Consider the following 461,373-nt stretch of genomic DNA (forward strand, 5'->3'; position numbering starts at 1 on the left):
TAGCTTAACTTCCTAATAAAGCCAAGAGATGGTCCAAGTTGTAGCTTAACTTCCTAATAAAGCCAAGAGATAGCCTAAGTCGTAGCTTAACTTCCTAATAAAGCCAAGAGATGGTCCAAGTTGTAGCTTAACTTCCTAATAAAGGCAAGAGATAGCTCAAGTCGTAGCTTAACTTCCGAATAAAGCCAAGAGATCGCGCAAGTCATGGCTTAACGCCTAACTAAAGCCAAGAGATGGTCCAAGTCGTAGCTTAACTTCCTAATAAAGCCAAGAGATCGCGCAAGTCGTAGCTTAACTTCCTAATAAAGTCAAGAGATGGTCCAAGTCGTAGCTTAACTCCTAACTTAAGCCAAGAGATAGCCTAAGTCATGGCTTAATGCCTGAATAAAGCCAAGAGATAGCCTAAGTCGTAGCTTAACTTCCTAATAAAGCCAAGAGATCGCGCAAGTCATGGCTTAATGTCCGAGTAGAGCCAAGACATTTCATCATGACCATCCCCAACATCAACATTCCCAACATCGACATCTCCAAAATCATCAACAGCTCCAATTCATCCAATATCCACAACCCCCACATATCCCACAACCCTCACACACCAACACATTAAACAATGAAAAAATCCCAATCGTCTGCACGATTGGGATTTCTATTCTATCTAACCTAAAGCGACGTCTAGTATCATCATTATTGTGAATCCACCCATTAATCCTAATGTTGCTAAGTCAGTGTTGTTACCTGACTGTGATTCGGGGATGAGTTCTTCTACAACGACAAATATCATTGCGCCGGCTGCAAATGCTAAAGCATATGGTAATACTGGTGTTGCAATGACAACTAGTAATGCACCTAACATTGCGAATACAGGTTCTACTAAAGCGGAAGCTTGACCATAGTTAAATGACTTCCATCTTGATAAACCTGATGCACGGATTGGCATCGAGAGTGCTGCGCCTTCTGGAATGTTTTGTATACCGATACCGATTGCTAAGCCGAGTGCGCCTAATAATGTTGCGCCTTCATTTCCGGTTGCAACACCACCGAAAGCAACACCGATGGCCATACCTTCAGGAATGTTATGCAATGTGATTGCTAAAAACAGCAAAGTGTTTTTTCCTAATTTAGTATCTGGTCCTTCTACTCGCTGGCTTTTATCAACTGCATTTTGGTGTGCGTGAGGTATGACAAAGTCTAATAGTCTAATAAACAATCCGCCTAAAAGAAAGCCGATTGCTGCTGGTAACCAAGGCATTGCTGAATGTGAACTTTGTTCTATAGAAGGTTGTAATAAAGACCAAAAACTAGCTGCAATCATGACGCCTGCAGCAAATCCTTGCATTGTATTGATAACTTTTGTGTCTATATTTTTGAACAAGTAAACGAACGATGCACCGAATGCTGTTAACAGCCATGTGATGATACCTGCGAATAATGCTTGCAAGTATGGTGGTAGCTCTGTAAAAATCTGTTGCATAGTTTTTGCTCCTTCATATCTTTTGTGTGAAAAAAAGTGTATAATATATTAATTGAAAACTGAGAATACTAAAGGATGTTAATTCATGGAAGCATATAAAATTGAAAAACTTAATAAGCAATATGGTGACAAAATTATTTTTGATGATTTAGATTTATCCATTTCTTACAAAGAACGCATTGGTTTAGTTGGAATCAATGGAACAGGGAAAAGTACTTTGCTTAAAGTTATTGCAAATATTGATGATGATTATGATGCGAAGACATCTTATCCTAACCAATATCAAATTGCATATGCAAGCCAAAAGCCTGAACTTGATGAATCTTTAACTGTAATCGATGAAGTATTAAATAACGAAACTGAAATGACGAAAGTGATTTCTAAATATGAAAATGCTTTAAATCAATATCAACAGACTGGTGAATCTAAAGATTTAGATCTTATGATGAAATATCAATCTGATATGGATCGATTAAATGCATGGGATTACAGTGCAGACGTTAAAACTATTCTATCAAAACTAGGTATAAATGACTATCTTAAAAAAATAGCTACATTAAGTGGTGGACAGAAAAAAAGAGTTGCACTAGCAAAAGAATTAATACGTAAACCAGATTTATTATTATTAGATGAACCGACAAACCATTTAGACATTGAAGGAATTGAATGGCTTGTTAACTATATTAAACAATATCCCCATACAATCATGTTTGTTACACATGATCGTCATTTCTTAAATCAAGTTTCTACAAGAATTGTTGAACTTTCAATTGGTAAACTCACAAGTTATCCAGGTAATTATGAAGCGTATATTGAAGCAAGAGCTGAAAAAGAAGAAATTGAAGCACAACAACATGTTAAAAAGAAAGCGCTGTATAAACAAGAATTGCATTGGATGAGACAAGGTGCTAAAGCTAGATCAACGAAACAACAAGCGAGAATTCAAAGGTTTAATACGTTAGAAGAAGATATATCAAATAGAAAAACACAAGGTGAAGCAAGTTTAAATTTAGCCCATTCACGCCTCGGTAAACAAGTATTTGAGTTAGACGATATTTCTAAATCTGTTGGAGATAGAAAGTTATTTGAACACTTTACAACGATTATTCAAAAAGGCGATAGAATTGGTATTGTTGGAGAAAACGGTGCAGGTAAAACAACATTACTCAATATTATTAGTGGGTTAGATCAAACTTTTGAAGGTAATCTCATTACAGGTCAAACTGTAAAAATTGCTTATTTTAAACAGCAAGATGAAAGTTTAACTTCAGATAAGAGAATGATTGATTATCTAAGAGAAGAAAGTGAAGTTGCTAAAGAAAAAGATGGCACAGTTGTATCTGTTACGCAGTTGTTAGAAAGATTTCTATTCCCAAGTCAAACGCATGGCACTCAAATTAATAAATTATCAGGTGGAGAACAAAAACGTTTATATTTATTAAAACTATTAGTTCACGAACCAAATGTATTAATTCTTGATGAGCCAACAAACGATTTAGATACTGAAACTTTAACAATATTAGAAGCTTATATTAATGAGTTCGGTGGAACAGTTATAACGGTAAGTCATGATAGATATTTCTTAAATAAAGTGGCCAATAAATATTGGTATATCCATGATCAACAAATCGAACCTATGTTAGGTACATTTGAAGATTATTTAGAATATAAAAGAGAGCTTGAGAAAAAAGCAACACAGCAACATAAAGTAGTTCAAAAAACAGAAACGAAACCTAAGACTTCTGCTAGATTATCGTTCAAAGAAAAGCGTGAACTAGAACAACTCGAGAAAAATATCGAATATATAGAAACAAGATTAGAAGAAATTGACCAAGAAATGGTTGAACATGCTACAAATTATGAAAAATTAAATGAACTCGCAAATGAAAAGACATCAATTGAAACGCAATATGAAGAAGATTATATGCGTTGGTCATCCTTATCAGACAGATTATAAGCGTATAGAGGTGTATATATAGATGCAAAATATTTTAAAAGAGTATTTCGGATATCAACAATTTAGAGATGGACAGAAAGAAATTATTGATAAAGTTATTGATCATCGTCCCACTTTAGGTGTTATGCCAACAGGTGGCGGTAAATCGATTTGTTATCAAGTACCAGGTCTATATTTAGATGGATTAACGATTGTGATTAGTCCATTGATTTCATTAATGAAAGACCAAGTTGATAGCTTGAGATCGATGGGTATCAAAGCTGAATTTTTAAACAGTACTTTAACAGCTAAAGAGAAAAAAAGAGTAGAGAATGAACTTGTCTCAGGACAGTTGAAATTTCTATATATTGCACCTGAAAGATTTAATCAACCACAGTTTATACAAATGTTGAACAAATGTAATGTACAGCTTATCGCATTTGATGAAGCACATTGTATTTCGAAGTGGGGACATGATTTTAGACCAAGTTATCAAGAAGTGATTACACATGTTATGAGCTTACCTCATCATTTTAGATTGGTGGCATTAACAGCAACAGCTACTAAAGAAGTACAAGAAGATATTTCTCAAAAATTAGGAATTGCTGAAAGTGATATTGTTGAAACGTCTATTAAACGTGAGAACTTAACGTTTAAAGTGAACAATACATATCAGAGACTTAATTTTGTTAAAGATTATGTGAAGAAAAATATTCATCAATCAGGGATTATTTATTGTTCTACTAGAAAACAAGTTGAACAATTAAGTGAAACATTTGATGATTTAGAAATTAAAAATGTGATGTATCATGCAGGATTACCAAAAGATGAAAGAGAACGTGCGCAACGTAAATTCATTGAAGATGATATCAAATTAGCAATTGCAACAAATGCTTTTGGTATGGGGATTGATAAATCAAACGTTAGATTCGTGATTCATTATAATATGCCTCAAGATATCGAATCATATTATCAAGAGGCTGGTCGAGCTGGTCGTGATCAGTTAGACAGTGAATGTATCTTATTATTCTCAGACCGTGATATAGACCTTCAAAAATTCTTCATTTCTTCAAGTTCTGCAGATGATGAATACAAAGAAAAACAAGGCGAAAAGCTTCGACAAATGATTCAATATACGAAGACGACTAAATGCTTAGAAGCGATGATGATTCATTACTTTAATCCTGATGAAAAATTAGAAGAGTGTGGCAGATGTTCTAGTTGTTTACAATCAGAAAAATCATATAACATGACAACTGAAGCTCAAAAAATATTAAGTTGTATCGCAAGATTAAAACAAAAAGAAAAACGTAATATGATAATACAAGTATTAAGAGGCGAACAAACACCTCAAATAACATCTTTAGGATATGATGAACTCAGTACTTATGGCATTTTAAAAGATTATACGACGAATGAATGTCATCATTTACTAGATGAATTGCGTTATAAAGGCTATTTAAATGAACATAAAGAAATATTAAGTGTTGACCAAGATGCAATGGATGTATTGCGTGGAAAAGTTGAAATTATGACAACGCCATTTAAATCTAAGCCGAAAGAAATCGTTGATATCCAAACGATTACAGATGTTGATAGATCTTTATTTGATCGATTAATAGAAGTTAGAAAAGATTTAAGTAAAGAATTAGAAGTTTCACCACTTTCTATATTCTCTGATCAAATTTTAGAGCAATTTGCTAAACGATTACCTGAATCTAAAAAAGAAATGATTTTAATAGACGGTATTGGAAGTTATAAATTGAAACACTATTGTCCGATATTTATTGAAACCATTAAAAATTATAAACAACCCATTTAAGAAGAATAGGCATTTTATTGTGAAATTAGGGTAAATAATATAGAAGAAATTCTAGCACTGATAAAAAAGAGGAATGTGGTGTCTATTAATGATTAAGTTTGAAGCTGTTTCAAAGATATACGGGGATAAGAAAGCAGTAGATAATGTAAGTTTTAATATTAATGAAGGTGAATTTTTTGTACTTATAGGACCTTCTGGGTGCGGAAAGACTACAACACTTAAAATGATCAACAGGTTAATACCTTTATCAGAAGGATTTATATATTTTAACGATAAACCAATAAGTGATTATGATGTTGCGGAGATGCGATGGGATATTGGGTATGTTCTTCAACAAATCGCACTTTTCCCGCATATGACGATTAAAGAAAATATTGCGCAAGTACCAGAGATGAAGAAATGGAAAAAGAAAGATATTGCAAATAGAGTAGATGAATTGCTTACTATGGTTGGTTTAGATCCTGAAACATATCGGGATAGATATCCAAGTGAGCTATCTGGAGGACAACAACAACGTATTGGCGTTATTCGAGCACTTGCTTCCGATCCGCCTGTTGTCTTAATGGATGAACCATTTAGTGCACTAGATCCAATTAGTAGAAAGAATCTACAAGATGATTTACTTGAACTTCAATCGCAAATTAAAAAAACAATCGTCTTTGTAACGCATGATATTGAAGAAGCGATGAAAATGGGAGACCGTATTTGTTTATTGAATCAAGGACATGTGGAGCAAATTGGAACGACAGAAGACTTTATTCATCGACCTAAGAATGATTTCGTAAAATCATTTATTGGTAATGTGGATGCGCATGTATTGAAGCAAGTGAAGCTCGGTGATATTGCGCAACCAATTTCAGAAGTAAATACGCAATCTATTGATCAATATCCTAAAGTATCACCAGATCAAACGATTGACGATATATATGGATTATTAGCAGAACACGAAGCGATTGTGATGGATTCAGAAAATGCAGCACCAAGCCATATTGTGACAAGACAATATGTGTTTAGTTATTTAGCTGAAAAGAATAGAGGTGTTTCTTCATGAATGCCTTAATCGAAACACTTTCAAGCCGTAAAGGGCAACTTTTAGAAACGTTAATTGAACATATTCAATTATCATTTATTGCACTTTTAATCGCAGTCGTAATCGCAGTTCCGTTAGGTATATTGCTGACAAAGACTAAAAAGCTAGCCGAAGTTATTATTAACATCGCAGCTGTATTACAAACAATACCATCTCTTGCTTTACTAGGTTTAATGATTCCGTTATTTGGTATAGGGCGTATACCGGCAATTATTGCACTTGTTATATACGCGTTATTACCGATATTAAGGAATACATATACCGGTATTAAAGAAGTAGACCCTTCATTGATTGAAGCGGCACGTGGTATAGGTATGAAGACTGGTAGAAGATTGTCTAAAGTTGAGTTACCACTTGCAATGCCAGTTATGATGGCTGGTATTCGAACAGCTATGGTATTAATTATTGGTACAGCAACATTAGCGGCTTTAATAGGTGCTGGTGGTCTAGGGGATTTAATATTATTAGGTATTGATCGAAATAATACATCTCTTATATTACTAGGCGCAATTCCTGCAGCTATTTTAGCAATTTTCTTTGATGTATTTTTAAGAATTTTAGAAAGAATTTCATACAAAAAATCTTTAATTATACTTGGAACAATATTAGTCATATTCTTATTATCTGTGACGATACCTTTATTTGCTCAAAAAGGTGATAAAATTACTTTAGCAGGTAAGTTAGGATCTGAACCAGAAGTTATCACTAATATGTATAAGATTTTAATTGAAGAAGAAACTGACAACACTGTTGAAGTTAAAGCAGGTATGGGTAAGACTTCCTTCCTATTTAATGCATTAAAGTCTGACGAAATAGATGGATATTTAGAATTCACAGGTACAGTTCTAGGTGAGTTAACGAAAGAAACACCTAAATCAACAACTGAGAAAGAAGTATATAATCAAGCTAATAATAGCCTTGATAAAAAGTTTGATATGCAATTACTTGAACCGATGAAATATAATAATACGTATGCTTTAGCAGTTAAAAAAGAATATGCTGAAAAGCATAATATTAAAACTATTTCAGATTTAAGTAAGGTTGAAGATGAAATACGACCTGGTTTCACTTTAGAGTTTAATGACCGTGAAGATGGTTACAAAGGTATTCAAAAGAAATATGATTTAAACTTTAAAGATGTTAAAACAATGGAACCTAAATTAAGATATCAAGCGCTTGAAAGTAATGATATTGATTTAATCGATGCATATTCAACAGATGCAGAGCTTAAAGAATATGGCATGGTTGTCTTAGAAGATGACAAAAAATTATTCCCACCATACCAAGGTGCACCACTTATGAAAAAAGAAACAATTAAAGAGCATCCAGATGTGGTGAAAGCTATGAATAAATTAAAAGGCAAAATATCTGATGAAGAAATGCAAGAAATGAATTATAGAGTTACAATCAAGGATGAAGATGCTTATCAAGTCGCGAAAGAATATTTACAGAAGAATGACTTGATTGATTAAATACCATTGATTTATGAAAATGATTAGGTCTATAATACTAATAAATTAACAAACGGTAAATTTCGATTTACCGTTTTTATATTTCAACTTGGAGGTCTAAAAATGAAGCAACAATTAAGTGAATTACAAGCATACCAACCGGGGTTATCTCCGAGACAATTAAAAGAAAAGTACGGCATAGATGGAGACATGGTCAAACTTGCTTCAAATGAGAATTTGTATGGTCCTTCACCAAATGTTAAAGAAGCAATCAAAGCTAATTTAGACGAATTATTCTACTATCCAGAAGTGAAACAATTTGAAGTGAAAGAAACATTAAGTACATTTCTCAATGTGAAGAAAGAACAAATATTCTTTGGCTCAGGTTTAGATGAAGTGATTATGATTATTTCAAGAGCAGTTCTTGAAAAAGATGATGAAATCTTAACGAGTGACATGACATTTGGACAGTATAGACATCATGCTATTATTGAAAGTGCCCAAGTTAAAACAACACCAATTAAAGATGGATATTTTGATTTAGATGCAATGTATGAACAAATTACAGATAAAACGAAACTGATTTGGATTTGTAATCCGAATAACCCAACAGGTACATATTTGCCTCATGATGCTATAGAAGCATTTATTCAAAAAGTACCAGATGATATTATCGTTTTAATAGATGAAGCATATATAGAATTTGCTGTTGCTGAAGACATGCCAAATAGTTTAGAATTACTTTCAAAATATAATCAAGTCGTTGTCTTACGTACTCTTTCTAAAGCGTATGGATTAGCAGCACAACGTATTGGTTATGCAATCGCTAATGAATCATTATTAGACCAATTAGATATTGTCAGATTACCATTCAATGTAACGTCACTTTCAGCTGTTGCAGCAGATGCCGCAATTAAAGATCAAGCTTACTTAAAAGACATTACAACAAAGAATCGTCATGAAATTGAAAAATTCTTAAATGCATCTTTTAAAGAACATATTTATGATAGCCAAACGAACTTTATATACGTTAATACAGATGAACCTCAAGTATTATATGATTATTTAATAAAAGAAGGTTTTATTACGAGACCATTCCCAAATGGTGTACGTATTACGATGGGCTTTAGTGAACATAACGACAAGATGATACAAGTATTAGAAGAATTCTTTAAAACACACAGTTCGTAATAAAGGAAAGGCAATACGTTCTTTGGTATACTAGTAGACATTGATATATAAAGGAGAAGGTATAATGACGAAGCAAACAATTGGTATCGATATGGATGAAGTGCTAGCTGACACAATAAAAAAACTTTTAAGACGTTACAATGAAGAAACTTCTTCTAATGTTACTATGGAAGAACTTAAAGGTACTAAAATCCGTAATATGATGCCTGAACATCAAGGTATTTTGACAAGTATTTTAAGAGAAGATGGATTTTTTAGAGACTTAGAAGTATTTCCAGACGCTGTAGAAGTTGTACAGAAGTTAAATGAATACTATGACGTTTATATTGTTACAGCAGCGATGGACGTACCAACATCATTTGCTGATAAATACGCTTGGCTAAGAGAACATATGCCATTCTTAGACCCTCAACATTTTGTATTTTGTGGAGATAAAGGTATCGTCAATACAGATTATTTAATTGATGATAATCCTAAACAACTTGAAAGCTTCAATAATCATTCAATTATGTATGCCGCAGATCATAATATTGATATTGATAAATGGCCAAAAGTTCAAAACTGGAAAGAAGTAGAAGCATATTTCTTAGGTGAAAACGGGGAATATAATAAACAACAAGAATCTTTATCAGAATCATATAAATAAAGTAAAAGACATCAGCTTGGGAAGCTGATGTCTTTTACTTTAATGTATGCCTTGCATAAGTTTTTTAATTTTTGGCGTCATTGATAATACAATAAGTGAAACAACAATAGCGATTGCGCCGATTAAGCCAAAGTAGTTCTGTTGTCCTAACGGCTCAATCAATTTAACTAATTGTCCGTTAATACCTTGTGCTGTTGCATTTGTTAAGAACCAAAGACTAAGCATTTGTGCTGAAAAGGCTTTTGGTGCAAGTTTAACTGAAACACTTGATCCAGTAGGTGATAAACATAATTCCCCAATAACACATAGGAAGAAGCTGAGTACTAACCAAATTGGATTCATCAGTTCTGCTTGTTGCATCATCATTGCAATCATCATAGCAATAAATGAAATACCAGCAAACGCTAAACCAATTACAAATTTAAGTGGTGTAGAAGGATTGTATTTACCTAATTTTTGCCACAAGAATGAAATAACTGGTGCAAATAAAACAATGAAGATTGGGTTAATAGATTGGAACCAACCTGCTGGTATCACGAAATTAATACCATATGCATTTAAATCTAATTGTGTATGTTCTTGCGCGAATACACCAAGTACGTTTGATCCTTGTTCTTGAATGCTCCAGAATAAAACAGAAGCTAAGAACAATGGTACATACGCAAGTAATCTTGATTTTTCTGTTTGATCTATATCAGGGCTTCTATACATAATTGTCCAGTAAATAAATGGTATAACGATACCGATAATTAAAACAATTAAACTGATTGAATTAAATGTAAGATGACCTGTTAAATATAAAATAGCTAAAAGAATAACAATACCGATTGCACTATATGTAAACATTTTAGCGTATTTAACTTTTTCTTTATGATTGAGTGGGTTAGAAGGATGATTTTCAACTTCCCCAAGACTTCTTTTTTGGAATAGAATGTATGCTACTAAAGCTAAAAGCATACCGAAAGCTGCGATTGAGAATCCTTGGTGGAAACCAACGCTTACACGTACTTTGTCGATAATAAGTGGTGATAATAAAGCACCCATATTAACTGACATATAAAAGATAACAAAACCTGCATCTAATCTATTATCATTCTTATGATATAAACCACCCACAACATTTGAAATGTTTGGTTTCATAAGTCCCGAACCTACAATGATTAATATCATAGAAATAAGAAATGCACCTAAACCAAATGGTAAAGATAACACTAAGTGACCTAGCATAATAAGTACTGCACCGTACATTAATGATCTACGAGATCCGAGTAATCTATCCGCTACCCAACCACCTAATATACCTGTCATAAATATTAATGAACCATACATGGCCATAATTTGTTGAGCTGTAACTTTATCTAAACCTAGTCCGCCTTGACTGACAGTAAAGTATAAATAATACAGTAAAATTGCACGCATTCCATAATAACTAAAACGTTCCCAAAATTCTACAAAGAACAATATACCTAAGCCGCGAGGATGTCCAAAAAATCCATATTGAGGGACAGTTTCAACCATTTCCTCTCGCGTCATTTTGCCCATAAAAAATCGCTTCCTTTCTAAACTTCCCCCGATTGTCAGGTAAGTTTAAAGAACATTTTAACCCTATATGTTAGTAAATTCAATAAAATTTTAATAAGTTCTAATATTGTGAATATTCTAAAATAATTAATATATCAATAATAAGTATTTTTACACATATTAGTTAATTGTGTAACAGATATAGGGAGGGGGAGGATTTATGTGTGGGATCTTAGTTGTGTCGTTAGGGACAGAATTCCGAGAAATGTCCGTAAGAGATATTGTTAGGGACAGAATTCCGAGAAATGTCCGTAAGAGAGGTTGTTAGGGACAGAATTCCGAGAAATGTCCGTAAGAGATAGCGTTCTAACTACCACAATTCAGAAAAATGGAAGTCAGAGCATTCTAATTACCAGAATTCAGAATAGTGGAAGTTAGCGGATTCTAATTACCAGAATTCAGAATAATGGAAGTTAGCGGATTCTAATTACCACAATTCGGAATAATGGAAGTTACAGCATTCTAACTACCAGAATTCAGAAAAATGGAAGTTAGAGTATTCTAATTACCAGAATTCGAAATAATGGAAGTTACAGTATTCTAATTACCAGAATTCGAAATAATGGAAGTTAGCGCATTCTAACTCCCACCAATCAAAACTTTCTTAATACTAAAAAAGGCAAGGACAACTTTCGTTGCCCTTACCTGGTAAATGGCTAGATCTTATTTTACGCCTGCCATTAATGTTTTAATTTTTGGACTTGCTACAAGTAAGATGATTGAAATGATGATAGCGAATATACCTGAGTATAAGAAATAATCATTTGAACTAATACTTGTATAAATTTTTACCATTTGAGCATTCAAACCTTGAGCCATAGCGTTTGATAAGAACCAAACACTCATCATTTGAGCTGTGAATGCTTTTGGTGCTAATTTAGTCGTTGTTGATAATGCGATTGGTGATATACAAAGTTCACCTAATGTTACTAATAAGAAACTTGCAAATAACCAAACTGGGTTAATTAATGTTGATGTGTCTGATAATGGAACGACCATAATAATATATGAAAGTCCTGCTAAGAATACACCTATTGCAAATTTATAAACAGTAGGTGGGTTGAATTTACCTAATTTAACCCATAATACTGAGAACACTGGTGCTAAAATAATAATGAAGAATGGGTTAAGTGATTGGAACCAAGCTGCTGGTATATTAAAATCAATTGCGCCACCTGTTAATTTAGCCATGCTTAATTGTGTCTTAGTATCTGCAAATTGTGCTAATACTGTAGAACCTTGCTCTTGAATCATCCAGAATGCTACTGCTGCAATGAATAATGGTATATATGCATATACACGTGTACGTTCATAATCTTCCGTCTTTTTACTTAATGAAATTTTTACGAAATAGTAAATTGGTAGAGCAACACCAAGTATTGAAATAAAGTTTGCGAAATTAGGCAATGTTAATTGTCCGAATAAACTTAGGATGAAACAAACAATTGCGATAATTACGACAGTGATACCAACAATTTTGACCATTTTTTTCTTTTCAGAAGATGATAATGGATCGGGTACTTCGATACCAGCTAAACCTAGATATTTCTTGTTTGTGATGAAATAAATGATTAAACCGATGAACATACCAACTGCTGCTACTGCAAAACCAGCATGGAAGCCTACGTTTACTTGTAACCAACCGATTAATAATGGTGAAATTAAAGCACCTAAGTTGATTGACATGTAGAAAATAGTAAATGCTGAATCCATTCTTGGGTCATTCTTTTCATATAATAAACCTACTGTAGAAGAAATGTTTGGTTTCAATAATCCTGTACCAATAATTAAGAATAATAGCGCTATTAATAGCAATGTAAAATTATTTGGTAGTGATAATAAGATGTGACCAATCATGATGAGTATTCCACCGTAGAATAATGCATGACGTGTACCAGTAATTCTATCAGCAATCCATCCACCGATAACACCACTCATATAAACAAGTGCACCGTAGATTGAGACGATTTGAAGTGCTAAACCTTGATCAATACCAAAGCCGCCTTTTGCTACTGAATAGTAAATGTAGTAGGCAAGAATAGCTTTCATTCCATAATAACTAAATCTTTCCCAGAATTCGGTAAGAAATAATGTAGCCAAGCCTTTAGGATGACCAAAGAAACCTGTACGTGGTGTACTTTGGATAATTTCCTCTTTAGTATAATGTTTGTTACCCATTTTTTACTTCCCCTCATAATAAACTGTATTCAATTTTATAGATGTACTTAAAATTAGCACATGTTAAATTGTAATGCTTTCGCAAAATAAACACAAGGTAAAGATTAACAATATTCTTACAATAATGACTATTAAAAATAATAGCGTCAATAGTGGCAAGGCTTAAAATAAATGTGAACAAATTTTTAAAGTTGTAAGCGTTTTCTTAATTGGTGAGTAATATGTTTTGAAATGTGAAATTTATGTATATTAAAAGCCGAGTCATGTTGAATATGACTCGGCTATATATTGAATTATTATCTGTTGTCTATATTTTCAGGATATAAATCGTGGTTCATCATACGATACTCTGCCATTTTTTCGTATTTAGAACCTGGTCTTCCATAGTTTGTATAAGGGTCTATAGAAATGCCTCCGCGTGGCGTGAATTTACCTAAAACTTCTATATAATGGGGATCCATTAATTCTATTAAATCATTCATAATAACGTTCATACAATCTTCGTGAAAATCACCATGGTTTCTAAAGCTGAATAAATATAATTTTAATGATTTAGATTCTACCATTTTAACGTTTGGTATATAAGAAATATAAATTGTCGCAAAATCAGGTTGTCCAGTGATAGGACATAAAGAAGTGAATTCTGGACAATTGAATTTTACAAAGTAATCTCTACCTTGATGTTTATTGTCGAACACTTCTAATACTTCAGGTTTGTATTGATCATGATATTGATTGTTTTGATTCCCTAATAACGTAATATCTTTTAATTCGTCTTTGTTTCTTCCCTCTGACATTATGATTCTCCTTTATTAATTGCTTCTTTAGGTTTAGGATTTCTTTGGGCTTTCTTGAACATGTAATAGCCTGCTAAGAATATAATAATGTATCCTAGATAACTGAGTAAATCTGGTATTTCTTTAAATAAGATGAAACCAAGTATGGCACTGAATATGACAGATGCGTATACAAATATTGAAATATCTTTTGCTGCTGCGAAACTATAGGCAATTGTTATACCGAATTGACCAACTGTTGCAAAGACACCTGATAACAATAATATGATGACTTGTGAAAGTGTCATTGGTTCAAATGTAAAGATGACAAATGGAATTAATGCGACCGTAGAAAAGAATGAAAAGTAAAATACTGTTGTATATGATTTTTCACGTTGTCCTAAAGGTCGTAGGGCAGTATATGCACCTGCAGCAAAAATTCCAGATAATAAACCGATAATTGCTGGCATCATATCTGAATCAAATGTAGGCTTAATTATAAACAATGCACCAAGAATCGCTACAATCATTGCAATCACTTGATATTTGCGTGCTTTTTCATTTAAAAATATCGCGCAAAGTAGTATAGTCCAGAATGGGTTTAATTTCATTAACATATCCGCATCACTTAAAACCATGTGATCAATCGCATAAATATTGAGTAATACACCAATAAGTCCAAGTGTAGAGCGTAAAATGAGTAACGGTTGATTTTCTAATTTACCGAAAAATGGTGCTCTATACTTCATGACAAAGTAAATCGGTACAATCATTGCGATGAGATTTCTGAAAAGTGATTTTTGAAAAACTGGTAAGTCACCAGATAATCTGAAGAATACTGCCATTAAACTAAAACCAATCGAAGAAATGAGTATTGCAATTATTCCTTTTACTGTGGAATTCATGTAAACACCTTCTATTTTTTATCAATGAACATATATTATCATAATTCACTTTAAAAAGTATATGACTTGTTCGGTGATTGTTTTCGACAAATAAATTTTTATGAAAGCAATTTTCAAATGTTGATATAGCAACGCTTAGTCGAAACAAGAAGAAAGTCAACCCTATTTTTTTAAAAAAAATAAGGTATTATAAGTGTTATGAATCATTTAAAGTGCTATAATGAATCACATAATATAGTATGTGCTTATAAAACGTAACACTATATCTTGTGTTTTGTGCATTTGAAATAAAAATGAATAAAGTGTTCATTTTTTTGTATTTTTTATTTCATTTATACAGTTGAATAAGCATTTACATGTGGTAGGTGAAAGTTTATGAAGATAATTTATTACTCTTTAACTGGTAATGTACGACGGTTCATACAGAGAGCAGGATTGTCTGACACAATGGCTCTCACTGAGGCAAACAAGACAAATGAAATAAATGAACCATTTATAATGGTTACAGGTACAATTGGATTTGGCCAAGTACCTGATACTGTACAAGATTTTTTGAAAGTGAATCATCATAATCTTAAAGCAGTAGCAGGTAGTGGAAATAGAAATTGGGGACAGAATTTCGCGAAAGCTAGTGAAGAAATCGCGAATCAATATCATGTCCCTTTATTGATGAAATTTGAGTTACACGGTAACCAAGCTATAGCAGATGAATTTAAGGAAAAGGTGGTTAATCTCTATGAAAATGATAAACAAGCAAAAGAAAAATCATATTGAATTAAACAATAAAGTAACAAAGAGAAGAGAAGACGGCTTTTTCGATATTGAAAAAGATCAAGAAGCATTAGAAGTATATTTAGAAGAAATTGCAGAAAAAACAATTCAATTCAATGATCCTATTGAACGCTTACACTTTTTAGTTGAACAAGACTTTTATTATGACTTATTTAAAGAATATAGTGAGGCATCATTAAAAGAGATTAACCAGTTTGCAGATTCAATTCCTTTTCAATTTGCAAGTTACATGTCAGCTAGTAAGTTCTTCAAAGATTACGCTTTGAAGACTAATGATAAATCAGAATACCTTGAAACATATAAAGAACACGTTATTATTGTTTCTTTATATTTAGCTAAAGGTAATGTTGAACAAGCTAAACAATTTGTTGAAGGTATGATTGAACAACGTATTCAACCTGCAACACCAACTTTCTTAAATGCTGGTAGAGCTAGACGTGGGGAGTTAGTAAGTTGTTTCCTTTTAGAAGTAGATGATAGCTTAAATTCAATTAACTTTATTGATTCAACAGCTAAACAATTGAGTAAAATTGGTGGCGGTGTAGCAATCAACTTATCTAAATTACGTGCACGTGGTGAAGCTATTAAAGGCATTAAAGGTGTCGCTAAAGGGGTATTACCAGTTGCTAAATCACTTGAAGGTGGCTTTAGTTATGCTGATCAACTTGGCCAAAGACCTGGTGCGGGTGCAGTATACTTAAACATCTTCCATTATGATGTATTAGAATTCTTAGATACTAAAAAAGTGAACGCAGATGAAGATATTAGATTATCTACTATTTCTACTGGTTTAATCGTTCCATCTAAATTCTTTGATTTAGCTAAAGAAGGTAAAGATTTCTATATGTTTGCACCACATACTGTTGAACGTGAATATGGTGTGACACTAGATGATATTAATCTTGATGAATATTATGATGAGCTAGTTGCAAATCCTAATATCATTAAAAAAGCTAAAGATGCACGTGATATGTTAAATACAATTGCTCAAACGCAATTACAATCAGGTTATCCTTATTTGATGTTTAAAGATAATGCGAATAAAGTACATCCTAACTCTAATATCGGACAAATCAAAATGAGTAACTTATGTACAGAAATATTCCAATTACAAGAAACGTCAATTATTAACGATTATGGAACTGAAGATGAAATCAAACGTGATATTTCTTGTAACTTAGGTTCATTAAATATTGTAAACGTGATGGAATCTAAGAAATTCCGTGATTCTGTACATATTGGTATGGATGCTTTAACAGTTGTATCTGATGATACAGATATTAAAAATGCACCAGGTGTAAGAAAAGCAAACAATGAGTTACATTCTGTAGGTTTAGGTGTTATGAACTTACACGGTTTCTTAGCTAAAAACAAAATTGGTTATGAATCAGAGCAAGCTAAAGACTTCGCAAATGTCTTCTTCATGATGATGAACTACTATTCTATTGAACGTTCAATGGAAATTGCGAAAGAAAGACAAGAAACATATGTAGATTTCGACAAATCTGATTACGCTTCAGGTAAATACTTTGAAAAATATATCCAACAAGATATTAAACCTGAATACGATAATGTTGCGACATTATTTGAAGGTTTTGATATTCCAACTACAGAAGATTGGAAAGCATTAGCAGAAGCTGTTAAAGAACATGGTTTATACCATGCATATAGACTTGCTATTGCACCAACACAAAGTATTTCATATGTACAAAATGCGACAAGTTCTGTTATGCCAATTGTTGACCAAATTGAAAGAAGAACATATGGTAATGCAGAAACATTTTACCCAATGCCATTCTTATCACCTGAAACAATGTGGTATTACAAATCAGCATTTAATACAGATCAAATGAAATTAATTGATTTAATTGCAACGATTCAAGAGCATGTAGACCAAGGTATTTCTACAATTTTATATGTAAATTCAGAGATTTCAACACGTGAACTTTCAAGATTATACGTATATGCTCACCATAAAGGCTTAAAATCACTTTACTATACACGAAATAAATTATTAAGCGTTGAAGAATGTACAAGTTGCGCAATCTAATCAATTTAATTAAGATAGGAGATCTAATATGAAGGCAGTAAATTGGAATACACAAGAAGATATGACGAATATGTTTTGGCGTCAAAACATCTCTCAAATGTGGGTTGAGTCAGAATTTAAAGTATCTAAAGATATAGCAAGTTGGGAAACATTAACAGAACCTGAAAAAAATGCTTTTAAAAAGGCATTAGCTGGTCTTACTGGATTAGATACACATCAAGCTGATGATGGCATGCCTCTAATCATGATGCATACGAAAGACTTACGTAAAAAAGCAGTGTATTCATTTATGGGTATGATGGAACAAATACATGCGAAAAGTTATTCACATATATTCACGACATTATTACCATCTAGTGAAACAAATGAATTATTAGATAAGTGGGTTGTTGAAGAACCACACTTGAAATATAAATCAGAAATGATCGTAGGTAATTATCATAAATTATGGGGTAAAGAAGCTTCAATTTATGATCAATACATGGCTAGAGTATCAAGTGTGTTCTTAGAAACATTCTTATTCTACTCAGGTTTCTACTATCCATTATATTTAGCTGGACAAGGCCGTATGACAACTTCAGGAGAAATCATTCGTAAAATTTTACTAGATGAATCTATCCACGGTGTATTTACTGGACTAGATGCACAAAGTTTAAAAAATGAATTGTCACAAGACGAACAAATTAAAGCGGATAGAGAAATGTATCGTATGCTTGATTTACTCTATAAGAATGAATACGAATATACAAAAACATTATATGATGAAATAGGATTAACAAATGATGTTATGAACTACGTAACATATAATGCGAATAAAGCATTAGCTAATTTAGGATTTGAACCATATTACGAAGAAAAAGCGTTCAACCCAATTATTGAGAATGCATTAAATACAAGTACTAAAAACCATGACTTCTTCAGTGTTAAAGGTGACGGTTATGTACTAGCATTAAATGTAGAAGCACTTAAAGATGAAGACTTCATCTTTGATGAAAAGTAAAATATTAAGTAATAGCCTAGGACATGTATCTTGTCCTAGGCTATTTTTTATGAGAAATCAAAAGTTAACATATTTTTCAATATTTATTGGAATTTATGTGATATTTATTGTTTATAATGAAGATAATATATTGAAAGGTGGGTTATATTCATGAAAAGAATATTACTAGGGGTATTAACTGTATTGGTCATTTCTGTGCTAGCAGCATGTGGAAATGACAAGAAAGAGGATGAGCATCATCATTCAGAACATAAGTCTTCTGATAAACCTCAAGCTTTGGAAGTTGCTTTAGATGTGCCTAAAGAAGCTAAAAGTGGTGAAGAAGTAGAGCTTTCTGCAAAAGTGACACTTGGTGATGAAAAAGTAAAAGATGCAGATGAAGTGATGTTTGAAATCGTTAAAGATGGGGATAAAAAATCTTCAGAAATGAAGAAAGTTAAAGAAAATAAAGATGGTGTGTATACTTTAAAATATAAATTTAAAGAAGCGGGCCAATACAATGTAACAAGTCATGTTACTGCTAGAGATCAACACACAATGCCAAACAAAGACATTAATATAAAATAATTATAAAAGAGTGATGGAATTTAATTCCATCACTCTTTTTTATAAATAGCATTGCATTTAGTCATATTCTTCATTACAATAGAGATAATGATAATCGTTATCAACTAAAGAGAAGTAGGGTGTGACATGGGAAAGTTTTTAATGCGTTTAGATGTTTTGATTATATTATTAGTAATTGCAACGTTCTTCTCTATTTTTATAGGTGTTTCAGAAGTAAAACCTTTACATATATTAAATTTAACTGACGAACAGAAGAACATTTTAGTGTCGAGTAGAATTCCGAGAACAGTCAGTATTATTATCTCAGGGAGTTCATTAGCTATTTGTGGACTGATTATGCAACAGTTAACAAGAAATAAATTCGTTTCTCCAACAACTGCAGGGACAATGGATTGGGCGAGATTAGGTATATTAATTTCTCTTATCGCGTTTCCAGAAGCCAATATACTACTTAAATTATTATTTGCTACATTATTAAGCTTATTTGGAACAATGCTATTTATGCAAATTCTCCGTAGAATTCAATTTAAAGATGTTATTTTTATACCGTTAGTTGGTATCATGCTCGGAAACATTGTGTCGAGTTTTTCTTCTTTTGTTGCATTACGTACAAATGCTGTACAAAGTATTGGTAATTTTATGCAAGGTAATTTCTCAATTATTACAAGTGGTAGATATGAAATTCTTTACATTAGTATTCCGTTATTGATTTTAGCGTTTATATTTGCGAATCAATTCACGATTGCTGGTATGGGTAAAGATTTCAGTGTGAATTTAGGACTTAATTATCAAAAAGTCGTCAATATTGGACTTATCATTGCATCAATTATTACAGCACTTGTTGTTGTAACAGTTGGTATGATGCCATTCTTAGGATTAATTATTCCTAACTTAGTTTCAATATTCAGAGGAGATCATTTGAAAAATGCATTGCCGCATACAGCAGTATTTGGTGCATTGTTTGTGATGATTTGTGATGTTATTGGAAGATTAATTATATTCCCTTATGAAATTACAATTGGTTTAACAATAGGTGTTATTGGTAGTTTCATATTTATAGTATTGCTGATGAAAGGACGTTCTAGAAATGCTCAATAAATTAACCCCCGTACATAAATTAATCCTTTTATCTGTGTTAACGCTATTAATTGCAGCACTTTATTTACTTTATAACATTAATCCTAATATATTGGAGTACCAATTAACCGGACGTGTTAGAAAAGTTATCGCAATGTTATTAGTAGGTGGCAGTATTGCAGTTTCGACGGTTATTTTCCAAACAATCACAAATAATAGAATTTTAACACCATCCATAATTGGTTTAGATGCAGTCTATATGTTTATTAAAACGTCTTTAATATTTTTATTTGGTTCAACATCGACTGTCGTACTCAATAATCATCTTAACTTTTTAATTACATTGGTAGGTATGATTCTATTTAGTTTATTCTTATTCCAAATATTGTTTAGGTCTAAAGATCAAAATGTATTCTTCATATTACTACTAGGTATTGTTTTTGGAACCTTCTTCTCAAGTTTATCTAGTTTTATTGAAATGATGATAGATCCTGAAGAATTCTTATCAATACAAAGTGCAATGTTCGCAAGCTTTGGTGCAATAAATGAAGGTTTACTTACGATATCAGGCATTGTTTTATTAATTATGATATTCATTGCTTTTAAGATAAAGAACTACTTAGATGTATTGTCATTAGGGCGAGATCAAGCTATTAACCTCGGTGTTAATTATACAAATGTAACGAGATGGTTGATGGTTATGGTTGCACTACTTGTTACAATTTCAACAGCACTCGTTGGCCCCATTACATTTTTAGGTCTACTTGTCGTGAATTTAGCACATGAATTCATCAAAGAATTCGAACATAAATACATATTACCGGCTTCAATACTCATCAGTTGGATCAGCTTATTTTTAGGTCAATGGGTCGTGGAGCACTTGTTTGAAGGTAATACAGAAATAAGCATCATGATTAACTTTATAGGTGGCATTTACTTTATATTCTTAATTTTAAAGGAGCGTAATGTAGCATGATTAAAGTCGAAGGATTAACAAAAGCTTATCATCATCATAAAGTTGTTGATGAAGTAGATATAGAAATTGAAAAAGGTAAAATCACATCATTCATTGGTCCAAACGGGGCAGGTAAAAGTACGGTCTTAGCTATGGTTAGCCGCTTAATCGATAAAGATAACGGTAAAATTACGATAGACGATCAAGATATCGCTTCAATGAAAAGTAATGAGCTTGCTAAGAAACTAGCAATTTTAAAACAAGCTAATCATACAGAACTTAAGATTTCAGTAAGACAACTTGTGAGTTTCGGAAGATTTCCATATTCAAAAGGTAAATTAAAAAAAGAAGATCAAGATATGATTGATAAAGCGCTAGATTATTTAGGACTCACTGAAATTCAAGATAAATACTTAAGTGAGCTATCAGGTGGTCAAAGACAAAGAGCTTATATCGCGATGACGATAGCTCAAGATACAGAATACATTCTATTAGATGAACCATTAAACAATCTAGATATGAAACATTCTGTACAGATTATGAAAATCTTAAGAAGACTTGTGAAAGAAATGAACAAGACAATCGTAATCGTTATACATGATATTAATTTTGCTTCATGCTATTCAGATAGAATTATCGCGATCAAAGAAGGTAAAGTTGAAATCGCTGGTATTAAAAACGATGTTATTAATGAAGATGTATTACGTGACATTTATGACTTAGAAATTAAAATTCAAGAAATTAATGGTCAACGTATTTGTGTCTATTTTGATGATGAATACATCGAAGAAGAAGAAATTAAAACATTAGCTATGTAGCAAAATTGATATCACATTGAAAGGAGTGATGTTTGTAGTTTGTTGGGCAATAGGGTTTTGGACGCATAATTTATCATAATATTTGAAGGAGAGACATCGATAATGAAAAAAGTTTTCAGTTTTATTTTAATTGCAGTATTATCAGTTGTACTTGTAGCATGTGGAAGTAATTCAAGTAGTAAAGAAAAATCATCAAAAGATGATACTAAGAGTGAGTCTAAAACAGTAGAAATCCAATCGAAATATCAAGTTCGTGGAGAAAAGAAAGATGGCAGTGATTCAAAAACTGTAGAAGAAAAAGTAAAAGTACCAGTTAACCCTAAAAAAGTTGTAGTATTAGACTACGGTGCTTTAGACACAGTTGAAGCTTTAGGTGCTAAAGATGCAGTTAAAGGTGTACCTAAAGGTGAAGGTGGCGCATCATTACCAAAATTCTTAGATGCATTTAAAGGTGACGACATTGTAAACACAGGTTCAGTTAAAGAAGTAAACTACGATAAAGTTGCAGAAATTCAACCAGACTTAATCTTATTCTCTGGTCGTACAGCTGGAACTGAAGTACAAGATGAATTGAAAAAAGCAGCACCAGATGCAGCGCGCTTATACATTGGTGCAGATGATAACAATTACTTAGAATCAGTAGAAGAAAACACAACTAACTTAGGTAAAATCTTCGACAAAGAAAGCAAAGCAAAAGAATTAAATGCTGATTTAGATAAAAAAGTAAAATCTGCTAAAGATAAAGCTAAAAAATCAGACGACAAAGCAATGTACTTATTAGTTAACGAAGGTGAATTATCTACATACGGTCCAGGAGCTAGATTTGGTAGCTTAATCTTTGATGTATTAGGTGTTACACCAGTAGATAAAGATATTAAAGCAAGCAGTCACGGACAACCAATCAGTTATGAATATATCAATGAGAAAAACCCTGGAATCATCTATGCTATGGACAGAGGTCAAGCAATCGGTGGTAAATCAACTGCTAAGCAAGCATTATCAAATGATGTGATTAAAGATGTAGATGCAGTTAAAAACAATAAAGTTGTTAACGTAGATGCACAATTGTGGTACTTAGCTTCAGGTGGCGTAAGAACAACTGAAAAACAAGTAGACGAAGTTATTAAAGGTTTAGAATAATAACATAAGAGAAGCATGGGACGCGATGTCCCATGCTTTTTTTCGCTATTAAAGTGTAAATAAGGGAGTTTGTTAGTAACACTTTATGAGAGAAGTGTAAATAAGAGGTGCGTTAGTAACACTTTGTGGGAGAAGTGTAAATAAGAGGTGCGTTAGTAACACTTTGTGGGAGAAGTGTAAATAAGAGGTGCGTTAGTAACACTTCGTGGGAGAAGTGTAAATAAGGATGCTGTTAGTAACAATTTATAGGAGAAGTGTTACTAAGATTTTAACTTAATTAGAAATATAGAATTGTTTTTTAGCGCTGACTCCTGCGGGAACAGCATGATTCGAAGACTACAGGCTGAGAACATGCCCGCGGAAAGCATGCGCAAAAAATACCATAAAAGTCTAAGACTCCTTCAACATAAGAAAAGCATGGGACGCGATGTCCCATGCTTTTTTACTTATTCTAAAGGTTCTCCGATGATTCGAACTTCTCTTTTAAGTTCTACACCAAATTTTTCTTTAACGACTTTTTGAACATGTTTAATGATGTTCTCATAGTCTGTAGCAGTTCCATTATCAACATTAACGATAAATCCAGCATGCTTGGTAGAAACTTCTACGCCACCTATTCTATGGCCTTGTAATTCAGCATCTTGAATAAGTTTACCTGCGAAGTGGTTTGGTGGTCTTTGGAACACACTTCCGCATGAAGGGTATTCTAAAGGCTGTTTATCTTCACGACGTTGTGTAAGATCATCCATAGTAGCTTGAATGGAATGAATGTCACCATCTTGCAATTTAAAAGTTGCTTCTAGTACGACTAGGTGTTTACGTTGAACAATACTTGTACGATAGTCCAATTCTAAGTCTTCACCTTTAATGATATGCAACTGACCAGTATCATCGACTGCTTTAATATGGTCGATACAATCTTTGACTTCACCGCCATATGCACCAGCGTTCATATATACTGCGCCACCGACAGATCCAGGTATACCACAGGCAAATTCTAAACCAGTTAAATGGTGATCTCTAGCACGTCTTGAAACATCAATAATTGCTGCACCACTTCCACATGTAATAGATTGATTTTTCACCGTTATTTGATCGAATTGTAATAAGCTTATAACAATTCCTCTTATACCACCATCACGGATGATAATATTAGAACCATTCCCCAAAAATGTAAGTGGAATTTGATTGTTATAAGCAAATTCTATTATCTTTTGTACTTCTGTATAAGAAGTAGGTGATAAGTAGAAATCTGCATTGCCACCAGTTTTTGTGAAAGTATATTTTTTAAGTGGCTCATTTACTTTTATAAGGGATTTTGGGAGAAATTTAGAAAGCTCCTCCAAAATTGTATGATTCTCCAACGCACGACGTCCTTTCTGTATTATGCTCTCACATTATTATATCAAGATTTATCATCTTAAGCGAATGGGTTATTTTTTATGTTTTTGAACAAGTTGTTGAAACCATTTTTGTTTTTGAGCTTCGTAATCTTTTATACTATTTGCTTCAAGTAAAGCAGCTTTCTTAAATGATTCAAATGTTTTTATGACATCTGTATCATTTGTTAAAAGTGACTCTACAGTTAAATAATCATATAACATTTGATTGTTTTGTTCAACAATATGTAAACGTGCTGTTTGCTTCAAGCTTATCATGTCTTGGAATTGAGCCATCATGACTTTTTTATTGTAACCATTATGTAATCGATATATGCGGTGATAATTGAGTCTTTTTTCATCAAGGCTTGTTATATCGTGAAGAGACTTAACTGTAACAAGTACATCTACGATAGGTTCTGTAACATATTGTGTTTGTTTCGTACCACCGATATGGAATACATCTATCACTGGCGTATCAAGTAAATGTATTAATAATTGTTGAATACTTTCAAAATTTAGTTTAAAATCATCTGATGATTGTAGTTGAATAAAGGGTTGTGGAAGTTTAAGCATAATATCTCCTTTCTAAAATCCATGCATGAATATACTATATAACATTTTCATTATCCATGAAATTATGTATAATACAAGTGAAACAGGGGTGCAATGATGAAAATTAAATTATTTTATTTAATGATATTTGTTCTTGTTTTAATTATTGCAGCTTGTGGTAACGAATTACATTCAGATCTTCAAAAGTATAAAAGGGAAATGAAACCTATTTATAAAAAAGAGAATTCAATTCTGAAAGATATAGATAAATTAAGATTAAATCAGTTAGATCAACTTATTGGTACGGAAGTAACAGTTGAAAAACGCAAAGAATTGAATGAACTTCAAGATAAACTCGAAAAACAAATTATACCTGAAGTTAAAGATCTTAGTAAACAAGCTCATAATATAAATGTAAGCACAAATGAGGTTCAAGATGCTCATAATATTTACATGAGTAATATAGCAAAGAAAGAAAAAACGTTAGAAGAATTAAATGAGTACATTTCATTATTTAAACAATCCATCCAATCTAATGAGAAAATATTAGACTATACAGATGTATTCGAACAGAATAAATCAGATGCAGAGAAAAATGCTAAATTAGCTAAAAATAATCCTGAAGATAAAGAAGATTATGATGCACTTGTTTCTGTTATTGATAAGAATAGTGAAGAATTAAGTACGAAAGCTAAATATTTAAATGATACTCAAAATGTGCAAGATAGAGCGGACTATATTGAGAAAGATATTATCCCGCTATTTTCTAAAAACATTAAATCACTGAATCAAACGAATATTTCATCTAAACGTGTCAATGAGATGAGACAAGCTCAAATTGAAGTGTATTATACTTTAATTAATTACTATAAAGAACGTAAAAAAGGTATTCTTATTGAAGATAAACTTCAAAAAGTCCAAGTACAAAATGGCGTAAGTTCGCAATTTAGTTACTTAGGTAAAGATGAAAAGTACAACAAAGCGATAGATAGACTAGATAAATAAAACACACCAAATACATTGTTTTATGTAATCGGTGTGTTTTATTTTATTGCTTATCAATTGGATCTTTAGGTTTGTCTTTGTTGCGTTTTGATAAATATATATTTTTACCTATAAGTGAAATGAACCATATAGAAAATGCTATTACAAGAATATACGATAATGCAGGTTGGTTTTTAAAATCAAATAAAAATAAGACAGAAATAATAAGTAAACATGCATTGATCGTATCAATCATACCCCATCTTTTAATAAGTACTGGTGAAGTATTTTTGGACAAATTTCGCACCTCCTTAATATATATTAACAAGTATACCAAAATTGTCTTGTGGTTAATATTATAGATTACGGGTAAAGATAATAAAGATAATTATTAAAAATAGAATTTGCCATATAAATGGATAAATGATATAGTGTTCAATTGTATTGGTTAAATTATGATAGAGGTGAATTAAAATGGTCGTGAAATTAACTTCCATCGATCAATTTGAAAAAGTACTCAATGATAATCCAAACGTATTTGTTATGAAACATAGCAGTACTTGTCCTATTTCAGCAAGTGCATATGATCAATTTAACAAATTCTTATATGAAAGAGATATGGATGGTTATTACTTAATTGTTCAAGAAGAAAGAGAATTGTCTGATTATATAGCTGATAAAACTGGAATCAAACATGAATCCCCACAAGCATTTTACTTTGTTAATGGTAACGCTGAATGGGATGCAGATCATGAAAATATCACAGTCGCAAGTTTATCGAAAGCAGAAGAGTAAGTGAAACATATGCAAACAGTCTGATTGGACTGTTTGTTTTTTTGTTAATTGAAGTAAAAAACAGTATAATGAATAAAGATAAAAAGCATGAGGTGAAAATTATGAGAGTATTAGTTGCGATGGATGAGTTTGATAGTATTTTATCTAGTTACCATGCAAATCGATTTGTCGAAGAAGCAATAAAGTCTCAATTTAATGAAGCAGATATAGTACAAGTCCCATTATTTAATGGTCAAAGAGAAGTTATAGATTCAGTATTATTATGGCAATCTGGCACTAAATATTCAGTGGATCATCATGACGCTTATATGAGACCAAAGTCGTCTTCATATGTTGTAACAGAGAAAGATATCATCGTTATAGAAGCGGGTAAAGTCTTAACGTCAAGTGAGGATATTATTAAACCACTTGAAACTTCATCATTTGGACTAGGAGAAGTGATTTTAGAAGCGCTGGATGAAGACAGCAAAGAGATGCTAATTTCAGTCGGTGATGTTGCGAGTTACGACGGTGGACTTGGTATGTTACAAGCATTAGGTGCTAAATTCTTTGATGCTGAAGGTAGTTTTATAGATGTTAGCAAAGGTGCTAAATGGATTAAATATATAAGAACAATTGATTTATATGATTTAGATAAAAGGTTAAAAGATAAAAATATCAAAGTCATAACAGACTTTGAATCGAAGTATTATGGTAAGAATAGTCGCATCATGAAAGAACAAGCAATCAATCAAATTGCTGTTGAAGATGCTGTCTCAATTGATAATGCTTTATGGTATATAAGTGAACTATTTAAGAGCCAACATAAAATCTTATTAGGTAAAGAAGAACGCGGTGGTGCAGGAAGTGGCTTAGCTGCCTTGTTTAATAGTCTATGGGACGCGCAACTTGTTACAGGTGGAGACGTCGTAAATGAGCTTACTTATTTAGATAAGTTGATTGAACAAGCTGACTTAATCGTTTTCGGTGAAGGTTTGAAACCTAATCAACAATTGTTAGAAACGACGTCTGTTAGAATTGCTGAACTTTGTAACAAATATCAAAAAGTCAATATTGCGATATGCGCAACAGATGAAAAGTTTGATCAATACTTAGAACAAGATGTAACAGCTATGTATAAAGTATTTAATAAAGATCAATATTCAATGAGTGATTTAGAATTAGGTATAGCTTTAAGACATTTAACTACACAATCGCTAAGATTATTAAAAGCTAATATATAAAAATAAGAGCCTGAGACACTGTAATTGTCTCAGGCTCTTATATATTGTTTTAAGACTGTTGTTCAAATTCTGATACGATACCGACTATTGTATGGACTGCTTTTTCCATAACATCAATGGAAGCATACTCGTACGGTCCGTGGAAGTTTGCGCCACCTGTAAATAAATTAGGTGTTGGTAATCCCATGAATGAGAGTTGTGAACCGTCTGTACCGCCTCTAATAGGTTCAATAATAGGTGTCATACCTAATGATTTAATGACTTTCTCAGGTATATTCACAAGTTCAGGTTGTGGCTTGATTTTTTCACCCATATTGTAATACTGATCTTTGATTGTTACAGTAATCAGTTCTTGATCATATTTATGATTTAATACTTTTGCGATATCTAATAAATGATTTTTTCTACGTTCGAACTGTGCTTTATCATGATCGCGAATAATATATTGTAGCGTTGCTTTCTCAACTGTACCTGACATGTCAGATAAGTGATAGAAGCCCTCATAGCCTTCAGTATGTTCAGGTACTTCATCACTTGGCAATTGATCATTAAATGCCATTGCTAAAGTGTTAGCGTTAACCATTACGTCTTTAGCAGAACCTGGATGAACGTTTACACCGTTAACTTCAACGACTGCAGAAGCGGCATTAAAGCTTTCGTATTGTAATTCGCCTTCTAGGCTACCATCTAAAGTATAAGCAAAATCAGCGTTAAATCGTTCAACATCAAAATGATGTGGACCTCTACCAATTTCTTCATCTGGTGTAAAGCTGAATCTAATCTTGCCGTGTTTAATTTCAGGATGTTCTAATAAGTAAATGATCGCTTCCATAATCTCAACGACACCGGCTTTATCATCAGCACCTAGTAAAGTTGTACCGTCTGTTGTCATTAATGTATGACCAATCACTTTTTCAAGTTGTGGGAAAGTTTTCGTGCTTAATACTTTGTCAGTATTACCGAGTGTAATATCTTCTCCATTATATTGCTCTACAATAACAGGATTAACATTTGATGCATGGTAATCTGGAGACGTATCAATATGTGCCAATAACCCTATAGTAGGTACATCCTTTTCTGTATTTGACGGTAAAGTGGCCATTAAATACCCTTTATCGTCTACGTCAACTTCAAGATTTAATGCTTTAATTTCTTCTTCAAGCATACGGATTAAGTCCCATTGCTTTTCAGTAGATGGTGTACTTTCACTTGCTGCATCAGCTTGTGTATCTACTTTTACATATCTTGTTAATCGATCAATTAGACGTTGTTTCAAATTGCTCGCTCCCTTTACATCTATTTACGTTATTTATTATACGCTTTTTTGTTTCTTAGAAGCAAAAGAATGCTTTGCTCTGACATAGATTTGAAAAATGATTTCAGAACATAAAATACCAAACGCGATCGCACCAGAAATAAGTGTCGCTTGTAGTGTTGTATTAATCGCAACATCATAATTGTTGATAACTAAGTTTTTAGTTGCATCATAAGCTAAGCCTCCTGGAACAAGAGGGATAATACCGGCAACTATAAAGATAATCATTGGACGCTTATAATAACGACTCATAATATGACTCATTAACGCTAAGGCAAAGCTACCATAGAATGATGCTTGTACTTTATCGATGCCAAAGTCTAACGAAATGGTATAAATCATCCAGCCCATCGCACCAACAATACCACATGCTATTAATAGTCTCTTAGGTGCATTAAAAATGACAGAGAAAAATAACGTTGCGGTAAAACTTAACAAAATTTGATATATATAATCTAACATTTAAAGCACCTCCTTAACTAAGTAGTAATACGATTGCGACACCAGCACCAATAGCAAATGCCGTAAGTGCCGCTTCTACACCTTTAGATATACCTGCAAGCAACTGTCCTGCCATTAAGTCTCTGATTGCATTTGTAATCAAGACACCTGGTACAAGTGGCATAACAGAGGCGATTGTAATTAAGCTTAAATTCACGCCAATAAAGAAATTCACACTAATGGTTGCGATTGTAGCAATAATTAATGAACTAATAAATTCTGTGAAGAATTTAATTCTAATCGTATTATGGACGAGGGACATCGTTAAATATCCAACACCACCTGCAATGAATGAAGGGATGACTTCAGCTTGTTTACCACCAAACATTGGTAAGAAACAGGCTGATGCTATCGCTGCAGCTAATACTTTTAACCAAAATGGAAATTGTAATGAAGCATGATGTAAATGGATCAGTTCTGATTTAGCTTCATCAATCGTGAGTTCATTGTTAGCTATTTTACGTGATATTTGATTCGTTAAAGAAATTTTCTCTAAATCTGTCGTACGTTCATCTATTCTAATCAGACGTGTGTTTGTTCTGTCATTAAGCGAGAATATAATCGCAGTAGATGTTACAAAGCTATGTGTATTTTCTAAACCATAACTTGTAGCGATTCTTGCCATTGTATCTTCAACTCGATATGTTTCTGCGCCACTTTCTAAAAGTATGCGACCGGCAGTCATGACAACATCAATGATTTTATTTTCATCTATAATCGTGAAGTCTTGTATCTCTTCCATAGTAACCTCCAGTTTCGTATTGAATTTTATGTAAATAATCAAATTAAAAACGATTCAACAAAAAACATAGAATTGCTAGAGGCAATTCTATGTTCAGTTTATAACTTAATAATTGGATTGAACATTACTTTGTTTTGACCTTGTAATTTGGCTTCATGTAACATATCATCCGCATCTTTAAATACGCGACGTTTAGATTTGTTATCTTGCTCACTTAGATAGCCTACACCAATTGAAACAGATAGTTTAATTGTTTCTTTGTTAGGTAAGTGGAAAGTAGATTGTTGAACACTATCTCTAATGCTTTCCGCTAATTTAATAGCACTATCTAATGTTTCGCCAACAAGAATAATTGAAAATTCTTCTCCGCCGTTACGAAAAGCTTTAACATCTTTAGGTAAATAGTTGATTAACAATTGCGACATTTGTTTTAAGACCGCGTCTCCAGCCTTATGAGAATACGCATCGTTCACGTCTTTAAATCCATCAATATCAATCAATAACAATGCCATAGATTGGTCTTGTTCAGTTATTTGTTCAGTCGTCTTATTTAAATAACGATCGAACTCTTTAACATTTCCTAAACCAGTTAAGTAATCAACGGATTCTTCATTTTCATATCTTGAAATTAAATTTTTCAAGATCCAAATGTCTCTATAAACACTTGCACTAATAATACTTAGGATAAAGGAAACTGGCACAAGAAACAACCATTCATTGAGCCATGCATCAGGATTTAAAAAGATAAGTGTTATCGCAATAATCATAATGCTGATTAAATACAATAATTGAATACTCACGAAATCACTTTGTTTAAGAAAAGGACCTATCATCCCAACAACAATTGCAATAATCAGTAAATGGATATCTTCTAAAAATGGTGTACCCATTACAAATATGTCAAATAGTACAATAACTACGGCACTTAAAACAGAATAAAATAAATTAGTAAATCTTCCTAAGAAGAGAATAGGTATAAAACTTAAAGAGAATGCATAGTCATGATACTGTATAGGATTAGATATTAATAATATTGAAACACCTGTCATTAAGATGGTGATATAATTTTGTGAAAAAGTCACAGTTCTCGTTTCGCTATATTGTATTCGATGGTATAGATAAAATGCTGCAATAGTTACAGATATATTGAATATAATTGCTTGTATCATTTAACACCATCCTTCATTTAGTAAGCCATATGATATTGTAATCTATTAGATTGCTTTTGTCACGATATAACAGGTTATTTTGTTAAAAAAGTTTCTTTTTTCACATGTTTGCTTATAAAGCTAGTTTATACGTAAAAATATTTGATTTCAAAAATGTGGTATACTATTGTTTTTATAGCATGTAGAATGAAATTTTGATATTCTAGAAGTAATGTTTTAATCAAATTCGGTGCAACTACAAAATGAAGGTGACTCAATGTTTACTTTACAACTAATATTACTAACTATGATTGTAAGTTTAATACTAACACCTTTAGTTATCGTTCTTTCTATTAAAATTGGTGCTGTTGATATGCCAAACGTTAGAAAAGTTCATACTAAACCCGTATCAGTATTAGGTGGCTCAGTCATTTTAATATCTTTTCTCATCGGTTTATGGTGGGGGAAACCAGTAGAACATGAAACAATTCCTATTATACTAGGTGCGATTGTTATCTATATTATAGGCTTAGTAGATGATTTGTATGATATGAAACCACTTGTTAAATTAGCAGGTCAAATTGCTGTATCTTTAATCGTCGTTTTTAACCACGTCACATTAGATTTTATTACATTACCATTTGGTGTAGTAATTGAATTTGGAATATTTAGTATTCCAATGACAATCTTCTGGGTTGTTGCAGTAATGAATGCAATCAACTTAATAGACGGTTTAGATGGTTTAGCTTCAGGCATATCATGTATCGCTTTAGTAACAATAGGATTTATCGCAATATTACAGCAGAACATCTTTATCATGATGATATGTAGTGTGTTAATAGGATCATTATTAGGATTCTTAGTATTTAACTCACATCCTGCTAAAATATTCTTAGGTGACAGTGGGGCATTACTATTAGGTTATATAATCGGTGTGTTATCACTATTAGGCTTTAAGAACATTACATTAATATCGCTATTCTTCCCAATGGTTATACTAGCAGTACCATTTATCGATATGTTATTTGCAGTAATACGTAGACTACATAATCGTCAATCTATCGTTCAAGCAGATAAATCGCATTTACACCATAGATTATTAGATTTAGGTTATACACATAGGCAAACCGTCATATTAATCTATATGATTGCCATATTATTCAGCATATCAAGTGTCATCCTTTATTTATCACCACCATACGGCGTATTAATGATGTTTGTCATGATATTAATAACAATAGAATTAATCGTAGAATTTACAGGACTCGTAAATGTAAATTACAGACCAATATTAAATTTATTAACAAGGACAAAGTATAAAAAAGAACGCTAATGTCGATTAGCGTTCTTCTTCTTTATTATATGGAAATGGTAGTGCGATGATATCTTGTCTGTTTAATTCGTACTTACCTTGGTTGACTTCGTTTAAGAAATCTATAAATGGTTCTTCTTCTGATGCTATTACATGTATGGTGTATGTTACTTTGTCTGTATATGCAGTATCTACAAGTTGATAATCAGTTTGTTGTAACTCATGCTCGAAGCGTCCTGTTTGATCATAGTCTAATGTTACTTCAAATGGTATTGCATCTAATAAAATAATTCTGCCTACTTCTTTAATAACTTGGCTGACTGCACTTCCATATGCACGTATTAATCCACCTGCGCCTAATTTAATACCACCAAAATATCTTGTAACGACAACAACAACATTATGAAGTTGTTGTTTTTTTAATACTTCTAACATAGGCACGCCTGCTGTTCCTGATGGTTCACCATCATCATTTGCTTTTTGGATAAGCATTGTAGGACCGATAACATAGCTAGAGCAATTATGTGTTGCATCATGATGTTCTTTTTTCTTTTGTTGTATGAATGCTTTCGCTTCTTCTTCAGTTTCTGCAGGATGAATGCTCGCGATAAATCTCGATTTATTAATGACAATTTCAGTTTTATGTGCTGATTTGATTGTAATTAGTCCTTCTGCCATGTTAATACTTCTCCCTTTACATCGTAATCTGTTACGATTATTATATACTATTGAAATTAGTCGGGAAAGGATTGTATGAATTGAAGAATAAATTATTGATGTTGTGCTTAGTGTTGTCTATCGTGTTAGCAGCTTGTGGATCCAAAGAGGAAGAGAAACAAACGACTGACGAAGCGGACGATAGTCAAGGTGTCCTATTAGATGAAAAAGGAAATCCGAAAGATACGATTCAAGTAAATAAAGATACTGAAAAAGCTGTCAAAGAAGCTATTGAAAAAAATAGAAAGTCTTTAAATGATGGTGATGTAGAAGCTTACATTAAAACAATTGACACAGATTCAAAACAACTAGACGTTAAAGAGGAAGAAAAAGTGTTGAAAGATACACTTAAAAGTTATAAATTTGATAAAAAAATATCCAATATTAAGTTTTTAGAACAGAAAAAAGATCAAGTGGTTGTATTCTATAATGTGGAAACAACAGCTCATCCTAAGAATGGAAGTAAAGATGAGAAAAAAACATTTAACCAAGTTGTGACGCTTGTTAAAAAGGACGGCACATATAAATTTTCTAAAATGGCACAGGCAGCAATTTAGTTTATAAACTTCTTTTCAAATAACCAAGAATTAGATATGATGAGTATGGAAGAGAATCAAGGAGGATAACTTTATGAAGATTGCTGTTATAACAGATTCAACAGCATATTTAGATCAAGCATATATAGATAAATATAATATTAGAACAATTGCGCTTAATGTTATATTTAATGATGAAGTTTATAAAGAATTGTCAGAGATAAGTACAGAAGATTTCTATAAAAGAATGAGAAATGAAAAACAATTACCGACAACATCTCAACCAGCTATGGGTCAATATGTGGAATTACTTGAGAGTTTGAGAGACGAAGGATATACAGATGTGATTGCAGTTCACTTATCAAGTGGTATAAGTGGTACATACCAAACAGCTGTGACGTTAAACGATATGGTAGAAGGTATAAACGTACATGCATTTGATTCTGAAATCTCTTGTTCAGTACAAGGTTTCTATGCTTTAAAAGCAGCTCAGCTTATCGAGCAAGGTATGACAGTTATTGATAATATTCTAGAACAATTAGAGAATATGAAACAAACAACAAATGCATATTTCATAGTAGATGATTTAAATAACTTGAAAAAAGGTGGCCGCTTAAATAGTGCACAAGCATTAGTCGGTACGATGTTACAAGTGAAACCATTGTTACACTTCGTTGATACTAAAATTGTCCCTTACGATAAAGTGAGAACAAAGAAAAGAGCAATGAAACGTATTGAAGAACAATTAGCTAAAGAAGTTGAAGGTTATAAAAACTTATCTATTGTTATTATTGAAGGAAATGATAAAGAGACAGCACTTTCTTGGAAAGCGCAAGTTGAAGAACAATTCCCTGATGCACAAATTATTATGAGTTATTTTGGACCAGTAATTGGGACGCATTTAGGAGAAGGTTCATTAGGTTTAGGATTCACAACGACCGAATTAGATTTAAGTATATAATATAACTACAGCACAAAAAGCCGAGGCTTTTTGTGCTTTTTTATGGAGGTTAGTATGAAATTATACGGACGTATATGCCGAGATTTAAATGATATAACGACTGAAAAAGTTAAATATACTAAACCTGGCGTGTCTTTTGTTCAAGGTAAATATATTTGTAATCAGTGTGGTAACAAAGAACAATCATTGTTTTATCAGTATTTTTGCCACCATTGCGAGCAAATTACAACCTATTGCAGATATTGTATTGCACTTGGTAAAGTTCAAAGTTGTAAAGATATTTATGTCATTGAGAGTTTGCATGAAGTATCAGAATGTCGTTATCAGTTGGATTTTGAATTAAGTGAACAGCAACAACTCGCATCCTCTAAAATTAAAGACGCTATTTTAAAGCAAGAACATTTATTACTCCATGCTGTGACAGGTGCAGGTAAGACAGAAATGATCTTTGAAGGTATATCGCAAGCTCGAAAAAATGGTATGAATGTTGCAGTTGTATCACCAAGAGTAGATGTCGTGAAAGAAGTTTATTTAAGGCTAATAAACGCATTTAAAGATGAACACATTGATTTAATGTATGAAGGACAATTTGCTCAGTTTAACAGTTCGTTTGTCGTATCGACTGTCCATCAACTTATACGCTATGACGGACATTTTAATGTGATCATCGTTGATGAGGTAGATGCATTTCCGTTAGAAATGGATAATCAACTGATGCATACCATTCGAAAAGCTTCTTCAGAACAATCTAGTCATATTTATTTAACTGCAACGCCTAACAAGCAACTCCTTTCTAAGTTTAATCACAATCAAATAATTAAACTCCCCGCAAGATATCATAAACATCCATTACCAGTTCCAGAATTTCAATTTAATAACATTAAAGAAAATAAACTCAATCAGAAGTTACTTGCGTTTCTTAAATCCCAAATAGAACAGAATAGAAAGACATTTGTCTTTTTTCATAATATTGATTATATGGAACAAATATTTAAAGTATTTCAAAGTTACTTTTTAAAAATTGAATATGTATCCAGTCATGATGAGATGAGGCATGAAAAGGTAACGCGTTTAAGAAATGATGAAATAGACATTATGTTTACAACGACAATATTAGAAAGAGGCGTTACGCTAGAAAAATTAGATGTCGTCATCGTGCATACAGAAAAGTTTACAAGCAGTGCCATCATTCAAATTGCAGGTCGTGTAGGTCGAAAATTATCTTGTCCAACTGGCAAGGTATTGTGTTATCACGAAGGTATCACACGAAATATGATACAGGCGAAACGAGAAATTATTGCAATGAATGATTTAGCCCGTGAGAAAGGATGGTTAATTTGAATAGGTGCATAATTTGTCAAAATCATATCAATGAAGTGATCGATTTGTTAAATCTTTTTTCAAGGCAATCTTTAATATGTGAGCAATGTGCCAATCAATTAGCATTTAATCATGAAGCAAGACGATGCAAAAGATGCTTGAAAGTAATGTCTGAAGAAGAGGAGGATTGCTTAGATTGTCAGTGGCTTTCAAATAAGTATACATTGATCAATCAACTTTATACGCTGTATGACTATGATGGTCTTGTCAAAACGCTCATACAACAATATAAGTTGAATGGAGATGTTGCACTCAATCAAGTGTTTCAATTACCACCGAAATTATTTAAGCAATATGATTATGTTATTCCGGCACCTATTCATCCTAATAAGTTAGAACAGCGAACATTCGATCATGTAACAACGGTATTGGATAATCAAAAAATTAAATATATACAGATTTATGAAACTGAAGAAAGGCAAAAGCAATCAGAATTAACTAAAATAAAAAGGTCATTTCAGCATAATCCATTTAAAATAAATAAAGACATAGACTTTGAAAATAAGAGAATATTACTCATAGATGATATTTATACAACAGGGTTAACAATTCACCGCTTAGCAGAACTTTTATTTATTAGAAAAATCAGAAAAATAGATGCCTTAACATTTGCAAGAGCGGTAAATAATGATAAAATATAGGTAGGAAGAAACACAAGAGAAATTGAGCGTTAAAGGAGTCGGTGTTTTATGATCAGATTTGAAATTCATGGTGAAAACATCACAGTGACTGATCCGATAAGAAATTATATTGAGGACAAAGTAAGTAAACTAGAAAGATATTTTACTAATGTCCCAGAGGCGATAGCCCACGTTAAAATCAAAACTTATCAGGATTCTAGAAGTAAAATTGAAGTAACTATTCCGTTGAAAGATGTTACTTTAAGAGCTGAAGAAAGACATGAAGATTTATATGCTGGAATCGACTTAATAACTAACAAACTCGAAAGACAAGTACGTAAGTACAAAACTAAGGTTAATAGAAAGTATCGCGACAAAGGGCGAGATAAAGATGTCTTTGCAGTAAGTCCAGATTCAGCTGCACCTGAAGAAGTTGAAGAGAATGATAGCGATAATGAAATTGAAATCATTCGTTCTAAGCAATTTGCTTTGAAACCAATGGATTCTGAAGAAGCAGTATTACAAATGAACTTACTAGGACATGATTTTTACATCTTTACTGATGCAGAAACAGATGAAACAAGCATCGTTTATAAACGTAAAGATGGTAAATATGGACTAATTGAAACTTCAATACAATAAAAATCATTTACACGAACTGGTGCAGAATTTCTGCACCAGTTTCTTTGGCTATTGATAGCTTTTCATCTACAGAGGTGGTAATCTTAAATAGTGTAAAAAGAGATATAAACGTGTTATGATATATTGTTGTAAGATTACTAGTTTTCTAGTTGAAGGAGAGAACAAAATGGGTTTTTTATCAAAAATAGCTGATGGTAACAAACGAGTTGTTAAATCACTCGGAAAATTAGCAGATCAAGTCATCAATTTAGAAGATGAAATTGCTAAATTAACAGATGATCAATTAAGAGAGAAGACAGAACAATTCAAAAAAGAATTGTCAGAAATAGAAGATTATAAAAAGCAAGAAAAATATTTAGACAAAATACTACCTGAAGCATATGCAATCGTAAGAGAAGCATCTACAAGGGTATTTAATATGACACCATTTAAAGTACAAATTATGGGTGGTATTGCCATTCATCGTGGTGATATTTCAGAAATGAAAACTGGTGAAGGTAAAACATTAACAGCAACAATGCCAGTTTATTTAAATGCGCTAACAGGTAGAGGCGTTCATGTTGTTACAGTCAATGAATATCTATCAAGTTCACAAAGTGAAGAAATGGCGCAATTGTATAATTTCTTAGGTTTATCAGTTGGACTTAATTTGAATTCAATGGATACGAATCAAAAGCGTGAAGCATATGCAGCAGATATCACGTATAGTACAAATAATGAACTTGGATTTGATTATTTAAGAGACAACATGGTTACGTATAAAAAAGACCGTGTTATGAGACCTCTTAACTTTGCCATCATTGATGAGGTTGACTCAATTTTAATTGATGAAGCGAGAACGCCACTTATCATTTCAGGCGAAGCAGAAAAATCAACAACGTTATATACACAAGCTAATGTATTTGTAAAAATGCTTAAAGGTGAAGATGATTTTAGTTATGATGAAAAAACTAAAGCTATCACTTTAACAGAACAAGGTATTGATAAAGCTGAACGCATGTTCAAAATTGAGAACTTGTTTGACGTGAAACATGTTAACTTAATGCATCATATAAATATCGCGTTAAAAGCAAATAGAACAATGTTTAAAGATAAAGATTATGTTGTTGATGATGGTGAAATTATGATTGTCGACCAATTTACAGGTCGTACAATGCCAGGTCGAAGATTCTCTGACGGCTTGCATCAAGCAATTGAAGCAAAAGAAGGTCTAGAGATTCAAAATGAATCTAAAACGATGGCATCTATCACGTTCCAAAATTTCTTTAGAATGTACAATAAATTATCAGGTATGACTGGTACAGCTAAGACAGAAGAAGAAGAGTTCAGAAATATTTACAATATGACTGTTACGCAAATTCCAACAAATAGACCGATACAACGTATAGACGAAGCGGATTTAATTTTTGCATCTCAAAAAGGTAAGTTTGATGCGGTTGTTAAAGATGTGATTGAGCTTCATAAGACAGGTCAACCAGTATTATTAGGTACAGTTGCCGTTGAAACAAGTGAATATATTTCACAACTATTAAAGAAAAAAGGCGTTAGACATAACGTGTTGAATGCGAAAAACCATGAACGTGAAGCGGAAATCATTTTAAATGCAGGTCAAAAAGGTGCAGTAACCATTGCAACTAACATGGCCGGTCGTGGTACGGATATTAAACTTGGAGAAGGCGTTGTTGAACTTGGTGGTTTAGCTGTAATTGGTACAGAACGTCACGAGTCAAGACGTATTGATGACCAATTAAGAGGACGTTCAGGTCGTCAAGGTGACGTTGGTCGAAGTAGATTCTACTTATCATTACAAGATGAATTGATGGTTCGTTTCGGATCAGAACGTATGCAATCTTTAATGGGTAAATTAGGTATGAATGATGATACACCAATTGAATCTAAAATGGTTTCTAGAGCAGTAGAATCTGCTCAAAAACGAGTTGAAGGTAATAACTTCGATGCACGTAAACGTTTATTAGAATACGATGATGTACTAAGAAAACAACGTGAAATCATTTACGGTGAGCGTAATGATATTATTGAAAAAGACGATGTACAAGACATTGTTAAAGATATGATTAAATCATCATTAGAGCGTGGCGTGAACTATCACTTCGCAACAAACGAAGAAGAAATTGATTTTGAAGCACTCGTTCAATATATTGAAGACTCATATGTACCACAAGATGCAATTAAAGTTGATGATATTCGTGGTAGAGATTATGAAGATATCGTAGAAATTGTATTAGAAAAAATTAAAACACAATACAAAGCTCAACAAGAAGACTTTGGTGATCAAATGTCTGAATTTGAACGTATGATTGTGTTAAGAACAATAGACCGTAAATGGACTGATCACATTGATACAATGGATCAATTACGTACAGGTATCCACTTAAGATCTTATGGTCAAATCAATCCACTTAGAGAATATCAAAATGAAGGTTTGGATTTATTTGAAACAATGTTGAATGAAATAGAAGATGAAGTAAGTAAATACATTCTTAAATCAACTATTGATCGTGGTGAACAAGTTGAACGTGAACAAGTTGAAATAGGTGAAGCTAAACATGTGAGTGCGAATGATGGTAAAGAAAAAGTTAAACCAAAACCTATCGTCAAAGATGAACAAGTTGGCCGAAACGATCCATGTCCATGTGGTAGTGGTAAGAAATATAAAAACTGTCATGGTCAAGCATAAAGGAGTAATTTTATGGAATTAACGGAAATTAGACAAACATTAAATAAAAATAATGAAAAATTAATGAATATCAGGGGGTCTCTTTGACTTAGAAAATAAAGAGACGAACATTCAAGAATACGAAGAAATGATGGTTGATCCATCATTCTGGGACGATCAGAATAAAGCGCAAGACATCATTAACAAAAACAATGCATTAAAGTCTGTAGTCGGTGATTTTCATACATTAAATCAACAGATTGAAGATTTACTTACGACTGTTGAATTGTTACAAGAAGAATATGATGAAGACATGCACGAAATGCTTGAGCAAGATTTAAAAGCGTTACAAACAGACATCGATCAATTTGAATTGAAACTACTACTTAATGGTGAACATGATGAAAATAACGCAATATTAGAATTGCATCCAGGCGCAGGTGGTACAGAATCTCAAGATTGGGGTTCAATGCTGCTTAGAATGTATCAACGTTTCGCAGAACAAAAAGGATTCAAAGTAGAAACGTTAGATTATCAAGCTGGAGATGAAGCGGGCATTAAAAGTGTCACAATTCTTATCAAAGGTCATAATGCATATGGATATTTAAAAGCTGAAAAAGGTGTCCACAGATTAGTGCGTATTTCTCCATTTGATTCATCAGGAAGACGTCATACATCATTTGTATCTTGTGATGTAACACCTGAATTTAATAATGAAAAAATAGAAATAGAAGTTAATTCTGAAGACATTTCAGTCGATACTTATAGAGCATCTGGTGCAGGTGGACAGCACGTCAACACGACTGATTCAGCTGTTCGTATCACACACCAACCAACTGGTATCGTTGTAACATGTCAAAATGAAAGATCACAAATTAAAAATAGAGAACAAGCTATGAAAATGTTAAAAGCGAAACTCTACCAAAAAGAACTTGAAGAACAAGCAGCAGCTCTAGATGAAATTAGAGGCGAACAAAAAGAAATTGGATGGGGTAGTCAAATACGTTCATACGTATTTCATCCATATGCTATGGTTAAAGATCATAGAACTAATGAAGAAACAGGTAATACAAATGCAGTTATGGATGGTGACTTAGACCCATTTATCGATGCATATTTAAGAAGCCAAATTAATGAAAAATAATTTAAAGCAAGCAGCTAGGATGATTTAAATATCCTAGCTGCTTTTATGATAATTTAAATTGTGAACTATTGAACAAAATGATGTCAGACGCTGGTTTACATGGTAAAATATAGTTGATAATAAAATGAATGGAGTGTTATACATGAAAATCAAAATGGGCATGATTTCTGTAATAGCATTATCATCGTTAGTATTTGCAGGATGTGGACAATCAAGCGATGATAGCAGCAAAGAAGAATACAGTTCACAAGGGGAAAAAATCTTTAAAAACAATTCTTGCGTAGGATGTCATGGTAAAGATTTAGATGGTGCATCTGGACCATCACTTAAAAAAGTCGGTGCCAAAATGTCTGAATCAGATATTGAAAAAATTATCAACGAAGGTAAAGGTAATATGCCGAGTCAAGTTGTAGATGAGAAAGAAGCAAAAGAAGTTGCTAAATGGTTAGCTAAACAAAAATAATCATTTATATTCAATTTGCATATAAATTGGAAATTTTACTGTGAAAAACATATGTATTTTAATTGAATAATGATAAGTAATAAAGGTGTTGTTAATTATGTGTAAATAATTAACAACACCTTTTAAAATACTTTCATGTCAGTGTTCAGTAACATTTTTATCAGTAAAATTATAAAATGTTAACGGTTATATTACAGATTTGTAACAAAACAATATTGAGATAAAAAATATGCTATATTATTTCCAGTATTAATTGAGGAACATCATATAAATAATAAATATAAACGTAAATACATACACTTCGGGAGGATATGTCATCATGAAGAAGACTTTCATTACATTAGCATCTGTTACAGCTTTAACAACTTTAGCAAGTTCATCTGCCTATGCAGCTGATATTAAAGTAAAAGAAGGACAATCATTAGACAATATCGCAAAAGAATATGGAACATCAGTGTCAGAAATTAAATCTTTAAACAACATTGATACCGATGTTACAGTTGGACAAACATTAAAAGTATTAGAAGATAACATCTATACAATTCAAGAAGGAGATACACTTAACAAAATAGCTAAGAAATTTGATGTTAAGGTTTCAGACTTAAAAGAATGGAACAATTTATCTTCTGATTTAATTATTGTTGGTGATGAATTAAAAGTTGCATCTGAAACATCAGAACCAACTGCAGAACCTACTAGTTTAACGGTTAACGCACCTGAATCTCCAGCTCAAGAAGATGCATTATTAAGATACGTATTCGAACAAACATCATACGGCAATGTGTACAACAGTGAAGATTCAGTCGCTTATGTTGCACCTACATTTAATGAAAATCAATCAACACAAAACACTGCACCTGTTTCATACAGCCGACCAAATACAGGTGGCGGAAGCAATTTATATACTTCTGGACAATGTACGTACTATGCATTTAGTAAACGTCCAGATCTTGGCAATACTTGGGGTAATGCAAACAACTGGGCAAACGCAGCAGCTCAAGCAGGTTACACTGTAAACAATAGCCCAGCGGCAGGTTCAATTTTACAATCTACAGCAGGTGGATATGGACATGTAGCTTATGTTGATAAAGTAAATGCTGATGGTTCAATCCAAGTTTCTGAAATGAATTATCAAGGTGAAGGTATTGTTTCTTCACGTACAATTTCAGCATCAGCAGCTGGTTCATATAATTATATTCATTAGTTTTTATAGTAACTTAATAAATAAGCAAGTAGTTAATTCAGTTTAAGAATTTTAACTATTTGCTTTTTTTTATCATTATAGTTGATATAATAAACGTAAATGTTAGTGTAGAGGTTTGAAAACATGAAAAAAAGGTTAAAAATCATATTAGTTATACTTTTGTTATTGATTATTAGTATCAGTGTTTATAAAGTATTAGATATAAATAAGTTTCAAACGAACGAACAGTTTAAAGAGCAACAAGGGAAACAATCGTTTCAAAACAGTCATCCAGCTACAGGCATGAATGTAAATAATGAAACTGTAAATGTTTTTTCAACTGAAAAATCAAAACAATTAAAAGAGGTAACATCTAAAAATGATATTACAGTTATTAATTTATTTGCCTCTTGGTGTGACCCTTGTAAACGAGAAATGCCTGAACTTGTAAAATATGCAAAGCACGAAGATAAAGGTGTCGAATTAGTTGGTTTAAATGTTAAAGATAAACGAAAACCAGCTAAACAATTAATGGACGATGTAAATGTGAATTACGATGTTTACGTTGCGCAAGATGATTTTCTAGAAAAATATAAATCGTATAATATACCTACAACTTTATTTGTAGATAAAAATGGCGAAATCAAAAAAGTCTATTTAGGTGAATTATCTGAAAAGACACTAAACAACTTAGTTACACAAGTTAAGGAGGAAATTTAATGGGGGTACATCAATATTTTAAAAGTTTGTCTGATTTAGAGAAATTAGTAAGATGTCCAGGTAAATTTAAGTATCAAGACCATAATGTTGCAGCACATTCCTTTAAAGTAACGAAAATAGCGCAATATTTAGCAACAGTAGAAGAACAAAATGGTCAAGAAATAGACTGGAAACTTGTATATGAAAAAGCTTTGAACCATGATTATCCTGAAATATTTACAGGTGACATTAAGACACCTGTGAAATATGCGTCTTATGAAATTAAAAAATTATTCTCTCAAGTTGAAGAAGAGATGATCGATAAATTTATAACAGAAGAATTTCCTGAGCAATATCAAGATATATATAGACATAGACTACAAGAGGGTAAAGATGATAGTATAGAAGGGCAAATATTAAGTGTTGCTGATAAAATTGATTTATTGTATGAATCTTTTGGTGAAATTCAAAAGAGAAATCCAGAACCTTTATTCTTCGAAATTTATGAAAGTTCATTGGAAACAATCATGCAATTTGATCATTTAGCATCTGTACAAGATTTTATTCAACATATTATACCTGATATGTTACAAGAAAAATTTATACCACGTTCAGAGTTAAGAGAGATAACAATGACGATACTTGAGAAACGTGAAACAAAAAGGAGTTAGTGAATTGAATGATTTGGCCGATTCTAGCTTTGTTTCTTCCTTGTTTAATGGTTATTATTTTCACGCAAATTGCTCAAAATAAATGGATTGGATTACTTGTATCCAGCATTATAATTGGTGTTTCTGTTTATAAAGGCTTTTTTAACAATGAGCTTATTATGTTGTTAGATGTACTGAGTTTAGTAGCAGGCTTTTATATAGTTGATACACTTAAAATAGATAAAATTGAATCAAGATAGATAAGAGGAATAATCATTTAGATTTTTCCTCTTATTTGTATGTAATTTTAAAATTAACGAACAAATGTTTGGTCATTTTTACAAATTTTTGATAAAATAAATATATATATTACAGAAAATGAGGAGGTTCCTATGCAACATTTTCCTTTTAAAATACATTCTGACTATTCACCTCAAGGGGATCAGCCAGAAGCAATTAAATCTCTTGTAAAAGGCATTAACGAAGGCAAGAGACATCAAACTTTATTAGGTGCGACAGGTACAGGTAAAACATTCACGATGAGTAATGTCATCAAAGAAGTCGGTAAACCTACATTGATTATTGCACATAATAAAACGTTGGCTGGACAGCTATATAGTGAGTTTAAAGAATTCTTTCCTGAGAATAGAGTAGAATACTTCGTAAGTTATTACGATTATTATCAACCTGAAGCATATGTACCTCAAACAGATACTTTTATTGAAAAAGATGCCTCTATAAATGATGAAATTGATAAACTTCGACATTCAGCTACTAGTGCATTGTTTGAACGAGATGATGTTATCGTTATTGCGAGTGTCAGCTGTATTTATGGTTTAGGTAATCCAGAAGAATATAAAGACTTAGTTGTAAGTACGCGTGTCGGTATGGAAATGGAACGTAATGAACTGTTAAGAAAACTTGTCGATAACCAATATTCACGAAATGATATAGATTTTAGACGTGGTACATTTAGAGTTAGAGGAGATGTTGTAGAAATATTTCCAGCATCACGTGATGAACTATGTGTCAGAGTAGAGTTCTTTGGAGATGAAATCGATAGAATTAGAGAAGTGAATTACTTAACAGGAGAAGTTATTGCTGAAAGAGAGCATTTTCTATTTTATCCCGCGTCTCACTTCGTAACACGTGAAGAAAAAATGAAAGTTGCGATTGAGCGTATTGAGAAAGAACTTGAAGAACGATTGGCTGAACTTCGAAAAGAAAATAAACTTCTAGAAGCTCAACGACTTGAACAAAGAACGAATTATGATTTAGAAATGATGAGAGAAATGGGCTTTTGTTCAGGTATTGAGAACTATTCTGTGCATTTAACGTTACGACCAAAAGGTTCTACACCATATACTTTATTAGATTACTTTGGTGATGATTGGTTAGTGATGATTGATGAATCTCACGTAACACTTCCTCAAATTAGAGGTATGTATAATGGTGACCAAGCGCGAAAAAATGTCTTAGTCGAACACGGCTTTAGATTACCAAGTGCTTTAGACAATAGACCGCTTAAATTTGAAGAGTTTGAAGAAAAAACGAAACAATTGGTTTATGTTTCAGCAACACCGGGACCATATGAAATTGAACATACTGATGAAATGGTCGAACAGATCATTCGTCCTACAGGTTTATTGGATCCGATTGTTGAAGTCAGACCAAGTGAAAATCAAATAGATGATTTAATGGCTGAAATTAATGAAAGAATAGAAAGAAATGAACGTGTATTAATTACAACGTTAACTAAAAAAATGAGTGAAGATTTAACGACTTATTTAAAAGAAGCCGGCATTAAAGTGAATTACTTACATTCAGAAATAAAGACATTAGAAAGAATAGAAATTATTCGAGACTTAAGAATGGGTGTTTATGATGTATTAGTTGGGATTAACTTACTAAGAGAAGGTTTAGATATCCCAGAAGTTTCACTGGTTACAATTTTGGATGCAGATAAAGAAGGTTTCTTAAGATCAGAGCGTTCGTTGATTCAAACGATTGGTCGAGCTGCGCGTAATGATAAAGGTAAAGTGATTATGTATGCTGATAAAATTACAGATTCTATGAGAACAGCATTAGATGAAACAAGTAGAAGACGTGCTACTCAAGAAGCGTACAATGAAGAACACAATATTACACCACAAACAATTAACAAGAAAATACGTGATGTCATATCAGCAACAGTAGAAACGGATGAAGTAACCGAAAAAGATACTAAAAAAGCGCCTAAGAAACTTACAAAAAAAGAAAGAGAAAAGACAATCGAGCGCATAGAAAAAGAAATGAAAGATGCTGCGAAAGATTTAGACTTCGAGCGTGCATCTGAACTAAGAGATATATTATTTGAACTAAAAGCAGAAAGGTGACTGAGATGAAAAACAAATCCATCATCGTAAAAGGTGCAAGAGCACATAATTTAAAAGATATAGATATAGAAATACCTAAAGACCAACTTGTTGTTATGACTGGATTATCTGGTTCAGGAAAGTCGTCTTTAGCATTTGATACGATTTATGCAGAAGGCCAAAGAAGATATGTAGAATCATTAAGTGCCTATGCGAGACAATTTTTAGGACAAATGGATAAACCAGATGTAGATTTAATTGATGGTCTTTCTCCAGCGATATCAATTGATCAAAAGACAACAAGTAAAAACCCAAGATCAACTGTTGCTACCGTGACTGAAATATATGATTATTTAAGACTATTATATGCAAGAGTTGGTAGACCAATATGTCCTAACCATGGTATTGAAATTAAATCACAAACGGTTCAACAAATGGTCGATCAAGTTATGGAATTAGAAGAAAGAACAAAAATACAAATTCTGTCACCAATCGTTTCAGGGCGTAAAGGAACACATAAGAAATTGATTGAAGACATTGCTAAAAAAGGCTATGCAAGGTTAAAAGTAGATGGCGATATTTTAGATGTAGATGATGTTCCAGATTTAAACAAAAATCAAAATCATTCTATTGATGTCGTGATTGATAGACTTGTCATTAAACCAGGTATTGAAGCAAGATTAGCTGATTCATTACAAACAGCGCTAGAATTAGCTGACGGTAATGCAGTTGCTGATATTATTGAAGGTGATGAAATTAAATTTTCTGAACACCATGCTTGTCCGATTTGTGGATTCTCAGTAGACCAATTAGAACCTAGAATGTTCTCATTTAACAATCCGTTTGGTGCTTGTCCATCTTGTGATGGCTTAGGAAGTAAATTAACTGTAGATGTTGACTTAGTCGTGCCAGATAAGACATTAAGTTTAAATGAAGGTGCCATTTTGCCATGGCAACCAATCAGTTCTAATTATTATCCAACTTTATTAAAACAAGCTTGTGAACATTTTAAAATCGATATGGATAAACCATTTAATAAATTAACGAAAAAAGAAAAGAACATCGTCTTAAGAGGTCATGATGATGAAATAGAATTTAAATTTAATCAAGATTATGGCGTTAAAACAGAAAGAAAAAGAACGATGGCTTTTGAAGGTGTACTAAATAATATAGAACGTCGTTACCATGATTCACCATCTGAATACGTTAGAGAAGTGATGCAAAAATACATGGTCGAAAAAACTTGTGAAACATGTGATGGTTATCGTTTAAATGAAAAAGTACTTTCTGTCAAAATTGATGGCCAACATATCGGTGAAGTAGTCAGATATTCAATTTATAATGCAATCAAACATTTTGATAATTTAGATTTAGATGAAACAGAACGTAAAATTGCGAAGCTCATCTTAAAAGAAATTCATGAAAGATTATCTTTCTTAAATAATGTAGGTTTAGAATATTTAACACTTAATCGAGCATCAGGTACTTTATCTGGTGGGGAAGCACAACGTATTAGACTGGCAACTCAAATCGGTTCAAGATTATCTGGTGTGTTATATGTGCTTGATGAGCCTTCTATTGGTTTACATCAAAGAGACAATGATCGCTTAATTGATACATTGAAATCTATGAGAGATATGGGTAATACATTAATTGTCGTTGAACATGATGAAGATACGATGAAAGCTGCGGATTATTTAATTGATATAGGTCCAAAAGCAGGTGTACATGGTGGTGAAGTAGTTGCGAGTGGTACACCTGAAGAAGTGATGGCAAATGAACAATCTTTAACAGGTAAATACTTAAGTGGTAAAGAAAAAGTGTTTGTACCATCTAAACGAAGAAAAGTTACGAAACGTAAAATATCTGTTAAAGGCGCGACAAGTAATAATTTGAAAAATGTCGATGTAGACTTCCCATTATCAGTTATGACATGTGTAACAGGTGTTTCAGGTTCTGGTAAAAGTTCATTAGTTAATGAAGTATTGTACAAAGGTTTACAAAAGCAATTGTATAATACGAAAACAAAACCAGGTGAACATAAATCTATAAAAGGTGTAAATGAAATTGAAAAAATTATAGATATTGACCAATCACCAATTGGTAGAACACCACGTTCAAACCCTGCAACTTATACAGGTGTATTTGATGACATTAGAGATGTATTTAGCCAAACGAATGAGGCAAAAGTGAGAGGTTATCAAAAAGGAAGATTTAGTTTTAATGTTAAAGGTGGCCGTTGTGAAGCTTGTAAAGGTGACGGCATCATTAAAATTGAAATGCATTTCTTACCAGATGTATACGTACCATGTGAAGTTTGTGATGGAAAACGTTATAATAGAGAAACATTAGAAGTCACTTATAAAGGAAAAAGTATTTCTGATGTATTAGAAATGACAGTAGAAGATGCTTATCACTTTTTCGAAAGTTTACCTAAGATAAATAGAAAATTAAAAACAATAGTAGACGTTGGTTTAGGATATGTTAAACTAGGTCAACCCGCAACAACTTTATCAGGCGGTGAAGCACAACGTGTGAAACTTGCTTCTGAACTTCATAGACGATCTAATGGTAAGTCATTATATATACTTGATGAACCGACAACAGGTTTACACGTAGATGATATTAAACGTTTATTAAGTGTGTTAAATAGACTCGTTGAAAATGGCGACTCTGTCATCATTATTGAACATAATTTAGATGTCATTAAAACAGCAGACTATATTATAGATTTAGGTCCAGAAGGTGGAGATGGTGGCGGTGAAATTATAGCTACTGGAACACCAGAAGACATTGTAGAAGTTGAAGCATCTTACACTGGTAAATACTTAAAACCAATTTTAGAACGAGATCGATCATAAACCAGGAGGGGTTATTTATGAACGAAGTACAATTAAAAATTTTAGACCTTATTGAAGGTGGGAAAATTACTGTTGATGAAGCGGTAAAATTACTTGATGCAACATCTCATAATCAAAAATCATCATCACCATTTGATAAGAAATCTAAAGAAAATGTTGAAAATTTATTTGAAGACTTGTTAGATAAATTTAAGACAACTGCCAAATCAGGGAAAACTGAATTTGAAAAGAAGTTTAAGGATAATGAAGGAACAGGTCAAGATCCTATTCAACAATTAGATGAATCTTTAAGAAATATCATTAGAAATTTCAATAAAAATAACGACCAAAATAAAGATATTTAAATTTATTCCCTAGAAACGATAAAACGTTTCTAGGGTTTTTATATTTGCAGAAACTGTTGTAATATTGATAATGATTGCAGTTAAGGTTAAAGTTCATTAGAATTAACATATATTAACCTAGAGGTGAACCCTATGATATCAAGTAGTAAATTAATAGAGCAATTTAATTTGGAAGTTATTGCCGGGAAAAATGGCTTACATCGTAAAATAACAGAAACGGATATATCACGTCCTGGTCTAGAAATGGCTGGGTATTTTTCACATTATTCATCAGATAGAATTCAAGTATTAGGTACAACTGAGTTGTCGTTTTATAATTTGTTGCCTGATGAAGAGAAAAAAGGTAGAATGGCTAAATTATGTAGACCTGAAACACCAGCTATTATTATCACACGAGGTCTAGATGCACCAGAAGAACTCGTTCAAAGTTGTAATGAAAATAATACACCGCTTTTAAAAAGTGAGTCTTCAACGACTAAATTGATGGGGCAAGTAACCGGATATTTAGAGCGTGAACTAGCACCTGAAACATCATTGCATGGCGTTCTCGTCGATGTTTATGGCGTAGGTGTATTAATTACAGGTGATAGTGGTGTCGGTAAAAGTGAAACGGCATTAGAACTTGTTAAACGTGGTCACAGACTTGTTGCCGATGATAATGTTGAAATTAAAGAAATTAATAAAAACGAATTAATCGGTAAAGCACCGAAGATTATTGAACATTTACTTGAAATACGAGGTCTTGGTATTATCAACGTTATGACTTTATTTGGTGCGGGATCTATCTTGATGGAGAAAAGAATCAAGTTAAACATCAATTTAGAAACATGGAACAAAGAAAAAATATATGACAGAGTTGGATTGAATGAAGAAACTTTAAAAATCTTAGACTCAAAAATAACTAAAAAGACGATTCCTGTTAGACCGGGTAGAAACTTAGCAGTTATTATTGAAGTTGCTGCGATGAACTATCGATTAAACAACATGGGAATTAATACTGCTGAAGAGTTTAATAATCGTCTTAATGCAGAAATTTTGAAAAATGCACGTAAGGAGAATGAATAATGGAAGTGTTAGGCATTGATCCCGTAGCGATACAATTAGGACCGCTAGCAATACGATGGTATGGTATTATCATTGCTTCCGGTATATTAATTGGATATCTAATCGCACAAAGAACTGCTAAAAAAGTTGGAATAAAAGAAGAATCACTTATAGATTTAATTATATGGTGTGTCGTAATGGCAATTATCTGTGCACGTATTTATTACGTAGCTTTTGAATGGGATTATTACAGTCAACATTTAGCAGAAATACCTCTTATTATGAATGGTGGTATAGCTATTCATGGTGGATTGATTGGTGCCTTTTTAACAGGGTTCATCATTTGTCGTAAAAAGAATTTGTCATTCTTCCAAATGGTTGATATTGTCGCGCCAAGTATCATTTTGGCACAAGCAATTGGTAGATGGGGTAACTTTATGAATCAAGAAGCGCACGGTGGACCTGTTTCACGTAGTTTTCTTGAGAATTTACATATACCTGAATTTATCATTAACCATATGCAAATAGACGGTATTTATTATCAACCAACATTTTTATATGAATCCATTTGGAATATAGTTGGGTTTATCATTTTACTACTCATTAGACCTAACTTGAAAATTGGTGAGACATTCTTTGCTTATTTAATTTATTATTCAATTGGTAGATTCTATATAGAAGGTTTAAGAACGGATAGCTTGATGCTTACTGAACATTTAAGAATCGCTCAAGTTATTTCTATTGTGATAATTGTTGTTTCTATTATTTGTATTATTTATAGAAGAGTACGTTATAATCCGAAAAAATTCAGAGATGTTAAAGGTTATTATCATAACTAATGTGAAAGAAGTGTTTACGTGAGAGCATTAAAGACTAAAAAAGTAAATGGTGCGAATCCATTATGGAAAATGTATGAAACAGTACGTTTTATAAAAGTATTTAAAAATGTTATTATCATTGAAATTAGTAGATATTTACCGAGTGTTAAATGGAAACATTTTCTATACAGAAAAGGGCTCAAGATGAAAGTTGGTCAAAAGACAGCTTTCGCATTTAAAGCAACGCCTGATATTATGTATCCTGAACTTATCACTATCGGTAAAAACTGTGTAATAGGATATAATGCAACCATTCTATGTCATGAATATTTAGTCGAAGAATATAGAATTGGCCGTGTAAACATTGGAGATAATGTCTTAGTTGGTGCAAATGCCACTATACTTGCAGGTGTGAGTATAGGTGATAATGCTGTTATAGCAAGTGGTACAATCGTGACGAAAGATGTACCTAATGATATGATGGCATATGGCAATCCTATGGAACTTAAAAAAAGGCGGTGAGTCAGTCGTTGGGAGAAAATTCAAATGTCATACACGTAAAGTTTGATAAAGACTTCTATTATCATAAAGCAATGGAAAAAATGAGAGAACAAGATTTCGGATATGCCGAGTCTTTATTTAAAAAAGCGCTTGAACTATCACCTAATGATTTTGTGATTATACCGCCTTATGCTGAATGTCTTGTAGAGCTAAATAAAAATACTCAAGCAGAAGAAATGATGTTCGATCAAATTGTGAAAGAAAATTTTGTGACAGATTATTATTTTTATTTAAGTCAAATGTATATAAAGACGAATGAACCTAATAAAGCATTTTTATTTGGGTTAAGATATGTAACAGAAGAGGACGACCAAGATTATTTTGAAGAAATGATTCAAATGTTTGAAGTAAAGTATAATGATCAAACAATTGTGGAAGAAGAAGCGGAAAGATTTGTGATTCAACATATTTTTCAATACTTATTTTCACATGGCAGGTTACAAGAAGCGAATGATTATATTGATAGACAACGTGCTAAATTACAAGAAGATAAACATATTATGAATTTAAAAGCGATGTCTATGTTATACAATAGTCAATATGACGAAGCGGAGATATTGTTACAAACGATATTGGAAGATAATCCTTCTGATATTTACGCTTTATGTCATATGACGTTATTGCTATACAACACGCAACAGCTAGAACGTTATGAGCAATATCTGAATCAATTAAGTAAATTACATCCTATTAATGATGAAGAATCTTTTAAATTGGGTGTTGTTCTAAGCTATTTAGGAAAGCATAAACCTTCTAATCAATTATTAGTGCCTCTTCTAAAAAAAGCACAAGCTGCTACGCCACAATTACACCACGCCTTAAGTTACAACTTCTATCATTTAGGATATTTAGATGAAGCGAAAAGACATTGGCAAAGATTTGAAGATAGTGTACAATATCATAGTCAATTGCCACCTTGGAAAATTGATGAACTCAAAGATATGTTAGACCGTCATGTGTTACCTTTATTAAAAGACGAAGACTATCGATATAGGTTATATGGCATCTTTTTATTAGGGCATATGAAACATAGAGAACTCGTTATGTCTCATGAAATATGGGAAGTTCTAGAAAGTTTACCAGACTATGAAAGGTTATATATAACGTATACTTTTCAAGATTTACATTTAAACAAGTTAGGCTTTATTGATAAAGGTATGAAGCTTATTGAACAATCCATATATCAAAAATATGGTAAAGAGATTTTTGTATCATGGATTGAACATGCAGAAATGCTCATTGCAGATAATGAATCGATTGAACAAGTTGAACATTATGTTGCAGCATCCATTTATATTTATTTAAAGATGGTAAATCAAAAAATAACTAAAAAAGAGATTAAAGATACATTTCATATTACGACGTATCGCTTGAATAAAGCGATCAATGCTATTTTGAGCATATAGTTATGAATAGTAATGATTATGATGTACAATTCTACTGAATTAATAAGAGGAGGCAGTTTATAAATGACTACACAAGTAGATTATGATGTAATTATAGTTGGGGCTGGACCAGCAGGAATGACTGCTGCAGTGTATGCTTCAAGAGCAAATTTATCAACTGTAATGATAGAACGAGGTATGCCAGGTGGACAAATGGCAAACACTGAAGATGTAGAGAACTTCCCTGGCTTTGATTTAATAACAGGTCCAGACTTATCAACTAAAATGTTTACACATGCACAAAAATTTGGTGCTAAATATGAATATGGTGACATTAAAGAAATAGAAGATAAAGGTTCTTATAAAGTTGTAAATATGGGTGACAAAACATTAACAGCTCGTGCAATTATCATTGCAACTGGTGCAGAGTACAAAAAAATAGGTGTACCAGGTGAACAAGAATTAGGTGGACGCGGTGTAAGTTACTGTGCAGTATGTGACGGTGCATTCTTTAAAGGGAAAAACTTATATGTAATCGGTGGCGGAGATTCAGCTGTCGAAGAAGGTATTTTCTTAACTAAATTTGCAGACAAAGTTACAATTGTTCACAGAAGAGACGAATTAAGAGCTCAAAAAATCATTCAAGACCGTGCATTTAAAAATGAAAAAATTGATTTCATTTGGAACACAACATTAAAAACAATTAATGAAAAAGATGGTAAAGTAGGATCAGTAACATTAGTTTCAACTGAAGATGGATCAGAGTCAGAACACCAAGCTGATGGTGTATTCATCTATATCGGTATGAAACCATTAACTAAACCATTTGAATCATTAGGCATTTTAAATGAAAATGGCTATATCGAAACAAATGATGAAATGGAAACTAAAGTACCAGGTGTATATGCAGCAGGCGATGTTCGTGAAAAAACATTACGTCAAATCGTTACAGCAACAGGTGACGGCAGTATCGCAGCACAAAATGCACAAGCATATATCGAATCATTAGAAGACGAAGAACAATTAATATAATTTGAGTAGTGAAGAGGCGAGGACACATGTCCCGCCTCTTTTTTTATGTGGATGGTAGGTGCGGAATGTGATTATCGGTAGGTCCGGATGTGGAAAATATGGACCGATACGGAAAATTTCCGGTCCAGAAATGTGGAATAGGGACCGATAAAAATAATTACCGGTCCAGAAACGGAAAATATGGACCGATAAATAAAATTACCGGTCCAGAAACGGAAAATATGGACCGATAAATAAAATTACCGGTCCAGAAATAGAGAATATGGACCGATAAAAAAATTTACCGACCCGAAAACAGGATTTTCAGTCCGATAAAAATAAATATCGACCCGAAAACGAAACATCAATATAATCGATGCTATTTCATAAGTGATTATTACCTTAATATTACGGGAAAGATACACTAGTATTGGCCATTTATTTAATGTTTTTTGTGGTGTAATCATGTAAGATAAAAGTATATATGATCGTTAAAGGAGAACTGTTATGCAACCTATCGACAAAACTAATGTAAAAAATGAACTTCTCGTGGTTACAGGAATGTCCGGTGCGGGTAAATCAGTCGCGCTACAAGCTTTAGAAGATTTAGGATATTTTTGTGTTGATAATCTACCGCCTATATTATTGCAAAAATTTGTTGATTTAATGGATCAGGGTAATCCTTCTTTATCAAAAGTTGCAATTGGTATCGATTTAAGAGGTAAGGATTTCTTTGGAAATTTAAGAGATGAATTAGATTATATACAAAGTGAGAAAAAAGTAGTAGTAGATATTTTGTTTTTAGAAGCGAGCGATAAAAAATTAATTTCTAGATATAAAGAAACAAGAAGAACACATCCTTTAAGTGAGGAAGGTAGTTTATTATCTGCAATTGAAAGAGAAAGATCTTTATTAAGTGATATTAAAGGTATCAGTAACTTTGTGATTGATACGACTGAAAAGAAACCTAAAGAATTGAAACAAGAACTTGTAGAAGCATTTGAAGAAGATCCTTCTACAACATTTCAAGTAAGAGTGATGAGCTTTGGATTCAAACATGGTATGCCTATTGATGCAGATATAGTTTTTGATGTACGATTTTTGCCAAATCCATATTATGTTGAAGAGTTAAGACCTATGACTGGTCTCGACGATGAAGTTTATCAATATGTGATGAAATGGAAAGAAACGAATACATTTTATAAAAAGTTTAGTGATCTGTTAATGTTTATGTTGCCAGGTTATAAGAAAGAAGGGAAATCCCAATTGACGATTGCAATCGGTTGTACGGGTGGTCAACATAGATCTGTAGCACTTGCGAAACGTTTAGGGGAAGATATTAAAGAGAACTTTGACTATGTTGTGTATACATCACATCGCGATGCACATATTGAAAGTAAGCCAAGAACATGAAAAGATTAAAAGTCGTCTTAATTGGCGGAGGAACCGGTCTTTCTGTATTAGCAAGAGGGTTAAAGGAATATCCAATAGATATTACCGCCATTGTAACTGTAGCAGATGATGGCGGTAGTACTGGTAAAATTCGTGATGTGATGGATATACCTGCCCCTGGCGATATCAGAAACGTATTAGCAGCACTTAGTGACACAGAACCAATGCTTGAAAAGTTATTCCAATATCGTTTTGAAGAAGAAGAACTTGGCAGTCATTCAATCGGAAATTTATTGCTAGCTGCCATGACAAATATTACGGATGATTTTGGACATGCTGTAAAAGAATTAAGTAAGTTGTTGAATATTAAAGGGCAAGTCATTCCATCAACAACGAGAAGTGTTGTACTGAATGCAGTTATGTCAGATGGTGAAATCATTGTCGGAGAATCTAAAATTCCTAAGACAGATAAGAAAATTGAAAAAGTATTTTTAACCCCTCAAGATATTGAACCGATGAAAGAAGCAATAGATGCAATTGAAGAAGCGGATTTAATTGTAATGGGACCAGGTTCTTTATATACAAGTATAATGCCTAATTTAATTTTGAATAAAGTTAAAGATGCAATTGTTAATACTGAAGCGGAAAGATTATATGTATGTAACCTTATGACTCAAAAAGGTGAAACAACAGGTTATTCAGTAAGTGACCATGTTAAAGCTATTCATGACCATGTAGGCGCATCATTTATTGACTTTGTAATATGTCAAAATAAGCGTTTCGATAAAGATATCTTATTAAGATATGAACAAGAAGAAGCTAAACAAGTTGAATTTGATGGTGAGAAATTAAAAGAAATGGGTGTACAGTGCATTCATGATAATGAATTAGTAAGTATTACACCTCATCAATACATTAGACATAACAATAAAGTGTTGGCACAACTCATTTACGAAATCGCCTTGAGAGAAATCAGTACAATTCAATATAAGAAAGATAAATAAAGTTTTGTCTAGATAAAACAGACAAACGTAAAAATTAATATTAAATGAAGCAAATGAGACAATCATTCATGTCTAATTTGCTTCATTTTTTTATGGAAATCGAGTAATATAAATGTAAGGGTTTTCAATTCGGGGTGATGGGTCATGAAAAGTGTTCAAATATTAATGGTGATATTAGGTTGTATATTTTTACTCATAGGTTTAATCGCAAATCAGCAGATAGGTATTTCATTTTTAATCATTGGCTTGGCGATGATTTTATTTGGTGTTATTAAAGAACCTTCAAGTAAAACATAAAAAGTTCAAGTTTAAAAACTTGATACGCCCGGCTATTCCATGTAATATGAAATAGATGCAAAACGTATGATATGTCTTTTGGCATATCATTATTTTTATGTGCGTATAAACTAAGAAAGGATGATCTGCTGTGAGCTTTGCTTCAGAAATGAAAAATGAATTAACAAGAATTGAAGTAGATGATTGTTGCGCCAAGGCAGAACTTTCAGCTTTGATTAGAATGAACGGTAATTTAAGTATATCTAATCAGCAATTTGTTATAAATGTACAAACTGAAAATGCAGCGATAGCACGTCGAATATTTTCATTAATAAAAAAATGCTTCGGTGTTGAAGTTGAATTATTAGTGAGAAAGAAAATGAAACTTAAGAAAAATAATATATATATTAGTCGAATAAAAGTAAAAGCTAAAGAAATATTAGATGAGCTTGGTATTTTACAAGATGGCATGTTTAAACATGAAATAGATAAAGATATTTTACAAAAAGATTGTTGTAAAAGAAGTTATTTAAGAGGTGCATTTCTAGCAGGGGGTTCTGTTAATAACCCAGAGACTTCTTCTTATCATCTTGAAATCTTTTCATTATACGAAGAACATTCAGCAGATTTAACCGCACTCATGAATCAATATGATTTAAATGCTAAATTATTAGAGCGCAAAAAAGGATTTATCAGTTATTTGAAAGAAGCTGAAAAGATTTCCGATTTCTTAAGTTTGATAGGTGGCTATCAAGCACTATTGAAGTTTGAAGATGTAAGAATTATTCGGGATATGAGAAATTCAGTTAACCGATTAGTCAATTGTGAGACAGCTAACTTGAACAAAACAGTTAGCGCCGCAATGAAACAAGTTGAGAGCATTCAGCTCATCGATAAAGAAATTGGTATTGATAACTTGCCAGATCGTTTAAGAGAAGTTGCAAGACTTAGAATAGATAATCAAGATGTGTCAATTAAAGAACTAGGCGAAATGGTAAGCACAGGTAAAATATCTAAATCAGGTATTAATCATAGATTACGTAAATTAAATGAGATGGCTGAAAAAATTAGAAACGGCGAGACAATTCAACAATAAAAGAAGCACCTGAGACAATTCATGTCTCAGGTGCTTCTTTATTAATATAATTATTTAATATCTTCTGGATGCATAACATCATCGATTAAACCGTATTCTTTAGCTTCTTCAGCTGTTAAGAAGTTATCACGATCAGTGTCTTTTTCAATTTTTTCAATTGGTTGTCCAGTTCTTTCAGATAAAATTTTATTTAATTTCTCACGTGTACGTAAAATATGACGAGCTGCAATTTCAATTTCAGTAGCTTGTCCTTGTGCACCGCCAAGTGGTTGGTGAATCATAACTTCACTATTTGGTAATGCATAACGTTTACCTTTAGCACCAGCTGCTAGTAGGAATGAACCCATAGATGCTGCCATACCGATACAAATAGTTTGAACATCAGGTTTGATGTGTTGGATTGTATCGTAAATCGCAAATCCTGCTGTTACACTACCGCCTGGAGAGTTGATATATAAGTAAATATCTTTCTCAGAATCTTGAGCTTGTAAGAATAGTAATTGTGAAACGATTGAGTTAGCTACATTGTCATCGATAGCTGACCCTAACATAATAATGCGGTCTTTCAATAAACGTGAATAAATATCATAAGCGCGTTCTCCGCGGTTTGTTGTTTCAATAACTGTTGGTATTAAATTCATCAGTTAATCCTCCTTTGAATATCTTAATGACCATATCATACACTACAAAGTCAAACATGGTCAAAAAATATGACCTACTGATGAATATTATAACTTAAATAGCTGATTTATACACTGGGAATTTGTGATATGAGTTGTCAATGTTAGCATAAATGATATAATAGTTTCCGTAATCAACGAGCTGTGTGCAGTGAATTTGTGTGACTTCTATATTAAAATAGTCACATCTTTTTCTGATGAAATACTCCCTTTGAGTTGTATTCATTTTGCTTCACTCCTTAATAGTTGATAATCCTATTATATCGACAATATATTAAGTAGATATAAAGTGTTTATTAAGACTTATCTCTCCGTAGTGTAACGGATAACACGCAAGATTCCGGTTCTTGAAATGGGCGTTCGATTCGTCTCGGGGAGGCTTACTTTGTAAAGGATGATTTGGATGACAATTAAATTTTATGTTGGAACAAATTGTGGTTTATGTGAAGATGCTAAGATTCAAATTGAATTTTTTAAAGAATCGTACGATCATGAAATAAAAATAGATACTATTAATATTGAAGAAGATGATTCATTACTCGAAAAATATATGTTAAGAATTCCAGTTGTTGAATATGATGGACAAGTTCTACAAGAAGGAAATATTGATTTCATCACATTGACAGAGGCATATAATCAATTGAAATAATAGGAAACGCTTTTAACTTGCATTCTATATATAAGGGGTGTATTATAAAATTGTAAACAGATATTATTTTTTTGACCCGCATGGGACGAAAAACGTCTAACCCAGGTTAGATATTGCCCATCTGTTAATCTTTGAGGAGGCGACTTGTTTATGGAAGATTTACTAAAAGTACAACATAGACTAGTTCCTGATTTGATTGACAAGATGTATCGACGCTTTAATATTTTATCGACAATCGAGAAGAAGCAGCCTATAGGTCGAAGAACGTTGAGTGATGTTATGAATGTCACTGAACGGGTATTGAGAACTGAGATAGAAATTTTAAAACAACAAGATTTAATCAGCGTTCGGTCAACTGGTATGAAATTGACTGAAACAGGCGAGCAAACGCTTGATTCTTTATCACATTATTTAACACTTTATTCTAGTTTTAATCATATTGAAGAAGAAATTTTTAATCGATATGGTGTGAAAACTCATATAGTGAGAGGTAATTCGGATTTAGATGAGATGGTTAAAGCAGAAATGGGTAATGTTACTGCTGAATTACTAGAACAGTCATTATACGATCATGCTTCAGTATCAGTAACTGGTGGTTCAACAATGGCAAGAGTAAGTGAGTCATTACATCCATTAGATAAAGACATTTTGTTCACGCCAGCGCGTGGTGGTTTGGGTGAAAACGTTGTGTTTCAAGCGAATACAATTTGCGCAAGTATGGCAAATCGTACAGGTGGGTCATATAAAGTCTTGTATGTTCCAGACCAAGTGAGTGAAAGTTCATACGAAACTTTGCTGAAAGAACCTGCAGTTATTGAGGTGCTAGATGCAATACGTCGTTCAGATTTTATTATTCACGGTATTGGTGATGCGCTGAAGATGGCGGAAAGAAGGAAGACTTCTGAAGAAGTATTAAGCCAATTGAAACATCATCATGCTGTCGGAGAAGCTTTTGGTTATTATTTCAATGACAAAGGTGAGGTCGTGCATCGTGTTAAGACAATCGGTTTGCAACTAGAAGACTTAACAACAAAGACAAACATTTTTGCAGTAGCAGGTGGGACATCTAAAGCAGAAGCGATAAAAGCTTATCTTGAGATTGCGCCAAAGAATACAATTCTTATCACCGACGAAGGTGCTGCAAAAGCAATAATCAATTTGGAATAAAAGGTTATTTAACCTTTTTGAATAAAAAATAAAAAGGAGGCCATCATAATGGCAACTAAAGTAGCAATTAATGGTTTTGGTAGAATAGGTCGTTTAGCATTTAGAAGATTACAAGAAGTTGAAAATATCGAAGTAGTAGCAATCAACGATTTAACAGATGACGCAATGTTAGCTCATTTATTAAAATATGATTCAACACAAGGTCGTTTCAAAGACGAAGTAGAAGTTATCGAAGGCGGATTCCGCGTAAACGGTAGAGAAATCAAAACTTTCGAAAATCCTAACCCTAAAGAATTACCATGGGGCGATTTAGATATCGATGTAGTATTAGAATGTACTGGTTTCTTCGCTGACAAAGACAAAGCTTCAGCTCACATCGAAGCAGGTGCTAAAAAAGTATTAATTTCAGCTCCAGCATCAGGTGACTTAAAAACTATCGTTTATAACGTTAACCATGACGAATTAGACGGATCTGAAGAAATCGTTTCAGGTGCATCTTGTACAACTAACTGTTTAGCTCCAATGGCTAAAGTATTAAATGATGAATTCGGTATCGTTGAAGGTTTAATGATGACAATTCACGCTTACACTGGTGACCAAAATACTTTAGATGCTCCACATGCTAAAGGTGACTTCCGTCGTGCTCGTGCAGCTGCTCAAAACATCGTACCTAACTCAACTGGTGCTGCTAAAGCAATCGGTTTAGTAATTCCAGAATTAAAAGGTAAATTAGATGGATCAGCTCAACGTGTTCCAGTAGCAACTGGTTCAGTAACAGAATTAACAGCTGTATTAGACAAAGAAGTTTCAGTTGAAGAAATCAATGCAGCAATGAAAAATGCTACAAATGATTCATTCGGTTACACTGAAGACGAAATCGTATCTTCTGATATCATTGGTATCACTTACGGTTCATTATTCGATGCAACTCAAACTCGTGTTATGACAGTTGGAGATCGTCAATTAGTTAAAACTGTATCTTGGTATGACAATGAAATGTCTTACACTTCACAATTAGTTCGTACTTTAGAATATTTAGCAGCTCAAGCTAACAAATAATTTAAATAATTGAACTAAATAGGTTATGCTTATGAGTAAGCGGGGAGCACAACGCTTCTCCGCTTATTTTTAATCGTAAAGTATTTTCTATTATCTAGAGGAGGAAGACAAGTCATGGCAAAGAAGAATGTTAAAGACGTAGAATTAAAAGGTAAAAAAGTACTTGTAAGAGCAGATTTTAATGTACCAATGAAAGATGGTGCAATTACAAACGATAACAGAATCGTTCAAGCGCTTCCTACAATAAAATACATTATCGAACAAGGCGGTAAAGTTATTTTATTCTCACATTTAGGTAAAGTGAAAACTGAAGAAGATAAACAAGGATTGTCACTTAAACCAGTAGCAGAACGCTTAAGTGAATTATTAAATAAAGAAGTAACATTCGTACCAGAAACTCGTGGTGAAGCGTTAGAAAGCGCAATCGACGGATTATCTGAAGGCGATGTATTAGTATTTGAAAATACACGTTTCGAAGATGTTGATGGTAAGAAAGAATCTAAAAATGATCCTGAATTAGGTAAATACTGGGCTTCATTAGGTGATGTATTTATCAACGATGCATTCGGTACAGCTCACCGTGAACATGCGTCTAACGTAGGTATTGCATCTAATATTGAAACAGCTTCAGGTTTCTTAATGGATAAAGAAATTAAATTTATCGGCGGCGTTGTAAGTGAACCTGAACGTCCTTTAGTAGCAATTTTAGGTGGCGCGAAAGTGTCTGATAAAATTGGTGTTATCGAAAACTTATTAACAATTGCTGATAAAGTTATCATCGGTGGAGGAATGGCATATACATTCTTCAAAGCACAAGGTAAAGAAATCGGCTTATCTCTTCTAGAAGAAGACAAAGTAGATTTTGCTAAAGATTTACTTGAACGTGCTGGCGATAAAATTATTTTACCGGTTGATTGTAAAGTAGCTAAAGAATTTTCAAATGACGCTGAAATTACAGTTGTTTCTGCTGATGAAATTCCTACTGATCAAGAAGCAATGGATATCGGTCCTAAATCAGTTGAAGTATTTAGTGAAGCTCTACAAGGTTCAAATACAGTTGTTTGGAATGGTCCAATGGGCGTATTCGAATTTAGTAACTTTGCACAAGGTACAATTGGCGTATGTAAAGCAATCGCTAATTTAAAAGATGCTACAACAATTATCGGTGGTGGAGATTCAGCTGCAGCAGCGATGGACTTAGGATTTGCTGATGATTTCACACACATTTCTACAGGTGGCGGAGCTTCTCTAGAATATCTAGAAGGTAAAGCATTACCAGGTATCGAAGCAATTTCTGAAAAATAATCATAAAAGGAGTTTATATATCATGAGAAAACCAATTATCGCAGGTAACTGGAAAATGAATAAAACAGTTCAAGAAGCAAAAGACTTTGTTAATGAACTTCCAGCATTACCAGATACTAATGAGGTAGATTCAGTAATTTGTGCACCAACTTTACAATTAGATGCACTTGTTAACTTAACTAAAGAAGGCGTAGCACAAGGCTTACAAATTGGTGCGCAAAATGCATACTTTGAAGATAATGGTGCTTTCACTGGTGAAACATCTCCAGCAGCACTTGAAGATTTAGGTGTTAAGTATGTCGTTTTAGGACATTCTGAACGTCGTGAATACTTCCACGAAACTGACGAAGATGTTAATAAAAAAGCATTAGCTGTATTTTCTCATAATATGACACCAATTATTTGTGTTGGTGAAACATTAGAAGAAAGAGAAGCAGGTAAAGCTGAATCAGTAGTAGGTGGTCAAGTTGAAGCAGCACTTAAAGGTTTCACAGAAGATCAAGTTAAAGCGACAGTAATCGCTTATGAACCTATCTGGGCAATTGGTACTGGTAAATCTTCTACTTCTGAAGATGCTAACCAAATGTGTGCACACGTTCGTAACGTTGTTGCAGGTGCTTTCTCTCAAGAAGCTGCTGATGCTTTACGTGTACAATACGGTGGTAGTGTTAAACCAGAAAACATTAAAGAATATATGGCTCAATCAGATATCGATGGCGCATTAGTTGGCGGCGCTTCATTAAAAGTTGATTCATTCGTAGCATTATTAGAAGGTGCTAAATAATGGCTAAACAACCAACAGCACTTATCATTCTTGATGGTTTTGCTAATCGTGAAGAAGAGCATGGTAATGCGGTAAAACAAGCCAACAAACCAAATTTTGATAGATATTACAACAAATATCCACATAACGAATTATCAGCATGTGGTTTAGATGTAGGTCTACCAGAAGGTCAAATGGGTAACTCTGAAGTAGGTCACTTAAACATTGGTGCAGGAAGAATTGTTTATCAAAGTTTAACTAGAATCAATAAATCAATTGAAGATGGCGATTTCTTTGAAATTGACGCACTTAAACAAGCAATGGATCACGTTGTAAAAAATGATTCAACGCTACATTTAATGGGACTTTTATCAGATGGTGGTGTTCACAGTCACTACAAACATCTATTTGCACTATTAGAATTAGCCAAAAAACAAGGTGTTAAAAAAGTTTATGTTCACGGATTCTTAGACGGACGTGATGTTGATCAAAAATCAGCACTTAAATATATTGAAGAAACTGAAAATAAATTTAAAGAGCTAGGTATAGGTCAATTCGCTTCTATTTCTGGTCGTTATTACGCTATGGATAGAGATAAACGTTGGGATCGTGAAGAAAAAGCTTACGATGCAATGTCTAATGGCGTTGGACCTGTATATGCAACTGCAGTTGAAGGTGTAGAAGCTAATTATCAAGAAGGTCTAACAGATGAATTTGTTGTTCCATTTATCGTTAAAGACGAAGAAAAAGGTGTAGAAAACACTGGCGTAAATAGCCATGACGCTATGGTATTCTATAACTTCCGTCCAGATAGAGCGGCACAACTTAGCCAAGTATATACAAATGAAAAATTTGAAGGTTTTGAAATTAAACGTAAACTAGATGATTTATTCTTTGTTACTTTTACAAACTATAGTGATGATGTTATTGCCGAAGTTGCTTTTAAACCAGTTGATATCAAAAATACAATCGGTGAAGTAGCTGAGAAAAATAATTTAAATCAATTAAGAATTGCTGAAACAGAAAAATTCCCTCATGTTACTTATTTCATGAGCGGTGGTAATCATGCAGAGTTTAAAGGTGAAAGAAGAGTATTAATCGATTCACCAAAAGTTGCAACATACGACTTGAAACCTGAAATGAGTGCATATGAAGTAAAAGATGCTTTAATCAGTGAGTTAGATAAAGGTGATTTAGATTTAATTATCTTAAACTTTGCGAACCCTGATATGGTTGGTCATAGTGGTATGCTTGAACCAACAATTAAAGCAATTGAAGCAGTAGATGAATGTTTAGGTGAAGTTGTTGATAAAATTTTATCAATGAATGGTACAGCTATCATTACAGCAGACCATGGTAACTCTGATGAAGTGTTAACAGATGACGAATCACCTATGACAACTCACACAACAAACCCTGTTCCTGTTATTGTGACAAAAGAAGGGGTAGAAGTAAGAAGTGGAGGTCGCTTAGCAGACTTAGCACCTACGCTTATAGACTTACTTGGAGTAGAAAAACCAGAAGATATGACTGGTGAATCATTAATTAAATAATAAATTATAAATTTATAAAGGAGTTTTAATTATGCCAATTATTACAGATATTTATGCACGCGAAGTATTAGACTCTCGTGGTAATCCAACAGTAGAAGTAGAAGTATTAACTGAAAGCGGTGCTTTTGGTAGAGCTTTAGTACCATCAGGTGCTTCAACAGGTGAATATGAAGCAGTAGAATTACGTGACGGAGACAAAGACCGTTACTTAGGTAAAGGTGTTCTTAAAGCTGTAGAAAACGTTAACGAAATCATTGCACCTGAAATCATTGAAGGTGAATTCTCAGTATTAGAACAAGTTTCTATCGACAAATTAATGATCGCTTTAGACGGTACACCAAACAAAGCTAAATTAGGTGCTAATGCTATCTTAGGTGTTTCTATCGCAGTAGCTCGTGCTGCAGCTGACTTCTTAGGTCAACCATTATACAAATATCTTGGTGGATTCAATGGTGTTCAATTACCAGTACCAATGATGAACATTGTTAACGGTGGTTCTCACTCAGACGCACCAATCGCATTCCAAGAGTTCATGATCTTACCAGTAGGTGCTGAATCATTCAAAGAATCTTTACGTTGGGGAGCAGAAATCTTCCATAACTTAGCTAAAATCTTAAAATCTCGTGGTTTAGTAACTGCAGTAGGTGACGAAGGTGGTTTCGCTCCTAAATTTGAAGGTACTGAAGACGGTGTTGAAACAATTTTAGAAGCAATCAAAGCAGTTGGTTTAGAACCAGGTAAAGATGTATTCTTAGGATTCGACTGTGCAGCATCAGAATTCTACGAAAACGGCGTATATGACTATGCTAAATTCGAAGGTGAAAATGGTGCTAAACGTTCTTCTGAAGAACAAGTAGACTTCCTTGAAGAATTAGTAAACAAATACCCAATCATCACTATCGAAGACGGTATGGATGAAAACGACTGGGACGGCTGGAAACTTCTTACTGACCGTATCGGCGACCGCGTACAATTAGTAGGTGACGATTTATTCGTAACAAACACTGAAAAATTATCTGAAGGTATCGAAAAAGGTATCGGTAACTCAATCTTAATTAAAGTTAACCAAATCGGTACATTAACAGAAACATTTGAAGCAATCGAAATGGCTCAAAAAGCTGGTTACACTGCAGTTGTATCACACCGCTCAGGTGAAACAGAAGATACTACAATCTCTGATATCGCAGTAGCAACTAACGCTGGCCAAATCAAAACAGGTTCATTATCAAGAACTGACCGTATTGCTAAATACAACCAATTATTACGTATCGAAGATGAATTATTCGAAACAGGTAAATTCGAAGGAATCAAAGCTTTCTATAACTTATCAAAATAATTGAGCATATAAATAAAAATGGTTCACATAAAGCCCAAAAGATGTTGTCACATCTTTTGGGCTTTTTATAGTTGCTATAGAAATTTTGGTAGGTAAGGTAGGGAGGTGTTTGGTATAGAAAATGGCTAGTTGAAGGCTGGAGTGATCGGAGCAGTTGGGTGAGTAACGGAGTGGAGTATCGGGAGATGTGAGTTAAAGAGGCAGTAAACTCACGAGATTGGAGAAGATGTGAGTTAAAGAGGTAATAAACACACGAGATTGGAGAAGATGTGAGTTAAAGAGGTAATAAATACACAAGATTGGAGAAGATGTGAGTTAAAGAGGTAATAAACTCACGAGATTGAAAAAGATGTGAGTTAAAGAGGTAGTAAACTCACGAGATTGAAGAAGATGTGAGTTAAAGATGTAGTAAACTCACGAGATTGAAGAAGATGTGAGTTAAAGAGGCAGTAAACACACAAGATTGCTGAACATGTGAGTTAAAGAGGCAGTAAACTCACATCTTTTCAAAAATTATATGATTATTTAGGAATGAACATTTTTGATTACTTAAAAAATTGTATAACTCATAGCTTAACTCCTAAATAAAGCCAAGAGATGGCCCAAGTCGTAGCTTAACTACCTAATAAAGCCAAGAGATGGCCCAAGTCGTAGCTTAACTCCTGAATAAAGCCAAGAGATGGCCCAAGTCGTAGCTTAACTACCTAATAAAGCCAAGAGATAGCCCTAGTCGTAGCTTAACTACTGAATAAAGCCAAGAGATAGCCCAAGTCGTAGCTTAACTACTGAATAAAGCCAAGAGATAGCCCAAGTCGTAGCTTAACTTTTGAATAAAGCCAAGAGATAGCCCAAGTCGTAGCTTAACTACTGAATAAAGCCAAGAGATCACCCAAGTCGTAGCTTAACTTCTGAATAAAGCCAAGAGATAGCCCAAGTCGTAGCTTAACTTCTAACTTAAGCCAAGAGATCACCCAAATTGTATCCTCACATCAAATAAATCCAAGAAATCCCACACTACACAATTAAATCCCACACTATATACCTCTCATCTCCCACAACCACATTACCAAACAAATTCTTTAACGCTTTAAACCAATAATATTTTATCATTTCATTCTATTTGAAAATGTTCTATAATAGAGGCAATGAATTTTATAGGAGGATCATAATGACGATTAATTTAAAAAGTGCAAAATCACCTTGGTCTAGTTTAGATGGTGTGGATCAATTATCTCTTCATCCTATTAAAGAAGCATTTAATAAAGAAGTCATGATTCCGGGTAGTAAGAGTGTAACGAATCGTGCTTTTATTTTGGCTGGTTTTAGTAAGGGTACTTCTAAATTATCTGGATACTTAAAGAGTGATGACACATACTGGTGTATGGAAACAATTAAAAAACTAGGTGCGACTGTTGAAGCTGTAGGTGATGAACTTCATATTACAGGTATTAATCGTTCAGAGTTACCTGAGAAACAACAAGTATTTATTGGTTCTGCTGGTACGACTGCTCGATTCTTACCAGGGATTTTAGGTACTCAAGAGAAAAGTGAAATCACAATTACTTCAACTGAACAACTTGCTGGTAGACCTCACAAGACTTTACACGATGCGTTAAAACAATTAGGTGTTCAATTAACGTATCTTGAAAAAGAAGGTCAGTTACCAGTAACTATAAAAGGTGCACCGGAAACGGGTGGAAAAGTTTCAATTGCTGGTAATCAATCAAGTCAATTTATCAGTGGTTTATTAATGGCGGCACCTTTATTTAACAAACCAACTGAAATAGAACTTACGACTAAGATAGTTCAAAGCGCTTATGTGGATATTACAATTGAAATGATGAAACAATTTGGCATACATGTAGATGTATCAGATGATTATACACATATGAAAGTAGAACAAGGTGAGTATGAAGCAGCTACTTTACCATTAGAAGCTGACTTATCTACAGCATGCTATTTCATGGCATTAGCAGCACTTAATAAGTCTACGATTAAAATTAATCATTTAAATATGGAAAGTCATCAACCTGATTTAGAAGTTGTCGATATTCTTGAAAAAATGGGTGCAACTGTTGAAAAAGGTCCTGATTATGTTGTCATTTCTGGTCCTGAACAATTAAAAGGGAACTTAACAATTGATATGAATGCTTGCTCAGACCAAGCTTTAACAATTGGCAGTTTAGCTGTATTTGCTGATGGTCCAATTACAATTACAGGTGTAGAACATATACGTCATCATGAATGTAATCGTGTATCTGCATTAACAGAAAGTTTAACAAAATTAGGTATTGAAGTTACTGAACATCAAGATGGTTGGACTATAACACCGGGTGATGTAAAGGCAGCAACTCTAGATACTTATGATGATCACCGTGTTGCAATGTCATTAAGTTTAATGGGTACTAAAGTTGATGGAATTAAATTATTAGATCCTTCATGTGTATCAAAGACTTGCCCAACATATTTTGAAATGTTAGCATCGTTAGGTATATCGGTTGAGTATCATTAATGAAAACTTGAGTGCATATTGTAAATATGCTATAATGCTACTGTTATAATAGACTGGAGGACCGAGTCCATGCATACATTTTTAATCGTCTTATTAATCATCGTTTGTATTGCATTGATTACCGTCGTATTACTTCAAGAAGGTAAAAGTACTGGTTTATCTGGTGCAATTAGTGGCGGAGCAGAACAATTATTTGGAAAACAAAAACAACGTGGAATAGATTTAATTTTACACAGAGTTACAATTATTTTAGCAATTTTATTTTTCTTATTAATGTTAGCAATTACTTACTTCAAAATGTAGTGGTCCGACTGTATTGTCGGACTTTTTTATTTATATACAAGTAAAAAAACGATACAATAGAACTAGATTATGTTAAAGGATGGTCATTCATGAGAATTCAATTACCTAAACCTTTCTTTTTTGAAGAAGGAAAAAGAGCAGTATTACTTTTACATGGATTTACAGGTAATTCATCAGATGTTAGACAATTAGGACGTTACTTACAGAAAAAAGGGTATACATCATATGCTCCGCATTATGAAGGTCATGGTAGACCACCAGAAGAGATATTGGAATCAAGTCCATATGTATGGTTTAAAGACTGTTTAGATGCATATGATTTTTTAGAAGAAAAAGGATATACTGAAATAGCAGTAGCTGGATTATCGCTAGGTGGCGTATTTAGTTTGAAATTAAGTTTAAACAGAGATGTAAAAGGTATTGTAACAATGTGCTCACCTATGTATATAAAAACTGAAGGCACGATGTTTGAAGGTGTGTTAGATTATGCTAGAGAATTTAAAAAGTATGAAGGCAAAACACCTGAACAAATTGAAGAAGAAATGAAACATTTTCATCCTACGAATACTTTGAAAGATTTACAAGAAACAATTCAAGGTGTGAGAGATCAAGTAGATGAAGTATTTGATCCATTGTTTGTTGTACAAGGTAAACTAGATGAAATGATTAACCCTGATTCAGCTAATATTATTTATAATGAATCATCTTCTGATGACAAAAATATTAAATGGTATGAAGAATCTGGTCATGTTATAACAATCGGACAAGAAAAAGAACAAGTATTTGAAGACGTGTATCAATTCTTAGAATCATTAGATTGGTCCGAGTAAGACACACATAATATAAACGAGAAAGGAGGCCCACTATGAATCTAAGAGAAGAAGTTGAAGAAATCATCAATGATAAAGAATACAGTCCTATGACCGTAAGTGAATTTCAAGATGCAATAGGACTTAGTAATGCTGATTCATTTAAAGAATTAATTAAAGTTCTAGTTGATTTAGAACAAACGGGTCAACTAGAAAGAACAAAAACGGATAGATATAAGAAGAAAAGTAAGAAATCAGACCTTGTAAAAGGTACTTTAAGTCAACACAAAAAAGGATTTGCCTTTTTAAGACCGGAAGATGACACAATAGAAGACATCTTTATCCCACCTAATCAAATTAATAAAGCGATGGATGGCGATGAAGTATTAGTAGAAGTTGTGCCATCTCGTGGAGATCATAAAGGTAAGATTGAAGGTAGAGTTAAAGCAATTACGACACGTAATATTACGCAAGTAGTTGGTACTTATACAGAAGCGAAACATTTCGGTTTCGTGTTACCTGATGATAAACGAATTACACAAGATATCTTTATTCCTAAAGGTAAAAATCTTGGTGCAATTGAAGGTCATAAAGTATTAGTAGAAATTACAGAGTATGCTGATGGTACGCATAATCCTGAAGGTCATGTTAAAGCGATTCTAGGTCATAAGAATGATCCAGGTGTCGATATTTTATCTATCATATATCAACATGGTATAAATATTGAATTTCCTGACAATGTTATTCAAGAAGCTGAAAATGTACCAGATCAAATCAGCCCAGACGAAATTAAAGGTAGAAGAGATTTAAGAGATGAACTTACAATCACAATAGATGGTGCAGACGCAAAAGATTTAGATGACGCTGTCTCTGTAAAAGCTTTAGACAATGGCTTAACAGAACTTACAGTTAGTATTGCTGATGTCAGCTACTATGTAACAGAAAATAGTGAGTTAGACAAAGAAGCATATGACAGAGCAACAAGTGTATATCTTGTCGATAGAGTAATACCTATGATTCCGCATAGATTAAGTAATGGTATTTGTTCATTAAACCCTCATGAAGATAGATTAACATTGAGTTGTAGAATGGAAATAGATCAACAAGGTGAAGTCATCAGACATGATATCTTTGAAAGTGTTATTCACTCAGATTATAGAATGACATATTCAGATGTAAATGCCATTATTGAAAATGACGATCAAGACATTCGTGAAAAGTATTCAGAAATCACACCAATGCTTGATTTAGCACAACAACTATCAAAACAATTAATCGCTAAACGTAAAAGACGTGGGGAAATTGATTTTGATATTAAAGAAGCACAAGTATTGGTAGATGAAGATGGTATACCTACAGACATTAAAGTGAGAGAAAGAAATGACGCAGAGCGTTTAATCGAAAGCTTTATGTTATCTGCTAACGAAACGATTGCTGAACACTTTAGTAAACTCGAAGTGCCATTTATCTATCGTGTCCATGAGAATCCAAAAGCAGAAAGATTAAACCAATTCTTTGAATTTATTTCAAACTTTGGACTTGCTGTTAAAGGTTCAAGTGAAGACATACACCCTGCAACATTACAGAAAATTGTAGAAGAAGTTGCTGGACAGAAAGAAGAAATGGTTATTTCTACTTTAATGTTAAGAAGTATGCAACAAGCTAGATATAGTGAAGATAATTTAGGTCATTTTGGCTTGTCAGCAGATTACTATACACATTTCACATCTCCAATCAGAAGATATCCTGACTTGATTGTGCATAGATTAATTCGTAAATATTTAATTGAAAAATCTATGAACAGTAAACAAATTAGACATTGGGAAGAAATGTTGCCAGACATCGCTGACCATACATCTAAACGTGAGCGAAGAGCAATTGACGCTGAACGTGATACAGATGACTTGAAGAAGTCAGAGTATATGATTCAACACGTTGGAGAAGTGTTTACAGGTATTATCAGTTCAGTAGCGAACTTTGGTATGTTTGTAGAGCTAGAGAACACAATTGAAGGTATGGTGCATATCTCTAACTTAACAGATGACTACTACAACTTTGATGAGCGTAATATGGCCATTATAGGTGAGCGCCAAGCTAAAGTATTTAGAATTGGTGACAAAGTCGAAGTTAAAGTAATTAATGTTAACGTTGATGAGCGTATGATTGATTTTCAAATTGTTGGTATGCCAATAGCTGAAAAGAATAGAGAACGTTTAGCAAGAGAAAAAACAATCAAAGCTAAAAAACGAGGTACAGCTAAAGAACAAGATAAACCTAATAAGCATAAAAAAGGTAGAGCTAAAGGTAAACAAGGTGGCAATCAAGTTAAGCAAGGTAAGAAAAATAAAAAGCCTTATTACAAAGCAAAAGCTGTGAAAAACAAAGCAAGACGAAAGAAAAAATAGAAAGTAGGTGATGGATGTGCCAAAAGTTCAAAGTAAACCATTAGCACAAAATCGTAAAGCAAGCCATGATTACACAATAGAAGATACGGTTGAAGCGGGTATTGTACTTCAAGGTACTGAAATCAAATCCATTCGCCGAGGTAGTGCAAACTTAAAAGATTCATATGCGCGTGTATTTAATGGAGAAATGTATGTATATAACATGCATATCGCGCCATATGAAGAAGGTAACCGATTTAATCATGATCCATTGAGAAACCGTAAATTACTTTTAAAAAGAAAAGAAATCGATAAACTCTTTGGTATTACAAGAGAAAAAGGGTATGCATTAATCCCACTTAAACTCTACATTAAAAACGGTTACTGCAAAGTTCTTTTAGGTGTAGCTAAAGGTAAACGTGACTATGATAAGCGACATGCATTAAAAGCAAAAGAAGCAAAACGTGACGTTGAAAGAGCAATGAAACAACGATATTAAGCAATTTGTATTGAAAAATCAATCAAAAATTGTTAAGATTAAATATACTTCTGTTAAAAGGAAGTATATTTCTTATTGAGGGGACGTTACGGATTCGACAGGGGTCCCCGAGCTTATGAAGCGTGTCGGAGGGTTGTCTTCGTCATCAACACAACAGTTATAATAACTGGCAAACAAGATAATTTAGCAGTAGCTGCGTAATAGCACTCTGCATCACCTAACCGCATCGCCTATGTGCCGTTAACGTGATTCAACTTAAGTAGGATACGCTCGTCACTGCCGTTTGAAGTCTGACGAGAAGAGATTAATCAAGCTAGCATTGTCTTTGGGTGTCAGTCCCCTGAGACAACGCGAAACCTTAACGACTAGACTACACACGTAGAAACATTTGTATCAGGATCTCTGGACGCGGGTTCAACTCCCGCCGTCTCCATTATATAGCCTATAACCCTTGTGGTTATGGGCTTTTTATTTTCGTTGCCACAGTATTGCAACAGCAATAAAAAAACACATCTTTATATTAGATGTGTTAGAGTAATAATTGTTTTAGATTGTACTTAATTTTAAGGTGATAAAAGCTGTAGTATTAAAGAAATAAGGCATATAGTTATAGAAAAAATAGTTGCAAACATGAATACATTTTTCCAAGGAAGTCTTTTGTCATTGCGATTTAAAAAGTTAACACAGATCGATACAAAAAAAGTACAAATTATGAATATTATAAATTCTGCTAAAATTTCCAAAAGAACCCACATCCTTTCCAAAAAATTATACAATATTTTGTCAAAGATAGTAATTGCGAGTTTATTCTTTTTTATGTTTTCATAGGATATAAAAACTATAGAATGGTTTGAGGATGTATCTAGTAATGTCTTAGAAAAATCATTTCTTTTTCTTACCATAAGTGTAAGCATATAAAACACCGCCACCACTTATAAAAACTGCTATAATTATACTAATCCACATCACTATAGTCATATGCTTCCCCCCTTTTTTATTGATTTATACAAGTTATTTATAATATATCTATGGATAAATAAGCGATATCTTTTATCTATATGTTATATTATGGTAATACCTTGACAAAATCAAGTGTACATCTTTTTCTAAATTTAAAAAGGTAATAGATATTGTTTTCATAGTCATTTAACATTATATGAAACAGTAACCCCCCTCTCATCCGTAATAGTTGAGAGGGGGTTTTTGTCTTATTTTTATGTACTAGTGTTTAATTTTTTAAATTTACTTTTATAAAATGTTACCAATACTAATGATAACCAAGATAGAATGATCAGTATTTTAATAGACCAAATAATATGTGAATTATTAATATATAAGCTTGCTAACGAACTTACATTTGTAAATATTATAAGACCTCCAACTCCTATTGCAAGGACACTAACTGGTAAAGATTTTACTAACCAAGCTGATATAGGAGCAGCTACTACGCCACCTAAGCTTAAGGATAATACTAAAATCCAATTGATTGATGACCAATCTAAAAATATTAAAAAGCCTATCGAAGAAGCAACAGTTACAAAAAATTCACTTGCTGAAACTGTACCAACAACGTACCTTGGTTCTAATTTTTTACTTGATAATAACATAGGCGTGTTTACGGGTCCCCAGCCACCACCTCCAATTGAATCAAGTAATCCAGCTACTGCGGCTTGTGGTACTAAAACAAAATTAGATATCTTTTTTACACCAGTAATTTTTGGTTCATCTGGTTTATTTTTAAATAGAAATTGGTAAATGATATAAATACCTAAAGATAATAAGAAAATTGAGATAAATGGTTTGATGAAATCACCATTAATATTACTTAAAAAGAATGCACCTATAAATGCAGCAATTGAACCAGGGATAGCAAGTTTCAAGACTGATGGCTTGTGGACATTTTTAAACTTTAAATGTGATGTTCCAGCTGCGGCAGTCGTAAGAATTTCGGCAAAATGGACTGTTGCTGATGCTATAGCAGGGGCAACTCCAAATGTAAGTAATACTGATGCAGATGAAGCGCCATATCCCATTCCAAGGGAACCATCTACTAATTCTGCTAAAAATCCAGCTAAAGCAAATATAATAATTTTATTCATGTAATAGCCTCCTGTTAAATATTAATTATATTAATACTATCTGTTTACTAAGGATTAGTACAAATAGTATCTTTTATTTATACTTATGTCAATAATAAATATGGATATGTTGGATGTAGATATTTATAAACTATTTAAAGTATGATGAATTTACAGTTAAATTTAGTATAGTAAACCCCCTCTCAACCGCAATGGGTGAGAGGGGGTTGGCCTTACAATTATATTTAACACAAATATTTCGATAAAAAGAATTATAAACTTTAATTTTCTGCTATACGTACATATTGTTCATTATGATTATCTATAACGAAACATATGTTGCTACGAAATATATTCATGTTTTAATAATGCCATAATATATGCATCTTTGTATTTACCTTTTGTATAAAATTGTTCTTTAAGTAATCCTTCGATATTAAAACCTTGAGATTCGTATATATGAACTGCTTTTTCATTATCTGTATCAACATATAAATAGATCTTATGCATGTTTAATATATCAAATGCATAGCTTGTTGCTTTTTCGAAAGCAAATTTAGCATACCCTTTACCATTAAATTCTGGTTTAATAATTATTTGAATTTCACAATTACGATGAATATAATTAATTTCAACTAATTCTACTATTCCCACAACTTGATTCCCATCTTCTACAATAAACCGTCTTTCTGATTCGTCTAATAAATGCTTATCAAATAAATATTGAAGTTCCGTTAAAGATTCGTAAGGCTCTTCAAACCAATAAGACATAATTGAATATTCATTGTTCAATTTATGGACAAATGGTAAATCACTAACTTCTAGTGCTCTAAGTTTCATAATTACACTCCTATATTTTTCTATTTCTAGTTTAACGAATGAATATAATCATTAGCAAATATATAGTGAAATTATTTTTGGGGATTATCATTATTTAAATGTATTCTATTAATGTAGCTATATCATTTTCAGTTGTAGACCAACTTGTAGCGAAGCGGACTATTTTATGGTTATGATCATATTTTTCCCATTGTGAGAATTTAACATGTTGACTTAGCTCTTTGATCTTGTCATTGTGCATTACAAAAAATTGCTGATTTGTAGGTGAGTCTAGGTATAACTGGTACCCTTTATTAATAAAGGCTTGTTTTAATTTTAATGCCATATCTATCGCATGTTTACTAATTTCCATATATAAATTATTAGTAAACAGTTCAGTAAATTGTACGCCTATTAATCTACTTTTTGCTAACAATGCGCCATGTTGTTTGATCAATGTCGTAAAGTGTTTAGGTTCGTATTGATTTGTGAATATTATAGCTTCACCACATAGTGCACCTATTTTAGTCCCGCCAATATAAAAGATATCCGCAATGTTAGCTATATCCTCAATTGTTAAATCTGCTTCGTCACTTGCTAATCCATATCCTAAGCGAGCACCGTCTATATATAATGGTATGTCGTAAGATTTACAAACGTTGGATAACTCAGTGAGTTCTTGTTTACTATATAATGTGCCATATTCGGTAGGGTATGAGATATACACCATTCCTGGGTATACCATATGTTCATGATTGGCATCTTCATAAAAAGTCTCAATATAGTCATTTACTTGTTGAGACGAAATTTTGCCAAGAGTTGAAGGAAGTGTTAAAATTTTATGTCCGCTATGCTCAATTGCGCCAGCTTCGTGAGTACTAATGTGCCCAGTATCAGCAGCAATGACACCTTCATATGGTTTAAGTACTGAATTGATAACGACTTGATTGGTTTGAGTGCCACCTACCAAGAAATATATAGAAGCATTTGGAGATTTTATAACTTCTTTAATTTTATCTTTAGCTTCTGCCGTAAATTGATCATTTCCATAACCAGATTCTTGTACATAATTAGTATCGATTAATCTTTGTAAAACCTTCTCATGCGCACCAGCTAAATAATCATTTTCAAAAGAAATCATTTAATTATTCCTCCAATTTAATGTGTTTATTTAAAATATTTTCAATCTTATTCATTGAATCTTGAAGTTCTTTAATTTCGGCATCATCTAAGTCCTTTATAAGTTCTTGAATCTTATCATCTGACGCTTTCTCAACATACTCATTTAATTTCACACCTTCATTTGTTAATGAAAGGTAAAAATATCTATTATCTTGTTCACTACGTTCTCTATAAACTAAGTTTTCTTTTATAAGCTTATTAACAATTCTACTTAAGTAACTTTTATCAATATTAAGTATTTTACAAAGAGATTGAGCAGTAACTTTATCGTGTCTGCCAATTTCACCTAAAGTTCTCATTTCAATTAATGAATATTTGAGTTTAAATACATTATTATCGAATATCCCTAGGATTCTAGTGTAGTAACGATTAAAATGTCTAATATCTTTGATAGCCAAAACGTCCACTCCTTAATAGTTGTATTATGAAACTATCTAAGCATAAAATTAATAGTTGATTTTGTCAACTATTATATTGGGATCACTAGAGTACTTTAACAGAGAGCATAGTTCCTAAATACCAATCTTTCATAAAAACAAATCCCTCTTATAATCATCATGATTGAAAGAGGGATTAATTAGCATATTTAATTGCTAGCTTATTTTTAGAATCTTTTTCAAGAGCTTTATTGGCAACAAATTTTATATTCTCATTTGTAATCATATCAAAATCTGGTTCATCAAGAATTTTTAAAAACTCATTTAACAGATTTTGATTTTTAAATTGTGAAATCTCTAACGACTGCCAATAATGATAATAAGCTAAATCATAAGCACCATCTATATAATTAAAATGAAAATGGTAGAGGCTAGCAGCCATTTCATGATATTCAATTGTATTAACTTGATTAGCAAGATTAGATAAATAAAATGCCAATTTTTCATCTGAAATATCGTTTGACATAAAATATATTAAAATATTATGCATATCTTCGTTTTCTAACATTCTTTGCAATTCAGTTGGTAATAAATTTAATAAAATGTTAATACTTTTCATTGATTTGATTCACCCATTTGATATATATGATCGTTTTTTTGTATAAAATTGTATACATTTCTACCAATAATGTTACGTGTTTTTTGTGTGAGCTTTTAGATATAGCTTTGCTAACTATAACTATTAAAATTTATTGATTCATATTATAATAAAATTGAGATTATGTAAAATATTTACAATGAATGAGATAATACTAATAATTGAGTATTTTGATATAAAATTCAAAATCGTTTTAGGAGGTGCAATATGCTAATAGGTGTAGGAGGACCAATTTCACTAATTATAGTGGTAGTAATAATTTTAGGTGTAGTAGTTTTATTTAAAAAGCTTAAATCCAAATTCTTTAATTAAAGGATTCTATTGAATAATTGTAAACCAAAAATCTGGTTCATTAAAGAAATAGTCTGGGGAATCATTGGTAAAATTATTAATATCTGAGTCTAAGATATCGTCTTCAAATAAAATAATTTCTTTTTCTATACTACTTTTTTCATAAGTAACAATCATGTTGAAGAACAAATGATTTATACCATCAATCGTTTCAGACTTGATATGTTCTAGTGTTAAAAGAATGTTATTATCTTTAAAATCAGTATCTTTTAATATTGTCGCATTCATTTGTGTTGTCTATTTCAAATGACAGTATAAATTGCACTTGTACGCTTTTAAAAGTCCTAGCTAATTTGATTAGTTGGGACTTTTTATAAAATAAATACAAACAACATATACTGTTCGAGCTTAATTAGATTATAATCAAATTAATAGTAATAATTTATTAATTCATATGATTTTATATCTACAATTCAATTGTTAGAATTATAAAAAGAAAAGGGGATAAATAATTGGAGATTAAAGTAGAAAATGAATGTTTTGTGATTGAAAATCTAAAAGAATCACAAATAAAATTATCAAACAATGGCATTAATAAGTCATTTGATTCCGTAAACGGCAAAATAGTGATTAAATTTGAAGACCTACAAGAATTATTAAAGGAAAAAAATCAGCCTTTATTTTTTAAAAGTCAACATGATGAAGATATAATTGTAAATAATGAAATACATAAATTTGGACATACATCGATTAAGAAAAAGAAAGCTACTTATTACATATATATAACTAAAGAAAATAAAATTGCTGTGATATATAATAAAAGGCCAGCATTATTAAACTTCTACAATAAAAATGGTGTATTAGAAGATGTAAATGTTGTTAATAATCAATTAATAATGAAAATGAGTTTTGAATGTTACAACTATAAGCCTACTTATATTGAAGGCAAAATAAAAGTAAGAAATAAAGATATTGAAATTATAGTTAATGGAAAAATAATAGATATTAATCAAAATATGAATACTTTTAAAGTTACAGCTCAACTTGAGATTAAGTTAGAGGAATTAGAATATTTATTTATGGGGGATGTGCCTTTTTATAAATATAATTCAGATATATATGATATAAGTATAAATTATCAAATTGACGAAATGTTGATATCCAAATATTATGCTAGATTAAAATTTTCACAGCAAAATAAATATCTCATTAATGACGGAAATTGGCTAGAATTTAGCGATACGTTTATGTTGCTTTGTAGACCATACCCCACGATATATGGAAATCTTTCAATGAGGCTTATTCCAGTTCCAAAAGATACATATCAATACTATATTTCAGGATCAGTAATGCAAAGAGACAATAACAAAGAAAGTATTGTTTGCTTAGAGTATCCAGAAAAAGCTCAGGAAAATGGTCTTATATTTTTTAAATGGTTAGTAAAAAAATATGGCAAAAAATTAAACATTTATTATTTGATCAGTTCAGCAAGTAATGATTTAGAAAATTTAAAAGGATATGAAAATCATGTTATTTATTACAAATCTAAAGAGAATTTAGCAATTGCATATAATGCAAGCGTTATTTGTCATTCTCACTCGGCAGGATATGTGTTACCATTTGCTACTAATAAAACAGAACAAATGATAAATCAAAAGAATAGGGTATTTCTGCAACATGGCATTATTGGTTCAAAAGATGTAAGTTCAATTTATGGTAGAAAACCTAACGATAAAATCGCAGACTTATTTGTAGTTTCTTCTAATAGAGAAAGAGAATTGGTCCATAAAGATTATGGTTTTGAAAATAATGAAATAATATTGACCGGGTTACCAAGATTTGATGAAGTTATTAAAACTAGAAAAGACAAATATAAAAAATTTAAAAATAAGAATAAAATCTTGATCATGCCTACTTGGAGAACAGGGATGCATACATTCTCTGATGAAAAATTCATGGAATCAAAATATTATAAAGAATTTCAAACATTAATCAATAACCCTAAGATTTATGAATTAATTGAGGAAAAAGGATATAAAGTATCTTTATATTTGCATCGTAACTTCCAAGTATTTAATAAACTTTTTTCTTCGGAGTATATTGAAATTCTTTCAGAACGTGATCATGATGTTAAAGATTTATTAGCTGAGTATCAGGTTTTGATAACAGATTATTCTAGTGTTGGATTAGATTTTGCTTTAATGCATAAAAAGGTATTATATTATAGACCTAAAGAAATATTAGGTGATGATTTTGTGGAAGAAACAACTGACTTATTGCCAGGTAAAGTGATAACTACTCAAGATGAGTTAATGAGTGAATTAATAAATACTTCAATGTATAAAGAACATAAAAATAATTTAGATAAAATATATAAGTATTCAGATAAAAAAGCATGTAAAAGGATAGCAGAAGAGATGTTAAGTTATTTTAATTTGAATAGAAAGTTTTAACACAGAGGTTAAGAAAAAGTCCTAGCTAATTTGATTAGTTAGGACTTTTTAAAGGCAATAACTGTATTTGAAAATCAAGTTGATTAGGTGCTTAAATTACAGCTAAATGCAGCATTTATTTATAGACAATATTATGCTAAATTTAATTAAAAATGATCAAGTTAGATAGATGGTGGCTAATCTCTTATAAAGGGGTGATGCCTATGGTTATAGTTGTTACTCCTAGAAAGGAATAACATGTCTGACTATGAGATTTTAATGATAGTCTTTACTGTCATTGCTTTAGTCATGATTAAAGAAAACCAAAAAAAATAACCATCACTAACTTTGACCGAGTTTGATGGTTATTTAAGCATTTATACAAAGTCACCGTCTTTTTAACGGGCTCACTTGGGTGATACACAATATGTGTGTCACCCTTTTTCTATATATAAATTAACATATTTCATTTATGTTGTCTATTTCAAATGATAGGTTGAAGGTGTAGAAGAGTAAATAGAATTTTCCGCTCAAAAATAAATATAAAAAGTCTATACTAATCAAGTGTAATTAGATTATAATCAAATTAATAATATTATATTTATATAAGGGGGAGAAATATGAAAAAGCTAATTGTTTTATTATTATCATTATTACTAGTATTAGGAGCATGTGGAGAGAAAAAAGAAGAATCAATTTTAGATCCTGCACCAAAAGATGAGAAAAAAGACAAGAAAGAAACTAAAAAAGAAGATAAAGAAAAAAATGATTCAAAAGATAAAGAAGCAACTAAGGAATCAGAACCTAAAACAGAAGAAGAGACTACTGAAGATAATATAACTAATGAGCAACAAGTAACAGAAGAAGTAAATACTTCAGAACAACCACTTCAAGAACAACAAAGTGTCGAACAGCCGGTTGAACAAGAGCAAGTTTCTCAGAATCAGAATAATCAAGCTAATGAATTGAATGACTTTTGTGCTAATGCCTATCCTGAAATACCAGAACCATGCAGAACACCAGCTATTGAAGAAGCTGGAAAACAAAAGTATGAAATGGAAATGAAAGCAATGGAAGACAGAGATAATGGTGTAATTTCTGAAGAAGAAAGTATTAGAAGACAAGAAGAAGCAACTCAAATTTTAATAGATGCTCAAAGAAGTGAATTTGGTCAACCAACAAATTAAAAAATAAATTTTTATAAATATCTGATTAACAAAAAGTCCTAGCTATTTAATTAGCCAGGACTTTAATTATTTCTCCAATCTAAATATACTGATGGCTAAACCGATTAAGACGGTGCCTATTGCATAGTCGAGGATGGATTTAAATTTGTGATTATTAAATAATTGTCTTATGTAATTAAATAGAAAGCTACAGATAAAGAACCACACAAATACTGTGATGATAAATAAAGAGGATAGAATGATTATTGTCATTGATCCGTCTTGTTTTGTAATAAATTGAGGTAATATACTCACATAAAATAGTATTGCTTTCGGATTAAACATTGTACTTAAAAATCCTTGTTTATACGATGAAGTCAGACTAATATTAGATTGTATTGTTGGTTCAGTTGTAATGTTAAAAGTCTTTTTAGCATTTAAAATGGTCTTAACACCTAAATAAGCAATATAAACAGAACCTAATATTTTGATAGCACTAAAAACATAATACGAAGTTGTTAATATAAAAATTAATCCAAATGCTGCTAAAGCTGAATAAAAAACATGTGCACTCGATATTCCTAAGCCAGCCATAATGCCATTTTTAGCATTTCCTTTTAAAGTATTATTCAATACAATGAAGAAATCTGGTCCTGGAATAATAATGATCATTAATGCAATAACTACGAAACTTAACCAATTATCCATATATGCAACACCTCTTATTGATGATTTGTTTTAAATAATATAACAAAGAAATATTAAAATAACTATACTATTTTATAATTAAGTGGTATTTTTCACTGAATTTAAAGGGTGTTTTAGAAGAGTTATATGAAATTTTCATGGGCAATGTGTTAAGACATGTTGCCCTTATTTCATAAGTATATTACTATTATTCATAACAAATGTTATTTATTAATTATGGAATTAATTAAAATACTAAAGGTGATTAAATGAAAGCATTCTTATTGTTGATGGCATTTATTGTTGAAGGTTTACTGATATTACTAGGAATAGGCTTTGATCTTTATACAGGGCATCTTGGTATTAGAGATGCATTTTATGATTCATGGATTACGAGTCACTTTCATGTGAAGCGGAATACGGTAGGTATGTTAACTGCAGTGGCTTTTGCTTATCTTTCTTTAATGACATTGTTTATTATCGTCCATATCGTTTATAGAGAAAAGGGAGAAAAAATTAAAATAATGTCTGCTTTATTTATTTTAGGCACTATGGCTTATGCATTTTATATATTTATAAAAGGTATCAATTATCTAGTTGAATTTGCTTCTGTACATTTATAAATTAAGATAGGAGGCGTCATATGGGTAAAGAAAATAAAAAACATAAAGCTGATAAATTATCTTTTGGGGATTATTTAGAAGGGTTCTTTTATATTGGAGATATTATCAGAGCAATATTTGTTACAATTCCAAGAGCTATAGGCTGGATATTTAGAATGATATTTCGATTATTTGACTAAAAACATCGTAAAGGTGTTTTTATTTTTTTTGGTTTGAATCCATTGAACAATTTTTATTTATACATGTTGTAAATATAATCTTTTAAGGTAATTTAATCGAACAAGATAATAAAAACATACGATAAATTTTTGTGAATTTAGTATAATTAACAAGTGAATATTTAAGTAGGAGTAAGTGTTATGAAAAAGATTATATTGTTATGTGTAAGTATTTTATTCCTAGCAACTATTGCTAGTGGTTGTAGTAATGTAAGTACTGATAATAGTGAAGATGATAACGTAAAACAAGAGAATATAGCATTAAAAAGCAAACAAAAAGAATTAGAAGAGACAAATAAAAAGCTAAAGGAAAAAATAGAGACTTCCGAGAAAAATTCTAATTATAATGAGAAAACTACTCAAAATGATACGCAAGAAAAATCATATAAACCAGGTACAACTGACAGAATTCCAGTTGAATTAGCGGGTACTGTTGATGGAGATACTGCGAAATTTATTTATAATGGCAGCCAACAATCATTTAGGTTTTTACTAATTGATACACCTGAAACGAAACACCCAAGACTAGGTAAGCAACCATTTGGACAAGAAGCATCAGATAGAACGAAAGAATTGTTAACAAATGCAAATAAAATCGAAGTAGAGTTTGATGTAGGTGGACAAACAGATAAATATCAACGTTATTTAGCATACATATATGTAGACGGTAAAATGCTTAATGAAATATTAGTGAGAGAAGGATTAGCTAAAGTAGCATATGTATATCCACCAAGTACAAGATACTTAGATAAATTAGAAAGTGCACAAGAAAAAGCCAAAGAAGAAAAATTAGGCATTTGGAGTTTAGGAAGTGCATTTGAAGATAATCAAGCAAGCACACAACAATCCACAACTGAACAACCAGCATCAAATAATACTCAAAGTTCAAACGGAGCAGGAAATTCTGCAACACAAACACCAAATAATTCTTCTCAAAATGCAGGATCAGAATATTATCCAAATTGTACAGCACTTAGAAAAGTATATCCCAATGGCGTACCTAGTACACATCCAGCATACAATGGTAAACTAGATAGAGACAAAGATAACTTTGCATGTGAAGTAAATTAATTAGCGTTTAAATTAGTAATTATTATAGTTTCAACCATTATAAGTGGTTGTATTGTTGCTTTATTTGCGAATTGGTTACGCAAACAGAACAAAAAATAATAGGTGACTAACCACACTAAAAAACCCCCTTATTCTCCGAAAATAAGGGGGTTTGGTGTTGTCCATGATGGAAGCTAACATGGTTGTATTGTATGGAAATATTATACAATATTGTTAAGTTCAATTCAAAAGTTTTCTTCACAATTTTCAATGTATATATACTGAAATTTAGCGTGTTATGTACCGTTATAAGTGATACAATAGATTTTAAATTATTTAATGTGAGGTTTGAATGATGACAAATGTATATTTTTTAAGACATGGTGAAACGGATTGGAATTTGGAAGGTAGAACGCAAGGTAGAACGGATATTCCTTTGAATCATAATGGCGAATTACAAGCAAAGGAAAGTGGAGCAGCTTTAAAGGATAAAGAAATTGATGTGATTATTACGAGTCCTTTAAAAAGAGCTAAAAAAACTGCTGAAATTGTTCAAGAACAATTGAATGTAGATCTGATTGAAAGAGAAGCGTTTATTGAATTATCGTTTGGTGATGCTGAAGGTTTGACGCTAGCTGAAAGACTCGAACGATTCCCAGATCGAATTTATCCTAATAGTGAAGATGGGTCTAGCATTGAGCGTAGAATTTTAAATGGATTGTCTGAAATACATGAAAAATATCCAAATCAAAATGTAGTAGTTGTATCTCATGGCGCCTTCATTAATGCCATATTATATCATTATTCAAATGGAGAAACAGGGACAGGAAAAATTAAACTTACAAACGGTAGCATATCGTCGTTAAAAATATCAGACGATAAAGTAGAAATATTAGAATGTAATCAAGTGAATCACTTGTCTCAATATAAGAAAATTGGTGAGATATAAATAAAACTACCTAAGCTTTAGTTATCTATATTTCTATACTCATAACTTAAACTTATCATTCAAAATACTAAATTAGTCATATTTATTATGATTTATTTGTGATAGTTTGAATATAAAGGAAATATAGAGAGAAAGAGGATATTATGTTTGTTTTCATTTTAACGGAAGTGTTATTACCGCTTCTTATTTTAATTTTTGTTGGGTTTTTATTGCAAAGAAAGTTTGCATTTAATTTAAAACATTTTTCTACACTTATTACTTATTGTTTAATGCCTGTTGCGGTTTTTGCGAATATTTATGATATTACGATTCAGATGGATTTGTTGTTAAAGGTTCTATACTATATTGTAGCTTATAGTATAGTGATGATTTTAATTGGTAATTTATTTGCTAAAGTATTGAATCTTCAAAAAGGTGAGAGTGCTGCTTTAAAGAATAGTATCTCTTTAATGAATTCTGGGAACTATGGTTTGCCGGTCAGTCAGTTAATCTTTAGTCAAAATCCTATTGGTGTTGCGGTACAAATCTTCGTGCTTATTTTCCAAAATCTACTTACGTATTCTTATGGTATGTATAATTTACTTTCCACTACTAAAAGTTTAAAAGATATTGTCATTTCTTTTTTGAAGCTACCTGTTTTTCACGCACTGATTTTAGGGATTATATTTCAAGTAGGGCATATTAAATTATCTCAAGTGTTTCTTATTCCTATCCATCAAATTTCAGATAGTTTTGCGCCAATTGCTTTAATTTTATTGGGTGCTCAATTAGCGCATATTAAATTGAAATTATTGCATAGAGCGATTATGGGATCGTTGATTGGTAGGTTGATAATTGGACCACTTATTGCACTTAGTTTAATTTATATATTCCATATTGATGGTGTTATTGCACAATCGTTATTTATAGCTAGTGCATTTCCAACTTCAAGAAATACATCAACAATTGCTTTTGAATATGATGTGGAACCAGAACTACATGCTCAAATTGTATTATTCTCTACATTATTAAGTTCAGTCACAGTTTCAATCGTCATTTATTTTTCATATATACTATTTACTTAAGTGAATATCGTTTAAATTTATAATGTCCGTGCTTACTAATATGTAAGCGTGGACATTTTTTATTTGTATACCATTAGATGAAAAGTGTATATTATTATATTTAAATATTAAGTTGACACTATAAAAAAGTGAGCGTATACTCTTTAAACATGAAAAGGAGCTGTATACGTTTGAAGTTTAATAAAAAGAAAATCAACGTCGTAGATATCGGTATGGCAAAGAAAAGTGTGTTTGCTACTGGTATTGGTAATGCAATGGAATGGTTTGACTTTGCACTATATTCTTACCTTGCAGTTATCATTAGTAAGAATTTCTTCAGTCCAGTTCAAAATGATGAATTAAAATTAATTTTCACTTTTGCAACATTTGCGATAGCATTCTTACTTAGACCAGTGGGCGGAATCGTCTTTGGTAAAATAGGTGACAAGCTAGGTAGAAAAGTTGTCTTAACATTTACAATTATAATGATGGCAATTTCTACTTTGATTATTGGACTATTACCTACATATGATCAAATCGGAGTTTGGGCACCAATTTTATTATTGCTAGCTCGTATTTTACAAGGTTTCTCAGTAGGTGGGGAATATGCTGGTGCGATGGTTTATATCGCAGAGTCTTCACCGGATAATAAAAGAATTAGATTAGGTAGTGGTTTAGAAATCGGTACTTTATCTGGTTACATTGTGGCATCTATCCTTGTTACAGTATTATTCTGGACATTATCAGATGCTCAAATGAATTCTTGGGGTTGGAGAATTCCATTCTTCTTAAGTGCACCAATTGGATTGATTGGTCTTTATTTGAGAACGCATTTAGAAGAAACACCAATTTTTGAAAATGATATCGCTGATCAAAAAGATCAACTAAGCGTTATTGAAATTATAAAACAATATAAAAAAGATATCTTATTATGTATTGTGTTTGTAGCCTTCTTCAACATTACAAACTATGTATTATTAGGTTACATGCCATCATACCTAGATGAAACGGTTGGTATTAGTGATCGTATTAGTACACCGATAACAGCGGTTGTATTACTGATTATGGTACCGTTCGCACTTACATTTGGTAGACTTGGTGACAAAATAGGTAATAAGAAAGTGATTTCTTTCGGTCTAATCTTAGGTATATTAGTATCTGTTGTTTCATTCCAATTCTTAAACATTGGTGGACTAGGATTCTTATTCCTTGGATTACTATTGCTAGGTATCGTATTATCAGTTTACGAAGGTACAATGCCAGGGTCATTACCAACATTGTTCCATACAGATATTCGTTACAGAACATTATCATGGACATTTAATATTTCAGTTTCGTTATTTGGTGGTACAACACCATTAGTAGCTTCATGGTTAGTACACGTGACAGGTAATAATTTAGCACCTGCATTCTATTTATTAGGTGTGAGTATTATTGGTCTGATTGTTGTCTTAACATTATTTGAAGATACTTCTAAAAAATCATTAAAAGGTTCTTATCCAACTGTAGCATCGAAAAAAGAATTTGTTCATGCTGTAGAAAATCCGAAAGATTCATTATGGTGGCATAACGAAAGTACAAAATCATAATTTATATTAAAGAGTCTGGTACAGAAATGTTCCAGACTCTTTTTCATATTTATAGAAATATGAGGGTCAACATTGCAAGTGAGGTGTGACAAGCAATGTTGGAGGGCTGAATATTGCAAGTGAGGCGCGACAAGCAATGTTGGAGGTGTGAATATTGCAAGTGAGACGTGACTAGCAATGTTGGAGGACTGAATATTGCTAGTGAAGGGTGACTAGCAATGTTGGAGGTCTGAATATTGCTAGATTGATCAAACAAGCAACATAGACTCCTCCTATGTTGCAAGACTACCCAAACAAGATAAATAGCGGCCTTGTATTTATCAAGACTGGTGAAACAAGATAAATAGGAGCTTCGTATTTATCAAGACTGGCCAAACAAGATAAATAGAAGCTCTGTATTTATCAAGACTAGCCAAACAAGATAAATAGGAGCGTTGTATTTATCAAGACTAGCCAAACAAGATAAATAGTCGCCCTGTATTTATCAAGACTAGCCAAACAAGATAAATAGGAGCGTTGTATTTATCAAGACTAGCCAAACAAGATAAATAGTCGCCTTGTATATTGCAAGACTGATCAAACAAGCAACATAGAAGCTCACGCTAATATTGATTTTTCCTTATAAAAAGACTGGGACATAATATAATGTCTCAGTCTCTTGTAGTATCTTGACAGTAGATAACTGAATTGAAATGCGCTTGTACTAAGCTTTTTCAACTCTAGTCATCCTTGCAGGAACGGGACTAAGAAATTTTTTATATGTGTAATGAAAGACTTAATTGGGTAAAGTAGTGAAGTAGTAATAGTAAATGATATATTGTAAGAGGAGCTGATAAGGATGGGAAACATAGTAAAACGTATTTTAAGATATGTTGGTACAGTATTAATTATGAGACTTATAAGAAATCTTTTTAGTAAAGGTTCTAATAAACGTTAAAGAATCATGAATTTCTTTAGATTATTATTAAAATAATGTTTAGAGTTTATATACGTCGGGTATTTTATTATTACAAAGCTATTTACCTAGAGTGGTTTTGAAAATATTTATTCGTATATGACATAAGCACCGCACAAATTTGTGTGGTGCTTTTATTTGTAAATATATCTGTATCAAAAAAGAAGCATATCACAAAATCAATTAAGTGATATGCTTCTTTATATTTATTGTACTTTCTATTTTTTAATTGCTTTTAAAATGAATGAAAGTACTAAGATTAAGATGATTGAACCGATTAATGCTGGAATAATTGCAATTCCACCTATGACTGGTCCCATATCTCCTAATAATTTACCACCAATTGCTGAACCGATAATACCTGCGATAATATTACCAATAATACCGCCTGGAATATCTTTACCTAAAATAACACCTGCTAGCCAGCCGATTAAACCGCCGACGATTAACATTAATATAAAGCCCATATATAATTACCTCCTATTTTTACACTTCTTTATATATATCCAATGTGAAGATTCGTTAAACACTTATAAAGAAAATAATTGGTAAAATTAAACAATAATTGTAGTAAATAGTTGGTTTTTTAAAATATTGGTATTATTTTATGAGCTTTCAGGATATCTTTAGTCCAAAAATATTGTTTGCCTTGTCCTGTATATGCTGGTACTAAAACATCATTTCTAATACAGGCATAGAACCATTCTGGATCGACACCACTATATAATAAAGTTTGGTATTCAATAAAATCTGATTCCCAGTTTATATTAAGTTCTTTCATACTATACACTCCATAAATATTAAGCTTTATGACCTGCGATTAAGTCTTTTCTTTCTAATAATGTACCACTATTTAATAGGCTTGAACCACGCATCACAACATCTTTGCCATATTTCATACGTATAAAATCTAAATGATTTTCGAGTGTCTCTGTCTTAATTTGATATGGATCATCGAATAAAGATAGTTGCTTAATTTGGTTCGGAATAAATTTACCAAATGATATAGCAATCGTTCTATAAAGTCTGTCCGGTTCTAATCGTTGAGATAAATAATCCCATAATAATTGTGTGATAACATAAGTATTCATGAATCCCGTTTTATTTGTAAATTGCTTCCGCACGCCTCCAACGTCTGCATAACCGACACTCACGCTAATACGTGTAGGGTATAAATTGAGCTTTCTAGAACGGAAATAAACTTCATCTACTTGTTCATTTAATACAGTCTTAAGTTCATTCATACTGTAATCACGCATAAGTATTTGCGACTTACCTAGAGATTTATCATATATACGATGAGGATTTCTAATGACACTTTCATCAATACCATTAGCATGCAAATGAAGGTCAACACCAATAACGCCAAAGTCCCGCTTCAAATATTCCACAGGATAGTTAGCTAAGTGACCAATTGTAAATATCCCTTTCTTATTAAGCTTAGCTTCTGTACGTCGATTGATTCCCCACATGTCTCGTAAAGGTTGAATGGACCAAACTTTAGACGGCACATCTTCATAGCGCCATTCCGATATCCCAAGACTTGTATGCTTAGCATCAATATCCATTGAAAGTTTAGCGAGTAATAAATTAGATCCAATGCCAATCGTGCTACGAATTTGAGTATAATTAAATATACGCTCTTGAAGTTGCATCGCTAATGAAAAGGGAGAATGCGCAAATAAATGATAAGACTCTGATACATCCATAAAGAATTCATCTATACTGTATTGATGAAAATCTTCAGGAGCAACATAATCCAAAGCAATTTTGCTAATCTGTGTTGATAATTGCATATATTTCTTCATAGATGGATTAATAACATAGATATCTTTACGTTGAGGTATTTCATATAAACGAGAACCTGTTTTAATGCCAATTGCTTTTAAAGGTGGTGTAGCTGCCAGGACAACAGAACCTTTACGCTTCGTATCAGCCACAACAGCTAGCTTAGTCGTTAGCGGGTTCAAACCTTTTTCAATACATGAAACAGACGCAAAGAAACTCTTTAAATCCACACATAAAATATCCCGATTTAGACAATAACTGTAGTCATACATAAAAATCACCCTAGTCATATTGTACTTTTATTATACGAACATACGTTCTATTTTGTAAAGTATAAACTTGTGTAAAAGCACAATATATTATCATATGATGATTATGACGTATTAGATTAAGACTTTAAATCTTGCCATTCTTCTCGTAAAAGCCCCATTCTAATAGAGTCGTAATAAGTCCCGTTATAATATCTTACTTTTCTAATTCTAGCTTCCATCGTCATACCAAGACGTTCTCCAATTTTGATCATCCCTTTATTTCCTGACCAAGTTGTATAACCAACGCGAACAATATCTAAAGTATTGAATAAATGATCAATCCACATACGCATGACATTAGTGCCAATGCCTTTACCCCAATTATCACACTGATAGATTGAAATACCCATCTCTAGCCATTTAGAAGGTTCATGTTCCCAATAATAAGAGACTGTACCAATAACTTCGTTGTTGTATATCACAGCCCATCTATTCGGAACATTGATCCAATCATCTTTTTGAAGTAAAAAATCATCATACGACATAGCATGGTGAGGAAAATAAGGCGCATCCCATAACTTCCATTCAGGATTTGAATCTTTAAAAGCCATCTGCCATATACTATTTAAATCTTCTAATTTAATAGGTCTAATACGTAATTCGCGATTTTTACCCATGTTATCCCTCAGTTCTGTATAAAATAATTAAAATTATTTTATCATGTGAATTGGAAAAATTATACTTATTTCAGTTTTACAGTTTTTGACAATTATATTCACTAATTATAAAATATAAAAAAGAGAGGTGCTCATTATGTCAGAATATGTTACGAGAAATGAATTTGAACAATTGCTCTGATTTAAGCTAGTATTAATAGATACATTAATTTACTAACAAAAGAGGGATATGATGAGTAAATATTTTATTGGAATTGTACCACCTGAACCTATGTATAGTACGGTACTTAACTTACAACATCAATATATGGATAGAATAGGTGTAGAACCACATATTACTTTAAAAGCTCAAAGTAATTTAACAATAGATGAAAATTGGATAGAAGATATTACTAATTTGATTAATCATACTTCTAAATTTACTGTAACACCAAAACAAACAGATTATTTTGGTAAAGAAGTATTATACGTGTCATTTGATTCATTAGAAATTCATGACTTACATCAACAAATAGTGGGATTATTAAATGTTACAAAGGAAATGCAACAAAAGTATTTTGAAGGGGATTTATATGTACCACATTTAACTGTTGGTAAACAAAGTTATGGAGATGACATTAGTACTGGAAATAATATAAATAATTTGTTGAACATGGAAAAAGAATTGAATCAGAAAGATATATTTAAACCATTTCAAGTGAATGAGGTTTATATTTATAAATATGTAAATAATAAGTATGTTCGCCTAAAGAAAGTTGGATTGAAAGATTAAAATTGATAAATACATTTTTTAGAATCTAAATTTACTAATTATAAAATATAAAAAAGAGAGGTGCTCATTATGTCAGAATATATTAGGTGTGTTTTAATAAGAGAGACTTAATCTTACAAAATTGTAAGCTTAGAAGCCTGTTGTGACAACAATGTTAGGACTATTTCAAGTGAGATGATGCTATCATTTTACTTGAAAGGAGAGATAACATTGAAAGGTTTATTAAAAGGTATTGTTTTTCTAATTATATTTGTCATTTTATGTTGTTGTTTATTAATCGTTATATTTAGTACATCTGGCTCAAGTGAGATTAAAGGTGTATCAGATCAATTAAATCCATTTATGAAAGAGAAATACGCTTATGTAAAGACAAAGCTACCTGATGCTGTTGAAGAACATAATATTAGAAGATATAAGCAAGATATTGTAGATGAAGATGGTAAACGTACGAAGGTGGAATTTATATCATCAGATGAGCTTAAAACAAATCACTATTTAAAAATTAAGCATAAAGGGACACATGTGGAATCATTTGAAGAAGTTGATAAAAGTGAAATACCAAAGAAAGCTCTAAACGCTATAGAATAGAGGGAACGAGATAATCAAATTATCTCGTTCTTTTTTTACTTGTAATAAATATTTAATATAACGAAATATTCTTCAAGTATATTAATTAATTATAGTTTGTAATACAATATAAAAATAAAATATAAGGGGGATTATTATGAAGTACAAGTTTGGAACAGCAATAATTTTGACGACAAGTGTATTATTTGCTCAATCTGTTGGATATATCAATGCAGAAGAACATCAAAGTGAACAAACAGCGAACACAAGCAAATCGATTAGTTTTGAACAAGCACAAAAGATGAACCCGAAAGAATTAACAGGCTTGTTAACGGATGAAGATCTCAAATTACATAATAAAGATGCAGAAGAAAATTCTACAGAAATAGAATCCAATCAACATACAAATGAAGCTTATCAAGATGTTAATAATTATATTGCTAAAAATAATATTAAGCCGTCCACAATTACACAAGATTCTAGAATGGATAGTTTGCCGAAATATGACTATAAATCAGATAAGTTTATCGGTGTGATTATTCATGAAACAGCTAATCCTGATAGCACAATAGATGAAGAAATCAATTACATGTATAACAATTATGAAAGTGCGTTTGTTCATGCTTATGCAAGTAGTAGTAAAATTGTTCAAACAGCATCTAGTGATTATTTAGCTTGGGGTGCAGGCGCAAAAGCTAATCCATATTTCTATCAAATAGAATTGGCTCAATCTAGTACATTTGACCAGTTTGCGAAATCAGTCAATAATCAAGCATATTTAACTGCGAAAATGTTACACAAAAATGGACTGAAACCATCATTAGCCGATAATAATGAAGGAACAGGTACAGTTATCAGCCACAATGCCATTAGTCAGTATTATGGTGGAACAGACCATACAGATCCAATCAATTACTTTAGTCAGTGGGGCTATGATATGGATCAATTTTATAGTCTCGTTCAAAAGCATTATAATGATTTAAATGAAACAAGTGACACTATTACAGGCGATACACATACTGTTGTTTCTGGAGATACGTTGTATAATATCTCTCAAAGAAGCGGCGTAAGTGTAGCTAAACTTAAATCATTAAATAATTTAAGTTCAAATGATATAAGCATAGGACAAGTATTGAAACTGAAATAATTAAAAACACCTCTAAAGTGCAAGCGTTACTGTAACTTTAGAGGTGTTTCTTTATTTAAATTTAGGTATCAATTTAATATAGAATAGTTCACCAATAAGCTCGACAAGTGTTTGTGTGACGACAACAGTTGTCACAATTGTTGACCATTTGTCTGGTAGAGATAAAGCTAATGGCAAGACAACTAACGCATTTCTTGTGCTAGAACTAAAAGCAATCGTGCGTTTTAAATCTGAAGGTAAAGCAAAGATTTTACCAGAAAGATAACCAATAAAAGGCGCAATGATCATAAAACAAATGTAAACAGGAACAACTATCCATACGACGTGTAAATCATTAAATATTTTTGAAATTTGAGAGCCTATAACCGTCATTAATACGAGTCCCATAAAAGGAACAGGCAACCATTCTGATAAAGATAAAATGTTCGACATAGCATCGGACTTTTTACTTAAAATCTGCATGAAAATTGCTATGAATAAAGGTACTAGAATAAGGTATACAAAAGTCTTTAGAAAAGGTATAAAATCTATGTAATCCGAGAAATCTTGGTTTAAAAATATAAGAAAATATATCGGTAATAAGATGATTTGTAGAATAAATAAAATAGGTGTAGCAATCAACATAAAGCTTTCATTTCCATGACCTAACTTCGTAAAAACAATCACATAATCAATACAAGGTGTCAGTAAAACTAAGTAAATGCCGATTAGAAGCGGTGTAGAAGTAATATGAAATGCTGTGACAATTAGAAAAACAAGAATAGGAATAAAGATAAAATTAGAAATAATAAGTGCTACAAGAAATTTAAAATTTGATACCTTTTGACGTAAAGATAAAAAAGGAATTTGCGCAAACATACTAAACAATAGAATCGCAATTAAAATAGAAATAAAAGGTTCAAAAATAAGACTAGCATGGTCAAACAATAAACCGAAACCTACGCCCATCATAATAAATAAAAGATATATATAAATTTGTTTATCCTCTAAAAAAGATTTCAAGTACGACATCATAACCTCCTGTAAATCGCTTAATATAAATCATAGTATGAAGTAGAAATTAATTCAATTGAATAAAAAGATAATGAATATTGTTATAATATGATTACTAATACTATATTTATTGATATTTGTAAGGGGATAGACACATGAAATCTATTTTTATGATGGATGAACTAAATGATATGGAAGAAACTCGAAAAACAGCAAAATATTTTATAGATAAAATTGAAAATTATATTGATATTCTGAAAAAAGATTACGAATTAAATGACATGCCAGAACACGTCATATGGACAAGTGATTATGTAATGACACACGTATTTAAGAAGAAGGTACCAGCGTTTACAAATGAAAAAGGTATATTTATGAATATTGAAAAAGAAAGTTGGATGACCTTTTTAAATGGTCAAATCAAAAGTGACATGTCAGAAACGACTCAAAACATATTTAATAACTATTTAGAAAAAGAAATATTATGCATATTAGGTCATGAAATTACGCACCATTGCGACTTCTTTTTAACAGAATTTGATGATCTTGACTTAACATCAGATGACTTGTGGTTTGAAGAAGGATTGGTTACTTTCTTACCAAGGTATTATTTATATAATGACAAAGAATTTAAAGAAATCGTACAGTATGAAACAGAATTATTTAATTATTACAAATCAAAATATGATGAAAATAATTTAGAATCATTCACATATGAAATTTATAAAAGTAATGATAATGCATATGTCATGTTTCATTACTGGAAAAGCTTTTTAGCAATAGTTGATTTAGTTGAAAACTACTATGAAGGCAACATCCATAAGGTGATCAAAGAATATCAACAATGGAATAAAGAAGGAAAAAAACAAAAATTAAGTGAATACCTATTTAGGAAATAAGGGAGTGAGATAATGGATAGTTTGACAGAGCAACAAAGATTATTATGTGAAGAAGTGTTGTCGAAACCTTTATTTGCCCATTTATCTACTGTAGAAAAATGTGAGCCAAGAGAATCTCCAGTATGGTTCATTTGGGATAATAAATCATTATGGTTTATTGGAAACTATAAGACGGATTCTTTTCCAAAGAGAATAGAAGAAAATGGGAAATGTGCAATAGGCATTGTAGAATATGATGTAACAAAAGGAATTGTTAAGCATATAGGATTTAGAGGTAATGCATACTTAGAAAAGGCAGATAATAAGATTATAAAAAAATTATTCCATAAATATATGGGTGAAGAAAATAACTGGCATCCGAGATTTAAATCAGTACTTGGTAATACTGATTATGTATTGATTAGATTTGAATATCAAACAATAGTAGCAAGAGACCAATCATACTAATAATTACAAGAAGAAGCGGTGGAAAAAGTGTTGGAAGATATTAATTTTAAAGAATAACAAAGACTTTTCAACAAAAAAATTTAAAATTCACCTATCCTTTTTATAGCAACCAGGTTAACGCTTTCATACTTTAGCATAATATTGATTTATTTCGAAAACTGAAACAAAATAGATGAAATATTAGCTGAGATGTTCTATTATGTACAAATATGATAGTGAATAAATCAAGGGAGTAATGAAAATGGAAAGTTTTATATTTAGCGTTATTGGAGTTGTAGTATTAATAGCTTTTATTGTGATGTTAGGCACGACGGTTGTTAAAGCGATTAGAGATACTAGGTTCAGGATTCCGTTGCTAAGTACCATTATATTATTCTTTTTAACTTTAGGTTGTGCTGTTGGAATTGTTTCAACTGAACCTGTCCAAGATAATCATTCAAAAATTAAGTTCGATGATCACGTAGCAGAAGCACAAGCGAATGAATATGTTCAGAAAAAAATGAACCATTCTAAAGAGATTAATTATGACAAGTATAATAATGAAACATATAGCCATAACGAATTGTTAAAAATCACAAATGCTAAGGTTGAGAAAATTAGCCATAGTGAAGCTGGTGATAAAATCGTTGAAGTTACAAAAGGTAGTGGGGACGATAAAGTGTCATATTATATTATAGATTATGATCATAAAAAACTTGAAGAAGGCGAGAGCTATACTTTTTATGGTAAAGAAGATTTGAAATATGATGCAAACAGCCAATTACATGGATTTAATGTATGGAAAGTTGAATAGAGATAAGCAGAGTCTAAGACACATTACGTTGTCTTAGGCTCTATTTTTTCGATTGTCATTATCAATTCTAAATGAAAAATAAAAATTTGCTCTTGCCAAATAAAAATTCATGTATTATAGTTAAAACGTAGTCATTACGATTTACCTCCGGAAATGAGATGGCTACTTTACTTACTTAATATACGATTTCAAAAGAGTGAGACTTCAATTGCCGTCTCACTCTTTATATCTAATGATTTATTTCAAAAATTTTAAATGTAAAAGGAGTATATAAAATGGCGAAGAAGTCAAAAATAGCAAAAGAACAAAAAAGAATTCAAATGGTTGAAAAATACCGTGAAAAACGTGAAGAATTAAAAGCTAATAAAGATTACGAAGGTTTGAAAAAATTACCGAGAGACGCTTCTCCTACACGTATTACGCGTAGATGCCAAGTGACTGGCAGACCTAGAGGTGTATATAGAAAATTCGGTATGTCTAGAATTGCTTTAAGAGAATACGCACATAAAGGTCAAATACCTGGATTGAAAAAATCAAGTTGGTAAGATTTTTTGTTTATATGGGATAAATAGATAGAAGGTAGGGGAAATGTGTTGAATAAAATACCAGTTACAGTGTTGAGTGGTTATTTAGGATCTGGAAAGACAACACTGCTCAATAATATTTTGAAAAATAGAGAAGGATTAAAAATTGCAGTCATTGTAAATGATATGAGTGAAATTAATATAGATAAAGATTTAGTCATACAAGGCGGAGGTATTTCACGAACTGACGAAAAATTAGTAGAATTATCGAATGGCTGTATTTGCTGTACTTTAAGAGAAGACTTATTAATAGAAGTCGAAAAGATAGCTAAACGAGGAGATGTCGATCAAATCGTAATAGAATCAACTGGTATTTCAGAGCCGGTACCTGTTGCCCAAACTTTCTCATATATAGATGATGAATTAGGCATTGATTTAACTAGTATATGTCGTTTAGATACGATGGTTACAGTTGTAGATGCACATAGATTTGTACATGATATGTATTCTGAGGATTTGTTGAAAGATAGAGACCAAGGTGTCAGTGAAGAGGATGAACGTTCTATTTCAGACTTGTTGATTGACCAAATTGAATTTTGTGATGTACTTATATTAAATAAAGCTGATTTAGTAGACGAAAAGGATTTAAAGCAATTGGAAATCGTTTTGAAAAAATTACAGCCTAAAGCGAAATTTATCAAGACGAGTTATGCAGATGTGCCGCTTCAAGAAGTGCTCAATACAGGTTTATTTAATTTTGAAGATGCAAGTCAATCAGCTGGGTGGATTAAAGAACTAACAGAAGGTGGTCATGCGCATCATACGCCAGAAACTGAAGAATATGGTATATCATCATTTGTCTACAAGAGAAGACTGCCATTTCATGCAGAAAGATTTAATCAATGGATGGAAAATATGCCAACGAATATTATAAGAGCTAAAGGTATCGTGTGGTTAGCTCAATATAATCACGTAGCATGTCTATTTTCTCAGGCAGGTTCTTTTGTAAATATTCATCCAATTACATTCTGGGTTGATGCAATGAAAGAAGAAGCGAAACAAGAAATCTTTGCATCTAGACCAGAAATTAAAGCTGATTGGGATCCAGAATATGGCGACAGAGAAACACAATTTGTCATTATCGGTAGTGACTTAAATAAAGAAGAAATTACAAAAGCATTAGATCAATGCTTATTGAATTCAGAAGAAATCGATGCAGATTGGACAAAGTTAAAAGAACCTTACCAATGGCAACTATCAACAGTATAAGTTAAAAGCATGAGCATAAGTAACTGCTCATGCTTTTTTGTATGCATAAAAATATCTACGACCTCCCAATATGAGATGCTTAATGTTATGATATTAAATAACTAAATTGTAACTAAAAAGGAGTCATTACAATGATATTAGAAACGGAAAGAATTAAACTCGTACCCCCAGCATATACATATCTTGAAAAATTATTTGAAGTCCATCATGATCCTGCAAATCAAAAATACAACCCAGCAGGTCCAGCAACAACAATAGAAGCTTTTAGAGAAACATTAGATCAATGGATTAAACATTATGAAGACCATGGATTTGGATATTACGTCTTGATTAAGAAAGATCACTATCTCCCGTTTGGCGTATGTGGGTTGCAGTATAAAGAAATATTAGGACAAACATATTTGAATATTTACTATCGAATTGAAGCTGCAGAAACAAAACAAGGACTCGTATCAGAAGCAAGTAGAAAAATAATCGAGCACGTCAAAGAATTAACAAATAACCAATATAAAATCGTAGCATTAACTAAAAAAGAAAACACACCTTCAATAAAGACAGCAGAAAAATTAGAATTCAAACATAACCCAGAACTAGATAATTACGACGGAGAAGGCAACGTGTATTACTTTAGTGAATAAGGAGTGGTGGGATGGAAGTAAGGTTGAGTGATTTTAATAAAGATTGGAGAAATATGTATTTAGAAGAATGTAGAATAATTAAATCTATATTAGAAGATGAAGTTATTAGGTTTGAACACTTTGGTAGTACATCAATTGAAGGTATGAAAGCAAAACCAGTTATAGATATGATGGTAATTGTAAATAATATAGAAAAAATTGATTTATTTGATGATGAGTTTTTGAGTAGAGGTTACGATTTGGCTGGAGAATGGGGAATAAAAGGAAGAAGACTCATTCGAAAGGGAGGAATTAATCGAACACATCATATACATATTTATGAACAAAGTAACCCTGAAATAGACAGACATTTAATATTACGAGATTATCTAAGAGAAAATAGAGAAATGGCTATAGAATATAGTAACTATAAAGCAAAATTAGCTGAAGAATATAATGAAACAGCTAGTTATAGTAAAGCAAAAAAATCATATGTTAAAAATTTAGAACAACAAGCAATCAGGTGGTATAAAGGAAAATAAAGGAGTGGTGGGATGGAAGTAAGGTTACTAAATAAAAATGATGTAAATGCATTTAGAAGTCTTAGGTTACTAAGTTTGCAGACAGATCCATCTGCATTTGCGTCTTTATATGATATTGAAATAAACTATCCAGTTAATAAATTTGAACAGCGATTAGAATGTAGTGATACAAAATTTACAATAGGTGGTTTTGAAGATGATAACCTAGTTTGTGTAGCTACTTTTTATAGAGAAGCGGTTAAGAAGATGCATCATAAAGGAAATTTAGTGGCGATGTATTGTCATCCTGATTATCGAGGTACAGGTATTGCTGAGAAAGTAGTCAATAAATTGATTATTGAAGCATCCAAGTTAACAGGTTTAAAATATATTGATTTAAGTGTCCTTTCTAATAATCAACGCGCAGTAGAATTTTATAATAAAGTCGGATTTGACAAATATGCTACTGAACCTAATGCAATATTAGATGGAAAAGATTATTATGATGAAGACATGATGAGATATGAAATAGAGTGAAGAGAATGGATCGAGAAATATGGACCGATAAAAAAATTTACCGGTCCAGAAATGAGAAATATAGACGGATAAAATAAATTACCGGTCCAGAAATAAGAAATATGGACCGATACGAAAAATTATCGGTCCAGAAATGAAAAATATGGACCGATAAAAATAATTATCGGTCCAGAAACGAGATTACCAGTCCGATAAAAAAATAGCGACCCGAAAACGGGATTACCAGGTCGATAAAATAATTTATCGGCCCGAAAATTGTAAAAAGCTGAATTGTCCATAAGACGATTCAGCTTTTTTCATTTTCTCCGCTTCTACACACTACGTAACAGTTCGTTATTGTTGCTATATTAAATTAATCGAACATAATCAATTGAATATTCAAAATATTATGATAGAATAAACACAATTAAACATTATCAAACAAGAAAAGGGGATTGATTTGATGAAAAATATTTATAAAGTGGGGATTTATGTATTAGTGTTAGCGTTATTTTTAGCTGGTTGTAGTAGTGGCGGGGATAGTGATGGTGCGAGTGGTGATTCAAAGGATACGCTACGTTTAATTGCACCGTCTGATTTAACGACATTAGATTCTAGTTTGGCTGTTGAAGCTGGTGCTTTTGAAGTAATGAATGCGACACAAGAGGGGTTATATCGTTTGGACAAAGATGATAAAGCAGAACCAGCAATCGCAACTGGTGATCCTAAAAAATCAAATGATGGGAAGACTTGGACATTTAATTTAAGAAAAGACGCGAAATGGTCTAATGGAGATCCTATTACTGCGCATGATTTCGTTTATTCATGGAGAAGGGTTGTAGATCCAAAGACGGCATCAGAATATGCATACATCATGTATGATATTAAAAATGCTGAAGCGATTAACAAAAGTGAGAAAAAACCTGAAGAATTAGGTGTGAAAGCAATTGATGACCATACTTTACAGTTAACGCTCAATCAAGAGTTACCTTATTATAAAGAGCTATTAACGTTTGGAACATTCATGCCATTGAATGAAAAGTTTGTTAAAAAGCAAGGCAGTAAGTATGGAACGACTGTTGATAAGACGTTATATAGTGGACCGTTTGTAATGAAGAGTTGGAAAGTTGAAGATAATTACTCGCTTAAGAAAAACAAACATTATTGGGATAAAGATCATGTCTCACTTAAAGGCATTAATTATAGAGTCATTAAAGACGAACAAACGGCACTCAATTTATATAATAATGATAAAGTGGATACAACAGAATTAAGTTCTCAAAACGTCGAATCTAACAAAGATAAAGAAGGCTTTGATACGAATTTAGAATCTGCTACTTATTATATTCAAATTAATACGCAAACGAATAAAGACTTACAAAATAAAGATTTACGTGCTGCGCTCGCTCAAGCAATCGATAAAAAATCTTACGTAGAACATAATTTAAATGATGGTTCGAAACCGATAGATACATTTACACCTGAAAAAGTATTTACTAATGAGAAAAAAGAAGATTATAACAAGTTAGTCAATGCACCTTATACGTATGATGTTAAACAAGCACAAGCTTCATTGAAAAAAGCTAAAAAAGCATTAGGTAAAGATAAAATAGATATAGAATTTTTAACATTTGATCAAGATAATGCTAAAAAAGATGCAGAGTATTTTAAAGAACAAGTTGAAAAACATTTACCTGGTGTAACAATGTCGATTAAACAACAACCGAACAAACAGAAAATAGCACTGACTAAAAAAGGTGATTATGATGTAGCAATTACAGGTTGGGGACCAGATTATCCAGATCCAATGACGTTTTTAGATTTATTCCATAGTGAAACAACTAAAGGTGAAACGGGATATAGTAACCCTGAATACGACAAAATTATCAACGAAGGTAAATCTTCATTACTTCAAGATCCAGACAAGAGATGGAAAGAACTCGCTAGAGGAGAAGAAATGTTATTGAATGATGCAATGGTTATCCCGCTTTATCAAAAAGGTAAAGCAAGATTAACAAAAAAAGAAGTTCACGGTCGTATCATTCATTACGTAGGTACGAAAGAGTACAAACATGTAAAATTAGATAGATAATTTATATATTGCTAGGGCATGATTCAATGTCCTAGCACTTTATTTTTTTATAAAGTTGAGTATTCTTATAAGAATAGTTTTGTATAGTTTGAAAATTATGATAAGATATTCCCAATCATTAAATTACATATCATCATTGGAGGATTTTAAATGGATTACTATACTAGGGATTTGAAACGATCAGATATAGAAGATATTCATGCATATAATGCTTTACCTGAAGTGAGTCAATATCAAGCATGGGAGCCGCAAACATATGAAGAAACAGAAGCATTTGTTGAGATGTTATTAAATCGAGATGAGAACTGGATGTACAACGTCATAGTAGATGCAGAACATGATAAAGTCATTGGCGCAGTGCAATTAGTATGTGATACGAAAAATAAAAGTGGAGAACTTGGTTATATCATTCATCCTGATTATTGGGGTAACGGCATCGCAACGGATATTGGTAGAACGATTATTAAATATGGTTTTAAAGTATTGAAACTTAATAGAATTTGGGCATCAACAGATATTCGTAATACAGCATCTGAAATTGTACTACAAAAGCTAGGTATGAAACATGAAGCCATCTTAAGACAAGATATTAAGCTTAAAGATGGCTACAGAGATTCATTGATTTATAGTATTTTAAAAGAAGAATATTAAAATGAAACAACAAAAGGTTCAGTACGATTTAAACAGTACTCGAACCTTTCTTTGAATGTTTGTCGAGTAACCATATTCATAACTTCATCATAAGTAAAAAAGCCTACCTCTAAACTTTCGTCACTTGTTTGAAGTGTGCCACCTGTATAACGCGCTAAAAATAACGTGTTGACGATAGAACTTTTCGTATTTTGGAAAATACCACAAAATCTTATAATTTCGATATCAGCACCAGATTCTTCTTTAACTTCGCGAATTGCCGCATCATATAAAGGTTCGCCCAATTCAACTTGACCTCCAGGCATTTCCCAGCCACGTTTAGGACCTTTTATGAGTAATATTTTATCTTCGTCATTTAAGACAATACAAGCAGCTGAAACAATATGTTTTGGAACCATAAGTAACCTCCTGTGAAAATTAGATTCTATTTAATCAAAAGTCGTACAAATAATATTTTATGATTAAATGACTAAAATGTCATATAATTACCTTAAATGTATATAAATATACGTCATTTTATAAAGGAGAACTTTTATGCCTATTAAAGTAGAACAGTTAAATATAAATTTTGATTATGAAGGAGATAACTACGAAATACATCCTACACTTATCATCCAAGATGAAGAATTGACACTCGTTGATACAGGTTATACAGGTTTCATGGATAAGATTGAACGAGAAATTAAGCGATTAAATTACGATATAGAAAATTTGAAAAATATTATTATTACACATTATGATGATGACCACATCGGTGCGTTAAAAGCTTTTAAAGATAAATATCCTAATACACAAATTATAAGTAGCTTTGTAGAAGCTAAATATATAGGTGGACATGCTAAATCAGAAAGATTGATTCAAGCTGAAGATTTGTTAAATGAAATGTCAGAAGATGAAAAACCATATGGTGAAGAATTTGTTAATATGCTAAAGGAATTAGAGCATGTCGATGTTGATGTAGAAGTTACAAATGGGGCGCTCATATTAAATAATGAAGTGGAAGTTATTGCGACACCAGGACATACGTCAGGGCATATTTCTTTATATATACAATCAGTCAATAGCGTCATTACTGGAGATGCTGCTGTGAAAGAAGGAGAGACTTTAAACGTAGCAAATCCTGAATATAGTATGAATTTAGAAGACGCAGAAAATTCCTTAAAGAAAATTAAAGATTTAAATGCTGAGAAATATTATTGTTTCCACGGCGGATTGTTAGAGAAAGCTTGAAGATTATAAATCTATGATTTACACCTATACAAATGGGTATAATTTAGGACAAGGTTATATTGTGAGGTGAGCGCATGATTAATATTATTCAAGCGATTGGTTCTATAGGGACCTTTATTATGGCGATTCTATATTTTATATCCGTCATGATTCAAATTCGCCAAATTAAAATATCATTTATACCTTATTTATCTTTTGATCAGATTATATTGGAGAAGAAACAAAGTGGTATTAAAGTGATGAATTTAACTTCGTCTGATCATGAATATTTAAATACGGCTTTTAAGCTATTAAATTTAGGCGGCGGTTCTGCTAAAAATATTGAAGTCGTCTTAAAGTTAAATGGCGATGAAGTGATACAACGTAAACATATTAATATTTTACCTAATAATCAATTCTATTTAATTCCTCTTAACCAAAAAGTCTTTAATGAATTTAAGAAGACAATCGACAATCACTATTTTGAAACGAATATGACAATTGAGTTGAAGTATGATGGTCAAGTTTCTAAAAAACGATCTTCCAATGAATATAGAATATCCATCGATGATTTTGTGAATATGGATGATAAAGATTTATATGAAATAACTTTTGAAAAATTAGAAAAATAAAGGTATTACATAAACAGGTTTTGAATTTATTTTTTAACCTGTTTTTTTAAGTGAAGCCATATATAAATAGGTCAATTATAGTTAATAATTATTTGATTTTGTACTATTATTTTGAATAATTCTTGCTATGATGAAATTATTAATCATTTGTAGAGGAGAGAAAAAATGAGTAGTCTACTTTTTGCGTTATTATGGGTTGTTATTTCGATTGCCTTTATAACGACTTTGATTATTACAGTCGTTAAATATGCTAAAGAAAAACAGTATAGTAGCTATTTAGTGAGCACAATTTTACTATTTGTAATTGGTGTGATTAGTTTTGTATGTATATTTGTCAGTCTGTCATTCGATAAAGAATATTCATATAAACAATTATTTAAGGAAGATAAGCCTAAAGCTGTTAAACATGTTTCCGACACACCTAAAAAAGAATTAAAAAATATCAAACTAGGTGATAAAATTATTGTTGATGGTCTAGAAGTGACCGTTACGAAAGCAGAAGTTGTTCAACCTGATGACGGTTATTCTTATTCACAAAATGGCAAAATTCTTAAAGTCACTTATAAGTTCAAAAATTTAGAAAAAGATAAAAAATTAATCGATAATTCTAATTTTCAACTAACTATTGGTGGAGCGGTACAACCGCAATTTAATGGTATGAAAGATAATAAAGGTGGATTCCAACATCAACTTGATAAAGATGACAGCAAATCAAGTTATTTATACTATGATGTAGCGGACGCTGATAAATATGATGTTAAAATGAATTATGAAACTTCTAAGAAAACGTATAATGCTAATTGGCGTATAAATGATAAGGATATTAAAGATAATACGCCTAAAGAGAATCCAACTGAAGAAATCAATTCGACTCAAGAAGCGCCAACTTATGAGCAAAGAACGGTTCAACAACCTAACAATAACGCGGATGAAGAGAAGAAAAAAGCTGAAGCTGAGAAAAAACGTAAACAAGAAGAAGCGGATAAAGAGGCTAAAGAAAAAGCAGATAAAGAAGCAGCAGAGAAGAAAGCTGAAGAAGAAAAGGCAGCTAAAGAGGAAGAAGAAAAACGTCAAGAAGAAGCGGATAAAAAAGCTGAAGAAGCTGAACAAAAACAACAAGAAGCTGACGAAAAAGCAGCAGCAGAGCAGAAAAAACGTGATGAACAAGCAGCAGCTGAACGTGAAAAACAACAGCAACAACAAAGAGATCAAGAGGCACAAAGAGAGAAAGATCGTGCAGCTCAAGATGCAGCACAAAAAGCAAAAGAAAGATCAACAGAGCAAAGACAATCTCAAAATAATTCAAATGAACAAAAAGAACGTTAGTTAATCAAATGAACAATTTATGCGTAACATAAGAAAGAGGTAACCAAATGACGACTGTATATTTCAACCATGATGGTGGCGTAGATGATTTAATTTCATTATTTTTATTATTACAAATGGAAGATGTTAATTTGATAGGTGTAAGTGCAATTGGTGCAGATAGCTATGTAGAACCGGCAACAAACGCTTCTTGTAAAATCATTAATCGATTTTCATCACAAAAACTAAATGTCGCAGCTTCGAAAGAAAGAGGGAAAAATCCATTTCCTAAAGATTGGAGAATGCATGCCTTCTTTGTAGATGCGATGCCAATGTTAAATGAAGATGTTGAAGTAAATTCTACAATTTCTGAAAAAGAAGCATATGAAGATATCATTGAAAAGGTAATGAATAGTTCTGAAAAGGTAACAATGCTGTTTACGGGACCGTTAACAGATTTAGCTAAAAGTTTGAAAGTTGAACCAAGAATTGAAAGTCGTATTGAAAGAGTTGTATGGATGGGTGGTACATTGTTGAATAAAGGTAATGTTGAAGAACCTGAACATGATGGTACAGCTGAATGGAATGCTTTTTGGGATCCAGAAGCAGTAAAGACTGTTTTTGATACGCAATTACCGATTGATATTGTAGCATTAGAAAGCACGAATAAAGTACCTTTAACACCAGACGTACGTAAACGATGGGCGAATGAAAGACAATATGAAGGTGTTGATTTCTTAGGTATATGTTATGCGCTTGTGCCTCCATTAACGCATTTTGTAACAAATTCAACTTATTTCTTATGGGATGTATTAACAACAGCTTATGTTGGGAAACCTGAACTCGTTAAGAAAGAATCACATAAAGTATCTGTCATTACAGATGGACCTAGTCAAGGTAGAACATTCAAAAGTGATGAAGGAAGAATGATTAATATCATTAATGATGTTGATAGAGATGGATTCTTTGATTACATGACAGATTTAGCTAAAAAAATATAACAAATAAGCACTTCATTCAGTGTCGTTAGGATAAAATAGCGAGCTGAATGAAGTTTTTTTATGAAAAAATTAAAATTTTAAATTGCATAATGATAGGGCTCAACACTGTTCAACTCATAAAATAGTGAATTTTCTGATTAAAACCATTTTATTAGGTTATATGATTATATAGACAAAATGGGGAGTGTTTATAATTATGAAATTTAAAAGAAAGAACGTTAATGTTGTCGACGCCAGTAAAACGAAAAAAACGGTCGTTGCAACAGGTATTGGTAATGCGATTGAGTGGTTTGACTTCGGTCTATACGCTCAACTAGCCGTCATTATCAGTATGAATTTCTTTGGTAATATGCCAAAAGAAATTCAGCTTGCATCAACATTTGCGGTATTTGCTTTTGCATTTATAGTAAGACCGATTGGTGGTATATTCTTTAGTCATTTAGGAGATAAACATGGTCGTAAAGTTGTCCTTTCAACTACAATTATTATGATGGCTTTATCTACACTTGCTTTAGGACTATTACCGACACAACACCAAATCGGTATTTGGGCACCAATTTTATTATTAATTATTAGAATGATTCAATCATTCTCTACTGGTGGTGAGTATGCCGGTGCAATGACTTATATTGCAGAAATTTCACCAGATAAGACGAGAGGTAGACTTGGTAGCGGACTTGAAATTGGTACTTTATCAGGTAGTATTTTAGCCGCTGCATTAGTAGGTATTATGTATGCTCTATTGAGTGATGATCAAATGGCAGCTTGGGGCTGGAGAATCCCATTCATTATAGCTGCACCACTTGGTATTATAGGTGTCTATTTGAGAAATAATTTGGATGAAAGTCCAGCTTATGAAACAACACTTGAAGAGCAAGAAGAGCTTGAATACTCTTATAAAGATATCTTCAGAAAATATTGGAGAGATATCATTGTTTGTTTCGCAGGTGTAGCTTTCTTAAACGTTGCTAATTACATGGTATTATCATATATGCCGTCATTTTTAAATGGCACTTTAGATTTAGGTGGTACGATGAGTAGTATATTGAGTACGTTAACGATGGCAGCAATGATACCAGCAGTATTCTTCTTTGGTTGGTACAGTGATAAAGTTGGAAATAAAAATACCATTTTATTTGGATTAATAGGATTTAGTTTATTCTCAGTATTAGCCTTCTGGTTAATGAGTATTCCTTCAATACCGATTGTTATTTTAGGACTATTTATCATTGCACTGTTTATGTCTACATTTGAAGGCGTTATGCCATCTGTATTACCAAGTATTTTCTATACAAAAGTGAGATTAAGAACATTATCACTTGTTTACAATATTGGCGCAGCGATATTTGGTGGTTTAACACCATTTATTTTAACAACGTTAGTCGAAACAACTGGTCAAAAAATTGCACCATCTTATTATTTAACATTGATTAATGTCGTTGGACTTGTCATTTTCTTATTTATGTTTAAGACAACGTCTAATAAATCATTAAGAGGATCATATCCTAATATTGATAATAAAGAAGACTTACAAGAAGTTTATGAAAATCCGAAAGATGCATTATGGTGGAATCACGAAGAACCAAATAAATCATAAAAAAATAAGGACTGAGACAAAATTTGTCTCAGTCCTTATTTATGTGACTTATATTCAATTAAACAGCTTCTACTTCTAAATTCACGTCAATATTTCCACGTGTTGCTTTAGAGTATGGGCAGAAATCATGCGCTGCTTTTAAATATTTCTCTGCGTCTTCTTGAGATACGTTTTTTACTTTAGCGGCAATATCTACTTCTAATTTAGGACTTTCAGCATTTTCGTCATCTACTAAACGAACTGTTAACGTAACTTCTGGTTCAGCATCACGAACTTTGTTTTGTTTTAAAATTAAATCAAAAGCACCGTTGAAGCATGAAGCGTAGCCTGCTGCGAAAAGTTGTTCTGGATTAGTGGCATTACCATCTGCTTGTTGTGGTGGTAATACATCTACATCGATTGCTTTATCGTCAGTGTAAACATGACCTTTACGTCCACCTGTGTTTGTAGCTTTTGTTTCATAATGAGTTGCCATAAAAAAATACCTCCTTTAAAGTATATTATCTATTTACCCGTATATTGTTTTTTAAATCATTTATAAATTATAAATTTTCATATATAAATTGTCGGAAATATGAAATAATATACATTATCAAAATAAGAGAGGTCACAACATGAAAGCAATATTAATAGGTGTCTTGGCAGCTTTATTTTTTGCAGTTACATTTGTCGTTAATCATATGATGGCTAATGATGGTGGAAGTTGGTATTTTAGTTCCTCTTTACGTTTTATTTTTATGCTGCCATTTTTATATTTGTTTGTACTCATCAAAGGTAGAACAAAGTTTGTTTTAAAGCATATTCAACAAGAGAAAAAGGCTTGGTTCATATGGAGTGCAGTTGGGTTTGTATTATTTTATGTACCGATAACTTTTTCAGCAGAGTATAGCCCAGGGTGGTTGATTTCAGGTACTTGGCAAATAACAATTATTTGCGGTATGATTCTCGCGCCATTATTTGTAGAAACAGTTGTTATAAATGGTAAAGAAACAATCGTTAGACATAAAATTCCATGGCGTTCATTATTGATTTCAAGCATTATGTTTATCGGTATTATCATTATCCAAATTCCTCAAGCAAGTGAAATTAAAATGAATTTATTTTTATTAGGTTTCTTACCGATTTTAATTGCAGCCTTTAGTTATCCTTTAGGAAATAGAAAAATGATGCAAGTTGTGAACGGTGAGCTCGGTACAATTGAACGTGTATTTGGTATGACGTTAGTCACATTGCCTATTTGGGTAGTCATTTTTATTGTTGGTGTACTTAAAGAAGGATTACCTTCTTCTAGTCAAGTTGTACAAGCATTTATCGTCGCACTATTTTCGGGCATCATCGCAACAATTCTATTTTTCTATGCTACAAATATTGTGAATGATAACCAAGAACAATTAGCAGCCGTTGAAGCGACGCAATCTTTGGAAGTTGTATTTGCCATTATTGGTGAAATGATTCTCCTAGGCTTACCGTTACCAAATGGTCTAAGTATGGTAGGTTTAGCACTCATTATAATAGGTATGTGTATATATAGTTTTATCGATCATATTTCTATTGGTAAAATTTTCAAAAAATCATGAAGTGAGATGTTTAAAAATCCTTTTACAGGGTAAAACATATACGAATGGTCAATCATTCAATAACGTTTAATGAAGGGTGATATAAAATGGCAGACGAAAGCAAATTCGAACAAGCAAAAGGTAACATTAAAGAAACAGTTGGTAATGCAACAGATAACAAAGACTTAGAAACTGAAGGTAAAAAAGATAAAGCTTCAGGTAAAGCTAAAGAAGCAGTAGAAAATGTTAAAGATAAAGCGAACGAAGTAATCGATAAATTTAAGAAATAATACATTTTCTAATTTATTTAAAGCATAAGAAAAGCCATTAGACACGTTGACTGTCTAATGGCTTTTTATTTACTTTACATCGTCTTTATCGATTTCCCATTTCATTTTGTAACGTTTATCAGATGAACGTAATTGTAATTGTACGTCATATTGATCCGCTTCAGGAACATCGTAGTATACATAACCAGTATCAGATTCTCCAGGTTTTAGACTGAATGAGAATCCATCATTTTTGTCATTCATACCATAGTATTTTGAAACTCTGCTTCCATCAGCAGTAACACCGAAGTTAGCATCTCCAACGATTAGGCTAGAGTTATTAATATTTTCAAGTTTGTAGTTAACTTTTAATATTTTATCTTTTAAAGGTTTAGTTCCGTCAGATGGTGGAGTAACAAATTCTGCTCTTTCAACTGTAATCTTTGTACCGATTGCACTAATCCCGTTACCAACTGATGTTTGTCTATCGATGATAGATGAATCATTATCATCTTCATCTGTTTTTTCTTCAGTTGTAGATTCTTCAGTAGTAGACTCTTCAGTCGTTTCTTCCTCAGTAGACTCCTCAGTTGTTTCTTCTTCTGTTGAGTTTTCTTCAGTAGAATTATCTTCAGTTTTGTTTGTGAACTCATCGATTTGGTCTTTAATTGGACCAGCAGCGCATGCACCTAAAATAACAGCTAAAATAATGAATATAACTAAACATCCACCACAGCCGAATAACCAAGGTTTCATACTAGAGCCATTGCCGTCTCCCGATTGTTGTTGCTGATTGTTACCATTTGTTTCGTTAAATGGATTATTTTGTTGTTCTGAGGTGTTCTGATTAAAAGGATTCTGATCTGATTGATTAGAATTAGCCATAATATTTCCCCCTTATTCATTACTTTATTTTAATAAAAAATTATTGTTTCCACTTAATCGAAATTCTTGTGTGAAAGTTTTCAACTATTGATAAACAATTGTGTTATTTATTAATTATTTTTAGTTTATAGTAAACTGGGAAATAAATCTAGGCTTATTATTAAATTTATAAAAAATTTATAGTACTTTAATATTTAATGATTTTGTAGAATATGAATGTTTGTAAATTTTATGCAAAAGGGGGTAATATAGTAATAAAGGAGTGATAAATATGTATAAAAATATTTTGTTTGGCATTGATACAGAAATGAAAAATCAAAAGGTTTTAGAACAAATTAATCACCTCGTAGGAGAAGGTTCTCAGGTTACATTACTGAATGTTGTCGCTGATAAAGACCTTCAAGCTTCAGTAAGAATGGGTGTTCATTTAGATGAAATTCAAGAAAAACGCCAAGAAGCTATGAAACATGTCTTAGATTATTTCCATGAACAAAACATTCAATATAAAATTGAATTTGCGAAAGGGAATCCTAAAACAGAATTAGTGCATAGAGCAAATAGTGGTGATTTTGATATCGTTGTGTTGAGTAATAGAAAAGCAGAAGACACAGATAAAATGGTATTAGGAAGTGTCAGCCATAAAGTCGCTAAAAGAGCTAAAATTCCTGTATTAATTGTGAAGTAGTAAGCACACATTGATTTAAGTAATAGATTTCTTGAATCATCATGCATCGTTTCATAGAAAAAAGTCCTCGACTCATGTAAAATGAAAATAGAAGCATATTGGAGGAATGACTATGACTGATGGACAAAAGAAAGCGTTTCCGTATATCGTTGCAACGATTTCATTAGAAACTCAAGATGATATTGAAAAAACAGTGCAAGAACTCAATGCTCATAAGGATTCAATAGATATTGTTGAATTTAGAGCAGATACTTTAAAAAATACTTCAATTGAAAACATTAATGAAACATTAGAGAAATTTAAAAGTGCATATTATGATGCGCCAATTCTGTTCACTTATCGTTCAGTAGGGCAAGGTGGTCATGGTGACTTTGATCATGAAACTTATTACAAAATCATGCAAGATATTATATGTAACAAAAAAGCTGAATACGTCGATATTCAACTCGATACGTATGAAGATAATCTTATGAATTGCATTACGAAAGCTCAGCATAATGATGTGAAAATTATTATTTCACATCATGACTTTAAATCAACACCTGACGTTGAAGAAATGTTTGTCACATATGAGAAAATGGCAGAGTTAGGTGCAGATATTGGTAAATTAGCTGTGATGCCACAGAACGAACGTCATTTATTATCGATGTTAAATGCTATGAATAGAGCTTTTCATAAGTTAGATATTGATGTAATTGGTATATCTATGGGTGAACTAGGTAAGATGACAAGAATAACTGGTGGTATGTTTGGATCTAAATTTACTTATGGTTTCGTAGGTAAAGAAGCGGCACCAGGTCAAATTCATGTTAAAGATATTAAAGAACAGTTAGCTTTATATCAAAATTAATCACATTATTAAGCATAATAATGATGAAGCGAGTGTAGAAATCTTCAGGATAATTCTAGATTTCTATCTCGCTTCTTTATTTTATGATACAATTGATAATAATTATCAATGAATTAGGAGTGTAAATAATGGAATTAAAGAAAGCGATTGAAGAAAGAAGAAGCGTCAAAAAATATGATTATGATATGTATATAGACGAAGAAAAAGTATTTTCTTTAGTTGATTTAGCAACATACGCACCAAACCATGGTATGAGAGAACCTTGGAGACTTGTGTATATCAATAAAAAACAAATTCCTGAATTTGCAGAAGAAGTAGCACAATCAGCATTTGTTAACGATCCAGCTAAACAAGAAAAATATATCAATAAAGTGACTAAAGTTGGTGGCATGTTTGTCATCTTGTCAAAAAGAGACTCAAGACAAAAAGAAAATCTTGAAAATCAAATGGCAATTGGCGCATTTGTACAGAATTTAATGTTATTGATGCATGATGAGGGAATGGGTTCATGTTGGAAAACACCTGCATTTATATTTAATCCATCATTTAGAAAAACAGTCGGCGCTCAGGATGATGAAGATGTATGTGGATTTTTATATTTAACTGAAAAAGATTCAAGTGTAAAAGCGGCCGAAAGAAAAAATAGATCATTAATCACTGAGTGGTAATAACGAAACCCACAACTGAGTTCTTATACTCAATTGTGGGTTTTAATATGATTATTTTAAGTTCTCAGCTAAGAACGCTTTAACATCTTCTGGTGTTTTTGCGTTTGCTGAATGTAAGTGTGCAAGTTTTTCGTTGTTTTTAAATACTAATAAACTTGGGATACCCATTACATCATTTTCAGTTGCTGCTTCAGGAACTTGGTCACGATTGATTTGATACCAATTGTATTGATTGTATTCATCGATGATTGGATCAATCCATTGATTCATTCTTGTGCAATCTGGACACCAGTCTGCGAAGAATTTAACGACAACTGGTTCATCGCTTTGTGTAATTTCTTCAAATTCAGCATATTGACTTATTGTTCTCATATTTATTCTGCTCCTTAGAAATAATGATTATAAGGTAAGTATATCTTATTTCTAATATTTAAAAAAATATTTAACTCATTACTACATGTTCTGTACTAATATTGTTATAATAAAATTAAATAGACATATGGAGGTAAAGACATGATAAAATTTTATCAATATCCTAATTGTACAACTTGTAAAAAAGCAGCAAAGTTCTTAGAAATGAACGGTGCCAGTTTTGAACCGATTGATATTACTCAATTAACACCAACAGCTAAAGAATTAAAAGATATCATTGATGGGACAGACATAAATGTTAATCAATTATTTAATACTCGAGGCGCTAAATATCGCGAATTGGGATTAAAAGATAAAATGGATGATTTATCAGACAACGAAAAGTTTGATTTATTAGCATCTGATGGCATGTTAATTAAAAGACCTTTAGCCGTTTTAGGAAATAAAGTGACACTTGGATTTAAAGAAGACGAATATCGTCAAACTTGGTTATAAAAATAGTTGCTTGAATAATGGCTTTATGTCATGATTATAATTGAATTACATATAGGAGGGGATTACTTTGACAGTGCCTAGTGAGTTAAAATATTCAAAAGAACATGAATGGGTAAAAGTAGATGGAGATATCGTAACAATCGGTATTACTGATTTTGCTCAATCAGAATTAGGGGACATCGTGTTTGTTGAGTTGCCAGAAGAAGGTGACGAATTAACTAGTGGAGATTCATTCGGTAGTGTAGAATCTGTTAAAACAGTTTCTGAACTATATGCACCACTATCTGGTAAAGTCGTTGAAGTAAACGAAGAACTAGAAGACAGCCCTGAGTTTGTTAATGAATCATCATATGATAAAGCTTGGATGGTCAAAGTTGAACTATCTGATAAAGCTCAATTAGATGAATTATTAGATGCAGACGCTTATAGCGAAATGATAGGTGAATAACATAACATTAAACTCCACGATACTGATGTGTCATGGAGTTTTTTTGAAATATTTATCATGAAACTGAACAGTAATACTATCTCATTTGTAGAAGGTGATATTCATGGCGATGATTAAAAAGATTATAATCGTAGAAGGTATTTCTGATAAAAAACGAGTGGAAGAAGTATTAAATGATCATGTTCATATCATTTGTACCCATGGAACGATGGGTGTCGAAAAAATGGATGAGCTACTAGAAGAGATATACGGTTCTCAAGTATATGTCTTAGTAGATCAAGATAAGGAAGGTAAGAAAATTAGAAAATGGTTTAAGAAATATGCGAGTGAAAGCCAGCATATTTATATTGATTCTACATTTTCTGAAGTAGCGCGCTGTCCAAGACAATATTTAGCGAATGTGTTAAACTATCATGGATTTATAGTTAAGAATGATTTTGTATTGAAAGGGAAGTATCGTTACCATGAAACACACAGAAATATTGAACGATATATACAAGCATTTTGATAAAGATATCCATTTATTATTTGGATATACGCCAACATGTGGAACGTGCAAAATATCAGAACGCATGTTAGATATTGCAAACGAAGTATCACAATTACCTATTAATAAGTGTGACTTAAATTTTTATCCAGAATTCTGTAAAGAATTTGAAATCATGTCAGTACCCGTACTTTTTATCATGCATAAAGATCAAGTTATCCGTCGAATCTATGCCTTTCAGTCTGTTCCGTATATATTAGAGAATATTCAAAAAGTTATTGACGATAAAAACTTATCATGATAGTATGAATTTAATTAAATACGTAATAACTCTTATCAAGAGTGGTGGAGGGATGTGCCCTTTGAAGCCCGGCAACCGTCATATAAATATGAAATGGTGCCAATTCACAAAAAGTGTTAACTTTTGGAGATGAGAGAAAGACAAATTTTTGACGCCTTTCTCTTATTTTAAGAGTGAGGCGTTTTTAATTTAGAGATTAGGAGGCAACAGATTTGATCGAGTTAAATAAAGTTGTTAAAACTTTCAAAACAAAAAAAGGTGACATAACAGCTGTTGACCATGTTGACTTAAAAATAGATAAAGGAAGTATATATGGTGTAATTGGATTTTCTGGTGCAGGTAAAAGTACACTTATACGTATGTTTAACGGCCTAGAAACACCTACTGAGGGAGAGGTAATTGTTGACGGTGCGAACATCGGACAATTATCGAAGCAAGACCTTAGATTGAAAAGACAAAAAGTAAGCATGATTTTCCAACATTTCAACTTACTTTGGTCTAGAACAGTTAAAGATAACATCGCATTTCCATTAGAAATCGCTGGTGTATCTAAAAGTGAAATTAATGAGAGAACAAAAGCACTCATTAAAAGAGTTGGTTTAGAAGGACGCGAAAATGCCTATCCTTCACAACTATCAGGAGGGCAAAAACAAAGAGTAGGTATTGCCCGTGCACTAGCTAATGACCCGCATGTCTTATTATGTGACGAAGCAACAAGTGCACTCGATCCGCAAACTACTGATGAAATATTAGATTTATTAGTAGATATTAATAAAGAACTGGATTTAACAATCATACTGATTACACATGAAATGCATGTCATTAGAAAAATTTGTGATCATGTAGCAGTCATGGAGAACGGTAAGTTTGTTGAAGAGGGTGAAGTTATTAACGTATTTAATAACCCTCAAACATATGTTACACAACGATTTGTTAAAGATGATCTTAAAGCAGATGATTTACAAAGAACTTTACAAGACTTTAAGAAAGAACAACCAAATGGTGAAATTTGGAAGTTAAACTTCGTTGGTGGAACAAGTTCTGATCCAGTATTAGCGAAAATTATAAAAACTTATAATATCGATATTAATGTTATCGAAGGTGACGTTAAATTAACTCAAAACGGTACATTTGGACATATGATCGTTCATTTACCTCAAGGAGATTATTCTAAAGAAGCAATTAAGCAAGAATTGAATAATCTAGGCGTGAAAGTAGAGGTGAACGTAGGTGAATAAATCATTTGGAGATATCATAACAGAAATGGTCACGATGCCTAACGTACGATGGGATGCTGTATGGGAAGCATTGTATGAAACGTTATATATGACGATTATTTCTACAGTATTTACTTTAGTATTTGGATTAATCTTAGGAACTTTACTATTTTTAACATCAAGAGGAACATCTAAAAGTTCACGTGTGTTCTATTCAATCGTTTCATTTGTCGTGAACCTATTTAGAGCTATTCCATTTATCATTTTAATATTATTATTACTACCTTTTACGGACATCTTACTAGGTACAATTAGTGGACCTAAAGGCGCTTTACCAGCATTGATTATTGGTGCATCACCATTTTATGCACGACTTGTTGAAATCGGCATGAAAGAAATTGATAAAGGTGTTATTGAAGCGGCAGTTTCAATGGGTGCTACTACTTGGACAGTCGTTCGAAAAGTATTAATAAAAGAATCATTACCTGCTTTAGTATCGGGAATCACAGTTACAGCTATTGCTTTAGTTGGATCAACTGCTATAGCCGGTGTAATTGGTGCAGGTGGTTTAGGTAACTTAGCTTACCTAACTGGATTTACACGAAATCAAAATGACGTCATTTTAATTTCAACAATCTTTATTTTAATTATTGTTTTTGTTATCCAATTTATTGGAGATTTAATTGTAAAAAGAATTGATAAACGTTAAGGAGTGTTTTAAATGAAAAAAGTATTTGGGTTATTATTTATTTCAATTTTAACAGTCGTGCTAGTAGCTTGTGGTGGCGGTAGTGGCGACAAGAAAGAAAAGAATGAAACAATTAAAATTGGTGCATCACCAGCACCTCATGCTGAAATTTTAGAAGAAGCTAAACCACTTCTTAAAAAAGAAGGTTATGACTTAGAAATCAAGACAATCAATGATTACACAACACCTAACAAATTATTAGATAAAGGTGAACTTGATGCAAACTTCTTCCAACATACACCATACTTAAAAACTGAATCAAAAGAAAAAGGATATAAAATTGAATCAGCTGGTAACGTACATTTAGAGCCAATGGCAGTTTACTCTAAAAAATACAAAAAATTATCTGACTTACCAAAAAATGCAACAGTTTATGTATCAAACAATCCAGCAGAAGAAGGTAGATTCATCTCATTCTTCGTTAAAGAAGGATTAATCAAAATCAAAGACGGTGTTAAACCAGTTGACGCAACATTTGATGACATCGTAGAAAACAAGAAAAACATTAAATTCAACAATAAACAATCAGCAGAATTTTTACCTAAATCTTATCAAGCAGACGAAGGTGATGCTACAATCATCAACTCTAACTTTGCAATCGAACAAGGATTAAATCCACTTAAAGATTCAATTGCAGTAGAAGGAAAAGATTCACCATACGCAAACCTAATTGCAGTTCAAAAAGGTCATAAAGATGACAAACAAATTAAAGCTTTAATGAAAGTCTTACAATCTAAAGAAATTAAAGACTTCATCAACAAGAAATACGACGGAGCTGTAATCGCAGCTAAGTAAGAAATTTAAAAAACATCTAGCCATATGGTTAGATGTTTTTTGTATTTATGAGTAGAAAAACTCTTTGAGAAAAATTACTTATAGTAACTACATGGTATTAGCTGTAAACCTAACTTTAATAATATAATGTGATATATTTGATATATAAACGTGAGGTGATGAAATTGGTAAATGATATAAAAATTCATGTTCTACACACTGGAACTGTTATTGTAGATGAAGCTTTACCTTTTAGTACTTCTAGTAGAAATCCTATTGCTTGGACTGGTTTATTTAGGAATAAAAAGCACCAAATTTCTTTACCAGTATCTGTTTATTTAATTGAACATCCTAAAGGGTTAGTTTTAATTGATACAGGTTGGCATACTGACAATAGAGTTAATCAAAAGAAAAATCTTTTATTTCAGTATCCTGTGAATAAAGCTTCTCTTCCAAAAGGTCAAGCTGTTCATGAACAATTAAGAAACTTAGGTTATGAAATTGATGATATTGATTATGTGCTCATGAGTCACATGCATTGCGATCATGCGGATGGTTTAAGACATGTAAAAAATGCTAAAAAAATATTACTGAGTGAACCTGAAAATGAAGCGATTAAATCGGATAAAATGCATTACCTTCCTCATGAATGGAAAGATGTAGATTTATCTACTTTTAAATTAAGTTACACAAATATAGGTCCTAAAGGATATTCATTTGATTTATTCGGAGATGGCACGTTACAAATGGTATGGTGTCCTGGACATAGTAAAGGGTTATGTGCAACGTTGGTGAAAAAAGAGGGACAAGATAAATTTGTACTTTTAGCATCTGATGTTGGATATGCAAATAGATCATGGGAAAGAAATATTTTACCCGGAGTTTTAGTTAATAGAAAAGATGCTCAAGAATCTTTAAATTGGGTTAAGTATATTTCAGAAGATAAAAACTGTATAAAAGCAATAGCCAATCATGATGATAATACTGAACCACAAACTATAATTTTATAAGACATTACATCTAGCCATAAGGTTAGATGTTTTTTTGTATTATTACTCATCTTTGGGCATTATGTTTGTGTGTGCTTTCATTTATAGTTAAAATTTATTTAATTAAATGAAAAGGTGGTAAATTATGAAGATTATATTAGTTGGTGCTAATGGTACTATTGGTTCAGCAGTGGCAGAAGAACTTGCGTCAAATGGACATGAAGTTGTGAAAGTTGGACGTAACTCAGGTGACTATCAAATGGATATGTCGAATGTAGAAGATATTAAATTAATGTTTGAACAAATTCAAAATGTAGATGCAGTTGTTTCTACTGCAGGTGCAGCGAATTTTGATGATTTATCTGACTTAACACCTGAATCAAATGAAGTTGCTGTTACAAGTAAATTACTTGGACAAATCAACTTAGTACTGATCGGACAACATTATATTAATGATGGCGGAAGTTTCACATTAACAACTGGTGTTATTATGGACGAACCAATCAAAGGTGGCGTTTCATCAGCAATGGCTGGTGGTGGTATTCAAGCATTTGTGAAATCAGCTGCATATGAATTAAAACGCGATTTAAGAATTAATAATGTAAGTCCAAATGTAATTGAAGAAGCACTCGAAGATTATGGTGATTTCTTTAAAGGTTATCAAGCAGTCCCAGCTAAAAAAGCCGCTAAAGCATACTTGAAAAGTGTAGAGGGTATTCATTCGGGTCAAACATACCGAGTTTATGAATAATATTTGAGAAAAAGCAGTCGTTCTCCCGATGTAAACGGAGACTCGACTGCTTTTTGTTTTAGTAGAGATGAAAATATGGTCAAGGTGCACGAAGACTGAGAGATATCGTGCGCCAGGGTACAAAATAAGGGCATAACGCACGAAGACTGAGAGATATCGTGCGCCAGGGTAAAAAAATAGGGAATAACGCACGAAGACTGGTAGATATCGTGCGCCAGGGTACAAAATAAGGGCATAACGCACAAAGACTGAGAGATATCGTGCGCCAGGGTACAAAATAAGGGCATAACGCACGAAGACTGGTAGATATCGTGCGCAAGTGTACAAAATAATGGCATAACGCACGAAGACTGGTAGATATCGTGCGCTAGGATACAAAATAATGGCGAAACGCACGAAGACTGAGAGATATCGTGCGCAAGGGTACAAAATAAGGGCATAACGCACGAAGACTGGTAGATATCGTGCGATAATCAATACTTAAATATATCCGTTAAAGAAATAAATGATGAGCATAAATACGGCAATGGCATATAAAATGATACCGACAAATCTGTAATTTCTAACGTTGAATGTAGCGATTGTAACAATTGTAGCAGCTGTTAATAATGTGTTTAAAAGACTACTCAAATTAATAACATTGACTAAATTTAATAAAAGTATAAATGCACATATTGCACTTATAACGAATGCAAATTGTTCATAGCGTTTCATGTAATTTTCCTTTCATAAACTGCATATTTATTTATCATCATTATAGTATATATTGGATAGAAAGGCATTCGGAAGACGTTGAAATAGAATATTTATAAATTGAGAATTAATTGAAATGATTATCATTTGAAAAACATTTCAGAAAAATACTTTATATGAACAGTTTCTTCTATATAAATAAAGCGAAAATGTTTATTTGCCCGTGTAACTACGTTATAATATTAAGGGTAAAGATTCACAGCAAACTTTGACGTTACATTAAAATTATTATAAACTAGAAAAGATAATGTAGGGTTATCTTTTTTAAATGTGAATAAATTCTCTGGAGGGAAAAATAATATGGCATCAATATTAGAAATCAAAGATTTACACGTAGAAATCGAAGGTAAGAAAATTCTTAAAGGTGTAGATTTAACTATTAAACAAGGTGAAATCCACGCAATCATGGGACCTAACGGTACTGGTAAATCAACTTTATCATCTGCAATCATGGGCCATCCTAGTTATGAAGTAACACAAGGTGAAGTACTTCTTGATGGTGAAAATGTATTAGAAATGGAAGTTGACGAGCGTGCGCAAGCTGGTTTATTCCTAGCTATGCAATACCCATCAGAAATTTCTGGTGTAACAAATGCTGATTTCTTACGTTCTGCAATTAATGCTAAACGTGAAGAAGGCGATGAAATTAACTTAATGCAATTCATTAAGAAATTAGATAAACAAATGGATCTATTAGAAATGGACCAAGATATGGCTCAAAGATACCTAAACGAAGGTTTCTCTGGCGGTGAGAAGAAACGTAACGAAATTCTTCAATTAATGATGTTAGAACCTAAATTTGCAATTTTAGATGAAATTGACTCAGGTTTAGATATTGACGCATTAAAAGTTGTATCAAAAGGTATTAACAAAATGCGTGGAGAAGACTTTGGTTGTTTAATTATTACTCACTATCAAAGATTATTAAACTATATTACACCTGACTTTGTACACGTTATGATGCAAGGTAGAGTTGTTAAATCAGGTGGCGAAGAATTAGCAAAACGTCTTGAAGCAGAAGGTTACGAGTGGATTAAAGAAGAACTTAACATTAAAGACGAAACAATTAACGCTGAATAATATATGATCATGATAGTCAAGTAGGAGGAGTATAAATGGCAACTGAAACAAAGTTAAATATTAACGTTGAAGACTTAGTTAATTATTCAGCATCTCAAAATGAACCACAATGGATGACTGATTTAAGAAAAGAAAGTTTTCAAAAATTAGATACATTAGAAATGCCTAAACCAGACAAAACAAAAATTGACAGATGGGATTTTGATTCATTCAAAACACATGCTGTTACAAGTGAAACATTTGATACTATCGACAATTTACCAGAATCAGTTCGTAAAATTATCGATACTGAAAATGCTACAAACTTAATTGTTCAACATAATAATACACCTGCTTTTACTAAAGTAGATGAAAAATTAGTCGAACAAGGCGTTGTAATTAAAGATTTAAAAACAGCTTTAATTGAAAATAGTGATTTAGTACAAAAATACTTCATGACAGACGCAGTTAAAGTTGATGAACATAGATTAACAGCTTTACACGCAGCATTAGTTAACGGTGGTGTATTTGTATACGTACCTAAAAACGTTGTTGTAGAAGACCCTGTTCAATACGTTGTATTACATGATGATAGCGATGCAAGTTTCTTCAACCATGCGATTATCGTAACTGAAGAAAGTGCAGAATTAACTTACGTTGAAAACTATTTATCTACAGTATCTTCAAACGAAGGTCAATTAAACATCGTTTCTGAAGTAATTGCTGGTGCAAACTCAAACATTACTTACGGTACAGTTGATTTCATGGATAAAGGCTTTACTGGTCACATTATCCGTCGTGGTACAGCAGCAGCTGATGCGACAATCGATTGGGCTTTAGGTTTAATGAATGACGGTAGTACAATTAACGACAACACGACTTATTTAATGGGTGACCGTTCAAACTGTAACTTAAAAACAGTCGTAGTTGGTCGTGGAGAACAAAAACAAAACTTCACAACACAAATCATTCAATATGGTAAAGAATCTAATGGTCACATATTGAAACATGGTGTTATGAAAGATAGTTCTTCTTCAATCTTTAATGGTATTGGTTACATCAAACACGGTGGTACGAAAGCAGATGCTCAACAAGAATCTCGTGTTCTTATGTTATCTGAAAAAGCACGTGGAGATGCAAACCCAATCTTATTAATTGATGAAGATGATGTAACAGCAGGACACGCAGCTTCAGTAGGTAGAGTAGATCCAACTCAACTTTATTACTTAATGAGTAGAGGTATTTCTCGTGAAGAAGCAGAACGTTTAGTTATTCACGGTTTCCTTGATCCAGTTGTATCTGCATTGCCAATCGAAGACGTTAAACGTCAATTACGTGAAGTTATTGAATTAAAAGTAACAACACAAATATAAAAAAGGCACAGAAAGGTCTGATAATGTGGCCGAATCAACATTTAATGTAGAAAAAATTATAAAAGATTTCCCGATATTAGAACAACAAGTTAACGGTAGTAGACTCGTGTATTTAGATTCATCAGCCACAAGTCAAACACCTACTCAAGTCACTGATAGCATTGTAGATTACTACAACCGTTATAACTCTAATGTTCACCGAGGTGTGCATACACTAGGTACACTTGCTACGGATGCTTATGAAAAAGCACGAGAAACTGTTAGAAGATTTATAAATGCACAATATTTTGAAGAAGTTGTGTTCACTAGAGGAACTACAACAGCAATCAACTTAGTGGCGCATAGTTACGGTGATGCAAATGTTTCTGAAGGTGATGAAATTGTTGTCACACAAATGGAACATCATGCGAATATCGTGCCATGGCAACAGCTTGCTAAAAGAACAGGTGCTAAACTTAAATTTATTCCAATGTCAGAAAGTGGCGAACTTGAAAGAGAGGCAATTGAAAGTACGATCAATGATCGAACTAAAATTGTCGCAGTCGCTCATGTGTCTAACGTATTAGGTACAATCAATGATGTTAAATATATTGCAGAAGTCGCACATCGTCATAATGCTGTTATTGCAGTAGATGGTGCCCAGTCAGCACCACATATGAAAGTGGATGTTCAAGATTTAGATGTAGACTTCTTTAGCTTTAGTGGTCATAAAATGTTAGGCCCTACTGGCATAGGTGTCTTATATGGTAAACGTGATTTATTAGATAAGATGGAACCAATCGAATTTGGTGGAGATATGATTGACTTTGTTGGATTAGAAGATGCAACATGGACAGACTTACCAACGAAATTCGAAGCTGGTACACCGCTTATTGCTGAAGCAATTGCTTTAGCTGAAGCGATTAAATATATTGATGCTATCGGTTTAGATAACATTCATCAACATGAGTATGATCTTGTGAACTATGCTTACAATGAAATGTCTAAAATTGATGGACTTGAAATATATGGACCTACTCCTGATAAAAGAGCTGGATTAATTACATTTAATGTAGAAGGTGTTCACCCACATGACTTAGCAACAGCATTAGATTCTGAAGGCGTAGCTGTAAGAGCAGGTCACCATTGTGCACAACCATTAATGAAATGGTTAAACCAATCATCAACAGCAAGAGCAAGTTTCTATATTTATAATACTACTGAAGATGTTGACCAACTCATTCAGGCACTAAATGGCGCGAAGGAGTTTTTCTCTTATGAATTTTAACAATTTAGATCAACTATACCGTTCTGTCATTATGGACCACTATAAGAATCCTCGTAATAAAGGCGTTCTTGAAGATGGCTCTCTAACAATAGATATGAACAATCCTACATGTGGAGATCGCATCCGCTTAACATTAGATGTAGAAGATAATGTTATTAAAGATGCTAAGTTTGAAGGTGAAGGTTGCTCTATTTCAATGTCTAGCGCATCTATGATGACTGAAGCGGTTAAAGGTCATACAATCGAAGAAGCATTAGAAATGAGTCAAGAATTCTCAAACATGATGCTTGGTGAATCCTACGATATTACAGAAGAAATGGGCGATATAGAAGCACTATCAGGTGTATCTAAATTCCCAGCAAGAATCAAATGCGCTACTTTAGCATGGAAAGCATTTGAAAAAGGAACAAAAGAGCAAAATAACGCGTAACTTTTGAAAAATGGGCGAACGCTATTATAAAAGAGGAGTGAAGAAAATGGCTAAAAAATCACCAGAAGTTGGAGATTATAAATATGGCTTCCATGATGAAGACGTTTCTATTTTCCGTTCAGGTAGAGGTTTAACAGAAGAAATCGTTAAAAAAATATCTGAAATGAAAGACGAACCACAATGGATGCTTGATTTTCGTTTGAAATCATTAAAACAATTTTACAAAATGCCAATGCCAATGTGGGGTGGCGATTTAACAGAGTTAAACTTTGATGAAATCACGTACTACGTTAAACCATCAGAACGTTCTGAGCGTTCATGGGATGAAGTACCAGAAGAAATCAAAAATACTTTCGATAAATTAGGTATTCCTGAAGCAGAACAAAAATATCTTGCAGGTGTATCTGCACAATATGAATCAGAAGTTGTTTACCACAACATGGAACAAGACTTAGAAGAACAAGGTATTATCTTCAAAGATACTGATTCAGCATTACGTGAAAATGAAGAATTATTCAAAGAATATTTCGCAAGTGTTATTCCAGCTGCAGATAATAAATTCTCAGCATTAAACTCAGCAGTTTGGTCTGGTGGATCATTCATTTACGTACCAAAAGGCGTAAAATTAGAAACACCACTTCAAGCTTACTTCAGAATTAACTCTGAAAACATGGGTCAATTTGAAAGAACATTAATTATTGCTGATGAAGGTTCTTCAGTACACTATGTAGAAGGTTGTACAGCACCTGTTTATACGACTAATTCATTACACTCAGCTGTAGTTGAAATTATCGTTAAGAAAGATGCATACTGCCGTTATACAACAATCCAAAACTGGGCTAACAATGTTTATAACTTAGTTACTAAACGTACTTTCGTATATGAAAATGGTACGATGGAATGGATTGATGGTAACTTAGGATCTAAATTAACAATGAAATACCCATCTTGTTTCTTACTTGAAGAAGGCGCTAGAGGTATGACTTTATCTATCGCGCTTGCAGGTAAAGGACAAGTTCAAGACGCTGGTGCAAAAATGATTCATAAAGCGCCTAATACGTCATCAACAATTGTTTCTAAATCAATTTCTAAAAATGGTGGTAAAGTTGTTTACCGCGGTCAAGTACACTTCGGACGTAAAGCAACTGGCGCACGTTCAAACATTGAATGTGACACATTAATTATGGATAACGAATCTACATCAGATACAATTCCTTACAATGAAATCATGAACGATAACATTTCATTAGAACACGAAGCGAAAGTTTCTAAAGTATCTGAAGAACAATTATTCTACCTAATGAGCCGTGGTATTTCAGAAGAAGAAGCAACTGAAATGATCGTAATGGGCTTCATCGAACCATTTACAAAAGAATTACCAATGGAATACGCAGTAGAAATGAACCGTCTAATCAAATTCGAAATGGAAGGTTCAATTGGATAGGCTTAACACCCGTCCTTATGCGATTCTTATTTAGGGAAAAGCACGATTGATACCAATTTGATACCATTTACTTTTTAAATGTCATCGAATACACGTATTGCATCGTGCTTTTTTTGTGTATATAAATGACTGTAAGTGTGCATAGTTTCAGTGATTTGAGCGTGCCTCATCAAAGATTTTAAAACAAAAATATCAACGCCGTTATTTGCAAGAAAAGATGCGTAAGAATGTCTTAATGTATGAATGTCATATTGAGGAAATATTTCTTTATACTTCAACTGTAAATGTTTATAATGTTTTGGTTCTATACCTCCAAATATAAAATATTGTTCTGTAAAATGCTTGTACTTTTCAGACTCTATTGTGTATCTTTGGATCAGCATTTCATTTATAAAGTCGGGTAATGGTATGATGTCTTCAGACGATTCCGTTTTCGCTCGATTATATATTTTTCTGTTAGCAGTATCCATTGTTTTATTGATGGATATCTCTTTTTTATATTTGTTATAGTCTATCCATTTCAATGCCATTGCTTCTCCGACTCTCATACCTGTATAATACATAAGTTTTAATAATTCTCTGTAGTCATCTTCTTTAATAAGTTCTACTTTATCATCGAATTCTTCTCTTAACATAAATTTAGGTTTAGGCTTTGCTCTAGGTATAGGTGTAATTGAAATGGTTGGATCAATACGTAAACCGAAATGTTTTTTTGCGTGGTTAATTACCACTTTAAAACCTGACCAAATTGTTCTAGCAGTATTAGGACTATTCACAGCTTTCATTAAGTAAGTTCTAAATTCTTGGCATTGATTCTGTTTGATTTGATTCATTTTAATATGTCCAAACTTATCTTTAATGTGTTTATTGTACTCAGCTATTTTTCTGGTACGTGTACGCTCTCTTAAATCAGTGTGTTCGAGGTAGTGGTTAAATATATAATCAAACGTATTTGAATCACTATAACCACTTTCTATTTCTGTAATAAATGCAGCTTCTGCTTGTTTAGCTTCACGTTTTGTTTTGAAACCACGTTTTACTTTTCTTTTATTATTACCGTATACATCTTTGTAGCGAACACTGAAATAATAATGTTTATTATGTTTATATATTGCCATGCGTATTCCTCCTTATAAGAAAACCTCACGTAGTGTGAGGTTAGTTGGTTATTGAATATCCGATTTGTTTATTACCCATTCAGCTTTATATGTGTTATAGAATGGCATGAAGTCCATTTCAACTTTATATTCGTCTGAGTCTGGAACATCATAATAAACGTATCCACTTGCTGTATTTCCTTTATTTAATTGATCATCAAATCCTGCTTTCATGTCATCCATTAAATAAAATTCTTGTTGCGTTTCTCCATCAATACTTAATAAGAAATCCGTATCTGATACTAAAATTTGGTCTTCAGCATTATTTTTAAATTTGTAATATACTTTTAAAATTTTGGCATTGTCTGGTGTAGAGTATTCATCTTCAGGTTCTACAAACTCTGCTTTTTCAACTGTTACATCAACTTTACCGACAGTTAACTGATCTCCTATTTTTAAAGATTTCTTCCCATTTACGTCATCGTCTTGGCTATCATTATTTTCAGATGAAGATTTTTCAGTATTCTCTGTTGCTTTGTTTTCATTGACGCTGTAATCCTCATTTTCTGGTATTGACATAAATATGCCTATAAAACATATTAACCCTACAATAAACAAGATTATTGAACTTATTAATGGTATAAGTATTTTTCCTTTCTTTGCAATTCTAACAATTGTAATGATAAACATTGTTAAAAAAGCGATTGTAATTAAAAACCACAATAATCCAAAAATAAAACTCCCCATAAACTAACTTCCTTTCTTAATTAAATTCTATATGTTTAAACACCTGCAAAGGGTCAAATTTAATAACATAACCCTTGTGATAGGTGGATATACCGTACTTAGTTTTATAATGCTTTAATGTCATTTCAATATATTCCTCAGTAACTTCAAAGAATTTTGCCATTTCATAAAGATTATGTACACCATGCAGATAAGCAGAAATAATTCCGTCTAAAGAGATTATTATTTCATAACCATATCTACGTGCTTTAATTTCGTACTTCTTATTCATTAAAATTTCTTGATCTGTAATGTCACCGTATGTGATTTTATGATGCGCTAATTCTTCAGCAAATGTTTCGAGTTTTTTGGGTATACTGATATTTCTATTAATAATAATCAAACCATCTTGATAAACTCCATTTAATCCGTGTTCTAGGTCGCCTTCTTCTATAATAAGTTTATCATCATATTCTAATAAAATTTCTTCTAATTTACCCATATAATAACCCCTTTGTTTACTTATTACGTTTTTCTCTTATAAAATCAATATATTTTTGTACATCTTCTAATTCTTCTTTAGTTAAATCTTTTCCGTCTAAATGGAAGGCAGTAGTTTTTGGAGTGTCATAGTTGTCTTTATCTTCAATTAACGTAGATTTAGGAACATTAAAATAGTCTGCTAACTGTTGTATTTTCTTTATTCTTGGATATTTAGTTTGTTGAATCCAATTAGAAACAGTAGGTTGACTAACACCAATAGCTTCAGCAAGTTCTTTTTGGTCGATATTATGTTGATTCATTAAACGTTGTAAGTTTCTAGACAAAATTTTTCTTGCATTATTTTCATTCATGGCTTTTATCTCCTTTAATATTACTTAACGTAATATTAACTTACCACATTACACATTACTTTACAATACTTTATATAACTTTTTGCGAAAAAATATAACTTTTACGTTGACATGTGTTAGTAAGTAATATAAAGTTATAAATGCAAGCGAGGTGATAAAAAATGATTGAGCAGTTACCAGTGAAAAATTGGCGTCAAATAAGAAAAATGACACAAGCAGAAGTAGCAGACAGACTAGGAGTCAATCCTAAAACAGTTATAAGGTGGGAAAAAGAAGAAACTGAACTTAGTAATTTGGCACTTTATGCATTAGCTAAATTGTATGAAATTGAAATTGACCAAATTAAAGTTTAATTTTTTTGCACTTGTTATAACTTTGTATAACTTTTGAGGTATTTAAAGGAGGAAACAAAATGAACGAATTACAAATTTTCAATTTTGATTCAAATGAAGTTAGAACTGTAGTGAAAAATAACGAAGGTTATTTTAACTTAAATGATGTTTGTAAAGTGTTAGATATTAAAAATCCAAGACAAGCAAAATCAAGATTAAAAAAAGATGGTGTCATTACTAATGACGTCATAGATACATTAGGTAGAAAACAGACTGCCACTTTTATAAATGAATCTAATCTATACAAAGTGATTTTCCAAAGTAGAAAGTTGGAAGCAGAGAGATTTCAAGATTGGGTAACATCTGAAGTTCTACCACAAATTAGAAAACAAGGTTTTTACATGACAAACAGTTTAGTACAAGAAATTGTAGATAATCCACAAGTTATTCATTACTTAGCTGAACAAGTTGCACGTATTAACGAAGATAATCAAAAACAAACATCACACTTAGAAACTATCGATAAGAAAATCGAAGGTGAATATGTAACACCACAAGATTTAGATGCTATTCAATACGCTACTAAAGTACAAGCTGAAAAGTTCTTAGATAAATTAGGCATGCAGATTACACTAGAAACTTTAATTGATGAAAGCAAAAACATTTATGAACAAGCGTTGGCTAGTAAGAAAGCTAAAGAACAACGCAGGCGCGACTTAGGTAAGTTTAAAAGCAAAATTTTAGTTGCTACTAAGAAAGAGTTAGGCATGAAAGGTAACGCGCCTAACAATCACATTAAACGCAAAGATGTAGATATGGCAATTCAACATATTAAAGATTTAAAAGCATCGCAAATTGAATTGTAAGGAGTGATCTAAGTGAACGAATTATTTTACACAGCTAATGACATAGCAAGAATACTAGGTTCATCCATACCAACTGCTTATAAGAGAATTCGAGAAATGAATCAAGAATTAAAAGAACAAGGTTATTACGTTGTAAATGGAAAAATACCAAAAGAATTATTTTACGAAAAGTATCCACATTTACCAAAAGAAGAAGTTGAGAAAGCATTGAATTTAAGGAGGCAGTGAAATGACAACAACTTGGCATTTTATTAAATACCCAGTATTAACTTTGTTAGTAGTGATTGAGTTCTTCATCATTGCAGCATTTAGTATTACACCGTTTGAACATTCGGTATTGATGTGGGCAATTACGGGTGCAGCATTTGCAATGTGGGATGAGAGTTTGAAAGAAGTGGAGGACAAGTAAATGGAAAATCAATTTAGAGTAATCCTAGCAATTAAAAAAATTACAATTGCTCAAGTATTCAAAGACACTAACATAGCTAAAACCACGCTGTATGGTCTTTACAATGAGGAAACTAAAAACCCGAACATGGCTACTATCTTGAAATTATGTGAGTACTTAGGAATTACACCGAACGACTTTTTTGGAATAGAAAATAAAATTGGTATTTAAGGAGGTTAACTAAAATGCTAAAAATAGAAATAATTTCAAAAGAATTAAGAGATGCAGTAATTGAAGAAGTAGAATTTCAATTTGATAAAGCACTTAGGGAATCAAAAACATTTGGAGATTTACTGTTATACCGACCTGATGAATTTGATTCAAATAAATTTTTATCAGAGGCTATAAATTCTGAGATTAGAAGACGCTACAGAACTATAGTTCAAAAGCTCATCAATAGCAAGTCATTAGACAAATAAAACTTCTACCGTTTGCAGACAGTAGAAGTCGAAGAAATTAAAAATAATATCACGAACAGTATATAACGAATTTAGGAGGACGTCAAAATGCGCATAAAAGAAGCGATTCAAGCACTCGAATCTGAAGGGTTCGATATAAGTAAGGACAAAGTTGTTTTTAAATTAAAAGATGGTGCTTTAGAAATGTATATCGAAGAGGACAGTGGAACACTAAAAACTGAAATTCATGATATGCAAGTATATACATCAGATGATTTAAAAGATAGAGAAATGATGGACGTTTTATATGATATTTCAGGTATTCAAAAGGAGGATGAATAACATGCCAGGTATTGCAGAAGAAATTTTATCAGAACTTAAAAGATTAAATAAGAACTTAGAAACAACAAATACAGAATTGGCAACCGTACCAACTGTTAATGCCAGACCTAAGTCAATAAGTGGTCAACCACAAACAAGTGAAATAAAAGAAGAACAAGTTGAAGTAGAAGAAACACAGGAAAAATCGAAATTCACTATTGATGATGTGAAACGTCATGCGAAAGAGTTCTTACAAAAAGGCGATGCTTCGGACAAAAAAGCTTTAAAAGATAAATTAACAGAATTAGGTGCAGGCAAAGTATCCGACTTGAAACCAAATCAATATGAAGAAGTAATTGAGTTCTTCATGGATAGATTGTCATGAGTGTAAATCATTCAGATAGAGCGCATGCCAAGTTAAGTGCAAGTGCTGCAAAGCAATGGATGAATTGCCCACCTAGTATTAAAGCAAGTGAAGGTATTGCAGATAAGACAAGCGTATTTGCCGAAGAAGGAACATTCGCACATGAACTAAGTGAATTGTATTTCAGTCACATGTATGAAGGTTTAACTAAACGACAGTTCAATACTGAATTTAAAAAACGTAAAGAAAATGAATTCTACAATGAAGAACTTCACGAGTATGTAAAAGAATATGTTGATCTCGTAGAAGAACGTATCAACGAAGCGTTCGCGAGAGTAGATAGCAAAGAAGATGTGAGTTTGTTATTCGAAACACGACTCGACTTATCAACTTATGTACCTGAGTCATTTGGAACAGGAGACGTCATCATCTACTCAGGCGGTGTACTTGAAATCGTTGATTTGAAGTTCGGTAAAGGTGTAGAGGTATCAGCTATTGATAACCCTCAACTTAGGTTATATGCACTTGGCGCTTATGAACTTTTCAACTTAGTAGAGGATATCAACGAGATTAGGATGTCTATTATTCAACCAAGAAAGGACAACTACTCAACTGAAACACTCTCAACTGAAGAACTGATTGAGTGGGCAGAGAAAGAAGTAAAACCAAAAGCGCTAATGGCTTATAAAGGTGAAGGAGATTTCAAACCTGGAGAGCATTGCCGATTTTGCAAGATTAAGCATTCATGTCGTGCTAGAGCAGAACAAAACTTAAACACTGTTAAAGCGATGGACGAGCCTTACTTACTCACTAATGATGAATTAGCCGATTTACTTTATAAAGTATCGGATATCAAGAAGTGGGCAGATGACATTGAAGCGTATTGTTTAGATCAAGCGACAAATAACGGTCGTCAGTTCGAGGGTTGGAAGTTAGTAGCTGGTCGTTCGAGTCGGAAGTACATTGATAACGAAAAAGTTATTGAGACATTACAAAAACACGACTATGACAAGTCGGACATCACTGAAACTAAAGTACTAAGTATTTCAAATCTTGAAAAGAGATTAGGTAAAAAGACGGTTCAAGAGTTGCTCAGCCACTTAATCGTTAAACCAGAAGGTAAGGCAACACTTGTTCCTGAATCAGATAAAAGACCTGCACTTGGTGCAGAGTCAGCACAAGATGAATTCGATGAAATTAAAAACTAAAACAAATCAAAGGACGGTAATTAATTATGACAAACACTAAAGTAATCACAGGTAAAGTTAGAGCATCATTCGTACACATTTTTGAGCCACATGCAATGGAAGAAGGACAAGAGAAAAAGTATTCAATGAGTATCATCATTCCTAAATCAGATACAAAGACTATCGAGAAAATTGAGAACGCAATCGAAGCAGCGAAAGAACAAGGTAAGGCTGAGAAGTTCGGCGGTAAAGTACCTCCTAAATTAAAAACGCCATTACGTGATGGAGATGAGGAACGACCAGACGACCCAGCATATCAAAACTCATACTTCTTAAATGCTTCAAGTAAACAAGCACCAGGTGTTATTGACCAAAACAAGATTAAATTAACAGATTCAACAACAGTGTACAGTGGGTGCTATGTAAGAGTGTCAATCAACTTTTACCCATTTGCCGTATCAGGTAATAAAGGTATCGCAGCAGGACTGAACAACGTACAGAAATGGGCAGACGGAGAACCATTAAGTGGTGCGGCAACTGCTGAAGAAGACTTCGACGAATTAGATATGGATGAAGACGACTTAATCTAAGTAAATAGAGAGGTGCATTGCATCTCTCTTTAATTATAAGTAGGTGGAGAAATGAGAACATTAAACGTCGATATAGAGACATACAGCAGTGCAGATATAACAAAGACAGGCGCTTATAAATACGCCGAAGCAGATGATTTCGAAATCTTAATGATAGCTTTCTCAATCGACAATGAACCTGTAACTTGTCTTGATATGTATGAAGTGAAAGAACACTTATGGCACGCTGCTTACGAAACATTCAAGATAGCTTTATTTGATAAGGATGTAAAAAAATATGCATTTAACGCAAACTTCGAACGCGTGTGTTTAGCAAGACACTTTGAACAAGACATGCCACCAGAAGAATGGAATTGTACCATGGTCAATGCTACACGAATCGGATTACCGGCATCACTTGATAAATGTGGAGAGGCTTTAAAACTTGATATCCAAAAAGATAAAACAGGTAAAGCACTTATCAACTATTTCTCAAAGCCATGTAGACCAACCAAAGCAAATGGTGGACGTACAAGAAACTTACCAGAACATGCACCAGAGAAATGGCAACAGTTTATCGAGTACTGTATTCGAGATGTTGAAGTCGAACAGTTAATCGCTGAAAAAATTAGTGCATTTCCAGTAACAAAGTTCGAACAGAAATTATGGTCTATTGATCAACACATAAACGATAGAGGCGTTCATCTTGATGAAGCACTTATGACTGGTGCAGTTGAGTTAGACCGAATCAGTAAAGAACAATTAATGAATGAAGCAATACAGTTAACAGGATTAGATAATCCAAACAGTCCAACTCAATTATTGAAATGGTTGAATGCTGAAGGATTAGATATACCTGATTTACAGAAAAAGACGGTTACGGAATGGCTGAAAGTAGCCACAGGTAAAGCTAAAAAAATGCTTGAGTTAAGACTTCAAATGAGTAAAACAAGTGTTAAGAAGTATACGAAAATGCACGAAATGATGTGTAAAGACCACCGTGTAAGAGGCGTTTTTCAGTTCTACGGTGCAGGCACAGGCAGATGGGCAGGTCGAGGTGTTCAGTTACAGAACTTAACAAAGCACCACATATCAGATGATGAACTAGACATCGCAAGAATGGCAATCAAGCAACAAGAGTATGAATGGTTAGACATGCTACTTGATGACTCGTACCAAGACTTATTAAGTCAGTTAGTTCGTACGACATTTACTGCTAAGGAAGGTTATGAGTTTGCAGTGAGTGACTTTAGCGCGATTGAGGCGAGAGTTATTGCATGGTACGCAGGAGAGAAGTGGAGACTCCAAGTGTTTGAAACCCATGGCAAGATTTACGAAGCTTCAGCAAGCCAGATGTTTAACGTACCCATTGAGTCAATCGGTAAAGGTAGTCCATTAAGACAAAAAGGTAAGGTATCTGAACTTGCGCTTGGTTATCAAGGTGGCGCAGGTGCGTTAAAGGCAATGGGCGCTTTGGATATGGGCATTGACGAGTCAGAGTTACAAGGACTTGTCGATTCATGGCGTAACGCTAATCCGAACATTGTGAGATTCTGGTACGCAGTACAAGAAGCGGCAGTTCATACCGTTAAAACAAGACAAGTTAATCATACTCATGGACTTAAGTTTTTCATGTTCAAAGGTGCGTTAATGATTGAGTTGCCAAGTGGTAGATCACTCAGTTACTTAAAACCTAAATTACGTCAAAACCGATGGGGTTCAGATGTGATTGTCTTTAAAGGTCAAGACAGCATTACACGTAAATGGACAGACATTGACACGTATGGCGGTAAGTTGGTCGAGAACATTGTACAAGCAACTGCTCGAGATTTATTAGCTGTATCACTGGTACGACTAGAGAAAGCAGGCTATGAAGTGGTGGCACATGTACATGACGAGATAATCGTAGAAGTGCCAAAGGGCAGTAGAGCATTAAGCGATATTGAAGATATTATGAGCCAACCTGTTACATGGGCAGAAGGCTTGTCATTAGATAGTGATGGATTTGTAAGTGAATTCTACATGAAAGATTAAAGGAGTGATCACATGAAAATACAAGTTAAGGCTAAGTATATAGCGATTGCAACAGTTGAAGTCGACGCTCATGACTGGGATAGCGCAGTTAACGAAGTAGGGAAACTTGAAAAAGATTATCCTTATGAATTTTTAGACACTCGAAATATAAAACTAGAAGAAGTTGAACCTATAAATATTGTGGAGGGAAAGAGAAATGGTTAAATACGCACCAAAAATTGAGAGGAAATCAAAACATACAAAAGAAGATTTAGCGTTAGCAAAAGCGAACGGAGTAAATTCTAGTGTGTTTTATCAAAGATTAAATAAGGGTTGGACAGTTGAACAAGCAATTAATACACCTGTTAGAAAAAAAGTATTGTATTCAGATAAAGAATTAGCACTTATGAAATTGAACAAACTTACTAAAGATAAAGTAAATAAACGTATTTCAAATGGCGTACCAAGAGGACTAGCAATAAGGGTACCATCAAATGAAATATGCACTAAACAAATGATTGAAGAATATGAATTTGAAGAAATGAAAAAAGTCAAAAACAAGAAAAGAGAACAAGAATTACTGACTAAAAAGAAACCACATTTATTCAAAGTACCACAGAAAGCAACACGAGGTAAGTTCTGCAATCATCTGTGGGAGAACGATATATTCCCTAAAAGAAAGGTTGAGTGCTAATGGAATTCAAAGCAGGCGACAGAGTGCATGTGACGAGGTTGAATCATAATGACGTTGATTTTTACGCAACGTTAGTAGATGCAGGTGAAATTATTTGGGAATTAGATAATTGTAGCGACAGAGAATATAAATATGATGAAGTATATAAAGAAAACAACTTAAACTTCGGTAAAAACCAATCTGACTACTACACCCTAGCAACAGACGAAGAAGATACAGAAGAACCAGTTATTCAACGAATTAGATATATGAACAAAGCTATTGAAACATCAAAAAGATATATAGAGCAAGCTACACACGACCCAGTAAACAAACCGTCACATTATATGCTAGGCGATATCGAAGTGAAGGACATCATCGCAATTGTGGCTGATAAATACCATAAAGGTTCAGTAGCACATAACGTAGCGAGTGCATTGGAGTATCAAATGAGAGCGCCAGAGAAGAATGGACTAGAGGATATTAAGAAAGCGCGTAAATGTTTAGACTTCGCTATTGAGAATTGGGAGTGAGTGGATGGAATTGAATAAGATATACAACGAAGATTGTTTGGAAGGTATGAAGAAAATACCTGATAGTAGCATAGATTTAATAGTGACTGATCCGCCTTACAAAATAACTTCAAGAGGGAATGGTGGTAGTTCAGGAGGTATGTTTCAAAAAAAAAATTGTAAACACAGGAAGAATATTTAAACATAATACCATAGATATTGAGGAGTATATAGAAGAATTTTATAGAATATTAAAACCGAGTAGTCATTGTTACATTATGACCAATAATAAAAATATATCCAATTTTTTAAAAATTATAAGTGAAACCAAATTTCACTTTATTAAGAATTTAATATGGGTTAAAGACAACAAAATTATGGGTCAAACATATATGAGTCAATTTGAATATGTCATTATGCTAAGAAAAGGTAAACACAAAAAAATAAATCACTGTGGCACCAGCGATGTTATAAATATACCGAACAAAAAGATGAAAGATAAAAACAACAAAACAATACATGACACAGAAAAACCCGTGAAATTAAATGAACTATTAATTGAAAATTCTAGTCATCCAGGAGATTTAATATTTGACCCTTTTATCGGTATTGGGTCATCGGCTATAGCCGCAATAAATACCAACCGCAACTATATAGGTTTCGAACTAGACGAAGAATATTACAAAACATCAATTGAACGCATAAATAATCACAAGAAGGACAAACAAACAGACTTATTCGAGGTGTTAGACAATGGGACTACTTGATAAATACGATCTATACAATTCAGAAGGTAAAAAGATGTTTACAGTGATACCTGGTAAAGAAAACAACACTTTACTAGGTATGCCGCATACACCTTTTGTAAGACAAGAACATAAGTTGACTGATAGTGAGTTGAGAAGATTTAAAGCAGCACATGATTTGAAGTTAGAAGAAGAATTAGGGCTACAACTTGATATATGGGATGTGATTTGATGTCAACAATATTAGAAGAATTAATCGTAGCGAACAACAATTTAAACAAAAACAAAACAGGTAACTTACACATGGATAATATGACAGATTCCTTCGGTAAAGAAGTATTACGTGAAGTGATGAAACAGATTGAGAATGGTGCAAAGTTAGATGATGAATATGTGGAGGTAGAGTAGATGCCAACAATAAAAACAAAGAAAGAAATGAATTTACCAGAGTTGATTGAGTGGTTGTGGGATAACCAAAAATTACGTCAATGTACTGTGATATCAAATATGTACAATATCGTTAAACAAAAATCACGTGGAAGAATTGAATTTTCGGGTGGGGCATTTCATCCAGAAGAATTGTTTACAGTAATTTCAGAAGAAATTATAACAGAATATACCAACTTAGACACACTAGTTGAAGTTAGAGAAAACGGTACTGTTCATACACATTACGATACTTCAATTAGAGAAGAAGAACGCGACAGTACAGTAGAATTCCACACGTTAATAGAAGGTAAGTTAGTTCTAATTTGGGATAGAGAAGAAGGGCTGGTGGAGTAATGAACAAACCAACTAAAGAACAGTTACTTGAATTTGTTAATAATAACAATATTGATTATGACCCAGTAATTGATGATGAGAGTGCGTTAAGACATTTTAAACGACAACGCGATCAGTATAAGCGTGAACGTGACACTCTAATCAAAGATGTGGAGAAGTTACGCAAAACGATTGATAACTATAAATTAGCTATCAAAGAATTGAAATTTGGGGAAGATGCTCTTCGTTTACAATCTGATGAATATTTTGGTTTATGGCAAGACGTAGTTAGTAAATACAAGAGACTCACTGAACACATCAGAGATAAAGCACATAATAATCCAGGTAACAGTAGATATATTGCGTTAGTTCATTTCATTGATGAGATAGAAGGTGCTGATTAAATGCCAAAGAAAAACTATGAAAACATGTGGCACAAGTTAAAGTCCAACGTAGAACGTAACATCATTTCTGTTTATCCAGAAGTGAGAGAACATGTGCCAGATTATCGAGCAGGGCAGTTTGATGTGTTAGAAGAATTAGGCGCAAAAATTGACGATTTAGAAGGCAATTGTGACATACAGAATATTATTGATGACATGAATAGGAGTGAGTGACTATGGCGTATGAGTATGAAGAACTTTTAATTAAACAATTTAACCAAGCGTATCGAACAGGTGATTTGAAACAGATTAATCTAATCAAAGAACTCAAAGAAGTGTATATCAAAGCAAAAGCGTTAGATAAAGTTATAACAATAGTTGAAGATAAAGAAGAATTTTATAGCAACGAATTCATCGAAGCAGTGGTAAGCGCAGTTGATGAATTTATAGATTACGAATTGGAGGACAAACAAAATGACTAACATACAAGACTTAACAGAGAAAATTGAAAAATGGGCGATTGATCGCAACCTTCATACAGCAGACCCGAAGTCACAAGCAATTAAGTTATTCGAAGAACTAGGGGAATTAGCAGAAGGTTTGAGTAAGAATAAGATAGAACTCATTGAGGACGCAATAGGCGACTCATACGTGGTACTTACGATACTTGCTATGCAATTAGACCTAGATATTAATCAGTGCATACAAACAGCGTATGACGAGATTAAAGATAGGAAAGGTAAGATGGTTAACGGTGTATTTGTTAAAGAAAACGATTTATAAGGATAAGGGTGGCGAAAGTCACCCAGATATTTTAGATAAGGTACGAGAAATACTACGCAAGTAAACAAATACCGTAAGTATAAGGTTTTACTTGTACAAATACGCATATATGCAAGTGACGTGCAAGTAAGACTGTACTTACTAGGGGAGGACTAACTTATGGCTACAGAAAAACAAGTAGAGTTAGTATTGACATTGCAAAAGGAAGCATGGGAAAGAAAATATAAAAAACATCAAATAGAAAAAATGACTTACGAAGAAGTTTCTAAAGCTATTGAGTATTTAAGGAGTAAGAAAAAGAAAAATAGAATAGAAGCTGAAGAACAAGCAACTATAAATAAAATGAATAAATGGCAAATGAATATGTGGAAAGATTAAGGAGGACTACCAATGAAATTTTACCTTATAACATTAACATTATTGCTTATAGCATTGTACACATTCATTAAACAATCATATAAGTATGCGAGCGTCCAGGATGAAGTAGAGAAGAAAAAAGTTGGATTGAATGAATGGGGAAGTTTTCGAGATGACATGCCAGAGATACAAGCAGGAGATGTAATTGAACATAGATACACTCCAGAGAATGGGATTGAACACAGAATATTAAGAGTTGAACCACCAATCGATTACGAAGACACACAAGCGTATAAAGATAACGAACCATGGTTCACAGGAATGGGGAGATGTTGAATGAGAGAGTTTATGAAAATATTAATGATCATTGTAATAACTTTGAATTCTTCAACAATAGTGTTCCAAGTACAGCATGGTTTATATCCATTACTATGGGATAAAATTCTCATCATAATACTTTGCTTACAAATCATAAGTCAACTTAGTGACATTAAAAAATTAGAAAAAGAGAAAGTCACAATACTTCGTATCAATAATAGGAGTGATGCTGAATGAAACGAGAACCAGTATTCATCAAACCAACATACAAGTACAGAGGCGAAGTTAAAGAACATATTATTGAACGATTAGAGTTTAAAGATGTACCAGAGAATGATATTGAAAAGGTTACATTACTATTTCGAAGGTTTGGTCAGAATTTTAGGAATGCTTTCAAACGAAAGGAAGATGTTGAATGAAAACCTACACTCAAGAGCAAGTAGATAAAATTATAGAAGATATGCATGACGGTTATAGAAAAATAATGAAGAAGCATGATGATGAAATGCAAGAATTCACTATTAAGTATATGAAAGGTTTAGCTATTAAATGTGTACTGTTAGGTTTACTTAATGGTGCAATAATCGGATTAATGATAGGTAGTTTCTTATGACATTCGGATTAATACTATTCGCAGTTATAGTCATTGCACTAATAATAAATGCAGTTAAGGAGTGATAGTAAATGATATTACCAATCATAGCTTTAGTTTCATCTGTGCTTTGTTTGATATCTAGCGTTATCGTATATAAATTGAATAAATCAAGATTGCCATATGATATTGCATCTGAAAGTTATGTGAACGCAAGCGTAGAATTGTTAGAAAACAAAGTACAACCATTAATAGATAAGCATAAAGAAGAACAAGAACAGAAAGAAACCGAAACACAAAAAGCTCACTGGAAGTCATTTAATAAGTGGAAAATGCAAAAGGGAATGATGAATCAAGATGCAGGTGGTACAGAAATATGTATTGAATGTTATAACGACAATTTGGAGATAGATGTAGAGTATAAAAAAGTTCCAGGCAAACCTTATTATGCGTCTGACACATACGTTGGACATTTATTTGCAGAAAATGACTATCCATTATCAGCAGAACAAAAATGTACCGTATGTGGACATATTGTTGATAAGTGGAAATACGAGGAGTGATATCAAATGACCTATTACTTAGATAAGATAAACAACATTTTATTTATTAAGCCAAACGAAAAAGTTGAATTAAAAGCAATCGAAGATATATCTAAAGCATTTGAAGAAACAGGAATTCCTTACAAAGTTATTATTTTAGATCGTGATGATGAATTAGTAGTTATTTAATATAGAAGAAACTAGGAAGTGAAACGCATGACAAATTTAGATAAGGCGGTGAACGTACAAGCCTTAACACATGATGGCAACATAACTTATGCACATGCTACTAACAGGATGTCTACAAAATGGGTTAACCAGGAGATGCTGTGGAGTGAGTTCATTAAGAAGTTGTCAAAGACCGTTAAAACAAAAGAATCAATCAGTGAATACAACAAAATGTCTAAAAGTGAACAGTCTGAAATCAAAGACGTTGGGGGCTTTGTCGGTGGTTTCTTAAAAGGTGGCAGACGTAAAGCCGATAGCGTGATGAACCGTTCCATGTTAACACTTGATATCGACTACGGTGTTGAAGATATGGATGATGTGATCAGTATGCTATTCGATTACGCCTATTGTGTTTACTCAACGCATAAGCACAGACCAGAAAAACCAAGAATACGTTTAGTGATACCACTTAAACGTCATGTTGATTCAGAAGAATATGCAGCAGTGAGTATGAAAGTGGCAGAGTCGATTGGTATTGATTACTTCGACGATACCACTTATCAACCTCATCGCTTAATGTACTGGCCATCAACATCAGATGACGCAGAGTTCTACTTCAACTATCAAGACGCAGAGTTCTTGAACCCTGATGACGTGTTAGCTGAATATCATAATTGGCGCGACCCTTTAGAATGGCCAACGTCATCAAGACGTGAACAGTCGTATAAACGTATGGCAGATAAGCAAGGCGACCCACATGATAAACCAGGTATCGTCGGTGCATTCTGTAAGGCGTATGACATTCATGATGTGATTAGTGAGTTCTTAAGTGATATATACGAGAAATTCGACGATAACCGATACACATATTTAGATGGTTCGGCTGCAGGTGGATTAGTGCTTTATGATGACGGGAAGTTCGCTTATTCACATCATGGTACAGACCCAGTGAGTAGTAAGCTAGTAAACAGTTTCGACTTACTACGTATACACAAGTTCGGCGCACAAGATGAAGACGCTAAAGCGGATACACCTGTTAACCGATTACCTTCATATAAAAGTATGAAGCAACTCGCACAACAAGATGATCATGTTAAAGCGTTTATTATAGAAGAAAAAATCACAACAGCACAAGATGATTTCGATTTTATTGAAACAGATGAGACGGCATCAAACACAACAGATAAGAAGTGGAGTTCTAAACTAACATTAACTAAAGAAGGTGCAATTGAAGTAACTGTACCTAATATCATGTTGATTATGAATAATGACCCACATTTAAAAGGTAAAATCGCAATGAATGAGTTCAACGGTCGTCTTACGATTATGGGTCAGACACCATGGAGACGTGAGAAGAAACCAGGTAATTGGACAGATAATGATGATAGTGGACTCCGTAACTATATCGAACGCTACTATGATGTTTACAACAAGATTAAAACAGATGACGCGATTCGAAATGTTAGTCAGATGAATAGTTTCCACCCAATACGCGACTATTTAGATCCACTGGAGTGGGACGGCGTTGAACGTTTAGATACGTTATTCCATAGATATCTCGGTTCAGAGAATAACGATATTAATAGAGCAGTCACACGAAAGTCCTTCACTGCAGCGATAGCAAGAGTTTATGAGCCTGGTATTAAATACGATTACATGTTGACGTTATACGGTCCACAAGGTGTCGGTAAATCAGCTTTGATTGCTCGTATGGGTGGAGAATGGTTCTCTGATAGCGTGACAAGTGTGACAGGTAAAGAGTCTTATGAAGCATTGCAAGGTGCTTGGATTATTGAAATGGGAGAACTTGCAGCAACTAAAAAAGCAGAAGTTGAAAGTATTAAACACTTCATATCTAAACAAGTTGATTCGTTCCGTGTAGCATATGGCAGACATAAAGAGGACTTTCCTAGACAATGTGTGTTCTTTGGTACGACGAACAAGATAGACTTTTTAAGGGATGATACAGGTGGTCGTAGATTCTGGCCAATTACTGTTAAACCTGAACAAGCAAGTTCCCATTGGTCCAAATTGAAGAAAGAAGAGATCAATCAATTATGGGCAGAAGCCAAACATTATTATGAAGCAGGCGAACCTTTATTCTTAGAGAAATCACTTGAAAAAGAGATGAACGAGATACAAGCAGCACATACAGAAGAGTCGCCTTATGAAGGTGTGATACGAGAGTACCTTGATACTAAGATACCTAAGAATTGGGCGGAAATGGACATTGGGGCACGAAGAACGTTCTTAAGTGACGATGAGTTTGACGTAATAGGTGATGTGTCAGATGAACTTGTAGACCGTGATAGAGTGTGTGCCTTAGAAGTTTGGTGCGAGTGTTTAGGTAACGATAAAAACAGATTTCCACGTATGGAACAGAGAGAAATCAATGCAATATTGAAAAAGCAAAAAGATTGGAAACCGTACGATGGTAATAAAACACAAAGGTTATCGTTCGGAAAATACTATGGTGCCCAAAAGGCATTTACGAGAGATTATGACCTAATTTAGTATGTTCGTAACATTAAATATTATGTTCGTTATGTTCGTAGCAAAAATTAGCACTATGTTCGTTATGTTCATAAATATGTTCAAAATTTTAAGTTATGAACATACCTCAATCCCTTATATAGCAATGGTTAGAGTTGTATCATGTTCGTTATGTTCGTAATTTTTATAAAAGTATAAAATATATTGATTAGGGAGGCAGAGAGGTATATACACAATGCCTAATCTCCCTAATCCAATATTCTAAGAGAAACTAAGTAAATTTTGAACATATTGAACATAGCTTACATTTCAGGAGTGAAATTATGGAAAGTGAAAAAAGTATCGAAAAACACCTAAAAACGAACATTGAACGTTTGAACGGTTTTTGTTTGAAATGGGTAGCACCTGGAATAAAAGGTGTGCCAGACAGAATTGTTTTAATGCCTGGTGGCAAAACTTATTTAGTAGAGTTGAAAACGCAAAAAGGTAAAACGAGTTCAACTCAAAAATATATACACAAAAAATTTAAAGAGATTGATCATCATGTTTATATTTTAAATTCAAAAGAAGCAGTCGATAAATTTATAGAAGAGGTGATTGAATGGCAATAGATTTTGTACCACATGCCTATCAAGATTATGCGATACAAAAAATCATTGATAATAAAAAATATGGTCTCTTCTTGGATATGGGATTAGGAAAGACGGTATCAACTTTAACAGCGATTAACGAACTTATATATGACCATTTAGAAGTTGAACGCGTGTTAGTAATCGCACCTAAACGTGTAGCAGAAGACACATGGACAAGAGAAACATCAAAGTGGAAACATCTTAATCACTTAAGAATTTCTAAAGTGTTAGGCAATGTGAAACAACGAAGAAAAGCATTAGTGAAAGAAGCAGACATCTATGTGATTAATCGAGAAAATGTTAAATGGTTATGTGATGAGTATACAGGTAGACGAACATGGCCGTTTGATATGGTTGTTATAGATGAGCTATCAAGCTTTAAGAACTCAAGCAGTGTCCGATTCAAAGAACTCAAAAAGAAGATGCCACTTGTTGACAGGTTCGTCGGACTAACTGGAACGCCAGCACCTAATTCACTATTAGACTTATGGAGTCAGATATATTTAATAGATTCAGGAGAACGATTAGGCAAAGCCTACTCACATTATCGTGAGCGTTACTTCTATCCAGCACAGTCATTAGGTAATAATGTGTTTAAGTGGAAAGCGAAACCTGAAGCAGAAGAAAACATTTATAACTTAATTGATGATATATGTGTATCGATGAAAGCACAGGACTATTTGGAAATGCCAGAACGAATCGACTCAGTTAAAGAAGTGAAGTTAGAAGACAAAGAGAGACAGTTGTACGAGAAGTTAGAGAAAGAGATGATATTAGAATTTACTGAAGGAGACATTGTCGCATTGAATGGTGCGTCATTAAGTCAAAAGCTATTACAACTTTCTAACGGTGCAAGTTATAACGATAACAAAGGTGTACAACATATACATGATCGTAAGATTGAAATGTTAAAAGATATTGTGGAAGAAGCGCAAGGCTCACCAATATTAGTCTTTTATAATTTTAAGCATGATAAGACAAGATTACTTGAAGCGTTTAAAGAAGCTAAAACCTTAGATGATGAACATGCAATCTATCATTGGAACAATGGAGATATACCAATGTTGTTAGTACATCCAGCGAGTGCAGGTCATGGTCTTAACCTACAAGATGGAGGACACATCATAGCATGGTACGGATTAACTTGGTCGTTAGAGTTATACCAACAAGCTAACGCTAGATTGTATAGACAAGGACAAGAACACACAACAGTCATTCATCATATACTAACTGAACAATCAATAGACCAAAGAGTGTATGAAGTGTTGCAAGGTAAAGAAGAAGGACAAGACGCGTTACTTAAAGCAATAGATGCGCGCATGAAAGAGATAGAGATGGAAGGGGTTATGGTTTAATGAGAAACAGTACGATTAAATACTTAGAAGAAGAGTTATGCAACTATGATCATACACGTATGCGTATGAAAGAATTAAGAGAAGAGATAAGAACACCATGGCAACCACAAGATGAGAACATTGGAGGTGGTAGAAGTAACAACAACGTAAGTACAACAGAACTAACAGCAACAAGGTTAGTTAATGACAAACGTATTGAACATCTTCAACGTGTGACAATAGCAATAGAGAAGGTATACGAAGAAGGTAATCAGTTAGAACGTGACCTGATGTCAATGTACTACTTCAAGAAGCCAAGACTATTAACAGTAGCAGGTATCATTGATAAGTTACACATTAGTCGTAGTCACTTCTTTAGAATCAAGAAGGGAATCATTATTAAGTTAGCAGATGAATTAGGTATCGAGCATTAAGAATGAGACTATTATGAGACTTTTGAGGTGTGTCAAGGTGTTATTATGATAGTGTAGAAAGATTATAGATAACAATTAGTCATACTCAATCATCTCCTTTATATACAAGTAATCATATATCTATAGTCAATCACGGACTGTACTCAATAGAGTACGGTCCTTTTGTTTTGCTTATTGAAGCTGAGAGGATAGTGATCCGTTATGTGTATAACATATCTGGACTGATGAGCCTAACTCATAAGGTGGTAGATGTAAGTGTTAACAGAGCAAGAGTGTAGAGCGTTCTATAACGGTATGAAGTGGCGCAACATGAGAAGCTACATAAAAGAAAAGAATAACTATGAATGTCAAGAATGTAAAAGACAAGGCAAGGTATCACTCGATATATATGAGAAGAATAAGAACGACAGGAAGAAGATTAAACTTGTAGTCCATCATATAAAAGAGTTGAAAGATTATCCTGAACTCGCCTTAGACGAAGACAATCTTGAAACGTTATGTGTTGAGTGCCATAACAAGATACATGATAGAAATTTTAAATCTAATTTCAAACATCGTGAATCGAAATGGAAAGATGAAAATTGGTAATCAAAAATATAAAATATTTAAATATTAAATTTCGTGCAATCTATTTATACCCCCACCCCAAAAAGTTTTCATTTGGAAACTCGACAGGGAACCGGTGGAGGGTATTCGAATCCGCAGATTTTTCTAAAATAAAAATACGTTAGGGGGGGTATATAAATGAAGAACAAAAGGAAAATTGAGACCTATTTGCTGAGCAAAATCGAAAAAGATAATCCAGTACAAACTGAAAAAGTTGAAAGGTATTTAAATCTTTTAGATATTTTTTATAAGCTAGATGCTGATATCAAAAAGAAAGGTTTGATGGTCGAAACAAAAAATGCCTCACAATCTTTTATCAAACCGAATCCGTTAATCGCTGAAAAAAACAAAGTAAACACTTCGCTTTTAGCTATAGAAAAATCATTCGGATTTGAGAAAAAAGAAGTAGAAGATGATAAGCCCTCCAACGATTATGTATGATCAGTCAAAAGTATGTAAATGAATATATTGATATGTGGGAAAACGGTGAAATAATTTTAAATCAAGAAAGAATAGATTTAATTAATTATCTTCAGAAATATGTATTAACTAGAGAAGATGTGTATTTTGACGAAGACACAATAGAGGATTGTATTAAATTTGTAGAAAAATGGTACTTTCCAACAGAGGCGTTTCAAAGGTTTATTATTGCTTTTATATTTCTGATAGATAAAGAAATAGAGCAAGCTTATTTTACCGAAATAGTTATATTTATGGGACGTGGTGGAGGGAAAAACGGACTAATAAGTGCTATAAGTGATTTTCTTTCTACGCCTTTACACGGTGTAGAAGATTACCATATATCAATCGTGGCTAACAGTGAGGAACAAGCTAAAACATCATTTGATGAAATCTACAAAACAATAACAAAAAGTAAAAGAAATAAAACAGGAAAAACTCCTAATGGACCCTATATTGTAAGTAAAACTGAGATTAAAAACAGGGATACAGGATCAGTTATTAAATACAACACATCAAACACAAAGACCAAAGATGGTGGGCGTGAAGGGTGTGTTATTTTTGATGAAATACATTACTTCGATGGTCCAGAAATGGTTAACGTCAAACGTGGAGGACTTGGTAAGAAACCTAATAGACGTACATTTTATATCAGTACAGATGGTCATTTAAGAGAAGGCTACATGGATTCAATGAAGGATAAGATAAAAAGCGTCTTAGCTGGAGAATTTAAAAACAGTAGGCTATTTCCTTTTTATTGTAAATTAGACGACTTGAAGGAGATGGACGATGAAACAATGTGGGAGAAAGCAAACCCGATGTTTCATAAACCTTTGTCTGATTATGCAAAAATTTTAAAAAGTACTGTACGAGAAGAATACGACGACCTTCCTTATAATCGTTCCAACAGATCTGAGTTTGTAACAAAGCGTATGAATTTACCTGAACAAGACCCAGAAAGTGTAGTAGCGCCTTGGGAAGAAGTTAAAGCTACTAACAGACCAATGCCTAATTTAGAAGATAGAATGTGCATAGGTGGTCTGGATTATGCATTCGTTAAAGACTTTGCAAGTGTAGGACTTTTGTTCAGAGATGGTGATGATTATATTTGGAAAACTCATTCATTCATAAGAAAAGGATTTTTAGATACTACAAAACTAGAACCTCCAATACATGAATGGGAGAAAGATGGTCTGCTAACTATAGTCGACACTGAAGTTATAGAAATTGATTTTATTACTGATTGGTTTGTAGAGATGTCTAAGCAATACAACTTAAAAAAAGTTATAGCAGATAATTATCGAATAGATATAGTAAGGCACGCGTTTGAAAAAGTGGGTATCGAATTAGAAGTACTAAGAAATCCTAAGGCGTTACACGGATTATTAGCTCCACGAATAGATACTATGTTTGCTAAAAGACAAATAGTATTTGGAGATAATCCTTTAATGAGATGGTTTACGAATAATGTAGCTGTAAAAATGATGCCTGACGGATCTAAACAATATATTAAAAAAGATGAAATATATAGAAAAACTGATGGATTCCATGCGATGCTGCATTCACTTTATCGTGCAGATGAGTTATTGGAAGAAGATATTAGCAATTCATTAGACTTTCTAAATGCAATAAATTTCTAGTAAAGGAGGGAAGAAAATGGCAAGTTTTTTCGAAAAGATATTCGGTCGTCATGAAGAAGCGAGTTGGATGTATGATTTAGAGTTTTTTCAAGATACGACAACAAAAGTGTATTTGAAGAATATGGCATTACAAACAAACATTGAATTTCTTGCAAGAACGATTTCACAATCTGAATTCCGAATAATGAACAACAATAAATCCATTAAAGATAAAACGTGGCATAAGTTGAATATCAGACCAAACACGGATCTATCTTCATCTGACTTTTGGCAAAAAGTGATTTATAAACTTATCTATGAGAATGAAGTGTTAATCGTACAAAGCGACACTAAGGATTTATTAGTGGCAGACAGTTACGACAGAAAAGAATTCGCACTCTATCCCGATAGGTTTTCACATGTCATGGTCAAAGATTTTGAGTTTGAAAGGTCTTTTGAAATGGGCGAAGTCATCTATTTAACGTATAACAATAATAAATTAAGTACTTTTGTAGATGGTCTGTTTGGAGACTACGGAGAAATATTTGGTCGCATGATAAGCGCTCAAATGCGTAATAACCAAATCAGAGGAATTGTGAACGTTGATTCATCAAAGAAAATGGATTCTGAAGAAATTCAAAAAATGCAAGACTATGTTAATAAGATAACAAGTTCATTTAGTACTAATGCAGTAGCAGTTGCACCTTTAACAAAAGGATTTGAGTACCAAGAAGTATCAGGTAGCACAAAAACAGGTTCTGCGAATTTTGAGGACTTGGCTAAGTTGAAGAAATCCTTACAAGATGATGTTGCTAAAGCAATAGGTATTCCACCTGCGCTCATAAACGGTGAATTAGCAGACATGGATAATGCCTTAGAGTCTTATATTAAATTCTGTATCAAACCTTTAATAAAGAAAATAGAAGACGAACTCAACGCGAAACTGTTTACTGAATCTGACGTGATTAATGGTCGTTACATTAAAGTTGTCGGCATAGACAAAAAAGACCCATTAGAACACGCTGAATCGGTAGATAAACTTGTATCGAGTGGAACCTTCACAAGAAACCATGTAAGAGTGATGTTCGGTGAAGAACCTTCAGACGATGCAGAACTAGACAATTATTTAGTAACTAAGAACTACACAGGAACATTGGAAGGTGGTGATACAGATGAAGATTAATGTCAAAGGGGCAATCATTTCTAATGACGACAAATGGATTTATGATTTGTTAGATATGGACGCGACATCTCCTAAAGATATCACTGATGCGCTACCTTCAAATGCTGAAGATGTAGAAGTTATCATCAATAGTGGTGGCGGAGACGTTTTTGCCGGTAGTGAGATTTATACAACGCTTAAAGCTTATCCAGGGAATGTACATGTCAAAGTTGTAGGTGTTGCAGCAAGCGCAGCTTCAGTCATTGCAATGGCAGGCCAAACAATCGAGATGAGTCCAACTGCTCAAATGATGATCCATAACGCAAGTACCATTGCAATGGGAGACGACAGAGAAATGGCGTCAGCTTCTAAAATGCTTAACGGTGTTAACCGTGGTATCGCAAATGCCTATATCGAAAAAACAGGTAAGAGCGAACAAGAAATTTTAGATTTAATGAACGCAGAAACATGGTTAAACGCTCAAGATGCAGTTGATTTAGGATTTGCTGATACAAAGATGTTCGGCGAAAACGTACCTAAGTTAGTTGCTAATTCTGGACAAATGCTTTCAACTGAAGCAATGAATAAAGTTTCAGCTTTGATGAGCAAGACACCAGAAATCAAAATCGATGTAGACGCAATTGCAAACAAAGTTTTAGAAAAATTAGAAGAAAAAGGACCTAAAGATGTTGAGGGCAGGATTAGTAACACCCAATCCAAAAAACAGTCTACTAGGTTCTTTTTTTAATACAAAAAATTAAGGAGGGTCATAGAATATGACTATTAAATTATCAGACGACTTCAAGACAGCTCGTCAAGAATTTTTAAATGCCATTCAAAATGGTGAAACAGAAGAAGTACAAGCCGAATTATATGGCGGTATGATCAATGAACTATTTGAAGAAGCTAGAAAACAAGCAAAACAAGAAGCAGAAGCGGTTGCTTCATTACCAACACAAGACAGTAAATTAACTGCTCAACAACGAAAATTCTTCAATGAAATCAATACTGAGGTCGGTTATAAAGAAGAAAAATTATTACCAGAAGAAACGATTGACCGTATCTTTGAAGATTTAACAACTCAACATCCTTTACTTGCTGATTTAGGAATTAAAAATGCTGGATTACGTCTTAAGTTCTTAAAATCAGAAACATCAGGCGTTGCAGTATGGGGTAAAATCTTTGGTGAAATTAAAGGTCAATTAGATGCAGCGTTCAGCGAAGAAACTTCAATTTCTAACAAACTTACAGCGTTTGTTGTATTACCTAAAGATTTAAAAGACTTCGGACCTGCATGGATTGAAAGATTTGTTCGTTTACAAATTGAAGAAGCTTTTGCAGTTGCATTAGAAGCGGCGTTCTTAAATGGTACTGGTAAAGACCAACCTATCGGATTAAACCGTCAAGTACAAGAAGGCGTATCAGTAACTGGTGGGGAATATCCAGAAAAAGAATCAGAAGGTACTTTAACGTTTAAGGACCCACGTACAACTGTTCTTGAATTAACAAAAGTATTTAAATTCCACTCAACAGATGAAAAAGGTAAATCAGTTCAGGTTAAAGGAAATGTGTCAATGGTTGTCAATCCGTCTGACGCATTTGAAATCCAAGCACAATATACGCATTTAAATGCAAATGGAGTGTATGTAACAGCCTTACCTTATAACTTAAATATCATCGAATCTATCGCGCAACCTGCAGATAAAGTCTTAACTTATGTTAAAGGTCGCTATGATGGTTATTTAGGTGGCGGAATTAACATTCAAAAATTCGACCAAACGTTAGCAATTGAGGATATGGATTTATATACTGCGAAACAATTTGCATATGGTAAAGCAAAAGATAATAAAGTTGCAGCAGTCTACGATTTAGCAATTGATAAAGGCGAAGATACTCCCTAATGGACCCCAAAAGGTTGAGGTAATCGCTAACGCTAAGTCGGCAATTATCTCTGCAGAATAGGGGGTTGATTAAATGATAACTGATAAACATGTACAAGAATTTAAAGAAGACATGAATATCTTTCATAAATCACAAGATGATAAGTTCAAACGCAACTTGAATTCGTCATATTTAGCAATACAAAATATTTGTGGCGCATTTGAAATTGACGAAAGTATATTAGGGAAAGAATTGGTGTTTGAAAGAACAAGGTACATGAACAATGATCAACTGGAATTTTTCGATGATAACTTCTCAACGATGATTAGCGATTTCGGATTACTCAATAAGATAATGGCAGGTGGTATAGATGAATCCGATAAACTTCAAAATTAAAAAAACAGTTTCTGGAGACTATAATACACCTGTTAATTTTTATGAGTATAAAGATACAAGTCCATATCCGGATGAGATTGAAGAAAGAAAACTCTATTATTGCCTAGCTGAAATGTATAATCTATCTGCTAAAGATTGGGAAATACTAAATGTAAGTTCATCTAAAACAGGTATGACGATTGTTATACCAGACCCTTTAGAAGACTATACGCCACGTACCAATCATGTTGTTGAAGTAGACGACTTTAGGTTAGAACATAAACGGTATGACATTTTAGAGTTCAGACTAAATAAACCGGAAAAAGGACAAGTCACAATCGTTTTAGGTAATAGACCATGACCGTCGAGATAAAAGGTGTACAACAACTTGTTAATCAACTTGAGAAAAAGTTTGGCGTCGAAAATACAAAAAGAGTTAATGACCAAGCATTGAAAAAAGCAGGTGCTTATTTTGAAAAAGAACTAAGCTCAGCTTTCGAAACTTTTAAAGATACAGGCGCATCTATTGATGAAATTAAACTATCTAATCCTATGATGATTCAAGGTGTCAGAGGTATAAAAGTTTATTGGGAAGGACCTATGGACCGTTATAGGCTTATTCATTTAAATGAGTGGGGATATACTCGAAATGGAATTAAACAAACTCCTAAAGGTCATGCAGTAATTGCAAAAACACTTAAGAATTCAGAAAAGATTTATAGAAACATCGTAAAAGATGAGATAAGGAAGAATCTAATATGAATATATTAATGTATTTAAGAGAATTGCTACTCAATAATGATCTCATTCAACAAGAAATAGATAATAGAATTTATTTCTATAAAGTTGGTGAAAATACTGATACCTCAAAAACTTTTATTATAATTACTCCAGTTGATGGAGAGCCTAGTACCTTTGTTTCGGATAAATACTTATCTGAGACTTTTTTTGTACAGATTGATGTTCAGAGTTCTAAATATGACACATCACTAAAAGTGGCAAATAGAATTAGAAAAATTTTATGGGCTAATGGTTTTAAGCAAGAAGACAAAGAATTTAATGAACATTTCGAAGAAACAAAAAAATATGTTCTAGCAAGAAAATATTTAGGAATACCAAAAAACAAATATTACAAAGGAGAGCCCGTTGAATAACGTGCTCTTTTTAATTTAAGGAGGAAATTTAATATGCCAGAAACTAAAAACGGTTCAGCATTAGCAGGATTCAAAAGATTACATGTAGGTGTTTTTGATTCTACTGGAGAAAAAATCGAAACAAAATACGTATGGGAAGACGAAAAAGGTGGAACGGTTAACCTTAACATTACTGGTCTAACACCAGAATTAGTTGATATGTGGGCTTCTAACAAGCGTGTATGGATGAAAAAACAAGGTACAGGCGAAGTTAAATCTGATATGGATTTATTTAATATTCCAACAGACCACCTAGATAAAGTACTAGGTCGAGATAAAGATGAAAACGGAACTTCATGGGTAGGAGAAGATACTAGAGCGCCTTATGTTGCAATTGTTGGAGAATCTTCAAACGCTATTACTGGGGACCCGATTTATTGTGCATTGGTGAAAGGTACTTTAGGATTAGAATCTATTGAAACAAAAACTAAAGAGCAAAATGAAGAAGCGCCAGAGCCAACTAAATTAGCTGGTGACTGGATGAATAGAACAATTGATGGAAAAAGTCGTGTTTATGGATATCACGAAGGAGAAACAGGCGCTGACGAATTCATGAAATTAGTATTCCCAGGATATGTAGAAAGCGAAGAAGGTTCGCCCTAATAATCCCCAAAATGTCGAAGTGACAGGTCGAACAACTTCGGCAGTCATTGAGGCAGAATAGGGGAAAGAAAGGATGAATGATATGTCCGAAACTTTTAAAGTTTACAAAGGTGATGAAGTTGTAGGTGAAATGGTTAAAAGTGAAGTTGGTAAAACTAAAATCACTATTAATAACTTAGAACCTGGCACTGAATATGTTGAAGGCACTTTCCACATTGTGTTAGTTAATGAACATGGAGAGTCTGAAAAACAAACAGTACCAACATTTAAAACTAAAGAATCGAAGAGAAAGAAAACTAAACAATAGAGGGCAGTGAATAACTGCCTTCTTTTTTATTTGCGCAAATAAAAAAACAAAACATCGGAGGAATTATAAATGATTAAATTTGAAATTAAAAACCGTGAAACAGGCAAGAAAGAGTCGTATTTAAAAGAGGACATTAGTTTAATTGAAGCGGAAAGATTCTATGAGTTTCAAGAAAAACAAAAGCAAGAAAGTGAAAAAGCAAGAAAGAAAGCTGTTGCTGTAGTTGAAAAAGAATACGGCACTGAATTTGAAAACCCAGAATTTTATGTACAGCTATTACAACAAAATTTTAACGAAATTATTGATGGCAAAAAGTTAAGACAAATGGAACGTGAATATTTTGTGAGTTTATTTGCTGATCAAGGCTTAACAGAAAAAGATATTTTAGAAAATATGAGTACTAAACTTTACAACAAAATTTCTGAGGATATATTTCGTGAAATCTCTGGAGAAGATGAAGAAAGTGACGAAGATGAATCAGAAGAAGTGGGAAAGAGCGAGAAACAATAACAATAAAAGATGTTTTATCGAACTTCGATAAAATCAGACATATTTGTGCAGACAGGTATGGATGGGATTTTAAAACAACTAATAACCAACCATACCTACTCTTACTTAAAATGTTGAATTCAACAAATGAACCTGAGAATAGTCCGGAAGAAAAACAAGCTACTGTGACAAAACAAGAACCTATAACAGGCGAAGGGTTAAGAGCGTTGTTTGGTGGTGGATAGAAAGGAGGAGTTAAATGCCTAATGAAAAATTACAAGGTTTAACCCTTGAGATGACACTTGATGCCATTGGTGTGCAAGAGGGTATGAAAGGTCTTAAAAGACAACTTGGTGTCGTTAATAGTGAGATGAAATCCAACTTATCTGCTTTTGATAAATCTGAAAAGTCTATGAAGCAATACGAAACAAGATTGCAAGGATTGAACAATAAGTTAACTGTTCAAAAGAAAATGTATGGACAAGCTAAGCAAGACTTAGATGATTTGAATAAAAGTTATCAAAAAGCAGGTACAGAAGTTAAAAAAGTGGAGTCTCAACTCTCTAAGTTAACTGACGAGCATAAAAAGAACGACCAAGCCCTAAAGAAGTCCAATGACGAAATTAAAAGGTCAAATGATAATCTTAAAAAAGCCAGACTGCAACAAAAAGTCGTTAATGATGAAAAAACTAAAGCCAAACAAAAATTAGATCAATTAAGACAAGCAGAAAAACAACTTCGAGATTCTGGTAAAGCTTCGACGGAACAAATTAAAAAAGCTAGTAACGCAACAAAGCAACAAAGACAAGCACATCAAAATTTAGTCGAACAATATAAAAAAGAACGTGCTACTGTTAAACAATTATCAGATAGACATAAAGAATTAAAAGGTCAAAACGATAAAGTTAAACAATCTTATAAACAATCTAGTTCAGAATTAAAAAACGCACAAAACCAACACAAAAAGTTAAATAAAGAAATCCAAGATTACACAAAAAATCAAGCAGAAGCAGTTAAAAAAATTAATAGTGAAAAAACATCACTAAATAATCTTGAAAGAGCGATTGAAAAAACATCAAAAGAAATGAAGTTGTTTAACCGTGAGCAGGCTTTAGCAAATAGTAGTTTTACCAAAACTGCAGAGAAATTTGATAAAATGAGTGATTCATTTGGCAGATTTGGTATGGGCATGCAGTCTATAGGACGTAATATGTCAATGTATGTTACAACTCCTGTGGTTGGAGCTCTAGGTGCTTCTACTAAAGCTGTTATTGACTTTGATAGCGCTATGGCAGGTGTTAATAAAACAGTTGATTTATCTGCATCTGAATACAAAAAGATGTCTAATGATATTGTGAATATGTCTAAAAAACTACCAGTTGCTACAACTGATATTGCTGCAGTTGCTGAAAGCGCAGGTCAATTAGGTATTAAAAAATCTGCTATTTTAGATTTTACAAAAACAGTTATTGACTTAGGAGAATCAACCAACTTAACAAGAGAACAAGCTGCAACTGAATTCGCAAGATTCGCAAACATTGTAGATATGCCACAAAAATCATTCGACAGATTAGGCTCTAGTATCGTTGCTTTAGGTAATACGACTGCTACGACTGAATCAGAAATCATGAGTATGTCTATGCGTATAGCTGCACAAGGTAAACTTGTGAACATGTCTGAATCAGATATCACTGCTTTAGCTGCTACTATGTCTTCATTAGGTATAGAGGCAGAGGCCGGTGGTACAGCGATGACAACTGTCCTTAAAAAGATAGACAAAGCAGTTGGCAAAGGTGGTAAAGAAATCAAAGCCTTTTCAGATGCAAGTGGTGTATCTGCTAAGGAATTTAAAGAACAGTGGGAAAACGATCCTATAAAAGCTTTAGATACATTTATTGGTGGTTTATCCGAATCTAAAAAGGAAGGGAAAAACCTTTCTGAGATACTAGCAGATTTGGGGATTAAAGGTATACGAGAATCGGACACAATACTACGTATGGCTAATAATCATAAGTTGTTAGGGCAATCAGTTAAAACATCAGGTAAAGCTTGGAAAGAAAATAAAGCGTTAGAGAAAGAGGCTAATCAGCGATATAAAACTATGGCGTCTCAAATACAAGTTTTCAAAAATCAATTAGTTGCTTTAGGAATTGATATTGGAAATCATATAGCGCCGACAGTTGTTGGAATCACTAAAACATTAGGTAGATGGACTGAAAGTTTTCAAAAGTTACCTAAACCTATGAAATCAGTTAGTATAGGTCTCGGATTAATTGCTGCTGCTACTGGACCTGTTTTACTTGCTACAGGTTTATTAATCCGTGGTATTGGTTCAGCAATGAAAGGATATGCGGGACTTAACAGAGTTATGGCCAAAAACAGTATTGAAGCTGGAGTTAACGCAACTGCACATTCAGCTGCAGGAACTGCTATGATGACGACTAACTCTAAAAATGCAAAAGGCTTAACGCGACTCACTAACATGATAGGTCTTACAGGTAAAAATACAGGCAAGCTAACTACTGTTTTAAAAACAGGTGCAAAAGGTTTAGGTGTATTTGGACTTGCTATAACAGCAGTTGCAGGCGTTCTCACATATGCATATAAGAACATAGATTGGTTTAGAGATGGTGTACAGAACTTAGGTACATTGTTTAAGCAAATAGGAGACGGCTTTGATTGGTCTTGGATTAAGTCGACAGGAGATTGGTTTAAAAAAGCCGGTAGTGCAACTAAAGACTTTGGGACAAAATTATTAGAGTTAAGCCCTTATATGCAATTAGCAAAAGTTTATTTTGGTAAATTAGATGACGCAGTTAGCAAATCATCCGATACAGTTGATTTATATAGCAGCGGCGTCTCAAAAGGAACCAAAAAAGCTTTAAGTAAATATACAGATTTGTCTGAGAAGGCAAGAGTTAAGTTAGAAGAAATTAGAATAAGTCATGATGTTATTGGTAATGCGCAATATAAAGATATTACAGATTTATATGAAAGTATCAATAAAGAAGTTCAGAGTAAGTTAGAAGAAAGACATAAAAACGAAATGTCTACTTTGACAAAGCTTTTTAATGAATCGGATGCACTATCTGATAAACGAGAACAAGAAATAATTAGTAAGACTAAAAAAGAAAATCAAAGAGAAATAGATGATACCGTCAGAATTAACCAACAAATTCAAGATATTGTTCAAAAAGCTAAAGAAGAAAAACGAGTATTAACTGAACAAGAAAATGAGAAGATTGCAAAACTTCAAACTAAATTAGATAAACAAGTCACTGGTTCTTTATCAGAGAGCGAAAAAGAACAAAAAGTTATTTTAGAGAGAATGAAAACTAACCAATCGGCTTTATCTATCCAAGCAGCATCTAACGTTATTAAAGATAGTGCTAAAGCACGTGACAAGTCTATTGGTGATGCCAAGAAAAAACGTGATGATGTTATTAAATGGGCTATCGAACAACGAGATGTGTCTAAGAACATATCTAAAGAAGAAGCAGATAAAATAATAAAAGATGCTAACGATAAATATGAAGAATCAAAAAACAAGGCTGAATTACAACATGAAAAAGTTGTGAGCGAAGCACAGAAGCAAAATAAAGGTGTCAAAGATAATATCGACTCTCAAAACGGTCATGTACTATCGTCTTGGGAGAAAACCAAAAACAAAGTTGGAAAACATGCGGGTAAAATGGCGGGTACAGCAGTTAGTAGTTTTTTACAAACATCTAAAGGAGCTACAAAGTGGCTTGGGAAAGCTACCGGAACAGCTGTAGGTAAATTTAAGACAATATCAAAAGGCGCAGTAGATTGGTTAGGCAGAACTGCGGGAACTGCATCAGGTAAGTTCATTAGTGTTAGTGGTAGTGCTACAAAATGGTTAGGTAAAACTGCTGGTACAGCTTTTAGTAAGTTTGGTAGCGTTTGGAGTTCTGCCAAGGAGAAATTTGACAAAACTAAAGAAAAGGCAAAATCTGCTACAAAAAGTGTGAGCACAAGTGCAGGTAAGTGGTTCGGTAAAACTGCTGGAGCTGCATCATCAAAATTTGGAGATATGTGGAATAGTGCTAAAAGAAACTTTACTAAAGTAGCAAAACATGGCTGGGATAAAGCTAAATCTACGTACAATGGCTTTAAATCATGGTTAGATAGAACATTATCATACATTCGTAATATCGGTTCAGATATGGGCAGAGCAGCGGCAGATTTAGGAATTAAGGTTGCTAATAATGCGATTACTGGACTGAATAGAATGATTAACGGGATTAATAAAATCTCAACTGCTATTACAGGTGAAAGTCTTATTAAATCGATAGACCCTATCCAAAGCGCAGGTACAATTGGTAGAAAACTATCAACGGGTACTACGAGTTCTAGTGTTGCAACTGATTCAGAAGGCGGACTTAAACAAGCCACAATGGCAATCGTGAACGATAAAGGTCCAGGTAATGGCACGGGTGGTTTCACTCAAGAAATCATTGAACGTAAAGATGGTTCGATGTACATGCCAAAAGGTAAAGACGTACCTGTTTTACTTAATCAAGGCGATAAAGTTCATAGTGGCGGTGTAACACAACAACTAGATCAATTAGGTTTATTACCTAGGTTTAGCACGGGTACACCTAAAAAACGATTGGATGAAAAGATATTTGGTGCATTAGGTAGCGCTTTAGGTAGCGCTTCAGGAAAGTTTGGCGTTAAAGTTAGTGAAGCTAAACACGGTATAACTAAAAAAGCTGAAAACGCTATGGAAACGGTTGAGGAAAATGTAAAGTCTGGTGTTTCTAATCTGGGTAAAGGTATTGGCGAAGTAATGGAATGGGCAGAAAAGCCGAAAGAACTTGTAAATGCAGTTATGAAAAAAATGGGCGTTAATTTCGATAACATTCCAGCTTTTACAGGGACATTAGTTCGCTCAGCGTATAAAAAATTAACATCTGGTTTAGTAAATAAAGTCAAAGAAATGTTCGAAGACTTTGGCGGTGGAGGCGGAGATGCGTCTTGGTTACCATGGGATAACGTATGGCAAAGATTTGGTAGTTATACTGGTGGTTTAGCATTTAATGGTGGTAAACACTATGGTATGGACTTTGGTATGACACCAGGTACTCCAGTTTATGCAGTAAAAGGTGGTAAGGCACGGGTATTCGATGATTTCGGTGGAGGACACTCTGTTGAAATTAAAACAGGTGCTAACGAATGGAACTGGTACATGCATTTATCAAAACAACTTGCTAAAAACGGACAAATGGTAAAAGCTGGTCAAAAGATTGCTTTATCTGGTAACTCAGGTAATTATACAGCAGGTTCAGGTCACTTACATTTCCAACTTATGCGTGGAAGTCATGCAGGGAATGATACTGCTATTAACCCAGAGAAATGGCTACGATCATTGAAAAATGGTGTTACAGGTGGAAGTGGTGCAGCTTATGCTAGAAAAATTATTAAGCAAGCTCAAAGTATTTTAGGTGGTCGTTATAAATCTTCTGCCATCACTGAGCATATGATGAATCTAGCTAAACGAGAATCTAATTTTGACCCGAATGCTGTGAATAATTGGGATAGTAACGCTCAAAGAGGTACACCTTCTAAAGGTATGTTCCAAATGATAGAACCGACATTCAGAGCCAATGCAAAACCAGGCTATACTAATTTTTCTAACCCCTTACACCAAGCTATATCTGACCTACGATATATTGTAAGAACGTATGGTTGGGGAGGTTTCCCTAGAGCAGCAGCTGCAGCTTATGCAAATGGTGGTATTTCTTCTACTCATAAGATAGCTGAAATTAGTGAGAATAATAAAGCGGAAGCAATCGTTCCATTAACGAAGCGTACTAGAGCCATTCAGTTAACAGAACAAATCATGGATTACTTAGGTATGGATACATTTAATCCAAGAGTAACAGTTAATAACGATACAAGCATGATGGAGAAATTACTGAAACAGATTGTAGCATTGAACGACAAGTCTAACAGACAGACGGATACGATTATTCAGTTGATTAGACAAATACCGCAAGGTACTGATATGAAAAAGTTAGAGCCTATAGTATCCACTTTGCAAGGTAATAGATTGAATAATGCTAATTATACGATTGGAGGTGCTAGATAGTGCTAGAAGACAGATGGATAAAAATAATTACAGAAAAAGGTACTGTTGACGCACAAGACTTATTACCGGGGTTTATGTTCTCAGAGTTGAGAATGGACTCTCCAGAGGTAGTAAGTAACAATTTAACGATGTCAGGAAAAGACGGAGAAATGCCGGGGCAATTAACCTTTGCCCCTTTTAATATTACAGTTAAATGTGGTTTCGACGGTTGGGATGAATCGGACGCATATTTAGCAGAAATGAAGTTAAGAGAAATCTTTGCGTTACGTGAAAGGTATGTTGTTGTATCTTCTCAAATGCCAAGTGTAAAGTATCCTGTTGAATATATCTCAATCAATCAGAATCTTGAACAAATACCTTTTATTGAATTTGAAGTTAGCTTAAAGGTATATAAAGGTTACTCCGAATCACTATATGAAACAGATGAATATGACAAAACGTCTGACAAATGGCAGTTCGGCAATGGTTTACTTGTGAATGATGATATCAAGTATAAGCATAATACAACGAGCTTTAAGATATTTAATGGGTCGTCTGACACAATCAGACCTTTTCCACATCGGCATAAGTTAATCATAAAACTTAATGTCAATGCGCCTAATGGCTTTAATCTGCATAATCGAACGACTGGTGACGTATTTCAATATAAGAAAGCTATTAAATCAAATCAACAACTCATTATTAATGGTGTTTATCCAACTATTAATGGTAAACGTGTAGGCATAGACACAAATCATGAATGGTTATCGTTAGCACCTGGATATAATGATATAGAAATAATCGGAACGGATATAACAGAGCCAACTGCTGAATTTATATTCCCGTTTATTTATAGGTAGGTGGTTAAATGGATAACTTAATAATTACCAATAGTGCTAACACAGTTTCTGAATTGTTGATTGATTATGATTTATTGTCACTCAAAATCGAACGTGAACGAAATGCGAGTCGTTCTATATCGTTCACTGCTTTTAAAACAAGTTTTGCACCAGATATATATGATTTAATACAAAACGAATCTATTTTAATATTTCGTGGTCAACAGTATGTGATTAAAACAACTGATCCAAAAAGTAATAACGTTACATTAACTAATGATGTTGTGGCACATCACATCATGTTTGAATTCCAAAATCATTTCATAGATAAAGATTTAGAGAACGAAGAAATGAATAACGACAGTGATGAAGAACTACCAACACCAACATGGACTTTAGAGCAATATTTAGACTTCGGTTTCAAAAGCAATAAGCTAGGTTATTCATATAAGATTGTCGGTAAGTTTGACCAACGTATAGCTATTGATGAAGTTGGTGATAAAAACGGTATAGAGTTTCTAGTAGAAGGTGCTGAACTATTTGGTTATATCTTCTATGCTGACAATAAAACAATCTATATATATGATGACGAAAGTTATGAAAGGAAATCTGATGTCGAGTTGATTGGTGGTTATAACGTAGACGAGGCGTCCGTATCGGTTAATACACAAGAACAAAAAACAGTTATAAAAGGTTATGGTAAAAAGAAAACTAAGACTGAAACGAAAAACTATTCGCCATTTAAACCACCTAACTTAACGTACAATGGTACTTTCTTTAAAGAGGGTACTTGGTATACAGAAACGATAAACAACTCATATAATAAGCAATTTACGTGTAAATGGGGTAACGAAACACTTATGTGGACTATAAAAAAAGGTTCATTAGGTGGAATGGTTAAAGCGTACTTAGATAACGAAGAAATCGGTGTTTATAACACTTATAGTAAGACTGCAACGACAGAGCAAATTGTTGTCGCAAAAAACTTATCTAAAGGTACTCATTCGTTCAAAGTAGTTTTTGTTGGTCCTATTCAGAATGTAGATTACAAAAAGAAAAAGCCACGTATGTATGTTGGTACTGAAAAGTCAACAACATTAAACTTAACAGCAGTGTTGAAGGGTGAGGATTTATACCATGTGAGTGACACTTATTACTCACCATACTACGATAAGAACAACCCTAAGCAAGCTGCAACAATCTATGATGATAATATTCTTGATAAAGCAGAATTACGCAAGAAACTTATTCAAGAATTAAATGACGAGCCAGTTGTTGAGTTATCCACTAACTATTTAGATACCGAACAAATTACTGAACGTGATCTTGTTTACTTTAAACACACTGGTTTAGGTTTTGACACAATGTTGAAAGTTATCAAGATAACAGAATCGCATCCATTACTGAACTTACCGGTTGAAGTAGATTTCAGTAACAAAAAGACTGATATCATCAAGATACAACAAACAATTAATAAGCGTATTAAAAATGTAGATAAACAAATCAAGTCGGGTACACTAGGTGGCTCGACTTTTGTTATGCCTAATTTATATTCAGATTCTGTAGGGGTGGTGTTATTAGATGGCTGAAATTAATATCAGATATCTTCAAGATACTGACGGGGATAGATATTTTCCTATGACACATGTTAACGCCATATTAGGCTTAGAAGAATTTGATAATGGCGATGATGTCGAGAATTTACAACAAATCATCAGAAGTCTAAACACAACGATTTCTACCCTACAAAGTAGAGTGTTAACGCTCGAAACAGATACTGAACAAATGAAACAAGATATAGAAATACTGAAAGCATCAATCATTCCACCAGAGGAGGGCGAATAATGAAATTTAATTTACCTATTGAAATAGGTCAAAAGTTTAGAAAAATGGTTATTGAAAACTTTAGATATATTGATTATAAATTTAATCAATATAGGGACATATTCAACAATCATAAAAGTGATAAACACGCACATGACGCATCTAACGTCGACTATAAACAAACTAATGTATCAGATCATTTAGACTATCAACGTAGTCGTATTGAACGATTGGTCTTAGGACATAATGGTGATGGTATACAAGAGTTAACGGATAGCCATGTTGCGATTGATAGCACACCATTCAACGTGTTATCAGAACGTCTGTATTATGATTTCAATAAGATTAATAAGACGATGGAAAGTAATTACAACACGCTAAACAAAAAGATTGAACGTATCATCAATGTAAATGATTATGGTGCCGATCCAACCGGACAAGAAGATAGTACAGAGGCATTTAAAAAAGCATTTGCTAATGGTGGTAGACATGTACACATGACTGAAGGTACTTATATTGTAAGTGGTTTGAAATTACCTAGTAACACAATTTTAAGTGGTGAAGGTTATATAGCGACGACAATCAAATTGTCCGACGACGCACCAGCAGAAAGTATTGTTATTACAAACTTAGATATGAACGGTGTAGCTGAAAATATCGGTGTTGAAGGTTTTTCAGTAGACGGTAATAGAACTAGACAAGGTGGTACTTTAAAAGCTGCGGGTGGTTCACGTTCATCTAATATTCGTCTTGCAGGAGTTAAAAAAGGGTTTGTTAAAAATATCAAATCAGTCAATTCTCTATTACATGGAATTGATGTCACTTATGCAAGTGATGAATATTCATATGCAGGTGATGGTGTTAGAGTACCTAGACATTTAGAATCAGAATATATTTGGATAGACAATTGCGAATCAACAGGGTTTGGTGATGACGGTATTACAACACATCACAGTAGAAAAATCTACATCACGAATAACTATGCACATCACCCATTCGGAAAAGGAAACTCTAACGGTATTGAAGTTGATGATGCTTCCCAATATGTTTATTTAAATAACAATATCACTGAAGAAAACTTTGGAGGACTCGAAATTAAAGGTCATGAGCCAACAAGTTCAGCATCTCATGTATTTGTTAATAATCATATTTCTATTAATGACAATAGATCATACAACATTAGACATATTGGACACCATAAAGCGAGTGATACACAATCTAAAACTGCGTATGATGTTATGTTAAACAACTGTACAGCAGTGACACCTTATATGAATGAGGTTTATCCAGGTTCAACACCTCGTGCAATGGTTATATCAGCATTTAGAAATGTACAAATTAATAATTTCACCGCAATTGGTGATGGTACATTTACAGCAGGTCAACCTGTTATTGCTATTCAGTATAGAGCAGAAAATGTAACGTTTAATGGTTTGAATATAAGAGGGTTTAAAAATGCAAGTGCTGATGTTCAAATATACGGTGGCGCTAATAGACCTAAGAAAATAACGATTAGCAATTTCAATATCATAGATTCATCTTCCAACATTGGTATAGCCAACGGTTCTAAAGTATATGACACAAAAATTATCGGTGGAAATATGCAAGGTCAAGGTACTGGTACTGCTATATTTAGTTATAACAATAACACTGAAATTATCGGAGTTATGGCAGAAAAGTATGCTAACCAAGCTGATTTAGCAGGTAAATTGTATAAAATCATGCCAACAGTTACAAAAGGTGGTTTTAGTGGTGGCACAACTGGTGGTGGTGCGATTGCTCAACGTTCAGCGGCAATTGCGAGTACAGGTGGCTCGTATGCTCATAGTGACCGTTCATGGATAGCTGGAGTTGGTGCAAACTCACAGGCTTATGGTTCACGTAGTGCAGTTATTAACTCACTCGAATCAGAAACATTACCTGGTGCTTATTGTCAGACAATCGTTAATAGCCGTGGCGTTAAATCACCTGGTAACTATCATTTCTTATTAGGCTATGGCGTAAACGGTGCTGATTATGCAAATACAACAATTGATATGAGTTCATTAAGTGGAAATATCAAAACAAAAGGTACAGTATCATCTGGACAAAACTTCGGTGACTATGCTGAGTATTTTGAATCACAAAGTGGTCAAGCTATACCTAATGGAACAATAGTTACACTGGATGGTCGTTATATCAGAAAAGCACAAACTAATGATAAACCAATAGGTGTTATCTCTGGTACAGCAGGTGTTATCTTAGGTGACCAAATGTTCCACCATAAAGATAAGTTCTTAAAAGATGAGTTCGGCGTAACGCTTACTGAATGGCAAACGAAAGAATGGCAAGATGATGAAGGTAATTGGTATTCAGAAGAAGTTGAAATTCCTATCCTTAATCCAGATTACGTTGAATACGAAGATGATTATATTCCACGTTCAGAACGACCAGAGTGGAATGTAGTTGGTTTAGTTGGTCAAGTGTTCACAAGGTTTAAAGGTGAATTAAAACCTAATGACTATATCAAAGCTGAAAATGGTGTAGGCGTACGTGATAATGTAAATGGTAATTATAGAGTGTTAGAAATTACAACACCATTTAACAGTGAAAAAGGATATGGCGTAGCAGTCGTATTAATAAAATAAGGAGTGATGACATGGTGAACGGTATAGATAAAAAAGCCTTATTTAGATTAAAAGCAGAACCATATTTGAAACCAATCTCTGATTTAGGGGTTGGTTTTTATAATTTAGATGAAAATACTGCAAAGATTGAATTTCAGTTGTATAACACTAAAGGACCACTATTAATCAGTGAGAATAATATTGATGCGTCCGCTTATTTCGAATCGGCAAATGGCAGTGCATCTGATGTTATTGATTTAGAAGTACTAGACGGGTTGAACGGTATTGTTGGCATCACACTTGATAAAGAGTTCTTACAAGCTAGTACATCAACTAAAGTTACGGGTCAAGTATATATTGGCGTGAATAACGTAGATAATGACCCTAAAAATAATGAAGTTGCAGTATTTAGAGAATTTACTTTTGAAGTAGCAGATGCGTTGATTAACAAAATATCTTCATTCACTAAGATTGAATATATAAGAATGTTCGATCAGTTAAAAGCTAGAATATTACAACGTGTAAACGACATCGAACAAGCAATTGCTAATGGTGATGATTATGTGGCAGAAATGAAAACTGTAAAAGAACAAGGTATCAATCAAATTAACCAAACCGTGACAGAAGGTAAAGCATATATAGATAGTATTATTGCACAAGCACAAACAAACATTAACGATACTGCTACAAGTGCTATTGGTGATGTGAAAATTGCTAAAGATAATGCTATTTCAACGATGAACGATAAGGTAGAAGAAAGTGTAAGTAATGTAGAAAACGTTTCTAACGATGCAGTTGTACACGTAGACGAAAAACTAAATGAATTTAATCAAGCTATTACTGATAACGAATTTGTTAAACCAGAAGGGTTAAATGATAAATTAAGTAGTTTAACGTGGCAAAAGTATAAGTTAACACAAGACGATGGTAAACCAACGTTCTATACAGCCGTTGACCCTGTAACTTTACCACCTGGTCAATATCAAATTTCTTATATGAAGAATAACCCATTTAATAACAGTGGGTCAGCGATGTATAACGTTGAGATATTGCAAGGAATTGATAATACAAAACAGATATTTGCAGTTGTAAGTTACTCTGGACAAGTATTCATTAAAAACATTCATAAAGGCTCTGATTTAGGCTGGAAAGAATTGACGAAAACACAAACTGATACTGGTTGGATACCTTTTAATTTAATCAATGGTGCGTTAAGTAACACTGCTTATAAAGGTTTTACAGGTAACGGTTTTGATTGTGCTTATAAAACAATTACGAACGGTAGTATAATAACGAAAAAACTAAGAATTAATGGTTCTAACTTAACGCCTGGTCAAGTTATAGCACAATTACCAGTAAACTTTGCAAAAAATACACAAGTGTATCCTGTAAGCGTTCCTGGTTCTAATGAGAGTGCTTATATAGTGATTAGACCGAACGGAGAAGTTAGGTTTAATTTATCTAATAGTGATGATAGTTGGAATGAAGAAAGGTACGCTTATGCAGAACTAACATGGCATGATTAAGGAGGAAACTAAATGAAAATAGTTTATTTATATGATGGTACGCCTTTTATAGTTAAGTTAAATGAAGAAGGAGAATATGTTTATCCAAATGATGAATATACGGAAGTACCACCACCAGAGGGCATATATCAACCGTTCTACTATGACGGTAATGAATGGATAGGTACAAGTAAAGAAGAATGGGAAGCTATGCAAGAAAGACCACCATTAACACCGAAGGCAATAGAGTTATTAGTCGCTCAGTTACAAATGCAAGTCATGATAGGTAACAAAAAGACAAAAGAACTTGAAGATAAATTGAAAATTAGCGAAAAAACTTTAGCAGAAACAGTGATGAAAGTTGCAGAACTAGAAAACAAATACGGAGGTAACGCCTAATGTTTCCATCATTTGAAAGTATTAAATATTTTTATGATATCAACTGTTATACAAACGCAGATATTAAAATATATTACGATTATGGTTGTATTACTAAAGAACAGTACAAAGAAATAACTGGGGAAAATTTACCAGAATAAACCACAAGGCACTGATTAATTTCAGTGTCTTTTTTTATATAAATAAATTACAGAGAGTGGGTGTTGTATGAACAAGATGTCCTTACCAGAAATAATTTCAAGCACGCTACTGTTCGGCTTGGGTGTATTTAGCTTATGGCGTGGTTTGTTCTTTGCTATTCAACAAGAAACGGTATTAAGCGATTCAGAATTTTATAAAGCTTTACATCAATTTATGCCTATTTGGATATGGGGGATATTGATGGCTATATCAAGTTTATTTTTGATTTATTCAAGTTGGTTGATGCCTAAACGTAATAGCCTTTTTCATTGGGTATTATTTCTAGGAGGTCTGACATGTTCGTTCATGTATTTAATGATGACAAGCGCAGGTTTGTTCAATGCTATTAATTGGATAGCACCTATGCAATTTGCGACATTAAGTGCTATTTGTGGTGTGATTGCGTTTTTCGGGGGTGCAGAGATTTATGCCAGACGAAAATAGATATGTATTAAAAACTGACCATATAGCTGATATAAGCAAGCTGACGGGTCGTATTAAAGATGTTGATAGCAAACATATGGAATTGCACAATGATTTAAAACTTACTATAAACACCCTATCAATTAGTACACAAGCGTTAACTGAAACGAGCAAGAAAACAAACCATATTTTAGAATCAATTGATGAAAAGATGGATGGATATAATGATCGTATTAAAAATGTAGAGTTTAATGTTGAAACTACTACTAAGCGTGTAGATAGTATTGAAAATTCAGTATCGGAACGCAAACAAGGCAACATACAGTTGTGGGTCGCAATAATCGGTACATTAGGAACTGTTATTGTTGGGGCTTTAGCGTTTGCACAAGTATTTTTCTAAGGAGGATAACTAATGAAAATTAACTGGAAAGTTCGTATCAAACAAAAATCATTTTGGATAGCCATTATATCGGCTATCCTTTTGTTTGCTCAACAAGTATCGGGTGCATTTGATTACGACATCACAGTGTATACAGACCAAATCACTAATATCGTGAACAGTGTGTTAGGTGTGTTAGTGTTACTAGGCGTGGTACAAGACCCTACAACTAGAGGGATAAATGACTCAACGCAAGCTCAACAATATAACGAACCAAAATAAGTCGGCTAATTAGTCGGCTTTTTTTAATACAATAAAAGGAGTGTTATAATTAATGAAAAAACGAGATGGTGTTAAATGGGCAGTTAGTAATATAGGAAATAGGCTTACAGATGGTCAAGAATATGGAGCGCAATGTGCAACATTTGTAATAGAGTTTACCAAAAAGCATTGGAAAGTTCATCCAACTGGTAACGCAAAAGATTTTATCAACTTCAAATGGCCAAAAGGTTTCCAAGTTATAAAAGGTAAAAATCAAATACCACAACCAGGTGATATCTTTGTATTCGACGGGAAACATGGACACACAGGTATTGTTACTGAGGCTAACGCTAAATATTTTAACAGTATAGACCAAAATTGGTTTAATGCTAATTTAAATACTGGTAGTCCTGCAGCATTTGTAGAAGATCATGAATATACAGATTTTTTAGGTGTTATCAGACCACCTTATGAAGATGCAGAAAAAGGTGCAGTCAAGAAATCAACTAAAATTGAAACGATTAATAGAACTATCAACTACAAAATGGCTAATCGCTCAGGAAGGTTAAAAGGTGTTGTTATTCATAACACAGCAGGTAGCGCTACTGCTAAACAAGATTATAATAATCTACAAAGTACTTCTGTTGCTCGATATGAAGCTGGTATTGCTCATTATTACATTGACAGAAATACAGTTTGGCGTGCGATTGATACGTTCAGTGTTGCATGGCATACTGCTAATCAAGACGGTAATAATAGTTATATTGGCTATGAAGTGAACGAATCATTGAGCGCTAGCGATAAGAATTTCTTAGCAAACGAGCAAGCAACATTTAAAAAAGCAGCTGCAGATTTACTTTATTATGGTTTACCTGTTAATCGTTCTACCGTGAGGTTACATTGTGAATTTGTACCAACTGCTTGTCCACATAGAAGTATGACAATTCATACAGGTTGGAATCCAGTTACAAAAGGTGCTGCACCATCTAATATTGTTAATCAGTTAAAAGATTATTTCATTAAAGAAATTACAAAGTATTACAACGATCCATCATTACCTGCAGGTAGTCCATCAACTGATGCAGTTGTGAAAGCTACAAAACCATCAACTGTTAAACCAAATCAAGCTAAAACAAATACAGTTGTTTCTAAAAATGTAGGAAATGGTTGGAAGAAAAATAAATACGGTATCTTGTGGAAAAAAGAAAAAGGTACGTTCACTTGTAAAGCTAAAGATGGAATAGTTACAAGATATAAAGGACCAAGTATTCATAATCCTATTGCTGGTGGATTAGAATATAATCAATCTGTTAACTACAATGAAATACAAGACTATGAAGGTTATATCTGGATAAGTTGGGAAGTATACAGTGGTGCAACTGTTTATATGCCAATTGGTAAGTCAAATGGTAAAGGACAACGAGTTGGTAGTGCTTGGGGTACATTTAAATAAAAAGTTATGATATACTAAAATCATAGAGTAATTACTTGGTTACTCTCTCAAATTTCATAGACGTCAAAAGGCCCTATCTAGCGGAAACTAGGTAGGGTTATTTTTTATGCCTAAAATATGGTATACTATACATAGTAAAGGTACATATCTGCGGAGTGTACTTGAGGTTAACTGTTGCGACGGTTGCCTCTTTTTTTAGATAGTGATACCATTTTTGATACCATTTTGTCTGAAAACGGGTAATTCTCAAATATATATAGTTTTAAAAACGTTGATATAAAAGGTTTTATAATAACAGAAATAATTATTTAACAGACTTTCTAATAGAAATGGAAGGTTCAATTGGATAATACCAATTAAACTGTGTAAGACAATATTTATAGATAAAATAACCCTGTATAAGTTCTTAGTCGTAAGAACTTATACAGGGTTTTTCTATTTCTTAATCTATTTTAGATAATATGTTTATAAAGTAATCTTCGATTTTGTTCGTGCATGCTTGCCTAGGGTATGGTTCGAGCCTATAGTCTCTCACTCATACTATTCCCTCAGGCGTCAGCACTTAACAAAATCGATGGGAGATATTTTTAATATAGAAAATATATACCTATTTATATGTTTGTGGTATTATTTTTACAAATTAAGGAAATATAAAATGAAGTCTTACAAGGTTATCATAATGAGGTGATCAATGTTGAATAACTTAAAAGAAATTTTTAAAAATATAACAATACTAGAAATTATATGCTTTATACCATTTGTGTTTTTGTTTTCGTATTTACCTAATTCGAATATGATATGTATAATTGTTAATATAGTTATAGTTATTTTTTGTTGCTTAGGTGCTTCACATTTATTTTACTTAATCAAAGATTATAAAAGGAATAAAGCTAACAAGTAAATGGAGGTAGACAGTGTTTAATATCATACTAGATATATGTATATTAGTAATTTCTTTAACCATTTCTATATACGTTGCAATATCTAAAAATATAAATATTATTGCTTCTATAGAGCATGATAAAGTAAAGCCAGAAAATATAGCTAAAATCTCATACATATTTGCTACTTGTTTATTTTTGGGAACAGTGTTAATTGTTGCTGGAGATATAGTTTATGATTTTAATTTTATATTATCAATCATTTCTATTATATTAGGTATTTCAGTACTCTTAATGTTTTATGCCTTATTTATAATGATAGAGAAGAAGTGAATTTTGGATTTATAATACTACCATATAAAGATGGCCCCGTAGAATTTCTACGGGGTTTTCTATGACTTAATCAATTTTAGATAATGTAACGGATGATGTTCTATTTCTTAAGTCTACTTCGATTTCTTCAAGGCTTCTGCCTCTTGTTTCTGGTAAGTATTTAATGACAAATATCATTGCAAGTATACCGATGACTGCAAAGATTAGAAATACTTGTTCGATTCCCATTACTGATGTGAGCAGTGGGAAGAATTGTGCGACTAATAAGCTACCTATTGATAAGGATAATGTCGCGATACCTGTTGCTGCGCCTCTTGCTCTCATTGGGAATAGTTCTGGTAACATGATCCATAAGATTGGTCCCCAAGTGAATGCAAAGAAAACAATGAACAATGTTAAACATGCGACAATAATCCATGCGCCGACTGTTGAATGTAATCCGATTGTCCATACGAGTGTTGCCATAATAAGTAATGAACAAACCATACCGATATTACCTGTAATGAGTAGTTTTTTACGGTCAATTTTATCCATTATATATATTGCAAATATCGTTACAATTACATTGACTGATCCGATGCCGACTGTTCCAAGAATAGCTGTTGCATCTCCTAAACCTGCTTTACTAAAGATTGTTGGTGCATAGTAAATGATGGCATTAATGCCGATGATTTGTTGCAGTAGTGCAAATATACAGCCTATAACAAGTACGGGTCTTAGCCAAACGGATTTTAAGACTGTCCATGTACTTTCTGATATATGAATGATTTCTTTCATTTCATCAATTTCTTTATCAATTTCTGATTGTTTTCTTGTAATTGCCATAACTTTTCTAGCGGCTTTTTCACTTTTATGTTCAAGTAACCATCTAGGGCTCTCTGGCATAAAGTAAACACCGATCATTAAGATGACAGAAGGTACAACTGCTAATCCAACCATCCATCTCCAAGCTTCCATATCTGCGAACGCATAGTTGACTAAATATGAAGCAAGAATACCTATTGTGATCATCAGTTGGTTTAATGAACTTAAAGAACCTCTCGTGTCAGTAGGTGCCATTTCTGATAAATAGACTGGCACAATCGCAGTAGAGCCGCCGACTGCTAACCCGATTATAAATCTACCTATAACTAGGATAATCATTGATTGTGCTAATGATAGAATTAATGCACCGACGATAAAGACAATCGCAATAACAAATACGAGCTTTCTTCGACCGAGTTTATCCGATAGTGGTCCACTGAATCCTGAGCCAAATATTGCACCGACTAACATTGAACTCACGACTAAACCTTCAGTGAAACTTGTGAGTGGTATATCATTTTTTATAAAAAGCAACGCGCCAGATATAACACCTGTGTCATATCCGTAAAGCAATCCACCTAAAGCACCTAGGAAGAAAATTAACTTCGTTCTATAATTGCTTGCTTCCATTTTATTACCCCCATGTAATTTGAATAACGCCATCAGAAACTTTAGTTAAAATAAAAGGTTGAAGCTCGTTGATGGTATTTAATTATTTAAGATAACTAAAAAAGTTGTAATTACACTTTGAATCTGATTTAATTATTAATGTAAGCCTTTTCAAATAGAAAATCAAGTAATATATGAATAAATATATTCTATTTAGTTATTTTAATTTACTTAAAGTTAAGGAGGGGTGTCGTGAAGCAATCATCTCGGATCAATATTAATTTAATGAAAGATTATAATAAGCAACTTGTATTAAGGACGATTCAAAAGTATGGACCAATCTCTAGAGTAGAAATTGCGAATAAAATTGACTTATCAAGACCTTCAGTTTCAGAAATTGTTTCAATATTAATTGATGAACAATGGATAGAAGAGAAGGCAATGGAAAGAAAAGTTAGAGGCAGACAACCTATACCACTTGATATTAATAAAGAGAAAAAAGTGATGATTGGTTTAGAAATTGGTGCATATAGAACGAGTATTATTGTCAGCAATTTAAGAGCGGAAATCCTATTTGAGAAACAAATAGAAATGGATTTACAAAAAGATCCGAATGACATGATTGTTTATTTAGGACAAGAAATTCGTTTAATTGCAGAAGAATATTCAGCGCAACAAATTGAAGTTCTAGGTATTGGAGTAGGCATGCACGGATTGGTCGATACTCAAAATGGTACAAATATCTTTGCGCCAAACTTAGGATGGAGAAATATCGAAATTAAATCGATATTAGAATCTGAAACAGACTTGATGGTCTTAATTGATAATGATTGTAATAGTGCAGCACTTGCGGAAATGTGGTTTGGTCAAGGCAAAGAAGAAACAAACTTTATATCGGTCATCGTGGATTATGGTGTGGGTGCAAGTATTATCAATAATGGATCGATTTTAAGAGGCAATCATCATATTACAGGTCAAATTGGACATGTCACGATAGATCCAGATGGTCCATTATGTTCTTGCGGTAATTATGGCTGTTTAGAAACATTGACTTCAGAAACAGCAATTTTAAAAATGATTAAGCGTCAATTAAAAATTGGTCTTAAAAGTCAAATATTAAATGTACAGTCTGAAATTGATGAATTAAGTATTGAAGATTTTTATGGGGCAGTGAATCAAGGCGATGAATTATGTGTCCAAATTGCTAAAGAAGTTGGTAGGAATCTTGGTTTAGGCTTTGCAATATTAATCAATTTATTTGGACCAAAATTTATTGTATTAGGTGGTAGTTTAACAAAAATTAGTCATCTCTTACTACCAGAAATTAAAGCAATCATTCGGTTAAAAGTAATGGGGGAAGATGCGAAAGGGACTCCAATCGTAACTTCTGCTTTAGGGGACGATTTATACACGATTGGCGCAGCATCTTTAATTGTAGAAGAAATATTCTCATTACCAAAACCAAATAAATGAATATAAGGAGGAATTATAAATGAGTGAATTAAATGAACAAGTCATTATTGTAACTGGCGCAGGAAAAGGTATCGGTAAAGGTATTGCAAAACAACTTGGCAGTAAAGGCGCAAAGATAGTCGTTGCGACAATTGATCCAGAGTTTGGTAAAGAAACAGTAGCAGAAATAATCGATAACGGTGGCGACGCATACTTTGTTGAAACAGATGTATCTAAAGAAGAAAGTATTATTAATATGGTTAACGAAACAGTGAATCATTATGGAAAAATCAACACACTTGTTAATAATGCAGGTATCACAGTGTTTAAATCAATTGAAGAAGCAACAGTTGAAGATTGGGATTCTATTATCAATATTGATTTAAGAGGAACATTCTTATGTTCTAAACATGTCATCCCAGAAATGAAGAAACAAGGTGGCGGTTCTATTATCAATATTTCTTCAAACCACTCAATCGCGACTTTACCAGATACTGATATGTATGCTGCAGCTAAAGGTGGCGTTAATGCGATGACAAGAGGTATGGCATTAAGTTTAGGTAAATACAATATTCGTGTTAATGCGATATGTCCTGGATTTACGAACACATCACATTTAAAAAATTGGTTTGATTCAATGGAAAACGAAGATGAAGTGAGACAAGGTGTCTTAGATTTACACGCGACATCAAGAATTAATGAACCAGAAGATATAGGTAAATTAGCGCAATATTTAGCATCTGATGATTCTGAAATGATGACAGGTGAACACTTAGTCATTGATGGTGGTTTATCTGCACGTTTATACAACGCAGACGGCTATTAAGTTATAAGGAGGGTCATGAAGATGGATGTATTGTCTATTGGAGAAACGATGGTTGTGTTTGCACCTAAAGAAGTAGGACCAATGCGTTATGCTCAAGACTTTTCAACGCATATAGCTGGGGCTGAAACAAATACGCTTATTGGGTTAGAAAAGCTTGGTGTTAAAACTGGCTGGATCAGTCAATTAGGAAATGATGAATTAGGACAGAAGATTTTAAATTTTGTTCGTGGTGAAGGTATTAATGTAGATTCTGTAAAATTAATATCTGAGGCGTCAACTGGCATTTTTCTTAAAGAGAAATTTCGACAAGATCAAACACGCGTCCATTATTATAGAAAAGGTTCAGCAGCTAGTCTAATGTCTGAAGCAAATATAGATGAAAGTTATGTCGCTCAATTTAAATATTTATATGTCACAGGTATTACGCCTGCTTTAAGTGCATCTTGTAAACAAACAATATTTAAACTCATTTCGACAGCAAAATCATTAGGATTACAAATTGTTTTCGATCCAAACTTAAGACTCAAATTATGGTCTGAAGATGAAGCGAAAGAGACATTAAAACAATTAATCGCTTTAAGTGATATTGTGTTGCCAGGAACGAGTGAAGGGGCATTTTTATTCAATACACAATCTGAAGAAGAAATCGCTCAAGAAATTATTAATTTAGGTGCATCAACAGTAGTTGTTAAATTAGGAAGTAAAGGTGCTTACTATGTACATAACGACATTTCAGGTTATGCAAAAGCTTCAAAAGAAATAGAAGTGGTTGATCCTGTTGGTGCTGGAGATGGCTTTGCGGCAGGTTTAATTGCAGGTATTATAGAAGGATTATCCATTCATGAAGCGACTGAACAGGCTTGTAATGCTGGTGCACTTGTGACAACGGTTAAAGGTGATGTTGAAGGCTTACCAACTAAAGAAGAAATTGAACAGATGAAGCATACAGGTCATGTAGATGATGTAATTAGATAAGGAGGCGTCTAAAATAGATACATTACAAACAATCAAAGAAACTAAATTAATCGCAATTTTACGAAATGCAAAACCCAATGATATTTTACCAATCGTAGAAACGTTATATAAAGCAGGTATTCGAGCGATTGAGGTTACGATGAATTCACCTAAAGCGTTAGAATCTATTGAACTGATTTCTAATGAAATGAAGGATAAAGTTGTAGTCGGAGCAGGTACAGTCTTAGATGCAGAATCAGCAAGGTTAGCTATTTTAAGTGGTGCAACGTTTATATTATCGCCAACGGTAGATAAAGATACGATTCGCATGAGTAAAAAATACGGTGCCGTAAGTATACCAGGTGCTTTATCACCAACGGAAATTTTAGAAGCTTATGAATACGGTGGAGATATTATTAAAGTCTTTCCAACAACAAGTTTAGGTCCTGAATATATTAAAGATTTACAAGGTCCATTACCGCATATTCCACTTTTACCAACAGGTGGTGTGAGTATAGACAATGTTACTGACTTTATTGAAGCGGGAGCAGTTGGTGTCGGTTTAGGAAGTGCTTTAGTTAATACGAAAGTAGAAACGAATAAAGCATATTTTGAAGAACTAGAACAAAAAGCACAAGCATTTTATAACAAAGTACATTAAAGAGGAGTGCTAACATGAAGATTGTAGACTATGAGTTGTTTCAAGTACCACCGCGTTGGTTGTTTCTAAAAATTACGACGGATGAAGGTATCGTTGGATGGGGTGAACCTGTAATTGAAGGTAAAGCTCAAACTGTTGGTGCAGCGGTTGATGAATTTATGCAACAGTTGATTGGCAAGGATCCTTTAAATATCGAAGATCACTGGAATATGATGTATAGAAGTAGCTTTTATAGAGGTGGTCCAATTTTAATGAGTGCCATTTCAGGTATAGACCAAGCATTGTGGGATATTAAAGGTAAATATTATAACGCGCCTGTTCATGAATTATTAGGAGGGGCATGTAGAGAATCTATGAAAGTATATTCATGGATTGGTGGTGACAGACCTCAAGATACTGCGAACGCTGCTAAAAAAGCTTTTGAAAATGGTTTTGAAGCAATCAAAATGAATGCAACTGAAGAATTACAATATATAGATAGTTATGACAAGATAGAAAGTGTTGTTCAACGTGTAGCTGGCATTAGAGAAGCAGCTGGCAATCACTTAGGTATTGGAATTGATTTTCACGGGCGTGTTCATAAACCAATGGCTAAAGTCTTAGCGAAAGAATTAGAGCCATACAATCCAATGTTTATAGAAGAACCTGTGTTAAGTGAAAATATAGAAGCGGTTAGAGAAATTAGTCAAACGACTACTATTCCTATAGCACTTGGGGAAAGACTATTTTCAAGATGGGATTTCAAACCTATTTTAGAAAGTGGATTTGTCGATATCATTCAACCTGATTTATCACATGCTGGTGGTATAACAGAATGTAAAAAAATTATTTCTATGGCAGAAGCTTATGATGTAGGTGCTGCACCTCATTGTCCACTTGGACCTATCGCTTTAGCATCATGTCTACAAGTAGATGCAACTTGTCACAATGCTTTTATTCAAGAACAAAGCTTAGGCATTCATTACAATAAAGACAGTGATATTCTAGACTATATTACAAACAAAGAAGTATTTGAATTTAAAGATGGATATGTAGATATTCCTAAAAAGCCTGGCCTTGGTGTAGAAATTGATGAAGCACATGTCAGAAAAATGGCGGAAGTCGGGCATGATTGGCATAACCCAATTTGGAGACATAAAGATGGCAGCATTGCAGAATGGTAAATATAACGTATATTTATAACATGATTAAAGGCTGAGACAATGACGTCTCAGCCTTTAATTGATTTCTCTATATTCATAAACTTGAAGTGGGTTGAACTTTATTAAATAATGATCATACCATGTGCTTAATCCATATTTTTGTTTGTAATGTTCTAAAGCTTCATCTATATAACCTTCAGATACGTCTAAATAATTACTCAGTTCAAATTTATTATGGACACCTGATTGGTATGCTTGCACAATACTTTTTAGAGGTATAATTTTTTCAAATCCTAATCTTCTTGCTTTATGTTCAAATTTCCATTTCCATAATTCACTTGTATCGAGAATATCTCCATAAGATATATCATGATGGGCTAACTCTTCTCCTAGCACTTCTAATTTTTCTTTGTTAGATAAATTATCTTTCAATAAAATTAATCCATCTACATATAAACCTTTCAGTTGATTGGGAAGGTTACTTGTTTCTTTAATCACGATGTGTTCATTATTGATAAGTGTTTTTTCATATCTATTCAAATTATCCCCACCATATTATCCATTTAATAAATCATTTGTTTTGATGCTTTAGAAAATCAACATATTCTAATACTTTCTTCAATTCTTCTTCTGTTAATTCTCCATCTAAATGTGCGGCAATCGTTTCTGCAGTAGAGTTATAAGATTGTTTAGCTTCCCCGTCTAAAATATAACTGACACTCACGTCAAATAACTTTGCCATTTCTTCTATTTTCTTCATCTTTGGTGCTTTTCTTCCTGTTTCCCAATATGAAATGGATTGTTTTGAAACTTGTAACGCATCTGCTAATTTTTGTTGCGTCCATCCATTTTTAGTTCTTAATAAACTTATTTGTTCAGAGAGTTTATTTTGAGACACCATAAGTTTCCCGCTCCTTATATGATTGATACTATTATTATAACCTATAGTTATATTTTATCAATAATTTTGCAGAAAAATATAACTAAAAGTTATTGACGTCAACCAAAAGTTATATTATAGTGTAACCAAGGAGGTGAGACACATGGTTAAAATGAACTTCAAAACAGATAAAGTAAATTTGAATTATTCCGAAGAAGATAACAGAATCCCAATTGATCCAGACAAAGTTAAACAATTTATCGCAATGATAGGTGGGTTCTTAGGTGCACTATATTTAGCATTGAATGCATCTGGTATTTCGGTAGAATGGTTGAACCCTCAAAAGTTAAATGCATGGATGAATGTATTAAACACAGGGATACCTATTGTATTTGTGCTTTATGGTATTTGGAAAAACACATTCATTTTTACAAATCAATCACGTGAACAAGAAAAGTTCTTAAAAGAATCTGGTAAAAAATAAAAATGAGAAAGGATGATTGAATGTTAACAGCTATAACATATTTAACTAAAAAAGGATGGGAAATTTCATCTGACCCAAGAACGTACAATCAATATCCGAAGAACTATGGATACAGAAATTACAGAGAAGATGGCATAAATTATGATGCCTATTGTAGTGGTTATCATAGAGCTTTTGATGTCTATAGTAATGAAACGAATCAAATTCCAGCAGTTACAAGTGGAACAGTTATATTAAGTGAACCATTTGGTAATTTCGGAGGCACAATTGAAATTAGAGATAGTAATGGCAATGATTGGATTTACGGACATATGCAAAGAGATACATTGCAATTTTCTAAAGGTGATAAAGTCATTCAAGGTGACATCATTGGTTTACAAGGCAACAGTAATTATGACAATAATCCGATGAGTGAACATTTGCATATCCAATTACGTCGAAAAGGTGAAGACATTTCTAAAGAAGTAACAAGAGTGTGCAGTGGTATGCCAATTGAAAATTATGATATATCCAAACTTAATCAAAAATTAGATCAATCTAACAATAAAGGAGCCGTTAAAATGAGTAGAAAAATTATGATTGTAGCAGGACATGGATATAATGATCCGGGCGCAGTAGGAAATGGAACAAATGAAAGAGATTTTATTAGAGCGAATATCGTAGACAGAGTAGCAAATTATTTAAAACAAGCAGGTCATACAGTTGGAATATATGGTAAAGACCAAGATATGTATCAAGACACAGCATACGGTGAACAAGTCGGAAATAAAACAGATTACGGATTATATTGGGTGAAATCACAAGGTTATGAAATTGTAGTAGAATTTCATTTAGATTCAGCAGCCGCATCAGCTACAGGAGGTCATGTTATTATTCCAAGTGGATTAGCAGCAGACAGTATTGATACAGCATTACAAGCAGCAGTGAAAAAACATGTAGGTACTGTTAGAGGCATTACAGAAAGAAGTGACCTATTACATTGTAACGTTGCTAAAGCAGAATATATCAATTACCGATTAGTAGAATTAGGATTTATTACCTCAACAAAAGATATGAATTACATTAAAAATAATTTAAATGCATATACTAAATCACTAGCAGAAGCCATTAACGGCGGTGCCCTCAATACGAAGCCAACAACATATACAGTCGTAGCAGGAGATACACTGTGGAGTATCAGTCAAAAAACAGGCGTTACCGTAGCAACATTAAAGAAATTGAACGGATTAACATCAGATGTCATACAAATCGGACAAGTATTGAAATTAAAATAGGAGACAAAATAATGAACAAAAACGCAGAAAAAAATACCTTAACCATAAAAATTATACAATGACGGCCATCATTAAATAACATTATGTAAGGTATCCGAATAAATTAAATATACCACAAAACCCTCGCTATCAACAAACAAATAGCGAGGGTTTTAATTGTAAAAAACTGTATAAAAAGTAATTGGCAGAATATTATGAATTAAATATATTATTCTTAAGACGTCTTGAATAACTTGAACTTAATATATAGATAAGGGGAGAGGCAAAAATATGTGCAGAAAGTAATCCAACATAGCAATTATGGAGAGTTTATAAATGAAGAAAATTACAAAGACTACTATATTTCTTATATTCGGTATTATAACTTTTATATTCTTAAATTTTTATAATTATATAGATGATATTAAATTGCCAGGATACAACAAAGCATTAGTTATAGCAAAGTGGGACAAGAAACATAATAAAGAAGAAATAAATAGGTTATTAGTTAAACTTTCTACTGAACATAATATTTCGATGATTCGAGTAAATGGGAATTATGATGATAATGGTAAAACTAAATATTTATCTCAATATAATTTGAACGAGAAACTTAATTTTAATGAAAAAGCATTTAATCGTAACAAGAAATATCAAATTATAAAACCAGATAATAAAATTTTGGGTAAAGTAAATTTGGTTGGAACAACTTTTTTTATAAAAGAGAATCCCAAGAGTGATTTTTATGAAACATTAGAAGAAAAAGGTTTAACAATTGAAGATTATGAATTTCCATTACATTTAATAATATTGGAATATATAAGTACCCATCAATTACCTTCTACTTTCATAATTTTATTAGTAATAATTTTCATAGCTATTTTATATGATCAACTTGCTTCAGTGAAAGAAATGTCTATTAAACGAATACATGGATTCACATCGTCAAAAATTATAGCTTTACAATTATTAAAAATTACGAAAATCTTTGTTTCACATTTCATAATAATAACTTTAAAGGCAACTATTGGATTATATTTATATAATCAATTGGCACAAATCAGATATATCTTTTGGTCATATTTAATTTGTGTAGTAATATTTTATATTATTTTGATTATGGTATCGCTAATGTCTTACTGGTTAGTATCTAAACAAACTTTTAATATTCAAAAATATATAAAATTTGAAGGTGTTGGCAATAGGTTCCAATACTTACCAAATATAATTAAGTTAATAGTGACTTTAACATTACTCAATGTTATATCGATTTCAATACATAATTACATAGAAACGGTTGACATTGTTAACAGTGAAAAGCATTGGTTTAAGAATAAAGATTTATATATTGCTGATTTGACAACAAATGAAATAGAAACAGGTAAGAAACAGTTTAAATATTCAGATCAAGAAGTGATAAATTTATTAAACAAAATTCCTGAAAAGAATTGGATGCTTACATTTCATAGACATTATAATTGGAAAAAATCTGGGGAGAAATATGATTTAGATAATGCTATCTATGTAAATAAGACTTTTATTGATAGAAATAAAATTAGTATAGAAAACAAAGAATCAGTAGATTTTTCAAAAATTACAGCACTAATTCCTGATAATGGTTTTTCCAAAGAGAATATAAATAAAATAAAAAAAGATTTACAAGAAGAGATTGAATTTTATGATGAAATTGAGAAAGTTCCTAATAAAGAAAGGTATCTAGATATCAAAGTTCATAAAATAAAAAATAATTATAATTTATTTAACTATAGTACAGGTGTATATAGTAAAGAGGTTATATCTTATAATCCAGTAATAATAATATTACCTAAAGGTTATTATCCAATTTCTTTCTATAGTTCTGCTACATCACAAGGGTTATTGCTCTTTAATGATTATGATCTAATTAAAAGTAAACTAGATAATAATAAGTTTGATACAGAAATTCAAGGTTTGACTAATGCTTATAGTAGTGTATTGACTGAATATAATAAAATAAAACGTAATCTATTTGTTTCTGTTACTACCTCTATACTAGGAATCATAATATTAATTTCAGTATATCTATTTATTATTAATATTTATTGTGATAGAGAGAAAAAAGTGATATTTGTAAGAACTATTCATGGAGATTCTTTTTTTAAAAAGCATATAAGTTTTGTGATAAATAGTTTAGTTTCTACATTTATAGCATTATTTATTGTGAATTTTTTTGATATTGTAGAAATTTCATTCAAATTAATGATTTCAATCATTCTTTTCGAATTACTTTCTGTCATGATTTTTATTAATCGATATGAATATCATTTGTTGAAAGATGCAAGAAGAGGTGAGACTCAATAATGAAAAAGTTAATTTATACATTAATAGCAAGCATTATGATTATTTGTATAATTTTATTTACGATGAAAAATATTGATGAAAAATTGGATGTAGTAAATCCCTTTGTTAAAAGAGGGTGGAGTTATGCTAAGGTTCCATATAGTAGCGATGCTGAACATTTAAGTAAACAAGAAATAATAAATATCCAAGATTATAAAGATATTGAATCTTATGATGAAAATGGTCATAAAAATAACTACCTATTGGACTTTAAAGGTCATAGCCCTTCTGAACAATATGTCAAAATCGATCACAAAGGTAAATGGGTTTATTTTATAGAATATATTAGTAAATCTGAGTATGAGAAGATGATTAAACAATGATCCGTGTAAATAATTTAAGAAAACAATTTAATGGTGTTAATTTATTTAGTGATTTGAGTTTGAATATTAACAAAGGTGAAATGGTCGCCATAACTGGGAGAAGTGGTTCGGGAAAATCTACTTTATTAGGTTGTATGTGTGGCTTAGAAAAAATTGATGGTGGCACTATCTATATTGATGGTGATGACATAACTAAGATGAAACGTAAACATAAGATGCTTTTATATCGAAATAAGTTAGGCTATTTGTTTCAAAACTACGCACTTATCACACATGAAACGATTGAATATAATTTGGACATCGTACTAACTTATAAAAAATTGAGTAAATCACAGAAAAAAGTATTGAAAAATGATGTCATGAAAAAAGTAGGATTAAATAAACCACTTAATACTAAAATTTATACATTAAGTGGAGGAGAACAACAAAGAGTCGCAATTGCTAGGTTACTATTAAAAGAACCTCTAATCATTTTTGCAGACGAGCCAACAGGTGCTTTAGACAATGATAATAAATATAAAATACTTGAACTTTTATCAGAATTTAAAGGTAAATCTACTATATTAATTGTTACGCATGACGAGGAAGTTATGAAATATTGTGATAGAAATATACAACTTGCTACATGAATGAGTTGATACACATTTAAAACGGCTAGGACATTATAGTTTGTCATAGCCGTTATTTTTTTATGAGTTGAAAAGAATGGTGAATTTAGTAACAAAAGTCGGCGGAAGTGTAACTAAGACGGCTTATAATTACAGATTGTATAAGAAGTGTAACGAACGACATACGATTCTTTACTGCTCATTCATAGTTTTACATAATTTTAATCAAACAAACTGAACTATAAATACTCTGTGTGGTATGATGAGTATGGTGATGAGATATGATAAAAATTGGCCTAACTGGATGGGGAGATCATGATTCTTTATATGAAGACCTGTCTAATAAAAAAGAAAAGTTAAAAGCATATGCTGCTCATTTTCCTATTGTGGAATTAGATGCAACTTATTATGCGATTCAACCGCAACGAAATATTGAAAAATGGATTCGGGAAACGCCTAATAATTTTAAGTTTGTTGTTAAGATTCATCAGGCGTTAACAGGTCATGCTGAGGTAACTGATTTTGCTGAGGACAAAATGACATTATTTAATTTATTTAAAGATTCGATGGCACCGTTGAAAGCATCAGGAAAGTTAGCGATGATTCTCGTACAGTTTCCACCTTGGTTTGATTTACAGCCTCAAAATATTAATTATTTACGTTATGTACGTGAGCAATTAAAAGATTTTGACGTTTGTATCGAATTCCGTAATCGTACTTGGTTTAAAGAAGATGTTAAAGAGTATACGTTGGAATTTTTAACCGAAATGAAATTTATTCACAGTGTTTGTGATGAACCGCAGAGTGGAGAAGGGTCTATACCACTTATTAATCGCATTACGCATGATGTTGCTTTCGTCCGTTATCATGGTCGAAATGTAAACGGATGGACGAAGAAAGATATGACAGATCAAGAGTGGCGTGATGTCAGATATTTATATAATTATAATGAAGCAGAACTTAAAGAGTTAGCTGATAAAGTTAAAATTTTAGAGCATAAAGCGAAAGATGTTTATGTAGTATTTAATAATAATTCTGGTGGACATGCTGCACAAAATGCCAAAACTTACCAAAAGTTATTAGATATAGAATACGAAGGTTTAGCGCCTAAGCAACTTAAATTATTTTAGAGGTGACAGGTATGGCATATTTAGTGTTAATTATTATAGGTGTATCGTCTGCAATATTAGGGGCGTTAGTTGGAATTGGTGGCGGAATTATTATTGTTCCGTCACTCGTATATTTCGGTATAGATCATCAATTATTGTCTGGTATGACACCACAAAGAGCGATTGGTACATCATCAGTCATTTTAATTACAACGGGTTTAACAGCAACATTAGGCTATTTGAAAACAAAGCAAGTTGATGTAAAAAATGGATTGATATTCTTAGTTGGTATCATTCCGGGTGCTTTACTCGGTGCATATTTAAGTAAGTATTTTACTTTAGATTCATTTAATTTGTACTTTGGTATTTTCTTAATCTTTATTTCTATCGTATTAATGATACGTAATCGTGTGAAACCAATAAAGTATTTCCAACAAGAAAAGTATTTAAAATCTTTTACAGATAGATATGGCGAACATCATAAATACGGTGTACCACCGTTTGTTGCTATTGTTTCATCATTTATTGTTGGTATAACGACTGGTTTATTCGGTATCGGTGGTGGTGCATTGATGACTCCATTGATGATTATTGTATTTAGATTTCCACCACATGTTGCTGTTGGTACAAGTATGATGATGATATTCTTCTCAAGTTTATCAAGTTCTGTCAGCCACATTGTGCAAGGTAATGTACTTTGGGTACATGCGATTGTATTGATTATTTCAAGTTACTTTGGTGCAAAAATTGGTGTAAGAATAAATAGTAGAATGAAGTCAGACACTGTCGTTTTAATTTTAAGATTTACAATGTTAATCTTAGGTATATATTTGATTATAAAAAGTGTTTTATAAGGAGTTGGATTTGTGAAGCTCACGATATTTCATACAAATGATATACACAGTCATTTAAATACATATGCCAAAATATCTCAGTATATTAAAGATGAAAGAAGTCGTTGTCAGCATGATACTCTATATATTGATATAGGTGATCATATAGATTTATTTCATCCTTTAACAGAAGCATCACAAGGTAGAGAAAATGTTAATATTTTAAATGACAGTCACGTAGATGTTGTAACAATAGGTAACAATGAAGGTATGACAATATCTCATGATGCCTTAAACCACTTATATGATGAAGCTCAGTTCGATGTTACTTGTTGCAATTTATTTGATTTAGATGGCAATTTACCAAATCATATAACTTCTCATGTTGTTAAAGATATTAATGGTATTAAAGTATGTATGATTGGTTTGACAGCACCTTTTAATCATATTTATGAAAGACTTGATTGGAAAGTAACGTCACCATTACTTGCGCTAAAGAACGAAATCGAACAAGTGGAAGAATCGTATGATGTACTGCTCGTATTAAGTCATGTTGGCATCTTCTTTGATGAGCAAATTTGCAAAGAATGTCCGGAAGTTGACGTTATATTCGGCGCACATACACATCATTATTTTGAAAATGGCGAAGAACAAAATGGTGTGTTGATGGCTGCAGCTGGTAAATATGGTCATTATGTTGGTAAAGTAGATTTAGTTATTGAAAATCAAAAAGTTATCCATAAAGAAGCGGTAATTATTAATTCTGACTTAATTGAAGAAGTACCAAATGATTATGAAGAAAAAGGTAAGGCATTATTAAATAAACCGATTCTTAAAGGTCATTTTTCATTACCACGACGACTTAACAGTGCAAGTTATACAACAGATTTATTATGCGAAAGTGTATTAGAATTTACAGAAGCAGACTGTGCAATTATTAATGCAGGTCTTATTGTTAAAGGTAAGACAGGCAATGACTTAACAGAATACGATATTCATCAAATGTTACCGCATCCTATAAACACTGTTTCAGTAGATTTAAGAGGTGTAGAACTTAAACAAATTATTTATAAAGCGATGGAACAGTCCTATATGGATGAGGTAGCATTTGGATTTGGCTTTAGAGGGGATATTTTTGGAGGATATGTATTTAAAAATATCGGCTATATTGAGTCTACAGGTCAATGTTTTGTGAATGGAAAAGAAATAGAAGATCACGAACAATATAAGCTCGGTACAATTGATATGTACACATTCGGAAGATACTTCCCAATATTGAAAGATATGAATATAAATTATATTATGCCAGAGTTTTTAAGAAATATTTTTGAACAAAAGTTATTACAACATGAAAAGAAAGTGTAATGAGCATTTAAATTTATACTTATATTCGTTATAATATATAAAGATGAAAATTAATAATAGAAGGGTGTTCACGTATATGGCTACTAAAAATGAAGAAATATTACGTAAACCAGACTGGTTAAAAATAAAATTAAACACGAATAAGAATTACACAGGCTTGAAGAAAATGATGCGTGAGAAGAATCTTCATACAGTTTGTGAAGAAGCTAAATGTCCAAACATTCACGAATGTTGGGGAGAAAGACGTACAGCTACATTTATGATTTTAGGTGCAGTTTGTACGAGAGCATGTCGTTTCTGTGCAGTTAAAACAGGTCTTCCAAATGAGTTAGATTTAGATGAACCACAACGTGTAGCAGAATCAGTTCAACTTATGAACTTAAAACACGTAGTAATTACAGCTGTAGCAAGAGATGACTTGAAAGATGCTGGTTCTAACGTTTATGCAGAAACAGTACGTAAAGTAAGAGAGTTAAATCCATATACTACAATTGAAATTTTACCATCAGATATGGGTGGTAGTTATGAAGCTTTAGAAACATTAATGGCTTCTAAACCAGATATTTTAAACCATAATATCGAAACAGTTAGACGCTTAACACCAAGAGTTAGAGCACGTGCAAAATACGACCGTACATTAGAATTCTTAAGAAGATCTAAAGAAATGTACCCAGATATTCCTACTAAATCTAGCTTAATGGTTGGACTTGGTGAAACAGTTGAAGAAATTTATGAAACAATGGATGATTTACGTGCAAACGGCGTAGATATTATGACAATCGGTCAATATTTACAACCATCACGCAAACATTTAAATGTTCAAAAATACTACACACCTTTAGAATTTGGTAAATTAAGAAAAGTAGCGATGGAAAAAGGCTTTAAACATTGCCAAGCTGGTCCAATGGTACGTAGTTCTTATCACGCAGATGAACAAGTTAATGAAGCTGCTAAACAAAAACATATTCTAGGTGAACAAGCACTTAATAACTAATAAGGTGATTGAATGTTAACTAAAATAGAAAATAACTATTTTGAAGTGATTAAAGATGATCAGAAATCTTTCAATGAAGAACAATTTACATCACGTTATTCTGAAATTCTAGATAAATATGATTTTATTGTTGGTGACTTTGGTTACGAGCAACTTCGTTTAAAAGGCTTTTATCATGATTCTAATAAAAAAAGTGATGCAAATAAGCGATTCTCTGCCATTCAAGATTATATACTAGAGTATTGTAATTTTGGATGTAAATATTTTGTGTTAAGACGATTATCTAAATCTGAGATATCTAAATTAACAGCAGAAGAAGCAACTTTCATAGACGAAGAACATAAATTAGAAGATGTTAAAATAGAGCCAACAATTCAGCAAAACACTAAACAAGAACAACAAGACAAACAACAAGAAGCTGAAACAGTAGAAATAGAAGAAGACTTAATTGAAGAACAACCTACATCTAAAAATACTTTAAAAGATTATTTATAAACGAAAGAGCCCGGAAAATTCCGGGCTCTTTTTTTATTGAGCTATAGTGAGAGTTGTGAATATTTTTGTATGAAGTTGTTTATAATGACGGGTGCGTTAGTAACAAAAGTCGGCGGAAGTGTTACTATGGGTGTCCATAATTACAAAAATCGGTCGAAGTGTAACTATGGAGTGCCTTATTTACAAAACTACTGAGAATTGTCATTACTGGACTTCTTATTAGCACTTTGGGCAAAACTTGCTAATAACGGTATCAGTATTAGCACTTTCGGCCAGAACTGCTAATAACGCTCACACTATATTAATCACATACTTAATTCAAATCTATATATCTATAACATCATGTAAATATTCTGTTACTTCTTCGCCTTCTTCTTCTGTTAAACCGAGGATGTGACTAATATAGCCTTCTTCTTCTAAGTCATCTTTACCAATAATACCAAATGTATTGTTTTGAGTATTGAGTACCATTGTTTTTCCATAATGTCTATCTGTATAAATCAGTGTTAAGTCATAGCGACTGTGTTCACCGACAAATCCTACAAATTGTATTTTCGCTTCATCTTGCTCATCATATAAGAACATATCTATCATGTTTAGCGACTCCTTTTTAAAAATCTTTCTTTACTTGTATAGTATACAGAGCAATGCCCTACAATTCAAAATTATGATATGATGATATATGGATAGGAGGTCTTCTACATGTATTTCGTAGATAGCAAAACTTTAACTTTAAAATTAAATTATTTAGAAAAATTGACGGTAGATTTTGAAAGCGAGAAAAATTCTCCATATGCTTTAGAAAGAATCGCACATATGATGATTGAATCTGTAGTCGATATTGGGAATTTGATTATTGATGCATTTATTTTAAGAGATCCTGGTAATTATAAAGATGTAATTGATATTATGGAACTTGAAAAAGTATTCCAACCTTCAACGGCTGAAGCAATTAGAACATCTATTGATTACAGAAAAGAACTTATTCGAAATTATGAAAATCTTGATCATGATCAATTAAGAAAAGCTTTTGAAATTGCGACGCCATTTTATAAACAAGCAATTGAAGATACAAAACATTTTTTAGAAAATGAAAATGTTCCCGTAACAGCTTTTGGTGAAGGAGATAAAAATGAAAGATTATAAAGGTTATTTTATTGATATAGACGGCACAATGTATAAAGGTACGGAAGTTATTGAAGGTGCAATCGAATTTATAAATTATTTAAATGAAAATAATAAAGATTATTTATTTGTTACAAATAACTCATCAAAAACTCCTGCTGAAGTAGCAGAAAAATTAAATAATATGGGTTTTCATACTTCAAGTGAACATGTGATTACTTCTGCAATGGCAACGGCTGGATATATAAGTGAAGCTTCTCCAGGTGCATCAGTGTATATGGTAGGAGGAAGTGGATTAGAAACGTCTTTAAAAGATGCTGGATTAGTTGTGAAAGAAGATGAACATGTTGATTATGTCGTAATGGGCTTAGATGTGAATATTTCTTATGAAAAGCTTTCAGTAGCATGTTTAGCCGTTAGAAATGGCGCGAAATTCATATCTACAAATAAAGATGTTTCGATTCCAAATGAAAGAGGATTTTTACCTGGAAATGGTTCATTGACAAGCGTTGTAAGTGTATCGACTGGACAGACGCCAGTATTCATTGGTAAACCTGAAACAATTATTATGGAACAAGCTATTGAAAAAATTGGTCATGCTAAAGAAGATTGTGTCATGATTGGTGACTTATATGACACTGATATTTTAGCTGGAATCAATAGTGGCATTGATACATTACATGTACAAACGGGTGTAACATCTTTAGAAGAAATTAATAAAAAAGAAGTATTACCAACATATAGTGTTAAGAATTTATTTGAAGTGATTAAGTAAATTCACATAAGGAGCTGAGAACATGAATGAGAAAGTACTTGTTGCAAGACAATTACCAGAAAAGTTTATCAATCAGATTAAAGAATATGCAGAAGTAGATGTTTGGAATAGCGAATTAGAACCAATGCCTAGAGAAGCGTTTTTAGAACGTTCTCAAGATGCAACAATTGTCATTACGACATTAAGCGAGCAAATTGATGAGGAATTTTTTAACAATGCAACGCGCATAAAAGGTGTCGTCAATTTAGCTGTTGGTTTTGATAATATTGACGTGAAACTTGCTGAAGAAAAAGGTGTTGTTGTTACAAATACACCAGAAGTTTTAACAGAAACGACTGCTGAATTAGGCTTTACGTTAATGTTAACAGCAGCAAGAAGAATTGTTGAAGCGGTTCAATATGTACATAATGGCGAATGGAAAAGCTGGGGTCCATATCTTTTAGCAGGAAAAGATGTCCACGGCTCAACAGTTGGTATTTATGGTATGGGCTCAATTGGAGAAGCTTTTGCTAGAAGATTGAAAGGCTTTAATTGCAAAGTACTTTATCATAATCGCTCTAGAAAAGAAGAAGCTGAACAGCAATTAAACGTTGAATATCGTACAATGGATGAATTGCTTAATGAGAGTGATTTCGTAGTTTGTACAGCGCCATTAACGCCTGAAACAAAAGGCATATTCAATCGAGAAACATTTAAAAAAATGAAAAACTCAGCTATTTTAATTAATATCGGACGTGGTGGTCATATTGTAGAGTCTGATTTAATTGAAGCAATAGAGCAACAAGAAATTTTAGGTGCAGCATTAGATGTTGTTGAAAATGAACCTATTTCAGATGATCATCCATTTTTGAAAATGGATCAAGTGATCGTTGTGCCACACATTGGTAGTAGTTCAATTGCAACGCGAGATAAAATGGTGCAACTATGCGTAGATAATGCTAAACAAATTATGTCGAAACAAGATCCAATAACGCCGGTTAAATTAAAATAATTAAACGAAATTAATAACTAAAAAAGACAAACCAAAAGAATTAAATTTTTGGTTTGTCTTTTTATTGCCATATATTGCTAATTTTTTACATATAATTCTTGATATTCCATTATGCATAGAATATAATGATGAAATAGAATAATTACAAAATTAAAACACAAGGAGATTAACAATGGAAAAAATTAGGGATATTATAAACTCTGAAAACTTTAAATTGATTGGTTTGACGATTTTCTATTTACTAATCATGATTGTGTTATTTTGGATTTATGCTGGTGGAAGCGCAAGTAATGATTTTATATATAATGAATTTTAATGAAGGAGAACTTTTATGAATGACATCTTAGAAAAAGTAACATTTATGAATAAGTGGCATGCTGATAAGGTTGCTATAAATTATAGAGATGAAGTAATGACTTATGGTGAATTAGATCTTTATTCTAATAAATTAGCTACTTTAATTAAAGGTTCTGAAAAGCCTATAGTACTTTATGGTCATATGTCACCTTATATGATTGTGGGAATGATTGCGAGTATGAAAGCAGGCATTGGTTACGTTCCAATAGATACATCTATTCCATTAGAAAGAATAGAGCATATCATTGAGAAGGTTGAGCCTGTTTTTATTTTGAACACAACTGGAAATTTATTGAATAATTTACATGTAAATCAAATAACAATAGAAGAAATACTTGCTGTTGAATCAGTGGATCAAGATTTTAATAGAATAACTGATAAAGATATTGTTTATACAATTTTTACATCTGGCTCTACAGGTTTTCCTAAAGGTGTACAAATAAGATATGAAAGTCTTGTTGATTTTACAGAATGGATGCTGGAATTAAATCAAATAGGCGAGTACAAAATGTGGTTAAATCAAGCACCGTTTTCTTTTGACTTGTCTGTTATGGCCATTTATCCATGTTTAATGACAGGTGGTACACTTCAACTTGTTGATAAGAAGATGATTGAAAAGCCTAAACAATTATATGAATTACTTGAACAAAAAGCAGTAGAAAGCTGGGTATCTACACCTTCATTTTTAGAAATGTGTCTTTTATTGCCTAATTTTAATGAAACACATCATCCGAAATTAAAGCAGTTCTTCTTCTGTGGAGAAATATTAAGTCATAAAACAGCACAGAAATTACATGATTTGTTTACGACATCAACTATTTATAATACATATGGACCAACTGAAGCTACAGTTGCTGTAACGAGTATACAAATCACACAAGAAATACTGGATCAATTTAAACCTTTACCAATAGGCAAAGTGCGCCCAAATAGTGAATTGAAGTTAACAGATGAGGGTGAATTAATTATTATTGGTAAAAGTGTGAGCCAAGGTTACTTAAAAGATGAAGAAAAACATAATAAAGTGTTTAAAATCATTGATGGCCAATTAAATTATCATACAGGGGACAAAGCGTCTTATCGAGATGGCTATTGGTTCATTAACGGAAGAATTGATTTCCAAATTAAGATTAATGGGTATCGCATGGAACTTGAAGAAATTGAAAGCGTACTTGAACATTTACCAGATGTTAAACAAGCTGTCATTTCACCAATTAAACATGGTGAGAAAATCCAATATTTACATGCAACGATTGTACCAATGGATGACGAGCTAGATAGTGAAAATGACATGACAATGCATTTGAAACATGAATTGAAATTACATTTACCAGAATATATGATTCCTAGAAAATTCAGTTATGCTAAACAGCTACCTTTAACGGCCAATGGTAAATTAGATCGCAACAAAGTATTAGAGAGGTTAAATTCATGACACCATATGGCGATTTTACTTATTTCTACATCTGTTTAATCTTAATGTTGCCCGTAATTATTTTAGGATTAATCGGTAAGAAAAGTCTTATATACAATAGGTTAATAACCTTAATTATGCTTGTTTTAATTTTTTCGGATGACAGTAAAAATTTATTCGATAATCAATATTTAAGTTATCAACTTATTTTCTTTGCATTGTACGTATGTTACCAAGTTGTTTTGATTAGAACTTATAACACGCTCGTAAAGAAAACGAATAACTTCAAGTTATATGTAAGTGCAATATTGTTATCTATATTACCGTTAATTGTTGTCAAAGTATTACAAAGTAGCTGGCTTGGAACACATCAACTTACAATACATGGTAATAGAGTCATTGAATTTATTGGATTCTTAGGAATATCGTATATTGCATTTAAGAGTATTCAACTCATTATGGAAATTCGTGATAGTCGTATTAAATCTATTGATACGATGAAATTAATAGATTTTATTACGTTCTTTCCAACAATCTCATCTGGTCCAATAGATCGATATAAACGATTTATTAAAGATGAAGAGAAGACGATAGAACCTGAAAAGTACTATGACATGCTTATCAAAGCGATACATATGGTGTTTATGGGATTCTTGTATAAATATATTATTGCTTATTACATTAATGAATATGTCATAAAAGTTGTACCAATAGACACGGATCCGACATTTTTAAATTACTTATATTATATGTATGGTTATAGTTTCTATTTATTCTTTGATTTTGCGGGATACAGTTTATTTGCTATTGCATTTAGTTATTTATTTGGTGTACAAACACCAGTTAACTTTAACCAACCATTTAAAGCTAAAAATATTAAAGATTTCTGGAATAGATGGCATATGAGTTTATCATTTTGGTTTAGAGATTGCGTATATATGCGATTTGTATTTTGGGTATCTAAAGAAAAATTATTAAAAGATAAATTATTAATATCTAATTTAGGATTTTTCTTAAATTTCTTTATTATGGGTATTTGGCACGGTATTGAATGGCATTATATTTTGTATGGTTTATATCATGCAATGCTATTTATTGGATATGGCTATTATGAACAATGGCGTAAAAAACATCCTATAAAGATGAATCCAAGCATTATGAACATAGTAGCAATTCTTATTACGTTCCATTGTATAGCATTTGGATTTTTACTTTTCTCAGGCAAGTTAATACATTAAAAAAGGGAGATATATTATGAATTTTGAAGAGAGTGTTTTAAATATTTTAGCAGAAGTTGCAGAAAATGATATCGTTAAAGAAAATCCTGATATTGAAATATTTGAAGAAGGTATTATCGATTCATTTGCGACAGTTGGATTATTATTAGAAATTCAAAATAATTTAGGCATTGATGTGACAATTACTGATTTTGATAGAGATGAGTGGGCAACACCAAATAAAATTATAGAAGTACTTAAGGAATTACAATGAAACTAAAGTTATTGTTACCATTATTAATAAGTGGTTTATTATTCGGTTTATTTTTACTCGTACCTGTAGAATGGATTAAATCATTTTCAAAGTATGACAGTATTAATAACGAAGCGATATCTTTAGATGATACAGTACTAAAAGGTGTGCACTCACAAGAAGAAATGTTATTAAGCAAAAAGTTCTATCCAATCTTTGGATCAAGTGAATTGGAAAAACAAGACATCTTCCATCCAGCGTATATCTTGAATGATAAAAAAGCGAAATTACAACCATATCTAATAGGTACGGGTGGATCAACTGATTTAATTCATGCAATTAATATGGGGAGCCAAGCACATAATCTGAAAGGTAAAAAAATAGCGATTATTATTTCTCCACAATGGTTTACGAATCATGGATTGACTAATGATAATTTTAGTGCTCGATTTTCACCATTACAAGCTGACCACTTATTTAAAAATAAAGTGTTAAGTCCAGAAATTAAAGATCGTTTTGCTAAAAGATTAGTGCAATTCAAACAATTAAAATCAGACCCATACTTAAAATCAATCATAGAAAAAGAAAATCATCATTATGATGAAGGTACATTTATGAATGATTTTGAAAAAAACATCTATGAAAAACACGACGCTTTAAAATCAATTTTTGGACAAGAAAAAGCAAAGTTACATAGAGAAGAGCACCATCATTTTAATCAAATGAATTGGAATGATTTGAAGTTATACGCTTCTGAATATGGCGCACAACATTCAAGAACAAACAAATTTTGTATGAATGATAAATATTGGCACTTATTAAAGCAGCAACGTAAAAGATATAATCGTAATTACGAGTTTAATATGCATTCGAAAGAATTTGATGATTTACAATTATTAATTGATACTTTAAAAGAAGCCAAAGCAGATCCATTGTTTATCGTTATTCCAGCAAATGGAAAATGGTATGACCATATCCATGTCGATAAAGAGAAACGTGAAGCGGTATATGAGAAAATCAATCATATGATTCAAAAGAACGATATGAAAGTATATGATTTAACCGATAAAGAATATGAACCGTATGTTATAACAGATGCCGTTCATATTGGATGGAAAGGCTGGGTATATATTAATGAACAAATGATACAACACATCAATGGAACATATGATGGAAAAGAGAGTAGACATTATCATTAATATTACCTAGGAAATAAAAAACAGGACATCGTCTTATAAACGATGTCCTATTTTTTATTAATTATAAAGTTAGAATACTTGTTCTACTTCCACTACGCCAGGTACTTCTTCTAATAAAGCACGTTCTATGCCAGCTTTTAGCGTAATAGTAGAACTTGGGCAAGTACCACAAGCACCAAGTAGACGTAATTTAACAATCCCGTCATCAACATCTACTAGTTCACAGTCGCCGCCATCACGTAATAAGAATGGTCTTAACTTTTCGAGTACATCACTAACTTGATCAAACATTGTTTGTTGTTCGGTAGCCATATATATTAATACTCCTCTCATCAAGTGTTATTAGATACATTAATCTTATTTATCTATTATAATAGAAATAAGGTAAAAAATCTATTCATGAAACTAGGGGGATGCTAAAATGTCCAAGGCAAGTATAGTAATTTATGGGGCTGATGTTGTATGTGCAAGTTGTGTAAATGCACCATCATCAAAAGATACATTTGAGTGGTTACAAGCAATTTTAGGAAGAAAATATCCAGAGTTAAACCTTGAATACACATATATTGATATTATGAATCAAACTGAAAATTTAACAGATCACGACCAACAATTTATTGAAAGAATAAACGAAGACGAACTATTCTATCCACTCGTAACAATCAATGATGAATACGTAGCAGATGGTTATGTTCAATTAAAGCCAGTAACAAAATTTATAGATGAACACGTAGCAGTAGAACAATAAATAAGAATAATGTTGGGAAGATTGTTGGGGACAGGTGAGTTGGGTAGAGAGTAGATGTGTGATATGAGGCAAGATGTGGCTTAATGTCCGAATAAAGCCAAGAGATAGTTCAAGTCGTAGCTTAATGTCCGAATAAAGCCAAGAAAATACTAAAGTTATCCCGTTCCTTAACAACCACAACAAACTCACATCTTCACTTCCATCCAACCCCACATACAACAAAAAAGTAGCAGAGTAATCTGCTACTTTTTTCTTATCCGTTATGATATTTATATAACCATAAGACGCCTGATTTAATGACTCTTGCTAAACGACCGGTTACGGTTTGTTCCATTAAATAAGCGAATCCTTGTTTTTCACCAAGTGAACCTACAAATCCTTGTGGTTTCAATTCTGGCATCTTTTCAGGTAGTGGTTTGTTTGCCCATTGTAATTTCATGACTTCAGCGATTTGGTCAGCTTGTATTTCTGCTAAATATGCGCTTGGTGCATGTGGTAATGCTGCGCAATCGCCTACAATATATACATTTGGATATGTTGGAATTTGATGATATTGATTTACGATAACCCTTCTACCGTCATTAGTATCAACTGGAAGATTTCTAACGATTTCAACTGGTTGTATACCGGCAGTCCATACGACTAAATCAACGTTATGAATATCTTCATTGTTATAAAGTTGACCTGGTTCAACTTTAGTGATATTTGAATTTGGTACAACTTCTACATTATGTTTATCAAACCATTTTTTTACGTATTTACTTAACTTTTCTGGGAATGCAGGTAAGATTCGTGCACCTCTATCGAAAAGTTTGATTTTAATATCTTGTCTACTTTCGCGTAATTCACTTGCAAGTTCTATACCGCTTAACCCTGCACCAACGATACCAACAGTTGCATCACTTGGTAAGTCACATATTGCTTGGTATGTTTTGCGTGCGTTTTGTACAGTTTGAATACTATAAGTATATTCTTTTGCGCCAGGTACGTTGTGATATTTGTCTTCACAACCTAAACCTATTACAAGTTCATCATAATCAACTCGTGTATCTCCAACTGAAACAATTTGATTGTCTAAATCAATATCAGTAATTTCCCCATATACTGTATTAATTTTTTTATCTTTTGGAAATTGAACTCGAATATCTTTATCTGGTTTTGTGCCTGCTGCTAATGCGTAGAATTCTGTTTTTAAACCGTGAAATGGCATACGATCAATCAGCGTAATTGAATAATCGGAAGGTAATGTGCTAGGAAGTATTTCTTTCATTAAGCGCATATTACCGTATCCGCCCCCTAATAATACTAAGCTTTTCATCGTTATTCTCCTTTGTCCATAAATCAAATTTCTACAAATTTGTATGTATATATTTTATAATATATAAGTATACTTTTAGTATAATCGTTTTTGGCATAAACTACAATGAATGTTAAAATAGTTTAATGAATAAAAAGTGAGTAGGTGAACACATTGAACCCAATTGTCGAATTTTGTATTTCAAACTTGGCCAAAGGTGCTGATGTAGTGTTTAACAAGCTCGACAATGATCCAGAAGTAGATGTATTGGAATACGGTTGTCTACAAAATTGTGGACCATGTGCAAGAGGGTTATATGCATTAGTCAATGGAGATATGGTCAAGGGAGAAACACCAGAAGAATTACTTGAAAATATATATAGTCATATAGAAGAAAATTGGATTTTTTAGGAGGAATAAATATGTCAACTGTTATATTAACTGAAGCAGCAGCTTATGAAGTTAAAGATATGATGAAAAATAACGATATGCCAAATGGTTATTTGAAAGTATCTGTTAAAGGTGGCGGTTGTACGGGACTTTCTTACGGGATGTCAGCAGAAGAAGAACCAGCAGAGAATGATGAAGTTCTAGAGTTTTATGGTGTGAAAGTGTTAGTAGATAAGAATGATGCACCAATTTTAAATGGTACAACAATTGACTTTAAGACATCTTTAATGGGTGGCGGATTTGCGATTGACAACCCTAATGCGATTGCAGCTTGTGGTTGCGGAAGCTCATTTAAGACAAGAGATGTTTCTGGTACACCAGAACAATGCTAAGGAATTGATATGTCACACTTGAATTTATCTTTATAAAAATATACAATAAAACTTGTATGTAAATAGTATTATCTTTATTTGTGAGGAAAAACACAAAGTGACACAACTTTCCTATAAGTGTCAAACAAAATTTAGAAAGTATAGGTGAAAATAATGGGATTTGAACGTAAAAAAGTTCTAGTATTAGGGGCAGGTTACGCTGGCTTACAAACAGTAACTAAATTGCAAAAATTAGTTTCAAACCAAGACGTTGATGTTACATTAATCAACAAAAACGATTATCACTACGAAGCTACATGGTTACACGAAGCTTCTGCAGGTACTTTAAACTATGAGGATGCTTTATATCCAATTACAAATGTAATCGACAGAAATAAAGTAAACTTCGTTAAAGCAGAAGTAACAAAAATCAACAAAGATGCTAAAACAGTTGAAACATCTAACGGTGTATTCGAATATGATATTCTAGTTGTTGCATTAGGATTTGAAAGTGAAACATTCGGTATTGAAGGTATGAAAGAACACGCTTTACAAATCGAAAACATTAACACTTCTCGTCGTATTGCTAAACACATCGAAGATAAATTTGCTAATTATGCTGCATCTAAAGAAAAAGATGAAAATGACTTAGCAATCTTAGTAGGTGGCGCTGGATTCACTGGTGTTGAATTATTAGGTGAATTAACAGAACGTATTCCTGAATTATGTAAAAAATACGGTGTAGATCAATCTAAAGTTAAAATCACTTGTGTTGAAGCTGCTCCAAAAATGTTACCTATGTTCTCAGAAAACTTAGTGAACTACGTTGTTAAATATTTAGAAGACCGTGGTGTTGAATTCAAAATTTCTACTCCAATCGTTGCTTGTAATGAAAAAGGTTTCGTAGTTAAAGTTAACGACGAAGAACAAACTTTAGAAGCTAACACAGCTATTTGGGCTGCAGGTGTTAGAGGTAGCAAATTAATGGAAGAATCATTTGACGGCGTTAAACGTGGTCGTATCGTAGTTAAAGATGATTTATCAATCGACAACTATGATGATATCTTCGTAATTGGTGACTGTTCAGCTGTTATGGCTGGTGAAGGAGACAACAAACGTCCACTTCCAACAACAGCACAAATCGCTATGCAACAAGGTGAACACCTTGCTAAAAACATCAAAAACATCTTCAATGGTGAGAAAACAGAACCATTCGTATACGATGACAAAGGTACTGTATGTTCATTAGGTAGCCATGATGGTGTTGGTGTTGTTATGGGTCGTGAAATTACTGGTAAAAAAGCAGCATTCATGAAAAAAGTTATCGATACTCGTGCAATTTTCAAAATTGGTGGTATCGGATTAGCCTATAAAAAAGGTAAATTCTAATTGATTCATTATTAAGTGTAGAGACCTGCTATTAGGCGGGTCTCTTTTTTTAAAGGAGGTTAGCTATGATATCTTTACCGCAAGTTATCATATCAATGGCATTATTTTTTGTTCTGTTTTTTGGAATCGCTTTTATATTAAATATGCTATTAAAAGGTACTTGGTTAATGGTCGTACTTTATCCATTTGTTATTTTTGCAATTGTAGATAAAATTTCCACGGCTATGTACTTTACAGATCCAACAACTGCATTTTCAAAACTTATTACAGGTTTAACACACATACATACTGCGGATATATTAATGCTTGGTTCAGGATGGATTGGCGCGATTGTCGCAGGATTTGTTATAAGGAATTTACGAAGAAGCGGTTATTCAATGTTTTAACAAAAGGGGATAATAATGATGAATATAAAAATTAAAGAATCATATTCTAATAATGAACATCCGATTGTAATCGGTTGTCCAAGTCATTTAAATCAAATGCACAATTTTGATGAAATTGATCAAATTTTAGGCGGACAACTTGAAAATTTAAAAAAACAACAAATTATTAGTAGCGAACTTGGTAAAATCACTAGTACAGCGATTATCGTAAATGGACAAGTCGTTAAATTAATTGCTGTAGGGTTAAGTAACTTAAAAGAAATTAAAGAAAATGACTATCAAGTTGTGTACGGAAACTTAAGCAGATATTTACAAAGTAATAGAATTGAAGAAGTACATTTGTTAGATGATACGTTTGTATCACAAAATGTATCTCATCAAGAACGTGCTTATCGTTTTGGTTGGTTATTCACACAAGCTACATTTGTATTTGATACGTATAAATCAAACAAATCAGCAAATGTTAATACAGTCATTAATTATGTTACAACGACAACTGAAGATGTTACGACATTTATTAATCAAGGTGAAATTTTAGGGGAAAGTGTTAATTTAGCGAGAACTTATTCACAAACACCTCCGAATATTTTAACGCCAGATTATTTCGCAAATCAAATTGAACAACATTTTAAAGATTCACAAGTAAAAGTCACGATTAAAAATGAAGATGAAATTAGAGAAGAAGGTATTGGTTTATTAGATGCAGTTGGTAAAGGTTCTATAAACCCACCACGTTTAGTCGTGCTTGAATATAAAGGATCAACTCAAGATCCAATCGCACTTGTAGGTAAAGGTGTAACATACGATTCAGGTGGTTACCAAATTAAATCTAAAACAGGTATGCCAACGATGAAATATGACATGAGTGGTGCAAGTAATGTAGTAGGTATGATGCATGCTATCAATCAATTACAATTACCAATTCATGTAGTGGCCGTATTACCATTAGCTGAAAATATGATTTCAAGCAATGCAATGAAACCAGATGATGTATATACTGCATTAAGTGGAGAAACAGTTGAAATAACAAATACGGATGCTGAAGGAAGATTAGTATTAGGTGATGCTGTTTCATTCGTTAAACAATATAAGCCAGAGCTTATTATGAACTTTGCGACATTAACAGGAGCAGTTGTTGCAGCATTAGGTTTAGGGAAAACGGGGATATTCTCAAGCGATGCTGATCAATACATTGATGATGTGAAACAAGCTGCAAAATATTCAAATGAAGTAAGTTTTGAATTACCAATAACAGATGAAGAGAAACAAGATATTAAATCTTCAGAAGTTGCAGATTTAACTAACTGTATTTTAAATAAAAACGGTAAAGCTTTATTTGCAGCAGCATTTGTAACGCATTTTAGTGATGAAATACCACACTTACACTTTGATATTGCAGGTTCAGGGGAAACAGAAAAGGATTCATTCAAAGGTCCAAAAGGTGCGACAGGTGCTATGATACCAACAGTACTACATTTCTTAAAAAATAAATAAAATCAAACATATAAAAAGCGGGATAAAAAATCTATGTACTATGATAGGTTTGAATCCCGCTTTAATTATGACGAAATTTGATTCAGAATATTCGGACTAATTCTTGAAATGTTGACATGCTATTTCTCAACTGATATGATAAGTTCATTATTTCACTTTATCGTGGTAGAGAACTAAAGAATGGAGAGGGTCTTTTTGGAAATAAATGCAGTATTAGTAGCTGTTATTGTGATGATTATACTTTGTTTAATGCGTTTAAATGTTGTACTAAGTATATTCATTGGTGCATTAACAGGTGGTTTATTAAGTGGAATGTCTGTTGATAAAGTCATTTCCACATTTGGTAAAACAATCGTTGATGGTTCAGAAGTTGCATTATCTTATGCATTATTAGGAGGATTTGCAGCACTGATTTCATATAGTGGTATAACTGACTACATTGTAGGAAAAATCATTACATCAATGAAAAAAGAAAATTCACAGAAAAGTAGAGTAAAAATAAAAATATTATTAGTGGCTGTATTACTTGTCATATCAGTACTCAGTCAAAATATTATACCTGTCCATATCGCATTTATACCTATTCTTATACCACCATTATTAAGCTTATTTAATGAACTACAAATGGATAGAAGATTAATTGCTACAGTTATTGGATTCGGACTATGTTTCCCTTATATTTTATTCCCATACGGTTATGGTCACATATTCCAATCTATTATCTTTGATGCATTTGGAAAAGCAAACGTAGATATAGAATTCAATAGTATTTGGAAAGCGATGTTAATTCCATCAATGGGTTATGTATTCGGATTAATTGTTGCAATTATTATGTATTGGAAACCTAGAACATATAAAACAATTAAAGTGGAAGAAGACGAAGAAATGAAAACATTAAAGCCATATCCATTAATTGTGACTGGCTTAGCGATTTTAGGAACATTCGTTGTTCAAACATTAACGGAATCTATGATTTTTGGTGCATTAGCAGGGATTTTAATATTCTTCTTCTCAGGATTATATAACTGGAGAGACTTAGATGCTAAATTAGTTGAAGGTATTCAAATCATGGCATACATTGGTGTTGTGATTTTAACAGCAAACGGATTTGCAGGTGTGATGAGTGCCACAAATGAAGTAGGTTCACTAGTTGAAAGTCTAGCATCAATTACAGGAGATAATAAAGCATTCAGTATTATAATGATGTATGCTATTGGTCTTGTTGTAACACTAGGCATAGGATCATCATTTGCGACAATCCCGATTATTGCTAGTTTATTTATTCCATTTGGACAAGAAATTGGACTTAGCACAATGGCATTAATAGCTGTTATCGGAACAGCAGGTGCGTTAGGTGATTCAGGAAGCCCTGCAAGTGATTCAACTTTAGGACCAACAGCTGGTTTAAATGTTGATGGTGAACACGATCATATTAGAGATACATGTATACCGAACTTCTTAATATATAATATCCCGCTAATTATTTTTGGATTTATTGCAGCAATGGTATTATAGTATGATTAAGGGGGATTAATCATATGGATTTAATAGAGAACTTTGGAATAGAAACAATCGAATCAAGTCATGGTTATATAGAAATGACGATGCCAGTAACGGATAAAGTTAAACAACCATTCGGATTCTTACATGGCGGTGCAACAATAGCATTAGCAGAAACAGCAGCATCTATGGGAGCACATTACGCTTCAAGTGAAGATGAAATACCATTAGGATTAGAAATCAACGCAAACCATATAAAGTCAACTCGATCAGGTACAGTACGTGCAATAGGTCAAGCCCTTCATATCGGAAGAACAACTCAAGTATGGGACGTCAAAGTTACGAACGAACAAGACGAACTCATCTCCGTTATACGCGCAACAATTGCTATCAAAAAGAAAAGATAAACAAATAAGAGCATGGGATTAACTGTCCCATGCTCTTATTATTTATTTTGCATCTTTTAAATCATCACGTATTGTTCTTTCACTAGGTCTAACGCCCATATAGTAAGCACTTCTTGAAACTAAGTGACCTGCTAATGGTCCTGTTATGAATATAAAGATAATACCTAGTAGTAATTGAACATTGAAATGTCCTTCTTTTGCGATAAAGTATATCAATACACCTAACAAGATAAGCATAACGCCTAATGTAGAAGCTTTTCCTGAGGCGTGTGCGCGAGAAAAGACATCTGGTAATCTTAGAATACCTAACGCTGCGAAAAAGCTAAAGCAAGCTCCAATGACCATCATAAAAATTGAGATACTAATAAGAATCGTTTCTATCATTTTCAATGATCTCTCCTTTATCCATAAATTTCGCAAATGCAGCAGTACCTAAGAATGCTAATATACCTATTAATAAAAGTATAACGAATAAATATCTAGTATTAGTTAATACTGAGAATAAAGCTATGATGGCCATTAATGTAATACCCAATGCATCGAGCGCAATGACTCTATCAGCAAGAGTAGGGCCAATAATAACACGAATCAGCATACCAATCATAGAGAGTGCAACGATGATAATCGCGATAATAACGAATATATTTGTCATCGTATGCTCACCTCCTTGATAGCTTTTTCAAATGAATCTTTAATCGCACTCACTTCAGAATCGATATCTGAAAAATCAATTGAATGAATATAGAGTGTTTTTTTGTCATCTGAAATTGCTACGACGATTGTACCTGGTGTTAAAGTGATTAATTGTGATAATAAACTAATTTCCCAATCTTTATCTAAATCTGTAGGATAAGCGAAAAATGCAGGCTTATTATGGATTTCTTTTTGTATGACTATTCGAATAACATCTATATTCGCTAAAATTAATTCTTTCATGAATATAACTGCTAAAATTAGTGATTTCCAAACAGGACGTAAGTATAAATGTTTGCCTGGAAGAAGCGGTAAGGCTACTAAGACGAACAATATACCAAATAGATAACCAAATACAAATGCACCAAATGTATACGTATCTGAAAGCATCATCCATAATGCAGCTAAAAGAACATTTATGAGTACTTGTATCGCCATTAATAATCGCCTCCTAACGCATTAACATAAGTCTCTGGGTTATAGAATGGTAATGCAGCTTTTTCCACTAATGGATATAAGTAGTCTGCACCAAGACCAAATAGAATGGCTACAATTGTAATGGCAACTGATGCGATCATTAATTTATTAATTGGTAGTTTAGGGTTATAAATATAACCTTTTTCTTCACCCCAAAATGCCATTAAGAAAATACGCATTACAGAATAGAGCACACATAAACTTGATAAAAGAACGATAATACCACTTATGTAATAACCATTTTCAAATGTAGACATTACGATGATATATTTACCATAGAAACCACTTAATGGTGGTATACCTGCTAACGAAAGGGCAGCTATAAAGTAAATCCAACCAAGAACTGGATAGTGATTGATTAATCCACTGAACCTTCTTAAATCAGGTGTACCAGTTATTTTAATAATGACACCAATTAATAAGAATAAAGCAGCTTTGATAATCATGTCATGTAACAAGTAGTATATACTTCCCATCATGCCATTTTTATCCATCATAGCAGCACCGATTAGGATAACGCCAATCGCGATCATAATGTTATAGATGATAATCTTTTTAACATCGTAATAAGCGATAGCACCGATACAACCCATGATGATTGTTAAAATTGCTAGAACAATTAATGTTTGCGTAATAAATTCACTATTTGTTGAATAGAATAAGCTAAATGTACGCATAATTGCATATGCACCGACTTTAGTTAATAAAGCACCGAATAGCGCGATAATTGGAATTGGTGGTGCATAATAAGCGCCAGGTAACCAGAAATACAGTGGAAACATACCTGCTTTAGTCGCAAATACAAATAGAAACATAATAAATGTAATCACAACGATATTTAAATCTGTTCCTGAAAGTTCAGCGAATTTAACATGTAAATCTCCCATATTTAATGTACCAGTAATTGAGTAAAGCATACCGACACCTAATACAAAGAATGCAGATGTTAATACATTAACGAGTATATATTTAATACTTTCTTGTAGTTGGATTTTAGTACCACCAATAACAAGTAATAAATATGATGACATTAAAAATACTTCGAAAAATACGAATAAGTTAAATAAGTCACCAGTCATAAATGCGCCGTTAACACCTGTCACCATCATTGAAACACCAAAGTAATAAAAATATCTTTCACGATGGAGACCAATTGATTGGTGAGAGTATATGAGTACGATAAGCGTAATCAATAAACTTACAGTTACGAGTAATGCACTTAACATATCCACGTATATAACAATGCTGTATGGAACTGGCCAGCTACCTAAATTTAAAGTTTGTGTTCCATTCATATATATGTGGTAGAGGTTGTATAAACTCACTAAAAATGCTAACGAGAAACCTGTTAATACTACTTTACGTTTAACATAAGGTCTGTGACCGACAAAAATTAACGTAACGGCCGTTAAAAACGTAATGACAAGAGGTACAATAATCAAATTACTCATCTTTCGGTACCTCCTTCATCTCTTCTAAATTATCTGTTCCTAATTCTTTATAACTTCTAAAAGCTAATACTAAGAAGAATGCTGTAACAGCGAAAGCTATTACGATGGCAGTTAAGATCAATGCTTGTGGTAATGGGTCAACATAGTTCTTAATACCTTCTTCTTCAATTGGTAAGGCACCTTTTTTCAATCCACCCATTGTCAGTAACATTAAATGTACGCCATGGGATAGTAATGTAGTACCAATAATTATCCTAATTAAACTTTTAGAGAGAACTAGGTACACTGATACGGATATAATAATACCTGCAACGAAAATCATTAATATTTCCATTATTCATTCTCTCCAATCGCTAATATGATAGTAATGGCAGTACCCACAACAGCTAGTAATACACCTAAATCAAATAGCATTGCTGTATGCCAATGAACTTCACCAAAGATAGGAAGATGGAATTCTCCAAATTTATGTGTGAAAAATGTTTTGTTGTATGTCCAACTTAAAATTGGTGTTAGAACACAGAAGAACAAACCAGTTGCTGTTACTAATTTAAAGTCAAATGGGAACATTTTCTTTAATGTTTTAGTGTCAAATGCTATACCGATAATAATGACTGCAGATGAAAGTAATAATCCACCTACGAAACCGCCACCCGGTGTATAGTGTCCACCAAAGAAAATAGAAACAGCATACATCATAATAATTAGGAAAATGATAATGGCATTAAACTGAAAGAATACATCATTCGATTGTTTCTTCATGTTCTTCACCTCCATCTTTACCTTTGTCTCTTAATTTAACTAATGTGTAAATACCTAAGCCAGCAATACCTAAAACAGCTGACTCGAATAATGTATCGAATCCACGGAAGTCTACAAGAATAACGTTTACCATGTTTTTCCCAGCGGCTAGATCGTATACATTATCTATATAATATTGAGAAATAGAATCAAAATGTCTATTTCCATATGAAATTAATCCGATTGTTACAACACCAATACCGACACAAATCGAAATAATTAAGTTACCAATTTTAAAGTTTCTATTTTCATCATGTCTACTCATTTTAGGTAAATGGTAGAAACATAGTAAGAATAGGGCAGTTGAAATTGTTTCAATTGATAATTGTGTCAGTGCTAAGTCTGGTGCACCGAAGAATACAAAGAATAAAGCAACTGAATAACCAACTGCAGCTAACATAATGATGCTAAATAGTCTTGATTTAGCTAATACGATACAGAATGTACTCACTAAAATTAATCCCATTAAAATCACTTCATATGGTCTGATTTCGCTTATATTATCGAATGCAACACTTACAGGATGTGTAAATAACGTAAGTGCAGTCATAATGATAAAGAATGCGAAAATATACATTAAGTATGATCTGATAAATCCAGTCATATAACTTTGCGTGATTTTGTTTGAAATATAAGAACTTAATTGAATACCTCTGTCGTAATAATAATTAAACGTTAAGTATTCAGGTTGAATACTGTAAATATTGAACCATTTTTCTACTGATTTAAATAATATAAAACCAATAATAAATACGATTAATGTACCTATTAAAGCAGGTGTTATACCGTGCCAATGAGATATATGAACATCAGGCGCATCAGCGAATGGTGCAATTGCTCTTACTGCTGGTGCAATAATACTGTTGCTTAATATATTTGGGAATAAACCAAATAACACAACTAAGAATGTCAAAATACCTGTCGGCAATAACATAAGTAATGGCGCTTCATGTGGTTTCTTAGGTAATGCTTCAGGTTTGTAATCTCCAAAGAATATTTCATGTACATATTTAAATGAATATACAAACGTAAAGATACTACCAACAATCGCAACGATAGGTAGTAAGTACCCAAGTGTTGATAAACCAAATACATCAGCTTGATGACTATCAAACATTGCTGTTAAGAACATTTCTTTAGATAAGAAACCATTAAATGGTGGAACACCCGCCATACTTAATGCAGTAATAATTGTGAATGTACAAGAAATTGGCATGATGGTCATTAAACCGCCCAATTTCTTAATGTCTCTTGTACCAACTTCATGATCGATTGTTCCCGTAATCATGAATAACGCACCTTTAAATGTTGCGTGGTTAATTAAATGGAATACTGCAGCGATAATACTAGCTAAGAATAATTGACTTTCTTCACCAGAATAATGATAACTGACAGCACCGATTCCAAGCATGGACATAATCATACCGAGCTGTGAAACTGTTGAGAATGCTAAAATACCTTTTAAATCTTGTTGTTTAACAGCATTAAATGATGCCCAGAACAATGTGATTAATCCGACAGCAGTTACCGCCCAAACAAATCCAGCACTTGCTGCAAAAATTGGCGTTGTACGAGCAACTAAATATATACCTGCTTTAACCATTGTTGCTGAGTGCAAATACGCACTGACTGGTGTAGGTGCTTCCATTGCATCTGGTAACCAAATGTGAAATGGAAATTGTGCAGATTTAGTCATAGCACCAATTAAAATTAAAATCATTGCAAAAATAAAGTAAGGTGAACTTTGAATTTCAGCGGCATTTTGTACTAAAGAGGTAATACTCCATGAATTACCTGCAATTGCGATACAAATAAATCCACCTAGTAACATTAAGCCACCGAACACTGTAATTAATAATGACTTTTGTGCGCCGTATATTGACGATTGTTTATGGCGCCAATAAGCGATAAGTAAGAAACTTGAAATAGATGTTAATTCCCAGAATAGGTAAAGCATTAATAGGTTATCTGATAATACAACACCTAACATAGCTCCCATAAACATAAGTAAATAACAATAAAAATTACCGAGTGATTCATTTTTACTTAAATATGTAATGGAATATAAAACAACGAGCGCACCAATCCCTGTAATTAAAGATGCGAATAATAAACTTAGTCCGTCTAAATGAACGGAGAAGTTCATACCTAATCTAGGCATGAAATCCCATATTACAATGAATGGTTTATCCGAATCTGGAACATTTATGTATGACATAAAATAACTAAATATAATAATCGGAATAGGTAGTACAAACCATCCTAGATGTATACCTTTATAAAATCTGTATAAAATTGGTATTATGATTGCAAAAATTAAAGGTAACAAAATCATAATATGCATCAAACTCATTTAATAACCTCCTTCCAAAAATCTTATAAATATTATTATACACAATAAAGTTAATGCTTGAAAATACTATCAAGTCAATCTTTCAGAATTTTTAGGTTATTTTTAAATATGAAGAAACACGTTAAAAATTTATTAAAATTTTTTTAGTTTTGCTAAAAATTCGCCTTGTATTGACGTGAATAATCTATTTTTAATTGTTCAATACACTTTAAAGCTTGTTCACTATAAGCATTATTTCTTTTAATCATTTTTTCTTCAAGTTCAGCTAATGATGTTTTTAATGAATCAATATAGTTCGGAACATCGTGCGGATAGTCTTTTAAAAACTGTGCAGTTGTATGTCTTTTTTCGAATTGACTTAAAGCTTTTCTTTCATGGAAAAAGACATTTTCAACTTCATTTGGACTATGTAAATCTCCTTGTCTAGGATGTTTGAGAACAGCTAATACTTTAATGAGAAACTGGTCTCCTTTTTCTTCAACTATTTCTACGACATATTGACCTGTTTTGTGTGGAAATTGATAATACATGTTGATATCCCCTTTCTAAAAAATTATGTTATGATATCACTATTGTAATTATTTTAACATGAATGGAGAATATTAAATGACAAACTATCCTCAATTAACAACTGAAATATTAGAAGGTGAAAGAGTTGTAGAAATTAAAACAACTAAAGGAAACATGACATTCAAGTTATTTCCTGAATTAGCACCTAAAACTGTTGAAAACTTCATCGGTTTAGCTGAGAAAAAATACTATGATGGCATTATTTTCCATAGAGTTATCAATGACTTCATGGTTCAAGGTGGAGACCCAACTGGTACAGGTATGGGTGGCGAAAGTATTTATGGAAGTGCTTTTGAAGATGAATTCTCATTACAAGCATTTAACTTATACGGTGCGTTATCTATGGCTAATGCTGGACCAAACACAAATGGTTCACAATTTTTCATTGTACAAATGAAAGAAGTACCTGCAAATATGTTATCTCAACTTAAAGACGGTGGTTGGCCTGAAGAAATCGTTGATCGTTATGCAGAAAAAGGTGGTACACCTTGGTTAGACCAAAAACACTCAGTATTTGGTCAAATTGTTGAAGGTGAATCAGTTCTTGAAGAAATCGCAAATGTTAAAGTTGGCGCTAACGATAAACCAGTTGAAGACGTAGTAATTGAAACAATTGAAATTATAAAATAAATCGACATTCAATTGTCATAAAAAAATCAATGCATTCGACTCAATCTTTGGTATAATTTAGTTGCTAAGGGAGTGGTCGGCTTATGATGGAATTTCTTTATTTTCCAGATAATAAATTAGAATATATTCCTGCTGTTGCTACGTTGATATTATTTATGATTTTGGCGTATATCGTATTTATGATGTTCCGTAAAAAATCTAAAAAAGACGAAGAAAAAATGAAATCATTTGAAAAACAAGTAATGGATCATTTAGAGCAAGAGGAGAAAAAGAACAATAAGAAGTAAATAAAGCATTCCAAACGAATACTATATATAGGAAGAGACTGAGACATATGTATGTCGAAGTCTCTTTTTTATATTTTGAGTTAAGGGGTGGGCGCTAACGATCAAGAAACGAAAACAAGATCGTTAGCGCAGAAAAAAATCAAAAAATGAGATAAAACGAGGCGCTAACGATCAAGAAACGAAAACAAGATCATTAGAAATTCTAACGCTCAAGAAATCAAAACAAGATCGTTAGCGCAGAAAAAAATCCAAAAACAGAGATAAGACGAGGCGCTAACGATCAAGACTCAAAAACAAGATCGTTAGAAATTCTAACGCTCAAGAAACAGAAACAAGATCGTTAGCGCAGAAAAAAATCAAAAAACAGAGATAAAACGAGTCGCTAACGATCAAGACTCAAAAACAAGATCGTTAGCGCCCAACATATCTCATATCTCATAAAATCCCCATACAAATCCTACAACAAATAAAGAATCTTTAATCTATTTTCTCCATAGAATACTTATTTCTTAATCTAATAATAAATTCATGAATTTATAGATGATTTATATTTATGCATAATATTTTCAGAATTATATATCAAATTAATGGTTTAATAAAAATAACTATGCTATGATGAAATAGTTAATAACTTCAAGTACAAGGGGTTTTCTAAAAGTGAGAAAACAATATAAAGTTGGTCAGTTTGTAAAGGTAAAAGTGACTGGCATTCAGCCATATGGCGCCTTTGTTGAAACCCCTGATCATGTGGAAGGTCTCATTCATATTTCTGAAGTGATGAATGATTACGTGCACAACCTTAATCAATTTCTTAATGTTGGCCAGATAGTAAAAGCTAAAATAATTAAAGTTGAAGCGGATGGCAAGTTGAATTTATCACTTAAAGATAATGAATATTTCAAAAGACAAGAACGTAAGAAAGAAAAGCGCTCAGTTCTAGATGAAATTAGAGAGACAGAAAAATACGGGTTTCAACCTTTAGAAGAAAGGTTGCCTAAGTGGATTAAACAATCAAATAAACATTTTGAAGACGAATAAATGATCTATCGTCTTTACAAGCTGGATATCTTACATGATAATCCGGCTTTTTTTATACGAAAAATCACTTCATTGAATGAACATTTAAACGGCTTTTTGAATATTTATTTGAAGTAAATTTACAACTTATTTTTATTGTAAAAATTCAGAAAAAAATAGCTTGAAGTAATCTATAAAAGTGTGTCATTATAGGGATGTAAGGGGTTTCTTAATACCCCGTATAAACATAGGGAGGTTTACTTTAATGATTCCATACAAACACGAACCATTTACTGATTTTACGAAAGAGGAGAATAAGGCTGCATACTTAGAAGGTCTTAAAACAGTTGAAGGATATTTAGGAAAAGAGTATCCAATTATTGTTGGAGGAGAACGTATTTTTACAGAAGATAAAACACGTTCATATAACCCTTCAAATATTGAAGAAACAGTAGGATTAGTTTCTAAAGCAAGCAAAGAACATGCTGAAAAAGCAATGGAAGCTGCTAAAGAAGCCTTTAAAACATGGAGAGATACTGATCCAAGTGTCCGTGCTGACGTTTTATTCAGAGCAGCAGCAATTACGAGACGTCGTAAACACGAATTCTCAGCTTTACTTTCTAAAGAAGGTGGTAAACCATGGAAAGAAGCAGATGCAGATACTGCTGAAGCAATCGACTTTATGGAATACTATGCACGTCAAATGCTTGAATTAAAAGACGGTAAAAAAGTAGAAAGTCGTCCAGGAGAATATAATAAATATAATTATTTACCAGTTGGTGTAAGTGTTGTTATTTCACCATGGAACTTCGCATTTGCAATCATGGCTGGTACAACTGTAGCACCAGTGGTGACAGGAAACACAGTGTTATTGAAACCATCATCTAAAACACCAGTTATCGCTTATAAATTTATGGAAGTTTTAGAAGAAGCAGGTTTACCAAAAGGGGTGGTAAACTACATTCCAGGTTCATCAAGTGAAATCGGTGATTATTTAATTGATCATAAAGATACAAGTCTTATTTCATTCACTGGTTCTCGTGATGTAGGTGTTTCTATTTACGAAAGAGCTGCAAAAGTTCAAAAAGGCCAAACTCACCTTAAACGCGTTATTGCTGAAATGGGTGGTAAAGATACAATTATCGTTGATTCAGAAGGCGACTTAGATTTAGCAGCTGATTCAATCGTACAATCAGCATTTGGATTCTCAGGTCAAAAATGTTCAGCATGTTCACGTGTTATTGCAGTTGAAGATATTTATGATGAATTATTAGACAAAGTAGTTGAACGTACAGAAAAATTAACTGTCGGTGATTCAACTGATCAAGCTAATTATATGGGTCCAGTAATTGACGAAAACTCATTAAACAAAATTAAAAAATATATCGAAATCGGTAAAAAAGAAGGCCGTATTGTAGCAGGTGGTACAACTGACGAAGAAAAAGGACATTTCGTTAACCCAACTGTAATTGCTGATTTAAAACATGACGACAGAGTAATGCAAGAAGAAATCTTCGGACCAGTTGTTGGTTTCAGCAAAGCAAAAGATTTTGATCAAGCAATTGAATTTGCAAATGATACAGAATACGGTTTAACAGGTGGCGTTATTACAAATAACCGCTCTAAATTAGAACAAGCACGTAGAGACTTTATGGTAGGTAACTTATACTTCAATAGAGGATGTACAGGTGCAATTGTAGGTTACCAACCATTTGGTGGCTTTAAAATGTCAGGTACAGATTCTAAAGCAGGTGGACCAGATTACTTAGTACTTCACTTACAAGGACGTACTACTTCAGAAATGTTATAATATTGTTGAAATAATAAAAATACAGTAGGGCGTATACATGCTCTACTGTTTTAATGGGAGGAGATTTAATATGACAAAGTCACAAGAAATCATTGAACAAACAAATACATTTGGTGCGCCGAACTATTTGCCATTACCAATTGTAATTTCAGAAGCGGAAGGTATTTGGGTTAAAGATCCAGAGGGCAATCGCTATTTAGATATGTTATCTGCTTATTCTGCAGTTAACCAAGGTCATCGTCATCCGAAAATTATCCAAGCATTAAAAGATCAAGCAGATCGTGTAACACTTACTTCACGTGCATTCCACAGTGACCAATTAGGTCCTTGGTATGAAAAAATTTGTAAACTTGCAAATAAAGAAATGGTATTACCAATGAACACAGGTGCAGAAGCTGTTGAAACGGCTATTAAAGCTGCAAGACGTTGGGCTTATGATGTGAAAGGCGTAGAAGATAACAAAGCAGAAATCATTGCGATGAATGGTAACTTCCATGGTCGTACAATGGCTGCAGTTTCACTTTCTTCAGAAAAAGAATACCAAAGAGGTTACGGTCCATTATTAGGTGGATTCAAACTTGTTGATTTCGGTGATATCGAACAAATTAAATCTGCTATTACACCAAATACAGCAGCCGTATTAATTGAACCTATTCAAGGTGAAGCTGGTATTAATGTACCTGAAGACGGTTATTTAAAACAAATTAGAGAAGTTTGTGATGAAAACAATGTATTATTCATTGCAGATGAAATTCAAGCTGGTCTTGGTAGAACAGGTAAATTATTCGCAACAGATTGGGATAATGTTCAACCAGATATGTATATCTTAGGTAAAGCATTAGGTGGAGGCGTATTCCCAATTTCATGTATCGTTGGTAATAAAGAAATTCTAGAAGTATTTAACCCAGGTTCACATGGGTCTACTTTTGGTGGTAACCCTCTAGCATGTGCAGTATCTGTTGCAGCATTAGATGTACTAATTGATGAAAAATTATCTGAACGTTCTTTAGAATTAGGAACTTATTTCAAAGAAGAATTACAAAAAATTGATCATCCATCAATCAAAGAAGTAAGAGGTAAAGGTTTATTCATCGGTATCGAACTAACTGAAGATGCAAGACCATATTGTGAAAAATTAAAAGAATTAGGTCTGTTATGTAAAGAAACACACGATACAGTTATTCGTTTTGCACCACCACTTATTATCGAAAAAGAAGATTTAGATTGGGCACTTGATCAAGTTAAGTCTGTTTTTAAATAAAAAATCTGATAACGTTTACAAAAAAACGTTTAAGACCTTTTAAAAATAATCAATTATGTTACAATTATTTAGAGATTAAAAGTATTTAAAAAAGAGGCGAAGAGGATCATGAGCGAAAATTTAAATTTAGTTTCATCGACACAAGAAATTATTGGTGAAGCCCTTAATAAATTAGGTTTTGACGAGGGAATGTACGATTTAATTAAAGAACCAATGAGATTATTAACAGTGCGTATACCTGTTAGAATGGATGACGGTTCTGTTAAGACATTTACTGGTTATCGTGCACAACATAATGATGCAGTTGGACCAACTAAAGGTGGGGTTCGTTTCCACCCAGATGTTGATGTCGAAGAAGTAACAGCATTATCTATGTGGATGACGTTAAAATGTGGAATTGTAGATTTACCATATGGTGGTGGTAAAGGTGGTATTGTCTGTGACCCAAGACAAATGAGTATTCATGAAGTAGAAAGATTATCTCGTGGATATGTTCGTGCTATTTCTCAAATAGTAGGTCCTACAAAAGACATTCCAGCACCAGACGTATTTACAAACTCACAAATTATGGCTTGGATGATGGATGAATATAGTCAAATGGATGAATTCAATTCTCCAGGATTTATTACTGGTAAACCTATTGTTTTAGGTGGTTCTCAAGGTAGAGATCGTTCTACTGCATTAGGTGTTGTTATTGCAATTGAAGAAGCAGCTAAGAGACGTGGAAAAACAATCGAAGGTTCAAGAGTCGTTATTCAAGGATTTGGTAACGCAGGAAGCTTTTTAGCGAAATTCTTATATGATCAAGGCGCTAAAATTGTAGGTATTTCAGATGCTTACGGTGCACTTCATGATCCTGAAGGTTTAGATATCGATTATTTATTAGATCGTCGTGATAGCTTCGGAACAGTTACAAATCTATTTGATGACACAATTTCTAATAAAGAATTATTTGAAATTGATTGTGATATCCTTGTTCCAGCAGCGATTTCAAATCAAATTACAGAAGAAAATGCTAATGATATTAAAGCTGAAATTGTAGTAGAAGCAGCAAATGGTCCAACTACAATGGCAGCAACTAAAATATTAAGTGAGCGTGGCGTTCTTCTTGTACCAGACGTACTAGCTAGTGCTGGTGGCGTAACAGTATCATACTTCGAGTGGGTACAAAATAACCAAGGTTATTACTGGACTGAAGAAGAAGTAAATGAAAAACTACGTGAAAAATTAGTTAAAGCTTTTGATACAATTTACAATTTATCAGAAAACAGAAAAATAGATATGAGATTAGCAGCTTATATTGTAGGTATTAAACGTACAGCTGAAGCGGCTAGATATAGAGGTTGGGCATAAGCCTTAACCAATAAAAAACACACCATTTTGAATGGTGTGTTTTTTTGATTATATGAGTTCTTTAGCGACATTAATTTGATGTTGTACGGACTCTTGACCTGTTGAACCATAACTTTTTCTACGGTTTAAACAGTTTTCAGGTTTTAAGTAATCATATACATTTTCTTGTATACGTTCGTTATAAGATTGATATTGTTCTAATGGCACATCTAATAAATATTTGCCATTTTGAATGCACCATAAGACGATTTTACCTACGATCTCATGTGCTTCTCTAAAAGGTATATTTTGTTCTACTAAATAATCAGCTAGCTCAGTAGCATTAGAAAAATCTTTATGGACTGTTTCGTTTAAACGCTCTTTATTCACTTGCATAGTAGATATCATACCTTCGAAAATACGTAATGAGCCTTTAATCGTATGAATGGCATCAAACAGACCTTCTTTATCTTCTTGCATATCTTTATTATATGCTAATGGCAAGCCTTTTAAAGTAACGAGCATACTCATTAAATGACCCGTTGTTCGGCCTACTTTTCCTCTAATCAATTCTGCCATATCAGGATTTTTCTTCTGTGGCATAATCGATGATCCAGTAGAGAAACTATCTGATAATGTAACGAATTTAGCTTCATCAGTAGACCAGAAAATAATTTCTTCTGCAAATCTCGAAAGGTGAACCATCGTTAATGAAATATTATGCAATGTTTCAACGATATAATCACGGTCACTAACTGCATCAAGACTATTTTCATATAAACTACTAAAGTTTAAAAGTTCTTGTGTACGATGTCTATCAATAGGGTGCGTTGTACCGCTTAAAGCTGCAGCACCTAGTGGACTGATGTCGATTCTTTTTAAACTATCATTAAATCTCGATTTATCACGCTCTAACATCCAGAAATAAGTCATGATATGATGCGCGAAAGAAATAGGTTGCGCTCTTTGTAAGTGCGTGTAACCGGGCATGATAGTATGCACATGTTCATCAGCAATAACAAGAATTGATTTTTGAAGAGACTCTATAAGTGTGAGAATCTCTTGAACATGTTGTTTTGTATAAAGGTGCATATCCGTTGCAACTTGGTCATTTCTACTTCTACCAGTATGCAATTTACCGCCAACTTGACCAATCTTCTGAATTAAAGCATGTTCAATATTTAAATGAATATCTTCTAGTGATTCAGAAAGATCAAGATTACCGTTATAATAGTCGGCTTGAATATCTTTTAAACCTTGAATAATTTGATTTGCTTCTTCTGTTTTGATGATATTTTGCTCCGCTAACATTGTTGCATGTGCAATACTACCTTGAATATCTTGATCAATTAAATTTTTATCAAAATGGATAGATGCATTAAATGCATCTACCCATGATTCAGGGTTAGACTCGAATCTTCCACCCCATGCTTTTTTTGTCATTTTAAAACACCCTCTGTTTCTAATAATGCTTTAACCTTAGTAGGTAAACCGAAGATTTCAATGAATCCAACAGCTGCTTCTTGGTTAAATGCGTCTTCTTTAGTATACGTAGCAAGTGCTTCATTGTATAAACTAAATGGAGATTTACGTCCATTAACGATTACATTTCCTTTAAATAGTTTAACACGAACTGTACCTGTTACTTGAGTTTGTGTAGAATCGATAAATTGTTTTAAGCTATCTGTTAATGGAGAGAACCATAATCCATTATAGATTTGTTCAGCTAATTGTTTTTCGATTACTGGTTTAAAGTGTGCAACGTCTTTAGTTAAAGTAATCGTCTCTAATGCTTTATGTGCTTCCATTATAACCTTTGCACCTGGTGTTTCATATACTTCACGTGATTTAATACCAACTAAACGGTTTTCTACGTGATCGATTCTACCGATACCGTGTAAACCAGCAATTTCATTAAGTTGTAAGATTAATTCATCTAACGGATATGATTTATTATTGATTGAAATAGGTAAACCTTTTTCAAATACAATTTCAAGTTCTTCTGGTGTATCAGGTGTTTCTTCAATTGGTTTCGTTAAATCATATGCATCTTCTGGTGGTGTCGCAAATGGATCTTCAAGAATACCACACTCATTACTACGACCCCATAAATTTTGGTCAATTGAATATGGAGAATCTAGATTGATAGGAATTGGAATGTTATGTTTTTTAGCATAATCAATTTCCTCCTCACGACTCCAAGACCATTCACGTACTGGCGCTAATACTTCAATATGAGGTGCTAATGCTTTAATAGCTACTTCAAAACGTACTTGGTCATTCCCTTTACCAGTACAGCCATGTGCTATTGCAATCGCATCTTCTTCTTGCGCGATTTCAACTAATTTCTTAGAGATAAGTGGTCTACTTAATGCAGAAACAAGTGGATAACTTCCTTCATACATTGTATTCCCTTTAATTGCATATCCAACAAAATCTTCACTGAATTCTTTAGTTGCATCTATTACATATGATTTTTCTGCACCCATATCATATGCTTTTTGTTTTACTAGTTCTAAATCTTTACCTTCACCAACATCTAGGCAACATGCAATTACTGTATATCCTTTTTCAATTAGCCATTTTACTGCAACACTCGTATCTAATCCACCTGAGTATGCCAATACAACTTTGTTAGTCATTAAAAAAACCTCGCTTTTGTATTAATATTTAATATCTTGTATATTTAATCGATAAACATACAATATCATATTAGGAATGAATGTTCAATAGTTATTTTAAATATTTATGCACTTAAAAGTATATCGTTGCATTTCGATTGAAAGCCTATGAAAACTAGAGTAAAATAAAGACGTTGTTGAAATTAAATATAGATTACATAGGAGGATATTATGTCACATATTCAATTTGATTATAAAAAAGCTTTAACATTTTTTGGTGAACATGAGTTAGAACAATCACGTGATCTAGTAAAAAATATACATCATGTTATACATGAAAAGACTGGAGCAGGTAGCGACTTTTTAGGATGGGTTGACCTTCCTGTAGATTATGACAAAGAAGAGTTCGATAGAATTCTAGCTGCTTCTAAACGTATCAAAGAACAATCTGAAGTATTACTTGTTATTGGTATTGGTGGTTCATATTTAGGTGCTCGTGCAGCAGTTGAAATGTTAAATTCTACATTTGCTAATTATGAAAAAGGTGAAAATCCTCAAATTATATTTGTAGGTCATCATTTATCATCGTCTTATGTACATGATTTAATTGAGTATATAGATGGTAAAGATTTCTCTATTAACGTTATTTCTAAATCAGGTACAACGACTGAACCTGCAGTAGCATTTAGAATCTTCAAGAAAATTTTAGAAGAAAAATACGGTAAAGAAGAAGCTAAAAACCGTATATTTGCTACAACTGATAAAGAAAAAGGTGCTTTAAAAGATTTAGCGACTGGTGAAGGATACGAAACATTTGTCGTACCAGATGATGTCGGTGGTAGATATTCAGTATTAACAGCAGTTGGATTATTACCAATCGCAGCAAGTGGTATTGATATTCAAGATATGATGAAAGGTGCTGCAGCTGCACGTGAAGATTTATCATCTTCAGAACTTGATGACAATATTGCATATCAATATGCAGCAATTCGTAATATCTTATATGCAAAAGGATATTCAACAGAAATGTTAATCAACTACGAACCAGCTTTGCAATACTTCAGTGAATGGTGGAAACAGTTATTCGGTGAATCTGAAGGTAAAGACTTCAAAGGTATTTATCCTTCAAGTGCTAACTTCACTTCTGACTTACATTCACTTGGTCAATATGTACAAGAAGGCCGTCGTTTCTTATTTGAAACAGTTGTAAAAGTTGAAAATCCTAAACATGATATTACAATTGAAGAAGATAAAGACGATTTAGACGGTTTAAACTTCTTAGCAGGTGAAACAGTTGACTTCGTTAATACGAAAGCATTCCAAGGAACATTATTAGCACATACAGATGGTGGCGTACCAAACTTAGTTGTTAAAGTTCCTCAATTAGATGCATATACATTCGGTTATGTTGTATACTTCTTCGAATTAGCATGTGCAATGAGTGGTTATATGTTAGGTGTGAATCCATTTAATCAACCAGGTGTTGAAGCATACAAACAAAATATGTTCGCATTACTTGGTAAACCAGGATTCGAAGACTTGAAAAAAGAATTAGAAGATAGACTATAATATGAAACGTATTTTAGAAAAAAGTCCCCAAATTTAATTTGGAGGACTTTTTTTATTTTGGATTTGAATTTTTTGAAGAAATGAGTGGTATTTTATGAAAATACGTAAAAATTTATTTTTAGCTTATATTGATGCATTGCAAAATAGGATAGATGTGTTACCTGAAAATGTAGATGAACAATACCAAGTCACAAAACAAGGGTACGAAGGTGAAAAAGCATTCGCTCAAATACTTGAAAGTTATGGAGCAGAATGGTGGCTATATGATTTGCAAATTAAAAATTATAACCATATTCAATTTGATTTTGTAGTCATAACAGACGATGCCATCATTCAATTTGAAATTAAAAATTATACAGGTGACTATTATTTTGATCAGCACAAACTATTTAGAAGTACAGGTTTTGTATCTAAAGATCTTATTAATCAATATGAAGTCGCTCAAGAAGGCTTAAAAAGAATCGTTGAGAAATATAAATTAAAACGCAAAGTAGAAAGCTATGTTGTTTTTATACATCCAACATTCACGTTACATGGTGATTTACGATCTCGAATGAACATTATTTTAAAAAGTGAGATACATAAAATAAAAGACATGGTATCACAAAACTTTAAATATGAAGAAAATAAATGGATATACTGCAAACTAAAAAGCCTACACGAACCATTTTTAAATACAAATCAAATACCAAATTTGAATATAGACTATAAAGATTTAAAAAGAGGCGTACGATGTACAAACTGTCGAAAGTTGATTCGAGTAGATGAATTATTTAATAAACGAAAATATTTAAAATGTCACCATTGTAAGAAAGAATTGAATAGAGCGAATATTATTATTCAATCATTAGAAGAATTATATTTATTAAAAGGCGCACCATTTTCAGTAAAAGAAGCAGAAATGTGGACGGGTGTCTACAGAAGTTCCATAAAGAGAATCCTATATAAGTACTTTATCAGAAGCGGTAATAGAAAAAGTACTAAATATGGACCGTTAAAAAAATTTACCGGTCCAGAAACGAGAAATATGGACCGATAAAAATAATTACCGGTCTAGAAATGAGAAATATGGACCGATAAAAATAATTATCGGTCCATAACCATTGATTCTCCATACCAACAATCTCCTTATCTCCATAAACTAAATTCCTTCTCATTCCTAAAGATACGACTTTTGTATGATGTCAATTTACTTTTCTATTTACACATTTATCGGTATAATTAATCTAAATTTAAGAAGGAAGTTGCGTTACATGTTAATACAAGATTTAATGAATTGGTTCAGTGAAGAGAATATTACTGAATTAATTGAAACGTTTAGATCGTTCGGGATATTCATAGCATTTTTATTACCTTTTATTGAGGCATTCTTACCGTTTTTGCCGATTATTCTCTTTGTTATTGCTAATGTAAATGCTTATGGATTATTGCTAGGTTTTATCATTACATGGGCTGGTACTGTTTCGGGAAGTTATATTGTCTTTTTAATCTTTAGATTAATTTCTAAAAAGCCTTTTATGAAAAGGATTATTGAACAGCCTAGAGTTGTAAGATTTATTCAGTGGATTGATGAACATGGGTTTGGACCACTGTTTATTTTGTTATGCTTTCCATTTACACCAGGTGCTTTAGTTAATATGGTTAGTGCGTTTTCAAATATTAGTAAACAAGTCTATTTAATTGCGTTAATTTTATCAAAAGCCATTATGATATTTACGTTAAGTTTCATCGGTGCCGATATAAATTCCTTTTTTGCAAGTCCTAAAAAGAGTATAATAGTAGTCGTGATTATATTTATACTCTGGCTAGTTGGAAAAGGCTTAGAAAAATATTTTGATAAACGCTTAAAAAATAGGAGTCAAAAATGAAAAAAATATTCGAATGGATAATTGCAATTATTATTGCGTTAGTATTATTATTTGCTGTAAGAACATTTTTATTCATCGGTTATGTTGTAGACGGAGACTCAATGAAACCAACTTTTCATGATAATGATAGAGTAATTGTTAATAAACTTGTTAAAAATTTTGGACAAATTAATAACGGTGATGTTATCGTATTTCATGCGAATAAAAATGCTGATTATATTAAAAGAGTTATCGGGTTACCAGGCGACACAGTTGAAATGAAAAACAACAAACTGTATATTAATGGTACTCATGTAAATGAGCGTTATTTAAATGATGATATAAAAACTGATGACTTCAGTACAAGAACAATTCAAGGCTCTAAAAGTGATGTTATTCCTAACGGTGAATATTTAGTATTAGGTGACAATCGTAGCAATAGCAGAGACTCAAGAGAAATTGGATTTGTACATGAAGATGATATCGTCGGTACTGTGAATTTAAGATATTATCCATTTAATCAAATAGATGTGAATTTTGATAAATAATAATAATGAGGTGGCATTTTTGAAAAAAGAGATATTTGAATGGGTTGTGGCGATTGCAGTAGCAGTTGTATGTGTGTTATTGATACAAAAATTCTTATTTGTAACATATACAGTTTCTGGTGATTCCATGTACCCAACTTTAAAAAATAGTGAAAAAGTAATCGTCAATAAAATTGGTTATAAAGTAGGGGATATTGATAACGGAGATGTTATTGTATTCCACGCAAACGCAAATGATGATTATGTAAAACGTGTTATCGGTAAACCTGGTGACACAGTAAAATATGAAAACGACCAATTATATGTAAATGGTAAAAAAGTACCTGAAGAATACTTGAAAGCAAACAAAGCGAATAAGTCTCGTGATTTATTAACAGAGAACTTTGAAGTCAAAGATTTAGTGAATTCAAATGGAGTTAATAAAATTCCTAAAGATGAATATTTAGTCTTAGGAGATAACCGTGAAGTGAGTAAAGATGGCCGTTCATTTGGTTTGATTGATAAAGATGTCATTGTTGGTGAAGTTGCATTAAGATTCTGGCCAATTAATCAATTCCATTATAATTTTGACCCATCTACAAATTAATATAAAAGTTCTGTAACACCTTACTTTGAAATTAAGTGAGGTGTTCTTTTTATGTTAAAATAAATGAATAAGAGAACGTAAGGGAGGTAGAAATAAATGCAATTAAATGTATGGATTGGACGAAGTGGGACCGGGAAAACGAATCAAATGCTTAACCAAATGACTGAAGCTATGATTCAAGATCCATTAGGAGACCCAATTATATTTTTGACACCAACTCAAAATACCTTCCAATATGAACAAGCATTTGTTAAAAATCCTAATTTAAAAGGAAGTATACGTACTTCAGTATTCGGATTTGAAAGGTTAAGTTGGAGGGTTTTAAGTGATGAAGGCGGTCTTGTTGAACAACAAATTTCAGATGAAGCGTTAGAAATGCTTACATATCACTTATTACATACACATAAAAAACAATTAAATTTATATCAGTCTACCATTCAACATTATGGGTTTAGTCATAAAATGATGAATGAGATTAAAGACTTCAAGAAATATAATGTAAGTCCTGATGATTTATCACATTATATTGAACATAACGAAGCCATTCCTAAAAGAATGAAAGATAAACTTAGTGATATCGAAACAATATATAAAGCGTTAGAAGATCAATTAAACGGCCGCTATGTACAAGCAGAAGATGTCTTGTATAAATTAATTGAGAAAATACCAAACTCAGACTACATCAAACAAGCAGATATTTATATTGACGGTTTTCATAACTTTTCAACACTCGAATATCGCGTTATTGAAGCATTAGTTAAATATAGTAAGTCGGTTACAATCGGTTTAACGACAGATGGAGACAAAGATCCATTTAGCTTATTTAGAAAAACATCGGAATCTCTCAATCACGTTGAAGACATTGCGGATGCATTACAAATTAAGATTAATTATACGCACTTTAAGACAACAGAAAGATTCAATAATCAAAAAGTATTAAAGCATTTGGAAAGTCAATTTGACGCATTACTTCCGAATACCATTGATAGTGAAGATTTAAAAATTATAGAAACATCCAATATGAGAGATGAAGTGCAATACGTTGCGAGAGAGATATTAAGACGTTCGAGAGAAGAACATCTATCTTACAAAGACATCGCGATACTTTATCGTGATCCAGGTTATGAGCAGTTGATTGAAACGGTATTACCGCATTTTAATATTGCGTATAATCATGATGCGAAAAAGAAAATGGCATATCATCCGTTCATTGAATGTTTACGGTCTATGTTAGAAGTCATTCAAACTGGATGGAGATTTGAACCTGTCATGCGCATGTTGAAGACAGGCATCTTAACAAGCCATATCCCAAATGCGCCATATTTAATTGATATATTAGAAAACTATGCATTTGAAAGAGGGATATCTGGTAAGAGATGGACGAATCCAGAATTTTTCACAGTTGAATCATTTGAAAAACTCGGTAAAAAATCTTTAAGAAAAGAAGAAGATACATTTATAGAAGAAGATAGAAAAACAGTGCAAAGTGTCATCGACTTGAAAGATTATGTTGTGAATCGTATTGAAAAATTGAACGAAGCTTTAGCGGATAGTCAAACAGTGGAAGACTTTACGAGTCGATTATATGGCGTTATCGAACAATTTGATTTACCTACGCACTTAATGACGATGCGCGATGAATTAGAAATAAAGCATCAGTTTGAAGAAGCGGAAGAAATTGACCAAGTATGGGAAGGGACAATTCGTATATTTGATGACATCGTAGAAGTGTTAGGTGATGTAAAGCTTTCTTTAAATGAATACATCGAAATATTGGATAGAGGATTGGATGAATTAGAATTCTCAATGATTCCGCAAACACTAGATGAAGTAACAGTCGGTAATATGGATTTAGCCAAAGTGGATAATAAAGAAATTGTATTCTTGCTTGGTATGAATGACGGTGTTTTACCGAAAGTATCTAATCAAATGTTGTTATTAACAGACGATGAGAAGAAAGAATTAGCAGCATCGAGCGGTTTAGAATTAAGTCCGACGAGTGATATTTTACAGATGGATGAAGCGTTTGTATGTTATATTGCGATGACGCGTGCTAAGAAAGAAGTTGTATTCACGTATAGTTTAATGTCCGATGGCGGAGAAATTAGAGAAAAGAGTCCATTTATCAATACGATTCAATCTCTATTTACAAACCTCGAAGTTCAATCATTAAAATCAAGTATAGAACACAATCCTATTCAACTATTAGAACATGAACATCAAAGTCAAATGCATATATTTGAACATTTAAATGATTGGATGAATGATGAGATTGTTAATGATATATGGTTAGATGCGTATCATGCTTCATTAGATATTCATCATTTAGACCATACTGTTCAATTTTTAACATCAGCTTTAACGTATAAAAATGATACAGTCCAATTGAATACAGACGTATCTGAATCACTATATGGTCAGAAAATAAACGCCAGTGTATCAAGGTTTGAAACATATAATCAATGTCCATTTAAACATTACGTTTCACACGGTTTAAAATTAAACGAACGTACGAAATATCAAATTCAAAGTGTCGATATCGGTAATATATTCCATCAAACATTGAAATATATTTCAGATGAAGTAAATGGAGACTTTAGCAAATTATCAGCAAAAGCCATGACTAAACTCATAAACGAAGCTATCGATGAAAGCTTACCTAAAATTCAATTTGATGTCCTACATCGTACTGCACATTATAGATATTTAAAATTACGCATCCAAAACATTTTGAAATCTACATTAGAAGCAATGAAGTATCAAACAAGTCATTCAAAATTCAAAGCTTATCAATTTGAATTAAACTTTGGTGCAACATCTAAACATCAATTAAAAACGACACCTTTAGCAACGAAACGAAAAATTCCAATTAATATTAGAGGTCAAATTGATAGATTGGATGTATATAAAGGTAAAGATAAAGATTATGTGTCTATTATTGATTATAAGTCATCAGTGACAAGCTTAGATTTAACTAAAGTAATGTATGGCATGCAAATGCAAATGTTTACGTATTTAGATGTCGTACTACAAAATAAAGCTTTGTTAAATCTACAAGATAACGTATCACCTGGTGCATTATTGTATTTCCATGTGCATGAACCTGAAATTAAAGCAACAAGTTGGGGAGAAATTCCAGAAGTAGATGATATTTATCAACAAACCATTGAAAAATTCAAAATGGACGGCTATGTAAATAGAAATCCTGAAGTAGTCGATGCACTTGATGATAAATTGATAGATCAATTAAAATCTGACATGATCCCTGTTACGAAAAAGAAAAATGGTGAATTAAATAGTTATAGTAAAGCTTTAGATGAAGAACTATTTTTCAAATTAATGAATAAAAATAGAGAAAACTTTGTTGAAACAGCTACACAAATTATGGATGGGCATACAGAAGTTTCGCCTATGCGCTATCAAAAGCGGTTACCTTGCCAATTTTGTGAATTTAAATCAGTTTGTCACATCGATCCTATAACTGATACAGAGCAATATAGAGAAATCGAACATACTTTAACGAAAGATGAAATCATCGATATGTTGAGAGAGGAGGCGGAAGAATGACATTGCCAGAAAAGCCGATAGATGCACAGTGGACGGATGATCAGTGGAAAGCGATATATAGCGAAGGGAAAGATATCCTTGTAGCAGCTGCAGCGGGAAGCGGTAAGACAGCTGTACTAGTTGAGCGTATTATTCAAAAAATCATGCGTAACAAACAAGACGTCAATAGGCTGCTTGTAGTTACCTTCACTAACGCAAGTGCGAGAGAAATGAAAGCAAGGGTCAATGCTGCAATTCAAAAAGAGAGTATTAAATATCCTGAAGATGAACATTTGAAGTCACAAAGAATTAAAATTCATCAAGCTCAAATTTCTACACTTCATAGCTTTTGTTTAACATTAATTAAATCACATTATGACACAATTGATATTGACCCAAACTTTAGAACTGCAAATGAAGTTGAGAGTATTGTCTTATTAGAACAGGCGATAGATGATGTGTTAGAAAGCTATTATGAAAAGAATGAACAGACATTTTTAGAAATCGTTGAGCATTTATCCAATGACCGTTCTGACGAGCCTTTAAGAGCATTATTGAACCGTTTGTATCGATTTAGTATTGCACATGCAGATCCTTTCGCGTGGTTAAATGAATTGGATCAACCATATGAACAAATTGATGAAAATCATGCTTATTTTAAAATGTTTGACCAACTTATTTATCGTAAATTAGATAGTGCTAAAAATGCTTTGTATCAGTCAATTGATTGCTACCAGCATTTAAATGAAGTCGATAAACATGTGAAGTATTTAGAAGGTGAACGCATATGGTTAGAGCGCGTATTTGAAGGTAGTAAGCCACTTGATCAAATACATTTAGATATGGCAGCAAAAAAATTACCGACAAATAGTGCAAAGATTAAGTCTGAAAATGAAGGATCAGAGCAATTACTGGTTCTAGGTAAAGACTATCATACAGCTTATATTGACCACTTAAAAGAACTGACTGAAGGTTATCTTAGTAGAAGTAGAGAAGATTTAATTCAAGATATGAAAGATATGGGACCAAGAGTGAAAGTGATTGCGGATATCACTAAAGATGTTATTCAATATTTCCAATCGCTCAAACAACAAAAAAGAATTATTGATTTCTCTGATTATGAACATTTAGCTTTAGAAATTTTGACAGATGATGATGGTAATCCTTCAGAAATTGCATTGCAATATCGAGATTACTTTGATGAAATTTTAGTAGATGAATATCAAGATACTAATAGAGTACAAGAAGCTATTATCAGTTGTATTAAACGTGGAGAAGAGCATAATGGTAACTTATTTATGGTTGGTGATGTGAAACAATCCATCTATAAATTTAGACAAGCTGAGCCAGAATTATTTATAGAAAAATATAAACGATTTAATGATCCGGAAATAGCATCAGGTGAAGTAATCGATTTATCTAAGAACTTTCGATCTAGAAAAGAAGTACTCGATAATACGAATTTTATCTTTTCACATATGATGGATGAAGTTGTAGGTGAAATTGAATATAACGATGAAGCTAAATTGTATTACGGTGCAGATTATGATTCACAACATACGCCACTAGAAATGGATATTATCGTCCAAGATTCATTTGAAGTAGAAGATAATAATCTTATTGAAGCAAAGGCTATTGTAGATAAAGTGCAATATATATTAGATAACAAACGCGTATTTGATCGAAAAACGCAAAGTTATCGACCAGCAACATTCAAAGACATTGTGATTCTTGAGAGAAGTTATAGTAATGCGATGCACATGCAACAACAATTTAAAGAAGCGAATATTCCGTTTTATGTAGAATCGAAAAAAGGCTACTTCGAACAAAATGAAATTAGATTGATGCTTTCATTTTTACGAGTAATAGATAACCCGCTGCAAGATAAATATTTAGTTGGTGTTATGCGTTCGATAGCATTTCAATTTAAAGAAGATGAACTTGCTGAAATTAGAAATAAAGCGCCTCAAGAAATTTACTATATAGATTCTATTCATAAATATATGTCAAATCCAGAAGCGGATGCAGCGTTAGTAGAAAAGCTTAATCAATTTTTAACGCAATTGAAAGACTATCAAGCATATAGTAAGTCTGTCCCGGTATGGCAACTGTTGGATAAATTGTATAATGACTATTACTTAATTTCTTACTTTAGTGGCCTTACTGGTGGTGTTCAAAGAAGACAGAACTTATACGGCTTATTAAATAAAGCTATACAATTTGAAGCATCAAGTTTAAGAGGTATTTTCCAATTTATTAGATTTATCGATGAATTAATCGATCGTGGACAAGATTTCGGACAAGAAAGTGTTATAGGGCCAAATGATGATGTTGTACGTATGATGACGATTCATAGTAGTAAAGGTCTGGAATTTCCGTTTGTTATTTATTCAGGTATTACACGCGAATTTAACCGTACTGAATTGAGAGAGCATGTTATCTTAAATAACCGATATGGACTAGCTTTAACATATTTCAATATTGAAAAAGAAGTCTCATTCCCTACATTAGCATCTATTATATTTAAAAATATCAATGAAACAGAAATGATTTCTGAAGAAATGAGATTGATTTATGTCGCATTAACGAGAGCTAAAGAGGGATTATATCTTATTGGTCGTGTTAAAGGTGATAAAGCACTCGAAAAAATTGGTCTCGTAAGTGCAGATCAAGATGAAATAATTGAATCTGAATATAGAGTGAAGGCGAAATCACCATTTGATCTTATCTCTTCAGTTCTAGCTAAATCGAAAGATAATGGTTTATCACACTCAATGCCATTTAAGTCTGAACGAAGTGAATCTTTTAATATCAATATCATACGTGACGAAGAACAAGATGAAGAACAAGATATCTCATACGAGAAACCAACGTTAGATACACTTATGAAATATAAACCTTCTGAGAAGAAGGATGAAATCTATAATCAGATGGTGTACAAATATCCGGATGAACAACTGTTAAATATTGCAGCAAAACAATCTGTTTCTGAAATTAAACGTCAGCGAGAAACTGAAGAAGCGGGTACGGATTATCAAATTGTGAGACAATATCAACTCGGTACTAAATCATATGACAGACCTAAGTTTATGACTAAACAAAAAAGACAAAGTGCCGAAATTGGTACTTTGATGCATGCAGTCATGCAACACCTTCCTTTAAAACAAGGAGGTTTATCTTTAGAAGATTTACAAAATCTTGTACACGAGTTGATGGATAAAGAAATACTACCTGATGACGCTATGCAAGATTTAGATTTATCATTAATAGAAGTGTTTACACAATCTGATTTATATAAAAGGTTAGTCAATGCTGATAAAGTCATGAGAGAGGTACCTTTTGTAGTTGGTCAAGATGATATCGATCAAGGTTTATCTTTCGATGTTTCTGAAAAAGATAATAAACCGATTATTCAAGGGATGATAGATTGTATTTTTATTGAAGGAGATAAAGTATCATTTATAGATTATAAAACAGATGCATTTATCGTTCGTAGAGGTAAAACAAAAGAAGAAGTAGCAGAAACGATGAAACAAAAATATGACGTTCAAATGCGTTATTATCAAAATACATTGGAAACAATATTGAAGAAACCAGTTGAAGGTTATTTATACTTCTTTCAATATGGAACGAAACACATCAAGGAGAATCATTAATGGCAAAACAAAGAATATTTAGTATTGATGCATTAAGAGGGTTTAGTTTACTAGGTATATTACTTATGAATATTTTAACCTTTGCATATCCATATCAAATCATCAATCCGTTTGAGTTTTTTCAACATCAAGATGGTGCATGGTTTAAAATCAGTTCATTATTTATAATTGCTTCATTTTATCCAATATTTGCATTTCTATTTGGTTATGGTTTGTCCATCATGTATCAAAATAGTTTGGATAAGGGATTAAACTATTATCCAATGATTACAAGAAGATTACTATTTTTATTACTGCTAGGTATCATTCATGGCGTATTCATTTTTTATGGTGACATTTTATCTACATATGCATTGCTAGGTTTAATTGCAATCATATTTGTGCGCTTAAAACCACAATATACATTAGTTGCACTATCAATAGGAATCGGCATATTTGTACTGTTATATTTACTGCCAATGATTTTATTAAAAGATGTCACACAAATAGAAAGCTTCGTAGGATTACAAGAATTAGAAAGAGTTAATAATATATTATCAAGTGCTGATTATGTATCGATTATTGGCTTTAATTTGAAATATTTTGGTATGAATATTGCAAACGCCATTCTAGTAGGACCATTTTCTATTTTACCGATTATGCTATTCGGTATTTATGCTCATCAAATTAATTGGTTTAACAAAATTAAACAACATAAAAATCTATATATGGTGATAGGCGTTGTTGTATTAATTTTAGGTTTAGCGATTAAAATGATTCAAATCGTGTTAGAAGGTTCAGTAACATCACAATTAATGAGTCAGATGATTGGTGGTCCAATTGTTGCATTGAGCTATATTATGTTCTTCGTCATATTATGTGAAGATCAAACAGCTCGAAAAATTTTAACGCCATTACAATCAATCGGAAAACTAAGCTTAACGACTTATATTATGCAAAGTGTAATTTGTATTTTCATATTCTATGGTGTTGGTTTTAATTTCTATGGTAAGTTACCTGTCTTAACCATTTATATCATAGGTATTGTTATTTATTGCGTACAACTTATCGTGAGTTATCTGTATTTAATGAAATTTAAACAAGGACCATTGGAAAAATTATGGAGAAAAGTAACATATTTAAAATAATCGTTTGAAAAGCATGCGATTTATCTAAAAATTCGGTATAATCGAAATTAAGAATAAGAAGGAGTTGACAGAGTGAATGAAATTTTTAACTTTTAAACATAAAGATATCACTTCATACGGTGTGAAAGTAAAACGCGAAGAAGCGGTTTGGGATTTACGCAAAGTATTTGCGGACTTTGGAGAAGAAGGTTTTAATCCTAAGACATTATTAGAAGGTTTACAATTAAATATAAATGTTGATTTCCAAGAAGCAGTTCGTAAAGCAGTCGTTAAAGTGGAAGAATCTGCTGAGAAAGACGATTACAAATATAGCTTTGAGGATATCGAGTTTTTACCACCTGTAACACCTACAAATAATGTAATTGCTTTCGGACGTAATTACAAAAAACACGCTGAAGAATTAAATAATAAAGTTAATAGATTATATGTATTCACTAAAGCAGCATCATCTTTAACTGGTGATAACGCAGAAATTCCGAATCATAAAGATGTAACAGACAAGTTAGATTATGAAGGTGAATTAGGCGTTGTAATCGGTAAGCATGGAGAGAAAATCCCACGTGGATTAGCTTTAGATTATGTATATGGTTATACAATCATCAATGACATTACAGATAGAAATGCTCAAAAGGAACATGATCAAGCATTCCTTTCTAAATCATTAACAGGTGGATGCCCAATGGGTCCATATATCGTAACTAAAGATGAGTTACCATTACCTGAAGACGTTAATATTGTCACTAAAGTGAACAATGAAATTCGTCAAGATGGTAATACAAATGAAATGATCTTAAAAATCGACGAATTAATTGCTGAAATTTCTAAATATGTAGCATTGCATCCAGGGGATATCATTGCTACTGGTACACCGGCTGGAGTTGGTGCAGGTATGAACCCACCACAATTTTTACAACCAGGTGATGAAATTAAAGTTACAATTGATGGTATCGGAACTTTAACAACATTCATTAGTGAAAAATAATTAAAGTGATATATAAGAGTACCTTCTAAACCGAGTGTTAGAAACTTGGAATAGGGGGTATTCTTTTTAGTAGGACGAACATTTGAATAAATTGTGAATTATGCGCTAACTTTAATATTAGCTTTTGCAAAAATGGGCTTATTCTAATTGTTCCTATGTTATAATGCTAATGGAAAAGAAATATGAATATTTGGGGGGAACTAAATATGATACATTTCCATATTTTTAGCTGGTTAGTTACGATTATCTTATTCTTCGTTGTCTACATGAAAGTTACAAATAAACCAGTGCATATGGTCTTAAGATTATTCATGGTATTTACTTTAATTTCTGGTTTTGTTATTTTCATGCAAGCTATGGGAATTAACGGTATGCTTTATGGTATTAAATTTATTCTGGGACTTGCAGTTCTTGGTTTAATTGAAGTGACAATTGCTAAGAAGAAAAAGAATAAAAACAGCCAAGGATTATTCATTGCAACAATTGTTGTAATGGTATTAACGATTTTATTAGGTAGTTATTTACCAATGGGCGTATTACACTTTGGTTAATAGCCACTTTAAAATCCATTCATGATTTTGTAATTACAAGACATGAATGGATTTTTTTATTGAATTTATTTATGACAATTTCATGTAGTTCTATCAGTTAAGTAAACGTTTTAGTATAATAGAATTAATTGGGTAATAAAGAGGGTTGAATAAATGAATAAATGGACAAAGATAATCATATCGATTATATTAATCGCACCACTTTTTAGTAGCTATGTTTTTGCGAAAGAGAAAGAATACGAGGATGTTAAATACCCTAGAATTTATAGTTTAGTGGTTGATCGTTTTATGAATGGAAATAACGACAACAATAAGATGATTAAAAATAATAATCAATCGAATGATTTACCACTTGGAGGGGATTTCCAAGGGATTGAATCAAAGCTAGATTATATTCATGATATGGGATTTAATACGATACATATTTCACCTGTCTTTTCACATAATCAGAAAGATTTTTTAGGATATAAAGTGAAAAACTATGATGATATCGACAAAGTGCTAGGTGGAGAGAAAGCATTCAAATCATTAATTGATAAAGTGCATCAAAAAGATATGAAAATCATCATTGATATGCCAGTTACATATACAGATGATTTTAAGCAATCAACAAATGGTGATTTGAATCAAATTCAAAAATCATACTTTAAAAATGATCAATTTATAGATTTGAAGAATAGTGAGAATCAAGGTATTTACAAAGCGAAAGTTAAAAATTTTGTTGATAAATATCATATCGATGGTGTTTCGATGAATATCGTTCAAGATGGTATAGATGCTGAGGCGTTTCTACCAGAAGGATTGGATACATACGGTATCATTAATAAAGACGGTATAAACGCAAAAAACTTTAAACATTTATCGACAAATGGTACACGTACAGCTATTCAAAATGCATTTAAAACTGAAAATACCGAAATTCCTGCTTATAACCAAAAAGGTGAAGTACTCATTGCAGACACTTGGTTTACAGAACGTTTCACAAAACATGCTGCAGATGAGAACAAATTCCCTGGAACACGTATTAAACAATTAATGACATATATGTGGGGATATAAAGGTCCAGTTATGATGAACTATGGTACAGAAATAGCTGTAAATGGTTCAAAAATCGAAACAATCAATCAGCTACAGAACTTTAGAACGGATAAAGAAGTTATAAAATATTTAGAAAAAATTGCTGATACCTTTAAACAATATCAAGAATTGTATGAAGGTAAAGTTAAAGTATTGCCGCATGATAAAGGTACAAACTTGTTTTATTATGACACAAATACAATTGATTATATCTTGAATATTAACGATAGCAGTAAGTCTAAAAAAGTCACATTAGATGATAAGGTTATTGAAAAAAATAAAATGCTATCTGGCCTTATATTAGGAGATAATATTAAAGGTAAAGATAATCGATATGACTTAATTACAGATAGAGAAGAAAGTGAACTATACGCAATTATTAATGAAAGAGGACTGAATAATAGTTATTTAGTTGCAGCAGTACTTGTAATCCTATTATTTGGATTATTTATCTTCTTAGTATCAAGAAGAAGTAAACGACAAAAGAATAATCAATAATATGTAAAGCTGGGACATCCGTGTCCCAGCTTTTATCATTGTTAGAGGTCGTAGGGGTGTGTTTCTGGACCGATAAAAATAAATACCGGTCCAGAAATGAGAAATATGGACCGATAAAAATAATTATCGGTCCAGAAACGGGAAATATGGACCGATAAAAATAAATACCGGTCCAGAAATGAGAAATATGGACCGATAAAAAAATTTACCGGTCCAGAAATGGAAAATATGGGCCGATAAATAAAATTATCGACCCGAAAACAAGATTATCGGACCGATAAATAAAATTATCGACCCGAAAACAGGATTATCAGGCCGATAAATAAAATTATCGACCCGAAAAACATCGTTTTCGGGTCGCTCTATTAAAATTCACATACTTTATTTTGATTGTGCTTTATAACCAATCATATTAACAATATCTTTTGGACTAGAGAATGGTGGTGCATAAGCAATCTCGATATCACGTAGTTCGTCTACAGTTAGGTCTCCTATTATTGCTGTAGCTATAATATCAATTCGTTTATCAGCACCATCTTTACCGACTGCACATGCACGTAATATTTTGCGTGTTACTTTATCAAAATAAACGCGTAATGTAAGTGGTTCGGCACTAGGATAATAGCCAGCATGTTGTTTTTGAGTTTGTTCAACTACATCATAATCATAATTTGAAAGTTCACTTTCTGAAACGCCAACACTACCTAATGCATAATCAAACATTTTTACTATATTTGTACCAAGTAAACCTTTGAAAGTAGCTTTAGGACTTGATGAATTTGATGTAATATTTTCGGCGATTAATGCTGCTGCTCTATGGGCACCCCAAGCTAAAGTGACACTAGTTGGTTTCTTTGTATGTCTATAGAATGTTTCAATCACATCACCTAATGCATATACATCATCTAAATTCGTTTCGAAATATTCATTTACTGGGATATAGCCTTTTTCATTTAATTTAAGTGAAGATGATTTTAACCAATCACTATTCGGTTCAATTCCAACACCCGTAATGACTAAATCATATGATTCTGTTTTACCGGATTTAAAAGTTACTTCTCGTCCTGAAATATCTGCAATTTCTTCATTTAATCTATAAGGAATATTTCGTTTTTCTAACTCATCAAATATAACTTTATTTAAATCTCTATCCATACTTTTATTAATGTGGTCGCTACGATGTATCAAAGTTGTCTCGATATTTCTATTATATAAATTCTCCAAAATTTCTAAACTCACATAACCAGCACCGACAATTAATGCAGATTGGACATTTTCTTTTTGAATAAAGTCTTCTATTTTGTCAGTATCTACTAAGTTTCTTAATGTAAATACACGGTCAGATTGAAAACCTAAATGTCTTGCACGACAACCCGGACTTAAAATAAGTTTGTCATATGCATCTTCAAAAATTTCACCAGTTTCATGATTTTTAATCGTGATTGTTTTTTTAGAATCATTTAATTCAATCGCTTCATGATAAGTTTTAACTGTAATATGTTTTTTCTCTTTAAATTGATCAGGTGTCGCTGATAACATCATATCTCTATCTTCTACAACTTCTCCTAAATAATAGGGAAGGCCACAGTTTGCAAAGCTCATATCTCTATCTTTTTCATAAACTGTAATATCACTATCCGGATCAAGTCGTCGAATTTGCGATGCAACTGTTGCGCCTCCAGCAACTGCACCGATTACGATAATTTTAGCCACTTACCATCACTCCTTATAATAGAATATAGCGACTGTGCCACTACCAGTGTGTGAACATATAACTGGACCAATATTTGAAATGACAACATCTTTAGGTGAAAGATTTGATTGAATCAGTTCTTTAATTTTTTCTGCTTCTTCAATATCATCAGCATGTGTCATATAAATAATGTCATCTGAGTAATCACTATTTTCTTTTTGCATCTTATCTATAATGGCATGCCATAATTTTTTAGAACCTCGATGCTTCTCAATCGGAACAAGTTTGCCTTCTTCAACATGAAGGAGGGGTTTAATATTTAATAAATTACCTAAAAATGCTTGTCCTTTAGAAAGTCTGCCACCACTAGCTAAATAGTTTAAATCTTTAACTGTAAATAGATGTCTAATTTTATCAATTCGCTCTTTAATATAAACGTCAAGCTCTTCAAAAGTATATGACTGTTCAATTTTATCTTGTACATCGAGAATTAATTTGCCGCATCCCATTGATGCACTTAATGTGTCATATATTGTTAAATCAAGGTCTGGGTATGTTTCTTTCACTTGTTCTTTAACTAAACAAGCCGTTTGATATGTCCCACTTAAAGCACTACTAAAAGCTAAGTAAATAGCTTGTTCTTTCTTTTCTGCAACTTCAGTAAATACTTTTGTCATTTGTTCCATAGTAGCTTGATTCGTCTTTGGATGTTTATTGTTTTTAATTGCTGCTAATACTTCTTCGTTTGAGATTTCATATTGATCAACTTTATTTTGATCATCAATGACAATTCCGAAAGGTAAGAAGTAAAATCCTTTTTCTTCAATTTGAGATAACGTTAAATCTGAACCACTATCTACGATCATTTTCATGTAAAAATCCCCTTACATATTTAAGTCAAAATGTTTGTTTAAGTATTTTCCGATACCATCATTATTATTAGTGTCTGTAACTTCTGTTGCAATTTCTTTAAGTTCTGGAATAGCATTTCCCATTGCGATACCATAATTGGCAAATTGAATCATCTCAAAATCATTATCTTCATCACCAAAAGCAATAATATTATCAAAATCTATATCTAAATATTCAGCGACATATTTTACCGCTTTACCTTTGTTAATACCCTTTTTAACAATTTCAATAACAGGAAATGGAGCACCCCAACGACGATGTTCTATAAATTCAGCATAGTGTTTATTTAAATGTCTTTTAATACGTGGAATTTCACTTTCTTCTGCTTGAATTAATAAACTCGTAGGAGATTCAGGTAGTAATTGATCAAGTTCTCCATATTTTATTTCAGGATTGCCCATGCTAAATCCTTCAAATAGTGATTGATCATAGTTGTTGATATACACTTGGTCTTTAACTTCAGCAATAATATTTTTAATATCAAGTTGACTAATATCTTTATAAATTTTGTATGCGATACGCGTATCAAATTGCTCATGTTTCGTTGGGAACCTATTATCTGTTGGATGATGAATATAAGCACCATTGAAATTAATGATAGGGGTATTCATATTCATTGCATTGTAATAATCCACACTTGCTCGATATGGTCTACCAGTTGAAATCATAATTTCATGACCGGATTTTTTTAAATACTGTAATACTTTTTTAGTAAAAGGTGAGATGCGCTTTTCATCGTTTAATAACGTGCCATCTAAATCTAAACAAATTAAATGTTTTTCCATATCGATAACTCCTTACCATTTTTCTTTATGATACATACAATAATATCATATCATTTTCTTTAACCCATGCTTTAAATTTGATATATTATATATAGTAACTTTTAGAATGAGGTGAAAATATGGAAGAAGCAATGAAAGATAGTATTATCGGTGCACTTGAGAATGTAATTGACCCTGAACTAGGAATTGACATAGTTAACTTAGGTCTTGTATATAACGTTGACTTAGACGACGAAGGATTATGCACAGTAGAAATGACTTTAACTTCTATGGGTTGTCCAATGGGGCCACAAATTATAGATCAGGTTAAAACTGCATTAGCAGAATTACCTGAAATTAAAGAAACAGAAGTTAACATTGTCTGGAATCCACCATGGGGCAAAGACAAAATGTCACGTTACGCTAAAATTGCATTAGGTGTAAGCTAATAGTAATCAAAAAGCAGTAGAGCATCATGTTTAGAACATGCAGCTCTACTGCTTTTGTTGTTTATAGTTGCCTTATTCTATCCTACATATAGATAAAGGACAATTTTCACAATTGATGGCTCTCTTTAAATAATCTAAGTCGTGTATGGTGATTTTCTTATGATTGATGGAGACGATTTTCTCTTTCTTTAAATTACTCAACATACGGTTAACACTTTCTCTTGTTACATTACAAAAATTAGCTAATTCATGATTGGTTAAATCTACATTTATCAAAATGTTATTACCATCTTGTATGCCATAAGTATTTGCTAATTTAATCAATATCGAATAGAACGCACCTGTTTTTCCAAGTGTGTAGACATCTCTAATTTGATATTCATTTTTTTCGTTTTCATTTTGTACCCACAGTAACCATTCATATTTAAGCACTTCATCGTTTAAAATGGCTTCTTCGAATTGTACTTTAGGAATACTAAATACGACAGCTGCTTCTTTTACTCTTGCTGAAAGGCTATGTGTCTTTCTTCCACAAAATAATGTTGTCGAACCGAAAATACTATGTCTGCCTAATAGTTTAGTATTAAATTCTTTCCCGTCTTCCATTACGCGATGTGTAATGACTTTTCCCTCTACAATTACATAAATATGATTACATAAGTCTCCAGTATGGTATATATAATGGTGGGCATCAAAATGGTGTCGTTGACCATGTTGAATAATATACTCAATAATTGAAGTTGCTTCTGTATATGTAGTTTGCAAAAGATCACTTCCCCTTATGATTTCAATTATAGTTTACCATAAAATGTCATAAAAAAGGTTTGTAATTTTGGTGCTTTATATTTGTCAAAGAAGGTCAAAAGGTATATAATCAAATTAAGGTCAAAGATAGTCAAACTATTGACCGTTGAAAATTTAAAGAGGTGATACATTTGGATATTAATCAGATGACATATTCCGTACAAAGTGCAATTGAACAAGCACAACAATTATCACAATCATATCAACTACAAAATATTGAAATAGAAGCTGTATTACTTGCAGCATTAAATGAAGATGAAAGTATTTATAAAAGAACGCTTGAAAGAGCAAATATTGATACAGAAATTTTAAAAGATAAATATGAACAAAAGTTAAAACAATATTCTGTAGTTAAAGGTGATAACGTCCAATATGGACAATATATTTCGCCAAAGCTTAATGAATTATTTAATAAAGCAGATAAAATTAAAGAAGAAATGCAAGATGACTATATGTCTATGGAGCATATCTTAAAAGCAGCTATCGAAGTTGACCAAATAACAATCGATATTGTAGGCAATAAAAAAGAAGTCGTTAATGAAATTATTAATAAAATAAGAGGAGGGAATCGTGTGACATCACAAAATCCTGAAGTACAATATGAAGCATTATCTAAATACGGTAGAGATTTAGTCGAAGAAGTTAGAAAAGGGAAAATGGATCCTGTAATCGGTAGAGATGAGGAAATTCGTAATACTATTCGTATATTAAGTAGAAAAACTAAAAATAACCCAGTATTAATAGGTGAGCCTGGTGTTGGTAAAACAGCAATTGTAGAAGGACTTGCTCAACGAATTGTTAAAAGAGATGTTCCTGAATCATTATTAGATAAAACAATTTTTGAATTAGATTTATCAGCATTAGTTGCTGGTGCCAAATTCCGCGGTGAATTTGAAGAAAGATTAAAAGCAGTCTTAAAAGAAGTTAAAGAATCTGAAGGAAGAATTTTATTATTCATTGATGAAATTCATATGCTAGTTGGTGCAGGTAAAACAGACGGTGCAATGGATGCAGGTAACATGCTTAAACCAATGTTAGCAAGAGGTGAGTTACACTGTATCGGTGCAACAACTTTAAATGAATATCGTCAATACATTGAAAAAGACTCAGCATTAGAAAGACGTTTCCAAAAAGTAAATGTTAAAGAACCTGACTTAGAAGATACTATTTCAATTTTAAGAGGTTTGAAAGAAAGATATGAAGTACACCATGGTGTTCGTATTCAAGATAGAGCGTTAGTAGCAGCAACTGAATTATCAGATAGATATATTACAGATAGATTCTTACCAGACAAAGCGATAGATTTAGTAGACCAAGCTTGTGCAACAATACGTACAGAAATGGGTTCTAATCCAACTGAATTAGATGCTGTAAATAGACGTGTCATGCAGTTAGAAATTGAAGAAAATGCACTTAAATCAGAATCTGATCAAAGCAGTCAAATACGTCTAGAAGAATTACAAAAAGAATTAGCCGATGAAAAAGAAAAACAACAACAATTACAAAGTAAAGTTGAACAAGAGAAAGAACAAATCAAATCATTACAAGATAAAAGAGCAGAATTAGATGAAAGTAAACAAGCGCTTGAAAATGCAGAAAATCAATATGATTTAGCTAAAGCAGCAGAACTTAAACACGGCAAGATTCCACAAATAGAAGCAGTATTAAAAGAATTAGAAGAAGCATTTGCTGAAGAAACAGGCTCTGATCATGACCGACTTATAAGAGAAGTTGTAACAGATGAAGAAATTGGTTATATCGTCAGTCAATGGACAGGTATTCCAGTATCAAGACTTGTTGAAACTGAAAGAGAAAAATTACTTAAACTTTCAGACATTCTACATGAAAGAGTTGTCGGTCAAGATGAAGCAGTAGATCTAGTGTCAGATGCTGTTGTAAGAGCAAGAGCAGGTATTAAAGACCCAAATAGACCAATTGGTAGTTTCTTATTCTTAGGTCCTACTGGTGTCGGTAAAACTGAATTAGCTAAGACATTAGCAGCAACATTATTTGATTCTGAAAAACATATGATCAGAATTGATATGAGTGAATATATGGAAAAACACTCTGTTGCACGTTTAATTGGTGCGCCTCCAGGTTATGTAGGTTATGAAGAAGGTGGCCAATTAACAGAAGCGGTTAGAAGACAACCATATTCAGTTATTTTATTAGATGAAATTGAAAAAGCACACAATGATGTGTTTAACGTATTACTTCAATTATTAGATGAAGGTAGATTAACAGATGCAAAAGGTCGCAGTGTTGATTTTAAAAATACAATTATCATTATGACAAGTAATATTGGTTCACAATATTTATTAGATGGTGTTACTGAAAATGGTGAAATTGAAGAATCAGCTAAAAAACAAGTAGACGACAGCTTACATGCTTACTTTAAACCAGAAATATTAAACAGAATGGACGATATCGTATTATTCAAACCATTATCTATTAAAGATATGAGTCATATCGTAGATCATATTATTACAAACTTAAACATTCGATTAGTAGATCAGCACATCAAAGTGAGTGTAGACCAAGATGTGAAAGAGTGGATAGCTGAAGAAGCGTATGAACCACAATTTGGTGCAAGACCATTGAAACGATTTGTACAAAGACAAATTGAAACACCATTAGCAAGATTGATGATCGGTCAAGAATTAAAAGAAGGTACAATAGTAAACGTACACTTAGTAGATGGTGAAGTTAAATTTGAAGTAAATGCATAATAAAGTATCCCGTCATATAATTGGCGGGATTTTTTTTGGTGTTGTGTATAAGGTAGCAAGGAAGTAATTAGCAAGTTAGGTGAGAAGTGCAAATACTGAGGTCGTTATTAGCAGTTTCGGTTAGAAGTGCAAATAGTGGTATCGTTATTAGCAAGTTTGGTAAGAAGTGCAAATAGTGGTATCGTTATTAGCAGTTTTGATGAGAAGTGCAAATACTGAGGTTGTTATTAGCAGTTTTGGTAAGAAGTGCAAATAGTGGGTGCGTTATTAGCAGTTTCGGTGAGAAGTGCAAATAACGAGTGTGTTAGTATCACTTCGGCCGAGATTTGTAATTATAGCCGCTCTTGGTTACAGTTTAACCGAGTTTTGTAACTAACGCCCCCGTTATGAACAAGTTTGGTAAGAAGTGTTCGCAACGCCCTCGTTATGAACAAGTTTGGTAAGAAGTGTTCGCAACGCCCTCGTTATGAACAAGTTTGTCGAGAAGTGTTCACAACGTCCCAGTTATGAACAAGTTTGGCAAGAAGTGTTCACAAAGCCCACATTCACACCATGAATATAATCTAAAAATCATATGGTCTAATATAAACAAAAAATCCCGCCACATAATTGACGGGATTTTTTTATGAATGTTGTGTACTTTGTTTGCCCGAAGAAGATTTACCAACTAATGCATCTAAAAGAATAATAACAACTGTAAAAATGATTGCATAAATAGTTGGACTAACAAAATTTAGCGCTTCATCTGAACCGCCTAAACTATGTAAAACAAAGTTTATCATTTGTGATAATAAGAATGCCCATATAAAAGTTAAGATGTATTGCATTTTTTATCCTCCGTAACTGTTAATGTCATATCATTCATTATAATTAACTTTTTATAAATTGTATACCTTATATGATGAAAACGATTTAAATATTTTTAAAAGTGAGTCCGCGCTTGTGTATAATGGTATAAGTATGTTAAATTAGTACCTGATAATAACAACAGATTATAAGAAGGTGTCAATATAATGGATATTGGTATAAAAGGTTTTGGTGCATATGCGCCTAAACGCGTGGTAAAAAATGAACATTTTGAAAGTTATTTAGATACATCAGATGAATGGATTACAAAAATGACAGGTATAAAAGAAAGACGTTTTGCTGATGATACTGAAGATACAAGTGATTTGGCATATGAAGCTGCGGTAAGAGCGATTGAAGATTCTGGTATGGATAAAGAAGAAATCGAAATGATCATCGTAGCAACGTCAACAGGGGATAAACCATTTCCAACTGTAGCAACTACATTACAGAAGAGATTAGGTTTAAATAAAGTTCCATCTATGGATCAACTTGCTGCATGTACTGGTTTTATTTATGGTATAGTAACTGCACAACAATTTGTACAATCTGGTCTTTATAAAAATGTATTAGTAGTTGGTGCTGATAAACTAACGAAAATTACAGATATGAATGACAGAAGTACAGCTATATTATTTGGTGATGGTGCTGGCGCAGCTATCATTGGTGAAGTATCAGAAGGTAAAGGTATACTAAGTGTTGAACTTGGTTCAGATGGTAATGGTGGACCACACCTATATCAAGATATGGATGCTAATACAATCCAAATGAATGGACGAGAAGTCTTTAAGTTTGCAGTTAGAATTATGGGTGAAGCTTCTACTAAAGCAGTAGAAAAAGCAGGTCTACAATCAGATGACATCGATATGTTTGTACCACATCAAGCGAATATTAGAATTATGGAATCTGCTCGTGAAAGATTAGGTATTTCTAAAGAGAAGATGAGTGTAACTGTAGATAGATACGGGAATACATCTGCAGCTTCAATACCCTTAAGTATTGCATATGAATTAGAACAAGGTAAAATAAAAGATAACGATACAATAGTCCTAGTTGGATTTGGTGGCGGCCTGACTTGGGGTGCCATAACGTTACGCTGGGGTAAATAGGAGGAAATTGGATAATGACAGAGAAAAAACGTGTTGTAATGACTGGTTTAGGTACATTAAATCCTTTAGGAAATGACGTGCCTACAACTTGGGAAAATGCAATTAACGGTAAAAACGGCATAGACGAAGTAACAAGGATTGATGTTTCTGAATTTCCAGCTAAATTAGCGGGTGAATTGAAAGACTTCAATATTGATGATCATATTCCGAAAAAAGATGCTCGTAAAATGGACAGATTCACGCAATATGCAATTGTTGCTGCGCGTGAAGCTTTAAAAGATTCTAAATATGAAATTACAGATGAAAATAGTCATCGTGTAGGTGTTTGGATTGGTTCAGGTATTGGTGGTATGGAAACATTCGAATACTCACACAATATGCTTTTAAAACGTGGTCCAAAACGTGTAAGTCCTTTCTTCGTACCAATGATGATTCCAGATATGGCAACTGGTCAAGTATCTATAGATTTAGGCGCTAAAGGCCCAAATGGTTGTACAGTTACTGCTTGTGCAACAGGTACAAACTCTATAGGAGATGCATTTAAAATCATCCAACGTGGTGATGCTGATGTTATGTTAGCTGGTGGTACAGAGGCACCTATAACAGAAATGGCTATTGCAGGTTTCAGTGCGAATAAAGCATTATCTACAAATCCAGACAAAAATACAGCTTGTCGTCCTTTCCAAGAAGGAAGAGATGGCTTTATCATGGGTGAAGGTGCTGGTGTAGTCGTATTAGAATCATTAGAATCAGCTGAAGCACGTGGTGCACATATTTATGCTGAGGTTGTAGGATATGGATCAACTGGGGATGCATTCCATATAACAGCTCCATCTCCAAATGGAGAAGGCGGTGCTCGTGCAATGCAAGCAGCCATTAAAGATGCTGGTATTAATCCAGAAGATATCCAATATTTAAATGCACACGGTACAAGTACACCAATTGGTGATTTATATGAAGTATTAGCTATTAAATCTACTTTCGGTGATGCAGCTAAGAACTTAAAAATAAGTTCAACTAAATCAATGATGGGTCATTTACTTGGTGCAACTGGTGCAGTTGAATCAATCTTAACGGCTTTATCAATTGAAAATAGTATTGTCGCTCCGACAATTAATGCAAACACACCAGATCCAGAAATCGATTTAGACTATACGCCTAATGAAGCGGCTAAATTAGATATTGAGTACGCTATGAGTAACAGCTTAGGCTTTGGCGGACATAATGCAGTATTAGTCTTCAAAAAATATCAAAAATAGATCATAAAAATAAAGCAGAAATACCAATGGAAAGTTGGTATTTCTGCTTTTTAATTATGAAAAATATTAAACGATAAACCCTAGAAAGATTGAGATAATAAAAAATAATGTACTTAATACGACAAAAGGTAATACCCAGTTATGTATTGTTCTTTCTTTTAAATGTAGTTCTTTCATATTTGGATTCATGATTTCATCGTCTTTCAAATAATCTTGTGACGCTTTAGACTTCATATGAAAATTAAACTTCCGAACTGCTTGTCTAGAAACTTCTCCAACGCCATCTTGTTTCATCGCAACAATCCAACTAGCTGCAAAAGCAATTGTCATGATGTAAAAGTATATATTAGCTGCTTGATCTAGGTCTTTTAAAAAGATAAGACAAAGGACAGCGAATAGGCCAATATAGCCTATAGTAAAAATACCCCAAAATTTCATTATTACCTACCTCTTATCATTAGATTTAAGTGTATTATAACAGATTAGAAAAAAATATTTATGTTTTGTGGAACTTAATAAAAAAATAAGTGTAATTTTACTTATGTATAATTATTGTATGTGACTACATAGTAAATGACTGAAAATTAGAAAAAATAGGTAATTAGTAAACATTTGTTGTATATTTATGCTAATAAAGTGTATATCGATATCGCGTTGTCGCTTTATCGTAATAAAATAATCTACTATTTTGAACACTTTCATATTCAAAATTCTGAATATTCGTGTTGATTTACATTGTATAAATTCTGTATAATGTATATAAATATTTCTGAATATTAAAAGAAATATGAATTCGATAAGGGGATTGGAGGCAAAACAATGGTTAGATATACTTTGAAACGTATTATTTATATGTTCATATCATTGTTTTTAATTATGACGATAACATTTTTCTTAATGAAATTGTTACCGGGTTCACCGTACAACGATGAGAAATTATCAGAAGAGCAGAAGGTTATTATAAATGAAAAGTATGGTCTGAATGATCCTGTACCAGTACAATACGCGAACTATTTAAAAAATGTCGCGAAAGGTGATTTTGGTATTTCATTCCAATACGATAACAGAGAGGTTTGGAGTTTAATTAAACCTAGACTTGGACCATCTGTAGAAATGGGTACATATGCGATGATTTTAGGAACTATTACTGGTTTATTATTAGGTATAGTTGCTGCAATCAGGCAAAACACAATAGTAGACTATGGGGCTACCTTCCTATCGGTGATATTTATTTCAGTTCCATCATTCGTTCTAGCTGTACTACTACAATATGTATTTGCTGTTGAATGGCAAATCTTCCCTGTAGCAGGTTGGAGTGGATTTATGACTGCTGTATTACCATCAATTGCGTTAGCAGCAGGTGTAACAGCAACAATTGCTCGTTATATTCGTTCTGAAATGATTGAGGTCCTAAGTTCTGATTACATAGAATTAGCAAGAGCTAAGGGGATGTCAAGTGCACGTGTTATCTTTGGACATGCAGTACGTAATGGATTAATTCCAATCATTACGATTATCGTTCCAATGTTAGCAGGTATCTTAACAGGTACTTTGACAATTGAAAATATATTCGGCGTTCCTGGTCTAGGTGACCAATTCGTTCGATCAATTCAAACAAATGACTATCCAGTCATTATGGCTTTAACATTACTATTCAGTTTCTTATTTATTATTTCAATCTTTTTAGTTGATGTACTTTACGGATTAGTAGATCCAAGAATCCGTGTTGAAGGAGGTAAAAAATAATGGCTAATAATGATGATAACAAGTTAAATAATAGCGGTTATGATAACGCCTCTGTTACACACTCAGCACAAGGTATGCCAGCAGAAAGCTTCGTATTACATGGTAGAGATAAAGTCGTAGAAGAAAAATTCGAAAGAAAAAGTCGTACATTCTGGCAAGATGCTTGGAAACAACTTGTAGGGAATAGACTAGCGATTGTTGGTTTAATATTCCTTATCTTACTGACAGTTATTTCTTTAGTAGGACCATTAATGAATGATCATAAATTTAGTGATCAAAACGTTTCACATGCGAACTTACCACCGAAAATTCCAGTATTAGATAAAGTTCCGTTCTTACCATTTGATGGTACAGATAGAGATGGTTTTGACTTATATGAAAGTCAAAACGTTCAAGAAAATTACTGGTTCGGTACAGATGAACTTGGACGTGACTTATGGACACGTACTTGGAGAGGTACACAAGTATCCTTATTCATCGGTCTTGTAGCAGCAGCTCTAGATATCTTTATCGGTGTCATTTACGGTGCTGTATCAGGTTACTTCGGAGGAAGAATAGATGATATTTTACAACGTATCGTAGAAATACTTTCTTCTATTCCAAACTTAATCGTCGTAATTTTATTCGTATTACTATTTGATCCATCAATATGGACAATTATTTTAGCCATGTCTGTAACAGGTTGGCTCGGTATGAGTCGTATTGTACGTGGACAATTCTTGAAAATTAAAGAACAAGAATTCGTAATGGCATCTAGAACATTAGGGGTTTCTAACTTTAAATTAATCTTTAAACATATTTTACCGAATACACTTGGCCCAATTATTGTAACGTCTATGTTTACAGTTCCAAGTGCAATTTTCTTCGAAGCATTCTTAAGCTTCATTGGATTAGGTATTCCAGCACCACAAGCATCACTAGGTTCATTAGTTGATACAGGTAGAAAAATGTTGCTGATTTACCCACATGAATTATTCGTACCAGCAACAGTATTAAGTTTATTAATCTTATTCTTCTACTTATTCAGTGATGGTTTAAGAGATGCGTTTGACCCTAAAATGCGTAAATAAGGAGGAAATTAATTATGGCTAAGAGAATATTAGAAGTAAATAACTTACATGTTTCCTTCGACATTGACGCGGGGGAAGTACAAGCAGTAAGAGGTGTAGACTTTTATTTAGATAAAGGGGAAACACTTGCAATAGTTGGTGAATCAGGTTCAGGTAAATCTGTTACGACTAAAGCATTAACACGTTTATTGCCTAGAAAAGTAGGTAGAATTAAAGACGGTTCTATCTTATTTGACGGGAAAGATATTGCAAAATTAAGCGAAAAAGAAATGCAGAAAATTCGTGGTAAAGAGATCGGTATGATATTCCAAGATCCTATGACTTCACTCAATCCAACAATGAAAATTGGTAAGCAAGTCATGGAACCACTTATTAAGCATCAAAAATTATCTAAACAAGATGCGAAAAAACGCGCATTAGATATTTTAAATTTAGTAGGTTTACCGAAAGCAAAAGAAAGGTTTAATAACTATCCTCACCAATTCTCAGGTGGTCAAAGACAAAGGATTGTTATTGCGACAGCATTAGCTTGTGACCCTAAAATCTTAATTGCGGATGAACCTACAACAGCATTAGACGTAACGATTCAAGCACAAATATTAGAATTAATGAAAGAATTACAACATAAAATAGATACTTCTATTATCTTTATTACACATGACTTAGGTGTAGTAGCAAACGTGGCAGATAGAGTAGCAGTTATGTATGGTGGACAAATAGTAGAAACAGGTTCTGTTGATGAAATTTTCTATAATCCTAAACATCCATACACATGGGGCTTACTATCATCAATGCCAAGTTTAGAAACATCTCATGAAACAGAGCTTTTGGCTATACCTGGTACACCACCAGATTTAATCAAGCCACCTGTTGGAGATGCTTTTGCTAGACGTAGTGAATATGCCTTAGATATTGACTTTAAGGAAGAGCCACCTTGGTTCCAAATTTCACCTACACACTTTGTGAAGTCATGGTTGTTAGATGAAAGAGCACCTAAAGTAGAATTACCAGAAGCTGTTAAATTAAAACAAAAAGCAACACCAGATCAATTTGACAAGCCAAAACGTGTAGAAAGGGTGACGTTCTAATGGCTGATAAAAAAGAAGTACTGATTGATGTTCAAAATTTAAAGCAATATTTCAACGTAGGTAAGAAAAATGAGGTAAGAGCGGTAGATGATATCTCATTTCAAATATTTAAAGGTGAAACATTAGGTTTAGTTGGTGAGTCTGGTTGTGGTAAATCCACAACGGGACGCACACTTATTAAACTATATGATGCAACTGACGGGAAAGTCATCTTTGATAACGTTGATATACAAAATATCAAAAAGCGTAAAGACTTATTACGATTTAATCGTCGTATGCAAATGATTTTCCAAGATCCATATGCATCGTTAAACCCACGTCTTAAAGTTATGGATATAATTGCTGAAGGTTTAGATGTTCACAAACTCGTTTCAAGTAAAGAAGAAAGAAAAAAACGTGTTTATGAATTACTTGAAACAGTTGGTTTAAATAAAGAGCATGCTAATAGATATCCACATGAGTTCTCTGGTGGACAAAGACAAAGGTTAGGAATTGCGCGTGCATTAGCTGTTGAACCAGAATTCATTATTGCAGATGAACCTATCTCTGCACTTGACGTTTCGATTCAAGCACAAGTTGTTAACTTAATGCAAAAGCTACAAGATGAAAAAGGCATTACGTTCTTATTCATCGCGCATGATTTATCAATGGTTAAATATATTTCAGATAGAATCGGTGTAATGTACTTTGGTAAATTGGTTGAACTTGGACCATCTGACCAAATTTATAAGCATCCTCAACATGAATATACTAAATCATTGTTATCAGCGATTCCATTACCAGATCCTGATTCTGAACGAACAAGAACAAGATCTTCATATAATCCAGATATACATAAATATGAAGACGACGACAAACTAGAATTAAGAGAAGTAGGTCCGAATCACTTTGTATATTGTTCTGAAAAAGAATTTGCTGAGAAGAAAGCCAACTATAATAAAGACTTTGATTTAACAGAAGCATAAATTATAGTTTTTTAATTTAGGTTAATCGCATTTTAACAATTGTTTGAAAATTGTGTGAATTTTTGTTGTTATTCATGCATTTTTAAAATATAATTATAATAACTCTTCTGATTACACAGGAGAAAGAAAACAAGGGGGAAAAGCTATATGAGGAAGAAGATTTCGGTTTTATTGTCAATACTCGTTGCAGCTGTTTTAACGTTAGCAGCATGTAGTGGTGGCGGTTCTAAAAGTGACGAAGGTGGTAAAGGCGGCGTTAAGAGCGAAAAATCTGAAAACGTCTTAAACTTATCTTCATCATCAGATATTCCAACTATGGATTCATCTTTAGCAACAGACCAAGTATCATTCTTTACGTTTAACCAAACTTTAGAAGGATTATATGTTTTAGATAAAGATGATAATCCTGCACCAGGTGTTGCAAAAGCAGATCCTGAAAAATCTGCAGACGGCAAAACTTGGACTATCAAATTAAGAGACAATGCAAAATGGTCAAATGGTGATCCAGTAACAGCGCATGACTTCGTTTATGCTTGGCAAAGAACTGTTGATCCAGACACAGCTGCAGAATATGCATACATGTTTGAAAACATCGAAAACGCTAAAGACATTACTGCAGGTAAGAAAAAACCTGAAGAATTAGGTGTTAAAGCAATCGATGATCATACTTTAGAAGTTAAATTAATTAAGGACGTTCCTTGGATGCAAAGTCTATTTGCTTTCGGTTCATTCATGCCTCAAAACGAAAAATTCGTTGAGAAGCAAGGTAAGAAATTCGGGACTACTGCTGATGCTACATTATCAAACGGTCCATTCATGATGAAAGAATGGAAAACTGAAGATAACTGGAAGCTTGTACCAAACAAAGAATATTGGGATAAAGACAAAGTTAAACTTAAAGAAGTTAACTATAAAGTTGTAAAAGAAGTACAAACAGCTATTAACATGTACCAAACTGGTAAATTAGATACTGTTGGATTAGATGCTTCAAACGTAACAAAATATAAAGATAGAGAAGACTTCTCTACTCAATTAAACTCTTCTAACTATTTCTTTAGAATTAACAAAACTAAGAATAAAGATTTAGCAAATGAAGATTTAAGAAAAGCATTCGCAAAATCTATTGATAAAGAACAATATGTTAAATCATTATTAAACAATGGTTCTGTTCCTTCAGATAAATTAATGGTTAAAGATTTCGTTAAAGATGAAGACGGTAAAGACTACATCGATGGCGTTAAATCTCCATTAAATTATGACAAAGAAGAAGCTAAGAAATTATTAGAAAAAGCTAAAAAAGCAACTGGTAAAGATAAATTCAACATCGAGTTATTAACATATGATGCTGATGAATCTAAAAAAGCAGCTGAGTTCGTTAAAGAACAAGTTGAGAAAAACTTACCAGGTGTAACATTAAAAATTAAACAACAACCTTTCAAACAAAAATTAGCATTAGAATCTAAAGGCGATTATGACATTTCATTTGCTGGTTGGGGTCCTGACTATCCAGACTCAACTACATTCTTAGATTTATTTAAGAAAAATAGTCCACATAACCAAACAGGATATTCAAATGATGAGTACGATAAAGCATTAGAAGAAGCTAACTCTGATGAAATGTTAAAAGATGAAAATAGTGAAAAACGTACTAAATTATTACAAGATGCTGAAACTAAATTCTTAGACTCAGCTTCAATTGGGCCACTTTACCAACAAGGTGTTGCACGTTTACGTCAACCTTACGTTAAAAACTGGCAACCACATAAATTCGGTGGTGACTACTCACTTAAAGAAGTAGAAATCGCTGGAGCTAAATAAAAGTGAATGAAAGCAATCAATGGAAACATTGATTGCTTTTCTTTATATATTCATGATGTTTGACAAAACAATGAGGAGGCGCATTAAAAATGAAAAAGTATAAAGTCATATTTATGATAGTTGTCTCATTGATGCTTATTATGTCAGCGTGTAGTAATGATAAAGATGAAAAAGGCAGTAATATTAAACAATCCAAATCTAAAAATGAGCTTAATTTAGCATCAGGGGATGATATACCAACTATGGATCCGTCATTAGCAGCTGACCAAGTATCATTTACAACTTTTGCACAAACGTTAGAAGGCTTATATGTATTAGACAAGAATGACAAACCTATACCAGGTGTTGCAAAAGATGAACCTAAAAAGTCTAGTGATGGGAAAACATGGACAATTGAATTAAGAGATAACGCAAAATGGTCTAACGGGGACCCAGTAACTGCACATGATTTTGTATATGCATGGCAAAGATCAGTGGATCCAGATACAGCTGCAGAATTTGCATATATGTTTGAAAATATAGAGAATGCAAAAGACATTACGCAAGGTGATAAAAAGCCAGAAGAATTAGGTGTTAAAGCGATTGATGATCACACGCTTCAAATTAAACTCATTAAAGATGTGCCTTGGATGGAAAGTTTATTAGCATTCGGTTCATACATGCCTCAAAATGAAAAGTTTGTTAAAAAGCAAGGTGACAAATTTGGAACAACAGCTAAGACCACATTATCTAATGGACCATATAAATTAACAGAGTGGAAACCAGAAGATAAATGGAAGCTTGAAAAGAACGATGAATATTGGGATAAAGATAAAGTCAAAGTTCAAGACGTGAACGTTAAAGTTGTTAAAAATACGCAAACAGCCATTAATATGTATCAAACAGGTAAGTTAGACATGGTTGGTTTAGATGCGCAAAACATAAAAAAATATAAAGACAGAGAAGATTTTTCTACTGAAGCAACATCAGGAAGTTACTTCTTCAGAATTAATAAAGAGAAAAATGAGAACTTAAAAAATGAAGATTTAAGAAAAGCAATTGCGAAATCAATCGATAAGAAATCATATGTGAATTCGTTGTTGAATAATGGATCTAAACCATTAGATACATTAATGATTAAAGACTTTGTGAAAGATAGCGATGATAAAGATTATACAGAAGGTGTGAAATCGTCACTGAGCTATAATAAAAAAGAAGCAAAAGAACATCTAGAACAAGCGAAAAAAGACTTAGGTAAAGATAAATTTACAATTGAATTGCTAACGTATGATGAAGATGAATCTAAAAAAGCAGGAGAATTTGTTAAAGAACAAGTAGAGAAAAATTTACCTGGTGTAACATTAAAAATTAAACAACAACCATTTAAACAAAAACTCGCACTTGAGTCTAAAAAAGACTTTGATATTTCATTTGCAGGTTGGTTCCCAGATTATCCAGATCCAACAACATTCTTAGATTTATTTACATCAGATTCTCCGCATAACCAAACAGGATATGCTAACAAAGCGTATGATAAAGCGTTAGAAGAAGCCAATTCAGATGAAATGTTGAAACCAGAAAATAGCGATAAACGTATTAAAGCATTACAAGATGCAGAATCAGAATTTTTAGATTCAGCATCCATATCTCCATTATTCCAAACAGGGTCTGCACGATTGAGACAACCATATATTAAAAATTGGCAAAACCATAAATACGGTGGAGATTACACATTAAAAGGCGTCGAAATAGAAGGCGCTAAATAAATTAATTTAAAAGGGATATAAAAACCATTTGTGTATGAATTTTATATCCCTATTTATTTTGTAAATTTTTAACACTTTATTGATACTGAAATAGACTTTATATATAATTAAACTAAATAAAGTCAGAAAATTCACGCTTTTAAAAGCTAATTGGAGGGAACTATGAATCCACTTAATTCTTTTCTTGTATTTAATTTAAAATCGATATTGAAAGATAGGATTACTTTAGTTTGGACGCTAATTTTTCCGATTCTAATGATTATCATTAATTTTTCAGTTTATCAAAATAGTGTCAAGACTATTGAAGATAAGGAAATATTATTAGTTCAATTTTGGTCATTTATGACAATCCTGATATTACTTAATGGCATTGCAGTTGAAATTGCAAATATTAGAGAAGTTGGCGCACTGAAAAGTTATGTTATGTTGGCAGGGTCCAAGTATCCATTTATATTGGCAATATTAGTATCTCAAATCTTAATTTTATCTATAAGCATAAGTGTTATATCCATTCTATTTATGGCTTTATTTAAACTCTTTAGTTTGAAAATTTTATTATATGCCTTTATTTATATACTTTTAATCATTCCTATATCATTTATATTCTTAGTAGTAACGTCATTGCCTTTTAAAGCAAGTTCTATCGCTACTATTTCAACGATACTTTCAATTGCATTATTTTACATTGTCAATATGCAACTCTTTGGATTGGAATGGATTAATCCGTTACATTTCCTTTATAAATTAGGGGAATTGATTGTTCTTGGTTTTAATCATTTTAGCATGATGATTCCTATAATCTACGTACTTTATGTCGTAATTGGTTTATATGCACTTATAAAATTAGATATTAATTCTAAAATTATTAGATAAGGATGAGTTACATGTACTATGTAAAAAATTTAAAATATACATACAAAAATAGTGATAAAGCTGTACTTTCAAATATTTCGTTTGATCTAAAACGAGACAGATTAAATGTATTAATAGGTATGAATGGAGCTGGTAAAACAACTTTATTCGATTGTATAACGAATCATTTAAAAGCAGAATACGATGAAATCAATATGCCGAAATTGAATGATATTTCATTTCTAACACAATATAATTATTACGCACCAAATAATACTGGAGAAGACCTTATAAAGTTATTTTTAGGCATTATTCCTAAGGATGAGAAAAAGAAGTTCAAAGATCATTTTTATAAAGGTTTATCCAACATCGAAAAAGAGAAATATGATCATTTATTAAAAATGAAAATAGGGAAGATGTCATTTGGAGAAACTAAATGGCTGTTAACAGTGATTTTTTCAAACTTGGATAGAAAGCTGTTCTTATTTGACGAACCGACGAGTGGTGTTGATCCAGTATCTAGGAAAATGATAATGGAAAAATTACAGTCATTAATACATAAAGGTAAAATTTGTCTATTAGCCACTCATCAATTACAAGATTTAGCTCATTTAAATCCACATATCATATTTATAGATCATGGAGAAATCGTATATGAAGGAAACTATGATAAGTGGTTAGAATTAAATCATACTCAAAATCCAGATGTGGCTTTTGAAAATACTATAGGTATAAATAAATACTAGTTTTCCTCTTAATTTTAATTTGTAAAATATTATTGCTGTCAACTTGATAACTTATGTTGCGACATAAACAAATTAACATTATAATTGAAGAAAGTTCAGAAATGACTGAATTTTCAAAAATTGAATAAGGGGAAATGTTTATGAAAAACAAACATGCAAGGTGGAGTTTTTTAGTTTTTCTGTCGATAATTTTACTTTTATCGGCATGTAGTGGTGGAAACGGAAAGGATAAAAGTGGCGGTTCTGCAGGGGATGGCAAAAAGTTACGATTAATTTCTATTTCGGATATTCCATCAATGGATTCATCTTTAGCAACTGATGCTGTGTCTTTTGATGCATTAAATAATACGATGGAAGGGTTGTATAAGTTAGATAAAAATGACAAAGCAATTCCGGGTATTGCAAAGGGTGATCCTAAAAAGTCTAAAGACGGTTTGACTTGGACGATTGAATTAAGAGATGCAAAGTGGTCGAATGGAGATGAAGTTACTGCACATGATTTCGTATATGCTTGGCGTAAATTAGTTGATCCAAAGACTGCTTCTGAGTATGCATTTATTATGTTTGATATTGAAAATGCCGAAGATATTAACAAAGGTGACAAAAAGCCTGAAGAATTAGGTGTTAAAGCGATTGATGATAAGACATTAGAAATTAAACTTAATCGTGAATTACCTTATTACCAAGAATTATTGTCATTCGGTTCATTTTTACCGCAAAATGAAAAATTCGTAAAAGAAAAAGGCGATAAATACGGTACAACTGCAGAAGATACACTATACAATGGACCATTTACGTTATCTGACTGGAAGACGGAAGATAATTATACTTTAACTAAGAACAAAGAATATTGGGATAAAGGTAATGTGAAACTAGATAGTGTGAATTTTAAAGTTGTTAAAGAGCCTCAAACAGCTCTAAATATGTATAATGCAGGGGATGTAGATGAAGCGCTTATCCCAGCAGAAAATGTTAAGAAATATGAAAAAGATAAAGCTTATAACACAGAACTTGAATCAAGAGTTTACTTTATGAGAATGAATCAAAAAGATGTACCTGAATTCAAAAATAAAGATTTAAGAATGGCAATCGCGCAATCAATTGATAGAGAACAATATGTTAAGAGTAATTTAAACAATGGTTCTAAAGCAGCAAACTCATTAGTACCTACAGAATTTGTAAAGGATACTAAAGGAGAAGACTATACTAAAGGTGTTAAAACAGATAATAAATTCAATAAAGCAGAAGCTAAGAAACATTTAGAAGCTGCTAAGAAAGAACTTGGTAAAGATGAATTTACTTTTGAATTATTAACATATGACCAAGATAACGCTAAAAAAGATGCTGAATACTTTAAAGAGCAAATTGAGCAAAACTTACCAGGCGTGACAATTAAAGTTAAACAACAGCCTTACAAGCAAAAATTAAAACTAGAAGCGAACATGGATTATCAAATTTCATTCGGTAGATGGGGTCCTGATTACCCAGATGCTATGACATTCTTAGAATTATTTACAAGCGATAATGTGATGAATGAAACAGGTTGGAAAAACAAAGAATATGATAGCAAAATTAACGATGCGGGAGATAAATTGTTAGATAAAGAACAAGAACGTGTTGAAGCTATGCAAGATGCTGAATCATTATTGTTAGATGAAGCGGTTATTGTGCCTATTTATCAACAAGGTAATGCAAGATTAACGCAAAGTTATGTGAAAGATATTGAAAGACATAAATTTGGTGGAGATACAGATTTAAAACATGCTTATGTTCAAAAGTAACAAATCGGTAGTTTAACTAAATATAAACTTAGGGGATGAGTTACATGTCGAAAATATTTAAAGTTTTAACAATGATGTTGGCAGCTGTACTCGTATTGAGTGCATGTTCATCGGGTGGCGGAAGTAAAGGCAAGAGTGACGAAACATTAGATTTACAAATCAATGGTGATATACCCACGATGGATTCAGCTATGGCAACAGATGGTTTATCATTTGATATGTTCTTCCAAACAATGGAAGGTCTCTACACATTAGATAAAGATGATAAAGCAATACCAGCAGTAGCAAAAGGTGATCCGAAAATTACGAACGATGGTAAGAAGTGGACGATTAAATTAAGAGATGATGCAAAATGGTCAAATGGCGATCCAGTAACGGCACATGATTTTGTCTTTGCTTGGAGAAAAGTTGTAGACCCAGATACTGCATCTGAATATGCATATATCTTATACGATATTAAAAATGCAGAAGAAATTAATTCAGGTGACAAAAAGCCTGAAGAACTTGGTGTTAAAGCCGTAGATGATCATACATTAGAATTTGAACTAACGAAATCATTACCATACTATAAAGAATTATTGTCATTCGGTACATTTATGCCACAAAATGAAAAATTCGTTAAAAAACAAGGTGACAAGTATGGTACAACAGTCAAAACAACTTTATATAATGGACCATTCAAAATGACTGAATGGAAAACAGATGATAAAGTAACGCTAGAAAAAAATGATGATTACTGGGATAAAGATAAAGTTAAATTAAACAAAGTAAACTACAAAGTCGTTAAAGAAGCTTCAACAGCTGTAAATTTATATGAAACGAATAAACTAGATATTGTAGATTTACCAGCAGAACAAGTTAAGAAATATAAAGATGATAAAGCATTTAATACAGAATTAGATACTGTAACGTATTACTTCAAATTAAATGAAGATACAGTACCTGAATTCAAGAATGAAGACTTTAGATTAGCATTTGCTAAAGCAATTGATAAAGAAGCATACGTAAAAAACAACTTGAATAACGGTTCTATTCCAACAGACAACTTTGTACCGAAAGATTTTGTTAAAGATAGTAAAGGTAAAGAATATCAAGATGGCGTGAAAAATACGAATCAATATAATGTTAAAGAAGCAAAAGAACATTATGAAAAAGCTAAAAAAGCATTAGGTAAAGATAAATTTACAATTGAGCTGATGACTTATGATAAAGACACAGCTAAACGAGATGCTGAATACTTTAAAGAACAATTAGAGAAAAATTTAGATGGTGTTACAATTAAAATTAAGCAACAACCATTTAAACAAAAACTTGATCTCGTATCAAAAGGTGAATATGAAATGTCACTAGAAAACTGGATTCCAGATTATCCAGATCCAATGACATTCTTAGAACTTTATGTAACAGACGGTTCTCATAATAATACTGGCTGGTCTAATAAAGAATATGACAGTATTATTAAAGCAGCAGACTCATCATTAGCAAGTGATCCTGATAAGCGACTTTCAGAATTACAAAGAGCTGAAGGTATGTTATTAAATGAAGCGGGTATTGTACCACTTTATCAAGTCGGTGTAGCACAACTTCAAAAACCTAACGTTAAAAATGTAGTGAACCACCAATACGGAGGCGTTTCTACATTAAAAGAAGCTTATATTGAAAAATAGACATTAAAGAAGCAGTAGAAATTCACTTAAATGTGAGTTTCTACTGCTTTTTATAGTTTGGAGATGAAATTGGTAGTTGGGCACGCACGAAGACTGAGAGATATCGTGCGCTAGGGTACAAAATAGGGGTGAAACGCACGAAGACTGAGAGATATCGTGCGTTAAGATACAAAATCAGGGTGAAACGCACGAAGACTGAGAGATATCGTGCGCTAAGGTACAAAATAGGGGTGAAACGCACGAAGACTGAGAGATATCGTGCGCTAAGGTACAAAATCAGGGTGAAACGCACGAAGACTGAGAAATATCGTGCGTTAGGGTACAAAATAGGGGTGAAACGCACGAAGACTGAGAGATATCGTGCGCTAAGGTACAAAATCAGGGTATAACGCACGAAGACTAGGAGATATCGTGCGCTAAGGTACAAAATCAGGGTGAAACGCACGAAGACTGAGAAATATCGTGCGTTATAATAATCAAACATAATCTAGCATAAAAAAGAGATGGTCAAGACCATCTCTTTTTATAATTATTTTCTTTTTCTTCCTAATCCTATAGCGTTTTCCATCTTTTTCAATGTTTTGTTGGCTACGAAACTTGCTTTATCTCTACCTTTATCAAGTATTTCATCTAATACTTCTTTGTTTTCATAATAATAATTGAATTTTTCTTGGAATTCTACAAGGAATTTCTTAACTTCTTCAGCTAAGTCTCCTTTGAAATCGCCATATCCTTTATCAGCATATTGTGCTTCTAATTCTTCAATTGATTGACCTGATAGGCTAGAGTATATAACGAGCAAGTTACTGATACCTGGCTTGTTTTCTTTATCATATTTAACAATGCCATCAGAATCTGTAACAGCACTTTTAATTTTCTTAGCTGCAACGTTTGGCTCATCTAATAATGAGATGAAGTTCTTTTGATTATCATCACTCTTACTCATTTTCTTAGATGGATCTTGTAAGCTCATAATTCTAGCACCAAACTTAGGCATGTGAATTTCTGGCTTAATTAAAACATCATTATATTTCGTATTAAAGCGATCAACAACATTACGTGTTAATTCAATATGTTGTTTTTGGTCATCGCCGACAGGTACGATATTTGTATTATAAAGTACAATATCTGCTGCCATTAATGGTGGATAAGTTAATAGACCTGCTGGAATACCTTGAGATTGTTTTTGTGCTTTATCTTTATATTGCGTCATTCTTTCAAGTTCACCAATTGAACTGATTGTTGTTAAAATCCAACCGGCTTGAATATGTGCTGGTACTTCTGATTGGATAAATAGCGTTACTTTTTCTGGGTCTAGTCCAGATGCTAAGTAAATCGCAGCTAATTTACGTGTATTTTCTCTTAATTTAAGTCTATCTTGAGGTACTGTAATTGCATGCTGATCTACAATGCAAAAAAAGCAGTCATAGTCGTGTTGAATCTCATTAAATTGTTTTAATGCACCAATGTAGTTACCTAAAGTAGGGATACCACTTGGTTGGATACCTGAAAATAAAGTTTCCATTAACCTTGCCTCTTTTCTACAAAATTTCTTTATATCATTATAACAGTATTTTATTCATTTGTAAGTTGTGTTATTCTTGTAATTAGATAAATATGTCGTCATAAACATATTCATCTATAATTTATGTGCTTTTTAATGAATTATTAGCAGTTTCTCATTTAATTTTAATCTTTGAGTTATATAATATATTTATAGCAATTAGATAAAGATTAAACCAAGTGAGCAATATATGTTTAACCTAGTAAGATATAGGGTATATATAATTAAGTGTATTTTATCTTATAAGTTCACTGACGTTTAACATAAATAATATTCAATTAGGAGAGTGAGATGTATGGTAACATTATTTACTTCACCAAGTTGCACATCTTGCCGTAAAGCGAAAGCATGGTTACAAGAACATGACATTCCGTATACGGAGCGTAATATTTTTTCAGAACACTTAACATTAGATGAAATTAAATCAATCTTAAAGATGACAGAAGATGGAACAGACGAAATTATTTCAACTCGTTCTAAAACATATCAAAAATTAAATGTAGATATCGATGCATTACCTCTACAAGAATTATATACAATTATACAAGACAACCCAGGTTTATTACGTCGACCTATTATTTTAGATGATAAACGTTTACAAGTTGGTTATAACGAAGATGAAATTCGTCGTTTCTTACCAAGAAAAGTGCGTACATTCCAATTAATGGAAGCACAACGTATGGTTGACTAATTTAGTCTAATATTAACATTATAGCTCCTGTTTACAGGGGCTATTTTTGTATATAAAATTAAATGTGAATAGTTCGAACAAATTACTGTTAAAATGTACTTGTTTATAATACAATGAATGTACTATTCCTAGAGTAAGGGAGTGTGACATTATGAGAATAGAACGAATTGATGAAACAACGGTAAAATTATTTATAACTTATCAAGATATCGAAGCAAGAGGTTTCAAACGTGAAGATTTATGGACAAATCGTAAACGTGGCGAAGAATTTTTCTGGTCTATGATGGATGAAATCAATGATGAGGAAGAATTTGTCGTTGAAGGACCATTGTGGATCCAAGTGCATGCATTTGAAAAGGGTGTTGAAGTAACCGTTTCTAAATCTAAAGGTGACGAACTGTTAAATATGACTGACGAAGAATCTAATGAACAATTAGAGTATCAAGTCAATGATTTCTTATCTCAAGCACTCGATTCTGATCAGAATATCGGAGATCTCTTGAATGAAGAGAAAGAAGCTGAAAAACATTTTGTCCCTAAAGACATAGGCTTACTTGTAAGATTCGAAGAGTTAGAAGATATTATTGAATATGCACATTATAATGAACATAAAGATATTGTATTTACAGACTTATTATACATGTTAGATAACAAATATTATTATTATGTACAATTTGATCAAATAGATAGTGAAGACATTATTAATGACTTCTACGGACAATTACTTGAATATGCTAATCCAACTCAAGTGTCTAAATTATATCTAGATGATTATGCAAAAGTTGTCATGAGTTATAATGTTATGGGTCAAGTGAGAAGATATTTTGAACCTAAAAATTAAATAAGTAATTTTAGCACCTCTTTACGTTTTATATAGTAAAGAGGTGTTTTTTTATGTTAATGGGACTTAATCAACATAATCAGTTAATATATGCACAACACGCTAAGGCAAATGAAATATATAAGTGCCCGGATTGTTTATCTGAACTTGTTATCAAGAAAGGGAAACATACTGTTGCGCACTTTGCTCATAAAGTAGATAGTTATTGTTTAAGAAATAGTTATAAGAAAGAATCTCTTGATCACATATCTTCTAAACATCATATTTATGCATGCTTAAATGGGAAAGTTAACATAGATATGGAATATTATATTTCAGAGATAGAACAAATACCTGACATACTGATTAATAACAATACCGTTGTCGAATTTCAATATTCACCTATTAGCTTTGATTTATTAATGGATAGAAGCGAAGGATTTCGAGTAATGGATATGAAAGTAATTTGGATAGGTAAAGAAATTAAATATCAGAATGGAATATTAACTCTCAGTTATTTCGAAGCAGCACTCATTAATCATAGAGAAAGAACACTTATAACTTATAATCCTGATGAGCGACTGTTAATAAGATATGAATGTTTACAATCAATTGATAAACATAGATTTATCGGTTATAGATGTGAAATTCAATGGGAGCATTTATTAGAAGATTACCCATTAAAGCAAATACCAAATTTAGCGTTAACGGATAGAGCTTATCAAGAATATTTAACTAAATGTAGGAAACAGAAGAATGTATTAGAACCGACGCTATCGTTATTATATAATGCACGCTTAATACATAAGAAGAGACAACCGATTATAGGCATAATAGTCCCTGAACAAATATATTTTTTAACACATTGTATAACATGGCAATCATACTTATTTTTAGAAATGAAAAATAAGACATTTACTTTTGAAAAATTTTATCAGTTCATAGAATTTAGATCATTTTATGATTGTCATTACTCTAAGAAAGAAATCCTTTTAAACGCCTTTTACTCATATATTTCAATTGTAAAACGAAAGGCTATTTCACGTGCAAATTCGACTAATTAATGAGAAAATTATAAATATGAAATATTAAGGAGGCTATTAAGATGGCGAAGTTAATTACAAGGGAAGAACAACAAGAACAATATACATGGGACTTAACAACTATCTTTTCTTCTGACGAAGCATATGAAGAAGCTTTTAAAGAGTTAGAAGGCTATTTAGGTAAAGAAGAACAATTCAAAGGTCACTTGAAAGATAGTGCAGAAACATTGTATAAAGCGTTATTACTTGATAGTGAAATTGATGAGAAACTAGGTAAAGTTTATGTTTATGCTCATTTGAAACATGATCAAGACACAGCAAATGATAAATACGCTGGATATGAAGCGAAGGCAGCAACACTTGCTAATAAATTTGCGAGTGCATGGAGCTTTATTTTACCTGAATTAATGTCTATTGATGAAGCAACATTAAATGAATTTGTTGAATCTAATGATGATTTAAAAAGATATCAATTTGATATTGAAAAACTTAATAAGAAAAGACCTCATATTTTAAGCGATAAAGAGGAAAAGATTTTAGCTGAAGCAGGGGAAGCATTACAAACACCTAGCAATGTATTTGGTATGTTCAATAATGCTGACTTAACATTTAAACCAGCAGTTGATAAAGATGGTAATGAACACGAACTGACACAAGGTACATATACTAAATTGTTAGAATCTGAAGACCGCGTGTTAAGAAAATCTGCTTATGATAATGTATATGAAGCATATGGTAGTCATAACAATACATTAACTGCGACGTTAAGTGGGAAAGTAAAGACTGCTATATTTAGTTCAAAAGTTCGCAAGTACAACTCAGCTCGTGAACAAGCATTATCAAATAACTTTATTCCAGAAGAAGTATACGATAACTTAATTGCGACTGTACATAAGCATTTACCATTGTTACATCGTTATACAGCTTTAAGAAAAGAATTACTCGGTTTAGATGAAATGCATATGTATGATATGTATACACCTCTTGTTAAAAACTCTTCATTTGAAATGCCATATGAAGAAGCTAAAGACTGGATGGTTAAAGCGTTACAACCTATGGGTCAAACGTACACAGATGTAGTTGAAGAAGGTTTAAATAATAGATGGGTAGACGTTTATGAGAATAAAGGTAAACGCTCTGGTGGTTATTCTTCAGGCGCTCACTTAACAAATCCATTTATTTTACTTAACTGGACAGACTCTATTTCTGATTTATTTACGTTAATTCATGAATTTGGACATTCTGCACATAGTTATTTCAGTAGAAAACATCAACAATCAAATGAAAGTGATTATTCAATCTTTGTAGCAGAAGTTGCTTCAACAACTAACGAAGCGTTATTAAGTGAATATATGGATAAGAACTTAGAAGATCCTGAAAAGCGTAAATATTTATTAAACCAAGAGTTAGAAAGATTTAGAGCAACATTATTTAGACAGACAATGTTCGCTGAATTTGAATATCTTATTCATAAAATTGTAGAAGATGGTGAACCATTAACTGCAGATCGTTTAAACTCTGAGTATGCAGAACTTAATAAAAAATATTTCGGAGATGCTGTTGTGACAGATGAGAACATTGCCAAAGAATGGTCACGTATTCCTCATTTCTATTATAATTTCTATGTTTATCAATATGCTACAGGTTATAGTGCAGCACAAGCATTGAGCAAACAAATATTAGAAGAAGGCGAACCAGCTGTTGAGAGATATATTAATGAATTCTTAAAAGCAGGTAGCTCAGATTATCCGATTGAAGTATTGAAAAAAGCTGGTGTAGATATGACATCTAAACAACCTATAGAAGAGGCAATGGAAGTATTTGAACAGAAACTAAATGCCTTTGAAAAGCTTGTAAAAGAGAAATAAATGTATGTAGACGTTTCCAATATGACAACTGTGTGACAAATTAAAAAAACCGATGTTTTTTGTTGAATTTAGTGTACAGACCATGTTATATTACATACATGAAATTAATCACATAACAAACATACCCCTTTGTTTGAAGTGAAAAATTTCTCCCATCCCCTTTGTTTAAGCACCGTGTAATCAGACACGGTGTTTTTTATTTATTTGTTTGTTCATTCATAGTTAACATCCCAAAAGTTATCTATTAAAATGGTAAGTATAAGTTATAAGAACGTATATTTAACCATAAAGTATGAAACTTAATGTTCATGCTAAAAATTGAGTAGGGCATAAATGTCCAAATTAAAACAGCAGCTATTCATCTTAATGATGAATGACTGCTGTTTTTTTATTTTATGCATTTTATCTAAAGCATAAAAAATAACATCTCATTTCTAACTGAATGAACAAATGAAATGAGATGTTATTTAATTTAAGTTAGGATACAGATCCTATACTTTCTATTATTTATTTTTCTTGAATTTCCAAAAATCTCCGTGTACAGAATCTTGTTGTTCTATATAATTTTGGAGTTGTAATTTTTTTAATTCGCGTTTGACGATTTTCTCTGGCCATTCATATATTGTCGCAATTTCTTGTTCAGAAATAATGGATTGCGACTGTATATAGTCGAGTAATTTTGGAGGGAGTTGTTTCTCAACTTCAGTTCCAATAAGTTCTTGAATGATATACGTATAAATATGATATGGGTATAAACCTTCTACTTTAAGTCCTTCAGAATGTACATCTTCATTAAAGAACACAAGTGATGGTGTCATATTGATATCCATTTCACGTGCAATGTGCAAATCTGTTTGTAAACTTTCAGTCAATGACTGTTCTTTTAAGTCTTTAATAAATACAGATAAATCAATTCCAGATTTGTACGCACATTTTCTAATTAACTCAGTTGTAATGATTTTTTCATGAGGTATAATTTCATTCTGAATTAAGTTTAGAAATCTGCTCGCTCTATTATGTCCTTGTAATTCTGCTGCTTTAAATGCTAAAGCTACATTATCAAATTCACATGTGCTTTGAGCCTGACATTTAGTCAAAACTTTTAGAGATGGGTTCAAAATCTGACGAATTTTAACATATTTTTGATATTCAATTTTTAACTTTGCTAATGTAGCTGATAGATTAAAACAATCTTCGCAAAATGGATCGAAAAATGAATAAATTTCGATTTTGCTTACAGGTGTTAAATCTATATTATTTTGTTCATTAGCATGGATTAGTCTTAATTCTTCGGCCATATTATCCACCTTCAACTATATTAAGCGTTAACCATGTGGTTTGCAGTTAGCTTGAGTCTTTCATATAAATATTCTTGTATATCTTTATTTAATCGAGATTGGGTAAGTGCTTCAAGCATATTCTCTAGCCAAGCATCTCTTTCTTTATTCGTAATTCTGAAAGGTAAATGACGTTGTCGTAACATCGGATGACCATGTTCTTCTGTATATAATGCTGGACCACCCAAAAACTGAGTTAAAAACTGTTTCTGTTTACGACTCGTTTCTGCAAAGTCACCAGGGAAAAGATGATTAATACGATTATCGCGTTCTACGAGATAATAAAAGTGATCAATCATGTCGTACAAATCTTGGGGGTCGATTACTTCATATGGGGTCATAATTTCACCTTTTCTTGCTTATTTCATTATCGATAATATTAATATAACATGTTCTTAAATTTTTGAAAGTATTTCGACTTGTAACGAAAGTAAATTCATGTTCTTTTGCGATCTGCATTGAAAAAGCGTACCACTTTATTATTTGGAATATTTCTTTCTATATTCATGTCATTCAAAATTTTATTAAAAGCTATTTCGCCTTTAGCATAGTCTTTAACTTCGAATTCTAATTCGTAATCTTCAATACCTAAATAAATACTATGATCTAATACTAAAAGTCCTGTGCCTATATCTTTTTCTAATCTATAAGTCGTTAAATCACCAAGTTGTCGCAGATCATTCAATGGAATATTGAACTTATTTAATATTTCAGTAATGTTTTCTGGAAGATATTGTTTGTCTAATCGTTCGCCTTGTTTAGGAACATCCTCAACTATTTCGTTATATTCTAGAAGACCAACTTCTTGTGGGACTTTTAATGTCATTTCATAATTATGATTCTTTTCACGTATTCGTAGTGCCATTTTTTGTGACATAATATCATGATTATTTGTATCTATATAGTAATTTGTTTGTTTAAAAGGCTCACTTTGTTTAAAATAATATTGTTTGATTAATTCATAATCTTCAAGCGTGAGCATATTCTTGAATTCAATTTCGAGTTCTTGTCCCATTTTGATATACACTTCCTTTTACACTATTATTATAGAAGATTTACGGATAAACAAGTAATTATACAAAATTGACTTGATGATATGAATGTTTAAATTAAAATGTGTTAAAATAGATTGGAATAAGGAGGAACAACAATGCGTATTTATGTAAATGAAATTAAAATAAATGATAATCAAATCAAATGTTATACAGACCAACCAACTGAGGGATTAGAACCAGCAGAGCATATGATTGTAGATAGCGATAATCATGCATTTGTATATATGCTTGATAGCGGTGAACAATACCATTATTTATTATTTGTAGAGGAAACATGGTCAATGATTCATGAACACTTCGACAAAGAGGTCATCGTCAACGATCATTTAGTATTAACTTCATTTAAAGAAGAAATGGAATTTTTATTAGATAACATCGCAGATAATCACAACTATGGTAAAGCGTTTGTAGCTTCGGTAGAGGAAGCATTTGAATTAAACAAAGCGGAGTGATGGTTATGAATCAATGGGAAGAATTTTTGGCACCATATAAACAAGCAATTGACGAATTAAAGATTAAATTGAAGGGGTTACGTAAACAATATGAATCTTCAGATAAACCTTCGCCAATTGAGTTTGTTACAGGTCGTGTTAAACCTATCTCAAGTATTATAGATAAAGCAAATCAACGTAATATTCCTTTTGATCGATTAAGAGAGGAAATGTATGATATTGCAGGTTTAAGAATGATGTGTCAGTTTGTTGATGATATAGATATCGTTGTAGAACTATTAAGACAACGTCAAGATTTTGAAGTTGTAGAAGAACGAAATTATATCGAATATACAAAAGAAAGTGGATATCGCTCGTATCATGTCATTATTAGTTATCCAATTGAAACGTTACATGGTCAAACAAATATTTTGGCAGAAATTCAAATTAGAACATTAGCGATGAATTTCTGGGCGACGATTGAACACACTTTAAGATATAAGTACGATGGTGATTATCCTCCTGAAATAAGAAATAGACTAGAGAGAGCAGCTGAGGCAGCATTTTTATTAGATGAAGAAATGTCTGAAATACGTGAAGAAATTCAAGAAGCACAGAAATATTATTCCAGACAGAAAAGTAATAAACATAAACACGATTAGGGGTGAATGCTTTGAAGTATAATATATTATCAAAAGGTGATTCAAAATCGAATGCTTTAATGTATAAGATGAAAAATCATATGAATGACTTTAATATGGTTGAAGACAAAGAATCACCCGATATCGTAATTTCTGTTGGTGGAGATGGTACTTTATTACAAGCATTTCACCAATATAGTCATATGTTAGGTGATGTCAGTTTCGTAGGTGTACATACTGGGCATTTAGGTTTCTATGCTGATTGGTTGCCACATGAAGTTGAAAAACTCATTATCGAAATTAATAATTCAACTTATCAAGTTATAGAATATCCATTATTAGAAGTGATTATTCGTTATAAAAAAGGCGGATATGAAACAAGATATTTAGCTTTAAATGAAGCGACAATTAAAACAGATAATGGCGCAACACTAGTCGTAGATTTAGTATTAAGAGGCGAGCAGTTTGAAAGATTTAGAGGCGATGGTTTATGCGTATCAACACCATCTGGCTCAACAGCTTATAATAAAGCTTTAGGTGGGGCACTTATACATCCATCACTAGAAGCTATGCAAATAGCTGAAATAGCTTCTATTAATAACCGTGTCTTTAGAACAGTCGGTTCTCCGCTTGTATTGCCTAAACATCACGTTTGTCATATACATCCTGTAAATAACGATACATTACAAGTTACGATTGATCATGTAAATGTTAAACATAAAAATATTGAATCTATTCAATATAGAGTAGCAAATGAAAAAGTCCGCTTTGCGAGATTTAGACCATTTCCTTTCTGGAAAAGAGTACATGATTCATTTATTTCAAATGAGGATTAAATATGAAAGTATTACAATATCAAGCAACTTCTTCAATGACTTTGAAGACATTCTTATATGATAAAGGCATTTCTAAAAAGAGTTTAAGCGCCATTAAGCAGAATGGCGCTTTATTAGTGAACAAAAAACATGCTACCGTTAGAAAAGAAATTCATGAAGGTGATGAAATTGATGTCCATTTACCTAATGAATTGCCTAGTCATAATCTAGAACCATTTACGTTTGATTTAAATATTTTATTTGAAGATGAATGGTTTATTATTGTTTCTAAACCTGCCATGATGAATACTGCACCTTCTAGAGAACATCCACATTATAGTTTAGTTGAAGCGGTATTAAGCCATATGATAATGAATGGTGAACGAACGATTCCACACATTGTTACACGTTTAGATCGCGGTACAAGTGGTATAGTTATATTTGCGAAGCATCAATTATTACATCATATGGTTTCAAATACGACAATTAGTAAATACTATGTTGCACGTGTTCACGGGGCTGTTGAACCGAAGAAAGGTGTTATTAAAGCACCAATCGCACGTGCTAAACATTCTATTATAGAAAGAGAAGTTTCTGAAGAAGGAAAGTTTGCACATACAGAATATGAATATTTAGATGGTGATTCTGAAAATAGCATGCTTAAATTACAGTTGTTTACTGGTAGAACACATCAAATAAGAGTGCATCTCGCACATATTGGATATCCTATTATAGGGGATAGTTTATATGGATTTGAAGATGGTCAATATGAGCATCAATTACTGCAGTGCAATCATATAGAATTTATACATCCAATCACTTTAAAACAATTGCATATTGTTGATGAAATGCACTATAACCTAAGCGGTGTAGGTATGATATAATAAATTGTATTTTTATGAGGAGGTGGCAAAGTTGGTTAATGAAAATAATGAAAATTACATCGAAGACGAAGCTTTTGATAAAGAAAAGTTAGACGAACTATTAGCAAATGATGAAATAGACCAATTTAGAGAAGAATTTTTAAATATGCATACATATGACCAAGGTGAATACTTTGAAATATGTGATAATGAGCTTAAACAAAAAATATATCAATTCCTTTCTCCGTTAGAAGTAGCTGACTTCTTTGAAACGACTGAGTTAGATGATGAAGAATACGAAGAAATTTTTCAAAATATGAATGCTAATTATGCAAGTCAAATGTTAAGTGACATGTCATACGATAACGCAGTTGATATTTTGAATGTATTATCTAAAAGTAAAATAGCCACTTTACTCACACTCATGAATCGTGAAGATGCTAGAGAAATTAAAGCATTACTTCACTATGAAGAAGACACTGCCGGTGGTATTATGACCACTGAGTTTATTTCAGTATATTCAACAATGTCTGTTAAAGAAGCGATGTTCTACGTTAAAGAACAAGCACCTGAAGCGGAAACAATATACGTTATTTTCGTTGTTGACGAAAATAAAAAGTTAGCAGGTGTTATCTCATTAAGAGACTTAATCGTTGCTGAAAATGATGCTTATATTGAAGAAATTATGAGTGAACGTGTTATCAGTTCTAATGTAGCTGATGACCAAGAAGACGTAGCACAAACAATGCGTGATTATGACTTGATTGCGTTACCTGTAATAGACTATCAAGATCATTTACTTGGTATCATTACAATCGATGATATCTTGGACGTTATGGATGAAGAAGCAAGTGAAGACTACTCTAAATTAGCCGGTGTATCTGACATCGACTCTACAAATGATTCAGTCTTCCAAACAGCTATGAAACGGTTACCTTGGTTATTAATCTTAACGGTTTTAGGTATGATCACAGCATCCATATTAGGACAATTTGAAGATACACTTTCACAAGTTGCACTTCTTGCAGCATTTATACCTATCATTAGTGGTATGAGTGGTAACTCAGGTACACAATCTCTTGCCGTATCTGTACGTAATATTTCAACAGGTGAAATAAATGAACAAAGCAAATTTAAGCTCGCACTTCGTGAATCTGGTTCAGGATTACTGACTGGTTTCTTCTGTGCAATAAGTTTATTTATTATAATTGTCTTATTATATCGTGAACCTGTATTGGCACTCATCGTTTCAGTTAGTTTAACAATCGCGATGACTGTTGGTACTTTAATGGGTGCAATTATACCGATGTTTATGAATAAAATGAATATTGACCCTGCAGTTGCAAGTGGACCATTCATTACGACAATAAACGACATTGTCAGTATGTTGATCTACTTTGGTTTAGCAACAGCATTTATGTCTTATCTAATATAAGGAGAATAATATGGAGCATTCTAGTTTTACATCTCTCGTTATTGTTGTTATTGCTGCATTTTTAACACCTATACTTGTAAATAGGTTGAAAATTTCTTTCTTACCTGTTGTCGTTGCTGAAATCATAATGGGGATAATCATAGGTGACTCTTTATTTGGATTAGTAAAAGAAGATGCATGGTTATCTATCTTGTCGACGTTAGGTTTTATATTTTTAATGTTCTTAAGTGGTTTAGAAATTGATTTTAACGCGTTTAAGACGAAACAAACTTCTGATGAACAAGAAGGAAATAATATTCCAAGTAATTTATATTTAACGGCTGTCGTATTTTCATTAATTATGGTTTTATCTATTTTATTAGCCTTTATATTCAAATGGACTGGTTTAATAGACGACGTATTATTGATGGTTATCATCATTTCGACAATTAGTTTAGGTGTAGTTGTACCAACAATAAAAGAAATGAATATTATGCATACAAGCATCGGACAATTTATCTTGTTAGTTGCAGTTGTAGCAGATTTAGCAACAATGTTACTGTTAACAGTTTACGGAACAATTAATGCTAAAGGTGATTCACCATTATGGCTTATAGGTATTCTAATCGTCTTTAGTTTTATCTTTTATATTATGGGTGGTTTATTTAAAAAATCACCATTCTTAAAAAAATTAACTTCAGGTACGACTCAAATAGGTATTCGTGCTGTATTTGCACTTATTATTCTACTTGTTGGTTTAGCTGAAGGTGTGGGTGCTGAAAATATATTAGGTGCCTTCTTAGCAGGTGTTATCGTATCGTTATTAGGACCTGACCAAGATATGGTAGAGAAACTAGACTCATTTGGATATGGTTTCTTTATTCCAATATTCTTCATTATGGTAGGTGTGAATTTAAACATTCCATCACTAGTGCAAGAGCCAGGTTTATTAATTATCATACCTTTACTGTTTATTGCCTTTTTAATTTCTAAGTTAATTCCAGTAGCATTTATAGGTAAATGGTATGACCGTAAAACGACAATATCTTCGGCATTCCTATTAACGTCAACATTGTCACTTGTAATCGCAGCAGCAAAGATCGCAGAACAACTTGGAACAATCAGTTCAGAAATATCTGGCATACTTATTCTAAGTGCGGTTATCACGTGTGTCTTTGTACCGATTGTATTTAAGAAGATGTTCCCAATGCCTGAAGAAACTAAGAGAATTGTAAAAGTGAGCTTTATTGGTAAGAACCAATTATCAATTCCAGTTGCTCAAAGTATTCATTCTCACATTTATCAAACTTCAATGTTCTTTAGAAAAGACCTTTCAGATAATAGAAAGTTAGATGAAAGCATTAAAACATATGAGCTGGATGATTATATTGAAGAGGAACTTGTAGAATTAGGTTTATTTGATTCAGATATCATTGTATGTTCTGCAAACGATGATTATATCAATAAACAAGTGGCTTTAATGGCGCATGATCATGGCGTTAAGAGAATTATTTGTAAACAAGAAAATGGTAGTGAAGATGAAGCATTTGAAGGTAAGAACATTGAATTCTTTAGTAGTTTCTTAAGTAATAAAATCTTACTTAAAGGATTAATTGAATCTCCAAACATGCTGAACTTATTAAGTAACGTGGAAACATCTCTATATGAAATAGAGATGAAGAACCATAGCTACCATAATGTTCTGTTAAGATCATTCCCATTTGCTGGGGACGTAATCTTCGTACGTATTATTAGAGGAAAAGATTCAATCGTACCTCATGGTGATACTGAATTACAATACGGAGATAAGTTGATTGTGACAGGATCTAAAGAATATGTTTCACAATTAAAACAAGATATGGAATTTATTTAATAAACTTTGTAAAAATGAGGTTGTATAATAGACCTCATTTTTACTTTTTATTCAATATAAAATAAAAGTATAATGCTTGTCAGGTGGTCTGACCAGTGTTATTATAACGAGTGAATGTTTAGTATAATATACATATTAAAGGAGTATAGTGAATGTTTAATTTAGAAGGTAAAACATATGTAATCATGGGTATTGCGAACAAAAGAAGTATTGGCTTTGGTGTAGCTAAAGTGTTAGACGAACTAGGTGCTAACTTAGTATTCACATACAGAAAAGAACGTAGTAAAGATCAACTTGTTAAATTATTTGAAGAATTAAAAAATCAAAAAGGACAACACATTTATGAGTGTGATGTTCAAAAAGACGATCATGTTGTAAATGCTTTTGAACAAATTGGAGAAAAATTTGGTCATATTGATGGTGTTTACCATTCAATCGCTTTTGCTAACATGGAAGACTTAAGAGGAAGATTTACAGATACATCTCGTGAAGGATTCTTATTAGCACAAGACATTAGTTCTTATTCATTAACTATCGTTGCAAGAGAAGCTAAAAAATTAATGCCAGAAGGTGGAAGCATCGTTGCAACTACTTATTTAGGTGGAGAATTTGCAGTTCCTAACTATAATGTAATGGGTGTGGCTAAAGCAAGCTTAGAAGCAAACGTTAAATATTTAGCACGTGACTTAGGCGAAGATAACATTCGAGTAAATGCAATCTCTGCAGGTCCAATCCGTACATTAAGTGCAAAAGGTGTAGGTGGATTCAATGCAATTCTTAAAGAAATTGAAGAACGCTCACCATTGAAACGTAATGTAGATATTATAGAAGTAGGTAAAACAGCAGCTTATCTATTAAGTGACTACTCAAGCGGTGTAACAGGTGAGAATATTCACGTAGACTCAGGTTATCACGTTGTAAGATAATTAAGAGAACCAACAAAATCTATGATTTTGTTGGTTTTTTTGTATATGTAGTAACAAAAAGATGGGGAAGTGTAAATAAGAGCGGCCATAGTAACAAAACTTGGCCGAAGTGTAACTAAGGCCGCCCATAGTAACAAAAGTCTAGGGAATTGTAACTAAGGCCGCCCAAAATAACATCTTCCACACCAAATAAAAAACTGAAACCGCATTGGTTTCAGTTTTTTTGTTTATTTTAAGTTATTATCATGTATTGGATCGTCTTCAACTGTACGGTTCGCACTTGAACTAATAGATTGTCTATGTGTGTATACATTTCGAACGATTGTCTTAAGTACTGCGTAAGTAGGTACGGCTATTAAGATAGCTACGAATCCACCTAAATTACCTGCAGCTAATATTACTGTAATGATTGTAAGTGGGTGAATATTTAATGATTTACCCATAATGTTTGGTGTAATGACGTTACCTTCAAGTTGCTGACAAATTAAAGTGATAATACTTACCCAAACGAGCATCATAGGATCTTGTATGAGCGCGATTGTTGCTGCTGGTATAAATGCTAACCATGGTCCTAAGAATGGAATCATATTGGTAATCAATGCTAATAATGCTAAAAGTAATGCATAATCTAATCCTACAAAAGTATAACCAAGGTACAATAAGACGCCTAATATAACGCTGACTGTAACTTGACCTTGTATATAAGATTGTAAAGTTTGATTAATGTCTTTACTTAAATTCACGACAAACCATTTCGTACGTCCTTTGAAAGGTCTCGCAATAAACGGTATAAATCTTTCGTGATCTTTTAACATATATATTAAGAAGAAAGGCACTAAGATTAATAAGAACATTGTTGAAACAAATGATGAAATATAACTAAATAAGTTGGTTAACATATCTGTTACGATACCGCTTATACTTTCGATTGAATCATTAATCTTTTGTGATATATTATCTGGTAATCGATCTCTTTGTTGTAATGCATAATCAACAACATGCTGAATTTCACGTTGTATATATGGAATGTTCTTAATTAAATTATTAATTTGATTTGTTAATACAGGTGCAATGATAGAGATAAATAATACAACAATTAGTATTAATGCAACGATGATAATCGAAATACTTCCCCATCTTGGTACTTTCCTTTTTTCTAACATCTTCTGAAAAGGTAAACAAATATAGAATAAGAATCCACCTAATAATAATGGTAGTAATATGGATTTTACGATAATGATAATCGGATAAAATATTTCATTGATTTCCATAAATATTTTAATAATTAGAAACGTAAGGAGAATAGCTATTCCTGTACGAAACCATGCTTTATTTAACAATAGAAGTCCTCCTTATCAAACTTTCTCATACTTTTATATTATAAGCGAAATTACAGAATTAACAATGATAAATAAAATAGTTTCTAGAATTCGTGTATTGTTTGAAAGTTTATATTTTTATATATTATTTTAAGTTGTACGGATTAGAATAATTATAAAGTATTTGTGAATATAAGCGTCTGTAAGATTTTACGCTTATTATTTCAAGAAACCTTTTTTAACAATATAGTAAGCGCTTACAATTTATGTTATGTTCATTTCAAAAAAATATTGATTGTGTATTTATACATGGTATAATCATAACAAGGTAATTTCGAAATTTTCTGAACATGAGGTTATCTTAAGGCTTACAACAAAGGGGAGATTAATTATGGAATCTATTGTTAGCTTTGCGAATGAGATTGTATGGAGTAAAGCGTTAGTATATGGTCTTTTACTGACTGGTGTTTTATTTTCATTTATGATGAGGTTTTTCCAAGTCAGGCACTTTAAAGAAATGATTCGGTTAATGTTTCAAGGGGAAAAATCACCAACGGGTATTTCTTCTTTCCAAGCAATCGCAGTATCATTAGCAGGTCGTGTTGGTACAGGTAACATTGTTGGTGTTTCAACAGCAATCTTTATCGGTGGTCCCGGTGCAGTATTCTGGATGTGGGCTACAGCATTTCTAGGTGCGAGTTCGGCATTTATCGAATCAACACTTGGTCAAATTTATAAAAGAGAAATTAATGGTCAATATCGTGGTGGACCAGCATACTACATAGAATCAGGTATAAAAGGTAAAGCTGGTAAAATATATGCAATTATATTTGCACTTGTAACAGTACTATCTGTAGGTTTATTACTTCCAGGTGTACAATCAAATGCCATTGCTTCTTCAATGAAAAATGCATTTGGTTTAAATCCTTGGATTATTGCTATAGTATTAGCTGTATTATTAGCACTTATCATTTTCGGTGGTATTAAAGCAATTGCAAATGTTGCGACAGCCGTTGTACCTTTTATGGCTATTGTTTACATAGGTTTAGCGATTGTTATTATTATATTAAATATTCAAGAAGTTCCAGGTTTAATTGCATTAATTTTCAAATCTGCATTTGGTGTTGAAGCTGCTTTTGGTGGTATTTTCGGTGCGATGATTGAAATTGGTGTTAAACGTGGACTTTATTCAAACGAAGCAGGTCAAGGTACTGGACCACATGCTGCTGCTGCTGCAGAAGTATCACATCCAGCTAAACAAGGACTTGTACAAGCATTCTCAGTTTATGTAGATACTTTATTAGTATGTACAGCTACAGCATTAATGATTTTAATGTCAGGTACATTTAATACAACAGACGGTGGAACAAATAAAGATGGTTCACCACATTTAATTCATGACAATGGTATTTATGTACAAGGCCCAGATGGTAGTAAAGACGTATCAGGTACAGCGATGTATGCTCAAGCAGGTATCGATAAAGCGTTCTCTGGAGATAACTACACGTTTGATCCAGCGTACTCAGGTTTCGGTTCTTACTTTATTGCGTTAGCATTGTTCTTCTTCGCATTTACAACGATACTGGCATATTACTATATCGCAGAGACTAACGTAAGTTATATCATACCGTCCGATAAACAGAAGATATGGATTATATTAGTACGGTTAATCCTCATTGGTGCCACAATATACGGTTGTGTTAAAACAGCTGATGTTGCCTGGGCGATGGGTGATTTAGGTGTAGGTATGATGGCATGGTTAAATATCATTGCAATTTGGATACTCCATAAACCAGCCTTAAGAGCATTACGTGACTTTGAAATTCAGAAAAAACAAAAAGGATCAGGTTACTATGCTATATATAGACCAGAACCTGATGAAGTACCAACAGCTAAATTCTGGCATGAAGATTATCCTAAACGTTTAAAAGAATATAACTTAGATGATAAATAATTAAACAATATCAAACGCTTTCAAATATACGCTCTCTACTGTACAATAATATTATATGTACAGTTGGGAGCGTTCTTTATGGATAAAAAAATAGGTCTTGTTGACCAAATTAAACTCGAAAGTAAATTCTTAAAAAGGGAAGTGACAATCTCAATTTACTTACCTAAAGACTATACAGATCTATATAAACATCATGTGATTATTACATTTGACGGTAGGGACTTTTTCCAATTTGGTCAAATTCATCGCGCATATGAGAAATTAAGAACAAATGATGTGATAGAAAGGGCAATCATTGTCGGTGTTCACTATGAAGATGTAGATAAGAGAAGAACAGAATTTCATCCCGATGGAGAATACCGAAAAGAAACGTCACAATTTGTGGTGAAAGAGCTATGTCCTTATATTGATAAAACATTCTCAACTTTGAAAGTAGGTAATGCAAGAATGTTACTAGGCGATAGTCTAGCAGCAAGTATTGCTTTAATGACATGTTTAGAATACCCGCATCATTTTAGTCAAGCAGGTCTGTTCAGTCCACTGATCAACGATACTGTAATAGAAGCATTTAACAAGTGCTCATCTAAACATCTATTAACAATCAAACATTATATAGGTAAAGAAGAAGATTCTTTCAAACTTATAAGTGGAGATATGGCAGACTTTTTAACACCTAATCGTGCATTCAGTGAACGCGTTAAGCAAGAAGATTTAACATATGAATACACTGAATTAGATGGTGGACATACATGGAAAACATGGAAGCCTGAATTACCAAATATGTTAAGTTACTTTTTAAGTCATCAAAATCAAAAAAATTTGATATAATAATAATGTAGAAAAACAAAGGAGGAAGTATCATTATGAAATTAGGCATCGTACTTATTCCGTCTAAACCATTCCAAGAACAAGTGAATGCTTATCGTAAAAGATATGACAAACACTATGCGTTAATTGCACCACATATTACAATTAAAGAGAAATTTGAAATTGAAGATAGTAAACTAAATGAAGTGAAATCACAATTAGAGGCAACAGCTAAAGCATTTGAACCATTAAATATCCAAGTGTCTAAAGCATCTAGCTTTGCACCTACTAAAAATGTTATTTATTTTAAAGTGACTAAAACGGATGAATTAGAATCTTTATTTAGTAAATTTAATAATGAAGCATTCTATGGTGAGAGTACACATCCATTCGTACCACACTTTACAATTGCACAAGGCCTTTCAAGCCAAGAATTTGAAGATATTTATGGCCAAGTAAGAATGGCTGGTATAGATCATTCAGAAACAATTGATACAATTAAACTTATGAAGCAAAATGAAGACGAAACATGGTCTGAAGAAGCTTCATATACATTAGGATAAATTGAAATTTATCTCATATAAATAAGGAAGGGAGCGGGACAGAAATCTAATTTGTATAAAAAGATTTCGTAGTCCCGCCCCGGCAAGGCTGACTAGAGTTGAAAAAAGCTTGATTCAAGCGCATTTTCAATTCAGTCAGCTACTGCCAAGATGCTAAAAGAGACTGAGACATTATATTATGTCCTAGTCTCTTCCTTTTATTTTATGCTGATTTTCTTTTTCTATAATTAATGATAAAGAATGTGCCATAGAATAATGCTAAGAATAAGAACATAATACTTGAAGCATAAATTGTATAATACACGTCTCTAAATACTTCAGATATTAAGCCTCCTAATACTGGGCCAATCATTGTTCCAAATCCTTGAACACTATTGAATACACCCCATGTTTCTTCTTGTACTTTGTTATGAATTTGACCTGCCATAAATGTATTCCACGCTGGTAAGAGTAATCCATAAATCGTACCAATGAGTAAAGCAATCAATAGAACGATAAATAATTGTGTTAAGACCGTTAAGCCAAATATAAATGAACTATATGCTAAAAATCCTACAAAAATGACAAGATGTGTAAATGCTTTAGAATGTTTATCCATCAATTTAGAAAAGAATAACATCGAAATGGTACATCCAATACCGCCGACAATAAGTAAAAGTGTATATTCTAATGTCGTAACACCCATATGCTTTGTTGCGTATGTTGGCAATATAGGGACCAACATGCCTATTGCAGAACCTTGTAAAAAGATACCTGGAAATAGCAATAAATGTCTTCTTGTCACTTGTACGATTTCGCGTAGTTGTTTTTTGACAGATTTACTTTCATAATTTGTTAATTGTACTTTAACGAAATAGAATAATATCCATGCAATGAGTACACAAAGCGCCATCATAAATGTAAATCGAGTAGGATGTAGTTTAAATAGTAAGTTCATAAAAATCATACCTGATAATAAACCAACTAACCAGCTGAAATAAACATATCCCATTTGTTTACCTCTAGATGCTTCGTCAACACTAGATAACATAATGACCCAAATTGGACTGACCGCGATACCTAATAATATGGCACTTAAAATAAACACGATAGGTGACGGTATAAAAATAATGAGTGCTAAACTTGAAAAAGCTAATATAAATCCACACGTTAATATAACAGTTGGACCAAATCGTTTTAGAAGAAAACCTATTACGAAATTGGTTAATGCATCACTGATGAAATGTAAAGAAATCGCTAAAGAAGTAATACCAACAGTCACTTTAGTAGTGGTTGTTGGTAAAATTGGTAAATAACTTAAAATGTACATTCCTCTCGCAAATTCCATCATAAATAATATGATGAGCATTAACCGAAAATCTTTTTTGTGAAATGTTTTATCTGATGAAGTATTTGGCATACATAGGAACCTTTCCATAAACTTCATTATAAGAAAGTGAATCACTTAATAATGAAAGTAAGTCTTTGCAAATATTTTCTGTTGATTTTTCAATATAGTTTTCTTCAAGTAATTGTGTCATTTCTTTTAGTCTTGATGGTTGGTTCATAAGTGAAATAACAAGTTTAGTCGCTTCTTCTGGTGTGTGTGCTATTTTACCGTATCCTTTTTGTGAGAAATACTCAGCGTTTTCTAACTCTTGTCCAGGTGCTGGATTTAAGAATATCAATGGTAGATGTCTTGAGAATGCTTCAGAAATAGTGATACCACCTGGTTTAGTAATCATAAGTTGGCTTGATGCCATCCATTCATTCATATGTTTCGTATAACCGAGTATCAACACATTATCATTATCTTTAAAATGATGTCTAAGTTCATTTTTCAAGCTTTTACTGTTACCACAAATCATGACAACTTGAGCATCTTTAGCGTACATATCTATTTTACTAATCATCGTTGAGAAACCTGTTGATACACCGAAAGCACCAGCAGACATTAAAATAACTTTCTTGTCTGGATCTAATTTATGTTTCGTTAACCAATGATATCGGTCGATTGGTTGCTCAAATTGTTTCGAAATAGGTATGCCTGTTACTTTGATTGCATCGCTTTCTACACCGATAGATTCAATTTCTTTTTTCAAATCTTTCGTAGCAACATAGTATCTATTTGAGTGTGGTGTTACCCAGTTCTTGTGTAAACGATAGTCCGTCATAACTGTAGCGATAGGTATATTTAAATTGAATTGTTCCGTTAAAACTGATACGACCGGTGTCGGAAAAGTTAACAAAATCAAATCAGGCTTTTCTTTTATAAGTAAATTCAATAATTTATTTAATCCATAGTATTTATAGAAACATTTATCAATTTGTTCAGGTCTACTATAGTAGAAGAACTTATACATATTTCTGAAATACTTAAAGCTGTTTATATACCATTGTTTCGCAATTGAAGTCATAATAGGGTGTGCTTCCAAAAATAAATCATGCTCAATAACAGTTAAATGATTTAAATTCATTTCACCAAATTGTTTCACAATACTATTCGTAACTTGTAAATGACCATTACCGAAAGAACCTGTAATAATCAATAATTTTTTGTTTTGAGAAACCATTAGCCACACTCCGTATTTGTATTTAATTTCTATGATAGTTTAACGCATTTTCGCTATTTTGTGAAAAGATATTGCATATAATTACAAAATTAATATAAAAACTTTATACTATATCAATGTTTTAGTTGGAGATATTTAACAAATTATACGTCATTATGCATGAGATATAGTTAAACTTTTCTGTATCGATTCATACCAATCATATTTAATAATAACAGTAATAAGAATATACCTATGAGTATGATCCAATTTATATAAATATCTGATAAGTGATAGCCTCTTAACATAACATTTTGTATTGTATCACCTGCATAGTATAGTGGCATGATATGTGCGATATATACGAGTACTTTATGCATGCTTTCCACTGGTATGATGCCTGCAAAAAAGACTTGAGGAATCACAACTAAAGGAATAAATTGAATCATTTGAAATTCTGATGATGCGAATGTCGATAACAATAAACCAAGTGTAAGTGCTATAAATGACACGAGTACATTCGTAATAAATACTAATAATATGTTGCCTTCTGTAACCATTTGTAATACATAAATAGCATATAAAACAATCAAAGTTGTTTGTATGATGGCAAATGTACCATAACCAACTATATAACCTAAAATTATTTCATGTTTATTAATAGGTGATGATAAAGTTCTTTCTAAAGTTCCAGATGTTCTTTCTTTGAGTAATGAAATACCTGAAATTAAGAATGTAAAGAAGAATACGAAAAATGCGATTAAAATAGGACTTATTGTATCAAAATAATTTGTATCTTTATCACCATGTAAATAATGCTCTTTGGCATCTAGTTTAGTTATATGATTTGGGTATTTAGCCGAAACTTGAAACTTTTCGGCTGCTGGCAGTTGTTGAGTTATTGACTGAATGATTTTCCCTTGTTGATTAACGACAGATGTCAACTGCTTTGTACTTTGCATGATGACTAATTTATTGATGGTTAACTTTAATTGACTCGTTTTGCTTGGGTCAGTATTTTCGTAAGTTACATCTAGTTTGTTATCGTTTAATGATAGAAAACCATCTAAATGATCCTCTTTAAATTTATGTTTTAAATCTTGTTGATTTGAATACTTTTGAATGTTAATATCTTGTTTTTTGAGGCTTGAAATGATTTGATCGTTTACTTGATATGTACCCACTTTTAGATCAGTTGACTCATCTGAATAATTAAATAAAAAATAAATCAACGTCATGATTAATAACGGTGCAACGAGTAAGAGCATAAGGGTACGTTTATCTCTAATAACTTGTTTTAAAATACGCGTGGCAATATTAATCATGTGCACCATCTCCTAACGCTAAAAAGACATCTTCAATCGTTTTTACATTATATGATGATTTAATTTCATTTGGCGTACCATAAGAAATAATTTGGCCTTCTCTCATTAGTAATAAACGATCGCATTTATCTGCTTCATCTAATACATGTGTTGTGATCAGAATGGTCTTGCCTTCATCTCTAAATTGAAACAAATCATTCCATATCGATTTTCTTAATCTAGGATCGATGCCAACTGTTGGCTCATCTAAAATCAATATGTCTGGATTTTGGATCATACTAATTGCAAGAGATAATCTGCGTTTCATACCTCCAGAAAATGCCTTAACTTTTTTATGTTTTTCATGTGATAAGTTGACAATTTCCAGCGTGCGTTCTATTTGTTCGTTGATGTCCAATTTAAGTGCTTTATGAATATATAATTTCGCAAAGAATTTTAAATTTTCAACAGCGGTTAAATCATCAAACAATGCATCACTTTGAGACATATAACCAATAGACCTTAAAATTTCTCTATTAGGTATACGATTGCCGTTGATCGAGATTGTACCGGAATCCATAGTTGTCATGCCTAAAATACATTTAATCAAAGTCGTCTTGCCAGCACCTGATGGGCCAATTAAACCAGTTATTAAACCAGGTTCAAATTGAGTTGTTACATCTTTTAAAATAACTGCTTTTCCATAAGATTTTGTAATGGATTGAATATCAATCATAAAAGCACCCCTTTATTTAAAAGTAAACGCTCACTCATTTTATAATTGTTTATAGTTATAGTCTAAGCTATAAAATCAACTTAAGAAAGTGTATAATAGACCTATTGAAAATAAAGGAGCAATAACGATGAATGTTAAAACGTTATTAAATAAAATAAAAATTAAACAAACTTACGGTCAAATTGACCAAGAAGTTCATGATATTACGACAGATTCAAGAAATGCTCAAGAAGGCTCTATATTTGTGGCATCAAAAGGTTATACAGTAGATAGTCATAAATTTATACCGAATGTAATAGAGCAAGGATGTAGCGTCATTGTGAGTGACCGTTACGTAGAATTAAATGATGACGTATTATTAATTGTGGTTAAGGATACATTGAAAGTGGCAAGTATCTTTAGTCATGTATTATTTGATTTTCCTAGTCAAAAATTAACGACAATTGGTGTAACTGGCACAAATGGTAAGACGACAATTGCGACAATGATTCATCATTTAACGAGAGGGTTAGGAAAAAATAGTGCTTATTTAGGAACGAACGGTTTTCAAATTAATGAAACAGTTACAAAAGGTGTTAATACGACTCCAGAAACCGTTACTTTAACGAAACATATCGTTGAAGCGGTTGATAAAGAATGTGAGAGTATGACATTTGAAGTTTCAAGTCACGGATTAGTTATCGGCAGACTTCGTGGTTTAGAATTTGATATCGCTATTTTTTCAAATTTAACACAAGATCATTTAGATTTTCATGGTACGATGGAAGCTTACGGACATGCAAAGTCATTATTATTTAGTCAATTAGGTCAAGACTACAGAAAAGACAAATATGTCATATTGAATGCAGATGATCCATATATAAAAGAATTAATACCTGTAACACCATTCGAAATATTTACATATGGTATAGATAACGAAGCAGACTTTATGGCTAAAGATATAGAAGAATCTATCAGCGGTGTTCGTTTTACACTTGAAACACCATTTGGTTCTTACAAAGTACAATCACCTTATTTAGGTAAATTTAATGTCCTTAATTTATTAGCGAGCATTATAAGTTTGTGGGCACAAGGTTATGACTTAAACGACATAACTGAAGATGTTGAAAATATGCCTGCAGTTGAAGGACGTTTAGAAGTATTAGATAGAAACTTACCAATAGATTTAATTATTGATTATGCACATACGCCAGACGGAATGGATAAATTAATAGATGCAGTAAAACCATTTGTAAAACAAAAATTAATATTCTTAGTAGGTATGGCCGGAGAAAGAGACTTAACAAAAACACCAGAAATGGGTAAAATAAGTTGTCGAGCAGATTATGTGATATTCACACCAGATAATCCTGCAAATGATGATCCGAAAATGTTAACAGCAGAATTAGCTAAAGGAGCGACACATAATAATTATGTAGAATTTGAAGATAGAGCAGAAGGCATTAAACATGCAATAGAAATTTCTGAGCCAGGTGATACAGTTGTACTTGCATCTAAAGGGAGAGAACCATATCAAATCATGCCTGGACATATCAAAGTGCCTCATAGAGATGATTTAATCGGTTTAGAGGCAGCATATGAAAAGTATGGAGGAAAGCCAAGTGAAGATTAGAGAAAGTCATTCGCAAAACTTAAATTGTAAAGTTTATATATATGAAAATAAAAAAGAAGAATATTTTGTGATTTCAATTCCGGATTTATTTTGGTCTATTGAAGTAGATTACGATTTATACGGAGAATCTTTAATTGAGCATTTGTACTTGCATTTGTTTAATGTGCTTGATGAAGATGAAGCAAATGAATTAGCAAATAGAATTAGCCAATGGACATCCGAATTATAAGGAGAAATGAATTGTGACGATTAAACAAGAAGTAGAAAGTAGAAAGACATTTGCGATTATATCCCACCCAGATGCTGGTAAAACAACATTAACGGAAAAATTATTACTTTTTGGTGGTGCGATTAGACAAGCAGGTACCGTTAAAGGTAAAAAGACAGGGAAGTTTGCGACAAGTGACTGGATGAAAGTGGAACAAGAACGTGGTATATCTGTTACAAGTTCAGTTATGCAATTTGATTATGATCATTACAATATTAATATATTAGATACACCAGGACACGAAGACTTTTCAGAAGATACGTATAGAACATTAATGGCTGTAGACAGTGCCGTAATGGTAATTGACTGTGCGAAAGGTATCGAACCACAAACATTGAAATTGTTTAAAGTATGTAAAATGAGAGGTATTCCTATTTTTACATTTATCAACAAATTAGACAGAATGGGTAAAGAACCTTTTGAACTTTTAGAAGAAATTGAGAAAACATTAGAAATAGAAACTTATCCTATGAACTGGCCAATTGGAATGGGACAAAATTTCTTCGGAATTATTGATAGATCCGATAAAACAATTGAACCATTCAGAGATGAAGAGAATATTTTACATTTAAATGATGACTATGAATTAGAAGAAGATCATCCAATCAAAAATGATTCACAATTTGCTCAAGCAATTGATGAGTTAATGCTTGTTGATGAAGTAGGTGAGCAATTTGATGAAGAATTATTGTTAGCTGGAGAGTTAACACCAGTATTCTTCGGTTCAGCATTAGCGAATTTCGGTGTACAAAACTTCCTTAATGCGTATGTTGATTATGCACCAATGCCAAGTGGACGCAAGACTGAAGAAGGTGATGTTGTAGATCCGTTCGATCCAGACTTCTCAGGATTTATCTTTAAGATACAAGCAAATATGGATCCAAGACATAGAGATAGAATCGCATTTATGAGAGTTGTGAGTGGTGCATTCGAAAGAGGTATGGATGTGACACTTCAACGTAATAAGAAAAAACAAAAAATTACGCGTTCAACTTCATTTATGGCTGATGATACACAAACTGTAAACCATGCAGTTAGTGGTGATATTATTGGGTTATATGACACTGGAAATTATCAAATAGGTGACACACTTGTAGGTGGAAATCAGAAATTCCATTTTGAATCATTACCACAATTTACGCCTGAAATATTTATGAAAGTTAGCGCTAAAAATGTTATGAAACAAAAGCATTTCCATAAAGGGATTGAACAATTAGTTCAAGAAGGTGCGATTCAACTTTATAAAACGTTGCACACGAATCAAATCATATTAGGTGCAGTTGGACAATTACAATTTGAAGTATTCGAGCATCGTATGAAAAATGAATATAATGTTGATGTTGTTATGGAACAAGTCGGTAAGAAAATAGCAAGATGGATTGAAAATGAAAAAGATATTACAGACAATATGAATTCAAGTCGATCTATTTTAGTTAAAGACCGCTTTGATCAATATGTATTCTTATTTGAAAATGAATTTGCAACAAGATGGTTTGAAGATAAATTCCCAGAAATTAAATTATTTAGTTTGTTATAATGAACAAAACATTGTATAATAACTAAGTAAAACTAAATAGACCTACGACTTTGTCGAAGGGGAGTAACTTTAGAACTTAAAAATTCTAGCATATTATCGTCATTACGAAGCGCAAGTTTCCGGTAATATGGACATCATATAAATGTTAAGTGAGACCTTTGCCTTTTATTAGGCATGGTCTCTTTTGTTTTTTATAAAAAAGAATGGAGTGTGAATAGATGGATCCGAGTTTGTTAATTAGTTACGGCTGGGTATTGATTGTTTTAATTTTTCTTGAAGGATTATTAGCAGCTGATAATGCAGTTGTTATGGCCGTGATGGTCAAACATTTACCAGAAGATTTAAGGAAAAAAGCATTATTCTATGGATTATTAGGTGCATTTGTATTTCGTTTCTTATCATTATTCTTAATTAGTTTCTTAGCTAACTTCTGGCCAATTCAAGCAGCAGGGGCATTGTACTTAATTTATATGTCCATTAAGAATTTGATAGACTTTAGAAAACATAAAGGTGAAGAGCTCAAGACACCAGATGACGTAGAAGCTCAAGATGATTTCCCTGAATCAGAATTTCCTTCAGATGGACATGGTCATCATAAATTGAAAAAGAATTTCTGGTTGACTGTATTAAAAGTAGAATTTGCAGATATCGCATTTGCGATTGATTCAATGTTAGCAGCATTTGCTATCGCAGTGACATTACCAGCAATGGGTATACACTTTGGTGGAATGGACGCTGGTCAATTCGGTGTTATGTTTGTCGGTGGTATGATTGGTGTTATTATTATGCGATTTGCAGCAACATACTTTGTAGAATTATTAAATAAATATCCAAACTTAGAAGCAGCAGCATTTGGTATTGTAGGTTGGGTAGGTATTAAACTGTTTGTTATCGTATTGGCACATGATGAAATTGGTGTATTACCACATGATTTCCCTCATGGCATACTATGGCAATCTATATTCTGGTCAGTATTATTATTACTCGTTATTATTGGCTGGATCACTTCAGTACGTAATAATAAAAAGACAACAAATTAATATTATAAATACAAAACATCCACAAAGTTTATTGTTGACTTTGTGGGTGTTTTTTTATCTTTTTTTAATTGAATAATCCATATTGAATGAATTCGTAAATATATGTAAAAATAGGTGTATAATATTGAGAATTACAATGGTTTTATGTTAATAAATTTAGTATTATATGGCATAATAGATACATTAAGTGTTTAGATTGAGGAGGGCAATAAATGTCACGAAAAAAGCATGTCATTCCTAGAAATGAATATAAGAGACAGCGACGTGAATTTTTTCATAACGAAGAACGTGAAAAAAGAATCGAACAAGAGAAAAAAGAATATGAAATAAAAAAAGCTAATGAACGAGAACTTCAAAAGAAAAACGAATTACGTGTTAAGGAAAATATGCAAAAAGCACGTATTGAAAAATTAACGAAAGAAGAAATTAAAAAGCAAGAAGAAGAATCAAAATCACATCCAACAATTGATTTAGACGATGACCGACTTGCTGAAACACATCAAGAACATAGTGAACAAGATGATGTATTACATAACGATGAAATTCAAACAAACAAAAAAGATAGCATAATAAACTCAGAGGAAGAACCTGAAGAGATTAAATATGAAAAAGTAAGTGAACAAAAACAGGCAGAAACAGATAAAGCCTTTTCTAAAGACAATGACTTTGAAACAAATAAGCAGCTCGGTGCAAGACATGATGAAAAAGTAGAACAAAAATCTCAAAATAAAAATAGTTTTCTTAATACATTTTTAACTAAAATAGAAAAGCATTGGCCAATCATTGCGATTATTTTAGCAATCATATTAATATTTATTTTAGTATGGAGTATATTCCAAAATGTAAATCCTCCTAACGAAAGTAGAAAATCGATTGAAGAAAAACAATCTCAAAAAGGATTCCAAAAGCCTATTACGAATGTTATGGAAGCTGTAGAGAAATCTAAAAACTCAGTAGTAGGTGTATCTCATGAAGATTCAGATGTATCTAGTAAGAAAGAATCTTCAGCGAAGGAAAAAGAAGAAAATAGCGGCGTCGGTTCAGGCGTCGTTTACAAAGTTGAAAATAAAAAAGCATACATAGTAACAAATGCACATGTTGTATCAAGTGATAAAAAACCAATTATTACAGCAGCAAATGGTAAAAAGTATGATGGTAAAGTATTAGGATCAGATCAATGGTCTGATATTGCAGTCTTAACGATTCCAATCGAAAAAACTGAAGATTTTAAACCTATTAAATTTGAGGACTCAGACAATTTAATTTTAGGTGAAACAGCTATTGTAATAGGTAGTCCGTTAGGCGCTGAATTCCAAAATAGTATTTCTACAGGTGTAGTTTCTGGACTAGATAGAAAAGTTCCTGTTGATTTTAATGGCGATGACGAGTATGATTGGGAAATTAAAGCTATTCAAACAGATGCTGCAGTCAACCCTGGTAACTCAGGTGGTCCTGTATTAGACTCACAAGGTAATTTAATCGGTATTGTATCATTGAAAATCGATATGCCTAATGTAGAAGGTATGGCTTTTGCAATTCCATCAAATGACGCTACTGATTACATTAATAAATTAGAGAAAAATGGTAAAATTGAACGTCCAGAATTAGGTATTATGGCTCAAAACTATTCTAAAATGAGTGATAGCGAAAAGTCTCAAATATCTTTACCTGATAAATACAAATCAGGAATGGCAATTACTGGTGTTACTAAAGACGGTAATGCTGACAAGGCAGGCGTTAAATTTAATGATGTAATCGTCGGTATTAACGATACAAAAATTGAAAATAATCTTGAATTTAGAAAAGAATTATATAATAATCATAAAAAAGGCGACAGTGTAAACTTGAAGCTTATTCGAGATGGAAAAGAAATTACGAAAAAATTAACATTGAAATAAAATAGAGGTGACAATTTGTGTCCATTATAAAATACTTTTTTCAAAAAATGACTCCACAACAAGGTATTGTATTATATTATTTGGGCGCAATTATTGTCGCCTTTTTATTATTAAATTTACCTTATGTTGTTAAACCTGGTGTTAAAATTGCACCAGTCGATACATTATTTGTTGCTGTATCTGGTGTCAGTGTAACGGGGTTAACGCCTGTTACAATTGAAGATACGTTTACCATATTTGGACAAGCTATCATCCTGATTATACTTAATATTGGTGGCATAGGTGTAATGGCTATTGGTACATTACTTTGGGTTATTTTAGGTAAACATATCGGTTTACGTGAACGCCAATTAATTATGTTAGATAGTAATTCAAACGCTATGAATGGTGTTGTGAAGTTAATATTAGATATTGTGAGAACAATTTTAATGATTGAAGTTATTGGTGCGATATTGTTATCATTTTACTTCTATAAAGATATTGGATCGGTGAAAGAAGCAATCCATCATGGTATATTTGCATCTATTTCAGCAACTACTAACGGTGGGCTAGATATTACAGGTGAATCATTAGCACCATATGCGAATGATTATTTCGTTCAAACAATCATTATGTTACTTATTATGTTAGGTGCAATCGGCTTCCCTGTATTAATTGAAGTCAAAACATACATGAAAAATACAATTCCAAACTTTAGATTCTCGCTATTCACTAAAATTGCAAGTGCGACATATTTATTTTTATTTTTATTAGGAACAATCGTGATTTATTTATTTGAGTTTTCAAATTCATTTAAAGATGTTTCGTGGCATAAAGCTTTATTCTATGCAATGTTCCAATCATCATCTACAAGAAGTGCTGGACTTTCAACTATAGATTTAAGTCATTTTACTGAAGCGACCAACTTCTTCTTAGGTGGATTAATGTTTATAGGATCTTCACCTAGTTCAGTAGGTGGTGGTATAAGAACAACAACATTTACAATACTTGTCTTATACTTAGTGAACTTTAGTAATGGTCGAACAACTATTAAAGCTTTCAATAGAGAAATACATCCAATTGATATACAAAGATCATTTGCAGTTATTTCACTTGCATTAGCGATTACGTTTGTAGGTGTGTTATCTGTTGTTCGATTTGAAGATGGTAAACATGATTTGTTATCTATATTCTTTGAAACGATGTCAGCGTTCGGGACATGTGGATTATCAATGGGGATTACAGATGGCTTACAATTAGGATCTAAAATCGTCATCATGATGTTGATGTTTATAGGTCGGGTAGGTCTATTATGTTTCGTCGTCATGTTAGGTGGAAAATCAACACCTGATAAATTCCATTATCCTAAAGAACGTATACAAATAGGCTAAATATAAAAAGCAAGCGGCTGGGCCGCTTGCTTTTTCTTATGGCTTAATAGTTGGTATGGTGATTATAAACGTAGTACCTTTAGTCATATTTGTAAATACGCTAATTTCGCCTTCCCAATCTTCAATGAGTTTCTTACTTAAATATAAACCGAGTCCACTACCAGATTCTTTCGTTGTAAAGAAAGGATCGAATATCTTTTGTTGTGTCTCTTTAGACATACCGACACCGTTATCTTTAAATATAATCGTTGCTTGGTTTGCATGTGTATGTTGTAATTGAATTTCAATTTCTGGTTGTTCAACATCTACTAAAGCATCTTTAGCATTTTGAATAAGATTGATGAGAATTTGTTTTAATTGATCTTCTGAAATAAATGCAAAGATAGGGGTATCTGGCAATGTTAAAGCAATTTTAATGTTATGTTGTTCTAGTTCATATTTCAAAAACTGTGAAACTTCTTTAATAGATTGATTAATGTCGACATTCGAATAGGCAAGATTAGTTGGCTTTCCTAAAAATAAAAATTGAGTAACGATATTGTTAATTCTATCTAGTTCTTCTGAAATGATATTAAAGTGATGATCTTGTTTATCTTTATCATATTTCATTCTCGTTAGTTCAATAAATCCATTAATGCTTGTAAGTGGATTTTTAATTTCGTGTGCTGTATTAGCAGCGAGTGTACCAATTAATCTAAGCTTTTCATTATTAGCTTGTTCGATTACTTTTTCATGTTCTAATCGTTCGGATCTATTTTTAAATATAAGTGTCACAATAGATAATAATAAAAATACCACTAAAAATATTAAAAGAATCGGTAAAATAATACGCGTTATAAAATTATACTGTCCGCTAATTGTTAATGAAATAGGTAATTGATCATACATATAATTTATAGATTTAGAATGTTTATATTCTTTTCCAACTTGATAGATTTCAGTTCCATCGATACCATTGACTTGAATATGATATCGTTGAGAAATTAAATTAACTTCATTTTTAAAAGAAGACATATTTATTTCTGATGCGACAATGTAGTCTTTGTTTTGAACTTTTAAATGATTCGTTAATAACAATGTATTGGCATTTTTTAATGAAATATTTTCACTACTTAAACTTGAATTAGCTGTAAAAGGAAAATGAAACTTATATTTGTTAAAATCTTTAAGAGAGGTATAATCAGCCCCTTTTGAGTCATAGACGATTTCTTTCTTGTCATTCAAAATATAAATATGATCAATCCATGTATATCTAATGTGATTATCTTCTAAAAATTGATTAATAAATTTTTCATTACGGCTGTTAGATAAAATAGTCGTTAAAGATTCAGAGATGCTATTTGATTCGTTTATAAATGTATTAATTTTTAAGTTTACAATTTCTTTTGTCGTTTCTAATCTTTGATTCACTCTATTTGTATAATTTTTATTTATAATAAAACCGATAGTTAATGAAATGACTAAAGCGATAGCAAAATTAATGATGATTAATTTATTAAATGATTTCATTATTGCCTCCAAGTTTATTGTTTACTAATAGAGTATATTATGATTAACAATTATTGCCAATACATATTAAATAAATTTTCTATCCAAATGGTCGTAAACTGCCCTAACAGTATTTAAAAATGGTAAAATAAATAAAAAAAGGTGGGGATAGCATTGAATACGAATGAAACCATAACAATTGATTTATTAGCTACTTCTGACTTACATGGACAAATAGGAAAAAGTGGTATTAGTGGTAACATTCTAAAGATGGCCACTTACGTTAAACATAAACGCAAGACCAATCACCATGTCTTATTGTTAGATAATGGTGGTATGTTGTCGGGTTCAATGTTTGCTTTTTATTATGCTCAAATTGCCCCATATAAGAGAAATCCAATGATTAAAGTGATGAATGAAATGCAATTTGATGCAAGTGGCGTGAGCCCTGACGAATTCAACTTTGGCTTAGACTTTTTAAATAAATCTATTGCTTTAAGCAGATTTCCTTGGTTAGCAGCAAATATTGAACATAGTAAGACTCGTGAACCATATTTTACAACACCTTATACAATTAAATATGTAGAAGGTATAAAAATAGGCATCATAGGATTTACATCAAGTGGCCTTATGGAAAATAAAAACGTTGAGTTTGAAGACGAAGTGCTTGTTGGTGAGTCTATGACCACAGCTAAAAAATGGGTGAGATATTTACATGAAAAAGAAAGCCCTGACTTCTTAATTATGTTATACCATGGTGGCTTAAACACATATACAGATAAAAATAATTATAGATCATATTACAGTAATAACGCTGAAAGTATGACGAAAAGTACGGAAGGCGTTAATGTCATTATTACAGGTCATCAAGAACATATCGTCGATCTTAAAGTCGAAGAAACACAGTTTATACAACCAGGTAAAGATGCTACGAATATTGTAGATATGTCTATTCAATTTAAGAAAAGAGCAAACTCAGTAGAAATTATCGATACGTCTATTAAGCACGTAGAAATTTCAAGTTATCCTGAAGATAGAGATTTATTGGAACTAACGTATTTCGACCAAAAAGCTGTCCAACATTGGTCTGAACAGAGCGTTGTTGACGTACCTGTTGTATTAGATTATAAACATTTAACAGACTTATTTATTAAACCGCATAAGTTCATGGAATGTATTCAACAAAGTATGGCAAGAGCATTTAAAGCGTCTGATTTTGTTTGTGCACAAATTGGAAATCCGACAGGAAACGGTTTACGTGGCGAGTTACAAGTTAAAGATGTTTATCAATCATATGTACATACTGATAAACCTGTCAAAATTAATTTATCTGGTGCTGAAATAAAGCGCATTATAGAAAGAACTGCTACAGCACTGTATAAAGAAGGGGACACGGTTCAATATAATGACCATATTTTAGAACCGACACTTATGACTGTATGGAAAGGTTTTGAATATACGATTGATTTGAGTAAACCTGTAGGTAGTAGAGTTAACTTAAATAATATTGATTTAGAAGCTTCTTATTCAGTTATTATGACGGACTATTTATTTAGACACGTTAATAAGATCATTTCTGAATCAACGTATGAGAGAGCGAAGAAGACCGTCATCGAATATATGATTGAAGAACTAACAGAATCAAAAGGTAAATATAATTTAGAACATCATTTTGAAGTATTATAATATAAAAATACCCCTAAAAAGTTAGCATAATTGCTAAAATTTTGGGGGTTGTTTTTATTAAAAGTATTAGCTGAAAATGATAACGAGTATGATGATTGCTGCAATTTGAGCTACATAAGATGTTACGATTCTTTTCGTATAGAAATACAATGTAGATAATATGAGTTGTGCTAAAAATATAAACATAAATATAGCTAAATTATCTAAATATAAAAATAGTGAACTAGATGCAAGGGCACTCACAACGATTGCAATAATAGGTTGTGAAAATTTCAGTTGCAACTGATTTTGTAAAATTGTTCTAATATATAACTCATGACAAGGTATAGCAATAACAATTGTTACAAGCATTTGCCACTTATAAAATACGCCAGCATGCATTAATTCTTTTAATAAGGATGCATATGACAAGCCATTATAAATTTGTGATAATAATAGCTGAAGTAGAACTAATATAATGGCACCAATGAGACCATATCCAATTGATTGAAGTAATCGCTTAGATTTGATGTCACGTTGATAAAAGACATAGCTAATGCCCGCAATCAGCATAATACCAGTATATAAGTACCAGAATACTTCTTTTTCACCTTGCATAATGAATAAAATAATGTGAAAAATAATGAAACTAGATATGAACCATATTAACTGAGGATTAATTTGTCTCTTCACTATTATCCCTCTTCAGAAATTATTGTATAACGCTTATGATTCACTACAGTTTTTTCAGGTAACTCTAAACTTTCAAAGTTATCCATAATTGTGATATCTACGATAACTGAGTTTTCATTAATTTTTTCAACTCTACCTCTTAATCCATCTTGAAACTCTATGATATTTCCAACTTCTGCGATTGTCATCTTATTCCTCCTAAATAATACTATGAAACATTATACTAAATAATACCCAGTTTATAAAGTATTAACAAATATACTCTATTTTAACATAAACATATCATACATATGATTAATCAAACATATGGTACTATATACTTGAGGCTATTTGGGGAGAAAAGAAGGAGGAAATATAATGAAATTTGTAAGTAATAATGGTATTAACGATCCGATGATTAATTTAGCTATGGAGGAATATGTCTTAACTTCTCTTCCTAAAGATGATAGTTATTTCCTTTTCTATATTAATCAACCATCCATTATTGTAGGGAAAAATCAAAATACAATCGAAGAAGTTAACCAAGAGTATGTTGAGAAAAACAACATCAAAGTTGTAAGAAGAATTTCTGGTGGTGGAGCTGTATATCACGATTTAGGTAATTTAAACTTTAGTTTTGTTACAAAAGATGACGAAGACAGTTTCCATAACTTTGCGAAATTTACACAACCAATTGTTGATGCTTTAAATGAAATGGGCGTTAAAGCAGAATTATCTGGTAGAAATGATATACAAGTCGGGGAAAGAAAAATATCAGGTAATGCAATGGTTAAACAAAAAGATCGCATGTTCTCACATGGAACATTGATGTTAAATAGTGAAATCGAAGAGGTTGTAAATGCACTTCGCGTTAACGAAGCAAAAATAAAATCTAAGGGTATTAAATCTATAAGATCACGTGTCGCAAACATACAAGAGTTCTTAGAAGAGCCAATGGATATTGAAACATTTAAACAACGTATACTTACCTCTATCTTCAAACAACAAGGTAGTGAAGATGTTGAAGAGTACCCTTTAACAGATGAAGATTGGGATAACATTAATGAACTAAGTAAAAATAAATACCAAAAATGGGAATGGAATTACGGTAAGAATCCTAAATACAACTTTGAAAGAAGTCATAAATTTGATAGAGGACTTGTCCAAATTAAATTAGATGTTAAAAAAGGTAAAATAGAACACGCAGCAATATTCGGTGATTTCTTTGGTGTCGGCGATGTAAAAGATATTGAAGAAGCATTAATAGGTGTTCAACATCAAAAATCATCCATTCAAGAAGCATTAAAAGATATTGATGTTTATCACTATTTTGGAGATATCGCTAAAGAAGAAATTATTAATTTAATGCTATAAACAAATAAAAGAGACTATTTTTGAATGTTTTCAAAAGTAGTCTCTTATTATGTGTTAAATTTTAAATGACAACTCACGATTGTAAATCCTCCAACTGAATTAATTCTTCACTGTATTGTTCAAATAAAGTATTATTACGATTCGCAAGTGCTTCATCAATTAAAACCATTAATTCTCTTTTACGATTTTCACGTAAAGCAGAGTCAATCACAAGCTCAACTGATAAATCATTTAAGTTATTAACAAAAGTTTCTAAACTCTGGTGCTTAACTTGAGAATATTGTTTCATTTTAAACAACCCCTTGACTTTATTTGTTAAAATTATAGCGTATTTATTTTCTAAATGCAATGAATATTCAGAAATTTTAAAAAGTAAATTTATAATTCGAAATCAGTGATAAACTTACTCTATAAATTCATTATATGTTACTATAATCTAATTTCAAATTATTTTGCTCACAATTCAGAATACGGTTGTGAAAGTTTTGAGTAGTCGAACCATATATATCAAAAATACTAAAGGAGAATCATAATGTATCAATTAAAAAAGTGGGACCATGTACAATTATCAGCACCTAAAGGATCAGAGGATAAAGCACGCTATTTCTATTGTAATCAATTAGGGTTTAAAGAAGTAGAAAAGCCTGAGTCATTGAGAGGTAATGGAGGCGTTTGGTTTAATATTAATCAAATTGATTTGCATATTGGTATTGAAGAAGAATTCGAACCATTAAAAAAGGCGCATCCAGCTATTAATGTTGGAAATCTAGAAGATTTAAAAGAACATTTAACGAATGAAAAAATAGAGTTTAAAGCAGATAATCGTTTTCCAGGCGCAAATAGAATCCATTTATTAGATCCTTTTGGAAATCGATTAGAATTTATAGAAAAACAATAGAATTTATTCCAAAAAGTATTGACTTCCATTTAAATATAGATTATATTTTATGTAATTACAATAAATGTAAATCCATTCGTTATAATTACATAAAATTTGAAAGGAGAATATTATGAGTAAATACGTAATTAAACAAAATACGATGTACATTAGAGGAGTTAAAGTAGACGATCACACCATTCATACTGAGGTGTCTGAAGCGGGTAGAGAACCATTCATCGTTAAACAGAAGCCTCAAGAAATTATGAATCAGTCATGTCGCTTTTATGGCGAACACTTCAATGAAAGAAAGCTTTTTACAAAAAGGCTTACCAGAATTACAAGCAAACCCCCGATTTTAGTATCCGCAGTAACATCCACTTATTTTTTCTGCACAGGTTCCGAAAGGTCAATAGACAACACATGGATAAATATACTCTATGTTAAAGATTTCAAAGAATATAATGGTAATAAGACCAAGATGTTTTTAGAGCAAGATCAAAGCCTCGTTTTTCCAATTTCCTACCACGTTATTAATCACCAATACTTAAACTGTTTATGTTTGTACTATAGAAATCACCGTAATAATATCTTTATTAAGCAGCTAAATACACCAAATATAGATTTAACTCAAGATGGGTATAGTGTACTTGATGTTATTAAGATGTATTTGAAAAATCAACATTAGCATACGAATATAAATATTAACGGAACAAGTGCAACTAAAGTGTAAATGTTCCGTTAATTTTTTTAGGTTTTCTCTTGAAAATATTACGATGCTTGATATAATAGTATTTGTGCTTGATAAAAATTTAATTATTCCACAGTAGCTCAGTGGTAGAGCTATCGGCTGTTAACCGATCGGTCGTAGGTTCGAGTCCTACCTGTGGAGCCATGGAGATGTACTCAAGTTGGCTGAAGAGGCGCCCCTGCTAAGGGTGTAGGTCGTTCTGCGGCGCGAGGGTTCGAATCCCTCCATCTCCGCTCAGATTAATTAATCACGTATAGTGAAAAGAAAAAACCTTGATAACTCAAGGTTTTTTCTTTTTTTATTTAGGCGAATTTAATATTTTTGGTCACAACGTGACTATATATGAATATCCAAAAGCTCACCTAAATGAAATAGGTGGGCTTTTTTTAGTTTGAGATCGTGGTTGATATTTACTACAATCTTAAATGCGATATTTGATATTTTTCTACATTATTGTATGTAAATCATTTGTGGGAGTTTAACAAGTCAAAAACCTGATGGTGCCATTTGTATTTAATAATTAATTAAGAAATAGTTAATGGTTTTATATTACTCATTCTGTAAAATATACATATACTTTATAGATAGGAGAATACATATGCAATTATCAAAAAAATTACTATTAGCATTTACATCATTAGGATTGGCACTAACAGGTTCGATAGGAGAGGCTGATGCTAAACAAGCTGAACAAACTCAGGTAAAATACAATGCCTATGATTACAAGAAATCATTAGATGAAAAGGTTATGGCAGCTAAACAAGCTGTAAATAAGCTGAAACGCGATAAAACGATTAAAAGCCATAGAGTTGCTCAAAGAGCAGTAAATAGAATCCATGAAACGGCTGGTAAATCGTATGCTGCAGAAAAGAAAAAATTGCAAAAAGAAATAGACATTGTACTCAAAAATAATTACTTAAGATAATATGAAATTTCTTTCACACTTTCATCTTACTAGTTTATTTATTTATTATGTTTTTATATATCTATGTGTGAGAGTTAAATATACATTAAGTTGATTGGCGAGATAATTGTCGTATTCAAGATAATGACCCACTTTAATTAGTGGGTCTTTTTTATAGGCGAATTTAATAATCTTAATCATAACGTAACTATATATGAATATCCAAAAGCTCACCTAAATGAAATAGGTGGTTTTTTTAATTTGAGATCGTGGTTGATGTCGATCTCAATGTTTAATAGCTTTTTTCTTTATTGTAAGAATTTTGAAAAAATTATATAATATAGTAAAAAGTGAATAAGTGAGATATAAGGTTGAAGAAATACGAAATGATTCTAGACACTTATATGCCACTTAAAGATGCTGCTGAAGTATTTCAAAAAATAGCTGAAAGAAAAAAAGAACAACTAAAACAACGACATATAAAAAGAGAAAAAAGCTAGAATACTAGAAGAGTTAATTAGAAAAAGGAGGTAATGAGTAATGTTAGTTTTAAAATTAGTAAGTAAAGACGAAAAAAGCGTGACTTATGATTATTATCCCGAAAACGAAAAAGTATCAGGGAGAATTACTATAAGTATAGAGGATTGTGAAATACTCTATGCAAAAAAATCGGAATATGATCAAGATACAAGTAACTATTTAGGGCATGCGATTTATAGAATTGAGAAATATATTAAAAATAATGAGTTTCCTGAAAACGATCTTGTAGCATGGGGGTAAGTTATGAAATTATGGACTTATGTGGGAAAAAAGGTACGAATAGAATTGACGAATGGAAATCAATTTATTGGTGAAGTTACAAATTACGATGATGAAGTAGTTAATGACAGTGGAGAACCTTCTATACATTTCGCTACTGAAACTTACTTATATGACTTTGATGAAAGTGAAATAAAGTCGATTGAAATTTTAGATTAAGCACCTAACAAAGAATTAATGGTTAAGGAGCTGTTTTTAGTCAATTTTTTAGCTATCACAGTGTTGTGATAGCTAGTTTTTATGTAAAAATTTTTTTGAAGATATTATAAGAATTTATGGAAAATAAACTTGAAAGATTTGAAAAAGAATATTTATTTTAAAAATTTTGCTATTTTATCTTACCATTTTTATTTTGTTTGCTAGGATCGAATACAGTTGAAACGAAAAGTGTGATTAATATAGTAAAAATCAACATGCTAATGACAGCTAGTATTCTAGCGATAGGATTTTCTTTATATATAACAACATAGAATCCTTGAATGAAAAAATAAAGATATATAGGTATTAATGCAACTAAGATATTTTTCATGTTAGTCATTATTTAGTACACCTCATTTATTATTAGTTCTCTGTTTTTCTTTTGCTTTAAAATATATTAAGTTTAGTATGATAAATATAATGATAAATATGCTATAAACTCTTGAATAACTTTCTTTAATTTGGATGACATTAAATATGACAAATAAATTGAAAATAAAGAATAAAAGTATAACGATAAATAATAGATTAAGAGCATAATTTTTCATGATACCAATCCTTATTGTCTAATATATATTTAAACTTTAAAATTTAATTATTTAAGATAATATGAAATGAGTCAATTTATTATACGCTTCTTTGATATTTTAAAAATTTTTCACGCTTACTTAAGTTGCTTTTTGATTTGCGAAATGAAACTTGAAATTGAGATAACAATTCCTGTTGTTAAAATGAATAAAATAACTACGACAAATGATTTTAAAATCATTGAGTTGCTATATAATAATGCATGGATAAATTGAGCGTAGATTATAATACAAATTGGTAAAATACCCGCAAAAATACCTACAGATAAATTATTATCTTTTTGTTCTATCACTATTAATCACCCCTTGCGTAATAATGAAGTAATTTATGTCGAAAGTTAAATATATTTGATATAAAACTAACACATTCTTTATAGGTTTATACTTTTATATATTTTTAAAATAAAATTTAATGCAATCTAAAACTGGGTAAAAAAATATAACCTTAACTTATATTGCATAGTAAGATAGGGTCTTTATTTTTATGAATTATTAATTAGTTATAAAACTAAAAAATATCATTATCTATCTTTGGCATGTTAAATGGCTATTTTTATAGTAATTAATAAAGTCACAGTCTTTAAGATGGCTCATAGGACAACGTGTTATATAACGTTGTAATTCAATTATATAATATCATAATTTAGAATATTTTGTCTATTATGGTCGTAAATGTATATAACAAATACTGGTAATTTGGTATAATATAACAGAGCAAGTTGGATAGATGGTGGCCAATCTTAGTATAAAGTGAGGTGATGCTTATGAAAGTATCAACTAAATCTTTAGAAAGGAGAAGCTTCTAATGGTTCCGATTAGCGAAGCGCTAAACTTAATGTTTAGTTTCGGTAGTTTTATCGTACTATTATTGGGTTTAGTGATCGCGATTGTTAAATTGAACCAAAAAAATAAACCATCTCTTACAACTTTTGACTAGTTTGAGATGATTTATTCTATCATTTATAAATACGGTCACCGTCTTTAAAACGGGCTCATGGGGCAACGTGTTGGAGCACGTTGTCCTTTTTTCAATTGGATTATAACATAATTTGGTAGAATTTGTCTATTTTGTAGTCGGATTATTACGTGTGACTTTCACGATATCAGTTGAATATTTTATCTAGATTTTCATTGTAAAATTTCAAAGCATTTTTATATTCGTGAATCTCAGTATTATCATCATTTGTTAGCAATGTATCAATTAATAGTGAAACAGACTCTTGATTATTATTCATATTATATTGTGTAATAGCAAGGAATATTTTTAATACAGGGCTGTCTTCAAATTTTGTTAATCCTTCATTTAAAATCTGCTTAGCTTCTTTGTATTTGCCAATACTTCTATAAGTGCTTCCTAAACCTATATAAGCATCTTTTAGATATATTAGTTCTAAATTGTTATTAATAGCTTTATGATAATAATTAATAGCCTCGTGTTCGATTCCTAAATTATCTAGACACCATGCCATTTGATAATTGTAATATGCATTGTTAGGATCCTTACTTAATATATCTTCCATTTTTTCTTTTGCTTTTATATATTCTTTCTTTGATCTTAATTCGATAACTTCGTCTATCGTATGCGTCATCATAACCCCTCCAATAAGATAATATTACACTATCTATTTAATCTTATCCATACACTTTATTATATCCAATTTATGTAAAATATATTTACAAATTACAACCAATAATTATAATAAATAAAAAGAGCTAATTTTCGTTTTATAGAAAGGAGAAGGAAAGTTGAAAAGGAAAATAAATAAAACGGGAATTGTAGTATGTCTTATTTATTGTTTTGTTATGTATTTTATATTAAGTAAGTATGATCAGCACGTTGGCAACCATGAAAATAATACACACTATGTATTATTACCAATAGGTGTAGTAATAATAAAAATTATTTTTGAATATATCATTAAGAAAGATATTTTTGATAAAGAACAAAAGTAAAAAAAATAAACCATCTCTTACAACTTTAGACTAGTTTGAGATGATTTATTTATTAAATAAGGTCACCGTCTTTAATACGGACTTATCGGGTAACGTGTTATTGCACGTTGTTTTCTCATTAAATTCCTTAGAAAGGAGAAGGCTATAGTGGTCCCGATTGGTGACGCACTAAACTTAATGTTTAGTTTCAGTACTTTTGATGTACTATTATTGGGTTTAGTAATCGCAATTGTAAAAATGAACCAAAAAAATAAACCATCTCTAACAACTTTTGACTAAATAAAGAAGGTTTATTAAAAATTAGCCATCGTCTTTATAACGGGCTTATCGGACAACGTGTAGCAGCACGTTGTCCTTTTTCAAAGAAATTATAACACAATTTGGCAATATTTGTCTATTGTGAAAAATTAATGATTAAGGGATGTATTTGATATGAAAAAAGTGTCAAGAGTATTAACAATTATTAATATTATTACAAATATTGTAGGAACGGTATTGATATTAGCAGGAATGATTAAACGTTTAAAATAATGCTAGTGAAATGATTATTGAGTTGATTATGGACGGAGTGTGATTGATATGAAAGTAAGTATAAGTATTCGTAAAACGACGAAGAAAGAGAAGATTGAATCGCTTGTTGCTGTGAGTATTTTAATTTTGGGGATTTGGTTTATTAAGTGGTTAAACAAATAATTGTATTTTTGTTTCTAATTTTTAGAAGTGTATAATGAACCTAAATATAGAGAGTGGAGGGGATTATATGACTGTTGAATTAAGATTAATGGAAATGCAGGACTTTAATGATTTTTATGAGGTTTCTTTGAAAGAATTTGCTGATGAACAAGTGAAAAGTGGTTCTTGGTCTGTTGAAGAAGCGGATGAGAGAGGTAGAGCATATTTTAAGAAACTTCTACCTGATGGTTTACATACGGAAGGTCATAAAATTTTTAATGTCTTTAATGAAGGAGATAAGGTAGGTATTTTATGGCTACATGTTTTCGAGAAAGATCATGTATTAAAGAGTTTTATTTATGATATTAAAATTGACGAATCTGAAAGAGGTAAAGGTTTAGGTAAAATGACGATGCAAGCTTTAGATGAGTATTGCAAGGAACATGACATTAAAAGTATTCGACTCCATGTTTTCGGTCATAATCAAATTGCGTATGAGTTATATAAAAAAATGGGATTTGAAACGACAAACTATTATATGGAAAAAACGTTATAATAGTGATATCGAAATTGAAATCGGAGTGATTTGATTGTTGAAATTGAAAGAATCTCAAAATGTATTTTTAAAAGGTGGAGATGAAGCGGTTATATTATTGCATTCTTTTACAGGTACAGTAAGAGATGTAAAAGCTTTAGCAGAGTTTCTAAACGAAGCGGGATATACTTGCTATATTCCAGCTTATAAAGGACATGGATTAAGTTTAGAAGAATTATTAGCCTATACGACAAATGATTGGTGGGAACAGGTACAAGAGAGTTATCATTATTTAAAGGATAGTGGATATGAAAATATTCATGTGCTCGGTGTTTCATTAGGTGCGCTTATGTCTTTAAAACTTGTCGAAACATTTGATGTGAAGAAATGTATAGCAATGTCCACACCTCATAATAGAACTAATAAAGATATTAAAAGAAGACTCTATCATTATGGAGAAAGAATTAATCAGATCCAAGATTTAGATGAAGATGAAAGTAAACGCCAACTTGCACTCATTGATGATTATGAAGAAGGTGCACGTCTTTTTACATCATTTATTGAGGATATTATGAATCATTTAGACGCAGTAAAAATACCTATCTCTATAAAGTATGGAGAATTAGATCAAACATTCTATCAAGATAGTGCTGAGAAAATATATCATGATATAGCATCAGAACATAAAGAATTAGTAGCCTATAAAAATGCAACACATTTAATGACAAGAAGTGACGATAAAGAACAAATTGAACAAGATATACTTGAGTTCTTAAAAAAATAAGACCATGCCAACAAATATTGGCATGGTCTTATTTTTGTGTGAATGCAATTTTGTACTATATCAATTTTGACATTATTGAGAAAATACAAAGATATTGGAGGGATTCGATGAGTACATTATCATTTTTATTTTACTGTTTTATGATTACTTTCACACCTGGACCTACAAATATCGTAATATTAACGACAACTCAAAATTACGGTACTAAAAAAGCTTTACATTATACGTACGGTTCAACGGTAGCATTCTTTTTAATTTTGTTATTATCTGCAATATTTAATACAATACTCGTAAACATTATGCCAAATATCATATTTACGATGAAAATTATTGGAACAATATATATGTTATATTTGGCATATCAGATTTTAAACGCTTCAAAATCACATAATGATACAAATTACGGTAACTTTACATCTGGGTTTGTTATGCAATTTCTAAATCCTAAAGTTGTATTATTCTGTTTAACGGTTTTACCGAGCTTTGTTTTAAAAGCAGACTCTACTTTTAACGATGTGTTTCTTAATGTAACTATCATAACGATTATTGGATTTTTAGCATTTGCGTCTTGGCTATTATTCGGTACGGTTCTGAAAAGATTTATAGATCAACATTTGAAAGTTTTTAATGTTGTTATGTCAATGGCACTAGTTATGGCGACATTATTAATTTGGTTATAGATAAGGAGGGGTTATATGGATAATTTTTTGTATAAAAAGCGTATAGGTGTTACAGCATTATTAGCACAAATGAGCGAGTTTAAATATAAAAAACATGCGCATAAAGAATATGCACTTGGTGTAACGTTAGATGGTATTCAACACTATACTTTAGATGGTGCTGAATATTTATCCTATCCAAATAATGTTATGTTCTTTAATCCGGAACAAATTCATGATGGTAGTTCTTTTGACAAGAAAGATCTTAAATACACAATGATTTATTTAGAGAGAGAGCATATTCTTGGAAATGATAACATACCGCAAAATGTCATTTTCAATAAACCTATATCAAATGACCAAAATTTAAAAAACAAAATTATCCATCTCTCTAATGCTATTTTAACGAATCAAGAAGATGCTTATATATTAGAACAATTGCTGCAAGTTAATGATGCTTTGTTGAATAATGATATAAATGTAGCGCCTAAAGATAACAGGCTCATAAATATGGCGAAGAATATTATAGAAAGCCACTTGTTTGATACATTAAATGTAGAAATGATCAGTCTAGAATTAAATATGACTCAATATCAATTTATTCGCTATTTCAAAAAATATACTGGCTTTACACCTTATCAATATTATTTGAATAGAAAGGTAGAGCAAGCTAAATTAAATTTAGAAATGACTAAAGATATTTACGCTGCTGTTACAAATTGTGGATTTGTAGATTTGTCTCATTTAAATAAAAATTTCAAGAAAATTTATGGTATTACAGCTTTTGAATATTTAAAACAACTTATATAAATCAAAAAGAGGCTGGACATTGTCCAAGCCTCTTTTTTGGTGGTGTTTTATAATCCACCTAATAAACCACTAATATATACACCAAGAGCTAATAACAATCCGAAGATCGTGTTTGCTTTACCTGTTGCTGCCATTGCAGGCATCATTGTTTGTGGTGTGTCATTTTTGTTAAATCGACGTACGGCTTTGATTGGGAATGGTGCAGATATTAAGACGAGCAACCATAATAGAGAGCCGTATGGTTTAAATAATGCTAAGTAAATAACAAAGACATATGCGAAAATATATAGAATTGCCATAGTCATGATGGAAAGTCTTTTACCGACTAAGATTGCGTAAGTCTTTCTACCACTTTGTTTGTCTTTTTCGCGGTCTCTAATGTTATTTGCTAAGTTGATAAGTCCAATTGTAATAGAAACTGGAATACTTAATAATGCTGGATAAAAGCTTAAAGTACCTGTTTGTATATAGAATGAAATCATAACAATGACAAATCCCATGAAGAATCCAGCGAATATTTCACCGAATGGCGTCCATGAAATAGGGATTGGTCCACCTGTATAAAAATAACCGATTGCCATACAAACTAATCCTATTGGTATTAATAGCCATGTACTTTGCATGCATATGTAAATACCTAATATGACAGCTATAACATAGAATGCTATCGCTAAATTATAAACGGATTTAGGAGACATTCCATTTCTTACGATTGCACCTCCGATACCAACAGAAGTATGGTCATCTAATCCACGCTTATAATCAAAGTATTCATTAAACATATTAGTTGCTGCTTGTATTAAAATACTTGCGAGTAACATTGCTAATACGACTGAAATTTTAATGGATGCTTCAGCACCTGTTAAGAAAATCTTTGATGAAGCGGTACCTAATAGTACAGGAACAAATGATGCTGTAAGGGTATGTGGTCTCATCAAATGATAATATTTTTTCAAGCCTGAATGCTGTGATAAATTTTGTGACATGTATTTACCTCTTAAATTTATATTTTTGACAGTATTAGTATATGCTTTCGCTATCAATTGGTCAATCACTGTAATTGTGTAAAATTTTAATTTATATTCTGTATTTAAAGTACAATATTAACGCATGTTCACTTAAAAAATGATAAAATAAGTAGATAGATATTTTTCGGAAAGAAGTGGAAGTGAAATGGCCTTGAGGACGGATTTGAAGCAACAGATAATTTCTGAAATCGATGGAAATAAAAATTATATTTCAGTTGAAATTGAGCTTCAATATCAACCAGATTTAATCCATTTATTAAGGGAAGAAATCAATTATACAGGACAACATTTTTATTACAAATCTAAAGATTCTAAATTAGAAATGTGTGGAATTGGATATTTATTAGAAGCTAGGTATTCGCATCTAGAACATGATGATATATATGAATACTGGCAAAATATTAAAGAACAATTAAATACGATTAAGTTACATGATGAAAAGCACCATCTAAAATTCTTTGGTGGCTTTCAATTTTCTGAGCATTCATTAACGAATGAATGGAAAGATTACGGGATGAGTCATTTTGTATTGCCTAAATATTTGGTAACAAAAGAAAATGGTCATTATTATCTTACTTATACGGATCATAGTAACAAATTCGATATCGACAACATTCAAGAAGTTATAAATATTTTAGAAACAGAAAATAAAAAAATCGAATCGATTGAACCTGTAGTAGTGGAAAATAAAGATATTCAAAGTGAAGAATGGAAAGCGTTAGTTACTAAAGTTGTTTCACAAATGAATCAATCTGTAGCACTACAAAAAGTCGTACTATCCAGAAGAAGACAAATCGAATTTGAAGATCGTGTTAATGTTGAAGATGCATTACAAAGATCATTAGATTCAAATGAATCAAGCTATTTATTACTATTTGAGTCAGGTAAATCTCAATTTATTTCACAAACACCTGAACAACTTTGCCAAATAGAAGATGGTAAACTATATACAAATGCAATTGCTGGTACGATTTTAAGAACAGAAGATGAAACAAAGAATGATAAATTAAAAGATGAGCTTCTTAATGATTCTAAAAATCAATTTGAACATCGTTATGTAGTGGATAGTATTATTCATGATATTCAATCATTTACGAAACACATTGAATACGATAAAAAGCCAACCATTCTTACAAACAAACATTTATATCATCTATATACGAAAATACAAGCAGATTTACTATCTGAAAATGTATTAGAAATTGTTAATCAATTGCATCCAACGCCAGCATTAGGAGGGTTTCCTAAAGTTGAAGCGATAAAATTTATAGAACATGAAGAGTTTGGCACAAGAGGATTTTACGGTGCACCATTAGGTTATATCGATTTAGAAAATAATGGTGAATTTGTTGTATCTATTCGATCTATGTTAGTGAACAATCATACTGCAACATTATATTCAGGTTGTGGTATTGTAAAAGATTCTGAAGCAATATCTGAGTTTGAAGAAACAGACTTAAAATTTAAACCAATGTTGAAAGCACTAGGAGTGATGTAGAATTGAGTACACATACTGAAAGTCTCACTAAACAAGTATTTACATTTGTTTCTAAATTATATGAATATGGTGTCGATGATGTTGTTATAAGTCCTGGATCACGATCTACACCATTAGCGATAGCTTGTGAAAGACATCCACATTTAAAAACATGGGTTCATCCAGATGAAAGAAGCGCAGCATTTTTTGCACTTGGCATAATCAAAGCAAGTCAAAAGCCTGTCGCAATCATTTGTACTTCAGGAACAGCTGCATCAAATTATATGCCAGCAGTATCTGAAGCGTTTATTAGTCGATTACCACTTGTTGTTGTTACGAGTGATAGACCACATGAACTACGTAATGTTGGTGCACCTCAAGCAATCAATCAAGTAAATATGTTCCAAAACTTTACGAAGTTTCAATTTGATATGCCTATAGCTGATGACTCAGAGGGTACATTAAATGCAATTAATATGAATATGATTAATGCTGAGAAACATTTTGTTGGTCCACAAAGAGGTCCTGTACATTTTAATTTTCCATTTAGAGAGCCATTAATTCCTAATGTGAAATTAAGAAGATATTTGTCTTCTAAAAGAAAATTAGAAACAAAATATCAAAAATCGATTGATTTTACGAGTATACAAACATATATCGAAAAACCAAGAGGTGTCGTTATTGTAGGAGATACACAAGGTCAAGATTTATCTCAAATATTAACTTATTCAGCGATTCATAATATTCCTATATTAGCTGATCCATTAAGTAATTTAAGAAAATTAAATCATCCAAATGTGATTTCTACTTATGATGCATTATTCAAAGGTGGTTTAAGTATTGAACCACAATTTATTATTAGAGTGGGGCAACCAGTCGTTTCGAAACATTTAAACAATTGGTTAAAAGAAGTTAAATGTCCACAAATTCTTGTGCAAAATAATGATACACCTGATGCTTATCCTAAAGTACCAACGATTTCAGTGGAACTAAGTCCAAATGATTTCTTCAGACAAGCTCAAGATGTATCACCAACTCAAAACAAGAATTGGTTAGAAAAATGGTTAACAATGGACAAAGAAGCAAGTGCATTGATTGAAAAATATATCGAAGAAGAAACAGATGAAGGTGCTGCAGTTGGTAGTTTATTGAAAAAAATGACTTCTAAAGATACTGTATTTGTTGGTAATAGTATGCCGATAAGAGATGTCGATACATTTAATTTAAACTCAAAAGCTGAAATAGCAGCTAATAGAGGTGCAAATGGTATAGATGGTGTCGTGTCGACTGCACTTGGTATGTCTGTATATAAAAAAGTTACACTTATCATTGGTGATGTTTCATTCTTCCATGATATGAATGGCTTGATTATGAGTAAACTACATGATTTAGATATTACAATTGTGTGCTTAAACAATAATGGTGGGGGCATCTTCAATTACTTAGCACCAAAAGAAGAAGCACCTGAACATTTTGAGAAATTATTCGGTACGCCACTAGATTTAGATTTCCAACATGTTGCACATCTATATGAGTTAGGTTATGAAAAATTTGAAAGCGTTTCTGATTATAAGAAACAAACATTACCTCAATTCGGTTCTTATTTATACGAAATTCTAACGAATAGAGAAGAAAATACCGCAACACATAGACAACTTTTTGAACAAATGAAAGGTATCCAATATGTTAAATCACCGCGTTAAGTCGTTTGATGAACATAATCCGTCTATTATTTTATTACACGGCTTCATCAGTGATCATACATCATTTCATTTAGTTGAGCGTACGTTAAGTAAGCAAGGGTTAAATGTTATAACTATTGATTTACCCGGACATGGACATGATGAATCAAGTTATGATGAAATATGGTCAATGGATTTTATTGTCTCTAAGATTAAAGAAGTTATTGATTATTTAGAGCTTAAAAAGGTTTATTTGCATGGATATTCAATGGGTGGGCGTGTTGCGTTAAGCTTTGCTGTGCAATACCCAGAGTTATTAAACGGCTTGATTTTAGAAAGTGCTAGTCCAGGACTTAAAGATCCATCAGATAAACAGAATAGAATTGAAGTCGATCATAATAGAGCAGCGCGCATTCATGAAATTGGATTACCTCACTTTGTAGAGGAATGGTCTAAACTTCCATTATTTAATAGTCAGTCTATACTTTCTACTGAAGAAAGAGAACGTATTAAACAAATGAGACTTTCTCAAAATCCTAATGGATTAAGTAAAGCACTTAAAGATTATGGTACAGGTTCACAACCATCCAATTGGTATCATTTGAATACAATGACTGTGCCAACTTGTATTATCGTCGGTCAAAAAGATGAAAAGTTTATTCAAATAGGTAAACAAATGAACGAAAGTATAAAAAATAGTAAATTTTATATTGTTAATGATGCTGGGCACACAATTCATGTGGAACAACCCTCAAAATTTGATACAATAATAATAGAATTTATTTTAGGAGGCAAATTATGTCAAGACAATGGGAAACTATAAAAGAATATAAAGAAATTAAATATGAATTTTTCGAAGGTATTGCTAAAATTACAATCAACCGTCCAGAAGTACGTAATGCATTCACACCTTTAACAGTTCAAGAAATGATCGATGCTTTCTCTAGAGCTAGAGATGATGAAAGAGTAGGTTCTATCATCTTAACTGGTGAAGGCGACTTAGCATTCTGTTCAGGTGGAGACCAATCTGTTCGTGGACATGGTGGTTACGTTGGCGATGACCAAATTCCAAGATTAAATGTACTAGATTTACAACGTCTTATCCGTGTTATTCCTAAACCAGTAGTAGCTATGGTTAGAGGATATGCTATTGGTGGTGGACACGTACTACATATCGTATGTGACTTAACAATTGCCGCTGAAAATGCAAGATTTGGTCAAACTGGACCTAAAGTAGGTTCATTCGATGCTGGTTATGGTTCAGGCTATTTAGCAAGAATTGTTGGACATAAAAAAGCACGTGAAATTTGGTTCTTATGTCGTCAATACGATGCACAAGAAGCGATTGATATGGGTCTTGTTAATACAGTTGTACCATTAGATAAAATAGAAGATGAAACAGTTCAATGGTGTAAAGAAATGATGCAACATTCACCAACTGCATTACGTTTCTTAAAAGCTGCTATGAACGCTGACACTGATGGATTAGCTGGTTTACAACAATTCGCTGGTGATGCAACATTATTATATTACACTTCAGACGAAGCAAAAGAAGGAAGAGACGCTTTCAAAGAAAAACGTCAACCAGACTTCGATCAATTTCCTAAGTTTCCTTAATATTGATAGAAAAAATAAAAGGTTGAGGCATTTTATAATGTCTCAGCCTTTTTTATGGAAAAAATATCTGTATATGAAGTGTTCTATGTTGCTTGTTTGGGTAGTCTTGCAATATAGGAGCCTCTATGTTGCTTGTTTGATGTGTCTTGCAATATACAGAAGTTCTATGTTGCTTGTTTGATCAATCTAGCAATATTCAGCCCTCCAACATTGCATGTAACGCTTCACTTGCAATGTTCAGCACTATATTTCTGAAAATATGAAAAAGAGTCTAGAACATTTCTGTCCCAAACTCTCATTTTTATAATAAATGTTTTCTTATAACTTGCTCGATAATAGTAGGTATTTCTTCAAACGCACTTTTCATGTTGATACGTTCTGTTACTTGATGAGCATCTTTACCGATAGGTCCAATATTTATGACAGGTGCACTTATTTCTTGTATATCTTTAAATGGTATAAAGTATGATTGATTAAAGACAGGTGTTTGCTCAATATAGCTTTCAAATCCTAAATCGTCTTGTCTATATTTGGCATAACTCAGATCACTAATACCATTAAAGAAATATTGTCTTTTTGACACTCTATCAAACTGTTTTAAAGATGTTTCACTAACAGTTTGGACGATTTCATCAATAAATGGATCTTCAGAAGAGTGTGCAGCAGGATAATAAGGTGGTGCAAAGAATGTCACGACACTTGGTCCTAAACCTTTCAGCATATGCATAAATCGATCCGTAATTTCTATTGATTGTGCTCTTTCATCAGGAATTTCATGAACAATTTGTTCAATGATTTGATTAATTTTACTTTCACCATACTCTTTTATTGCAAGTGCTTTTAATTCTTTGAAAGTTAAGATATTAATGGATAACTTTTTATCAAAGCCCTCGGATTTTAATGTTTCTTGGTATGCTTTTTCACATGTATGAATGGCATCTTTTACTACGTCATTAAAAATTTTAAAAGCTTGTTCTGCATTTCTGTTAAATAAGAATACATTATATAATGAAACAGTTCTAAATGGTGTTTGAACGTCATAATGATCTTTAATATCTCTACTCATGAGAGAGACTGGAAGCGGCGTCGTTTCATCTTTATATGTTTCCTTAAACAAAGTACAGTATTCCATTTTGCTATTAATAAAGCTTTGTATATAGTTCGAACTAATACCATTCAATGGTTGTCCAACATGTGTTTCTTTACCATAGCATAATACTGAAGGCATGATTTTGCCTATTGTACCTGAATAAACATAATGATTTGGGTCATTTTCTGCTTGTGAAAAAGTAGGTTCACTGTTTAAATGTAAAGCTATATCTAAATGGTCTACTTTACGAATTTGATTGAGCTTTTGAACGGCAGCATGCATACCTTTAGACTCAACTTCTTCATCAGGTACTGAAACTACGATTATGTTAATATCCCATGATTCTTGGATTGCTTTTTCTATCAGAGACATATGTATCATAAGACCTGGTTTCATATCCATTGAACCACGTCCGAATAAATAATTTTGTGTTTGGATATCTTTTTTAGCATCAGGCGTTAAGTATTTCATATCTTGTCGAAATTTCTCTGTAATTTTATCCATATCAAAAGCATCATCTTTATATTCGCTATAATCATCGATACCGACCGTGTCAAAATGACTTATACAAACGAGTGTTTTTTTTGATTGTGGTGCTTTGTAATATGCAAGAACTGCATGACGACCATCCCCAGTCGGTTGCAGCATAACTTGATCAGCATTACGCTTAAAATAATCTAACTTTAAGTATTGATCCCTTAAAAAGTAAGGAAAAGTCTTTTCTCCTTCTGAATGTGTTATAGATTGATGTCTGACCAAGCTTTTAAGTAAATCGCTTCTATCTTCAAACGTTTGCCATAATAAATTCATTGTGTTCCAGCCCCTTTAAAATAGTTCTTGAATCATTCTTTCTAATCTATTCAGTCCTTCTTCAAGTGCTTTTAAATTGTAAGCATATGAAATTCTAATATAGCCTTTGCCAATATGGGTGAAAGCTGAACCAGGTACAATCGCGACGTGGTAATCTTCAAGTGCTTTCATACAGAATTCATAATCATCCATTCCGAAATGTGATATTTGCGGAAAAATATAAAATGCACCTTGAGGTTTTTCATTTAATTTAAAGCCGATTTCAATTAATCGCTTGTATACATAATCTCTGCGTTCTATGTACGCTTTATTCATTTCTTTAGGTGAATCAATTGCATTTGTTAATGCTTCAATTGCAGCATATTGGCTCGGTACATTTGCACAGATACAATTATAGGCATGTACAAATGTTAATTGTTTCATAACATATTGTGGTCCTAATAAAAAGCCAATTCTAAGTCCAGTCATTGAATGAGACTTACTTAAGCCACCTAGTAAAATACATTGATCTTTGATTGCGTCATATGAAGCGAAAGATGTATGGGTTTGATTAAATGTATTCTCAGCATAAATCTCATCGCTGACTATATAAATAGGGTAGTCTTTAAATACATCAACAAGTGCTTCTACTTCTTGTTGATTCAGCGTAATACCAGTAGGGTTATTAGGATAATTCAGCAAGATAGCTTTCGTCTTATCAGTAATATGAGATTTAACTAATTCAGGTGTTATTTTAAGGCCAGTTTGGGTAGTATCTATGTATATAGGTTTAGCGCCTAACAATTCGATAAGGGGGACATACCCAGCATATACTGGTGAAGGAATTAATACTTCATCGCCATGTTCAAGAATCCCTCTTAATGTCGTGTCTAACGCTTCGCTTGCACCATTAGTGATGAGGATTTCATCCGTTTCAAATGAAGCATTGAAGCGATTTTTATAATATTGTGCAACGATTTTTCTCAATTCTGGTAAACCAGCATTATGAGAATAAGATGTAAAGTTATGATCAATTGCATCTTTCATTGCATCTTTAACACTTGTTGGTACAGGAAAGTCAGGTTGACCAACTGTTAAGTTAATCACATCATCAATTTCAGGTATACGGTTAGATATCGCTCTAATTCCAGACACTTGAAGTTGAGATGCAAATTTATTTAATGGTAATTGCATTTTTTTCACCTCTTCAAAACGATAGTTTAATTATAACTTTAAAAAGCATACAAATAAATGAATATAGCAAAAATTTAGAAAACGTATTACAATAAGGGAAACATTACAATAATAGGGGATGTTTATATGGTGAATTTAGCTAATATGAATCAACGATTAAAGTTACTACTATCTTTAAATATTTTTGATTGGTTACCACATCCAACGTTTGTATTGATACAAAATAATGATGAACAATGGATGGTTTCATTTGAAGAAGATTCAATACATATTTGTAGAGCAGAAGCTCAATTACCACATTTTCATCGATATTATTTCGGGCAAGATAATCGACTTATTAAGAATGCGCAATTCCATATTAAATTTAAAGTGAAAGAAGAACTATCATTAGACGAAAGAAAATTTGTTTCTGATTTTATGCAACCAACGTCTAAAAAAGAGAATCCAATATTATTTATTCAGTCAGATACACCGTATACGCAAGAGTGGGTAGATTATTTAACATACTTATTAAGTGCGAGCTATGAAGTATTAGAAAATCTTTATAATAACAATCATGAGTTAGCGCCCATTACACATAAACATGTACAAATACCTGCTTATTTATTAAATAGTGAAGATAAATTTATAGGAACGATATCGTATGCAACATTAATTAGATAAACAAAAAAGCCAATCCTTAAGTTATGTACTCAAAGGATTGGCTTTTCTATATTTATTTTTTCTTTTTTGGTGGCTTTTTAATGTTAACAACGGGACTTGCGTAATGTCTTACAAGATCGCTACTAAAGAAGTAGACAATAGCAATTGTTATAAGAATGATTGCAACCCAAACATAAGGTTGGTCTAATAACATTTGATCCCATTCTTTTGAACGGAATAGACCTACGAAAAGTCCGTGTAGTAAATAAATAAACATTGTTCTTGAACCAATATAAGTTAATGGTAATTTACGTTCTGGTATTAAGTTTAAGAAACTAAATGTTGAAACGAAAATGACCACATATATAAATAATCTTTTTAATGCACTATAAACGTCTACATCGCCTTCAAGTGCAGAGTATGGTTTACTACCAAATAACCATTCAAAGTTATAATCAGTTAGTAAATAAGCAATGAAAATAACAATTAAACTAATGGAAGATAACCAAATATGTTTTTTATTTCTTAAAATTAATGACTGTTCTTTATTGATGTAATAGCCTAATAGGAAAATTGGGAAGAATACAAATGTTCTTGATAGACTAAGTTTTGCATTAATAAAGTCAAAGTAACCAACAACTAAACCTAATAATATTGCTACTGTATATGTGATATATGGATTGAAGTTTCTCACAAAGTGCAAAATAATATGCCATGAGAATAAACTTACTAAGAACCACATTGCCCATTGTGGATCGAAGGGACTAATATTTAATGTATCGTCTCTATCAATATAGTAGTAATATAAACCATAAAATAATTGGAATATTAAATAGGGTAGTAACAGTTTGATTGTAATTTTTTTTATGTAACCTGGTTTTCCTACACCTTTAGCAAAGAATCCTGATATCAGTACGAATGCTGGCATATGGAAACTATAAATAAACATATATAGTGCTTTGAAAATATGACTTTCATTAACATAAGATCTTGTTAAATGACCGAATACAACTAACACAATTAAGAAAAATCGTGCGTTATCAAAATAATGGTCTCTTTCTTTTTCGTTTGCCATGAAAAGTGCTCCCCTAAAACGATAATCTACAAATTGCTTGAAATGTAGATTATAAATTAAATTTTTCAAAAGTACAAATAATTTTATTTCGTTAATACTATAAAATCAAACCAATGCCTTTTAAAGGCATTGGTTTTTACTTTAATATTATGCTTTATATTGGTCAACATCGTAATATTGACCGTCTGTTTGAATCTGTTGATAGAAGTCGCTAATTCGTTTTGCATTAGACTTAGCGAAGTCTATGCCTGTTGCGTATTGATGAACGCCAGGATTTTGTGGATTAAATCTCATTTTATAAAGTGTGTTTTGTCCTGATTTAATGTAATTATTAGCTATAAATTGAGCACCACCTAGGATTGCTTTTTCAGGTGTGTTCCATCCAGCTTGTTGTGCATATTTAATACCGCCGTATAATGCATTTTTATCAATAGCGCCAACACCAAACACATTATAATATTTTGTTTGTGCATTTAAATCAACATTACCATTTTGGTCAATTGCTCCACCGTTAGCTAAATCACTTGTACCGTTACCAGTTTCTAATAATGCATGTGAAATTAAATAAATTTCATTAATACCTACTGCTTTTGCAGCTTGGCTAAAAGCACTACCTTGATTTTCAAGAATTCCTTTTCCACGTAACAAGTCATTTAGTTTAGTTACTGAAATATTTTGAGATTTGTTTAAGTCTAAAAATTGATATTTTTGAACTGGATCGTTTACATACTTACTTGTATCCATTGCATCTTTAACTTCAGCTCTAGTAGCATTTCTAATACCACTTGCTAATACTTTTTTAGGTTCAGAACCATTTCTTAATGCCATTTGAATATCAACAGCTTGATCTAACGTGTATGGGCTAGTTGAAATATTTGTTGATTCTGTAGCGAGTTGTAAATACTTAGCGTTAATCCATACAGTTTTACCATTTAATAAACCTTTATACCATAATTCATTACCAACTTTTTGAGATGAAATCACTTTAAAGTATGAATATTGATAGTTTTGTAATGAACCGAGTAATGTCTTTTTAGATACTGAAGGTTCACTATAGAAGTATCCACTGTTATCAAAAATTAAGTAGTTTTGATAATTCTCTTTTAAGACAATAAGTTGATTGTTAACAGCACTTGATTTTATAGCATTAGTCTTTTTAGGTTGAGCAACAGTTGGTTTATTAACAACTTTTGGTTGTGTTGTTGCTTTTTGCAATTGAACGTCTTTAGCGTTAACCCATCCTAATGGAATAGCATTATTATCTTGAAGTAGATAATATGTTTGATTGTTATAAGTTGATTGTTTACCAATCTTGAATGTTTTTCCTGCTTTGTTGATGGCAGGTACAGTTTTTTGATCATATACAGAAGTATATACACCAGAAATATTTTTATTAACTTTACCTAAATAGTTAACACGAACCGTTTTAGCAACTGCGTTTGCCTTTGTTGTCTTAGAAGCAACAGGTTTCGGAGTTGCTTTAGGTTTCACAGTGTTAGAAGCAACAGGTTTCGGAGTTGCTTTAGGTTTCACAGTGTTAGAAGCAACAGGTTTAGAAGTTGCTTTAGGTTTCGCAGTGTTAGAAGCAACAGGTTTCGGAGTTGCTTTAGGTTTCGCAGTGTTAGAAGCAACAGGTTTCGGAGTTGCCTTAGGTTTTACAGTATTAGAAGCAACAGGTTTAGAAGTTGCTTTAGGTTTCGCTGTGTTAGAAGCAAGAGGTTTCGGAGTTGCTTTAGGTTTTACATTCTTAGAAGCAACAGGTTTAGGAGTTGCTTTAGTATTATTTTGCAGTTGAATATCACTAGATTTCACCCAACCTAAAGGTGTACCGTTATTATCTTGTAATAAATAATATACTTGGTTGTTATAGTTAGATTGTTTACCGATATTAAATGTTTTACCTACTTTGTTAGCAGCTGATTTTGTTTTAGTATCATAAACTGAACTATAGACACCTGATGCATTTGTATTAACTTTACCTTTATAGTTAACAACTACTGTTTTAGCAGGACTCGCTACAGGAGTAGTCGTTTTAGGTTTAGAAACTACAGGTGTAGAAGTCTTAGGTTTAGACGTTACAGGAGTAGTCGTTTTAGGCTTAGAAACTACAGGCGTAGAAGTCTTAGGTTTAGACGTTACAGGTGTAGTAGGTTTTGGCTTAGAAACTACAGGCGTAGTAGGTTGAGTTGCGCTACCTGTTTTATATAAATATTTTTCTCTCACTAAATCTACAAGCTCATTGAAAGTATAATTATTTTCTGCAAACCAACCATATGGATCACTATGATCTGTGCCGCCTAAATATCTTGAAACGGCATCATGAGACCATAAAGTACCAGTACCATCATTTTCAGCACTATCAAATGGTAAGCCATAATATGATAAGTTTGTTGCGATATAATCTGCATAATTGTTAATAGATCGAGCAAAACGATCTCCGCCATAAACACGAACTAATTCAACATGTATAAATCGTTCATTTGCGACACCACCAGCACCCCAAGCTAAGTAATCAGTTGGCGCAACTTCAATAATATTATTATCATCTACAAAGGCATGTACAAAAGCACTTTCGTAGTTGTTTTTCATATATGCAATTTCACCTTGAATTGTTGAATTAGGATTTGCAGTTTCATGTGCAATAATTCCTTCAGGTTTACCAACACCATTACGATATGGAATTTTAGGAATATGACTTGAAAAATCTTCAACATATGTCGGCACTGTATAATTATTATTTCTAATTTGACTATTAATTGATGAACTTACTGTAGGACTATAAGAACTAGTAGTAGCTACTGCTTTTTTAACAACAGGCGCACTACTTACAGATCTAAATGCAAAAGTACTAACTCGTGGTTGAACACTAGCAGTTTCTAATTGAACTTTGTCATTTTGAGTACTATTAGCCGCTTCAGTATTTTGAACATCATTAGTAGAAGTAGGTTGAGCTGTATCCTCAGCAACCTCTTCGTTATTTGTAACTTCAGAGTTATCTTCAGTAGAAGCTACATCAGTTTTTTGCTCTTCCTCGTTAGAAGTAGGCTGAACTGAGTCATCAGAAACGTCTTCGTTGTTTGAAACTTCAGCATTATCTTCAGTAGGAGCTACTACAGTGTCTTGGTCTTCATTGTTAGAAGTAGGTTGAGTTGAATCCTCAGCAATCTCTTCGTTATTTGTAACTTCAGCATTATCTTCGGTAGAAGCTACTACAGTGTCTTGGTCTTCATTGTTAGAAGTAGGTTGAGTTGAATCTTCAGAAACTTCTTGGTTGTTCGCAACTTCAGTATTACCTTCAGTAGGAGCTACATCAGAATTTTGCTCTTCTTCATTAGAAGTAGGTTGAACTGAGTCATCAGAAACGTCTTCGTTGTTAGTGATTTCAGTATTATCTTCAATAGAAGCTACATCAGAGTTTTGTTTTTCTTCGTTAGAAGTATTTTGAACTGAGTCATCAGAAACGTCTTCGTTGTTAGTGATTTCAGTATTATCTTCAGTAGAAGCTACATCAGAATTTTGCTCTTCTTCATTAGAAGTAGGTTGTACTGTTGCATCAGCTGTATTTTCCACTTCTTGTTTTGGTTCATCAATGATAGAAGGATCTTTATATTCTTTCGTACCTGAAACGTTTAAAGATTGGCTTTTTAATTCTTTTTGTTCATCTTGAATTTGACTAGCATTATCGTGTTGTTCAATGATGTTTTTATTTTCTTTGTTTGTTGTTTGTTCTTCTGCATTAACTTGATGTGTTACAAGCGTAGTACCTGCTAATGTCATTGCTACAAGTGCGGGGGTTTTGTAATAGAATTTTTTATCCATAAACAATCTCCTTTTGTATAGGTATTTATTTATAAACAGTATAAGGCTTTTTAATAATAAAAGATGAACTTTTTATGAAATGTAATGTAACTTTAATATTTGAGATATTAATAATTTATCTAAAATGTTAGTTTCATAAAATAGTGAGGAATGTTTTCTTCTAAGAATTCTTCGCCTTCAGTTTTATAACCTAATTTTTCATAGAAACCTTTAGCGTGAGATTGTCCATTAAGTACAGTACCCTTGTATCCATCTTCACTAGCTTTTTCGTTAATAAAATTCATTACATCTTTGCCATAACCAAATTTTCTATAAGGTTTTAAAACAGCAACTCTTTCTACTTTCGCATATCCATCTTTATAATTTCTAAAACGACCTACCGCAGCTGGTTTATCATCGTGATATAGAACAACATGCTTAGAAACATTTTCAAATTCATCTATCTCTGCATCTATAGAAACACCTTGTTCCTCAACGAAGACAGTTTTTCTAATATTTAATCCATCTTGTATATCTTTTTCGCTTTCTGCTATTTTAATCATCATGATACCTCCATTGTATTGATTCAATTTATTATACATTATGATTATTCTAATTGATGTAGTAAATAAAAAACTCAATAAATAACAAATATTTTGTAAAAAGAACTTGTATTTATCAAGACTACCCAAACAAGATAAATAGAAGCGTTGTATTTATCAAGACTGCCCAAACAAGATAAATATGGACGCTGTATTTATCAAGACTGCCCAAACAAGATAAATATGGACGCTGTATTTATCAAGATTGACTAAACAAGATAAATAGAGGCATTGTATTTATCAAGACTGAGCAAACAAGATAAATAGGGACGTTGTATTTATCAAGATTGCCCAAACAAGATAAATAGAAGCGCTGTATTTATCAAGATTGTCTAAACAAGATAAATAGAGGCGTTGTATTTATCAAGACTGAGCAAACAAGATAAATAAACATCACCAATATTGCAAGACGAGGCTGACTAGCAACATAGAGCCGCCGAATGTTGCAAGACTACTCAAACTAGCAACATAGAAGCCCCGAATATTGCAAGACTACTCAAACTAGCAACATAGATCACTCGTATATTGCAAGACAATCCAATCTAGCAACATTCACACTATATTTTCACAATAAGTCCATCTTATTTCTGTCCACACAAAAAAGCTGAACCACTTTATACGGTTCAGCTTTTAATTTATATCGTTTGTACTGCTTGTCTTCTAACGATTGCGGTATATTGCCAAAATAATCTTAATTGGTGAATGCTCCAATTTGTCATACCCATTGTATATCCGCTTGGTGTAAATATTTGAATTTGGCTTGTTTCTAGTGCTGCTGCTACTAGATATTGTAAATGAACACTTAATGATTTCATTTCTTCTGTTAAGCCTGTTTCTGTATATACCCATGAAAAAGGTAGGGGGTTATCAAAGATATTGATAACATTAAAGATTTCTGGGATGGCAATGATGTAACAAGCGCCATCTACAATTGGATCGTTGTTTGCTTGATTATAGTATAGTAATAACGCTTCATAATTCTCATGATGTTCGTGATTAACATAGTACAAATTTTGTCTGAAGTGAGACAAATCTCCAGAATGAATGATTTGATTTTCAAGTGCATCAAACATTGTATTGATTTGTTCATATTTTTCATATGTTTTACGTTGAATCATAATTTGCCTCCTTTCCTAGTAAACTTCTGGACCAGGTTGTTGAGCGCTTAGATCTGGTGCTTGACCACTTTGATCTGGTGTTGGTTGTTGTGGTACTTCTTGTGATGGTACTTCTTCTGTAGGTGTTTGTTGTACAGGTTGTTCTACAGGCTGTTCGGATGGTTGCTCAGACGGTTGTTCAGTCTGCTGCTCTGTTGTTTCTTCAGTATCAGGTTCTATAGCTGGTTCAACTGTTTCAGCTGAATCGTTGTCACCTGATGTGTTTCCGCTCTTTAGACTTTTCTTAGATACTTCGATATAAGGTGTTAAATCACCATACGCTTGAATCATAAGATAATTCATCAATTCTGTTTTCTTAGTTTTAGGTAAGTTTAAGTCTTTTCTAAGTTTATTAGAAAGTTCTAATAAATTATCTAAGTCAGGATTGAAGAAGTAAACACCATTGAAATTAGCATCAGTTCCTGTAATTTGTTCTGTTTTGATTTTTACTTTACTTGATGAATAAGTCGTTGCTAAGTTTTGAATATCTTCAAATGTGAAATTGTGTTTCGCATTTTTACCAACGATTTTAACTAAGTCATCTAATTTATTAATAGAATTTGTTTCTTGAGCTTTTTTGATAATGGCTTTAATCATTTCCATTTGACGTTTACCACGCTCTAAATCTGAATCTTGTTTTCTTGAACGAACAACTGCAAGTGCTTCGTCACCAGATAAATTACGTTTACCTTTTTTAACTTTAATACGTCCTTTATCTTCTGTGTTAGGCTCGTTTAAATCAAATGGTACATCATATTCAATACCACCAAGCTCATCTACAACTTCAACAAAAGCTTCCATATTAATTCTTGCATAGTAATCTACTGGAACGTTTAAAGTACTTTCAACACTTTCCATTGAACCTTCTGGCCCATCTATTGCATGAGCGTGCGTGATTTTATCATAATATTTTACGGCTGGTATATAACTTAATGTATCACGTGGAATACTAACCATACGTATTTGCTTTTTATCTCTATTAAATGTTGTATAAATCATAGCATCCGTACGAGATTGGTTAGCTTTTTGACCACCTTCACGTCTTGATGTACTATCATCTACACCTAAAAATAATACCGACACATGATCTAAACTAGGATCTACTGGCTTATCTCTTAAAGATGATTTGCTTTTTTTAGAATCAAGAAATGAATCATTAATCGCACCTTTAGTTTCAAGATAAAGCATGAGTCCAAATACTACGGGTAGAATCATGAGTACTATTGACATCAAAAGTAAACCTATTTTTGCAAATCTTTTCATATTATATATTTACCCTTCTATTCGTATTGTGTTTTGAAATATCTATTTTTGCATATTATACATCATATATGATTATACAAGTAAAATTCAACAATTTAAATGAATTATGTGTACTACTTATCAAATATAGAATGTAAATTTGTTGTAAAATTTATGGAAATGGTGTAAATTATAGTGAAGAATGAGAGGTGAGACAAATGGCAAAAGTACTAGAAAAAGATTTAAATAGTATAAGTGAACAAATAGAGTTAAACAGAGAGAATTCGTATGACGTGATTAAGCCTCCAACCGTTAATGTTCTAGGTTTGCCATTTGCAAACCTGACGGCAAATGAAATGGTAGAACGCATTAAGTATTTTGTAAATCAGGAAACGAAAGACAATTTATTTATTGTAACAGCTAATCCTGAAATTGCACATTATGCTTATAGCAATAATCACTATCAACGACGTATTAAACATGCAGATTACATTGTACCAGATGGTATTGGTATTGTTAAAGCAGCTAAATATTTAAATACGCCATTAAAAGAACGTGTTCCGGGAATAGAGTTAATGGAAGAAATGTTGAATATTGCTAACGCAAGTAGTAAGAGAGTATTCTTATTAGGTTCTTCTAAAGAAGGCGTTAAAGCAACTCGCAAAATTTTAGAAGAACAATATCCAAATATTACGTTTGATCATAAACATGGCTATAAACATGTATTAGATTATAAAGTAACTAAGAAAATCAAGAAATTTAATCCAGACTTTATTTTTGCGGCAATGGGTTTTCCTAAACAAGAAGATTGGATTTATTATAACCGTCATCACTTTGAGCATACAGTAATGATGGGGGTAGGCGGCTCATTTGATGTCATAAGCGGAAATGTTAAACGTGCACCAAAAATGTTTATTAAACTTAATTTAGAGTGGTTATATAGAATTATAACTGATTTAAAACGTGTGAATAGAGCACTTAAAATTCCACTGTTTTTAAAAGAAGTTCAATTCCAAAAATCATGTACACCTAAAAAGAATAAATATGATTATATGAAGAATAGATAATTTAGAAACATCTTAATGTTGAAATTTAACATTAAGGTGTTTTTTTATGAAGAATTTTATCTATTCAATTGTTAACTAAATGATATGATAAAGGTAACAATAAAAGTAGGTGGTATGATCATGCAAGTACTGGAACTTATAAATCAACAATTAAATACAAAAGCAGATAAAATTGCCATGTATATTGATGAGATGCATTTATCTTATAACGATTTATTGATAGAATCTGAAAAAATTGCCACAACGTTAAAACAATATCCAAAACATATCATGATTGGTATTTCAATGAAAAATCCACTTCAGTTTATAAAATGGTATATTGCAGCTTTAAAGTGTGAACTTATACCGTGCGTCCTAGATCCTTATATAGCTGAAGAGAAAAAGTATGAATTATTAAGGTTATATCATATTCCGTTATTAGTAGATGACAGCAATAAGGTAACATATCGACAAATAGAAAATAATACGGTATTACCTCAAGATATCTTACATATTGGATTTACTTCTGGGACGACAGGTATTCCTAAAGCATATATGAGGAATCATCAATCTTGGATTCAATCATTTAAATATAATGAAGACTTACTCAATGGTCATACAGACATTATTATAGCACCTGGACCACATGCACATTCTTTAACACTATACGCTATGATTTATGCATTATGTACAGGTAGAACATTTATTGGCCAAAAGAAATTTAATACGCAAATACTAGATAAATTAATCAATATATTTAGTAAAAATCAAACGATGTTTATTGTGCCTACAATGCTATATAGTTTATTGAATCATAACGTTCATTTAATGAATGTTTCGAGCATTTTTTCATCAGGTGCAAAATTATCTACACAAATATTTGAAAAATTTAAATATAAGTATCCTGATATTGATTTAATTGAATTCTTTGGAAGCTCTGAAGCGAGCTTTATTAGTTACAATATTAATGGACAAGCAGATTCAGAATCTGTAGGTAAACTATTTCCTTCTGTACAAGTTCAAATTAAAGACAAAGATGAAAATAATATAGGCAGGTTATATGTCAAAAGTGACATGACATTTAGTGGTTATTTGAATGAAGAAGTCCACGATGAGTGGATTAAAATAGGCGATTGGGCATCAATTTCTGCAGACCAAGAACTACGCTTATATGGACGAGAAAGTGACCGTTTAATTATTGGTGGTAAAAACGTATATCCAGAGATTATTGAGCAAAAATTATTAAATCTAGATATTGTTGATGAGGCAATTATTATAAGTAAGCAACATAATAAATTTGGAGAAATAGCAATTCTATTATATAAAGGTAAAGATCATTTGCAATATATAAGCATGAAAGAGTATTTGTTAGCGTGTGGGTTAAGTCGTTATGAAATACCATCTCGAATGATACGAGTTAAACAGATGAAATATACTTCTAGTGGAAAGATAGCGAGATATAAGATGAAATCTATTTATGAGATAGGAGGAAAAGCATGGGACCAGTTATTGTAGCTGCAAAACGAACGCCATTCGGTAAATATGGCGGCATTTTTAAACAGTTAGAACCCGAATTACTCTTGAAACCTTTATATGAATATTTGTTATCTGATCATGCTGAGGCACTTGAACATTTAAGTGAGGTTGTTTTAGGAAACGTAGTAGGTAATGGAGGTAATATCGCAAGAAAGTCTTTGCTAGAAGCAGGTTTGCCGGTTGATATTCCTGGTGTCACAATAGATAGACAATGTGGTGCTGGATTAGAAGCGGTCACTTATGCTTGTAGAATGATCCAAGCAGGTGCTGGTGAAGTTTATATTGCTGGTGGTGTTGAAAGTACAAGTCGAGCACCTTGGAAAATCAAAAGACCACAATCAGTTTATGACGCACCAGAATTTTTTGAGCGTGCTTCATTTGCGCCTGATGGAGAAGACCCTTCAATGATTGAAGCGGCTGAAAATGTTGCGCAAGTATATCAAATCTCTAGAGAAATCCAGGACGAATTTGCATACAATAGTCATCAAAAGACAATAAAAGCTATGGAAAAAGGTTATTTATCAAATGAAATTTATCCGATTAAAGTAGGGAATGAATGGATCCAACATGATGAAGGTGTTAAACCTAAATTAACTTTAAGAACGTTATCACGTTTAAAACCACTTATTAAAGATGGGACTGTAACAGTAGGTAATAGTTGCATGAAAAATGACGGTGGGGTATTACTTTTAATTATGAGTAAAGAAAAGGCGGCTGCTTTAGGTTATCGCGAAGGACTGGAATTTATCGATAGTTCTGTAAAAGGTGTAGATCCTAGATTACTAGGTATAGGTCCAGTACCTGCTGTTGAAAGTTTATTAAAGAAATCACATTTAACAATGAACGATATTGACGGTGTTGAATTTAATGAAGCATTTAGTTCTCAAGTTCTTGCTTCAAAAGATATGTTAAATATTCCAGACGATAAATTTAATTTGTATGGTGGCGCATTAGCTATTGGACATCCATATGGAGCTAGTGGTGCTAGCCTCGTTACGCGTTTATATCATATGAAAGAAATTGAGACATCGATAGCAACAATGGGAATAGGAGGCGGCATGGGACATGCAACATTATTTAGAAGATGGAATCGAAATAATTGACGTCATTTTCAACAAAGAAGATGTTGAAGCATATAAAAAAATACTTCCTATAAAAAAGAATAACTGCGCTGTGCCAGTATTGTATTTAGCAAGTATATGGCCGGAATTTTCAATGTTTGAGCGTTTTTTAGAAAAAGAGATTTACTTAAAAGAAACATCAGTTGAACAGTATAAAGCAATAGATGTTGATACAATTTATAAAGCAGAATTAAAAAATGAGAAAATAAAAAAAGTAAAGTCGTTTACGATTTACGAATTTAGTTTGACGATTACAAGTGGAGATAACATATACACTCGACTCAAGCAAACATTCGTTGGAAAGTGAGGTATAGTATGAAATTGGATATTAGTCTTGTTAACAAATATTTAACTATTATTCATGATTCAAATCCAATCCATCAAGAAATTGTACCCGGCCAACTTGTATGTGAATGGTTGTTAGAAGATGTTGAGTGGCAACATTATACTGTGAGATACAAAAATCCAATTTATATAGATGAAACATTAGAAAAAGTACTTCAAGATAATAAGATTAAATGTATCAATCAACAAGGGATGGTAAAGATTATTGTTGAAAAGCAATAAATTAAATGTAAGATTTATCCAACAAAAGTTTAGTTATAAAAAGACTATATAATTATTTTACAATTAATTTAAAATCATGTAATCTTCATAAGTGACAAAAAATTATGAGTTGGAGTACTTATGAATAGAAAACATGAAATTACATATGCCAGGGCAATATTTTGCTTAATTATAGTAGCAGTGCATATATTATCAAATTATTTGAGAGACGTAGAATTACAAGATCATAATCGCATGATTGTATTAACATTCCAAATATTAATTTTGTTTGCAACGCCGTGTTTTATTATTTTGTCAGAATCACTGATTTCAATGGTTTATAAAGATAAATTACCGAAAAACTTTCTAGTCAAACGCTTTAAATATATTATGATTCCTTACTTTTCAATTGGAACATTTTATGTGTATACAAAGTATAAAGTAGATGCAAATGAAGAAACATTCTGGCAGTTGTTTAAAGAAAATTTATTAATTGGGAATTGGTATGGTTGGTTTGTCATTGTCATATTCCAATTTTATATTCTACATTTAATGTTCCATAAAGCATTAAGTAAAGCTAATCCAGTTGTTATGCTGGTCATCAGCTTTACGATCAGTCTCGCACATTCATATTTAATGTACGATAATGATACGTATACGAATTGGTGGAATGAATTTTACCCGTTATTCCATAGAACGAATATTCTTTATTGGTTATTCTATTTTGTATTTGGGTTTTACTTAGGTAGATACTACAATGAAGTTCTATCGTTTATGGAGAAGAAGTTTATGTGGTTAGTAGGAAGTTTAAGTGCCATGACACTTTTAGTTATTTATTCAATTTATCAAAATGATGTAACAGTCGTTCAATCTAACCGTTATGATATTTTAATATATTCAGCATTAGCGTTTATAGTTATCTTAGTTATTTCTAAAAAGTTGTCTAACTTTAATATAAGCTTTTTATATTTTATAGGTGAAATATCATTCTTTATTTACTTAACACATAAAATTATGGTCTATTACATGGCAAAATATACATTTCATTTTATAGATCAATTCTTTATGTATAATATTGCAACGTATATCTTTGCTTTATCTTTAAGTGTAGGCTTAGCAGTTGTTGTGTCATTTATACCATTTTCTAGATTTATAATTGGTAGAAATTCTATTAACGCAATGATAAAAGGGAATTATAGAGTAGAGTAAAAAAGCACGTCACCTTCATTGATAAAGGTGACGTGCTTTCTGTTATTTGAAATAAAAACGTGTAGCATCTAATTCGTCTTTAAAAGCTTTTTTATCTTTTGCTGACTTTTTATTGAACTCTTTTAAGAATGCTTGGTATTTTGGAAGTACATCTTCAGTAGAGCCAAATTCTTTTAATTTGCCGCCTTCAATCCAAGCTATTTTTGTACAAAAATCTTTAACTTGACCTATATTATGACTAACAAAGAAAATAGTCTTGCCAGCTTCTTTAAATTGATTCATTTTGTCTAAACTTTTTTTAGTAAATGTTTGGTCACCTACAGATAATGCTTCATCAATTACAAGAATATCTGGATCGACAGTTACATTGATTGCGAAACCTAATTTAGATTTCATACCGCTTGAATATTTCTTGACAGGTTGATATATAAATTCACCTAATTCAGAGAATTCGATAATTTGAGGTGTAAGTTCTTTAATTTGTTTTTTAGAGAAACCAAGTAATAACATCTTGTATTCGATATTATCTATACCGTTTAGTTGCGTGTTTAAACCAGAGTTAATTGCAATAACGTTAACATCACCGTGGCGTTCAATTATACCGTCTGTTGGTTGTAATGAGCCGCCGATAATATTACTTAATGTTGATTTTCCTGATCCGTTAATACCCACTAAACCGATAATATCGCCTTCGTAAGCAGTAAATGATATATCATTAAGCGCTAAAAATCTTTGTGATTGATGCTTTGGTAAAAAAACATCTTTTAATCTCTCTTTGTTATTACGGAAAATTTTATATTCTTTTGTTAAATTATTAATGATAACTGATTCTTTCATATGTACTTCATTCCTTATAATTATTAACATTTCTATTATGCATTATTTTATGAGTTTAGTAAATTTATTGTAAATTCTGTTAGAATCATGTAAATTATATATGTTCTATAATTATGAGATTAACCTAAAGTTTAATATATCATCTATGCTCATTTGATGCTATATTAAAGATTAAGTTATAAATGTCTTAGCGAGAGAGTGATATTCATGCATGCTGTTTTTACAGTAATAAAAGAGCACGTCAAAAACTTTTATTTGATTCAAAGATTAGCACAATTCCAATTAAAAATTTCGAATCATGATAATTATTTAGGATTAGCGTGGGAACTTATTAATCCTATACTACAAATATTTGTATATTGGTTTGCATTTGGTTTTGGTATAAGGCAGAATGACCCAGTACATGGTGTACCGTTTATCTTATATTTATTAGTTGGTATTAGTATGTGGTTCTTTGTAAACCAAGGTATACTTGAAGGGACTAAATCAATAGGTACTAAGTTTAATCAAGTAGCAAAAATGAATTTCCCTTTATCTGCAATACCCGCATATATTTTAACAAGTAGATTTTATGGTCATATTATTTTAGTTTTAATTATTATTTTATTATGTATGCCTGCCGGTATTATACCTTCGATTTATATTTTACAATTATTCATATACTTACCTTTAGTGTATTTATTTGCATTTTCTGTTTCGTTATTAACATCGACTTTAGGTGTCATTATTCGAGATACACAAATGGCAATGCAAGCTATTTTGAGAATGCTATTTTACATGTCACCAATTCTTTGGGTACCTGATAAAGGTTCAGTGATTGAAATGATTATGAAATTAAATCCAGTATTCTTCTTTGCAGAAGGGTACAGAGCAGCAATATTATATAATAATTGGTACTTCATAGAACATTGGCAATTATTACTTTATAATTTATGTGTAACAGTGTTATTCTTTGTAGTAGGTGCAATATTACATGTTAGATTTAGACAAAGATTTGCTGACTTTATTTAAAATGATTAATAAATGATAAGGCTGAGACGTTAATGATTGTCTCAGCCTTTATCTCAATATATAGCTGCTTTTGGTCAATTTTTACTTTAGTAAATTTTATATAAGGAAGTGTCATTGTGGTAAGAAGCATAATTAAACAAGTCTACCTTTCTATTATTTTTATATTTAATAAATTATTTAAAAGTAATGTGAAACGTAAAAATGTCGTGGTGTTTATGACATTTAAAGAAGATGTGTTACCTGTTATTGAAGCATTAAAGAAAGAAGAATACTATATTACGGTAATTGCGCATCCGAAGTGGATTGATTTTTTGAATGATATAGATGTAGATAAAGTGGTAAACTTAAGTAATAAATATGTCTTACAACAGATTAAAGCAATTAAAAGCAGTAAAATAATAATTATCGATACATATTATTTATTATTAGGCAGTATCAGCAAAACGCCAGAACAAAAAGTTATACAAACTTGGCATGCTGCTGGTGCTTTGAAGAAATTTGGTTTAGAAGATAAAAGTATTAATCTTGAGGATAAACAACAGATAAAAAATTACTTATCTGTTTATCATTTTACAGATTATTATCTAGTCAGTTCAGATATTATGAAAGATGTCTTTATTAAAAGTTTAGATGCCGAGCCCGATCAAATATTACCATTTGGCTTACCAAGGTTAGACCAATATAAAGATAAACATGAGTATCCTATTAAATCCAAAAAAATAGCTTTATATGTTCCTACTTATAGAGATTATACAAATGAAATTCATATGATAGATAAACAGAAATTTGAAAAAATGTGCCCTGAATACGAACTCGTGACTAAATTACATCCAAGCATTACTTCACATGATTCAGATTCGAGAGATATACAAGATCTAGTTGAAATGGCAGAAATCATCATTACAGATTACAGTTCATTAAGTATTGAAGCCGCACTTTTAAATAAAACGATTATTTTCTATAGTTATGATGAATCAAAGTATGATGAAATGAGAGGACTTAATCAATACTATTATGAAATGACGAAAGAGAACAAAGCTTATGATTTAGAAACACTTTATAAACTTGTGAATCTAAATAGAATTAATAATGAAATTAAACCTATGTGGCATCAATATACAAACTTCGATGCAACTGGGAAGTTAGTTGATTTTATAAACAAAGGAGCTTAACGATATGGAAGTAAGTGTCATCATCCCTATTTATAATGCAGAAAAAACAATAGAGCAAACCATTAAATCAATTAAAAGTCATTATGAGCATGAAATTATTTGTATTAATGATGGATCTAAAGATAATAGTGCAGATGTAATTAGCAAAATTAATAATCCTAATATTGTACTTGTGAATCGAGAAAATAAAGGTGCTGCGGCAACAAGAAATGAAGGTATTAGTATCGCAAAAGGTAAATATATTATGTTTTGTGATGCAGATGATAAATTAGGTGAAGGTATTATCGACAAGATGGTTGAAGCGATAAAAAGGAATGATACAGATATCGTGGTTGGTAAGGTTTCTCATTTAATTGGTGATCAGATTAGGCCGATTCAAACATACAATGATTTAAAAGCTGTAGATCATACAACATTAAACTTAACACCAGAAGTTACCCAATCAATAGGACCGTATGGTAAACTGTACAAACATGACGTATTAGAAAATATTAGATTCGATGAAGATATTACTTTTTGTGAAGAGCATACCTTTAATTTAAAAGCTTGGTCAAAGAGTCGTATTACAATATTAGATGATTCAGCGTACTTGTATAATATAGGTATTGAAGACTCAATAGTAGCGACAAGTTACAAAAATATTGAAAAATATTTAAATGATGCCATTGAAGTTAGAAAAAGAACTTTGGACATTTTAAGTAATTTAAAAGAAAAAGTGAGTAACTATTATAGTTATAGAATGGATTATCTCATTATTTACTTTTTAATTCGAAATAATTTTATGAAAGTAGATAACTTAAATCATGTTATAGATCCAGCAATTAACTATTTAAAAGTCGTTCAACCACTTCAAACGAATAGTGTGAAAGATTTAAAAGAACTCGTATTGACAATTGCTGCGACTTACAATTTTGAAAGATTTAAAGAAGTGGCAAGTAATTTAGATATGCAAATTGATAAAAAAACTTATCGTTCTTATAAACTCAAACTATTTAAACTTAAGACAAAAATGAATTTAAGAAATATAAGAAATAAAAGCAAGAAAATATCTCATTAAATTATAAAAAATACTAACTGCCTTAAATGGTTGTTAGTATTTTTTATTTATTTTCATATATTAATTTCTAGTATCGAATCAATATTTCTATTTATTAATTAAATATACATAAACTTTACAATAGTTAATTGTTTGATATAATTTACAATTGCATATCAAATTAAATTAAAATGGAGTTAAAATATGGATAAAAATATAATTGATATTGAAAGAAAGTTTAGGCCAGAAATTGAAGGCCTAAGGATTGTTGCAGCTTTATTAGTCGCTATATACCATATTTGGTTTGGTAAAGTATCTGGTGGGGTAGATGTTTTCTTTGTTGTATCAGGATTTCTGATTACAACATCAATCATATCTACAATCAATAAAACAGGGGAATTTAAGTTTTGGCCATACATATCTAAAATAATGAAGCGTTTATTTCCGCTTGCATTTATTATTATATTAGTGATTCTCATATTAAGTATATTTTTCTTACCATCAACCATTTTTGATAAAACAATGAAAGAAGTCATTTCATCAATGTTCTATTATCAAAATTGGCAGTTGGCAATTAGTAATACAGATTATTTAGATGCACACCAAATGAAAAGTCCACTTGAACATTATTGGGCAATGTCCATTCAAGGACAATTCTATATCATTTGGTTCTTATTATTTACATTTATATTATTCATAATAAAAAAATATAAATTAGTAAATGGAAAGAGAATAGTAAATTACTTACTCGGTTTTATATTTATTGTATCCTTTGCATACTCAGTATATTTAACAGCAGTTAATCAACCTTTAGCATACTTTATTACATTTACGAGAGTCTGGGAATTTGCGTTAGGTGGTTTACTTTGTATTAACTTAAGCAAAATTAAAATCAATAATTTAACAGCAGAAATTATTGGATGGATTGGTCTTATTGGTTTAATTTTAACGGGGGCTTTATTTGATGTATCAACAATGTTTCCAGGTTATATTGCTTTATGGCCTATGACTTGTGCATTATTGATTATTTTATCAGGTAATAAAGATACTAAATACGGTGTTAAGAACTTCTTATCTATGCCGATTATGATTAAACTAGGTGGAGTATCATTCGGGATATACTTATGGCACTGGGTATTGCTATCATTCTACAAATACAATATTTCAGAAACACCTGGTATTATTTCAGGGATACTTATCATTGTATTATCAATTGCTCTGTCATTTATTACGACTAAATATATTGAAACTCCTATAAGAAGTGCAAATTTAAATAAAGTCGCATTTAAGAGAATAGGTATTATTGCATTAGCTAATATCATATTAATCGCTGGTTTAGTCTCTCATAATGCATATGTGAAAATATCTGACGATAAAACACTAGCATCGAAAGATTATCCAGGAGCACTAGCCGCAACATCAAAACAAAAAATTAAAGAAAATGATCCTAAGCCTGAATTTGCCAATGTATTTGATGATTTACCACAATCACACTTAGATGATTCAAATCAAGGATTAAAAAAATCAGATTTAAAGATTGGTATTTATGGTAAGAAAAAAGACTACAAAGCAACAATTGCTTTAGTAGGTAGTTCACATTCTGAACATTGGTTAGGAGCAGTTATTGAAGCGGCAAAAGAGCATGATTACAGAGTGATTAATATCACAAGATCTGGAACAAGATTCTCTACAGGTTATGATGATAATTCATTAAAAGGCCAATGGGTTAAAAATGTCGAAAACTATTTAAAGAAATCTGATGATATTGATCTAGTGTTATCACATGTTACAGCAGCTGACTCAAATAGCGATAAGATTCAACAACAAATGGTAGATGAATTATTAAAAGTTAAGAATGATTATAATATAAAAGTAATGGCAATAAGAGATATTCCTAGATATGATTTTAATGTTTCAGAAGAACTAGAAAAATCTGGTGAAAAAGAGACAATTAAACTTATGAATAAAGGAAATAACCAACAAGATACTTCATATTGGAAAAAACTATCAGAAACAAGCAAAGAATTACCAAAATTCGATCCATCAGAATACTTTAAAGTGAATGGCAATTATAGACCGATTATAGGTAATATTGTTGTGTATCGTGATATGGACCATATGACAAACACTTATTCAAAATCTTTCGGACCTATTTTAGGTAAAGAAATTAAATCTATCGTAAAAAAATAGAGAGCGGACAATGTCCACTCTCTATTTTTATAATTTTTGTTTGAGTATATCTTTAAAGATGTGCTTTAAAATTTTTTCAGTGTCACCATGATAATGGTCATTCAATTTATTGCTAGCAATAGAAACAATAAATTCGTTGTTAGAATATGTTACAAAATCATTTTGATAAAATATGCCTCTGTATCTTTGGTGATTAGGGTAACTATAAAATCCATATCTATAAGGGCTAGGATATAAATTTGTAGAGGCTTGTGATAGTAAATTATCAGTTGATGATTTAGAAAGTAATTTATTTGATTTAAATTGACTTACTAGTTTAGCCATATCATCTGTTGAAATATAGATATTACCAGCACCATCGTATTTATCCAAAGTGGATGGATAGAAATATATGGATTGATTATTTTTAAATTTATAGCCTTTTACCATAAACTCTTGTTGAGTAATTGCGTCATAACGAGCAGTATATTTTAAATGAGCTTTATTAATGATAAGTTCATTTAAGTTTTGTGCGTATGATTTTTTTGTAGCATTTTCTATGACTTTAGCAATTGTGATGTAGTTTGCATCATTATAAAAATAATTATGATAATTTTGGGGTACAACACCATTTAATTTAATACTTTCTATTGCACCATTTAAGCCCATTGCACTAGTTGGGAATTTTGCTTTAGCTAAGCCACTTCTATGCAACATTAAATCTTTAATGGTAATAGGATATACATTTTGAAAGTTTGGTATGTATTTATTAACATTGTCATTAATATTGATTTTCCCTTGATCTTCTAACGATTTCAACATTAAACCTGTTATAAATTTGTTAGCTGACCCTAGTAGGTACATTGATTTGCGATCATTATTTATATTGTTTTCAATATCCCTGAAACCATATGCTTTACTCATTAATGGTTGATTATGTTTATAAATGGTTATATTACCATTAAAAGATTTTGATTTTAAATACTTATCAATTTTTCTTTCCTCTGAAAAATTCATTTTAGATGTTTGCTTATTTTCTTTATGTTTTTTATAAATATGGGTTTGTGATTGCTCTTTTTTATATTGGCGAGCTTGGTAGACATCTCTTAATAAGATGATAAGGCATATAGCGATGATGCATAATATAAGTTTATTTAATTTCTTCATGTTCTTCTCCTGATGTTTTTACATTATATTACCATGAATGCTATTTTTTTACATTTGATATTGTAAAAAAGAACACATTGATGTGTTCTAGTCATTACCGTATAATTCTTTTTTGATTTGAGTTGTTGAAATACCTTCTGTTCTCTTAAGATAAATCACTTCACAATGGTCTTTTAAGAAGTCGAATTCGCCTTCCCAATCATGTCCCATTAAGAATGTATCAACATTAAATTTTTCTACATCTTCTGTTTTTTGTTCCCAATTATTCTCTGGAATAACTAAGTCAACATATCTAATAGACTCTAGCATCATTTTTCTTTGTTCATAATTGTAATATGATTTTTTATTTTTCAACTTATTGAATTCGTCTGTTGATAAAGCAACAATTAGATAATCTCCATGCTGTTTAGCTCTTCTTAAAAGCTCAATATGACCGTAATGTAGTAAATCATATGTTCCATAAGTAATTACTCTACGCATTATTTCACCCCATTATTTGATATCTTTAATATTAATATATATATGTATTATTGTAAATAGTTTGCAAAGTTTGTAAATTTATTTTGAAGGTATTTTAATAGGAGAAGTATATATTGAAATAAATAAATTTATTATACAAGTCGCTAAATAGTCATCAGTTTAAATTTATAAATATGTAGTGTATTATAATAGAATATGTTAATTTAATGTAAATTATGAATTAGAGGAGTATCTATGGAAGAAAAACTATTTTTAATGACTGAAAATTCATTTAAAAGTACGATAGAATATTTTAATAATAAAGAAGATGTCAATTCTACAGATAAAGAGAAATTACTTTATTATTTCAACAAAGTTTTCAATCCTCTATTTCCTTATAAATTTGACTTTATACTAAAAAATAGAAATGGTTTGTCAATTTTGTTAAGAAAGATTAACTACAGCACTCCTAAAAAAAGTGTTTTTAAATATTTAGAAGGTAAAGCTATGAAACGAGGAGATTATAAATATAGTTATATGCTATCACAGTTTCGTAAATCTTTATCCATTTTACGCTCTAAAAACTATGTCTTAGATTTTAATCCAAGTAAGGTAGACAAGACTATTGTTTATGAATCATTTAATGGTAGAGCATTTTCGGACTCTCCAAAGATGCTTTATTTTTACTTAAAAGACGCACTACCTAATTATAAACATATTGTAGTAACGGATAATAATGATTTAGATGAAAATCTTAGATTATTAAATATAGAAACAGTTAAAAAAAATACTAAACAATATTTCAAAGTATATCATAAAGCCAAGGTATGGATTGCTAATACGAGATTATCACCCCAACTTGAGAAAAAAGAAAATCAACTTTTTATTCAAACATGGCACGGTACGCCCTTAAAGAAATTGGCTAATGATCAAACGGTTATTTCTATTCCCGAAATTACGCTTGAAGAGTATCTTTATGGCTTTAATAAAGAAACAAGTAGGTGGGATTTCCTAATATCTCCTAGTGAAACTGCTACTAAACGATTTAAATCTGCTTTTAATCTGAAAGAAGAACAGATTTTAACTTTAGGATATCCAAGAAATGATGATTTAGTTCAGTTAAATAATGAAGATTATATTAATCAACTCAAACAAAAATATGATATTCCTTCTCATAAAAAAGTCATATTGTATGCACCGACATGGAGAGATAATGATCGTACAGATATAGGTAATTACAATTTTAAATTGAAGATTGATTTAGATTCGTTTAGTAAAGAACTATCCGATGAATATGTATTGCTCATAAGAGCACATTATTTAGTATCAGAACATTTGAATTTAGAAAGTTATTCAAATGTGTATGACTTATCTAATGCTAATGATATCAACGAATTATTCTTAATGAGTGATGTATTAATCACAGATTATTCGTCTGTTTATTTCGATTATGCGAATCTAAGTAGACCAATCTTATTTTTTGCATATGATAAAGATGAATATGCTAACGATATTAGAGGATTTTATTTACCGTATGAATCAGATTTACCAGGACCAGTATTTGAAACAAGTGAAGCATTAATTGAGTATATTAAATCAATGCAATATGTAGATATTCCACATTCTGATAATTATAGAAAATTCAATAATAAATATAATCAACTTGATGATGGAGGAGCAACTGAAAGAGTAAGTGAAAAGATTATCGGCACTCTAGATAAAGAAAAGGAGTTTCAATAAATATGAAAATATTAAATATTTATCAAGAACGCGATTTACTAGTCTTTGAGTTTGATCAAACATTGGATAATATTAAAAATGTTTATATAAAAAATGAATTTGATGAAATAATCATTCCACAAACCAATATCAAAAATCAATTTAAAATTAATTTGAATGACGTTTTAGAAAAATTTTCACAGTATGATAGAGAAACAATCTTTATTTTACTAGAAAGATCTGATGGTATTACACAATCCATTCAAAAAATAAACATAAAAAAATATGAATATAATATACAAAACTTTGAAACAGTTATTCATGATGAAGCGACTATTACCCCGTATATTACTAAAAACGGAATTATACAATTCACATTAAAACCAGAATTACCAGTGTCTACTTATTTTGCAAGAAGACATATAGATAAAATTATCATAAATAATAAACAAGCATTTTTAAAAGGGAAGTTCTCAATTCAAAATTCAACACTTGAATATGCTCATATAAGAATCACTTCAAGGTTAAGTGAGCATGTTATTGAGATACCATTAGATCCAGTTGTATTTAATGTGTATAAGTCACTAAATTCTACAAGTTATGATTTTGAAATTGATATTTTTAATGAACTTAAGCAGTATTTAGAAAATGACTTTGATTCTGAAGATATTATTGATATCTACTTAAATATTAAAGTAAATGAATTTAAAAATGTAATAGATGTAAAATTGGGTAACCCAAGAATTATGGTAGAAAGATTTGCTAAAGGTGAAGTATCAATTGATCTTGGGCAAACTGTAAAAACGGCTATACCATATTTCACGATAAAAGGTAGAAACCTATCATTTAGAATTAATGAATATGCAAAAGAAGATTATGAAGCATACAAAAAATTAATGCACGACTATCCAACATTAATCAAAAACAATTTGAACAAAAATAAAGTTTGGGTGATTGGTGAAAAATCATATAAAGCCCAAGATAATGGCTATCATTTCTTTAAATATATGAGAACTGAGCATCCAAATGAAGAAGTATATTATGTTATTGATAAAAATTCTGAAGAACGAAAAAACGTAGAACCATATGGAAATGTCATTGATTTTAAATCAAAAAAACATTTCGAAGTTATGATTAAAGCAGATATTATTTGCAGTACGCATCATACAGAATTATTGTTCCCAAGTCATGAAGCAAGTTATGTGAAAAAAATTAGAGCTAAACGCGTCTTCTTACAACATGGTGTATTAGGTGCTAAAAACTTAACACAGATAAATGGTAAACAACTGAAAGACTTTAATGTTGATATGTTTATCACAAGCTCTAATCGAGAAAAACAAATCGTTAATAGAGATTTATTATTTGATTCATATCAAGCAAAAGTTACAGGTCTCTCAAGATTTGATGAATTATTTAAGGAAAACGTAGAAGTTAAAAATCAAATTTTAATTATACCTACATGGCGTGATTGGATAACAAATATTAATAGTCTTTTAGAATCTGATTATCTACAAAATTATAATAGCTTATTGAATAGACCAGAATGGAAAACAATTGCTCAAACAAAAAATGTAGATATCATATTCTGTTTACATCCTAATATGCAGGCATTTGTTGAATATTTTGATATACCTGATTACATTAAAGTCATTAGACAAGGTGAAGTAGATGTTCAATTACTTATTAAAGAAAGTAAATTGATGATTACAGACTATTCAAGTGTTGCGTTTGACTTTAGTTTCTTAGAAAAACCAGTTATTTACTATCAATTTGATAGAGATAGATTTATCGGTAAATTACCATCGCATTTAGATCTTGATAAAGAACTACCTGGTAAAATTGTTGATAATGTTGAAGCAGTTTTAGAAGCGGCTAACCATTATGTTAATAACGGCTTCAAGAATGAACAACAAATTATCAATAAAGCTAATAACTTTGTAGCATATAAAGATACAAACAATTCACAGCGTATATATGAAGAGGCTAAATCATTTAAACGTAGAAATATCATAAAGGATACTTTAAAATATGATATTCTTTCACAACATGTGTTTAAACGATTTAGAAGACATAAAAAATACTTTGATATTATGTCCTATATGAATAAATTCCTTGTAAGATTTGGGAAAATAGATGAAAAACTAATTGTGATAGAAAGTAATTTAGGTAAACAAGTAACGGATAGTCCTAAAATGATTTACGATCAAATTAAAGCGCTCGATAAAGGTTATAAGATCGTATGGGTATCCAATAAAATATATCCATTTGATGATGAAAATGTTATAACAGTGAAACGTTTAAGCCCAAGTTATTATAAATATTTATCATTAGCTAAATACTGGATTAATAATCAGAACTTCCCTCATTATATTGAGAAGAAGAAAAATACAACATATATTCAAACATGGCATGGTACGCCACTGAAGAAAATGTTAAATGATGTCGATGATTTTAAAGGTAGAGATGCAGGGTATATAGACAGAATTAATCGTTCAGTGTCACGATGGGACTATTTAGTTTCACCAAGTCCATATGCATCGAGTTGCTTTAAATCTGCATTTAACTTTAATAAAGAAATATTAGAAGTAGGTTATCCACGTAATGATATCTTCTATGAAAATGAAAGTGATATTGAAGAAAAACAACATATTATCAAACGTAAACTTTCAATTCCTAAAGATAAAAAAGTGATATTATATGCACCAACATTTAGAGATGACGAAGTATCATCTGCGAAAAAACATTTAATTAATTTAAAATTAGATCTACATCAAATGAAAGAAAAACTTGGAGACGAGTACGTACTACTATTAAGACCGCATATCATTATTAGTAATAATATTATTATCGACAAATCATTAGAAGGCTTTATTTATAATGTTGCGAGTTATGAAGATATTAGTGACTTATATTTAATTAGTGATATCTGTATTACAGACTACTCATCTGTAATGTTTGATTATGCTAATACACGAAAACCATTACTCTTCTTCACATATGATTTAGAACATTATAAAGATAATTTAAGAGGATTCTATATGAACTTCGAAGACGAAGCACCAGGTCCATTGTTGAAAGACAATGAGAGCTTAATAGATGCTATTCTAAATATAGAAACGGTTAATGAATCATATAAAGATAAATATGATAAATTCTATGATAAATTCTGTTCATTTGAAAAAGGAACAGCAGCGAAACAAATTGTCGATAAATTATTTTAAATAAAAAAAGCAGAACTGACGATGTATTTTCTGGCAGTTCTGCTTTTTATTATTTATTCGTTAATTTTAACGAAAGGTTTCCATTTATAGTAGGGTAGAAAACACCTTTTTTATCCGTTAAACTGATTTTCTTATCATACCCAAATTTAATATTTAAATGCTTAAATCCATCATATACAATGATACAGTTATATATTGATTCTGGTTTATTATTGATTTCAGTTTTAGGTATAGAGATGGTTAAGAGCTTATCTTGGACTTCTATATTCTTAATAACGATATCATCTTTGTAATCTTTTCGAGACATAAGAGACAAGTTACGTATTTCTTCAATATCTATACCATCTATTTCAATTTGTATTTTGATGGATTTGTCTACTTCAGCTATGTTTAATAACGTTGCCTGTTGAAATGGTATTGTGAATCTTTCATTAGCATCAGTTAACATTGTTTGTTTATGTTGCTTTTGAATTATTTTAGGTTGTTTTTTAAGCCACGTAAAGAAACTGATAAATGACTCAAAATCATTATTTTGAATAAACGTAATTGCGTCTGTATATTCTTGACTGATTGTTTGAATGATATCTGACTTTATATATGATTGGTTGAAAAGCTCATTCAGTTGTTTAAAATACCGAACTTGTTGTTGTTTATCACTATTTAGGAATACATGACTATTACAACTTTTCAATAAATCATACTCTAAATATCGATTTAACAATCGAATGTTTTTAGTGTTTGATTCTTGTTTTAGTAAATGTTGAATAATTTCTAAATCTGAATCACGTTTTTCATAGAAATCTATACCCGTTGTAAGAGATTCATTAGATGTTGTTCTGTCAATAATTGAACAATTATCTGTAACCGTAGAAACATCTTTAATATAAGGACTCAAGTTAGTGAAAAACATTTTATCTTCCCCGAAATGTAAGTTTTCCGGGAACTTTATATTGTGTTTTTTAATATGACTTAGTTTAATAAATTTTGATGGTGGACCAAAGTGATTATATATATATGGGATGTCATTGATGTTATAATTATAACGATTATCGTTACTCATAAATCTAGCATGTACAGTTAAAGAATGGTCATTTTGACGTAACGTTCTACCAACAATCATGTCTGATTTAAGAAGTTTATCGTCATTAGCAATTCTTGCTAATATATCTGTTGCTAAATAATCATCTGCATCTAGAAAATAAATATATTGACCGGTTGCTTTTGCAATACCAATGTTACGAGGTTTTGAAGGACCACCTGAATTTTCGTCTAATATGATAAATTTGATGTTTTTAGCTTCATAGTTTTTAATTAAGGTTTGAGTATTATCCGTAGAATGATCATCTACTATGATGATTTCGTAATTTCTTGCATCTAGAGATTGGTTTAATATTGAATCAATCGCACGTTCTACTTTAGCTTCATTATTATACGTTGTGACAATAATTGAAAAAAGCTTTTTACTTTTGAATAACATAAATTAACTCCATTCATTTAAAAAATCAAATTGTATAAACAATGTGGCAAATTTGTCTCACATTGTTTGTATAATGTAATATGAATAAATAAAGAAGTCAATTTATTGTATAACTTAAAATATATGGGGTGTAAAATGATTAAAATTATAAATATTCATGACGAGCATAATTTAGAAAATTATATAATTACAGAATGTCATGAAGAAAATCATATTATTTTAATAGATAAAAATACGCGAGTTAGGGAAGATGTATTGAACAATTTAGAATTGGATAACCAATCTTATATTGTTGATTATACTAACAATGGTTATTATACAAACGATAGTAGATATATGGGAAAGGCATTTATTACAGTTGCTGATTGGTTTAATAATATAACGCTTCAACCAAATATCATTTTTAAGAAAGATGAGCTATTATGGCTAATTTCTAATTATCAGTGGGAAACGATATTTGATATTACATTAAATGCAATTTTCCACTTAGATGAAATTAAAATTGATGCTCACGTTATTTTTGATTATGTTCAACAAAGTAAACTAAGTGCAAGCTGTTTATCAGCATTTAAAAATGAAAGTCTAAGTCATGAAGAGAAATTTTATTTAAATAAAACAGCACTTTTAAATGGCATTTCACCATTGTTTAAAGCGAGAGAAACACAAATTCCTTCAATCGCCAGAACGATTGATAAAGTGATAGCAAAATCACAATTTCAATTACCGAAGATTGCTTATCAAAAATTAAGTCATACGGCACAACAAAAACAAATGAAAGCAATTAACATATATGACAAAGATGAGACGAAAATTAAGCCACATATTGTATTTTTAGGTTTCGATTATGGTTACAGAGGTAATTCAAAATATTTATTTGAATATTTAATAAAGCAACATCCTAAATATACGGTTTACTTTATTACGGACGAAGAAAAAGGTGATCACTTTGTTTCTCCTTCTCATTCTGATACGAAACAAATTATAGAGGAAGCTAACGTAGTGATACTTGAAAGTTACTTGCCAGATCAACTTAAACCTAATGGTACAATCATTCAGTTATGGCATGGTACACCTTTAAAACGACTATTCTTAGATAGCAAAGAACCTAAACAAAATATTGATATTTATAATTATCGAGCACGTAAATATAATAAATTAATTAAACAAGATTATTTTATAACGGATGTAGAATCTATAAACGATGTATTTAAATCCGCATTTCCAATGGAAAAAACTGAACTTGTTGCATGTGGCTATCCTAGAAACCAATATTTATTAGAGAAGCACTCAATTTCTAATGAAATAAATCAAATCAAACAACAGTTAAATTTAAATACTGAAAAAGAAACAATTCTGTATACGCCGACATGGAGAGATAATCAAGAAGAAGAGTTTTTATTAGAATTTACAGATGAGATGAAAGCGAAATATAACATCATTTATAAATATCACGAAGAAGATCATGCTAATAAACAGTATAATTATATCGATACAAGACAGTTTGAAACACAACAATTACTACTTGTTTCAGACATTGTAATTAGTGATTACTCTTCAATTGTATTTGATGCATTAACAATTGATAAAAAAGTGTATTTATATACACCGGATTTTAATAATTACGATTATAACCGTGGTTTATATAAAGAAGTTTATGAAACTATCAATGATAATCAATATTTTGAAAAGTCATTATTGTTTAATGCAATTATGAATAATGATTATCATACGATTAGTGATCAATTTATCAACAAAAATAATCAGTCATACGAAACTATCACGCAATTGATAGAACAAGCTATGGACTGAAAAGGAGGATTTATATGAAATCTTTTACATTTTTAGTTCACAATATTTATCATATGGGTGGGACGACGAAATCAATTTCTAATCTGGCAAATAAATTAAGTAAAAAAGGTCACGCTGTAAAAATATTGTCAGTATTTAAAGCGAGTGATGAACCTTATTTTAAGTTGCATGAAAATATAGAAATTCAACCCATTATTGAATATAACAAAACCATCAAAGGGTTGAAAAATATATTTGTAAATAGAATCAATAAGTATACACCTTTTTTGAGTCCTAAAATTATTCATCCGTCTGAACCTGGACTTCATCAATTTTCAAGTCATATTGAGCAACAAATTGTTAAAGCCATTCAGAATGTGAATACAGATATTATTGTAGGTACACGAGCAAGTTACAATATACTTGTTAGCAAATATGCAAGTCAGTCGGTATTTAAAATTGGTATGGAACATATGTATTTATATGCACATGATGAGCAATATCAAAAAGATATACTTAAAAGTTATGAACACCTTGATTTAGTGACGACATTAACTAAAGAGGATCAACAAGATTATCAACAAGGTTTAACACATACTAAAGTGATTATTGTTCCAAATATACTAAATGAAACTCAATATAATGTAGAGAAATATAATACAATTGTTGCTGCAGGTAGATTTGAGCATGAAAAAGGGTTTGATTTGTTACTGGATAGTATCAATTTAATTCAAGACACAATGCGAAAACACCAATTTCAATTAGAATTATATGGAGATGGACAAGAAAAAGAACAATTCCATCAATTGATCAATCAATATAATATTCAAGATATTGTGAAACTTAAGCCTACTACTAACGCATTATCAAAAGTATTAGCTGAAAGTAAGATTACGGCTGTTCCATCGAGAGTTGAAGGTTTTGGACTTGTTATATTAGAGGCGATGTATCAACGAAATGTAGTTATCAGTTATAAGGGCTGTTATGGTCCAGAATTTTTAATTGAAAATCAAAAAAATGGTTATTTAGTAGACTACCAAGATGCTAAACAATATGGAAAGCAACTTGCGTATGTTATTGAAAATTATCATCATTCTGATGTTCAAAATGTCATTCAAAAAGGTTTAGAAAGAAGTAACGATTTCGACGGAGATGTCATTTATGAGCAATTCATGAAAGATCTAAACAAGCATTTTAAATAAGCAACAACCTCAATCCCTAACAAGCCAATTGTTAGGGATTTTTTAATAGGGTGTTAAGATATTGTAAATATTAATTAATTGTCTTTCTAATAAATATCCTTATATATATACTTACAACTGTATAATACTTAAAGGAGATTTTTATATGCAGACAAATCCTATTAATCTAGACAAAAAATTTAGACCTGAAATTGAGGGGCTAAGAGTTATTGCAGCATTATTAGTTGCGATATATCATATTTGGTTTGGGAAAGTGTCTGGGGGCGTCGATGTATTTTTCGTTGTTTCAGGATTCTTAATTACCACATCCATTATTTCTAAATACAATAAAACAGGGTCATTTAAATTTATACCTTACATAACAGGATTAATTAAAAGGTTATTCCCTTCTGTTATAACGGTGTTACTTGTTACGGTTATCTTAAGCTTTTTCTTATTGCCAGAATCAATACTAGGTAAAACGATAAAAGAAATCTTTGCTTCTTTATTTTATTATCAAAACTGGCAACTCGCTTTATCGAGTACAGATTATTTAAATAAAGATCAAATGAAGACGCCAGTTGAACATTTTTGGGCAATGTCGATTCAAGGACAATTCTATATTATATGGTTTGTCATCTTTAGTTTGTTTTTTATGTTATATAAAAAATACACTAACCTTAAAGTTATTAATGTCATAAATCTTTGTTTAGGTACATTATTTATCGTTTCATTGTCCTATTCTATTTATTTAACGCACGTCAATCAACCTTGGGCATATTTCCATACATTTACAAGAGTTTGGGAATTCTCACTCGGCGGATTATTAGCAATCAACCTTAATAAAATTAAAATTAATCGTCTAGTAGCAAGTTTAATTGGATGGTTAGGTTTAATTGGCTTGATCTTAACGGGTATTATTTTTAATGTATCAACAATGTTTCCTGGATATATTGCACTATGGCCAATGTTATGTGCCGTATTTATACTCGTTTCTGGTAACTATGAAACTAAATATGGTGTTAAGAAATTCTTAGGATCATCCATTATGGTGAAGATTGGCGGATTGTCATTTGGCTTATATTTATGGCATTGGGTGATTTTATCATTTTATCAGTATCATAATAATGAACGACCTGGAATTGTATTAGGTATTTGTATGATTTTACTATCATGGTTATTATCATATTTCATGACACGTTATATTGAAAAGCCAATTAGATCAGCATCTTCAGATAAAATTGCATTCAAAAAATTAGGAATTGGATTAGCGATACAGTTATTGGCAATCGCATCTTTATATTTCGTTATCTTTAATAATCCTTTTGAAAAAGAAAAAGTAGCATTGAGTGAAAATTATCCCGGAGCAATGGCTGCAGAAAAGCATGTAAAAGTTAAAGAAGGTGTAGAAGCAATTCCAGAGTTTTCAAAAATCAGAAATGAATCACCTGATTCTACAAGAGACAAAGTTCATCAAAAAATAGGTGAATCAAAAGTTCTAGTTGGAGAGTACGGTAAAAAAGAAAACTATGATAAGACAATCGCTTTAGTAGGGAGCTCTCACGCACAACATTGGTTAGGCGCACTTCAAAAAGCAGCTGAAGAAGGAAATTATAGAGTATTAAGCATGACGAAAAGTGGCTGTGTATTAACAACGAATGACAGTGACCGAGATTGTACCGAGTGGAATAAAAATTTAATTAAAGAACTTGATAAGCAAGATGTCGATTTAGTTGTAACAACTGCAGATTCAAGTACAGATGTAAATGGACAAATCGACCCATTACAATTAAAACAATATCAAAACATTACAAATACAAAAACACCAATTATGGCTATAAGAGATAATCCGAGATATGAGTTTAATGTTCCAGAAACATTAGATAAATTCGGAGAACAAGAAACGATTAAGAAGATGAATGCTAAACAACGTTTGCCAAAAGTATCTAAATGGGATCAACTTGAACAAAAGCCAGAACAAACAAAATATGTAGATTATACATCGTATTTCAAAGAAGATGGAAAGTTTGCACCTGTTATAGGTAACGTCATTGTATATATGGACAAAGGACATATATCAAATAGTTACTCTAAAACGTTTGGTCCTAAAATAAAGAAAGATATCGAACAATACTTTAAAGAACTTAATCATTAATCTATAAAGCCCTTCAATCATATGAATTTATATGATCGAGGGGCTATTTTTAACACAAAATATTGAGCAATTGTAAACAATGATAAAAGAGTGTAAACCCTTCCTTAAGTATCTGTTAAACGACTGTTTATTGTATTCATAGAAGTTACAATATATTTAACATTACGAAAGTAATAGCTTAACAATTAATTATTAAAGGATGGATATAATATGAAATTAACTACTATTGGTTTAGGATACATTGGATTACCAACATCAATTATGTTTGCGAAACATGGTGTAGATGTTGTAGGTGTCGATATAAATAAAGAAGCAGTAGATAAATTAAATAATGGTCAAATTCATATTGAAGAGCCTGGCTTACAAGAAGCTTATGAAGAAGTGTTAGCTAAAAATAAATTCAAAGCAAGTATGCAACCTGAAAAAGCAGATGCATTTATTATTGCAGTTCCAACTCCAAATAATGATGATCAATATGAATCATGTGATATTTCGTTAGTAATGGGTGCAGTTGAATCTATCGTACCATTTTTAGAAAAAGGTAATACGGTCATTGTAGAATCTACGATAGCACCAAGAACAACGGATGATCATGTTAAACCATATCTTGAAAGCCAAGGATTTGAAATTGGTAAAGATATATTTTTAGTACATTGCCCTGAAAGAGTGTTACCAGGAAAAATATTACATGAACTTATTCATAACAATCGCATAATTGGTGGTATAACGCCAGCATGTGTTGAAGCGGGTAAACGTGTATATGGAACATTCGTACAAGGTGAAATGATTGAAACAAATGCTAAGACAGCAGAAATGAGTAAGTTAATGGAAAATACTTACCGTGACTTGAATATTGCGCTAGCAAATGAACTTGCGATGGTATGTAATCATTTAGATATTAACGTATTAGAAGTTATCAAGATGGCGAACAAACATCCACGTGTGAATATTCACTTACCAGGTCCAGGTGTTGGTGGTCATTGTTTAGCAGTTGATCCATACTTTATTATCGCTAAAGATCCAGAAACAACGAATCTCATTCAAGAAGGTAGACGTATTAATCGTTCAATGCCTCAATATGTTATTAATGAGTCTAAGAAAATGTTAGAAACTTTAAATGGTCATAAGGTTGTTGTATTTGGATTAACTTATAAAGGTGATGTAGATGATGTCAGAGAATCGCCAGCATTTGATATTTATAATGATTTGAGAAAAGAAAATGATATTCAAGTAGAAGCATATGATCCACATGTTGAGCTAGGTTTTGTCCAAAAAGATATTCAAAAAGCAGTTAAAGATGCATCTCTTGTATTAATTTTGAGTGACCATTCAGAATTCAAAAATTTAGTAGATCAAGATTTTGAAGGTATGAAAGACAAAGTCATTTTCGATACGAAAAATGTTGTTCAATCACAATTTGAGCAAGTTAAATATTACAACTACGGTAATTTATATACTTTCGGAAAAAATATTGCACTTTCATTTAATAAGTAAAGATTGAGGGGTCTTCATATGATAGACGTTAACAGTCCAATTATTCAAAGCGGATTGAGCTTTCAAATAATTTTAAGAGAACCAGAAAATCAAAAAATATTTGATGTAGATAAAAATGAACTTGTTGTAGGATATGCTTCTGATTATTTAAATAAAGCATTAAAAGTTATTTCTATAAAAGTGATAGAAAGTGAACTATATGGATTAATTGTAAGAGGTACGAATATTATAGGGTGGACAAGATTAAATCATTCTATCAAATTAATTTCGAAACCTATTGATACGATAAGAGTAGATTTACGTCATTTCTCTACACCACAAATTAATAGAGAACTAGGGTTTGGTGATGACTATAATTTACTATTTAAAGAAAAAAACTTTTCATCTAGAGCATTGTATTTATTTGGAGGTGAAGTGTTAGAAGCTGTATTTAATAAAGGAACATTTGCAGGATTTGTGCATACGAAAGACATAGATAGAGCAATTCCTATTAATAAAAAAGTATCAATAGAAGAATCTACAGTCTTTTATCAAGATAGCGCATTGCACAAATCAATTGATCTATCCTTGGATAAAGAACAATTTGATTTCAATAACGTCTTGATCGATATGGTGTTCTTAAAAGCAGAATCGGTAAGGATTATTATTAAAAAGAAAAAATATTGGATGAGCTTTAATGACTTAAAAGATAAAAGCATCATTCAAGATTTAGAAGCTAAACAATATGAAAACTATAACGAATTAACGCTAGAACAGCTGGATATGATTACAAACTTTCAAGAAGAAAGAAAAGAGTCAAAATCTGCAATTGTTCGTTTAATAAACGAAAATATCTCATTACAAAAAACAAATAAAAATGAAGAGAAAAATCAGTATGAACGATTATATATGAATTTAAAAAATTCTAAATTAGGAAAGATTCAAACGAAATACTGGAGTTGGAGAAATAGGAGGAAATCATAATGTCTTCAAATATGCCAACAAATATCAATCAAAAAAATAATATCGAATCAACTAAAGAGGCTTTAGTCAATTTTGATGATAAAACAAAAGTTGAACAATTAGAAGAAGTGTTAAATATTGTTGAACAAGATTATATGTATGGACTATATAAATTAAAAAAGGTTAAAGATCATACAAATCATCATAATTACTATAAAAAAGTAGCAGAAGAATCAAAATTAGATTTCCTTGAAAAACACCAACAACATTTATCAAACCTTGTGAATTCTAATACATCGCGTGTATTTATTAAAAACAAATACAAAGTTGGTCTTATAGCTGATGAATTTTTATATAACTCATTTAAAGATATTGGGAATATCGTTTATTTAGATAGTAAATTTACAGATTTAAGTCGTGATATGGATGTTTTAATCGTTGCGACAGCATGGAGAGGTATAGACGGAAGTTGGACTGGTTTAGCATCAGTTAATAGTAAGAAAAGAAGAATGTTATTTGAAGGTATTCAACAAGCTAGAAAATTCAATATACCGATTGTCTTTTATTCTAAAGAAGATCCCGTCAATTTCCATTTATACAAAGATATCGCGACAGAATGCGATATTATTCTGACATCAGCTGCTGAAGTAGTAGAAGATTATAAAGAATATTGTCAAAATGATAAAGTATATGTACTACAATTTGGTATTAATCCTCATTACCATAATCCAGTAGGGACGAGAAGTTCATATAATAAATCATTTAAAAACGATGTTATTTTTGCAGGAAGTTGGACTGAGAAATATCCTGTTAGAAACCAAGAATCTGCAAGAATATTTGATGAGTTAATCAAAAAAAATCATAAATTAACCATTATTGATAGAAATTTACCATTGCGAAGAAAACGTTATCAATTCCCAATGAAATATATCCCATACTTAACAATGCCAATTGATCATGAAGAACTTATGAAACTGCATAAAGTATATAGATGGGCAATAAATGTCAATTCAGTAAAATATTCAGAAACGATGTTTGCGAATAGAATATTTGAATTACAAGCTTTTGGGAATTTAATCTTATCTAACTATTCAGTAGGTGTTAATAATCAATTTCCAAATGTATTTATGGTTAATCATAAAACTGATGTGGCACCAATTATGAACCAATATCAAGAATATGAAATAGAAGATATGCAGGCTAAAAGTATACGTAGTGTGATGAGAAATTGTACGACGTATCATCGTTTAGATGAAGTCTTATCATATATTGGCATTGAACCTACTCAAAAAGAATCGCAAATACTCGTTATTGTTGATGCATTAACCGATAAAATGAAAGATATTCTATATCGACAATTACATGTTCAGTTTGATGTTATAGAAGCTCAAGATACAGTAGAAGATGCATCACAATATGATTTTATAACTTACATGAAAGATTCAATTGAATATGAAGAGTATTATTTAGAAGATTTATTAACAGCATTTAAATATGTAGATGTTGATTTTGTTACGAAAGATAAACAACATGAAGCACATCAATTTATTGAAAAAGCTCAAAATAAATATGTAACAATGTATCATAAAAATATATTCGATCAACAGTTGAATGTTACACAATCTCAAAATGGTTATAATTTAGATCAATCAGAAATTTATGACGAATATTTATATGGTCAAAATAACCGCAAGAAAAAATTAAGTGTCATTATTCCAATTCATAATAACGGTACTTATTTAGAAGATAAGTGTATGAGAAGTTTAAGAAGATCTTCAATATTTAAAGAGATGGAAATTATATTCGTAAATGATGGTAGTACGGATTCTGAAACGATATCTATTATTAATCGATTAAGAAGACGATACCCAGATATCGTTTACTATGCATATGAAGAAGGATCAGGTAGTGCTTCAAGACCTAGAAATAAAGGTGCTGAACTTGCCTCTACAGATTATATTACTTATTTAGACCCTGATAACGAAGCGACTGGTGATGGGTATGCAACTTTATTAGAAGAAATAGAATCGAATAAAGATGTCGATATGGTCGTCGGTAATATTATTAAAGAAGATAACAAGCGCAGAGCACTGTTTAATTATGCGGGCACAGTGATGAAGTATAACGATGGAAAATTATTAATCGACGACCCTAAAAAATATATGAAAAAATGTGGTCTACGTGCTCAAAGTATTCAAGCTTTAATCATTAAATCACAAATTATTAAAGATAATCATATTCGAATGATTGAAGGTGCTGCTGGCCAAGATACGTTATTCTTCCAAGAATTAATGATTCATTCTAAAAAAGTACAAGCTGTAACAGATGTTATTCATATGTATTACGCTGCCGTGTCTGGATCAGTTACAAATTCGATTTCTAAGAAGCTATTTGATAAATATTACACATTAGAAATTGAAAGAATTCCATTTTACGAAAAACATGGATTACTAACATCCTACTTAGAACATAGATTTAATTTTTACGTAAAAGGCTGGTACTTGCCAAGATTAGAAAAAGTGAAACCAGAAGAAAGAAAAGAAGCCGTAGAACGATTTTTAGAAATATATAGTTTGTATGATCAATATAAACGACCTGAAGACCATGATTTAAATCAATATGTTGAACATTTAAAGCAAGAGGTTCAGCAATAATTGCGTGATTGATATAAGGGGGTGTGTATGATGGATAATACGTTCATAAGATTTAACAAAGCATATATGATTGTTCCTCGACAAATTTCAATTGAAGATCAAAACTATCGTCAACATATTCAATTCACTGACTTTACGATTTATTTTTCAAATGATTTAAGTTCATATGAGTATACAAAGAATGACATCAAAGTAGTCATATTAGGTCATTTTGTGCATACGAAAAATGTCGATTTAAAATATCCTGAAATATGCGCCGAATTATTGTCTCACGAAATTGATTCTTATGCTTTTCTTGAAGAGATGAGTTTTTATAATGGCAGGTATGTTATGTTGATAGAATATAATGGACGTTTGCTACTATATAATGATGCAACGTCATTTTTATCATTGTATTATCATGCATCTCATGATTTGTACGCTAGTCATTCAGAATTAGTAAATCAACTCGTAAAATTATGTTTTGATAAGACTTGTGAAAGAATCGCACATAAGTCATATGGATTTTTAGACTATAGCAAATATAAAGATGTTTATAAATTCAATGCCAATACAAGATTTAATATAACAGACCATACAATTAAAAGAATTTATCCAATCAACCCATGTGTTAAGAAATCAGCAGAAGAAGTATATGATATTGTTAATGATGAAATTGAAGCAGCGGTTGATTATTTATTTCGATTTGATCAAAAAGTGATTTGTTCTATCACAGCTGGTCATGATTCTAAAGTATCCTTATCTTATATTAAAGAACATATCAATGATGTGAATTTCTTTACTTATACAAAAAATATTGATGAATTAGAACATAAACAAACTGCTCATATTTATCGTATAGATGAATATATTTCTCAAAAGTTAGCATACAATTTAAATTTAAAGCATACGTTATTTAATATGGATCAACTAGCAGTCAATTCAAATTTGATTGATAGATATCAGTTATATGAAACAAATCATAGTATTCATTTAATCAATTATTATCATGAGAATAGGTCGTTTAATCATTGTATACATTTAAAATCTACTATCTTTGAACTTGCTAAAAGTATTATTCCTAAGCGGATACAAAGAGCAGACTCATTTTTACCGTATGAAAATGCAATCAAAAAATGGGCTAAAGATTTTCCAGTGGATCAATTATCTCACGATTATTTACTAGAATTTGTTAAAAGAAATAATCTCTATAAGACGATTGAATTAGGTTATCATCCTTATGAAACGTTGTATTACGAATCTAGAATGAACGGTTGGCATAGCTGTATTGTTCAAGAAAGTGATGATTATTTAGATGTGTTTAGCTTAATCAATACGAGGCATATCTTATTTGAATTTATGAGTATTAATCAGGAAGATAAGCAAAACCAAATGTTACATAAATTGATGATTAAACATCATTGGCCAATTTTAAATTACTTTCAAATCAATGACGTGAACACATTAGAGGATAGAATAATTCAATTAGAAGAAGACACAAATGAGCAAGTAGAAAGTTTGGCGAATATTATGATTCAAACTGAAGATTTCTATCAAGTGATACAAAATGAAAAAAAGTTATTTCGTGCATTAACACCTGAATTTAGTTATGACAATCAAAAGAAAATGATGTTAACGAATACGCAGGATAACACGATTACACTTGAATTAAGAACATTTTATCAAAATAAAAAAGGCAGAGATACGGTGTACTTTGATATAGAAAGTGAGTCAATCGACTTAGTAGATTTGAGTAAAAACAATTTAGAATTGACAATAAAACCACAATCATCTATTACAATATCTGTCTACGCAAGTAAGAGTTTTGAAAAAGAATCTTGGGTTAGCGCTTCACAATTTGAACTTATTGAAAAATAAAAATCAAGTAGGTCGTTATATATGAAGATAGTTATTGATATCTTAAATGAACAATTTAATAATTTACCTAAAATTTTTAAACTTGCAATTTATAATATGAAAAGTCAATATGCCAATCATTATCTTGGTGTATTTTGGAATATACTACAACCCATCTTACAAGTTGCTGTATATTATCTTGTGTTTGGTTTAGGGTTAAGAGGAGATGCGAGTGCTCAAGTAGTAGGCGTACCATTTTTAGTACATCTTATTTCAGGTTTGTTTCCTTGGTTATTTATATCACAAGGGATCAATACAGGTGCATCTGCTATTCAAGGCAATATTGGACTCTTATCAAAAATGAAATTCCCATCTTCAATATTTATTTCTATAGCTTTAACGAATAATATGATTAATTTAATGATCACATCAGCCATTTTATTTGTCGTATCTGTCATTAATGGATATGTACCTTGGTGGCATTACTTTTGGTTTATATACTTTTTAGTTGCATCTTATGCAATTATTTTTGGTATTTCATTAATTATGAGTACATTAATTATTGTTATTCGCGATACTAAAAATTTACTACAAAATGTTATAAGAATGCTATTCTTTATGACACCTATCTTTTGGGCGATGGAAGAAGCACATGGTATTTTACAAAGATTAGCAAGCTTAAATCCATTTGCATATTTAGTAGGTGTTTATCGTACGGCGTTTGTGCATGATAACGTTTCTGTGTACGGACAATGGCATGATCATTTATATTTTTGGCTTTTAACAATTATATTATTATTAATAGGTTCATTGGTTCATTCAAGGTTTAAACGGAAATTACTAGACTACTTATAGGGTGTTCATAATATGACAAAGAAATTATTAATGATTTCACAAAATTTTTATCCAGAACTTGGGTCTGCTGCAAATCGAATGAAAATGATGTTCAAAGCTTTTCGTTCAAGTGGTTCAGATCCGACAATGTTAACAACTGAGCCAACATATCCTAACCAAAGTTTATTTGAAGACCAATCTTATTTTACAGATGCATCTTTAAATAAATTAGAAAAGAAGAAAATTATTCGAATGAAAATGCATGGTAATAAGCAAAATAGTAATTTTATCATGAGGTTAGTCTATTATATAGAACAATACGTTAGATTAAGAGTCTTCTTGAAAATGCACAATGACGATTACGATATTGTGTATGTTTCTAGTCCAAATATATTTCTAGCATGGGCGACGTTATTTTTTAAAAGTGCGAAACATCCGACATATGTATTAGAAATTAGAGATTTATGGCCAGACAGTGTAAATGGATTAAAGCATATTAACATAAGTTTATTTATGCCACTATTAAAATATTTAGAGAAAAAAATGTATAATTCTGCTGATAAAATTGTCATTAATAATGAAGCATTTAGGTCACATATTCAGAAACGGTTACAGCGAAAAGTGCCTATATTTTATTTACCAAATGGCATTTCAAGAAATGAACTGATAACTGAAGAAAAATATAATGATTTTAGTGTTATTTATACAGGAAATATTGGATATGCCCAAGATGTAGATAAACTTATTTCAATATGCTTAGCTTTAAATGATAAACAAATCAATGTTACAGCGATTGTTTATGGTGTTCAAGCTGACAAGTTTAGAAAAGCTGTGAGAGATTGTAAATATATTCAAGTAAAAAAGCCAATGGATCGTACAGCTTGTTTAACTGAAATATCTAAACATCATATTTCACTTTCCATTTTAGAATCTTCAGATGTGTTTATGAATGTGATGCCTGGAAAAATTGTAGACGCTATTGGTGTCGGAACACCTCCTATATCTAATATTAGTGGTCCAACTGAAGCCATTATTCAAAAATATAATCTAGGATTTGCAAGAAGACAAGCTTCAATAGATACAATCGTTAACGAAATTGAATCATTAAAATATGATGAACAAGCTTTATCTATTAAAGCTAAGAATGCACGTGAATATCGTGATGAACACCTCATTTGGGAAGATAATATTGAAAAGCTTATGACATTTTTAAGAAAAGGTGATAGAGATGACAAATACTTATAAAATAAAATGTGAAAATGTCTCGAAAGTTTACGACTTAAATGTAAACAGAAAAGATAAGCTGCTATCTTTATTTACTTTTGGATTAAGTTATAAATCTAAACCTTATTATGCTTTACATGATATTTCATTTGAAGTAGAAAAAGGGACATCTGTAGGTATAATTGGATTAAATGGTTCAGGTAAATCAACTTTATCTAATATTCTAGGTGGTGTTGTTGAACCTTCGTCTGGTACAGTTTATACAAATGGTAAGCCGTCGCTAATTGCGATTGGCGCAGGGTTAAATCCTGAATTTACAGGTGAAGAAAATATTCATTATAAATGTTTAATGCACGGTATGTCGCAACGAGAAATAAATGAAAAATTTGATGATATTGTACAGTTTAGTGAACTTGATGAATTTATTTATCAACCTTTAAAATCATATTCTAGTGGTATGAAATCAAGATTAGGCTTTGCAATTGCGATTCATACAGATCCAGATATACTTATTGTTGATGAAGCATTGTCAGTAGGCGATGAAACTTTTTCGAATAAATGTATAGATAAAATGCATGATTTACAAGAACAAGGAAAAACAATATTTTTTGTATCACATTCAGCAGGACAAATCAAAAAAATGTGTAAAAAAGCGATTTGGATACATTACGGTGAGATGGTTGCATATGGTGAAGTCAATGATATCGTAACGAGGTACGTTAATCTCATTCAGAAAGTAAAAAAGAAATCGAAACAAGAACAATTAGAATATAAACGTATAAAAATCCAACAACAACGTAATAAAGAAGTTGATGATTCAGTCATACAAAAAGAAAAAAGACCAACAAGTTTAATAGCGATGATTGGGATCATGAGTGTGGCATGGATATATATACTACTATTCCAAGTAGGGATACTATAAATTGCATGGAATGAGGTTATCAAATGAAAAAGGTCACAATGTTTGTATGGAATCATTTTACGAATGATGCAAGAGTCAATAGAGAGTGTACAACTTTAGCGGATAATGGATATGACATAAATTTAATTGCGATAAATGATCCGAAAAATCCTGCTATTTCAGCTTATGAAGAAATATCTAATACATTTAAAGTTCATAGAGTGAAGAGATATCCATGGTTATTGCAAGCTTATCAAGATCATGGCAAGAAATTCTTATTAGTTGTAGCTGGTGTCCAAGTTGTTATTATACCAAGTCTTTTCTATATCAGTTTCACATTAATGGCAGCTTATTTGTTATCACTCGTGGTTGCTGCAGGTATGATAAAGTTTAAAAAAATAAGAAAATGGTTTATAAATGGTGCAATTATTACGAGAATGATTGTAAAAGGTTATATACAAAATGCTGATATTTATCATGCAAATGATTTAAACACATTGCCTCAAGCTATCGTATGTTCTAAATTACGCTTAAAACCGAAGCCATTAATTTATGATAGCCATGAAGTCCAATCTGACAGAACAGGTTATAATCCAAAAACAATTAAGTCTATTGAGTCGTTTATGTTAAAATTTGTAGATCAAATGATTGTAGAAAATCATACAAGAGCAAAATACAATGAAGATATTTATGGATTCTATCCTAAAACATTGTATAACTACTCAGAGAAATACAATATTGAAGAAAAGCCACAAATCAATTTACATAAGAAAATAGGCATCAATGAAGATGAGAACATTTTACTTTATCAAGGCGGACTCCAACAAGGAAGAGGGCTTGAATTGCTTATAGAGGCTATGGATGAAATTAAAGAAGGTCATTTACTATTTATCGGTGGTGGGAAGTTAACGCAACCTTTAAAAGAACAAGCCGAAGCTTCCAAACAAGCTGATAGAATTCATTTCTTAGATAAAGTGCCATTTCAAGAATTACCATCATATACGCGTGAAGCATATCTTGGATTCCAAGTGTTGCAGAACATTTGCTTCAATCACTATTCAGCAAGTTCAAATAAATTGTTTGAATATATGATGGCTCACGTACCAGTTATCAGTTGTGACTTCCCAGAAATTAAGAAAGTAGTCGAAGAAACTAATACCGGTTTAGTTGTGGATTCACATAATGCTTCAGAAATAGCTAATGCAGTGAATCAACTTGTAAAAGATACAAGCTTAAGAAATCAATTAAGTGAAAACACTAAACAAGCCAAAGAAATCTATAATTGGAATAATGAAAAATCAAAATTACTCGAAGTCTATAATCAATTTGTACCAATAGATCATCCAATAACTCAAGTTCATACAAAATGACAAAAGGTCTACCATGCCTCGGCATCGTAGACCTTTTTATGTTGTTTGAAGTCGTTACCGTTAATATTAACTAACTTGTGTTTTGTAAATATTGGGATTACAATTATATAATTAAGATAGTAACGGTAGAAGGAGTAATTGTAAGATGTATATTAAAAAGAGTATAGAACGCGTTAGCAATTTTATTGAAGTAGGTAATGAACGAGAAGCAATGATGTTACTAAGAGATCTAGAAGCAAATGTTGTAAGATATGATTTTGAAATAATGGGAGACGGGTTTAACAAATTTGCTGAAATATACGTATCACAAAAAAACAGAAAAAAAGCAATCGAAATGTATCAAAAAGCAATCCTATATTATAGAGAAGTCGGAAACCAAGAAAAAGTATCCCAAGTCAGTCGTAACTTTGAAAATCTGATTTTGTAGATTTGGTAGAGGTAAGTAAGTAAAAAACTACATTTATCTTTAATGAAGGAGCTTATATGGAAGAACAAATATTATTTCTTTCTGGTTTAGGCAGTCATAGATTATTTTTGGAAGATTTAAATAACCAATTGGATAATCTGAATTTAGTTCAAATTGATCTGCCAGGTCATGGTTTGAATTTAGATGTTATTGTTAATGATTTAAATGAATTAGTGGAGTGGTTTAAAACAGAGATAAAAATTTATGGTAATGAAGAACTGTCTATAATGGGACATTCTTTAGGAGCAGATTTATTATCTTATATAAGTATCAAGGTTCCACAAATTAAAAATATTATATTATTAGATGGTGGATTATTTAATCTTGAAGACCTAGAATACAGCAGTGAAGTTGAAATAAAAGATACTAAAAATCATTTAGAAAATTTTCAATTCAAGAACTTGGACGAATTTATAGAGACAGAAAAAGACGCATATAAAACATGGAATCAAAATTTATTAGAAGCATCAACTGCAAGGATGACTTTCAATTTAAATAAACATGTTTATGAACTTAATATTAATGAACTTTCTATTCTAAAATTATTGAAAATAAGAAGACAAATCAACTTACCTACCTTCAATCAATTAATAGACAGAAATATAATGGTCTTATTACCACAAGAACAGGACCAATTCATCTTAGACATGAAAATTAAAAATATACCTTCACATATTTCCTGTAAAACAATCCCTAACAGTGGCCACGATATTTATATAGATAACCCTGTAACAGTAGGGAAAGAAATAAAGAGTTGGTTAAGTACTATAAATGAATAAGGGAGGTAATTAAATGATAACCGATTCATTTGATATACAAGGAAAACCAATTGTAAATTTGAGTGACTTCTATGGTGAACAACAATTCAAAGTTGAAGTTTGTTTAATTACATATTCTAAAGAAATATACGATGGTATTCTAAGAGAAAATAAATGCGAAAAAATCGGTGAAATCAAAGCCTCTAACGGAGCATTTCCTATATATAAATTCATTTATAACGGTAAAGCTGTAGCATTTTATCTATCTGCAATTGGTTCAACGCTTGCTTCTCAATATTGCATGATATGTAATTGGATAACAGGTGCTACAAAATTTGTAATGTTTGGTTCAGCAGGAAGTCTTGATAGCGAAAGGACTTTTAATAAATTTATAATACCTACTCACAGCTATAGAGATGAAGGAATGTCATATCATTACGCCCCTCCATCAGACTATATTAAAGTAAAGAATGCTAATAAATTAGCTGAAGTATTTAATAAATTAGCGTTACCATTTATAGAAGGTAAAGTTTGGACAACTGATGCAGTACTAAGGGAAACAAACACGCAGTATAATAAAAGAAAAAAAGAAGGATGTATAGCAGTAGATATGGAGCTTGCTGGAGTACAAGCAGTTTGTGATTTTCACGGATTTGAAATATTTAACTTTCTTGTAACTGGTGATGTACTTTCTGAAGAAACATATAATGTAGATGGATTAAAAGAAGCGAATCATAATATAGACAAATTTCATGTAGCTTTGAATATTATAGAAGAACTTGACTTATAAATCATGGAAAAATACTAGTACAATTTAATCAGATACCCCTAACTTAAGTAAGTTAGGGGTATTCCATTTATCAAGACTGACCAAACAAGATAAAAAGGAGGTCTGAATTTATCAAGACAGGCCAAACAAGATAAATAGGAGGCATGTATTTATCAAGAATGGCGAAACAAGATAAATAAGTGCCTCGTATTTATCAAGACAGGTGAAACAAGATAAATAGAAGGTCTGTATTTATCAAGACTGATCAAACAAGATAAATAAGAGGTCTGAATATTGCAAGTGGGGCATGACTAGCAACATAGAAGCCTCGAATATTGCAAGACGACCCAAACAAGCAACATAGCGCCTCTCTATATTGCAAGACTGACCAAACAAGCAACATAGAGCCCCTGAATATTGCAAGACGACCACAACTAGCAACATAGCGCCTCTCTATATTGCAAGACGAGTCAAACAAGCAACATAGCACCCCCGTATGTTGCAAGACGACCCAAACAAGCAACATAGCACCTCTCTATGTTGCAAGACGACCCAAACAGGCAACATAGAGCCCCCGAATATTGCAAGACTGACCAAACAAGCAACATAGAGCCCCCGAATGTTGCAAGACGAGTCAAACTAGCAACATAGCAACCTCAATACAATCCAAAATCCCAAACCAACCACCCAATCCCAACACCCAATCCCAACACCCAACTCACTCTCCATACCATTAATTAATTCTATACAAAATAAAAAAGCTGTTAATAAAGTCTCTGACTTTATTAACAGCTTTAAATATATAGGTTTTACATATGGGCGCTGTGTCCGCCAACCATAACCCAATAAGTACCGATTATTACTAATAAAGTAATAATTACTGCGAAGAGTACTTTGAATGCAGTTGCGCGTCCATCTGGTCCTTCTGTTAAATGCATGAACATTAGTAATTGAACTAATGCTTGTAAGAAAGCAAATCCAATAATGATTGATGTTCTTACTTGTAGTGACATGCCAGTGTATAACATGACATAAACAGCTACTAATGTTAATACAATTGAGAATATTAAACCGACTGTATGTGTAACGACTGTTTTATTCATGATCCACTCACCATCCCTACAAGATAAACTAATGTAAAGATAAAGATCCATACAACATCAAGGAAATGCCAGTATAAACTTCCGATAAATACTTTTGGTGCATTGTGTTCATTTAATCCACGTGTAAGGATTTGGATTAGTACACCTGAAATCCAGAATATACCTAAAGTAACATGGAGACCATGTGTACCTAAAAGTATAAAGAATGCAGACCAGAATGATCCTAATTGAGGTGTAACACCTTCATGAACATAGTGAGTAAATTCGTAAATTTCAAATCCTACGAATCCTGCACCTAAGATAAGTGTGATAACCATCCATACCATCATCATTTTGACATTTTCTTTACGCATGTAGTAAACACCGATACCACAAGTGTAACTACTTACAAGTAATAGGAATGTCATGATCATAACTAATGGTAATTCAAATAATTCTGGTGTAGTGAAACCACCGTATGAACCACTTTTCTGTAGTACTAAGAATGTTGCAAATAATGTACCGAATAACGCAACCTCAGCAGTAAGAAAGACCCAAAATCCGAGTTTATTTAATTGTCCTGTTTCATTAACAGTATCAATTGTATTGTGGTGTTCATTACTCATCTTTATTGTCCTCCTTTTCCTGTAATTCTTGTTCACGTAATTCGCGTAATTTTGCTTCATTTTCTTCTAATTCTTCAGCATGAATATGGTAGCCGTAGTCTTTTTCGAAACTTCTCCAAACCATACATGCTAATACGCCAACACCAAAGATAATTGCTGGTATATATGTTTCGAATACTAGGAAGAATCCACCGAATAAGAAACATACTGCCATCCAGAATCCGATATGTGTATTGTTTGGCATATGAATATCTTTATAATCTCTATCGTCTAAATAGTGTTTACCATTTTGTTTCATTTCTACAAATGTTTCAGTATCATACCATTTTGGTGTAATAGCGAAGTTGTAGTGTGGTGGCATAGCTGAAGCAGTAGCCCATTCTAATGTTCTACCTAAACCATTCCAGTTGTCACCAGTTGCTTCACGTTTCGCTTTACCGAAGCTGTATACGACGTTCCATACTAGAGCTAAGAAACCAATACCCATCAAGAATGCACCAATTGTAGAGATGAAGTTTAATGAGAACCATCCATCTGCTTGAGTGTATTTATATAAACGACGTGGCATTCCATCTAAACCTAATAGGAATTGTGGTAAGAAACATAAGTTGAATCCTAAAGTAAATGTCCAGAATAACCATTGATTAATCTTTTCATTTAATTTGTGACCAAACATTTTTGGATACCAGAATATTAAACCTGCGAAACATGCGAATACAACACCAGCGATAATAACGTAGTGGAAGTGTGCCACTAAGAAATAAGTATTGTGATATTGATAGTCCGCTGCTGCCATAGCAAGCATAACACCTGTAACCCCACCTAATGTGAAGTTTGGAATAAAGGCTAATGCGAATAACATAGGTGATTCAAATGTAATTCGACCTTTATATAACGTTAATAGCCAGTTGAATATTTTAACACCTGTTGGTACGGCAATTAACATAGTAGTTATTGAGAAGAATGAGTTAACTAATGCACCACTACCCATAGTGAAGAAATGGTGAACCCAAACGATAAAGCTTAAGAACGCAATACCACCAGTTGCCCAGACCATACTTTGATGTCCGAATAATCTTTTTCTAGCAAAAGTAGGGATGATTTCTGAGTAAATACCGAATGCCGGTAATACTAGAATATAAACTTCAGGGTGACCCCATACCCAGAAGAAGTTAGCCCATAACATTGGCATACCACCATTAGCAACTTCAAAGAAGCTTGTTCCCATTAAACGGTCGAATGTCATTAAAGCAAGTGCGACAGTTAAAATAGGGAAGGCTAAGATAATTAATAATGATGTAATTAATGTTGTCATTGAGAACATTGGGATTTGCATAAATTTCATTGATTTAGTTCGTAATTTTAAGATCGTAACAAAGAAGTTAATACCTGTCATTAACGTACCAATACCAGCTATTTGAATTGCAATTAAATAATAGTTAATACCTGTACCTGGACTGAAGTCAGTTGCAAGTGGCGCATAGTTTGTCCAACCAGCAGCTGGCGAACCACCAATTACGAATGAAATATTAAATAATCCCATTCCGGCAGCAAATAACCAGAAACTTAAGTTATTTAACATAGGGAATGCAACATCTCGAGCACCTAATTGTAATGGTACAACAACGTTCATTAAACCAATTAAGAACGGCATTGCCATGAAGATAATCATGATTACACCATGTGTTGTAAAGATTTCATTATAGTGCTGAGATTCAAGTAATGTGTTATCTGGTGTCATTAATTGTAAACGGATAAGAAGTGCATCTACACCGCCACGGAAGAACATAATGATTGCAGATATAATATACATTACACCAATTTTTTTATGGTCAACTGAAGTTAACCATTCTGTATAAAGCCATTTCCATTTTTTATAATATGTTAGTCCACCAACAACACATATACCTGTTAATACAAGTAAAACTTGTGCCATTGTTATCATCCAGTCACTTTGAACGATAAATTCATTCCATGGAAAATTCATTACTTGTCACCTCCATGGTTCTTATCTGAAGATTTTTCATCATCAGATTTTGCATCTTCTTGCATTTTTTCCATTTCGTCCATATGATGTTTTTCTTCTTTTTTGAAGTCACTGTCATATTTTTCGTTATTTTTAAGAATCATAGGTTTCATTCCATGACGGTCATAGTTAGGGTTAGTAACAGTCACTTTACGTGCAGGTAATACTGGTTTTTCTGTTACGCCTTCACTTTCATCATAGAAGTTTGGATCTTTTGGTTCATAGCGGAAACGTTTATAAGCATGGAAAATGTATTCAGGATCCGCAGCTGGATCTACATATGCTAAGTGTGTTCCACTAAAAGTAAGTTCTTCATTCTTAGTTGTAGGTAAAAGTTGATGATCGAATGTATCTTGATCAATTGTTTTACGTTTTTGAGATTTAGAAACCCATTTATCATAATCTTCATTGCTTACAGCGTTAACATTAAATGTTTGTCTAGAGAACCCTTCACCATTAAAGTTAGAGTTTCTACCTTTAAATGTACCTGTTTCGTTTGCTTGCAATGTCCAATCCATTGTCATGCTAGTCATCGCGTACTTCTGTCCACCTAATTGAGGTACCCAGAAACTTGTCATTGTATCCATAGATTGTAATTTAAATAGAACTGGTCGACCTTCTGGAATTGTTACATGATTGACAGTTTCTACTTTCTCATCTGGATAACTAAAGAACCACTTAAAGCCTGCACTTGTTGCATAAATAACAACTGGGTCTTCTTCTGACTTTGGTGCTTCTTCATAGAAATACAATGATTTAATTGTTGGTACAGCTAATACCACAAGTATGATTATTGGAATAATAAACCATACAGCCTCTAAAACGACATTGTGATGCATCGTACCAGATGTTTCATTTTTTGTTTTTCTATATTTAACAATAAATATTAAAAACAAAACGGAGACCACTATAACAATAAAGACCATCATTATAATTGAAAAGATAATTAAGAAATGTTGATCTTCAGCCATAGGGCCTTTGGGGTTTAATACTTCTAAATTTGAACAACCACTAAGTAAAATACCTAATGTTGACATGAGAAGTATTGACTTTAACTTTGCCACGTTTTTTACCTCCCAATTTTCTATATACCTATATATATGGCTAGACCTTAATTTTAAAGGATTTAAACATATTTACAAGGCTATAAAATAGGGTGTAAGCGTTATAATATAAAAATGTATTTAATTAACTTTGATATGACGCGTTTTTTCCTAATTGTTAAATTTTTGTGTACATTTTAAAAATATTTAAAAAAACGAAAAAACATCTTTAAATTGTTAAAAACATTGAGTTTTCAGCTTATTAAGAATAGTTTAAAATATTTTTAATGTTCTTTAATAAGTACTTAAATGAAACATAAAATTAAAAATTACACTTTTGATAAATATAAAAAAACAAACCAAATGAATGAAGTCATTTGGCTCGTTTATATATGATTATTTTACTGTAATTGTTCTACCTTCAGCTGAAATATGACCGTCAGCATCTGATACTGCGTAACCAACTTTGTATTTACCTGGTTTGCTAGTGTCTACTTCACCACTTGTAACAATGTCAGATGTTAAATCTTTTCCTGATTTATCTTTAGCTGTTATACCTTTTAATAAGTCAAAGTCTTGACCTTTTTTAATGGTAACGTCTTTAATTCCTGATAATTCAGGATTAGGTGCTAAATCTGCATCGTTTACGTAAACGCCTCTTTTGTATGTGTAGTAGTAGCCATCAGAGTCTTTTACGTGATAAGTGATATATTGTAAACCAGTTTTAGATGTGTCAATATCACCTTTAACAGTTACTTTATCAGTGATGTCTCCGTCTTTTTTGTCAGATGCTTTAACACCTTTCATCGGATCGAAGTGGTCACCTTGATAAACTAAATCTTTAGTTGGCACTGTTATAATTGGCATATTTTCATCTAAATCTTTAGTAGATGTCTTTTTGTTAGATGCTACTTCGGATTTAGATTCGTCTTTATTCTTATCTTTAGTATCGTTATCTTTAGAACCATTTAATGAACCTTCTTTGACAACATATACATAATGCCATTTTGTTCTATATGCGCCATCAGAATCTGTGACTTTATATTGTACTTTGTATTTACCTAATTTAGAAGTATCAACGTCACCAGTTACTTTAATCTTATCTGTTAAGTCTCCATCTTCTTTATCATATGCTTTTATGCCTTTTAATGAATCGTAGTCAGCACCTTTTTCAACAACGTCACCCTCAACACCTTTAATTTGTGGAAGGCTGTTTCCAGTAGCACTCGCAGTTAATGAAGGTGTAACAAGTGAAGCAGAAACACCAAGTACTGTAAGTGATTGTAATATTTTATTCATCATTTTTTATGTACTCCTTTGTTGTAAGCTATAAGGAAAGAATAACATGTCTCGTTTTTCATTTCCTTACTAAATGATATATTATCGTAATATTTTCACATTTACATCGACCTTTAGACCGATTTCCTAACTTAAGTAGTGTAAACAGTGTCTTTTAGGGTGTTTTTAGGGATGATATCACTTAAATAATATTGATCAAGCGTACGTAAGTACTCCATTAAAGCATGATTGAGTGCACCTTTTAATCCACAATTTAATGCTATTGGACAAGTGTTTGTTTCCATATTAAAGCATTCTACTAATTCAAAATGATCTTCAGTTTGTCTAACAAGTTTACCTATATTAATGTCACTAGGGGACTGATTGAGGATTATGCCACCATTTCTTCCTCTTATAGATTTTAAGTATCCTAACTTAACAAGTTGATGTACGACTTTAGTTAAATGATTTTTTGATATGCCATAAAAGTTTGAAATCTCTTCTATTTGAGATTGTTTATTTTGTTGGGCTAAATACATGAGGACACGTAAAGAATAATCCGTGTATTGGGTGAGCTTCATAAAGTTCAACCTCCTTATAATATATTAATTATACTTAATATGAAGGTTAAAAAACAATCAATCAATATATGTATTTTTAAAAGAGTGACAACTTTGTAAACTTTTTGCAAACTGTATTGAAAAACATTGTGAAATTATTTACAATTAAACATGTATTTAAAATATATCTTTTAGAGGGGGACTTCTGATGTTATCAGAACAAACTAAAGAAATCGTAAAACAAACAGTACCAGTATTAGAACAATACGGAAATGAAATTACAAAAGTCTTTTATCAAAGAATGTTTGAAGCTCATCCAGAATTATTGAACATATTTAATAAATCTAATCAAAAACAAGGTAAACAACAAACAGCTTTAGCACAAACAGTTTTAGCAGCAGCTAAACATATCGATCATTTAGAAGCAATCGTTCCTAACGTAAATCAAATTGCACATAAACACCGTGCATTACAAGTTAAAGAGGAACATTATCCTATTGTTGGTGAATTCTTATTAAAAGCAATTAAAGAAGTTCTAGGCGATGCAGCTACAGATGATATTATGAATGCTTGGGAAGAAGCATATGGTGAAATCGCAGGCGTATTTATCCAAATGGAAAAAGCAATGTACGAAGCAGCAGCTTGGGACGACTTTAAATCATTTAAAATTACAAATATTGAAGATCAAGGTACTTCAATGAAATCATTCGAAGTTGAACCAGTAGATAACATTAAAATTCCTGAACTTGTTGCAGGTCAATATATCACTGTACGTATTAAACCAACAAACGATGATAATTTAGCATTAAGACATTACTCAATTTACTCTGTAAAAAATGACGGTAAATTAAGATTTGCTGTAAAACGTGAAGGAGAAGGCGAGAAAAAAGGTCTAGTATCTCATGATTTACATGATAAGTATTCAGTTGGAGATACAATTGAACTTTCAGCTCCAGCAGGTGATTTCAAAGTAGAATCAGATAAAGATAAAAAATTATTACTATTATCTTCTGGTGCAGGTGTTACACCAATGCTAGCTATGTTAGAAGATGAGGCATATAAAGGTAGAAATGTTCATTTCGTACATGTAAATGAAGCAGAAAAAGACGTACCATTTAAAGAAGAAGTAGACGCATTAAACGCAATGAATGAAAATGTAGAAGTTACTTATCATTTAAAAGAAAAAGACGGATATTTAACAAGCAATGAATTAAGCAATTGGATTAATGAAGACGTCGACATCTATTTATGTGGTGGTATCACATTTATGGATACAATATTTGATGAGCTAGAAAAATTAAATATTGGCCAAGCAGATGTTCACTTCGAACCATTTGGTCCAAAAATGAGTATTACAAACGTATAATATTAGTATTCGAAACACCATCCCATTATGATCAGCATAGTGGGGTGGTGTTTTTTTATTGTTAGGGACAGAATTCTGAGAAGTGTCCGTAATGGGTGTCGTTAGGGACAGAATTCTGAGAAGTGTCCGTAAGAGGTGTCGTTAGGGACAGAATTCTGAGAAATGTCCGTAATGGGTGTCGTTAGGGACAGAATTCTGAGAAGTGTCCGTAAGAGGTGTCGTTAGGGACAGAATTCTGAGAAATGTCCGTAAGAGGTGCTGTTAGGGACAGAATTTGGAGAAATGTCCGTAAGAATGGCCCGCCTAATTACCACAATTCAGAATAATGGAAGTTAACGGATTCTAATTACCACAATTCGGAATAATGGAAGTTACAGCGTTCTAATTACCAGAATTCAGAATAATGGAAGTTAGCGGATTCTAATTACCAGAATTCAGAATAATGGAAGTTAGCGAGTCCTAATTACCACAATTCAGAATAATGGAAGTTAGCACATTCCATCTACCACAATAAATAAAAGCGGAACCGTCATCGGGTTCCGCTTTTTCTATATTATAATTTTATTCAAGTCCGTTTTTCCATTTTTCAGCTAATAATGTATTGTTCAATACCATAGTGATTGTTAATGGACCGACTCCGCCTGGTACTGGTGTGATTGCACTAGCTACTTCTTTAACAGCTTCGAAATCGACGTCACCTTTTAATTTACCATTCTCATCTGGTGTGTTACCGACATCGATAATAACTGCTCCTGGTTTTACTAAGTCTTTTGTAACGAGGTGTACGCGTCCGACTGCACTTACGATTACGTCTGCTTGTTTTAAGACTTCTTCTGTATTTGTTGATTTTGAATGTAATAAAGTAACAGTTGCATCTTGATCTGTTAATAATTTACTAACTGGTTGACCAACAATATGACTTCTACCGATTACAGCTACGTTTTTTCCTTTTAAGTCAATATCTGCATGTTTGAGAATTTCCATTATACCTAGTGGAGTACATGGGATAAATGTTCTTTCTCCAGTATATAATCTACCAATATTTATAGGATTAAATCCATCTACATCTTTGTCAGGATTGATTGCTTCTAATACTTTTGCTTCAGAAACTTGTTTTGGAAGTGGAACTTGGACTAATATACCACTTACTGAATCGTCATTATTTAATCTATCGAGTTCAGATAATACTTCTTCTTCAGTAGATGATTCATCCATATGTACAATTTCAGAAATCATACCAATCTTTTCAGCTGCTTTTTTCTTAGAATTAACATAACTTTGACTCGCGCCATCATTACCAACGAGTATGACCGTTAATTTAGGTACGATGTTATGTTCTTTTAACTTTTCTACTTCTGCCTGAAGACCTGCTCTGTAAGTCTTCGCTATTTCTCTACCGTCTAATATCTTAGCTACCATGAAAATTGCCTCCTATTAATAATCGAACTATATTGATTGATACAATGAAAATTATGCCCTTAATACGAACATAAATCAAACTTTTTTGTAAAAAATATATAAAATGTTCGTTTTTTTCATTGAAAATAGCATGATCAATTGTTATGCTATATCTGTAATATACACAGAAAAGATTAAATATTTCAACTATTTGAAAGGGTGACCTACATGAAAGTGGCAGTTATAATGGGTAGTTCTTCAGATTGGCCAATCATGAAAGAAGCATGCGATATGCTTGAATATTTTAATATCCAATATGAGAAAAAGGTCGTATCTGCACATCGAACACCATTAGAAATGGTTGACTTTGCTAAAAATGCTACTGATCATAATATAGATATTATTATTGCTGGAGCAGGTGGGGCAGCACATTTACCAGGAATGGTAGCTTCATTAACAACAGTTCCAGTGATTGGTGTACCTATTGAATCAAAAAGCTTAAAAGGTATGGATTCATTGTTGTCGATTGTACAAATGCCTGGTGGGATACCGGTTGCGACAACTGCAATAGGAAAAGCCGGATCTAAAAATGCTGGTATTTTAGCCGCAAGAATGATCGGTATGACAGATGAAAATGTAAGAAAACAACTTGTTAATTATGAAAAAAGTTTAGTCGATAAAGTGGAGGAAATGCAAAATGACTTATTATAACCTAGAATCAGGTGACATGATAGGTATTGTCGGTGGAGGTCAATTAGGTAAAATGATGGCTCAATCTGCTCAAAGAATGGGATTTCAAGTTGCCATTTTAGACCCTGACGAAGATTGCCCTGCAAGATTTGTAGCACACCAATTTATAAACGCTGAATTTTCGGATATAGATGCACTCAATCAGCTTGGTGACATCTCTAAAGTTGTAACTTATGAATTTGAAAATATAGATGCACAACAGTTAGAAAAACTTTCCAATCAATTTAATATTCCTCAAGGGAGCCAAACAGTTGCTTTATTACAAGATCGCTTAACTGAAAAACAAACATTAGAAAGCGCAAATGTTCAAATTGTACCGTTTATGGAAGTTAAGTCAACAGAAGACTTGAATGAAGCTATAGAAACAATTGGCTATCCATTTATTATAAAGACACGCTTTGGTGGATATGACGGTAAAGGTCAGCTTGTCATTCAATCTAAAGAAGATTTAGATGAAGCTAAGAAATTAATTACTGATACACCTTGCGTAGTTGAAAAATATCTCCCTCTATTTAAAGAAGTATCCATAACAGCTACACGTGATATATATGATCATACAGTTTATTTTCCATTACAGGAAAATGAACATAGAAACCAAATTTTATATAAGACAGTTGTTCCAGCTAGAGTAGATTTAGAAGAACAAGCTATTCAAGAAGTTCAAAAAATTATGACGAAGCTACACTTTGTAGGAACGTTTACAGTTGAATTTTTTGTAACGGAAGATCATCAACTTTATGTGAATGAAATTGCACCAAGACCACATAATTCAGGTCATTACTCTATCGAAGCATGTGATTACTCGCAATTTGATACACATATACTTGCAGTTGCAGGATGGCATTTACCGAAAAAGATTACTTTATTACAACCAGCAATCATGATGAATTTGCTAGGACAAGATGTGTTGAATTTACAAGAAGTTTTTAGTGAGCATCCTGAATGGTACGTTCATATTTACGGTAAAAAGGTCAATAAAGTAAATCGTAAAATGGGACATATTACAAAATTATCAACAGATTTAAATAAAGATGAAAACCAATTTAATCAATTATTTGAAGGGCGGAACGATTAATATGTCATTACTTTATGAAGGCAAAGCTAAAAGAGTTTTCAATACGGATAAAGATGGTATTTTGAGAATCGAATATAAGGATGAAGTGACTGCTGGAAATGGTGCTAAAAAAGATAAAATGCTTGGAAAAGGGCGTTTAAACAATTTAATTACATCAAAAATATTTGGAATATTGCGACAAAAAGGCGTTGAGAGCCACTTTGTAGAACAAATTTCTGAAACAGAACAACTTGTTAAAGCTGTAGAAATATTCCCGTTAGAAGTTGTCGTAAGAAATGTTGCAGCAGGCTCAATTTGTAAACGACTAGGTTTTGAAAAGGGACATGAATTTAAAGAACCTTTATTAGAACTATTCTATAAGAAAGATGAGTTGAATGATCCGCTTATCACGGATGATCACGTGTCATTATTGAATATTGCTTCATCAGAAGAATTATCAAACATTAAAAAAGAAGCATTAAAAGTAAATAAAGTATTAAGTGAAATTATGGATGACATGAATTTAATACTCGTAGATTACAAAATCGAATTTGGCATAACATCTGATGGAGAAATCTTATTAGCGGATGAAATTTCTCCAGATACATGCAGAATTTGGGACAAAGAAACAAAAGAAAACTTTGATAAAGATGTATATAGAGAAGATACAGGCTCATTAATTGATACTTATGAAACTTTCTACAAAAAATTGGAGGAACTATAAAATGAAAAAGATTGAATTGCATATTACGTTACAAGGTCAAGTATTAGATACACAAGGACAAGCTTTAAATAGAGCGGTACATGATTTAGGTTATGAACAAGTCAATGATATAAGAGTTGGTAAAGTGATTTACATGACTGTTGACGAAACAGATGAAAATTCAATCAAGAATATCGTTAATACTTTAAGTGAGAAGCTATTTGCCAATACGGTTATCGAAGAATATAGTTTTAAAATCTTAGAAGATAAGGAGAACGCATAATGAAATTAGCTGTATTAGTATTTCCAGGATCTAATTGCGATCGTGATATGTATAATGCTGCTAAACGTTCAGGTGTCGAAGCGGCATATGTAGATTATAGAGAAACTTCTCTTGAAGGTTTTGATGGTGTGTTAATACCTGGAGGCTTCTCATTTGGTGATTATTTAAGATCAGGTGCAATGGCACGCGTAGCACCAATTATTAGTGAAGTAAAAAGACTTGCAAGTGAAGGTAAACCAGTACTTGGCGTATGTAATGGGTTCCAAATCTTAACAGAGGTTGGTTTGTTACCAGGTGCACTGTTACATAACGACAGTCATTTATTTGTAAGTAGAAATGAATCGTTAACAATTGTAAATAACGAAACGAAATTCACACATCAGTATGATAAAGATGAAACTGTCATTTATCCTGTTGCGCATGGTGAAGGTCACTATTATTGTACAGATGAATTATATGAAGAACTTGTGAATCATAATCAAATTATTTTAACTTACAATGATAATCCTAATGGTTCATATAAAGATATAGCTGGTATTACGAATAAAGAAGGAAATGTTTGTGGGATGATGCCTCATCCAGAACGTGCCATGGAAACATTACTTGGTTCAGATAGTGGCGTTAAATTATTTCAATCTATGATCGAAAGTTGGAGGGAACAACATGTCTAAGTTTTTAGAACCTAGTATAGAAGAAATTGAAAAAGAATATTTATATAGAGATATGGGTTTAACGGACGAAGAATATCAAAAAGTCGTAAGCATTTTAGGACGCAAACCGAACTTTACTGAAATAGGTATATTCTCGGTAATGTGGAGTGAACATTGCTCATATAAACATTCTAAACCATTTTTAAAACAATTCCCTACTTCTGGAGAACATGTCTTAATGGGTCCAGGTGAAGGTGCTGGTGTTGTAGATATCGGTGATAACCAAGCAGTCGTGTTTAAAGTAGAATCTCATAACCATCCTTCAGCAATTGAACCTTATCAAGGTGCTGCTACAGGTGTTGGTGGTATTATCCGCGATATCGTATCAATCGGAGCAAGACCTATTTCTTTATTAAATAGTTTAAGATTTGGCGAGTTATCTAATAAGACAAACCGCAGATTGTTTAGTGGAGTCGTAAAAGGTATCGGTGGTTACGGAAACTGTATCGGTATACCGACAGTAGCAGGTGAGATTGAATTTGATGAAAGATATGATGGTAATCCACTTGTTAATGCGATGTGTGTTGGCATTATAGATCATGACAAAATTCAAAAAGGTACTGCTAAAGGTATCGGAAACCCAGTTATCTATGTTGGATTAAAAACAGGTAGAGACGGTATTCACGGTGCAACTTTTGCATCTGAAGAACTAAGTGAAGCATCTGAAAGTAAAAGACCATCAGTACAAATAGGAGATCCGTTTGTAGGTAAAAAATTAATGGAAGCAACATTAGAAGCAATTACTTATCCTGAATTAGTAGGTATTCAAGACATGGGCGCAGCAGGATTAACGTCATCTTCTTCTGAAATGGCAGCTAAAGGTGAAAGTGGTATCCATCTTCATTTAGAGAAAGTACCGACAAGAGAAGAAGGTATCTCACCATATGAAATGATGCTTTCAGAAACACAAGAACGTATGTTATTAGTAGTTGAAAAAGGTACAGAACAAAAATTCTTAGATTTATTTGATCATCATGAATTAGATTCTGCTGTTATAGGTGAAGTTACAGATACAAATAGATTTGTTTTATCTTATGAAGATGAAATATACGCTGATATTCCTGTAGAACCTTTAGCTGATGAAGCACCCGTATATATTCTAGAAGGTGAAGCAAAAGAATTTAAACACAATGATAATCAATATGATGAAATCAATGTAGAAGAAGTATTCCAAAAACTAATTAATCATCCAACAATTGCATCTAAACATTACGCATATGACCAATATGATCAACAAGTTGGTGCCAATACAATTATCAAGCCAGGTATTAGTGCTGGAGTAGTTAGAGTGGAAGGTACAAATAAAGCGATAGCTTCTACTATAGATGGAGAAGCGAGATATGTTTATAACAATCCATATGAAGGTGGAAAAATGGTTGTTGCAGAAGCGTATAGAAATTTAATTTCTGTAGGTGCTAAACCATTAGCAATGACAGATTGCTTAAATTATGGTTCTCCTGAGAAGAAAGATATATACCAACAACTTGCAGATTCTACTAAAGGAATGGCTGAAGCTTGTGAAGCTTTAAATACACCTGTCGTATCAGGGAATGTTTCTTTATACAATGAAACAAAAGGGACGTCAATTTTCCCTACACCTGTAGTCGGTATGGTTGGTTTAATTGAAGATGTGACGTATTTAAATGATTATCAACCAAAAGTAAATGATCGTGTATTCATAGTCGGAGAAACAAAAGATGACTTTGGTGGTAGTCAGATTGAAAAGTTATTATTTAAAGAAGTTAATCATGAACCAAGTTCAATTGATTTATCAGCAGAAATAAAACGTGGAGAACAAATTAAAAATGCTATACGTTCAGGCAAAATTTCACATACGCAAGCTGTTGGTAAAGGTGGTCTTGCTATTGGACTTGCAAAAATAGCTACACACTTTAACTTAGGATTAGATGTGACGTTACCAGTAACAAATGCTCAATTATTTAGTGAAACTCAAGGTAGATATATTGTCATCGTTAAAGAAGGACAATCTATAGATATTGACGATGCCGTTGAAATAGGTCGCGTTACTGATAATGCTCAATTTACGATTAAAAATGATGCTGCTCAAATTAAATACAATGTATCTGATTTGAATGAGCAATTGAAAGGGGCAATAGCTCAATGCATGAAATCAAGAGTTTAAATGAAGAATGCGGCGTATTTGGTATATGGAATCATCCAGAATCTGCACAACTCACATACATGGGGCTTCATAGTTTACAACATAGAGGTCAAGAAGGTGCAGGAATTGTAACTTCAAACGGTTTCGAGTTAAAAGGTGAAAGAGGATTAGGTTTATTATCTGATGCGATTACGGATGTACAATTAGAAGGTTTTAAAGGGAATCAACATGCGATAGGTCATGTAAGATATGCAACTTCTGGTAATAAAGGAATTGAAAATATTCAACCTTTTTTATATCACTTTTATGATATGAGTGTTGGTGTTTGTCACAATGGTAACTTAGTCAATGCACAAAGCTTAAGAAAAGAATTAGAACAAGAAGGCGCAATTTTCCATTCTTCTTCTGATACTGAAGTGATTATGCATCTTATAAGAAGAAGTAAAGCGCCTACTTTCGAAGAAGCATTGAAGGAAAGTTTGAATACAGTTAAAGGTGGATTCACATTTGCTTTATTAACAAAAGATGCACTATATGGCGCTGTTGACCCAAATGCAATAAGACCTTTAGCTGTTGGGAGAATGAAGACGGGTGCTTATATCATTGCTAGTGAGACATGTGCAATTGATGTACTCGGCGCAGAATTTGTGAGAGATATTCATGCAGGTGAGTATATCGTTATAAATGATGATGGTATAAGAGTTGAATCATACACAACGGAAACAACGACTGCAATTTCAGCGATGGAGTATATTTACTTTGCAAGACCCGATTCTACAATTGCAGGTAAGAATGTTCATGCAGTTCGTAAAGCATCTGGAAAAAAACTAGCTCAAGAAAGTCCAGCTTTAAATGCTGATATGGTAATCGGCGTACCAAACTCTTCACTTTCAGCAGCATCTGGTTATGCAGAAGAGAGTCATTTACCTTATGAAATGGGTCTTGTAAAAAATCAATATGTTGCTCGAACATTTATCCAACCGACACAAGAATTACGAGAACAAGGTGTACGTGTGAAATTATCAGCTGTAAAAGATATCGTACATGGTAAAAATATTGTGCTTGTTGATGATTCTATTGTGAGAGGGACAACAAGTAAACGTATCGTCAGAATGTTAAAAGACGCTGGAGCAAATGAAGTGCACGTACGTATCGCATCACCAGAATTCATGTTTCCAAGTTTCTATGGTATCGATGTGTCGACATCTGCTGAACTGATTTCTGCACATAAATCACCTGAAGAAATTAGAGATTATATCGGTGCAGATTCACTTGCATATTTATCAGTTGATGGCTTAATACGATCAATAGGGTTAGATAAAGACGTACCTTATCACGGATTATGTGTAGAAAGCTTTACTGGTGACTATCCAGCAGGTCTTTATGACTATGAAGAAAGATATTATCAAAACTTAAGTCCACGTCAAAAATCTTATTTAGCTAGTAATAAACAATACTTTGATAAAGAGGGTAATCTTAATGTCGAAAGCATATAAAGCATCTGGTGTAGATATTGAAGCTGGTTATGAAGCGGTCAATAGAATGAAGTCACATGTTCAAAGCACAATGAGAAAGGAAGTTCTAGGCGGTTTAGGTGGCTTTGGTGCTGCATTTGATCTGTCACAATTAAATATGAAGAAACCAGTACTTGTTTCTGGAACAGACGGTGTTGGTACAAAGCTTAAACTCGCAATTGATTATAACAAACATGACACAATCGGTATCGATGCAGTTGCGATGTGTGTGAATGATATTTTAACGACTGGCGCAGAACCTTTGTATTTCCTTGATTATATTGCGACGAATAAAGTAAATCCTGAGACAATTGAAGCGATTGTTTCAGGTGTATCTGTCGGTTGTAAAGAAACGAATTGTGCATTAATTGGCGGAGAAACTGCTGAAATGGGCGAAATGTACCATGAAGGAGAATATGATATTGCTGGATTTTGTGTTGGTGCTGTTGAAAAAGATGACTATATTGACGGCAGTGAAGTTAATGAAGGTGACGTCATAATTGGTATTACATCAAGCGGTATTCATTCAAACGGCTACAGTTTAGTTAGAAATTTAATTAAAGAAAGTCAAATTAACTTAAATGATGCATTTGATGAAGAAAGAACGTATTTAGAAACATTTCTTGAACCAACAAAACTATATGTTAAACCTGTTCTTGCCGTATTAGATAAAGTAAAAGTTAAAGGTATGTCTCATATTACTGGTGGAGGATTTATTGAAAATATTCCAAGAGCGATTCCAGAAAATAAAGATGCACATATCGATGTTCAATCTTATGAAGTACCAAAAATATTCCATTGGTTAAAAGAGCAAGGAAAGATTGAAGCAGAGGAAATGTATAATGTGTTTAATATGGGCATTGGCTTTGTACTTATCGTTAATAAAGAAGATGCTCAAGAAACATTAGATATTTTGAAAGCAAAAAATGAAGAAGCATATGTAATAGGTGAAATTTCAAACGGAACAGGTCAGGTCAAATTGACGGGGGTTCAATCATGATTAATATAGCAGTATTTGCATCAGGAAATGGATCGAATTTTGAGAAAATAATGGAAAATATCGAAGCAGGTTATTTAGACCATATAGAAGTAACAGCATTGTATACAGATAACCCTAATGCCTTTTGTATAGAAAGAGCAAGAAGATTTAATTTACCTGTTTATATCATAGATCCAAGAACTTACGATAGTAAAAAAGAATATGAAGAAGCTCTACTCACGAGATTATCTCAAGATCGTGTAAGTTGGGTTATTCTCGCAGGATATATGAAAATTGTTGGTCCTACATTATTAAAACAATATGAAGGTAAAATGTTGAATATACATCCATCTATATTACCAAGTTTTCCTGGTAAGGACGCTGTAGGGCAAGCATTAGATTACGGCGTACGTGTTACAGGAGCGACAGTTCATTACGTTGATAGTGGTATGGATACTGGCGAAATTATAGACCAATTAAGCTGTAAAGTATATCCAGATGATACGAGAGAAACATTACAATTAAGAATACAGAACTTAGAATACGAATTATATCCCCGTGTTATGAAAGAAATTATTCAATAAAGGAGTCTTTACAAAATGAAGAATGCAATATTAAGTGTGTCAGACAAAACAAATATAGAAGATTTCGCAAGCAAATTAATAGAAAATGATTATAAAATCTTTTCAACTGGTGGTACTAAAAAGGCACTTGAAAATGCTGGGATTGAAGTATATTCAGTTTCAGAATTAACAAACTTTCCAGAAATAATGGATGGAAGAGTCAAAACTTTACATCCAGGTGTACATGGAGGGATTCTTGCAAATCGTTCTATTCCTGAACATTTAACAGCATTAAAAGAACAAGACATCGACTTAATTGACTTAGTAGTCGTAAATTTATATCCATTTAAAGAGACTGTTAAGAAAGAAGATGTAACAGAAGATGAAGCAATTGAAAACATCGATATCGGTGGACCAACTATGTTACGAGCAGCAGCTAAGAACTTCAAATTTGTTACAACAGTCGTAGATCCTTCTGATTATAATGAAGTTATTGAACGTATTGCTTCTGACAAATTAGATGAAAATTATCGTAAATCACTAATGGTAAAAGTATTTAAACATACAAATGATTATGATAATGCGATTGTTGAATTCTTTGGAAATACATCAGAAACATTAAGATATGGAGAAAACCCTCAACAAAATGCTACTTTTGTAAAGACTTCTAACGAGCCGAATACATTAGCTGGCGCTAAACAATTACATGGTAAAGCTTTAAGCTTTAATAACATTAAAGATGCCGATGCAACGTTATCACTTATTAAAAAGTTTGAACAACCTGCAGCTGTTGCAGTAAAACATATGAACCCATGTGGAGTTGGTGTAGGCGCAACTATTGAAGAAGCATACGAATATGCATATGAAGCGGATTCTCAATCTATATTTGGTGGTATTGTCGCTTTAAATAGACCTGTTACAAAAGAATTAGCGGAGAAATTACATTCTATTTTCTTGGAAGTCATTATTGCACCAAGCTATGAAGCCGATGCGTTGGAAGTCTTAACAGCGAAGAAGAATATTAGATTACTAGAAATTGATATGACAGAAACGCAAGATGAACAAGAATTTGTATCAGTTTCAGGTGGATACTTAGTTCAAGATAAAGATAATGCAACATTAACGCGCGAAGAAATGAAAGTCGTTACAGATGTTGAACCAACTGAAGCACAATGGAAAGCTTTAGAACTAGGATGGAAAGTTGTCCGCTCAGTTAAAAGTAATGCCATTGTACTAGCGAACGATCACCAAACTGTTGGTGTTGGTGCTGGACAAATGAATAGAGTTGGTTCTGCAAAAATAGCAATTGAACGTGCTATTGAAATGAATGAAAATGTAGCCTTAGCTTCAGATGGATTTTTCCCAATGGGTGACACTGTAGAAACAGCTGCTAAAGCAGGTATTAAAACAATTATCCAACCAGGTGGATCTATTAAAGATCAAGATTCAATAGATATGGCAAATAAATATGGCATCAGTATGGTATTTACTGGTATGAGACACTTTAAACATTAGGAGGTCAATATGAAAGTACTTGTTATAGGATCAGGTGGAAGAGAACATGCGTTAGCTCAAAAATGTCAATCGTCTAAATTAGTAAATGAAGTCTTTGTCATTCCGGGTAATGATGCAATGGAAGAAGTTGCGACAATTGTATCGGATGTTCAAGAAAATGACCATTTAGCTATAAAATCTTTTGTAGAACAAAACAATATTGAATGGGTAATAATAGGACCGGAACAACCTTTAATAGATGGTTTAACAGATGCATTAGAGGAAACAAATGCTAAAGTCTTCGGACCAAATAAAGAAGCTGCACAATTAGAAGGTTCTAAAGAATTTGCGAAAAAAATTATGGAAAAGTATGATATTCCAACTGCAGAATATAAGACAATCACAACAAAAGAAGAAGCAATCAATTATGTTGAGCAATGTAAAATACCTATTGTACTTAAAAAAGATGGACTTGCAGCTGGAAAAGGTGTAATCGTTGCTTTAACACGTGAAGAAGCAAGAGAAGGCGTAGAAACTTTATATCAAACACCTCATGAGAAAGTCGTATTCGAAGAGTTTCTTGATGGAGAAGAATATTCAGTTATGACATTTGTAAATCAATCATATGCAGTTCCATTTGATTGTATCGCCCAAGATCATAAACGTGCATTCGATGGTGATAAAGGGCCGAATACTGGTGGTATGGGTGCATACTGTCCAGTACCTCATATTACGGACGATGTATTGGAAGAAACGAATCAAAAAATCGCACAACCTATTGCGGATGCTTTAGTGAGTGAAGGCATTAACTATTTTGGTTTGATTTATATTGGCGCAATTTTAACAAAAGAAGGACCAAAAGTAATTGAATTTAATGCAAGATTCGGTGATCCAGAGGCGCAAGTATTATTGACTAAATTAGATTCTGATTTTATTGAAATATTAAACAAGGTGTACCATAAAGAACCTTTAACATTAGAATGGAAAGATGAAAGCGTTGTTGGTGTCGTATTAGCATCTAAAGGATATCCAGGTAGCTATGATAAAGGATATTCAGTTGAAGGTTTAGAGCATGTAGATCAATATTTTGTGAGTGCTTTGAAGAAAAATTCAGAAGGCAAGTATGAAAATAATGGTGGACGTGTCATGATCGTTATCGGTACAGGTGACAATATTGAAGCGGCTCAAAAAAATGCATATGAACAAGTCAAACATATTAAAAGTGAACGACTATTCTATAGAAATGATATTGGACATAAAGCATTAAAAGCATATAAATCATAAATTAAAGGCTGAGACAACAAAGTTTGTCTCAGCCTTTTCATTGCGCTATATTTCATTCTTTTAGGGAAAGGTATGGTCAAATATAACGCAATGTTATCGAATATCTGAAATGTTTGTTATAGGTAAATAAATATTTAATAAATATGCGATAGCAACAAGTGCAATCGTCAATAAGATGAAATATAAATCTTTTTTAGTGAAAGGTACTTTATAATAGAACGTTCTTTTGCCGTTTGTGAATCCTTTTGCTTCCATCGCAACAGCTAACCTATGAGACTTTCTTATACTTTGACTTAGCGTTGGAATGAGTAAATGGTGAATCCATTTTAAGCCTTTACGATTACTTTTATCTATAACTGCATATCGCATCTTTAAAGCTTGTCTTAACTGCATAAAAGAACTAAACATAAGCGGTATCATGCGTATAGAAGCCATGAAAGCATATGCGATTTTAGGTTTTACTTTTAAATGTTGCATGAAACTATAAAACACATAAATGATTTGCGAAGTAAATGGTATAACCATGCCGTAAAATGAAATGACTAGTGTACGCATGGTTACGTGAATACCTCTCAAAAAGCTTTCTTCAGTAATATGAATAATACCAAACTTGAAAATTGTTTCATTTCCTTCACCATAAAAAATCATAAATAGGGAAGAAGTGAGTCCGAAAAATAAAGTGATAGCAATGACGATTAATAGTGGTAACCATCTCACGCCACTCATGATGATTAGATAAAGGAACATAATAATTGTTAAATAAAGCATGAAATCAAATTGATGAATAAATATCGCATAGAAAAATAGAGTGATACCTAATATAAGTTTCGTTAGAATATTCACATCATCAATAAAAGTACGGTATTTCTTCCAATTAGTTAACATGAGATTCACCACCGCTTACATGTAATTGCTCGTCTTTGATCGTCAATCTTCTAGTAGCATAACGATTAATAATCTCATTTTCGTGCGTAATCATTAAGATAGTTTGACCATGTTGAACGCGTTCATGAAATAATTTGATGAGTTCAAAGGTATTGTGACTGTCTAAACCAAATGTTGGCTCATCAAGTAAAATAATTTCAGAATTTGTACTTAATGCAGTTGCGACACTTAATCTTTTTTTCTGTCCTATTGATAATTCGAAAGGGTGTTGGTCTTTCACATGATTGAGTTTTAATAACGTCAACATGTCTTGGGTCTTGTCATGAGCTGTTTGTTTATCTTGATATGCATAATTGATAAATATTTCATTGTATACGGATGTTTCTATGAATTGTAATTCTGGATTTTGATATACGAAATACATATGTTGAGAAGCATCTTTTACTTTTTTGATCTGTTTATTTTTGTAAAATATTTGGCCATTATATTTAATGAGCTGCATCATCGTTTCTAAAAATGTTGTCTTACCTGTTCCATTTGGTCCAGTTATTGTAAGCCATTCGCCACTTGAAATCGTTAATTCATCTATACTAAATAGTTTTTTGGAGCCACGCAGTACATCTAATTGCTCTATATTTAACAACGGATTGTGCTCAGCAGTCTGGTTAGACAATTTTGGGGCATATTGCCATGATTTAGGGTGCCAAACACCGTATTCATTTAAAATGTCTGTATGATGATCTAATATATCTTGAGGTGTACTATCATGTGTGATTTCACCATTTTCATTCATTACAATAACTCTATCAACATAATTCCAAATATAATCAACTTTATGTTCTACGATTACAACAGTTTGATTATCCCAATGCTCCATAATCAAATCCCATAGTTGTGTCGTTGATTGATGATCAAGCATTGCTGTCGGTTCATCAAGAAATAACGTATTTGTATCTTGTAATAATATAGAAGCAATCGCTAATTTTTGTTTCATACCACCACTTAAACGATTGATTTTAAGTGAAGGGTCAGCATTTAAATTTACCTGTTTCATGGCATTTTTTATAAATCCGTCCATTTTATCAGGTTCGATGTTCATATTCTCAAGCACAAATGCTAATTCTTCTTTAATCTCAGGCATACAAAATTGCGTATCTGGGTCTTGGAAAATAACACCCGGAAGAGAATCGATATCGATTGAATCTACTTTCATCGGTATGTCCATCGATCTCGGTATAATACCGCTTAATACATTTAATAATGTACTTTTACCAGATCCACTTGGACCTAGTAACAGTACTTTTTCTTTATCATTAATATTGATGTTTAAATTTTTAAATATAATGCGTTCATCATCAGGATACTTTAGTCTTAAATTTTTTAGTGATAACAATTGAATAACTCCTATAATAAGTCATAATCTTTTTTAGATGCTGGTCTGAACAATTTCGTAACACCAGTTTGGTCGAGTGCTTTTACAATTGCATAGCCTAATGCACCAGCAACGATTGCACCACTTAAAATTCTAATCGTAAACATTAAAATAACATTCCATAAAGCAACGTCACCTAAGTAATTATAGAACCAATCAATTGGTAACGTAATAATACCTGCAGCCATACCAGCTATAACAGCAACTGATAATTTTCTAGATTGATATCGAACTGCTAAGAAGATGATTTCACAAGCTAAACCTTGTAATAATGCGTATACAAATGTTGGAATATCAAATTGTCCCATTACAATCGTTTCGCCAGCACCGGCAGCAAATTCAGCAAGAATTGCAACACCAGGCTTTTGAATAATTAAATAAGTGACAATCGCTGCAATAAACCATACACCGTATACAGATTGTTCTAAGTGTAGACCGAGTGGTTTTAAAATTTCATAAGGTATCCATAAGAACTTATAAATGATTGCAAACAAAGCACCAATTAATACAGTTACTAAAATATCTGATAACGTTAATCTTTTTGACATGTTAAATTCTCCTTTTAAATAAAAAAATGTGCACTCCTATATCTAAATAGAAGCGCACAAAAATATTGTTATCATTTAAAAATGAATATTATATGATTTACGAACACTTTCCTACGCTAGTATCATCTAGATCAGGTACAAAGGGTTCAGACCTTTTCATGTCTGTCTCAGTTTCAAAACACCCCTAGTGCATTTATTAATTTGTTATCCATACGATAAGTCTTATTAATCTATTTGTCAATAGTAAATCATAAAAATGAAATTAATTTCTTAAATAAATGATTTATAAGTTATTAAAATAAATTCGAAATAAAATCAGGAGCGAAATCGCAATATATCTAAATTTGCGATTTCGCTCCCGAATAGGTAATGAAATTCATTTATTCAAATGTGTCTTGTATATTTTCTTTTGTTTCATCCTGACCTTTGTTGTTGTCTTGCTTATTTTCTTGTTCTTTCTTTTTAGCTTTTTCTGCTTCTTCTTTATGCTTTTCATTATGAGTCATAATAACACTCCTTTAAAATGTATGATATTATTATATACCCAACTACATATAAGTATTAAACTTCTTGCTAGTACTTGGGACTGATTTTCAATATAATTAAAGACAATTGAAAATGAAACAATTATAATGTTCAATGAGGTGAAGAACATGGCTATAAAGAAAAAAAGCTGGGAAGTTCATTTTAGTCGAATTATAGGTATATTTCTTTTGATTACTGGATTACTTATACTTTTTAATGCGCCGCGTATTAAAGACTATAATATCAAGGATTCAAGTAATATCCATATCAATAACATTTGGGACTTTTTTGTAGCTTTTTTTGATGAATTAGTAAGAATATTGCACCATTATATTGGTAACTTTCCAGTTATCGCAGCAATTATCGTATTGCTATTTGGTGTGTTTGTATTATTAGTAGGACGTACTTTAAGAAGAACAACGCATTACGATTATGATATTTCTGTATTTTATATCGGACTGACAATTATTTTAATGATTGTTATTATGATGACCATGTTCCAAGTATATAGTTTTGCATCTTTCTTATTTATTATTCCATTTGCAATTCATGTGGGATATGTCGTTTATAAAAATGAGCTAAATCCAATGCATCGAAAGAAACATTATTTATGGATTATCATTTCATATGGATTATGTTATTTCATTTCACAATTTGCAATGAACCATAATATCGATGCTCAAAATGTAAAGCCTATAGACGTTATGAGTGTTAACTTATTCTTCATTCTATTATGGTGTCTAAGCCAAATGTCAGTTTGGATTAGTTTATATTTAAGAAGATCTTTACCTGTAAGTGATGAAGACATTGAACAATTTCATGAAGAAAGATATTCAAGAGTTAAAAATAACCGCTTAACAAGAAAAATATATACTTTAGCAGAAGGTTTTTACCAAAAATTACAGAATTTCAAACAGGCGACTTTAGAAAAATTCAATTCTGAAGAGGCGATCGCTAAAAGAAAACGCCGTAATGAAAAATGGAAAGAAATTATTAAAATTGAAGAAGACGATATTCCAAGATGGATGAGAAGACCGAAATGGTTAAAGAAAAGCTATATAGAATGGATAAGTACAGTTGTTCTATTCTTATTTACATTTATAGAGTTTAATAACCGTAATGGTTTATTCTTATCAGGTGAATGGAAATTATCTCAAATTCAATATGTTTTTGAATGGCTAACATTATTTATTATGATGTTATTGATTATTTTATATGCATACTTTAATTACACAACAAATTATAAGAATAAAAATAATTTTGGTAAGTTGTTTGTCATTTCAGCATTATTCTTTGAAATTGCAACGACATTCTTTGTTTCAGCAATTCAAACGTCACAATTTTCCGTGTTTATCACACCAATTTCATTTTTACTATTATTATTTGTAACACCTGCATTTATCATTCACTTGAAAAAATCATTTTAATATCTTACACGATATAATTAGACACTTTATTGAGCGCTATGCGCTCAATAAAGTGTCTTTTATTTTATAATTTGCACGAGCAATTGCTGTATTTAAAAGTTTGAATATGTAATAAGTAAACTATTTTAATGAATTTATTCAAAAAATGTATTGCGTGGAATAATCTTATCCTTTATACTAACTTTAGTAAGCGTTTACATATAAGGGGATCAAAACTTTCTGGGGGAAATTTTGATTAATAAAATTCGGTTAACAGAGTATTCTAAAGGGGAATACTCTGTTTTTTGGTGTTTTGAATAATATACGTTATAATATGTGAGACATTTCGAAAGGATGGCTAATATATAATGAAACAATTAATGCTCAAAAAAGGAAAAGAAGATAAATATTTAAGAGGGTATCCTCTAGTTGAAAAAGACGACGTTTTTGATATGCCTAAAATGGATGAAGGCGAATTAGTTGCGCTTGTTGATGCAGGAAAAAGATTCATTGCAACTGCATATTATGGTGAACAAAATAAAGGTATAGGCTGGGTATTATCATTAGACTCAACTGAAAAGATTGATCATAACTTTTTTGTAAAGTTATTTGAAGAAGCTAAAAATGATAGAGCATATTATGAAAATGTAGATGGAATCAATGCATATAGATTATTTAATGCTGAAGGCGATGGAATTGGTGGACTGACAATCGATCATTATGATGGTCATTTATTAGTTCAGTGGTACTCAGTAGGGATATATCGATTGAAAGATAGAATATTACCTGCAATTAAAGAAGTCTTTGAATATAAATCAATTTTTGAGAAAAGAAGATTTAAAGGAATGGAAACAGCGTCAGACTTCGTAACGGGTGAAGCACCAGAATTTCCATATGTCATAGAAGAAAACCATATGTTCTATAATATTAACCTTGATGATGGACCTATGACAGGTATTTTCTTAGATCAAAAAGATGTTAGAAAAAAATTAAGAGACCACTATAGTCAAGATAAAGATATATTGAATTTATTTAGTTATACGGGTGCATTTTCAGTTGCAGCAAGTGAAAATGCTCGATCTACTACAAGTGTGGATTTAGCTAATAGAGCTAGACCATTAACTGAAGCAAACTTTGGTTTAAATACTATGGATCTTAATCAGAACCATATATTTATAATGGATGTATTTGATTATTTCAAATATGCTTTAAGACATGGTTTAAGTTATGACGTTGTCGTTATTGATCCACCAAGCTTTGCACGTAATAAGAAAAAGACTTTTAGTGTTCAGAAAAACTATCCTGAATTAATTGAAGGTGCATTAGAATTATTAAACGAGAATGGTAACTTAGTGTTAAGTACAAATTCAAGTGCTTTTCCACAAAAAGCATTCAAAAAAATGATTAATCAAACATTAGATCAATTAGGTGTAGATTATACAATCTCTGATGTAATGGGATTACCTAAAGACTTCAAGAGTCATCCACACTATAAACCAAGTAAATACTTGAAAGTCGTATTCGTACAAATAAATGGTTAAAATTTCCTAGTTCGGGTATATATTATTATAATAATGTTTGAATATAATCGAACTGTGAGGAGAATGGAAACAATGGGAATTTTCGATAAAATTACGACAAAAGCAGGTAATAAAGCATTTGGTATACAAGAAATAAAGAAACGTTCTGAATTACCAACTTCACAAGAAGAATTGTTAGAACGTAGAAAAAAAGCTAAAGAACTTATTCATAAGAAGTCATTAATGTCTTCAGCTGCAAATGTAGTACCAATCCCAGGACTTGGTGTTGGTATGGATATTAAATTAATGGGCGATATCATTGAAGATATTAATAAAATTTATGGATTAAGCCATAAACAAGTTAATAAAATGCAAGATGATTTAAAACAAAAAGTTTTAACATCAGCTGCAATGAGAGGTAGCCAGTTTATTGGTCAAAAAGTAACGAATGCAATGGTAAAAGTTATATTTAGATCAGTTGTAAAAAGAGAAGCGGCAAAACAATCAAGATGGGTACCATTAGTTGGACAAGCAGTTGCTGGTTCAATTAGTTATTATTTAATGAAAAAAATGGGTGAAGATCACATTAAAAAATGTGAAACAGTCATTCAAGACTTTATAGGTGAATAAAATATTGAAATAAGCTAAGGCATTTTGTAATGTCTTAGCTTATTTTTGTGTAATTTTTTATTTTATATTTGCAATTATTCTGAAAACGCTTTATAATCAAAATGTAAACTAAAGTTTGAAATATAAACAAATGTTTGTGAGGTGAAATTAATGAATGAAAATGAAAAATTAATTCTTAACTTAATTAAAGAGAATCCTTTTATATCACAACAAGAGTTATCGGATAAAGTTGGTTTGTCTAGACCTGCAGTTGCAAATATTATTTCAGGTTTAGTTAAGAAAGAATATGTTCAAGGGAAAGCATATGTGTTAAACGAGCAAAATCCAATTGTTTGTATTGGTGGGGCTAACATAGATAGGAAATTTCATATTACAGACGAATTAGTGCAGGGTACTTCAAATCCAGTAACTTCTGAAACTTCTATTGGTGGCGTTGCTAGAAACGTTGCTGAGAATTTAGGACGCATCGGTGAAGATGTTCTGTTATTAACGACTTCAGGTAATGATGCAGAGTGGCAACATATTTCTGATTTATCATCACCATTTATGAATGTGGATTATGTTGAGAAGATTTCTAGTGAATCAACGGGAAGTTATACGGCATTGTTAGATCAACATGGTAGTATGACGATGGGGTTTGCGGACATGTCAGTATATGACAAAATTACGCCAGAATTTATGATTAAAAACACATATTTACTCAATAAATCAAAATGTATTATTGCAGATTTAAACTGTCCTAAAGAGACGATAGAGTTTTTATGTTCATATGCAGAGAAGAAAAAGATTAAATTAGTATTGATTGCAGTTTCGGGACCTAAAATGAATCGTCTACCTCATAATTTACATGCGGTTGATTGGCTCATATTAAATAAAGATGAAGTTGAATCATTCGTAGGTAAAGATGCACAAACAGAAGCAGAATTAATTCAATACATTGGTGAAATTAGATCACTAGGTGTGAAGAACTTAGTTGTGACATCAGGTAAAGATAATATTATTTATGATGGTGAGGAAGGTCAACGACAATTTGAAGTTAAAAAAGTGGATAATGTCGTTGATGTAACAGGTGCCGGTGATGCATTTACATCAGGTTTAATTTATGGATGGTTGAAATCATATGAAATCGACAAAATTATTGATTTAGCAAAAGCAAATGCATCTAAAACAATTCAAACAGCTTATACAGTAAGACAAGATTTAGATAAAAAACAATTAATTAAGGACATGGAGGCTTTATAATGGAAAACTATATTCAATTTTCAAAAGAAGTAGAAAAAGCAAAAGAGGAAGGTAAAGCAATTGTTGCTTTAGAATCTACAATTATTTCACATGGTATGCCTTATCCTCAAAACGTAGAAATGGCACAAAAAGTAGAACAAATTGTAAGAGATAATGGTGGGGTACCTGCAACAATCGCGATTATTGATGGAAAGATCAAAATTGGATTGAGCGAAGATGAATTACAATTATTAGCAAGTGCAGAAAATGTTGCAAAAGTTTCTAGAAGAGATATCGCTGAAATATTAGCAACTAAAAAAATTGGTGCAACAACAGTGGCTTCAACAATGATTTGTGCTCAATTAGCAGACATTAAATTCTTTGTTACTGGTGGTATCGGTGGTGTTCATAAAGGTGCAGAACACACAATGGATATTTCTGCAGACTTAGATGAACTTTCAAAAACGAAAGTAGCTGTCATTTGTGCAGGTGCTAAATCAATTTTAGACTTAGACAAAACATTAGAATATTTAGAAACAAAAGGTGTACTGGTAGTTGGATATCAAACTGATGAACTTCCAGCATTCTTTACAAGAGAAAGTGGCCTTAAATTAAACACAAGACTTGATGAAGTAAGTACAATTGCGAAACTTGCAGAAGTACAATGGGACTTAGGACTAGAAACAGGTATTGTTGTCGCTAACCCGGTACCAGAAGAGGATCAATTAGAGCCAAGTTTCATCAATGGTATTATTGACAAAGCAGTTGCTAAAGCTGAAGAAGAAGGTATTCACGGCAAAGATTCTACACCATTCCTATTAGGTGAAATCGTTAAGCAATCTGGCGGTAAATCATTAGAAACAAATATTAAACTTGTTGAACATAACGCTAAAATTGGTACACAAATAGCAGTTGAATACACGAACCTCCAAAAATAAAGAATAATCAGCTCAAATAATTGCATACTTATGTAATATGATTGAATTGTAAGTGGTTTTTTGATATTCTTTAATCGTATAGATAAAATTTGATTTTATACAAATTTAATATAGGTATCAGAAGGAGACAATAAAAATGGAACAAAATTCATACGTAATTATTGACGAAACGGGTATTCACGCTAGACCAGCAACAATGTTAGTTCAAACTGCATCTAAATTCGATTCAGATGTACAATTAGAATATAACGCTAAAAAAGTTAACTTAAAATCAATTATGGGTGTAATGAGCCTAGGTGTTGGTAAAGATGCTGAAATTACTATCTACGCTGAGGGTAGTGATGAGAAAGAAGCTATCGAAGCAATTACTGAAGTATTATCTAAAGAAGGATTAACTAAATAATGTCTGAATTATTAAAAGGTATAGCTGCATCTGATGGTGTGGCTATTAGTAAAGCATATTTATTAGTTGAACCTGACTTATCGTTTTCAAGCGAAAATATCAGCGATGTAGACGGCGAAGTTGAAAAGTTTAAAGCGGCTGTTAATCAATCAAAAGTTGAATTAACTCAAATTCGTAATAATGCTGAAAAACAACTTGGTGCAGATAAAGCTGCGATTTTTGATGCGCATTTATTAGTGTTAGAAGATCCAGAATTATTAAATCCAATTGAAGAAAATATTCGCAATAACAAAGTAAATGCACCTACTGCATTAAATGAAGTATCAACAAACTTCATTACAATCTTTGAAAATATGGATAATGAATACATGAAAGAGCGTGCGGCAGATATTCGTGACGTTTCTAAACGTGTTTTGGCACATATTTTAGGTGTAGAATTACCAAATCCTAGTATGATCAATGAAAGCGTTATTATTGTAGGTGAAGATTTAACACCATCTGATACTGCGCAACTTAACAAAGAGTTTGTTAAAGGTTTTGCGACAAATATCGGTGGAAGAACTTCACACTCTGCAATAATGAGTCGTTCATTAGAAATTCCAGCTGTTGTAGGTACTAAAGATATTACTGATCGCGTAAACCATGGTGATAGTTTAATCATTGATGGTTTATCTGGTGATGTAATCATTAACCCAACAGATGACGAAGTTCAAGCATACGAACAAAAACAGAAAAACTTCTTAGCTGAAAAAGAAGAATTAGCTAAACTAGTTAATGATGAATCTGTTTCTAAAGATGGTGTGCATGTAGAATTAGCTGCGAATATTGGTACACCTAATGACTTAGAAGGTGTTAAAAATAACGGCGCAGAAGGTATCGGTTTATACCGTACTGAATTCTTATACATGGGTAGAGACAATATGCCTTCAGAAGAAGAACAATTTGAAGCATATAGCAAAGTCTTAAAAGAAATGGACGGCAAACGTGTTGTCGTTCGTACTTTAGACATAGGTGGAGATAAAGAATTATCTTACCTAAACTTACCTAAAGAAATGAACCCATTCTTAGGATATAGAGCGATTCGTTTATGTTTAGATCAAACTGATATCTTTAGAACACAATTAAGAGCTTTATTACGTGCTTCTGAATTTGGTAAGTTAAATATCATGTTCCCAATGATTGCAACTATCAAAGAATTTAGAGACGCTAAAGCAATCTTACTTGAAGAAAAAGAAAAATTAGTTTCTGAAGGTGTTAACGTTGCGGATGATATCGAAATCGGTATTATGGTAGAAATTCCATCTACTGCAGCACTTGCAGACATCTTCGCTAAAGAAGTTGATTTCTTCAGTATTGGTACGAATGATTTAATCCAATATACAATGGCTGCTGACCGTATGTCTGAACGTGTTTCTTACTTATACCAACCATATAACCCTGCAATTCTTCGCTTAGTTAAGCAAGTAATTGAAGCTTCTCATAAAGAAGGTAAATGGACTGGTATGTGTGGAGAAATGGCTGGAGACAATACAGCAATTCCATTATTACTTGGATTAGGTTTAGATGAATTCTCTATGAGTGCGACAAGTATTCTAAAAGCTAGAAAACAAATCAAACAATTAGATCAAAAAGAAATGCAAGAATTAGCGAACAAAGCAATTAACTGTGCAACAGAAGAAGAAGTTGTAGAACTCGTTAATCAAATTCTTTAAAATTAAAAAACAGAGCAGTTATCTCTTAACATTAAGTAGATAACTGCTCTGTTTTTATATGTGAATGATTTTTCAGACTTTAATGAGCATTCAAGTTGAATATCGCAATTTCAGGTGAACAAAATATTCTAATAGGTAGTCTTGTCATACCTATGCCTTGATTAACATAGAGGTATTGTCCAGTTCTAATTTGATACAAACCTTGTTTATATATTTTTCCATAAGTTGGAGTATAAATAGCGCCAATCTTAGGAAGTCGAACTTGACCACCATGTGTATGTCCAGAAAGTACTAAATGGATGTTTGGATCTAATAATTTAACTTTATCAGGTTCATGTACGAGTCCAATTCGAAAGTCTATACGACAATTAGTTACTTGGAATGAACTGCTAAAATTAGGCTGACCAAAACATAAATCGTCAATACCGTTAATCTGAATATTACCATCAGGTGTGTTGACGACGTAAGAATTGTTTAACAAGACTTCAAAACCCGATTTATTCATGATATCTAATACCGTATGAATGCCGTTTGAACCATAATCGTGGTTGCCTGGAACAAAAAACTTTCCATATTTTGATTGAACTGTACGAAATAAAGGTATAACTAGATAAGGGTCAAATGAAATTTGTGCAATATCATCAAAACAATCACCTGTGAAACAAACAATATCTGCTTCTTGCTCATTGATAAGACGTACAAGTTGATATAAATTTTCTAAATTAGAATAATAACCTAAATGCAAATCTGTTATATGAATGAGTTTCAGATTTGATTTTAAGTTTGTATCAATAGAATGTGTGGTGACTTTAATTTTAGAACTTGGAAATTGAATCTTCATTAATGAATGCCTAATGCTTTATTAAAAGATTCTATATCAACTTGATAAAAAACTTCTCCATTAATGAGAACTGTAGGTGTTGAAAAACTGTCTAGATCGATAAGTTCGTTTTTAAATTGTTTGTTTTTTATATTTTTTTCTGTAAACGGAATTTCTTTTTCATTAAAATATTGTTTTACAAATTGGCAAGGGGGACACTGGTCTTGTGTATAAATTGTAACTTCACTCATAGCTTTCACCTCAACTTTATATAGACATATTATAAATGATTTTTTAAAGCGTTCAACGATTATGTCCTATTTTGCCATTAATTTGTCATTACTTTGTAAATGTTAAACATTTCACAAATGATTAAAGTGTTGTATAATAAGATTAAATTGTGATGTATATCACAAACGTTGAATGGAGGAATATTATGGATGCAGTAGTTATAAGTCGTTTACTAACTGCTATGACATTGGGATTCCATATCATTTTTGCAACAATTGGTGTGGGGATCCCATTAATGTTTGCAATTGCTGAATTCATAGGTATTAAGAACAATAATCCTATGTATATAGCAATGGCAAAACGTTGGTCTAAAGGGTATACGATTACTGTAGCGGTCGGAGTAGTTACGGGAACAATTATTGGTCTACAATTATCATTATTGTGGCCAGCATTTATGCAATTAGGTGGGCAGGTTATTGCGCTACCATTATTTATGGAAACATTCGCCTTTTTCTTTGAGGCTATTTTCTTAAGTATTTATTTATATACGTGGGATAGATTCAAAGGTAAATGGACGCACTTTTTAATTACGTTACCAGTCATTATTGGTGGTACATTCTCAGCGTTCTTTATTACATCTGTGAATTCTTTCATGAATACGCCAAATGGATTCGATTTTATCAATGGAAAATTGATGAACATTGATCCAATCGCTGCGATGTTTAATGCATCATTCGGTATTAGAGCATTTCACGTTATAGCGACTGCGTTTATGACAGCTGCATTTATTTTAGCAAGTATAGCAGCATATCGTTTAATTAAGAATAAATTTATAGACGATAAAGAATATCATAAAAAAGCTCTTAAACTTACAATGATAGTTGGTTTAATTGCGAGTTTACTTGCAATGTTAGCAGGAGATTTATCAGCTAAGTTCTTACATCAAGAACAACCTGAAAAATTAGCAGCTATGGAGTGGCATTTTGAAAGTGAATCAAAAGCAGACCTAGTATTATTTGGGGTAGTTGATGAAGATAAACAAGAAGTTAAAGGTGCTATTAAAATTCCTGGCGCTTTAAGTTTCTTATCAGATAGTAATTTTAATACTGAAGTTAAAGGATTAAACGAATTTAAGAGTGATGAAACACCACCACTTATCATTCACTATTTCTTTGATTTAATGGTATTCTTTGGTGTGTATTGTTTTGTCGTTTCAGCTTTATTTGTCGTATTAAAATGGGTGAAAAAATGGTCACAATATAGTAAACCAATTTTATATTTAGCGGTATTAACTGGACCACTTGCAATGCTTGCAATTGAATTTGGTTGGTTCTTAGCTGAGATGGGTAGACAACCTTGGATATTAAGAGGTTACTTAAAAGTTGCAGAAGCTGCAACAAATGCTGATGGACTTGCACTTGTATTCATTGCATTCGCAATACTTTATTTAGTTCTTGGTATTTCATCAAGTTATGTACTTATTAGAATGTTTAGTCACAGTAAAGCGACTGATGATGTGAACAAAATAATAGACAGAAAGGGTGAAGTATAATGGATTATCAACATATAGGTATTACAGTGCTTTGGCTCTTTCTGTTTGGTTACATTATTATTGGTGCGATTGATTTTGGTGCAGGATTCTTCGCATTTCACGCTAAATTAACGAAGCAAGATCATATTATCAATAACTTGATTTCTAGATATTTAAACCCAGTTTGGGAAGTAACAAATGTGTTCTTCGTATTCTTCTTTGTAGGAATAGTTGGATTCTTCCCAGACTCTGCATATTATTTCGGGTCAACATTATTAATACCTGGTAGTATTGCATTAATTTTACTAACCATTCGTGGTAGCTTTTACGCATTTGAAAACTATGGACAAGATAGTAAGTTATCATGGTTATTCTTATATGGTGGAACAGGTTTATTGATTCCGGCATCATTATCAACCATTTTAACAATTGCTGAAGGTGGCTATATTAAAGAAACAAGTGATGGCGTTCATCTACAGTGGGTTGATTTATTATTAAGTCCATATGCATGGGCAGTTGTATTTTTAGCAATTATCTCTGTATTATATATTTCATCAGGATTTTTAACATTTTATGCGAATAAAGCTAAAGATTCTGAAGCATATCATTTATTGAGACAGTGGTTCCTTATATGGGCAATTCCAATGATCATCATTTGTCAGTTCGTTTTCTTATCATTAAGACAACATAATGAAACGCATTTTAATAATGCAGTCGGCAGCTATTGGTGGTTATTCGGTTTAAGTATTATATTCTTTATCATTGCTGTTGGATTAATATACTTTAAAAAAGCACACGGCGTTGCATTTATCATGATATTATTACAATTTGGTACAGCATTCTTCGGATATGGTGTAAGTAAATTGCCGTATATTTTAGATCCATTTATCAATATTGATAAAGCAGTTGTAAACGATCAAATGGCATTAATGCTTGTAATCGTATTTATTTTAGGTTTACTTTTACTCGTGCCATCGCTTATATTATTATTAAGATTATTTATCTTTGATGCTGATTACGTTAAAGGTAAAAAATAATATTATTATAAAGTATGGAGGCATATCATGAGTAGGGAGTATGTAGTTATAGGTTTAGGCCGATTTGGCGGAAGTATTGTAAGAGAGCTCAATGCTTTAGATATGGATGTAATGGCCATTGATGCAGATGAAGCAAGAGTGAATGAGTTCAGTGATATCGCCACACATGCGGTGATTGCAGATACAACAGATGAAGCGGTCATGAAAAGTTTAGGTATACGCAATTTCGATCATGTCATTGTTGCGATAGGTGAGAATATACAAGCGAGTACGTTAACAACATTAATTCTTAAAGAATTAGGTGTTAAAAAAGTTACAGCTAAAGCTCAGAACGATTATCACGCTAAAATTCTGAATAAAATAGGTGCGGATACTGTTGTCCATCCAGAAAGAGATATGGGTCGTCGTATCGCACATAATGTTGCTAGTGCATCTGTACTAGACTACTTAGAACTCTCTGATGAGTATTCAATTGTAGAAATTAAAGCAGGGGAAAGACTTGCTGGTAGTTCTATACTAGAATTGGATGTACGTGCAAATTACGGTATAAATATCATTGCTGTTAAAAGAGGTAAAGATATCATCGTAGCACCAGATCCAAATGAGAATATTGAATTTCATGATATATTAATCGTGATAGGTCATGACAATGATTTAAATAGATTTGAGAAAAAATTAGTAAACGAATAAAAGAACACCCGTAATTTTTAGAAATTACGGGTGTTTTAATGTTTTATTTAATTTTCATGATAATTGGTAAAATCATTGGTTTACGAGCTGTTTTTTCGTATAAATAAGGTTGTAAAGCTTCAGTAATTGTAGATTTAACGTGATGCCATTCTACTTTATCATTATTGTTTAGCTTCTCGATAACAGCTTTTTTGATTAATCGTTGTGCATCGTAAATTAAATGACCTGATTCTCTCATATATACAAATCCTCTAGAGATAATATCTGGACCTGAAAGCAGTTGTTTCGTTTTGAAATCTATACTTACAACAACTATTACAAGACCTTCTTCAGAAAGGACTTTACGGTCTTTGATAACGACATTACCGATATCTCCAATTCCACTACCATCAACAAATACATTTCCTGATGGAATACGACCAGCATATCTTGCAGAATCTTTTGTAAGTGCAAGGACATCGCCAATTTCATATACGAATATATTATCTGGATCTACACCACAGTTCACACCAGTTTCACTATGTTTCTTAAGCATTCTATATTCACCATGAATCGGCATAAAATATTTAGGCTTAATTAAACGTAACATTAATTTTTGTTCATCTTGTGAACCGTGACCTGAAGTATGAATGTTAGACAATTTACCGTGAATAACATCAGCACCAGCTTTGTATAATGCATTGATTGTTCTATTTACACTCTTCGTGTTACCTGGAATAGGTGATGAACTGAATACAACTGTATCATCTGGAATAATGCTGATTTGTCTATGTGTACCATTAGCAATTCTTGATAGTGCTGCCATTGGTTCACCTTGAGAACCTGTACATAAAATAAGAATTTCATGTTTAGGAACGGTATTAATTTTGTTAGGTTCAATAAATGTTTCAGGTGGTACTTTGATATAACCTAATTCTGTACCAATTTTAATATTGTTCTCCATTGAACGACCGAAGACAACGATCTTACGATTGTATTTAACGGCTGCTTCAACAGCTTGTTGAACTCTATAAATATTAGAAGCAAATGTCGCAAAAATAATTCTACCTGAACATTTACGGAAAATCTCATCTACGTTTTGTCCAACTTCCTTTTCACTTAATGTAAAGTTAGGAACTTCAGAATTTGTAGAGTCTGATAACAAACATAATACGCCTTCTTCACCAAGTTGAGCCATTTTGGCAATATTTGCAGGTTTACCAACAGGTGTGAAATCAAATTTGAAGTCACCTGTATGAACGATTTTACCTTCTGGTGTATCTGCAATAATCCCGTATGCTTCTGGAATACTATGAGTTGTTAAATAAAATGAAATCTTGAAATGTTTAAATTCAAATACTGAATCTTCATCAATTTCATTTAATTGAGCAGTCTTCAATAAATTGTGTTCTTCCAATTTATTTCTAATAAGACCTAAAGCAAGTGGTCCACTATAAATCGGAACATTCATTTGTTTTAATAAAAATGGGACACCACCAATATGGTCTTCGTGTCCATGAGTGATAAATAAAGCTTTCACTTTATGTTTATTTTGAATTAAGTACGTATAATCTGGTATCACGTAATCGATACCAAGAAGATCGTCATCAGGGAATTTAATACCTGCATCAATGACAATGATTTCATCTTGATATTCGAGGGCGTACGTGTTTTTACCAATTTCACCGAGACCACCCAGTGCGTATACGCCTACTTCATTTTTTTGTAAAGGCTTCATTTAGATTGTCTCCACATTAAAGTGATCTGATTTCTTTTCATATTCTAAATGAGCGCCCTCTAATTTTTGGACAAATTCGATATTGTAATTACGGTCAGATAAATATCTTCTAACTTGTTCTTCAGTTTGTCCTTCGAAATATTTTGTTTGTGTACTTTCACGTACGATTACTTCACTTTTGTCTTCTTGATAAAATACTTTAAATACTGCCATATATATAAATCCTCCTAGGTTAATTAACATAAATAAAGCCCTAGTTTTTAAGTCTAGGGTTTGTCAATTTCAAAATTTGATTCCCGTACATTTTTAAAAGTAATTATATGAAAATATATAAATACCTTTTTAATAAGTTCATTTTACATGATAATTAGAGATAAATAAAGATATTTAACTAAATCTTTCATATATATTGATTATCAACTAGAATAGAGACAAGGAGGCGATGAAAGTTGAATAAGAAATTAATATTTTTCGATATAGATGGTACAATCTATGATGAAAACAAAGAAATTCCAGAATCAACTATTGATGCGATAAAAAATTTAAAAGAAGCTGGCCATATCGTCGCAATTGCAACAGGTAGAGCACCATATATGTTTAAAGAAGTTATTAAAGAAACAGGTATTGATACTTTTGTTTCGCTAAACGGACAAATTGTTGTATATAATGGAGAAATTATAAGTAAATATCCATTAAATAAAGAGGAACTTACGAGCATAGTAGACAAAGCACATGCAAATAACCATCCTCTAGTATTCTTCGGTGAAACTGCAGTATATGCAAATGTAGAAAGTGATAACGACATTTCTGAAAGTCTTGGAACATTAAAAATGGATTACCCAGAATATCACAATACATATTATCTTGATCACCCAGTTTATCAAGCACTTATTTTCCATGCTGATGATGAAGACGACAAGTACGATAATCAATTCAATGCATTGAAATTCTATAGATGGCATCCTCTAAGTAGAGATGTAGTGCCGAATGATCGTTCTAAAGCAGAAGGCATAAAAGAACTCAGTGATAAATTAGGATTCCCATTAAGCGAAGTAGTTGCATTCGGTGATGGACCAAATGATGTAGAAATGATTACTGAAGTAGGGTGTGGTGTAGCAATGGGAAATGCCGTTGACGCACTAAAAGAAGTTTGTGATTTTGAAACGAAACATGTAAGTGAAAATGGTATATACTATGCTTGTAAAGAATTAGGATTGATAGATGAATAGGATGTGAATTTTATGGATAAGGTCGAACGCATCATCAAAACAATCGATGCAGAAAAAAACAGATCTGACAAACAATTTAAAGGAATAGAATTTAATATTCGAAAAAATGAAGTTGTGATGATCTATAACTATGATGAAATGATTAATAACGTTAAACAAGATCCACATTACATTCGACATAACAAAGATCCAGAATGGTTAAGTTTGGACGAATTAACCGCTATTCAAAAAGCACTAAAAGAAAAAAACATTCATTTCATCGAACGAAGAGATGAATTTATGTAATGAACAAAATTATGAAACAGAAGAACAGTAATCTACAATTGGAAGATTGAGATTACTGTTTTTTGGATAGGAGAGAAGTTATAGTGGTGTGGTAGTTAGGGACAGAATTCCGAGAAATGTCTCTAAGAGGTGTCGTTAGGGACAGAATTCTGAGAAATGTCTCTAATCGAGCAACCATCTAATTACCACAATTCAGAATAATGGAAGTTACAGCGTTCTAATTACCAGAATTCAGAATAATGGAAGTTAGCGGATTCTAACTACCAGAATTCGAAATAATGGAAGATACAGCGTTCTAACTACCAGAATTCGAAATAATGGAAGATACAGCGTTCTAATTACCAGAATTCAGAATAATGACAGTAAAAAGAGCGAATACCGACTGAATGGTATTCGCTCTTTTATCATCATACTTATTAATTAATTTCTACTGCATCATCGAGTGGTTTGAATGGATCTTCTTCATTAATATAGTCATAGAACATGATGCCATTTAAATGATCGATTTCGTGTTGCAATACGATTGCTGGATATCCTTTGAATCTTTTCTTAAATGGATTTCCTTCTATATCGTATGCTTGAATTGTTATTTTATAATTACGATGAACGAGTCCTGGTTTAGCTTCGTCTACACTTAAGCATCCTTCTCCGCCATTTAAATATGCTTTTTGTACACTGTGGCTTACGATTTTAGGATTGATAAGTTGAAGTTCGATTTGGTTTCCTTTTCCGTCATCTTGTATATATACAGCTAACATTTTTTTAGAAACATTGATTTGTGGAGCGGCTAGTCCTACGCCAGAACGTAATTTGTATTTTTTAGCAAGATCTTCATCTTGAGAGTTTTTTAGGAATTCCATCATTTCATTTAATGTTTCTTTATCTTCAGTCGATACTGGTAATTCTACTTCTTCGGCTTTCTTTCTAAGTGTTTCGTGGCCGTCACGAATAATATTTTCCATCGTTATCATTTACATGCACCTTCCTCATATAAAATATTATCAAAAACTGGTCATTTTTACATCTATTATTAATTGTATAAATAAAAAAAACAGAGTAACATATTGATAGGATTAAAAGGAGGAATTACCAATGATTGGCAAGAAATTTGTAACATTAACATTAGCGACTTCAATAATTTTAACAGCGTGTGGTCAATCTAAAGAATCACTTGAATCTTTTTATAACAAAGTTGAAAAAGCAAATAAAGAAGAAAAAGTTATAGTTGATTTAAATGAGAAAATGACTAAGGCAGAAAAAGATAAAGTTAAAAAAATCGAAGCATTAAATAAAGCTAAAAATGATGATTTTAAAGCAAAAGCGAAAGAATTAACGGACGGCGTTAAAGATAGGGAAGAAATTGTAAAAGATGAAAAAGCTGCAATGAAGAAATCTAAGGACATTTATGAATCATCTAAAAAAGATTATAAAAATATAGAAGATGAAGAACAATTAAAAGAAGCTAAAGATTTAAAGAACGCTCTAGATGAAAAGTATAAGCTACATAATGATGTAATGAATGCTTATCAAGAAGTATTAAAAACTGAAAAAGATTTATTTAGTTATCTATCAAAAGACAATGCTACACAAAAAGGTGCAAATGATCGTTCTTCTAAGTTAACTGAAGTTAATAAAAAGACTGAAAAAGTTGTAACAGATTATCAAAACACTTTAAGAAAAGTCCAACAAGAAAAGAAAGATGTTTCAGCTATTTTAGATAAATAATTTGTATTAGTACAGCTAATATTATGTTTTAGTACAGTTACATAAAAACCTTTGATTTGAGGGGTTTTTAAGATGTTAGTATTTTTTATTTAACAGTAAAACAGTTTTGTGTTAGAATGATTAAGAAATGATTATTTAATATAGGGAAAGGTATGGTGAATTGAATGGCTCCGAGAAAAAAAGCCCAATTCGATGCAGTAGCGACTTTAAATGAAATAGAGTCTAAGTTTGAAATGGTTCAAGTTTTAGATGAAGAAGGAAATGTCGTAAATAGTGACTTGTTACCGGACTTATCTGACGAAGAACTTGTTGAATTAATGGAAAGAATGGTTTGGACTCGTGTTCTAGATCAACGTTCTATTTCATTAAATAGACAAGGACGTTTAGGTTTCTATGCACCAACAGCTGGACAAGAAGCTTCACAATTAGCTTCACATTATGCGTTAGAGAAAGAAGACTATGTATTACCTGGTTACCGTGATGTGCCACAATTAATTTGGCATGGTTTACCATTAACTAAAGCTTTCTTATTCTCACGTGGACACTTTATTGGAAACCAATTCCCAGAAGGTGTTAATGCTTTAAGTCCACAAATTATTATCGGTGCACAGTTTATCCAAACAGCTGGTGTAGCACTAGGTCTTAAAAAACGTGGTAAGAAAAATGTTGCAATTACTTACACTGGTGATGGCGGTTCTTCACAAGGTGACTTCTATGAAGGTATCAACTTTGCTTCTGCTTACAAAGCACCTGCAATTTTCGTAATCCAAAATAACAACTATGCGATTTCAACACCTCGTGACAAACAAACAGCTGCTAAAACATTAGCTCAAAAATCAGTAGCAGTTGGTATTCCAGGTGTATTAGTAGATGGAATGGATGCATTAGCAGTATATGCAGTAACTAAACAAGCGCGTGAACGTGCAGTAAATGGTGAAGGTCCATCATTAATCGAAACATTAACTTACCGTTACGGTCCACATACAATGGCTGGTGACGATCCAACTCGTTACAGAACTTCTGATGAAGATTCTGATTGGGAAAAGAAAGATCCATTAGTACGTTTCAGAAAATATCTTGAAGTGAAAAACTTATGGTCTGAAGAAAAAGAAAACGAAGTAATGGAAAAAGCTAAAGAAGAAATTAAAACAGCTATTAAAGAGGCAGATAATACGCCTAAACAAAAAGTTACAGACTTAATGGAAAATATGTATGAAGAAATGCCTTACAATTTAGCTGAACAATATGAAATTTACAAAGAGAAGGAGTCGAAATAAGTCATGGCACAAATGACAATGATTCAAGCGATTAACAATGCGCTTCAAAACGAATTAAAAAGAGACGAAGATGTTCTATTATTCGGTGAAGACGTTGGTGTAAACGGCGGTGTATTCCGTGCAACAGAAGGTTTACAAAAAGAATTCGGTGAAGATCGTGTATTTGATACACCTCTAGCTGAATCAGGTATTGGTGGTCTAGCTTTAGGTTTAACGCTTGAAGGTTACCGTCCTGTCATGGAAATCCAATTCTTTGGTTTCGTATTTGAAGTTATGGACTCAATTGCTGGTCAAATAGCTCGTCACCGTTTCCGTTCAGGTAACTCTAAAGTGGCTCCAATCACAATCCGTGCGCCATTTGGTGGTGGTGTTCATACGCCAGAATTACACGCAGACAACTTAGAAGGTTTAGTAGCTCAATCTCCAGGTTTGAAAGTTGTTATTCCTTCAAACCCTTACGATGCTAAAGGATTATTAATTTCTGCAATCCGCAGTAATGACCCAGTTGTTTATTTAGAACACATGAAGTTATACCGTTCATTCCGTGAAGAAGTACCTGAAGAAGAGTACGAAGTAGAAATCGGTAAAGCTAAAGTTAAACGTGAAGGTACAGATTTAACAATCATCACTTATGGTGCAATGGTTCAAGAATCATTAAAAGCAGCAGAAGATTTAGAAAAAGATGGTTATTCAGTTGAAGTTATTGACTTAATCACTGTTCAACCATTAGATATTGAAACAATTGTTAAATCAGTAGAAAAAACAAACCGTGTAATCGTAGTTCAAGAAGCTCAAAAACAAGCAGGCGTTGGCGCAAATGTTGTAGCTGAAATTTCTGAAAGAGCTGTTCTTTCATTAGAAGCTCCTATTGCACGTGTGGCAGCTGCTGACACTATTTATCCATTCACACAAGCTGAAGGTGTTTGGTTACCAAACAAAAAAGATATCGTAGCGCAAGCTAAAGAAACATTAGAGTTTTAATGCGCATTAAAATACGGATTTAATATTTAGGAGGAAAAAATCGTGTCATTCGAATTTAAATTACCAGATATCGGTGAAGGTATCCACGAAGGTGAAATTGTAAAATGGTTTGTTAAAGCAGGAGACGAAATTCAAGAAGACGATGTATTATGTGAAGTTCAAAATGATAAATCTGTCGTTGAAATTCCATCACCTGTTGCAGGTAAAATTGAAGAAGTTATGGTTGAAGAAGGTACAGTATCTGTTGTTGGTGATACAATTGTTAAAATTGATGCACCTGATGCAGAAGGCTTACAATTCAAAGGTCATGACGACGATGAAGAAGAAACTAAAGAAGAAGCACCAGCTGAAGAAGCTAAAGAAGAAGCAACTACTGAAACTCAATCAGAAAATGTTGATGAGTCTAAACGTGTAATTGCTATGCCTTCAGTTCGTAAATTTGCTCGTGATAACGATGTAAATATTAAAGCTGTTTCAGGTTCAGGTAAAAATGGCCGTATCTTAAAAGAAGACGTTGAAGCATACTTAAATGGTGGCGCTACTACAGAGCAACCAGCTAAAGAAGAAGCTCAAACTTCATCTGAAGATACACAAACAGTACAATCTCCACAAGTACCAGAAGGAGAATTCCCTGAAACTCGTGAGAAAATACCAGCTATGCGTAAAGCAATTGCTAAAGCAATGGTTAACTCTAAGCATACTGCACCTCACGTAACATTAATGGATGAAATTGATGTTCAAGAATTATGGGATCACCGTAAAAAATTCAAAGAAGTTGCTGCTGAGCAAGGTACTAAATTAACATTCTTACCATATGTTGTTAAAGCATTAGTATCTGCACTTAAGAAATACCCAGCATTAAATACTGAATTTGATGAAGAAAATGGTGAAATTGTTCATAAACATTACTATAATATAGGTATAGCTGCGGATACTGATCGTGGTTTATTAGTACCAGTAGTTAAAAATGCTGATCACAAATCAATGTTCGAAATTTCTGATGAAATTAACGAATTAGCTGTTAAAGCACGTGACGGTAAACTACAAGCTAACGAAATGAAAGGCGCAACATGTACGATAAGTAATATCGGTTCAGCAGGTGGACAATGGTTTACACCAGTAATCAACCATCCTGAAGTAGCTATTTTAGGTATCGGTCGTATTGCTCAAAAACCTATCGTTAAAGATGGAGAAATTATTGCTGCACCTGTATTATCACTATCATTAAGTTTCGACCACAGACAAATTGATGGTGCTACTGGACAAAATGCAATGAACCATATTAAGAGATTATTAAATAATCCAGAATTATTATTAATGGAGGGGTAAAAATGGTAGTTGGAGATTTTCCTATTGAAACAGATACTATTGTAATTGGAGCAGGTCCTGGTGGATATGTTGCAGCAATTCGTGCAGCACAATTAGGACAAAAAGTAACAATCGTTGAAAAAGGCGAATTAGGTGGCGTATGTTTAAACGTTGGTTGTATCCCATCTAAAGCTTTATTATCAGCATCACACCGTTTCCACAACGCTCAACATTCAGAAGATATGGGTGTTGTAGCTGAGAAAGTAGCATTAAACTTCGAAAAAGTTCAAGAATTCAAAAATGGCGTAGTTAAAAAATTAACAGGCGGCGTAGCTGGATTAATGAAAGGTAACAAAATCGATGTTGTTAACGGAGAAGCATATTTTGTAGATGAAAATAACTTAAAAGTTATGACTGAAAAAGCATCTCAAACTTATACTTTCAAAAATGCTATTATCGCAACTGGTTCACGTCCAATCGAAATTCCTAATTTCAAATTTGGTAAACGTGTAATCGATTCTACAGGTGCATTATCACTTCAAGAAGTACCTAAAAAATTAGTAGTAGTAGGTGGCGGATACATTGGATCTGAGCTAGGTACTGCATATGCTAACTTTGGTTCTGAAGTAACAATCCTTGAAGGTGCTAAAGATATTTTAGGCGGATTTGAAAAGCAAATGACTCAAATCGTTAAAAAAGGTCTTAAAGCTAAAGGTGTAGAAATCGTAACAGAAGCGATGGCTAAATCAGCTGAAGAAACTGATAACGGCGTTAAAGTTACTTACGAAGCTGGCGGAGAAACAAAAGAAATCGATTCTGACTATGTATTAGTTACAGTAGGACGTCGACCAAATACTGATGAATTAGGTCTTGAAGAATTAGGTCTAAAAATGTCAGATCGTGGTTTAGTTGAAGTTGACGAACAAAGCCGTACTTCAATTAGCAATATCTATGCAATCGGTGATATCGTTGCTGGACCTCCACTTGCTCATAAAGCAAGTTACGAAGCTAAAGTTGCTGCTGAAGCAATTGCTGGTGAAAAATCAGCTGTAGATTACTTAGGTATTCCTGCAGTATGTTTCACTGAGCCAGAATTAGCTACAGTAGGTTACACTGAAGCTAGCGCTAAAGAAGAAGGATTAGAAATTAAAGCTGCTAAGTTCCCATTTGCTGCAAATGGTCGTGCATTAGCATTAAATGAAACTGCTGGTTTCGTTAAACTTATCACTTTAAAAGAAAATGGTCTTCTAATTGGTGCACAAGTTGCTGGTACAGGCGCTTCAGATATCATTGCTGAATTAGGTTTAGCAATTGAAACAGGTATGACTGCTGAAGACGTATCATTAACAATTCATGCTCACCCAACATTAGGTGAAATTTCTATGGAAGCTGCAGAAGTAGCATTAGGAACACCTATCCATACAATGTAATCATAAAAATATAAGGCTGAGACATATTTATGTCCCAGCCTTTTTTTGTAAAGGAGTAGAAAACATGGAGTATAGTTATCCAATAGATGTGGATTGGTCGCAAGATGAGATTCTCGAAGTGATGGCATTTTATAACCTTATAGAAGATGCATATGAAAGTGAAGCAAATAGAGAACAATTAGACAAAGCATATAAAAACTTCAAAAAAATTATTCCTGGTAAAGCTGATGAGAATAATTTTTATAAAGCTTTCAAAGAAGAAAGTGGTTATGATGGCTATAAAGTTGTAAAAGCTTTAAAAGAAAATAAAGAAGCGACAACGATTTCAGTTAAATAATATTATAAAATCCCCCAAAAAAGTGTTGAACTATAAAATGATTTCTGTTATTTTATTAAAGGTACTAAACTTAATGTTTAGTAAAAGTAAACATTACACTTTCTTGGGGGATTTATGAATATAGGAGAAAAACTTAAAAATTTAAGGTATCAAAAGAACCTAACACAAGAAGAACTTGGAGAGCGTACAGATTTATCTAAAGGGTATATTTCACAATTAGAAAGAAATTTATCTTCACCATCTATGGAAACTTTTTTGAATATTTTAGATGTATTAGGGGTTGAACCGAGTGAGTTTTTTAATGAGAAATTGTATCAAGCTCGTATACATTATCCTGAACAAGAACACACGATATATGATGAATATGATTTAGGTTACAAAATAAAATGGCTCGTTCCAGATTCAAATGAATTTGAAATGGAACCTGTAATTATCACTTTAAAAAGTGGATCTAAATATAAAGCATTTAGCCCATCAAATTCTGAAACATTTGCATATGTAAAAAAAGGATTCATAACTTTGAATATAGGGAATCAAACATATACTGCTAAAAGTGGAGAATGTTTTTATTTTAAAGCGCATGAAACGCATCAATTTTTAAATCAATCTAGCAAAGATGCTGAAGTATTGATTGTAGCTACAGAATCGTATTTATAGGAGGTAAGGCATGAAACAACCAATCATAAAGTTCGAAGGCATTTCAAAGAACTTTAACAACACGCAAGTATTAGATGATGTCAGTTTTGAAATTGAAGAAGGTAAATTTTATACATTATTAGGTCCATCAGGTTGTGGTAAAACAACTATTTTAAAATTGATAGCAGGATTTGAAACACCAACTAAAGGTAATATTTTGTTTAATAATAAAATTATTAATAAAGTGCCAGCAAATAATAGGAAAGTTAATACTGTGTTCCAAGATTACGCATTATTTCCTCATTTAAATGTATACGACAATGTAGCATTTGGACTAAAAATAAAAAAGTTAAATAAAAAAGATATTCAAACTAAAGTAAAAGAAGCATTAAAATTAGTGAAACTTGAAGGTTATGAACAACGTAAAATCACTGAAATGAGTGGTGGTCAAAAGCAACGTGTTGCGATTGCTAGAGCAATTGCGAATGAACCTGAAATTATCTTGCTTGATGAGCCATTATCAGCATTAGACTTAAAGTTAAGAACGGAAATGCAATATGAATTACGTGAATTGCAACAACGACTAGGTATTACGTTTATTTTTGTTACACATGACCAAGAAGAAGCATTAGCAATGAGTGATTACATATTTGTTATGAAAGACGGTAAAATTCAACAAAGTGGTACGCCTGTCGACATATATGACGAACCTATTAATAAATTCGTTGCAGATTTCATTGGTGAATCTAATATCGTTACAGGTGTTATGAAACGTGATTATGTTGTTGAAATGTACGGTATTCCTTATGAATGTGTAGATGCTGGATTTGAGAAAGATGCTAAAGTTGACGTCGTGATTCGTCCAGAAGATATCACGATTAAATCAGAGAATGAAGGTCGTATCTCTGCAGTAGTTGATTCTCAATTATTTAGAGGTGTTCATTATGAAATTTGTTGTTATGATGCGCAAGGTAATGAATGGATCATCCAAACGACGAAAAAAGCAACAATCGGTGAAACAGTAGGACTTGATTTTGATTCAGAAGCCATTCATATTATGTTGCCAGGTGAAACTGAAGAAGAATTTGATCGTCGAATCGAAAGCTATGAGGATGAGGAACATGCATAAAATAAAATCATTATTACTCGTACCTTATATGATATGGATAGTATTATTTATTATCGTTCCGATTGCTATGATTTTCTATGCATCATTACTTGATATTCATGGACACTTTTCATTCGAGAATTACAAAAACTTTTTTACAAGTAGTTATTTAGAAATGACTTTAAGTTCAGCTTGGTATGCATTAATTATTACTTTCTTTTGTTTATTGATCAGTTATCCTTTAGCGTTAACACTTAGAAATGCTAAACATAAAGATATATTATTATTACTTATTATATTACCAACTTGGATTAACTTGTTACTTAAAACGTATGCTTTTATCGGCATTCTTAGTCATGATGGTTTATTAAATAAAATCTTAAGTGTATTTCATGTACCATCAACAGAATTATTATTTACAAGTACAGCGTTTATCATTGTTTCGGTTTATATTTATATTCCATTTATGCTGTTACCAATCTTTAATTCAATGGATGAAATACCAGAGAATTTATTACAAGCATCAAGAGATTTAGGTGCAAATAGTTTCACAACATTTAAAAATGTCATCGTGCCTTTAACATTAGAAGGTGTGAAAACGGGTATTCAAATTACATTTATACCGGCATTATCATTATTTATGATTACACGTTTAATCGCAGGTAATAAAGTTGTTAACTTAGGTACAGCTATTCAAGAACAGTTTTTAGTTACACAAAATTATGGTATGGGTTCTACGATAGCTGTGTTCTTAATATTAGCTATGGCACTGATACTAATTATTACGAAATCTAAATCAGAGAATAAGGAGGTATAGTATGAAATTAACAGGAAAAATTTATTTTACAATCATACTTATATTTCTATACTTGCCTATCTTTTTCTTAATATTTTATTCATTTAACGGTGCAGGTAATATGACGCACTTTAAAGGCTTTACATTTGATCATTACACATCAGTGTTTCAAAATAAACGATTGTTAGTGATTATCGTGAATACCATTGCGATTGCATTGTTGGCCGCGAGTATTTCTACTTTAATCGGAATATGTGGCGCTATAGGTATTTACTACTTAAGAAATAAAAAATTAAAAGTCGGATTATTAACATTGAATAATATCTTAATGGTAAGTTCTGATGTTGTAATCGGATCATCATTTTTACTATTATTTACTGTTATTGGTCACTATACAGGTATGGGGCTTGGTTTCTGGTCAGTTTTAATATCTCATATAGCATTTTGTGTACCAATAGTCGTGCTTTTAGTACTTCCTAAACTATATGATATGAATACATCTATGATCGATGCTGCTAAAGATTTAGGTGCAACTTCATGGCAAACACTTATTAAAGTTGTGATACCTCATATTCTACCTGGTGCAATTGGTGGATTCTTTATGGCACTTACGTACTCATTAGATGACTTTACAGTGAGCTTTTTTGTGACAGGTAGTGGCTTTAGCGTATTATCTGTTGAAGTATATTCAATGGCTAGAAAAGGTATTACGATGGAAATCAATGCGATTTCTACATTACTATTTGCGTTAGTTATGATACTGATTTTAGGATATTATTTCATAAAAAGAAGCCAACAAAAAAGACTTGAAAAAAGAGGGGGCATTATAAGATGAAACAATTAATGCAGTTAGTCGGCATCTCAATTGTTGTAGGTGCATTGTTAATGTTATCTACTAAATTAATTGATCCGCCTCCTTCTAAAGGGAAAAAGAATGTTATTTATGTATATAACTGGGGAGAATATATTGACCCAGATTTGACGAAAAAATTTGAAAAACAAACAGGTATTAAAGTCGTATACGAAACGTTTGATTCAAATGAAGCGATGATGGCTAAAATTAAAAACGGTGGTACAGCATATGATGTTGCAGTGCCAAGTGAGTATACTGTTGAAAAAATGAAAAAAGAAAAGTTATTAATACCGATTGATCATAAAAAAATACCGAATTTAAAAAATATTGATAAAGATTTTATGAACCTACCATTTGATCCAGGTAATAAATACTCCGTACCTTATTTTTGGGGAACAGTAGGCATTTTGTATAATCCAGAAACAACGAAAGGGATCAACTTTAATACATGGAATAGTCTATGGGATAAACGCCTTAAAGATGTTGTATTAATCGTTGATGGATCAAGAGAAGGTATAGGATTTGCATTAAATAGTATGAATGAAAGTTTAAATGAAACGAATAAACAAAAACTGAAAAAAGCACAAGATAAATTAATTAAGTTATCACCTAATGTTCGAGGTGTTGTAGGTGATGAAATTAATACAATGATGGTTCAGAATGAATCGGATGTAGCCGTTGTATGGAGTGGTATGGCAGCTGATATCATGACTGAAAATGATAAATTGGATTTCGTCGTACCTAAAGAAGGATCAAACTTATGGTTTGATAATATCGTTATACCTAAGACAGCACAGAATGTTGATGGCGCACATAAATTTATTAACTTCTTATTAGAAGAGAAAAATGGAAAGCAAAATGCAGAATGGGTTGGATATGCAACGCCAAACAAAGCTTCTTATAATCTTTTAGATAAGAGTGTTAGAGAAGATGAGCGTTTCTATCCTGATTCTTCAGTAAGAAATAAACTTGAAGTTTATGAAGATTTAGGAAAAGAAAATATAGCAGCGTATAATGAAGCCTTTTTAAAATTTAAAATGTCGCTTAATTAGTCATTATAAAGGGTCTTTGTGAGAAACAAAGCCCTTTTTTTGTTATAATTAAAACCAATTCATTATTAGGAGGTAAACATGATGAATTCATATGTAGAACATGTGAGACAGCCAGTTGGTAGAGGTGTAGAAAAATTTCTCGGCTGGTTTGCTTGGATTATATTATTGGGCATAACAGCTTTATCTTTATTTGCTGCACTTGTCGTATTAAATAATCCAGAAAATATAACTAGGCTAGAAACGTTAATTAATAGACTAAATATTAATATTACGACTAATGGACAATTAATGTCTGCTAGTGAAGTAGCACTCAATATTCAAAATGGTATTTGGTTATTTATAATTTACTTGATTATTGTTTTAATATTTTCATTTATTGGTTTAGTTTTAATGAGATGGAGAATATTTTCTGCTTTTGTATTTTTACTTTTAGCAATTATTACAATTCCATTATTTATTGTGCTTGTACCATTATTCTTCTTTATTGTATGTATTTTATTATTCGTAAGAAAAGATAAAATATTACCAGTTCAAGGTATGGCACCACAACAACCTTATTATGAAAATCAACGCGAAAATATTCAACCACAGCCAAGAGAACGTCAGCAAGTTGAACCTAAACAGCAATATCGAGAAGAACATGTAGAAGAACCATTACAAGAGAAAGAACGTTCAGCACAAGTTGACCCAGTAGAACAAACTGAAACGACGCATAGTGAGGAAGTACTTTCTCGTAGTAAAAAGCATCAAAATAAAAAACAAAGAGATCAACAAGAAGAGACAAATGTTGAAGACTTAGATGATGCAGCTCAGTCCGATATTGATCAACAAGAGGATATTGGTCAAAGACATGAAGATCCATACAATTATGAAACAACACAATCAGATGAGTATCAAGTTCAACCTGGTAAACTGAAAAAAGAAAAGAAACCTAAAAAAGTAAAACCTAATGCAACAATTGAAAGAAGAAAGAATTACGAAAAAAGAATGCAACAACAGAAAAAATATTTCGAAGAAAAAAATAAAGATGAACAAAATATAGAAAAAAACGATAATAAACTTGATAAATAAAATTCAGATTGAGATAATAGTAATTGACAAATTTTAGGAGGGTTTACATGAAAAGAACAACAGAATATATATTACTCGTTGTTGGTGCCGTATTCTCATTAATTGGAATTGTATTGGCATTTATAACTAAATCTTTTTCAAATACTGCTGAATTTAAAATGGAATTTGAGCGACAAGTGCAAAATAATCCAGATTTGCAAAATGAAATATCTTCGGATCAATTATCAACTATTATGAGTAGCTTTACGAATTATGCGCTTGTTATTCTCATCATCAGTATTGTATTAGCAATAGTGGCATTAGTATTTGTAAAAAAACAAAGAATTTTATCTGGTATATCAGCTATACTTGGTGGTCTTGTTTCAATACTCATCTTTAACGTTATTTCATTTCTTGTATTAATTATTGCAGGTATTATGTTATTAGTGAGAAAAGATAAAAATCATCAATTTGAAGATGTGAATTTCCAAAATGACCATAATCATTTAGATGGTAACAATCATCAACAAAATCAGTTTAATTCAGAAGATAAAAAGAAAAAAGATGACGATCCATATATTTATTAATCAATCTATAATAAAACAACAGCCCTTCAGTATCGAACTGAAGGGCTGTTGTATTAAGTATTAACTATAAAATTTAATTAATTCATCAAATGTTTCATCTAAAAATGCAGTAAATGATTTATCTGTTTTTAATACATCTGATTTAGGATCTAAAGTACGTGCTACGAAGAACTCAGCTTTTTTAATATCTTTAAGTCTCTTAATATGATGTTTCAAATCTTCTGTAGATAACGAATCAATAGGAGACTTATCAATATTATAATGATCAAAACATAATGAATAATCACTTGGTAAATCTTCTAATAAGTTAAAGTTTTTATTTAAAAAGTCAGCCATTTGACCTTTATTTTTATTTTCATGCATAACACCAAACATTATAAATAATTGTGATTCAAATAAACCAATTTGAAAATGTGGTAACATTTTATATCCACGTTGATTAGTCGCAAATGCTACCCAAGTATCTTTAGGGGGATTAACAGTTCTTCTCGCATGTTTTGCAACATGGTAATGGAATGTATCTCCAGTTTGTTCAGTTAAATATTTTGTATATCTTTCACCTAAAGCATGTAATTGTGGTCTTACTTGTTCGTCTAGTGCTTGCATCCTATTTTCTAAACCTTCAACACTAAAAACTTTAAAATCTTTTTGTTTAAACGTATACTTAGTCATAGTTGTCCTCCTTATAACTGTGGTACATAACAATATTTTATCATAAATTTTTTTGAATATATAAAGAACAATGCTAATATAAAAATAACATAGGAGGTTTTGTCATGGAAATATACAAATTTGCTTATCAAATAATACAAGAAGCGGGTCAAATTATTCGTGATTCAATAGATGACGATATTCAAATAGAAACAAAGTCTAATCCTAATGATTTAGTGACAAATATAGATAAAGAAACAGAAGAAAGATTATTTAATCAAATTAAATCTACATATCCAGAACATCGTATTTTAGGAGAAGAAGGTCACGGTACAGATATTGATAATACAGAGGGCGTCCTATGGATTGTTGACCCAATAGATGGCACGCTAAATTTTGTACATCAACAAGAAAATTTTGCCATTTCAATCGGTATTTTTATTGATGGCGAAAAATATGCAGGATTTGTATATGATGTCATGAACGATAAAATGTATCACGCCATAGCTGGTAAAGGCGCATGGTTAAATAATGAACAACTTAAACCATTAGAAGATACTGATTTGAAGACCAGTTTAATTTCAACAAATCCATTATGGTTAACAAAAGAAAAATTAGCTAAAATCTATATGCCGATTGTTGATCAAGCAAGAAGCACAAGAGCATACGGATCAGCAGCATTAGACTTTGCTAACGTTGCAAAAGGCAATACAAGTGCGTATTTAACAATGCGATTACATCCATGGGACTTTGCAGGAGGCTTAATAATTGCAGAAGAAGTAGGCGCAGTTGTAACAAACCAATTAGGAGAACAATTAAATATATTAGAAGCCAATTCAATTTTAATAGGCAATAAAAAAATACACCAAGAACTATTGAATGAATACTTCTTACCATATAAGACAATGTTAGAACAAATTCATACAGAAAGATTTAAAGGAAAATAGGAAGTGGGCTTAAACAATTATTGTTTAAGCCTCTTTTTTTAGGGACAGAATTGCGAGAAATGTCCGTAAGAGGTGCTGTTAGGGTCAGAATTCCGAGAAATGTCCGCAAGAAGTGCTGTTAGGGACAGAATTCCGAGAAGTGTCTCTAAGGAGTACCCTCTAATTACCAGAATTCGAAATAATGGAAGTTACAGCGTTCTAACTACCAGAATTCAGAATAATGGAAGTTACAGCGCTCTAATTACCAGAATTCGAAATAATGGAAGTTAGCGGATTCTAATTACCAGAATTCAGAATAATGGAAGTTACAGTGTTCTAATTACCAGAATTTGAAATAATGGAAGTTACAGCGTTCTAACTACCAGAATTCGGAATAATGGAAGTTAGCGAGCTCTAATTACCAGAATTCAGAAAAATGGAAGTTACATCGTTCTAATTACCACAATTCGGAATAATGGAAGTTACAGCATTCTAACTACCACAATTCAGAATAGTGGAAGTTACAGCATTCTAATTACCACAATTCGGAATAATGAAATCAAGATCTTAGCGAGATCCTAACAAGATCCTAACAATATCTATAAACTAACTATCAATAACATTTCCGTTAAACACCTTACAACTAAATTTAACACAACAAAAAAGCATATCACGATAACGTTTCGTTAAGTGATATGCTTTTAATCTGATGTCGTATGTTGTTTATAGCCAACCGTTTTCGCGGTATTTCTTTTTAAGTGTAAAACCAAATCCCATTGTTGCTACGATTAACAATACTGCTAATAACATAAACAACATAGAACCTTCTGCTAATGCAAAGCTAAACACTAAAAGGAGAAATGTTACAATTAAAGCAAGTAGTACGAATATTGCTTTAGATTTCTTCATTTATATCCATCCTTTAACCGTTTTCATTATTTTATTATGCTTCACATTTAAAGAAAAATCAACCTGTTCATTAAAACGGTACTAAATAAAAAATATGGAAATTTGAGTAAATCTGTTCAATAATAGTTATTTTTCAAACGATTTATGTTATAATTATCAAGTTATAAATTTAAGTCGAATAAATGTCGATTAATTTAAATCGGAGAGGAAAATTTTTTGCATGACTAATTTAAGAGAAAATGTACGTAACATTGCGATTATTGCCCACGTTGACCACGGAAAAACAACTTTAGTAGATGAATTATTAAAGCAATCTGGTATTTTTCGTGAAAATGAACATATAGCAGAACGTGCGATGGATTCAAACGACCTTGAAAAAGAACGCGGTATTACGATATTAGCTAAAAATACGGCAATTGACTATAAAGATCACCGTATCAATATACTAGATACACCTGGACATGCTGACTTCGGAGGAGAAGTTGAGCGTATTATGAAAATGGTTGATGGTGTTGTATTAGTAGTAGATGCTTATGAAGGAACGATGCCACAAACACGTTTCGTGCTTAAAAAAGCATTAGAACAAAATTTAAAACCAGTTGTAGTTGTTAATAAAATTGATAAACCTTCTGCAAGACCAGAACAAGTTGTAGATGAAGTATTAGACTTATTTATTGAATTAGATGCCAATGATGAGCAACTTGAATTCCCAGTTGTATATGCATCTGCATTAAGTGGTACTGCTAGTTTAGAGTCTGATAAACAAGACGATAACATGCAATGTCTATATGAAACAATTTTAGAATATGTACCAGCACCTGTTGATAATAGAGATGAACCATTACAATTCCAAGTTGCATTATTAGATTATAATGACTACGTTGGACGTATTGGTGTAGGACGTGTATTCAGAGGTACAATTAAAGTTGGACAACAAGTATCATTAGTTAAGATTGATGGTAGTGTTAAAAACTTCAGAGTTACAAAAATCTTTGGTTTCTTTGGTTTAAACCGTATAGAAATTGATGAAGCATACGCTGGTGACCTAATCGCTATTAGTGGTATGGAAGATATTAACGTAGGTGAAACAATTACACCTCAAGATCATGTTGAGGCTTTACCAATTTTAAGAATTGATGAGCCAACATTAGAAATGACATTCTCAGTTAATAATTCTCCATTCGCTGGTAAAGAAGGTACTTACGTAACAGCTCGTAAGATTGAAGAAAGATTAGAAACACAATTAGAAACAGATGTATCTTTACGTGTAACACCTACAGATTCACCTGATGCATGGGTTGTAGCAGGACGTGGTGAATTACATTTATCTATTTTAATTGAAAATATGAGACGTGAAGGTTATGAATTACAAGTTTCTAAACCTCAAGTTATTGTTAAAGAAATAGATGGCGTTAAATCTGAGCCTTATGAACGTGTTCAAATTGATGTTCCTGATGAATATACAGGTGCAATTATTGAATCTTTAGGATCTCGTAAAGGTGAAATGGTTGATATGCAATCTAACGAAAATGGACAAACTAAATTAATCTTTATCGTTCCAGCTCGTGGTTTAATTGGTTACACTACTGAATTCATGTCAATGACTCGTGGTTATGGTATCATTAACCATACATTCGATTCTTACCGTCCAAGAATTAAAGGACGTATTGGTGGAAGAAGAAATGGTGTTCTTGTATCAATCGATAAAGGTGTAGCAAGTACTTATGCTATCTTGAACTTAGAAGATAGAGGTGTAAACTTCATGGAACCAGGTACTGAAGTTTATGAAGGTATGATTGTTGGTGAAAACACTCGTGAAAACGATCTAACAGTTAACATTACAAAAGTTAAAGCAGCTAACAACATCCGTTCAGCTACTAAAGAACAAACAACAACAATGAAAAAACCTAGAATTTTAACACTTGAAGAAGCGTTAGAATACTTAAATGATGACGAATTAGTTGAAGTAACACCTGAATCAATTCGTTTAAGAAAGAAAATTTTAGATAAAGCAGAAAGAGAAAGAGCTCAGAAGAGACAAAAAATGGCTGAACAAGAAGAGGAGTGATATAGATGCTCTTAGTTGCTAAAAATGTAAGTGTTAATCCAACAGAAAGGCTTTCATTTTTTGGTAAGTTATTTAGAGTAGATGAGAACCCAGAGCTTGGTATGTGGCTTTTATTATTAACGATTTTTGTATTAAGTGCGATTGTTTATAATTTAGGGTTTGCAAGAAAACTAAAGTTTTGGCAAAACATTATTATCTATATATTACTGTTTTTAGGTTGTTTATTATTAACTTTTCTAGCGGTATTCTTACCTGTAGGAGAAAGTTTAATAATAGCAGCAATTGTTTTAGGTCTATATCGTTACAGACTTCATAAAGAACGAAGTAGCGGTAAACAACAATAAAAAAAGGCGGCTCGTAAGAGCTGCCTTTTTTTATTTTTATTCTGATTTAGGTTTATCAAGTCTTGCTTTACAATCATCGCACATAAATGTACGGATTGGGTGATTTCTTAATCTTTTTGCTTCTTTAGATTTAGAATCTAAATTAACGATAGAATCACAAATAATACATTTTACTTTCATAATCATGGTTAAACAACCTCTATGTCTGAAACATAACTGAATTTATTTTGGTAACCATTTTCTTGATCATAAGTAAAAGCGTCGATTTTTCCATCTTTATATATCATTTTACCTTCTTTAGAGAATTGGAAAAATAAATATGGCCATTGTTCAATTGGAATATCAATTGAATCTTGATCATTCTTTAAGACTACTTTTGTAGCGCTTTCATTTGGTTCTGCATTTTTGATGAAAGGCATCGCATTTATAACATAAGTATCTTTTAAAAATGAACGTCTTTTATAAGTTGTTTCACTATTTAATGTTGGAGGATTTGTAGCACCTTCAAGGATTGCACGGTTCCATGCAACATTATTTTCAAATTCAATTGGCTTTTCACCATTAAAGATACCTTGCTCTAAATCTTCAATTTTTACTTTGCGATCATCAAAAATCCATGTTGTTGCATCTAACGTAATATTAAACTTCGTATTTCCTTTAATTTGTATCAATTTTTTCACTCCTATCAATCTCACAATTCAATTTTAACATATTTGTAATTAATAACCTTCTGTTTTCGCTTGCAATTTTCAGATTTGTAGGCTAAAATTTTATAAGTATAGAAACTTAAAAAGATTAAGGGGGAGTATGTCATGCATTACGATTCAGAAATTTGTCAAAGGGCATATGACCAATTATATAACGATTCTGAAAAAATCCTTCAGTTAATAAAGGTACAAATGGACAACTTAACTATGCCACAATGTCCTTTATATGAGGAAGTTTTAGATACGCAAATGTTTGGTCTTCAAAAGGAAGTAGATTTTGCAGTACAAATTGGACTTGTTGATAGAGAAAAGGGTCAGACACTTATGGCAAGTTTAGAAAAGGAACTATCTAAATTGCATGATGCTTTCACAAATGCTTAAATTATACAAAGTCTAGAGAGGAGAAATCTTTCTTTAGACTTATTTTTTTAGAATTGGAATGAGTCGATGGAATATATTAAGAGGTTTTTCCAGTACATTAAGAATTACTCAAAATACATAGATTTCACATTGTTAATTACTTATATCATTTTATCATTCATTGGCTTAGTGATGGTATACAGCGCAAGTATGGTAGCTGCTACAAAAGGTACTTTAACAGGTGGTATCCCAGTATCGGGTACGTACTTTTTTATAAGGCAGTTATTATATTGTATAGTTGGATTTTTTATTGTATTTTTTATGTCGTATTTTATGCATATTAACATTTTAAAGAATAAAAGAGTACAACAAATTGTCATATTCACGATATTTGGTTTGCTCGTGTTAACTTTACTTGTTGGTACGACAATTAACGGTGCAAAAAGTTGGATTAACTTAGGATTTATGAACTTACAAGCATCTGAAATATTGAAAGTTGCAATGATATTATACTTATCATTCATTATCGATAAAAGACGAAATCGACTTAAACAGTTTAAACTTGCACTGATGATGCCTTTATTCTTAATTGGTACTTGTATTGGATTAGTCTTATTACAAAACGATACAGGTCAAGCATTGATACTATGTATGATCGTATTATGTATCTTCGCATATTCAGGTATAGGTATTAAAGCAATTTTAAAATGGTCTGGACCAATATTTGCTGGTGTGGTATTACTGGTTATCTTTAGTATAGTGTTTAAAGGTGGCATTTTGTCACAACACCAAGCTGACCGATTTCATGTACTTGAGAATCCTTTCAACTATGAAAGTGGTATCGGATATCACTTAGCTAATTCATTATTAGCAATCGGTAACGGAGGCCTCTTTGGTAAAGGACTAGGTAACGGTATTATGAAATTAGGTTATTTACCTGAACCGCATACAGACTTTATCTTTGCAGTTATCGCTGAAGAATTAGGCTTAGTTGGCGTGTTATTCATAATAGGTTTACTTGGGTTCATTGTATATAAAGGTTTCTTATATGCAGCACTTACGGATTCATATTTCTTTAAATTAGTATGTGTTGGTATTTCAAGCTATATTGGTATTCAAACTTTTGTAAACTTAGCTGGTATATCAGGAACAATTCCTTTAACAGGTGTTCCATTGCCATTTATGACATTTGGTGGATCTTCTATGTTAAGCTTAAGTATCGCGACAGGTATACTATTATTAACGGCTAAACAAATAAGAATTGAGAGTCGTCAAAGAGCGAGATAAATGCATAATTAATCAAACAAATTAATAAATTATATAAAAATTGCGGATTATAGTAGAATATAATTCGCAATTTTTATATAATGGACTAATATATTGTTTTTAGAAAATTCAAATACATTGAGGGGAGCCTCCAAATATGAGCAAAATAAATAAATTATTAGTAGCCAATCGAGGCGAAATTGCAATCAGAATTTTTAGAGCAGCAACAGAGCTAGATATTGAAACAGTAGCGATTTATTCTAATGAAGACTTAGGGGCATTGCATAGATATAAAGCAGATGAGTCTTATTTAGTAGATGAAAACTTAGGACCTACAGAAAGTTATTTGAATATAGAGGCAATTATTAAAGTTGCTAAAAAAGCAGGCGTCGATGCAATACATCCGGGATATGGCTTTTTAAGTGAAAATGAAACATTCGCAAAGAGATGTGCTGAAGAAGGTATTAAATTTATCGGACCAGAACTTAAACATTTAGACATGTTTGGAGATAAGGTAAAAGCAAGAGCGACAGCTATAGCTGCAGATGTTCCAGTTATTCCAGGAACTGATGGTGCGGTTGAATCATTTGAGGAAGTAGAAGCATTTACTAAAGAACACGGTTTCCCAGTTATCATCAAAGCCATTTCTGGTGGTGGTGGTAAAGGTATGCGTATCGTCAATAATGCGAGTGAATTAGAAGATGCATACCAAAGAGCTAAATCAGAAGCTGGAAAATCTTTCGGAAATAGCGAAGTTTATGTCGAAAAATACATAGATCAACCAAAACATATTGAAGTTCAAATCATAGGTGACGAACACGGAAACTTAGTTCATTTATATGAAAGAGATTGTTCAGTACAACGTAGACATCAAAAAGTTGTAGAAGTTGCACCATCTGTTTCATTAGGAGATGAATTGAGACATCGTATTTGTAATGTTGCATTAGACTTAATGAAGAAAATTGGATATGTCAATGCAGGTACGGTTGAGTTCTTAGTTTCAGGAGATGAATTCTACTTCATTGAAGTTAATCCACGTGTACAAGTTGAACATACTATTACTGAAATGGTAACAGGTATCGATATTGTTAAGACGCAAATACTAGTTGCTGAAGGCGAATCATTATTTGGTGACAAAATTGAAATGCCACAACAAGAAGACATTACTACTTTAGGTTTCGCAATTCAAAGTCGTATCACAACTGAAGATCCTTTAAATGACTTCATGCCAGATACAGGTAAAATTATTGCTTACCGTTCAAGTGGTGGCTTCGGTGTAAGACTAGATGCTGGTGATGGATTTGAAGGTGCAGAAATTTCACCTTATTACGATTCATTATTAGTGAAAGTTTCAACACATGCTATGTCATTAAGACAAGCGACTGAAAAAATGCTACGTTCTCTTAAAGAAATGAGAATAAGAGGTATTAAAACAAATATTCCATTCTTATATAATGTGGTAAATCACGAGAAGTTTGCGAAGGGGACATATACAACTAAATTCTTAGAAAACAACCCAGAGCTATTTGATATTACACCGACAAGAGATAGAGGTACAAAGACGCTACAATATATCGGGAACATTTCGGTAAATGGATTCCCTGGTGTTGAAAAACGAGAAAAACCACACTTTGAAAAGTTCAAATTAGAAGAAGTATCTAATGAAGAAATTGCATCATTATCAGGTACGAAACAAATTCTAGAACAACATGGACCTGAAGGCGTAAGTAAATGGTTAAAAGAACAAGAAGAAGTACTATTGACGGATACGACGTTTAGAGATGCACATCAATCATTATTAGCAACACGTATGAGAACGTACGACATGTTACAAATTGCACCTGAAACAGCTAAATATTTAAATGACGCATTTTCATTAGAAATGTGGGGCGGTGCAACATTTGATGTGGCATACAACTTCTTAAAAGAGAATCCATGGGAACGTTTAACACGCTTACGTAAAAAAATTCCAAATGTGTTATTCCAAATGTTATTAAGAGCATCAAACGCAGTTGGATATAAAAACTATCCTGATAATGTGATTGAAAAATTTGTTAAAGAAAGTGCTGAAGCTGGAATCGATGTATTTAGAATATTCGATTCATTAAATTGGTTAGATCAAATGAAAGTCGCAAATGAAGCGGTACAAAAATCAGGTAAAATTTCTGAAGGTGCAATTTGCTACACAGGAGATATCTTAAATCCAGAAAGATCTAACGTATATACTTTAGAGTATTACATTAATCTAGCTAAAGAATTACAACGTGAAGGTGTACATATCCTTGGTATTAAAGATATGGCTGGATTGTTAAAACCTAAAGCAGCTTATGAATTAATTAGCGAATTGAAGACACAAATTGATATTCCAATCCATTTACATACTCATGATACCAGTGGTAACGGATTACTTGTTTATCAAAGTGCGATTAGAGCAGGTGTCGATGTAATCGATACTGCAGTAGCAAGTATGAGTGGTACAACATCACAACCTTCAGCTAACTCTTTATACTATGCATTAAGTGGTAATGAAAGAGATGTTAGAACAAATATTGATGGTCTAGAAAGATTATCTCAATATTGGGATACAGTTAGAAACTATTATTCTGATTTTGAAAGTGATATTCGTTCTCCACATACTGAAATTTATCAACATGAGATGCCAGGTGGACAGTATTCTAACCTTGGTCAACAAGCTAAGAGTTTAGGATTAGGTGAAAGATTTAATGAAGTTAAAGACATGTATAAACGTGTTAACTTATTATTTGGTGATATCGTAAAAGTAACACCTTCTTCTAAAGTAGTTGGGGACATGGCATTATACATGGTTCAAAATGATTTAGATGAAGAAAGTGTCATTAAACGTGGCCGTTCACTAGATTTCCCTGAATCAGTTGTCTCATTCTTTAAAGGAGAAATTGGTCAACCGGTAAATGGCTTTAATAAAGAATTACAAAAAGTCATCTTAAAAGGGCAACAACCAATTGAAAAACGACCAGGAGAATTGTTAGAGCCTGTTGATTTTGATGCATTGCGTGAAGAACTACAAGCTAAACAACAAGAGGAAGTAACGGAACAAGATTTAATCAGTTATGCCATTTATCCTAAAGTATACGAACAATATATTAAGACATATGAAAGTTTCGGAAACTTATCATTGTTAGATACACCTACATTCTTATTCGGTATGAAGAAAAATGAAACGGTAGAAATAACAATTGATAAAGGTAAGATCTTAATCGTTAAATTACTTTCTATCGGTCATGTATACGAAGATGGTCATCGTTGGGTATACTATGAGTTGAATGGTCAGCCAAGAAAAGTATACGTTAAAGATGAACATGTTAAAGTATCTGAGGCAGTATTACAAAAAGCAGACTTAAGTAATGAATCTCATATCGGAGCTCAAATGCCAGGTACAATTTCAGAAGTGAAAGTAAAACAAGGTGATGAAGTGAAACAAGGTGACGCACTTATCATTACTGAAGCAATGAAAATGGAAACAACAATACAAGCGCCATTTGATGGAACGGTAAGCAATATTTACGTTTCAGCTGGTGACAGTATTCAAACACAAGATTTGATTATTACAATCGATAAAGCATAATAAATTAAAAGCCGCTTAAATCATCAAATGATTTAAGCGGCTTTTTTGTATATTAACTTCGACGTTTAGAATGTGATATTAGCATGATGAAGTAACATAATAATCCAAATAACATTGTAATAAATAATGCGTGGAAGAGTGCGATAAATAAATTAACACGTGTGATAACTGATAAAGCACCTGTTGTTACTTGTAAACAAACCAGTATAAAAGCTAATGTCCAACCGTATTTAATAACGCGGTATTGTGTATAATTTTTGAAAGCATGAATGAATATATATAATATCCAAATAAATATGATGAAAGCTAAAGTTCTATGTGACATTTGAACCCATTCATAAAAGTTTTGAGGTAGTCCGACTTCACCGTTTCTACATAATGGCCAACTTAAACATGCTAAACTTGCATCTGCATGTCTTACAAGTGCGCCTGAATAAATCACAAAATATATAAATAATGTAACAGCATAAGTGTGGAACTTTAAGTGTTTATCTATTATTAAGCTTGTAGCTTCGAATTTTTGATCAACTTCATAAATAATTAATGTTAATAATAAAACTGAAGCGAAGCTAATTAGTGATATGCCGAAATGTAGAGATAAAATAAAATCATTTTGTTGCCATATTACAGCTGCTGCGCCAATTAAAGCTTGGGCAAAGATAAATGCAATGCTCGTAATACAAAGTGGTTTAACTTCTCTAATATGACCAAGTTTGACCCAACTTATATAAGTAAGTAGACAAACAAGAATAAGTGCTAATCCAGATACGCCTCTATGTGCTAATTCTATAATCGTTTCAACTGGCCAATCTGCAGGTATAACAGAGCCATGACATAATGGCCAAGAGTTTCCGCAACCATCAGCGGAACCAGTCTTAGTAACTAATGCACCACCTAATTGGACAAAGAGCATCACAATTGTCGCTATAGTAGATAGCCATTTTAAAAATTTATCACTAAACAATTCGAACACCTCAAGTAAAATTAAAATTGATATTTATAGTACTATAAAATGAGTTTTATTCTAAAATAAACCTTATTTATATGTCAAAATATGATAGAATTTAAGAGAACAACGTATTAACAATTATTCTTACTTTAATACGATTCTAATTTAAACACTAATATCTATAGTATAACAATGAATGTGCATTGTAAATGTTACACAATAATGACTTTTTATGCGAACAAAGGATAAGTAATAAAATGTCAAAATTTTGTTTCAAAAATGTATAGATTATGTGACAATTTTCATATATCATTGAGTTATATGTGAAAGATAATGGAAGGAGGGACAAAATTGCAACAAAATCAATATAGTGTGACTTCTGAGAAAGAAATAGAAACTGGTCGTCTCACTTTGTATGAAATTAAAGCCATCATTAAAATGGGTCTTGTTCAAGGAAATCTGATCCCAACATTTGCAGGTGCGTGGCTTGCAATAGTATTTGGTGGATTTAACTTCTTCCACAGTTTACCGGTTGTTCTATTAATGATGGTAGGATCAACCTTAATTATGGGCGGAGCATGTGCTATAAACAATTATTACGATCAAGATATCGATTCTATCATGCCTTCAAAACAAAAGAGACCTACAGTAAATGGACGTATTAGTAATCGCCACTTAATTCAATTAAGTTTCGGATTAATGATTGTGGGTGAAATTTTATTATTCATGATAAATATTCCAACTGGCATAATTGGATTACTTGGTATATTTGGATATGTTGTACTGTACTCAATATGGTCAAAAAGACATACCGTTTGGAATACAGTTGTAGGAAGTTTTCCAGGTGCAATACCGCCGTTAATCGGTTGGGCGAGTATTGATCCATCATTAAGCCCATTAGCATGGACACTATTCTTAGTGTTATTTGCATGGCAACCTGCTCATTTTTATGCTTTAGCTTATCGTCGTAAAGATGAATATGCCTTAGCTAATATACCAATGTTACCGTCAGTTAAAAGCTTCAATAGAACGCGTTTAAGTATGTTGTTTTGGGTAGTTCTATTATTACCGATACCGTTCTTAATGACGCAACTTGGTACAGTGTTTATCGTTATTGCAACACTGCTCAACTTAGCATGGATGTTATTAGCTTTATATGGATTTAAAAAAGAAATAAACAAATCAAAATGGGCTACGAGTATGTTTGTTTTTTCTTTAAATTATCTTGTTATTTTCTTTGTCATGACAGTTATCGTAACTGTTATACAATTAATATAATTAATTATGAATGAATGCATGAAAGAGGGGTTAAACGAATGAAGACACGTTTAAAAAACACGAAAATGTTCGGTTTGCTTGCTACTTTGCTGTTTGTATTAGCAGGTTGTGGACAAAAACATTTATCAGTACTTCACCCAGCTGGTGAAGTGGCTGATAAACAATTCTTTTTACTAATGCTTTCAATAGGCATTATGTTGCTAGTTATTGTTGTAGTTGTTGTTATATTCTTATTTGCAATGATTAAATTCCGTCGTAAAAAATTAGGTGAAGATTATGTACCTAAAGACGTTGAAGGAAATCATAAATTAGAATTGGTTTGGACAATCATCCCAATCATTTTACTTATTATTCTAGCAATTCCTACTGTTATGCTAACGTTCTCACTTGGAGATACGAAAGCAATCGATAAAGTAGATGAAAAAGGTAAAAGTAAAGAACTTGTTATTGATGTAACTGCTAACCTTTATTGGTGGGAGTTTAGTTATCCAAATGAAAAAATTGTTACCAGCCAAGAACTGGTTGTACCAACTGATAAGAAAGTTTACTTTAGATTACATTCAGCTGATGTTAAACACTCATTCTGGGTACCAGCAGTTGGAGGAAAATTGGATACTAACGTAGAAGGTATTAATAAATTCTACTTAAAATTCGATGATAAAAGAGCTAAAGAAGTCAAAAATCTATTCTATGGTAAGTGTGCTGAATTATGTGGACCATCACATGCTTTAATGGACTTTAAAGTGAAAGCCCTACCACAAGATGATTTTGATAAATGGGTTAAAGATATGAAAGACGTTAAAAAACCTGTAGCCGCTACTTCTAGCCAAGCTAAAGAGGGTGAAAAGGTATTTAACAAATCATGTGCAGGATGTCACGCTGTTACACCAACTGGAGATGGCGCTAAAGGCCCTAACTTAACTAACTTTGGTGATCGTGATTTAATTGCAGGTTACTTAAAACATGATGAAGAAAATCTTAAAAAATGGATTAAAGACCCAGAAAGCGTTAAACCTGGTAATAAGATGACTGGTCAATATAAAGTTTCTGATGAAGACATTGACGCTTTATCTGCCTACTTAATGGAAAGAAAAGTTGATAAGTAAGAATTGAAAGGGAGGTTACTCTAGTGTCTACTCAAAGTAAAAAGGGGTTTGGATCGACTATTTGGGACTATTTAACAACAGTCGACCACAAAAAAATTGCTATTTTGTATTTAATTGCTGGGGGATTATTCTTTGCTATCGGTGGTATCGAAGCAATGTTAATTCGTATCCAGTTAGCAGTTCCAGAAAACGACTTTGTTACAGCTGGACTGTTTAATGAAATTATCACAATGCATGGTACAACAATGATATTCTTAGCCGCAATGCCTTTGTTATTCGGTTATATGAACGCAGTTGTCCCATTACAAATTGGTGCACGAGATGTTGCATTTCCATTCTTAAATGCATTAGGTTTCTGGTTATTCTTCTTCGGTGGAATATTCTTAAACTTATCTTGGGTTTTAGGTGGAGCGCCTAACGCAGGTTGGACATCTTATGCAAGTTTATCTTTAGAATCGGCAGGGCATGGTATTAACTTCTATGCTCTAGGGTTACAAATCTCTGGTGCTGGTACATTAATTGCTGGTATTAACTTTGTAGCTACAATCGTTAACATGAGAGCACCTGGTATGACGTATATGCGTATGCCATTAATGACTTGGACAACATTTGTTGCTTCTACATTAATCGTATTTGCATTCCCACCATTAACTATCGGTATTTTCTTATTAATTTTCGATAGAATGTTTGGTACATCATTCTTTGTTGCTTCTCAAGGTGGTAACACAATTATTTGGGAACATTTATTCTGGATCTTTGGACACCCAGAAGTTTACATTTTAGTATTACCAGCGTTCGGTATATTCTCTGAAATTATACCTGTATTCGCTAGAAAACGTTTATTCGGTTATTCAGCGATGGTATTCGCTACAGTATTAATCGGTTTCTTAGGATTCATGGTTTGGGCTCACCACATGTTCACTGTAGGTTTAGGTCCAGTAGCTAACGCTATATTCGCTGTTGCAACAATGGCAATTGCTGTTCCAACAGGTGTGAAAATATTCAACTGGTTACTGACTGTATGGGGCGGTAGCGTTGAATTCACTACACCAATGTTATATGCGTTATTCTTTATTCCATCATTCGTTATGGGTGGGGTAACAGGTGTCATGCAAGCATCAGCACCAGCTGACTATCAATTACATGACTCATACTTTATCGTTGCTCACTTCCACTACGTAATTGTTGGTGGTGTTGTATTCGCATTATTAGCTGGTTTACATTATTGGTTCCCGCTAATAGCTGGTAAAATGTTAAGTGAAAAATTAGGTAAAGTAACATTCTGGTTATTCTTTATTGGTTTCCATTTAACATTCTTAATTCAACATTTCTTAGGACTATGGGGTATGCCACGTCGAGTATTTACATACTTACCTGGTCAAGGGTATGACATACCAAACTTAGTATCAACAATTGGTGCGCTATTCATGGCAGTAGCTGTTATTACTGAAGTTATCAATGTAATCATGACATTAGCTAAAGGTGAAAAAGTTGGAAAAGATGCTTGGGGAGACGGCCGTACTTTAGAATGGGCGTTACCAGTACCAACACCTCATTACAACTTTGCACAAACACCATTAGTTCGTGGATTAGATGCATTATGGATTGAAAAAACTCAAGGTGACGGAAAAATTCTTCCAGCTGAATCTTTAGATGAGATTCATATGCCTAATAATTCATTTATTCCATTTATGCAAGCATTCGGTTTATTCGTAGCTGCATTCGGTGCTTTATACTTTGCAGATGGTAAAGAATGGGCTTTAGATGCAGTTAAAGATTTACATGAAAAACCATGGGCAGTATACGTATTGATTCTTGGTTTAGGTATTACTGCAGGAAGTATGATTGTAAGATCACTTAAAGATGATCACGGTCATCATATTTCTAAAGAAGAGTTATTAGAGTATGAAAGGGGTGAGCGTTAATGTCACATGAAGAAGCAAAATTTACAGCTGACAATTGGCCAAACCATCCTGAAACAGCATCTATGGAAGGTAAGAACAAACTCGTAGGATTTTGGGTGTTCTTAGGCGGAGAGGTTGCATTATTCGCATCACTATTCGCTACTTACTTAGCACTAAAAGATGCTGTACCAAGTGAAGATCATTTATTAGCTAAAGATTTATTCCATTTACCATTAGCGTTCGTAATGACGATGTTATTATTAACATCATCTCTAACAAGTGTGTATGCTTTATATCATATGCGTAATTTCAATGCTAAAGGATTATTCATTTGGATTGGTATTACAATATTGTTAGGATTAGGATTCTTAGGATTAGAAATTTATGAATTCGTTGAGTATGTACATCAAGGTCATACATTCCGTTCAAGTGCATTCGGTAGTGCCTTCTACTTCTTAGTAGGAACACACGGATTCCACGTACTTATAGGTTTAGTATGGTTAACATTACTCATCTTCCGTAATAGAGCTAGAGGATTAAGTATTTATAATGCACATAAATTTAATACTGCTGCTTTATATTGGCACTTCATTGACGTTGTATGGGTGTTTATCTTTACAGTAGTATACTTGATGGGAGCGTTAGGATAATATGAGTCAACAATTAAATCATGACGCACAAGCACTTAGAGATTATAAGAAGCGTAAAAGTACAAAAGAAATGCGTATGCAAGTTACAAACTTCGCTATTATGATTTTTGTTACTTTTATTGCTTTCGCATTAGTTGCTGCAGAACTTCCTAAAGAATTCGTTATACCAGTTATTTTAGGATTAGCAGTACTACAAGTTGTATTACAATTCTATTATTTCATGCATATGAAAGCTGAAAAACATGGTATATCAAAATTATTTATGATTACGGGTGTATTCTTCGGATTATCGTTCGTTGTAACATTTATTTACATCGTATGGTTAGGCGATCCGTTATTCGTAAAAACAAAATAATTTATAAAAGACTCGAGAACTTTGTTATATAAGTTCTCGAGTCTTTTTATTTGGTCATATCATTGTCATAACTATTTACATTGTTGGGTTGTTTAACGATGGATTAAATTTTATAATAAAAGTAATGACTAAGTGGGGAAGTGTAAAGAGATGGGTAACTTAACCTCAATATCTATATTCGGTTTTTGGGCAAACTGGACGCCATTCTTCTTTGTAGGCGTATTGTGTGTAATTATTTTATACTTTTTAATTTGTGGAAAATGGTACAAAGATATACCAGGTGGAAGACCTTTAAGAAAAGGTGAAGCGACACTTTTCGTTATCTTAATGTTAACGATATACTTATTAGAAGGTGGACCTATTGATCTGCTTTCACATATCATTTTTAGTTTCCATATGTTGCAAATGGCTTTATTATTTTTAATTGTAGTTCCATTGCTATATTTTGCTATCCCAGAATACATCATCAAATATGTGGAAGAACTACCCGTGATCAACAAGATTGTTCAATTATTTACAAAGCCGATATTAGCAATTTTTCTTTTTAACGGTTTATTCTCTGTATATCATATACCACTTGTGTTAGATACATTAAAACAAGATCTTGTTTTGCATGAGTTATATACGATTATTTTATTCATAAGTGCATGGTTTATGTGGCATCCAATATTTAACAAACATATTCCTGAAGAACTGCACATGAGTAACATTAAGAAAATCTTATATATCTTCTTTATCGGTGTGTTGTTAACACCTTCATGTGGACTTATCATATTTAGCGGTTCTGCAATGTATGAAACATACACGTCAGGTAAAGCATGGCTAGGTGCGATGACTTTATGTGTACCAGCTGATACGTTAAATTCAGTCGTTCAAGGAACAGGTTTATCTGGTCCAGAATACTTTACGAATTTTACACCTTTAGAAGATCAGCAAACAGGTGGTGTCATCATGAAAGTTATGCAAGAAATCGTGTTTGGTATTTATTTATATATCATTTTCATGAGATGGTTTAGATATGAGAGAAAAAATGAAAAGCAAATCACTGAAGATAGCTTGAGAAAATTACAAGAGCAAAAAGCATTATATAATCAATTTAGATAGGATGTATGAAAATGAATTTACCAATTTTACCGACAATAAGTACAACTTTCATCGTATTAAGCGCTATTTTAGTTGCTATCGGATGGTATTTTATTGCACAACGAAAAATTGAAACACACAAAAAGTTTATGATATCTGCAGCAGTTGCGGCAGTCGTATTCTTTACCATTTATGCTAGTAGAACAGTATTTATTGGAAATACTTCATTTGGTGGACCGGATAATATCAAAATTTATTATACAATTTTCTTGATTTTCCATATAACACTAGCGACTGTCGGGGCAGTGATGGGGATCTATACGATTTATTTAGGTTGGACGAACAAACTGGATAGACACCGTAAATTTGGGCCAGTAACATCTATTATTTGGTTCTGTACAGCTATTACAGGTGTTGCCGTTTATTTATTATTATATGTGTTCTATCACGGTGGAGATACAACATCTATGATAAAAGCAATTTTAGGACATTAAATTAAAACCTCTCAATCCGTATATAATGGATTGAGAGGTTTTTGCATATATTATATTTTAAAGTCTGTTTTTATAAGACCAGATTCTAGTATCGTTTTGATAACGATTAAGAATAATGGTCCGATAAAGAATCCGATAAAGCCTAGTAATTTTAAACCGATAAACATGGATATTAAAGTAGGTAGTGGAGATAAACCAACACCTGTACCGAATATTTTAGGTTCTAATATTTTTCTTTGAACGAGTAATATAACAGATAGTATAATCAGTTGAATACCGAGCGTCGGGTCTCCAACTATGTAAGCATAGATTGCCCACGGAATTGTAAAACCTGTTGCACCAACAATCGGTAAGATATCTATAAACCATATAAATAAACTGATGATAAACGCTGAATCTACACCAATGATCAGTAGACCAACGTATGTAAATAACCAAGTTATAAAGCTTAATACGATGGTAGCAGATATCATTCCAATAATAGAATGGCCAATTTTATTGTATATTTTATAAATTTCATGATAAGTCGACGGATATAGATGTTGTTTAATAAATTTATGAATATTTGGTATTTCTAACATAAATAAGAACAATGCTACAAGAAACACTACAAGACTTATTATAAAACCGGGTAAAGAAGATACAACTTCTGTTATATTTTCAACGCTTAAATAATTTGCGATTGAATCTCTTAAAGATGCAACAAAGTTCTGCAGTTCCTTGTTGATTGTAACTGCCATTTCATCTGGTAAAATAGCTTTCATTTTGTCGTTATATTGTTCAATGACAGTGATGAGTATATTAATTTTATTAGGTAAATCTTTAATAAATAGTACGATCTGGTCTATTAATTTAGTTAAAAATAAAAATATAACAAATCCTGTTATCGTAAGGAGTAACGTATAAATAATCGTTACGCTCCATTTACGGCTTTTAATTTTATTAGCTAATTTATTAACGAGCGGATTGAGTGCTAATGCGATAACAAGTGCTGTTATTAAAGGTATTGATATCGGTAAAATGAAATAAATAAATAGAATAGATAAAACTATAATGATAAATATGCTTATGTTTCGTTTGTTTATCCATTTTTTCATAATGATGACCTCTTTGCTCATTTATATATAAATAAAGAGACGTGAAATATCACGTCTCTACTCTGTTAGTAATATTTTAATTAATGCGCACCTAATGTATTTAATGCATTAATATCTGATGTGATACGTTCAATTAATAAGTTACAATGTGCAACTAAATTATCTGGGTAAACTTCATCATCTCCGTATTCTACACCTGTTGGATAGTAGTGTTTACCGAGATATGGATCCATTAATTGAATTGTTGCGTTATTGGCACCGATATCCCCTTTAAGTGCATAACCTGGAATTCTTAAGTAATAGACGCCTTCACTTATTTCATATTTAAAATCATAAGTAATACGCTCATAATCCCAATGTCCTCCAGCAATAAAACCATGTTTATTCATAACATCTTTTAATAGCTCTTGTTCAATGATAACCTTCTCAAGACCTGTATTATCAAATACCATGTATTTTTCCTCCCTCTAAGTACCTTTAAGTTTATTTTATGATAAAAGCGCCAATGTTGCAATGTACATTTATATTTAACAAATATGACAACATTTCGATTGATTTAGGTAAATGTTTTCCTGTAAAATGATATAATTGAATATAGGAATAAATGAGGAGGTAAATAGTTGAAAAATATTATCATAAAAGTTGTAGCAATAACTATTTTAATCATTGTACTCTTTTATTTATTCTATTCACCTAAATTAGAATTTGATGTTTTAAAGAATCCAAACTACTCTCATGATAAAGCAAATGAGAATTATTATGAGCAACAAGCTGAAAAATCAACTGGCAATGCAAAGTTGAAAGAAGGCGTAGGTACATATGTCTATAAAAATATTAAAGAAGTTATAAATGATTTAGGACAACCAGATAGGGTATATAAGGCAGAGCACGGTAGAAAGAATTATGTCTTTAAAAATAAAGAGCACTATTATTTAATATCTACTAAAAATGATAAAGTCTCTTCAGTATTTGCTACAGGAAATAAAGTGAATGTTTCACCAATTAAAATGAAACAAGATGCAACAAAGATTTTTAATGGTACAAATATAGATATGGAACCAGTTGTTGAAAGTGCATATGGAAAATATCAATTAGAATTATCTGAACGTGATATCAAGACACAATTACTGATTAAATACGGGAATGTTTATGCGCAAGTCTTAATTGATAGTGAAACAAATGAAGTGATGGGCGTACAATTTATGGATTCAGATGCTGTTATTGAGCATGCACCATTTTCAATGACTAAGATAAATAATGACAAAGGTCAAGATTTAAAGAGAACAGACAAACAAGACTTCCAAGCTCATATAAATAAAGATTTATCACTTCTTGAAATCGTAAATGAAATTAGAGAAATGAAAGATGTCAAACCATTACAGATTAATGATCAACTTACGTATATAACACAAATGGAAGCAGATTTAATTGAAGATGATATCGATGAGGAAGAGGCAGTTAAATCTCTAGAAGATGGCATCACAAAACATATCAATAATCAAAAGATTGAATATGAGTCCATTAACCAAAATTTAGCATACAATTTCTATGATGTACCAACACTTATCAATAGCTGGTTAAACAACAACACGTATCGAGAAAAGTTATTAGGTAGTCAATATGATGAATTTGGTGCTGGTAATTCTCGCGAATACTATTCACTTGTTTTCAAAGAAAATAAAGAATAAGGGGGAATCATATTATGTTTACTGCAGAAACAGTTGATATACTTGATCAATCAGACGAACTAAGTGCATGTATTAAAGATTCATATATTTATCAAGAATACATCGAAGCAAAACATCAACTTGAAACAAATTTTGAAGTTAAAATATTAAGACAAAAATTTGATCAAATAAAATCACATTATGATGATTGTTTAAGATTTGGCAGATATCATCCTGATTACAGTAGAGTTATGAAAGAAACAAGACAACAAAAGAGAGCATATGAAATGCATCCAGTTGTTTCTGAATTTAAGACTAAAGAAACTGCTTTACAAGATTTATTAGATGAAGTGATTAGCATTGTTTCTTATTCAGTTTCAAGCAATGTTAAAGTGGATACAGGTAATCCATTCTTTAGTAGTGAGTCACATGGTGGTGGTTGTTCTACTGGTGGTTCTTGTGGATGTTCAACATAACATAAAAAAAGCTTTCCATTTGTCATTTGACAGATGGAAAGCTTTTTAAATTAGTATTGTTTTTTAATTAAGAAGTGTGCAGTATCTGGTCGATCAGTTACAATCGTATGTGCACCTTTTTGAATTAAATCATCCATTGTATCGATTTGGTTTACAACCCAATAAGCAACAGATATATTAAGTGATGTTAAAAATTGAATGAAACCTTCTGAGTCTAAAGGAAGCCCTTTAGCTTGTATTGGAATTTGGAATGTATCGGATTTAGGTTGATACGTATGACCATATCCTGATTGATAAGCTATGAAAGCTTTAGCTACTTCGCTTTGACCTGTACCTAATGCAATTGAATCTTGAGCATATAAATTAAAGCGATCAATTTGTTCATCATAGAAACTTGTAATATTAACACGATCCTCAGCTTTAAGTTCTGTAATTAAACGATATAAGTGTGATGGTGCTAAACTACCACTATATGATTCAGGATGGTCTTTAATATCTATATTTACTAAGACATCTGGATATTCAGTTAATAACTCTTTTAAAGTGACGATTTTAGCTTTGGCATCTCCTCTATAAGGATGCTCGTTATTAATATCTTTGAAGTGGTATCCGAAATCTAATTGGCGTAGTTCTTCTAATGTATGATCACCTACATACCCTGAACCGTTACTTGTACGATCGACTGTGTTGTCATGTGTTACAACAAGTACTTCATCTTTAGTAAGTCGAACATCTACTTCAAATCCAGTTACTTCGTATTTTAATGCATGATCAAAAGCTAAGCGTGTATGTTCTGGTCTTAACGCCATGCCTCCACGATGAGCGAATACATAAGGAGCTGGTTGTGTAAAGAATGGTTTAATCGTACGTGGTTTAACGTTTGATGTTGCTTTTGTCACAATCCAAGAACCCGCAACAATGCCTCCGATAAGACCTGTTGTTTTTAATAAATTAATTTTTGACATGTTATCCTATCCTTTCGAAATGCAAATAAAGACTTATATATATTCTATCAAATTGATTTAAGATAAGAAAGCAAGTCACATGTGCTTGGAGTTATCTTCTTTCATCATTTTATAGAAAGTGCTAATATAAAAATAAAAAGTGTTAGGAGGTTATTTTGATGGAATTAGTAGAACGAATCAGTATTGTCGTATATTTAAAGAATATGAAACACGAACGACAATTACGCAAGTTTGGTAATATATACTTTGCACATAGAAAAGAACAATACGTCATGTTATATACAAATGAAGATAAAATAGACGATACTGTTCAACATTTAATGAAACTAAAATATGTTAAAGATGTAAAAGTTTCACCATTTAAATATGTTAAAAGAGATTACTCTAATTCAAATACGGACAAAAAAGAGTATTTAAACTTTTAACTATTGAAGCGGAGGCAAGTATCTTTCAAGTCTTAATACACCTTTTAAATAGGCGAAGTAAAGTTCATCTTCAGCGAAATCAGCACGTGATTTAACATCAAGACCTTTAACTTGTATGTGATATGCATTAGCCCATTCATTGATTAAATCGAATTTTTTATTTGAGTCAGGGTAAGGATATTTAATACCTTCCATTATCATGTAAATCGCTTGAAAATGTTGACCTTTAGTAGGCTTCATAATGATACAAGCTGAAGATAGTTTCTCCTTAGATAATGGTGTATGTAACATAATAATGTCGGAAATACGTTCATGGTTATATTCGATTAACGTTTGAAATTCAAATAAATCAGTTAGGCCATGACCGATGACGATAAATGATTGTTTCATTTTTATAAACCTCGTTTTCGTTTAAATACTATATGGATAAGTATAAATAATAATTAATAATAAAGAAAGTGATGATTAACATTGAGAGTAATAGGTGGAAAATACAAGAGACTTCATATAAAAACAATAGATGGTCAATCAACGAGACCGACTACAGATAAAGTGAAAGAAAATATCTTTAATGGCCTTCAAGAATTAGAAGGTATCGGGTTAGATTTGTTTGCTGGTAGTGGTGGACTTGGTATCGAAGGATTGTCTAGAGGTTTAGATAAAGTGATTTTTGTGGACGGTAATTTCAAAGCAACTAAAATGATAAAAGAAAATTTAAATACATTACATATACCTGAAACTCAATACGAAGTTTATAAAAATGATGCAATTAGAGCGTTAAAAGCTTTAAATAAACGCGATATTAAGTTTGATTATATATTTCTAGATCCACCTTATAGAAAATCGCTCATAGATCAATCATTAGAAAAAATTCAAGCGTTTGACTTATTAAATGTAAATGGTACAATAATTTGCGAATTTGATAAAAGTGAAGACATAGATACGGGTGCGTTCAAAGTTCTTAAAAAGTATAAATATGGACTGACGCATGTTATGTTGCTAACAAAAGGAGAAGACAATGACTAAGAGAATAGCAGTTGTTCCAGGTAGCTTTGATCCAATAACATTAGGACATATTGATATTATTAAGCGTAGTGCAAAAATATTTGATGAGATTCATGTTTCTGTATTGAAAAATGGTTCTAAAAAAGGCTTATTTAGTACAGAAGAGCGTGTTGAATTAATTAAAGAAGCGGTACAAGATGTACCAAATATAGTGGTGCATTCATTTCATGGGTTACTTGTAGACTTTTGCAAAGAAATAAATGCTAACACGATTGTAAGAGGATTAAGAGCTGTTAGCGACTTTGAGTATGAAATGCAATTGACATCTATGAATAAAAAACTAGATGACGACATTGAAACATTATATATGATGACAAATAATCATTATTCATTTATAAGCTCAAGTGTTGTGAAAGAAGTTGCTCAATTTGACGGCGATATTTCGGAATTTGTTCCTGAAAATGTGAATAAAGCATTGAAAGAAAAAATAAAAAATAAAAAATAAAGAATCATAATAAAAAACGCATGCATATGTCATGCGTTTTTTATTATGACTGGTTTATTAAAATCAGTGTCAGAATCACCTGAAATATATTGATATAAATCTGTTGCTTTGATTTCATTTGTGAAGTGAGTTGCTGTTTGTTTATTCACATTTGTAACGATAGGTAATGGACATGATTCTTTAATAGATTTTAAATATGCTTGTCCTTTTTTAGACATTGCAAGTACACGTATGGCAGTTGGATTATATTCAGAAACTTGTTCATTCGTAACGTTTAACAAAATTGCGGTTAACAAGCGTTGTATTCGTGTCCACGTATATCTCTTAGATTTGAGCTTTTGGACAAACATTTCAAAGCTCGTACTATCTTTAATTTCTTTTTTAACTTTATATTCTAATCCTTCAGTCATCATATATATGTCTCGCAATTCCTCATGGGTAGCTCTTAATATTGTCCATTTTAATAATGGGAAAAAGTGATCCCAGTTAACTGCATGAGCATGCTTTAATATATGTGAACTTGTTGTCGGTAAACTTAATTGATATGTATCGTCCTGTCTGAAATAGGCGTTACGTATAGATGTTGCACTTGAAATGTGTGTTGTTTCGTTTAAATGAGCATCTAAATACATATTATCTTTTCTTTGAATCGTTGTTGGTTCTATTGCTAAGTTATGCTGCATGATATGTTTCACATATTCAATTGCGAGTAAATTATTTGAACCTTTAAGCATTTGATTATGAGGTATTAATTCTGAAATGATTCTCGGGTGTGATTTTCCTTCTTTCAGCATTTGTTTGTATTTTTCACTTTTAGATACTTGTTCTATTTCTTTAATGACATGTTTAATATCGTCAATATTTCCAGATTCGCTTCCGAAAGATAATGTGTCACATCCAAGTTGTTCAGCTATTTGAACACTGCCTTTAGCAAATAAATCACTAGATGATATGGCATATACAAGGGGTAATTCAATGACTAAATCTACATATTGAATAGCCATTTCAGCACGCTTGAACTTACTTAGAATTGCTGGTTCTCCACGCATTGTAAAAGAACCACTCATAATAGAAATAGCAACATCACTTTTTGTTAATTTTCTAGAAGATTCTGCGTGATATACATGCCCATTATGAAATGGATTATATTCTGTTATTAAAGCAACACTTTTCATTTGCATTTCCTCCCATTTCACTTCATCATAAGTATTGTATCAGATAATGAATGTTAAGAAAAAATCTTGACAAACATTGTCGTTAAGGTTACAATAATTTTTGTGTTTGTAAGAGGTGAACCCAGATGAAGTGGTCAATAACACAACTTAAAAAATACCAAAACGAACCATTTACTTTTGATAAAGAAATCGATATGAAATACCTTATTGATAGGGTAGATGAACTTATCGATATATCTCCAATAAAAGTAACAGGAGACGTTCAAGTGCGAATGCATGAGATAATTGTCAATCTTGACATTAATGGTGTATTGACGTTACCATGTGCCCGTACTTTAAAGCCAGTAGAGCTACCATTTGATACTACATCAGTAGAAATATTTGAGCTAGATGAATTTAGTGAGAGTAATAATGATGATGACGAATTGAGACATAAACTCGAAGGCGGCATGATTAATTTATTACCAATCATTGAAGAACTTGTTATTTTAGAGAAACCGTTACAAGTATTCTCTGAAGGTAGCGAAGATATTTCAATGGCAGGCGATGGTTGGGAAGTTATTGGCGAAGATCAAATTGAGTCAACCGAAGATTCAGAACAAGAAACTGAAAAGAAAGTTGATCCAAGACTTCAAAAATTACAACAATTCTTCGATGACGAAAAATAATCGGAAAAGTGTTTATAAAATTTAAGGAGGAATAAGACATGGCAGTTCCAGCTAGAAGAACTTCAAAAACAGCTAAAAGAAAACGTCGTACGCATTTCAAAATCTCAGTACCAGGTATGGTAGAATGTTCAAACTGTGGAGAAATGAAATTATCTCACCGTGTATGTAAAGCATGTGGATCATACAAAGGTAAAGAAGTCGTTTCTAAATAATAATTAATATTTAAACACCTAAACTAAGGTGCTTAAGACTGTCATCAATGTCTTTGACTTTGTTGGCAGTCTTTTTTCGTATATAATATTTTTATATCACAATGAGAAGATGAGGCGTTACTATGGAAGAAATTACTTCAGTTCAAAATAATAAAATTAAACAAATGAATAAATTAAAAAAGAAAAAAGAACGTGTTAAACAAGGACAATTTCTAATTGAAGGTTTTCATTTAATCGAAGAAGCTTATCATAGTCAACTGACTATCGTTTCGTTATTAGCAGTAGATTATGCAAGAGTTGATGAGAAAATTGTTGAATATGCAAAGGAAGCATATGTCATTAATTTTAAAGTAGCAGAATCATTATCAGACACAACGACACCTCAAGGTATATTTGCGGTTGTCGAAATGCCTACATACGAAACGAGTAATTTTAAACAAGTCCTTGTATTAGATAGAGTACAAGATCCAGGCAATATGGGCGCGTTAATTCGTAACGCTGACGCTGCAGGTATGGACGCTGTTATTTATTCAAAAGGTAGTGCAGACCCGTATCAAGATAAAGTATTACGTGCTTCACAAGGTAGTGTCTTTCATTTACCAGTTGTTGAGCAAGATATATTTGAATTTATGGAACAATTTGATGGCGAAACTTACGGAACAAGTCTTCAAAATGCAGTTGAATATCGAGAAGTCAAAAGCCATTCAAACTTTGCGTTAATTATGGGGAATGAAGGTGCAGGTGTTGATCCAGCGATACTTGAACAAACGACTAAAAATCTTCATATACCGCTATATGGCAAAGCTGAAAGTTTAAATGTAGCTGTATCTTGTGGTATCTTGCTTTATCATTTGAAAGGTTGACCAATTATATAATATTTAATATAATGATTTCATAATCAATATGAGCTTACAAAAGGACGTAAATTAATGTTTACACATGACAAGGGAATGGATTCGAGACTGAAAAATCCTATGTTGTAACTTAATTTTTTTCATCTTTTTAGCTACTTAAAGAAATTTAAGTCGGAATGTAGATCCGTTATCAACATATAAGTGTATGCATAACTATGTATAAATTTGGGTGGTACCACGGAAGACTTCGTCCCTCTATATTTGAGGAGGCGGAGTCTTTTTTTCGACCAAAATAGGAGGATATATATGTCATTACGAGAAAAATTATCTGAATTAAGACAAGATGCGCTTGTAAGAATTAATGAAGCAAAAGCAGAAAGATCATTACAAGACGTGAAAGTAAATTATTTAGGTAAAAAAGGCGTTATTACAGGCCTTATGAAAGAAATGAAAGAATTACCTAAAGAAGAAAGACCAGAATTCGGTCAACTTGTGAACGAAGTACGTAAAGCTGTTGAGAAAGAAATCGAAGCTAAACAAGTACTTTTAGAAGAGGAAGCATTAAACCAACAATTAGAGAATGAAACAATCGATGTAACGTTACCTGGTAGAAAAGTAAGTTTAGGTGCGAAACATCCACTAACTAAAATCAATGAAGATTTAGAAGATTTATTTATTGGTTTAGGTTATGAAATTGTTGAAGGTTATGAAGTAGAGTCTGACTATTATAACTTTGAAGCACTTAATTTACCAAAGTCTCATCCAGCACGTGATATGCAAGATACTTTTTATATTTCAGAAGAAATCTTAATGCGTACTCATACATCTCCTGTACAAGCGAGAACTTTAGAAAAACGTAATGGTGTTGGACCCGTTAAGATCATCTGTCCAGGTAAAGTTTACCGTAGAGACTCTGATGATGCGACGCACAGTCATCAATTTACGCAAATTGAAGGTTTAGTCGTAGCTGAAAATATCAAGATGAGTGACTTAAAAGGAACATTAGAATTATTAGCACGTAAATTATTTGGTAAAGATCGTGAAATTAGATTAAGACCAAGTTTCTTCCCATTCACTGAACCATCAGTTGAAGTAGATGTGTCATGTTTCAAATGTAAAGGTAAAGGATGTAACGTTTGTAAACAAACAGGTTGGATAGAAGTTCTTGGTTCAGGAATGGTACATCCAAATGTATTAGAAATGGCAGGCTTTGATTCAAATAAATATTCTGGATTTGCTTTTGGTTTAGGACCAGACAGAATGGCAATGTTGAAATATGGAATTGAAGATATTAGACATTTCTATACAAATGACGTGAGATTTTTAGAACAATTTAAGCCTGTAGAAGATGGTGGTGAAGCATAATGTTAGTAAGTAAAGAGTGGTTAAGTGAATATATAAATATAGATGCTAATACTCAAGATTTAGCTGAGAAAATTACAAGAAGCGGTATTGAAGTTGATAGTGTTACACATTATGGAGACGATATTAAAAAATTAGTCGTTGGACATGTGCTTTCTAAAGAGAAACATCCAGAGGCAGATAAACTGAATATTTGTAAAGTGGATGTTGGTGAAGAAGAACCCGTACAAATCGTTTGTGGTGCACCAAATGTAGATAAAGATCAATATGTCATCGTTGTAAGAGTAGGTGGTCGTTTACCTGGTGGCGTTAAAATTAAAAGAGCTAAATTACGTGGTGAAGTATCAGAAGGTATGATTTGTTCGTTACAAGAAATAGGTATTGATCCAAATGTGATGCCTAAAAAATATGCAGATGGCATTTACGTCTTCTCAAGCGAACCAACGCCTGGTAGTGATGCACTAGAAGCATTATTATTAAATGACGATGTATTAGACTTTGATTTGACACCAAATAGAGCAGACTGTTTAAGTATGCTAGGTGCTGCACATGAAGTGAGTGCATTATATGGCAATGACATACAATACCCAAATACTTCTTTAGATGAATCTGAAGAGAAAGCTAGTCAATCATTATCAGTGACTGTTCAAGATCAAGAAGGTGTTCCATTCTATGCAGCTAGAGTTGTTAAAAATGTAACAATTGCACCATCTCCATCATGGATGCAGTCTAGATTAATGAAAGCTGGCATCCGTCCAATTAACAACGTGGTAGATGTTTCGAACTACGTACTTTTAGAGTATGGTCAACCGTTACACATGTTTGATCAAGATCAAATTGGGTCAGATCAAATTGTTGCACGTTATGCACGTGAAAATGAAAAAATCACGACATTAGATAATGTTGAGAGAGAACTACTTACTTCAGACCTTGTTATTACAAATGGTGAAGAACCAATTGCAATCGCTGGTGTCATGGGTGGCGATTTCTCAGAAGTTACAGAAAACACTCAAAATGTCGTAATCGAAAGTGCATTATTTAATGCTACAAATGTTAGACAAACATCAAGACGATTAGGCTTAAGAAGTGAAGCTTCAAGCAGATTCGAAAAAGGTATTGCGAGTGAAAGAGTACTTGATGCTTTAGATAGAGCAGCAAAATTATTACAAGATATTGCTGGTGGAACTGTGTTAAGTGAAGTTGTATCAGACGGTAATTTACCAGAATTGTCTCGTACGATAGACATTACAACACAAGATGTTAACCAATTAATCGGTTTCGATCTTTCTACAGATGAAATTAATACAATATTTAATCGTTTAGGATTTGAAACGATTGTTTCTGGAGATGCCTTTAAAGTAGAAGTGCCATCAAGAAGAAATGATATTTCAATTAAAGCGGACTTAATCGAAGAGGTTGCGCGTATTTATGGATACGACCAATTACCTTCAACATTACCAAACTTTGATAATGCAACTGCTGGCTATTTAACAGATAACCAATTGAAGACACGAAAAGTTAAAGAAATTCTTGAAGGTGCTGGTTTAGATCAAGCGATTACGTATTCATTAGTTCGTAAAGATGTCGCTCAAAACTATACTTTAGAACAACAAGAAGTTGTAGAGCTTATGATGCCTATGAGTGAAGATCAAGCTGTATTACGTCAAAGTTTATTACCTAGACTTGTTGACGCTACACGTTATAACGTTGCGCGTAAGAATAAAAACGTTGCTTTATATGAACTTGGTAAAGTGTTCTATAGTAACGGAAAAGATCAATTACCAACAGAAGTTGAATTTTTAAGTGGTATTTTAACAGGACAATATACAGGTAATAAATGGCAACAAAAAGATGAACCTGTTGATTTCTTCTTAGTGAAAGGTATAGTAGAACGTCTTGCAGAACAATTAAACTTAACGTTCACATATGAAGCGACTACAGTAGACTTATTACATCCAGGTAGAACAGCGTACGTTAAATTAAATGATGAAGTTGTTGGTTTAATAGCAGAATTACATCCGAAAGTTGAAAAAGAAAATGACTTAGACCGCACTTATGTGTTTGAGTTAAACTTCACAAAAATCTTAGGACAACCTGTTGGCAAAATTGAATACGAAGCTATTCCGAAATTCCCAGGAGTTTCAAGAGATATTGCACTTGTCGTTAACACAGAAGTTACGGCAGCTACACTTATTCATACAATCAATGAAAATGGTGCAGATATATTAAATAACGCAGAAGTATTTGACGTTTACGAAGGCGAACATATGGAACCAGGTAAGAAATCGGTCGCAATTCGCTTAGATTATTTAGACGTTAATGAAACATTGACAGAAGATAAAGTTTCAGCAGTACACGAGCAAATCTTAACAGCATTAGAACAAAATGGTGCGACATTAAGAGCATAAGATATACAAATAAAAAACACAGCAATCTGATATGAATCTTCAGATTGCTGTGTTTTTATATTATTTTTTTCGTTTGTTTGTGGAATTTGTAAGTTGTTTACCGATAAACCAAATTAAATAGCAAATAATGATTAGGGCAAGAATTACTTGCCAACTGAATGTGATAAGTAACATATTAATTTCTCCTTTTTCGATTAATAAGGTCTAATACTTTATCTCTATTTTTAAAATGTGTTTTCGTTATGTTATCTAACTGCTGCATGTCATATTTTTGGACGATTTTTGCTGCTTCTAGATCTACTTTATTACTTGCGCCTTTAGGAATAATGACATTTAAAGATTTTGCTAATTGATCCATGTGTGTAACAAATGCATATCTTGCGATAATACTAGCAGCAGCAATTGCGATTGATTTTGATTCACCTTTTGTTTCAAAGTGCGTAATGTCTTTACGTGGCATTTGACCAATAATGTATCGTTCATAAGTGCTTGCTTGTACAAACTGGTCAATCACAATTTGTTCTAATTCTTGTTCGTCGATTCGTGAGATGACATTTTTAATCGCTTGATTGTGAAGGACTGCTTTCATCTTAACTTGACTCCAACCTTCTGCTTGCTTTGTATTGTAGTTGGGATTATCAAGTACAATTAGAGAATGAGGGCATATTTGTATAATTTGTTCAGCTAGTTCTACAATTTTAGGATCAGTTAAAGACTTGGAGTCCATTACACCAATTTCTTTTAATATTTTAGCGTTATGTTTAGATACGTATGCTGCACATACTGTGAGTGGGCCAAAATAATCGCCACTGCCTGCTTCATCACTACCAATTGTATTATGTATATCAAATTCATATTTTTTTGTAGCTGGTGTTGCTTTAGATGGTGATGACGTTATGTTTTGATTAAGTACTTCACTTGCTACTTGTTCTGCATCTTTACCTTGAAACATTATTTTTTTTGAACGGTATATTTGGACTTGTGTACTTTTTATTTTCTTGCGGGCTAAAGTGCCAGTTGGTAAGTTCTTTGTTTCCATATTATATTGTTTTATAAGTTGATTGATTGTATTGGAGTCAATTGTTTTTACGATGTTTGCCACTTTTAAGTCCTGCCTTTTTAATTTTTTCTATAAATAGAGTAGCATAAATTTATGATATAAACGAATTTTCTCAAATCAAGTTGGTGGATATTCATACACAAATGAACTTATGTCATGTATAATATAGTATGATTACATATATAGAAATCCATTTATAATTTGAACAGGGGTAGTATAATGAGTGAAAAAAAAAATAGAGTGACAGTGGTTATAAATGATCAACATTATACAATTATTGGTGAAGACGATCCATCACATATTCGATATGTAGCTGGTAGAGTGGATGAAAAGTTGCAAGCGCTCGGGCAATTAAATGCAGGCTTGGATACAACGCGTAAATCTGTTCTTACAGCTGTTAATGTTATGCATGAATATGTTAAATTAGAAGAAGAAAATGAAAAGTTAAGAGAAGAAATCAAACAATTAAAAAATAAAGGACATTTAGAATGATAACATTACTTATATTTTTATGTTTAATTATAGGTGTCATCATTGGATATAGACGTAGTTTAGTATTACAATCATTACATTCTATCGGCACGATTAGTTCATTGGTGATTGCCAGCATTTGTTACGCACCATTTAGCAAGCAATTGCATTTAATATTACCTTATCCGAGTGCGTCTACAGAAGGTAAGAATGCAATATTTAACAGTATTAATAATGAGAATGCATTTTATAATATTATGGCGATTCTCATTTTATTTGTTTTTACTAAAATAATTTTACAAATTGTAGCAACAGTATTTGATTTTTATCATCAAATGGAATTTGGCGGTAAATATGCAAGGTATTATGGTATCGTACTTGGATTTATAGAAGCGTATTTAGTTGTAATTATCATACTAGCAGCAGTTGCGGTAATTCCCGTAGCACCTTTTATTGATGCATTACAACAGTCTTCTATTGGAAATGCAGTATTAACAAAGACACCATTCTTATCTGATCAATTAGTAAAATGGCTTTCAAATTAAATGAATTCATATTGAAAAAAGTCATGGGAGAACCTATGACTTTTTTTACGGAGGAATAGATATGTTAACAAAAAAAGATATCGTAAAAATGTTAGAAACAATTGCAATATACATGGAAATTAAAGGTGAGAATCCATTTAAAGTATCAGCATACAGAAAAGCAAGTCAATCATTAGAAACAGATGAAAGAACGTTAAACGAAATTGAAGATGTGACATCATTAAAAGGCATTGGTAAAGGTGTAGGCGATGTCATAAATGAATATATAGATAATGGGACACAAAGTTATTTAGATGAGTTAAAACAAGAAATTCCAGAAGGACTTATTCCATTATTAAAAATACCTGGATTAGGTAGTAAAAAAATTGCGAAATTATATAAAGAATTAGATATAAAAAATAAAGAAGACTTAATCAAAGCGTGTGAAAATAATCAAGTGTCTGAATTACCAGGCTTTGCGAAAAAGACAGAACAAAAACTTCTTGAAGAAACGAAAGTGTTAGGGCAACGACCTGAAAAATATCCAATCAATACTATGATTAAAGCACATGAAGTGATTAATCAATTTTTAGATAATATTGAAGACATTATTCAATATCAAGTTGCAGGTAGTTTCAGAAGAATGAAAGAAATGAGCAAAGATTTAGATTATATTATTTCGACTGAAGAACCTACAAAAGTACAACAAGCACTACTTGATTTTCCAGATATTAAAGAACAAATTGCTGTTGGCCAAACGAAAGTTTCTTTAGATTTACAAATTGAAGAAGATGTTATTGGTGTTGATTTTAGACTGATTCAACCAGAAGCTTTCTATCATACATTGCAACATTTTACAGGTTCTAAAGATCATAATATAAAAATTAGACAACTTGCTAAACAAAAAAATGAAAAAGTAAGTGAATATGGTATAGAAGAAGCAAATGGTAACATCATTACTTATCAAAGTGAAAAGGAAATTTATGATCATTTTAACGTGCCATATATACCACCAACAATGCGTGAGGATGGTACAGAATTTGATAAAGATATTCAAGATATCATACAGTTAGAAGATATTAATGGTGATATTCATATGCATACAACTTATAGTGATGGTGCATTTAAACTTGAAGAAATGATTGAAGCGGCAATTGAACATCAATATCAATTTATTTGTATTACAGACCATTCTAGAAGTTTAGCAGTAGCAAATGGATTATCTATTGAACGTTTATTGGAACAAAACGAAAAAATTAAAAAACTAAATGAATCATATAAAGAAATTGATATTTATAGTGGTACAGAAATGGATATTAAACCAGATGGTAGTTTAGATTATCCAGATGACGTATTGAAAGAATTAGATTATGTGATTGCAGCAATTCATCAAAGTTTCAATCAATCTGAAGAAGAGATTATGAATAGACTTAGAACTGCATGTGAAAATCAATATGTCAGACATATTGCACATCCGACAGGAAGAATTATTGGTAGAAGAGATGGATACCGTCCGAATATTGATGAACTTATTAAAATGGCAAGAGAAACTAATACAGTATTAGAACTGAATGCTAATCCACAACGATTAGATTTAAACGCTGACGTATTAAAAAATAATCCTGACCTAATGATTACAATCAATACAGATGCCCATCATATTGATCATTTTGATTTCATGAAATATGGTGTTGGAACGGCTCAAAAAGGTTGGGTGAAAAAATCACAAGTTATTAATGCTAAATCACGTGAAGCATTTAAAAAATGGATCCAATCAACAAAATAAAGTATTAAAAGAAGAGGGAAGATAATATGAATGAGAAAACATTAAAAGTTCTTGAATATCCCTTAATTATTCAACAATTGTCTACTCATGCGACAAGTGATATTGCTGAACGCCTTATTAACGAACTTAAACCAAGTGATGAACTTGAAACGGTTCAGCAAAGTATAAATGAAACAGACGAAATGACTCAAATTTATAATAAACATAGAGTACCTGGGTATTCAGGGCTAAAAGATATTAAATCCTATGTAAGACGTGCAGAAATTGGCAGTTTGTTAAACGTTGAAGAATTAAACCAAATTAAACGTAATATTCAAGTTCAAAATAGATTTAAAACATTTTACGCAAGTATCGTTGATGAAGATGAGGCAATACTTTATCCAAATATCGATGGTTATGTTGCACAATTGCCAGTTTTAAGTGACTTGCTGAATCAAATAAGTGAACAGTGTGATGAACACGATTTGTTTGATACGGCAAGTCCCAAATTAGCTGAATTGAGACATCAAATTAAAAAAACGAACGATCGTATTAAATCAAGATTAGAACAAATGGTTAGATCTTCAGCTAATCAGAAGAAATTATCGGACTCTATTGTAACGGTTAGAAATGATAGACATGTACTTCCGGTTAAAGCAGAATATCGTCAAGATTTTAATGGTATCGTGCATGATCAATCTGCATCTGGCCAAACATTATATATTGAACCAAGTGCAATTGTTGAAATGCATAATCAAATTGCTCAAGTTAAAGCTAAAGAAAAAGAAGAAAAAGATAGATTGTTATATATACTGACAGAACAAGTAAGCGAAGTAGGCTATGAATTACTTTCAAGTACAGAAGTTATGGGGCATTTAGACTTTGTAACAGCAAAAGCTAAATTCGGTGCAACTATTAAAGCTACTAAACCAATCATATCTGAAGATAGAGCAATATATTTACCTAAAGCAAGACATCCATTAATTAATCAATCAGAAGTTGTCAGCAATACGATTGAATTTAAAGAAGACATTAATGCTGTTATTATTACAGGTCCTAATACTGGTGGTAAGACCGTTACCTTAAAAACAGTTGGTTTAATCACGTTAATGGCACAATCTGGTTTGTTAATTCCGACATTAGATGGCGCAATTATAACGATATTTAAGAAAGTATTTTGTGACATTGGTGACGAACAATCTATTGAACAATCGTTATCGACTTTTTCATCACATATGAAAAATATCGTCAACATTATTGATCAAGCGGATAAAGACTCATTAATTTTATTTGATGAATTAGGAGCAGGAACTGATCCGAGTGAAGGTGCAGCATTAGCAATGAGTATTTTAGATTATACGATTGAAAGAGATGCTTTAATCATGGCAACAACACATTATCCTGAACTTAAAGCATATAGCTATAATCGAGAGAAAGTGATGAATGCAAGTGTTGAATTTGACGTTGAAACATTAAGACCAACTTATAAATTATTAATGGGTATACCAGGACGTTCAAACGCATTTGAAATCTCTAAAAAATTAGGGCTAAAAAATGAACTCATCAATCATGCAAAATCACTGATTGGTCAAGATGAAAAAGAAATCAATGTCATGATAGAATCACTTGAGAAAAATGCTAAATCTGTCGAAAATGACCGAATTGAAGTCGAAAAATTAAAACAAGAATCTATAGACTTGCATCAATCATTAACGCAAGAATTACAACGCTTTGAAAACTTCAAAACACAACTGATGGATGAAGCGAGAAATAAAGCCAATCAAGAAGTTAAACAAAAGACTGAAGAAGCGGAAACAATCCTTCAAGAACTAAGAGATATGAGAGATAATTCAGCTGCAAATGTAAAAGAGCATGAATTGATTGAGCGAAAGAAACGACTTGATAATCAATATACATCGCAATCTCTGAAACAAAATGTTAAGAAAGAACGTCACGATAAGATTGAAAAAGGTGATGACGTTAAAGTATTATCATACGGTCAAAAAGGTGAAGTTATCGATGTGATCAGCGATGAAGAAGTTGTTGTTCAGATGGGTATACTCAAAATGAAAATAGAAGTAAAAGATTTAGAAAAACTAGATAAAAAGAAACAACAACCAAGTAAAGTTGTTCCTAGAACGAATCGATCTACTATAAAAATGGATTTAGATTTACGTGGTTACCGATATGAAGATGCTATGTTAGAATTAGACCAATATATCGATCAAGCAGTACTTTCTAATTACGGTACAGTGAATATTATTCATGGTAAAGGTACAGGTGCATTACAAAAAGGTGTAGCTGACCATCTTAAAAAACATCGTTCTGTAGAATCATATCGTACAGGTATGCCTTCAGAAGGTGGATTTGGTGTTACTGTTGTAACATTGAAATAAGGAGGAAACATATTGGATAATTTTGATATGTATAAACTAGCTAAAGTATTACTCGTTATTTCTGCTTTAACATTTATAGCAGGTATTGCATACTTAATATTTTTATAAGGAGGAATTTTCTTGATAAATACAAATGTCGAAAACCACGTTCTTTATATACAATTAAATCATGGTCCGGTAAATGCTTTAAATGAGGCAGTATTAAATAGCATTATTGAAGCAATTGAAACAGAAGGATTCAATGAAGATGTGAAAGTCATCGTTATAAAAGGTAATGAAAAATGTTTCTCTGCAGGTGCAGATATTAAATCATTCCCAGAACTAACTAAACATGAAAGATTAGATTTAGCTTCTACAAGTGCTAAATTATTTAGATTGATTAAGACATGTCATAAGCCAGTTATCAGTTCAATTCATGGTGTTTGTTTAGGCGGTGGCTTTGAACTTGCTTTAGCATGTGATATGAGATTAATCACGAAAGATACAAAAGTAGGATTACCTGAAATTAACTTAGGTATATTCCCAGGCTTTGGTGGTGTCAGACGATTATCTGCTATGGTAGGTCAACATAAAGCATTACAAGCTGCGTTAACTGGTGAGAATATCAATTTAGAAGAAGTGAAACATTTATTTAATGTAATAGTTGAAGATAAAGAAGCATTAGAACAAGCTACTGAAAAATTAGCTACTACAATCGCTTCTAAATCTTTAGACTCTATTAAAGTCATCAAGCAAATGTCTAATTTAGATTTATCATTAGAAAGTGATCAAATTGAAGAAAGACATTTCGTTGATATTATTGAAAGCGACAATGCAAAAGAAGGTATTGATGCATTTATAAACAAAAGAAAACCTGAATTTAAGTGATTGCTAATATAGTTCATATCAAGTACAATACACTTTGAGCAAACAACATGCATTGCAAAATAAAGCGTGCTATACTCTCATTATCATAAGTTAACAAGGAGGATTTTTCCAATGGCATTATTAAAAGCAACAGATGCAAATTTCGATGAACAAATCAAAGAAGGCGTTAGTTTAGTGGACTTCTGGGCACCATGGTGTGGACCTTGTAAAATGATCGCGCCAGTATTAGAAGATTTAGCTAAAGACGTTGAAGGTAAAGCTAACATCGTTAAATTAGACGTAGATGAAAACCAAGCAACAGCAGCTAAATACGAAGTTATGAGTATCCCAACTTTAATCGTATTTAAAGATGGCGAAGCTGTAGATAAAGTAGTAGGTTTCCAACCTAAAGAACAACTAGAACAAGTATTATCTAAACATTATTAATCGTTATAACCTATAATTAATCCAAACTGTCTACAAAGCATATGACTTTGTAGGCAGTTTTTGTGTGATGATAGATATTTATATAGAACGTATGTTTTGGTCAATGCAAATTTTATTGATATAATGAATTTAAAAAGGTAGGTGATAAAGGTGGAAGACTACCAAAAGAAAATTAAGCAAAAACTTGAAGTTTTACCAACAGAACCTGGATGTTACATCATGAAAGATAGACAACAAACAGTCATATATGTTGGAAAAGCTAAACGATTAAGAAACAGAGTTCGCAGCTATTTCACAGGTGCACATGATGAAAAGACAACTCGACTCGTAGGGGAGATTAGAGATTTTGAATTTATCGTGACTTCAAGTGAAATAGAATCTTTATTACTTGAACTTAACTTAATTAAAAAACATCAACCACGTTATAATATATTATTAAAAGATGACAAAAGTTATCCATTTATAAAAATTACAAAAGAAAAACATCCTAGACTCATCGTGACGAGAACTGTAAAAAAAGATTCGGGTAAATACTTCGGACCATATCCTAATGCTTATGCCGCACATGAAACGAAAAAATTACTAGATAGAATTTATCCGTTAAGAAAATGTGTCACAATGCCAAATAAAGTATGCCTTTATTATCATATTGGCCAATGTTTAGGACCTTGCGTTTATCCAGTCGAACAAAGCGAGTATCAAACGATGGTTAAAGAAATTACTGATTTTCTAAATGGTGATGACAAAACAATCGTCAATGACTTAAACGAGAAGATGAATCAAGCGAGTGAAGCTTTGAAGTTTGAAGAAGCGAAAGAATACCGTGACTTAATACAACATATTGAAATGTTAAATTATAAACAGAATATGATGTCAGCAGACATGACAATGAGGGATATATTTGGTTATTCTGTTGATAAAGGGTGGATGTGTATTCAAGTATTCTTTATTAGACAAGGTAAATTAATTGAAAGACAAGCATCTATGATACCTATTATTCAAACTGCTGAAGAAGAATTCTATACATTTATTGGACAATTCTATTCTTTAAATCAACATTTAACGCCTAAGGAAATTCATATTCCGAAAAATTTAGACATTAAAACAGTTGAGTCAGTCGTTGATTCAAAAGTGGTTCAGCCTAAAAGAGGTCAGAAAAAAGAAATGGTGGATCTTGCGATAAAAAATGCGAGTATTTCACTTAAAAATAAATTTGAATTAATTGCGAAAGATGAATCTAGAACGATCAAAGCTATTGAGAACTTAGGAGAGGCTATGGGTATTCAAACACCGATTAGAATTGAAGCATTTGATAATTCTAATATTCAAGGTGTAGATCCAGTGTCTGTTATGATAGCTTTTGTGGATGGTAAGCCAAGTAAAAAGGATTATCGCAAATATAAAATTAAATCTGTAAAAGGTCCAGATGATTACAAGTCGATGCAAGAAGCGGTACGAAGAAGATATACAAGAGTATTAAAAGAAGGACTGCCAATTCCTGATTTAATTATTGTCGATGGTGGTAAAGGTCATATGTCTTCAGTGAGAGATGTATTAGAAAATGAACTAGGACTTGATATACCAATTGCAGGTCTAAGTAAAAATGACAAACACCAAACTTCAGAATTATTGTACGGATCACAAGCAGAAATTATACCACTAAAGAAAAACTCTCAAGAATTTTATTTACTTCAACGTATTCAAGATGAAGTACACCGATTTGCAATTAGTTTCCATAGATCAACACGACAAAAAACATCACTTAAGTCAGCTTTAGATGAAATAGAAGGTATTGGACCAAAACGTAAACAAACATTATTAAAACATTTTGGCTCTATTAAAAAAATGAGAGAAGCGAATTTAGAGGATTTTGTGAAAATTGGTGTTCCTAAAAAGGTTGCTCAAAACTTAGTAGATAAGCTTAGTAAATAAATGGTAAAATTACAACAAAAAATCTATATATTTGGGTATGAGAATAATTCTCATGCCCAAATTCATACTTAATGATGTTACAATATACATGTAAATGCTCATCGAATTTTTTTTGGGATGTATGTAATCGTTTTCAGATTATTATATTCTTAATATAACGATAGAGCCATAGATTAAAGTTAGGGGGGACTTCTTTTGGCGTCAAGCGAAAAACAGTTTATTCTACGTCGTATTCATTCATTATTAGGTGTAATTCCTATAGGAATATTCTTAATTCAGCATTTGGTTATTAACCATTTTGCAACGATAAGTCCAGAAGCTTTTAATAAAGCATCAGATTTTATGTGGAATTTACCATTTAAAATTGTATTAGAAGTTGTAGTTATTTATATTCCTATACTATTCCACGCTATTTATGGATTATACATAGCGTTTACAGCTAAAGAAAACGTAGGAAGGCATTCACTATTTAGAAACTGGATGTTCTTATTACAACGTTTAACTGGTATCATATCATTTATTTTCATAGCTGTTCATGTTTACCAAACGCGTATTCAAGCTGCATTAGGACATCACGTTGACTTTGATATGGTTTCAGATATTTTATCTAATCCAATTTCTGTAACGCTATATGTTATTGGTGTAGTAAGTGTTATATTCCATTTCTCAAATGGTTTATGGTCATTCTTCATTACTTGGGGAATTACACAATCACCAAAATCACAACGTTTTATGACTTATGTAACTTTATTTGTATTTATCGTAATTAGTATTATTGGCTTAAGAGCTATTTTTGCATTCGTATAGGATTTATACTTTTTAGGGGAGTGACAATTTTTATGGCAAACAACAAAATCATTGTTGTCGGTGGTGGTTTAGCAGGACTAATGGCAACTATTAAAGCTGCTGAACAAGGTGCGCATGTTGATTTATTCTCATTAGTACCTGTTAAACGTTCACACTCTGTTTGTGCTCAAGGTGGTATTAACGGAGCTGTCAATACTAAAGGTGAAGGTGACTCTGTTGACATTCACTTTGATGACACAGTGTATGGTGGAGATTTCCTCGCTAACCAAACACCTGTAAAAAATATGACTGCAGCAGCACCAAGTATCATACATTTATTAGACAGAATGGGTGTTATGTTTAACCGTACACCAGAAGGTCTTTTGGATTTCCGTCGATTTGGTGGTACTTTGCATCATAGAACTGCATATGCAGGTGCAACAACTGGACAACAATTACTATATGCATTAGACGAACAAGTTAGAAGTTATGAAGTTAAAGGTTTAGTTACGAAATATGAAGGTTGGGAATTTTTAGGTATTGTTAAAGATGAGGAAGATGCTGCACGTGGTATCATCGCCCAAAACTTAACAGACTCTAAAATCGAATCATTTGGATCAGATGCTGTAATTATGGCAACTGGTGGACCAGGTATCATATTTGGTAAATCTACTAACTCAATGATTAATACAGGTTCAGCAGCTTCTGTTGTTTATCAACAAGGTGCTAAATATGCAAATGGTGAGTTTATTCAAATTCATCCAACTGCAATTCCTGGTGATGATAAATTAAGATTAATGAGTGAATCAGCTCGTGGTGAAGGTGGACGTATTTGGACGTATAAAGACGGTAAACCTTGGTATTTCTTAGAAGAAAAATATCCTGATTACGGTAACTTAGTACCTCGTGATATTGCGACTCGTGAAATATTCGATGTTTGTGTGAACCAAAAACTTGGTATTAACGGTGAAAACATGGTATACCTTGATTTATCACACAAAGATGCACATGAGTTAGATGTTAAGCTTGGTGGTATAATAGAAATATATGAAAAATTCACTGGTGACGACCCTCGTAAAGTCCCAATGAAAATTTTCCCAGCAGTTCATTATTCAATGGGCGGTATCTGGGTAGACTTTGATCAAATGACAAATATTAAAGGTTTATTCGCTGCTGGTGAATGTGACTACTCACAACATGGTGGTAATAGATTAGGTGCAAACTCTTTATTATCTGCTATTTATGGTGGTATGGTTGCAGGACCAAATGCGGTTAAATATGCTAATAATATCGAAAAATCATATACAGAATTAGATGAAGAAATTTTCCAAAAACGCATAAATGAAGAACAAGAAAAATTCGATCATTTATTACAACTTAAAGGTACAGAAAATGCTTATAAGTTACACAAAGAATTAGGAGAAATTATGACAGCCAATGTTACAGTTGTTCGTCATAATGATAAACTTCTAGAAACAGATAAGAAAATTGTTGAGTTGATGGAAAGATATCAAAATATTGATATGGAAGATACATCTACTTGGAGTAACCAAGCTGTATTCTTTACGCGTCAATTATGGAATATGTTAGTGTTAGCAAGAGTTATTACGATTGGTGCATATAATCGTAACGAATCACGTGGTGCACATTACAAACCAGAATTCCCAGACCGTAATGATGAAGAGTGGTTAAAAACAACGATTGCTCAATTTAGAGGACCTAAAGAAGCACCAGAATTTTCATATGAAGAAGTGGATATTAGTCACATTAAACCTCGTAAACGTGATTACTCTAAGAAATCTAAAGGAGGTAAATAATTATGGCAGACACTCAAACAGTTGAAAACAATGCACAAGGTCAAAACCAAGAAAACAAAACGATTTCAATCATTATCAAACGTCAAGAAAATGATAAATCTCAACCTTATGAAGAAAAATTTGAGATTCCTTATAGACCAAATATGAACGTTATTGCAGCTTTAATGGAAATTCAAAGAAATCCGATTAAGTCAAATGGTGAAAAGACGACACCAGTAACTTGGGATATGAACTGTCTTGAAGAAGTTTGTGGTGCATGTTCTATGGTTATTAACGGTAAAGCGCGTCAATCATGTTCAGCTATTATTGATCAATTGGAACAACCAATTAAACTTGAACCAATGAAGACATTCCCAGTTATTCGTGATTTACAAGTTGACCGTTCTCGTATGTTCGATAACTTGAAAAAAGTTAAAGCATGGGTACCAATTGATGGTACTTATGACTTAGGACCAGGACCTCGTATGCCTGAGAAAAAACGTCAAACAGCATATGAACTTTCTAAATGTATGACATGTGGTGTATGTTTAGAAGTTTGTCCGAACGTAAACGTGAATAATAATTTCA

Annotated in this window: 469 protein-coding genes, 2 tRNA genes, 1 other RNA gene, 2 pseudogenes and 2 riboswitches (1 of these 476 only partly in view); of the genes and pseudogenes, 360 read left to right on the plus strand and 114 right to left on the minus strand. The window is 32.1% G+C overall.

The annotated features are described in order from the left end of the window. Nucleotides 1–414: 414 nt before the first annotated feature. Nucleotides 415–558, minus strand: a complete 144-nt coding sequence (locus LQ673_RS00005; RefSeq protein ID WP_191836352.1) for a hypothetical protein — start codon at nucleotides 556–558, stop codon at nucleotides 415–417. Nucleotides 559–655: 97 nt separating this feature from the next. After that, nucleotides 656–1,471, minus strand: coding sequence for a ZIP family metal transporter (locus tag LQ673_RS00010; RefSeq protein WP_037588700.1), 816 nt, complete (start codon nucleotides 1,469–1,471; stop codon nucleotides 656–658). 85 nt (nucleotides 1,472–1,556) lie between these two features. Here LQ673_RS00010 and LQ673_RS00015 point away from each other — a divergent pair, with 85 nt between their 5' ends. The 6 genes from LQ673_RS00015 (at nucleotide 1,557) to LQ673_RS00040 (ending at nucleotide 9,607) form a co-directional block, all read left to right on the plus strand. Further along, nucleotides 1,557–3,428: an ABC-F family ATP-binding cassette domain-containing protein gene (locus LQ673_RS00015; RefSeq protein ID WP_191836350.1), complete on the plus strand. Its 1,872-nt coding sequence runs from the start codon at nucleotides 1,557–1,559 to the stop codon at nucleotides 3,426–3,428. 22 nt (nucleotides 3,429–3,450) lie between these two features. Then, complete coding sequence (recQ, locus tag LQ673_RS00020) at nucleotides 3,451–5,229, plus strand: DNA helicase RecQ (protein ID WP_025905404.1); 1,779 nt, start codon at nucleotides 3,451–3,453, stop codon at nucleotides 5,227–5,229. Nucleotides 5,230–5,317: 88 nt separating this feature from the next. Continuing rightward, a complete protein-coding gene (locus LQ673_RS00025; protein WP_191836349.1) occupies nucleotides 5,318–6,280 on the plus strand; it encodes an ABC transporter ATP-binding protein in 963 nt (320 codons plus the stop codon). Beyond that, on the plus strand, nucleotides 6,277–7,791 hold the full coding sequence (locus LQ673_RS00030) for an ABC transporter permease/substrate-binding protein (RefSeq protein ID WP_037588706.1): 1,515 nt from the start codon (nucleotides 6,277–6,279) through the stop codon (nucleotides 7,789–7,791). The genes LQ673_RS00025 and LQ673_RS00030 overlap by 4 nt, the downstream gene beginning before the upstream one ends. A gap of 102 nt (nucleotides 7,792–7,893) precedes the next feature. Continuing rightward, complete coding sequence (gene hisC, locus LQ673_RS00035) at nucleotides 7,894–8,961, plus strand: histidinol-phosphate transaminase (protein WP_204256208.1); 1,068 nt, start codon at nucleotides 7,894–7,896, stop codon at nucleotides 8,959–8,961. A gap of 64 nt (nucleotides 8,962–9,025) precedes the next feature. Beyond that, nucleotides 9,026–9,607, plus strand: a complete 582-nt coding sequence (locus LQ673_RS00040; RefSeq protein WP_025905408.1) for a 5' nucleotidase, NT5C type — start codon at nucleotides 9,026–9,028, stop codon at nucleotides 9,605–9,607. A 39-nt stretch (nucleotides 9,608–9,646) separates the two neighbouring features. Here the strand turns inward: LQ673_RS00040 and LQ673_RS00045 are convergent, their stop codons facing one another. The 4 genes from LQ673_RS00045 to LQ673_RS00060 form a co-directional block, all read right to left on the minus strand. Further along, nucleotides 9,647–11,149, minus strand: coding sequence for a peptide MFS transporter (locus tag LQ673_RS00045; protein WP_204171233.1), 1,503 nt, complete (start codon nucleotides 11,147–11,149; stop codon nucleotides 9,647–9,649). A gap of 702 nt (nucleotides 11,150–11,851) precedes the next feature. Continuing rightward, complete coding sequence (locus LQ673_RS00050) at nucleotides 11,852–13,366, minus strand: peptide MFS transporter (RefSeq protein ID WP_037588711.1); 1,515 nt, start codon at nucleotides 13,364–13,366, stop codon at nucleotides 11,852–11,854. Between the two features lie 296 nt (nucleotides 13,367–13,662). Beyond that, nucleotides 13,663–14,163, minus strand: coding sequence for a preQ(1) synthase (queF, locus tag LQ673_RS00055; RefSeq protein WP_037588713.1), 501 nt, complete (start codon nucleotides 14,161–14,163; stop codon nucleotides 13,663–13,665). Continuing rightward, the gene (locus LQ673_RS00060; RefSeq protein WP_037588714.1) at nucleotides 14,163–15,047 is read right to left on the minus strand and encodes a DMT family transporter; all 885 of its coding nucleotides are present in this window, start codon (nucleotides 15,045–15,047) and stop codon (nucleotides 14,163–14,165) included. The genes queF and LQ673_RS00060 overlap by 1 nt, the downstream gene beginning before the upstream one ends. A 375-nt stretch (nucleotides 15,048–15,422) precedes the next feature. On the opposite strand from LQ673_RS00060, the gene nrdI reads away from it, so the two are divergent. The 8 genes from nrdI to LQ673_RS00100 all read left to right on the plus strand — a co-directional run bounded on the left by nrdI (nucleotide 15,423) and on the right by LQ673_RS00100 (nucleotide 23,446). Next, a complete protein-coding gene (gene nrdI, locus LQ673_RS00065) occupies nucleotides 15,423–15,821 on the plus strand; it encodes a class Ib ribonucleoside-diphosphate reductase assembly flavoprotein NrdI (protein ID WP_037588716.1) in 399 nt (132 codons plus the stop codon). Next, nucleotides 15,784–17,889 (plus strand): class 1b ribonucleoside-diphosphate reductase subunit alpha, encoded by a 2,106-nt coding sequence (gene nrdE, locus LQ673_RS00070; protein WP_191836346.1) that lies wholly within the window; start codon nucleotides 15,784–15,786, stop codon nucleotides 17,887–17,889. Before nrdI ends, nrdE begins: the two co-directional genes overlap by 38 nt. Before the next feature lie 28 nt (nucleotides 17,890–17,917). Then, entirely contained in the window at nucleotides 17,918–18,889 is a 972-nt protein-coding gene (nrdF, locus tag LQ673_RS00075; RefSeq protein WP_025905415.1) for a class 1b ribonucleoside-diphosphate reductase subunit beta, read from the plus strand. A gap of 150 nt (nucleotides 18,890–19,039) precedes the next feature. Beyond that, entirely contained in the window at nucleotides 19,040–19,456 is a 417-nt protein-coding gene (locus LQ673_RS00080) for a FixH family protein (RefSeq protein WP_025905416.1), read from the plus strand. A 126-nt stretch (nucleotides 19,457–19,582) separates the two neighbouring features. Beyond that, the gene (locus LQ673_RS00085) at nucleotides 19,583–20,554 is read left to right on the plus strand and encodes an ABC transporter permease (RefSeq protein WP_025905417.1); all 972 of its coding nucleotides are present in this window, start codon (nucleotides 19,583–19,585) and stop codon (nucleotides 20,552–20,554) included. Next, on the plus strand, nucleotides 20,544–21,509 hold the full coding sequence (locus LQ673_RS00090) for an iron chelate uptake ABC transporter family permease subunit (protein WP_159315308.1): 966 nt from the start codon (nucleotides 20,544–20,546) through the stop codon (nucleotides 21,507–21,509). Before LQ673_RS00085 ends, LQ673_RS00090 begins: the two co-directional genes overlap by 11 nt. Next, complete coding sequence (locus tag LQ673_RS00095; protein WP_126476667.1) at nucleotides 21,506–22,306, plus strand: iron ABC transporter ATP-binding protein; 801 nt, start codon at nucleotides 21,506–21,508, stop codon at nucleotides 22,304–22,306. Before LQ673_RS00090 ends, LQ673_RS00095 begins: the two co-directional genes overlap by 4 nt. Nucleotides 22,307–22,408: 102 nt before the next feature. Further along, on the plus strand, nucleotides 22,409–23,446 hold the full coding sequence (locus tag LQ673_RS00100) for a ferrated catecholamine ABC transporter substrate-binding lipoprotein SstD (RefSeq protein ID WP_159315307.1): 1,038 nt from the start codon (nucleotides 22,409–22,411) through the stop codon (nucleotides 23,444–23,446). A 446-nt stretch (nucleotides 23,447–23,892) separates the two neighbouring features. Here LQ673_RS00100 and murB read toward each other — a convergent pair whose 3' ends face one another. Beyond that, nucleotides 23,893–24,810 carry a UDP-N-acetylmuramate dehydrogenase gene (murB, locus tag LQ673_RS00105; RefSeq protein WP_025905421.1) on the minus strand — a complete coding sequence of 306 codons (918 nt, stop codon included), beginning with the start codon at nucleotides 24,808–24,810 and terminating at the stop codon, nucleotides 23,893–23,895. A 69-nt stretch (nucleotides 24,811–24,879) separates the two neighbouring features. Beyond that, entirely contained in the window at nucleotides 24,880–25,401 is a 522-nt protein-coding gene (locus LQ673_RS00110) for a GrpB family protein (protein WP_159315306.1), read from the minus strand. 96 nt (nucleotides 25,402–25,497) lie between these two features. Here LQ673_RS00110 and LQ673_RS00115 point away from each other — a divergent pair, with 96 nt between their 5' ends. Beyond that, nucleotides 25,498–26,385 carry an EMYY motif lipoprotein gene (locus LQ673_RS00115; RefSeq protein ID WP_037588729.1) on the plus strand — a complete coding sequence of 296 codons (888 nt, stop codon included), beginning with the start codon at nucleotides 25,498–25,500 and terminating at the stop codon, nucleotides 26,383–26,385. A 43-nt stretch (nucleotides 26,386–26,428) separates the two neighbouring features. On the opposite strand, the gene LQ673_RS00120 is transcribed toward LQ673_RS00115, so the two are convergent. After that, nucleotides 26,429–26,662: a hypothetical protein gene (locus tag LQ673_RS00120; RefSeq protein WP_025905424.1), complete on the minus strand. Its 234-nt coding sequence runs from the start codon at nucleotides 26,660–26,662 to the stop codon at nucleotides 26,429–26,431. A gap of 176 nt (nucleotides 26,663–26,838) precedes the next feature. Between LQ673_RS00120 and ytxJ the strand changes: the two genes are divergently transcribed. Then, the gene (ytxJ, locus tag LQ673_RS00125; protein ID WP_025905425.1) at nucleotides 26,839–27,159 is read left to right on the plus strand and encodes a bacillithiol system redox-active protein YtxJ; all 321 of its coding nucleotides are present in this window, start codon (nucleotides 26,839–26,841) and stop codon (nucleotides 27,157–27,159) included. Between the two features lie 101 nt (nucleotides 27,160–27,260). Continuing rightward, nucleotides 27,261–28,382, plus strand: a complete 1,122-nt coding sequence (locus LQ673_RS00130; RefSeq protein ID WP_037588731.1) for a glycerate kinase — start codon at nucleotides 27,261–27,263, stop codon at nucleotides 28,380–28,382. Between the two features lie 49 nt (nucleotides 28,383–28,431). On the opposite strand, the gene pepT is transcribed toward LQ673_RS00130, so the two are convergent. The 4 genes from pepT to gdpS form a co-directional block, all read right to left on the minus strand. Beyond that, nucleotides 28,432–29,658, minus strand: coding sequence for a peptidase T (gene pepT / locus LQ673_RS00135; RefSeq protein WP_191836345.1), 1,227 nt, complete (start codon nucleotides 29,656–29,658; stop codon nucleotides 28,432–28,434). A gap of 36 nt (nucleotides 29,659–29,694) precedes the next feature. Beyond that, nucleotides 29,695–30,159 (minus strand): threonine/serine exporter family protein, encoded by a 465-nt coding sequence (locus tag LQ673_RS00140; RefSeq protein WP_025905428.1) that lies wholly within the window; start codon nucleotides 30,157–30,159, stop codon nucleotides 29,695–29,697. 13 nt (nucleotides 30,160–30,172) lie between these two features. Beyond that, nucleotides 30,173–30,940, minus strand: a complete 768-nt coding sequence (locus LQ673_RS00145; protein ID WP_037588735.1) for a threonine/serine exporter family protein — start codon at nucleotides 30,938–30,940, stop codon at nucleotides 30,173–30,175. Between the two features lie 98 nt (nucleotides 30,941–31,038). Continuing rightward, entirely contained in the window at nucleotides 31,039–32,109 is a 1,071-nt protein-coding gene (gene gdpS / locus LQ673_RS00150) for a GGDEF domain-containing protein GdpS (protein ID WP_037588737.1), read from the minus strand. Nucleotides 32,110–32,365: 256 nt separating this feature from the next. Here gdpS and LQ673_RS00155 point away from each other — a divergent pair, with 256 nt between their 5' ends. Then, nucleotides 32,366–33,421 carry a glycosyltransferase family 4 protein gene (locus LQ673_RS00155; protein WP_191836344.1) on the plus strand — a complete coding sequence of 352 codons (1,056 nt, stop codon included), beginning with the start codon at nucleotides 32,366–32,368 and terminating at the stop codon, nucleotides 33,419–33,421. A gap of 6 nt (nucleotides 33,422–33,427) precedes the next feature. Here LQ673_RS00155 and LQ673_RS00160 read toward each other — a convergent pair whose 3' ends face one another. After that, complete coding sequence (locus tag LQ673_RS00160; protein WP_191836343.1) at nucleotides 33,428–34,078, minus strand: YigZ family protein; 651 nt, start codon at nucleotides 34,076–34,078, stop codon at nucleotides 33,428–33,430. Nucleotides 34,079–34,158: 80 nt separating this feature from the next. Here LQ673_RS00160 and LQ673_RS00165 point away from each other — a divergent pair, with 80 nt between their 5' ends. The 24 genes from LQ673_RS00165 to whiA all read left to right on the plus strand — a co-directional run bounded on the left by LQ673_RS00165 (nucleotide 34,159) and on the right by whiA (nucleotide 59,218). Beyond that, nucleotides 34,159–34,674 carry a hypothetical protein gene (locus tag LQ673_RS00165; protein ID WP_239704776.1) on the plus strand — a complete coding sequence of 172 codons (516 nt, stop codon included), beginning with the start codon at nucleotides 34,159–34,161 and terminating at the stop codon, nucleotides 34,672–34,674. Nucleotides 34,675–34,747: 73 nt separating this feature from the next. After that, a complete protein-coding gene (gene fakB1, locus LQ673_RS00170) occupies nucleotides 34,748–35,614 on the plus strand; it encodes a fatty acid kinase binding subunit FakB1 (protein WP_037588743.1) in 867 nt (288 codons plus the stop codon). 54 nt (nucleotides 35,615–35,668) lie between these two features. Continuing rightward, complete coding sequence (locus LQ673_RS00175; protein ID WP_191836341.1) at nucleotides 35,669–36,955, plus strand: DEAD/DEAH box helicase family protein; 1,287 nt, start codon at nucleotides 35,669–35,671, stop codon at nucleotides 36,953–36,955. A 44-nt stretch (nucleotides 36,956–36,999) separates the two neighbouring features. Next, nucleotides 37,000–37,635 carry a ComF family protein gene (locus LQ673_RS00180; protein WP_191836340.1) on the plus strand — a complete coding sequence of 212 codons (636 nt, stop codon included), beginning with the start codon at nucleotides 37,000–37,002 and terminating at the stop codon, nucleotides 37,633–37,635. A 48-nt stretch (nucleotides 37,636–37,683) separates the two neighbouring features. Continuing rightward, a complete protein-coding gene (hpf, locus tag LQ673_RS00185) occupies nucleotides 37,684–38,256 on the plus strand; it encodes a ribosome hibernation-promoting factor, HPF/YfiA family (protein ID WP_037588746.1) in 573 nt (190 codons plus the stop codon). Nucleotides 38,257–38,422: 166 nt separating this feature from the next. Then, the gene (gene secA, locus LQ673_RS00190; RefSeq protein WP_037588747.1) at nucleotides 38,423–40,954 is read left to right on the plus strand and encodes a preprotein translocase subunit SecA; all 2,532 of its coding nucleotides are present in this window, start codon (nucleotides 38,423–38,425) and stop codon (nucleotides 40,952–40,954) included. A gap of 12 nt (nucleotides 40,955–40,966) precedes the next feature. After that, nucleotides 40,967–42,077, plus strand: a protein-coding gene (gene prfB / locus LQ673_RS00195) for a peptide chain release factor 2 (protein ID WP_126476659.1) whose coding sequence is annotated in 2 segments (ribosomal slippage) — nucleotides 40,967–41,038 and nucleotides 41,040–42,077 — 1,110 coding nt in all. Because the reading frame shifts where the segments join, the coding sequence is not laid out codon by codon here. 142 nt (nucleotides 42,078–42,219) lie between these two features. Then, nucleotides 42,220–42,540 carry a cytochrome c551 gene (gene cccB, locus LQ673_RS00200; protein WP_025904526.1) on the plus strand — a complete coding sequence of 107 codons (321 nt, stop codon included), beginning with the start codon at nucleotides 42,220–42,222 and terminating at the stop codon, nucleotides 42,538–42,540. A 319-nt stretch (nucleotides 42,541–42,859) separates the two neighbouring features. Then, nucleotides 42,860–43,744 carry a CHAP domain-containing protein gene (locus tag LQ673_RS00205; protein ID WP_126476658.1) on the plus strand — a complete coding sequence of 295 codons (885 nt, stop codon included), beginning with the start codon at nucleotides 42,860–42,862 and terminating at the stop codon, nucleotides 43,742–43,744. A gap of 123 nt (nucleotides 43,745–43,867) precedes the next feature. Then, nucleotides 43,868–44,443: a TlpA family protein disulfide reductase gene (locus tag LQ673_RS00210; RefSeq protein ID WP_037588750.1), complete on the plus strand. Its 576-nt coding sequence runs from the start codon at nucleotides 43,868–43,870 to the stop codon at nucleotides 44,441–44,443. Next, the gene (locus tag LQ673_RS00215; RefSeq protein ID WP_025904529.1) at nucleotides 44,443–45,093 is read left to right on the plus strand and encodes an HD domain-containing protein; all 651 of its coding nucleotides are present in this window, start codon (nucleotides 44,443–44,445) and stop codon (nucleotides 45,091–45,093) included. The genes LQ673_RS00210 and LQ673_RS00215 overlap by 1 nt, the downstream gene beginning before the upstream one ends. A gap of 8 nt (nucleotides 45,094–45,101) precedes the next feature. Further along, a complete protein-coding gene (locus tag LQ673_RS00220) occupies nucleotides 45,102–45,332 on the plus strand; it encodes a DUF2198 family protein (protein ID WP_025904530.1) in 231 nt (76 codons plus the stop codon). 132 nt (nucleotides 45,333–45,464) lie between these two features. Next, entirely contained in the window at nucleotides 45,465–47,447 is a 1,983-nt protein-coding gene (uvrB, locus tag LQ673_RS00225; RefSeq protein WP_037588751.1) for an excinuclease ABC subunit UvrB, read from the plus strand. Between the two features lie 5 nt (nucleotides 47,448–47,452). After that, a complete protein-coding gene (uvrA, locus tag LQ673_RS00230; RefSeq protein ID WP_191836339.1) occupies nucleotides 47,453–50,287 on the plus strand; it encodes an excinuclease ABC subunit UvrA in 2,835 nt (944 codons plus the stop codon). A gap of 17 nt (nucleotides 50,288–50,304) precedes the next feature. Then, on the plus strand, nucleotides 50,305–50,631 hold the full coding sequence (locus LQ673_RS00235) for an SHOCT-like domain-containing protein (protein ID WP_126476656.1): 327 nt from the start codon (nucleotides 50,305–50,307) through the stop codon (nucleotides 50,629–50,631). A 132-nt stretch (nucleotides 50,632–50,763) separates the two neighbouring features. Next, nucleotides 50,764–51,696 (plus strand): HPr(Ser) kinase/phosphatase, encoded by a 933-nt coding sequence (gene hprK / locus LQ673_RS00240; protein WP_025904534.1) that lies wholly within the window; start codon nucleotides 50,764–50,766, stop codon nucleotides 51,694–51,696. Continuing rightward, the gene (lgt, locus tag LQ673_RS00245) at nucleotides 51,696–52,514 is read left to right on the plus strand and encodes a prolipoprotein diacylglyceryl transferase (RefSeq protein ID WP_191836338.1); all 819 of its coding nucleotides are present in this window, start codon (nucleotides 51,696–51,698) and stop codon (nucleotides 52,512–52,514) included. Before hprK ends, lgt begins: the two co-directional genes overlap by 1 nt. An 18-nt stretch (nucleotides 52,515–52,532) precedes the next feature. Continuing rightward, entirely contained in the window at nucleotides 52,533–53,015 is a 483-nt protein-coding gene (locus LQ673_RS00250) for an acyltransferase (protein ID WP_159315301.1), read from the plus strand. A gap of 8 nt (nucleotides 53,016–53,023) precedes the next feature. Next, nucleotides 53,024–54,460, plus strand: a complete 1,437-nt coding sequence (locus tag LQ673_RS00255; protein WP_239704774.1) for a tetratricopeptide repeat protein — start codon at nucleotides 53,024–53,026, stop codon at nucleotides 54,458–54,460. 63 nt (nucleotides 54,461–54,523) lie between these two features. After that, nucleotides 54,524–55,471 carry a thioredoxin-disulfide reductase gene (trxB, locus tag LQ673_RS00260; protein ID WP_025904538.1) on the plus strand — a complete coding sequence of 316 codons (948 nt, stop codon included), beginning with the start codon at nucleotides 54,524–54,526 and terminating at the stop codon, nucleotides 55,469–55,471. A 486-nt stretch (nucleotides 55,472–55,957) separates the two neighbouring features. Beyond that, nucleotides 55,958–56,863 (plus strand): RNase adapter RapZ, encoded by a 906-nt coding sequence (gene rapZ / locus LQ673_RS00265; RefSeq protein ID WP_037588755.1) that lies wholly within the window; start codon nucleotides 55,958–55,960, stop codon nucleotides 56,861–56,863. Then, the gene (locus tag LQ673_RS00270; RefSeq protein WP_191836336.1) at nucleotides 56,860–57,846 is read left to right on the plus strand and encodes a gluconeogenesis factor YvcK family protein; all 987 of its coding nucleotides are present in this window, start codon (nucleotides 56,860–56,862) and stop codon (nucleotides 57,844–57,846) included. The genes rapZ and LQ673_RS00270 overlap by 4 nt, the downstream gene beginning before the upstream one ends. Before the next feature lie 144 nt (nucleotides 57,847–57,990). Further along, nucleotides 57,991–58,143, plus strand: a complete 153-nt coding sequence (locus LQ673_RS00275) for a hypothetical protein (protein ID WP_185805774.1) — start codon at nucleotides 57,991–57,993, stop codon at nucleotides 58,141–58,143. 130 nt (nucleotides 58,144–58,273) lie between these two features. Next, nucleotides 58,274–59,218 carry a DNA-binding protein WhiA gene (gene whiA, locus LQ673_RS00280; protein ID WP_025904541.1) on the plus strand — a complete coding sequence of 315 codons (945 nt, stop codon included), beginning with the start codon at nucleotides 58,274–58,276 and terminating at the stop codon, nucleotides 59,216–59,218. Between the two features lie 50 nt (nucleotides 59,219–59,268). Here the strand turns inward: whiA and clpP are convergent, their stop codons facing one another. Continuing rightward, nucleotides 59,269–59,859 (minus strand): ATP-dependent Clp endopeptidase proteolytic subunit ClpP, encoded by a 591-nt coding sequence (gene clpP, locus LQ673_RS00285; protein WP_025904542.1) that lies wholly within the window; start codon nucleotides 59,857–59,859, stop codon nucleotides 59,269–59,271. Nucleotides 59,860–60,301: 442 nt separating this feature from the next. Between clpP and LQ673_RS00290 the strand changes: the two genes are divergently transcribed. The 13 genes from LQ673_RS00290 (at nucleotide 60,302) to ssrA (ending at nucleotide 74,673) form a co-directional block, all read left to right on the plus strand. Continuing rightward, on the plus strand, nucleotides 60,302–60,547 hold the full coding sequence (locus LQ673_RS00290; protein WP_191836335.1) for a glutaredoxin family protein: 246 nt from the start codon (nucleotides 60,302–60,304) through the stop codon (nucleotides 60,545–60,547). A 150-nt stretch (nucleotides 60,548–60,697) separates the two neighbouring features. Continuing rightward, entirely contained in the window at nucleotides 60,698–61,714 is a 1,017-nt protein-coding gene (locus LQ673_RS00295) for a sugar-binding transcriptional regulator (RefSeq protein ID WP_191836334.1), read from the plus strand. Nucleotides 61,715–61,762: 48 nt separating this feature from the next. Further along, entirely contained in the window at nucleotides 61,763–62,773 is a 1,011-nt protein-coding gene (gene gap, locus LQ673_RS00300; protein ID WP_025904545.1) for a type I glyceraldehyde-3-phosphate dehydrogenase, read from the plus strand. Between the two features lie 114 nt (nucleotides 62,774–62,887). Further along, nucleotides 62,888–64,078: a phosphoglycerate kinase gene (locus LQ673_RS00305; protein ID WP_025904546.1), complete on the plus strand. Its 1,191-nt coding sequence runs from the start codon at nucleotides 62,888–62,890 to the stop codon at nucleotides 64,076–64,078. Between the two features lie 22 nt (nucleotides 64,079–64,100). Then, complete coding sequence (tpiA, locus tag LQ673_RS00310; protein WP_025904547.1) at nucleotides 64,101–64,862, plus strand: triose-phosphate isomerase; 762 nt, start codon at nucleotides 64,101–64,103, stop codon at nucleotides 64,860–64,862. Continuing rightward, nucleotides 64,862–66,394, plus strand: a complete 1,533-nt coding sequence (gpmI, locus tag LQ673_RS00315; protein WP_191836333.1) for a 2,3-bisphosphoglycerate-independent phosphoglycerate mutase — start codon at nucleotides 64,862–64,864, stop codon at nucleotides 66,392–66,394. The genes tpiA and gpmI overlap by 1 nt, the downstream gene beginning before the upstream one ends. A gap of 31 nt (nucleotides 66,395–66,425) precedes the next feature. Continuing rightward, a complete protein-coding gene (eno, locus tag LQ673_RS00320) occupies nucleotides 66,426–67,730 on the plus strand; it encodes a surface-displayed alpha-enolase (RefSeq protein ID WP_191836332.1) in 1,305 nt (434 codons plus the stop codon). 1,168 nt (nucleotides 67,731–68,898) lie between these two features. Continuing rightward, a complete protein-coding gene (gene aroA, locus LQ673_RS00325) occupies nucleotides 68,899–70,242 on the plus strand; it encodes a 3-phosphoshikimate 1-carboxyvinyltransferase (RefSeq protein WP_037588759.1) in 1,344 nt (447 codons plus the stop codon). 69 nt (nucleotides 70,243–70,311) lie between these two features. After that, nucleotides 70,312–70,545 carry a preprotein translocase subunit SecG gene (gene secG / locus LQ673_RS00330; RefSeq protein ID WP_025906376.1) on the plus strand — a complete coding sequence of 78 codons (234 nt, stop codon included), beginning with the start codon at nucleotides 70,312–70,314 and terminating at the stop codon, nucleotides 70,543–70,545. Nucleotides 70,546–70,634: 89 nt separating this feature from the next. Then, on the plus strand, nucleotides 70,635–71,375 hold the full coding sequence (locus LQ673_RS00335) for an alpha/beta hydrolase (RefSeq protein WP_049319750.1): 741 nt from the start codon (nucleotides 70,635–70,637) through the stop codon (nucleotides 71,373–71,375). Between the two features lie 35 nt (nucleotides 71,376–71,410). After that, nucleotides 71,411–73,759, plus strand: a complete 2,349-nt coding sequence (gene rnr / locus LQ673_RS00340) for a ribonuclease R (RefSeq protein WP_191836331.1) — start codon at nucleotides 71,411–71,413, stop codon at nucleotides 73,757–73,759. Between the two features lie 10 nt (nucleotides 73,760–73,769). Beyond that, nucleotides 73,770–74,237 carry an SsrA-binding protein SmpB gene (gene smpB / locus LQ673_RS00345; protein ID WP_037560253.1) on the plus strand — a complete coding sequence of 156 codons (468 nt, stop codon included), beginning with the start codon at nucleotides 73,770–73,772 and terminating at the stop codon, nucleotides 74,235–74,237. Nucleotides 74,238–74,316: 79 nt separating this feature from the next. Then, nucleotides 74,317–74,673, plus strand: a transfer-messenger RNA (tmRNA) gene (gene ssrA, locus LQ673_RS00350). Nucleotides 74,674–75,451: 778 nt separating this feature from the next. Here ssrA and LQ673_RS00355 read toward each other — a convergent pair. From LQ673_RS00355 to LQ673_RS00380, 6 genes are all read right to left on the minus strand, one after another. Beyond that, nucleotides 75,452–76,336, minus strand: a complete 885-nt coding sequence (locus tag LQ673_RS00355; protein ID WP_191836314.1) for a sulfite exporter TauE/SafE family protein — start codon at nucleotides 76,334–76,336, stop codon at nucleotides 75,452–75,454. Between the two features lie 321 nt (nucleotides 76,337–76,657). Beyond that, nucleotides 76,658–77,155, minus strand: a complete 498-nt coding sequence (locus LQ673_RS00360) for a GNAT family N-acetyltransferase (protein ID WP_191836313.1) — start codon at nucleotides 77,153–77,155, stop codon at nucleotides 76,658–76,660. 94 nt (nucleotides 77,156–77,249) lie between these two features. After that, nucleotides 77,250–78,275: a threonine aldolase family protein gene (locus LQ673_RS00365; RefSeq protein ID WP_191836312.1), complete on the minus strand. Its 1,026-nt coding sequence runs from the start codon at nucleotides 78,273–78,275 to the stop codon at nucleotides 77,250–77,252. A 4-nt stretch (nucleotides 78,276–78,279) separates the two neighbouring features. Next, nucleotides 78,280–78,714 carry a MarR family winged helix-turn-helix transcriptional regulator gene (locus LQ673_RS00370; protein ID WP_191836311.1) on the minus strand — a complete coding sequence of 145 codons (435 nt, stop codon included), beginning with the start codon at nucleotides 78,712–78,714 and terminating at the stop codon, nucleotides 78,280–78,282. Nucleotides 78,715–78,889: 175 nt separating this feature from the next. Then, nucleotides 78,890–79,312, minus strand: coding sequence for a hypothetical protein (locus tag LQ673_RS00375; RefSeq protein ID WP_126476632.1), 423 nt, complete (start codon nucleotides 79,310–79,312; stop codon nucleotides 78,890–78,892). A gap of 357 nt (nucleotides 79,313–79,669) precedes the next feature. Then, nucleotides 79,670–79,930, minus strand: a complete 261-nt coding sequence (locus tag LQ673_RS00380; RefSeq protein ID WP_191836310.1) for a hypothetical protein — start codon at nucleotides 79,928–79,930, stop codon at nucleotides 79,670–79,672. A 224-nt stretch (nucleotides 79,931–80,154) separates the two neighbouring features. On the opposite strand from LQ673_RS00380, the gene LQ673_RS00385 reads away from it, so the two are divergent. Further along, nucleotides 80,155–82,095 carry a CDP-glycerol glycerophosphotransferase family protein gene (locus tag LQ673_RS00385; protein WP_191836309.1) on the plus strand — a complete coding sequence of 647 codons (1,941 nt, stop codon included), beginning with the start codon at nucleotides 80,155–80,157 and terminating at the stop codon, nucleotides 82,093–82,095. A gap of 599 nt (nucleotides 82,096–82,694) precedes the next feature. Next, entirely contained in the window at nucleotides 82,695–83,261 is a 567-nt protein-coding gene (locus LQ673_RS00390) for a hypothetical protein (RefSeq protein WP_191836308.1), read from the plus strand. 66 nt (nucleotides 83,262–83,327) lie between these two features. On the opposite strand, the gene LQ673_RS00395 is transcribed toward LQ673_RS00390, so the two are convergent. Continuing rightward, nucleotides 83,328–83,948 carry a LysE family translocator gene (locus LQ673_RS00395; RefSeq protein ID WP_037588780.1) on the minus strand — a complete coding sequence of 207 codons (621 nt, stop codon included), beginning with the start codon at nucleotides 83,946–83,948 and terminating at the stop codon, nucleotides 83,328–83,330. 248 nt (nucleotides 83,949–84,196) lie between these two features. Between LQ673_RS00395 and LQ673_RS00400 the strand changes: the two genes are divergently transcribed. The 7 genes from LQ673_RS00400 (at nucleotide 84,197) to LQ673_RS00430 (ending at nucleotide 89,399) form a co-directional block, all read left to right on the plus strand. Then, nucleotides 84,197–84,550 carry a hypothetical protein gene (locus tag LQ673_RS00400; RefSeq protein WP_191836307.1) on the plus strand — a complete coding sequence of 118 codons (354 nt, stop codon included), beginning with the start codon at nucleotides 84,197–84,199 and terminating at the stop codon, nucleotides 84,548–84,550. A 20-nt stretch (nucleotides 84,551–84,570) separates the two neighbouring features. After that, a complete protein-coding gene (locus LQ673_RS00405; RefSeq protein ID WP_159315288.1) occupies nucleotides 84,571–84,729 on the plus strand; it encodes a hypothetical protein in 159 nt (52 codons plus the stop codon). Nucleotides 84,730–84,909: 180 nt separating this feature from the next. Next, nucleotides 84,910–85,839, plus strand: a complete 930-nt coding sequence (locus LQ673_RS00410) for a thermonuclease family protein (protein WP_191836570.1) — start codon at nucleotides 84,910–84,912, stop codon at nucleotides 85,837–85,839. A gap of 18 nt (nucleotides 85,840–85,857) precedes the next feature. Beyond that, nucleotides 85,858–85,938 (plus strand): type I toxin-antitoxin system Fst family toxin, encoded by an 81-nt coding sequence (locus tag LQ673_RS00415; protein ID WP_126476718.1) that lies wholly within the window; start codon nucleotides 85,858–85,860, stop codon nucleotides 85,936–85,938. 235 nt (nucleotides 85,939–86,173) lie between these two features. Beyond that, nucleotides 86,174–86,767, plus strand: a complete 594-nt coding sequence (locus LQ673_RS00420) for a histidine phosphatase family protein (protein ID WP_191836549.1) — start codon at nucleotides 86,174–86,176, stop codon at nucleotides 86,765–86,767. Between the two features lie 143 nt (nucleotides 86,768–86,910). Next, nucleotides 86,911–87,831 (plus strand): AEC family transporter, encoded by a 921-nt coding sequence (locus LQ673_RS00425; protein ID WP_037588786.1) that lies wholly within the window; start codon nucleotides 86,911–86,913, stop codon nucleotides 87,829–87,831. 170 nt (nucleotides 87,832–88,001) lie between these two features. Then, nucleotides 88,002–89,399 (plus strand): MFS transporter, encoded by a 1,398-nt coding sequence (locus LQ673_RS00430; protein ID WP_025904835.1) that lies wholly within the window; start codon nucleotides 88,002–88,004, stop codon nucleotides 89,397–89,399. Nucleotides 89,400–90,572: 1,173 nt separating this feature from the next. Here the strand turns inward: LQ673_RS00430 and LQ673_RS00435 are convergent. From LQ673_RS00435 to LQ673_RS00450, 4 genes are all read right to left on the minus strand, one after another. Then, entirely contained in the window at nucleotides 90,573–90,821 is a 249-nt protein-coding gene (locus tag LQ673_RS00435; protein WP_025904335.1) for a GlsB/YeaQ/YmgE family stress response membrane protein, read from the minus strand. Nucleotides 90,822–90,940: 119 nt separating this feature from the next. Continuing rightward, a complete protein-coding gene (locus LQ673_RS00440; RefSeq protein WP_191836550.1) occupies nucleotides 90,941–91,135 on the minus strand; it encodes a hypothetical protein in 195 nt (64 codons plus the stop codon). A gap of 19 nt (nucleotides 91,136–91,154) precedes the next feature. Continuing rightward, nucleotides 91,155–92,414 carry a Y-family DNA polymerase gene (locus LQ673_RS00445; protein WP_126476625.1) on the minus strand — a complete coding sequence of 420 codons (1,260 nt, stop codon included), beginning with the start codon at nucleotides 92,412–92,414 and terminating at the stop codon, nucleotides 91,155–91,157. Between the two features lie 116 nt (nucleotides 92,415–92,530). Then, nucleotides 92,531–93,070 carry a GNAT family N-acetyltransferase gene (locus tag LQ673_RS00450; protein ID WP_191836551.1) on the minus strand — a complete coding sequence of 180 codons (540 nt, stop codon included), beginning with the start codon at nucleotides 93,068–93,070 and terminating at the stop codon, nucleotides 92,531–92,533. A 232-nt stretch (nucleotides 93,071–93,302) separates the two neighbouring features. Between LQ673_RS00450 and LQ673_RS00455 the strand changes: the two genes are divergently transcribed. The 3 genes from LQ673_RS00455 (at nucleotide 93,303) to LQ673_RS00465 (ending at nucleotide 95,556) form a co-directional block, all read left to right on the plus strand. Beyond that, nucleotides 93,303–93,842 (plus strand): 2'-5' RNA ligase family protein, encoded by a 540-nt coding sequence (locus LQ673_RS00455; protein ID WP_159315280.1) that lies wholly within the window; start codon nucleotides 93,303–93,305, stop codon nucleotides 93,840–93,842. 210 nt (nucleotides 93,843–94,052) lie between these two features. Next, on the plus strand, nucleotides 94,053–94,430 hold the full coding sequence (locus LQ673_RS00460; RefSeq protein WP_159315279.1) for a YxeA family protein: 378 nt from the start codon (nucleotides 94,053–94,055) through the stop codon (nucleotides 94,428–94,430). Between the two features lie 136 nt (nucleotides 94,431–94,566). Further along, a complete protein-coding gene (locus LQ673_RS00465; RefSeq protein ID WP_126476623.1) occupies nucleotides 94,567–95,556 on the plus strand; it encodes a LysM peptidoglycan-binding domain-containing protein in 990 nt (329 codons plus the stop codon). 51 nt (nucleotides 95,557–95,607) lie between these two features. On the opposite strand, the gene LQ673_RS00470 is transcribed toward LQ673_RS00465, so the two are convergent. Next, a complete protein-coding gene (locus LQ673_RS00470; RefSeq protein WP_191836552.1) occupies nucleotides 95,608–96,567 on the minus strand; it encodes an arsenic resistance protein in 960 nt (319 codons plus the stop codon). Nucleotides 96,568–96,704: 137 nt separating this feature from the next. Here LQ673_RS00470 and LQ673_RS00475 point away from each other — a divergent pair, with 137 nt between their 5' ends. The 10 genes from LQ673_RS00475 to LQ673_RS00520 all read left to right on the plus strand — a co-directional run bounded on the left by LQ673_RS00475 (nucleotide 96,705) and on the right by LQ673_RS00520 (nucleotide 104,878). Then, a complete protein-coding gene (locus tag LQ673_RS00475) occupies nucleotides 96,705–97,448 on the plus strand; it encodes a hypothetical protein (RefSeq protein WP_191836553.1) in 744 nt (247 codons plus the stop codon). Nucleotides 97,449–97,460: 12 nt separating this feature from the next. Next, the gene (locus tag LQ673_RS00480; protein WP_159315275.1) at nucleotides 97,461–97,895 is read left to right on the plus strand and encodes a pyridoxamine 5'-phosphate oxidase family protein; all 435 of its coding nucleotides are present in this window, start codon (nucleotides 97,461–97,463) and stop codon (nucleotides 97,893–97,895) included. Between the two features lie 241 nt (nucleotides 97,896–98,136). After that, nucleotides 98,137–98,688, plus strand: a complete 552-nt coding sequence (locus LQ673_RS00485; protein WP_103361532.1) for a hypothetical protein — start codon at nucleotides 98,137–98,139, stop codon at nucleotides 98,686–98,688. A gap of 275 nt (nucleotides 98,689–98,963) precedes the next feature. Then, entirely contained in the window at nucleotides 98,964–99,233 is a 270-nt protein-coding gene (gene rpsN / locus LQ673_RS00490) for a 30S ribosomal protein S14 (RefSeq protein ID WP_025904347.1), read from the plus strand. 48 nt (nucleotides 99,234–99,281) lie between these two features. After that, nucleotides 99,282–100,481: a GTP-binding protein gene (locus tag LQ673_RS00495; RefSeq protein ID WP_191836554.1), complete on the plus strand. Its 1,200-nt coding sequence runs from the start codon at nucleotides 99,282–99,284 to the stop codon at nucleotides 100,479–100,481. 131 nt (nucleotides 100,482–100,612) lie between these two features. Continuing rightward, on the plus strand, nucleotides 100,613–101,119 hold the full coding sequence (locus tag LQ673_RS00500; protein WP_191836555.1) for a GNAT family N-acetyltransferase: 507 nt from the start codon (nucleotides 100,613–100,615) through the stop codon (nucleotides 101,117–101,119). 11 nt (nucleotides 101,120–101,130) lie between these two features. Then, the gene (locus LQ673_RS00505; RefSeq protein WP_191836556.1) at nucleotides 101,131–101,640 is read left to right on the plus strand and encodes a GrpB family protein; all 510 of its coding nucleotides are present in this window, start codon (nucleotides 101,131–101,133) and stop codon (nucleotides 101,638–101,640) included. Nucleotides 101,641–101,652: 12 nt separating this feature from the next. Next, nucleotides 101,653–102,156, plus strand: a complete 504-nt coding sequence (locus LQ673_RS00510) for a GNAT family N-acetyltransferase (protein ID WP_191836557.1) — start codon at nucleotides 101,653–101,655, stop codon at nucleotides 102,154–102,156. A gap of 442 nt (nucleotides 102,157–102,598) precedes the next feature. Continuing rightward, on the plus strand, nucleotides 102,599–104,227 hold the full coding sequence (locus LQ673_RS00515; protein ID WP_191836558.1) for a peptide ABC transporter substrate-binding protein: 1,629 nt from the start codon (nucleotides 102,599–102,601) through the stop codon (nucleotides 104,225–104,227). Between the two features lie 150 nt (nucleotides 104,228–104,377). After that, the gene (locus LQ673_RS00520; protein ID WP_103361536.1) at nucleotides 104,378–104,878 is read left to right on the plus strand and encodes a GNAT family N-acetyltransferase; all 501 of its coding nucleotides are present in this window, start codon (nucleotides 104,378–104,380) and stop codon (nucleotides 104,876–104,878) included. Here LQ673_RS00520 and LQ673_RS00525 read toward each other — a convergent pair. After that, the gene (locus LQ673_RS00525; RefSeq protein ID WP_025904352.1) at nucleotides 104,875–105,276 is read right to left on the minus strand and encodes an NUDIX hydrolase; all 402 of its coding nucleotides are present in this window, start codon (nucleotides 105,274–105,276) and stop codon (nucleotides 104,875–104,877) included. The genes LQ673_RS00520 and LQ673_RS00525 overlap by 4 nt on opposite strands. Nucleotides 105,277–105,418: 142 nt before the next feature. On the opposite strand from LQ673_RS00525, the gene LQ673_RS00530 reads away from it, so the two are divergent. The 5 genes from LQ673_RS00530 to LQ673_RS00550 all read left to right on the plus strand — a co-directional run bounded on the left by LQ673_RS00530 (nucleotide 105,419) and on the right by LQ673_RS00550 (nucleotide 110,622). Continuing rightward, entirely contained in the window at nucleotides 105,419–106,108 is a 690-nt protein-coding gene (locus tag LQ673_RS00530) for an MBL fold metallo-hydrolase (protein ID WP_191836571.1), read from the plus strand. Between the two features lie 74 nt (nucleotides 106,109–106,182). Further along, nucleotides 106,183–106,719, plus strand: coding sequence for a hypothetical protein (locus tag LQ673_RS00535; protein WP_191836559.1), 537 nt, complete (start codon nucleotides 106,183–106,185; stop codon nucleotides 106,717–106,719). Nucleotides 106,720–106,884: 165 nt separating this feature from the next. Continuing rightward, nucleotides 106,885–108,045 (plus strand): DUF4352 domain-containing protein, encoded by a 1,161-nt coding sequence (locus tag LQ673_RS00540; protein WP_191836560.1) that lies wholly within the window; start codon nucleotides 106,885–106,887, stop codon nucleotides 108,043–108,045. Nucleotides 108,046–108,092: 47 nt separating this feature from the next. Further along, nucleotides 108,093–109,025 carry a nucleoside hydrolase gene (locus LQ673_RS00545; protein ID WP_025904356.1) on the plus strand — a complete coding sequence of 311 codons (933 nt, stop codon included), beginning with the start codon at nucleotides 108,093–108,095 and terminating at the stop codon, nucleotides 109,023–109,025. Nucleotides 109,026–109,221: 196 nt separating this feature from the next. Continuing rightward, nucleotides 109,222–110,622 carry an MFS transporter gene (locus LQ673_RS00550; RefSeq protein WP_191836562.1) on the plus strand — a complete coding sequence of 467 codons (1,401 nt, stop codon included), beginning with the start codon at nucleotides 109,222–109,224 and terminating at the stop codon, nucleotides 110,620–110,622. A 58-nt stretch (nucleotides 110,623–110,680) separates the two neighbouring features. Here LQ673_RS00550 and LQ673_RS00555 read toward each other — a convergent pair whose 3' ends face one another. After that, entirely contained in the window at nucleotides 110,681–111,097 is a 417-nt protein-coding gene (locus LQ673_RS00555) for an organic hydroperoxide resistance protein (protein ID WP_025904358.1), read from the minus strand. Between the two features lie 139 nt (nucleotides 111,098–111,236). On the opposite strand from LQ673_RS00555, the gene LQ673_RS00560 reads away from it, so the two are divergent. Together LQ673_RS00560 and LQ673_RS00565 are read left to right on the plus strand one after the other, a co-directional pair. Then, nucleotides 111,237–112,199, plus strand: coding sequence for a DMT family transporter (locus LQ673_RS00560; RefSeq protein ID WP_191836563.1), 963 nt, complete (start codon nucleotides 111,237–111,239; stop codon nucleotides 112,197–112,199). An 86-nt stretch (nucleotides 112,200–112,285) separates the two neighbouring features. Next, nucleotides 112,286–112,468, plus strand: coding sequence for a CsbD family protein (locus LQ673_RS00565; RefSeq protein WP_037588806.1), 183 nt, complete (start codon nucleotides 112,286–112,288; stop codon nucleotides 112,466–112,468). A gap of 69 nt (nucleotides 112,469–112,537) precedes the next feature. Here LQ673_RS00565 and LQ673_RS00570 read toward each other — a convergent pair whose 3' ends face one another. Beyond that, nucleotides 112,538–113,332, minus strand: a complete 795-nt coding sequence (locus LQ673_RS00570) for a DUF4352 domain-containing protein (protein WP_126476607.1) — start codon at nucleotides 113,330–113,332, stop codon at nucleotides 112,538–112,540. 271 nt (nucleotides 113,333–113,603) lie between these two features. Here LQ673_RS00570 and LQ673_RS00575 point away from each other — a divergent pair, with 271 nt between their 5' ends. From LQ673_RS00575 to LQ673_RS00585, 3 genes are all read left to right on the plus strand, one after another. After that, nucleotides 113,604–114,017: a universal stress protein gene (locus tag LQ673_RS00575; RefSeq protein WP_025904362.1), complete on the plus strand. Its 414-nt coding sequence runs from the start codon at nucleotides 113,604–113,606 to the stop codon at nucleotides 114,015–114,017. A 112-nt stretch (nucleotides 114,018–114,129) separates the two neighbouring features. Then, complete coding sequence (gene aroD, locus LQ673_RS00580) at nucleotides 114,130–114,867, plus strand: type I 3-dehydroquinate dehydratase (RefSeq protein WP_191836564.1); 738 nt, start codon at nucleotides 114,130–114,132, stop codon at nucleotides 114,865–114,867. 128 nt (nucleotides 114,868–114,995) lie between these two features. Beyond that, a complete protein-coding gene (locus LQ673_RS00585) occupies nucleotides 114,996–115,535 on the plus strand; it encodes a nitroreductase family protein (RefSeq protein WP_191836565.1) in 540 nt (179 codons plus the stop codon). Nucleotides 115,536–115,586: 51 nt separating this feature from the next. On the opposite strand, the gene LQ673_RS00590 is transcribed toward LQ673_RS00585, so the two are convergent. Further along, a complete protein-coding gene (locus tag LQ673_RS00590; RefSeq protein ID WP_037588811.1) occupies nucleotides 115,587–115,907 on the minus strand; it encodes a thioredoxin family protein in 321 nt (106 codons plus the stop codon). A 141-nt stretch (nucleotides 115,908–116,048) separates the two neighbouring features. On the opposite strand from LQ673_RS00590, the gene LQ673_RS00595 reads away from it, so the two are divergent. The 9 genes from LQ673_RS00595 (at nucleotide 116,049) to LQ673_RS00635 (ending at nucleotide 122,117) form a co-directional block, all read left to right on the plus strand. Beyond that, nucleotides 116,049–116,402, plus strand: coding sequence for an arsenate reductase family protein (locus LQ673_RS00595; protein WP_025904366.1), 354 nt, complete (start codon nucleotides 116,049–116,051; stop codon nucleotides 116,400–116,402). A gap of 67 nt (nucleotides 116,403–116,469) precedes the next feature. Beyond that, entirely contained in the window at nucleotides 116,470–116,850 is a 381-nt protein-coding gene (gene gcvH, locus LQ673_RS00600; RefSeq protein WP_025904367.1) for a glycine cleavage system protein GcvH, read from the plus strand. Nucleotides 116,851–116,953: 103 nt separating this feature from the next. Continuing rightward, entirely contained in the window at nucleotides 116,954–117,358 is a 405-nt protein-coding gene (locus LQ673_RS00605) for a toprim domain-containing protein (RefSeq protein WP_025904368.1), read from the plus strand. Next, nucleotides 117,315–117,638, plus strand: coding sequence for a thioredoxin family protein (locus LQ673_RS00610; protein WP_025904369.1), 324 nt, complete (start codon nucleotides 117,315–117,317; stop codon nucleotides 117,636–117,638). Before LQ673_RS00605 ends, LQ673_RS00610 begins: the two co-directional genes overlap by 44 nt. Before the next feature lie 29 nt (nucleotides 117,639–117,667). Further along, a riboswitch (SAM riboswitch) is annotated at nucleotides 117,668–117,774 on the plus strand. A gap of 76 nt (nucleotides 117,775–117,850) precedes the next feature. Next, entirely contained in the window at nucleotides 117,851–118,876 is a 1,026-nt protein-coding gene (locus tag LQ673_RS00615; RefSeq protein ID WP_037588812.1) for a methionine ABC transporter ATP-binding protein, read from the plus strand. Then, on the plus strand, nucleotides 118,869–119,564 hold the full coding sequence (locus LQ673_RS00620) for a methionine ABC transporter permease (protein WP_025904371.1): 696 nt from the start codon (nucleotides 118,869–118,871) through the stop codon (nucleotides 119,562–119,564). Before LQ673_RS00615 ends, LQ673_RS00620 begins: the two co-directional genes overlap by 8 nt. 12 nt (nucleotides 119,565–119,576) lie before the next feature. Next, on the plus strand, nucleotides 119,577–120,398 hold the full coding sequence (locus LQ673_RS00625; RefSeq protein WP_037588813.1) for a MetQ/NlpA family ABC transporter substrate-binding protein: 822 nt from the start codon (nucleotides 119,577–119,579) through the stop codon (nucleotides 120,396–120,398). A 158-nt stretch (nucleotides 120,399–120,556) separates the two neighbouring features. After that, nucleotides 120,557–121,387, plus strand: a complete 831-nt coding sequence (locus LQ673_RS00630) for an N-acyl homoserine lactonase family protein (RefSeq protein ID WP_191836566.1) — start codon at nucleotides 120,557–120,559, stop codon at nucleotides 121,385–121,387. 124 nt (nucleotides 121,388–121,511) lie between these two features. Beyond that, complete coding sequence (locus LQ673_RS00635; protein WP_025904373.1) at nucleotides 121,512–122,117, plus strand: short chain dehydrogenase; 606 nt, start codon at nucleotides 121,512–121,514, stop codon at nucleotides 122,115–122,117. A 480-nt stretch (nucleotides 122,118–122,597) separates the two neighbouring features. Here the strand turns inward: LQ673_RS00635 and LQ673_RS00640 are convergent, their stop codons facing one another. Further along, nucleotides 122,598–122,831, minus strand: a complete 234-nt coding sequence (locus LQ673_RS00640; RefSeq protein ID WP_025904374.1) for a hypothetical protein — start codon at nucleotides 122,829–122,831, stop codon at nucleotides 122,598–122,600. Between the two features lie 339 nt (nucleotides 122,832–123,170). Here LQ673_RS00640 and sufC point away from each other — a divergent pair, with 339 nt between their 5' ends. Genes sufC through sufB form a run of 5 tightly spaced genes read left to right on the plus strand, consistent with a single transcriptional unit; the run spans nucleotide 123,171 to nucleotide 128,443 of the window. Further along, nucleotides 123,171–123,950 carry a Fe-S cluster assembly ATPase SufC gene (gene sufC / locus LQ673_RS00645; protein WP_025904375.1) on the plus strand — a complete coding sequence of 260 codons (780 nt, stop codon included), beginning with the start codon at nucleotides 123,171–123,173 and terminating at the stop codon, nucleotides 123,948–123,950. A gap of 35 nt (nucleotides 123,951–123,985) precedes the next feature. Beyond that, nucleotides 123,986–125,302 (plus strand): Fe-S cluster assembly protein SufD, encoded by a 1,317-nt coding sequence (gene sufD, locus LQ673_RS00650; protein ID WP_037588816.1) that lies wholly within the window; start codon nucleotides 123,986–123,988, stop codon nucleotides 125,300–125,302. Between the two features lie 25 nt (nucleotides 125,303–125,327). Continuing rightward, nucleotides 125,328–126,569 carry a cysteine desulfurase gene (locus LQ673_RS00655; RefSeq protein WP_037588817.1) on the plus strand — a complete coding sequence of 414 codons (1,242 nt, stop codon included), beginning with the start codon at nucleotides 125,328–125,330 and terminating at the stop codon, nucleotides 126,567–126,569. Beyond that, complete coding sequence (sufU, locus tag LQ673_RS00660; RefSeq protein WP_025904378.1) at nucleotides 126,559–126,999, plus strand: Fe-S cluster assembly sulfur transfer protein SufU; 441 nt, start codon at nucleotides 126,559–126,561, stop codon at nucleotides 126,997–126,999. Before LQ673_RS00655 ends, sufU begins: the two co-directional genes overlap by 11 nt. Nucleotides 127,000–127,045: 46 nt before the next feature. Further along, a complete protein-coding gene (gene sufB, locus LQ673_RS00665) occupies nucleotides 127,046–128,443 on the plus strand; it encodes a Fe-S cluster assembly protein SufB (RefSeq protein ID WP_025904379.1) in 1,398 nt (465 codons plus the stop codon). A 74-nt stretch (nucleotides 128,444–128,517) separates the two neighbouring features. On the opposite strand, the gene LQ673_RS00670 is transcribed toward sufB, so the two are convergent. Genes LQ673_RS00670 through LQ673_RS00685 form a run of 4 tightly spaced genes read right to left on the minus strand, consistent with a single transcriptional unit; the run spans nucleotide 128,518 to nucleotide 131,120 of the window. Further along, complete coding sequence (locus LQ673_RS00670) at nucleotides 128,518–129,561, minus strand: site-specific integrase (RefSeq protein WP_239733771.1); 1,044 nt, start codon at nucleotides 129,559–129,561, stop codon at nucleotides 128,518–128,520. A gap of 48 nt (nucleotides 129,562–129,609) precedes the next feature. Next, nucleotides 129,610–130,287, minus strand: coding sequence for a DUF4352 domain-containing protein (locus LQ673_RS00675; protein WP_239733770.1), 678 nt, complete (start codon nucleotides 130,285–130,287; stop codon nucleotides 129,610–129,612). A gap of 16 nt (nucleotides 130,288–130,303) precedes the next feature. Beyond that, entirely contained in the window at nucleotides 130,304–130,768 is a 465-nt protein-coding gene (locus LQ673_RS00680; protein WP_196968064.1) for an ImmA/IrrE family metallo-endopeptidase, read from the minus strand. 16 nt (nucleotides 130,769–130,784) lie between these two features. Then, nucleotides 130,785–131,120, minus strand: a complete 336-nt coding sequence (locus tag LQ673_RS00685) for a helix-turn-helix domain-containing protein (RefSeq protein ID WP_196968065.1) — start codon at nucleotides 131,118–131,120, stop codon at nucleotides 130,785–130,787. A 161-nt stretch (nucleotides 131,121–131,281) separates the two neighbouring features. Between LQ673_RS00685 and LQ673_RS00690 the strand changes: the two genes are divergently transcribed. From LQ673_RS00690 to LQ673_RS00985, 60 genes are all read left to right on the plus strand, one after another. Beyond that, entirely contained in the window at nucleotides 131,282–131,473 is a 192-nt protein-coding gene (locus LQ673_RS00690) for a helix-turn-helix transcriptional regulator (RefSeq protein WP_049319306.1), read from the plus strand. A gap of 59 nt (nucleotides 131,474–131,532) precedes the next feature. Then, a complete protein-coding gene (locus tag LQ673_RS00695; protein ID WP_239744946.1) occupies nucleotides 131,533–132,318 on the plus strand; it encodes a BRO-N domain-containing protein in 786 nt (261 codons plus the stop codon). A gap of 12 nt (nucleotides 132,319–132,330) precedes the next feature. Beyond that, a complete protein-coding gene (locus LQ673_RS00700) occupies nucleotides 132,331–132,546 on the plus strand; it encodes a hypothetical protein (protein WP_239733768.1) in 216 nt (71 codons plus the stop codon). Nucleotide 132,547: 1 nt separating this feature from the next. Further along, on the plus strand, nucleotides 132,548–132,727 hold the full coding sequence (locus LQ673_RS00705) for a hypothetical protein (protein WP_239733767.1): 180 nt from the start codon (nucleotides 132,548–132,550) through the stop codon (nucleotides 132,725–132,727). After that, nucleotides 132,728–132,937: a helix-turn-helix domain-containing protein gene (locus LQ673_RS00710; protein ID WP_196968068.1), complete on the plus strand. Its 210-nt coding sequence runs from the start codon at nucleotides 132,728–132,730 to the stop codon at nucleotides 132,935–132,937. A 14-nt stretch (nucleotides 132,938–132,951) separates the two neighbouring features. Continuing rightward, on the plus strand, nucleotides 132,952–133,185 hold the full coding sequence (locus LQ673_RS00715) for a hypothetical protein (RefSeq protein ID WP_239733766.1): 234 nt from the start codon (nucleotides 132,952–132,954) through the stop codon (nucleotides 133,183–133,185). 87 nt (nucleotides 133,186–133,272) lie between these two features. Further along, nucleotides 133,273–133,506 (plus strand): hypothetical protein, encoded by a 234-nt coding sequence (locus tag LQ673_RS00720; RefSeq protein WP_204254348.1) that lies wholly within the window; start codon nucleotides 133,273–133,275, stop codon nucleotides 133,504–133,506. Between the two features lies 1 nt (nucleotide 133,507). Then, nucleotides 133,508–133,870 carry a hypothetical protein gene (locus LQ673_RS00725; RefSeq protein ID WP_239740097.1) on the plus strand — a complete coding sequence of 121 codons (363 nt, stop codon included), beginning with the start codon at nucleotides 133,508–133,510 and terminating at the stop codon, nucleotides 133,868–133,870. Further along, nucleotides 133,867–135,057 (plus strand): DUF2800 domain-containing protein, encoded by a 1,191-nt coding sequence (locus tag LQ673_RS00730; RefSeq protein WP_239744947.1) that lies wholly within the window; start codon nucleotides 133,867–133,869, stop codon nucleotides 135,055–135,057. Before LQ673_RS00725 ends, LQ673_RS00730 begins: the two co-directional genes overlap by 4 nt. Before the next feature lie 26 nt (nucleotides 135,058–135,083). After that, nucleotides 135,084–135,626 carry a DUF2815 family protein gene (locus LQ673_RS00735; protein WP_239704755.1) on the plus strand — a complete coding sequence of 181 codons (543 nt, stop codon included), beginning with the start codon at nucleotides 135,084–135,086 and terminating at the stop codon, nucleotides 135,624–135,626. Between the two features lie 51 nt (nucleotides 135,627–135,677). Next, nucleotides 135,678–137,639: a DNA polymerase gene (locus LQ673_RS00740; protein ID WP_239744951.1), complete on the plus strand. Its 1,962-nt coding sequence runs from the start codon at nucleotides 135,678–135,680 to the stop codon at nucleotides 137,637–137,639. A 12-nt stretch (nucleotides 137,640–137,651) separates the two neighbouring features. Next, nucleotides 137,652–137,843, plus strand: coding sequence for a hypothetical protein (locus tag LQ673_RS00745; RefSeq protein ID WP_239744952.1), 192 nt, complete (start codon nucleotides 137,652–137,654; stop codon nucleotides 137,841–137,843). Then, nucleotides 137,836–138,312 carry an SA1788 family PVL leukocidin-associated protein gene (locus LQ673_RS00750; protein ID WP_239744954.1) on the plus strand — a complete coding sequence of 159 codons (477 nt, stop codon included), beginning with the start codon at nucleotides 137,836–137,838 and terminating at the stop codon, nucleotides 138,310–138,312. Before LQ673_RS00745 ends, LQ673_RS00750 begins: the two co-directional genes overlap by 8 nt. After that, complete coding sequence (locus LQ673_RS00755) at nucleotides 138,312–138,824, plus strand: DUF3310 domain-containing protein (protein WP_239744955.1); 513 nt, start codon at nucleotides 138,312–138,314, stop codon at nucleotides 138,822–138,824. Before LQ673_RS00750 ends, LQ673_RS00755 begins: the two co-directional genes overlap by 1 nt. Nucleotides 138,825–138,943: 119 nt before the next feature. Further along, entirely contained in the window at nucleotides 138,944–139,570 is a 627-nt protein-coding gene (locus LQ673_RS00760) for a DNA-methyltransferase (protein ID WP_239744956.1), read from the plus strand. After that, complete coding sequence (locus tag LQ673_RS00765; RefSeq protein ID WP_191835777.1) at nucleotides 139,557–139,781, plus strand: DUF3269 family protein; 225 nt, start codon at nucleotides 139,557–139,559, stop codon at nucleotides 139,779–139,781. Before LQ673_RS00760 ends, LQ673_RS00765 begins: the two co-directional genes overlap by 14 nt. Then, entirely contained in the window at nucleotides 139,781–139,957 is a 177-nt protein-coding gene (locus LQ673_RS00770) for a hypothetical protein (protein ID WP_191835778.1), read from the plus strand. Before LQ673_RS00765 ends, LQ673_RS00770 begins: the two co-directional genes overlap by 1 nt. After that, entirely contained in the window at nucleotides 139,958–140,332 is a 375-nt protein-coding gene (locus LQ673_RS00775) for a hypothetical protein (protein WP_239744957.1), read from the plus strand. It abuts the gene before it with no gap. Next, nucleotides 140,332–140,715, plus strand: coding sequence for a hypothetical protein (locus LQ673_RS00780; protein ID WP_239744959.1), 384 nt, complete (start codon nucleotides 140,332–140,334; stop codon nucleotides 140,713–140,715). The genes LQ673_RS00775 and LQ673_RS00780 overlap by 1 nt, the downstream gene beginning before the upstream one ends. After that, nucleotides 140,716–140,928: a hypothetical protein gene (locus tag LQ673_RS00785; protein WP_239704742.1), complete on the plus strand. Its 213-nt coding sequence runs from the start codon at nucleotides 140,716–140,718 to the stop codon at nucleotides 140,926–140,928. Between the two features lie 2 nt (nucleotides 140,929–140,930). Further along, nucleotides 140,931–141,176 carry a hypothetical protein gene (locus LQ673_RS00790; protein WP_239704741.1) on the plus strand — a complete coding sequence of 82 codons (246 nt, stop codon included), beginning with the start codon at nucleotides 140,931–140,933 and terminating at the stop codon, nucleotides 141,174–141,176. Beyond that, the gene (locus LQ673_RS00795; RefSeq protein WP_239704739.1) at nucleotides 141,169–141,477 is read left to right on the plus strand and encodes a MazG-like family protein; all 309 of its coding nucleotides are present in this window, start codon (nucleotides 141,169–141,171) and stop codon (nucleotides 141,475–141,477) included. The genes LQ673_RS00790 and LQ673_RS00795 overlap by 8 nt, the downstream gene beginning before the upstream one ends. Nucleotides 141,478–141,636: 159 nt before the next feature. Then, nucleotides 141,637–141,855: a hypothetical protein gene (locus LQ673_RS00800; RefSeq protein ID WP_239704738.1), complete on the plus strand. Its 219-nt coding sequence runs from the start codon at nucleotides 141,637–141,639 to the stop codon at nucleotides 141,853–141,855. Nucleotides 141,856–141,867: 12 nt separating this feature from the next. Next, nucleotides 141,868–142,170: a hypothetical protein gene (locus LQ673_RS00805; RefSeq protein ID WP_239744961.1), complete on the plus strand. Its 303-nt coding sequence runs from the start codon at nucleotides 141,868–141,870 to the stop codon at nucleotides 142,168–142,170. Continuing rightward, a complete protein-coding gene (locus tag LQ673_RS00810; protein ID WP_239704734.1) occupies nucleotides 142,171–142,389 on the plus strand; it encodes a hypothetical protein in 219 nt (72 codons plus the stop codon). Then, nucleotides 142,386–142,571, plus strand: a complete 186-nt coding sequence (locus LQ673_RS00815) for a hypothetical protein (RefSeq protein WP_239704733.1) — start codon at nucleotides 142,386–142,388, stop codon at nucleotides 142,569–142,571. The genes LQ673_RS00810 and LQ673_RS00815 overlap by 4 nt, the downstream gene beginning before the upstream one ends. Further along, nucleotides 142,568–142,765, plus strand: coding sequence for a hypothetical protein (locus tag LQ673_RS00820; RefSeq protein ID WP_239744963.1), 198 nt, complete (start codon nucleotides 142,568–142,570; stop codon nucleotides 142,763–142,765). The genes LQ673_RS00815 and LQ673_RS00820 overlap by 4 nt, the downstream gene beginning before the upstream one ends. A 71-nt stretch (nucleotides 142,766–142,836) precedes the next feature. Continuing rightward, nucleotides 142,837–143,307 (plus strand): hypothetical protein, encoded by a 471-nt coding sequence (locus LQ673_RS00825; protein ID WP_239704731.1) that lies wholly within the window; start codon nucleotides 142,837–142,839, stop codon nucleotides 143,305–143,307. Between the two features lie 6 nt (nucleotides 143,308–143,313). Then, complete coding sequence (locus tag LQ673_RS00830) at nucleotides 143,314–143,475, plus strand: hypothetical protein (RefSeq protein ID WP_239704730.1); 162 nt, start codon at nucleotides 143,314–143,316, stop codon at nucleotides 143,473–143,475. A 27-nt stretch (nucleotides 143,476–143,502) separates the two neighbouring features. Then, complete coding sequence (locus tag LQ673_RS00835; protein WP_239744965.1) at nucleotides 143,503–145,968, plus strand: virulence-associated E family protein; 2,466 nt, start codon at nucleotides 143,503–143,505, stop codon at nucleotides 145,966–145,968. Nucleotides 145,969–146,270: 302 nt separating this feature from the next. After that, nucleotides 146,271–146,558, plus strand: coding sequence for a VRR-NUC domain-containing protein (locus LQ673_RS00840; protein ID WP_239744968.1), 288 nt, complete (start codon nucleotides 146,271–146,273; stop codon nucleotides 146,556–146,558). Beyond that, nucleotides 146,549–147,934: an SNF2-related protein gene (locus LQ673_RS00845; protein ID WP_239744970.1), complete on the plus strand. Its 1,386-nt coding sequence runs from the start codon at nucleotides 146,549–146,551 to the stop codon at nucleotides 147,932–147,934. The genes LQ673_RS00840 and LQ673_RS00845 overlap by 10 nt, the downstream gene beginning before the upstream one ends. Next, nucleotides 147,934–148,347 (plus strand): transcriptional regulator, encoded by a 414-nt coding sequence (locus LQ673_RS00850; protein ID WP_239744973.1) that lies wholly within the window; start codon nucleotides 147,934–147,936, stop codon nucleotides 148,345–148,347. The genes LQ673_RS00845 and LQ673_RS00850 overlap by 1 nt, the downstream gene beginning before the upstream one ends. Before the next feature lie 309 nt (nucleotides 148,348–148,656). Beyond that, a complete protein-coding gene (locus LQ673_RS00855) occupies nucleotides 148,657–148,935 on the plus strand; it encodes an HNH endonuclease (protein WP_239704721.1) in 279 nt (92 codons plus the stop codon). A gap of 156 nt (nucleotides 148,936–149,091) precedes the next feature. Continuing rightward, nucleotides 149,092–149,394, plus strand: coding sequence for a P27 family phage terminase small subunit (locus LQ673_RS00860; protein ID WP_239704719.1), 303 nt, complete (start codon nucleotides 149,092–149,094; stop codon nucleotides 149,392–149,394). Then, nucleotides 149,391–151,052 (plus strand): terminase TerL endonuclease subunit, encoded by a 1,662-nt coding sequence (locus tag LQ673_RS00865; RefSeq protein WP_239704717.1) that lies wholly within the window; start codon nucleotides 149,391–149,393, stop codon nucleotides 151,050–151,052. The genes LQ673_RS00860 and LQ673_RS00865 overlap by 4 nt, the downstream gene beginning before the upstream one ends. Before the next feature lie 16 nt (nucleotides 151,053–151,068). After that, nucleotides 151,069–152,214, plus strand: a complete 1,146-nt coding sequence (locus LQ673_RS00870) for a phage portal protein (RefSeq protein ID WP_239704715.1) — start codon at nucleotides 151,069–151,071, stop codon at nucleotides 152,212–152,214. Next, entirely contained in the window at nucleotides 152,204–152,941 is a 738-nt protein-coding gene (locus LQ673_RS00875; RefSeq protein WP_239704713.1) for a head maturation protease, ClpP-related, read from the plus strand. The genes LQ673_RS00870 and LQ673_RS00875 overlap by 11 nt, the downstream gene beginning before the upstream one ends. A gap of 28 nt (nucleotides 152,942–152,969) precedes the next feature. Further along, complete coding sequence (locus LQ673_RS00880; protein WP_239704711.1) at nucleotides 152,970–154,094, plus strand: phage major capsid protein; 1,125 nt, start codon at nucleotides 152,970–152,972, stop codon at nucleotides 154,092–154,094. A 73-nt stretch (nucleotides 154,095–154,167) separates the two neighbouring features. Further along, complete coding sequence (locus tag LQ673_RS00885; protein WP_239704710.1) at nucleotides 154,168–154,470, plus strand: phage gp6-like head-tail connector protein; 303 nt, start codon at nucleotides 154,168–154,170, stop codon at nucleotides 154,468–154,470. After that, entirely contained in the window at nucleotides 154,445–154,810 is a 366-nt protein-coding gene (locus tag LQ673_RS00890; RefSeq protein ID WP_239704708.1) for a hypothetical protein, read from the plus strand. Before LQ673_RS00885 ends, LQ673_RS00890 begins: the two co-directional genes overlap by 26 nt. Next, nucleotides 154,807–155,211: an HK97-gp10 family putative phage morphogenesis protein gene (locus LQ673_RS00895; RefSeq protein WP_239704706.1), complete on the plus strand. Its 405-nt coding sequence runs from the start codon at nucleotides 154,807–154,809 to the stop codon at nucleotides 155,209–155,211. Before LQ673_RS00890 ends, LQ673_RS00895 begins: the two co-directional genes overlap by 4 nt. Then, the gene (locus LQ673_RS00900; protein WP_239704704.1) at nucleotides 155,208–155,603 is read left to right on the plus strand and encodes a hypothetical protein; all 396 of its coding nucleotides are present in this window, start codon (nucleotides 155,208–155,210) and stop codon (nucleotides 155,601–155,603) included. Before LQ673_RS00895 ends, LQ673_RS00900 begins: the two co-directional genes overlap by 4 nt. Nucleotides 155,604–155,636: 33 nt before the next feature. Continuing rightward, complete coding sequence (locus tag LQ673_RS00905; protein WP_239704702.1) at nucleotides 155,637–156,245, plus strand: major tail protein; 609 nt, start codon at nucleotides 155,637–155,639, stop codon at nucleotides 156,243–156,245. A 73-nt stretch (nucleotides 156,246–156,318) separates the two neighbouring features. Further along, a complete protein-coding gene (locus LQ673_RS00910; RefSeq protein WP_231401437.1) occupies nucleotides 156,319–156,552 on the plus strand; it encodes a fibronectin type III domain-containing protein in 234 nt (77 codons plus the stop codon). A 69-nt stretch (nucleotides 156,553–156,621) separates the two neighbouring features. Continuing rightward, entirely contained in the window at nucleotides 156,622–157,062 is a 441-nt protein-coding gene (locus LQ673_RS00915) for a hypothetical protein (RefSeq protein ID WP_196968101.1), read from the plus strand. 238 nt (nucleotides 157,063–157,300) lie between these two features. Further along, complete coding sequence (locus LQ673_RS00920) at nucleotides 157,301–163,156, plus strand: phage tail tape measure protein (RefSeq protein ID WP_239744975.1); 5,856 nt, start codon at nucleotides 157,301–157,303, stop codon at nucleotides 163,154–163,156. Then, nucleotides 163,156–163,995, plus strand: a complete 840-nt coding sequence (locus LQ673_RS00925; RefSeq protein ID WP_239744978.1) for a phage tail domain-containing protein — start codon at nucleotides 163,156–163,158, stop codon at nucleotides 163,993–163,995. Before LQ673_RS00920 ends, LQ673_RS00925 begins: the two co-directional genes overlap by 1 nt. 8 nt (nucleotides 163,996–164,003) lie before the next feature. Then, nucleotides 164,004–165,563 carry a prophage endopeptidase tail family protein gene (locus LQ673_RS00930; protein ID WP_239704697.1) on the plus strand — a complete coding sequence of 520 codons (1,560 nt, stop codon included), beginning with the start codon at nucleotides 164,004–164,006 and terminating at the stop codon, nucleotides 165,561–165,563. Then, on the plus strand, nucleotides 165,556–165,819 hold the full coding sequence (locus LQ673_RS00935; RefSeq protein WP_239704695.1) for a hypothetical protein: 264 nt from the start codon (nucleotides 165,556–165,558) through the stop codon (nucleotides 165,817–165,819). The genes LQ673_RS00930 and LQ673_RS00935 overlap by 8 nt, the downstream gene beginning before the upstream one ends. After that, the gene (locus LQ673_RS00940; protein WP_239744979.1) at nucleotides 165,819–168,425 is read left to right on the plus strand and encodes a peptidase G2 autoproteolytic cleavage domain-containing protein; all 2,607 of its coding nucleotides are present in this window, start codon (nucleotides 165,819–165,821) and stop codon (nucleotides 168,423–168,425) included. Before LQ673_RS00935 ends, LQ673_RS00940 begins: the two co-directional genes overlap by 1 nt. Before the next feature lie 11 nt (nucleotides 168,426–168,436). After that, the gene (locus LQ673_RS00945; RefSeq protein WP_239744981.1) at nucleotides 168,437–169,930 is read left to right on the plus strand and encodes a phage baseplate upper protein; all 1,494 of its coding nucleotides are present in this window, start codon (nucleotides 168,437–168,439) and stop codon (nucleotides 169,928–169,930) included. 12 nt (nucleotides 169,931–169,942) lie between these two features. Continuing rightward, nucleotides 169,943–170,308: a hypothetical protein gene (locus LQ673_RS00950; protein WP_239744982.1), complete on the plus strand. Its 366-nt coding sequence runs from the start codon at nucleotides 169,943–169,945 to the stop codon at nucleotides 170,306–170,308. Further along, entirely contained in the window at nucleotides 170,308–170,448 is a 141-nt protein-coding gene (locus LQ673_RS00955) for an XkdX family protein (RefSeq protein ID WP_239733974.1), read from the plus strand. Before LQ673_RS00950 ends, LQ673_RS00955 begins: the two co-directional genes overlap by 1 nt. 67 nt (nucleotides 170,449–170,515) lie before the next feature. Continuing rightward, a complete protein-coding gene (locus LQ673_RS00960) occupies nucleotides 170,516–170,932 on the plus strand; it encodes a hypothetical protein (RefSeq protein WP_239744983.1) in 417 nt (138 codons plus the stop codon). Then, entirely contained in the window at nucleotides 170,916–171,311 is a 396-nt protein-coding gene (locus LQ673_RS00965; RefSeq protein WP_239744984.1) for a hypothetical protein, read from the plus strand. Before LQ673_RS00960 ends, LQ673_RS00965 begins: the two co-directional genes overlap by 17 nt. Nucleotides 171,312–171,323: 12 nt before the next feature. Beyond that, nucleotides 171,324–171,572, plus strand: a complete 249-nt coding sequence (locus LQ673_RS00970; protein WP_239744985.1) for a phage holin — start codon at nucleotides 171,324–171,326, stop codon at nucleotides 171,570–171,572. Nucleotides 171,573–171,624: 52 nt separating this feature from the next. Next, nucleotides 171,625–173,004, plus strand: coding sequence for an SH3 domain-containing protein (locus LQ673_RS00975; RefSeq protein ID WP_239744986.1), 1,380 nt, complete (start codon nucleotides 171,625–171,627; stop codon nucleotides 173,002–173,004). A 691-nt stretch (nucleotides 173,005–173,695) separates the two neighbouring features. Continuing rightward, complete coding sequence (locus LQ673_RS00980; protein WP_126476600.1) at nucleotides 173,696–173,905, plus strand: DUF6007 family protein; 210 nt, start codon at nucleotides 173,696–173,698, stop codon at nucleotides 173,903–173,905. Nucleotides 173,906–173,918: 13 nt separating this feature from the next. Continuing rightward, nucleotides 173,919–174,218, plus strand: coding sequence for a hypothetical protein (locus LQ673_RS00985; RefSeq protein WP_159315262.1), 300 nt, complete (start codon nucleotides 173,919–173,921; stop codon nucleotides 174,216–174,218). Between the two features lie 66 nt (nucleotides 174,219–174,284). Here LQ673_RS00985 and glcP read toward each other — a convergent pair whose 3' ends face one another. Further along, nucleotides 174,285–175,652: a glucose transporter GlcP gene (glcP, locus tag LQ673_RS00990; protein ID WP_126476598.1), complete on the minus strand. Its 1,368-nt coding sequence runs from the start codon at nucleotides 175,650–175,652 to the stop codon at nucleotides 174,285–174,287. Between the two features lie 231 nt (nucleotides 175,653–175,883). Here glcP and LQ673_RS00995 point away from each other — a divergent pair, with 231 nt between their 5' ends. The 5 genes from LQ673_RS00995 to dgoD are packed head-to-tail and all read left to right on the plus strand — an operon-like array spanning nucleotide 175,884 to nucleotide 180,687. Next, nucleotides 175,884–177,104, plus strand: coding sequence for an ROK family transcriptional regulator (locus LQ673_RS00995; RefSeq protein WP_191836567.1), 1,221 nt, complete (start codon nucleotides 175,884–175,886; stop codon nucleotides 177,102–177,104). 19 nt (nucleotides 177,105–177,123) lie between these two features. After that, nucleotides 177,124–177,909 (plus strand): SDR family NAD(P)-dependent oxidoreductase, encoded by a 786-nt coding sequence (locus tag LQ673_RS01000; RefSeq protein WP_107565548.1) that lies wholly within the window; start codon nucleotides 177,124–177,126, stop codon nucleotides 177,907–177,909. A 21-nt stretch (nucleotides 177,910–177,930) separates the two neighbouring features. Continuing rightward, the gene (locus LQ673_RS01005; RefSeq protein ID WP_126476596.1) at nucleotides 177,931–178,884 is read left to right on the plus strand and encodes a sugar kinase; all 954 of its coding nucleotides are present in this window, start codon (nucleotides 177,931–177,933) and stop codon (nucleotides 178,882–178,884) included. 31 nt (nucleotides 178,885–178,915) lie between these two features. After that, nucleotides 178,916–179,524: a bifunctional 4-hydroxy-2-oxoglutarate aldolase/2-dehydro-3-deoxy-phosphogluconate aldolase gene (locus tag LQ673_RS01010; RefSeq protein WP_316251584.1), complete on the plus strand. Its 609-nt coding sequence runs from the start codon at nucleotides 178,916–178,918 to the stop codon at nucleotides 179,522–179,524. A 14-nt stretch (nucleotides 179,525–179,538) separates the two neighbouring features. Further along, nucleotides 179,539–180,687, plus strand: a complete 1,149-nt coding sequence (dgoD, locus tag LQ673_RS01015; protein WP_126476594.1) for a galactonate dehydratase — start codon at nucleotides 179,539–179,541, stop codon at nucleotides 180,685–180,687. Nucleotides 180,688–180,741: 54 nt separating this feature from the next. Here the strand turns inward: dgoD and LQ673_RS01020 are convergent, their stop codons facing one another. Both LQ673_RS01020 and LQ673_RS01025 read right to left on the minus strand, forming a co-directional pair. Then, nucleotides 180,742–181,206, minus strand: a complete 465-nt coding sequence (locus LQ673_RS01020) for an ImmA/IrrE family metallo-endopeptidase (protein ID WP_126476593.1) — start codon at nucleotides 181,204–181,206, stop codon at nucleotides 180,742–180,744. 31 nt (nucleotides 181,207–181,237) lie between these two features. Next, nucleotides 181,238–181,567 (minus strand): helix-turn-helix transcriptional regulator, encoded by a 330-nt coding sequence (locus LQ673_RS01025; RefSeq protein ID WP_126476592.1) that lies wholly within the window; start codon nucleotides 181,565–181,567, stop codon nucleotides 181,238–181,240. A 142-nt stretch (nucleotides 181,568–181,709) separates the two neighbouring features. Between LQ673_RS01025 and LQ673_RS01030 the strand changes: the two genes are divergently transcribed. From LQ673_RS01030 to LQ673_RS01075, 10 genes and pseudogenes are all read left to right on the plus strand, one after another. Then, a complete protein-coding gene (locus LQ673_RS01030) occupies nucleotides 181,710–182,030 on the plus strand; it encodes a phage holin (RefSeq protein ID WP_078099932.1) in 321 nt (106 codons plus the stop codon). 20 nt (nucleotides 182,031–182,050) lie between these two features. Next, the gene (locus LQ673_RS01035; protein ID WP_126476591.1) at nucleotides 182,051–183,304 is read left to right on the plus strand and encodes an N-acetylmuramoyl-L-alanine amidase; all 1,254 of its coding nucleotides are present in this window, start codon (nucleotides 182,051–182,053) and stop codon (nucleotides 183,302–183,304) included. Nucleotides 183,305–183,619: 315 nt separating this feature from the next. Further along, nucleotides 183,620–185,623, plus strand: a complete 2,004-nt coding sequence (locus tag LQ673_RS01040) for a hypothetical protein (RefSeq protein WP_196307677.1) — start codon at nucleotides 183,620–183,622, stop codon at nucleotides 185,621–185,623. Next, nucleotides 185,623–185,985 (plus strand): YxeA family protein, encoded by a 363-nt coding sequence (locus LQ673_RS01045; protein ID WP_058591498.1) that lies wholly within the window; start codon nucleotides 185,623–185,625, stop codon nucleotides 185,983–185,985. Before LQ673_RS01040 ends, LQ673_RS01045 begins: the two co-directional genes overlap by 1 nt. Next, complete coding sequence (locus LQ673_RS01050; protein WP_037588831.1) at nucleotides 185,982–186,614, plus strand: ATP-binding cassette domain-containing protein; 633 nt, start codon at nucleotides 185,982–185,984, stop codon at nucleotides 186,612–186,614. The genes LQ673_RS01045 and LQ673_RS01050 overlap by 4 nt, the downstream gene beginning before the upstream one ends. A gap of 260 nt (nucleotides 186,615–186,874) precedes the next feature. Further along, on the plus strand, nucleotides 186,875–187,723 hold the full coding sequence (locus tag LQ673_RS01055) for a DUF72 domain-containing protein (RefSeq protein ID WP_204171236.1): 849 nt from the start codon (nucleotides 186,875–186,877) through the stop codon (nucleotides 187,721–187,723). Between the two features lie 11 nt (nucleotides 187,724–187,734). Further along, entirely contained in the window at nucleotides 187,735–188,556 is an 822-nt protein-coding gene (locus tag LQ673_RS01060; protein WP_126477217.1) for a sulfite exporter TauE/SafE family protein, read from the plus strand. Between the two features lie 12 nt (nucleotides 188,557–188,568). Next, nucleotides 188,569–189,900, plus strand: a complete 1,332-nt coding sequence (locus LQ673_RS01065) for a bifunctional metallophosphatase/5'-nucleotidase (protein WP_191836740.1) — start codon at nucleotides 188,569–188,571, stop codon at nucleotides 189,898–189,900. Between the two features lie 76 nt (nucleotides 189,901–189,976). Beyond that, on the plus strand, nucleotides 189,977–190,894 hold the full coding sequence (lipA, locus tag LQ673_RS01070; RefSeq protein WP_025904395.1) for a lipoyl synthase: 918 nt from the start codon (nucleotides 189,977–189,979) through the stop codon (nucleotides 190,892–190,894). Nucleotides 190,895–190,906: 12 nt separating this feature from the next. Next, nucleotides 190,907–191,284 (plus strand): annotated as a pseudogene (locus LQ673_RS01075) (YutD family protein); the annotation flags it as partial. Nucleotides 191,285–191,713: 429 nt separating this feature from the next. Here the strand turns inward: LQ673_RS01075 and LQ673_RS01080 are convergent. Next, on the minus strand, nucleotides 191,714–191,983 hold the full coding sequence (locus LQ673_RS01080; protein WP_025904397.1) for a DUF3055 domain-containing protein: 270 nt from the start codon (nucleotides 191,981–191,983) through the stop codon (nucleotides 191,714–191,716). A gap of 108 nt (nucleotides 191,984–192,091) precedes the next feature. Between LQ673_RS01080 and LQ673_RS01085 the strand changes: the two genes are divergently transcribed. From LQ673_RS01085 to dltD, 8 genes are all read left to right on the plus strand, one after another. Continuing rightward, nucleotides 192,092–192,535, plus strand: coding sequence for a DUF86 domain-containing protein (locus tag LQ673_RS01085; RefSeq protein WP_025904398.1), 444 nt, complete (start codon nucleotides 192,092–192,094; stop codon nucleotides 192,533–192,535). Continuing rightward, entirely contained in the window at nucleotides 192,522–193,289 is a 768-nt protein-coding gene (locus LQ673_RS01090; protein WP_025904399.1) for a TIGR01457 family HAD-type hydrolase, read from the plus strand. The genes LQ673_RS01085 and LQ673_RS01090 overlap by 14 nt, the downstream gene beginning before the upstream one ends. Nucleotides 193,290–193,311: 22 nt before the next feature. Then, nucleotides 193,312–194,280 carry a 2-hydroxyacid dehydrogenase gene (locus LQ673_RS01095; RefSeq protein ID WP_191835723.1) on the plus strand — a complete coding sequence of 323 codons (969 nt, stop codon included), beginning with the start codon at nucleotides 193,312–193,314 and terminating at the stop codon, nucleotides 194,278–194,280. A 172-nt stretch (nucleotides 194,281–194,452) separates the two neighbouring features. Beyond that, nucleotides 194,453–194,596, plus strand: a complete 144-nt coding sequence (locus LQ673_RS01100) for a teichoic acid D-Ala incorporation-associated protein DltX (RefSeq protein ID WP_075577785.1) — start codon at nucleotides 194,453–194,455, stop codon at nucleotides 194,594–194,596. 15 nt (nucleotides 194,597–194,611) lie between these two features. Then, nucleotides 194,612–196,072, plus strand: a complete 1,461-nt coding sequence (dltA, locus tag LQ673_RS01105) for a D-alanine--poly(phosphoribitol) ligase subunit DltA (RefSeq protein ID WP_191835724.1) — start codon at nucleotides 194,612–194,614, stop codon at nucleotides 196,070–196,072. Beyond that, complete coding sequence (gene dltB / locus LQ673_RS01110) at nucleotides 196,069–197,289, plus strand: D-alanyl-lipoteichoic acid biosynthesis protein DltB (protein WP_191835725.1); 1,221 nt, start codon at nucleotides 196,069–196,071, stop codon at nucleotides 197,287–197,289. The genes dltA and dltB overlap by 4 nt, the downstream gene beginning before the upstream one ends. A gap of 16 nt (nucleotides 197,290–197,305) precedes the next feature. Beyond that, nucleotides 197,306–197,542, plus strand: a complete 237-nt coding sequence (gene dltC / locus LQ673_RS01115) for a D-alanine--poly(phosphoribitol) ligase subunit 2 (RefSeq protein WP_037588840.1) — start codon at nucleotides 197,306–197,308, stop codon at nucleotides 197,540–197,542. Next, nucleotides 197,539–198,720 carry a D-alanyl-lipoteichoic acid biosynthesis protein DltD gene (gene dltD, locus LQ673_RS01120; RefSeq protein ID WP_191835726.1) on the plus strand — a complete coding sequence of 394 codons (1,182 nt, stop codon included), beginning with the start codon at nucleotides 197,539–197,541 and terminating at the stop codon, nucleotides 198,718–198,720. Before dltC ends, dltD begins: the two co-directional genes overlap by 4 nt. A gap of 69 nt (nucleotides 198,721–198,789) precedes the next feature. Here the strand turns inward: dltD and LQ673_RS01125 are convergent, their stop codons facing one another. Further along, nucleotides 198,790–199,032 (minus strand): NifU family protein, encoded by a 243-nt coding sequence (locus LQ673_RS01125; protein ID WP_025904405.1) that lies wholly within the window; start codon nucleotides 199,030–199,032, stop codon nucleotides 198,790–198,792. A 109-nt stretch (nucleotides 199,033–199,141) separates the two neighbouring features. Between LQ673_RS01125 and LQ673_RS01130 the strand changes: the two genes are divergently transcribed. After that, nucleotides 199,142–199,468, plus strand: coding sequence for a YuzD family protein (locus tag LQ673_RS01130; protein ID WP_037588843.1), 327 nt, complete (start codon nucleotides 199,142–199,144; stop codon nucleotides 199,466–199,468). Nucleotides 199,469–199,721: 253 nt separating this feature from the next. Here the strand turns inward: LQ673_RS01130 and LQ673_RS01135 are convergent, their stop codons facing one another. Next, complete coding sequence (locus LQ673_RS01135; RefSeq protein ID WP_037588844.1) at nucleotides 199,722–200,786, minus strand: NAD(P)/FAD-dependent oxidoreductase; 1,065 nt, start codon at nucleotides 200,784–200,786, stop codon at nucleotides 199,722–199,724. A gap of 153 nt (nucleotides 200,787–200,939) precedes the next feature. Between LQ673_RS01135 and LQ673_RS01140 the strand changes: the two genes are divergently transcribed. The 7 genes from LQ673_RS01140 (at nucleotide 200,940) to LQ673_RS01170 (ending at nucleotide 206,702) form a co-directional block, all read left to right on the plus strand. Next, nucleotides 200,940–201,176 carry a YuzB family protein gene (locus LQ673_RS01140; protein WP_025904683.1) on the plus strand — a complete coding sequence of 79 codons (237 nt, stop codon included), beginning with the start codon at nucleotides 200,940–200,942 and terminating at the stop codon, nucleotides 201,174–201,176. A gap of 11 nt (nucleotides 201,177–201,187) precedes the next feature. Continuing rightward, the gene (locus tag LQ673_RS01145; protein WP_025904684.1) at nucleotides 201,188–201,547 is read left to right on the plus strand and encodes a HesB/IscA family protein; all 360 of its coding nucleotides are present in this window, start codon (nucleotides 201,188–201,190) and stop codon (nucleotides 201,545–201,547) included. Between the two features lie 153 nt (nucleotides 201,548–201,700). Further along, a complete protein-coding gene (locus LQ673_RS01150; RefSeq protein WP_037588845.1) occupies nucleotides 201,701–202,915 on the plus strand; it encodes an NAD(P)/FAD-dependent oxidoreductase in 1,215 nt (404 codons plus the stop codon). A 65-nt stretch (nucleotides 202,916–202,980) separates the two neighbouring features. Next, entirely contained in the window at nucleotides 202,981–203,301 is a 321-nt protein-coding gene (locus LQ673_RS01155) for a YuiB family protein (RefSeq protein ID WP_107577233.1), read from the plus strand. 18 nt (nucleotides 203,302–203,319) lie between these two features. Further along, the gene (locus tag LQ673_RS01160) at nucleotides 203,320–204,795 is read left to right on the plus strand and encodes a M17 family metallopeptidase (RefSeq protein ID WP_191835821.1); all 1,476 of its coding nucleotides are present in this window, start codon (nucleotides 203,320–203,322) and stop codon (nucleotides 204,793–204,795) included. Nucleotides 204,796–204,975: 180 nt separating this feature from the next. Beyond that, on the plus strand, nucleotides 204,976–206,310 hold the full coding sequence (locus tag LQ673_RS01165; RefSeq protein ID WP_037588847.1) for a Na+/H+ antiporter family protein: 1,335 nt from the start codon (nucleotides 204,976–204,978) through the stop codon (nucleotides 206,308–206,310). A gap of 23 nt (nucleotides 206,311–206,333) precedes the next feature. After that, nucleotides 206,334–206,702: a PaaI family thioesterase gene (locus tag LQ673_RS01170; RefSeq protein WP_191835728.1), complete on the plus strand. Its 369-nt coding sequence runs from the start codon at nucleotides 206,334–206,336 to the stop codon at nucleotides 206,700–206,702. Between the two features lie 42 nt (nucleotides 206,703–206,744). On the opposite strand, the gene mnhG is transcribed toward LQ673_RS01170, so the two are convergent. From mnhG to kapB, 8 genes are all read right to left on the minus strand, one after another. Then, the gene (mnhG, locus tag LQ673_RS01175; RefSeq protein ID WP_025904690.1) at nucleotides 206,745–207,086 is read right to left on the minus strand and encodes a monovalent cation/H(+) antiporter subunit G; all 342 of its coding nucleotides are present in this window, start codon (nucleotides 207,084–207,086) and stop codon (nucleotides 206,745–206,747) included. After that, nucleotides 207,064–207,354: a Na(+)/H(+) antiporter subunit F1 gene (locus LQ673_RS01180; protein ID WP_025904691.1), complete on the minus strand. Its 291-nt coding sequence runs from the start codon at nucleotides 207,352–207,354 to the stop codon at nucleotides 207,064–207,066. The genes mnhG and LQ673_RS01180 overlap by 23 nt, the downstream gene beginning before the upstream one ends. After that, nucleotides 207,351–207,833: a Na+/H+ antiporter subunit E gene (locus LQ673_RS01185; RefSeq protein ID WP_025904692.1), complete on the minus strand. Its 483-nt coding sequence runs from the start codon at nucleotides 207,831–207,833 to the stop codon at nucleotides 207,351–207,353. Before LQ673_RS01185 ends, LQ673_RS01180 begins: the two co-directional genes overlap by 4 nt. Then, entirely contained in the window at nucleotides 207,833–209,323 is a 1,491-nt protein-coding gene (locus tag LQ673_RS01190; protein ID WP_107565326.1) for a Na+/H+ antiporter subunit D, read from the minus strand. Before LQ673_RS01190 ends, LQ673_RS01185 begins: the two co-directional genes overlap by 1 nt. After that, a complete protein-coding gene (locus tag LQ673_RS01195) occupies nucleotides 209,316–209,657 on the minus strand; it encodes a Na(+)/H(+) antiporter subunit C (protein WP_025904694.1) in 342 nt (113 codons plus the stop codon). Before LQ673_RS01195 ends, LQ673_RS01190 begins: the two co-directional genes overlap by 8 nt. Beyond that, entirely contained in the window at nucleotides 209,657–210,085 is a 429-nt protein-coding gene (locus LQ673_RS01200) for a Na(+)/H(+) antiporter subunit B (protein ID WP_025904695.1), read from the minus strand. The genes LQ673_RS01195 and LQ673_RS01200 overlap by 1 nt, the downstream gene beginning before the upstream one ends. Next, the gene (locus tag LQ673_RS01205) at nucleotides 210,066–212,477 is read right to left on the minus strand and encodes a Na+/H+ antiporter subunit A (RefSeq protein WP_191835729.1); all 2,412 of its coding nucleotides are present in this window, start codon (nucleotides 212,475–212,477) and stop codon (nucleotides 210,066–210,068) included. The genes LQ673_RS01200 and LQ673_RS01205 overlap by 20 nt, the downstream gene beginning before the upstream one ends. A gap of 152 nt (nucleotides 212,478–212,629) precedes the next feature. Then, nucleotides 212,630–213,007: a kinase-associated lipoprotein B gene (kapB, locus tag LQ673_RS01210; RefSeq protein ID WP_239744988.1), complete on the minus strand. Its 378-nt coding sequence runs from the start codon at nucleotides 213,005–213,007 to the stop codon at nucleotides 212,630–212,632. Between the two features lie 76 nt (nucleotides 213,008–213,083). On the opposite strand from kapB, the gene LQ673_RS01215 reads away from it, so the two are divergent. The 6 genes from LQ673_RS01215 (at nucleotide 213,084) to LQ673_RS01240 (ending at nucleotide 219,405) form a co-directional block, all read left to right on the plus strand. After that, complete coding sequence (locus tag LQ673_RS01215) at nucleotides 213,084–213,677, plus strand: peptidylprolyl isomerase (RefSeq protein WP_025904698.1); 594 nt, start codon at nucleotides 213,084–213,086, stop codon at nucleotides 213,675–213,677. 83 nt (nucleotides 213,678–213,760) lie between these two features. Next, on the plus strand, nucleotides 213,761–213,964 hold the full coding sequence (locus LQ673_RS01220) for a hypothetical protein (RefSeq protein ID WP_025904699.1): 204 nt from the start codon (nucleotides 213,761–213,763) through the stop codon (nucleotides 213,962–213,964). Between the two features lie 657 nt (nucleotides 213,965–214,621). Further along, the gene (ygs, locus tag LQ673_RS01225; RefSeq protein WP_025904700.1) at nucleotides 214,622–215,002 is read left to right on the plus strand and encodes a S1 domain-containing post-transcriptional regulator Ygs; all 381 of its coding nucleotides are present in this window, start codon (nucleotides 214,622–214,624) and stop codon (nucleotides 215,000–215,002) included. 244 nt (nucleotides 215,003–215,246) lie between these two features. Continuing rightward, nucleotides 215,247–216,791, plus strand: coding sequence for an L-glutamate gamma-semialdehyde dehydrogenase (pruA, locus tag LQ673_RS01230; RefSeq protein WP_058591479.1), 1,545 nt, complete (start codon nucleotides 215,247–215,249; stop codon nucleotides 216,789–216,791). A gap of 70 nt (nucleotides 216,792–216,861) precedes the next feature. Then, nucleotides 216,862–218,052, plus strand: a complete 1,191-nt coding sequence (locus tag LQ673_RS01235; RefSeq protein WP_025904702.1) for an ornithine--oxo-acid transaminase — start codon at nucleotides 216,862–216,864, stop codon at nucleotides 218,050–218,052. A gap of 108 nt (nucleotides 218,053–218,160) precedes the next feature. After that, nucleotides 218,161–219,405, plus strand: a complete 1,245-nt coding sequence (locus LQ673_RS01240; RefSeq protein ID WP_025904703.1) for a Glu/Leu/Phe/Val family dehydrogenase — start codon at nucleotides 218,161–218,163, stop codon at nucleotides 219,403–219,405. A 48-nt stretch (nucleotides 219,406–219,453) separates the two neighbouring features. On the opposite strand, the gene argH is transcribed toward LQ673_RS01240, so the two are convergent. Both argH and LQ673_RS01250 read right to left on the minus strand, forming a co-directional pair. Then, nucleotides 219,454–220,827 carry an argininosuccinate lyase gene (gene argH, locus LQ673_RS01245; protein WP_191835731.1) on the minus strand — a complete coding sequence of 458 codons (1,374 nt, stop codon included), beginning with the start codon at nucleotides 220,825–220,827 and terminating at the stop codon, nucleotides 219,454–219,456. Next, nucleotides 220,824–222,026: an argininosuccinate synthase gene (locus tag LQ673_RS01250; RefSeq protein WP_025904705.1), complete on the minus strand. Its 1,203-nt coding sequence runs from the start codon at nucleotides 222,024–222,026 to the stop codon at nucleotides 220,824–220,826. Before LQ673_RS01250 ends, argH begins: the two co-directional genes overlap by 4 nt. A gap of 210 nt (nucleotides 222,027–222,236) precedes the next feature. Between LQ673_RS01250 and LQ673_RS01255 the strand changes: the two genes are divergently transcribed. The 11 genes from LQ673_RS01255 to LQ673_RS01305 all read left to right on the plus strand — a co-directional run bounded on the left by LQ673_RS01255 (nucleotide 222,237) and on the right by LQ673_RS01305 (nucleotide 237,992). Beyond that, nucleotides 222,237–223,574 (plus strand): glucose-6-phosphate isomerase, encoded by a 1,338-nt coding sequence (locus LQ673_RS01255; protein WP_037588854.1) that lies wholly within the window; start codon nucleotides 222,237–222,239, stop codon nucleotides 223,572–223,574. Nucleotides 223,575–223,668: 94 nt separating this feature from the next. After that, the gene (locus LQ673_RS01260; RefSeq protein WP_191835732.1) at nucleotides 223,669–224,613 is read left to right on the plus strand and encodes a nuclease-related domain-containing protein; all 945 of its coding nucleotides are present in this window, start codon (nucleotides 223,669–223,671) and stop codon (nucleotides 224,611–224,613) included. 214 nt (nucleotides 224,614–224,827) lie between these two features. Next, a complete protein-coding gene (locus tag LQ673_RS01265; protein WP_126477203.1) occupies nucleotides 224,828–225,442 on the plus strand; it encodes a TVP38/TMEM64 family protein in 615 nt (204 codons plus the stop codon). Beyond that, nucleotides 225,439–225,969 (plus strand): signal peptidase I, encoded by a 531-nt coding sequence (lepB, locus tag LQ673_RS01270; protein ID WP_103361877.1) that lies wholly within the window; start codon nucleotides 225,439–225,441, stop codon nucleotides 225,967–225,969. The genes LQ673_RS01265 and lepB (LQ673_RS01270) overlap by 4 nt, the downstream gene beginning before the upstream one ends. Before the next feature lie 19 nt (nucleotides 225,970–225,988). Next, nucleotides 225,989–226,555, plus strand: a complete 567-nt coding sequence (gene lepB, locus LQ673_RS01275; RefSeq protein ID WP_119651065.1) for a signal peptidase I — start codon at nucleotides 225,989–225,991, stop codon at nucleotides 226,553–226,555. A gap of 96 nt (nucleotides 226,556–226,651) precedes the next feature. Continuing rightward, nucleotides 226,652–230,122, plus strand: a complete 3,471-nt coding sequence (gene addB, locus LQ673_RS01280; protein ID WP_191835733.1) for a helicase-exonuclease AddAB subunit AddB — start codon at nucleotides 226,652–226,654, stop codon at nucleotides 230,120–230,122. Next, nucleotides 230,119–233,757: a helicase-exonuclease AddAB subunit AddA gene (gene addA, locus LQ673_RS01285; protein WP_191835734.1), complete on the plus strand. Its 3,639-nt coding sequence runs from the start codon at nucleotides 230,119–230,121 to the stop codon at nucleotides 233,755–233,757. The genes addB and addA overlap by 4 nt, the downstream gene beginning before the upstream one ends. Continuing rightward, nucleotides 233,757–234,884 carry a DUF418 domain-containing protein gene (locus tag LQ673_RS01290; protein ID WP_191835735.1) on the plus strand — a complete coding sequence of 376 codons (1,128 nt, stop codon included), beginning with the start codon at nucleotides 233,757–233,759 and terminating at the stop codon, nucleotides 234,882–234,884. Before addA ends, LQ673_RS01290 begins: the two co-directional genes overlap by 1 nt. Nucleotides 234,885–234,960: 76 nt before the next feature. Further along, nucleotides 234,961–235,866 carry a fumarylacetoacetate hydrolase family protein gene (locus tag LQ673_RS01295; RefSeq protein WP_037588862.1) on the plus strand — a complete coding sequence of 302 codons (906 nt, stop codon included), beginning with the start codon at nucleotides 234,961–234,963 and terminating at the stop codon, nucleotides 235,864–235,866. 206 nt (nucleotides 235,867–236,072) lie between these two features. After that, nucleotides 236,073–236,417 (plus strand): YisL family protein, encoded by a 345-nt coding sequence (locus LQ673_RS01300; protein WP_037588863.1) that lies wholly within the window; start codon nucleotides 236,073–236,075, stop codon nucleotides 236,415–236,417. A 153-nt stretch (nucleotides 236,418–236,570) separates the two neighbouring features. Beyond that, the gene (locus LQ673_RS01305; RefSeq protein ID WP_191835736.1) at nucleotides 236,571–237,992 is read left to right on the plus strand and encodes an alpha-amylase family protein; all 1,422 of its coding nucleotides are present in this window, start codon (nucleotides 236,571–236,573) and stop codon (nucleotides 237,990–237,992) included. Nucleotides 237,993–238,373: 381 nt separating this feature from the next. Here the strand turns inward: LQ673_RS01305 and LQ673_RS01310 are convergent, their stop codons facing one another. Genes LQ673_RS01310 through LQ673_RS01320 form a run of 3 tightly spaced genes read right to left on the minus strand, consistent with a single transcriptional unit; the run spans nucleotide 238,374 to nucleotide 241,382 of the window. Continuing rightward, nucleotides 238,374–239,705: a CoA-disulfide reductase gene (locus tag LQ673_RS01310; protein ID WP_196308371.1), complete on the minus strand. Its 1,332-nt coding sequence runs from the start codon at nucleotides 239,703–239,705 to the stop codon at nucleotides 238,374–238,376. Nucleotides 239,706–239,711: 6 nt separating this feature from the next. After that, nucleotides 239,712–240,557, minus strand: a complete 846-nt coding sequence (locus tag LQ673_RS01315) for a DegV family protein (RefSeq protein WP_191835738.1) — start codon at nucleotides 240,555–240,557, stop codon at nucleotides 239,712–239,714. 12 nt (nucleotides 240,558–240,569) lie between these two features. After that, nucleotides 240,570–241,382 (minus strand): Cof-type HAD-IIB family hydrolase, encoded by an 813-nt coding sequence (locus tag LQ673_RS01320; RefSeq protein ID WP_037588866.1) that lies wholly within the window; start codon nucleotides 241,380–241,382, stop codon nucleotides 240,570–240,572. A gap of 119 nt (nucleotides 241,383–241,501) precedes the next feature. On the opposite strand from LQ673_RS01320, the gene LQ673_RS01325 reads away from it, so the two are divergent. Continuing rightward, nucleotides 241,502–241,810, plus strand: a complete 309-nt coding sequence (locus tag LQ673_RS01325; RefSeq protein WP_037588867.1) for a metal-sulfur cluster assembly factor — start codon at nucleotides 241,502–241,504, stop codon at nucleotides 241,808–241,810. A gap of 72 nt (nucleotides 241,811–241,882) precedes the next feature. On the opposite strand, the gene LQ673_RS01330 is transcribed toward LQ673_RS01325, so the two are convergent. Next, a complete protein-coding gene (locus tag LQ673_RS01330) occupies nucleotides 241,883–242,575 on the minus strand; it encodes a Crp/Fnr family transcriptional regulator (RefSeq protein WP_159315239.1) in 693 nt (230 codons plus the stop codon). A 170-nt stretch (nucleotides 242,576–242,745) separates the two neighbouring features. Here LQ673_RS01330 and clpB point away from each other — a divergent pair, with 170 nt between their 5' ends. After that, nucleotides 242,746–245,343, plus strand: coding sequence for an ATP-dependent chaperone ClpB (gene clpB / locus LQ673_RS01335; protein ID WP_191835739.1), 2,598 nt, complete (start codon nucleotides 242,746–242,748; stop codon nucleotides 245,341–245,343). A 623-nt stretch (nucleotides 245,344–245,966) separates the two neighbouring features. Here clpB and LQ673_RS01340 read toward each other — a convergent pair. Continuing rightward, a complete protein-coding gene (locus LQ673_RS01340) occupies nucleotides 245,967–246,170 on the minus strand; it encodes a YjzD family protein (RefSeq protein ID WP_191835740.1) in 204 nt (67 codons plus the stop codon). Between the two features lie 186 nt (nucleotides 246,171–246,356). On the opposite strand from LQ673_RS01340, the gene LQ673_RS01345 reads away from it, so the two are divergent. Both LQ673_RS01345 and fabF read left to right on the plus strand, forming a co-directional pair. After that, the gene (locus LQ673_RS01345) at nucleotides 246,357–247,298 is read left to right on the plus strand and encodes a beta-ketoacyl-ACP synthase III (RefSeq protein WP_159315238.1); all 942 of its coding nucleotides are present in this window, start codon (nucleotides 246,357–246,359) and stop codon (nucleotides 247,296–247,298) included. Nucleotides 247,299–247,312: 14 nt separating this feature from the next. Continuing rightward, nucleotides 247,313–248,557 carry a beta-ketoacyl-ACP synthase II gene (gene fabF, locus LQ673_RS01350; protein WP_037588871.1) on the plus strand — a complete coding sequence of 415 codons (1,245 nt, stop codon included), beginning with the start codon at nucleotides 247,313–247,315 and terminating at the stop codon, nucleotides 248,555–248,557. A gap of 66 nt (nucleotides 248,558–248,623) precedes the next feature. On the opposite strand, the gene LQ673_RS01355 is transcribed toward fabF, so the two are convergent. After that, nucleotides 248,624–248,995, minus strand: a complete 372-nt coding sequence (locus LQ673_RS01355) for a DUF3899 domain-containing protein (protein ID WP_025905685.1) — start codon at nucleotides 248,993–248,995, stop codon at nucleotides 248,624–248,626. A 381-nt stretch (nucleotides 248,996–249,376) separates the two neighbouring features. On the opposite strand from LQ673_RS01355, the gene opp3b reads away from it, so the two are divergent. The 10 genes from opp3b to LQ673_RS01405 all read left to right on the plus strand — a co-directional run bounded on the left by opp3b (nucleotide 249,377) and on the right by LQ673_RS01405 (nucleotide 262,035). Continuing rightward, on the plus strand, nucleotides 249,377–250,303 hold the full coding sequence (gene opp3b, locus LQ673_RS01360) for an oligopeptide ABC transporter permease (RefSeq protein ID WP_025905684.1): 927 nt from the start codon (nucleotides 249,377–249,379) through the stop codon (nucleotides 250,301–250,303). Further along, complete coding sequence (opp3C, locus tag LQ673_RS01365) at nucleotides 250,303–251,373, plus strand: oligopeptide ABC transporter permease (RefSeq protein WP_191835741.1); 1,071 nt, start codon at nucleotides 250,303–250,305, stop codon at nucleotides 251,371–251,373. The genes opp3b and opp3C overlap by 1 nt, the downstream gene beginning before the upstream one ends. Before the next feature lie 14 nt (nucleotides 251,374–251,387). Beyond that, nucleotides 251,388–252,461: an ABC transporter ATP-binding protein gene (locus LQ673_RS01370; protein WP_037588873.1), complete on the plus strand. Its 1,074-nt coding sequence runs from the start codon at nucleotides 251,388–251,390 to the stop codon at nucleotides 252,459–252,461. Beyond that, nucleotides 252,461–253,426, plus strand: coding sequence for an ABC transporter ATP-binding protein (locus tag LQ673_RS01375; RefSeq protein ID WP_191835742.1), 966 nt, complete (start codon nucleotides 252,461–252,463; stop codon nucleotides 253,424–253,426). The genes LQ673_RS01370 and LQ673_RS01375 overlap by 1 nt, the downstream gene beginning before the upstream one ends. A 147-nt stretch (nucleotides 253,427–253,573) precedes the next feature. After that, nucleotides 253,574–255,244, plus strand: a complete 1,671-nt coding sequence (locus tag LQ673_RS01380) for a peptide ABC transporter substrate-binding protein (protein ID WP_191835743.1) — start codon at nucleotides 253,574–253,576, stop codon at nucleotides 255,242–255,244. Nucleotides 255,245–255,333: 89 nt separating this feature from the next. Beyond that, the gene (locus tag LQ673_RS01385) at nucleotides 255,334–256,989 is read left to right on the plus strand and encodes a peptide ABC transporter substrate-binding protein (RefSeq protein WP_191835744.1); all 1,656 of its coding nucleotides are present in this window, start codon (nucleotides 255,334–255,336) and stop codon (nucleotides 256,987–256,989) included. A 162-nt stretch (nucleotides 256,990–257,151) separates the two neighbouring features. Further along, nucleotides 257,152–257,862, plus strand: coding sequence for a hypothetical protein (locus LQ673_RS01390; RefSeq protein ID WP_191835745.1), 711 nt, complete (start codon nucleotides 257,152–257,154; stop codon nucleotides 257,860–257,862). Nucleotides 257,863–257,873: 11 nt separating this feature from the next. Then, on the plus strand, nucleotides 257,874–258,587 hold the full coding sequence (locus LQ673_RS01395; protein ID WP_191835746.1) for an ATP-binding cassette domain-containing protein: 714 nt from the start codon (nucleotides 257,874–257,876) through the stop codon (nucleotides 258,585–258,587). Between the two features lie 140 nt (nucleotides 258,588–258,727). Next, complete coding sequence (locus LQ673_RS01400) at nucleotides 258,728–260,368, plus strand: peptide ABC transporter substrate-binding protein (RefSeq protein WP_037588879.1); 1,641 nt, start codon at nucleotides 258,728–258,730, stop codon at nucleotides 260,366–260,368. 44 nt (nucleotides 260,369–260,412) lie between these two features. After that, complete coding sequence (locus LQ673_RS01405) at nucleotides 260,413–262,035, plus strand: peptide ABC transporter substrate-binding protein (RefSeq protein WP_239744989.1); 1,623 nt, start codon at nucleotides 260,413–260,415, stop codon at nucleotides 262,033–262,035. Between the two features lie 529 nt (nucleotides 262,036–262,564). Here the strand turns inward: LQ673_RS01405 and trpS are convergent. Further along, on the minus strand, nucleotides 262,565–263,560 hold the full coding sequence (trpS, locus tag LQ673_RS01410; RefSeq protein WP_037588881.1) for a tryptophan--tRNA ligase: 996 nt from the start codon (nucleotides 263,558–263,560) through the stop codon (nucleotides 262,565–262,567). 334 nt (nucleotides 263,561–263,894) lie between these two features. Between trpS and spxA the strand changes: the two genes are divergently transcribed. The 4 genes from spxA to pepF all read left to right on the plus strand — a co-directional run bounded on the left by spxA (nucleotide 263,895) and on the right by pepF (nucleotide 268,021). Further along, nucleotides 263,895–264,290, plus strand: coding sequence for a transcriptional regulator SpxA (gene spxA / locus LQ673_RS01415; protein WP_025905673.1), 396 nt, complete (start codon nucleotides 263,895–263,897; stop codon nucleotides 264,288–264,290). Nucleotides 264,291–264,441: 151 nt separating this feature from the next. Next, nucleotides 264,442–265,131 (plus strand): adaptor protein MecA, encoded by a 690-nt coding sequence (gene mecA / locus LQ673_RS01420; RefSeq protein ID WP_025905672.1) that lies wholly within the window; start codon nucleotides 264,442–264,444, stop codon nucleotides 265,129–265,131. A gap of 53 nt (nucleotides 265,132–265,184) precedes the next feature. After that, the gene (locus tag LQ673_RS01425) at nucleotides 265,185–266,174 is read left to right on the plus strand and encodes a competence protein CoiA (RefSeq protein WP_191835747.1); all 990 of its coding nucleotides are present in this window, start codon (nucleotides 265,185–265,187) and stop codon (nucleotides 266,172–266,174) included. A gap of 41 nt (nucleotides 266,175–266,215) precedes the next feature. Then, nucleotides 266,216–268,021, plus strand: coding sequence for an oligoendopeptidase F (gene pepF, locus LQ673_RS01430; RefSeq protein ID WP_107565922.1), 1,806 nt, complete (start codon nucleotides 266,216–266,218; stop codon nucleotides 268,019–268,021). A 503-nt stretch (nucleotides 268,022–268,524) separates the two neighbouring features. Here the strand turns inward: pepF and LQ673_RS01435 are convergent. The 3 genes from LQ673_RS01435 to LQ673_RS01445 form a co-directional block, all read right to left on the minus strand. After that, the gene (locus LQ673_RS01435; protein ID WP_103361597.1) at nucleotides 268,525–269,319 is read right to left on the minus strand and encodes a DsbA family protein; all 795 of its coding nucleotides are present in this window, start codon (nucleotides 269,317–269,319) and stop codon (nucleotides 268,525–268,527) included. Nucleotides 269,320–269,339: 20 nt separating this feature from the next. After that, complete coding sequence (locus tag LQ673_RS01440; protein ID WP_049319860.1) at nucleotides 269,340–269,699, minus strand: globin domain-containing protein; 360 nt, start codon at nucleotides 269,697–269,699, stop codon at nucleotides 269,340–269,342. A gap of 95 nt (nucleotides 269,700–269,794) precedes the next feature. Then, nucleotides 269,795–270,373 carry a CYTH domain-containing protein gene (locus LQ673_RS01445; protein ID WP_126477187.1) on the minus strand — a complete coding sequence of 193 codons (579 nt, stop codon included), beginning with the start codon at nucleotides 270,371–270,373 and terminating at the stop codon, nucleotides 269,795–269,797. A 135-nt stretch (nucleotides 270,374–270,508) separates the two neighbouring features. Here LQ673_RS01445 and LQ673_RS01450 point away from each other — a divergent pair, with 135 nt between their 5' ends. The 7 genes from LQ673_RS01450 (at nucleotide 270,509) to fabI (ending at nucleotide 277,376) form a co-directional block, all read left to right on the plus strand. Next, the gene (locus LQ673_RS01450; protein ID WP_025905666.1) at nucleotides 270,509–270,865 is read left to right on the plus strand and encodes a UPF0738 family protein; all 357 of its coding nucleotides are present in this window, start codon (nucleotides 270,509–270,511) and stop codon (nucleotides 270,863–270,865) included. A 5-nt stretch (nucleotides 270,866–270,870) separates the two neighbouring features. Beyond that, nucleotides 270,871–271,506 carry a GTP diphosphokinase gene (gene yjbM, locus LQ673_RS01455; RefSeq protein WP_037588886.1) on the plus strand — a complete coding sequence of 212 codons (636 nt, stop codon included), beginning with the start codon at nucleotides 270,871–270,873 and terminating at the stop codon, nucleotides 271,504–271,506. 11 nt (nucleotides 271,507–271,517) lie between these two features. Further along, nucleotides 271,518–272,321 (plus strand): NAD kinase, encoded by an 804-nt coding sequence (locus LQ673_RS01460; RefSeq protein ID WP_025905664.1) that lies wholly within the window; start codon nucleotides 271,518–271,520, stop codon nucleotides 272,319–272,321. Between the two features lie 2 nt (nucleotides 272,322–272,323). Continuing rightward, nucleotides 272,324–273,184 carry an RluA family pseudouridine synthase gene (locus LQ673_RS01465; RefSeq protein WP_191835748.1) on the plus strand — a complete coding sequence of 287 codons (861 nt, stop codon included), beginning with the start codon at nucleotides 272,324–272,326 and terminating at the stop codon, nucleotides 273,182–273,184. Between the two features lie 31 nt (nucleotides 273,185–273,215). Next, nucleotides 273,216–274,598 (plus strand): magnesium transporter, encoded by a 1,383-nt coding sequence (mgtE, locus tag LQ673_RS01470; protein WP_025905662.1) that lies wholly within the window; start codon nucleotides 273,216–273,218, stop codon nucleotides 274,596–274,598. Nucleotides 274,599–274,608: 10 nt separating this feature from the next. After that, nucleotides 274,609–276,450, plus strand: coding sequence for a cation:proton antiporter family protein (locus LQ673_RS01475; protein ID WP_126477185.1), 1,842 nt, complete (start codon nucleotides 274,609–274,611; stop codon nucleotides 276,448–276,450). 152 nt (nucleotides 276,451–276,602) lie between these two features. After that, the gene (gene fabI, locus LQ673_RS01480) at nucleotides 276,603–277,376 is read left to right on the plus strand and encodes an enoyl-ACP reductase FabI (protein WP_037588888.1); all 774 of its coding nucleotides are present in this window, start codon (nucleotides 276,603–276,605) and stop codon (nucleotides 277,374–277,376) included. A gap of 227 nt (nucleotides 277,377–277,603) precedes the next feature. On the opposite strand, the gene LQ673_RS01485 is transcribed toward fabI, so the two are convergent. Next, the gene (locus LQ673_RS01485; protein WP_037588889.1) at nucleotides 277,604–278,716 is read right to left on the minus strand and encodes an AI-2E family transporter; all 1,113 of its coding nucleotides are present in this window, start codon (nucleotides 278,714–278,716) and stop codon (nucleotides 277,604–277,606) included. 370 nt (nucleotides 278,717–279,086) lie between these two features. On the opposite strand from LQ673_RS01485, the gene LQ673_RS01490 reads away from it, so the two are divergent. The 3 genes from LQ673_RS01490 to LQ673_RS01500 all read left to right on the plus strand — a co-directional run bounded on the left by LQ673_RS01490 (nucleotide 279,087) and on the right by LQ673_RS01500 (nucleotide 282,019). Then, a complete protein-coding gene (locus LQ673_RS01490; RefSeq protein ID WP_269669427.1) occupies nucleotides 279,087–280,649 on the plus strand; it encodes an alanine/glycine:cation symporter family protein in 1,563 nt (520 codons plus the stop codon). Nucleotides 280,650–280,727: 78 nt separating this feature from the next. Then, nucleotides 280,728–281,477 (plus strand): alpha/beta hydrolase-fold protein, encoded by a 750-nt coding sequence (locus tag LQ673_RS01495; RefSeq protein ID WP_191835749.1) that lies wholly within the window; start codon nucleotides 280,728–280,730, stop codon nucleotides 281,475–281,477. A gap of 35 nt (nucleotides 281,478–281,512) precedes the next feature. After that, nucleotides 281,513–282,019 carry a YjcG family protein gene (locus tag LQ673_RS01500; RefSeq protein WP_191835750.1) on the plus strand — a complete coding sequence of 169 codons (507 nt, stop codon included), beginning with the start codon at nucleotides 281,513–281,515 and terminating at the stop codon, nucleotides 282,017–282,019. Between the two features lie 202 nt (nucleotides 282,020–282,221). On the opposite strand, the gene ltaA is transcribed toward LQ673_RS01500, so the two are convergent. From ltaA to LQ673_RS01520, 4 genes are all read right to left on the minus strand, one after another. Further along, nucleotides 282,222–283,418, minus strand: coding sequence for a lipoteichoic acid biosynthesis MFS flippase LtaA (gene ltaA / locus LQ673_RS01505; protein ID WP_191835751.1), 1,197 nt, complete (start codon nucleotides 283,416–283,418; stop codon nucleotides 282,222–282,224). After that, nucleotides 283,396–284,571 (minus strand): diglucosyl diacylglycerol synthase, encoded by a 1,176-nt coding sequence (locus tag LQ673_RS01510; protein WP_037588893.1) that lies wholly within the window; start codon nucleotides 284,569–284,571, stop codon nucleotides 283,396–283,398. The genes ltaA and LQ673_RS01510 overlap by 23 nt, the downstream gene beginning before the upstream one ends. A gap of 170 nt (nucleotides 284,572–284,741) precedes the next feature. Continuing rightward, nucleotides 284,742–285,875: an ABC transporter permease gene (locus tag LQ673_RS01515; protein WP_191835752.1), complete on the minus strand. Its 1,134-nt coding sequence runs from the start codon at nucleotides 285,873–285,875 to the stop codon at nucleotides 284,742–284,744. Beyond that, on the minus strand, nucleotides 285,868–286,590 hold the full coding sequence (locus LQ673_RS01520) for an ABC transporter ATP-binding protein (RefSeq protein ID WP_107565915.1): 723 nt from the start codon (nucleotides 286,588–286,590) through the stop codon (nucleotides 285,868–285,870). Before LQ673_RS01520 ends, LQ673_RS01515 begins: the two co-directional genes overlap by 8 nt. A 127-nt stretch (nucleotides 286,591–286,717) precedes the next feature. On the opposite strand from LQ673_RS01520, the gene LQ673_RS01525 reads away from it, so the two are divergent. From LQ673_RS01525 to LQ673_RS01550, 6 genes are all read left to right on the plus strand, one after another. Next, on the plus strand, nucleotides 286,718–288,202 hold the full coding sequence (locus tag LQ673_RS01525; RefSeq protein ID WP_239704678.1) for a UDP-N-acetylmuramoyl-L-alanyl-D-glutamate--L-lysine ligase: 1,485 nt from the start codon (nucleotides 286,718–286,720) through the stop codon (nucleotides 288,200–288,202). After that, nucleotides 288,192–288,431, plus strand: coding sequence for a YueH family protein (locus LQ673_RS01530; protein WP_025905650.1), 240 nt, complete (start codon nucleotides 288,192–288,194; stop codon nucleotides 288,429–288,431). The genes LQ673_RS01525 and LQ673_RS01530 overlap by 11 nt, the downstream gene beginning before the upstream one ends. Before the next feature lie 13 nt (nucleotides 288,432–288,444). Then, nucleotides 288,445–290,007, plus strand: coding sequence for a peptide chain release factor 3 (locus LQ673_RS01535; RefSeq protein WP_037588898.1), 1,563 nt, complete (start codon nucleotides 288,445–288,447; stop codon nucleotides 290,005–290,007). A gap of 218 nt (nucleotides 290,008–290,225) precedes the next feature. Beyond that, nucleotides 290,226–291,047, plus strand: a complete 822-nt coding sequence (locus tag LQ673_RS01540) for a TerC family protein (RefSeq protein ID WP_037588899.1) — start codon at nucleotides 290,226–290,228, stop codon at nucleotides 291,045–291,047. A gap of 212 nt (nucleotides 291,048–291,259) precedes the next feature. After that, on the plus strand, nucleotides 291,260–292,945 hold the full coding sequence (locus tag LQ673_RS01545) for a S1C family serine protease (protein ID WP_191835753.1): 1,686 nt from the start codon (nucleotides 291,260–291,262) through the stop codon (nucleotides 292,943–292,945). A gap of 17 nt (nucleotides 292,946–292,962) precedes the next feature. Next, entirely contained in the window at nucleotides 292,963–294,315 is a 1,353-nt protein-coding gene (locus LQ673_RS01550) for a TrkH family potassium uptake protein (RefSeq protein WP_239704676.1), read from the plus strand. A 36-nt stretch (nucleotides 294,316–294,351) separates the two neighbouring features. Here the strand turns inward: LQ673_RS01550 and LQ673_RS01555 are convergent, their stop codons facing one another. Further along, complete coding sequence (locus LQ673_RS01555; RefSeq protein WP_191835754.1) at nucleotides 294,352–295,824, minus strand: ATP-binding protein; 1,473 nt, start codon at nucleotides 295,822–295,824, stop codon at nucleotides 294,352–294,354. Between the two features lie 153 nt (nucleotides 295,825–295,977). Here LQ673_RS01555 and LQ673_RS01560 point away from each other — a divergent pair, with 153 nt between their 5' ends. Continuing rightward, a complete protein-coding gene (locus LQ673_RS01560; protein WP_191835755.1) occupies nucleotides 295,978–297,489 on the plus strand; it encodes a bifunctional metallophosphatase/5'-nucleotidase in 1,512 nt (503 codons plus the stop codon). A 66-nt stretch (nucleotides 297,490–297,555) separates the two neighbouring features. On the opposite strand, the gene LQ673_RS01565 is transcribed toward LQ673_RS01560, so the two are convergent. Continuing rightward, complete coding sequence (locus tag LQ673_RS01565; RefSeq protein WP_025905643.1) at nucleotides 297,556–298,161, minus strand: CPBP family glutamic-type intramembrane protease; 606 nt, start codon at nucleotides 298,159–298,161, stop codon at nucleotides 297,556–297,558. 2 nt (nucleotides 298,162–298,163) lie between these two features. Then, nucleotides 298,164–298,349, minus strand: coding sequence for a YkvS family protein (locus tag LQ673_RS01570; RefSeq protein WP_025905642.1), 186 nt, complete (start codon nucleotides 298,347–298,349; stop codon nucleotides 298,164–298,166). 169 nt (nucleotides 298,350–298,518) lie between these two features. Here LQ673_RS01570 and lplA point away from each other — a divergent pair, with 169 nt between their 5' ends. After that, nucleotides 298,519–299,514 carry a lipoate--protein ligase gene (lplA, locus tag LQ673_RS01575; protein ID WP_239744990.1) on the plus strand — a complete coding sequence of 332 codons (996 nt, stop codon included), beginning with the start codon at nucleotides 298,519–298,521 and terminating at the stop codon, nucleotides 299,512–299,514. Between the two features lie 73 nt (nucleotides 299,515–299,587). Here lplA and LQ673_RS01580 read toward each other — a convergent pair whose 3' ends face one another. After that, a complete protein-coding gene (locus tag LQ673_RS01580; RefSeq protein WP_016911637.1) occupies nucleotides 299,588–299,803 on the minus strand; it encodes an IDEAL domain-containing protein in 216 nt (71 codons plus the stop codon). 243 nt (nucleotides 299,804–300,046) lie between these two features. Here LQ673_RS01580 and LQ673_RS01585 point away from each other — a divergent pair, with 243 nt between their 5' ends. The 8 genes from LQ673_RS01585 (at nucleotide 300,047) to LQ673_RS01615 (ending at nucleotide 303,024) form a co-directional block, all read left to right on the plus strand. Beyond that, complete coding sequence (locus LQ673_RS01585) at nucleotides 300,047–300,412, plus strand: VOC family protein (protein WP_191835757.1); 366 nt, start codon at nucleotides 300,047–300,049, stop codon at nucleotides 300,410–300,412. 112 nt (nucleotides 300,413–300,524) lie between these two features. Further along, complete coding sequence (locus LQ673_RS01590) at nucleotides 300,525–301,079, plus strand: competence protein ComK (RefSeq protein ID WP_191835758.1); 555 nt, start codon at nucleotides 300,525–300,527, stop codon at nucleotides 301,077–301,079. Between the two features lie 132 nt (nucleotides 301,080–301,211). Then, nucleotides 301,212–301,286 (plus strand) — tRNA-Asn (locus LQ673_RS01595). Between the two features lies 1 nt (nucleotide 301,287). Continuing rightward, nucleotides 301,288–301,375 (plus strand) — tRNA-Ser (locus LQ673_RS01600). A gap of 365 nt (nucleotides 301,376–301,740) precedes the next feature. After that, nucleotides 301,741–302,067 (plus strand): fibrinogen-binding protein, encoded by a 327-nt coding sequence (locus LQ673_RS01605; protein WP_191835818.1) that lies wholly within the window; start codon nucleotides 301,741–301,743, stop codon nucleotides 302,065–302,067. 350 nt (nucleotides 302,068–302,417) lie between these two features. Then, on the plus strand, nucleotides 302,418–302,546 hold the full coding sequence (locus tag LQ673_RS14770) for a hypothetical protein (RefSeq protein WP_262405058.1): 129 nt from the start codon (nucleotides 302,418–302,420) through the stop codon (nucleotides 302,544–302,546). A gap of 40 nt (nucleotides 302,547–302,586) precedes the next feature. Continuing rightward, nucleotides 302,587–302,826 (plus strand): hypothetical protein, encoded by a 240-nt coding sequence (locus LQ673_RS01610; protein WP_191835819.1) that lies wholly within the window; start codon nucleotides 302,587–302,589, stop codon nucleotides 302,824–302,826. Between the two features lie 3 nt (nucleotides 302,827–302,829). After that, nucleotides 302,830–303,024, plus strand: coding sequence for an LSM domain protein (locus LQ673_RS01615; protein ID WP_191835820.1), 195 nt, complete (start codon nucleotides 302,830–302,832; stop codon nucleotides 303,022–303,024). Between the two features lie 169 nt (nucleotides 303,025–303,193). Here the strand turns inward: LQ673_RS01615 and LQ673_RS01620 are convergent, their stop codons facing one another. Both LQ673_RS01620 and LQ673_RS01625 read right to left on the minus strand, forming a co-directional pair. Then, nucleotides 303,194–303,403, minus strand: coding sequence for a hypothetical protein (locus tag LQ673_RS01620; protein WP_126477171.1), 210 nt, complete (start codon nucleotides 303,401–303,403; stop codon nucleotides 303,194–303,196). 324 nt (nucleotides 303,404–303,727) lie between these two features. Further along, nucleotides 303,728–303,943, minus strand: coding sequence for a hypothetical protein (locus LQ673_RS01625; protein WP_037588914.1), 216 nt, complete (start codon nucleotides 303,941–303,943; stop codon nucleotides 303,728–303,730). Nucleotides 303,944–304,455: 512 nt separating this feature from the next. On the opposite strand from LQ673_RS01625, the gene LQ673_RS01630 reads away from it, so the two are divergent. Then, entirely contained in the window at nucleotides 304,456–304,587 is a 132-nt protein-coding gene (locus LQ673_RS01630; RefSeq protein ID WP_191836728.1) for a putative holin-like toxin, read from the plus strand. A gap of 166 nt (nucleotides 304,588–304,753) precedes the next feature. Here LQ673_RS01630 and LQ673_RS01635 read toward each other — a convergent pair whose 3' ends face one another. Continuing rightward, nucleotides 304,754–305,239, minus strand: coding sequence for a tetratricopeptide repeat protein (locus tag LQ673_RS01635; RefSeq protein ID WP_191836727.1), 486 nt, complete (start codon nucleotides 305,237–305,239; stop codon nucleotides 304,754–304,756). Between the two features lie 511 nt (nucleotides 305,240–305,750). Between LQ673_RS01635 and LQ673_RS01640 the strand changes: the two genes are divergently transcribed. The 5 genes from LQ673_RS01640 to LQ673_RS01660 all read left to right on the plus strand — a co-directional run bounded on the left by LQ673_RS01640 (nucleotide 305,751) and on the right by LQ673_RS01660 (nucleotide 309,063). Further along, nucleotides 305,751–305,882: a putative holin-like toxin gene (locus LQ673_RS01640; protein ID WP_239704675.1), complete on the plus strand. Its 132-nt coding sequence runs from the start codon at nucleotides 305,751–305,753 to the stop codon at nucleotides 305,880–305,882. Between the two features lie 481 nt (nucleotides 305,883–306,363). After that, the gene (locus LQ673_RS01645) at nucleotides 306,364–306,831 is read left to right on the plus strand and encodes a GNAT family N-acetyltransferase (RefSeq protein WP_191836726.1); all 468 of its coding nucleotides are present in this window, start codon (nucleotides 306,364–306,366) and stop codon (nucleotides 306,829–306,831) included. A 34-nt stretch (nucleotides 306,832–306,865) separates the two neighbouring features. Continuing rightward, complete coding sequence (locus tag LQ673_RS01650; protein ID WP_191836725.1) at nucleotides 306,866–307,594, plus strand: alpha/beta hydrolase; 729 nt, start codon at nucleotides 306,866–306,868, stop codon at nucleotides 307,592–307,594. Nucleotides 307,595–307,701: 107 nt separating this feature from the next. After that, entirely contained in the window at nucleotides 307,702–308,274 is a 573-nt protein-coding gene (locus LQ673_RS01655; RefSeq protein WP_191836724.1) for a LysE family translocator, read from the plus strand. 15 nt (nucleotides 308,275–308,289) lie between these two features. After that, complete coding sequence (locus LQ673_RS01660; protein ID WP_191836723.1) at nucleotides 308,290–309,063, plus strand: AraC family transcriptional regulator; 774 nt, start codon at nucleotides 308,290–308,292, stop codon at nucleotides 309,061–309,063. A 47-nt stretch (nucleotides 309,064–309,110) separates the two neighbouring features. Here LQ673_RS01660 and LQ673_RS01665 read toward each other — a convergent pair whose 3' ends face one another. Further along, a complete protein-coding gene (locus tag LQ673_RS01665; RefSeq protein ID WP_025905471.1) occupies nucleotides 309,111–310,049 on the minus strand; it encodes a 1,4-dihydroxy-2-naphthoate polyprenyltransferase in 939 nt (312 codons plus the stop codon). Between the two features lie 205 nt (nucleotides 310,050–310,254). Here LQ673_RS01665 and LQ673_RS01670 point away from each other — a divergent pair, with 205 nt between their 5' ends. The 4 genes from LQ673_RS01670 to menB are packed head-to-tail and all read left to right on the plus strand — an operon-like array spanning nucleotide 310,255 to nucleotide 314,867. Beyond that, complete coding sequence (locus LQ673_RS01670; RefSeq protein ID WP_239704673.1) at nucleotides 310,255–311,589, plus strand: isochorismate synthase; 1,335 nt, start codon at nucleotides 310,255–310,257, stop codon at nucleotides 311,587–311,589. Between the two features lie 2 nt (nucleotides 311,590–311,591). Then, entirely contained in the window at nucleotides 311,592–313,271 is a 1,680-nt protein-coding gene (menD, locus tag LQ673_RS01675; RefSeq protein ID WP_191836721.1) for a 2-succinyl-5-enolpyruvyl-6-hydroxy-3-cyclohexene-1-carboxylic-acid synthase, read from the plus strand. Further along, nucleotides 313,252–314,073, plus strand: coding sequence for a 2-succinyl-6-hydroxy-2,4-cyclohexadiene-1-carboxylate synthase (gene menH / locus LQ673_RS01680; RefSeq protein ID WP_191836720.1), 822 nt, complete (start codon nucleotides 313,252–313,254; stop codon nucleotides 314,071–314,073). Before menD ends, menH begins: the two co-directional genes overlap by 20 nt. After that, the gene (gene menB / locus LQ673_RS01685) at nucleotides 314,046–314,867 is read left to right on the plus strand and encodes a 1,4-dihydroxy-2-naphthoyl-CoA synthase (protein WP_025905467.1); all 822 of its coding nucleotides are present in this window, start codon (nucleotides 314,046–314,048) and stop codon (nucleotides 314,865–314,867) included. Before menH ends, menB begins: the two co-directional genes overlap by 28 nt. Before the next feature lie 301 nt (nucleotides 314,868–315,168). Here menB and LQ673_RS01690 read toward each other — a convergent pair whose 3' ends face one another. Together LQ673_RS01690 and LQ673_RS01695 are read right to left on the minus strand one after the other, a co-directional pair. After that, nucleotides 315,169–316,767 (minus strand): M20/M25/M40 family metallo-hydrolase, encoded by a 1,599-nt coding sequence (locus LQ673_RS01690; RefSeq protein ID WP_191836719.1) that lies wholly within the window; start codon nucleotides 316,765–316,767, stop codon nucleotides 315,169–315,171. A 15-nt stretch (nucleotides 316,768–316,782) separates the two neighbouring features. Further along, the gene (locus tag LQ673_RS01695; RefSeq protein WP_191836718.1) at nucleotides 316,783–317,940 is read right to left on the minus strand and encodes an aminotransferase class I/II-fold pyridoxal phosphate-dependent enzyme; all 1,158 of its coding nucleotides are present in this window, start codon (nucleotides 317,938–317,940) and stop codon (nucleotides 316,783–316,785) included. Between the two features lie 126 nt (nucleotides 317,941–318,066). Between LQ673_RS01695 and LQ673_RS01700 the strand changes: the two genes are divergently transcribed. After that, the gene (locus LQ673_RS01700; protein ID WP_025905464.1) at nucleotides 318,067–318,603 is read left to right on the plus strand and encodes a hypothetical protein; all 537 of its coding nucleotides are present in this window, start codon (nucleotides 318,067–318,069) and stop codon (nucleotides 318,601–318,603) included. Between the two features lie 52 nt (nucleotides 318,604–318,655). Here LQ673_RS01700 and LQ673_RS01705 read toward each other — a convergent pair whose 3' ends face one another. From LQ673_RS01705 to LQ673_RS01725, 5 genes are all read right to left on the minus strand, one after another. Then, on the minus strand, nucleotides 318,656–319,657 hold the full coding sequence (locus LQ673_RS01705) for an acyltransferase family protein (RefSeq protein WP_191836717.1): 1,002 nt from the start codon (nucleotides 319,655–319,657) through the stop codon (nucleotides 318,656–318,658). Nucleotides 319,658–319,804: 147 nt separating this feature from the next. Further along, nucleotides 319,805–323,476 carry an N-acetylmuramoyl-L-alanine amidase gene (locus LQ673_RS01710; protein WP_275591729.1) on the minus strand — a complete coding sequence of 1,224 codons (3,672 nt, stop codon included), beginning with the start codon at nucleotides 323,474–323,476 and terminating at the stop codon, nucleotides 319,805–319,807. A gap of 119 nt (nucleotides 323,477–323,595) precedes the next feature. Continuing rightward, on the minus strand, nucleotides 323,596–324,018 hold the full coding sequence (locus tag LQ673_RS01715; RefSeq protein WP_037588927.1) for a GNAT family N-acetyltransferase: 423 nt from the start codon (nucleotides 324,016–324,018) through the stop codon (nucleotides 323,596–323,598). A gap of 674 nt (nucleotides 324,019–324,692) precedes the next feature. Beyond that, complete coding sequence (locus LQ673_RS01720; protein WP_025905460.1) at nucleotides 324,693–325,172, minus strand: DUF2538 family protein; 480 nt, start codon at nucleotides 325,170–325,172, stop codon at nucleotides 324,693–324,695. 18 nt (nucleotides 325,173–325,190) lie between these two features. Then, nucleotides 325,191–326,477, minus strand: a complete 1,287-nt coding sequence (locus tag LQ673_RS01725) for an LCP family protein (protein WP_191836715.1) — start codon at nucleotides 326,475–326,477, stop codon at nucleotides 325,191–325,193. A gap of 197 nt (nucleotides 326,478–326,674) precedes the next feature. On the opposite strand from LQ673_RS01725, the gene LQ673_RS01730 reads away from it, so the two are divergent. The 6 genes from LQ673_RS01730 (at nucleotide 326,675) to LQ673_RS01755 (ending at nucleotide 331,914) form a co-directional block, all read left to right on the plus strand. Further along, a complete protein-coding gene (locus LQ673_RS01730) occupies nucleotides 326,675–327,523 on the plus strand; it encodes a WecB/TagA/CpsF family glycosyltransferase (protein WP_025905458.1) in 849 nt (282 codons plus the stop codon). Nucleotides 327,524–327,643: 120 nt separating this feature from the next. Continuing rightward, complete coding sequence (locus tag LQ673_RS01735; RefSeq protein WP_191836714.1) at nucleotides 327,644–329,017, plus strand: AMP-binding protein; 1,374 nt, start codon at nucleotides 327,644–327,646, stop codon at nucleotides 329,015–329,017. Next, entirely contained in the window at nucleotides 328,999–330,141 is a 1,143-nt protein-coding gene (locus LQ673_RS01740; protein ID WP_239744993.1) for a thiolase family protein, read from the plus strand. Before LQ673_RS01735 ends, LQ673_RS01740 begins: the two co-directional genes overlap by 19 nt. Then, nucleotides 330,104–330,466 (plus strand): hypothetical protein, encoded by a 363-nt coding sequence (locus LQ673_RS01745; protein ID WP_051575415.1) that lies wholly within the window; start codon nucleotides 330,104–330,106, stop codon nucleotides 330,464–330,466. Before LQ673_RS01740 ends, LQ673_RS01745 begins: the two co-directional genes overlap by 38 nt. An 8-nt stretch (nucleotides 330,467–330,474) precedes the next feature. Next, nucleotides 330,475–330,726, plus strand: a complete 252-nt coding sequence (locus LQ673_RS01750; protein ID WP_191836713.1) for a hypothetical protein — start codon at nucleotides 330,475–330,477, stop codon at nucleotides 330,724–330,726. A gap of 120 nt (nucleotides 330,727–330,846) precedes the next feature. Next, nucleotides 330,847–331,914, plus strand: a complete 1,068-nt coding sequence (locus LQ673_RS01755) for an acyltransferase family protein (RefSeq protein ID WP_191836712.1) — start codon at nucleotides 330,847–330,849, stop codon at nucleotides 331,912–331,914. A 42-nt stretch (nucleotides 331,915–331,956) separates the two neighbouring features. Here LQ673_RS01755 and tagH read toward each other — a convergent pair whose 3' ends face one another. Then, on the minus strand, nucleotides 331,957–332,751 hold the full coding sequence (gene tagH / locus LQ673_RS01760) for a teichoic acids export ABC transporter ATP-binding subunit TagH (protein WP_037588932.1): 795 nt from the start codon (nucleotides 332,749–332,751) through the stop codon (nucleotides 331,957–331,959). A gap of 207 nt (nucleotides 332,752–332,958) precedes the next feature. Between tagH and LQ673_RS01765 the strand changes: the two genes are divergently transcribed. The 4 genes from LQ673_RS01765 to LQ673_RS01780 all read left to right on the plus strand — a co-directional run bounded on the left by LQ673_RS01765 (nucleotide 332,959) and on the right by LQ673_RS01780 (nucleotide 338,160). Continuing rightward, on the plus strand, nucleotides 332,959–333,762 hold the full coding sequence (locus LQ673_RS01765) for an ABC transporter permease (protein ID WP_037588933.1): 804 nt from the start codon (nucleotides 332,959–332,961) through the stop codon (nucleotides 333,760–333,762). Nucleotides 333,763–333,878: 116 nt separating this feature from the next. Next, entirely contained in the window at nucleotides 333,879–334,934 is a 1,056-nt protein-coding gene (locus LQ673_RS01770; RefSeq protein ID WP_037588934.1) for a CDP-glycerol glycerophosphotransferase family protein, read from the plus strand. 4 nt (nucleotides 334,935–334,938) lie between these two features. Next, nucleotides 334,939–335,991 carry a glycosyltransferase family 2 protein gene (locus tag LQ673_RS01775; RefSeq protein WP_191836711.1) on the plus strand — a complete coding sequence of 351 codons (1,053 nt, stop codon included), beginning with the start codon at nucleotides 334,939–334,941 and terminating at the stop codon, nucleotides 335,989–335,991. A gap of 183 nt (nucleotides 335,992–336,174) precedes the next feature. Beyond that, nucleotides 336,175–338,160, plus strand: coding sequence for an acyltransferase family protein (locus LQ673_RS01780; RefSeq protein WP_191836710.1), 1,986 nt, complete (start codon nucleotides 336,175–336,177; stop codon nucleotides 338,158–338,160). A gap of 27 nt (nucleotides 338,161–338,187) precedes the next feature. Here the strand turns inward: LQ673_RS01780 and LQ673_RS01785 are convergent, their stop codons facing one another. Next, nucleotides 338,188–339,306, minus strand: a complete 1,119-nt coding sequence (locus LQ673_RS01785) for a serine hydrolase domain-containing protein (RefSeq protein ID WP_191836709.1) — start codon at nucleotides 339,304–339,306, stop codon at nucleotides 338,188–338,190. A gap of 87 nt (nucleotides 339,307–339,393) precedes the next feature. Next, nucleotides 339,394–339,786, minus strand: coding sequence for a glycerol-3-phosphate cytidylyltransferase (tagD, locus tag LQ673_RS01790; protein ID WP_037588940.1), 393 nt, complete (start codon nucleotides 339,784–339,786; stop codon nucleotides 339,394–339,396). Between the two features lie 234 nt (nucleotides 339,787–340,020). Between tagD and LQ673_RS01795 the strand changes: the two genes are divergently transcribed. Both LQ673_RS01795 and LQ673_RS01800 read left to right on the plus strand, forming a co-directional pair. Beyond that, on the plus strand, nucleotides 340,021–341,505 hold the full coding sequence (locus tag LQ673_RS01795; RefSeq protein ID WP_051575416.1) for a CDP-glycerol glycerophosphotransferase family protein: 1,485 nt from the start codon (nucleotides 340,021–340,023) through the stop codon (nucleotides 341,503–341,505). 2 nt (nucleotides 341,506–341,507) lie between these two features. Then, nucleotides 341,508–344,705, plus strand: a complete 3,198-nt coding sequence (locus tag LQ673_RS01800) for a CDP-glycerol glycerophosphotransferase family protein (RefSeq protein WP_191836746.1) — start codon at nucleotides 341,508–341,510, stop codon at nucleotides 344,703–344,705. A 49-nt stretch (nucleotides 344,706–344,754) separates the two neighbouring features. On the opposite strand, the gene LQ673_RS01805 is transcribed toward LQ673_RS01800, so the two are convergent. Next, nucleotides 344,755–346,182, minus strand: coding sequence for a glycosyltransferase family 2 protein (locus tag LQ673_RS01805; protein ID WP_191836745.1), 1,428 nt, complete (start codon nucleotides 346,180–346,182; stop codon nucleotides 344,755–344,757). A gap of 135 nt (nucleotides 346,183–346,317) precedes the next feature. On the opposite strand from LQ673_RS01805, the gene LQ673_RS01810 reads away from it, so the two are divergent. From LQ673_RS01810 to LQ673_RS01875, 14 genes are all read left to right on the plus strand, one after another. Continuing rightward, the gene (locus LQ673_RS01810; protein WP_204171180.1) at nucleotides 346,318–347,991 is read left to right on the plus strand and encodes a CDP-glycerol glycerophosphotransferase family protein; all 1,674 of its coding nucleotides are present in this window, start codon (nucleotides 346,318–346,320) and stop codon (nucleotides 347,989–347,991) included. A 14-nt stretch (nucleotides 347,992–348,005) separates the two neighbouring features. Continuing rightward, nucleotides 348,006–349,172, plus strand: coding sequence for a glycosyltransferase (locus tag LQ673_RS01815; protein ID WP_191836185.1), 1,167 nt, complete (start codon nucleotides 348,006–348,008; stop codon nucleotides 349,170–349,172). Nucleotides 349,173–349,317: 145 nt separating this feature from the next. Next, nucleotides 349,318–351,306, plus strand: coding sequence for an acyltransferase family protein (locus tag LQ673_RS01820; protein ID WP_191836186.1), 1,989 nt, complete (start codon nucleotides 349,318–349,320; stop codon nucleotides 351,304–351,306). Between the two features lie 210 nt (nucleotides 351,307–351,516). Further along, a complete protein-coding gene (locus tag LQ673_RS01825) occupies nucleotides 351,517–352,800 on the plus strand; it encodes a nucleotide sugar dehydrogenase (protein WP_126477807.1) in 1,284 nt (427 codons plus the stop codon). A gap of 18 nt (nucleotides 352,801–352,818) precedes the next feature. Continuing rightward, nucleotides 352,819–353,763 carry a hypothetical protein gene (locus tag LQ673_RS01830; protein WP_191836187.1) on the plus strand — a complete coding sequence of 315 codons (945 nt, stop codon included), beginning with the start codon at nucleotides 352,819–352,821 and terminating at the stop codon, nucleotides 353,761–353,763. Continuing rightward, the gene (locus LQ673_RS01835) at nucleotides 353,763–356,396 is read left to right on the plus strand and encodes a glycosyltransferase (RefSeq protein ID WP_239704671.1); all 2,634 of its coding nucleotides are present in this window, start codon (nucleotides 353,763–353,765) and stop codon (nucleotides 356,394–356,396) included. Before LQ673_RS01830 ends, LQ673_RS01835 begins: the two co-directional genes overlap by 1 nt. A gap of 30 nt (nucleotides 356,397–356,426) precedes the next feature. After that, a complete protein-coding gene (locus tag LQ673_RS01840) occupies nucleotides 356,427–358,253 on the plus strand; it encodes a hypothetical protein (RefSeq protein ID WP_191836188.1) in 1,827 nt (608 codons plus the stop codon). Nucleotides 358,254–358,274: 21 nt separating this feature from the next. Further along, nucleotides 358,275–359,087: an ABC transporter permease gene (locus tag LQ673_RS01845; protein WP_191836189.1), complete on the plus strand. Its 813-nt coding sequence runs from the start codon at nucleotides 358,275–358,277 to the stop codon at nucleotides 359,085–359,087. 12 nt (nucleotides 359,088–359,099) lie between these two features. Further along, complete coding sequence (locus LQ673_RS01850) at nucleotides 359,100–360,311, plus strand: glycosyltransferase family 4 protein (protein WP_037588950.1); 1,212 nt, start codon at nucleotides 359,100–359,102, stop codon at nucleotides 360,309–360,311. Nucleotides 360,312–360,369: 58 nt separating this feature from the next. Next, complete coding sequence (locus tag LQ673_RS01855; protein ID WP_481817029.1) at nucleotides 360,370–361,212, plus strand: ABC transporter ATP-binding protein; 843 nt, start codon at nucleotides 360,370–360,372, stop codon at nucleotides 361,210–361,212. Nucleotides 361,213–361,235: 23 nt separating this feature from the next. After that, a complete protein-coding gene (locus LQ673_RS01860; protein WP_191836190.1) occupies nucleotides 361,236–362,561 on the plus strand; it encodes a glycosyltransferase in 1,326 nt (441 codons plus the stop codon). Nucleotides 362,562–362,706: 145 nt separating this feature from the next. After that, entirely contained in the window at nucleotides 362,707–362,988 is a 282-nt protein-coding gene (locus LQ673_RS01865; RefSeq protein ID WP_103361564.1) for a hypothetical protein, read from the plus strand. A 56-nt stretch (nucleotides 362,989–363,044) separates the two neighbouring features. Then, nucleotides 363,045–363,806 (plus strand): alpha/beta fold hydrolase, encoded by a 762-nt coding sequence (locus tag LQ673_RS01870; RefSeq protein WP_126477811.1) that lies wholly within the window; start codon nucleotides 363,045–363,047, stop codon nucleotides 363,804–363,806. A gap of 13 nt (nucleotides 363,807–363,819) precedes the next feature. After that, nucleotides 363,820–364,575 carry a nucleoside phosphorylase gene (locus LQ673_RS01875; protein WP_126477812.1) on the plus strand — a complete coding sequence of 252 codons (756 nt, stop codon included), beginning with the start codon at nucleotides 363,820–363,822 and terminating at the stop codon, nucleotides 364,573–364,575. A 788-nt stretch (nucleotides 364,576–365,363) separates the two neighbouring features. On the opposite strand, the gene qoxD is transcribed toward LQ673_RS01875, so the two are convergent. The 7 genes and pseudogenes from qoxD to LQ673_RS01910 all read right to left on the minus strand — a co-directional run bounded on the left by qoxD (nucleotide 365,364) and on the right by LQ673_RS01910 (nucleotide 371,190). After that, complete coding sequence (qoxD, locus tag LQ673_RS01880) at nucleotides 365,364–365,657, minus strand: cytochrome aa3 quinol oxidase subunit IV (RefSeq protein WP_025905215.1); 294 nt, start codon at nucleotides 365,655–365,657, stop codon at nucleotides 365,364–365,366. After that, complete coding sequence (qoxC, locus tag LQ673_RS01885) at nucleotides 365,654–366,262, minus strand: cytochrome aa3 quinol oxidase subunit III (protein WP_037587363.1); 609 nt, start codon at nucleotides 366,260–366,262, stop codon at nucleotides 365,654–365,656. The genes qoxD and qoxC overlap by 4 nt, the downstream gene beginning before the upstream one ends. Then, on the minus strand, nucleotides 366,255–368,249 hold the full coding sequence (qoxB, locus tag LQ673_RS01890; RefSeq protein ID WP_037587365.1) for a cytochrome aa3 quinol oxidase subunit I: 1,995 nt from the start codon (nucleotides 368,247–368,249) through the stop codon (nucleotides 366,255–366,257). The genes qoxC and qoxB overlap by 8 nt, the downstream gene beginning before the upstream one ends. Further along, nucleotides 368,249–369,352 (minus strand): cytochrome aa3 quinol oxidase subunit II, encoded by a 1,104-nt coding sequence (gene qoxA / locus LQ673_RS01895; protein ID WP_191836191.1) that lies wholly within the window; start codon nucleotides 369,350–369,352, stop codon nucleotides 368,249–368,251. Before qoxA ends, qoxB begins: the two co-directional genes overlap by 1 nt. 375 nt (nucleotides 369,353–369,727) lie before the next feature. Beyond that, on the minus strand, nucleotides 369,728–370,198 hold the full coding sequence (locus LQ673_RS01900; protein WP_224658721.1) for an immunoglobulin-like domain-containing protein: 471 nt from the start codon (nucleotides 370,196–370,198) through the stop codon (nucleotides 369,728–369,730). A gap of 120 nt (nucleotides 370,199–370,318) precedes the next feature. After that, a pseudogene (locus tag LQ673_RS01905) lies at nucleotides 370,319–370,630 on the minus strand (immunoglobulin-like domain-containing protein); the annotation flags it as partial. A 131-nt stretch (nucleotides 370,631–370,761) separates the two neighbouring features. Further along, entirely contained in the window at nucleotides 370,762–371,190 is a 429-nt protein-coding gene (locus LQ673_RS01910; protein WP_037587372.1) for an RrF2 family transcriptional regulator, read from the minus strand. A 187-nt stretch (nucleotides 371,191–371,377) separates the two neighbouring features. On the opposite strand from LQ673_RS01910, the gene LQ673_RS01915 reads away from it, so the two are divergent. Continuing rightward, nucleotides 371,378–372,535 (plus strand): globin domain-containing protein, encoded by a 1,158-nt coding sequence (locus tag LQ673_RS01915; protein ID WP_126476990.1) that lies wholly within the window; start codon nucleotides 371,378–371,380, stop codon nucleotides 372,533–372,535. Nucleotides 372,536–373,096: 561 nt separating this feature from the next. On the opposite strand, the gene folD is transcribed toward LQ673_RS01915, so the two are convergent. Beyond that, nucleotides 373,097–373,954 (minus strand): bifunctional methylenetetrahydrofolate dehydrogenase/methenyltetrahydrofolate cyclohydrolase FolD, encoded by an 858-nt coding sequence (gene folD, locus LQ673_RS01920; protein WP_037587375.1) that lies wholly within the window; start codon nucleotides 373,952–373,954, stop codon nucleotides 373,097–373,099. Between the two features lie 207 nt (nucleotides 373,955–374,161). On the opposite strand from folD, the gene purE reads away from it, so the two are divergent. Genes purE through purD form a run of 11 tightly spaced genes read left to right on the plus strand, consistent with a single transcriptional unit; the run spans nucleotide 374,162 to nucleotide 385,389 of the window. Then, entirely contained in the window at nucleotides 374,162–374,644 is a 483-nt protein-coding gene (purE, locus tag LQ673_RS01925) for a 5-(carboxyamino)imidazole ribonucleotide mutase (protein ID WP_025905207.1), read from the plus strand. Continuing rightward, nucleotides 374,631–375,758, plus strand: a complete 1,128-nt coding sequence (purK, locus tag LQ673_RS01930) for a 5-(carboxyamino)imidazole ribonucleotide synthase (RefSeq protein ID WP_191836192.1) — start codon at nucleotides 374,631–374,633, stop codon at nucleotides 375,756–375,758. The genes purE and purK overlap by 14 nt, the downstream gene beginning before the upstream one ends. A 1-nt stretch (nucleotide 375,759) precedes the next feature. Then, nucleotides 375,760–376,461 (plus strand): phosphoribosylaminoimidazolesuccinocarboxamide synthase, encoded by a 702-nt coding sequence (gene purC / locus LQ673_RS01935; protein WP_191836193.1) that lies wholly within the window; start codon nucleotides 375,760–375,762, stop codon nucleotides 376,459–376,461. A gap of 1 nt (nucleotide 376,462) precedes the next feature. Further along, on the plus strand, nucleotides 376,463–376,723 hold the full coding sequence (gene purS / locus LQ673_RS01940) for a phosphoribosylformylglycinamidine synthase subunit PurS (protein ID WP_025905204.1): 261 nt from the start codon (nucleotides 376,463–376,465) through the stop codon (nucleotides 376,721–376,723). Continuing rightward, the gene (gene purQ, locus LQ673_RS01945) at nucleotides 376,723–377,394 is read left to right on the plus strand and encodes a phosphoribosylformylglycinamidine synthase subunit PurQ (protein WP_025905203.1); all 672 of its coding nucleotides are present in this window, start codon (nucleotides 376,723–376,725) and stop codon (nucleotides 377,392–377,394) included. Before purS ends, purQ begins: the two co-directional genes overlap by 1 nt. Continuing rightward, entirely contained in the window at nucleotides 377,387–379,576 is a 2,190-nt protein-coding gene (gene purL / locus LQ673_RS01950; protein ID WP_126476984.1) for a phosphoribosylformylglycinamidine synthase subunit PurL, read from the plus strand. The genes purQ and purL overlap by 8 nt, the downstream gene beginning before the upstream one ends. Next, complete coding sequence (gene purF, locus LQ673_RS01955; RefSeq protein ID WP_126476982.1) at nucleotides 379,555–381,051, plus strand: amidophosphoribosyltransferase; 1,497 nt, start codon at nucleotides 379,555–379,557, stop codon at nucleotides 381,049–381,051. The genes purL and purF overlap by 22 nt, the downstream gene beginning before the upstream one ends. Next, nucleotides 381,035–382,069 carry a phosphoribosylformylglycinamidine cyclo-ligase gene (gene purM / locus LQ673_RS01960; protein ID WP_126476981.1) on the plus strand — a complete coding sequence of 345 codons (1,035 nt, stop codon included), beginning with the start codon at nucleotides 381,035–381,037 and terminating at the stop codon, nucleotides 382,067–382,069. The genes purF and purM overlap by 17 nt, the downstream gene beginning before the upstream one ends. Then, nucleotides 382,066–382,632: a phosphoribosylglycinamide formyltransferase gene (purN, locus tag LQ673_RS01965; protein WP_126476979.1), complete on the plus strand. Its 567-nt coding sequence runs from the start codon at nucleotides 382,066–382,068 to the stop codon at nucleotides 382,630–382,632. The genes purM and purN overlap by 4 nt, the downstream gene beginning before the upstream one ends. Before the next feature lie 15 nt (nucleotides 382,633–382,647). Next, entirely contained in the window at nucleotides 382,648–384,126 is a 1,479-nt protein-coding gene (gene purH / locus LQ673_RS01970; RefSeq protein ID WP_126476977.1) for a bifunctional phosphoribosylaminoimidazolecarboxamide formyltransferase/IMP cyclohydrolase, read from the plus strand. A gap of 9 nt (nucleotides 384,127–384,135) precedes the next feature. Further along, nucleotides 384,136–385,389 (plus strand): phosphoribosylamine--glycine ligase, encoded by a 1,254-nt coding sequence (gene purD, locus LQ673_RS01975; protein ID WP_126476976.1) that lies wholly within the window; start codon nucleotides 384,136–384,138, stop codon nucleotides 385,387–385,389. A gap of 93 nt (nucleotides 385,390–385,482) precedes the next feature. On the opposite strand, the gene LQ673_RS01980 is transcribed toward purD, so the two are convergent. The 4 genes from LQ673_RS01980 to LQ673_RS14775 form a co-directional block, all read right to left on the minus strand. Then, entirely contained in the window at nucleotides 385,483–386,274 is a 792-nt protein-coding gene (locus LQ673_RS01980; protein WP_126476974.1) for an energy-coupling factor transporter transmembrane component T family protein, read from the minus strand. Beyond that, nucleotides 386,264–387,667: an ABC transporter ATP-binding protein gene (locus LQ673_RS01985; protein ID WP_126476972.1), complete on the minus strand. Its 1,404-nt coding sequence runs from the start codon at nucleotides 387,665–387,667 to the stop codon at nucleotides 386,264–386,266. Before LQ673_RS01985 ends, LQ673_RS01980 begins: the two co-directional genes overlap by 11 nt. An 11-nt stretch (nucleotides 387,668–387,678) precedes the next feature. Next, the gene (locus LQ673_RS01990) at nucleotides 387,679–388,254 is read right to left on the minus strand and encodes an ECF transporter S component (RefSeq protein ID WP_025905194.1); all 576 of its coding nucleotides are present in this window, start codon (nucleotides 388,252–388,254) and stop codon (nucleotides 387,679–387,681) included. Nucleotides 388,255–388,345: 91 nt separating this feature from the next. Next, a riboswitch (TPP riboswitch) is annotated at nucleotides 388,346–388,450 on the minus strand. 184 nt (nucleotides 388,451–388,634) lie between these two features. After that, nucleotides 388,635–388,760 carry a hypothetical protein gene (locus tag LQ673_RS14775; protein ID WP_257213171.1) on the minus strand — a complete coding sequence of 42 codons (126 nt, stop codon included), beginning with the start codon at nucleotides 388,758–388,760 and terminating at the stop codon, nucleotides 388,635–388,637. Between the two features lie 147 nt (nucleotides 388,761–388,907). Here LQ673_RS14775 and auxA point away from each other — a divergent pair, with 147 nt between their 5' ends. The 7 genes from auxA (at nucleotide 388,908) to ptsP (ending at nucleotide 396,609) form a co-directional block, all read left to right on the plus strand. Continuing rightward, nucleotides 388,908–390,206 (plus strand): lipoteichoic acid stability factor AuxA, encoded by a 1,299-nt coding sequence (gene auxA, locus LQ673_RS01995; RefSeq protein WP_037587396.1) that lies wholly within the window; start codon nucleotides 388,908–388,910, stop codon nucleotides 390,204–390,206. Between the two features lie 347 nt (nucleotides 390,207–390,553). Beyond that, nucleotides 390,554–391,726: a class I SAM-dependent rRNA methyltransferase gene (locus LQ673_RS02000; protein WP_126476970.1), complete on the plus strand. Its 1,173-nt coding sequence runs from the start codon at nucleotides 390,554–390,556 to the stop codon at nucleotides 391,724–391,726. Between the two features lie 72 nt (nucleotides 391,727–391,798). Further along, entirely contained in the window at nucleotides 391,799–392,335 is a 537-nt protein-coding gene (locus LQ673_RS02005; protein WP_025905191.1) for a hypothetical protein, read from the plus strand. 150 nt (nucleotides 392,336–392,485) lie between these two features. Next, complete coding sequence (locus LQ673_RS02010; protein ID WP_151359407.1) at nucleotides 392,486–393,577, plus strand: carbohydrate kinase; 1,092 nt, start codon at nucleotides 392,486–392,488, stop codon at nucleotides 393,575–393,577. After that, a complete protein-coding gene (locus tag LQ673_RS02015; RefSeq protein WP_191836195.1) occupies nucleotides 393,577–394,494 on the plus strand; it encodes a pseudouridine-5'-phosphate glycosidase in 918 nt (305 codons plus the stop codon). The genes LQ673_RS02010 and LQ673_RS02015 overlap by 1 nt, the downstream gene beginning before the upstream one ends. Before the next feature lie 136 nt (nucleotides 394,495–394,630). Further along, nucleotides 394,631–394,897, plus strand: a complete 267-nt coding sequence (locus LQ673_RS02020; RefSeq protein WP_016912884.1) for a phosphocarrier protein HPr — start codon at nucleotides 394,631–394,633, stop codon at nucleotides 394,895–394,897. Beyond that, nucleotides 394,897–396,609, plus strand: coding sequence for a phosphoenolpyruvate--protein phosphotransferase (ptsP, locus tag LQ673_RS02025; protein ID WP_037587406.1), 1,713 nt, complete (start codon nucleotides 394,897–394,899; stop codon nucleotides 396,607–396,609). The genes LQ673_RS02020 and ptsP overlap by 1 nt, the downstream gene beginning before the upstream one ends. A gap of 79 nt (nucleotides 396,610–396,688) precedes the next feature. On the opposite strand, the gene LQ673_RS02030 is transcribed toward ptsP, so the two are convergent. Together LQ673_RS02030 and LQ673_RS02035 are read right to left on the minus strand one after the other, a co-directional pair. After that, on the minus strand, nucleotides 396,689–397,450 hold the full coding sequence (locus LQ673_RS02030; protein ID WP_126476965.1) for a metallophosphoesterase: 762 nt from the start codon (nucleotides 397,448–397,450) through the stop codon (nucleotides 396,689–396,691). After that, nucleotides 397,450–397,680 (minus strand): glutaredoxin family protein, encoded by a 231-nt coding sequence (locus LQ673_RS02035; RefSeq protein ID WP_107565766.1) that lies wholly within the window; start codon nucleotides 397,678–397,680, stop codon nucleotides 397,450–397,452. The genes LQ673_RS02030 and LQ673_RS02035 overlap by 1 nt, the downstream gene beginning before the upstream one ends. Nucleotides 397,681–397,865: 185 nt before the next feature. Between LQ673_RS02035 and LQ673_RS02040 the strand changes: the two genes are divergently transcribed. Genes LQ673_RS02040 through LQ673_RS02050 form a run of 3 tightly spaced genes read left to right on the plus strand, consistent with a single transcriptional unit; the run spans nucleotide 397,866 to nucleotide 400,918 of the window. Beyond that, a complete protein-coding gene (locus tag LQ673_RS02040) occupies nucleotides 397,866–399,212 on the plus strand; it encodes a cytochrome ubiquinol oxidase subunit I (RefSeq protein WP_037587409.1) in 1,347 nt (448 codons plus the stop codon). Then, nucleotides 399,212–400,228, plus strand: a complete 1,017-nt coding sequence (locus LQ673_RS02045) for a cytochrome d ubiquinol oxidase subunit II (protein ID WP_037587410.1) — start codon at nucleotides 399,212–399,214, stop codon at nucleotides 400,226–400,228. Before LQ673_RS02040 ends, LQ673_RS02045 begins: the two co-directional genes overlap by 1 nt. 27 nt (nucleotides 400,229–400,255) lie before the next feature. Next, complete coding sequence (locus tag LQ673_RS02050; protein WP_025905183.1) at nucleotides 400,256–400,918, plus strand: potassium channel family protein; 663 nt, start codon at nucleotides 400,256–400,258, stop codon at nucleotides 400,916–400,918. A 43-nt stretch (nucleotides 400,919–400,961) separates the two neighbouring features. Here LQ673_RS02050 and rnjA read toward each other — a convergent pair whose 3' ends face one another. Next, a complete protein-coding gene (gene rnjA, locus LQ673_RS02055) occupies nucleotides 400,962–402,635 on the minus strand; it encodes a ribonuclease J1 (RefSeq protein WP_025905182.1) in 1,674 nt (557 codons plus the stop codon). Next, complete coding sequence (locus tag LQ673_RS02060; RefSeq protein ID WP_025905181.1) at nucleotides 402,636–402,848, minus strand: DNA-dependent RNA polymerase subunit epsilon; 213 nt, start codon at nucleotides 402,846–402,848, stop codon at nucleotides 402,636–402,638. Nucleotides 402,849–403,084: 236 nt separating this feature from the next. Here LQ673_RS02060 and LQ673_RS02065 point away from each other — a divergent pair, with 236 nt between their 5' ends. Both LQ673_RS02065 and LQ673_RS02070 read left to right on the plus strand, forming a co-directional pair. Then, nucleotides 403,085–403,864 (plus strand): Cof-type HAD-IIB family hydrolase, encoded by a 780-nt coding sequence (locus tag LQ673_RS02065; RefSeq protein WP_191836196.1) that lies wholly within the window; start codon nucleotides 403,085–403,087, stop codon nucleotides 403,862–403,864. A 12-nt stretch (nucleotides 403,865–403,876) separates the two neighbouring features. Next, entirely contained in the window at nucleotides 403,877–404,149 is a 273-nt protein-coding gene (locus LQ673_RS02070; RefSeq protein ID WP_025905179.1) for a hypothetical protein, read from the plus strand. A gap of 416 nt (nucleotides 404,150–404,565) precedes the next feature. Here LQ673_RS02070 and def read toward each other — a convergent pair whose 3' ends face one another. Beyond that, the gene (gene def, locus LQ673_RS02075; RefSeq protein ID WP_025905178.1) at nucleotides 404,566–405,120 is read right to left on the minus strand and encodes a peptide deformylase; all 555 of its coding nucleotides are present in this window, start codon (nucleotides 405,118–405,120) and stop codon (nucleotides 404,566–404,568) included. Nucleotides 405,121–405,241: 121 nt separating this feature from the next. Between def and LQ673_RS02080 the strand changes: the two genes are divergently transcribed. From LQ673_RS02080 to LQ673_RS02140, 13 genes are all read left to right on the plus strand, one after another. After that, nucleotides 405,242–405,874: a YkyA family protein gene (locus tag LQ673_RS02080; RefSeq protein WP_037587419.1), complete on the plus strand. Its 633-nt coding sequence runs from the start codon at nucleotides 405,242–405,244 to the stop codon at nucleotides 405,872–405,874. Between the two features lie 164 nt (nucleotides 405,875–406,038). Further along, entirely contained in the window at nucleotides 406,039–407,151 is a 1,113-nt protein-coding gene (pdhA, locus tag LQ673_RS02085; protein ID WP_239704665.1) for a pyruvate dehydrogenase (acetyl-transferring) E1 component subunit alpha, read from the plus strand. 3 nt (nucleotides 407,152–407,154) lie between these two features. Then, entirely contained in the window at nucleotides 407,155–408,132 is a 978-nt protein-coding gene (locus tag LQ673_RS02090) for an alpha-ketoacid dehydrogenase subunit beta (protein WP_025905175.1), read from the plus strand. 42 nt (nucleotides 408,133–408,174) lie between these two features. After that, entirely contained in the window at nucleotides 408,175–409,461 is a 1,287-nt protein-coding gene (locus LQ673_RS02095; protein ID WP_159315167.1) for a dihydrolipoamide acetyltransferase family protein, read from the plus strand. Between the two features lie 2 nt (nucleotides 409,462–409,463). After that, nucleotides 409,464–410,870, plus strand: coding sequence for a dihydrolipoyl dehydrogenase (gene lpdA, locus LQ673_RS02100; protein WP_191836197.1), 1,407 nt, complete (start codon nucleotides 409,464–409,466; stop codon nucleotides 410,868–410,870). A 64-nt stretch (nucleotides 410,871–410,934) separates the two neighbouring features. After that, entirely contained in the window at nucleotides 410,935–411,207 is a 273-nt protein-coding gene (locus LQ673_RS02105) for a UPF0223 family protein (RefSeq protein ID WP_126476959.1), read from the plus strand. A 114-nt stretch (nucleotides 411,208–411,321) separates the two neighbouring features. Next, complete coding sequence (locus tag LQ673_RS02110; RefSeq protein ID WP_025905171.1) at nucleotides 411,322–411,864, plus strand: helix-turn-helix domain-containing protein; 543 nt, start codon at nucleotides 411,322–411,324, stop codon at nucleotides 411,862–411,864. A 10-nt stretch (nucleotides 411,865–411,874) separates the two neighbouring features. After that, entirely contained in the window at nucleotides 411,875–412,972 is a 1,098-nt protein-coding gene (locus LQ673_RS02115) for an ABC transporter ATP-binding protein (protein ID WP_126476958.1), read from the plus strand. Beyond that, a complete protein-coding gene (locus LQ673_RS02120) occupies nucleotides 412,965–413,768 on the plus strand; it encodes an ABC transporter permease (RefSeq protein ID WP_126476956.1) in 804 nt (267 codons plus the stop codon). The genes LQ673_RS02115 and LQ673_RS02120 overlap by 8 nt, the downstream gene beginning before the upstream one ends. A 1-nt stretch (nucleotide 413,769) precedes the next feature. Then, on the plus strand, nucleotides 413,770–414,582 hold the full coding sequence (locus LQ673_RS02125) for an ABC transporter permease (protein ID WP_037587432.1): 813 nt from the start codon (nucleotides 413,770–413,772) through the stop codon (nucleotides 414,580–414,582). Beyond that, nucleotides 414,579–415,652, plus strand: coding sequence for an ABC transporter substrate-binding protein (locus tag LQ673_RS02130; RefSeq protein WP_239744995.1), 1,074 nt, complete (start codon nucleotides 414,579–414,581; stop codon nucleotides 415,650–415,652). The genes LQ673_RS02125 and LQ673_RS02130 overlap by 4 nt, the downstream gene beginning before the upstream one ends. 78 nt (nucleotides 415,653–415,730) lie before the next feature. Beyond that, nucleotides 415,731–416,723: a DUF4064 domain-containing protein gene (locus LQ673_RS02135; RefSeq protein WP_191836198.1), complete on the plus strand. Its 993-nt coding sequence runs from the start codon at nucleotides 415,731–415,733 to the stop codon at nucleotides 416,721–416,723. Between the two features lie 47 nt (nucleotides 416,724–416,770). Then, entirely contained in the window at nucleotides 416,771–417,289 is a 519-nt protein-coding gene (locus tag LQ673_RS02140; RefSeq protein ID WP_051575370.1) for a DUF4064 domain-containing protein, read from the plus strand. Between the two features lie 60 nt (nucleotides 417,290–417,349). Here the strand turns inward: LQ673_RS02140 and LQ673_RS02145 are convergent, their stop codons facing one another. After that, complete coding sequence (locus LQ673_RS02145) at nucleotides 417,350–417,961, minus strand: YktB family protein (RefSeq protein ID WP_037587436.1); 612 nt, start codon at nucleotides 417,959–417,961, stop codon at nucleotides 417,350–417,352. 104 nt (nucleotides 417,962–418,065) lie between these two features. Here LQ673_RS02145 and LQ673_RS02150 point away from each other — a divergent pair, with 104 nt between their 5' ends. Continuing rightward, a complete protein-coding gene (locus LQ673_RS02150; protein ID WP_037587438.1) occupies nucleotides 418,066–418,887 on the plus strand; it encodes an inositol monophosphatase family protein in 822 nt (273 codons plus the stop codon). Between the two features lie 702 nt (nucleotides 418,888–419,589). Here LQ673_RS02150 and LQ673_RS02155 read toward each other — a convergent pair. Beyond that, entirely contained in the window at nucleotides 419,590–419,775 is a 186-nt protein-coding gene (locus LQ673_RS02155; protein WP_037587440.1) for a DUF5325 family protein, read from the minus strand. A gap of 220 nt (nucleotides 419,776–419,995) precedes the next feature. Between LQ673_RS02155 and typA the strand changes: the two genes are divergently transcribed. Together typA and LQ673_RS02165 are read left to right on the plus strand one after the other, a co-directional pair. After that, entirely contained in the window at nucleotides 419,996–421,843 is a 1,848-nt protein-coding gene (typA, locus tag LQ673_RS02160) for a translational GTPase TypA (RefSeq protein ID WP_037587443.1), read from the plus strand. 5 nt (nucleotides 421,844–421,848) lie between these two features. Continuing rightward, nucleotides 421,849–422,187, plus strand: a complete 339-nt coding sequence (locus LQ673_RS02165; protein WP_037587446.1) for a YlaH-like family protein — start codon at nucleotides 421,849–421,851, stop codon at nucleotides 422,185–422,187. A gap of 36 nt (nucleotides 422,188–422,223) precedes the next feature. Here the strand turns inward: LQ673_RS02165 and LQ673_RS02170 are convergent, their stop codons facing one another. Together LQ673_RS02170 and LQ673_RS02175 are read right to left on the minus strand one after the other, a co-directional pair. Continuing rightward, nucleotides 422,224–422,370 (minus strand): DUF2197 domain-containing protein, encoded by a 147-nt coding sequence (locus LQ673_RS02170; RefSeq protein ID WP_191836216.1) that lies wholly within the window; start codon nucleotides 422,368–422,370, stop codon nucleotides 422,224–422,226. Nucleotides 422,371–422,375: 5 nt separating this feature from the next. Continuing rightward, entirely contained in the window at nucleotides 422,376–422,858 is a 483-nt protein-coding gene (locus LQ673_RS02175) for a hypothetical protein (RefSeq protein WP_025904661.1), read from the minus strand. Nucleotides 422,859–422,999: 141 nt separating this feature from the next. Between LQ673_RS02175 and LQ673_RS02180 the strand changes: the two genes are divergently transcribed. From LQ673_RS02180 to LQ673_RS02190, 3 genes are all read left to right on the plus strand, one after another. Then, nucleotides 423,000–423,275 carry an Fpa/YlaN family protein gene (locus LQ673_RS02180; protein WP_025904660.1) on the plus strand — a complete coding sequence of 92 codons (276 nt, stop codon included), beginning with the start codon at nucleotides 423,000–423,002 and terminating at the stop codon, nucleotides 423,273–423,275. 66 nt (nucleotides 423,276–423,341) lie between these two features. Continuing rightward, on the plus strand, nucleotides 423,342–424,541 hold the full coding sequence (locus LQ673_RS02185; protein WP_191836199.1) for an FtsW/RodA/SpoVE family cell cycle protein: 1,200 nt from the start codon (nucleotides 423,342–423,344) through the stop codon (nucleotides 424,539–424,541). Nucleotides 424,542–424,677: 136 nt separating this feature from the next. Next, nucleotides 424,678–428,124 (plus strand): pyruvate carboxylase, encoded by a 3,447-nt coding sequence (locus LQ673_RS02190; RefSeq protein WP_025904658.1) that lies wholly within the window; start codon nucleotides 424,678–424,680, stop codon nucleotides 428,122–428,124. Nucleotides 428,125–428,176: 52 nt separating this feature from the next. Here the strand turns inward: LQ673_RS02190 and LQ673_RS02195 are convergent, their stop codons facing one another. After that, nucleotides 428,177–429,088 carry a COX15/CtaA family protein gene (locus LQ673_RS02195; protein ID WP_239744997.1) on the minus strand — a complete coding sequence of 304 codons (912 nt, stop codon included), beginning with the start codon at nucleotides 429,086–429,088 and terminating at the stop codon, nucleotides 428,177–428,179. 336 nt (nucleotides 429,089–429,424) lie between these two features. Here LQ673_RS02195 and cyoE point away from each other — a divergent pair, with 336 nt between their 5' ends. The 7 genes from cyoE (at nucleotide 429,425) to LQ673_RS02230 (ending at nucleotide 435,943) form a co-directional block, all read left to right on the plus strand. Next, complete coding sequence (gene cyoE / locus LQ673_RS02200; RefSeq protein WP_078099911.1) at nucleotides 429,425–430,351, plus strand: heme o synthase; 927 nt, start codon at nucleotides 429,425–429,427, stop codon at nucleotides 430,349–430,351. 38 nt (nucleotides 430,352–430,389) lie between these two features. Next, the gene (coxB, locus tag LQ673_RS02205; protein ID WP_037587457.1) at nucleotides 430,390–431,457 is read left to right on the plus strand and encodes a cytochrome c oxidase subunit II; all 1,068 of its coding nucleotides are present in this window, start codon (nucleotides 430,390–430,392) and stop codon (nucleotides 431,455–431,457) included. A 23-nt stretch (nucleotides 431,458–431,480) separates the two neighbouring features. Continuing rightward, complete coding sequence (ctaD, locus tag LQ673_RS02210) at nucleotides 431,481–433,382, plus strand: cytochrome c oxidase subunit I (RefSeq protein ID WP_239704663.1); 1,902 nt, start codon at nucleotides 431,481–431,483, stop codon at nucleotides 433,380–433,382. Beyond that, on the plus strand, nucleotides 433,382–434,011 hold the full coding sequence (locus tag LQ673_RS02215; protein ID WP_191836200.1) for a cytochrome c oxidase subunit 3: 630 nt from the start codon (nucleotides 433,382–433,384) through the stop codon (nucleotides 434,009–434,011). The genes ctaD and LQ673_RS02215 overlap by 1 nt, the downstream gene beginning before the upstream one ends. Nucleotide 434,012: 1 nt before the next feature. Then, the gene (locus tag LQ673_RS02220; RefSeq protein ID WP_025904652.1) at nucleotides 434,013–434,366 is read left to right on the plus strand and encodes a cytochrome C oxidase subunit IV family protein; all 354 of its coding nucleotides are present in this window, start codon (nucleotides 434,013–434,015) and stop codon (nucleotides 434,364–434,366) included. A 150-nt stretch (nucleotides 434,367–434,516) separates the two neighbouring features. After that, entirely contained in the window at nucleotides 434,517–435,470 is a 954-nt protein-coding gene (gene ctaG, locus LQ673_RS02225) for a cytochrome c oxidase assembly factor CtaG (RefSeq protein WP_037587461.1), read from the plus strand. Between the two features lie 11 nt (nucleotides 435,471–435,481). Continuing rightward, entirely contained in the window at nucleotides 435,482–435,943 is a 462-nt protein-coding gene (locus tag LQ673_RS02230; protein WP_037587463.1) for a DUF420 domain-containing protein, read from the plus strand. Nucleotides 435,944–435,993: 50 nt separating this feature from the next. On the opposite strand, the gene ytvI is transcribed toward LQ673_RS02230, so the two are convergent. Together ytvI and LQ673_RS02240 are read right to left on the minus strand one after the other, a co-directional pair. Beyond that, nucleotides 435,994–437,040: a sporulation integral membrane protein YtvI gene (gene ytvI, locus LQ673_RS02235; RefSeq protein WP_191836201.1), complete on the minus strand. Its 1,047-nt coding sequence runs from the start codon at nucleotides 437,038–437,040 to the stop codon at nucleotides 435,994–435,996. 80 nt (nucleotides 437,041–437,120) lie between these two features. Then, nucleotides 437,121–437,492, minus strand: coding sequence for a YugN family protein (locus LQ673_RS02240; protein WP_025904648.1), 372 nt, complete (start codon nucleotides 437,490–437,492; stop codon nucleotides 437,121–437,123). A gap of 168 nt (nucleotides 437,493–437,660) precedes the next feature. Between LQ673_RS02240 and LQ673_RS02245 the strand changes: the two genes are divergently transcribed. Together LQ673_RS02245 and LQ673_RS02250 are read left to right on the plus strand one after the other, a co-directional pair. Continuing rightward, complete coding sequence (locus tag LQ673_RS02245) at nucleotides 437,661–438,728, plus strand: CAP-associated domain-containing protein (RefSeq protein WP_191836202.1); 1,068 nt, start codon at nucleotides 437,661–437,663, stop codon at nucleotides 438,726–438,728. 14 nt (nucleotides 438,729–438,742) lie between these two features. After that, entirely contained in the window at nucleotides 438,743–439,183 is a 441-nt protein-coding gene (locus LQ673_RS02250; protein WP_037587470.1) for a YlbF/YmcA family competence regulator, read from the plus strand. Nucleotides 439,184–439,233: 50 nt separating this feature from the next. Here LQ673_RS02250 and LQ673_RS02255 read toward each other — a convergent pair whose 3' ends face one another. After that, complete coding sequence (locus LQ673_RS02255; protein WP_037587473.1) at nucleotides 439,234–440,148, minus strand: glycerophosphodiester phosphodiesterase family protein; 915 nt, start codon at nucleotides 440,146–440,148, stop codon at nucleotides 439,234–439,236. A 158-nt stretch (nucleotides 440,149–440,306) separates the two neighbouring features. Between LQ673_RS02255 and LQ673_RS02260 the strand changes: the two genes are divergently transcribed. After that, nucleotides 440,307–440,573 carry a DUF2129 domain-containing protein gene (locus LQ673_RS02260; RefSeq protein WP_037587474.1) on the plus strand — a complete coding sequence of 89 codons (267 nt, stop codon included), beginning with the start codon at nucleotides 440,307–440,309 and terminating at the stop codon, nucleotides 440,571–440,573. Here the strand turns inward: LQ673_RS02260 and LQ673_RS02265 are convergent, their stop codons facing one another. Next, nucleotides 440,574–440,963: a DUF7147 family protein gene (locus LQ673_RS02265; protein WP_025904643.1), complete on the minus strand. Its 390-nt coding sequence runs from the start codon at nucleotides 440,961–440,963 to the stop codon at nucleotides 440,574–440,576. Nucleotides 440,964–441,044: 81 nt separating this feature from the next. On the opposite strand from LQ673_RS02265, the gene rsmD reads away from it, so the two are divergent. Next, nucleotides 441,045–441,599: a 16S rRNA (guanine(966)-N(2))-methyltransferase RsmD gene (gene rsmD / locus LQ673_RS02270; protein ID WP_191836203.1), complete on the plus strand. Its 555-nt coding sequence runs from the start codon at nucleotides 441,045–441,047 to the stop codon at nucleotides 441,597–441,599. Continuing rightward, entirely contained in the window at nucleotides 441,592–442,083 is a 492-nt protein-coding gene (gene coaD / locus LQ673_RS02275; protein ID WP_191836204.1) for a pantetheine-phosphate adenylyltransferase, read from the plus strand. The genes rsmD and coaD overlap by 8 nt, the downstream gene beginning before the upstream one ends. A gap of 29 nt (nucleotides 442,084–442,112) precedes the next feature. Here the strand turns inward: coaD and LQ673_RS02280 are convergent, their stop codons facing one another. Continuing rightward, on the minus strand, nucleotides 442,113–443,258 hold the full coding sequence (locus LQ673_RS02280; protein ID WP_191836205.1) for a nucleotidyltransferase: 1,146 nt from the start codon (nucleotides 443,256–443,258) through the stop codon (nucleotides 442,113–442,115). Between the two features lie 125 nt (nucleotides 443,259–443,383). Here LQ673_RS02280 and LQ673_RS02285 point away from each other — a divergent pair, with 125 nt between their 5' ends. The 5 genes from LQ673_RS02285 to pheT all read left to right on the plus strand — a co-directional run bounded on the left by LQ673_RS02285 (nucleotide 443,384) and on the right by pheT (nucleotide 448,762). Beyond that, nucleotides 443,384–443,926, plus strand: a complete 543-nt coding sequence (locus LQ673_RS02285) for a YceD family protein (RefSeq protein WP_025904639.1) — start codon at nucleotides 443,384–443,386, stop codon at nucleotides 443,924–443,926. Nucleotides 443,927–443,964: 38 nt separating this feature from the next. Continuing rightward, nucleotides 443,965–444,138 carry a 50S ribosomal protein L32 gene (gene rpmF, locus LQ673_RS02290; RefSeq protein ID WP_025904638.1) on the plus strand — a complete coding sequence of 58 codons (174 nt, stop codon included), beginning with the start codon at nucleotides 443,965–443,967 and terminating at the stop codon, nucleotides 444,136–444,138. Nucleotides 444,139–444,260: 122 nt separating this feature from the next. Next, nucleotides 444,261–445,001 (plus strand): TrmH family RNA methyltransferase, encoded by a 741-nt coding sequence (locus LQ673_RS02295; RefSeq protein WP_191836206.1) that lies wholly within the window; start codon nucleotides 444,261–444,263, stop codon nucleotides 444,999–445,001. 297 nt (nucleotides 445,002–445,298) lie between these two features. Continuing rightward, the gene (gene pheS / locus LQ673_RS02300) at nucleotides 445,299–446,357 is read left to right on the plus strand and encodes a phenylalanine--tRNA ligase subunit alpha (RefSeq protein WP_025904636.1); all 1,059 of its coding nucleotides are present in this window, start codon (nucleotides 445,299–445,301) and stop codon (nucleotides 446,355–446,357) included. Further along, complete coding sequence (pheT, locus tag LQ673_RS02305) at nucleotides 446,357–448,762, plus strand: phenylalanine--tRNA ligase subunit beta (protein WP_191836207.1); 2,406 nt, start codon at nucleotides 446,357–446,359, stop codon at nucleotides 448,760–448,762. Before pheS ends, pheT begins: the two co-directional genes overlap by 1 nt. Before the next feature lie 175 nt (nucleotides 448,763–448,937). Here pheT and rnhC read toward each other — a convergent pair whose 3' ends face one another. Beyond that, nucleotides 448,938–449,864 carry a ribonuclease HIII gene (rnhC, locus tag LQ673_RS02310; RefSeq protein ID WP_191836208.1) on the minus strand — a complete coding sequence of 309 codons (927 nt, stop codon included), beginning with the start codon at nucleotides 449,862–449,864 and terminating at the stop codon, nucleotides 448,938–448,940. Nucleotides 449,865–450,041: 177 nt separating this feature from the next. On the opposite strand from rnhC, the gene zapA reads away from it, so the two are divergent. The 10 genes from zapA to sdhB all read left to right on the plus strand — a co-directional run. Beyond that, entirely contained in the window at nucleotides 450,042–450,314 is a 273-nt protein-coding gene (gene zapA, locus LQ673_RS02315) for a cell division protein ZapA (RefSeq protein WP_191836209.1), read from the plus strand. Then, complete coding sequence (locus LQ673_RS02320) at nucleotides 450,311–450,838, plus strand: CvpA family protein (RefSeq protein WP_037587489.1); 528 nt, start codon at nucleotides 450,311–450,313, stop codon at nucleotides 450,836–450,838. Before zapA ends, LQ673_RS02320 begins: the two co-directional genes overlap by 4 nt. A 61-nt stretch (nucleotides 450,839–450,899) precedes the next feature. Further along, entirely contained in the window at nucleotides 450,900–452,603 is a 1,704-nt protein-coding gene (polX, locus tag LQ673_RS02325; RefSeq protein WP_204171178.1) for a DNA polymerase/3'-5' exonuclease PolX, read from the plus strand. Between the two features lie 26 nt (nucleotides 452,604–452,629). Next, nucleotides 452,630–454,978: an endonuclease MutS2 gene (locus tag LQ673_RS02330; protein WP_119475373.1), complete on the plus strand. Its 2,349-nt coding sequence runs from the start codon at nucleotides 452,630–452,632 to the stop codon at nucleotides 454,976–454,978. 120 nt (nucleotides 454,979–455,098) lie between these two features. Beyond that, the gene (locus LQ673_RS02335) at nucleotides 455,099–455,845 is read left to right on the plus strand and encodes an enoyl-CoA hydratase-related protein (protein WP_037587496.1); all 747 of its coding nucleotides are present in this window, start codon (nucleotides 455,099–455,101) and stop codon (nucleotides 455,843–455,845) included. 111 nt (nucleotides 455,846–455,956) lie between these two features. Beyond that, nucleotides 455,957–456,271, plus strand: coding sequence for a thioredoxin (trxA, locus tag LQ673_RS02340; RefSeq protein WP_025904628.1), 315 nt, complete (start codon nucleotides 455,957–455,959; stop codon nucleotides 456,269–456,271). A gap of 150 nt (nucleotides 456,272–456,421) precedes the next feature. Continuing rightward, a complete protein-coding gene (uvrC, locus tag LQ673_RS02345; protein WP_191836211.1) occupies nucleotides 456,422–458,203 on the plus strand; it encodes an excinuclease ABC subunit UvrC in 1,782 nt (593 codons plus the stop codon). Nucleotides 458,204–458,398: 195 nt separating this feature from the next. Further along, nucleotides 458,399–459,010: a succinate dehydrogenase cytochrome b558 subunit gene (locus LQ673_RS02350; RefSeq protein ID WP_191836212.1), complete on the plus strand. Its 612-nt coding sequence runs from the start codon at nucleotides 458,399–458,401 to the stop codon at nucleotides 459,008–459,010. A 32-nt stretch (nucleotides 459,011–459,042) separates the two neighbouring features. After that, nucleotides 459,043–460,806 carry a succinate dehydrogenase flavoprotein subunit gene (gene sdhA, locus LQ673_RS02355; RefSeq protein ID WP_107596694.1) on the plus strand — a complete coding sequence of 588 codons (1,764 nt, stop codon included), beginning with the start codon at nucleotides 459,043–459,045 and terminating at the stop codon, nucleotides 460,804–460,806. Nucleotides 460,807–460,808: 2 nt separating this feature from the next. Continuing rightward, nucleotides 460,809–461,373 carry the 5' portion of a succinate dehydrogenase iron-sulfur subunit gene (gene sdhB, locus LQ673_RS02360; protein ID WP_037587502.1) on the plus strand. The gene runs 245 nt beyond the window's last position, so the window shows 565 of its 810 coding nt (coding positions 1–565); the start codon lies at nucleotides 460,809–460,811; the stop codon falls past the right edge of the window.

Origin of the sequence: Mammaliicoccus sp. O-M54 (assembly GCF_022386035.1) — a bacterium.
Classification (GTDB): Bacteria; Bacillota; Bacilli; order Staphylococcales; family Staphylococcaceae; genus Mammaliicoccus; species Mammaliicoccus sciuri_A.

What these genes read in the sequence shown, in the direction of transcription:
- LQ673_RS01800 (WP_191836746.1), top strand. Translation starts at nt 341,508, where the DNA reads ATGAAAATATTAAATATTTATCAAGAACGCGATTTACTAGTCTTTGAG.
- LQ673_RS00445 (WP_126476625.1), bottom strand. Translation starts at nt 92,414, where the DNA reads ATGTATGACTACAGTTATTGTCTAAATCGGGATATTTTATGTGTGGAT.
- LQ673_RS01775 (WP_191836711.1), top strand. Translation starts at nt 334,939, where the DNA reads ATGGAAGTAAGTGTCATCATCCCTATTTATAATGCAGAAAAAACAATA.
- qoxB (WP_037587365.1), bottom strand. Translation starts at nt 368,249, where the DNA reads ATGAATTTTCCATGGAATGAATTTATCGTTCAAAGTGACTGGATGATA.
- LQ673_RS01445 (WP_126477187.1), bottom strand. Translation starts at nt 270,373, where the DNA reads ATGGGACAAGAACTCGAAATTGAATTCAAGAATATGCTCACGCTTGAA.
- LQ673_RS00825 (WP_239704731.1), top strand. Translation starts at nt 142,837, where the DNA reads ATGATATTACCAATCATAGCTTTAGTTTCATCTGTGCTTTGTTTGATA.
- LQ673_RS00730 (WP_239744947.1), top strand. Translation starts at nt 133,867, where the DNA reads ATGAGTGTAAATCATTCAGATAGAGCGCATGCCAAGTTAAGTGCAAGT.
- purQ (WP_025905203.1), top strand. Translation starts at nt 376,723, where the DNA reads ATGAAATTAGCTGTATTAGTATTTCCAGGATCTAATTGCGATCGTGAT.
- LQ673_RS00895 (WP_239704706.1), top strand. Translation starts at nt 154,807, where the DNA reads ATGACCGTCGAGATAAAAGGTGTACAACAACTTGTTAATCAACTTGAG.
- LQ673_RS00375 (WP_126476632.1), bottom strand. Translation starts at nt 79,312, where the DNA reads ATGAAAAGTATTAACATTTTATTAAATTTATTACCAACTGAATTGCAA.
- LQ673_RS00745 (WP_239744952.1), top strand. Translation starts at nt 137,652, where the DNA reads ATGAAAATACAAGTTAAGGCTAAGTATATAGCGATTGCAACAGTTGAA.
- LQ673_RS00755 (WP_239744955.1), top strand. Translation starts at nt 138,312, where the DNA reads ATGGAATTCAAAGCAGGCGACAGAGTGCATGTGACGAGGTTGAATCAT.
- sufU (WP_025904378.1), top strand. Translation starts at nt 126,559, where the DNA reads ATGAATTTTAACAATTTAGATCAACTATACCGTTCTGTCATTATGGAC.
- LQ673_RS00550 (WP_191836562.1), top strand. Translation starts at nt 109,222, where the DNA reads ATGAAATTTAAAAGAAAGAACGTTAATGTTGTCGACGCCAGTAAAACG.
- gap (WP_025904545.1), top strand. Translation starts at nt 61,763, where the DNA reads ATGGCAACTAAAGTAGCAATTAATGGTTTTGGTAGAATAGGTCGTTTA.
- LQ673_RS01440 (WP_049319860.1), bottom strand. Translation starts at nt 269,699, where the DNA reads ATGACCCCATATGAAGTAATCGACCCCCAAGATTTGTACGACATGATT.
- LQ673_RS01715 (WP_037588927.1), bottom strand. Translation starts at nt 324,018, where the DNA reads ATGATTAAAATAGCAGAAAGCGAAAAAGATATACAAGATGGATTAAAT.
- LQ673_RS01085 (WP_025904398.1), top strand. Translation starts at nt 192,092, where the DNA reads ATGTATTTCGTAGATAGCAAAACTTTAACTTTAAAATTAAATTATTTA.
- LQ673_RS00590 (WP_037588811.1), bottom strand. Translation starts at nt 115,907, where the DNA reads ATGAGAACAATAAGTCAATATGCTGAATTTGAAGAAATTACACAAAGC.
- LQ673_RS01155 (WP_107577233.1), top strand. Translation starts at nt 202,981, where the DNA reads ATGATATCTTTACCGCAAGTTATCATATCAATGGCATTATTTTTTGTT.
- purS (WP_025905204.1), top strand. Translation starts at nt 376,463, where the DNA reads ATGAAAAAGATTGAATTGCATATTACGTTACAAGGTCAAGTATTAGAT.
- LQ673_RS02320 (WP_037587489.1), top strand. Translation starts at nt 450,311, where the DNA reads ATGATAACATTACTTATATTTTTATGTTTAATTATAGGTGTCATCATT.
- LQ673_RS00425 (WP_037588786.1), top strand. Translation starts at nt 86,911, where the DNA reads ATGTTTGTTTTCATTTTAACGGAAGTGTTATTACCGCTTCTTATTTTA.
- LQ673_RS01100 (WP_075577785.1), top strand. Translation starts at nt 194,453, where the DNA reads ATGGAAAAAATTAGGGATATTATAAACTCTGAAAACTTTAAATTGATT.
- LQ673_RS00975 (WP_239744986.1), top strand. Translation starts at nt 171,625, where the DNA reads ATGAAAAAACGAGATGGTGTTAAATGGGCAGTTAGTAATATAGGAAAT.
- LQ673_RS02260 (WP_037587474.1), top strand. Translation starts at nt 440,307, where the DNA reads ATGGAATTAGTAGAACGAATCAGTATTGTCGTATATTTAAAGAATATG.
- LQ673_RS00565 (WP_037588806.1), top strand. Translation starts at nt 112,286, where the DNA reads ATGGCAGACGAAAGCAAATTCGAACAAGCAAAAGGTAACATTAAAGAA.
- secA (WP_037588747.1), top strand. Translation starts at nt 38,423, where the DNA reads ATGGGTTTTTTATCAAAAATAGCTGATGGTAACAAACGAGTTGTTAAA.
- LQ673_RS01260 (WP_191835732.1), top strand. Translation starts at nt 223,669, where the DNA reads ATGAAAATACGTAAAAATTTATTTTTAGCTTATATTGATGCATTGCAA.
- LQ673_RS02280 (WP_191836205.1), bottom strand. Translation starts at nt 443,258, where the DNA reads ATGAAAAGTGTTGCTTTAATAACAGAATATAATCCATTTCATAATGGG.
- LQ673_RS00355 (WP_191836314.1), bottom strand. Translation starts at nt 76,336, where the DNA reads ATGAATAAAATTATTATATTTGCTTTAGCTGGATTTTTAGCAGAATTA.
- purC (WP_191836193.1), top strand. Translation starts at nt 375,760, where the DNA reads ATGTCATTACTTTATGAAGGCAAAGCTAAAAGAGTTTTCAATACGGAT.
- LQ673_RS00555 (WP_025904358.1), bottom strand. Translation starts at nt 111,097, where the DNA reads ATGGCAACTCATTATGAAACAAAAGCTACAAACACAGGTGGACGTAAA.
- LQ673_RS02255 (WP_037587473.1), bottom strand. Translation starts at nt 440,148, where the DNA reads ATGTCAAAAATTAATTTATTAAAAACAACAGGTCTTATCGGAGGCATT.
- nrdE (WP_191836346.1), top strand. Translation starts at nt 15,784, where the DNA reads ATGAAAATGATAAACAAGCAAAAGAAAAATCATATTGAATTAAACAAT.
- polX (WP_204171178.1), top strand. Translation starts at nt 450,900, where the DNA reads ATGTTAACAAAAAAAGATATCGTAAAAATGTTAGAAACAATTGCAATA.
- LQ673_RS01765 (WP_037588933.1), top strand. Translation starts at nt 332,959, where the DNA reads ATGCATGCTGTTTTTACAGTAATAAAAGAGCACGTCAAAAACTTTTAT.
- LQ673_RS00570 (WP_126476607.1), bottom strand. Translation starts at nt 113,332, where the DNA reads ATGGCTAATTCTAATCAATCAGATCAGAATCCTTTTAATCAGAACACC.
- LQ673_RS01510 (WP_037588893.1), bottom strand. Translation starts at nt 284,571, where the DNA reads ATGGTTTCTCAAAACAAAAAATTATTGATTATTACAGGTTCTTTCGGT.
- LQ673_RS01035 (WP_126476591.1), top strand. Translation starts at nt 182,051, where the DNA reads ATGTTAACAGCTATAACATATTTAACTAAAAAAGGATGGGAAATTTCA.
- LQ673_RS02265 (WP_025904643.1), bottom strand. Translation starts at nt 440,963, where the DNA reads ATGAAACAATCATTTATCGTCATCGGTCATGGCCTAACTGATTTATTT.
- LQ673_RS00605 (WP_025904368.1), top strand. Translation starts at nt 116,954, where the DNA reads ATGGCGATGATTAAAAAGATTATAATCGTAGAAGGTATTTCTGATAAA.
- hisC (WP_204256208.1), top strand. Translation starts at nt 7,894, where the DNA reads ATGAAGCAACAATTAAGTGAATTACAAGCATACCAACCGGGGTTATCT.
- LQ673_RS00850 (WP_239744973.1), top strand. Translation starts at nt 147,934, where the DNA reads ATGAGAAACAGTACGATTAAATACTTAGAAGAAGAGTTATGCAACTAT.
- LQ673_RS00080 (WP_025905416.1), top strand. Translation starts at nt 19,040, where the DNA reads ATGAAAAGAATATTACTAGGGGTATTAACTGTATTGGTCATTTCTGTG.
- LQ673_RS02040 (WP_037587409.1), top strand. Translation starts at nt 397,866, where the DNA reads ATGGATGCAGTAGTTATAAGTCGTTTACTAACTGCTATGACATTGGGA.
- LQ673_RS00910 (WP_231401437.1), top strand. Translation starts at nt 156,319, where the DNA reads ATGAATGATATGTCCGAAACTTTTAAAGTTTACAAAGGTGATGAAGTT.
- LQ673_RS00360 (WP_191836313.1), bottom strand. Translation starts at nt 77,155, where the DNA reads ATGAAACTTAGAGCACTAGAAGTTAGTGATTTACCATTTGTCCATAAA.
- purK (WP_191836192.1), top strand. Translation starts at nt 374,631, where the DNA reads ATGACTTATTATAACCTAGAATCAGGTGACATGATAGGTATTGTCGGT.
- LQ673_RS00715 (WP_239733766.1), top strand. Translation starts at nt 132,952, where the DNA reads ATGCTAAAAATAGAAATAATTTCAAAAGAATTAAGAGATGCAGTAATT.
- LQ673_RS01695 (WP_191836718.1), bottom strand. Translation starts at nt 317,940, where the DNA reads ATGCAATTACCATTAAATAAATTTGCATCTCAACTTCAAGTGTCTGGA.
- sufB (WP_025904379.1), top strand. Translation starts at nt 127,046, where the DNA reads ATGGCTAAAAAATCACCAGAAGTTGGAGATTATAAATATGGCTTCCAT.
- LQ673_RS00960 (WP_239744983.1), top strand. Translation starts at nt 170,516, where the DNA reads ATGAACAAGATGTCCTTACCAGAAATAATTTCAAGCACGCTACTGTTC.
- LQ673_RS01820 (WP_191836186.1), top strand. Translation starts at nt 349,318, where the DNA reads ATGCAGACAAATCCTATTAATCTAGACAAAAAATTTAGACCTGAAATT.
- LQ673_RS00535 (WP_191836559.1), top strand. Translation starts at nt 106,183, where the DNA reads ATGATTAATATTATTCAAGCGATTGGTTCTATAGGGACCTTTATTATG.
- LQ673_RS01400 (WP_037588879.1), top strand. Translation starts at nt 258,728, where the DNA reads ATGAAAAACAAACATGCAAGGTGGAGTTTTTTAGTTTTTCTGTCGATA.
- LQ673_RS00695 (WP_239744946.1), top strand. Translation starts at nt 131,533, where the DNA reads ATGAACGAATTACAAATTTTCAATTTTGATTCAAATGAAGTTAGAACT.
- queF (WP_037588713.1), bottom strand. Translation starts at nt 14,163, where the DNA reads ATGTCAGAGGGAAGAAACAAAGACGAATTAAAAGATATTACGTTATTA.
- LQ673_RS00815 (WP_239704733.1), top strand. Translation starts at nt 142,386, where the DNA reads ATGAAACGAGAACCAGTATTCATCAAACCAACATACAAGTACAGAGGC.
- LQ673_RS01265 (WP_126477203.1), top strand. Translation starts at nt 224,828, where the DNA reads ATGTTAATACAAGATTTAATGAATTGGTTCAGTGAAGAGAATATTACT.
- dltA (WP_191835724.1), top strand. Translation starts at nt 194,612, where the DNA reads ATGAATGACATCTTAGAAAAAGTAACATTTATGAATAAGTGGCATGCT.
- LQ673_RS00025 (WP_191836349.1), top strand. Translation starts at nt 5,318, where the DNA reads ATGATTAAGTTTGAAGCTGTTTCAAAGATATACGGGGATAAGAAAGCA.
- LQ673_RS00175 (WP_191836341.1), top strand. Translation starts at nt 35,669, where the DNA reads ATGAAATTATACGGACGTATATGCCGAGATTTAAATGATATAACGACT.
- opp3C (WP_191835741.1), top strand. Translation starts at nt 250,303, where the DNA reads ATGGCTAATAATGATGATAACAAGTTAAATAATAGCGGTTATGATAAC.
- LQ673_RS01860 (WP_191836190.1), top strand. Translation starts at nt 361,236, where the DNA reads ATGAAAAAGGTCACAATGTTTGTATGGAATCATTTTACGAATGATGCA.
- LQ673_RS00235 (WP_126476656.1), top strand. Translation starts at nt 50,305, where the DNA reads ATGAACGAAGTACAATTAAAAATTTTAGACCTTATTGAAGGTGGGAAA.
- LQ673_RS01450 (WP_025905666.1), top strand. Translation starts at nt 270,509, where the DNA reads ATGCGTATTTATGTAAATGAAATTAAAATAAATGATAATCAAATCAAA.
- LQ673_RS01915 (WP_126476990.1), top strand. Translation starts at nt 371,378, where the DNA reads ATGTTATCAGAACAAACTAAAGAAATCGTAAAACAAACAGTACCAGTA.
- LQ673_RS00010 (WP_037588700.1), bottom strand. Translation starts at nt 1,471, where the DNA reads ATGCAACAGATTTTTACAGAGCTACCACCATACTTGCAAGCATTATTC.
- LQ673_RS00085 (WP_025905417.1), top strand. Translation starts at nt 19,583, where the DNA reads ATGGGAAAGTTTTTAATGCGTTTAGATGTTTTGATTATATTATTAGTA.
- LQ673_RS00040 (WP_025905408.1), top strand. Translation starts at nt 9,026, where the DNA reads ATGACGAAGCAAACAATTGGTATCGATATGGATGAAGTGCTAGCTGAC.
- LQ673_RS00900 (WP_239704704.1), top strand. Translation starts at nt 155,208, where the DNA reads ATGAATATATTAATGTATTTAAGAGAATTGCTACTCAATAATGATCTC.
- LQ673_RS00915 (WP_196968101.1), top strand. Translation starts at nt 156,622, where the DNA reads ATGATTAAATTTGAAATTAAAAACCGTGAAACAGGCAAGAAAGAGTCG.
- LQ673_RS01135 (WP_037588844.1), bottom strand. Translation starts at nt 200,786, where the DNA reads ATGAAAAGCTTAGTATTATTAGGGGGCGGATACGGTAATATGCGCTTA.
- LQ673_RS02145 (WP_037587436.1), bottom strand. Translation starts at nt 417,961, where the DNA reads ATGACTAAGTATACGTTTAAACAAAAAGATTTTAAAGTTTTTAGTGTT.
- LQ673_RS01425 (WP_191835747.1), top strand. Translation starts at nt 265,185, where the DNA reads ATGTTAATGGGACTTAATCAACATAATCAGTTAATATATGCACAACAC.
- LQ673_RS00435 (WP_025904335.1), bottom strand. Translation starts at nt 90,821, where the DNA reads ATGGGCTTTATATTAATGTTAATCGTCGGCGGTTTAATCGGCTGGCTA.
- LQ673_RS00115 (WP_037588729.1), top strand. Translation starts at nt 25,498, where the DNA reads ATGAAAATTAAATTATTTTATTTAATGATATTTGTTCTTGTTTTAATT.
- LQ673_RS01520 (WP_107565915.1), bottom strand. Translation starts at nt 286,590, where the DNA reads ATGATTGATATTCAATCCATTACAAAATCTTATGGAAAAGCAGTTATT.
- LQ673_RS00955 (WP_239733974.1), top strand. Translation starts at nt 170,308, where the DNA reads ATGTTTCCATCATTTGAAAGTATTAAATATTTTTATGATATCAACTGT.
- LQ673_RS00480 (WP_159315275.1), top strand. Translation starts at nt 97,461, where the DNA reads ATGGATAGTTTGACAGAGCAACAAAGATTATTATGTGAAGAAGTGTTG.
- LQ673_RS01615 (WP_191835820.1), top strand. Translation starts at nt 302,830, where the DNA reads ATGAAATTATGGACTTATGTGGGAAAAAAGGTACGAATAGAATTGACG.
- LQ673_RS01060 (WP_126477217.1), top strand. Translation starts at nt 187,735, where the DNA reads ATGGCATATTTAGTGTTAATTATTATAGGTGTATCGTCTGCAATATTA.
- LQ673_RS02080 (WP_037587419.1), top strand. Translation starts at nt 405,242, where the DNA reads ATGATTGGCAAGAAATTTGTAACATTAACATTAGCGACTTCAATAATT.
- LQ673_RS00875 (WP_239704713.1), top strand. Translation starts at nt 152,204, where the DNA reads ATGAAGATTAATGTCAAAGGGGCAATCATTTCTAATGACGACAAATGG.
- LQ673_RS01620 (WP_126477171.1), bottom strand. Translation starts at nt 303,403, where the DNA reads ATGACTAACATGAAAAATATCTTAGTTGCATTAATACCTATATATCTT.
- LQ673_RS01525 (WP_239704678.1), top strand. Translation starts at nt 286,718, where the DNA reads ATGAATGTTAAAACGTTATTAAATAAAATAAAAATTAAACAAACTTAC.
- LQ673_RS01700 (WP_025905464.1), top strand. Translation starts at nt 318,067, where the DNA reads ATGGTGAATTTAGCTAATATGAATCAACGATTAAAGTTACTACTATCT.
- LQ673_RS01185 (WP_025904692.1), bottom strand. Translation starts at nt 207,833, where the DNA reads ATGGCGATACAAGTACTCATAAATGTTCTTTTAGCTGCATTATGGATG.
- LQ673_RS00060 (WP_037588714.1), bottom strand. Translation starts at nt 15,047, where the DNA reads ATGAATTCCACAGTAAAAGGAATAATTGCAATACTCATTTCTTCGATT.
- LQ673_RS01645 (WP_191836726.1), top strand. Translation starts at nt 306,364, where the DNA reads ATGACTGTTGAATTAAGATTAATGGAAATGCAGGACTTTAATGATTTT.
- LQ673_RS00840 (WP_239744968.1), top strand. Translation starts at nt 146,271, where the DNA reads ATGGAAAGTGAAAAAAGTATCGAAAAACACCTAAAAACGAACATTGAA.
- spxA (WP_025905673.1), top strand. Translation starts at nt 263,895, where the DNA reads ATGGTAACATTATTTACTTCACCAAGTTGCACATCTTGCCGTAAAGCG.
- LQ673_RS01215 (WP_025904698.1), top strand. Translation starts at nt 213,084, where the DNA reads ATGACAAACTATCCTCAATTAACAACTGAAATATTAGAAGGTGAAAGA.
- hpf (WP_037588746.1), top strand. Translation starts at nt 37,684, where the DNA reads ATGATCAGATTTGAAATTCATGGTGAAAACATCACAGTGACTGATCCG.
- LQ673_RS00455 (WP_159315280.1), top strand. Translation starts at nt 93,303, where the DNA reads ATGAGTAAATATTTTATTGGAATTGTACCACCTGAACCTATGTATAGT.
- LQ673_RS02150 (WP_037587438.1), top strand. Translation starts at nt 418,066, where the DNA reads ATGGAAATATACAAATTTGCTTATCAAATAATACAAGAAGCGGGTCAA.
- LQ673_RS01875 (WP_126477812.1), top strand. Translation starts at nt 363,820, where the DNA reads ATGATAACCGATTCATTTGATATACAAGGAAAACCAATTGTAAATTTG.
- LQ673_RS00485 (WP_103361532.1), top strand. Translation starts at nt 98,137, where the DNA reads ATGGAAAGTTTTATATTTAGCGTTATTGGAGTTGTAGTATTAATAGCT.
- rpsN (WP_025904347.1), top strand. Translation starts at nt 98,964, where the DNA reads ATGGCGAAGAAGTCAAAAATAGCAAAAGAACAAAAAAGAATTCAAATG.
- LQ673_RS01435 (WP_103361597.1), bottom strand. Translation starts at nt 269,319, where the DNA reads ATGGCCGAAGAATTAAGACTAATCCATGCTAATGAACAAAATAATATA.
- LQ673_RS00160 (WP_191836343.1), bottom strand. Translation starts at nt 34,078, where the DNA reads ATGGCAGAAGGACTAATTACAATCAAATCAGCACATAAAACTGAAATT.
- LQ673_RS01125 (WP_025904405.1), bottom strand. Translation starts at nt 199,032, where the DNA reads ATGGCTACCGAACAACAAACAATGTTTGATCAAGTTAGTGATGTACTC.
- def (WP_025905178.1), bottom strand. Translation starts at nt 405,120, where the DNA reads ATGATAACGATGGAAAATATTATTCGTGACGGCCACGAAACACTTAGA.
- rnjA (WP_025905182.1), bottom strand. Translation starts at nt 402,635, where the DNA reads ATGAAGCCTTTACAAAAAAATGAAGTAGGCGTATACGCACTGGGTGGT.
- LQ673_RS01040 (WP_196307677.1), top strand. Translation starts at nt 183,620, where the DNA reads ATGAAGAAAATTACAAAGACTACTATATTTCTTATATTCGGTATTATA.
- rapZ (WP_037588755.1), top strand. Translation starts at nt 55,958, where the DNA reads ATGCAACCTATCGACAAAACTAATGTAAAAAATGAACTTCTCGTGGTT.
- typA (WP_037587443.1), top strand. Translation starts at nt 419,996, where the DNA reads ATGACTAATTTAAGAGAAAATGTACGTAACATTGCGATTATTGCCCAC.
- LQ673_RS00870 (WP_239704715.1), top strand. Translation starts at nt 151,069, where the DNA reads ATGGCAAGTTTTTTCGAAAAGATATTCGGTCGTCATGAAGAAGCGAGT.
- LQ673_RS01690 (WP_191836719.1), bottom strand. Translation starts at nt 316,767, where the DNA reads ATGAATTTATTATGGCAAACGTTTGAAGATAGAAGCGATTTACTTAAA.
- LQ673_RS00680 (WP_196968064.1), bottom strand. Translation starts at nt 130,768, where the DNA reads ATGGGTAAATTAGAAGAAATTTTATTAGAATATGATGATAAACTTATT.
- LQ673_RS01055 (WP_204171236.1), top strand. Translation starts at nt 186,875, where the DNA reads ATGATAAAAATTGGCCTAACTGGATGGGGAGATCATGATTCTTTATAT.
- LQ673_RS01710 (WP_275591729.1), bottom strand. Translation starts at nt 323,476, where the DNA reads ATGGATAAAAAATTCTATTACAAAACCCCCGCACTTGTAGCAATGACA.
- LQ673_RS01585 (WP_191835757.1), top strand. Translation starts at nt 300,047, where the DNA reads ATGTATCAATTAAAAAAGTGGGACCATGTACAATTATCAGCACCTAAA.
- LQ673_RS02010 (WP_151359407.1), top strand. Translation starts at nt 392,486, where the DNA reads ATGAATGAAAATGAAAAATTAATTCTTAACTTAATTAAAGAGAATCCT.
- LQ673_RS02285 (WP_025904639.1), top strand. Translation starts at nt 443,384, where the DNA reads ATGAAGTGGTCAATAACACAACTTAAAAAATACCAAAACGAACCATTT.
- purH (WP_126476977.1), top strand. Translation starts at nt 382,648, where the DNA reads ATGAAGAATGCAATATTAAGTGTGTCAGACAAAACAAATATAGAAGAT.
- LQ673_RS00760 (WP_239744956.1), top strand. Translation starts at nt 138,944, where the DNA reads ATGGTGGTAGTTCAGGAGGTATGTTTCAAAAAAAAAATTGTAAACACA.
- LQ673_RS00935 (WP_239704695.1), top strand. Translation starts at nt 165,556, where the DNA reads ATGGCTGAAATTAATATCAGATATCTTCAAGATACTGACGGGGATAGA.
- LQ673_RS01515 (WP_191835752.1), bottom strand. Translation starts at nt 285,875, where the DNA reads ATGATTAATATTGCCACGCGTATTTTAAAACAAGTTATTAGAGATAAA.
- LQ673_RS00765 (WP_191835777.1), top strand. Translation starts at nt 139,557, where the DNA reads ATGGGACTACTTGATAAATACGATCTATACAATTCAGAAGGTAAAAAG.
- ctaG (WP_037587461.1), top strand. Translation starts at nt 434,517, where the DNA reads ATGGGTAACTTAACCTCAATATCTATATTCGGTTTTTGGGCAAACTGG.
- LQ673_RS01980 (WP_126476974.1), bottom strand. Translation starts at nt 386,274, where the DNA reads ATGTTAACTAATTGGAAGAAATACCGTACTTTTATTGATGATGTGAAT.
- LQ673_RS02295 (WP_191836206.1), top strand. Translation starts at nt 444,261, where the DNA reads ATGGAAGAAATTACTTCAGTTCAAAATAATAAAATTAAACAAATGAAT.
- LQ673_RS00865 (WP_239704717.1), top strand. Translation starts at nt 149,391, where the DNA reads ATGATCAGTCAAAAGTATGTAAATGAATATATTGATATGTGGGAAAAC.
- LQ673_RS01910 (WP_037587372.1), bottom strand. Translation starts at nt 371,190, where the DNA reads ATGAAGCTCACCCAATACACGGATTATTCTTTACGTGTCCTCATGTAT.
- LQ673_RS00670 (WP_239733771.1), bottom strand. Translation starts at nt 129,561, where the DNA reads ATGGCAATATATAAACATAATAAACATTATTATTTCAGTGTTCGCTAC.
- LQ673_RS00215 (WP_025904529.1), top strand. Translation starts at nt 44,443, where the DNA reads ATGGGGGTACATCAATATTTTAAAAGTTTGTCTGATTTAGAGAAATTA.
- LQ673_RS02155 (WP_037587440.1), bottom strand. Translation starts at nt 419,775, where the DNA reads ATGAAGAAATCTAAAGCAATATTCGTACTACTTGCTTTAATTGTAACA.
- LQ673_RS00560 (WP_191836563.1), top strand. Translation starts at nt 111,237, where the DNA reads ATGAAAGCAATATTAATAGGTGTCTTGGCAGCTTTATTTTTTGCAGTT.
- LQ673_RS01325 (WP_037588867.1), top strand. Translation starts at nt 241,502, where the DNA reads ATGGAAGAAGCAATGAAAGATAGTATTATCGGTGCACTTGAGAATGTA.
- LQ673_RS00920 (WP_239744975.1), top strand. Translation starts at nt 157,301, where the DNA reads ATGCCTAATGAAAAATTACAAGGTTTAACCCTTGAGATGACACTTGAT.
- LQ673_RS01580 (WP_016911637.1), bottom strand. Translation starts at nt 299,803, where the DNA reads ATGAAACAATATTCTCAAGTTAAGCACCAGAGTTTAGAAACTTTTGTT.
- lipA (WP_025904395.1), top strand. Translation starts at nt 189,977, where the DNA reads ATGGCTACTAAAAATGAAGAAATATTACGTAAACCAGACTGGTTAAAA.
- LQ673_RS01990 (WP_025905194.1), bottom strand. Translation starts at nt 388,254, where the DNA reads ATGTCAAAAAGATTAACGTTATCAGATATTTTAGTAACTGTATTAATT.
- LQ673_RS01160 (WP_191835821.1), top strand. Translation starts at nt 203,320, where the DNA reads ATGAATATAAAAATTAAAGAATCATATTCTAATAATGAACATCCGATT.
- LQ673_RS01390 (WP_191835745.1), top strand. Translation starts at nt 257,152, where the DNA reads ATGAATCCACTTAATTCTTTTCTTGTATTTAATTTAAAATCGATATTG.
- argH (WP_191835731.1), bottom strand. Translation starts at nt 220,827, where the DNA reads ATGACAAAAAAAGCATGGGGTGGAAGATTCGAGTCTAACCCTGAATCA.
- LQ673_RS00395 (WP_037588780.1), bottom strand. Translation starts at nt 83,948, where the DNA reads ATGGATAATTGGTTAAGTTTCGTAGTTATTGCATTAATGATCATTATT.
- LQ673_RS00775 (WP_239744957.1), top strand. Translation starts at nt 139,958, where the DNA reads ATGCCAACAATAAAAACAAAGAAAGAAATGAATTTACCAGAGTTGATT.
- LQ673_RS00520 (WP_103361536.1), top strand. Translation starts at nt 104,378, where the DNA reads ATGGATTACTATACTAGGGATTTGAAACGATCAGATATAGAAGATATT.
- ptsP (WP_037587406.1), top strand. Translation starts at nt 394,897, where the DNA reads ATGTCTGAATTATTAAAAGGTATAGCTGCATCTGATGGTGTGGCTATT.
- LQ673_RS01555 (WP_191835754.1), bottom strand. Translation starts at nt 295,824, where the DNA reads ATGAAATCATTTAATAAATTAATCATCATTAATTTTGCTATCGCTTTA.
- kapB (WP_239744988.1), bottom strand. Translation starts at nt 213,007, where the DNA reads ATGTATTATCAATTTCCACACAAAACAGGTCAATATGTCGTAGAAATA.
- trpS (WP_037588881.1), bottom strand. Translation starts at nt 263,560, where the DNA reads ATGGAAACTTTATTTTCAGGTATCCAACCAAGTGGTATCCCTACTTTA.
- LQ673_RS00540 (WP_191836560.1), top strand. Translation starts at nt 106,885, where the DNA reads ATGAGTAGTCTACTTTTTGCGTTATTATGGGTTGTTATTTCGATTGCC.
- LQ673_RS00440 (WP_191836550.1), bottom strand. Translation starts at nt 91,135, where the DNA reads ATGAAAGAACTTAATATAAACTGGGAATCAGATTTTATTGAATACCAA.
- LQ673_RS00705 (WP_239733767.1), top strand. Translation starts at nt 132,548, where the DNA reads ATGACAACAACTTGGCATTTTATTAAATACCCAGTATTAACTTTGTTA.
- hprK (WP_025904534.1), top strand. Translation starts at nt 50,764, where the DNA reads ATGATATCAAGTAGTAAATTAATAGAGCAATTTAATTTGGAAGTTATT.
- eno (WP_191836332.1), top strand. Translation starts at nt 66,426, where the DNA reads ATGCCAATTATTACAGATATTTATGCACGCGAAGTATTAGACTCTCGT.
- LQ673_RS02220 (WP_025904652.1), top strand. Translation starts at nt 434,013, where the DNA reads ATGAGTCAACAATTAAATCATGACGCACAAGCACTTAGAGATTATAAG.
- yjbM (WP_037588886.1), top strand. Translation starts at nt 270,871, where the DNA reads ATGAATCAATGGGAAGAATTTTTGGCACCATATAAACAAGCAATTGAC.
- LQ673_RS01250 (WP_025904705.1), bottom strand. Translation starts at nt 222,026, where the DNA reads ATGACTAACAAAGTTGTATTGGCATACTCAGGTGGATTAGATACGAGT.
- LQ673_RS01810 (WP_204171180.1), top strand. Translation starts at nt 346,318, where the DNA reads ATGATTAAAATTATAAATATTCATGACGAGCATAATTTAGAAAATTAT.
- LQ673_RS00505 (WP_191836556.1), top strand. Translation starts at nt 101,131, where the DNA reads ATGGAAGTAAGGTTGAGTGATTTTAATAAAGATTGGAGAAATATGTAT.
- LQ673_RS01500 (WP_191835750.1), top strand. Translation starts at nt 281,513, where the DNA reads ATGAAATTAGGCATCGTACTTATTCCGTCTAAACCATTCCAAGAACAA.
- LQ673_RS01355 (WP_025905685.1), bottom strand. Translation starts at nt 248,995, where the DNA reads ATGAAATTTTGGGGTATTTTTACTATAGGCTATATTGGCCTATTCGCT.
- purM (WP_126476981.1), top strand. Translation starts at nt 381,035, where the DNA reads ATGTCGAAAGCATATAAAGCATCTGGTGTAGATATTGAAGCTGGTTAT.
- LQ673_RS02140 (WP_051575370.1), top strand. Translation starts at nt 416,771, where the DNA reads ATGAAAAGAACAACAGAATATATATTACTCGTTGTTGGTGCCGTATTC.
- LQ673_RS01730 (WP_025905458.1), top strand. Translation starts at nt 326,675, where the DNA reads ATGGCAAAAGTACTAGAAAAAGATTTAAATAGTATAAGTGAACAAATA.
- LQ673_RS01845 (WP_191836189.1), top strand. Translation starts at nt 358,275, where the DNA reads ATGAAGATAGTTATTGATATCTTAAATGAACAATTTAATAATTTACCT.
- LQ673_RS02020 (WP_016912884.1), top strand. Translation starts at nt 394,631, where the DNA reads ATGGAACAAAATTCATACGTAATTATTGACGAAACGGGTATTCACGCT.
- LQ673_RS00980 (WP_126476600.1), top strand. Translation starts at nt 173,696, where the DNA reads ATGTTGAATAACTTAAAAGAAATTTTTAAAAATATAACAATACTAGAA.
- LQ673_RS01665 (WP_025905471.1), bottom strand. Translation starts at nt 310,049, where the DNA reads ATGTCACAAAATTTATCACAGCATTCAGGCTTGAAAAAATATTATCAT.
- LQ673_RS00970 (WP_239744985.1), top strand. Translation starts at nt 171,324, where the DNA reads ATGAAAATTAACTGGAAAGTTCGTATCAAACAAAAATCATTTTGGATA.
- trxB (WP_025904538.1), top strand. Translation starts at nt 54,524, where the DNA reads ATGACTACACAAGTAGATTATGATGTAATTATAGTTGGGGCTGGACCA.
- ltaA (WP_191835751.1), bottom strand. Translation starts at nt 283,418, where the DNA reads ATGCCAAATACTTCATCAGATAAAACATTTCACAAAAAAGATTTTCGG.
- LQ673_RS01545 (WP_191835753.1), top strand. Translation starts at nt 291,260, where the DNA reads ATGTCACGAAAAAAGCATGTCATTCCTAGAAATGAATATAAGAGACAG.
- LQ673_RS01340 (WP_191835740.1), bottom strand. Translation starts at nt 246,170, where the DNA reads ATGCAATACATCTTAACTTTTATATGGGCATTCTTATTATCACAAATG.
- LQ673_RS01840 (WP_191836188.1), top strand. Translation starts at nt 356,427, where the DNA reads ATGGATAATACGTTCATAAGATTTAACAAAGCATATATGATTGTTCCT.
- LQ673_RS02135 (WP_191836198.1), top strand. Translation starts at nt 415,731, where the DNA reads ATGATGAATTCATATGTAGAACATGTGAGACAGCCAGTTGGTAGAGGT.
- LQ673_RS00640 (WP_025904374.1), bottom strand. Translation starts at nt 122,831, where the DNA reads ATGAAACGCTATGAACAATTTGCATTCGTTATAAGTGCAATATGTGCA.
- LQ673_RS01025 (WP_126476592.1), bottom strand. Translation starts at nt 181,567, where the DNA reads ATGGTGTCTCAAAATAAACTCTCTGAACAAATAAGTTTATTAAGAACT.
- LQ673_RS00830 (WP_239704730.1), top strand. Translation starts at nt 143,314, where the DNA reads ATGACCTATTACTTAGATAAGATAAACAACATTTTATTTATTAAGCCA.
- LQ673_RS14775 (WP_257213171.1), bottom strand. Translation starts at nt 388,760, where the DNA reads ATGACTCATAATGAAAAGCATAAAGAAGAAGCAGAAAAAGCTAAAAAG.
- LQ673_RS01290 (WP_191835735.1), top strand. Translation starts at nt 233,757, where the DNA reads ATGGCAAAACAAAGAATATTTAGTATTGATGCATTAAGAGGGTTTAGT.
- LQ673_RS00515 (WP_191836558.1), top strand. Translation starts at nt 102,599, where the DNA reads ATGAAAAATATTTATAAAGTGGGGATTTATGTATTAGTGTTAGCGTTA.
- LQ673_RS00305 (WP_025904546.1), top strand. Translation starts at nt 62,888, where the DNA reads ATGGCAAAGAAGAATGTTAAAGACGTAGAATTAAAAGGTAAAAAAGTA.
- purL (WP_126476984.1), top strand. Translation starts at nt 377,387, where the DNA reads ATGTCTAAGTTTTTAGAACCTAGTATAGAAGAAATTGAAAAAGAATAT.
- LQ673_RS00130 (WP_037588731.1), top strand. Translation starts at nt 27,261, where the DNA reads ATGAGAGTATTAGTTGCGATGGATGAGTTTGATAGTATTTTATCTAGT.
- LQ673_RS02005 (WP_025905191.1), top strand. Translation starts at nt 391,799, where the DNA reads ATGGGAATTTTCGATAAAATTACGACAAAAGCAGGTAATAAAGCATTT.
- sufD (WP_037588816.1), top strand. Translation starts at nt 123,986, where the DNA reads ATGGCAACTGAAACAAAGTTAAATATTAACGTTGAAGACTTAGTTAAT.
- LQ673_RS00365 (WP_191836312.1), bottom strand. Translation starts at nt 78,275, where the DNA reads ATGATTTCTTTTGAAAATGATTATTTAGCTGGTGCGCATGAGAAGGTT.
- LQ673_RS00820 (WP_239744963.1), top strand. Translation starts at nt 142,568, where the DNA reads ATGAAAACCTACACTCAAGAGCAAGTAGATAAAATTATAGAAGATATG.
- LQ673_RS01735 (WP_191836714.1), top strand. Translation starts at nt 327,644, where the DNA reads ATGCAAGTACTGGAACTTATAAATCAACAATTAAATACAAAAGCAGAT.
- LQ673_RS00295 (WP_191836334.1), top strand. Translation starts at nt 60,698, where the DNA reads ATGGAAGATTTACTAAAAGTACAACATAGACTAGTTCCTGATTTGATT.
- LQ673_RS02330 (WP_119475373.1), top strand. Translation starts at nt 452,630, where the DNA reads ATGAATGAGAAAACATTAAAAGTTCTTGAATATCCCTTAATTATTCAA.
- LQ673_RS00420 (WP_191836549.1), top strand. Translation starts at nt 86,174, where the DNA reads ATGACAAATGTATATTTTTTAAGACATGGTGAAACGGATTGGAATTTG.
- LQ673_RS02185 (WP_191836199.1), top strand. Translation starts at nt 423,342, where the DNA reads ATGGAATATATTAAGAGGTTTTTCCAGTACATTAAGAATTACTCAAAA.
- LQ673_RS00740 (WP_239744951.1), top strand. Translation starts at nt 135,678, where the DNA reads ATGAGAACATTAAACGTCGATATAGAGACATACAGCAGTGCAGATATA.
- menH (WP_191836720.1), top strand. Translation starts at nt 313,252, where the DNA reads ATGTTAAATCACCGCGTTAAGTCGTTTGATGAACATAATCCGTCTATT.
- LQ673_RS00845 (WP_239744970.1), top strand. Translation starts at nt 146,549, where the DNA reads ATGGCAATAGATTTTGTACCACATGCCTATCAAGATTATGCGATACAA.
- LQ673_RS00380 (WP_191836310.1), bottom strand. Translation starts at nt 79,930, where the DNA reads ATGAATGCGACAATATTAAAAGATACTGATTTTAAAGATAATAACATT.
- coaD (WP_191836204.1), top strand. Translation starts at nt 441,592, where the DNA reads ATGACTAAGAGAATAGCAGTTGTTCCAGGTAGCTTTGATCCAATAACA.
- LQ673_RS02030 (WP_126476965.1), bottom strand. Translation starts at nt 397,450, where the DNA reads ATGAAGATTCAATTTCCAAGTTCTAAAATTAAAGTCACCACACATTCT.
- LQ673_RS00290 (WP_191836335.1), top strand. Translation starts at nt 60,302, where the DNA reads ATGACAATTAAATTTTATGTTGGAACAAATTGTGGTTTATGTGAAGAT.
- LQ673_RS00805 (WP_239744961.1), top strand. Translation starts at nt 141,868, where the DNA reads ATGAAATTTTACCTTATAACATTAACATTATTGCTTATAGCATTGTAC.
- LQ673_RS00470 (WP_191836552.1), bottom strand. Translation starts at nt 96,567, where the DNA reads ATGTCGTACTTGAAATCTTTTTTAGAGGATAAACAAATTTATATATAT.
- LQ673_RS00450 (WP_191836551.1), bottom strand. Translation starts at nt 93,070, where the DNA reads ATGGGTAAAAATCGCGAATTACGTATTAGACCTATTAAATTAGAAGAT.
- LQ673_RS01610 (WP_191835819.1), top strand. Translation starts at nt 302,587, where the DNA reads ATGTTAGTTTTAAAATTAGTAAGTAAAGACGAAAAAAGCGTGACTTAT.
- LQ673_RS01785 (WP_191836709.1), bottom strand. Translation starts at nt 339,306, where the DNA reads ATGAAGAAATTAAATAAACTTATATTATGCATCATCGCTATATGCCTT.
- LQ673_RS01050 (WP_037588831.1), top strand. Translation starts at nt 185,982, where the DNA reads ATGATCCGTGTAAATAATTTAAGAAAACAATTTAATGGTGTTAATTTA.
- LQ673_RS00205 (WP_126476658.1), top strand. Translation starts at nt 42,860, where the DNA reads ATGAAGAAGACTTTCATTACATTAGCATCTGTTACAGCTTTAACAACT.
- LQ673_RS02045 (WP_037587410.1), top strand. Translation starts at nt 399,212, where the DNA reads ATGGATTATCAACATATAGGTATTACAGTGCTTTGGCTCTTTCTGTTT.
- LQ673_RS02240 (WP_025904648.1), bottom strand. Translation starts at nt 437,492, where the DNA reads ATGGTATTTGATAATACAGGTCTTGAGAAGGTTATCATTGAACAAGAG.
- LQ673_RS01315 (WP_191835738.1), bottom strand. Translation starts at nt 240,557, where the DNA reads ATGAAAATGATCGTAGATAGTGGTTCAGATTTAACGTTATCTCAAATT.
- LQ673_RS01490 (WP_269669427.1), top strand. Translation starts at nt 279,087, where the DNA reads ATGGAATCTATTGTTAGCTTTGCGAATGAGATTGTATGGAGTAAAGCG.
- LQ673_RS00710 (WP_196968068.1), top strand. Translation starts at nt 132,728, where the DNA reads ATGGAAAATCAATTTAGAGTAATCCTAGCAATTAAAAAAATTACAATT.
- LQ673_RS00750 (WP_239744954.1), top strand. Translation starts at nt 137,836, where the DNA reads ATGGTTAAATACGCACCAAAAATTGAGAGGAAATCAAAACATACAAAA.
- LQ673_RS02110 (WP_025905171.1), top strand. Translation starts at nt 411,322, where the DNA reads ATGAATATAGGAGAAAAACTTAAAAATTTAAGGTATCAAAAGAACCTA.
- LQ673_RS00635 (WP_025904373.1), top strand. Translation starts at nt 121,512, where the DNA reads ATGAAGATTATATTAGTTGGTGCTAATGGTACTATTGGTTCAGCAGTG.
- LQ673_RS01150 (WP_037588845.1), top strand. Translation starts at nt 201,701, where the DNA reads ATGGGATTTGAACGTAAAAAAGTTCTAGTATTAGGGGCAGGTTACGCT.
- LQ673_RS01745 (WP_051575415.1), top strand. Translation starts at nt 330,104, where the DNA reads ATGCAACATTATTTAGAAGATGGAATCGAAATAATTGACGTCATTTTC.
- LQ673_RS00405 (WP_159315288.1), top strand. Translation starts at nt 84,571, where the DNA reads ATGGGTAAAGAAAATAAAAAACATAAAGCTGATAAATTATCTTTTGGG.
- auxA (WP_037587396.1), top strand. Translation starts at nt 388,908, where the DNA reads ATGGCTATAAAGAAAAAAAGCTGGGAAGTTCATTTTAGTCGAATTATA.
- LQ673_RS02120 (WP_126476956.1), top strand. Translation starts at nt 412,965, where the DNA reads ATGCATAAAATAAAATCATTATTACTCGTACCTTATATGATATGGATA.
- sufC (WP_025904375.1), top strand. Translation starts at nt 123,171, where the DNA reads ATGGCATCAATATTAGAAATCAAAGATTTACACGTAGAAATCGAAGGT.
- LQ673_RS02190 (WP_025904658.1), top strand. Translation starts at nt 424,678, where the DNA reads ATGAGCAAAATAAATAAATTATTAGTAGCCAATCGAGGCGAAATTGCA.
- LQ673_RS00785 (WP_239704742.1), top strand. Translation starts at nt 140,716, where the DNA reads ATGCCAAAGAAAAACTATGAAAACATGTGGCACAAGTTAAAGTCCAAC.
- LQ673_RS01130 (WP_037588843.1), top strand. Translation starts at nt 199,142, where the DNA reads ATGTCCAAGGCAAGTATAGTAATTTATGGGGCTGATGTTGTATGTGCA.
- LQ673_RS01405 (WP_239744989.1), top strand. Translation starts at nt 260,413, where the DNA reads ATGTCGAAAATATTTAAAGTTTTAACAATGATGTTGGCAGCTGTACTC.
- LQ673_RS00335 (WP_049319750.1), top strand. Translation starts at nt 70,635, where the DNA reads ATGAGAATTCAATTACCTAAACCTTTCTTTTTTGAAGAAGGAAAAAGA.
- LQ673_RS01495 (WP_191835749.1), top strand. Translation starts at nt 280,728, where the DNA reads ATGGATAAAAAAATAGGTCTTGTTGACCAAATTAAACTCGAAAGTAAA.
- LQ673_RS01090 (WP_025904399.1), top strand. Translation starts at nt 192,522, where the DNA reads ATGAAAGATTATAAAGGTTATTTTATTGATATAGACGGCACAATGTAT.
- LQ673_RS01195 (WP_025904694.1), bottom strand. Translation starts at nt 209,657, where the DNA reads ATGGAAATATTAATGATTTTCGTTGCAGGTATTATTATATCCGTATCA.
- lpdA (WP_191836197.1), top strand. Translation starts at nt 409,464, where the DNA reads ATGGTAGTTGGAGATTTTCCTATTGAAACAGATACTATTGTAATTGGA.
- aroD (WP_191836564.1), top strand. Translation starts at nt 114,130, where the DNA reads ATGACTGATGGACAAAAGAAAGCGTTTCCGTATATCGTTGCAACGATT.
- LQ673_RS01385 (WP_191835744.1), top strand. Translation starts at nt 255,334, where the DNA reads ATGAAAAAGTATAAAGTCATATTTATGATAGTTGTCTCATTGATGCTT.
- LQ673_RS00525 (WP_025904352.1), bottom strand. Translation starts at nt 105,276, where the DNA reads ATGGTTCCAAAACATATTGTTTCAGCTGCTTGTATTGTCTTAAATGAC.
- uvrA (WP_191836339.1), top strand. Translation starts at nt 47,453, where the DNA reads ATGAAAAACAAATCCATCATCGTAAAAGGTGCAAGAGCACATAATTTA.
- LQ673_RS00210 (WP_037588750.1), top strand. Translation starts at nt 43,868, where the DNA reads ATGAAAAAAAGGTTAAAAATCATATTAGTTATACTTTTGTTATTGATT.
- LQ673_RS01605 (WP_191835818.1), top strand. Translation starts at nt 301,741, where the DNA reads ATGCAATTATCAAAAAAATTACTATTAGCATTTACATCATTAGGATTG.
- LQ673_RS02015 (WP_191836195.1), top strand. Translation starts at nt 393,577, where the DNA reads ATGGAAAACTATATTCAATTTTCAAAAGAAGTAGAAAAAGCAAAAGAG.
- LQ673_RS01005 (WP_126476596.1), top strand. Translation starts at nt 177,931, where the DNA reads ATGGATGTATTGTCTATTGGAGAAACGATGGTTGTGTTTGCACCTAAA.
- LQ673_RS01235 (WP_025904702.1), top strand. Translation starts at nt 216,862, where the DNA reads ATGACAAAGTCACAAGAAATCATTGAACAAACAAATACATTTGGTGCG.
- LQ673_RS00795 (WP_239704739.1), top strand. Translation starts at nt 141,169, where the DNA reads ATGACTAACATACAAGACTTAACAGAGAAAATTGAAAAATGGGCGATT.
- LQ673_RS01865 (WP_103361564.1), top strand. Translation starts at nt 362,707, where the DNA reads ATGTATATTAAAAAGAGTATAGAACGCGTTAGCAATTTTATTGAAGTA.
- LQ673_RS01740 (WP_239744993.1), top strand. Translation starts at nt 328,999, where the DNA reads ATGGGACCAGTTATTGTAGCTGCAAAACGAACGCCATTCGGTAAATAT.
- LQ673_RS00685 (WP_196968065.1), bottom strand. Translation starts at nt 131,120, where the DNA reads ATGAATGAAAATAATGCAAGAAAAATTTTGTCTAGAAACTTACAACGT.
- LQ673_RS01870 (WP_126477811.1), top strand. Translation starts at nt 363,045, where the DNA reads ATGGAAGAACAAATATTATTTCTTTCTGGTTTAGGCAGTCATAGATTA.
- LQ673_RS01300 (WP_037588863.1), top strand. Translation starts at nt 236,073, where the DNA reads ATGATACATTTCCATATTTTTAGCTGGTTAGTTACGATTATCTTATTC.
- LQ673_RS01320 (WP_037588866.1), bottom strand. Translation starts at nt 241,382, where the DNA reads ATGGAAAAACATTTAATTTGTTTAGATTTAGATGGCACGTTATTAAAC.
- LQ673_RS01705 (WP_191836717.1), bottom strand. Translation starts at nt 319,657, where the DNA reads ATGGCAAACGAAAAAGAAAGAGACCATTATTTTGATAACGCACGATTT.
- LQ673_RS02130 (WP_239744995.1), top strand. Translation starts at nt 414,579, where the DNA reads ATGAAACAATTAATGCAGTTAGTCGGCATCTCAATTGTTGTAGGTGCA.
- tagH (WP_037588932.1), bottom strand. Translation starts at nt 332,751, where the DNA reads ATGAAAGAATCAGTTATCATTAATAATTTAACAAAAGAATATAAAATT.
- glcP (WP_126476598.1), bottom strand. Translation starts at nt 175,652, where the DNA reads ATGGAAGCAAGCAATTATAGAACGAAGTTAATTTTCTTCCTAGGTGCT.
- dltB (WP_191835725.1), top strand. Translation starts at nt 196,069, where the DNA reads ATGACACCATATGGCGATTTTACTTATTTCTACATCTGTTTAATCTTA.
- pruA (WP_058591479.1), top strand. Translation starts at nt 215,247, where the DNA reads ATGATTCCATACAAACACGAACCATTTACTGATTTTACGAAAGAGGAG.
- LQ673_RS00275 (WP_185805774.1), top strand. Translation starts at nt 57,991, where the DNA reads ATGAAAAGTGTTCAAATATTAATGGTGATATTAGGTTGTATATTTTTA.
- LQ673_RS00155 (WP_191836344.1), top strand. Translation starts at nt 32,366, where the DNA reads ATGTTTACTTTACAACTAATATTACTAACTATGATTGTAAGTTTAATA.
- LQ673_RS00735 (WP_239704755.1), top strand. Translation starts at nt 135,084, where the DNA reads ATGACAAACACTAAAGTAATCACAGGTAAAGTTAGAGCATCATTCGTA.
- LQ673_RS00100 (WP_159315307.1), top strand. Translation starts at nt 22,409, where the DNA reads ATGAAAAAAGTTTTCAGTTTTATTTTAATTGCAGTATTATCAGTTGTA.
- LQ673_RS01815 (WP_191836185.1), top strand. Translation starts at nt 348,006, where the DNA reads ATGAAATCTTTTACATTTTTAGTTCACAATATTTATCATATGGGTGGG.
- LQ673_RS02090 (WP_025905175.1), top strand. Translation starts at nt 407,155, where the DNA reads ATGGCACAAATGACAATGATTCAAGCGATTAACAATGCGCTTCAAAAC.
- LQ673_RS00675 (WP_239733770.1), bottom strand. Translation starts at nt 130,287, where the DNA reads ATGGGGAGTTTTATTTTTGGATTATTGTGGTTTTTAATTACAATCGCT.
- LQ673_RS00390 (WP_191836308.1), top strand. Translation starts at nt 82,695, where the DNA reads ATGAAAAAGCTAATTGTTTTATTATTATCATTATTACTAGTATTAGGA.
- LQ673_RS01045 (WP_058591498.1), top strand. Translation starts at nt 185,623, where the DNA reads ATGAAAAAGTTAATTTATACATTAATAGCAAGCATTATGATTATTTGT.
- ytxJ (WP_025905425.1), top strand. Translation starts at nt 26,839, where the DNA reads ATGGTCGTGAAATTAACTTCCATCGATCAATTTGAAAAAGTACTCAAT.
- pheT (WP_191836207.1), top strand. Translation starts at nt 446,357, where the DNA reads ATGTTAGTAAGTAAAGAGTGGTTAAGTGAATATATAAATATAGATGCT.
- cccB (WP_025904526.1), top strand. Translation starts at nt 42,220, where the DNA reads ATGAAAATCAAAATGGGCATGATTTCTGTAATAGCATTATCATCGTTA.
- LQ673_RS01630 (WP_191836728.1), top strand. Translation starts at nt 304,456, where the DNA reads ATGGTTCCGATTAGCGAAGCGCTAAACTTAATGTTTAGTTTCGGTAGT.
- LQ673_RS00140 (WP_025905428.1), bottom strand. Translation starts at nt 30,159, where the DNA reads ATGTTAGATTATATATATCAAATTTTGTTAAGTTTTACCGCAACGTTA.
- LQ673_RS01570 (WP_025905642.1), bottom strand. Translation starts at nt 298,349, where the DNA reads ATGACAATCGCAGAAGTTGGAAATATCATAGAGTTTCAAGATGGATTA.
- LQ673_RS00950 (WP_239744982.1), top strand. Translation starts at nt 169,943, where the DNA reads ATGAAAATAGTTTATTTATATGATGGTACGCCTTTTATAGTTAAGTTA.
- LQ673_RS00410 (WP_191836570.1), top strand. Translation starts at nt 84,910, where the DNA reads ATGAAAAAGATTATATTGTTATGTGTAAGTATTTTATTCCTAGCAACT.
- LQ673_RS01190 (WP_107565326.1), bottom strand. Translation starts at nt 209,323, where the DNA reads ATGAGTAATTTGATTATTGTACCTCTTGTCATTACGTTTTTAACGGCC.
- pepF (WP_107565922.1), top strand. Translation starts at nt 266,216, where the DNA reads ATGGCGAAGTTAATTACAAGGGAAGAACAACAAGAACAATATACATGG.
- LQ673_RS00630 (WP_191836566.1), top strand. Translation starts at nt 120,557, where the DNA reads ATGAAATTGGTAAATGATATAAAAATTCATGTTCTACACACTGGAACT.
- fabI (WP_037588888.1), top strand. Translation starts at nt 276,603, where the DNA reads ATGTTTAATTTAGAAGGTAAAACATATGTAATCATGGGTATTGCGAAC.
- LQ673_RS00890 (WP_239704708.1), top strand. Translation starts at nt 154,445, where the DNA reads ATGAATCCGATAAACTTCAAAATTAAAAAAACAGTTTCTGGAGACTAT.
- LQ673_RS02215 (WP_191836200.1), top strand. Translation starts at nt 433,382, where the DNA reads ATGTCACATGAAGAAGCAAAATTTACAGCTGACAATTGGCCAAACCAT.
- LQ673_RS01655 (WP_191836724.1), top strand. Translation starts at nt 307,702, where the DNA reads ATGAGTACATTATCATTTTTATTTTACTGTTTTATGATTACTTTCACA.
- LQ673_RS00575 (WP_025904362.1), top strand. Translation starts at nt 113,604, where the DNA reads ATGTATAAAAATATTTTGTTTGGCATTGATACAGAAATGAAAAATCAA.
- LQ673_RS00465 (WP_126476623.1), top strand. Translation starts at nt 94,567, where the DNA reads ATGAAGTACAAGTTTGGAACAGCAATAATTTTGACGACAAGTGTATTA.
- gdpS (WP_037588737.1), bottom strand. Translation starts at nt 32,109, where the DNA reads ATGATACAAGCAATTATATTCAATATATCTGTAACTATTGCAGCATTT.
- LQ673_RS01240 (WP_025904703.1), top strand. Translation starts at nt 218,161, where the DNA reads ATGAGCGAAAATTTAAATTTAGTTTCATCGACACAAGAAATTATTGGT.
- dltC (WP_037588840.1), top strand. Translation starts at nt 197,306, where the DNA reads ATGAATTTTGAAGAGAGTGTTTTAAATATTTTAGCAGAAGTTGCAGAA.
- LQ673_RS02165 (WP_037587446.1), top strand. Translation starts at nt 421,849, where the DNA reads ATGCTCTTAGTTGCTAAAAATGTAAGTGTTAATCCAACAGAAAGGCTT.
- purE (WP_025905207.1), top strand. Translation starts at nt 374,162, where the DNA reads ATGAAAGTGGCAGTTATAATGGGTAGTTCTTCAGATTGGCCAATCATG.
- LQ673_RS01030 (WP_078099932.1), top strand. Translation starts at nt 181,710, where the DNA reads ATGGTTAAAATGAACTTCAAAACAGATAAAGTAAATTTGAATTATTCC.
- tpiA (WP_025904547.1), top strand. Translation starts at nt 64,101, where the DNA reads ATGAGAAAACCAATTATCGCAGGTAACTGGAAAATGAATAAAACAGTT.
- clpP (WP_025904542.1), bottom strand. Translation starts at nt 59,859, where the DNA reads ATGAATTTAATACCAACAGTTATTGAAACAACAAACCGCGGAGAACGC.
- LQ673_RS01295 (WP_037588862.1), top strand. Translation starts at nt 234,961, where the DNA reads ATGAAATTTTTAACTTTTAAACATAAAGATATCACTTCATACGGTGTG.
- zapA (WP_191836209.1), top strand. Translation starts at nt 450,042, where the DNA reads ATGAGTGAAAAAAAAAATAGAGTGACAGTGGTTATAAATGATCAACAT.
- LQ673_RS00475 (WP_191836553.1), top strand. Translation starts at nt 96,705, where the DNA reads ATGAAATCTATTTTTATGATGGATGAACTAAATGATATGGAAGAAACT.
- LQ673_RS01200 (WP_025904695.1), bottom strand. Translation starts at nt 210,085, where the DNA reads ATGAAGAAACAATCGAATGATGTATTCTTTCAGTTTAATGCCATTATC.
- LQ673_RS02070 (WP_025905179.1), top strand. Translation starts at nt 403,877, where the DNA reads ATGGATAAGGTCGAACGCATCATCAAAACAATCGATGCAGAAAAAAAC.
- dltD (WP_191835726.1), top strand. Translation starts at nt 197,539, where the DNA reads ATGAAACTAAAGTTATTGTTACCATTATTAATAAGTGGTTTATTATTC.
- lepB (WP_103361877.1), top strand. Translation starts at nt 225,439, where the DNA reads ATGAAAAAAATATTCGAATGGATAATTGCAATTATTATTGCGTTAGTA.
- rnr (WP_191836331.1), top strand. Translation starts at nt 71,411, where the DNA reads ATGAATCTAAGAGAAGAAGTTGAAGAAATCATCAATGATAAAGAATAC.
- LQ673_RS01805 (WP_191836745.1), bottom strand. Translation starts at nt 346,182, where the DNA reads ATGTTATTCAAAAGTAAAAAGCTTTTTTCAATTATTGTCACAACGTAT.
- LQ673_RS01170 (WP_191835728.1), top strand. Translation starts at nt 206,334, where the DNA reads ATGGATTTAATAGAGAACTTTGGAATAGAAACAATCGAATCAAGTCAT.
- LQ673_RS00790 (WP_239704741.1), top strand. Translation starts at nt 140,931, where the DNA reads ATGGCGTATGAGTATGAAGAACTTTTAATTAAACAATTTAACCAAGCG.
- LQ673_RS00770 (WP_191835778.1), top strand. Translation starts at nt 139,781, where the DNA reads ATGTCAACAATATTAGAAGAATTAATCGTAGCGAACAACAATTTAAAC.
- LQ673_RS00545 (WP_025904356.1), top strand. Translation starts at nt 108,093, where the DNA reads ATGACGACTGTATATTTCAACCATGATGGTGGCGTAGATGATTTAATT.
- mnhG (WP_025904690.1), bottom strand. Translation starts at nt 207,086, where the DNA reads ATGATAGAAACGATTCTTATTAGTATCTCAATTTTTATGATGGTCATT.
- nrdF (WP_025905415.1), top strand. Translation starts at nt 17,918, where the DNA reads ATGAAGGCAGTAAATTGGAATACACAAGAAGATATGACGAATATGTTT.
- dgoD (WP_126476594.1), top strand. Translation starts at nt 179,539, where the DNA reads ATGAAGATTGTAGACTATGAGTTGTTTCAAGTACCACCGCGTTGGTTG.
- LQ673_RS01835 (WP_239704671.1), top strand. Translation starts at nt 353,763, where the DNA reads ATGTCTTCAAATATGCCAACAAATATCAATCAAAAAAATAATATCGAA.
- LQ673_RS00940 (WP_239744979.1), top strand. Translation starts at nt 165,819, where the DNA reads ATGAAATTTAATTTACCTATTGAAATAGGTCAAAAGTTTAGAAAAATG.
- LQ673_RS01395 (WP_191835746.1), top strand. Translation starts at nt 257,874, where the DNA reads ATGTACTATGTAAAAAATTTAAAATATACATACAAAAATAGTGATAAA.
- LQ673_RS00045 (WP_204171233.1), bottom strand. Translation starts at nt 11,149, where the DNA reads ATGGGCAAAATGACGCGAGAGGAAATGGTTGAAACTGTCCCTCAATAT.
- gpmI (WP_191836333.1), top strand. Translation starts at nt 64,862, where the DNA reads ATGGCTAAACAACCAACAGCACTTATCATTCTTGATGGTTTTGCTAAT.
- LQ673_RS01465 (WP_191835748.1), top strand. Translation starts at nt 272,324, where the DNA reads ATGAAAGTATTACAATATCAAGCAACTTCTTCAATGACTTTGAAGACA.
- LQ673_RS01345 (WP_159315238.1), top strand. Translation starts at nt 246,357, where the DNA reads ATGGATATTGGTATAAAAGGTTTTGGTGCATATGCGCCTAAACGCGTG.
- LQ673_RS00945 (WP_239744981.1), top strand. Translation starts at nt 168,437, where the DNA reads ATGGTGAACGGTATAGATAAAAAAGCCTTATTTAGATTAAAAGCAGAA.
- trxA (WP_025904628.1), top strand. Translation starts at nt 455,957, where the DNA reads ATGGCATTATTAAAAGCAACAGATGCAAATTTCGATGAACAAATCAAA.
- LQ673_RS00880 (WP_239704711.1), top strand. Translation starts at nt 152,970, where the DNA reads ATGACTATTAAATTATCAGACGACTTCAAGACAGCTCGTCAAGAATTT.
- mecA (WP_025905672.1), top strand. Translation starts at nt 264,442, where the DNA reads ATGAGAATAGAACGAATTGATGAAACAACGGTAAAATTATTTATAACT.
- LQ673_RS01145 (WP_025904684.1), top strand. Translation starts at nt 201,188, where the DNA reads ATGTCAACTGTTATATTAACTGAAGCAGCAGCTTATGAAGTTAAAGAT.
- LQ673_RS01830 (WP_191836187.1), top strand. Translation starts at nt 352,819, where the DNA reads ATGATAGACGTTAACAGTCCAATTATTCAAAGCGGATTGAGCTTTCAA.
- LQ673_RS01380 (WP_191835743.1), top strand. Translation starts at nt 253,574, where the DNA reads ATGAGGAAGAAGATTTCGGTTTTATTGTCAATACTCGTTGCAGCTGTT.
- LQ673_RS00400 (WP_191836307.1), top strand. Translation starts at nt 84,197, where the DNA reads ATGAAAGCATTCTTATTGTTGATGGCATTTATTGTTGAAGGTTTACTG.
- LQ673_RS01795 (WP_051575416.1), top strand. Translation starts at nt 340,021, where the DNA reads ATGGAAGAAAAACTATTTTTAATGACTGAAAATTCATTTAAAAGTACG.
- LQ673_RS00930 (WP_239704697.1), top strand. Translation starts at nt 164,004, where the DNA reads ATGGATAACTTAATAATTACCAATAGTGCTAACACAGTTTCTGAATTG.
- qoxD (WP_025905215.1), bottom strand. Translation starts at nt 365,657, where the DNA reads ATGAATAAAACAGTCGTTACACATACAGTCGGTTTAATATTCTCAATT.
- LQ673_RS01375 (WP_191835742.1), top strand. Translation starts at nt 252,461, where the DNA reads ATGGCTGATAAAAAAGAAGTACTGATTGATGTTCAAAATTTAAAGCAA.
- LQ673_RS00090 (WP_159315308.1), top strand. Translation starts at nt 20,544, where the DNA reads ATGCTCAATAAATTAACCCCCGTACATAAATTAATCCTTTTATCTGTG.
- purN (WP_126476979.1), top strand. Translation starts at nt 382,066, where the DNA reads ATGATTAATATAGCAGTATTTGCATCAGGAAATGGATCGAATTTTGAG.
- pheS (WP_025904636.1), top strand. Translation starts at nt 445,299, where the DNA reads ATGTCATTACGAGAAAAATTATCTGAATTAAGACAAGATGCGCTTGTA.
- LQ673_RS01080 (WP_025904397.1), bottom strand. Translation starts at nt 191,983, where the DNA reads ATGATAGATATGTTCTTATATGATGAGCAAGATGAAGCGAAAATACAA.
- LQ673_RS00145 (WP_037588735.1), bottom strand. Translation starts at nt 30,940, where the DNA reads ATGGAAGAGATACAAGACTTCACGATTATAGATGAAAATAAAATCATT.
- secG (WP_025906376.1), top strand. Translation starts at nt 70,312, where the DNA reads ATGCATACATTTTTAATCGTCTTATTAATCATCGTTTGTATTGCATTG.
- LQ673_RS01305 (WP_191835736.1), top strand. Translation starts at nt 236,571, where the DNA reads ATGAATAAATGGACAAAGATAATCATATCGATTATATTAATCGCACCA.
- pdhA (WP_239704665.1), top strand. Translation starts at nt 406,039, where the DNA reads ATGGCTCCGAGAAAAAAAGCCCAATTCGATGCAGTAGCGACTTTAAAT.
- LQ673_RS01095 (WP_191835723.1), top strand. Translation starts at nt 193,312, where the DNA reads ATGAATGAGAAAGTACTTGTTGCAAGACAATTACCAGAAAAGTTTATC.
- fabF (WP_037588871.1), top strand. Translation starts at nt 247,313, where the DNA reads ATGACAGAGAAAAAACGTGTTGTAATGACTGGTTTAGGTACATTAAAT.
- LQ673_RS00095 (WP_126476667.1), top strand. Translation starts at nt 21,506, where the DNA reads ATGATTAAAGTCGAAGGATTAACAAAAGCTTATCATCATCATAAAGTT.
- LQ673_RS00855 (WP_239704721.1), top strand. Translation starts at nt 148,657, where the DNA reads ATGAGAAGCTACATAAAAGAAAAGAATAACTATGAATGTCAAGAATGT.
- LQ673_RS01205 (WP_191835729.1), bottom strand. Translation starts at nt 212,477, where the DNA reads ATGAGTTTGATGCATATTATGATTTTGTTACCTTTAATTTTTGCAATC.
- LQ673_RS01750 (WP_191836713.1), top strand. Translation starts at nt 330,475, where the DNA reads ATGAAATTGGATATTAGTCTTGTTAACAAATATTTAACTATTATTCAT.
- LQ673_RS01000 (WP_107565548.1), top strand. Translation starts at nt 177,124, where the DNA reads ATGAGTGAATTAAATGAACAAGTCATTATTGTAACTGGCGCAGGAAAA.
- LQ673_RS00965 (WP_239744984.1), top strand. Translation starts at nt 170,916, where the DNA reads ATGCCAGACGAAAATAGATATGTATTAAAAACTGACCATATAGCTGAT.
- rpmF (WP_025904638.1), top strand. Translation starts at nt 443,965, where the DNA reads ATGGCAGTTCCAGCTAGAAGAACTTCAAAAACAGCTAAAAGAAAACGT.
- LQ673_RS01780 (WP_191836710.1), top strand. Translation starts at nt 336,175, where the DNA reads ATGGATAAAAATATAATTGATATTGAAAGAAAGTTTAGGCCAGAAATT.
- LQ673_RS00595 (WP_025904366.1), top strand. Translation starts at nt 116,049, where the DNA reads ATGATAAAATTTTATCAATATCCTAATTGTACAACTTGTAAAAAAGCA.
- sdhA (WP_107596694.1), top strand. Translation starts at nt 459,043, where the DNA reads ATGGCAAACAACAAAATCATTGTTGTCGGTGGTGGTTTAGCAGGACTA.
- LQ673_RS00800 (WP_239704738.1), top strand. Translation starts at nt 141,637, where the DNA reads ATGGCTACAGAAAAACAAGTAGAGTTAGTATTGACATTGCAAAAGGAA.
- smpB (WP_037560253.1), top strand. Translation starts at nt 73,770, where the DNA reads ATGGATGTGCCAAAAGTTCAAAGTAAACCATTAGCACAAAATCGTAAA.
- LQ673_RS00780 (WP_239744959.1), top strand. Translation starts at nt 140,332, where the DNA reads ATGAACAAACCAACTAAAGAACAGTTACTTGAATTTGTTAATAATAAC.
- LQ673_RS00270 (WP_191836336.1), top strand. Translation starts at nt 56,860, where the DNA reads ATGAAAAGATTAAAAGTCGTCTTAATTGGCGGAGGAACCGGTCTTTCT.
- nrdI (WP_037588716.1), top strand. Translation starts at nt 15,423, where the DNA reads ATGAAGATAATTTATTACTCTTTAACTGGTAATGTACGACGGTTCATA.
- LQ673_RS00625 (WP_037588813.1), top strand. Translation starts at nt 119,577, where the DNA reads ATGAAAAAAGTATTTGGGTTATTATTTATTTCAATTTTAACAGTCGTG.
- LQ673_RS00690 (WP_049319306.1), top strand. Translation starts at nt 131,282, where the DNA reads ATGATTGAGCAGTTACCAGTGAAAAATTGGCGTCAAATAAGAAAAATG.
- LQ673_RS02050 (WP_025905183.1), top strand. Translation starts at nt 400,256, where the DNA reads ATGAGTAGGGAGTATGTAGTTATAGGTTTAGGCCGATTTGGCGGAAGT.
- LQ673_RS01725 (WP_191836715.1), bottom strand. Translation starts at nt 326,477, where the DNA reads ATGAAAAGATTTGCAAAAATAGGTTTACTTTTGATGTCAATAGTACTC.
- tagD (WP_037588940.1), bottom strand. Translation starts at nt 339,786, where the DNA reads ATGCGTAGAGTAATTACTTATGGAACATATGATTTACTACATTACGGT.
- LQ673_RS01590 (WP_191835758.1), top strand. Translation starts at nt 300,525, where the DNA reads ATGAGTAAATACGTAATTAAACAAAATACGATGTACATTAGAGGAGTT.
- LQ673_RS00050 (WP_037588711.1), bottom strand. Translation starts at nt 13,366, where the DNA reads ATGGGTAACAAACATTATACTAAAGAGGAAATTATCCAAAGTACACCA.
- coxB (WP_037587457.1), top strand. Translation starts at nt 430,390, where the DNA reads ATGAAGACACGTTTAAAAAACACGAAAATGTTCGGTTTGCTTGCTACT.
- LQ673_RS01165 (WP_037588847.1), top strand. Translation starts at nt 204,976, where the DNA reads ATGGAGAGGGTCTTTTTGGAAATAAATGCAGTATTAGTAGCTGTTATT.
- LQ673_RS00885 (WP_239704710.1), top strand. Translation starts at nt 154,168, where the DNA reads ATGATAACTGATAAACATGTACAAGAATTTAAAGAAGACATGAATATC.
- LQ673_RS01180 (WP_025904691.1), bottom strand. Translation starts at nt 207,354, where the DNA reads ATGACAAATATATTCGTTATTATCGCGATTATCATCGTTGCACTCTCT.
- LQ673_RS01255 (WP_037588854.1), top strand. Translation starts at nt 222,237, where the DNA reads ATGTCACATATTCAATTTGATTATAAAAAAGCTTTAACATTTTTTGGT.
- fakB1 (WP_037588743.1), top strand. Translation starts at nt 34,748, where the DNA reads ATGAAGATTGCTGTTATAACAGATTCAACAGCATATTTAGATCAAGCA.
- LQ673_RS01825 (WP_126477807.1), top strand. Translation starts at nt 351,517, where the DNA reads ATGAAATTAACTACTATTGGTTTAGGATACATTGGATTACCAACATCA.
- LQ673_RS02035 (WP_107565766.1), bottom strand. Translation starts at nt 397,680, where the DNA reads ATGAGTGAAGTTACAATTTATACACAAGACCAGTGTCCCCCTTGCCAA.
- LQ673_RS00585 (WP_191836565.1), top strand. Translation starts at nt 114,996, where the DNA reads ATGGAATTAAAGAAAGCGATTGAAGAAAGAAGAAGCGTCAAAAAATAT.
- LQ673_RS02115 (WP_126476958.1), top strand. Translation starts at nt 411,875, where the DNA reads ATGAAACAACCAATCATAAAGTTCGAAGGCATTTCAAAGAACTTTAAC.
- LQ673_RS02230 (WP_037587463.1), top strand. Translation starts at nt 435,482, where the DNA reads ATGAATTTACCAATTTTACCGACAATAAGTACAACTTTCATCGTATTA.
- LQ673_RS00810 (WP_239704734.1), top strand. Translation starts at nt 142,171, where the DNA reads ATGAGAGAGTTTATGAAAATATTAATGATCATTGTAATAACTTTGAAT.
- LQ673_RS02000 (WP_126476970.1), top strand. Translation starts at nt 390,554, where the DNA reads ATGAAACAATTAATGCTCAAAAAAGGAAAAGAAGATAAATATTTAAGA.
- LQ673_RS01635 (WP_191836727.1), bottom strand. Translation starts at nt 305,239, where the DNA reads ATGACGCATACGATAGACGAAGTTATCGAATTAAGATCAAAGAAAGAA.
- LQ673_RS01660 (WP_191836723.1), top strand. Translation starts at nt 308,290, where the DNA reads ATGGATAATTTTTTGTATAAAAAGCGTATAGGTGTTACAGCATTATTA.
- LQ673_RS01540 (WP_037588899.1), top strand. Translation starts at nt 290,226, where the DNA reads ATGGATCCGAGTTTGTTAATTAGTTACGGCTGGGTATTGATTGTTTTA.
- LQ673_RS01370 (WP_037588873.1), top strand. Translation starts at nt 251,388, where the DNA reads ATGGCTAAGAGAATATTAGAAGTAAATAACTTACATGTTTCCTTCGAC.
- folD (WP_037587375.1), bottom strand. Translation starts at nt 373,954, where the DNA reads ATGGTAGCTAAGATATTAGACGGTAGAGAAATAGCGAAGACTTACAGA.
- LQ673_RS01755 (WP_191836712.1), top strand. Translation starts at nt 330,847, where the DNA reads ATGAATAGAAAACATGAAATTACATATGCCAGGGCAATATTTTGCTTA.
- LQ673_RS01475 (WP_126477185.1), top strand. Translation starts at nt 274,609, where the DNA reads ATGGAGCATTCTAGTTTTACATCTCTCGTTATTGTTGTTATTGCTGCA.
- LQ673_RS00725 (WP_239740097.1), top strand. Translation starts at nt 133,508, where the DNA reads ATGCCAGGTATTGCAGAAGAAATTTTATCAGAACTTAAAAGATTAAAT.
- LQ673_RS00015 (WP_191836350.1), top strand. Translation starts at nt 1,557, where the DNA reads ATGGAAGCATATAAAATTGAAAAACTTAATAAGCAATATGGTGACAAA.
- addA (WP_191835734.1), top strand. Translation starts at nt 230,119, where the DNA reads ATGACATTGCCAGAAAAGCCGATAGATGCACAGTGGACGGATGATCAG.
- LQ673_RS00220 (WP_025904530.1), top strand. Translation starts at nt 45,102, where the DNA reads ATGATTTGGCCGATTCTAGCTTTGTTTCTTCCTTGTTTAATGGTTATT.
- LQ673_RS00030 (WP_037588706.1), top strand. Translation starts at nt 6,277, where the DNA reads ATGAATGCCTTAATCGAAACACTTTCAAGCCGTAAAGGGCAACTTTTA.
- lplA (WP_239744990.1), top strand. Translation starts at nt 298,519, where the DNA reads ATGAAATTTGTAAGTAATAATGGTATTAACGATCCGATGATTAATTTA.
- ytvI (WP_191836201.1), bottom strand. Translation starts at nt 437,040, where the DNA reads ATGAAAAAATGGATAAACAAACGAAACATAAGCATATTTATCATTATA.
- LQ673_RS00500 (WP_191836555.1), top strand. Translation starts at nt 100,613, where the DNA reads ATGATATTAGAAACGGAAAGAATTAAACTCGTACCCCCAGCATATACA.
- qoxC (WP_037587363.1), bottom strand. Translation starts at nt 366,262, where the DNA reads ATGAGTAATGAACACCACAATACAATTGATACTGTTAATGAAACAGGA.
- LQ673_RS00720 (WP_204254348.1), top strand. Translation starts at nt 133,273, where the DNA reads ATGCGCATAAAAGAAGCGATTCAAGCACTCGAATCTGAAGGGTTCGAT.
- uvrB (WP_037588751.1), top strand. Translation starts at nt 45,465, where the DNA reads ATGCAACATTTTCCTTTTAAAATACATTCTGACTATTCACCTCAAGGG.
- lgt (WP_191836338.1), top strand. Translation starts at nt 51,696, where the DNA reads ATGGAAGTGTTAGGCATTGATCCCGTAGCGATACAATTAGGACCGCTA.
- LQ673_RS02180 (WP_025904660.1), top strand. Translation starts at nt 423,000, where the DNA reads ATGCATTACGATTCAGAAATTTGTCAAAGGGCATATGACCAATTATAT.
- LQ673_RS02125 (WP_037587432.1), top strand. Translation starts at nt 413,770, where the DNA reads ATGAAATTAACAGGAAAAATTTATTTTACAATCATACTTATATTTCTA.
- LQ673_RS00510 (WP_191836557.1), top strand. Translation starts at nt 101,653, where the DNA reads ATGGAAGTAAGGTTACTAAATAAAAATGATGTAAATGCATTTAGAAGT.
- LQ673_RS00610 (WP_025904369.1), top strand. Translation starts at nt 117,315, where the DNA reads ATGAAACACACAGAAATATTGAACGATATATACAAGCATTTTGATAAA.
- LQ673_RS00860 (WP_239704719.1), top strand. Translation starts at nt 149,092, where the DNA reads ATGAAGAACAAAAGGAAAATTGAGACCTATTTGCTGAGCAAAATCGAA.
- LQ673_RS02250 (WP_037587470.1), top strand. Translation starts at nt 438,743, where the DNA reads ATGTTTACTGCAGAAACAGTTGATATACTTGATCAATCAGACGAACTA.
- LQ673_RS02060 (WP_025905181.1), bottom strand. Translation starts at nt 402,848, where the DNA reads ATGGCAGTATTTAAAGTATTTTATCAAGAAGACAAAAGTGAAGTAATC.
- purD (WP_126476976.1), top strand. Translation starts at nt 384,136, where the DNA reads ATGAAAGTACTTGTTATAGGATCAGGTGGAAGAGAACATGCGTTAGCT.
- purF (WP_126476982.1), top strand. Translation starts at nt 379,555, where the DNA reads ATGCATGAAATCAAGAGTTTAAATGAAGAATGCGGCGTATTTGGTATA.
- aroA (WP_037588759.1), top strand. Translation starts at nt 68,899, where the DNA reads ATGACGATTAATTTAAAAAGTGCAAAATCACCTTGGTCTAGTTTAGAT.
- LQ673_RS02105 (WP_126476959.1), top strand. Translation starts at nt 410,935, where the DNA reads ATGGAGTATAGTTATCCAATAGATGTGGATTGGTCGCAAGATGAGATT.
- LQ673_RS01220 (WP_025904699.1), top strand. Translation starts at nt 213,761, where the DNA reads ATGATGGAATTTCTTTATTTTCCAGATAATAAATTAGAATATATTCCT.
- LQ673_RS01850 (WP_037588950.1), top strand. Translation starts at nt 359,100, where the DNA reads ATGACAAAGAAATTATTAATGATTTCACAAAATTTTTATCCAGAACTT.
- LQ673_RS00110 (WP_159315306.1), bottom strand. Translation starts at nt 25,401, where the DNA reads ATGCTTAAACTTCCACAACCCTTTATTCAACTACAATCATCAGATGAT.
- addB (WP_191835733.1), top strand. Translation starts at nt 226,652, where the DNA reads ATGCAATTAAATGTATGGATTGGACGAAGTGGGACCGGGAAAACGAAT.
- LQ673_RS00835 (WP_239744965.1), top strand. Translation starts at nt 143,503, where the DNA reads ATGACAAATTTAGATAAGGCGGTGAACGTACAAGCCTTAACACATGAT.
- LQ673_RS01900 (WP_224658721.1), bottom strand. Translation starts at nt 370,198, where the DNA reads ATGCCAATTATAACAGTGCCAACTAAAGATTTAGTTTATCAAGGTGAC.
- LQ673_RS00905 (WP_239704702.1), top strand. Translation starts at nt 155,637, where the DNA reads ATGCCAGAAACTAAAAACGGTTCAGCATTAGCAGGATTCAAAAGATTA.
- opp3b (WP_025905684.1), top strand. Translation starts at nt 249,377, where the DNA reads ATGGTTAGATATACTTTGAAACGTATTATTTATATGTTCATATCATTG.
- recQ (WP_025905404.1), top strand. Translation starts at nt 3,451, where the DNA reads ATGCAAAATATTTTAAAAGAGTATTTCGGATATCAACAATTTAGAGAT.